This window comes from Enterobacter sp. Crenshaw (assembly GCF_024734705.1).
GTDB classification, from domain to species: domain Bacteria; phylum Pseudomonadota; class Gammaproteobacteria; order Enterobacterales; family Enterobacteriaceae; genus Enterobacter; species Enterobacter asburiae_B.
In genome coordinates this window covers 56,780-518,152 of sequence record NZ_CP102932.1, presented here as the reverse complement: position 1 = coordinate 518,152, position 461,373 = coordinate 56,780, and the positions used below count along the sequence as shown (strand labels likewise).

413 protein-coding genes, 13 tRNA genes, 6 rRNA genes, 1 pseudogene and 1 riboswitch (1 of these 434 running past the window's edge) are annotated in these 461,373 nt (G+C 56.3%); of the genes and pseudogenes, 202 read left to right on the top strand and 231 right to left on the bottom strand.

What is annotated here, in order from left to right; translation table 11 throughout:
• Positions 1-209 carry the final stretch of a restriction endonuclease subunit S gene (locus NWV12_RS02420; protein WP_048980672.1) on the top strand. Its footprint begins 952 nt before the window's first position, so only the last 209 of its 1,161 coding nucleotides appear in the window; the start codon falls outside the window, past its left edge; its stop codon occupies positions 207-209.
• Positions 210-838: 629 nt separating this feature from the next.
• On the opposite strand, the gene NWV12_RS02415 is transcribed toward NWV12_RS02420, so the two are convergent.
• From NWV12_RS02415 to rraB, 4 genes are all read right to left on the bottom strand, one after another.
• Positions 839-923, bottom strand: a tRNA-Leu gene (locus NWV12_RS02415).
• Between the two features lie 106 nt (positions 924-1,029).
• Positions 1,030-1,752 carry a hypothetical protein gene (locus NWV12_RS02410; RefSeq protein ID WP_048980674.1) on the bottom strand — a complete coding sequence of 241 codons (723 nt, stop codon included), beginning with the start codon at positions 1,750-1,752 and terminating at the stop codon, positions 1,030-1,032.
• A gap of 30 nt (positions 1,753-1,782) precedes the next feature.
• Positions 1,783-2,541, bottom strand: a complete 759-nt coding sequence (miaE, locus tag NWV12_RS02405) for a tRNA isopentenyl-2-thiomethyl-A-37 hydroxylase MiaE (RefSeq protein WP_048980677.1) — start codon at positions 2,539-2,541, stop codon at positions 1,783-1,785.
• 46 nt (positions 2,542-2,587) lie between these two features.
• A complete protein-coding gene (rraB, locus tag NWV12_RS02400; protein ID WP_048980679.1) occupies positions 2,588-3,013 on the bottom strand; it encodes a ribonuclease E inhibitor RraB in 426 nt (141 codons plus the stop codon).
• Between the two features lie 99 nt (positions 3,014-3,112).
• Between rraB and NWV12_RS02395 the strand changes: the two genes are divergently transcribed.
• A complete protein-coding gene (locus tag NWV12_RS02395) occupies positions 3,113-3,208 on the top strand; it encodes a hypothetical protein (protein ID WP_213705005.1) in 96 nt (31 codons plus the stop codon).
• Positions 3,178-4,182, top strand: coding sequence for an ornithine carbamoyltransferase (gene argF, locus NWV12_RS02390; protein WP_048980681.1), 1,005 nt, complete (start codon positions 3,178-3,180; stop codon positions 4,180-4,182). Before NWV12_RS02395 ends, argF (NWV12_RS02390) begins: the two co-directional genes overlap by 31 nt.
• A gap of 66 nt (positions 4,183-4,248) precedes the next feature.
• Here argF (NWV12_RS02390) and NWV12_RS02385 read toward each other — a convergent pair whose 3' ends face one another.
• Entirely contained in the window at positions 4,249-4,701 is a 453-nt protein-coding gene (locus NWV12_RS02385; RefSeq protein WP_048980684.1) for a YhcH/YjgK/YiaL family protein, read from the bottom strand.
• Positions 4,702-5,376: 675 nt separating this feature from the next.
• Between NWV12_RS02385 and arcA the strand changes: the two genes are divergently transcribed.
• The 5 genes from arcA (at position 5,377) to NWV12_RS02360 (ending at position 10,655) form a co-directional block, all read left to right on the top strand.
• Entirely contained in the window at positions 5,377-6,597 is a 1,221-nt protein-coding gene (gene arcA, locus NWV12_RS02380; RefSeq protein ID WP_029739276.1) for an arginine deiminase, read from the top strand.
• 10 nt (positions 6,598-6,607) lie between these two features.
• A complete protein-coding gene (gene arcC / locus NWV12_RS02375; protein ID WP_048980687.1) occupies positions 6,608-7,519 on the top strand; it encodes a carbamate kinase in 912 nt (303 codons plus the stop codon).
• A gap of 120 nt (positions 7,520-7,639) precedes the next feature.
• Positions 7,640-8,644, top strand: coding sequence for an ornithine carbamoyltransferase (gene argF, locus NWV12_RS02370; RefSeq protein WP_023310201.1), 1,005 nt, complete (start codon positions 7,640-7,642; stop codon positions 8,642-8,644).
• A 47-nt stretch (positions 8,645-8,691) separates the two neighbouring features.
• Positions 8,692-10,095 carry a YfcC family protein gene (locus NWV12_RS02365; protein WP_048980689.1) on the top strand — a complete coding sequence of 468 codons (1,404 nt, stop codon included), beginning with the start codon at positions 8,692-8,694 and terminating at the stop codon, positions 10,093-10,095.
• A gap of 80 nt (positions 10,096-10,175) precedes the next feature.
• Complete coding sequence (locus tag NWV12_RS02360) at positions 10,176-10,655, top strand: arginine repressor (protein ID WP_029739272.1); 480 nt, start codon at positions 10,176-10,178, stop codon at positions 10,653-10,655.
• Positions 10,656-10,658: 3 nt separating this feature from the next.
• On the opposite strand, the pseudogene NWV12_RS02355 reads toward NWV12_RS02360, so the two are convergent.
• Positions 10,659-10,776, bottom strand: a pseudogene (locus tag NWV12_RS02355) (hypothetical protein).
• Here NWV12_RS02355 and NWV12_RS02350 point away from each other — a divergent pair.
• The 4 genes from NWV12_RS02350 (at position 10,756) to ridA (ending at position 12,761) form a co-directional block, all read left to right on the top strand.
• Positions 10,756-10,860 carry a pyrBI operon leader peptide gene (locus NWV12_RS02350; protein WP_022646880.1) on the top strand — a complete coding sequence of 35 codons (105 nt, stop codon included), beginning with the start codon at positions 10,756-10,758 and terminating at the stop codon, positions 10,858-10,860. The pseudogene NWV12_RS02355 and the gene NWV12_RS02350 sit on opposite strands and share 21 nt — an antisense overlap.
• 34 nt (positions 10,861-10,894) lie before the next feature.
• Entirely contained in the window at positions 10,895-11,827 is a 933-nt protein-coding gene (gene pyrB, locus NWV12_RS02345; protein WP_048980690.1) for an aspartate carbamoyltransferase, read from the top strand.
• A 12-nt stretch (positions 11,828-11,839) separates the two neighbouring features.
• Complete coding sequence (gene pyrI / locus NWV12_RS02340; RefSeq protein ID WP_023310197.1) at positions 11,840-12,301, top strand: aspartate carbamoyltransferase regulatory subunit; 462 nt, start codon at positions 11,840-11,842, stop codon at positions 12,299-12,301.
• A 73-nt stretch (positions 12,302-12,374) separates the two neighbouring features.
• On the top strand, positions 12,375-12,761 hold the full coding sequence (gene ridA, locus NWV12_RS02335; protein ID WP_008501391.1) for a 2-iminobutanoate/2-iminopropanoate deaminase: 387 nt from the start codon (positions 12,375-12,377) through the stop codon (positions 12,759-12,761).
• A 51-nt stretch (positions 12,762-12,812) separates the two neighbouring features.
• On the opposite strand, the gene NWV12_RS02330 is transcribed toward ridA, so the two are convergent.
• Entirely contained in the window at positions 12,813-15,197 is a 2,385-nt protein-coding gene (locus NWV12_RS02330) for a beta-N-acetylhexosaminidase (protein WP_048980692.1), read from the bottom strand.
• A gap of 210 nt (positions 15,198-15,407) precedes the next feature.
• Positions 15,408-18,116, bottom strand: a complete 2,709-nt coding sequence (gene mgtA / locus NWV12_RS02325) for a magnesium-translocating P-type ATPase (protein ID WP_048980694.1) — start codon at positions 18,114-18,116, stop codon at positions 15,408-15,410.
• 388 nt (positions 18,117-18,504) lie between these two features.
• Between mgtA and treR the strand changes: the two genes are divergently transcribed.
• The 5 genes from treR (at position 18,505) to nrdG (ending at position 25,816) form a co-directional block, all read left to right on the top strand.
• Positions 18,505-19,452: a trehalose operon repressor TreR gene (gene treR / locus NWV12_RS02320; RefSeq protein ID WP_023310194.1), complete on the top strand. Its 948-nt coding sequence runs from the start codon at positions 18,505-18,507 to the stop codon at positions 19,450-19,452.
• A 129-nt stretch (positions 19,453-19,581) separates the two neighbouring features.
• Positions 19,582-21,000 carry a PTS trehalose transporter subunit IIBC gene (gene treB / locus NWV12_RS02315; RefSeq protein WP_029739268.1) on the top strand — a complete coding sequence of 473 codons (1,419 nt, stop codon included), beginning with the start codon at positions 19,582-19,584 and terminating at the stop codon, positions 20,998-21,000.
• A gap of 51 nt (positions 21,001-21,051) precedes the next feature.
• Positions 21,052-22,695 carry an alpha,alpha-phosphotrehalase gene (treC, locus tag NWV12_RS02310; protein WP_048980696.1) on the top strand — a complete coding sequence of 548 codons (1,644 nt, stop codon included), beginning with the start codon at positions 21,052-21,054 and terminating at the stop codon, positions 22,693-22,695.
• Between the two features lie 376 nt (positions 22,696-23,071).
• Positions 23,072-25,210 carry an anaerobic ribonucleoside-triphosphate reductase gene (nrdD, locus tag NWV12_RS02305; RefSeq protein ID WP_032662478.1) on the top strand — a complete coding sequence of 713 codons (2,139 nt, stop codon included), beginning with the start codon at positions 23,072-23,074 and terminating at the stop codon, positions 25,208-25,210.
• Between the two features lie 141 nt (positions 25,211-25,351).
• On the top strand, positions 25,352-25,816 hold the full coding sequence (nrdG, locus tag NWV12_RS02300) for an anaerobic ribonucleoside-triphosphate reductase-activating protein (protein ID WP_048980697.1): 465 nt from the start codon (positions 25,352-25,354) through the stop codon (positions 25,814-25,816).
• A 32-nt stretch (positions 25,817-25,848) separates the two neighbouring features.
• On the opposite strand, the gene NWV12_RS02295 is transcribed toward nrdG, so the two are convergent.
• The 12 genes from NWV12_RS02295 to pmbA all read right to left on the bottom strand — a co-directional run bounded on the left by NWV12_RS02295 (position 25,849) and on the right by pmbA (position 36,608).
• Positions 25,849-27,759, bottom strand: a complete 1,911-nt coding sequence (locus NWV12_RS02295; protein WP_048980700.1) for a transcription antiterminator — start codon at positions 27,757-27,759, stop codon at positions 25,849-25,851.
• A gap of 19 nt (positions 27,760-27,778) precedes the next feature.
• Positions 27,779-28,915 (bottom strand): lactonase family protein, encoded by a 1,137-nt coding sequence (locus NWV12_RS02290; RefSeq protein ID WP_048980702.1) that lies wholly within the window; start codon positions 28,913-28,915, stop codon positions 27,779-27,781.
• Between the two features lie 114 nt (positions 28,916-29,029).
• On the bottom strand, positions 29,030-29,770 hold the full coding sequence (locus NWV12_RS02285) for a KDGP aldolase family protein (RefSeq protein ID WP_033144496.1): 741 nt from the start codon (positions 29,768-29,770) through the stop codon (positions 29,030-29,032).
• On the bottom strand, positions 29,767-30,885 hold the full coding sequence (locus tag NWV12_RS02280; RefSeq protein WP_048980703.1) for a DgaE family pyridoxal phosphate-dependent ammonia lyase: 1,119 nt from the start codon (positions 30,883-30,885) through the stop codon (positions 29,767-29,769). Before NWV12_RS02280 ends, NWV12_RS02285 begins: the two co-directional genes overlap by 4 nt.
• Positions 30,869-32,002: an amidohydrolase/deacetylase family metallohydrolase gene (locus NWV12_RS02275; RefSeq protein WP_048980704.1), complete on the bottom strand. Its 1,134-nt coding sequence runs from the start codon at positions 32,000-32,002 to the stop codon at positions 30,869-30,871. Before NWV12_RS02275 ends, NWV12_RS02280 begins: the two co-directional genes overlap by 17 nt.
• Before the next feature lie 42 nt (positions 32,003-32,044).
• Positions 32,045-32,686 (bottom strand): DUF4310 family protein, encoded by a 642-nt coding sequence (locus tag NWV12_RS02270; RefSeq protein WP_023310183.1) that lies wholly within the window; start codon positions 32,684-32,686, stop codon positions 32,045-32,047.
• Between the two features lie 13 nt (positions 32,687-32,699).
• The gene (locus NWV12_RS02265; protein ID WP_023310182.1) at positions 32,700-33,476 is read right to left on the bottom strand and encodes a DUF4311 domain-containing protein; all 777 of its coding nucleotides are present in this window, start codon (positions 33,474-33,476) and stop codon (positions 32,700-32,702) included.
• 22 nt (positions 33,477-33,498) lie between these two features.
• On the bottom strand, positions 33,499-33,798 hold the full coding sequence (locus NWV12_RS02260; protein WP_006810338.1) for a DUF4312 family protein: 300 nt from the start codon (positions 33,796-33,798) through the stop codon (positions 33,499-33,501).
• A gap of 2 nt (positions 33,799-33,800) precedes the next feature.
• Positions 33,801-34,163: an SFCGS family glycine-rich protein gene (locus NWV12_RS02255; RefSeq protein WP_023293430.1), complete on the bottom strand. Its 363-nt coding sequence runs from the start codon at positions 34,161-34,163 to the stop codon at positions 33,801-33,803.
• A gap of 10 nt (positions 34,164-34,173) precedes the next feature.
• Positions 34,174-34,512, bottom strand: coding sequence for a glycine dehydrogenase (locus tag NWV12_RS02250; RefSeq protein WP_025911967.1), 339 nt, complete (start codon positions 34,510-34,512; stop codon positions 34,174-34,176).
• Between the two features lie 315 nt (positions 34,513-34,827).
• Positions 34,828-35,214, bottom strand: a complete 387-nt coding sequence (cybC, locus tag NWV12_RS02245; RefSeq protein ID WP_008501412.1) for a cytochrome b562 — start codon at positions 35,212-35,214, stop codon at positions 34,828-34,830.
• A gap of 41 nt (positions 35,215-35,255) precedes the next feature.
• Positions 35,256-36,608, bottom strand: coding sequence for a metalloprotease PmbA (gene pmbA, locus NWV12_RS02240; RefSeq protein WP_023310180.1), 1,353 nt, complete (start codon positions 36,606-36,608; stop codon positions 35,256-35,258).
• A gap of 95 nt (positions 36,609-36,703) precedes the next feature.
• Between pmbA and yjgA the strand changes: the two genes are divergently transcribed.
• Positions 36,704-37,255 carry a ribosome biogenesis factor YjgA gene (gene yjgA, locus NWV12_RS02235; protein WP_029739257.1) on the top strand — a complete coding sequence of 184 codons (552 nt, stop codon included), beginning with the start codon at positions 36,704-36,706 and terminating at the stop codon, positions 37,253-37,255.
• Between the two features lie 77 nt (positions 37,256-37,332).
• On the opposite strand, the gene mpl is transcribed toward yjgA, so the two are convergent.
• Positions 37,333-38,712, bottom strand: a complete 1,380-nt coding sequence (gene mpl, locus NWV12_RS02230; RefSeq protein ID WP_029739256.1) for a UDP-N-acetylmuramate:L-alanyl-gamma-D-glutamyl-meso-diaminopimelate ligase — start codon at positions 38,710-38,712, stop codon at positions 37,333-37,335.
• A gap of 197 nt (positions 38,713-38,909) precedes the next feature.
• Between mpl and fbp the strand changes: the two genes are divergently transcribed.
• Both fbp and NWV12_RS02220 read left to right on the top strand, forming a co-directional pair.
• On the top strand, positions 38,910-39,908 hold the full coding sequence (gene fbp, locus NWV12_RS02225; protein ID WP_023310178.1) for a class 1 fructose-bisphosphatase: 999 nt from the start codon (positions 38,910-38,912) through the stop codon (positions 39,906-39,908).
• Between the two features lie 150 nt (positions 39,909-40,058).
• On the top strand, positions 40,059-40,415 hold the full coding sequence (locus tag NWV12_RS02220; protein ID WP_033144492.1) for a LysR family transcriptional regulator: 357 nt from the start codon (positions 40,059-40,061) through the stop codon (positions 40,413-40,415).
• Here NWV12_RS02220 and NWV12_RS02215 read toward each other — a convergent pair.
• The 5 genes from NWV12_RS02215 to ytfQ all read right to left on the bottom strand — a co-directional run bounded on the left by NWV12_RS02215 (position 40,387) and on the right by ytfQ (position 46,667).
• Entirely contained in the window at positions 40,387-41,958 is a 1,572-nt protein-coding gene (locus NWV12_RS02215; protein WP_048980706.1) for a methyl-accepting chemotaxis protein, read from the bottom strand. The two genes, NWV12_RS02220 and NWV12_RS02215, sit on opposite strands and share 29 nt — an antisense overlap.
• 93 nt (positions 41,959-42,051) lie before the next feature.
• Positions 42,052-43,053, bottom strand: a complete 1,002-nt coding sequence (yjfF, locus tag NWV12_RS02210; protein WP_023293434.1) for a galactofuranose ABC transporter, permease protein YjfF — start codon at positions 43,051-43,053, stop codon at positions 42,052-42,054.
• Positions 43,040-44,065 carry a galactofuranose ABC transporter, ATP-binding protein YtfT gene (ytfT, locus tag NWV12_RS02205; RefSeq protein ID WP_161798504.1) on the bottom strand — a complete coding sequence of 342 codons (1,026 nt, stop codon included), beginning with the start codon at positions 44,063-44,065 and terminating at the stop codon, positions 43,040-43,042. The genes yjfF and ytfT overlap by 14 nt, the downstream gene beginning before the upstream one ends.
• Before the next feature lie 10 nt (positions 44,066-44,075).
• Complete coding sequence (ytfR, locus tag NWV12_RS02200; protein WP_008501421.1) at positions 44,076-45,578, bottom strand: galactofuranose ABC transporter, ATP-binding protein YtfR; 1,503 nt, start codon at positions 45,576-45,578, stop codon at positions 44,076-44,078.
• A 132-nt stretch (positions 45,579-45,710) separates the two neighbouring features.
• Positions 45,711-46,667 carry a galactofuranose ABC transporter substrate-binding protein YtfQ gene (gene ytfQ / locus NWV12_RS02195; protein ID WP_014882271.1) on the bottom strand — a complete coding sequence of 319 codons (957 nt, stop codon included), beginning with the start codon at positions 46,665-46,667 and terminating at the stop codon, positions 45,711-45,713.
• A 309-nt stretch (positions 46,668-46,976) separates the two neighbouring features.
• Here ytfQ and ppa point away from each other — a divergent pair, with 309 nt between their 5' ends.
• Positions 46,977-47,507 carry an inorganic diphosphatase gene (ppa, locus tag NWV12_RS02190; RefSeq protein ID WP_010427397.1) on the top strand — a complete coding sequence of 177 codons (531 nt, stop codon included), beginning with the start codon at positions 46,977-46,979 and terminating at the stop codon, positions 47,505-47,507.
• Between the two features lie 176 nt (positions 47,508-47,683).
• On the opposite strand, the gene NWV12_RS02185 is transcribed toward ppa, so the two are convergent.
• Genes NWV12_RS02185 through tamA form a run of 3 tightly spaced genes read right to left on the bottom strand, consistent with a single transcriptional unit; the run spans position 47,684 to position 53,537 of the window.
• On the bottom strand, positions 47,684-48,028 hold the full coding sequence (locus NWV12_RS02185) for a gamma-glutamylcyclotransferase (protein ID WP_014830431.1): 345 nt from the start codon (positions 48,026-48,028) through the stop codon (positions 47,684-47,686).
• Positions 48,029-48,030: 2 nt separating this feature from the next.
• Complete coding sequence (tamB, locus tag NWV12_RS02180) at positions 48,031-51,807, bottom strand: autotransporter assembly complex protein TamB (RefSeq protein ID WP_048980713.1); 3,777 nt, start codon at positions 51,805-51,807, stop codon at positions 48,031-48,033.
• On the bottom strand, positions 51,804-53,537 hold the full coding sequence (tamA, locus tag NWV12_RS02175) for an autotransporter assembly complex protein TamA (RefSeq protein ID WP_101744428.1): 1,734 nt from the start codon (positions 53,535-53,537) through the stop codon (positions 51,804-51,806). The genes tamB and tamA overlap by 4 nt, the downstream gene beginning before the upstream one ends.
• 224 nt (positions 53,538-53,761) lie before the next feature.
• On the opposite strand from tamA, the gene msrA reads away from it, so the two are divergent.
• Together msrA and NWV12_RS02165 are read left to right on the top strand one after the other, a co-directional pair.
• On the top strand, positions 53,762-54,403 hold the full coding sequence (gene msrA, locus NWV12_RS02170) for a peptide-methionine (S)-S-oxide reductase MsrA (RefSeq protein ID WP_029741954.1): 642 nt from the start codon (positions 53,762-53,764) through the stop codon (positions 54,401-54,403).
• Positions 54,404-54,656: 253 nt separating this feature from the next.
• Positions 54,657-55,994, top strand: a complete 1,338-nt coding sequence (locus tag NWV12_RS02165) for a hemolysin family protein (protein ID WP_032662457.1) — start codon at positions 54,657-54,659, stop codon at positions 55,992-55,994.
• A 72-nt stretch (positions 55,995-56,066) separates the two neighbouring features.
• Here the strand turns inward: NWV12_RS02165 and NWV12_RS02160 are convergent, their stop codons facing one another.
• Positions 56,067-56,273, bottom strand: coding sequence for a DUF1107 domain-containing protein (locus NWV12_RS02160; RefSeq protein WP_008501430.1), 207 nt, complete (start codon positions 56,271-56,273; stop codon positions 56,067-56,069).
• Between the two features lie 324 nt (positions 56,274-56,597).
• Between NWV12_RS02160 and NWV12_RS02155 the strand changes: the two genes are divergently transcribed.
• The gene (locus NWV12_RS02155; protein WP_047059492.1) at positions 56,598-57,155 is read left to right on the top strand and encodes a YtfJ family protein; all 558 of its coding nucleotides are present in this window, start codon (positions 56,598-56,600) and stop codon (positions 57,153-57,155) included.
• Here the strand turns inward: NWV12_RS02155 and cysQ are convergent.
• Positions 57,149-57,889, bottom strand: coding sequence for a 3'(2'),5'-bisphosphate nucleotidase CysQ (gene cysQ, locus NWV12_RS02150; protein WP_023310160.1), 741 nt, complete (start codon positions 57,887-57,889; stop codon positions 57,149-57,151). The genes NWV12_RS02155 and cysQ overlap by 7 nt on opposite strands.
• A gap of 190 nt (positions 57,890-58,079) precedes the next feature.
• Here cysQ and NWV12_RS02145 point away from each other — a divergent pair, with 190 nt between their 5' ends.
• Positions 58,080-60,023, top strand: a complete 1,944-nt coding sequence (locus NWV12_RS02145; protein WP_048980717.1) for a bifunctional 2',3'-cyclic-nucleotide 2'-phosphodiesterase/3'-nucleotidase — start codon at positions 58,080-58,082, stop codon at positions 60,021-60,023.
• Between the two features lie 554 nt (positions 60,024-60,577).
• Here NWV12_RS02145 and NWV12_RS02140 read toward each other — a convergent pair.
• Positions 60,578-60,964 carry a helix-turn-helix domain-containing protein gene (locus NWV12_RS02140; protein WP_023331869.1) on the bottom strand — a complete coding sequence of 129 codons (387 nt, stop codon included), beginning with the start codon at positions 60,962-60,964 and terminating at the stop codon, positions 60,578-60,580.
• A gap of 84 nt (positions 60,965-61,048) precedes the next feature.
• Between NWV12_RS02140 and NWV12_RS02135 the strand changes: the two genes are divergently transcribed.
• Positions 61,049-61,897: an SDR family oxidoreductase gene (locus NWV12_RS02135; RefSeq protein WP_048979096.1), complete on the top strand. Its 849-nt coding sequence runs from the start codon at positions 61,049-61,051 to the stop codon at positions 61,895-61,897.
• A gap of 85 nt (positions 61,898-61,982) precedes the next feature.
• Here the strand turns inward: NWV12_RS02135 and NWV12_RS02130 are convergent, their stop codons facing one another.
• Positions 61,983-63,437 carry a beta-ketoacyl synthase gene (locus NWV12_RS02130; RefSeq protein WP_269473552.1) on the bottom strand — a complete coding sequence of 485 codons (1,455 nt, stop codon included), beginning with the start codon at positions 63,435-63,437 and terminating at the stop codon, positions 61,983-61,985.
• 620 nt (positions 63,438-64,057) lie between these two features.
• Between NWV12_RS02130 and NWV12_RS02125 the strand changes: the two genes are divergently transcribed.
• The 3 genes from NWV12_RS02125 (at position 64,058) to NWV12_RS02115 (ending at position 67,012) form a co-directional block, all read left to right on the top strand.
• Positions 64,058-65,098, top strand: a complete 1,041-nt coding sequence (locus tag NWV12_RS02125) for a GlxA family transcriptional regulator (RefSeq protein ID WP_232056987.1) — start codon at positions 64,058-64,060, stop codon at positions 65,096-65,098.
• Between the two features lie 48 nt (positions 65,099-65,146).
• On the top strand, positions 65,147-65,971 hold the full coding sequence (locus NWV12_RS02120; RefSeq protein WP_048979094.1) for an AraC family transcriptional regulator: 825 nt from the start codon (positions 65,147-65,149) through the stop codon (positions 65,969-65,971).
• 75 nt (positions 65,972-66,046) lie between these two features.
• A complete protein-coding gene (locus tag NWV12_RS02115; RefSeq protein WP_048979093.1) occupies positions 66,047-67,012 on the top strand; it encodes a DMT family transporter in 966 nt (321 codons plus the stop codon).
• Positions 67,013-67,099: 87 nt separating this feature from the next.
• Here the strand turns inward: NWV12_RS02115 and NWV12_RS02110 are convergent, their stop codons facing one another.
• Positions 67,100-68,749, bottom strand: coding sequence for a methyl-accepting chemotaxis protein (locus NWV12_RS02110; RefSeq protein WP_045402276.1), 1,650 nt, complete (start codon positions 68,747-68,749; stop codon positions 67,100-67,102).
• A 244-nt stretch (positions 68,750-68,993) separates the two neighbouring features.
• Here NWV12_RS02110 and ytfE point away from each other — a divergent pair, with 244 nt between their 5' ends.
• Entirely contained in the window at positions 68,994-69,656 is a 663-nt protein-coding gene (gene ytfE, locus NWV12_RS02105) for an iron-sulfur cluster repair protein YtfE (protein ID WP_048977312.1), read from the top strand.
• Positions 69,657-69,694: 38 nt separating this feature from the next.
• Here ytfE and cycA read toward each other — a convergent pair whose 3' ends face one another.
• Together cycA and fklB are read right to left on the bottom strand one after the other, a co-directional pair.
• Complete coding sequence (cycA, locus tag NWV12_RS02100) at positions 69,695-71,104, bottom strand: D-serine/D-alanine/glycine transporter (protein ID WP_048977313.1); 1,410 nt, start codon at positions 71,102-71,104, stop codon at positions 69,695-69,697.
• 311 nt (positions 71,105-71,415) lie between these two features.
• On the bottom strand, positions 71,416-72,036 hold the full coding sequence (fklB, locus tag NWV12_RS02095) for an FKBP-type peptidyl-prolyl cis-trans isomerase (protein ID WP_008502892.1): 621 nt from the start codon (positions 72,034-72,036) through the stop codon (positions 71,416-71,418).
• A 233-nt stretch (positions 72,037-72,269) separates the two neighbouring features.
• Here fklB and NWV12_RS02090 point away from each other — a divergent pair, with 233 nt between their 5' ends.
• On the top strand, positions 72,270-72,914 hold the full coding sequence (locus NWV12_RS02090; protein WP_048979092.1) for an OapA family protein: 645 nt from the start codon (positions 72,270-72,272) through the stop codon (positions 72,912-72,914).
• Between the two features lie 67 nt (positions 72,915-72,981).
• Here the strand turns inward: NWV12_RS02090 and rplI are convergent, their stop codons facing one another.
• The 4 genes from rplI to rpsF are packed head-to-tail and all read right to left on the bottom strand — an operon-like array spanning position 72,982 to position 74,421.
• Positions 72,982-73,431 carry a 50S ribosomal protein L9 gene (rplI, locus tag NWV12_RS02085; protein WP_023310148.1) on the bottom strand — a complete coding sequence of 150 codons (450 nt, stop codon included), beginning with the start codon at positions 73,429-73,431 and terminating at the stop codon, positions 72,982-72,984.
• A 41-nt stretch (positions 73,432-73,472) separates the two neighbouring features.
• Positions 73,473-73,700, bottom strand: coding sequence for a 30S ribosomal protein S18 (gene rpsR, locus NWV12_RS02080; RefSeq protein WP_000135199.1), 228 nt, complete (start codon positions 73,698-73,700; stop codon positions 73,473-73,475).
• A 4-nt stretch (positions 73,701-73,704) separates the two neighbouring features.
• Entirely contained in the window at positions 73,705-74,019 is a 315-nt protein-coding gene (gene priB / locus NWV12_RS02075) for a primosomal replication protein N (RefSeq protein WP_008502895.1), read from the bottom strand.
• A gap of 6 nt (positions 74,020-74,025) precedes the next feature.
• Positions 74,026-74,421: a 30S ribosomal protein S6 gene (rpsF, locus tag NWV12_RS02070; RefSeq protein ID WP_014068637.1), complete on the bottom strand. Its 396-nt coding sequence runs from the start codon at positions 74,419-74,421 to the stop codon at positions 74,026-74,028.
• A gap of 341 nt (positions 74,422-74,762) precedes the next feature.
• Here rpsF and yjfY point away from each other — a divergent pair, with 341 nt between their 5' ends.
• Positions 74,763-75,038 (top strand): DUF1471 family protein YjfY, encoded by a 276-nt coding sequence (gene yjfY, locus NWV12_RS02065; protein ID WP_010427445.1) that lies wholly within the window; start codon positions 74,763-74,765, stop codon positions 75,036-75,038.
• Positions 75,039-75,206: 168 nt separating this feature from the next.
• Here the strand turns inward: yjfY and yjfP are convergent, their stop codons facing one another.
• The gene (gene yjfP / locus NWV12_RS02060; RefSeq protein WP_048979091.1) at positions 75,207-75,929 is read right to left on the bottom strand and encodes an esterase; all 723 of its coding nucleotides are present in this window, start codon (positions 75,927-75,929) and stop codon (positions 75,207-75,209) included.
• Positions 75,930-76,066: 137 nt separating this feature from the next.
• Here yjfP and bsmA point away from each other — a divergent pair, with 137 nt between their 5' ends.
• The 3 genes from bsmA to NWV12_RS02045 all read left to right on the top strand — a co-directional run bounded on the left by bsmA (position 76,067) and on the right by NWV12_RS02045 (position 78,924).
• Positions 76,067-76,396, top strand: a complete 330-nt coding sequence (gene bsmA / locus NWV12_RS02055) for a biofilm peroxide resistance protein BsmA (RefSeq protein WP_029740376.1) — start codon at positions 76,067-76,069, stop codon at positions 76,394-76,396.
• Positions 76,397-76,532: 136 nt separating this feature from the next.
• Complete coding sequence (yjfN, locus tag NWV12_RS02050) at positions 76,533-76,820, top strand: DUF1471 family protease activator YjfN (RefSeq protein WP_032665074.1); 288 nt, start codon at positions 76,533-76,535, stop codon at positions 76,818-76,820.
• 172 nt (positions 76,821-76,992) lie between these two features.
• Positions 76,993-78,924, top strand: a complete 1,932-nt coding sequence (locus NWV12_RS02045) for a methyl-accepting chemotaxis protein (RefSeq protein WP_048979090.1) — start codon at positions 76,993-76,995, stop codon at positions 78,922-78,924.
• Here NWV12_RS02045 and NWV12_RS02040 read toward each other — a convergent pair.
• Positions 78,921-80,543, bottom strand: a complete 1,623-nt coding sequence (locus NWV12_RS02040) for an isovaleryl-CoA dehydrogenase (protein WP_101744426.1) — start codon at positions 80,541-80,543, stop codon at positions 78,921-78,923. The genes NWV12_RS02045 and NWV12_RS02040 overlap by 4 nt on opposite strands.
• A gap of 193 nt (positions 80,544-80,736) precedes the next feature.
• On the opposite strand from NWV12_RS02040, the gene NWV12_RS02035 reads away from it, so the two are divergent.
• Positions 80,737-82,011: an MFS transporter gene (locus NWV12_RS02035; protein ID WP_101744425.1), complete on the top strand. Its 1,275-nt coding sequence runs from the start codon at positions 80,737-80,739 to the stop codon at positions 82,009-82,011.
• Positions 82,012-82,101: 90 nt separating this feature from the next.
• On the opposite strand, the gene rlmB is transcribed toward NWV12_RS02035, so the two are convergent.
• The 14 genes from rlmB to nnr form a co-directional block, all read right to left on the bottom strand.
• Positions 82,102-82,836 carry a 23S rRNA (guanosine(2251)-2'-O)-methyltransferase RlmB gene (gene rlmB / locus NWV12_RS02030; RefSeq protein WP_010427468.1) on the bottom strand — a complete coding sequence of 245 codons (735 nt, stop codon included), beginning with the start codon at positions 82,834-82,836 and terminating at the stop codon, positions 82,102-82,104.
• 66 nt (positions 82,837-82,902) lie between these two features.
• Positions 82,903-85,347 (bottom strand): ribonuclease R, encoded by a 2,445-nt coding sequence (gene rnr, locus NWV12_RS02025; protein WP_048979087.1) that lies wholly within the window; start codon positions 85,345-85,347, stop codon positions 82,903-82,905.
• Between the two features lie 38 nt (positions 85,348-85,385).
• Positions 85,386-85,811 (bottom strand): nitric oxide-sensing transcriptional repressor NsrR, encoded by a 426-nt coding sequence (gene nsrR / locus NWV12_RS02020; protein ID WP_023334253.1) that lies wholly within the window; start codon positions 85,809-85,811, stop codon positions 85,386-85,388.
• A 192-nt stretch (positions 85,812-86,003) separates the two neighbouring features.
• Positions 86,004-87,302 carry an adenylosuccinate synthase gene (locus NWV12_RS02015; RefSeq protein ID WP_024907332.1) on the bottom strand — a complete coding sequence of 433 codons (1,299 nt, stop codon included), beginning with the start codon at positions 87,300-87,302 and terminating at the stop codon, positions 86,004-86,006.
• Between the two features lie 104 nt (positions 87,303-87,406).
• Positions 87,407-87,604: a DUF2065 domain-containing protein gene (locus NWV12_RS02010; RefSeq protein ID WP_003855996.1), complete on the bottom strand. Its 198-nt coding sequence runs from the start codon at positions 87,602-87,604 to the stop codon at positions 87,407-87,409.
• A gap of 71 nt (positions 87,605-87,675) precedes the next feature.
• Positions 87,676-88,680 (bottom strand): protease modulator HflC, encoded by a 1,005-nt coding sequence (gene hflC / locus NWV12_RS02005; protein WP_023334250.1) that lies wholly within the window; start codon positions 88,678-88,680, stop codon positions 87,676-87,678.
• 2 nt (positions 88,681-88,682) lie between these two features.
• On the bottom strand, positions 88,683-89,942 hold the full coding sequence (hflK, locus tag NWV12_RS02000; protein ID WP_045402256.1) for an FtsH protease activity modulator HflK: 1,260 nt from the start codon (positions 89,940-89,942) through the stop codon (positions 88,683-88,685).
• Between the two features lie 56 nt (positions 89,943-89,998).
• Positions 89,999-91,279: a ribosome rescue GTPase HflX gene (hflX, locus tag NWV12_RS01995; RefSeq protein WP_023310136.1), complete on the bottom strand. Its 1,281-nt coding sequence runs from the start codon at positions 91,277-91,279 to the stop codon at positions 89,999-90,001.
• 74 nt (positions 91,280-91,353) lie between these two features.
• Positions 91,354-91,665, bottom strand: coding sequence for an RNA chaperone Hfq (gene hfq / locus NWV12_RS01990; RefSeq protein ID WP_023334248.1), 312 nt, complete (start codon positions 91,663-91,665; stop codon positions 91,354-91,356).
• Between the two features lie 85 nt (positions 91,666-91,750).
• Positions 91,751-92,701, bottom strand: coding sequence for a tRNA (adenosine(37)-N6)-dimethylallyltransferase MiaA (gene miaA / locus NWV12_RS01985; protein ID WP_023310135.1), 951 nt, complete (start codon positions 92,699-92,701; stop codon positions 91,751-91,753).
• Entirely contained in the window at positions 92,694-94,538 is a 1,845-nt protein-coding gene (gene mutL / locus NWV12_RS01980) for a DNA mismatch repair endonuclease MutL (RefSeq protein ID WP_048979086.1), read from the bottom strand. The genes miaA and mutL overlap by 8 nt, the downstream gene beginning before the upstream one ends.
• A gap of 9 nt (positions 94,539-94,547) precedes the next feature.
• Entirely contained in the window at positions 94,548-95,888 is a 1,341-nt protein-coding gene (amiB, locus tag NWV12_RS01975) for an N-acetylmuramoyl-L-alanine amidase AmiB (RefSeq protein ID WP_048979085.1), read from the bottom strand.
• Between the two features lie 16 nt (positions 95,889-95,904).
• Positions 95,905-96,366 carry a tRNA (adenosine(37)-N6)-threonylcarbamoyltransferase complex ATPase subunit type 1 TsaE gene (tsaE, locus tag NWV12_RS01970; protein ID WP_013095283.1) on the bottom strand — a complete coding sequence of 154 codons (462 nt, stop codon included), beginning with the start codon at positions 96,364-96,366 and terminating at the stop codon, positions 95,905-95,907.
• A complete protein-coding gene (gene nnr, locus NWV12_RS01965; RefSeq protein ID WP_048979084.1) occupies positions 96,359-97,882 on the bottom strand; it encodes a bifunctional ADP-dependent NAD(P)H-hydrate dehydratase/NAD(P)H-hydrate epimerase in 1,524 nt (507 codons plus the stop codon). The genes tsaE and nnr overlap by 8 nt, the downstream gene beginning before the upstream one ends.
• Here nnr and queG point away from each other — a divergent pair.
• Complete coding sequence (gene queG / locus NWV12_RS01960) at positions 97,881-99,020, top strand: tRNA epoxyqueuosine(34) reductase QueG (RefSeq protein WP_048979083.1); 1,140 nt, start codon at positions 97,881-97,883, stop codon at positions 99,018-99,020. The genes nnr and queG overlap by 2 nt on opposite strands.
• 270 nt (positions 99,021-99,290) lie before the next feature.
• Here the strand turns inward: queG and NWV12_RS01955 are convergent.
• The 4 genes from NWV12_RS01955 to orn all read right to left on the bottom strand — a co-directional run bounded on the left by NWV12_RS01955 (position 99,291) and on the right by orn (position 100,333).
• Positions 99,291-99,366: transfer RNA gene (locus tag NWV12_RS01955), tRNA-Gly, on the bottom strand.
• A 36-nt stretch (positions 99,367-99,402) separates the two neighbouring features.
• Positions 99,403-99,478: transfer RNA gene (locus NWV12_RS01950), tRNA-Gly, on the bottom strand.
• Positions 99,479-99,515: 37 nt separating this feature from the next.
• Positions 99,516-99,591: transfer RNA gene (locus NWV12_RS01945), tRNA-Gly, on the bottom strand.
• A 196-nt stretch (positions 99,592-99,787) separates the two neighbouring features.
• A complete protein-coding gene (orn, locus tag NWV12_RS01940) occupies positions 99,788-100,333 on the bottom strand; it encodes an oligoribonuclease (RefSeq protein ID WP_023310130.1) in 546 nt (181 codons plus the stop codon).
• A gap of 107 nt (positions 100,334-100,440) precedes the next feature.
• Here orn and rsgA point away from each other — a divergent pair, with 107 nt between their 5' ends.
• The 3 genes from rsgA (at position 100,441) to mscM (ending at position 105,902) form a co-directional block, all read left to right on the top strand.
• Positions 100,441-101,493 carry a small ribosomal subunit biogenesis GTPase RsgA gene (rsgA, locus tag NWV12_RS01935; RefSeq protein ID WP_023334242.1) on the top strand — a complete coding sequence of 351 codons (1,053 nt, stop codon included), beginning with the start codon at positions 100,441-100,443 and terminating at the stop codon, positions 101,491-101,493.
• A gap of 97 nt (positions 101,494-101,590) precedes the next feature.
• Positions 101,591-102,559: an archaetidylserine decarboxylase gene (gene asd, locus NWV12_RS01930; RefSeq protein WP_033144458.1), complete on the top strand. Its 969-nt coding sequence runs from the start codon at positions 101,591-101,593 to the stop codon at positions 102,557-102,559.
• A 19-nt stretch (positions 102,560-102,578) separates the two neighbouring features.
• Complete coding sequence (mscM, locus tag NWV12_RS01925; RefSeq protein WP_039261016.1) at positions 102,579-105,902, top strand: miniconductance mechanosensitive channel MscM; 3,324 nt, start codon at positions 102,579-102,581, stop codon at positions 105,900-105,902.
• Positions 105,903-105,946: 44 nt separating this feature from the next.
• Here the strand turns inward: mscM and epmA are convergent, their stop codons facing one another.
• Entirely contained in the window at positions 105,947-106,924 is a 978-nt protein-coding gene (gene epmA / locus NWV12_RS01920; RefSeq protein ID WP_024907345.1) for an elongation factor P--(R)-beta-lysine ligase, read from the bottom strand.
• Positions 106,925-107,234: 310 nt separating this feature from the next.
• Between epmA and frdA the strand changes: the two genes are divergently transcribed.
• From frdA to frdD, 4 genes are read left to right on the top strand one after another with little or no spacing between them, the layout of a single operon-like run.
• Positions 107,235-109,025 carry a fumarate reductase (quinol) flavoprotein subunit gene (gene frdA, locus NWV12_RS01915; RefSeq protein ID WP_023310125.1) on the top strand — a complete coding sequence of 597 codons (1,791 nt, stop codon included), beginning with the start codon at positions 107,235-107,237 and terminating at the stop codon, positions 109,023-109,025.
• Positions 109,018-109,752, top strand: coding sequence for a succinate dehydrogenase/fumarate reductase iron-sulfur subunit (locus NWV12_RS01910; protein ID WP_023310124.1), 735 nt, complete (start codon positions 109,018-109,020; stop codon positions 109,750-109,752). Before frdA ends, NWV12_RS01910 begins: the two co-directional genes overlap by 8 nt.
• A 10-nt stretch (positions 109,753-109,762) precedes the next feature.
• Positions 109,763-110,158: a fumarate reductase subunit FrdC gene (frdC, locus tag NWV12_RS01905; RefSeq protein WP_032662400.1), complete on the top strand. Its 396-nt coding sequence runs from the start codon at positions 109,763-109,765 to the stop codon at positions 110,156-110,158.
• A gap of 10 nt (positions 110,159-110,168) precedes the next feature.
• Entirely contained in the window at positions 110,169-110,528 is a 360-nt protein-coding gene (frdD, locus tag NWV12_RS01900) for a fumarate reductase subunit FrdD (RefSeq protein ID WP_000609653.1), read from the top strand.
• A gap of 29 nt (positions 110,529-110,557) precedes the next feature.
• Here the strand turns inward: frdD and ampR are convergent, their stop codons facing one another.
• Positions 110,558-111,433: a LysR family transcriptional regulator AmpR gene (ampR, locus tag NWV12_RS01895; RefSeq protein ID WP_048980833.1), complete on the bottom strand. Its 876-nt coding sequence runs from the start codon at positions 111,431-111,433 to the stop codon at positions 110,558-110,560.
• 132 nt (positions 111,434-111,565) lie between these two features.
• Here ampR and NWV12_RS01890 point away from each other — a divergent pair, with 132 nt between their 5' ends.
• Together NWV12_RS01890 and NWV12_RS01885 are read left to right on the top strand one after the other, a co-directional pair.
• A complete protein-coding gene (locus NWV12_RS01890) occupies positions 111,566-112,711 on the top strand; it encodes a cephalosporin-hydrolyzing class C beta-lactamase ACT-145 (protein WP_048980831.1) in 1,146 nt (381 codons plus the stop codon).
• Between the two features lie 136 nt (positions 112,712-112,847).
• Positions 112,848-113,378 (top strand): lipocalin family protein, encoded by a 531-nt coding sequence (locus NWV12_RS01885; RefSeq protein ID WP_023310119.1) that lies wholly within the window; start codon positions 112,848-112,850, stop codon positions 113,376-113,378.
• Here NWV12_RS01885 and sugE read toward each other — a convergent pair.
• Positions 113,375-113,692 (bottom strand): quaternary ammonium compound efflux SMR transporter SugE, encoded by a 318-nt coding sequence (gene sugE / locus NWV12_RS01880; RefSeq protein ID WP_008502938.1) that lies wholly within the window; start codon positions 113,690-113,692, stop codon positions 113,375-113,377. The two genes, NWV12_RS01885 and sugE, sit on opposite strands and share 4 nt — an antisense overlap.
• Before the next feature lie 261 nt (positions 113,693-113,953).
• Between sugE and NWV12_RS01875 the strand changes: the two genes are divergently transcribed.
• Positions 113,954-114,553 carry a LuxR C-terminal-related transcriptional regulator gene (locus NWV12_RS01875; protein WP_033144453.1) on the top strand — a complete coding sequence of 200 codons (600 nt, stop codon included), beginning with the start codon at positions 113,954-113,956 and terminating at the stop codon, positions 114,551-114,553.
• A 36-nt stretch (positions 114,554-114,589) separates the two neighbouring features.
• On the opposite strand, the gene ecnB is transcribed toward NWV12_RS01875, so the two are convergent.
• The 3 genes from ecnB to efp all read right to left on the bottom strand — a co-directional run bounded on the left by ecnB (position 114,590) and on the right by efp (position 115,601).
• Positions 114,590-114,736, bottom strand: a complete 147-nt coding sequence (ecnB, locus tag NWV12_RS01870; protein WP_003025482.1) for a lipoprotein toxin entericidin B — start codon at positions 114,734-114,736, stop codon at positions 114,590-114,592.
• Between the two features lie 108 nt (positions 114,737-114,844).
• Complete coding sequence (locus NWV12_RS01865; RefSeq protein ID WP_024907352.1) at positions 114,845-114,976, bottom strand: entericidin A/B family lipoprotein; 132 nt, start codon at positions 114,974-114,976, stop codon at positions 114,845-114,847.
• 58 nt (positions 114,977-115,034) lie between these two features.
• The gene (efp, locus tag NWV12_RS01860; RefSeq protein WP_010427766.1) at positions 115,035-115,601 is read right to left on the bottom strand and encodes an elongation factor P; all 567 of its coding nucleotides are present in this window, start codon (positions 115,599-115,601) and stop codon (positions 115,035-115,037) included.
• 40 nt (positions 115,602-115,641) lie between these two features.
• Between efp and epmB the strand changes: the two genes are divergently transcribed.
• Positions 115,642-116,670, top strand: a complete 1,029-nt coding sequence (epmB, locus tag NWV12_RS01855; RefSeq protein ID WP_039261006.1) for an EF-P beta-lysylation protein EpmB — start codon at positions 115,642-115,644, stop codon at positions 116,668-116,670.
• 47 nt (positions 116,671-116,717) lie between these two features.
• On the opposite strand, the gene NWV12_RS01850 is transcribed toward epmB, so the two are convergent.
• From NWV12_RS01850 to NWV12_RS01840, 3 genes are all read right to left on the bottom strand, one after another.
• A complete protein-coding gene (locus NWV12_RS01850) occupies positions 116,718-117,071 on the bottom strand; it encodes a DUF4156 domain-containing protein (protein ID WP_023310115.1) in 354 nt (117 codons plus the stop codon).
• Positions 117,072-117,205: 134 nt separating this feature from the next.
• The gene (groL, locus tag NWV12_RS01845; protein ID WP_014882201.1) at positions 117,206-118,849 is read right to left on the bottom strand and encodes a chaperonin GroEL; all 1,644 of its coding nucleotides are present in this window, start codon (positions 118,847-118,849) and stop codon (positions 117,206-117,208) included.
• Positions 118,850-118,880: 31 nt separating this feature from the next.
• Complete coding sequence (locus NWV12_RS01840) at positions 118,881-119,174, bottom strand: co-chaperone GroES (RefSeq protein WP_003855929.1); 294 nt, start codon at positions 119,172-119,174, stop codon at positions 118,881-118,883.
• Between the two features lie 179 nt (positions 119,175-119,353).
• On the opposite strand from NWV12_RS01840, the gene yjeH reads away from it, so the two are divergent.
• Positions 119,354-120,604, top strand: coding sequence for an L-methionine/branched-chain amino acid transporter (gene yjeH / locus NWV12_RS01835; RefSeq protein WP_101744424.1), 1,251 nt, complete (start codon positions 119,354-119,356; stop codon positions 120,602-120,604).
• A gap of 24 nt (positions 120,605-120,628) precedes the next feature.
• Here yjeH and NWV12_RS01830 read toward each other — a convergent pair whose 3' ends face one another.
• Positions 120,629-121,093: an FxsA family protein gene (locus NWV12_RS01830; RefSeq protein WP_023616652.1), complete on the bottom strand. Its 465-nt coding sequence runs from the start codon at positions 121,091-121,093 to the stop codon at positions 120,629-120,631.
• 335 nt (positions 121,094-121,428) lie between these two features.
• Here NWV12_RS01830 and aspA point away from each other — a divergent pair, with 335 nt between their 5' ends.
• From aspA to NWV12_RS01805, 5 genes are all read left to right on the top strand, one after another.
• On the top strand, positions 121,429-122,865 hold the full coding sequence (aspA, locus tag NWV12_RS01825) for an aspartate ammonia-lyase (RefSeq protein ID WP_003855923.1): 1,437 nt from the start codon (positions 121,429-121,431) through the stop codon (positions 122,863-122,865).
• A gap of 115 nt (positions 122,866-122,980) precedes the next feature.
• Positions 122,981-124,282: an anaerobic C4-dicarboxylate transporter gene (locus NWV12_RS01820; protein WP_048980828.1), complete on the top strand. Its 1,302-nt coding sequence runs from the start codon at positions 122,981-122,983 to the stop codon at positions 124,280-124,282.
• Positions 124,283-124,395: 113 nt separating this feature from the next.
• Positions 124,396-124,719: a divalent cation tolerance protein CutA gene (cutA, locus tag NWV12_RS01815; protein ID WP_014168278.1), complete on the top strand. Its 324-nt coding sequence runs from the start codon at positions 124,396-124,398 to the stop codon at positions 124,717-124,719.
• Positions 124,695-126,386: a protein-disulfide reductase DsbD gene (locus NWV12_RS01810; RefSeq protein ID WP_048980827.1), complete on the top strand. Its 1,692-nt coding sequence runs from the start codon at positions 124,695-124,697 to the stop codon at positions 126,384-126,386. Before cutA ends, NWV12_RS01810 begins: the two co-directional genes overlap by 25 nt.
• Positions 126,387-126,435: 49 nt before the next feature.
• Positions 126,436-127,011: a transcriptional regulator gene (locus NWV12_RS01805; protein ID WP_032641387.1), complete on the top strand. Its 576-nt coding sequence runs from the start codon at positions 126,436-126,438 to the stop codon at positions 127,009-127,011.
• Here the strand turns inward: NWV12_RS01805 and NWV12_RS01800 are convergent.
• Together NWV12_RS01800 and NWV12_RS01795 are read right to left on the bottom strand one after the other, a co-directional pair.
• A complete protein-coding gene (locus tag NWV12_RS01800; protein WP_048980825.1) occupies positions 127,008-127,598 on the bottom strand; it encodes a LysE family translocator in 591 nt (196 codons plus the stop codon). The genes NWV12_RS01805 and NWV12_RS01800 overlap by 4 nt on opposite strands.
• A 36-nt stretch (positions 127,599-127,634) precedes the next feature.
• The gene (locus tag NWV12_RS01795) at positions 127,635-128,480 is read right to left on the bottom strand and encodes an AraC family transcriptional regulator (protein WP_048980823.1); all 846 of its coding nucleotides are present in this window, start codon (positions 128,478-128,480) and stop codon (positions 127,635-127,637) included.
• Positions 128,481-128,649: 169 nt separating this feature from the next.
• On the opposite strand from NWV12_RS01795, the gene NWV12_RS01790 reads away from it, so the two are divergent.
• Positions 128,650-128,725 (top strand) — tRNA-Phe (locus NWV12_RS01790).
• Positions 128,726-128,935: 210 nt separating this feature from the next.
• Here NWV12_RS01790 and rrf (NWV12_RS01785) read toward each other — a convergent pair.
• The 4 genes from rrf (NWV12_RS01785) to NWV12_RS01770 all read right to left on the bottom strand — a co-directional run bounded on the left by rrf (NWV12_RS01785) (position 128,936) and on the right by NWV12_RS01770 (position 133,910).
• Positions 128,936-129,051 (bottom strand): 5S ribosomal RNA (rrf, locus tag NWV12_RS01785).
• A 69-nt stretch (positions 129,052-129,120) separates the two neighbouring features.
• A 23S ribosomal RNA gene (locus NWV12_RS01780) occupies positions 129,121-132,026 on the bottom strand.
• Between the two features lie 183 nt (positions 132,027-132,209).
• Positions 132,210-132,285 (bottom strand) — tRNA-Glu (locus NWV12_RS01775).
• An 85-nt stretch (positions 132,286-132,370) separates the two neighbouring features.
• Positions 132,371-133,910 (bottom strand): 16S ribosomal RNA (locus NWV12_RS01770).
• Together the 16S, 23S and 5S rRNA genes with 1 tRNA gene alongside form the textbook arrangement of a ribosomal RNA operon.
• A gap of 494 nt (positions 133,911-134,404) precedes the next feature.
• Between NWV12_RS01770 and NWV12_RS01765 the strand changes: the two genes are divergently transcribed.
• Entirely contained in the window at positions 134,405-135,358 is a 954-nt protein-coding gene (locus NWV12_RS01765; RefSeq protein ID WP_048979051.1) for a nickel/cobalt transporter, read from the top strand.
• Between the two features lie 33 nt (positions 135,359-135,391).
• On the opposite strand, the gene proP is transcribed toward NWV12_RS01765, so the two are convergent.
• Positions 135,392-136,894, bottom strand: coding sequence for a glycine betaine/L-proline transporter ProP (proP, locus tag NWV12_RS01760; protein WP_029740241.1), 1,503 nt, complete (start codon positions 136,892-136,894; stop codon positions 135,392-135,394).
• 648 nt (positions 136,895-137,542) lie between these two features.
• On the opposite strand from proP, the gene kdgT reads away from it, so the two are divergent.
• Complete coding sequence (gene kdgT, locus NWV12_RS01755; protein ID WP_048979052.1) at positions 137,543-138,535, top strand: 2-keto-3-deoxygluconate transporter; 993 nt, start codon at positions 137,543-137,545, stop codon at positions 138,533-138,535.
• A 44-nt stretch (positions 138,536-138,579) separates the two neighbouring features.
• Here kdgT and NWV12_RS01750 read toward each other — a convergent pair whose 3' ends face one another.
• Complete coding sequence (locus NWV12_RS01750) at positions 138,580-139,455, bottom strand: diguanylate cyclase regulator RdcB family protein (RefSeq protein WP_048979053.1); 876 nt, start codon at positions 139,453-139,455, stop codon at positions 138,580-138,582.
• Positions 139,452-141,797, bottom strand: a complete 2,346-nt coding sequence (gene crfC / locus NWV12_RS01745) for a clamp-binding protein CrfC (RefSeq protein ID WP_048979054.1) — start codon at positions 141,795-141,797, stop codon at positions 139,452-139,454. The genes NWV12_RS01750 and crfC overlap by 4 nt, the downstream gene beginning before the upstream one ends.
• A gap of 595 nt (positions 141,798-142,392) precedes the next feature.
• Between crfC and NWV12_RS01740 the strand changes: the two genes are divergently transcribed.
• The 16 genes from NWV12_RS01740 (at position 142,393) to phnP (ending at position 154,109) form a co-directional block, all read left to right on the top strand.
• Positions 142,393-142,728, top strand: a complete 336-nt coding sequence (locus tag NWV12_RS01740; protein WP_023310096.1) for a zinc ribbon domain-containing protein YjdM — start codon at positions 142,393-142,395, stop codon at positions 142,726-142,728.
• A gap of 80 nt (positions 142,729-142,808) precedes the next feature.
• Positions 142,809-143,246, top strand: coding sequence for a VOC family metalloprotein YjdN (gene yjdN / locus NWV12_RS01735; RefSeq protein WP_033144440.1), 438 nt, complete (start codon positions 142,809-142,811; stop codon positions 143,244-143,246).
• Positions 143,247-143,382: 136 nt separating this feature from the next.
• A complete protein-coding gene (phnC, locus tag NWV12_RS01730; RefSeq protein ID WP_023334215.1) occupies positions 143,383-144,171 on the top strand; it encodes a phosphonate ABC transporter ATP-binding protein in 789 nt (262 codons plus the stop codon).
• A gap of 24 nt (positions 144,172-144,195) precedes the next feature.
• Positions 144,196-145,212, top strand: a complete 1,017-nt coding sequence (gene phnD / locus NWV12_RS01725) for a phosphonate ABC transporter substrate-binding protein (RefSeq protein WP_048976469.1) — start codon at positions 144,196-144,198, stop codon at positions 145,210-145,212.
• Positions 145,213-145,329: 117 nt separating this feature from the next.
• Complete coding sequence (gene phnE, locus NWV12_RS01720) at positions 145,330-146,109, top strand: phosphonate ABC transporter, permease protein PhnE (protein WP_023334213.1); 780 nt, start codon at positions 145,330-145,332, stop codon at positions 146,107-146,109.
• A gap of 20 nt (positions 146,110-146,129) precedes the next feature.
• A complete protein-coding gene (gene phnF, locus NWV12_RS01715; RefSeq protein ID WP_023310091.1) occupies positions 146,130-146,855 on the top strand; it encodes a phosphonate metabolism transcriptional regulator PhnF in 726 nt (241 codons plus the stop codon).
• The gene (phnG, locus tag NWV12_RS01710) at positions 146,856-147,308 is read left to right on the top strand and encodes a phosphonate C-P lyase system protein PhnG (protein WP_048979055.1); all 453 of its coding nucleotides are present in this window, start codon (positions 146,856-146,858) and stop codon (positions 147,306-147,308) included.
• A complete protein-coding gene (gene phnH, locus NWV12_RS01705) occupies positions 147,305-147,889 on the top strand; it encodes a phosphonate C-P lyase system protein PhnH (RefSeq protein WP_032662532.1) in 585 nt (194 codons plus the stop codon). The genes phnG and phnH overlap by 4 nt, the downstream gene beginning before the upstream one ends.
• Positions 147,889-148,953: a carbon-phosphorus lyase complex subunit PhnI gene (locus NWV12_RS01700; RefSeq protein ID WP_048979056.1), complete on the top strand. Its 1,065-nt coding sequence runs from the start codon at positions 147,889-147,891 to the stop codon at positions 148,951-148,953. Before phnH ends, NWV12_RS01700 begins: the two co-directional genes overlap by 1 nt.
• Positions 148,946-149,791, top strand: a complete 846-nt coding sequence (phnJ, locus tag NWV12_RS01695; RefSeq protein ID WP_033144435.1) for an alpha-D-ribose 1-methylphosphonate 5-phosphate C-P-lyase PhnJ — start codon at positions 148,946-148,948, stop codon at positions 149,789-149,791. Before NWV12_RS01700 ends, phnJ begins: the two co-directional genes overlap by 8 nt.
• Positions 149,788-150,543: a phosphonate C-P lyase system protein PhnK gene (phnK, locus tag NWV12_RS01690; RefSeq protein WP_048979057.1), complete on the top strand. Its 756-nt coding sequence runs from the start codon at positions 149,788-149,790 to the stop codon at positions 150,541-150,543. The genes phnJ and phnK overlap by 4 nt, the downstream gene beginning before the upstream one ends.
• Positions 150,544-150,552: 9 nt before the next feature.
• A complete protein-coding gene (gene phnL / locus NWV12_RS01685) occupies positions 150,553-151,233 on the top strand; it encodes a phosphonate C-P lyase system protein PhnL (protein WP_048979058.1) in 681 nt (226 codons plus the stop codon).
• A complete protein-coding gene (gene phnM, locus NWV12_RS01680) occupies positions 151,230-152,366 on the top strand; it encodes an alpha-D-ribose 1-methylphosphonate 5-triphosphate diphosphatase (RefSeq protein ID WP_048979059.1) in 1,137 nt (378 codons plus the stop codon). The genes phnL and phnM overlap by 4 nt, the downstream gene beginning before the upstream one ends.
• The gene (gene phnN / locus NWV12_RS01675; protein ID WP_058842081.1) at positions 152,363-152,914 is read left to right on the top strand and encodes a ribose 1,5-bisphosphokinase; all 552 of its coding nucleotides are present in this window, start codon (positions 152,363-152,365) and stop codon (positions 152,912-152,914) included. Before phnM ends, phnN begins: the two co-directional genes overlap by 4 nt.
• Positions 152,907-153,341, top strand: a complete 435-nt coding sequence (gene phnO, locus NWV12_RS01670; RefSeq protein WP_033144430.1) for an aminoalkylphosphonate N-acetyltransferase — start codon at positions 152,907-152,909, stop codon at positions 153,339-153,341. Before phnN ends, phnO begins: the two co-directional genes overlap by 8 nt.
• Before the next feature lie 9 nt (positions 153,342-153,350).
• Entirely contained in the window at positions 153,351-154,109 is a 759-nt protein-coding gene (phnP, locus tag NWV12_RS01665; protein WP_048979060.1) for a phosphonate metabolism protein PhnP, read from the top strand.
• 40 nt (positions 154,110-154,149) lie between these two features.
• Here phnP and yjdP read toward each other — a convergent pair whose 3' ends face one another.
• Positions 154,150-154,473: a DDRRRQL repeat protein YjdP gene (gene yjdP / locus NWV12_RS01660; protein ID WP_033144428.1), complete on the bottom strand. Its 324-nt coding sequence runs from the start codon at positions 154,471-154,473 to the stop codon at positions 154,150-154,152.
• Between the two features lie 69 nt (positions 154,474-154,542).
• The gene (locus NWV12_RS01655; protein WP_033144427.1) at positions 154,543-156,825 is read right to left on the bottom strand and encodes an ATP-binding protein; all 2,283 of its coding nucleotides are present in this window, start codon (positions 156,823-156,825) and stop codon (positions 154,543-154,545) included.
• A gap of 233 nt (positions 156,826-157,058) precedes the next feature.
• Between NWV12_RS01655 and NWV12_RS01650 the strand changes: the two genes are divergently transcribed.
• From NWV12_RS01650 to NWV12_RS01625, 6 genes are all read left to right on the top strand, one after another.
• Positions 157,059-158,579, top strand: a complete 1,521-nt coding sequence (locus NWV12_RS01650) for a sugar ABC transporter ATP-binding protein (RefSeq protein ID WP_023310078.1) — start codon at positions 157,059-157,061, stop codon at positions 158,577-158,579.
• A complete protein-coding gene (locus NWV12_RS01645; protein ID WP_032662554.1) occupies positions 158,576-159,571 on the top strand; it encodes a ribose ABC transporter permease in 996 nt (331 codons plus the stop codon). The genes NWV12_RS01650 and NWV12_RS01645 overlap by 4 nt, the downstream gene beginning before the upstream one ends.
• 32 nt (positions 159,572-159,603) lie before the next feature.
• Entirely contained in the window at positions 159,604-160,545 is a 942-nt protein-coding gene (locus NWV12_RS01640; protein ID WP_101744423.1) for an ABC transporter substrate-binding protein, read from the top strand.
• Between the two features lie 115 nt (positions 160,546-160,660).
• A complete protein-coding gene (locus tag NWV12_RS01635; RefSeq protein ID WP_047059282.1) occupies positions 160,661-161,347 on the top strand; it encodes a D-lyxose/D-mannose family sugar isomerase in 687 nt (228 codons plus the stop codon).
• Positions 161,348-161,357: 10 nt separating this feature from the next.
• On the top strand, positions 161,358-162,218 hold the full coding sequence (locus tag NWV12_RS01630) for a ketose 1,6-bisphosphate aldolase (protein WP_048979062.1): 861 nt from the start codon (positions 161,358-161,360) through the stop codon (positions 162,216-162,218).
• Entirely contained in the window at positions 162,218-163,222 is a 1,005-nt protein-coding gene (locus NWV12_RS01625) for a carbohydrate kinase family protein (protein WP_048979063.1), read from the top strand. The genes NWV12_RS01630 and NWV12_RS01625 overlap by 1 nt, the downstream gene beginning before the upstream one ends.
• Here NWV12_RS01625 and NWV12_RS01620 read toward each other — a convergent pair.
• Positions 163,219-163,950 carry a response regulator gene (locus NWV12_RS01620; RefSeq protein ID WP_048979064.1) on the bottom strand — a complete coding sequence of 244 codons (732 nt, stop codon included), beginning with the start codon at positions 163,948-163,950 and terminating at the stop codon, positions 163,219-163,221. The two genes, NWV12_RS01625 and NWV12_RS01620, sit on opposite strands and share 4 nt — an antisense overlap.
• Before the next feature lie 256 nt (positions 163,951-164,206).
• Between NWV12_RS01620 and fdhF the strand changes: the two genes are divergently transcribed.
• The 3 genes from fdhF to NWV12_RS01605 all read left to right on the top strand — a co-directional run bounded on the left by fdhF (position 164,207) and on the right by NWV12_RS01605 (position 167,625).
• Positions 164,207-166,354 (top strand): formate dehydrogenase subunit alpha, encoded by a 2,148-nt coding sequence (fdhF, locus tag NWV12_RS01615; RefSeq protein WP_080352831.1) that lies wholly within the window; start codon positions 164,207-164,209, stop codon positions 166,352-166,354.
• A gap of 322 nt (positions 166,355-166,676) precedes the next feature.
• Complete coding sequence (locus NWV12_RS01610; RefSeq protein ID WP_032644722.1) at positions 166,677-166,829, top strand: Hok/Gef family protein; 153 nt, start codon at positions 166,677-166,679, stop codon at positions 166,827-166,829.
• Between the two features lie 121 nt (positions 166,830-166,950).
• Positions 166,951-167,625, top strand: coding sequence for a tetratricopeptide repeat protein (locus NWV12_RS01605; RefSeq protein ID WP_033144421.1), 675 nt, complete (start codon positions 166,951-166,953; stop codon positions 167,623-167,625).
• An 83-nt stretch (positions 167,626-167,708) separates the two neighbouring features.
• Here the strand turns inward: NWV12_RS01605 and gltP are convergent, their stop codons facing one another.
• Positions 167,709-169,022: a glutamate/aspartate:proton symporter GltP gene (gene gltP / locus NWV12_RS01600; RefSeq protein WP_023310067.1), complete on the bottom strand. Its 1,314-nt coding sequence runs from the start codon at positions 169,020-169,022 to the stop codon at positions 167,709-167,711.
• A 423-nt stretch (positions 169,023-169,445) separates the two neighbouring features.
• Here gltP and acs point away from each other — a divergent pair, with 423 nt between their 5' ends.
• The 3 genes from acs (at position 169,446) to actP (ending at position 173,500) form a co-directional block, all read left to right on the top strand.
• Positions 169,446-171,404, top strand: coding sequence for an acetate--CoA ligase (gene acs / locus NWV12_RS01595; protein WP_048976116.1), 1,959 nt, complete (start codon positions 169,446-169,448; stop codon positions 171,402-171,404).
• A gap of 135 nt (positions 171,405-171,539) precedes the next feature.
• A complete protein-coding gene (locus NWV12_RS01590; RefSeq protein ID WP_023310065.1) occupies positions 171,540-171,854 on the top strand; it encodes a DUF485 domain-containing protein in 315 nt (104 codons plus the stop codon).
• Positions 171,851-173,500, top strand: coding sequence for a cation/acetate symporter ActP (gene actP / locus NWV12_RS01585; RefSeq protein WP_033144419.1), 1,650 nt, complete (start codon positions 171,851-171,853; stop codon positions 173,498-173,500). Before NWV12_RS01590 ends, actP begins: the two co-directional genes overlap by 4 nt.
• A gap of 32 nt (positions 173,501-173,532) precedes the next feature.
• Here actP and NWV12_RS01580 read toward each other — a convergent pair whose 3' ends face one another.
• Positions 173,533-174,222 carry an LrgB family protein gene (locus NWV12_RS01580; protein ID WP_023310063.1) on the bottom strand — a complete coding sequence of 230 codons (690 nt, stop codon included), beginning with the start codon at positions 174,220-174,222 and terminating at the stop codon, positions 173,533-173,535.
• Positions 174,215-174,625: a CidA/LrgA family protein gene (locus NWV12_RS01575; RefSeq protein ID WP_021242769.1), complete on the bottom strand. Its 411-nt coding sequence runs from the start codon at positions 174,623-174,625 to the stop codon at positions 174,215-174,217. The genes NWV12_RS01580 and NWV12_RS01575 overlap by 8 nt, the downstream gene beginning before the upstream one ends.
• A 102-nt stretch (positions 174,626-174,727) precedes the next feature.
• On the opposite strand from NWV12_RS01575, the gene NWV12_RS01570 reads away from it, so the two are divergent.
• The gene (locus NWV12_RS01570) at positions 174,728-175,615 is read left to right on the top strand and encodes a LysR family transcriptional regulator (RefSeq protein ID WP_023310061.1); all 888 of its coding nucleotides are present in this window, start codon (positions 174,728-174,730) and stop codon (positions 175,613-175,615) included.
• A gap of 508 nt (positions 175,616-176,123) precedes the next feature.
• Here the strand turns inward: NWV12_RS01570 and NWV12_RS01565 are convergent.
• The 4 genes from NWV12_RS01565 to soxR all read right to left on the bottom strand — a co-directional run bounded on the left by NWV12_RS01565 (position 176,124) and on the right by soxR (position 180,988).
• Positions 176,124-177,770 carry a Na+/H+ antiporter gene (locus NWV12_RS01565; protein WP_033144417.1) on the bottom strand — a complete coding sequence of 549 codons (1,647 nt, stop codon included), beginning with the start codon at positions 177,768-177,770 and terminating at the stop codon, positions 176,124-176,126.
• A gap of 150 nt (positions 177,771-177,920) precedes the next feature.
• Entirely contained in the window at positions 177,921-179,270 is a 1,350-nt protein-coding gene (ghxP, locus tag NWV12_RS01560; protein WP_023310059.1) for a guanine/hypoxanthine transporter GhxP, read from the bottom strand.
• A 294-nt stretch (positions 179,271-179,564) separates the two neighbouring features.
• Positions 179,565-180,236, bottom strand: coding sequence for a glutathione S-transferase family protein (locus tag NWV12_RS01555; protein ID WP_039264123.1), 672 nt, complete (start codon positions 180,234-180,236; stop codon positions 179,565-179,567).
• 293 nt (positions 180,237-180,529) lie between these two features.
• A complete protein-coding gene (gene soxR, locus NWV12_RS01550; RefSeq protein WP_014882155.1) occupies positions 180,530-180,988 on the bottom strand; it encodes a redox-sensitive transcriptional activator SoxR in 459 nt (152 codons plus the stop codon).
• A 98-nt stretch (positions 180,989-181,086) separates the two neighbouring features.
• Between soxR and soxS the strand changes: the two genes are divergently transcribed.
• Complete coding sequence (soxS, locus tag NWV12_RS01545) at positions 181,087-181,413, top strand: superoxide response transcriptional regulator SoxS (RefSeq protein ID WP_013095071.1); 327 nt, start codon at positions 181,087-181,089, stop codon at positions 181,411-181,413.
• Positions 181,414-181,419: 6 nt separating this feature from the next.
• On the opposite strand, the gene NWV12_RS01540 is transcribed toward soxS, so the two are convergent.
• Positions 181,420-182,985: an EAL domain-containing protein gene (locus NWV12_RS01540; protein WP_029740210.1), complete on the bottom strand. Its 1,566-nt coding sequence runs from the start codon at positions 182,983-182,985 to the stop codon at positions 181,420-181,422.
• Positions 182,986-183,339: 354 nt separating this feature from the next.
• A complete protein-coding gene (locus tag NWV12_RS01535) occupies positions 183,340-183,567 on the bottom strand; it encodes a hypothetical protein (protein ID WP_048983641.1) in 228 nt (75 codons plus the stop codon).
• 63 nt (positions 183,568-183,630) lie between these two features.
• On the opposite strand from NWV12_RS01535, the gene NWV12_RS01530 reads away from it, so the two are divergent.
• Positions 183,631-183,912 (top strand): YjcB family protein, encoded by a 282-nt coding sequence (locus NWV12_RS01530; protein WP_008503385.1) that lies wholly within the window; start codon positions 183,631-183,633, stop codon positions 183,910-183,912.
• A gap of 62 nt (positions 183,913-183,974) precedes the next feature.
• On the opposite strand, the gene ssb1 is transcribed toward NWV12_RS01530, so the two are convergent.
• Entirely contained in the window at positions 183,975-184,505 is a 531-nt protein-coding gene (ssb1, locus tag NWV12_RS01525; protein ID WP_029740211.1) for a single-stranded DNA-binding protein SSB1, read from the bottom strand.
• A gap of 250 nt (positions 184,506-184,755) precedes the next feature.
• Between ssb1 and uvrA the strand changes: the two genes are divergently transcribed.
• Positions 184,756-187,578, top strand: a complete 2,823-nt coding sequence (uvrA, locus tag NWV12_RS01520) for an excinuclease ABC subunit UvrA (RefSeq protein WP_048980848.1) — start codon at positions 184,756-184,758, stop codon at positions 187,576-187,578.
• A 3-nt stretch (positions 187,579-187,581) separates the two neighbouring features.
• Here the strand turns inward: uvrA and NWV12_RS01515 are convergent, their stop codons facing one another.
• The 4 genes from NWV12_RS01515 to tyrB all read right to left on the bottom strand — a co-directional run bounded on the left by NWV12_RS01515 (position 187,582) and on the right by tyrB (position 190,592).
• On the bottom strand, positions 187,582-187,935 hold the full coding sequence (locus NWV12_RS01515; protein ID WP_023310053.1) for an MmcQ/YjbR family DNA-binding protein: 354 nt from the start codon (positions 187,933-187,935) through the stop codon (positions 187,582-187,584).
• A 2-nt stretch (positions 187,936-187,937) separates the two neighbouring features.
• The gene (locus NWV12_RS01510; RefSeq protein ID WP_023310052.1) at positions 187,938-188,354 is read right to left on the bottom strand and encodes a secondary thiamine-phosphate synthase enzyme YjbQ; all 417 of its coding nucleotides are present in this window, start codon (positions 188,352-188,354) and stop codon (positions 187,938-187,940) included.
• 113 nt (positions 188,355-188,467) lie between these two features.
• Positions 188,468-189,181 (bottom strand): acid phosphatase AphA, encoded by a 714-nt coding sequence (aphA, locus tag NWV12_RS01505; RefSeq protein ID WP_032662578.1) that lies wholly within the window; start codon positions 189,179-189,181, stop codon positions 188,468-188,470.
• Between the two features lie 217 nt (positions 189,182-189,398).
• Positions 189,399-190,592 (bottom strand): aromatic amino acid transaminase, encoded by a 1,194-nt coding sequence (tyrB, locus tag NWV12_RS01500; protein WP_048980849.1) that lies wholly within the window; start codon positions 190,590-190,592, stop codon positions 189,399-189,401.
• A gap of 206 nt (positions 190,593-190,798) precedes the next feature.
• Here tyrB and NWV12_RS01495 point away from each other — a divergent pair, with 206 nt between their 5' ends.
• The 6 genes from NWV12_RS01495 (at position 190,799) to NWV12_RS01470 (ending at position 193,739) form a co-directional block, all read left to right on the top strand.
• Positions 190,799-191,356 (top strand): DUF2589 domain-containing protein, encoded by a 558-nt coding sequence (locus NWV12_RS01495; protein ID WP_101744422.1) that lies wholly within the window; start codon positions 190,799-190,801, stop codon positions 191,354-191,356.
• Between the two features lie 75 nt (positions 191,357-191,431).
• On the top strand, positions 191,432-192,025 hold the full coding sequence (locus NWV12_RS01490; protein ID WP_048980851.1) for a DUF2589 domain-containing protein: 594 nt from the start codon (positions 191,432-191,434) through the stop codon (positions 192,023-192,025).
• Positions 192,025-192,474 carry a lysozyme gene (locus tag NWV12_RS01485; protein ID WP_047059578.1) on the top strand — a complete coding sequence of 150 codons (450 nt, stop codon included), beginning with the start codon at positions 192,025-192,027 and terminating at the stop codon, positions 192,472-192,474. Before NWV12_RS01490 ends, NWV12_RS01485 begins: the two co-directional genes overlap by 1 nt.
• 18 nt (positions 192,475-192,492) lie before the next feature.
• Positions 192,493-192,975: a ribonuclease domain-containing protein gene (locus NWV12_RS01480; RefSeq protein ID WP_053085582.1), complete on the top strand. Its 483-nt coding sequence runs from the start codon at positions 192,493-192,495 to the stop codon at positions 192,973-192,975.
• A 65-nt stretch (positions 192,976-193,040) separates the two neighbouring features.
• Positions 193,041-193,448: a hypothetical protein gene (locus NWV12_RS01475; RefSeq protein ID WP_048980854.1), complete on the top strand. Its 408-nt coding sequence runs from the start codon at positions 193,041-193,043 to the stop codon at positions 193,446-193,448.
• On the top strand, positions 193,449-193,739 hold the full coding sequence (locus tag NWV12_RS01470) for a hypothetical protein (RefSeq protein WP_032662594.1): 291 nt from the start codon (positions 193,449-193,451) through the stop codon (positions 193,737-193,739).
• Positions 193,740-193,824: 85 nt separating this feature from the next.
• On the opposite strand, the gene NWV12_RS01465 is transcribed toward NWV12_RS01470, so the two are convergent.
• Positions 193,825-194,418: a response regulator transcription factor gene (locus tag NWV12_RS01465; protein WP_223862650.1), complete on the bottom strand. Its 594-nt coding sequence runs from the start codon at positions 194,416-194,418 to the stop codon at positions 193,825-193,827.
• A 317-nt stretch (positions 194,419-194,735) separates the two neighbouring features.
• On the opposite strand from NWV12_RS01465, the gene NWV12_RS01460 reads away from it, so the two are divergent.
• Positions 194,736-195,866, top strand: coding sequence for a hypothetical protein (locus NWV12_RS01460; protein ID WP_032662597.1), 1,131 nt, complete (start codon positions 194,736-194,738; stop codon positions 195,864-195,866).
• 51 nt (positions 195,867-195,917) lie between these two features.
• Here NWV12_RS01460 and alr read toward each other — a convergent pair whose 3' ends face one another.
• Positions 195,918-196,997: an alanine racemase gene (alr, locus tag NWV12_RS01455; RefSeq protein WP_048980856.1), complete on the bottom strand. Its 1,080-nt coding sequence runs from the start codon at positions 196,995-196,997 to the stop codon at positions 195,918-195,920.
• 16 nt (positions 196,998-197,013) lie between these two features.
• The gene (gene dnaB / locus NWV12_RS01450; protein ID WP_023310046.1) at positions 197,014-198,426 is read right to left on the bottom strand and encodes a replicative DNA helicase; all 1,413 of its coding nucleotides are present in this window, start codon (positions 198,424-198,426) and stop codon (positions 197,014-197,016) included.
• Between the two features lie 66 nt (positions 198,427-198,492).
• Here dnaB and NWV12_RS01445 point away from each other — a divergent pair, with 66 nt between their 5' ends.
• Positions 198,493-199,476 (top strand): quinone oxidoreductase, encoded by a 984-nt coding sequence (locus NWV12_RS01445; protein WP_039264131.1) that lies wholly within the window; start codon positions 198,493-198,495, stop codon positions 199,474-199,476.
• A gap of 184 nt (positions 199,477-199,660) precedes the next feature.
• Here NWV12_RS01445 and pspG read toward each other — a convergent pair whose 3' ends face one another.
• From pspG to NWV12_RS01425, 4 genes are all read right to left on the bottom strand, one after another.
• Entirely contained in the window at positions 199,661-199,903 is a 243-nt protein-coding gene (gene pspG, locus NWV12_RS01440; RefSeq protein WP_023310044.1) for an envelope stress response protein PspG, read from the bottom strand.
• Positions 199,904-200,039: 136 nt separating this feature from the next.
• A complete protein-coding gene (dusA, locus tag NWV12_RS01435; RefSeq protein ID WP_045355242.1) occupies positions 200,040-201,035 on the bottom strand; it encodes a tRNA dihydrouridine(20/20a) synthase DusA in 996 nt (331 codons plus the stop codon).
• Positions 201,036-201,117: 82 nt separating this feature from the next.
• A complete protein-coding gene (locus NWV12_RS01430) occupies positions 201,118-202,428 on the bottom strand; it encodes a conjugal transfer protein TraF (protein ID WP_039264135.1) in 1,311 nt (436 codons plus the stop codon).
• Between the two features lie 172 nt (positions 202,429-202,600).
• Positions 202,601-203,089: a cupin domain-containing protein gene (locus NWV12_RS01425; RefSeq protein ID WP_029741577.1), complete on the bottom strand. Its 489-nt coding sequence runs from the start codon at positions 203,087-203,089 to the stop codon at positions 202,601-202,603.
• A 114-nt stretch (positions 203,090-203,203) separates the two neighbouring features.
• Between NWV12_RS01425 and zur the strand changes: the two genes are divergently transcribed.
• Positions 203,204-203,716, top strand: coding sequence for a zinc uptake transcriptional repressor Zur (gene zur / locus NWV12_RS01420; protein ID WP_008503369.1), 513 nt, complete (start codon positions 203,204-203,206; stop codon positions 203,714-203,716).
• A 72-nt stretch (positions 203,717-203,788) separates the two neighbouring features.
• Here the strand turns inward: zur and NWV12_RS01415 are convergent, their stop codons facing one another.
• The 4 genes from NWV12_RS01415 to NWV12_RS01400 all read right to left on the bottom strand — a co-directional run bounded on the left by NWV12_RS01415 (position 203,789) and on the right by NWV12_RS01400 (position 206,605).
• Positions 203,789-203,998: a CsbD family protein gene (locus NWV12_RS01415; RefSeq protein ID WP_014830284.1), complete on the bottom strand. Its 210-nt coding sequence runs from the start codon at positions 203,996-203,998 to the stop codon at positions 203,789-203,791.
• Between the two features lie 120 nt (positions 203,999-204,118).
• Positions 204,119-205,456: an MATE family efflux transporter DinF gene (gene dinF, locus NWV12_RS01410; protein ID WP_048980858.1), complete on the bottom strand. Its 1,338-nt coding sequence runs from the start codon at positions 205,454-205,456 to the stop codon at positions 204,119-204,121.
• Between the two features lie 63 nt (positions 205,457-205,519).
• Positions 205,520-206,128 carry a transcriptional repressor LexA gene (gene lexA, locus NWV12_RS01405; protein ID WP_023310039.1) on the bottom strand — a complete coding sequence of 203 codons (609 nt, stop codon included), beginning with the start codon at positions 206,126-206,128 and terminating at the stop codon, positions 205,520-205,522.
• Between the two features lie 108 nt (positions 206,129-206,236).
• A complete protein-coding gene (locus NWV12_RS01400; protein WP_048980859.1) occupies positions 206,237-206,605 on the bottom strand; it encodes a diacylglycerol kinase in 369 nt (122 codons plus the stop codon).
• 154 nt (positions 206,606-206,759) lie between these two features.
• On the opposite strand from NWV12_RS01400, the gene plsB reads away from it, so the two are divergent.
• Positions 206,760-209,180 carry a glycerol-3-phosphate 1-O-acyltransferase PlsB gene (gene plsB, locus NWV12_RS01395; RefSeq protein WP_033144402.1) on the top strand — a complete coding sequence of 807 codons (2,421 nt, stop codon included), beginning with the start codon at positions 206,760-206,762 and terminating at the stop codon, positions 209,178-209,180.
• A 119-nt stretch (positions 209,181-209,299) separates the two neighbouring features.
• Here plsB and gntU read toward each other — a convergent pair whose 3' ends face one another.
• The 5 genes from gntU to NWV12_RS01370 all read right to left on the bottom strand — a co-directional run bounded on the left by gntU (position 209,300) and on the right by NWV12_RS01370 (position 214,250).
• Positions 209,300-210,640 (bottom strand): gluconate transporter, encoded by a 1,341-nt coding sequence (gntU, locus tag NWV12_RS01390; RefSeq protein WP_023310036.1) that lies wholly within the window; start codon positions 210,638-210,640, stop codon positions 209,300-209,302.
• A gap of 3 nt (positions 210,641-210,643) precedes the next feature.
• Complete coding sequence (gntK, locus tag NWV12_RS01385) at positions 210,644-211,171, bottom strand: gluconokinase (protein WP_008503362.1); 528 nt, start codon at positions 211,169-211,171, stop codon at positions 210,644-210,646.
• Positions 211,172-211,297: 126 nt separating this feature from the next.
• A complete protein-coding gene (gene gntR, locus NWV12_RS01380) occupies positions 211,298-212,293 on the bottom strand; it encodes a gluconate operon transcriptional repressor GntR (RefSeq protein ID WP_021242747.1) in 996 nt (331 codons plus the stop codon).
• Positions 212,294-212,394: 101 nt separating this feature from the next.
• Positions 212,395-213,090 (bottom strand): pirin family protein, encoded by a 696-nt coding sequence (locus NWV12_RS01375; protein WP_003861565.1) that lies wholly within the window; start codon positions 213,088-213,090, stop codon positions 212,395-212,397.
• Between the two features lie 122 nt (positions 213,091-213,212).
• Complete coding sequence (locus NWV12_RS01370; protein ID WP_048980860.1) at positions 213,213-214,250, bottom strand: oxidoreductase; 1,038 nt, start codon at positions 214,248-214,250, stop codon at positions 213,213-213,215.
• A 256-nt stretch (positions 214,251-214,506) separates the two neighbouring features.
• Here NWV12_RS01370 and yhhY point away from each other — a divergent pair, with 256 nt between their 5' ends.
• Positions 214,507-214,995 (top strand): N-acetyltransferase, encoded by a 489-nt coding sequence (yhhY, locus tag NWV12_RS01365; RefSeq protein WP_033144400.1) that lies wholly within the window; start codon positions 214,507-214,509, stop codon positions 214,993-214,995.
• Positions 214,996-215,101: 106 nt separating this feature from the next.
• Here yhhY and ggt read toward each other — a convergent pair whose 3' ends face one another.
• The gene (gene ggt, locus NWV12_RS01360) at positions 215,102-216,847 is read right to left on the bottom strand and encodes a gamma-glutamyltransferase (protein WP_073001667.1); all 1,746 of its coding nucleotides are present in this window, start codon (positions 216,845-216,847) and stop codon (positions 215,102-215,104) included.
• A 123-nt stretch (positions 216,848-216,970) separates the two neighbouring features.
• Here ggt and NWV12_RS01355 point away from each other — a divergent pair, with 123 nt between their 5' ends.
• On the top strand, positions 216,971-217,348 hold the full coding sequence (locus NWV12_RS01355) for a DUF2756 family protein (RefSeq protein ID WP_033144399.1): 378 nt from the start codon (positions 216,971-216,973) through the stop codon (positions 217,346-217,348).
• Here NWV12_RS01355 and ugpQ read toward each other — a convergent pair.
• From ugpQ to livK, 10 genes are all read right to left on the bottom strand, one after another.
• Positions 217,332-218,078: a glycerophosphodiester phosphodiesterase gene (gene ugpQ, locus NWV12_RS01350; RefSeq protein WP_048980862.1), complete on the bottom strand. Its 747-nt coding sequence runs from the start codon at positions 218,076-218,078 to the stop codon at positions 217,332-217,334. The genes NWV12_RS01355 and ugpQ overlap by 17 nt on opposite strands.
• Positions 218,075-219,145: a sn-glycerol-3-phosphate import ATP-binding protein UgpC gene (locus NWV12_RS01345; protein WP_048976358.1), complete on the bottom strand. Its 1,071-nt coding sequence runs from the start codon at positions 219,143-219,145 to the stop codon at positions 218,075-218,077. Before NWV12_RS01345 ends, ugpQ begins: the two co-directional genes overlap by 4 nt.
• Position 219,146: 1 nt before the next feature.
• Positions 219,147-219,992: a sn-glycerol-3-phosphate ABC transporter permease UgpE gene (gene ugpE, locus NWV12_RS01340; protein ID WP_033144397.1), complete on the bottom strand. Its 846-nt coding sequence runs from the start codon at positions 219,990-219,992 to the stop codon at positions 219,147-219,149.
• The gene (gene ugpA, locus NWV12_RS01335; RefSeq protein ID WP_033144396.1) at positions 219,989-220,876 is read right to left on the bottom strand and encodes a sn-glycerol-3-phosphate ABC transporter permease UgpA; all 888 of its coding nucleotides are present in this window, start codon (positions 220,874-220,876) and stop codon (positions 219,989-219,991) included. Before ugpA ends, ugpE begins: the two co-directional genes overlap by 4 nt.
• A 125-nt stretch (positions 220,877-221,001) precedes the next feature.
• A complete protein-coding gene (gene ugpB / locus NWV12_RS01330; protein WP_023310025.1) occupies positions 221,002-222,318 on the bottom strand; it encodes a sn-glycerol-3-phosphate ABC transporter substrate-binding protein UgpB in 1,317 nt (438 codons plus the stop codon).
• Between the two features lie 352 nt (positions 222,319-222,670).
• The gene (gene livF, locus NWV12_RS01325; protein ID WP_008500102.1) at positions 222,671-223,384 is read right to left on the bottom strand and encodes a high-affinity branched-chain amino acid ABC transporter ATP-binding protein LivF; all 714 of its coding nucleotides are present in this window, start codon (positions 223,382-223,384) and stop codon (positions 222,671-222,673) included.
• 1 nt (position 223,385) lies between these two features.
• Positions 223,386-224,153 carry a high-affinity branched-chain amino acid ABC transporter ATP-binding protein LivG gene (livG, locus tag NWV12_RS01320; protein WP_023310024.1) on the bottom strand — a complete coding sequence of 256 codons (768 nt, stop codon included), beginning with the start codon at positions 224,151-224,153 and terminating at the stop codon, positions 223,386-223,388.
• Entirely contained in the window at positions 224,150-225,427 is a 1,278-nt protein-coding gene (gene livM, locus NWV12_RS01315) for a branched chain amino acid ABC transporter permease LivM (RefSeq protein WP_023310023.1), read from the bottom strand. Before livM ends, livG begins: the two co-directional genes overlap by 4 nt.
• Entirely contained in the window at positions 225,424-226,350 is a 927-nt protein-coding gene (gene livH, locus NWV12_RS01310) for a high-affinity branched-chain amino acid ABC transporter permease LivH (protein ID WP_008500099.1), read from the bottom strand. Before livH ends, livM begins: the two co-directional genes overlap by 4 nt.
• Before the next feature lie 46 nt (positions 226,351-226,396).
• Positions 226,397-227,506 (bottom strand): high-affinity branched-chain amino acid ABC transporter substrate-binding protein LivK, encoded by a 1,110-nt coding sequence (gene livK, locus NWV12_RS01305; protein WP_039264148.1) that lies wholly within the window; start codon positions 227,504-227,506, stop codon positions 226,397-226,399.
• Positions 227,507-227,930: 424 nt separating this feature from the next.
• Between livK and panM the strand changes: the two genes are divergently transcribed.
• A complete protein-coding gene (gene panM, locus NWV12_RS01300) occupies positions 227,931-228,314 on the top strand; it encodes an aspartate 1-decarboxylase autocleavage activator PanM (protein ID WP_048979414.1) in 384 nt (127 codons plus the stop codon).
• A gap of 177 nt (positions 228,315-228,491) precedes the next feature.
• On the opposite strand, the gene livJ is transcribed toward panM, so the two are convergent.
• The 6 genes from livJ to ftsY all read right to left on the bottom strand — a co-directional run bounded on the left by livJ (position 228,492) and on the right by ftsY (position 235,477).
• A complete protein-coding gene (gene livJ / locus NWV12_RS01295; protein WP_072163886.1) occupies positions 228,492-229,592 on the bottom strand; it encodes a branched chain amino acid ABC transporter substrate-binding protein LivJ in 1,101 nt (366 codons plus the stop codon).
• Positions 229,593-229,789: 197 nt separating this feature from the next.
• Positions 229,790-231,055, bottom strand: a complete 1,266-nt coding sequence (locus NWV12_RS01290; protein ID WP_029741816.1) for a 4-aminobutyrate--2-oxoglutarate transaminase — start codon at positions 231,053-231,055, stop codon at positions 229,790-229,792.
• Positions 231,056-231,191: 136 nt separating this feature from the next.
• On the bottom strand, positions 231,192-232,049 hold the full coding sequence (rpoH, locus tag NWV12_RS01285) for an RNA polymerase sigma factor RpoH (protein ID WP_023310018.1): 858 nt from the start codon (positions 232,047-232,049) through the stop codon (positions 231,192-231,194).
• 251 nt (positions 232,050-232,300) lie between these two features.
• Positions 232,301-233,356: a permease-like cell division protein FtsX gene (gene ftsX / locus NWV12_RS01280; protein WP_032662628.1), complete on the bottom strand. Its 1,056-nt coding sequence runs from the start codon at positions 233,354-233,356 to the stop codon at positions 232,301-232,303.
• Positions 233,349-234,014, bottom strand: a complete 666-nt coding sequence (ftsE, locus tag NWV12_RS01275) for a cell division ATP-binding protein FtsE (protein WP_025758973.1) — start codon at positions 234,012-234,014, stop codon at positions 233,349-233,351. Before ftsE ends, ftsX begins: the two co-directional genes overlap by 8 nt.
• A 2-nt stretch (positions 234,015-234,016) precedes the next feature.
• A complete protein-coding gene (gene ftsY, locus NWV12_RS01270; protein WP_048979412.1) occupies positions 234,017-235,477 on the bottom strand; it encodes a signal recognition particle-docking protein FtsY in 1,461 nt (486 codons plus the stop codon).
• Between the two features lie 127 nt (positions 235,478-235,604).
• Here ftsY and rsmD point away from each other — a divergent pair, with 127 nt between their 5' ends.
• Positions 235,605-236,207, top strand: coding sequence for a 16S rRNA (guanine(966)-N(2))-methyltransferase (gene rsmD / locus NWV12_RS01265; protein ID WP_023310014.1), 603 nt, complete (start codon positions 235,605-235,607; stop codon positions 236,205-236,207).
• Positions 236,191-236,472 (top strand): DUF1145 family protein, encoded by a 282-nt coding sequence (locus tag NWV12_RS01260; RefSeq protein ID WP_010436509.1) that lies wholly within the window; start codon positions 236,191-236,193, stop codon positions 236,470-236,472. Before rsmD ends, NWV12_RS01260 begins: the two co-directional genes overlap by 17 nt.
• 95 nt (positions 236,473-236,567) lie before the next feature.
• On the opposite strand, the gene NWV12_RS01255 is transcribed toward NWV12_RS01260, so the two are convergent.
• The gene (locus NWV12_RS01255; RefSeq protein ID WP_048979410.1) at positions 236,568-236,927 is read right to left on the bottom strand and encodes a DUF2500 domain-containing protein; all 360 of its coding nucleotides are present in this window, start codon (positions 236,925-236,927) and stop codon (positions 236,568-236,570) included.
• A 129-nt stretch (positions 236,928-237,056) separates the two neighbouring features.
• Between NWV12_RS01255 and NWV12_RS01250 the strand changes: the two genes are divergently transcribed.
• Positions 237,057-237,683 carry a lysoplasmalogenase gene (locus NWV12_RS01250; protein ID WP_029741976.1) on the top strand — a complete coding sequence of 209 codons (627 nt, stop codon included), beginning with the start codon at positions 237,057-237,059 and terminating at the stop codon, positions 237,681-237,683.
• 76 nt (positions 237,684-237,759) lie between these two features.
• Positions 237,760-239,931: a Zn(II)/Cd(II)/Pb(II) translocating P-type ATPase ZntA gene (zntA, locus tag NWV12_RS01245; protein WP_048979408.1), complete on the top strand. Its 2,172-nt coding sequence runs from the start codon at positions 237,760-237,762 to the stop codon at positions 239,929-239,931.
• Positions 239,932-240,017: 86 nt separating this feature from the next.
• Here zntA and ubiA read toward each other — a convergent pair whose 3' ends face one another.
• The 5 genes from ubiA to malK all read right to left on the bottom strand — a co-directional run bounded on the left by ubiA (position 240,018) and on the right by malK (position 245,163).
• Positions 240,018-240,887, bottom strand: coding sequence for a 4-hydroxybenzoate octaprenyltransferase (ubiA, locus tag NWV12_RS01240; RefSeq protein ID WP_048979407.1), 870 nt, complete (start codon positions 240,885-240,887; stop codon positions 240,018-240,020).
• A gap of 12 nt (positions 240,888-240,899) precedes the next feature.
• Positions 240,900-241,397, bottom strand: a complete 498-nt coding sequence (gene ubiC / locus NWV12_RS01235) for a chorismate lyase (protein ID WP_023334136.1) — start codon at positions 241,395-241,397, stop codon at positions 240,900-240,902.
• Positions 241,398-241,577: 180 nt separating this feature from the next.
• The gene (gene malM, locus NWV12_RS01230) at positions 241,578-242,531 is read right to left on the bottom strand and encodes a maltose operon protein MalM (RefSeq protein ID WP_048979406.1); all 954 of its coding nucleotides are present in this window, start codon (positions 242,529-242,531) and stop codon (positions 241,578-241,580) included.
• A 113-nt stretch (positions 242,532-242,644) separates the two neighbouring features.
• Entirely contained in the window at positions 242,645-243,982 is a 1,338-nt protein-coding gene (locus NWV12_RS01225; protein WP_072210885.1) for a maltoporin, read from the bottom strand.
• A 71-nt stretch (positions 243,983-244,053) separates the two neighbouring features.
• On the bottom strand, positions 244,054-245,163 hold the full coding sequence (gene malK, locus NWV12_RS01220; RefSeq protein ID WP_023310005.1) for a maltose/maltodextrin ABC transporter ATP-binding protein MalK: 1,110 nt from the start codon (positions 245,161-245,163) through the stop codon (positions 244,054-244,056).
• Between the two features lie 370 nt (positions 245,164-245,533).
• Here malK and malE point away from each other — a divergent pair, with 370 nt between their 5' ends.
• From malE to malG, 3 genes are all read left to right on the top strand, one after another.
• On the top strand, positions 245,534-246,724 hold the full coding sequence (malE, locus tag NWV12_RS01215; protein ID WP_039264157.1) for a maltose/maltodextrin ABC transporter substrate-binding protein MalE: 1,191 nt from the start codon (positions 245,534-245,536) through the stop codon (positions 246,722-246,724).
• Between the two features lie 125 nt (positions 246,725-246,849).
• Entirely contained in the window at positions 246,850-248,394 is a 1,545-nt protein-coding gene (gene malF, locus NWV12_RS01210; RefSeq protein WP_101744421.1) for a maltose ABC transporter permease MalF, read from the top strand.
• Positions 248,395-248,408: 14 nt separating this feature from the next.
• The gene (gene malG / locus NWV12_RS01205) at positions 248,409-249,299 is read left to right on the top strand and encodes a maltose ABC transporter permease MalG (RefSeq protein WP_023310002.1); all 891 of its coding nucleotides are present in this window, start codon (positions 248,409-248,411) and stop codon (positions 249,297-249,299) included.
• Between the two features lie 98 nt (positions 249,300-249,397).
• Here the strand turns inward: malG and psiE are convergent, their stop codons facing one another.
• From psiE to pgi, 6 genes are all read right to left on the bottom strand, one after another.
• Positions 249,398-249,808 (bottom strand): phosphate-starvation-inducible protein PsiE, encoded by a 411-nt coding sequence (gene psiE / locus NWV12_RS01200; RefSeq protein WP_021242727.1) that lies wholly within the window; start codon positions 249,806-249,808, stop codon positions 249,398-249,400.
• Between the two features lie 129 nt (positions 249,809-249,937).
• Complete coding sequence (locus NWV12_RS01195) at positions 249,938-252,034, bottom strand: YjbH domain-containing protein (RefSeq protein WP_101744420.1); 2,097 nt, start codon at positions 252,032-252,034, stop codon at positions 249,938-249,940.
• Positions 252,034-252,771 (bottom strand): capsule biosynthesis GfcC D2 domain-containing protein, encoded by a 738-nt coding sequence (locus tag NWV12_RS01190; RefSeq protein ID WP_048979401.1) that lies wholly within the window; start codon positions 252,769-252,771, stop codon positions 252,034-252,036. Before NWV12_RS01190 ends, NWV12_RS01195 begins: the two co-directional genes overlap by 1 nt.
• Positions 252,768-253,406, bottom strand: coding sequence for a YjbF family lipoprotein (locus NWV12_RS01185; protein ID WP_047059420.1), 639 nt, complete (start codon positions 253,404-253,406; stop codon positions 252,768-252,770). Before NWV12_RS01185 ends, NWV12_RS01190 begins: the two co-directional genes overlap by 4 nt.
• A gap of 63 nt (positions 253,407-253,469) precedes the next feature.
• A complete protein-coding gene (gene yjbE / locus NWV12_RS01180; RefSeq protein WP_048979400.1) occupies positions 253,470-253,712 on the bottom strand; it encodes an exopolysaccharide production protein YjbE in 243 nt (80 codons plus the stop codon).
• A 367-nt stretch (positions 253,713-254,079) separates the two neighbouring features.
• Positions 254,080-255,729, bottom strand: a complete 1,650-nt coding sequence (gene pgi, locus NWV12_RS01175; protein WP_048977787.1) for a glucose-6-phosphate isomerase — start codon at positions 255,727-255,729, stop codon at positions 254,080-254,082.
• 374 nt (positions 255,730-256,103) lie between these two features.
• Between pgi and lysC the strand changes: the two genes are divergently transcribed.
• From lysC to NWV12_RS01160, 3 genes are all read left to right on the top strand, one after another.
• Positions 256,104-257,453, top strand: coding sequence for a lysine-sensitive aspartokinase 3 (gene lysC / locus NWV12_RS01170; RefSeq protein ID WP_023309996.1), 1,350 nt, complete (start codon positions 256,104-256,106; stop codon positions 257,451-257,453).
• Positions 257,454-257,546: 93 nt separating this feature from the next.
• Positions 257,547-258,491, top strand: coding sequence for a ketopantoate/pantoate/pantothenate transporter PanS (gene panS, locus NWV12_RS01165; RefSeq protein ID WP_048979398.1), 945 nt, complete (start codon positions 257,547-257,549; stop codon positions 258,489-258,491).
• Between the two features lie 50 nt (positions 258,492-258,541).
• The gene (locus tag NWV12_RS01160) at positions 258,542-258,814 is read left to right on the top strand and encodes a DUF3811 domain-containing protein (protein ID WP_023309994.1); all 273 of its coding nucleotides are present in this window, start codon (positions 258,542-258,544) and stop codon (positions 258,812-258,814) included.
• Here the strand turns inward: NWV12_RS01160 and rluF are convergent, their stop codons facing one another.
• The gene (gene rluF / locus NWV12_RS01155; RefSeq protein ID WP_033144377.1) at positions 258,815-259,687 is read right to left on the bottom strand and encodes a 23S rRNA pseudouridine(2604) synthase RluF; all 873 of its coding nucleotides are present in this window, start codon (positions 259,685-259,687) and stop codon (positions 258,815-258,817) included. It lies immediately after the preceding gene.
• A 197-nt stretch (positions 259,688-259,884) separates the two neighbouring features.
• On the opposite strand from rluF, the gene NWV12_RS01150 reads away from it, so the two are divergent.
• Together NWV12_RS01150 and NWV12_RS01145 are read left to right on the top strand one after the other, a co-directional pair.
• A complete protein-coding gene (locus NWV12_RS01150; RefSeq protein ID WP_048979397.1) occupies positions 259,885-260,187 on the top strand; it encodes a type II toxin-antitoxin system RelE/ParE family toxin in 303 nt (100 codons plus the stop codon).
• 6 nt (positions 260,188-260,193) lie between these two features.
• Positions 260,194-260,481: an addiction module antidote protein gene (locus NWV12_RS01145; protein ID WP_033144375.1), complete on the top strand. Its 288-nt coding sequence runs from the start codon at positions 260,194-260,196 to the stop codon at positions 260,479-260,481.
• Here NWV12_RS01145 and NWV12_RS01140 read toward each other — a convergent pair.
• Together NWV12_RS01140 and metH are read right to left on the bottom strand one after the other, a co-directional pair.
• Complete coding sequence (locus tag NWV12_RS01140) at positions 260,478-262,109, bottom strand: Na/Pi cotransporter family protein (RefSeq protein ID WP_048979396.1); 1,632 nt, start codon at positions 262,107-262,109, stop codon at positions 260,478-260,480. The two genes, NWV12_RS01145 and NWV12_RS01140, sit on opposite strands and share 4 nt — an antisense overlap.
• Before the next feature lie 116 nt (positions 262,110-262,225).
• Positions 262,226-265,909, bottom strand: a complete 3,684-nt coding sequence (metH, locus tag NWV12_RS01135) for a methionine synthase (RefSeq protein ID WP_048979395.1) — start codon at positions 265,907-265,909, stop codon at positions 262,226-262,228.
• A 193-nt stretch (positions 265,910-266,102) separates the two neighbouring features.
• Here metH and iclR point away from each other — a divergent pair, with 193 nt between their 5' ends.
• The gene (iclR, locus tag NWV12_RS01130) at positions 266,103-266,933 is read left to right on the top strand and encodes a glyoxylate bypass operon transcriptional repressor IclR (RefSeq protein WP_045888359.1); all 831 of its coding nucleotides are present in this window, start codon (positions 266,103-266,105) and stop codon (positions 266,931-266,933) included.
• A gap of 68 nt (positions 266,934-267,001) precedes the next feature.
• On the opposite strand, the gene aceK is transcribed toward iclR, so the two are convergent.
• The 8 genes from aceK to NWV12_RS01090 all read right to left on the bottom strand — a co-directional run bounded on the left by aceK (position 267,002) and on the right by NWV12_RS01090 (position 278,095).
• The gene (gene aceK, locus NWV12_RS01125) at positions 267,002-268,741 is read right to left on the bottom strand and encodes a bifunctional isocitrate dehydrogenase kinase/phosphatase (protein ID WP_048979392.1); all 1,740 of its coding nucleotides are present in this window, start codon (positions 268,739-268,741) and stop codon (positions 267,002-267,004) included.
• A gap of 51 nt (positions 268,742-268,792) precedes the next feature.
• Positions 268,793-270,097 (bottom strand): isocitrate lyase, encoded by a 1,305-nt coding sequence (gene aceA / locus NWV12_RS01120; RefSeq protein WP_023309986.1) that lies wholly within the window; start codon positions 270,095-270,097, stop codon positions 268,793-268,795.
• A 31-nt stretch (positions 270,098-270,128) separates the two neighbouring features.
• Positions 270,129-271,730, bottom strand: coding sequence for a malate synthase A (gene aceB / locus NWV12_RS01115; RefSeq protein ID WP_048979391.1), 1,602 nt, complete (start codon positions 271,728-271,730; stop codon positions 270,129-270,131).
• A gap of 270 nt (positions 271,731-272,000) precedes the next feature.
• The gene (metA, locus tag NWV12_RS01110) at positions 272,001-272,930 is read right to left on the bottom strand and encodes a homoserine O-succinyltransferase (RefSeq protein ID WP_024906663.1); all 930 of its coding nucleotides are present in this window, start codon (positions 272,928-272,930) and stop codon (positions 272,001-272,003) included.
• 180 nt (positions 272,931-273,110) lie between these two features.
• Positions 273,111-273,226 (bottom strand): 5S ribosomal RNA (rrf, locus tag NWV12_RS01105).
• 70 nt (positions 273,227-273,296) lie between these two features.
• A 23S ribosomal RNA gene (locus NWV12_RS01100) occupies positions 273,297-276,203 on the bottom strand.
• A gap of 192 nt (positions 276,204-276,395) precedes the next feature.
• Positions 276,396-276,471, bottom strand: a tRNA-Glu gene (locus NWV12_RS01095).
• A gap of 84 nt (positions 276,472-276,555) precedes the next feature.
• Positions 276,556-278,095, bottom strand: a 16S ribosomal RNA gene (locus tag NWV12_RS01090).
• A 560-nt stretch (positions 278,096-278,655) separates the two neighbouring features.
• Here NWV12_RS01090 and purH point away from each other — a divergent pair.
• Both purH and purD read left to right on the top strand, forming a co-directional pair.
• Positions 278,656-280,245: a bifunctional phosphoribosylaminoimidazolecarboxamide formyltransferase/IMP cyclohydrolase gene (purH, locus tag NWV12_RS01085; RefSeq protein WP_048979205.1), complete on the top strand. Its 1,590-nt coding sequence runs from the start codon at positions 278,656-278,658 to the stop codon at positions 280,243-280,245.
• A 15-nt stretch (positions 280,246-280,260) separates the two neighbouring features.
• Complete coding sequence (gene purD / locus NWV12_RS01080) at positions 280,261-281,553, top strand: phosphoribosylamine--glycine ligase (protein WP_048979204.1); 1,293 nt, start codon at positions 280,261-280,263, stop codon at positions 281,551-281,553.
• A gap of 49 nt (positions 281,554-281,602) precedes the next feature.
• On the opposite strand, the gene NWV12_RS01075 is transcribed toward purD, so the two are convergent.
• The 6 genes from NWV12_RS01075 to nudC all read right to left on the bottom strand — a co-directional run bounded on the left by NWV12_RS01075 (position 281,603) and on the right by nudC (position 285,955).
• Complete coding sequence (locus NWV12_RS01075; protein WP_033146981.1) at positions 281,603-282,295, bottom strand: DUF1481 domain-containing protein; 693 nt, start codon at positions 282,293-282,295, stop codon at positions 281,603-281,605.
• An 11-nt stretch (positions 282,296-282,306) separates the two neighbouring features.
• Positions 282,307-282,579, bottom strand: a complete 273-nt coding sequence (hupA, locus tag NWV12_RS01070) for a nucleoid-associated protein HU-alpha (protein ID WP_002445246.1) — start codon at positions 282,577-282,579, stop codon at positions 282,307-282,309.
• A 186-nt stretch (positions 282,580-282,765) separates the two neighbouring features.
• Positions 282,766-283,356, bottom strand: a complete 591-nt coding sequence (locus tag NWV12_RS01065; RefSeq protein WP_029742042.1) for a YjaG family protein — start codon at positions 283,354-283,356, stop codon at positions 282,766-282,768.
• A 41-nt stretch (positions 283,357-283,397) separates the two neighbouring features.
• Positions 283,398-284,069: a deoxyribonuclease V gene (gene nfi / locus NWV12_RS01060; protein ID WP_033146984.1), complete on the bottom strand. Its 672-nt coding sequence runs from the start codon at positions 284,067-284,069 to the stop codon at positions 283,398-283,400.
• Positions 284,070-284,078: 9 nt separating this feature from the next.
• Positions 284,079-285,143 carry a uroporphyrinogen decarboxylase gene (hemE, locus tag NWV12_RS01055; RefSeq protein ID WP_029742041.1) on the bottom strand — a complete coding sequence of 355 codons (1,065 nt, stop codon included), beginning with the start codon at positions 285,141-285,143 and terminating at the stop codon, positions 284,079-284,081.
• Between the two features lie 38 nt (positions 285,144-285,181).
• Entirely contained in the window at positions 285,182-285,955 is a 774-nt protein-coding gene (gene nudC, locus NWV12_RS01050; RefSeq protein WP_048979203.1) for an NAD(+) diphosphatase, read from the bottom strand.
• A 95-nt stretch (positions 285,956-286,050) separates the two neighbouring features.
• Between nudC and NWV12_RS01045 the strand changes: the two genes are divergently transcribed.
• The 10 genes from NWV12_RS01045 to NWV12_RS01000 all read left to right on the top strand — a co-directional run bounded on the left by NWV12_RS01045 (position 286,051) and on the right by NWV12_RS01000 (position 294,836).
• Positions 286,051-286,548, top strand: a complete 498-nt coding sequence (locus NWV12_RS01045) for an Rsd/AlgQ family anti-sigma factor (protein WP_048979202.1) — start codon at positions 286,051-286,053, stop codon at positions 286,546-286,548.
• 54 nt (positions 286,549-286,602) lie between these two features.
• A riboswitch (TPP riboswitch) is annotated at positions 286,603-286,714 on the top strand.
• A gap of 78 nt (positions 286,715-286,792) precedes the next feature.
• Positions 286,793-288,688: a phosphomethylpyrimidine synthase ThiC gene (gene thiC, locus NWV12_RS01040; RefSeq protein ID WP_101744419.1), complete on the top strand. Its 1,896-nt coding sequence runs from the start codon at positions 286,793-286,795 to the stop codon at positions 288,686-288,688.
• Positions 288,688-289,329: a thiamine phosphate synthase gene (thiE, locus tag NWV12_RS01035; protein WP_045889037.1), complete on the top strand. Its 642-nt coding sequence runs from the start codon at positions 288,688-288,690 to the stop codon at positions 289,327-289,329. Before thiC ends, thiE begins: the two co-directional genes overlap by 1 nt.
• Positions 289,316-290,071, top strand: coding sequence for a HesA/MoeB/ThiF family protein (locus NWV12_RS01030; RefSeq protein WP_048979200.1), 756 nt, complete (start codon positions 289,316-289,318; stop codon positions 290,069-290,071). Before thiE ends, NWV12_RS01030 begins: the two co-directional genes overlap by 14 nt.
• Positions 290,055-290,255, top strand: coding sequence for a sulfur carrier protein ThiS (thiS, locus tag NWV12_RS01025; protein WP_023309972.1), 201 nt, complete (start codon positions 290,055-290,057; stop codon positions 290,253-290,255). The genes NWV12_RS01030 and thiS overlap by 17 nt, the downstream gene beginning before the upstream one ends.
• Position 290,256: 1 nt before the next feature.
• Positions 290,257-291,027: a thiazole synthase gene (gene thiG, locus NWV12_RS01020; RefSeq protein ID WP_048979199.1), complete on the top strand. Its 771-nt coding sequence runs from the start codon at positions 290,257-290,259 to the stop codon at positions 291,025-291,027.
• Positions 291,024-292,151, top strand: coding sequence for a 2-iminoacetate synthase ThiH (gene thiH, locus NWV12_RS01015; RefSeq protein WP_048979198.1), 1,128 nt, complete (start codon positions 291,024-291,026; stop codon positions 292,149-292,151). The genes thiG and thiH overlap by 4 nt, the downstream gene beginning before the upstream one ends.
• Positions 292,152-292,488: 337 nt before the next feature.
• Complete coding sequence (locus NWV12_RS01010; RefSeq protein WP_048979197.1) at positions 292,489-294,030, top strand: sensor domain-containing diguanylate cyclase; 1,542 nt, start codon at positions 292,489-292,491, stop codon at positions 294,028-294,030.
• Between the two features lie 180 nt (positions 294,031-294,210).
• Positions 294,211-294,519: a PTS sugar transporter subunit IIB gene (locus tag NWV12_RS01005; RefSeq protein WP_023334100.1), complete on the top strand. Its 309-nt coding sequence runs from the start codon at positions 294,211-294,213 to the stop codon at positions 294,517-294,519.
• The gene (locus NWV12_RS01000) at positions 294,519-294,836 is read left to right on the top strand and encodes a PTS lactose/cellobiose transporter subunit IIA (protein WP_033146992.1); all 318 of its coding nucleotides are present in this window, start codon (positions 294,519-294,521) and stop codon (positions 294,834-294,836) included. Before NWV12_RS01005 ends, NWV12_RS01000 begins: the two co-directional genes overlap by 1 nt.
• 114 nt (positions 294,837-294,950) lie before the next feature.
• On the opposite strand, the gene rpoC is transcribed toward NWV12_RS01000, so the two are convergent.
• From rpoC to NWV12_RS00935, 13 genes are all read right to left on the bottom strand, one after another.
• The gene (gene rpoC / locus NWV12_RS00995; protein WP_029741888.1) at positions 294,951-299,174 is read right to left on the bottom strand and encodes a DNA-directed RNA polymerase subunit beta'; all 4,224 of its coding nucleotides are present in this window, start codon (positions 299,172-299,174) and stop codon (positions 294,951-294,953) included.
• Between the two features lie 76 nt (positions 299,175-299,250).
• Entirely contained in the window at positions 299,251-303,279 is a 4,029-nt protein-coding gene (gene rpoB, locus NWV12_RS00990; RefSeq protein ID WP_023334099.1) for a DNA-directed RNA polymerase subunit beta, read from the bottom strand.
• Positions 303,280-303,598: 319 nt separating this feature from the next.
• The gene (gene rplL / locus NWV12_RS00985; RefSeq protein ID WP_006176746.1) at positions 303,599-303,964 is read right to left on the bottom strand and encodes a 50S ribosomal protein L7/L12; all 366 of its coding nucleotides are present in this window, start codon (positions 303,962-303,964) and stop codon (positions 303,599-303,601) included.
• Positions 303,965-304,030: 66 nt separating this feature from the next.
• Positions 304,031-304,528 (bottom strand): 50S ribosomal protein L10, encoded by a 498-nt coding sequence (gene rplJ / locus NWV12_RS00980; protein WP_001207203.1) that lies wholly within the window; start codon positions 304,526-304,528, stop codon positions 304,031-304,033.
• A 291-nt stretch (positions 304,529-304,819) separates the two neighbouring features.
• Positions 304,820-305,524, bottom strand: coding sequence for a 50S ribosomal protein L1 (rplA, locus tag NWV12_RS00975; protein WP_006810530.1), 705 nt, complete (start codon positions 305,522-305,524; stop codon positions 304,820-304,822).
• Positions 305,525-305,527: 3 nt separating this feature from the next.
• Complete coding sequence (gene rplK / locus NWV12_RS00970) at positions 305,528-305,956, bottom strand: 50S ribosomal protein L11 (protein WP_008503452.1); 429 nt, start codon at positions 305,954-305,956, stop codon at positions 305,528-305,530.
• A 155-nt stretch (positions 305,957-306,111) separates the two neighbouring features.
• Positions 306,112-306,657: a transcription termination/antitermination protein NusG gene (gene nusG / locus NWV12_RS00965; RefSeq protein ID WP_002438628.1), complete on the bottom strand. Its 546-nt coding sequence runs from the start codon at positions 306,655-306,657 to the stop codon at positions 306,112-306,114.
• Between the two features lies 1 nt (position 306,658).
• The gene (gene secE / locus NWV12_RS00960; protein ID WP_014068449.1) at positions 306,659-307,042 is read right to left on the bottom strand and encodes a preprotein translocase subunit SecE; all 384 of its coding nucleotides are present in this window, start codon (positions 307,040-307,042) and stop codon (positions 306,659-306,661) included.
• Positions 307,043-307,270: 228 nt separating this feature from the next.
• Positions 307,271-308,455 (bottom strand): elongation factor Tu, encoded by a 1,185-nt coding sequence (tuf, locus tag NWV12_RS00955; RefSeq protein ID WP_023309456.1) that lies wholly within the window; start codon positions 308,453-308,455, stop codon positions 307,271-307,273.
• Positions 308,456-308,573: 118 nt separating this feature from the next.
• Positions 308,574-308,649 (bottom strand) — tRNA-Thr (locus NWV12_RS00950).
• Between the two features lie 6 nt (positions 308,650-308,655).
• A tRNA-Gly gene (locus NWV12_RS00945) sits at positions 308,656-308,730 on the bottom strand.
• A gap of 117 nt (positions 308,731-308,847) precedes the next feature.
• Positions 308,848-308,932: transfer RNA gene (locus NWV12_RS00940), tRNA-Tyr, on the bottom strand.
• 8 nt (positions 308,933-308,940) lie between these two features.
• Positions 308,941-309,016, bottom strand: a tRNA-Thr gene (locus NWV12_RS00935).
• A 317-nt stretch (positions 309,017-309,333) separates the two neighbouring features.
• Between NWV12_RS00935 and coaA the strand changes: the two genes are divergently transcribed.
• Positions 309,334-310,284, top strand: coding sequence for a type I pantothenate kinase (gene coaA / locus NWV12_RS00930; RefSeq protein WP_021242480.1), 951 nt, complete (start codon positions 309,334-309,336; stop codon positions 310,282-310,284).
• A gap of 44 nt (positions 310,285-310,328) precedes the next feature.
• Here the strand turns inward: coaA and dppF are convergent, their stop codons facing one another.
• The 9 genes from dppF to NWV12_RS00885 form a co-directional block, all read right to left on the bottom strand.
• A complete protein-coding gene (dppF, locus tag NWV12_RS00925) occupies positions 310,329-311,342 on the bottom strand; it encodes a dipeptide ABC transporter ATP-binding subunit DppF (RefSeq protein ID WP_048980121.1) in 1,014 nt (337 codons plus the stop codon).
• Positions 311,339-312,322 (bottom strand): dipeptide ABC transporter ATP-binding protein, encoded by a 984-nt coding sequence (dppD, locus tag NWV12_RS00920; protein ID WP_008502772.1) that lies wholly within the window; start codon positions 312,320-312,322, stop codon positions 311,339-311,341. The genes dppF and dppD overlap by 4 nt, the downstream gene beginning before the upstream one ends.
• 10 nt (positions 312,323-312,332) lie before the next feature.
• Positions 312,333-313,235 carry a dipeptide ABC transporter permease DppC gene (dppC, locus tag NWV12_RS00915; protein WP_029742039.1) on the bottom strand — a complete coding sequence of 301 codons (903 nt, stop codon included), beginning with the start codon at positions 313,233-313,235 and terminating at the stop codon, positions 312,333-312,335.
• 9 nt (positions 313,236-313,244) lie between these two features.
• Positions 313,245-314,264: a dipeptide ABC transporter permease DppB gene (dppB, locus tag NWV12_RS00910; protein ID WP_023334097.1), complete on the bottom strand. Its 1,020-nt coding sequence runs from the start codon at positions 314,262-314,264 to the stop codon at positions 313,245-313,247.
• A gap of 161 nt (positions 314,265-314,425) precedes the next feature.
• On the bottom strand, positions 314,426-316,033 hold the full coding sequence (gene dppA, locus NWV12_RS00905; protein ID WP_039261188.1) for a dipeptide ABC transporter periplasmic-binding protein DppA: 1,608 nt from the start codon (positions 316,031-316,033) through the stop codon (positions 314,426-314,428).
• Positions 316,034-316,653: 620 nt separating this feature from the next.
• A tRNA-Pro gene (locus NWV12_RS00900) sits at positions 316,654-316,730 on the bottom strand.
• Between the two features lie 91 nt (positions 316,731-316,821).
• Positions 316,822-318,516 (bottom strand): kdo(2)-lipid A phosphoethanolamine 7''-transferase, encoded by a 1,695-nt coding sequence (eptB, locus tag NWV12_RS00895; RefSeq protein WP_039261186.1) that lies wholly within the window; start codon positions 318,514-318,516, stop codon positions 316,822-316,824.
• Positions 318,517-318,755: 239 nt separating this feature from the next.
• Positions 318,756-319,958 carry an MFS transporter gene (locus NWV12_RS00890; RefSeq protein ID WP_101744418.1) on the bottom strand — a complete coding sequence of 401 codons (1,203 nt, stop codon included), beginning with the start codon at positions 319,956-319,958 and terminating at the stop codon, positions 318,756-318,758.
• Between the two features lie 238 nt (positions 319,959-320,196).
• A complete protein-coding gene (locus tag NWV12_RS00885) occupies positions 320,197-320,895 on the bottom strand; it encodes an autotransporter domain-containing protein (RefSeq protein ID WP_048980585.1) in 699 nt (232 codons plus the stop codon).
• A gap of 154 nt (positions 320,896-321,049) precedes the next feature.
• On the opposite strand from NWV12_RS00885, the gene tag reads away from it, so the two are divergent.
• Entirely contained in the window at positions 321,050-321,631 is a 582-nt protein-coding gene (gene tag / locus NWV12_RS00880; RefSeq protein ID WP_047646675.1) for a DNA-3-methyladenine glycosylase I, read from the top strand.
• Entirely contained in the window at positions 321,609-322,055 is a 447-nt protein-coding gene (locus tag NWV12_RS00875; protein ID WP_032661790.1) for an N-acetyltransferase, read from the top strand. Before tag ends, NWV12_RS00875 begins: the two co-directional genes overlap by 23 nt.
• Here NWV12_RS00875 and NWV12_RS00870 read toward each other — a convergent pair.
• Positions 322,018-324,297 (bottom strand): molybdopterin guanine dinucleotide-containing S/N-oxide reductase, encoded by a 2,280-nt coding sequence (locus NWV12_RS00870; RefSeq protein ID WP_048980590.1) that lies wholly within the window; start codon positions 324,295-324,297, stop codon positions 322,018-322,020. The genes NWV12_RS00875 and NWV12_RS00870 overlap by 38 nt on opposite strands.
• Before the next feature lie 211 nt (positions 324,298-324,508).
• Between NWV12_RS00870 and NWV12_RS00865 the strand changes: the two genes are divergently transcribed.
• The 6 genes from NWV12_RS00865 (at position 324,509) to ghrB (ending at position 330,614) form a co-directional block, all read left to right on the top strand.
• Positions 324,509-325,171, top strand: a complete 663-nt coding sequence (locus tag NWV12_RS00865; RefSeq protein WP_024909080.1) for an OmpA family lipoprotein — start codon at positions 324,509-324,511, stop codon at positions 325,169-325,171.
• 180 nt (positions 325,172-325,351) lie between these two features.
• Positions 325,352-326,368, top strand: a complete 1,017-nt coding sequence (locus tag NWV12_RS00860) for a LacI family DNA-binding transcriptional regulator (RefSeq protein WP_023309954.1) — start codon at positions 325,352-325,354, stop codon at positions 326,366-326,368.
• A 103-nt stretch (positions 326,369-326,471) separates the two neighbouring features.
• A complete protein-coding gene (locus NWV12_RS00855) occupies positions 326,472-327,221 on the top strand; it encodes a sugar phosphate isomerase/epimerase (protein WP_045400220.1) in 750 nt (249 codons plus the stop codon).
• Positions 327,222-327,224: 3 nt separating this feature from the next.
• The gene (locus NWV12_RS00850) at positions 327,225-328,163 is read left to right on the top strand and encodes a sugar kinase (RefSeq protein ID WP_101744417.1); all 939 of its coding nucleotides are present in this window, start codon (positions 327,225-327,227) and stop codon (positions 328,161-328,163) included.
• A gap of 169 nt (positions 328,164-328,332) precedes the next feature.
• The gene (locus NWV12_RS00845; RefSeq protein WP_048980837.1) at positions 328,333-329,613 is read left to right on the top strand and encodes an MFS transporter; all 1,281 of its coding nucleotides are present in this window, start codon (positions 328,333-328,335) and stop codon (positions 329,611-329,613) included.
• Positions 329,614-329,639: 26 nt separating this feature from the next.
• Positions 329,640-330,614, top strand: coding sequence for a glyoxylate/hydroxypyruvate reductase GhrB (ghrB, locus tag NWV12_RS00840; RefSeq protein ID WP_048980836.1), 975 nt, complete (start codon positions 329,640-329,642; stop codon positions 330,612-330,614).
• A gap of 58 nt (positions 330,615-330,672) precedes the next feature.
• Here ghrB and cspA read toward each other — a convergent pair whose 3' ends face one another.
• Entirely contained in the window at positions 330,673-330,885 is a 213-nt protein-coding gene (gene cspA, locus NWV12_RS00835; protein ID WP_003860775.1) for an RNA chaperone/antiterminator CspA, read from the bottom strand.
• A gap of 247 nt (positions 330,886-331,132) precedes the next feature.
• Entirely contained in the window at positions 331,133-331,843 is a 711-nt protein-coding gene (locus NWV12_RS00830; protein ID WP_023309949.1) for a DUF3053 domain-containing protein, read from the bottom strand.
• A gap of 331 nt (positions 331,844-332,174) precedes the next feature.
• Here NWV12_RS00830 and NWV12_RS00825 point away from each other — a divergent pair, with 331 nt between their 5' ends.
• Complete coding sequence (locus tag NWV12_RS00825; RefSeq protein ID WP_029740975.1) at positions 332,175-332,462, top strand: HTH-type transcriptional regulator; 288 nt, start codon at positions 332,175-332,177, stop codon at positions 332,460-332,462.
• Between the two features lie 39 nt (positions 332,463-332,501).
• Here the strand turns inward: NWV12_RS00825 and NWV12_RS00820 are convergent, their stop codons facing one another.
• Positions 332,502-334,124 (bottom strand): ABC-F family ATP-binding cassette domain-containing protein, encoded by a 1,623-nt coding sequence (locus tag NWV12_RS00820; protein WP_048980835.1) that lies wholly within the window; start codon positions 334,122-334,124, stop codon positions 332,502-332,504.
• Between the two features lie 718 nt (positions 334,125-334,842).
• Between NWV12_RS00820 and NWV12_RS00815 the strand changes: the two genes are divergently transcribed.
• On the top strand, positions 334,843-335,280 hold the full coding sequence (locus NWV12_RS00815; protein ID WP_048980315.1) for a hypothetical protein: 438 nt from the start codon (positions 334,843-334,845) through the stop codon (positions 335,278-335,280).
• Between the two features lie 91 nt (positions 335,281-335,371).
• Here the strand turns inward: NWV12_RS00815 and glyS are convergent, their stop codons facing one another.
• From glyS to NWV12_RS00800, 3 genes are all read right to left on the bottom strand, one after another.
• Positions 335,372-337,441, bottom strand: coding sequence for a glycine--tRNA ligase subunit beta (gene glyS / locus NWV12_RS00810; RefSeq protein ID WP_048980313.1), 2,070 nt, complete (start codon positions 337,439-337,441; stop codon positions 335,372-335,374).
• Between the two features lie 9 nt (positions 337,442-337,450).
• The gene (gene glyQ / locus NWV12_RS00805; protein ID WP_003860141.1) at positions 337,451-338,362 is read right to left on the bottom strand and encodes a glycine--tRNA ligase subunit alpha; all 912 of its coding nucleotides are present in this window, start codon (positions 338,360-338,362) and stop codon (positions 337,451-337,453) included.
• 161 nt (positions 338,363-338,523) lie between these two features.
• A complete protein-coding gene (locus tag NWV12_RS00800) occupies positions 338,524-338,829 on the bottom strand; it encodes a YsaB family lipoprotein (RefSeq protein WP_033147005.1) in 306 nt (101 codons plus the stop codon).
• 183 nt (positions 338,830-339,012) lie between these two features.
• Between NWV12_RS00800 and NWV12_RS00795 the strand changes: the two genes are divergently transcribed.
• A complete protein-coding gene (locus NWV12_RS00795) occupies positions 339,013-340,008 on the top strand; it encodes an acyltransferase (RefSeq protein WP_048980311.1) in 996 nt (331 codons plus the stop codon).
• Here the strand turns inward: NWV12_RS00795 and NWV12_RS00790 are convergent.
• From NWV12_RS00790 to xylA, 4 genes are all read right to left on the bottom strand, one after another.
• Positions 340,001-340,921, bottom strand: coding sequence for a GlxA family transcriptional regulator (locus tag NWV12_RS00790; RefSeq protein ID WP_048980308.1), 921 nt, complete (start codon positions 340,919-340,921; stop codon positions 340,001-340,003). The two genes, NWV12_RS00795 and NWV12_RS00790, sit on opposite strands and share 8 nt — an antisense overlap.
• The gene (locus NWV12_RS00785; protein ID WP_048980305.1) at positions 340,921-341,460 is read right to left on the bottom strand and encodes an isochorismatase family protein; all 540 of its coding nucleotides are present in this window, start codon (positions 341,458-341,460) and stop codon (positions 340,921-340,923) included. The genes NWV12_RS00790 and NWV12_RS00785 overlap by 1 nt, the downstream gene beginning before the upstream one ends.
• A gap of 103 nt (positions 341,461-341,563) precedes the next feature.
• Positions 341,564-343,018 (bottom strand): xylulokinase, encoded by a 1,455-nt coding sequence (xylB, locus tag NWV12_RS00780; protein WP_048980302.1) that lies wholly within the window; start codon positions 343,016-343,018, stop codon positions 341,564-341,566.
• Between the two features lie 72 nt (positions 343,019-343,090).
• Positions 343,091-344,413 (bottom strand): xylose isomerase, encoded by a 1,323-nt coding sequence (gene xylA / locus NWV12_RS00775; protein ID WP_087823749.1) that lies wholly within the window; start codon positions 344,411-344,413, stop codon positions 343,091-343,093.
• 371 nt (positions 344,414-344,784) lie between these two features.
• Between xylA and xylF the strand changes: the two genes are divergently transcribed.
• From xylF to xylR, 4 genes are all read left to right on the top strand, one after another.
• Positions 344,785-345,777, top strand: a complete 993-nt coding sequence (gene xylF / locus NWV12_RS00770) for a D-xylose ABC transporter substrate-binding protein (RefSeq protein ID WP_032650791.1) — start codon at positions 344,785-344,787, stop codon at positions 345,775-345,777.
• 72 nt (positions 345,778-345,849) lie between these two features.
• Entirely contained in the window at positions 345,850-347,391 is a 1,542-nt protein-coding gene (locus NWV12_RS00765; RefSeq protein WP_048980299.1) for a xylose ABC transporter ATP-binding protein, read from the top strand.
• The gene (gene xylH, locus NWV12_RS00760) at positions 347,369-348,550 is read left to right on the top strand and encodes a xylose ABC transporter permease XylH (protein WP_048975572.1); all 1,182 of its coding nucleotides are present in this window, start codon (positions 347,369-347,371) and stop codon (positions 348,548-348,550) included. The genes NWV12_RS00765 and xylH overlap by 23 nt, the downstream gene beginning before the upstream one ends.
• A gap of 33 nt (positions 348,551-348,583) precedes the next feature.
• Entirely contained in the window at positions 348,584-349,762 is a 1,179-nt protein-coding gene (gene xylR, locus NWV12_RS00755; protein ID WP_048980297.1) for a D-xylose utilization transcriptional activator XylR, read from the top strand.
• Between the two features lie 38 nt (positions 349,763-349,800).
• Here xylR and NWV12_RS00750 read toward each other — a convergent pair whose 3' ends face one another.
• Entirely contained in the window at positions 349,801-350,625 is an 825-nt protein-coding gene (locus tag NWV12_RS00750; protein WP_032661838.1) for a protein bax, read from the bottom strand.
• Positions 350,626-350,939: 314 nt separating this feature from the next.
• Between NWV12_RS00750 and NWV12_RS00745 the strand changes: the two genes are divergently transcribed.
• The 4 genes from NWV12_RS00745 to NWV12_RS00730 all read left to right on the top strand — a co-directional run bounded on the left by NWV12_RS00745 (position 350,940) and on the right by NWV12_RS00730 (position 357,674).
• Positions 350,940-352,970, top strand: coding sequence for an alpha-amylase (locus NWV12_RS00745; RefSeq protein ID WP_048980296.1), 2,031 nt, complete (start codon positions 350,940-350,942; stop codon positions 352,968-352,970).
• 190 nt (positions 352,971-353,160) lie between these two features.
• A complete protein-coding gene (avtA, locus tag NWV12_RS00740) occupies positions 353,161-354,417 on the top strand; it encodes a valine--pyruvate transaminase (protein WP_033147014.1) in 1,257 nt (418 codons plus the stop codon).
• A 621-nt stretch (positions 354,418-355,038) separates the two neighbouring features.
• Positions 355,039-355,836 carry a collagen-like triple helix repeat-containing protein gene (locus NWV12_RS00735; protein ID WP_223862643.1) on the top strand — a complete coding sequence of 266 codons (798 nt, stop codon included), beginning with the start codon at positions 355,039-355,041 and terminating at the stop codon, positions 355,834-355,836.
• 119 nt (positions 355,837-355,955) lie between these two features.
• Entirely contained in the window at positions 355,956-357,674 is a 1,719-nt protein-coding gene (locus NWV12_RS00730) for a ShlB/FhaC/HecB family hemolysin secretion/activation protein (protein ID WP_048980295.1), read from the top strand.
• A gap of 26 nt (positions 357,675-357,700) precedes the next feature.
• Here NWV12_RS00730 and NWV12_RS00725 read toward each other — a convergent pair whose 3' ends face one another.
• Together NWV12_RS00725 and NWV12_RS00720 are read right to left on the bottom strand one after the other, a co-directional pair.
• Positions 357,701-358,108 carry a 4Fe-4S dicluster domain-containing protein gene (locus NWV12_RS00725; protein WP_048980293.1) on the bottom strand — a complete coding sequence of 136 codons (408 nt, stop codon included), beginning with the start codon at positions 358,106-358,108 and terminating at the stop codon, positions 357,701-357,703.
• A 383-nt stretch (positions 358,109-358,491) separates the two neighbouring features.
• Complete coding sequence (locus tag NWV12_RS00720) at positions 358,492-359,232, bottom strand: MipA/OmpV family protein (protein ID WP_048980292.1); 741 nt, start codon at positions 359,230-359,232, stop codon at positions 358,492-358,494.
• Positions 359,233-359,349: 117 nt separating this feature from the next.
• Between NWV12_RS00720 and NWV12_RS00715 the strand changes: the two genes are divergently transcribed.
• Positions 359,350-360,315 (top strand): LysR family transcriptional regulator, encoded by a 966-nt coding sequence (locus tag NWV12_RS00715; RefSeq protein ID WP_065419815.1) that lies wholly within the window; start codon positions 359,350-359,352, stop codon positions 360,313-360,315.
• Here the strand turns inward: NWV12_RS00715 and aldB are convergent.
• The 7 genes from aldB to NWV12_RS00680 all read right to left on the bottom strand — a co-directional run bounded on the left by aldB (position 360,312) and on the right by NWV12_RS00680 (position 367,951).
• Complete coding sequence (gene aldB / locus NWV12_RS00710; protein ID WP_029740992.1) at positions 360,312-361,850, bottom strand: aldehyde dehydrogenase AldB; 1,539 nt, start codon at positions 361,848-361,850, stop codon at positions 360,312-360,314. The two genes, NWV12_RS00715 and aldB, sit on opposite strands and share 4 nt — an antisense overlap.
• 85 nt (positions 361,851-361,935) lie before the next feature.
• Positions 361,936-363,783: a selenocysteine-specific translation elongation factor gene (gene selB / locus NWV12_RS00705; RefSeq protein ID WP_048980291.1), complete on the bottom strand. Its 1,848-nt coding sequence runs from the start codon at positions 363,781-363,783 to the stop codon at positions 361,936-361,938.
• Positions 363,780-365,165: an L-seryl-tRNA(Sec) selenium transferase gene (gene selA, locus NWV12_RS00700; protein ID WP_033147021.1), complete on the bottom strand. Its 1,386-nt coding sequence runs from the start codon at positions 365,163-365,165 to the stop codon at positions 363,780-363,782. The genes selB and selA overlap by 4 nt, the downstream gene beginning before the upstream one ends.
• A 103-nt stretch (positions 365,166-365,268) precedes the next feature.
• Positions 365,269-365,877, bottom strand: a complete 609-nt coding sequence (locus NWV12_RS00695) for a glutathione S-transferase (RefSeq protein ID WP_047059729.1) — start codon at positions 365,875-365,877, stop codon at positions 365,269-365,271.
• Between the two features lie 90 nt (positions 365,878-365,967).
• The gene (locus tag NWV12_RS00690; protein WP_033147023.1) at positions 365,968-367,104 is read right to left on the bottom strand and encodes an HlyD family secretion protein; all 1,137 of its coding nucleotides are present in this window, start codon (positions 367,102-367,104) and stop codon (positions 365,968-365,970) included.
• 2 nt (positions 367,105-367,106) lie between these two features.
• A complete protein-coding gene (locus NWV12_RS00685; RefSeq protein WP_023334046.1) occupies positions 367,107-367,463 on the bottom strand; it encodes a DUF3302 domain-containing protein in 357 nt (118 codons plus the stop codon).
• A 251-nt stretch (positions 367,464-367,714) separates the two neighbouring features.
• Positions 367,715-367,951 carry a hypothetical protein gene (locus NWV12_RS00680; protein WP_143345925.1) on the bottom strand — a complete coding sequence of 79 codons (237 nt, stop codon included), beginning with the start codon at positions 367,949-367,951 and terminating at the stop codon, positions 367,715-367,717.
• A 170-nt stretch (positions 367,952-368,121) separates the two neighbouring features.
• On the opposite strand from NWV12_RS00680, the gene NWV12_RS00675 reads away from it, so the two are divergent.
• From NWV12_RS00675 to trmL, 9 genes are all read left to right on the top strand, one after another.
• On the top strand, positions 368,122-370,029 hold the full coding sequence (locus NWV12_RS00675; protein ID WP_048980288.1) for a PTS mannitol transporter subunit IICBA: 1,908 nt from the start codon (positions 368,122-368,124) through the stop codon (positions 370,027-370,029).
• A gap of 98 nt (positions 370,030-370,127) precedes the next feature.
• The gene (gene mtlD / locus NWV12_RS00670) at positions 370,128-371,276 is read left to right on the top strand and encodes a mannitol-1-phosphate 5-dehydrogenase (protein ID WP_032665121.1); all 1,149 of its coding nucleotides are present in this window, start codon (positions 370,128-370,130) and stop codon (positions 371,274-371,276) included.
• Entirely contained in the window at positions 371,273-371,863 is a 591-nt protein-coding gene (gene mtlR / locus NWV12_RS00665; protein ID WP_033147025.1) for a mannitol operon repressor MtlR, read from the top strand. Before mtlD ends, mtlR begins: the two co-directional genes overlap by 4 nt.
• A gap of 58 nt (positions 371,864-371,921) precedes the next feature.
• On the top strand, positions 371,922-372,284 hold the full coding sequence (locus NWV12_RS00660) for a YibL family ribosome-associated protein (protein WP_010436679.1): 363 nt from the start codon (positions 371,922-371,924) through the stop codon (positions 372,282-372,284).
• A 279-nt stretch (positions 372,285-372,563) separates the two neighbouring features.
• Positions 372,564-374,219: an L-lactate permease gene (lldP, locus tag NWV12_RS00655; RefSeq protein ID WP_048980283.1), complete on the top strand. Its 1,656-nt coding sequence runs from the start codon at positions 372,564-372,566 to the stop codon at positions 374,217-374,219.
• Entirely contained in the window at positions 374,216-374,989 is a 774-nt protein-coding gene (gene lldR, locus NWV12_RS00650; RefSeq protein ID WP_023294814.1) for a transcriptional regulator LldR, read from the top strand. The genes lldP and lldR overlap by 4 nt, the downstream gene beginning before the upstream one ends.
• Complete coding sequence (lldD, locus tag NWV12_RS00645) at positions 374,986-376,173, top strand: quinone-dependent L-lactate dehydrogenase (protein WP_029740822.1); 1,188 nt, start codon at positions 374,986-374,988, stop codon at positions 376,171-376,173. The genes lldR and lldD overlap by 4 nt, the downstream gene beginning before the upstream one ends.
• Before the next feature lie 182 nt (positions 376,174-376,355).
• Positions 376,356-377,696, top strand: coding sequence for an aromatic acid/H+ symport family MFS transporter (locus NWV12_RS00640; protein WP_048980282.1), 1,341 nt, complete (start codon positions 376,356-376,358; stop codon positions 377,694-377,696).
• Positions 377,697-377,741: 45 nt separating this feature from the next.
• On the top strand, positions 377,742-378,215 hold the full coding sequence (gene trmL, locus NWV12_RS00635) for a tRNA (uridine(34)/cytosine(34)/5-carboxymethylaminomethyluridine(34)-2'-O)-methyltransferase TrmL (protein WP_048980280.1): 474 nt from the start codon (positions 377,742-377,744) through the stop codon (positions 378,213-378,215).
• Here trmL and cysE read toward each other — a convergent pair.
• The 5 genes from cysE to NWV12_RS00610 form a co-directional block, all read right to left on the bottom strand.
• Positions 378,212-379,033 (bottom strand): serine O-acetyltransferase, encoded by an 822-nt coding sequence (cysE, locus tag NWV12_RS00630; RefSeq protein ID WP_008502718.1) that lies wholly within the window; start codon positions 379,031-379,033, stop codon positions 378,212-378,214. The genes trmL and cysE overlap by 4 nt on opposite strands.
• Before the next feature lie 74 nt (positions 379,034-379,107).
• Positions 379,108-380,127, bottom strand: coding sequence for an NAD(P)H-dependent glycerol-3-phosphate dehydrogenase (gpsA, locus tag NWV12_RS00625; RefSeq protein ID WP_023309915.1), 1,020 nt, complete (start codon positions 380,125-380,127; stop codon positions 379,108-379,110).
• Positions 380,127-380,594 (bottom strand): protein-export chaperone SecB, encoded by a 468-nt coding sequence (gene secB, locus NWV12_RS00620; RefSeq protein ID WP_003860835.1) that lies wholly within the window; start codon positions 380,592-380,594, stop codon positions 380,127-380,129. The genes gpsA and secB overlap by 1 nt, the downstream gene beginning before the upstream one ends.
• Before the next feature lie 32 nt (positions 380,595-380,626).
• Positions 380,627-380,878 (bottom strand): glutaredoxin 3, encoded by a 252-nt coding sequence (gene grxC / locus NWV12_RS00615; RefSeq protein WP_048980279.1) that lies wholly within the window; start codon positions 380,876-380,878, stop codon positions 380,627-380,629.
• 11 nt (positions 380,879-380,889) lie between these two features.
• Positions 380,890-381,321 (bottom strand): rhodanese-like domain-containing protein, encoded by a 432-nt coding sequence (locus NWV12_RS00610; protein ID WP_023309913.1) that lies wholly within the window; start codon positions 381,319-381,321, stop codon positions 380,890-380,892.
• 247 nt (positions 381,322-381,568) lie between these two features.
• On the opposite strand from NWV12_RS00610, the gene gpmM reads away from it, so the two are divergent.
• Genes gpmM through NWV12_RS00595 form a run of 3 tightly spaced genes read left to right on the top strand, consistent with a single transcriptional unit; the run spans position 381,569 to position 385,342 of the window.
• Positions 381,569-383,113 carry a 2,3-bisphosphoglycerate-independent phosphoglycerate mutase gene (gpmM, locus tag NWV12_RS00605; RefSeq protein WP_048980278.1) on the top strand — a complete coding sequence of 515 codons (1,545 nt, stop codon included), beginning with the start codon at positions 381,569-381,571 and terminating at the stop codon, positions 383,111-383,113.
• 33 nt (positions 383,114-383,146) lie between these two features.
• Complete coding sequence (gene envC / locus NWV12_RS00600; protein ID WP_229231479.1) at positions 383,147-384,406, top strand: murein hydrolase activator EnvC; 1,260 nt, start codon at positions 383,147-383,149, stop codon at positions 384,404-384,406.
• A 3-nt stretch (positions 384,407-384,409) separates the two neighbouring features.
• Entirely contained in the window at positions 384,410-385,342 is a 933-nt protein-coding gene (locus NWV12_RS00595; RefSeq protein WP_047059721.1) for a divergent polysaccharide deacetylase family protein, read from the top strand.
• Between the two features lie 3 nt (positions 385,343-385,345).
• Here the strand turns inward: NWV12_RS00595 and NWV12_RS00590 are convergent, their stop codons facing one another.
• Positions 385,346-386,146, bottom strand: a complete 801-nt coding sequence (locus NWV12_RS00590; RefSeq protein WP_048980275.1) for a glycosyltransferase family 2 protein — start codon at positions 386,144-386,146, stop codon at positions 385,346-385,348.
• Between the two features lie 205 nt (positions 386,147-386,351).
• On the opposite strand from NWV12_RS00590, the gene NWV12_RS00585 reads away from it, so the two are divergent.
• Both NWV12_RS00585 and NWV12_RS00580 read left to right on the top strand, forming a co-directional pair.
• Positions 386,352-387,557: a glycosyltransferase gene (locus NWV12_RS00585; RefSeq protein WP_048980273.1), complete on the top strand. Its 1,206-nt coding sequence runs from the start codon at positions 386,352-386,354 to the stop codon at positions 387,555-387,557.
• 15 nt (positions 387,558-387,572) lie between these two features.
• Entirely contained in the window at positions 387,573-388,487 is a 915-nt protein-coding gene (locus tag NWV12_RS00580) for a hypothetical protein (protein ID WP_048980272.1), read from the top strand.
• A 27-nt stretch (positions 388,488-388,514) separates the two neighbouring features.
• Here the strand turns inward: NWV12_RS00580 and tdh are convergent, their stop codons facing one another.
• Together tdh and kbl are read right to left on the bottom strand one after the other, a co-directional pair.
• Positions 388,515-389,543, bottom strand: coding sequence for an L-threonine 3-dehydrogenase (gene tdh / locus NWV12_RS00575; RefSeq protein WP_023309906.1), 1,029 nt, complete (start codon positions 389,541-389,543; stop codon positions 388,515-388,517).
• Between the two features lie 9 nt (positions 389,544-389,552).
• Positions 389,553-390,749: a glycine C-acetyltransferase gene (gene kbl / locus NWV12_RS00570; protein ID WP_024906617.1), complete on the bottom strand. Its 1,197-nt coding sequence runs from the start codon at positions 390,747-390,749 to the stop codon at positions 389,553-389,555.
• 215 nt (positions 390,750-390,964) lie between these two features.
• On the opposite strand from kbl, the gene rfaD reads away from it, so the two are divergent.
• Genes rfaD through NWV12_RS00540 form a run of 6 tightly spaced genes read left to right on the top strand, consistent with a single transcriptional unit; the run spans position 390,965 to position 397,159 of the window.
• Complete coding sequence (gene rfaD, locus NWV12_RS00565) at positions 390,965-391,897, top strand: ADP-glyceromanno-heptose 6-epimerase (RefSeq protein WP_008502707.1); 933 nt, start codon at positions 390,965-390,967, stop codon at positions 391,895-391,897.
• 2 nt (positions 391,898-391,899) lie between these two features.
• Complete coding sequence (gene rfaF, locus NWV12_RS00560) at positions 391,900-392,946, top strand: ADP-heptose--LPS heptosyltransferase RfaF (protein ID WP_048980271.1); 1,047 nt, start codon at positions 391,900-391,902, stop codon at positions 392,944-392,946.
• A 3-nt stretch (positions 392,947-392,949) separates the two neighbouring features.
• Positions 392,950-393,933: a lipopolysaccharide heptosyltransferase RfaC gene (rfaC, locus tag NWV12_RS00555; RefSeq protein WP_048980270.1), complete on the top strand. Its 984-nt coding sequence runs from the start codon at positions 392,950-392,952 to the stop codon at positions 393,931-393,933.
• Positions 393,934-393,936: 3 nt separating this feature from the next.
• Positions 393,937-395,046 carry a glycosyltransferase family 9 protein gene (locus NWV12_RS00550; RefSeq protein WP_048980268.1) on the top strand — a complete coding sequence of 370 codons (1,110 nt, stop codon included), beginning with the start codon at positions 393,937-393,939 and terminating at the stop codon, positions 395,044-395,046.
• A 5-nt stretch (positions 395,047-395,051) separates the two neighbouring features.
• The gene (locus NWV12_RS00545; RefSeq protein WP_048980266.1) at positions 395,052-395,960 is read left to right on the top strand and encodes a glycosyltransferase family 2 protein; all 909 of its coding nucleotides are present in this window, start codon (positions 395,052-395,054) and stop codon (positions 395,958-395,960) included.
• On the top strand, positions 395,948-397,159 hold the full coding sequence (locus NWV12_RS00540) for an O-antigen ligase (RefSeq protein WP_048980265.1): 1,212 nt from the start codon (positions 395,948-395,950) through the stop codon (positions 397,157-397,159). The genes NWV12_RS00545 and NWV12_RS00540 overlap by 13 nt, the downstream gene beginning before the upstream one ends.
• A gap of 23 nt (positions 397,160-397,182) precedes the next feature.
• Here the strand turns inward: NWV12_RS00540 and NWV12_RS00535 are convergent, their stop codons facing one another.
• On the bottom strand, positions 397,183-398,139 hold the full coding sequence (locus NWV12_RS00535) for a polysaccharide deacetylase family protein (protein ID WP_048980263.1): 957 nt from the start codon (positions 398,137-398,139) through the stop codon (positions 397,183-397,185).
• Positions 398,140-398,289: 150 nt separating this feature from the next.
• On the opposite strand from NWV12_RS00535, the gene rfaQ reads away from it, so the two are divergent.
• The 7 genes from rfaQ (at position 398,290) to coaD (ending at position 405,182) form a co-directional block, all read left to right on the top strand.
• Positions 398,290-399,360, top strand: coding sequence for a putative lipopolysaccharide heptosyltransferase III (rfaQ, locus tag NWV12_RS00530; protein WP_075204762.1), 1,071 nt, complete (start codon positions 398,290-398,292; stop codon positions 399,358-399,360).
• Complete coding sequence (locus NWV12_RS00525) at positions 399,357-400,484, top strand: glycosyltransferase family 4 protein (protein WP_048980261.1); 1,128 nt, start codon at positions 399,357-399,359, stop codon at positions 400,482-400,484. The genes rfaQ and NWV12_RS00525 overlap by 4 nt, the downstream gene beginning before the upstream one ends.
• A 2-nt stretch (positions 400,485-400,486) precedes the next feature.
• Complete coding sequence (locus tag NWV12_RS00520; RefSeq protein WP_048980260.1) at positions 400,487-401,587, top strand: glycosyltransferase; 1,101 nt, start codon at positions 400,487-400,489, stop codon at positions 401,585-401,587.
• 11 nt (positions 401,588-401,598) lie between these two features.
• Positions 401,599-402,588 carry a glycosyltransferase gene (locus tag NWV12_RS00515; RefSeq protein ID WP_048980259.1) on the top strand — a complete coding sequence of 330 codons (990 nt, stop codon included), beginning with the start codon at positions 401,599-401,601 and terminating at the stop codon, positions 402,586-402,588.
• A gap of 66 nt (positions 402,589-402,654) precedes the next feature.
• On the top strand, positions 402,655-403,929 hold the full coding sequence (gene waaA / locus NWV12_RS00510; RefSeq protein ID WP_032661923.1) for a lipid IV(A) 3-deoxy-D-manno-octulosonic acid transferase: 1,275 nt from the start codon (positions 402,655-402,657) through the stop codon (positions 403,927-403,929).
• Positions 403,929-404,699, top strand: a complete 771-nt coding sequence (locus NWV12_RS00505) for a glycosyltransferase family 2 protein (protein ID WP_048980257.1) — start codon at positions 403,929-403,931, stop codon at positions 404,697-404,699. Before waaA ends, NWV12_RS00505 begins: the two co-directional genes overlap by 1 nt.
• Positions 404,700-404,702: 3 nt before the next feature.
• Positions 404,703-405,182, top strand: a complete 480-nt coding sequence (coaD, locus tag NWV12_RS00500; RefSeq protein ID WP_023334018.1) for a pantetheine-phosphate adenylyltransferase — start codon at positions 404,703-404,705, stop codon at positions 405,180-405,182.
• Positions 405,183-405,184: 2 nt separating this feature from the next.
• On the opposite strand, the gene mutM is transcribed toward coaD, so the two are convergent.
• From mutM to radC, 4 genes are all read right to left on the bottom strand, one after another.
• A complete protein-coding gene (mutM, locus tag NWV12_RS00495) occupies positions 405,185-405,994 on the bottom strand; it encodes a bifunctional DNA-formamidopyrimidine glycosylase/DNA-(apurinic or apyrimidinic site) lyase (protein ID WP_023309890.1) in 810 nt (269 codons plus the stop codon).
• Between the two features lie 72 nt (positions 405,995-406,066).
• Entirely contained in the window at positions 406,067-406,234 is a 168-nt protein-coding gene (gene rpmG / locus NWV12_RS00490) for a 50S ribosomal protein L33 (protein WP_003024094.1), read from the bottom strand.
• A gap of 22 nt (positions 406,235-406,256) precedes the next feature.
• Positions 406,257-406,493, bottom strand: a complete 237-nt coding sequence (rpmB, locus tag NWV12_RS00485) for a 50S ribosomal protein L28 (protein ID WP_002436699.1) — start codon at positions 406,491-406,493, stop codon at positions 406,257-406,259.
• A gap of 218 nt (positions 406,494-406,711) precedes the next feature.
• Positions 406,712-407,380 (bottom strand): DNA repair protein RadC, encoded by a 669-nt coding sequence (radC, locus tag NWV12_RS00480; RefSeq protein ID WP_048980254.1) that lies wholly within the window; start codon positions 407,378-407,380, stop codon positions 406,712-406,714.
• A gap of 172 nt (positions 407,381-407,552) precedes the next feature.
• Here radC and coaBC point away from each other — a divergent pair, with 172 nt between their 5' ends.
• From coaBC to slmA, 3 genes are all read left to right on the top strand, one after another.
• The gene (coaBC, locus tag NWV12_RS00475; protein WP_087823747.1) at positions 407,553-408,764 is read left to right on the top strand and encodes a bifunctional phosphopantothenoylcysteine decarboxylase/phosphopantothenate--cysteine ligase CoaBC; all 1,212 of its coding nucleotides are present in this window, start codon (positions 407,553-407,555) and stop codon (positions 408,762-408,764) included.
• Positions 408,742-409,200: a dUTP diphosphatase gene (dut, locus tag NWV12_RS00470; RefSeq protein ID WP_048980252.1), complete on the top strand. Its 459-nt coding sequence runs from the start codon at positions 408,742-408,744 to the stop codon at positions 409,198-409,200. The genes coaBC and dut overlap by 23 nt, the downstream gene beginning before the upstream one ends.
• A 120-nt stretch (positions 409,201-409,320) precedes the next feature.
• Positions 409,321-409,917 carry a nucleoid occlusion factor SlmA gene (gene slmA, locus NWV12_RS00465; RefSeq protein WP_010426428.1) on the top strand — a complete coding sequence of 199 codons (597 nt, stop codon included), beginning with the start codon at positions 409,321-409,323 and terminating at the stop codon, positions 409,915-409,917.
• A gap of 40 nt (positions 409,918-409,957) precedes the next feature.
• Here slmA and pyrE read toward each other — a convergent pair whose 3' ends face one another.
• The gene (gene pyrE, locus NWV12_RS00460) at positions 409,958-410,599 is read right to left on the bottom strand and encodes an orotate phosphoribosyltransferase (protein ID WP_010426430.1); all 642 of its coding nucleotides are present in this window, start codon (positions 410,597-410,599) and stop codon (positions 409,958-409,960) included.
• Positions 410,600-410,666: 67 nt separating this feature from the next.
• On the bottom strand, positions 410,667-411,383 hold the full coding sequence (gene rph, locus NWV12_RS00455) for a ribonuclease PH (RefSeq protein ID WP_010426431.1): 717 nt from the start codon (positions 411,381-411,383) through the stop codon (positions 410,667-410,669).
• 125 nt (positions 411,384-411,508) lie between these two features.
• Between rph and NWV12_RS00450 the strand changes: the two genes are divergently transcribed.
• The gene (locus tag NWV12_RS00450; protein ID WP_023309886.1) at positions 411,509-412,372 is read left to right on the top strand and encodes a YicC/YloC family endoribonuclease; all 864 of its coding nucleotides are present in this window, start codon (positions 411,509-411,511) and stop codon (positions 412,370-412,372) included.
• A gap of 205 nt (positions 412,373-412,577) precedes the next feature.
• Positions 412,578-413,195 (top strand): trimeric intracellular cation channel family protein, encoded by a 618-nt coding sequence (locus NWV12_RS00445; RefSeq protein ID WP_048980250.1) that lies wholly within the window; start codon positions 412,578-412,580, stop codon positions 413,193-413,195.
• A gap of 2 nt (positions 413,196-413,197) precedes the next feature.
• Here the strand turns inward: NWV12_RS00445 and ligB are convergent, their stop codons facing one another.
• Complete coding sequence (ligB, locus tag NWV12_RS00440; protein ID WP_048980249.1) at positions 413,198-414,868, bottom strand: NAD-dependent DNA ligase LigB; 1,671 nt, start codon at positions 414,866-414,868, stop codon at positions 413,198-413,200.
• Positions 414,869-415,119: 251 nt separating this feature from the next.
• On the opposite strand from ligB, the gene gmk reads away from it, so the two are divergent.
• Genes gmk through recG form a run of 5 tightly spaced genes read left to right on the top strand, consistent with a single transcriptional unit; the run spans position 415,120 to position 420,986 of the window.
• Positions 415,120-415,743, top strand: a complete 624-nt coding sequence (gene gmk / locus NWV12_RS00435) for a guanylate kinase (protein ID WP_010426438.1) — start codon at positions 415,120-415,122, stop codon at positions 415,741-415,743.
• 54 nt (positions 415,744-415,797) lie between these two features.
• The gene (rpoZ, locus tag NWV12_RS00430; RefSeq protein ID WP_000135058.1) at positions 415,798-416,073 is read left to right on the top strand and encodes a DNA-directed RNA polymerase subunit omega; all 276 of its coding nucleotides are present in this window, start codon (positions 415,798-415,800) and stop codon (positions 416,071-416,073) included.
• 19 nt (positions 416,074-416,092) lie between these two features.
• Positions 416,093-418,207, top strand: a complete 2,115-nt coding sequence (spoT, locus tag NWV12_RS00425) for a bifunctional GTP diphosphokinase/guanosine-3',5'-bis pyrophosphate 3'-pyrophosphohydrolase (protein WP_023309883.1) — start codon at positions 416,093-416,095, stop codon at positions 418,205-418,207.
• Positions 418,208-418,211: 4 nt separating this feature from the next.
• A complete protein-coding gene (gene trmH / locus NWV12_RS00420; protein ID WP_048980248.1) occupies positions 418,212-418,901 on the top strand; it encodes a tRNA (guanosine(18)-2'-O)-methyltransferase TrmH in 690 nt (229 codons plus the stop codon).
• Positions 418,902-418,904: 3 nt separating this feature from the next.
• The gene (recG, locus tag NWV12_RS00415) at positions 418,905-420,986 is read left to right on the top strand and encodes an ATP-dependent DNA helicase RecG (protein ID WP_048980247.1); all 2,082 of its coding nucleotides are present in this window, start codon (positions 418,905-418,907) and stop codon (positions 420,984-420,986) included.
• A gap of 2 nt (positions 420,987-420,988) precedes the next feature.
• Here the strand turns inward: recG and gltS are convergent, their stop codons facing one another.
• Entirely contained in the window at positions 420,989-422,191 is a 1,203-nt protein-coding gene (gltS, locus tag NWV12_RS00410; RefSeq protein WP_023309880.1) for a sodium/glutamate symporter, read from the bottom strand.
• 225 nt (positions 422,192-422,416) lie between these two features.
• Between gltS and xanP the strand changes: the two genes are divergently transcribed.
• Positions 422,417-423,808 carry a xanthine/proton symporter XanP gene (xanP, locus tag NWV12_RS00405; RefSeq protein WP_048980244.1) on the top strand — a complete coding sequence of 464 codons (1,392 nt, stop codon included), beginning with the start codon at positions 422,417-422,419 and terminating at the stop codon, positions 423,806-423,808.
• A 119-nt stretch (positions 423,809-423,927) separates the two neighbouring features.
• On the top strand, positions 423,928-425,616 hold the full coding sequence (locus NWV12_RS00400) for an AsmA family protein (RefSeq protein WP_048980243.1): 1,689 nt from the start codon (positions 423,928-423,930) through the stop codon (positions 425,614-425,616).
• A gap of 157 nt (positions 425,617-425,773) precedes the next feature.
• On the opposite strand, the gene yicI is transcribed toward NWV12_RS00400, so the two are convergent.
• Positions 425,774-428,092: an alpha-xylosidase gene (gene yicI / locus NWV12_RS00395; protein WP_048980241.1), complete on the bottom strand. Its 2,319-nt coding sequence runs from the start codon at positions 428,090-428,092 to the stop codon at positions 425,774-425,776.
• A 12-nt stretch (positions 428,093-428,104) separates the two neighbouring features.
• The gene (locus tag NWV12_RS00390) at positions 428,105-429,496 is read right to left on the bottom strand and encodes a glycoside-pentoside-hexuronide family transporter (protein WP_048980239.1); all 1,392 of its coding nucleotides are present in this window, start codon (positions 429,494-429,496) and stop codon (positions 428,105-428,107) included.
• Positions 429,497-429,784: 288 nt separating this feature from the next.
• On the opposite strand from NWV12_RS00390, the gene NWV12_RS00385 reads away from it, so the two are divergent.
• Positions 429,785-429,879: transfer RNA gene (locus NWV12_RS00385), tRNA-Sec, on the top strand.
• Between the two features lie 63 nt (positions 429,880-429,942).
• Here the strand turns inward: NWV12_RS00385 and NWV12_RS00380 are convergent.
• The 3 genes from NWV12_RS00380 to NWV12_RS00370 form a co-directional block, all read right to left on the bottom strand.
• Positions 429,943-432,228, bottom strand: a complete 2,286-nt coding sequence (locus tag NWV12_RS00380) for a DEAD/DEAH box helicase (RefSeq protein WP_048980238.1) — start codon at positions 432,226-432,228, stop codon at positions 429,943-429,945.
• Positions 432,225-432,965, bottom strand: coding sequence for a hypothetical protein (locus tag NWV12_RS00375; protein ID WP_048980237.1), 741 nt, complete (start codon positions 432,963-432,965; stop codon positions 432,225-432,227). Before NWV12_RS00375 ends, NWV12_RS00380 begins: the two co-directional genes overlap by 4 nt.
• Positions 432,966-433,148: 183 nt before the next feature.
• A complete protein-coding gene (locus NWV12_RS00370; RefSeq protein WP_065419814.1) occupies positions 433,149-433,310 on the bottom strand; it encodes a YlcI/YnfO family protein in 162 nt (53 codons plus the stop codon).
• A 128-nt stretch (positions 433,311-433,438) separates the two neighbouring features.
• Between NWV12_RS00370 and NWV12_RS00365 the strand changes: the two genes are divergently transcribed.
• The 4 genes from NWV12_RS00365 (at position 433,439) to NWV12_RS00350 (ending at position 435,551) form a co-directional block, all read left to right on the top strand.
• Positions 433,439-433,735, top strand: coding sequence for a SymE family type I addiction module toxin (locus NWV12_RS00365; RefSeq protein ID WP_048980235.1), 297 nt, complete (start codon positions 433,439-433,441; stop codon positions 433,733-433,735).
• Positions 433,736-434,106: 371 nt separating this feature from the next.
• Positions 434,107-434,592 carry a type VI secretion system tube protein TssD gene (locus NWV12_RS00360; protein ID WP_048980233.1) on the top strand — a complete coding sequence of 162 codons (486 nt, stop codon included), beginning with the start codon at positions 434,107-434,109 and terminating at the stop codon, positions 434,590-434,592.
• Positions 434,593-434,601: 9 nt separating this feature from the next.
• Complete coding sequence (locus NWV12_RS00355; protein ID WP_075204763.1) at positions 434,602-434,967, top strand: tlde1 domain-containing protein; 366 nt, start codon at positions 434,602-434,604, stop codon at positions 434,965-434,967.
• Positions 434,964-435,551, top strand: coding sequence for a hypothetical protein (locus tag NWV12_RS00350; protein WP_232056986.1), 588 nt, complete (start codon positions 434,964-434,966; stop codon positions 435,549-435,551). Before NWV12_RS00355 ends, NWV12_RS00350 begins: the two co-directional genes overlap by 4 nt.
• A gap of 32 nt (positions 435,552-435,583) precedes the next feature.
• Here the strand turns inward: NWV12_RS00350 and NWV12_RS00345 are convergent, their stop codons facing one another.
• From NWV12_RS00345 to NWV12_RS00325, 5 genes are all read right to left on the bottom strand, one after another.
• On the bottom strand, positions 435,584-436,027 hold the full coding sequence (locus NWV12_RS00345; RefSeq protein ID WP_048980229.1) for an acetyltransferase: 444 nt from the start codon (positions 436,025-436,027) through the stop codon (positions 435,584-435,586).
• Between the two features lie 138 nt (positions 436,028-436,165).
• Positions 436,166-437,164 (bottom strand): class I SAM-dependent methyltransferase, encoded by a 999-nt coding sequence (locus tag NWV12_RS00340; protein ID WP_101744415.1) that lies wholly within the window; start codon positions 437,162-437,164, stop codon positions 436,166-436,168.
• A gap of 85 nt (positions 437,165-437,249) precedes the next feature.
• On the bottom strand, positions 437,250-438,041 hold the full coding sequence (locus tag NWV12_RS00335) for a GlxA family transcriptional regulator (RefSeq protein ID WP_232056985.1): 792 nt from the start codon (positions 438,039-438,041) through the stop codon (positions 437,250-437,252).
• A gap of 336 nt (positions 438,042-438,377) precedes the next feature.
• On the bottom strand, positions 438,378-438,857 hold the full coding sequence (locus NWV12_RS00330) for a hypothetical protein (protein ID WP_101744414.1): 480 nt from the start codon (positions 438,855-438,857) through the stop codon (positions 438,378-438,380).
• Position 438,858: 1 nt separating this feature from the next.
• Positions 438,859-439,620: a winged helix-turn-helix domain-containing protein gene (locus tag NWV12_RS00325; protein ID WP_048980226.1), complete on the bottom strand. Its 762-nt coding sequence runs from the start codon at positions 439,618-439,620 to the stop codon at positions 438,859-438,861.
• Positions 439,621-440,326: 706 nt separating this feature from the next.
• On the opposite strand from NWV12_RS00325, the gene NWV12_RS00320 reads away from it, so the two are divergent.
• The 6 genes from NWV12_RS00320 to NWV12_RS00295 are packed head-to-tail and all read left to right on the top strand — an operon-like array spanning position 440,327 to position 446,366.
• On the top strand, positions 440,327-440,929 hold the full coding sequence (locus tag NWV12_RS00320; protein ID WP_048980225.1) for a LuxR C-terminal-related transcriptional regulator: 603 nt from the start codon (positions 440,327-440,329) through the stop codon (positions 440,927-440,929).
• Positions 440,930-440,982: 53 nt separating this feature from the next.
• Complete coding sequence (locus NWV12_RS00315) at positions 440,983-441,567, top strand: fimbrial protein (protein WP_032661969.1); 585 nt, start codon at positions 440,983-440,985, stop codon at positions 441,565-441,567.
• A 53-nt stretch (positions 441,568-441,620) separates the two neighbouring features.
• Positions 441,621-442,298 carry a molecular chaperone gene (locus tag NWV12_RS00310; RefSeq protein ID WP_101744413.1) on the top strand — a complete coding sequence of 226 codons (678 nt, stop codon included), beginning with the start codon at positions 441,621-441,623 and terminating at the stop codon, positions 442,296-442,298.
• 23 nt (positions 442,299-442,321) lie between these two features.
• Complete coding sequence (locus tag NWV12_RS00305; RefSeq protein ID WP_048980222.1) at positions 442,322-444,847, top strand: fimbria/pilus outer membrane usher protein; 2,526 nt, start codon at positions 442,322-442,324, stop codon at positions 444,845-444,847.
• On the top strand, positions 444,838-445,356 hold the full coding sequence (locus NWV12_RS00300; RefSeq protein WP_039263502.1) for a fimbrial protein: 519 nt from the start codon (positions 444,838-444,840) through the stop codon (positions 445,354-445,356). The genes NWV12_RS00305 and NWV12_RS00300 overlap by 10 nt, the downstream gene beginning before the upstream one ends.
• Positions 445,356-446,366 carry a fimbrial protein gene (locus tag NWV12_RS00295; RefSeq protein WP_048980318.1) on the top strand — a complete coding sequence of 337 codons (1,011 nt, stop codon included), beginning with the start codon at positions 445,356-445,358 and terminating at the stop codon, positions 446,364-446,366. The genes NWV12_RS00300 and NWV12_RS00295 overlap by 1 nt, the downstream gene beginning before the upstream one ends.
• 3 nt (positions 446,367-446,369) lie before the next feature.
• Here the strand turns inward: NWV12_RS00295 and NWV12_RS00290 are convergent, their stop codons facing one another.
• Positions 446,370-446,894, bottom strand: a complete 525-nt coding sequence (locus NWV12_RS00290) for a lipocalin family protein (RefSeq protein ID WP_048980221.1) — start codon at positions 446,892-446,894, stop codon at positions 446,370-446,372.
• A gap of 117 nt (positions 446,895-447,011) precedes the next feature.
• On the opposite strand from NWV12_RS00290, the gene NWV12_RS00285 reads away from it, so the two are divergent.
• The 4 genes from NWV12_RS00285 (at position 447,012) to NWV12_RS00270 (ending at position 450,542) form a co-directional block, all read left to right on the top strand.
• Complete coding sequence (locus NWV12_RS00285; protein ID WP_032661978.1) at positions 447,012-447,737, top strand: MerR family transcriptional regulator; 726 nt, start codon at positions 447,012-447,014, stop codon at positions 447,735-447,737.
• A 98-nt stretch (positions 447,738-447,835) separates the two neighbouring features.
• Positions 447,836-448,246, top strand: coding sequence for a hydroxyisourate hydrolase (gene uraH, locus NWV12_RS00280; RefSeq protein ID WP_048980220.1), 411 nt, complete (start codon positions 447,836-447,838; stop codon positions 448,244-448,246).
• 102 nt (positions 448,247-448,348) lie between these two features.
• Positions 448,349-449,308 (top strand): DUF523 and DUF1722 domain-containing protein, encoded by a 960-nt coding sequence (locus NWV12_RS00275; RefSeq protein ID WP_048980218.1) that lies wholly within the window; start codon positions 448,349-448,351, stop codon positions 449,306-449,308.
• Between the two features lie 145 nt (positions 449,309-449,453).
• Positions 449,454-450,542 (top strand): AAA family ATPase, encoded by a 1,089-nt coding sequence (locus NWV12_RS00270; protein ID WP_048980217.1) that lies wholly within the window; start codon positions 449,454-449,456, stop codon positions 450,540-450,542.
• 124 nt (positions 450,543-450,666) lie between these two features.
• Here the strand turns inward: NWV12_RS00270 and NWV12_RS00265 are convergent, their stop codons facing one another.
• Positions 450,667-450,927 (bottom strand): hypothetical protein, encoded by a 261-nt coding sequence (locus NWV12_RS00265; protein ID WP_048980216.1) that lies wholly within the window; start codon positions 450,925-450,927, stop codon positions 450,667-450,669.
• Complete coding sequence (locus tag NWV12_RS00260) at positions 450,917-461,182, bottom strand: hemagglutinin repeat-containing protein (RefSeq protein WP_375379105.1); 10,266 nt, start codon at positions 461,180-461,182, stop codon at positions 450,917-450,919. The genes NWV12_RS00265 and NWV12_RS00260 overlap by 11 nt, the downstream gene beginning before the upstream one ends.
• Between the last annotated feature and the right edge of the window lie 191 nt (positions 461,183-461,373).

Sequence of the window (461,373 nt, the reverse complement as noted above, 5' to 3'; positions counted from 1 at the left end):
TTAGAACAAAATTTGGCTGGGAGGATAAAGCTGTGTGGTCAAAAGTTCAGCATGAAATTATCACTCTTCCCATTAAGCCTGATAATACACCCGACTACGACTTTATGGCGGATTTTGTGAAGGCTATGCAAAAGGTAGTGATAAAAAACGTGGTGGACTACGTGAATCAAACAATAACAGCCCAGCAGCAAGTTGTAACAGAAGGATGAACATATACCAAAAAATAATACAGAATATAGCAGAAATTAAATAAACACTCGTAATAATTACGACAACATTTATTTACTAGGCACTGATGAAGTAAGTATTCCAGCAAAAAACGGAGTTTTTCATCGGAGCCTAGTATAATCGAGATCCGCAAAGAGTAAGTTTCGAAAGAGAAATGAGACAGGCCTTACCAGGTACATCTCCTTCTAGGTAGATAACAGTTTAATGAGGCGATAACTTATTTTCAACAAGCTTAACTAATAGATACCATAGGATAAAAACCCATTTCTCTAACTTTATGTTTATCTTCAATAACGGAACTGGAGTCACCTGTATTATGAACTATTAGGGCGCTCAGCAGATGGCTGATCTGTCTAATAGTGAAAATGAAGAGTTTGCTGGAGGACTTGCGAGTATTTACTTAGAAATCGGTGAGAGTCATAAATTGATGTCACCAATGTTAGTACCAGAATAAATCAAACCGGGAATATAATTAGTTCTACCATCATCAGTTGATATATATTTAAAGAATCGAGCAAGTTAACATATACTAAATAAAATTAGAATTTTTATTAGCTTACTGCCTTAGTCGCCTAGAGTTGACGTGAAAAAATTTGACGAAATTTTTTTATGGTGCCGAAGGCCGGACTCGAACCGGCACGTATTTCTACGGTTGATTTTGAATCAACTGCGTCTACCGATTTCGCCACTTCGGCACTGAAGGGGATGCGGAAACGTTGTGGATTATACCTGTCGCGCGCCGCCATGCAAGCGACGACGCGCTAAACACGCGCTAAGTGCCCAAAAAACCAGCGCCCTTCGTCACTCCAGCTCAGACACCGCCAGCCGAATCACCCCCGCCGCCTTCTGCTCCGGCAGCGCCAGCACCTTCGCCCACATCTCCTGCACCATATCGCAGGAGAGCTTCTCTTTACCCGCCGCCTTCTCCGGCATCTGCAGCAGCTGGATGTCCTCGCCGTACTTATCGGCAAGTTGCTTCATAATCGGCCGCACGTCCTCGACGGCCGCCTCGCGTTCGGCCTGCGTCACGGTGTGGCGGTTTTTGCCGTAGGCTGCGCGCATCATGTCGGCGTCGGCCTGCATGCGCCGCGTCATCAGGTCTTTATCCAGCATGCGCATCGGGTTCACACCGCCCTTCACCGTCGGGTAGAGGAAGCGGAAGCAGGCGTCGTCGCTCACCTTCTGGATGGCGGCGGTCTGCTCCATATTGATGGTCATGTAGTTCACCACGTTGGCGTCCGGGGCGTTTTGCAGGCGCGACATCTGCAGATGCAGGATCTGCGGCTGGATGGTGTCGATAATCTGCTGCTCCGGCTCGCCCGCTTTTTGCAGAGCGGCCATCTGGTCGAGGATGCGCTGATGCAGCGCGGGCTCCTGCTCCTTAATCACCTGCCAGGCGGGCATCGCGTTAAGGGCGGAATCCATCTGCCGTTCCGGAGCGCGCTGCCTGTCGAAGAACACCCAGAACGCCACGGCGGCGGCCACCACAACAACCATCGCGGTACGGGTCCACGTTTTATTCATCTCGCATCCTTATCCTTGAGTTGTGCCGGTTTACACCGGCACGCCGCTGTGGAAGCGAAACTCGTTGTCCGGTGTCGAGATAAGTGTGGCTTCAATTTCGCCAAAAAGCTGTATGCGCGGTGAGATATCGTCGTCGCTCACCTGCCGGGCAAGCGTCAGGTAGTCTTGATAGTGGCGCGCTTCGGAGCGCAGCAACGAGAGATAGAACTTCTGCAGGTCGTCGTCGAGGAACGGGGCCAGCGCGGCGAAGCGTTCGCAGGAGCGGGCTTCGATGTAGGCGCCGCAGATGAGCTTGTCGATCAGCGTCAGCGGTTCGTGGGTGCGCACTTCCTTCAGCATCCCTCTGGCGTAGCGGCTGGCGGTGATTTTGACGTACGGAATGTCGCGGGCCAGCATCGCCTCGCGCACCTGCCAGAAGTGGTGCAGCTCCTCTTTAATCAGCAGCACCATGCTGTCGATGAGCGCCTGGCCCCACGGGTCGTCGGTTTTGGGCATCACGCTTTTGCCAATCTGCTTATGCAGGGCGATGAAGTCCGGCTCCGGGCCGTCGCGGAAGGTGAACTGTTCGTAGGGTTTGAGCCAGTCGAGCAGCGCGTCGGCACCGCTTTCGTCGGCGACGTATTTGCGCACCAGCAGCAGCGCGGTCTGGGCGGCCTTGAGCTCGCACACCATGTGGTCGGTGAGCAGCAGCGGCAGGTTCGCCGGGTCGCGGGCTTTATCAATCCATGCTTGCGGGGTCGGGCACTGGAGGAAGTTGAGTACGGGGGCGAGTATCTGCGGGTAATCCATGGTTCTGCCTTGAAAAAGCGGTGGCGCGCGCCACCGCCTGAAACGCTTAGTGACGCACGCCGTCGTCGTCTTCGTCGACGTAATCTTCGTCGTCGCCTTCTTCGCCGTCTTCACCGTTCGGATCTTCGAAGTAGGTTCCCCAGCCGTCGTATTCCACTTCAAACTTCTCGGCCAGGTTCATCAGCTGTTCTACCTGCGCGTCGATCAGCTCCGCCTTCAGGGCGCCTTCGCTCAGGATGTCGCAGCAGATGACGGTCTCGCCCTCTTCCACTTCCAGCTCTTCGGGCTCGGTCACTTCGTAACCCAGCTTGAAGGCTTCCACGGCCAGTTTTTCCAGCGCGTCGAAATCATCCGCAGAGAAATGGTGCTCGATGGTGTACAGCGCGTCCGGATCGCTACCGTCTTCCAGCAGTTCTTCAATAATCAGACGCGTCTCTTCGCGTTGCTCTTCCAGGTGTTCCGGGTTTGCCATGGCTCAATCCTCTTTAAAGTGCGGCAGATACTTCTATTTTCACACACGGACGGGTTTGCCTCCACCTTTGTAAGAAAGAATTGTGAAACGGGGTTGCAAATGAATAATTACACATATAAAGTGAATTTTAATTCAATAAGTGGCGTTCGCCATGCGAGGATAAGATGTCCGATTTATACAAGAAACACTTTCTGAAACTGCTCGACTTTACCCCTGCACAGTTCACTTCTCTGCTGACCCTTGCCGCACAGCTCAAAGCCGATAAAAAAAATGGCAAGGAAGTACAGAAGCTTACCGGTAAAAACATCGCGCTCATCTTCGAAAAAGACTCGACCCGTACACGTTGCTCTTTCGAAGTTGCCGCATTTGACCAGGGCGCGCGCGTCACGTATTTAGGGCCGAGCGGCAGCCAGATTGGGCATAAAGAGTCAATTAAGGACACCGCGCGGGTTCTCGGGCGGATGTACGACGGCATTCAGTACCGCGGCCACGGCCAGGAAGTGGTCGAGACGCTGGCGCAGTACGCGGGCGTGCCGGTGTGGAACGGGCTGACCAACGAGTTCCACCCGACGCAGCTGCTGGCGGACCTGCTGACCATGCAGGAGCACCTGCCTGACAAGGCGTTTAACGAGATGACGCTGGTCTACGCGGGCGACGCGCGCAACAACATGGGCAACTCGATGCTGGAAGCAGCGGCGCTGACCGGGCTGGATCTGCGCCTGGTGGCCCCGAAAGCCTGCTGGCCGGAAGAGAGCCTGGTGGCGGAGTGCAGCGCGCTGGCGGAGAAGCACGGCGGGAAGATTGTCCTGACGGAAGACGTGGCGGCAGGCGTGAAGGGCGCGGACTTTATCTATACCGACGTCTGGGTGTCGATGGGCGAAGCCAAAGAGAAGTGGGCGGAGCGGATTGCGCTGCTGCGCGGGTATCAGGTGAACGCGCAGATGATGGCGCTGACCGGCAACCCGAACGTGAAGTTCCTGCACTGTCTGCCGGCGTTCCATGACGACCAGACCACGCTCGGCAAGCAGATGGCGAAAGAGTTCGATCTGCACGGCGGGATGGAAGTGACGGACGAGGTGTTTGAGTCGGCGGCGAGCATCGTGTTCGACCAGGCGGAAAACCGGATGCATACGATTAAGGCGGTGATGGTGGCGACGCTTGGGGAGTGATGGACTCTTCTGCGGTCTGATGCCCTCACCCCGGCCCTCTCCCACAGGGAGAGGGAGTAAACCCGATTAGCTAATCAGCATCTTCACAACAACCTTGCGCACCTGCGCAGGCGCGCCCACCGCGCACAGCGGCTTATGCACTTCGCCCGGCCAGAACACCACAAAATCCCCTTCGCTCAGCACCACGGTTTTCTCCTGCTCGCCTTCCGGCAGGAACGCGATGTCTTTGTCCGCCAGCCAGTTGGTGTCCGGCGTGCCGTGCGGCAGGGTGCTGAAAGTCATCCCTTCCTGTCCTTTCATCACGATCTGGATATCCAGATAGCGCGCGTGGTACTCGGCGCGGCGCTCGGCGAACGGCTGGGTCATGTCTTCAGAGACCAGATAAAAAAGGCTGCTGCCGTTGATGTCGTGTTTCCCGAGCGGCGTGGCGTCGGTGACGTGGGCTTTAACGTGCTCAATCGCCTGGCGCAGCGCGTCAGGCAGCCAGGACTGCAGATGGTGGATGTTGCCGATAATCATGTGAAATTCCTCTACGTAAAACAACGTTTCATTTTTATCTTTTATACGAGAGTTAAGACTGCCATACCAGCCCTTTTTCAAAGAGGTTTGCGCGAGCGCATGTTTATCGGGAAAGGTGTTAACCCACTGTTAATCCTGCCCAGGCAATTATGCAGGGGTTATGCATAACCTCGATCAACGCTTATCGGACGACTCTTCTAACCTCTTGATCATGCTCTCTAATTAACAAAACCCGTTGCCGTCTCACACTTTACTGTTTTGATAATTTGCTCTAAAAAACCATAATTATTTATTGATTTTCCTTAAGTCGAAAATAGTTAATTACGTTAATTGCATAGCCATTCTTGATAATGATTTTTTTCATTTAAAATCAGATACATAACAATGTATTTCAAAAGATTAAAATCTACAAAATAATAACAACCTCGAATAATGCCAGCGGATCCTGCTTAGCTATTCACCCCTCAATAATATGAAATCAATCATTATCTGACGCGAATCATGCAAATGAAAACAAACCCCTTAATATCCAGTTTCGCGTGAGCGATATCACAATACGGATTATTTAACTGCCTAGTATGAATCACGAAATCAATTGAGCTTAGCCGCCATGAAATTAAAAACATCACATGGCGCATGCCCTTTTTATTCTGAAAAACAGTTAAAGGAATAATTATGGAAAAGCATTACGTCGGTTCTGAAATTGGTCAATTGCGTAGCGTTATGCTGCATCGTCCTAATTTAAGTCTGAAACGTTTAACGCCATCAAACTGTCAGGAGCTGCTTTTCGATGACGTGCTCTCGGTTGAGCGGGCGGGTGAGGAGCATGACATCTTCGCAAACACGCTGCGCGAGCAGGGTGTGGAAGTCCTGCTGTTGACCGACCTTCTGACACAAACCCTTGATATTGCAGAGGCGAAAGCCTGGCTTCTGGATACCCAAATCTCTGACTATCGCCTCGGCCCGACCTTTGCCGGCGACGTGCGCGGCTGGCTGGCGGATATGCCGCACCGCGAACTGGCGCGCAGATTAAGCGGCGGATTAACCTACGGCGAAATTCCGGCGGCCATTAAAAATATGGTGGTGGATACCCACACGGCGAATGATTTTATTATGAAGCCGCTGCCGAACCATTTATTTACCCGCGATACCTCGTGCTGGATTTATAACGGCGTCTCTATTAACCCCATGGCGAAACCGGCCCGTCAGCGTGAAACCAATAACCTGCGGGCAATATATCGCTGGCATCCGGCGTTTGCCGACGGCGATTTTATTAAGTATTTCGGCGACGAGAATATTAATTACGACCACGCCACGCTAGAAGGCGGCGACGTACTGGTGATTGGCCGCGGGGCGGTATTGATCGGCATGTCCGAACGCACGACGCCGCAGGGCGTGGAGTTCCTCGCCAACAGCCTGTTCAAACACCGTCAGGCCGAGCGCGTGATCGCCGTTGAGCTGCCAAAACACCGCTCCTGCATGCACCTCGACACCGTGATGACCCACATCGACGTGGACACCTTCTCCGTCTACCCGGAAGTGGTGCGCAAGGACGCCCAGTGCTGGACGCTCACCCCGGACGGACGCGGCGGCCTGCTGCGCACCCAGGAAACCGACCTGCTGCACGCCATCGAGAAAGCGCTCGGCATTAACCAGGTGCGCCTGATCACCACCGGCGGCGACGCCTTTGAAGCCGAACGCGAGCAGTGGAACGACGCCAACAACGTGCTGACCATTCGCCCGGGCGTGGTGATTGGCTACGAGCGCAACGTCTGGACCAACGAGAAGTACGACAAAGCGGGCATCACCGTGCTGCCTATCCCGGGCGATGAGCTCGGACGCGGCCGCGGCGGCGCGCGCTGCATGAGCTGCCCGCTGGAACGCGACGGAATTTAAAGGAGCCATCATGGAACGAAAACCCACTCTGGTTGTGGCCCTCGGCGGCAACGCGCTGCTCAAGCGCGGCGAGCCGCTGGAAGCCGAAATCCAGCGCCAGAACATCGAACAGGCCGCGCGCACCATCGCCGGATTAACAGAACAGTGGCGCGTGGTGCTGGTGCACGGCAACGGGCCGCAGGTCGGGCTGCTGGCGCTGCAGAACAGCGCCTACGACAAAGTCACGCCCTACCCGCTGGACGTTCTCGGCGCCGAAAGCCAGGGAATGATCGGCTACATGCTCCAGCAGGCGCTGAAAAACAATCTGCCGCAGCGCGAGGTGAGCGTCCTGCTCACCCAGGTGGAAGTGGACGCCGCCGACCCGGCCTTCAGCAACCCGACCAAATACATCGGCCCGGTGTACAGCGAAGCCCAGGCGAAAAGCCTGGCGGCGGAAAAAGGCTGGGTGTTCAAGGCCGACGGCAGCTACGTCCGCCGCGTGGTGCCATCACCGCAGCCGAAACGCATCGTCGAGAGCGACGCCATCACGGCGCTGATCCAGCGCGATCACCTGGTGATCTGCAACGGCGGCGGCGGCGTACCGGTAGTGGAGAACGCCAACGGCTATCGCGGCATTGAGGCGGTGATCGACAAAGACCTCTCCGCCGCCCTGCTGGCGCGCCAGATCGAGGCCGACGCCCTGCTGATCCTGACCGATGCCGACGCGGTGTACCTCGACTGGGGCAAGCCGACCCAGCGCCCGCTGGCGCAGGTGACGCCGGAGCTGCTCAGAGGCATGCAGTTCGACGCCGGATCGATGGGGCCGAAAGTGGCCGCCTGCCGCGAGTTTGTTGAGGCCTGCAACGGCATTGCCGGGATCGGCGCGCTGGCCGACGGCGCGGAGATCCTGGCGGGCGAGAAAGGCACGTTGATTCGTAACTGAGTCGTTTTCCCCTCACCCTAACCCTCTCCCTAAGGGAGAGGAGACGATTACACCCTCTCCCCGTGGGAGAGGGCTGGGGTGAGGGCACCAGACAGCTAAATTTTTAAAAGGATTTCCCACATGACCATCAACCTGAAAAACCGCAACTTCCTGAAACTGCTGGACTACACCCCGGCGGAGATCCAGTACCTGATCGACCTCGCCATCGAGCTGAAAGCGGCCAAAAAAGCCGGACGTGAAAAGCAAACCCTGGTCGGGAAAAACATCGCCCTGATTTTTGAAAAAACCTCCACCCGCACCCGCTGCGCCTTTGAAGTGGGCGCGTTCGACCAAGGCGCGCAGGTCACCTATCTCGGCCCAAGCGGCTCGCAGATCGGCCATAAAGAGTCGATGAAAGACACCGCCCGCGTGCTGGGCCGCATGTATGACGGCATCGAATACCGCGGCTACGGCCAGGCCATCGTCGAAGAGCTGGGCGAATACGCGGGCGTGCCGGTGTGGAACGGCCTGACCGACGAGTTCCACCCAACGCAGATCCTCGCCGACCTGATGACCATGCTGGAGCACGCGCCGGGCAAAACCCTGCCGGAGCTGAGCTTTGCCTATCTCGGCGACGCGCGTAACAACATGGGCAACTCGCTGATGGTCGGCGCGGCCAAGATGGGGATGGATATCCGCCTCGTCGCGCCGAAATCCTTCTGGCCGGAAGCCGGGCTGGTTGAGCAGTGCCGCGCCATCGCGAAAGAGACGGGCGCGCGCATCACCCTCACCGACGACGTGGAAGAAGGCGTGCGGGGGACCGATTTCCTCTACACCGACGTGTGGGTCTCCATGGGCGAGCCGAAGGAGGCCTGGGCCGAGCGCGTCAGCCTGATGAAGCCGTATCAAATCAACGCGGACGTGATGAAAGCCACCGGCAACCCGAACGTCAAGTTTATGCACTGCCTGCCGGCGTTCCACAACGAACACACCAAAGTGGGCCGCGAGATCGAGATGGCCTACGGCCTGAAGGGGCTGGAGGTGACGGAAGAGGTCTTCGAATCACCGAACTCCATCGTCTTCGACGAAGCAGAGAACCGCATGCACACCATTAAAGCGGTCATGGTGGCGACACTCGGCGACTAATCACCGCCCGGCGCGCCGCGGGGTGCGCCGGGTTTAAGGAGAACATCATGGGCAAGTTTAAGTTTCCCTCCGCTTACACCATTCTCTTTTTCCTGATTGCCGTTGTGGCGGCGCTGAGCTGGGTCGTCCCCGCCGGTCAGTACCAGATGGCGTTGAACGAAACCCTCGGTAAAGAAGTCCCGATTGCCGGAACGTACGCCCACGTGGCGGCACATCCGCAGGGGCTGGTTTCCGTCCTGATGGCGCCCATCGCCGGGCTGTACGATCCGGTCTCCGGCCAGGCCGGGGCGATCGACGTCGCGCTGTTTATCCTGATCATCGGCGGTTTTCTCGGGATCGTCACCAAAACCGGGGCGATTGACGCAGGGATCGAGCGCGTCACCACCCAGCTGCGCGGGCGCGAGGAGTGGATGATCCCGATCCTGATGGCGCTGTTTGCCGCAGGCGGCACGATTTACGGCATGGCCGAAGAGTCGCTGCCGTTCTACACCCTGCTGGTACCGGTGATGCTGGCCGCCCGGTTCGATCCGGTTGTCGCCGCCTCTACCGTGCTGCTCGGGGCGGGGATCGGCACGCTCGGCTCTACCATTAACCCGTTTGCCACGGTGATCGCCGCCAACGCCGCCGGGATCCCCTTCACTAACGGCATCGCCCTGCGCGTGGCGCTGCTGGTCATCGGCTGGGTCATCTGCGTGGCGTGGGTGATGCGTTACGCCCGTAAGGTGCGCCAGGATCCGTCGCTGTCGATCGTCGCAGACAAACAGGAAGAGAACCGCGCCCACTTCCTCGGCGACAAGGGCGAACAGTCGCTGGAATTTACCCCGGTGCGCAAACTCATCCTGGTGATTTTCGCCCTCGCCTTCGCGGTGATGATCTACGGCGTGGCGGTGCTGGGCTGGTGGATGGCAGAGATCTCAGCGGTGTTTCTCGCCAGCGCGATTATCGTCGGCCTGATTGCCCGCATGAGCGAAGAGGAGCTGACGTCGACGTTTATCAACGGCGCGCGAGATTTGCTGGGCGTCGCGCTGATTATCGGCATCGCGCGCGGTATCGTAGTCATCATGGATAAGGGCATGATTACCCACACCATTTTGCACAGCGCGGAAGGGCTGGTCAGCGGGTTGTCCACGGTAGCGTTTATTAACGTGATGTACTGGCTGGAGGTCGTGCTGTCGTTTCTTGTGCCTTCTTCATCCGGCCTGGCCGTTCTGACGATGCCGATCATGGCGCCGCTTGCCGATTTCGCTAACGTCAACCGCGACCTGGTGGTGACGGCTTACCAGTCGGCCTCCGGCATCGTTAACCTCGTCACGCCCACTTCTGCCGTCGTGATGGGCGGGCTGGCTATCGCCCGCGTGCCCTACGTGCGCTATCTGAAATGGGTGGCGCCGCTGCTGGGCATTTTAACGGTGGTGATTATGGTGGCGTTAAGTCTGGGTGCCTTGTTGTGATTTGCCGGATGGCGCTGCGCTTATCCGGCCTACGGATCGGTGCGGTGCCACCGGTTATTTCAGGAACTGATATGGGAACTATGATGGATTACGAAGAGTACTCTCCCAAAGAGCAACTACAGCTGACGGTCTGCCAGCGCCTGATCGCAGAAAAGAGCTATCTCTCTCAGGAGGAGATCCGCCGGGATTTGCAGGAGCGTGGTTTTGAAACCATCAGCCAGTCCACCGTTTCACGTCTGCTTAAATTGCTCGGCGTCATAAAAATTCGAAATGCCAAAGGGCTAAAGATTTATTCGCTGAATCCCCAGCTGCGCCCTGCCCCCGACGCCGCGCGTACCGTGTCCGAAATGGTGGTCAGCGTGGAGCACAATAGCGAGTTTATCCTTGTTCATACCGTCGCCGGATATGGCCGCGCGGTGGCGCGTATTCTGGATTATCACCAGCTGCCGGAAATTTTAGGCGTGGTGGCCGGCAGCAGTATCGTCTGGGTCGCTCCCCGGGTCGTGAAGCGCACCGCACTGGTGCATAAGCAAATTAATTATTTACTCAGAACGCATTAATATTCATAAAGAACCGTTTGCATTGAGTAAAGCGTGCATTAAATCGCTTGATCCGAAAAGCGAGCTGCGTATAATGCCCGACAATTTGCCGGGAGGAAGCATGGTCAAGCGTGTACGACATAACGTCTTACCGCGTCTGAAATCAGACGCTGGCCTGCCGTTTTTCTTCCCGTTGCTAAACCTATTCCCAGAGCCCCTCATTTGAGGGGCTTTTTTTTGCCCGGCGTCAGGAGATAAACATGAATCCGCTTTATCAAAAACACATCATTTCCATAAACGACCTCAGCCGCGAAGAGCTGGAACTGGTTCTGGAAACCGCGGCAAAACTGAAGGCCAATCCGCAACCGGAGCTGCTGAAGCACAAGGTGATTGCGAGCTGCTTCTTCGAAGCCTCGACCCGCACCCGCCTCTCCTTTGAAACCTCCATGCACCGCCTGGGCGCGAGCGTGGTGGGCTTCTCGGACAGCAGCAACACGTCGCTGGGTAAAAAAGGCGAAACCCTGGCGGACACCATTTCAGTGATCAGCACCTACGTCGACGCGATTGTGATGCGTCATCCGCAGGAGGGCGCGGCGCGCCTGGCGACCGAGTTTTCCGGCGGCATTCCGGTGCTGAACGCCGGTGACGGTGCCAACCAGCACCCAACGCAGACCCTGCTGGATCTGTTTACCATTCAGGAGACGCAGGGCAAGCTCGAGAACCTGAATATCGCCATGGTCGGCGACCTGAAATATGGCCGCACCGTCCACTCCCTGACCCAGGCGCTGGCGAAATTTAACGGCAACCGCTTCTTCTTCATCGCGCCTGACGCGCTGGCGATGCCGCAGTACATTCTCGACATGCTGGATGAGAAAGGCATTCAGTGGAGCCTGCACGCCAGCATCGAAGAGGTGATGAGCCACGTGGATATTCTCTACATGACCCGCGTGCAGAAAGAGCGTCTGGATCCGTCCGAATACGCCAACGTGAAGGCGCAGTTCGTGCTGCGCGCCAGCGACCTCGCGGGCGCGCGCGACAATATGAAGGTGCTGCATCCGCTGCCGCGCATCGATGAGATCACCACAGACGTGGATAAGACGCCGCACGCCTGGTACTTCCAGCAGGCCGGAAACGGCATCTTCGCCCGCCAGGCGTTACTGGCACTGGTTCTGAATCGCGAATTGGCACTGTAAGGGGAAACGACCATGACACACGATAACAAACTCCAGGTTGAAGCCATCAAGCGCGGCACCGTGATTGACCACATCCCTGCGCAGGTGGGCTTTAAGCTGCTGACGCTGTTCAAACTGACCGAAACCGACCAGCGCATCACCATCGGCCTGAACCTGCCGTCGGGCGAGATGGGCCGCAAGGACCTGATCAAAATCGAGAACACCTTCCTGACCGACGAGCAGGTCAACCAGCTGTCGCTGTACGCGCCGGACGCCACCGTCAACCGTATCGACGAGTATGAAGTGGTCGGCAAATCCCGTCCGAGCCTGCCGGATCGCATCGAAAGCGTGCTGGTCTGCCCGAACAGCAACTGCATCAGTCATGCTGAGCCGGTGTCTTCCAGCTTTGCAGTGAAAAAACGCGCCGATGACATCGCGCTCAAATGCAAATACTGCGAAAAAGAGTTTTCTCATTATGTGGTGCTGGCCAACTAATTGAGGTTGGTAATGAAATCCCGGCTGTTATAATGGCCGGGAACATTCTTAACGCTGTAATTCTGGAGAAAACATGAGCAAAGTACTCGCGACGGAAAATGCACCAGCGGCTATCGGCCCTTACGTTCAGGGCGTTGATCTGGGTAGCATGATCATCACTTCCGGTCAGATCCCGGTGAACCCAAAAACCGGCGCGGTGCCGGAAGACGTCGCGGCACAGGCGCGTCAGTCGCTGGAAAACGTGCAGGCTATCGTTGAATCTGCCGGTCTGAAAGTGGGCGATATCGTGAAAACCACCGTGTTCGTGAAAGATCTGAACGATTTCGCGACCGTTAACGCCACTTACGAAGCGTTCTTCACCGAGCACAACGCCACCTTCCCGGCGCGCTCCTGCGTGGAAGTGGCCCGTCTGCCAAAAGACGTGAAAATTGAAATCGAAGCGATTGCAGTACGTCGCTAATTCGCTTTGGCGATAAAAAAAGGCAGCCCAGGCTGCCTTTTTTGTTGCTTGCTACTGATTCCGCGTCGCCCTGAGCAGCGTCTCCAGCGGATAGACCGCCGCAATCACCACTTCGTCCTGAACCTTCGCCGCGTTATCCAGCTCGCTCTGAATCGAGGCTATCTCTTTATCATCCAGCGTGCCCTGGCGCGCCACCAGATCCGTCAGCCTCAGGCCAATGGAGGCCAGCTTATCCACCTCCTGGATCACCGGCTTCATCGCCTTCAGCTGATAGCTGTTTTCGCTTAGCGCCAGCGCGTCGCTGGTGTTGCTCTGCCAGCGGTTAAAGACGTGGCGCAGCGCGTCGGCGCTTTCCGCGTCTTCCGCATCGCTCACCAGGCGGTCCGCCCATTTGTTCATCTGGCGCACGGTGGCGCTTTCGGCGTTCAGCGCATCGGCGAAGCGGTTGAGCGGTTCGAACTGATGATAATTTCCCGCCTGAAACTTCAGGTGCTGGCGGGTGTAATACTGCGCGGGCTCTACCGCCTGAGCGAGGATCTGCAGCGGCAGCGTGTCGGCATTACCGGCAAGGCGCGTGAACTGCACCTGCTGCTGGGTATGCTGCTGCAGCCCGACAGACACCGTCGACCAGCTGTCCATCGCCTGCAGGCGGGTGTACATGTTGTCGACGTCGTTGACGTCCTGCGCGGACCACAGCCGTTCCGCCACCGCGAAGGTGCGCGGCCACAGGCGGATATCCAGCACCGGCGCCACCACGTTTTCCGCCCACAGAGCGGCTTCCCCGCCGAGCAGGTTGGCCTGATTCGCCACGTCCGGCACGACCGGCGGAATGCCTTTCGGCACCGCGTCCAGACGCGTGCCGCTGATTGGGTAACGCGTATTCCCCACCAGGAAATAGCCGGTGAGCTTGTCGTTATCGACGGAAACCACCGGGCGCGTCGCGCCCATCCACGTGTCGACGGTGAACGTGACCTGGCTGTCATCGCGCCATTCAATATCCTGCACCGCGCGGCGCGATTTCCCGGCAAAATCAATAAACCCGCGCCAGCCTGAATCCCCTTTCACCAGCGTAAAACTCCCCTCCACCGGTTTGCCCTTCAGGCGCGGCATGGAAAAGGCCCAGCTCTGGACGCTGTCGGTGTCTGCAATCACATCCACGCCGTTCAGCCCCTGCGGCACGATTTCGTTGCGGTAGTGATAGGCGGTGGACTGGGGCTGGTCGAGATAGAAACCGGTGGAAAGAATGCCCTTGTAGCCGTTCTGCGCCACCTGCCCCAGCGCGTCCTGCCCCTGCCAGGACTGGATCAGAATGCTTTTCGGCAGGTCGGGATGGTAGATCTCATCCCAGCCGACCATCTGCCGGTGATGCTTCTCAAGGACTGTTTCCAGCCTGCGGTTGAAATACGCCTGCAGCGCGTGGCTGTCCGCCAGCCTGTTGTCACGCATGAAGTTCTGGATCGCGGCATTCGCTTTCCACTGGCTGTCATCGACCTCATCGCCGCCGATATGCAGATACGGATCGGGGAAGATCGCCGCCAGTTCGCTGACCATCGCGTCAGCAAAGGCGTAGGTTGCCTCTTTTGTGGGATCTAATACCGGCTTCAGCACGCCCCAGTGGCGCTCCATGGCGTACGGCCCCGGGGCGCTCATCAGCTCCGGATAGGCTACGGCAATCGCCGAGGCGTGGCCCGGCATGTCGATCTCCGGCACCACGCGGATACCGCGTTCGGCGGCGTAACGCACCACCTCGCGCATCTGTTCCGGCGTGTAGAACAGCCCGTCGCTGGCAAGCTGCGTCAGCTTAGGGTAGCGCTTCGAACTGAAGCGCCAGCCCTGATCGTCGGTTAAGTGCCAGTGCAGGACGTTGAGCTTCGCCGCGGCCATGCCGTCGATCTGGCGCTTGATATCCGGCAGCGGAATAAAGTGACGCGCCGAGTCGAGCAGCAGCCCGCGCCACGGGAAGCGCGGCGAATCTTCAATGGTGACCCACGGCAGCGAGGTGTTTTCCGCCCCGTTCTGCATCAGCTGAAGCAGCGTTTCCATGGCGCGCAGCGCGCCGAAGCGGGTGTTGGCGGAGATATCGACGCCGTCGGCATCCACCGTGAGCCTATAGCTTTCATCGCTGTCCGGCAGCGGCTGCGGTTTTACCTTTTTGGCAATCGCGATACGGATGGTCGGCTTTTCAGGCTTGTCGGCCTGGGGCTGCAGCGTCCAGCCGGTTTGCAGGGCAATGCGCTGGCGCAGGCGGTTGACGGCGTCACCGAGATCGTCCCCGCTGACGCTAATGGATACGTTGTTGTTGAGCACCAGCGCGCCCTGGGTCGTCGGGCGTTCGACCTTCGCAGGCCAGGGCATCAAAGGGAGATCGCCTGCCGGGGCGGCAAACGCAGAGGCGCCGAGCATCAGCCCGGCGGTTAAGAGACTGTACCGTAACATGAATGTTCCTTATCTGACGGGCCAAATAAAGGCAAAACATTCTGTTAACATGCGCTCAATTTGTCGTCAAGCGAATGCGCCGACGGAGATCACAGGTTGTTGAATTTGGGAGGAAAGCCAGCCCCCTCACCCCAAAGGAGCGAGGGTGAAAGGCGGCACCAAGCGGTCCCCTCTCCCTTCCAGGGAGAGGGTTAGGGTGAGGGTAAAAAATTACTGCCACCCGTACCGACGCGCATAGAATCCTTTCACCATCTGCGTCAGCACCATATAGCCCGCGAGGATCGCCACCAGCCACGGGAAGTAGCTCAGCGGCAGCGCCTGCAGCTGCAGGTAGCCTGCCAGCGGCGAGAACGGCAGCGCGATGCCGAGCGCCATCACAATCCCCGTCATCACAATCAGCGGCCACGCGGCGCGGCTCTGGATGAACGGAATGCGGCGGGTGCGGATCATGTGCACAATCAGCGTCTGCGACAGCAGACCCACCACGAACCAGCCGGACTGGAACAGCGTCTGGTGTTCCGGGGTGTTGGCGTGGAACACAAACCACATCAGGCAGAAGGTCAGGATGTCGAAGATGGAGCTGATCGGCCCAAAGAACAGCATAAAGCGCCCCAGATCCGTCGGGTTCCAGTGCTGCGGCTTCTGGATCTGCTCGTCGTCGACGTTATCAAACGGGATCGCTACCTGCGACACGTCGTACATCAGGTTCTGGATCAGCAGATGCAGCGGCAGCATCGGCAGGAACGGCAGAAACGCGCTCGCCACCAGCACGCTGAAGACGTTACCGAAGTTGGAGCTGGCGGTCATCTTGATGTACTTGAGCATATTGGCGAAGGTACGGCGCCCTTCGATCACGCCCTCCTCCAGCACCATCAGGCTCTTTTCCAGCAGGATAATATCCGCCGCTTCGCGGGCGATATCCACCGCGCCATCGACGGAGATACCGATATCCGCCGCACGCAGCGCGGGCGCGTCGTTGATGCCGTCGCCCATAAAGCCCACCACGTGCCCTTCACGCTTAAGCAGGGTGACGATGCGCTCTTTGTGCATCGGCGTCAGGCGGGCAAACAGCGTGGTACGCTGGGCAAGCTTCGCCAGCTCGTCGTCGGACAGGTGCTCAATATCGCTTCCCACCACCACGTCGCCCGCGTCCAGCCCCACTTCATGGCACACTTTGGCCGCCACCAGCTCGCTGTCGCCGGTGAGAATTTTGACGGTAATACCGCTCGCCTTCAGCGCTTTCAGCGCCGGCGCGGTGGTCTCTTTCGGCGGATCGAGGAAGGCGATGTAGCCCTCGAGGATTAGATCGGATTCGTCGATACGCTGATAGTCCCCCTCGCGCGCGGGCAGGAACTTGCTCGCGACCGCCACCACGCGCAGCCCCTGACGGTTCAGGTTGTCGGTGACGCGCTTGATGCGGCGCAGCATGGTGTCGTCCAGCGGCACGATGTCGCCGTTATAGCGAACCTGCGTCGACACGTTGAGGATCTCCTGCAGCGCCCCTTTGCAGATCAGCTGATGCACGTCCGTCTGCTCGCTCACCACCACCGACATGCGGCGGCGCTCGAAGTCGAACGGGATCTCATCCACCTTCTGCCAGCGGCCGGAGAGCGTGCGGGCGGATTCCTCGTCCACCCCTTCCAGCACCGCGACGTCGAGCAGGTTTTTCAGCCCGGTCTGGTAATGACTGTTCAGCCACGCGCTGTGCAGGACGCGCTCGCTGGTTTTGCCGGAGATATCGGTGTGGTTCTCCAGCACGATTTTGTCCTGCGTCAGGGTGCCGGTTTTATCGGTGCAGAGGATGTCCATCGCGCCAAAGTTTTGAATGGCGTCGAGGTGTTTAACGATCACTTTCTGTTTAGAGAGCTTCACTGCCCCGCGCGCCAGCGTGGAGGTGACGATCATCGGCAGCATTTCCGGCGTCAGGCCAACGGCCACGGAGAGCGCGAACAGCGCCGCTTCCCACCAGTCGCCCTTGGTGTAGCCGTTGATCAGCAGCACGATCGGCGTCATCACCATCATAAAGCGGATCAGCAGCATGCTGACGCGACCAATCCCTTTCTGGAAGGCGTTCGGCTCGCTCTCCTGCTCGCTGACGCGCCCGGCAAGCTGACCAAACCAGGTGTCGCCCCCGGTGGCGGTGACAATCGCCTGCGCCGTACCGCTGACCACCGTGGTGCCCATAAAGCACAGGGTGTCGCATTCAAGCGGGTTCATCTGCTGCGGGTCGCGGCTGCGCGCTACCTTTTCAACGGGCAGGGATTCCCCGGTCAGCGAGGCCTGAGCGACGAACAGATCGCGCGCCTGGATAATGCGTAAATCCGCCGGGATCATGTCCCCCGCGGCCAGCTTCACCAGATCGCCCGGCACCAGCTGGTCGATAGGCAGCTCCACCCAGGCGTTTTCGCCGAGATCGTTAATCACGCGCGAGACGGTCGCGGTGTTGCTGACCATCGCCTTCAGGGCGTCCGCCGCTTTGGTGGAGCGGGCTTCCTGAATAAAGTTCAGCAGCGTGGAGATACCCACCATCAGGGCAATCACCCCTGCGGCAAACAGATCTTCCGTCGCGTAGGAGATGAGGCCGAGCACGGTCAGCAGCAGGTTGAACGGGTTGCGGTAGCAGAGCCACAGGTGCACCCACCACGGAGACGGCTTTTGCGCCGGGATCTGGTTATCGCCGTGCACGGCGCGGATTTTTTCCACTTCGGCCGCGTTTAGCCCTTCCGGGTGTCCGCCGAACGCGCGCCAGACTTCGTTTTCATCCATCGCCGCCACGTTCAGGCAGCGTTCGGTCAGGGACGCGGGGATCGCCGCCCCCGCCATGTTTTTGGCGTTTGGCAGCGGGTCGCGCTGAACAAGACGGTGTGGCAGGTGGCGGCTCAGCAGGGCCTGCAGCTGCCGGGTGATATTTTTAAACATAGTCATTCCTCCGCATCCGCCTGGGCGGACGCAGCAATTCCTTCAGGCGTGGCAAAGCCGTACCTGAGAGGCACTCAATTTTTCAAGCAGGAACGTTTAAGACGTTGCTGCCTCACGCCGGTGAGACAGCAAAAGCTGGCTTACCGGAAAGAACGCATTCTCCCGTTCAGGAGAGGTGTGGGATCGGGATCCATGAAGCCTCCGGTAAGTAAAAAAACAGGGTGTCGCCGCGCAGTACAGGGATTTAGGCATACCCTTTATGACGATTCGGGCGGTATTATACCCCCCTGCAAATAAACCGAACGTAAACCAGACTTTGCCCATAGCGAAATCGCGCTATAGCATTAGGCTCAATTCACTACATTGTCGTTGTTACAGGGAATACAGCATGCAGAACCGCCTAACGATTAAAGACATCGCGCGTTTAAGCGGCGTGGGGAAATCGACCGTCTCACGCGTGCTGAACAACGAAAGCGGCGTCAGCGAACGCACCCGCGAGCGCGTTGAGGCGGTCATGAATCAGCACGGTTTTTCCCCTTCCCGCTCCGCGCGCGCCATGCGCGGGCAGAGTGACAAAGTCGTCGCCATCATTGTTTCTCGTCTGGACTCTCTGTCTGAAAATCTCGCCGTGCAGACCATGCTGCCCGCCTTCTATGAGCAGGGGTATGATCCGATCATGATGGAGAGCCAGTTCTCTGTGCAGCTGGTTGAAGAGCATCTGGGGATGCTCCAGCGGCGCAACATTGATGGCGTGGTGCTGTTCGGTTTTACCGGCATTAAGGACGAGATGCTGAAACCCTGGCAGCCTTCGCTGGTGCTGCTGGCGCGCGATGCACACGGTTTTGCCTCCGTCTGCTATGACGACGAGGGCGCGATCATTACCCTGATGCAGCGCCTGTTTGACGAGGGCCATCGTCACATCAGCTTCCTCGGCGTCCCGCACGCGGACGTCACCACCGGCAAGCGTCGCCATGAGGCGTATCTGGCCTTTTGCAAAAAGCACAACCTCTCCGCCGTGGCCTCCCTGCCGGGGCTGGGCATGAAGCAGGGCTACGAGCAGGTCGCCAGCGTTCTGACGCCGCAGACCACGGCGCTGGTGTGCGCCACGGATACCCTGGCGCTGGGTGCCAGCAAATATCTGCAGGAGCAGCGTATCGATAACCTGCAGGTGGCGAGCGTCGGCAGCACGCCGCTGATGAAGTTCCTGCACCCGGAGATCATCACCGTCGATCCGGGCTACGCCGAGTCCGGCAGACAGGCCGCCGCGCAGCTGATCGAGCAGATAAACGGGCGTTCAGAGCCTCGTCAGATCGTCATTCCCGCTCACCTTTCGTAACCCCTCTAAAACAGATTATTGTGATCTTCGCCTGATTTCGGGAACGTTCCCATTTTCGCCGTCACGCTGAAGGAGTAGGCTTGCGCTCAGGTCATTACACCCCCTCACCATCTGTCATGAGGTTTCATGATGAGTAAAGTCAAACAAGCAGATATCGATCGGCTGATCGTCCTGGTCGGCGGACGCGAAAACATCGCCACCGTCAGCCATTGCATTACCCGCCTGCGCTTCGTGCTGAACGATCCGGCCAAAGCCAACCCGAAGGCCATTGAAGAACTTTCCATGGTCAAAGGCTGCTTCACCAACGCCGGGCAGTTCCAGGTCGTTATTGGTACCGAAGTGGGCGATTACTATCAGGCTCTGCTGGCGACAACCGGGCACTCTTCTGCCGATAAAGAGCAGGCGAAGAAGGCCGCGCGCCAGAATATGAAGTGGCACGAGCAGCTGATTTCCCACTTCGCGGAAATTTTCTTCCCGCTGCTGCCCGCGCTGATCAGCGGGGGCTTAATCTTAGGCTTCCGTAACGTCATCGGCGATGTGCCGATGAGCGACGGCAAAACCCTGGCGCAGATGTATCCGGCGCTGAAAACCGTTTACGATTTCCTGTGGCTGATTGGCGAGGCGATCTTCTTCTATCTGCCGGTCGGGATTTGCTGGTCCGCGGTGCGCAAAATGGGCGGCACGCCGATTCTCGGTATCGTGCTGGGCGTCACGCTGGTCTCTCCACAGTTAATGAACGCTTACTTACTTGGTCAGCAGGTGCCTGAGGTGTGGAACTTCGGCCTGTTTACTATCGCCAAAGTGGGCTATCAGGCGCAGGTCATTCCGGCCCTGCTGGCGGGTCTGGCGCTGGGCTTTATTGAAACGCGCCTGAAGCGCATCGTGCCCGATTACCTCTATCTGGTGGTGGTGCCGGTCTGCTCGCTGATCCTGGCGGTGTTCCTGGCGCACGCCTTTATCGGTCCGTTTGGCCGCATGATCGGCGACGGCGTAGCCTTCGCGGTGCGTCACCTGATGACCGGCAGCTTCGCGCCGATTGGAGCCGCGCTGTTTGGCTTCCTGTACGCCCCGCTGGTGATCACCGGCGTGCACCAGACCACGCTGGCCATTGATATGCAGATGATCCAGAGCCTCGGCGGCACGCCGGTCTGGCCGATTATCGCCCTGTCTAACATTGCACAGGCGTCGGCGGTCACTGGCATCATCATCGTCAGCCGCAAGCACAACGAGCGTGAGATCTCCGTTCCGGCAGCCATCTCTGCTTACCTCGGCGTCACAGAACCGGCGATGTACGGTATCAACCTGAAATACCGCTTCCCGATGCTCTGCGCGATGATCGGTTCCGGTCTGGCGGGCCTGGTGTGTGGTCTGAACGGCGTGATGGCGAACGGGATTGGCGTCGGCGGCCTGCCGGGCATCCTCTCCATCCAGCCCGCTTACTGGCAGGTGTTTGCCCTGGCGATGGCCATCGCGATCATCGTCCCTATGGCGCTCACCACAGTGGTTTACCAGCGTAAGTTCCGTCAGGGCTCGCTGCAGATTGTTTAACTTCTTCTTTCGGGGCGCAGTTGCGCCCCTTCGCATTTGCAGGAACGCATTATGAATACCCTTCCTCACTGGTGGCAGAACGGCGTCATCTATCAGATTTACCCAAAGAGCTTCCAAGATACCACCGGCAGCGGCACCGGCGATCTGCGCGGCGTGACGCAGCGTCTGGACTACCTGAAAACCCTCGGCATCGACGCCATCTGGCTGACGCCGTTTTATATCTCCCCGCAGGTGGATAATGGCTACGACGTGGCGAATTACACCGCCATCGACCCGGCTTACGGCACGCTGGATGATTTCGACGAGCTGGTTGCCCGGGCGCACGAGCGCGGCATCCGTATCGTGCTGGATATGGTGTTTAACCACACCTCTACCCAGCACGCCTGGTTCCGCGAGTCGCTGAACAAAGCGAGCCCGTACCGCCAGTTCTACATCTGGCGCGACGGCACGCCGGAGCAGCTTCCCAATAACTGGCGCTCCAAGTTTGGCGGCAACGCCTGGCGCTGGCACGCCGAGAGCGAGCAGTATTATCTGCACCTGTTTGCGCCGGAGCAGGCGGATCTCAACTGGGAGAACCCTGAAGTGCGCGCCGAGCTGAAAAAGGTGTGCGAGTTCTGGGCCGATCGCGGCGTGGACGGCCTGCGTCTCGACGTGATTAACCTGATTTCAAAAGACCAGGATTTCCCGGACGACAACACCGGAGACGGCCGCCGCTTCTACACCGACGGACCGCGCGTTCACGAATATCTGCAGGAGATGAGCCGGGACGTCTTCACCCCGCGCAACCTGATGACGGTGGGCGAGATGTCCTCGACCTCGCTGGAGAATTGCCAGCAGTACGCCTCGCTCGACGGCAGCGAGCTGTCGATGACCTTTAACTTCCACCACCTGAAGGTGGACTATCCCGGCGGCGAAAAGTGGACTAAGGCGAAGCCGGACTTCGTGGCGCTGAAAACCCTCTTCCGCCACTGGCAGCAGGGGATGCACAACATGGCCTGGAACGCGCTATTCTGGTGTAACCACGATCAGCCACGCATCGTGTCGCGCTTTGGTGACGAAGGGGAATACCGCGTTCAGGCCGCGAAGATGCTCGGCATGGTGCTGCACGGCATGCAGGGCACGCCGTATATCTACCAGGGCGAGGAGCTGGGGATGACCAACCCGCACTTCAGCCGCATCACCGACTATCGCGACGTGGAAAGCCTGAACATGTTCGCCGAACTGCGCGCCAACGGCCGCGAACCGGATGAATTACTGGCGATTCTGGCGAGTAAGTCTCGCGATAACGGGCGAACCCCAATGCAGTGGGACGCTTCGCACAATGCGGGCTTTACCGAGGGCGAGCCGTGGATTGGCGTCTGCGACAATTACGAGACGGTGAACGCCCGCGCCGCGCTCGACGACCCGGATTCGGTGTTCTACACCTACCAGTCGCTGATCGGCCTGCGTAAAACCCTGCCGGTGCTGACGTGGGGAGATTATGAGGATCTTCTGCCGGAACATCCTTCTCTTTGGTGCTACCGTCGTCAGTGGCAGGGGCAGACGCTGATGGTGGCGGCGAACCTGTGTAATACGCCGCAGGAATGGCAGACAGACGCCCTCAGCGATAAGTCGCAGGTGCTGATGAGTAACTACCCGGCACCGCAAACGACGTCGCTGCGTCCGTTTGAAGCCGTCTGGTGGTTGCAGCAGTAATTCTCTCTACCGGGTGCGGCTCAGCACCCGGCTTACTTTACTGTTTTTGTTGAGTAAATAATCAGATTTTTCTCTCGCGCCTTTACAATCGCTGAAGCGCCCGTCGTTTGTACTCTCGTCTTTTTACTTTGTTCTGCATCAAATAAATCGCAAACATGTTTGATGCAAATCACTATATGTAGCACTTAAAATGCACACCGACCCAACATCTTGTATTTATCGTCTACTATTCCAACAACAAGACGGCGCTTACGCTGGCCGGAATTGTGGATAACACGAGCTGGGAACGCGGGAAGTCTTTGGCCCGGCGGGGAATATGCCCGGTTATGACTTCTCCACCTCTGTGGATAACCTGTTTTCAAAAAATGGAGTGATCATGACACCGCATGTGATGAAACGTGATGGCTGTAAAGTGCCGTTTAAATCAGAGCGCATCCAGGAAGCCATTCTGCGTGCAGCTAAAGCAGCGGGAGTCGATGACGCAGATTACTGCGCCACCGTCGCAGAAGTCGTTAGCAGCCAGATGAACGAACGCAGCCAGGTCGATATCAGTGAGATCCAGACCGCGGTTGAGAACCAGCTGATGGCGGGGCCCTACAAGCAGCTGGCGCGCGCCTACATTGAGTACCGTCACGATCGTGACGTGCAGCGTGAGAAGCGCGGTCGTCTGAACCAGGAGATCCGTGGCCTGGTGGAGCAGACCAACTCCGCCCTGCTCAATGAAAACGCCAACAAAGACAGTAAAGTGATCCCGACCCAGCGCGACCTGCTGGCCGGTATCGTTGCCAAACACTATGCCCGTCAGCATCTGCTGCCGCGCGACGTGGTCTCGGCGCACGAGCGCGGTGAAATTCACTACCACGATCTCGACTATTCGCCGTTCTTCCCGATGTTCAACTGCATGCTGATCGACCTGAAAGGCATGCTGACCCACGGTTTTAAAATGGGTAACGCCGAGATTGAACCGCCTAAATCAATCTCCACGGCCACCGCCGTCACCGCGCAGATTATCGCTCAGGTCGCCAGCCATATTTATGGCGGCACCACGATTAACCGCATTGATGAAGTGCTGGCCCCGTTCGTGACGGCAAGCTTCAACAAGCATCGTAAAACGGCCGAAGAGTGGCAGATCCCGGACGCCGACGGCTACGCGCACTCCCGCACCGAGAAAGAGTGCTACGACGCCTTCCAGTCGCTGGAGTATGAGGTAAACACGCTGCACACCGCCAACGGCCAGACGCCGTTTGTAACCTTCGGGTTTGGTCTGGGCACCAGCTGGGAATCACGCCTGATCCAGCAGTCCATCCTGCGCAACCGCATTTCCGGCCTCGGCAAAAACCGCAAAACGGCGGTGTTTCCGAAACTGGTGTTCGCCATTCGCGACGGCCTGAACCACAAGTTTGGCGATCCGAACTACGACATCAAACAGCTGGCGCTGGAGTGCGCGAGCAAGCGCATGTATCCGGACATCCTGAACTACGATCAGGTCGTCAAAGTGACCGGTTCGTTTAAAACGCCAATGGGCTGCCGCAGCTTCCTCGGCGTGTACGAAGATGAAAACGGCGAGCAGATCCACGACGGGCGCAACAACCTGGGCGTCATCAGCCTGAACCTGCCGCGCATCGCGCTGGAGGCGAAAGGCAATGAAGCGGAATTCTGGACGCTGCTGGACGAGCGCCTGCAGCTGGCGCGTAAGGCGCTGATGACCCGTATTGCACGTCTGGAAGGGGTCAAGGCCCGCGTCGCACCGATCCTCTATATGGAAGGGGCCTGCGGGGTACGTCTGAAAGCGGACGATGACGTGTCGGAGATCTTCAAAAACGGTCGCGCGTCCATTTCGCTGGGCTATATCGGTATTCACGAGACCATCAACGCCCTGGCGGGCGATACGCATATGTACGACAGCGAGGCCCTGCGCGAAAAAGGCATCGCCATCGTTCAGCGCCTGCGCGACGCGGTTGACCAGTGGAAAGAGGAAACCGGCTACGGGTTTAGCCTCTACAGCACGCCGAGCGAGAACCTGTGCGACCGCTTCTGCCGTCTGGATACCGCCGAGTTCGGGATCGTGGAAGGCGTGACCGACAAAGGGTATTACACCAACAGCTTCCACCTCGACGTGGAGAAAAAGGTGAACCCGTACGACAAGATCGACTTCGAAGCGGCCTATCCGCCGATCGCCAGCGGCGGCTTCATTTGCTACGGCGAGTACCCGAACATTCAGCACAACCTGAAGGCGCTGGAAGACGTGTGGGATTATAGCTATCAGCACGTGCCGTATTACGGGACCAACACGCCAATCGACGAGTGCTACGAGTGCGGCTTTACCGGTGAGTTCGAGTGTACGAGCAAAGGCTTTACCTGCCCGAAATGCGGCAACCACGATGCGGCTCGCGTCTCCGTGACCCGTCGCGTGTGCGGCTATCTCGGCAGCCCGGACGCGCGTCCGTTTAACGCCGGCAAGCAGGAAGAGGTGAAGCGTCGCGTGAAGCATTTGGGGAATGGGCAGATCGGGTAAGTTCTGCGCAGGGTTCTCCCCCTCACCCTACCCCTCTCCCTCAAGGGAGAGGGAACCGATCGAGCACATTGTTATTCCTGCCACCGGTTTTCTCCCTCTCCCTGTGGGAGAGGGCCGGGGTGAGGGCATCAGGTTAACGCTATGAATTATCATCAATACTACCCCGTCGACATCGTCAACGGCCCCGGCACCCGCTGCACCCTGTTCGTTTCAGGCTGCGTCCACGAATGCCCCGGCTGCTATAACAAAAGCACCTGGCGCTTAAATTCCGGCATGCCGTTCACCGCCGAAATGGAAGACCGGATCGTCAACGACCTGAACGACTCGCGCATCAAACGCCAGGGGATTTCGCTCTCCGGCGGCGATCCGCTGCACCCGCAAAACGTGCCGGAGATCCTGAAGCTGGTGAAGCGCATTCGCCGCGAATGTGCAGGCAAAGATATTTGGGTCTGGACGGGATATAAGCTGGATGAACTCAATGCGCAGCAAAGAGAAGTAGTGGATCTGATTAACGTCCTGGTCGACGGCAAGTTCGTGCAGGATTTAAAAGACCCAGCCCTGATCTGGCGCGGCAGCAGCAACCAAGTTGTGCACCATTTGCGATGAACAAAGGCGGATGTTATCCGTCCGCCCTTACCTCAAAACCGGCTCAAACTCTCCATTGCCACCGCCTTAAACTCGGCAAAATCTCCGCAGCCACACAGCCGCGACATTGCCCGTTCACGCAGGAAAGTGACGAAAATATCGTAAATCGCCATCGCCTCTTCGTATTCGCTTTTGCTGATGGCGAGCAGGAAGATGACGTGCGCGGTTTCGTCGCCCCACTGTACGCCGTGCGGGGCGAGCACCGTATAGACCACGGTTTTCTGCGCTAAAAGGCCGAGGGAGTGCGGGAGCGCGATGCCGTCACCGAGCATGGTGCTGACGATGGCTTCACGCTCGACGACAGAATCCAGGAACTCCGCGCCGACAAACCCCTCGCCTTCAAGCTGCGCGCACAGTTCACGGAACAGCGTTTGCTGGTCAACGGGCTTGTCGATAATGCGGAAATGGGCCGCGTCGAAGTATTTATCCAGCATCCACGGGCGGGTGCGGTCCACCAGCACCAGCTTGCCGATCTGTTCTAACTGGTAATCGGTTGGGAACGGGGCGATCATCACCACCGGTTTGGATTTTTCGCTCACGCGGGCGGTGGAAATGACAAAGTCCTCGCCGATCGAATCCGCCAGCTCGTACTCGCGCAGGGTGAGCGTGCGGGCCACCTCAATCTGCGGGTACTTGCGCTGGAGCACCGCCTCGATCATGCGGACCATGGCATTCCCGGCGTCGCATACCAGCAGCACCCGCGGCTGGCGCTGGTAGCCGATGTTGTAATGGCGCTCCAGCCCGACGCCGATATGCAGCACCAGGAAGCCGATCTCGTTTTCGCTGATCACATACGGCGTGTATTTTCCCCAGCTCGACACCGCCGCGAGGGTCATATCCCACGCCATCGGGTAGTGCTGCTTGATGTTATCCAGCAGCGGATTGGGGATCATGATTTGATACCGCACGCGGGTGATCATGGTTTTGATGTGCGTGAGCAGGTCCGCGTGCAGCTGCGCGTCGCTGAGCAGGTTGTAATTATAGTGGGTGTTGATGTAGCGCAGGATGTAGTTGACCAGCGCTTCGTCGTCATCCGCGTTAATGGCGCTCGGGGCAATCTCCTGAATCTGCCGCGCCGCAATGTGCACGCACAGCCAGCTCTCCTCCGAAGGTGAAAGCGCTTTGCCCGCCAGCTGCTGGATAGTGACGGCGATATCTTTCGCCGCCTCGCGCACGTTCTCTTCCACGTCTTCGGCATGGAATTCCGGCAGCGGATAGCCCTCGCTGATGCGCCGCACCGACACTGCACAGTACAGGCGCAGGAACAGCTCGCCTTCGTCGGTCAGACGGATGTGATGACGCGTCAGCGCCTCGTGCAGCACGGGCACCATCTGCTCCGCCACGCCTGCATTCAGCGCCACGTCGGTCACCAGCGGATTCAGGCTGTCCTGCTGCGCCAGCTCCCAGAGCAGATCGGTCAGACAGGCGCGGGTCGACATCTCGCTGCCAAACAGCTTCATCCCGTGGCGCGGGCGCGTTTCCAGCGTCAGGTTATAGCGGTGGAACCACTCTCGGACTTCGGCCATGTCGCTCTGCAGCGTGGCGCGGCTGACGAACCACTCGTCCGCCAGATCCTCGAGCTTAAGAGAAAATGCCGAGGTCAGAAAACGCACCACCAGATAGTGCACGCGCTCCGGCCCGGTCCGGGGAATACGCAGCGCGCGCGGGTGGGATGCCTGCAGCTGCTGGTAGCGCTGGGCATCATCAATTTTGAGCTGATAGCCGTTGCCCCGGCTCAATATAAACTGCGCGCCGTGGCCTGCCAGCAGCGCGTTCAGGGCGGTGATATCGGCACGGACGGTTCGCGTGGAGACCGACAGCCGCTGCGCCAGCTCGTCCTGCGGCAGCGTCTCGTTTTGCAACAAATCGAACAGTTGCGCTAAACGTTGGTTCGGAAATCGCACGGGTTTGTCCTCTTACAGCTTAAGGTGAAATGACCATCTGAGATGGGCTGCCGACCGGGGTATAGTCCGGCTCGAAGCTTAATTTCCCGTCCTGCGCCACGCGGAAACGGGTGATGTTGTCGCTGCGCTGGTTCATGACGTACAGCCAGTGTCCCTGCTTATCGAGCGTCAGGGTGCGCGGGTAGTCGCCGCGCGTCCACACGTCGTCCTGATGCGTCAGCGTGCCCTCCGCTGTTACGGTAAAGTGCCCGATGCTGTTATGCAAACGGTTAGCCACATACAGCTGTTTACCGTCGGCGCTTAATGCGAGCCCGGCAGCAAAGCCGGTGCCTTTGTAACCTTCCGGCAGGGCTGAGAGCGTTTTGCCCTCTTTCAGGGTGCCGTTGGCGTTCACGGTATAATGGGTGAGCGTAGACGCCTCTTCGTTAATCAGCCACAGGGCATCGCCTTTTGGCGTAAAGACAAAGTGGCGCGGCCCGGCGCCTTTTGAGGAGGCGCTGATAAACGGCGGATCGTTCGGCGTCAGCTTCCCTGTTCGATCGTCAAAACGGTACTGGTAGAGGCGATCCAGCCCAAGATCGGTGGAAAACACGTATTTCCCGCTCGGATCGGCGGCGATCATGTGCGCGTGGGGGCCGTTATGATCGCTGATGGCAAAGCTTCCTTCGACAGCCGCTTCCGGCTTCGCCGCGCCCGGTTCGCCCTGATCCTGACGTTTATCCGTAGCCTCACCCAGGCTGCCGTCTGCGTTGACTGGCAAAACGGCGATCGATCCGCTGACATAGTTAGCCACCAGCAGATGTCGACCGTTCGGCGTCAGCGACAGGTAAACCGGCCCCGCGCCGCCGGAGGCCACCTGATTAAGCTCGCTCAGCGCGCCGTTATCCCCCACCCGCAGCGCCTGCACCACGCCCTGCTCCACTTCACTTGCCAGATAGAGCGTTTTGCCGTCGTGCGAGACGGCCAGCTGCGCGGCGTTCGGCAGCCTGCTCACCAGCGTTTTATTCGCCAGCGCGCCGCTTTGCGGGTCAACGGTAAAGCGGTACAGCCCTTCGCCGTTGGGGTTGTAGGTGCCCACCCAGGCGTACTGCGGCTGGGCGATAGCGGCGGTGGCGAGCATTGAGAGTGAAGCAACAAGCAGGGTACGGGTGTGCATGGTGGCTCCTTTATATTTGTGCGGTTTGTTTTCCCTCACCCCGGCCCTCTCCCAAAGGGAGAGGGGGTAAAAGTTCCCTCTCCCTTTGGGAGAGGGTTAGGGTGAGGGCAGATACTACTTCACCAGCTTCTTCGTCATCGCAAGCAGCGTACGCACGTCTTCCGGGCGCGTGTCGCCGCTGGCTTTGTCGATAATCGAGCTGTAGATATGCGGGATGATTTTGCTCACGCCCGCGTCGAGGGCGATCTGCAGGATCTCCTCATAGTTTTCCAGATCGATACCTCCGGTCGGCTCCAGCCAGAAGTCGTGACGGGCGCAGGCTTCCGCCACCGCGTTGTACTCATCACGGCACTTGAGGCCGCCCATCGGGAAGTATTTGATGGAGCTGCCGCCGAAATCCTTCAGCAGGGCAATCGCGGTTTCAACCGGTACGATGCCGTCCGGTGCGTTGCTGCTCAGCGGTCCGGTGGAGATTTTCACCATGCCCACGGTGCCGGTCGGAGAGACCAGGCCGTTGACCACCGACTCATTCTGCCCCAGCAGCGCGCGGCTGGTGGCCACGCCGGTGAAGACCTGGTTGACGTGCTGCGGCTGCACCTGACGGGAGATCTCGCTTACCATCGCCGACTGGTTCGGATCCCCCGCGCCGAGGCCGACGGAGAGTGCGTTATCGATCAGCGCGGCATATTCACGCATATCGGCAACAGCGCTCGCCACGTCCGGGTAATTTTTGGAGAGCACGCCCACCAGCACGTGACCTTCCGCCGCCTCGTAAATGGCGCTGGCGTTGGCTTTCGATCCTGCCAGCACGTTCAGGCAGACGCGGTCACGGTAAAAGTTGGGGGTCAGTTTCATGCTTTTTTCTCCTGTCCTAATACTTCGCTAATGCGGCGATACACGATGTTCAGCTGGTCAGCATTCACGCTGCGCACGTCCGCCTCGATAATCCCTTCGTTGGCCTTGTAGCCACGGAAGTAAATGGCGTACTCCCCCTGCTTGAGCTTCGCCACCAGATCGCCCGTGCCGACGCCCGTTGCGGCTTCGTCAAACTTAATCTCGGTGCGCGCGATATCGCGACCGGCGCTGTCCCAGACCACGCGCGCGGTCACGCCGTTCAGGGTATTGAGCGCCTCGATAAACGGCGTCATCTTCGCCACCATCTCGGCCCCGCTCTCTTTGGTCGCGGTCAGGTAGTGTTCGATGGCGCAGGTCAGGCCAAGAATGCCCTCTTTGCCCACCTTCATCGCGCGGCCAATGCCCGCGGTCTGGCGCTTCACCCACTCAACGTACTGGGTTTTGCCGATCACCAGCCCGCTGGTTGGGCCTTCAATCGCCTTCGCGCCGCTGTAGATCACCAGATCGGCACCGGATCGGTAGTACGCGTGCAGATCTTCTTCCGCCGCCGCATCGACGATCAGCGGGAGATCGTGCTTGCGCGCCACCACCGCCGCCTGCTCGACGCTGAGCATGCTTTTCTGCACGCAGTGGTGCGATTTGATGTAGAGGATCGCCGCCGTGCGCGGGGTGATCGCCGCCGCCAGCTGATCGGCGGAGCATTCGTTGGCGTAGCCCGCCTCCACCAGCTTGCCGCCGCCCAGTGCCACCATGGTGCCCACCGGCGCGCCAAAATTTACGTTGTGGCCTTTCGGCAGGACGATTTCGTTGTTCTCAATCGGGGTCACGTGCAGGTTTTCCAGCAGCCAGTCGCTGTCTTTGACCAGCACCGCCGCCACGGACTGGGCAATGCCCGCAGACGCGCAGGAAACTACCGTCGCGCCTTCCACATTCAGCAGCTTCGCGATGTATTCCCCGGTTTTGTTGACCAGATCCTTCATCTCGAAATAGTGATTCATGCCGTCCATCGCCACCTGCACCACTTCCGGGCGCGGCGTGGAGACGCCCAGCGCCGTCATGCGGCCAGAGGTGTTGATAACCTGCTTTAAATGGTACTTCTCATAAATCGAAGGCATGTTCCGTGCTCCCTTGTTCGGTCATATAGCCCTTGCCCGCGCGGATCGCGGCAAGCGGCACCAGAATGTGTTCAGCCTGCAGGCTGTCGTTTTCGGCATCCGTCAGCACCGTCGGCTGGCGTTTAATCGTGAACAGCGTCAGGTCGGCGTCGAGACCCGGCTGGATGCGGCCCTTGCGCGCCAGGCGCAGGCCGTCGGCGGCGTTGGCGGTCACGCAGTCAATCACCTGCGGCAAGGACATGCCGATGGCGAGAAACTTCGACATCACGCTTGCCAGCGAGCCCACCGGGCCGTTGATGCGGTTGCGGCAGTAGATATCCGAGCTGATGGTGTGCGGCAGAATGCCCCTCGCGATGGCGCGTTTCGCCACCTCAAAGCTGAAGCTCGCCGTGCCGTGGCCGACGTCCAGACGCACGCCGCGCTTCAGGGCGGAGGTGATGGAGGCGCGCAGCTCGCCGGAGGGCGTCAGAATGCGGTTGGGTTTGCCGTTGTAGCAGTGGGTGATGATGTCGCCGGAGCTCAGCAGCTCGGCAATTTCGTCGAGGTTCGGCGGGTTGTTGCCGATGTGCACCATCAGCGGCAGGTCGCCGTTCTCTTTCTGAATGGCTTTCGCGCGCTCCAGCGGCGTGATGCCGTTTTCACCGACCACGCTGCTGCTCATGCGCGCCTTCAGGCCGACGATAAAATCAGGGTGGCGCTTCACCGCCTGCTTCACCGCGTCGGCGTCGATATTCGCCATGTTGGCCAGCTCGTTCTGGGCAATCAGCCCCACGCGGGAGATGTTCAGCAGGGCAAACACCTCGGTGGAGGCCCTGCGGGTGATGTCATAGAAATCGTCCACGTCGTCGGCGCCGGTACTGCCCGCGTCCACCACGGAGGTGACGCCGGTGGCAATGCCCACGCTGTCCGGCTCGTCGTGGTAAATTGGAGAATTCGGGTAGCAGTGAACGTGGGAGTCAATCCAGCCTGCACTGACGAACACGTCGCCGTTCAGCTCAACCGTTTTATGCGCGGGGGCGTCAATGTCCCCCAGCGCCGCGATCTTCCCGTCCTGAATGGCGATATCGGTCAGGGTATCGTCGGCAAAGCGCGCACGGCGCAGGAGTAAATCAAACATGAGGATCTCCTGATAAGGCGGGCGCCTGAGCGCCCGCGGGTATTAAAGGGCGACCGGGAACAGCCAGCCCAACAGCATTGCGCCGAGGATCGCGCCACCGGTGATCGGCTTCTGCCAGATGTAGAACACCAGCGCACCCAGCAGGGAGCCGACGCCGATAGGAATGGAGGCGGTCATGGCGCTGAGGATAATCAACGGCCCGAGGAAGCGGCCGGAGGCGTTACCCGCGCCCATCATCACGTCTGCACCGTAGGTGGAGTTGCTCTGGTTGATGGTGAACTTACGCGCCAGGATGATGACGTAGCCAATCGCCAGACCAATCACCAGGCCGGTAATCAGCGCGGCAATGAAGTTGGTCACCGGGAACATGATGCCCGCGCCCAGCAGCAGCGCCGGAACGCCGAGGCCCACGCCGGTCTGGATGGCGCCACCGATGTCGAGAATACCCACCAGCGAGCCCTCGATAATGCGGGCGAACAGGAAGCTCGCGCCGAACGCCGCCACCGCGCCGTAAACCCCGGTATCGATCCCCGCTTTCAGCATCGCCACGAAGGCCACTTCGTTAAACGCGCCGATGCCGTAGAGGTAGTACATGTGCGTCCCGGCGAAAACGCCGGAGGAGAGCAGGCCAACGAAGATCGGGAACGACCAGTCGGCATACCAAAAACCTTTATTCTGTTCCATTTAGAGGCTCCTGTTATTTACCGCTGAGCGAGTTGTGGATCATGTCGAGCCAGTTCGGCACGGTCAGATGGAAGGATTCGATCATCTTCATGTCGAAGCCGCGGAAGAAGCCGCTCAGCACGAAGAGCAGGACGATCGCCGCCATCATCACTTTGGTGACGTGGTTCCAGCCGCTCTCTTCCACGCCTTTCCCGATCAGGATCCCCAGCACCAGGCCCGGTACGGCGTTGCCCATGATCAGCTGCGCCGCGCCGCCAAAGATGGTGGCCCAGAAGCCCGATTTTTTACCCGCGTCGATGGCCGCCAGCCAGAAGATCACCGGCATGACGGTGTTGACCAGCAGGTTTGCCGCCGGTACCAGCACCTTCACGGCGGTGACCTGAAGCGCTGCCGGCACGGAGGAGGCGGTCAGGTTCAGGAAGGTGACGACGAGCATGCCAATCACGCCGCAGGCAATTGCCATTTTGCGCGGGTCGTGCAGCGTTTCGCCGACGTTACGGTTTTTGATCATCAGTGCAGCAGCACCCCAGTTCGGGATGATGCGGTGGTCAACGTCCTGTGTGAAGGCACCTGCGGCCACGGAAGAGGCCCAGGCGTTAAAGAAGAAACCTAACCCAAAGGAGAAGTGGGACGCCGGATCCCCTTCACAGGAGTTCAGTTCCCCCAACGTACGAAACGCGCCCATACCCTGAGTGGTAGGCGCATGAAACATGCGTGCAGCCCCGGCGCCAACACCGACGCCAACCAGGCCGCCAATGATGAGCGATTTTATTAATATAATTAAGAACATCAGTCTGCCCTTTTATGAATAATCAGCGTTGCGTGACGAAATCCACCTGGTCAAGATTGATAGCGGTCACGTTGACGGTCACATCCAGCTCCACGCTGTAGGTGCGTCTTTCCCGGCGCAGAAAGAAGAACAGAAACGCTTCTTTTCGCACCGCTTCTTGCGCCTGAACGACCTGCACATCCTGTGGCTCAATACGCAGTAAGATATGCGGTGAGGCTTTCATCACCGCGGCCTGAACGTGGTTGAGCGCGTCGGCAAAGGCGCGCGCTTTGGCGTCGCCTTTGCCCTTCACTCTCACCGTGGTTGTGAACTGTTCTTTCATGCTTATGCGCCGTATTTCTTCTGCCACGCCTGTACCAGACGCTCGCCCAGCTCTTCTTTATCCATAAAGCCGAAGCCCAGCACGTTGCAGCCTTCGTTGATGGCGGTCACGCCCTCTTCCACGGAACGCATGCCGTATTTGGCCTTGTAGCCATATTTGGTTTGGGCAGTGATGGCACCCGCGCCGCCGCTGCCGCAGAAGGAGATGCCGAAGGTGGCGTTTTCCGCTTTCATCACGTCGCCGAGCTTCATGTCCGCCGCCATGCCCGGTACGACCACCGCGCGTCCACCTGCTTTTTCCACACCGGCAGCCACTTTCTGACCTTTACCCAGGCGATCGCCAATCACGACTGTAATCTGTTCCATGTGTTGCTCCTTAAAGGTTGTCTTTCGCGACTTCAAAGTGAACGGAGAGCAGCCAGGCTTCTTCATCAGGAAGATTGCCAAACTGCGCGACCACTTCACGGGCGAGCCGCATTGAATCCGGTGAAATTTCGTCAAACAGCTCTGCTTCAACCTCCGGCAGCGGCTCGCCGGTCACGGACCGGTGCGCCATTGCGCGCACGTGGGAGGTGAGCATCTGCTCCTGTACCGCATTGGGGATGATGTTGTTTCGGGCCAGCAGGGCATAAACCTGCTGCAGCATGGTGTTCGCGAGCTGTTCTGTTTGCTCCGCCTGTTCCCCAACGTCGTTCATTACCGCTCCGTTAATCACTGGTCTTACCCCGTTAATGGCTCTGGAATAAAACTAACGTTGGGGGGGAATTGTTTGTAGCGAGTTGTTTTCCACTTCGAAGTGGAAAGGCGAGCCGCAGCAGTGATCTGTGCCACATAAATGCGGTGAATCTGAATTAATGACGGTATTTGCGTGATGAATATCACGTATTCCAGCGGCAAAACGCGCGCCGGGGAAACGAAACGTTCAGGCGCGGTGACGCAAAAATGTGATGGCGATAGGGTTTACTTATTACCGCGTAAAAAAAACGGGGGCCGCTGGCCCCCGCTGGTTGTTTGTCAGATGCGCGATCGGTTAACGGTACTTCTTGTGGTAGGTATTACGGGTCGTCACAAACTGCTCGGCCGCCGCCTGGGCTTCCTTCACTTTGCCTTCGTTAGCCAGCTTCAGCGCGCCGTCGATCTGGCCGACCAGCACGTCAAAGCCGTGGCGGTAGTCTTTCATTTCTGCGCTGTCTGCCGCTTTGCTTTCCAGCTTCGGAGGCGTCGCTTTTTGTGCGTCCAGCGCCGCTTCACGCATTTTGGTCAGCGCGTCTTTCATTTCAGCCGCATTGTCGGTTTTCTGCACCACCTTCAGGTTTTGACCGAGGATGCCCATGTCGTCTTCAAGATCGGCAGCAAACGCAGAAGAGCCAAGAACCAGCGTTGAAGCCGCGACGATCGCTAACAGATGTTTACGCATTGCTCACTTCCTTTTTTATTATTAAAACGCCTTTACGGGTATTACTGACCGGCGATTTTCATTTCCGGCAGAAGTACAGAACCACACTGTATATTGCTACGTGTTTCAATATCGTTACCGACCGTAACGATATTGCGCCACATGTCCTTCAGGTTGCCGGCGATAGTAATTTCGCTCACCGGATACTGGATTTCGCCGTTTTCCACCCAGAAGCCCGCCGCGCCGCGCGAGTAGTCGCCGGTGATGCCGCTTACGCCCTGGCCCATTAGCTCGGTCACCACCAGCCCGGTGCCCATCTCTTTCAGCATCTGCTCAAAGTTCAGGCCCTGTCCGGCAATGCGCCAGTTGTGGATGCCGCCAGCGTGTCCGGTGCTTTTCAGCCCCAGCTTGCGCGCGGAGTAGTTGGTCAGCAGCCACTGGGTCAGAATGCCGTCTTTGATGATATCGCGACGTTCAGTGCGCACGCCTTCGCTGTCGAACGGCGTGGAGGCCAGCCCCTTCAGCAGATGCGGATGTTCTTCAATGGTGAGCCATTCCGGCAGGATCTGCTTGCCCAGCGAGTCGAGCAGGAAGGTCGATTTACGGTAAACCGAGCCGCCTGCGATAGCGCCCACCAGATGGCCAAACAGACCGGTCGCCACTTCGTTAGCAAAAATGACCGGGGCCTTCATGGTGGAGAGTTTACGCGGCGACAGGCGTGACAGCGTGCGTTCTGCACACTCTTTACCCACCCACTCAGGAGACTGCAAATCCCCCAGCGCACGGCCAATGGTGTAGGCGTAGTCGCGCTCCATGTCACCGTTCTCTTCGGCGATCACGCAGCTGGAGAGCGAATGACGGGTAGAGCAGTAGCCCTGCAGCATGCCGTGGCTGTTGCCGAAGACTTTGATGCCGTAATGGCTGTTGAAGCTGCCGCCTTCGGTATTGGTGATGCGCTTATCGGCCTGCAGGGAAGCCTGCTCGGCGCGCGCGGCGAGTTCGATCGCTTCGTCCGGGGTCACTTCCGCCGGGTGGAAAAGATCGAGATCCGGCGCGTCAAACGCCAGCAGGTCTTTATCCGCCACGCCTGCGTAAGGATCCGGAGAGGTATAACGGGCGATATCCAGCGCCGCCTGCACCGTACGGGCAATGGCATCCGGGCTGAGATCGGTAGATGACGCGCTGCCTTTGCGATTCTGGTGATACACCGTGATCCCAAGCGCGCCATCGCTGTTGAATTCTACGTTCTCCACTTCACCATAGCGGGTGCTCACGCTGATGCCGGTGGTTTTGCTGACCGCCACTTCGGCGCCATCTGATTTTTCTGAAGCAAGCATCAGCGCGGTGGAGACGGCTTCTTCAAGAATCTTACGCTGCGCTTCAACTTGTGAGGTTACTTTCATCGCAAATGCCATACTGTAAGAGAGAGTTATCTGAAGTCTAACAGAGAACCGTTTTTCAGTGCGCGTCTTAACTGGTAACATTAGCCTCTTTTTTTAAGGAGCCTGACATGACTAAGCAGCCCGAAGACTGGCTCGACGACGTTCCCGGTGATGACATCGAAGACGAAGATGATGAGATCATCTGGGTCAGTAAAAGTGAAATTAAACGTGACGCCGAAGAGTTAAAACAGCTTGGCGCAGAAATGGTAGAACTGGGTAAAAACGCGCTGGACAAGATCCCGCTCGACCAGGATCTGCGTGATGCCATTGAACTGGCACAGAAAATCAAGAAAGAAGGCCGTCGTCGCCAGCTTCAGCTTATCGGGAAAATGCTGCGTCAGCGCGACGTCGATCCGATCCGCCAGGCGCTGGACAAGCTGAAAAACCGCCACAACCAGCAGGTTGCGTTTTTCCACAAGCTTGAGCAGATCCGCGATCGCCTGATTGAACAGGGTGATGACGCCGTACCGGAAGTGCTGAACCTGTGGCCGGATGCCGACCGCCAGCAGCTGCGTTCCTTGATCCGCAACGCGCAGAAAGAGAAAGAAGGGAATAAGCCGCCGAAGTCTGCGCGCCTGATTTTCCAGTATCTGCGCGAGCTGTCTGAGAACGAAGAGTAATCTGTTCCCCTCACCCCGTAGGGGCGAGGGAGAAAAGAAAGTAGGCCCGGTAAGCGCAAGCGCCACCGGGCTTTTTTTTACTCTGCGGCTGCCGCTTCCGCTTTCTTCGCCAGACCGTCCAGCAGCTTCTGATGGATCCCACCAAAACCGCCGTTGCTCATCACCAGAATGTGGTCGCCAGGCTGTGCGGCTTTCACCACCATATCCGCGAGCGCATCCACATCCGCGCTCCAGTGCGCAGGCTGAATGCAGGCATCGGCCACTTCGGCCACCTGCCACGGAATATGCTGCGGCTGCAGCAGGAAGACCTCATCGGCACGTCCTAACGACGGCGCGAGATCATCTTTGCAGATGCCCATCTTCATGGTGTTCGAGCGCGGTTCCAGCACCGCCAGAATGCGGGCTGTCCCGCCGACCTTGCCGCGCAGGGCGGCAAGCGTTGCCAGAATAGCCGTTGGATGGTGCGCGAAATCGTCATACACGGTAACGCCGTGGGCTTCACCGCGCAGTTCCAGACGACGACGGGCGTTGATAAACGAGCCCAGCGCATTGGCCGCATCCGCAGGCAGAACGCCAACGTGACGCGCCGCAGCAATAGCCATCAGGCCGTTGTGCATGTTGTGCTCGCCCACCAGGCCCCACTTCACCTCACCCACTTTTTCACCGTCGAGCAGCACTTCCCACTCGGAGGCATCGGCGTTGAGTTTCTTCGCCTGCCAGTGGCCCTGCTCGCCCACCAGCTCCTGCTCGCTCCAGCAGCCCATCGCCATCGTCTGCTTCAGGTTGATGTCGTTCTCCGGCAGGATGATGCGCCCCTGGCCCGGAACAATGCGCACCAGGTGGTGGAACTGTTTCTGGATCGCTTTCAGGTCGTCAAAAATATCCGCGTGGTCGAACTCAAGGTTGTTGAGGATCAGCGTGCGCGGGCAGTAATGCACGAACTTGGAGCGCTTGTCGAAGAACGCGCAGTCGTATTCGTCGGCTTCGATCACGAAGAACGGGCTGTCACCCAGACGCGCAGAAACGTCGAAATTACCCGGTACGCCGCCAATCACGAAGCCCGGCTTGTAACCGCAGGCTTCGAGGATCCAGGTCGCCATGCCCGCGGTCGTGGTTTTGCCATGGGTACCGGCAACGGCAACCACCCAACGGTCGCGCAGGACGAAGTCATGCAGCCACTGCGGGCCGGACATGAACGGAATATTGCGTTCCAGAACCGCCTCGACGCACGGATTGCCGCGGGTCATGGCGTTGCCGATGATCACCAGGTCTGGCTCGGGATCCAGCTGGCTGGCATCGTAGCCCTGAATTAACGAGATGCCCTGTTTCTCCAGAAGTGTGCTCATTGGCGGATACACATTGGCGTCCGAACCTGTCACTTCATGGCCCAGCGAGCGCGCCAGCATTGCCAGTCCGCCCATGAAAGTGCCACAAATCCCCAATATATGAATGCGCATACGTCACTATCCTTCTTCAATGTGGCGCACATTTTACTCACATGTTAGCGGCTGTGAAACGCATTTCAGGTAAATCCGTATGTTGCTGGCGCGATTCACCTCTGCGCTAATATTTGAATGTTTGTTAAGATTGTTGGGCTTTAGTCGTTTTAGTGAACATACAATCGCTCTACTCACAAAGATGCAGGGAAAGTGTTATGAAAACGTTAGGTGAATTTATTGTCGAAAAGCAGCACGAGTTCTCTCATGCTACCGGTGAACTCACTGCTTTGCTGTCGGCAATAAAGCTGGGCGCTAAGATCATCCACCGCGATATCAACAAGGCCGGTCTGGTCGATATCCTGGGTGCCAGCGGTGCCGAGAACGTTCAGGGCGAGGTTCAACAGAAGCTCGATCTGTTCGCAAATGAAAAATTGAAAGCTGCACTGCGCGCGCGCGACATCGTTGCGGGTATCGCCTCTGAAGAAGAAGATGAAATTGTTGTTTTCGAAGGGTGTGAACACGCTAAATACGTTGTTCTGATGGATCCGCTCGACGGCTCCTCAAACATCGACGTTAACGTTTCTGTCGGTACCATTTTCTCCATCTACCGCCGCGTCACGCCTGTTGGCACGCCGGTGACCGAAGAAGATTTCCTGCAGCCGGGCATTAACCAGGTTGCTGCCGGTTACGTCGTTTATGGCTCCTCCACCATGCTGGTGTACACCACCGGCTGCGGAGTTCACGCCTTTACGTACGATCCTTCACTGGGCGTTTTCTGCCTGAGCCAGGAACGCATGCGCTTCCCGGAGAAGGGCAACACCTACTCCATCAACGAAGGCAACTACATCCGCTTCCCGAACGGCGTGAAGAAGTACATTAAATTCTGCCAGGAAGAAGATAAAGCGACCCAGCGCCCGTACACGTCACGCTATATTGGCTCTCTGGTCGCGGATTTCCACCGTAACCTGCTGAAAGGCGGTATCTACCTCTACCCAAGCACCGCCAGCCACCCGGACGGGAAGCTGCGCCTGCTTTACGAGTGCAACCCGATGGCGTTCCTCGCCGAACAGGCGGGCGGCAAGGCGAGCGACGGTAAAGAGCGTATTCTGGATATCGTGCCGGAAAGCCTTCACCAGCGCCGTTCATTCTTCGTCGGCAACAACCACATGGTTGAAGACGTTGAACGTTTTATCCGTGAGTATCCGGACGCGTAATGCCTCTCTACAGGGGAGCCGTTCTGGCTCCCCTGTTCATTTATATATTTTACCGTATAAGTGTTTATAAAAAACATGCTTTAATATTCACCACTGCTCCTGCATTATTTCCATAACAGTTTGACAGATATTTCGTGGAGCAGAATCGCAATGAACAATTATTCCCGTGCTAATACCGGCATTGATTTAAATCTTATCCCTGTATTTATTGAAATCGTCCGCTGCGGCAGCATGGCTAAAGCCTCTTTGCGTCTGGAGATGTCACGTCCGGCGGTGAGTCTGGCCCTAAAGCGTTTTAATCAACTCTTTGATGAACCTTTATTTTTCCGCAAAGGTTTATATCTTGAACCGACGGAAAAAGCGTTAGCTTTAACCAGTTCGCTGGAAATATTAATGGGTGAAATTCACGATAATATTGCGGCAGTTAATTCCGGAAAAAATAAAACCCCGGCACAGAACGTACCGGGGCTGGGTAATATTATGCAGCGGTCTGAGTCGTCACTTTGAATGATGACATGGCTTCCATCAGCTGACGCGACTGCTCTTCAAGAGAGCGGGTCGCGGCGGAGGATTGCTGCACCAGCGCCGCATTCTGCTGCGCGGTTTCGTCCATCTGATTCACCGCAATATTCACCTGCTCAATGCCGCGGCTCTGCTCCTGAGACGCGGTCGCAATCTCACGCATCAGTTTGGTCATGCGCAGCACTTCTGTTGCGATTTCGTCCATCGTTTCGCCAGCCTGCTGTGCCAGCTCGCTGCCCTCGTTAACGTGGGTCTGCGAATCACTGATAAGCGATCGGATCTCTTTCGCCGCGTCGGCGCTGCGGCTGGCGAGGTTTCGCACTTCGCCCGCGACGACGGCAAACCCGCGCCCCTGCTCGCCCGCGCGCGCCGCTTCCACGGAGGCGTTAAGCGCCAGGATATTGGTCTGGAAGGCAATACCGTCGATCACGCTCAGGATGTCGGCGATGCGCGCCGAGCTGCCCGAGATATCGCGCATTTTTTCAATTACGTAGCAGACCATCTCGCTGCCGTGATCGGCCGTGTCGGACACCGACTTCGCCAGCTGGTGCGCCTGCTCGGCGTTATCGGCGTTGAGCTTCACCGTGGCGGTGATCTGTTCCATGCTGGCCGCCGTCTGCTCAAGCGACGTGGCGGTGGATTCCGTGCGCTCGGCAAGATCGCGGTTTCCCAGCGTCAGCTCGCGGCTGCCGGTGTCAATTTGCGCGCTGGCATCGCGTACCCGCATAACCGAGTTCATCAGCGACTGGCGCATCTCCTCTATCACCGCGTTGAGGCGGTTAAACTCCTGGCTCGCGGGGGCATTCAGCGTATGGGTTAAATCCCCCGCCGCCACGTTCTCCAGCTGAGCAATGGAGGCCGAGAGCGGCTTGAGAAGCATATGGCGCAGCACCAGCCAGGCGAGCACGATAATGCCCGCCGTCAGCAGCGCGGCGACGATAATCAGGATCAGTACGCGGGTTTTACTCGCCTGCACGGCACTCACTTCCGCCTGACCACGCGCTTCGCTCCATTTCTGAAACGCCTGCATATCGTTATCAAACTGCTTCGCCACCGGAATCAGCGTCTTCTCCAGCAGATCGTAATACCCGTCCGCGCTCTGGTCATTCAGGGTTTTCAGCATCGGGTTGATCCCCTGCTGGCTATACGTCGCCAGGCTGGCCGCCACTTTATTGAGCAGCTGTTGCCCCTGCTCGTCAGCCACGCCGCCGTCGATCACGCCTTTCAGCGTTTTCTGGGCCAGGGCAACTTCCTGATTGATGTTTTTTACCGCTTTGGCCGCATCGTCCAGCATGCCGATTTCCATCATGCGGACGGCCTGACCCGCCTCATTGCGCGCGCGCAGGATCAGCGTATAGCCTGAATTAAGCTGCACCATCTGCTCACCCTGAAGGTGATTAATACGCTGCAGTGAAGAAGAACTCTGTGTGAGGGCATAAATGCCAATGCCGCTGACAATCAGCAGCAGAAGGGTCATAACGGCCAGTAAAGAGAGCAAGCCGGTACGAATCGATAGCGTTTTAAGCATGATATTATTTCCGGTAGCGAGATATTTCTGGGCATAAAAAAAGAGTATCGGCCGCTACCAGAAAATGTTTAGACTTTAAGCAAATTCAGCGTGTTATCGCTCTGTTACCGATGTGTTTACGCGGGTAACAGGTGAGCTTTGGCGGTTCTCCCAGAGCACCGTAAGACCGCGCTGCAGGGCAATAAAGATAAACAGCAGAATGCCGATGGCGATCTTCGTCCACCAGGAGCTGAGCGTGCCGTCAAAGTTGATATAGGTTTGTATCAGCCCCTGGATCGCCACGCCGAACAGCGTCCCCAGCACCGTACCGACCCCACCGCTCAGCAGCGTGCCGCCGATAACCACGGAAGCAATCGCATCCAGCTCAACGCCCACGCCTGCAAGGGCATAGCCCGCCTGGGTATACACCGAGAAGACGATACCCGCCAGCGTAGCCAGGCCGGTCGAGAGCATATAGATGCGGATGGTGGTGCTGCGGGTGGAGATCCCCATCAGGTTTGCCGACGTGGCGTTACCGCCGATGGCGTAAACCTGATTGCCAAACCGGGTACGGTGGGCGAGGAAGATGCCAATCACCACCACGCCCAGCATTAGCAGCCCCATCGCGCTCAGGCGGCCGCCGCCGGGAATTTTCCACGCCAGGCTGGAGAGCGTGTCGTACACCGGATGGTTAATCGGAATCGACTCTTCCGAGACCAGATAGCTCACCCCGCGGAGGAAGAACATCCCGGCGAGAGTAATGATAAACGCCGGGATTTTTAACGCGTCGATCAGCAGCCCCATAAAGGCACCAAACGCGCAGCCCATCGCCAGCACCAGCGGAAACGCCACCAGCGGAGAGATCCCCCAGAAGCCGATCGCCTTCGCGAGGAATACGCCCGTGAACGCGATCACCGAGCCAACGGAGAGATCGATCCCACCGGAGAGGATCACAAAGGTCATTCCGACGGCGATAATGCCTAAAAAGGCGTTATCGGTCAGGATATTGCAAATCACGCGCGTCGACGCAAAACCGGGGAATTGGGTGAGGCAGTAGAGATACCCCAGCACAAACACGCCCAGCGTGATCATCAACGGTAAATTACGTTTTATCATGGCCACGGATCCCCTTAATGATGCTGACAAAGCGCGGCGACTGGACGATCAGCACGCAGAGCACGACCACCGCTTTCACCACCTGGTTGAGTTCCGGCTGGAACCCCGAAAGCAGGATCCCGGTGTTCATTCCCTGAATGATCAGCGCGCCAATCACCGAGAGCAGCAGGTTAAAGCGCCCGCCCATCAGCGATCCACCGCCGATCACCACCGCGAGGATCGCGTCCAGCTCCAGCCAGAGCCCCGCGTTGTTGGCATCGGCCCCGCGAATATCCGCCGCGACGATGACCCCGGCGATGGCGGCGCAGACGCCGCTCAGCACGTAGGTCAGCATCACCATCAGCCGGGTGTTGACCCCGGCGTTGCGCGCGGCGCGGATGTTGATCCCGACGGCTTCAATGAACATGCCCAGCGCCGTTTTGCGGGTGAAAAGCCAGAAAACCACGAGCGTGACCAGGGCAACGATCACCGGCGTCGGGAAGAACAGAAGGTTGCCGCTCCCGATCCACGCCAGGCTCAGCGAGTTAAAGGTGACAATCTGCCCGGAGGTAATCAGCTGCGCCACGCCGCGCCCGGCCACCATTAAGATAAGGGTGGCGACAAAGGGCTGAATTTTCAGCACCGCCACCAGAATGCCGTTCCATAATCCGGCCAGCACGCCGGTGCCTAAGGCCGCCAGCAGTACCACCGGCAGGCTGTGTCCGGACACGGTCATGGAGGCGGCCGTGGCCCCGGCGATAGCCATCACCGCGCCGACGGAAAGGTCAATCCCGCCGGTGGCGATGACCAGCGTCATCCCGATGGCCAGCAGCGCCACGGGCGCTGCACGGTTTAGAATGTCTATCGGGCTGCCAAACAGGCGACCATCCTGCACGATAATCTGGAAGAAATGCGGCGCGACCAGGCTATCAACCAGCAGCACCACCAGCAGCGCTGCGATTTGCGGCGTGCCGGTTGGCCAGCTGAATCGGCGCTTTGACTCACCGGTTTGCGAAAGCGAACGGGGCATCACGATTTACTCCTTATGCCGCGATGGCATTCATGATCGCCGGAACGGACAGCTTATCCAGCGGGATCTCTGCCACCTGTTTGCGATCGCGCATGATGATGACGCGATCGGCATATCCCACCAGCTCCTCCAGCTCGGACGAAATAACCAGCAGCGCCAGACCGTCCGCGCACAGGGTTTCGATAAGCCGGATAATTTCGGCGTGCGCCCCCACGTCAATGCCGCGGGTCGGTTCGTCGAGGATCAGGAACTGGGGTTTGGTCAGCAGCCAGCGGGAGAGCAGCACCTTCTGCTGGTTGCCGCCGGAGAGGAACTCGATAGGCTGTTCCGCGCTCGGGGTACGAATACCCAGCTGACGGATAAAGCGCTCGGCTATGGCGTTTTGCTCTTTACGGGGGATCGGGCGCAGCCAGCCGCGCTGGGCCTGCAGCGCCAGAATGATATTTTCCCGCACCGAGGCCGCGGCAATAATGCCGTCCGTTTTCCGATCTTCCGGGCAGAAGCCGACGCCCAGACAGGAGGCCTGATGCGGGGATCGCAGGGTTTGCGGTTTGCCCTTGATCAGCGCGCTGCCGCTGTCGGCCGGCTTGATCCCGAAGATCACTTCGGCGGTTTCGGTTCGTCCGGATCCTAACAGGCCCGCCAGCCCGACAATTTCGCCCGGGCGGACTTCCAGATTAAACGGCGATATCACGCCTTTCTTGCCGTAATCGCTGAACGCGGCGACCGGTTTCTCGCTCAGCAGCGTGCGCCCGGCGCGCTGAAGGGCGTTGGTTTCCAGCTCGCGGCCCAGCATCATTTTCACCAGTTCGATCTGCGGCAGCTCGCGGGTTTCGCGGCAGCCGACAAAGCTGCCGTTGCGCAGCACCGTGATGCGATCGCTTACCTCATATACCTGATCGAGGAAGTGGGTAACGAAGATCAGGCTGACGCCCTGATCGCGCAGCTGACGCATCAGGGTAAAGAGCATCTCAACTTCCTGGGTATCGAGGCTGGCGGTGGGTTCGTCGAGGATCAGCACCTTTGCCGAGAGATCGATCGCGCGACAGATGGCGACAATCTGCTGCATCGCCACGGAAAAGCGGTTCAGCGGCTCGCGGACGTCAAGGGAGAAACCGTACGATTCCATCAGCTTTGTCGCCCGCGCCTCCATCTCTTTGCGGCGCAGCAGGCCAAAACGTCGCGGCTCACGGCCAATAAACAGATTATCCGCCACCGACATATTCGGCAGCAGGTTCACTTCCTGGTACACCGTCCCGATCCCCAGCTGTTGGGCATGGGCGGTATTTTTCGGCGAAATGGCGTTGCCTTCCAGCCAGATGGTGCCGCGATCGGCATGATAAACGCCGGTCAGGGATTTAATCAGCGTCGATTTTCCCGCGCCGTTCTCGCCCAGCAGCGCCATGATCTCACCGCGCCGCAGGCTGAAATCAACGTTATCCAGCGCCTTTACGCCGGGGAAGAATTTGCTTAAGCCCTCTGTGCGGAGGATTTCCTGGTGTTGTTCAGTGGTCATGGTTTTCCCCCTCACCCTGACCCTCTCCCCGGAGGGGAGAGGGGACTATTCGTGCCAGTCTATAAATTTCTGCCCAAACCGCCCTTTTCCCTCTCCCCTCCGGGGAGAGGGCTGGGGTGAGGGGCGCGGGTCTTAGTAGCCCATATTTTTCTTCTTCTCTAACTCTTCTTTCGCCGTGTCAGGCAGGTAGAGCGTGGACTTGGTGACCGTCACCTTCTCAGGCATCGTGCCGTCTTTCTTGAATTTCTCCAGCGCGTCGAATGCCGGACCCGCCATGTTTGGCGTCAGCTCCACGCTGGCGTTGGCTTCGCCGTCGATCATCGCTTTGTAGATGTCCGGCACGCCGTCGATAGAGCCGGTGAGGATATCTTTGCCCGGCTTCAGGCCCGCTTCTTTAATCGCCTGAATCGCACCGATCACCATGTCATCGTTGTGGGCGTAAACCATGCAGATGTTCTTGCCGTTGTTTTCAGCCTTGATGAAGCTCTCCATGACCTCTTTACCTTTACTGCGCGTAAAGTCGCCGGACTGAGAGCGGATAATCTTGATGTTTGGCGCTTTAGCGATGGCTTCAGCAAAGCCTTTTTTACGGTCGATGGCCACGCTCGCGCCGACGGTGCCCTGCAGCTCAACGACGTTACACGGCTTGCCGTCGACCTGTTTCACCAGCCAGTCGCCAATCAATTGCCCTTCCAGCACGTTGTTGGCGGTCACGGTGGTCATATAGAGGGATTTGTCTTTAACGTCGATTGAACGGTCGAGCAGGAAGACAGGGATCTCAGCGTCTTTCGCTTCCTTCAAGACGGGTTCCCAGCCGGTCGCCACGACGGGTGCAATAAAGATGGCATCCACGCCCTGGGCGATAAAGGAGCGCACGGCTTTGATCTGATTCTCTTGTTTTTGCTGACCATCGGCGATTTTCAGGGTAATGCCGCGTTTCTGAGCCTCGCTTTTGGCAACGTTGGTTTCTGCCGCTCGCCAGCCAGATTCAGAGCCGACCTGCGAAAAACCTACGGTTAAGGGAGCGGCCATCGCCATAGACGACATGGCTGCCGAAACTGCTGTGACAAGAAGTAAGCGCTTCCACATATGAGCGTCCTCGTAGGGGTGTTTATTGTTGGTTAAAAGATGTTCTGCGAAATGACTATAGCCCATGAAATATGTAACGAATTGCGTTACATCACACTTCAGAAAAGTGAATAAAACGTTAATCACAAGTTTGTAATCGCTTTCATTTCACCATGAAAAATGCGGCTGAGTTTATGGATTTTTCTGTCATGGAATCGGTCTGAAAAGTGGAGAAAGCGGGGAGAGAAAGCGAAAACAGGCGGAGACATTCAGCGCGAGTTGGCTATAATACCTGCCACTTGTTTACCATCCATTTTAAAGGACACCGACATGAGCTTACTCAACGTCCCAGCGGGTAAAGAACTGCCAGAAGACATCTACGTAGTTATCGAAATCCCGGCTAACGCAGATCCGATCAAATACGAAGTGGACAAAGAGAGCGGCGCCCTGTTCGTAGACCGTTTCATGTCTACCGCGATGTTCTATCCGTGCAACTACGGTTACATCAACCACACCCTGTCTCTGGACGGTGACCCGGTTGACGTGCTGGTCCCAACGCCATACCCACTGGAGCCAGGCTCTGTCATTCGCTGCCGTCCAGTTGGCGTGCTGAAAATGACCGACGAATCCGGTGAAGATGCGAAGCTGGTTGCGGTACCGCACACCAAGCTGAGCAAAGAGTACGATCACATCAAAGATGTGAACGACCTGCCAGAGCTGCTGAAAGCGCAGATCACTCACTTCTTCGAGCACTACAAAGACCTCGAAAAAGGCAAGTGGGTTAAAGTTGACGGCTGGGACAACGCAGAAGCGGCGAAAGCAGAAATCATCGCCTCTTTCGAACGCGCTGCTAAGAAGTAATTCTTACCGCTGTTAATGAAGGCCCCGCGAGTCGGGGCTTTTTTTATGGTTGGAGAGTTTCGCCCGGCGGCGCTACGCTTGCACGGGCCTACATGTTCATTGTAGGCCGGGTAAGCGCAGCGCCACCCGGCAAGAGACGAAAAAAACAACGCCACCTCACGGTGGCGTTGTTTTTTTCAGTACTGGTCTCTGTCTAACCAGTTACCGCTTACAATCCGCGTTAACCCTTCGACCGGACGCTGGTAGACGTACATCCACGCACTTCCGTACGGCGTCTGGATCAACTGGCGTGCGTATTCACCGCCCCTGGTGCGCAAGGCATCAAGTTCGGCAAGCGTCGCGTTATCAATACGATAGACTTCACCCTGTACTGTTCCTTCGCCCGGAACCGCGCCTGGATAGTGGCCCAGGCTGTACAACTGGTAGTTCTCGATATTGTAATTCCCCAGCAGCAGGGCATTGGTCATCCAGTGACTGTTGCCTTGCTTGGTTCGTAAACTGCCGTAGACAAATATTCGCATTGCTAAAACTCAAACTGATAGAGCAGATCAAGTGCCTGGTCTACGCCGGACACTGCTTCCAGATATAGCTTGGGCATCAGGCGATAGCGTAACGTGAGAGTTGCCAGTGAGTCAAAGATCCCCACACCATATTTTACCTGCAGACCCGGCAGTACATAGCCGCTGACCACCACCTGCGAGGAGTCACCCACGCCCTGGGTGTCCAGCGCCAGATTGCTTACGCCGAACGTCTCGCCGATTTTACCCACAACCTGCCCACTTTGTGCAACCCCCAGACCCACTAACATCGAGGTCATCGCCGCGCTGTCGCTTTGTCCGCTGTTCAGACCTTGTCCACGCAACAGATAAGAGAGCGCTTCCTGCTGCGACATCGCCGGGTCAGAGAAGATCTCCGCCTTCGGTTCGTCGGCGGAACCGGTGACGCGAACGCCAGCAATGACGTCGTCTTCCGTCGCTTCCGGGTTACGAATCGCCTCGATATTCAGCAGGGGCTGATCCGGTGGACCGGAGAACAGCAGCTCGCCTTTGCGCACAATCAGATCCTGACCATAGGCGTGGAAACGCCCTTCAGGAATAGTGATCTGCCCGTTCAGGCCAAGCCCTTGTTTATCCTGCGCGACTTTCAGGTCGCCCGTGAGCCTCGCCTTCAGCCCAAACGCATTCAACCGCACGTTATTTCCCACGTGCACGATGAGGTTACTATTGATCGGTATGCCCGCGCTCTTCTGTTCGACAGGTTTAAGATTTTCATTGAGCATCACTTCATCACTTGAGACGCCGACCGCGCTTTCCGGCACGTCGTGAACCACGATGCGCGCCCACGGCACGTCGACGCGCCCGTCAAGCGTAAAGAGGCTTGGCGTGGCTTCAAAGACCACATCAGGCGAAACGTCCAGGCGCACCATCGGCGGTACGGTGATGCGTACCCGGCTGCCCTTCGCGGCAATACGGGCGCGCCAGTTGTCGAGCTGGCTCCAGTCCGCGTCGCCGCTCAGGTTGATTTGCCCTTGCTGCGTCAATACCGAGCCGCTCAGCGTCGAGCTCATACCGTTGAAGTTCATCGCGATCTGGCTGGGCTGCATGTCAAACGGCATGAAGTTACCGTCGATATCCACGCCGCTGAGCCGCATCTGACCGAACAGCTGCGGGCTTTGCACGTTACCGGCCAGGCGCAGGTTAGCGTTCAGCATGCCCTCCGCTTTTTCCCCGCGCGCGAAAATCGGGTTCACCATCGCCAGGTTGAAGTTACGGATGTTGACGTTGCCGCCCAGATTACGCCGTCCCTGCGGATCGGTAATCTGGACCTGCCCGTCCAGCTGACCGTTGTTGGTCAGGCGGATCGTCCACCCCAGCTGCGCGCGATTGTTATGCAGATCGGCACTCAGGTTCAGGGTGTCGAACGCCACCGGCAGCGGCGCGTCGTTGACCTCCTGCGTCACCTTCACGTTACGCCCGGACAGCGTGACGCTGCCCTGCGGCAGCCCCTCTTTGGTGGTGTCCCAGGCCACATCGGCTTTCCCGCTGAAGACGCCGCTGGCCTGGGTCGTATCCGGCATAAACGGCTTCAGCATCGCCAGATCGAAGCGGTTGAGGTTGATCTGCGCGCGCCCTTCCGCACCCGCATCGATAGTCTGCGGCACGCACAGCTCCGCATTCGGGTTGGTCCAGCAGTGTGGCCCAATGCTTATCTTCTGCTCAGCGTTGCGGTAGTCGAGGGCAATGGCGCGCGAGAGCGCCAGCGGCCCGACCGGCGTATTGAAGCGCGTGTTATCCAGCGTCCCTTTCCAGCGTTCTTCCTTGCGGTCAAAGCTGCCGGTAAGGTGAAGCTGGCCGGAGACCGGCTCGCCCTGCACGCGCAGCTGGAGGTCGTGCTGTTTCTCGTTCCCTTTGGCGTCCAGGGTGACCAGGTTAATGTTCACGTCCGGCTGAGAAATGCGCTCCACGCGCAGGTTCAGGCTACCGCCGATCTGATCGGTGGATTTCACATCCCCTTCCACGCGGACGCGGGCAACGCTCAGCTCCTGCCAGCGCAGGTTATTGGCGGTAATGTCCGCCAGCAGCTGCGGTGCCTCCACCGTACCGCGCACTTTCACGAGGCCCTTCGCCGTGCCGCCCAGACCCGGCAGGGCGTTGTCGAGATTCGGCGCGTCGATGGTGGCGTCCAGATTGAGATCTTTCACCCCCAGCTCGCCTTTGATATCCGCCGTGTTGCGGCCCAGCGCCACGTGCAGCCCCGGGATAACCCACTGCAGATAGCTGTTGCCTTTCACCGAGCCTTCAACGTTAACCTTGTTCTGCTTCACGTTCCCGGTGAGCTTGATTTCCGGCACGTCCATCTGCCACGTACCGCCGTACAGGCTGCCGCGGGTTTTAATCAGGCCATCCAGCTTCGACGGCCAGTCCGGTACCTCTTTGGCGGTGTTAATGCCCGTCAGCTTCAGCTCGCCGCGCCAGCTGATCGCCTGCTGCCAGTCGAGCAGCGCGGTCAGCTCGGTTTTGCCTTCCAGCGCCGCGACGGTCAGCTTGTCGAGGTTGACCTGCTGTTCGTTGCCCTTCGCATCCAGCGTGATATTCGCAGGCGGCACGCCCTGGCCCTTCACCGCGGTGCGGAACGAGAGCGTGTAGTCGGTCATCTTGCCGCTCAGCTTCAGCTTCAGATCATCGGCCTGGAACTGCTTTTCGCCGGTGAACGGCCAGTAAAGCTGCTTGCTGACAACCTCCAGATTGAGCGGCAGCCCGGCTTCCGCCAGCTGCGTTTGCGCGCGCAGAACCATGTCCACCGGGCCGGAGAGATTGACCCCGACATCCAGCTTATCGCGCAGCGCCCCGCCCACTTTGACCTTCACCTTTTCGCCTTTCAGCGGATCGATGTTAAGCGCGCTGTTCAGCGTGATGTCCACCGGCCAGTTGTCGCGCAGCAGGGCATTCCCTGACGCATTCACCGAGCCCTGGTTGGTGTCGATATCCAGCGCGTCGAGCTTCATGTTGCCGTCAATGCTGCTGACTTTCAGCAGCATGTTATAGACCGTCAGATCGGTATCGCCGGTCAGGCGCAGCTGCTCGCCTTTGAACTCCTCGATATTAAGGTTCAGCGGCAGATGAACGTCGGTCATTTCCGGCAGGACAGGCTTCGAGAAGAGATCTTTCAGCGTTTCGCCCAGCGGCTTTTCTTCCGGCTGCGGGTTCTGGATCTTCGGCTCGACGATCTCTTCCTGCGCCACGTCGGCCACCTTCGGCAGCGCGATCAGCAAGCCCTGCAGGGACGTCGGCGTCAGGGTGAGGTTTTTCTCCTGCCAGCGCAGGCCGGAGGTGAAATCCATCACGGACACGGTAGTGTCGTCGATTTTGATATTGACGTTATCGAGCGCGACCCGATAGAGCGCGATCGGGTACGGCGTGGAGAGATTCAGCGGGCCGCTGTCCTCTTCCTCGACCGGCGCAGACTTCGGCATTTTTTTCGAATCTATCGCCACGTTGACGTCTTTTAGCGACAGATCGTTGACGCAGAGCTTGCTGTCGCGCAGGCAGCCCAGCTTCACCGCCAGGTGGAACTCCCCGGCGTTCACCGCCACGCCCGGCTGCTCGTAGCGGATATTCTTCAGACGCAGATCGCGCCAGCCGCCCGTTACCTGGCCAATCTCCAGCCCCGGCACCCAGCGGTTCGCAGCGTTAAACAGCAGATGCAGCCCGGTCGTCGTTCCCACCAGAAACGCCACCGTACCGAGCAGCAGCACGATAAAAATCAGCACCCCGAGGCTTATTTTCTTCCATAAACTCATAATTCAGGCCCCAGACCGATGTAAAACTGTAATCCGTGCTCTTCTTTGTCGCCGACAGGCACGGCGAAGTCGAGCTTGATGGGTCCGACGGGTGACTGCCAGCGTACGCCCACGCCCGCGCCGGTTTTGAAGTCGCTGCGGCGGATATCGTTCACCGCTTCGCCACCGTCAACAAACATGGCGCCCCACCACTTTCCGCTGACGTTGTACTGATACTCCAGCGATCCGGTCGCCAGTTTTGACGCACCGGTCAGTTGGCCTTTCTCGTTCTCAGGTGAGATCGATTTGTACTTATACCCACGAATGCTGCGGTCGCCCCCGGCGAAGAAGCGCAGATCCGGCGGAACGCGCTCGAAGTCTCCCGTTTCAATCCAGCCGAGATTGCCGCGCATCACAAAGCGGTGTTTGTCATACAGCGTGCGGATCCAGACGTTTTGCGCCTGCAGGACGGAGAAATCCACGTCGGAGCCCCAGGCGGTGTTGGAATAATCGATGGAGTAGCGCTGTGAGTCGCCCCAGGTCGGCATCAGGCCGCCGCGCGAGCGGGTACGGCTGATCATCACGCCAGGATAAAGCAGCATGGTGGTATTGGTGACGTTGGCCTGGGTAAAGTGGTCCAGGCTCCAGCGCAGGTTAATGGCGCGCTGCCAGCCGCTGGAGAGATCCCAGAAGCGGGAGACCGCAAGGGTCGTCGAGTCCTGCTTTGTGTCGTTCAGGTCGGTGCGCTTGAAACCGCCCTGCACAAGGTAATATTGCTCAAGCGGGTTTTTCAGCAGCGGCATTTTATAGCTGAAATCCAGCTGCTGCTCGGGCGCAGAGAGGCTCAGGCTGGTGGTCAGGCTGTGACCGTACGAGTTCATCCACGGCTTTTTCCACGAGGTTCTCACGCGTGGTCCAACATCCGTCGAGTAGCCAACACCGGTCTCAATGGTGTTCTCGGTGCGCGGCGAGACAACGCCATGCAGCGGCAACACCTTCGTTTTGCGAGACTTATCAAATTCCGGTGCGACAACCACGGAGTTAAACCAGCCGGTAGCGGAAAGACGACGGTTCAGTTCCGCCAGGTCCCTCGACTGGTAGTAATCCCCTTTTTTGAACGGCACGAGGTTTTGCAGATACTCTTCACGAATTTGCGAACCTTCAAACGTCACATCGCCAAAGCGGTAGCGTTCTCCGCTGTCGTAGTCGATATCCCAGAAGGCCTGACGCCGATCCAGCGCAATCCCCAGCTGGCTTTTATTGAACTGGCTGTCGAAGTAGCCCTTACGCAGGGAAACGTTCGTCAGCTCTTTTTTGAAATGGTCGTAGTCACCGTGGTTAAGCACGGTACCGATTTTCGGCGGCGTGCTGAGCAGGTCCAGGTAATCCCGGTCGGTACGCGCCCCGCCGCGCAGAATGACGTTCGTGCCGCCAATCAATACCGGCTCACCCGGCGAAACGCGGGCAATAAGAACCTGGCGCCCCTTCTTTGGCGGCGGGCGAAGATCGAAATCAATGGTGGGTTCGTAATACCCCAGCGCTTTCAGCCCTTCACGGATAGCGTCATCGACGCGCGCGCGAAAACGCCGGTCCGGCGTCACCTCATCACTCTGGATGGTCGACAACTGCGCACGCACGTTTTTTTCCAGCGCCCCGGATAACCCCTCAACCTGCAAACGGACATTCGCCGCGCTGGCAATCCCGCTTGTCAGCAATACACTGACTAAACATAACTGGCGGATTTTTGTCACGTTTTCTCCTGAATATCCCTGTTTCCACCCTGGAAGCAAATGAAGTACCGCTCCGCGGCAAAATACGGCCTGTTGGCCAAAAACCCAAATCACGGGTTGAAAACGGGTGTAACACCCAAATATTTCTTATGATTAAATCTAGACTCATTCAGCGCATTTATTGTGTTCAATTAAACGCTTCGTGACAACCTTAACCGAAACATCGCACCCCGGGAGGCCCCATCGTGAGTTTATTCGACAAAAAGCATCTGGTTTCACAAACTGATGCATTACCGGGACGCAACACCCCTATGCCTGTGGCGACCTTACACGCCGTCAATAACCATTCCATGACCAACGTGCCGGAGGGAATGGAAATCGCCCTGTTCGCCATGGGCTGCTTCTGGGGCGTTGAGCGCCTCTTCTGGCAGCTGCCCGGCGTTTACAGCACGGCGGCTGGCTACACGGGCGGCTACACGCCGAATCCTACCTATCGCGAAGTCTGCTCCGGCGAAACCGGGCATGCGGAAGCGGTACGCGTGGTCTATGACCCTGCAGTCATTAGCTACGAACAGCTCCTGCAGGTCTTCTGGGAAAACCACGACCCGGCGCAGGGCATGCGTCAGGGCAACGACCACGGCACACAGTACCGCTCGGCCATTTATCCGCTCACGCCCGAACAGGATGCCGCCGCGCGCGCCAGCCTTGAGCGTTTCCAGCAGGCCATGCGTGAAGCGGGCGATACGCGCGAGGTGACGACGGAAATCACCACCGCGAAACCGTTCTACTATGCCGAGGACGATCACCAGCAGTATCTGCATAAAAACCCGTACGGCTACTGCGGTATCGGGGGCATCGGCGTCTGCCTGCCGCCACAGCTGGCCTGATTATCGACCCAGCGCCACGCGAGCCGCGTGGCGCTCAAAGAAGCGACAGCGTTGTCTCACAGCTTAACATCCATCCACCAGCCGCCCCGCCGGCCATCTTCGCCAAATTGTGACCTCTGGCAGATTTACATCTCTTTACGCTATACTACCCGCTGAAATAATCGGCTCAACGCTACGAGCTGATTTTCAATGTGTTTTCACACAAATGGTATCAACTCCCCTTCTGAGGATCTGGCGAGAAGCCGGATAAACTATGTTAAACAGTATTTTAGTAATACTTTGTCTGATTGCCGTCAGCGCGTTTTTCTCGATATCTGAGATCTCGCTGGCCGCGTCCCGTAAAATCAAACTGAAGCTGCTTGCCGATGAAGGCAACATCAATGCTACCCGCATCCTGAAAATGCAGGAAAATCCCGGGATGTTCTTCACCGTGGTGCAGATTGGCCTCAACGCGGTCGCCATTCTCGGCGGTATCGTGGGTGATGCGGCGTTTTCCCCGGCGTTTTATAGTCTGTTTGTTAAGTACATGTCCGTTGAACTGGCCGAACAGCTGAGCTTTATCCTCTCCTTCTCGCTGGTAACCGGCCTGTTCATCCTCTTTGCAGACCTGACCCCGAAACGCATCGGTATGATTGCGCCAGAAGCTGTGGCTTTGCGTATCATCAACCCGATGCGCTTCTGTCTGTACGTGTTTCGTCCGCTGGTGTGGTTCTTCAACGGCCTGGCGAACGTCATTTTCCGCATCTTTAAGCTGCCGATGGTGCGTAAAGACGACATCACCTCTGACGACATTTATGCGGTGGTGGAAGCCGGCGCGCTGGCCGGGGTGCTGCGCAAGCAGGAGCACGAGCTGATTGAGAACGTGTTCGAGCTGGAATCCCGTACCGTGCCGTCTTCCATGACGGGCCGTGAAAACATTATCTGGTTCGATTTACATGAAGATGAGCAGAGCCTGAAGAACAAAGTAGCGCAGCATCCGCACTCTAAGTTCCTGGTCTGTAATGAAGATATCGACCACATCATCGGTTACGTCGACTCCAAAGACCTGCTGAACCGCGTGCTGGCAAACCAGAGCCTGGCGCTCAACAGCGGCGTGCAGATCCGCAATACCCTGATTGTGCCGGACACCCTGACGCTCTCAGAAGCGCTGGAAAGTTTCAAAACCGCCGGGGAAGACTTCGCGGTTATCATGAACGAATACGCGCTGGTGGTGGGTATTATCACCCTGAACGACGTGATGACCACACTGATGGGCGACCTGGTTGGCCAGGGGCTGGAAGAGCAGATTGTTCAGCGTGACGATAATTCATGGCTGATTGATGGCGGCACACCGATTGAAGACGTGATGCGCGTGCTGGATATCGACGAGTTCCCGCAGTCCGGTAACTACGAGACCATTGGCGGCTTTATGATGTTTATGCTGCGTAAGATCCCGAAACGTACCGACTCGGTGAAGTTCTCCGGCTACAAGTTTGAAGTGGTGGATATTGATAACTACCGCATCGACCAGCTGCTCGTGACCCGCATCGACAATAAACCGACCGTACTGGTACCGAAGCTGCCGGACGCGGAAGAGAAGGTGTCGGCGTAAAGCGCCAGCCTCTACAAACATCAACGGCTCCCATTGGGAGCCGTTTTTTTTAACTACTGCATAGCACGTTGGTTAAGCCATCTCAGTCTGCAGACGCATAACCTGACGGTTGACTTCGGACATCACAGACAGGTGCTGTTTGTCCTTCACTTTTGGGACAAGGATCTTGCCCTTATCAAACTCAAAAGCGCCAACATCCTTGATGTACAACCGTCCACGGAACAGGATCTTCACGTACTTCGCCACCTGAAGCGGGTTGTAGCGTTGGAAAATTTTCATTCTTGTATCTCCTGCGAATCATACGCTCTTGCGGTGCCACAATCGGCCCGACTGTCCTGAGCGCAAATTTTAATGCCCAATGACTATAGACCAGAACTACGGTGTTACCCAGTGTGCATAAGTTTATTTACCGTTTGATTACAATTATTCAGAATAATCTTTGCAAAGCGTGACCGGGCGCAGTATAAGCCGTCGTTTTTTCATGGATATGTGCGTTCGCCCGCAAACTGGCATCGGGATTGCGGGAAAACCCCATTGATCGCACTTATGATTAAAAGCGCAAGACCAAGTGGTCGGATCACCTGCAAACAATAAGGAAACGCCATGACCCTACGTAATATCCTTGCAGCAGCCTGCCTGCTGCTGCCCCTGTGGGCTTCCGCTCACAACATTGAAAAAGGACAACGTGTACCGCCAGTCGGCATTGCTGACCGGGGAGAATTGATTCTCGACAATGATAAGTTTAGCTACAAAGCCTGGAATAGCGCGCAGCTCGCGGGCAAAGTGAGAGTTGTACAACATATTGCCGGTCGTACATCCGCAAAAGAGAAAAATGCTACCCTGGTGGAAGCGATCAAGGCCGCAAAATTCCCTCACGACCGCTACCAGACGACCACCATTGTTAACACCGACGACGCCATTCCGGGCTCCGGGATGTTTGTGCGCTCAAGCCTTGAGAGCAATAAAAAGCTCTACCCGTGGTCGCAGTTTATCGTCGACAGCAACGGCGTAACCCGTAAGGCCTGGCAGCTGGAAGAAGAAAGCTCCGCGATTATCGTGCTGGATAAAGAGGGCCGCGTACAGTGGGCGAAAGACGGCGCGTTAACCCAGGAAGAGGTGCAGCAGGTTGTCGACCTGCTGCATAAGCTGCTGGCTCAGTAAATAGAGACGCGGAAGCCGGGGTTGAGGAAGGATTCGCGCGGGGTATAGTCCAGCGGCTTGCCCTGCCAGTCATGAACATGCGCCCCGGCGGCCGCGGCAACGGCATGACCTGCCGCGGTATCCCAGACGTTGGTTGGCCCAAAGCGAGGGTAGAGCTGCGCATGGCCTTCCGCCACCAGGCAGAATTTCAGCGATGAGCCAATCGAGGTGGTCTGGTGTTCACCCAGCTGCTGCAGGTACTCCTGCAGCTCGCTGTCGCTGTGCGAGCGGCTAATCACCACCAGCGGTGGACGCGCATCGCGCACCTGGATCTGCTTGCGCACGCCGCACTCTTCCTTCCACGCCTTCCCTTCTGCAGCGCTGTACATCACCTTCATTACCGGCGCGTAGACCACGCCCAGCACCGCTTTGCCCTTCTCAATCAGGGCGATATTGACGGTGAATTCACCGTTGCGCTTGATGAACTCTTTTGTCCCGTCCAGCGGATCGACCAGCCAGTAACGCTGCCAGTGCTGGCGCTCGTCCCAGCTTTGCGGCGCTTCTTCTGACAGAACGGGGATGTCCGGCGTTAAAGCCTGTAATCCTTTCAGGATCACCTTATGCGCCGCGATATCCGCCGCCGTGACCGGAGAGTCGTCGGCTTTGCTGACCACCTCCATAGGTTTACTGCCGTCATATACCTGCATGATGGCATCTCCCGCATCCCGTGCGAGCTGACAAATTTTATCTAGCATTTTCCACCTCTTTGTTAACGCAGTGAGGTTAACTCTTTGTTTTAGTTATATCGTAATGTGAACAATTCCGCTATCTGTGAAGCAATTCCGGTTTCAGGTGACTTTTTTCTGTCAGGATTCACATTTCTGTAAGCAACAAGCTATAGATACATACTCTTTTGTGCTCTGCATCGAAAAAAGGACTCCTCTGATGATTAAGTTTAGTGCAACGCTTCTGGCGACGCTGATTGCAGCAAGCGTACAGGCGGCGACGGTAGATCTGCGTATTCTGGAAACGACCGATCTGCACAGCAACATGATGGACTTCGATTACTACAAAGATACCCCGACGGAAAAATTCGGCCTGGTACGCACGGCAAGTTTGATCGATGCGGCGCGTGGCGAAGTGAAAAACAGCGTGCTGGTCGACAATGGCGATCTCATTCAGGGCAGTCCGCTCGGGGATTACATGGCGACCAGGGGGCTGAAAAAAGGCGAGGTTCATCCGGTGTATAAGGCGATGAACACCCTGGACTATACCGTCGGCAACCTCGGCAACCACGAATTCAACTACGGTCTGAAATACCTGCATGACGCGCTGGCCGGTGCGAAATTCCCGTACGTTAACGCCAATATCATCGACGTTAAGACCCAAAAGCCGCTCTTTACCCCTTATCTGATTAAAGAGACAAACGTCGTCGACAAGGACGGCAAAAAACAGACGCTGAAAATCGGCTATATCGGCTTTGTGCCGCCGCAGATCATGACGTGGGATAAAGCCAACCTCGACGGCAAAGTGACCGTTAACGACATCACCGAAACCGCGCGGAAATACGTGCCGGAAATGCGCGAAAAAGGCGCCGATCTGGTGGTCGTTGTCGCCCACTCGGGCCTCTCCGCCGATCCGTATCAGGCCATGGCAGAAAACTCCGTTTACTATCTGAGTGAAGTCCCGGGCGTCGACGCGATCCTGTTCGGCCACGCCCACGCGGTCTTCCCGGGCAAAGATTTCGCCAGCATAAAAGGAGCAGACATTGAGAAAGGGACGCTCAACGGCGTGCCGTCGGTGATGCCGGGCATGTGGGGCGACCATCTTGGCGTGGTGGATCTGGTGCTGAATAACGACGGCGGCAGCTGGAAGGTGACGCAGTCAAAAGCCGAAGCGCGCCCGATTTACGACGCTGCGGCTAAAAAATCTCTGGCGGCGGAAGATAAAAAACTGGTCGACGTGCTGAAGCACGATCACGACGCCACGCGCGAATTCGTCAGCAAGCCGATCGGCAAATCCGCCGATAACATGTACAGCTTCCTGGCGCTGGTGCAGGATGACCCGACCGTTCAGGTCGTCAACATGGCGCAGAAAGCCTATGCGGAACACTTTGTGCAGGGCGATCCGGATCTGGCAAAACTGCCGGTCCTGTCAGCGGCTGCGCCATTCAAGGTGGGCGGGCGTAAGAACGACCCGGCAAGCTATGTTGAAGTCGAAAAGGGCCAGCTGACCTTCCGTAACGCCGCCGATCTCTACCTCTACCCGAACACGCTGGTGGTGGTAAAAGCGACGGGCCAGGAGGTGAAAGAGTGGCTGGAGTGCTCTGCCGGACAGTTTAACCAGATTGACCCGCACAGCAGTAAGCCGCAGTCGCTGATTAACTGGGACGGCTTCCGTACCTATAACTTCGACGTGATCGACGGCGTGAACTACCAGATTGATGTCACCCAGCCAGCGAAATATGACGGCGAGTGTCAGGCGATCAACCCGCAGGCGGAGCGCATTAAAAACCTGACCTTCAACGGCAAGGCGATCGACCCGAATGCCACCTTCCTGGTGGTGACCAATAACTACCGCGCCTACGGCGGTAAGTTTGCCGGTACGGGAGATAGCCACATCGCCTTTGCCTCGCCGGACGAGAACCGCTCGGTGCTGGCGGCGTGGATCAGCGCGGAGTCGAAGAAGGCGGGCGAAATTCATCCGGCGGTGGACAACAACTGGCGCCTCGCGCCGATCCACAGCGATACGAAGCTGGATATCCGCATAGAAACGTCGCCGTCCGATAAGGCAGCCGCGTTTATCAAGGATAATGCCCAGTATCCGATGAAGAAGGTCGCAACGGATGATATCGGGTTCGCGATTTATCAGGTGGATTTGAGCAAGTAAAAACAAAACGGCAACATGCGTTGCCGTTTTTGGTGTTTGTTCCCTCTCCCTGTGGGAGAGGGGGCCTCAGTAATTTTCCAACTCGAAGCGATGAATATTTCTTCAGAAAAATTAATGAATTGCAGCGATGCCCTGGTCCGGCTGTAAATCGCCGAAGCGTTTCCGCAAGGCCGGGGCGAGGCGCAAGGATGCGCCGAGAGGGCGTGGCCTGCAGGGATGCAGGCTCATGCCCGACCCGATAGCCTGAAAGAATAAGCTGAGGACAAAATTGCCGGGAGCAATTTTGGACAGCGCCTGAGCTGGCCCTGAAAGGGTGAGCCCCAGGGATGGGGCGAGCAATCCGCGAAGCGGCGATTTACCGCCGGGAGCCCGGGTCGCCAGGGCGGCGGCGATTGAGCCGCCCTGGCACATTCACAGGCCATGTCGTTACAGAGAAGCAAGGAACATAAAGTGAACGGAATGACCACCAGAGTTATATGTTCCCCCCTCACCCCAGCCCTCTCCCTCAAGGGAGAGGGGGTCGCCCACGCAGGCATTAGGTCAGGGTGAAGACATCAGGCCGCACGATCGTCCCGATTCGCCATCACCTTCGGCGTATTCACCTCAATCCAGTCCGCCAGCGCGGCGACTTTCTCGCTGACCTCAATCCCCATCGGCGTCAGGCTATACTCTACGTGCGGCGGCACCACCGGATACGACACGCGATCGACAAACCCGTCCTGCTCCAGCGCCTGGAGTGACTGGGACAGCATCTTTTCGCTCACCCCGCCCATTTTACGGCGCAGATCGCTAAAGCGATGCGTTCCCTGGCGCAGGGCCAGCAGAATCAGGACACCCCAGCGGCTGGTCACGTGTTTGAGCACCTCGCGTGAAGGGCACTGTTCCGCGAAAAGATTGCCATCGCGCATTTGTTCGCTGAGCGTCGGTATCGTTGTTTTCATACTTACCTTTTTGTACGTACTTACTAAAAGTTAGCTATGGTGCTAGTGTGCCACAACACCAGACAAACACGAAGGAGACTCATCATGATCGCGATTACCGGCGCTACCGGCCAGCTTGGCCATCTCGTTATCGAACAGCTGCTGAAAACCGTACCGGCCAGCCAGATTGTGGCCATCGTACGTAACCCGGCGAAAGCGCAGGCCTTAAGCCAGCAGGGAATTGTGGTTCGCCAGGCGGACTACACGGATGAAGCCGCATTCACCGCCGCGCTGAGCGGCGTGGATAAGCTGCTGCTGATCTCTTCCAGCGAAGTCGGCCAGCGCGCGCCCCAGCACCAGAACGTAATTAACGCCGCCAAAACGGCTGGCGTGAAATTTATCGCCTACACCAGCCTGCTGCATGCGGACAACTCCCCGCTGGGTCTGCACGTTGAACACGTTGCCACTGAAAAAGCGCTGGCGGCGTCCGGCATCCCTTATGCCCTGCTGCGCAATGGCTGGTATACCGAAAACTACCTGGCGAGCGCGCCGCCTGCGCTGGAACACGGCGTGTTTATTGGTGCGGCAGGCGAAGGCAAAATTGCCTCTGCCACCCGTGCAGACTATGCCGCGGCGGCCGCCAAAGTGATCGCAGAAGAGGGCCACGCGGGCAAGGTCTACGAACTGGCGGGCGACCACGGCTGGACGCTGAGCGAACTGGCGGCTGAACTCGGCAAACAGAGCGGGAAGCCGGTAACCTACCAGAATCTCAGTGAAGCGGATTTTGCCGCCGCGCTGAAAAGCGTCGGCCTGCCTGCCGGGCTGGCAGATATGCTGGCGGACTCGGATGTGGGTGCGTCCAAAGGGGGACTCTTTGACGATAGCCATACGCTGAGCAAGCTGATCGGGCGCGCAACGATCCCGCTGGCGCAGAGCATTAAAGCCATTCTTTAACGGTGTCACCGTTCTTTCCTGTGGCCGGGTGATTTCCCTTACCCGGCCCGCTCATATTTATTAATAATAAAATCAGATATAACGATTAAAAGTCCGGGTATTCTTTATCCGTCGCGTACGTTATCGGTTTTTCAAATCCGGGAATGGTGATGCCATTCATATCAATCTTAATATCTTCCTCATTTATCCTCTGCTGGCCGAAAAGATAAATGACATTGAGTTCACCCTGCGACGCAGCCTCGTCGTAGGCGTTAGCCTGACGTCGCACCTGCCGATTACGCTGCTGATAATCCGCAAACACCGCGTCCCCATAGCGTTTGCGCAACCATTGATGGGTAAGCTTTGGCGAGTAAACCACCCCCGTGGCATTATTACCGCCAAAGCCTTTTGAATTAATAAAGGCGATTTGTCCCTGGCCTTCCTCTAATTTGCAGTCCTGAAGAGGAATGGTTAAGCGCGCATTGTTCACCTGCGGCGCGATGTGGGACACGCTTTTAATTCCCGGCAAAATACCATAGCGGAAGACGCCGAGGCAGCTGATTAGCTGGTCGCCGCTGGCGGGGCCCAGAGAGTGTCCGAGATACGATTTCACCGCCGTCACCGGCCAGTCGCGAATCGAAAAAGCTTGCGCAACGCGGTCAAAAATATCCGCCTCGGAGACGCAATTCTTCGGCGTGCTTGAGCCGTGCGCCTGAATAAACGATCCCTTCTGCACCGTCTCTATCCCGGTCATCGATACCGCAGAGGCTACGGCTTTCGCCATGGTGATGTAATTCCCCGGCCCCGGTGACGCAATAGAGCGTTTAAAGCCGTCAGCGTTGATGAAGACATTCCCCACCGAACCGTGGATCTCTGCGCCAAGCTGCAGCGCCAGCTCGTCGTCCATTAACACGACATACTGGCTGGATTCTGCGATAACAAAACCGCAGCTGTTGCCAAACGGGCGGCTGCTGTTGCGCCAGTCGGCCGTTTCCGTTTCATCAATGTGCTTAAGCTTGCTCTCCGTTGCCAGGGCGCCCATGGCATCGAATCCTTCAATCACTTCTGAGATGACCGGCGCTTCGGCGCTGCCAACGACGGCTACGCGAATGCGCCCCGCTTTGATATCCTCAACTGCCGCATTCAGGTTATACAGAAACGTGGCGCACGCCCCCAGCGTGGAGCTGGTATGACCGACGCTACCCAGCACATACGCATTGAGGAAATCGGCGCACATGCTGTTCAGGCCCAGCGGGCACTGTTTTGCGCTGACGCGATGGCCTTTCAGGCGCGACTGCAGCATTCCGCCAAAGCCATAATCGTCGAGCTGCCCCATGATATTGCCCGAATAGACGCCGAGCTGATCCGGCGTGATTTTGGCCTGTACCTCTCGCCACGGGATCCCCAGCGCGTTGATGGCGTCTGACGCTCCGACAATCGCCATTTGTAACGCCCGCGGATGGAACTGCGAATTGTAATGGTCGCCCGGGCGGAATCCCTGCGGCAAAAGCCCTGCAGCCTGAACCTCCGTGCGCAGCAACGCCTCAATTTTGCAGTCCATCTCTCCCTGAACGGTAATACGGACACGCCGATCCGCTAATTCTTCAACGTACCATCCCGCCGGTAAGGGTTGAGGTAATTGCCTGGCAGATATATTAAAACTGAATCCCTCTTCGCCTGAAGCCATATTCAATTTTGCATGGCTGGCAATAGCATCGACATCAAAATAGTCGCGCGTAATTTTTCTGATAAGGGTTCCCTCTAGCGCCTCGTCTTTTATCCTCGCGGCAGCCTGAGCAGGTGTAAATCTTTTACCGGAAATATCGTAATACCCACCTTCATCATATTTAAGTACGCCCATCAGGATGGCTAACGATAATAACGTATCCTGCCGTTCCTCTTCCGATAATGACTCAATAATCATTCGACGAAATGCATGATGTGAAGAACTACGACCAGCTGGACTATAGCCGCCAAAAGCCGTTATTACGGGTAATTTCACCATAATTTATCCTCTCGTGGTCGTGGATTTATTTTATTAAGCAAGTGCGATAATTTCAGATATTAGTTTACAAATCACCAACAAAAGCTAATATGAAAATCCAGCCAAAACGCTGACTTTTTTGGCCACGGCAACGATGAGCTACCAAAAATAATAGTCAAAACAGGTATTAATCAAAAATGACAAATACACAAATAGGATTTGTGTTATGTGAACGCATGCTAAGTTCCGGTCTCAGTCTTCCGATTGAAATGTGGAAAGCGGCAGCCAGTAGCTATTTAGCTGAGCAAAAAACAACATCCCACGCAGGCACGCACAAACCGGAGAAGTCACCCTTCAGGCTCTGTCGCCCGGAGAATATTCTGAAGGTGAATACCATTGGCATAAACAGCGAGCCCATCCTGACGCACAGCGGCTTTAGCATTACCGCCGATACCACCCTTGCCGCAGACAGGCACTATGACGTTATCTATCTTCCTGCCCTGTGGCGCAATCCTCGCGCAGTGGTCAGACAGCCTGAGCTTCTGGAATGGCTGACCGAGCAGGCCGCGCGAGGAACCCGCATCGCCGCCGTCGGAACGGGCTGCTGTTTTCTGGCGGAGTCGGGATTGCTCAACGGAAAGCCTGCCACCACCCACTGGCACTACTTCAAACAATTCTCGCGCGACTACCCCAGCGTAAAATTACAGACAAAACATTTTCTCACTCAGGCCGATAATATTTTCTGCGCCGCAAGCGTTAAGGCCCTGTCAGATCTGACGATCCATTTTATAGAAACGATATACGGGAAACGTGTAGCCACCCATACTCAACGGACATTTTTCCATGAAATTCGTAGCCAGTTTGAACGTCAGTGTTACAGTGAAGAAAACAAACCCCATCCGGATGAAGATATTGTTCAAATTCAAATCTGGATAAAAGCCAACTGCGCCTCGGATATATCCATGCAGAATCTTGCAGATATGGCTGGCATGAGTTTGCGCAACTTTAATCGCCGCTTTAAAAATGCCACCGACATGTCCCCACTGCAGTATTTATTAACCGCCAGAATTGAATCCGCCATGACAATGCTGCAATCCACCAATCTGTGTATTCAGGAGATTGCAAATGCGGTTGGATATCAGGATATTGCGCACTTTAATCGCCAGTTTAAGCATAAAACAACGGTTTCACCGGGGGATTACCGTAAGACCGTCCGGGCAAAGATGTTTAGTGCATAAATTCCGGTCATCTCTGATAATGAAAAGATGACCACGAGGAGGCTCAACGTGCAAGGCGTACCTGAACAGTTTAATGATGAAAGAGACAGCGCGCGCTTTCGCCATCTGGCGCAGCTGCCGGGCCTGGAGCTTTATCACGCGCATATTTCTGACTACGCCTTTGAGCCGCACACCCATGAAGCCTTCGGGATCGGCACGATTGAAACAGGTGCCGAACGCTTTCGCTATCGCGGTACCCAGCATCTCGCGGCGGAAAAATCCGTCGTCACCATGAACCCGGACGAGATCCATACCGGCGAATCCGCCACCGAAGGCGGCTGGCGCTACCGGATGGTCTATATCGAACCCGATCTGCTGGAAGAGGTGACCGGCCTCCGGCACTGGTGGTTTAGCGATGTCACGCGTCATGACCCGCTGCGCTCGCAGCAAATCGGCAGGCTGATTTACGGATTGTGGCATACGGACGAGCCGCTTGCGCAAAAAGGATTACTGCTGGATCTGATTGCGACCTTCCAGCCGCTGGCTCATCACGCGCCGGTGATTCAGGAAGGCGCGCACCGCTTCGAACGCGTGCGCGAGTACCTGCACGACAACTACATGCACTCCCTGACGCTGGACGAGCTGGCCAGCGTCGTTTCGCTCAGCCCGTACCACTTCCAGCGCCAGTTCAAAGCCCATTTTCACGTTACGCCGCACCAGATGCTGATGGCCATTCGCCTCTGGCGCGCTAAAGCGTTCCTCACCCACGGCATGCCCGCCGCCGAAGTGGCAGCCGCGACCGGGCTGACCGACCAATCCCATTTAACCCGCGCGTTTACCCGCCGCTACGGCATTACGCCCGTGCGCTACCAGAAGCAGGTCACCCGGCGCTAATGCGCAATCTCATACAATACGCACGCATTTTCCCCTCCTACACTGCATGCAGCGTAAATACCTGTGGATGGAAAAATGATTAGTGGAGTGTTGTATGCCCTGCTGGCCGGGATGATGTGGGGGCTTATTTTTGTCGGCCCGCTGATCGTGCCCGAGTATCCGGCAATACTGCAGTCGACCGGACGCTATCTGGCGCTCGGGCTGATTGCTCTGCCCCTGGCGTGGCTGGGACGCGCGCGCTTGCGTCAGCTCAGCCGTCAGGACTGGGGCACCGCGCTGGCGCTGACCATGATGGGCAATCTTATCTACTACGTTTGCCTTGCGAGTGCCATTCAGCGTACCGGTGCGCCGGTATCTACCATGATTATCGGCACGCTGCCGGTCGTCATCCCCGTCTTTGCTAACCTGCTCTACAGCCACCGCGATGGCAAACTGGCGTGGTCAAAAATGGTGCCGGCGCTGGTATGCACCGCCGTGGGGCTGGTATGCGTCAATATTGCCGAGCTGCGTCACGGGCAGGCGGATGTTGACCTGTGGCGTTACGGCTCTGGCATTGTGCTGGCGTTCATTTCCGTGGCGTGCTGGGCATGGTATGCCCTGCGCAACGCGCGCTGGCTGCGGGAGAACCCGGACAAGCACCCGATGATGTGGGCGACGGCGCAGGCGCTGGTCACGCTGCCCGTCTCGCTGGTGGGCTATGCCGGGGCGTGCATCTGGTTAGGCCATCAACAGCCAGACTTCGCCCAGCCCTTCGGGCCAAGACCCTGGGTGTTTATTGGCCTGATGGTTGCGATTGCGGTGCTGTGCTCATGGGTGGGCGCGCTGTGCTGGAACATTGCCAGCCAGAAGCTGCCGACGGTGATTTTAGGGCCGCTGATTGTCTTCGAAACCCTGGCCGGACTGCTTTATACCTTCCTGATGCGCCAGAGCGTGCCGCCGCTATTCACGGCCTGCGGGATCGCGCTGCTGGTGGTGGGAGTGGTGATGGCGGTAAGAGCGAAGCCGGAAAAACCGAGGGTCGTTCCGGCGTCGGAGGCGTGATTTTTGCCGGGTGGCGGCTCCGCCTTACCCGGCCTACAAGAAGCCGTTTCGTAGGCCGGGTAAGCGCCAGCGCCACCCGGCATGATGTTAAAACGTTTCCCAGTTCCCTTCAGACGCCGCCGCTACGGGCTGCGCTTTAGGTACATAGGTTTTCACCGGCGCCGCTTTGACCGCCTGGTTGCGGGTGATTTTGAACACCGCCACCGCTTCGTTCAGGCGTGCAGCCTGATCTTCCAGCGCCGCCGCCGCGGCCGCAGACTCTTCAACCAGCGAGGCGTTCTGCTGGGTCACGCGGTCCATCTCGGCTACCGCCTGGCCCACCTGGTCGATACCGCGGCTCTGCTCGTCAGAGGCCGAGGCAATTTCACCCATGATGTCCGTCACGCGGGTGACCGCATTGACGATCTCTGCCATCGTCTCCCCGGCTTCGTTAACCAGCTGGGAGCCCGCGTTCACGCGCTCGCCGGAATCATCGATCAGCGCTTTGATCTCTTTCGCCGCCTGGGCGCTGCGCTGGGCGAGAGTACGCACTTCTCCTGCCACCACCGCAAAACCACGGCCCTGCTCGCCTGCACGCGCCGCTTCCACCGCAGCGTTCAGCGCCAGGATGTTAGTCTGGAAGGCAATACCGTCGATTACGTTAGTAATTTGCGCGATTTTACTGGAGCTGGTGGCGATTTCGTCCATCGTACGCACCACGCCTTCAACCACGTTACCGCCCTTCTTCGCCGTAGAGGAGGCGTCCAGCGCCAGACGGGAAGCCTGACGCGCGTTATCGGCGTTCTGCTTCACGGTTGCCGTCAGCTGTTCCATGCTGGCTGCCGTCTCTTCCAGAGACGCGGCCTGCTGCTCGGTACGGGAAGAGAGGTCGTTGCTGCCGGCAGAAATTTCACCGGCACCGGTGTAGATGGTATCCGCACCTTCACGCACCACGCCCACGGTGTTCGCCAGCGAGGTCTGCATCTCCTGAACGTTGCGCGCCAGGATAGCCATTTCGTTCTTACCTTCAGCCTGAATCGGCTGGGTTAAATCCCCCGCCGCAATGGCGCGAATATGGTTAATCACCTCTTCCAGAGGCAGCAGCAGCACGCGGCGCATGGCTACCCAGCTGGAGATAATCACCACAATCACCAGCAGCATAACCGCAGAGAGGATCCACAGGATGCGCTTGTAGTCGCTTTCATTGTCCTGGATGCCTTTATCGGTGAGCGTTGCCTGCGCTTCACGCCATTCACGGTAAACCGCCTGCATCGCGGTCTGCTTTTGCTCCGCGTTCTGCTTGAACATGTCTTCCAGATTGCCCTGGCTCAGCAGAACGTTCATTTGCGTCAGCGTTGAGGAGTAAATGCGGTACTGCTCTTCCAGACGCTTGGCCAGGTTCTCGTCCAGGCCCGGCGTATTTGGCAAGGCATAGTATTTATCGTAATGGACCTGCGCATCGGCGAGCAGATTTTTCGCCGTGTTGACCAGCTCATTGAGCTGCCCACCGTTAATCTGAGAGGCCATGCTGCTTTGCAGACGCAGCATCCCGCGGTTCAGCGTCACGCGCGCCTGGTTCAGGCTGATCCACGCATCGGTAAACTCCGCCACGTTCTTGCTGGAGAGCTGCGACACGGTGAAATTGTCTTTATCGTTATTCAGCGCGTTGATAAAGATACCCGCGGAAATCACTTGCATGATGCCGAGCACAAGCAGCACCGAAATCAGAAGGGTAATGACTTTTATACGTTTAAACATGCGTTGCCTTTGTTATATGCAGGTTTGTCTGACGTGGATATATCGGCAGGCGCGGCGGGTTGTTTACTGTTTCTACACCTTTAAAAAGTTTCTAAACCACTTTCCTAAGTCCATTCAGAGAGTTAAACGGGGTATTTTTTTGTGATCTGCATCTCACTTTCCCCTTTCCCTCTAAAGGGTTATGGCGCTGACTTAAAGATGCATTTAATATGCATCTTATATTATTGATGACGAGGTAACTGCTATGGCCTTTCGCGACCAACCCCTTGGCGAGCTGGCGCTCTCCATTCCTCGCGCTTCTGCGCTGTTCCGTAAATACGATATGGATTACTGCTGCGGCGGTAAGCAAACCCTGGCGCGTGCGGCCTCACGCAAGGAGCTGGACGTTGAGGTGATTGAAGCAGAGCTGGCGCAGCTGGCCGGGCAGCCCGTCGACAAAGACTGGCGAACCGCCTCGCTCGCTGAAATCATCGACCATATCATCGTGCGATACCATGACCGTCACCGTGAACAGCTGCCGGAACTGATCCTGCAGGCGACCAAAGTTGAGCGCGTTCATGCCGACAAACCTTCCGTACCGCGCGGTCTGGCGAAATACCTGACCCTGCTTCATGAAGAGCTTTCCAGCCACATGATGAAAGAAGAGCAGATCCTCTTCCCGATGATTAAACAGGGAATGGGAAGCCAGGCGATGGGGCCTATCAGCGTAATGGAAAGCGAACACGATGACGCGGGTGAACTGCTGGAAGTAATCAAACACACCACCCACAACGTCACGCCGCCGCCAGAAGCGTGCACAACGTGGAAAGCGATGTACAACGGCATTAACGAGATGATTGACGACCTGATGGAACACATCAGTCTTGAGAACAACGTTCTGTTCCCGAGGGCATTAGCTGGGGAATAGAAAAACTAAAAACGGCAACCGAAGTTGCCGTTTTGCTTTTACCTTACGCCTGCCATACGTTTCTTACCGATAAACACCCAGCCCAGCCCCAGCGCGATAAACCACAGCGGCGTGACGATGAGTGCCTGACGGGTATCATCTTCCAGCGTCAGCAGAACCAGCACGAAGACGAAGAAAGCCATGCACACCCAGCACATCAGCTTGCCCAGCGGCATCTTGTAGATCGATTTTTCATGCAGGTGCGGGCGCTGCTTGCGGTACACCAGGTATGAACAGAGGATGATGGTCCAGACGAACATAAACAGGATCGCTGAGACCGTGGTGATCATGGTGAACGCGCCAATCACGCTTGGGTTCACGTAGAGCATCACCACGCCGCCCAGCAGGCACATGCAGGAGAAGGTCAACCCTTTTGCCGGTACCGCGCGCTTCGACAGCTTGGCGAACGCGCTCGGCGCCACGCCTTCCTGCGCCAGACCAAACAGCATACGGCTGGTGGAGAATACGCCGCTGTTGGCAGACGAGGCAGCAGAGGTCAGCACCACGAAGTTAATCAGGCTCGCGGCAGCAGGCAGGCCTACCAGCACGAACAGCTCAACGAACGGGCTCTTGGTTGGCACCACGGAGCTCCACGGCGTCACGGACATAATGACGATCAGCGCGAAGACGTAGAACATGATGATACGCAGCGGAATAGAGTTAATCGCGCGCGGGAGAGACTTCTCGGGATCTTTGGTCTCCGCTGCCGTCGTGCCCACCAGCTCAATGCCCACGAAAGCAAAAACCGCGATCTGGAAGCCGGCAAAGAAGCCGCTAATGCCTTTCGGGAACCAGCCGCCGTCATTCCACAGATGGGTAAACGACGCCTGAACGCCCGTTGGCGACTGGAAGTGGGTGAGCACCATCACCAGACCCACGACGATAAGCCCGACAATCGCCACGATTTTGATCATCGCGAACCAGAACTCCATCTCACCGAACATTTTAACGGTGGCGAGGTTCAGGCTCAGCAGCAGAACAATGACCGCCAGCGAGGCGACCCAGTCCGACAGCCCCGGGAACCAGAACTGCGCGTAGGCGGTAATCGCCACGACGTCCGCCATACCGGTGACGACCCAGCAGAACCAGTAGGTCCAGCCGGTGAAATAGCCCGCCCACGGCCCGAGCAGGTCAGAAGCGAAGTCGCTAAAGGATTTGTATTCGAGGTTCGAGAGCAGCAGTTCACCCATTGCACGCATCACGAAGAACAGCATAAAACCGATGATCATATAAACGAATATGATCGACGGCCCGGCGAGACTGATGGTTTTGCCTGATCCCATAAACAGCCCGGTACCGATGGCACCCCCAATCGCAATGAGCTGAATATGACGGTTAGTGAGATTGCGCCGTAGCGACTGTTCAGACGACGCCTCTTCGTCGGCGACGACTTTGACCTGATCTACCATGTGATATTTTCCTGTTTATGCCTGTCTGTGTTGTTAAGGCTCTTCTGGCCTTTAAATACGTCAAAAGATGACGTTCCCTTGTAAGGGCTAATCGATATTAGGTAAGAATCGGCGGGATGAATACTATGATTTAGATATTATGTTAATAATATGTTGAAAGTGAGTGTCATATCACTCATACAGCGCGAAACAGCTCACAAAAATACACGCAACAGTTTCGTTTGCAAGATAAAATGTTGATAGCACCGTAACTATAGGTTTTTACACTATTTTCCTCTCCCCAACCGGGGAGAGGAAATAAGAAAAGTCGATTACAGAATTTCCAGCAGCTCGACTTCAAAGACCAGGGTGCTGAATGGCGGGATGGACGCGCCAGCGCCGCGCTCGCCGTAGGCCAGGTTATGCGGGATAGTCAGTTCCCATTTGGAACCGACCGGCATCAGGGTCAGAGCTTCGATCCAGCCTGCGATCACGCCGTTGACCGGGAATTCAGCCGGTTCGCCGCGCGCCACGGAGCTGTCGAACACGGTACCGTCGATCAGTTTACCGGTGTAATGCACGCGAACGTGGTCGGTACGCGCCGGGATTGCGCCGTCGCCCTGATTGATCACGCGGAACTGCAGACCAGACTCGGTGCTGTTCACGCCTTCACGCTCGCGGTTCTCTTCCAGATATTTCACACCTTCGGCTGCCATCTCTTCGAAGCGCGCGCGACGCACGGCGTCAGCACGTTCGTGGATTTCACGCAGCGCACGGTGCACAACGTCTACCGGAACGGCAGGCTGTTTGCCTTCCAGCGCGTCAGCGATACCCGCCACCAGCGCTTCTGGTAACAGACCTTCCAGGCCGGATTCGCTCAGCTGCTGTCCTACCTGCAAGCCGATACCGTAACTTGCCTGCGCTTCGATAGTGTCAAAAGTCGGGGTGGTCATGGGTTTTCCTTCCATCACATTTAAAGTAGCGGGCAGCATATCAGCCATGCCCTTATGGGTAAAACTTTGTCTGAAGTTAAGGTGACAAACCGCGACGAAACAGAAACAATAGAGATAACCAGGATTAATCCCGAACTGATGTCACGGATGTCGGGTTTACTACGCCGTTCAGGCAGTTAGCAAACTATACTTCGGGGCACAGGATAAAAAATACGCGGAGCAGGAGGAGTGCCATGCCCGGGCGATTTGAACTGAAACCTACCCTGGCGAAAATCTGGCAGGCGCCGGACAATTTTCGCATCATGGACCCGCTGCCTCCTCTGCATCGCAGAGGGATCATCATTGGCGCGCTGATGGTGATCGTGGGCTTCCTGCTTCCTTCCGGGGGCGATGATGTCGATACCGCACCCGTCGCCCGCAATGCTCAGCTGGATATTCAGTCGCAGACGCGGCCACAGCCTGACGCACAGCCGATGCAGACGCAGCTTGTGACCCCGTCTAACGATCCGGGTCAGGTCGCGCCGGTTGAGCCAGAGCCCATTCAGGATGAACAGCCGCAGGATCAAGCCGCCGCCCCGTCTCAGCCTCAGACGCAACAGCCTACCGGCATTGAGCAACAGTGGCGTTCCTATCGCGTAGAGCCGGGCAAAACGCTGGCACAGCTGTTCCGCGACCACAACCTGCCGCCAACCGACGTGTATGCCATGGCGAAGGTGGAAGGTGCGGGTAAGCCGCTCAGTAACCTGCAGAATGGACAGATGGTACAGGTTCGCCAGAATGCCAGCGGGGTGGTGACAGGGTTAACGATTGATACGGGAAGTGGACAACAGGTGCTGTTTACCCGCCAGCCAGACGGCAGTTTTATCAGGGCGCGTTAAGACCCGGATCTGTAAAAAGCAAAACGCCGGCACAAGGCCGGCGTTTCAACGTGAGCAGAGTAAAAAATTACTCAGCTACAACGTTAACAACCAGTTTAGCGAACACTTCGCTGTGAACCTGGAAGTCAACTTCGTGCTCACCAGTGGTACGCAGAACGCCGTTCGGCAGACGAACTTCGCTCTTAGCCACTTTAACGCCTGCTGCAGAAACTGCATCAGCGATGTCGCGGGTACCGATGGAACCGAACAGTTTACCTTCGTCGCCTGATTTAGACGCGATGGTAACGGTGCCCAGTGCGTTGATTGCTTCAGCGCGAGCGTTAGCAGCCGCCAGAACGTCAGCCAGTTTGGCTTCCAGTTCAGCGCGACGTGCTTCGAAAAACTCTACGTTTTTCTTGGTAGCTGGAACAGCTTTACCCTGTGGAACCAGGAAGTTACGTGCGTAACCCGCTTTAACGTTAACCTGATCACCCAGGCTGCCCAGGTTTGCTACTTTATCAAGCAGAATAACTTGCATTACCTTATCCTCTTAAAGTCGTATTAATGGACCGTGCCTGATTACTGATGACGATCAGTATACGGCAGCAGGGACAGGTAGCGAGCGCGTTTGATAGCGCGAGCCAGCTGACGCTGGTATTTTGCACGAGTACCGGTGATACGGCTTGGGACAATCTTACCGCTTTCGGTGATGTAGTTTTTCAGCGTTGCGATATCTTTATAGTCGATCTCTTGAACGCCTTCCGCGGTGAAACGGCAGAACTTGCGACGACGGAAATAACGTGCCATATGGCTAGTCTCCAGAATCTATCAAATCAATCTGCTCGGCATGCAGAACCATTTTGCTCAGGCCGTTCTTTGCCTTGTGGCAAGAGATGAACCCCTGAACGATTACTGCGCTACCGACCGTTAAACTGTGAGTAATGGCCTGGTTTTCGTGTCCGCTAATAATAACGGGCATTTGGCACCACGCCTGCCGGTGAAACCCGGCTTCCTCTTGCACAGAACGATGCTCAAGCACGAACTGGCAATGCGGAATTCCTGATGGACTGACCTTTCGAAGGGGAGCCCTGCATACGATGCCGGACAACGCCAGACGGTTGGTCATCAGAAATTACTCTTCAGAATCCCCAGCATCAGAATCATCTGCGGTTTCGTTTGCGAAATCATCGCGACGCTCACGGCGCTCGTCTTTCGCTTTAACCATCGGAGATGCTTCGGTAACTGCGTTTTTGGTACGCATAACCATGCTGCGGATAACGGCATCGTTGAAGCGGAAGGTAGTTTCCAGCTCATCGATCACTTCCTGCGGCGCTTCAACGTTCATCAGAACGTAGTGTGCTTTGTGCAGTTTGTTGATCGGGTAAGCCAGCTGACGGCGGCCCCAGTCTTCCAGACGGTGGATCGTACCTTCTGCACCAGTGATGGCAGCAGAGTAACGCTCGATCATACCCGGAACCTGTTCGCTCTGGTCAGGATGGACCATAAAAACGATTTCGTAATGACGCATCGAATTGCTCCTTACGGATTATTCAGCCTCCTGTCTGGGTCAGCCGAGGCCCGGGGAGGCAAGGAACGTGTTAAAGGTCGGCTGAAAAATTGACGCGTCATAATACTTGCGCGCCCCTGGAAACTCAAGCTGATTGCACAAATAATTCGCACAAAGCGCGAAGCGGGTCTAAGTGGGTGATTTAAAATTGGTCACACCCGGAAGCGTTGTTTTTTTGAACAACTGCATCAGAAATGGTCACGCATCCCCGCCGGATGAGTGATTACACTTTAATCAGAGATCGCCTGAATTAAAGAAGGAGCATCCCCCCTCTCGCAGCACGTAGTCGTGGAGCGCATATCATGAAAAAAATCGCATTAGCCATAATGGCGGCGCTTTTGCTCAGTGCAAACGCGATGGCAGCCATCAAGATAGACAGCCGACAGGCCAGAAACATGGATGATGTGCAAAGCTTGGGCGTAATTTACATCAATCATAATTTCGCCACGGAAAGTGAAGCAGATCAGGCATTAAACGAAGAAACCGATGCGCAGGGCGCAACCTATTATCACGTGATGTTAACCCGTGAGCCCGGCAGCAACGGCAACATGCACGCCAGTGCAGATATTTACCGATAACGCTTTAACGCTAGCACCAGGAAAGCCAACAACGAGAACATAGCCATAGTTGACGTTGCCCCCTGCCCGGGGGCTTTTTTTGTGAATGGCTCCGGAATACCACCGGTCAAATAGCCCCTCAAAGATCCTCCACAAGCGGGAAGATAAGGACATCAAAGTCCTGCGCGTTTACAGGTGCTGGCGGAAAAACGCCACCGTAGCGTCCAGCGCCGTTGACGTGATGCGGTGGCGGACGCCCGGTTCCCACAGGCAGGTCAGATTACCGTCCAGCCCTTCATTCATTAACGCCTGCTGCAGACGGAAGGTTCCCTCGGGCGGGACCACATCATCCGCGTCACCGTGCCACAGCAGCAGCGGGCGATCGGCCACGCGCGGCAATGCCCGGGTCACTTCCCACTCTGCCAGCGTCGCGGTCATTTCCGTTAAATCCTGAGGGGGGAAAAGGGTCTTCGCCAGCGAAGTAAAGTAGCCCGAGCCCATCAGACAGGCGACAGACTTCACTTCAGGATGATGCGTCATAATCCCCAGCGCCGTCATACCGCCCATCGATGCCCCGGCTACCGCCAGACGATTGTCGGCCACCAGCCCTGCCCCATAAAGCGCATCGCGCAGCCCGGCAAACTCGGTCAGACTCCCGTGCAGAATCTGCCAGAACTGACCCAGCCGCGCCTGTTCATTACCCGTAAAGCGTGCGCCGTGGTCGGGTGCATCTGGCATCACCACGCGAAAACCCGCCTGCGCAAGCGCTACCGCAAAATAACTATAAACCAGCTTCGATGAGGTAAACCCGTGATAAAAAACGACAACAGGCAGCGGTTTATCACGTTTACCCGCCGGCATCGCGTGTAAAATTTCATGGTCGCCGAGGTGGCGTATTTCAATTTCAATCATTGTCGACCCTGTGCGAATCTATGATTCATAATGTTGAGAACTGGGTTACGCTTTCGCGTCATTTTCATTCGAAATATACGTCCCAGATAACACTTCGGGAACATTCCCCCAAAACTAAATTCACAGCCAACTACACTATGGCTATCAGGAAACGAGATATGGTTATGCGCAGGTTTGCTGCTTTATTGCTGGTGTTTCTGCTGAGTGGCTGTAGCGCGCTGCAGGGAACACCGCAACCCGCTCCACCGGTCGCCGATCATCCACAGGAGATTCGTCGTAATCAGACGGAAGGATTACAACGAATGGGCACCATCTCCGCGCTGGTTCGCGGTTCTCCGGATGACGCAGAATCGGCAATAAAAGCACAGGCCGTCGCTGCCAAAGCAGATTATTACGTCATCATTATGATTGACGAAACCATCATAACGGGACAGTGGTATTCACAGGCCATTTTGTACCGTAAATAATGGTTTTCCTTTGAACGAGATTTACACTGCTTTGCGTCCATAGACATTTTCCTGTCCACAATAAACTCCAAGCCCGCGTTAATGGAAGGGAGTTTATTAGCGAAGGATTGCCCGGCGGATACCGGATATATGTGAAATGGAGCTGACGATGAAACGAACTCTTGCTTTGACCTCACTGTTGCTCTCAGCAGGCCTGCTGAGCACCACCGCGCAGTCAGCAGAATTCGCCAGTGCTGATTGTGTGACTGGCCTGAATGAAATTGGCCAGATCTCCGTGAATAATATCTCGGGGAGCCCGCAAGACGTTGAACGTGTCGTGGCATTAAAGGCCGATGAGCAGGGTGCTTCATGGTATCGCATCATCCAGATGCAGGAAGATAACCATATCGATCGCTGGCGGGTACAGGCCATTCTCTACGTGTAATCTCCTTCCTGATAAAAGCCACTTATTTTTAGTGGCTTTTCGTTTTTGCAAATTTTTTATCTTATATAAAACCAATAAAGAACAATTAAATAACATTTTGTTACATTAAAACAGTAAACGTAATCCCCGCTCTGCCGTTGAAGAACCATAACTTTTCAATGATGAGCAATTTATGATCAACTTTTTCCGCCGTGCGGGCCTGGGGTCGAAACTCTCGCTGCTAACTGGCGTCAGTGTCGCCACGCTGTTTCTGCTATTCACTTTTCTGCTCAGCCAAAAAGCCAGCCAGCAGCTTGAAGCCCTTGCGGTCGAAGATCTGCATAATCAGTCCACCGGCATGGTCGACATGGTGCAGATGTTTAATACCAGCCTGAGTGAAGAGGTTGAGAGCTATACCCGTCTGTTTACCACCTTTTTACCGCAGCCCCTGAACATTGATAATTCCCAACACCAGACGATTAACGGACTTAGCGTTCCGCTTCTGAAAGGCGGAGACACCGGGCTGCATGAAAATAACATCCTTTCGGACGAGTTCCTGAACCGTACGGGAGCCATTTCGACGCTGTTTGTACGCAGCGGTAACGACTTTGTGCGCGTAGCCACTTCCCTGCGCAAAGAGAATGGCGATCGGGCAATGGGTACCGTTCTGGATAACGCCAGCCCGGCCTTTGCTGCCGTCAACAAAGGTGAAGTCTACCGCGGCCTGGCGCTGCTTTTCGGCAAACGCTACATCACCCAGTACCAGCCCGTTAAAAACGCCGAAGGGCAGGTCATTGCGATCGTCTTTGTCGGGGTGGACATCACCCACTCCTGGAACGTCATGCGCGAGAAAATCCTCAACCGCCGCCTGGGCGAGAGCGGTCGCTTCTTCGTGCTGGATCGCAGCAACGGCAAAACGCGTGGGCAATACCTGTTCCACGCCAGCGAAGAGGGAAAACTGCCGAAATGGGACGGCGCGACGCAGCAACAGCTTCTGAGTGACAAACCCGGCACGCTGGAGCGTACAAGCGACGACGGCCGGACGCTGAAAATGGCCTATACCCCGCTGCCGGGCTGGAACTGGACTATCGTGGGCGAAGTGGATAAATCGGTGCTGCTCTCAAGCGTTACCGCCATGCGCGATCGCTTCCTGCTGGCCGGCGTAGTCTTGTCCATCCTTTTTGCTGGCCTGTTCGTGGTCATTATTCGCCGCGTGCTGACCCGACCGCTGCGCAACGTGATCCATCTTGCCCGTCAATATGCCGCAGGGGATCTCCGTTCCACCCTGCCCGTGACGCGTCAGGACGAAGTCGGCCAGCTGATCGATGCCATCAACGGCATCGGCGGCGGCCTGCAAAAAATTGTCCTGCAGGTCCGTGAGGCTGCAGGCGAGATCCATTTGGGCACCAACGCGCTGGCCGCCGACACTGGCGAGATTTCAGAGCAGATCAACAAGCAGGCCAGCAGCGTGGAGGAGACGTCCGCCAGCATGGAGCAGCTGGCCGCCACCGTGCAGCAAAATGCCGCCAACATGGAGCAAACGCAGCAGCTGGTGGGTGAAACCTCGCTCGCGGTCCATCAGGGCGGTGAGACGGTCACCCACGCGGTGTCGACCATGGACGACATTCGCGAAGCGTCAAAACGCATCGAAGACATCACGCGCGTGATCGAATCCATCGCTTTCCAGACCAATATTCTGGCGCTGAACGCGGCAGTGGAAGCGGCCCGCGCAGGCGAGCACGGAAAAGGGTTTGCGGTAGTCGCGCAGGAAGTTCGCGCGCTGGCGGGACGCAGCGCTAACGCGGTGAAGGAGATTGAGCAGCTGATTGGCGATACGCTCAGAAAAGTGAGTGAGGGTCATGCGCTGTCTGAACGGACGCGCCTGGCGATGGATGACATCATCATTCATATCGATAACATCAGCCAGCTGGTCACGGAGATTAACCATGCCTCACGCGAGCAGTCCGCCGGGATCGGCCAGGTGAACCTCGCCATGACCCATATTGGCGAAGCGTCGCATATCAATGCCGACCGCATCTCACGCAGCGAGCAAACCGCTCAAACGCTGCGCGAGAAGGGTTCACACCTGACTCAGCTGGTGAGCCTGTTCCAGCTAAAAGGCTAGCCAACTCTGCCCGTCGCACGCAGCAGCAGGTCGCTTTGTACCTGCTCGCTCATCAGCGTGCCGCCACGGGTGTCCAGCATCATGCGGCACCACGCCTGCGCCACCGGGGGCGATGCGTGCCGCAGCATCTGGCTTCCGGCACCCAGCAAGAAAAGCTGCTGCGCGATCTCCCGCCCCTGCGCCTCCTGCGGTTTACGCAGTTTTTGCTGAAGCTGTCGCCAGCTGCGGTCGAAGTGTCTGTCCTGCCCTTTCACCTGCGCAAACTCGTCGGCAAGCAGGTCGTGAATACCCGGCTGCTTCGCCAGCACGCGCAGAACGTCCAGGCACATAATATTTCCTGACCCTTCCCAGATGCTGTTCACCGGCATCTCGCGGTAAAGGCGGGGAAGTTCGCTCTCTTCGCAATATCCATTCCCACCCAGCACTTCCATCGCCTCAGCCACAAACGGGATGCCTGCTTTACAGACGCTAAATTTCGCGGCCGGGGTAAACAGCCGCGCCCAGGCGGCCTCTTGCGGATCGGCACGCTTGTCCCACGCCCGGGCCAGGCGGAACAGCAGCGCCGTTTGCCCCTCCAGCACCAGCGCCATCCGGCTTAATGCTTCCCGCATTAACGGCTGATCGATGAGGTTTTTGCCGAAGGTCTGACGCTGGTGGGCATGGTACAGCGCCACCGAGAGCGCCCGACGCATCAGTCCGTGGCTGCCCAGCGCGCAGTCAAATCGCGTCAGACCGCCCATTTTGAGGATCTGCCGTACCCCTTCGCCCTCTTCCCCCAGCAGCCAGCCGGAGGCATCAAGAAACTCCGCCTCGCTGCTGGCGTTGGAGCGGTTCCCTAGCTTGTCCTTGAGGCGCTCCAGCCGGACGGCGTTGCGCTGTCCGTCAGGCAAAAAGCGCGGCACAAAAAAGCAGGATAGCCCGCCCTTCGCCTGGGCCAGCACCAGATGCGCATCGCTTTGCGGGACGGAGAAAAACCATTTATGCCCCACCAGCCGGTAACTGCCGTCGCTGCATTTTTCCGCTTTGGTGGTGTTGCTAAGCACATCCGAGCCGCCCTGCTTTTCCGTCATCCCCATGCCAATCAGCAGGCCGCGCTTTTGCGCGCCAGGGGCAAGGTGCGGATCGTAGCGATCGCTGAGCAGCGGCGTCAGCCAGTCGTGAAATGCTTTGGGGAGCGCCTGCAGCAGCAGCGGCGTGGCGGCGAACGTCATGGTGACCGGGCAAAGCGTGCCCGCCTCCACCTGAGCATGAAGCACAAAGCGTGCGGCCCGAGCGACAAACGCCCCTTTACGCGCCTCCTCTTCCCACGCCAGGTTATGCACGCGGTTGGCGCAAAGCCCCTGCATCAGCAAGTGCCATGCCGGATGAAAACGCACGTCGTCCAGCCGCTCCCCGGTGGCGTCATAGCGTAGTAACTCCGGAGGATTAACGTTTGCCAGCCGGCCCAGCTCCAGCGACTCCGCGGTGCCTAACTGCTGTCCGATGCTGGCGAGCAGCTCAATATCCCACTCGGCCCCTTCACGCGCGACCGCATCGCGCAGGGCGCAGTCCGAGAGGAAAAGGTTGCTGTTGGAAAGCGGTGCAGGTTGATTGAAAACGGTATGGGTCTGCCAGTGCATGCTGTCTCCCTCCTTCAGTGGCAATGACGATAAGTATGGACAGACCGCGCGCACGCTGCATGGGAGGGGAGTCACACGTTCACGATCCCGCTGATATCATTCGTGAAATAGCTCACAGAACATAAGAATAAACTATTTCATGACTCCGCTTTTGTTGAATAATTTATTCTTACAACCTTAAGTGAGGATCGTTATGCAACCGGACGCGCACAAGCGAGCATTAATTGCAGGCTCCATTGGTAACTTTATCGAGTGGTATGAGTTTGCGGTCTACGGTTTTCTGGCGACCGTCATTGCGAAAAACTTCTTCCAGCTTGAAGGAGAGGCGGGGCTGACCAGCCTGATCCTCACCTACGCCTCGTTTGCCATCGCCTTCTTCTTCCGCCCGCTGGGTGCGGTGGTGTTTGGCCGCATCGGCGACCGGATTGGCCGTAAGCCGACGCTAATTATCGTGCTGGTGCTGATGACGCTCGCTACCGCCGCCATCGGCGTTGTGCCGGTCTACGCCAGCATCGGGATTGCCGCGCCGCTGATTATTACGCTGCTGCGCATCCTGCAGGGGCTGTTCGCGGGCGGCGAGTACGGCGGCGCGGTCTCGCTGATGACGGAGTTCGCCCCGCGCGGCAAGCGTGGGCTCTATGGCGCGTGGCAGTCCTTTACCGTGGCGCTGGGGCTGCTGGCGGGCGCAGGCATCGTGGCGCTGCTCTCCACCCTTCTCACGCCAGAGGCCCTGCACGACTGGGGCTGGCGCATTCCGTTCTTCCTGGCGCTGCCCATGGGCGTTGTGGCGCTGTGGCTTCGCGTCAGTATGGAAGAGACACCGAGCTTTGTGCAGCAGCAGGATAAACCGGCTGTCGCTCAGGCGGATACTGTCGCCACGCTCCGGGCCATCGTGATGGGGATTGGGCGCGTCATGGTCTGGTCTGCGGCGGGGTATACCTACCTGGTGATTATGCCGACCTATCTTCAGTCGGCGCTGCACACCGGGTTCAACCAGGCGCTGTTGATAGCGGTGATTTCAAATATTGGTTTTGCGCTGATCATCATTCCGTCGGGGATCCTGAGCGACCGGATAGGGCGCCGCACGGTGATGATTCTCGCCGCCGCGCTGCTGCTGATCCTCGCCCTGCCGCTGCTGAAAATTCTTCAGGCGGAGTCGAGCACGCTGGCGGTGAAGGCTGGTGTGGTACTGATTGCGGGCGGTCTGGTGGGCATGCTGGCGGGTCCGGGCCCGGCGATGCTGTCTGAGATGTTCCCAACGCGCGGGCGCTATACGGGGCTGGGGCTGGCCTACTCGTTGTCGAACGCGATCTTCTCGGGATGCGCAGGGTTAATCATTACCGGGCTGATTAAGCAGACGGGCAACCTGGATATTCCGGCGTATTACGTGATGGCGACGGCGGTAGTGAGTATTTTCGCGCTGATGACGCTGAGGAAGGACGACCATTTGCGGTCACTGGAGGAGTGAGGTTGTCACCGTCTGGAGCCCTCACCCAGCCCCTCTCCCACAGGGAGAGGGAGAAAACACAAAAGGCCGTCCTGTGGACGGCCTTGCTGTTTATTCTCCGCGCTGACGCACCGCTTCAAACAGGCAGATGCCCGTCGCAACGGAAACGTTCAGGGACGACACGCTGCCCGCCATCGGTATGCTGATCAGCTCGTCGCAGTGCTCGCGGGTGAGACGACGCATGCCTTCGCCTTCCGCACCCATCACCAGCGCCAGACGGCCGGTCATTTTGCTCTGGTACAGAGTATGATCCGCTTCACCGGCGGTACCGACGATCCAGATATTCTCTTCCTGCAGCAGACGCATAGTGCGCGCCAGGTTAGTCACGCGGATCAGCGGAACGTTTTCCGCCGCGCCGCAGGCCACCTTCTTCGCCGTCGCGTTCAGCTGCGCGGAGCGATCTTTCGGCACGATCACCGCATGCACGCCCGCCGCATCGGCGCTGCGCAGGCACGCGCCGAGGTTGTGCGGATCGGTAACGCCGTCGAGGATCAGGAAGAACGGGTTATCCAGCTCGGCAATCAGATCCGGCAGATCGTTTTCCTGATACTGACGACCCGGCTTCACGCGGGCAATGATCCCCTGGTGGACCGCGCCTTCGCTTTTCTCATCCAGGAACTGGCGATTCGCCAGCTGGATCACCACGCCCTGCGCTTCCAGGGCGTGGATCAGCGGCATCAGACGCTTATCTTCACGCCCTTTCAGAATAAACACTTCCTGAAAACGCTCCGGTGCGCGCTCGAGAAGGGCCTGCACCGCGTGGATGCCGTAAATCATTTCACTCATTGATGGTTCTCGTAATAAGTATTTCCCCTCCCCCCGCTGGGGAGAGGGTCAGGTTGAGGGGAGAATTTACTCCGCCTGCTTTTTCTTGGCCGCGCGCTTCGCTTTAGTGGCGGCAGCGATTTTCTGCGTTTTCGCGGAAGGTTTTTTCGCTGAACGGGCTTCTTTCTTTGCCGCCTTCGGCTTCTGTTTCTTCTCGCCGCGGAACGCGCTGTCCGGCTCGAAGTTTACCTTCTTGCCCGCCTGACGACGTTTACCGCCGCCCGGTTTACCGTTACCGGTTTTTTTCGCCCTTTCACGCTCGGTTTTACCGACGTTACGCGGCGCGCGCTCGCTGGAGATCAGGCTGAAGTCGATCTTACGGTCGTCCATATTCACGGCTTCGACCTTCACTTCCACACGGTCGCCCAGACGATAGGTCTGGCCGCCAGATTCGCCAATCAGGCGCTGGCCGACCTGGTCAAAGCGGTAGTAGTCGTTATCCAGGCTGGAGACGTGCACCAGACCGTCGATGAACAGTTCGTCCAGACGAACGAAGAAACCAAAGCCGGTCACGCTGGCAATCACGCCTTTAAAGACGTTACCGACCTGATCGAGCATAAAGTCACACTTCAGCCAGTCCGCCACGTCGCGTGTTGCTTCATCGGCACGACGTTCGGCCATGGAGCAGTGCTGACCCAGCTGCAGCATCTCTTCCATCGAATAGTGGTAGCCACCGGTTTCGGTGGTGTTCCCTTTATGGCCCTGCTCCTGCGCCAGCAGATACTTGATCGCACGGTGCAGAGAGAGGTCAGGATAACGACGGATCGGCGACGTAAAGTGGGCGTAAGACTGCAGCGCCAGGCCGAAGTGTCCGCGGTTTTCCGGATCGTAAATCGCCTGCTTCATAGAGCGTAACAGCATCGTCTGCAGCATTTCTGCGTCAGGACGGTCGCCAATAGACTCCAGCAGCTCAGCGTAATCGCGCGGCTCTGGCTTGTTGCCCCCGGGCAGTTCCAGACCCAGTTCAGCCAGCACGGAGCGGAACGACGTAATGGCTTCCGTGGTCGGCTTATCGTGAATACGGAAAAGCGCAGGCTCTTTGGCTTTCTCGACGAATCGTGCCGCCGAGATGTTCGCCAGGATCATACACTCTTCGATCAGCTTGTGCGCGTCGTTACGCTGGGTCTGCTCGATACGCTCAATGCGGCGTTCGGCGTTGAAGATGAATTTCGCTTCTTCGCTCTCAAACGAGATCCCTCCGCGCTCTTCGCGCGCCTGATCCAGCGTTTTGTAGAGGTTATGCAGCTCTTCGATGTGTTTGACCAGCGGCGCGTATTGTTCGCGCAGATCCTGGTCGCCCTGCAGCATATGCCAGACCTTGGTATAGGTCAGACGCGCATGCGAGCTCATCACCGCTTCGTAGAACTTATAGCCGGTTAAGCGCCCTTTGGTGGAGATGGTCATCTCGCAAACCATACAGAGACGGTCAACCTGCGGGTTCAGGGAGCACAGGCCGTTAGACAGCACTTCCGGCAGCATCGGCACGACCTGGGACGGGAAGTAGACCGACGTACCGCGGCTGCGGGCTTCGTTATCCAGCGGGGTGTGCGGACGGACGTAATAGCTTACGTCAGCGATAGCAACCCACAGACGCCAGCCACCACCGCGTTTTTTCTCACAGTATACGGCGTCATCAAAGTCGCGGGCGTCTTCACCGTCGATAGTGACCAGCGGCAGGGAGCGCAGATCCAAGCGGCCCACTTTGGATTCTTCCGGCACTTCTTCGCGCAGGCTTTCGATCTGCTCTTCAACCGCTTTCGGCCAGATGTACGGAATTTCATGGGTACGCAATGCCATATCAACGGCCATCGTGGTACCCATGTTGTCGCCAAGCACTTCGACGATTTTACCTACCGCTTTGGTGCGACGGGTTGGGCGCTGGGTGAGTTCAACCACCACCACAAAGCCCATGCGGGCGCCCATCACCTCTTCAGGTGGGATCAGAATGTCGAAGCTCAGACGGCTGTCGTCCGGCACCACGAAGCCTACGCCCGCGTCAGTAAAGTAGCGGCCGACGATCTGGCTGGTTTTTGGCACCAGAACGCGCACGACGCGCGCTTCGCGGCGGCCTTTACGGTCAGCGCCCAGCGGCTGCGCCAGGATCTGGTCGCCGTGGATGCACATTTTCATCTGTTCAGATGAGAGGTACAGATCGTCTTTACGGCCTTCCACGCGCAGGAAGCCGAAGCCATCGCGGTGACCAATGACGGTCCCTTTCAGCAGATCGAGGCGTTCTGGCAGCGCGTAGCACTGGCGGCGGGTAAAGACCAGCTGCCCGTCACGCTCCATCGCGCGCAGGCGGCGGCGAAGGGCTTCAATTTGCTCTTCACCTTCAATGTTTAATTCAACGGCAAGTTCTTCACGATTGGCGGGTTTTTCGCGTTTTGTTAAGTGTTCAATGATGAACTCGCGGCTGGGAATAGGATTCGCGTATTTTTCGGCTTCGCGTTCCTGGAAAGGATCATGTGACATGTCGGTTCCTCCGTTGTCAGCTCCGGTGGAAATTTTCTTCATTCCACCAGCAATAATTTATAAAGCGGTTGATTCTCTTCAACCAAATCGGCCAGCGTGTAGTTATCCAGTTCCATAAGAAAACTTTGCACGGCCTTTGAAAGCGCCTTTTTCAGGCGGCAAGCGGGCGTGATGTGGCAGAACTCGCTGCTGCAGTTCACCAGAGACAGCGGCTCCAGTTCACGTACCACATCGCCAACACGAATACTCTGTGCCGGTTTACCGAGACGGATCCCACCATTCTTCCCGCGGACGGCAGCAACGTATCCGGCACGACTAAGTTGATTGATTATTTTGACCATATGATTACGGGATACGCCGTAGACCTCTGTCACTTCAGAGATACTGGTCATCTTCCCCTCGGGTAACGACGCCATGTAAATCAGCGCACGTAAGCCGTAATCGGTGAAACTTGTTAACTGCACATCAACCTCAGGAAAAAGGGAAAACGCGGTCAAACCGCAGAGATATTCATTAATGATGATAAACCAGCCAGATAGTTAGCGGCTAATTTATTTGACAGACGGGGCGAAAAAGCGGAGATCCAGGAGCGGTCGCCGGATGGCGCTACGCTTATCCGGCCTACGGGTCACCCCGCAGGCCAGCATTCACGAAGATTATGCGTCGAACGGGTCGCGCAGGATCATCGTTTCAGTACGATCCGGGCCGGTAGAAATAATATCGATCGGCACTTCGGTCAGTTCTTCAATGCGCTTGATGTAATCCAGCGCCGCCTGCGGCAGGCCACTACGCTCTTTCACACCGAAAGTGGTCTCAGACCAGCCCGGCATGGTTTCGTAGATTGGCTCAATGCCTTCCCAGTCGTCAGCAGCCAGCGGAGTGGTGGTCACTTCGCGGCCATCTGGCATACGGTAGCCTACGCAGATTTTCACTTCTTTCAGGCCGTCCAGTACGTCCAGCTTGGTCAGGCAGAAGCCAGACAGGGAGTTGATCTGCACTGCGCGACGCACTGCAACCGCATCCAGCCAGCCGGTACGACGACGACGACCGGTGGTCGCGCCAAACTCGTTACCCTGCTTGCAGAGGAACTCGCCGGTTTCATCAAACAGCTCGGTCGGGAATGGACCCGCACCCACGCGAGTGGAGTACGCTTTGATGATGCCCAGTACGTAATCCACATAGCGTGGACCCAGGCCAGAGCCGGTCGCCACGCCACCTGCTGTGGTGTTAGAGGACGTTACGTACGGATAGGTACCGTGGTCGATGTCCAGCAGCGTACCCTGCGCACCTTCGAACATGACGAAATCGCCACGCTTGCGCGCCTGGTCCAGCAGATCGGACACATCAACAACCATACCGGTCAGAATGTCAGCGATCGCCATGACGTCATCCAGCACTTTCTGGTAGTCAACAGCGTCAGCTTTGTAGAAGTTCACCAGCTGGAAGTTGTGATATTCCATCACTTCTTTCAGTTTTTCAGCGAAGGTTGCTTTGTCGAAGAGGTCGCCCACGCGCAGACCGCGACGTGCAACTTTATCTTCGTAAGCCGGACCGATACCACGACCGGTGGTGCCGATCGCTTTCGCGCCGCGCGCTTTCTCACGCGCTACGTCCAGCGCCACGTGATAATCCAGGATCAGCGGGCAGGCTTCGGAGAGCAGCAGACGCTCACGAACAGGGATACCACGGTCTTCCAGACCTTTCATCTCTTTCATCAGAGCAGCAGGAGACAGCACAACGCCGTTACCGATGATGCTGGTGACGTTATCACGAAGAATGCCTGATGGAATAAGATGGAGGACGGTTTTTTCACCGTTGATTACGAGAGTATGGCCTGCGTTGTGACCGCCCTGGTAGCGTACAACATATTTAGCCCGTTCAGTCAGAAGATCAACAATCTTCCCTTTACCTTCGTCACCCCATTGGGTGCCCAGTACGACGACGTTGTTACCCATTTTTTTCAAAATCACCGTTTGCTTAAAAATGGATTCTACCATCGCTTTTTCAGATATACAGCACTTTTTGACCTCAAAATACGCCGATTGCGCCTACTTTTTGATCAGCCAATCGTTTTCCTCAACATGTAGTAGATCACGATGCCCGCAACCACAAGACCGCCGCCAAAACGACGCAAAATATTATCCGGCAGCTGACTCATCGTGGCGATCATTCGGCGCCAGGCGCGCGGATAAAGCATCGGTCCAAGACCTTCCAGCACAAGGACCAAAGCCAGTGCGAGCCAGATCGTTGAATTCATTTTTATTCCTTATAAAAGAAAACCACCGCTCCGTTGGGAGCGGTGGTTTGAATACTCAAACGGGCCTGAGTTTATCGCGTTGCGTTAGTCGGCGTCTTCATATAACGGAAGAAATCGCTGTCCGGGCTGAGCACCATCACATCCTGGTTGCTCTGGAAGCTATTCTCGTAAGCGCGCAGGCTACGGATAAAGGCGTAGAAGTCAGGATCCTGGCTGAAGGCATCCGCGAACAGCTTCGCCGCTTCGGCATCGCCTTCACCGCGCAGGATACGGCCCTGGCGCTCAGATTCCGCCAGCGTCTTGGTGACTTCGTAGTCCGCTGCAGCACGCAGCTTCTCAGCCTCTTCCTGGCCCTGTGAACGGTGACGACGGGCTACCGCTTCACGCTCGGCGCGCATACGGTTGTAAATCGCCTCGGACACTTCTACTGGCAGGTTGATCTGCTTGATACGCACGTCAACCACTTCGATACCCAGCGCAGCCATACTGTTCGGGTTGATCACCGGCACTTTACCGTTGGTCTCCGCCTGAACGCGTTCAGCCGCTTTGGCAATCGCATCATCTGCTGCCGGCGTTGAAACTTCATCTTCAGTGCCCGCTGTACCGGAGTTCAGCGCATCGCGAACTTCCAGGGTCAAACGACCACGGGAGTCGGTCACGATGTCTTTCACATCCAGACGACCAATCTCGGAACGCAGGCGGTCAGAGAACTTACGTTTCAGCAGCACTTCTGCCTGAGAAACGTCACCACCGCCCGTTGCCAGGAAGTAACGGCTGAAATCGCTGATGCGCCATTTGATATAGGAATCAACGATCAGGTCTTTCTTCTCTTTGGTCACGAAACGGTCGGCCTGGTTATCCATGGTCTGGATACGCGCATCAAGCGTTTTCACGGACTGAATAAACGGCACCTTGAAGTGCAGACCCGGCTCGTAAATCACCGGGCGTTTGTCGCCGTCACGCACGACGCTGCTGAACTGGAACTTAATCCCACGCTCGCCTTCTTTCACCACAAAGATCGAGGTATAAAGCGCGACCAGTACGATGACGATGATCGCAATAACTGACTTACGCATCCTTATTCCCCCTGACGCTGGTAGTCGTTACGCTGCGCGTTAGCACGGCGTTGGTCCATAATGTCACCATCGTTCGAAGAAGGCGTTGTGTTCGTGCTGGCGCTGCCTGTTGAGGCTGGCGGCAGACGCAGCAGGTTATTCGCTCCGCTGGTGTCGCCTTTCGCTGCTGGCGCAGAACCGCCTTTCAGCATCTGATCCAGCGGCAGAACCATCAGGTTCCCGCCTTTATTGTCGTTAACCAACACTTTGCGGGTATGGCTCAGCACTTTTTCCATGGTCTCGATATAGAGACGCTCACGGGTAATTTCCGGTGCCGCTTTATATTCCGGCAGGATCTTCGCAAAGCGAGCCACTTCACCCTGAGCTTCCAGGATGGTCTGCGTCTTATACGCGCGCGCTTCTTCCAGAATACGCTGCGCCTGACCGTTAGCGCGTGGCTGAACTTCGTTGGTGTACGCTTCTGCTTCACGGATGTACTGCTGTTCGTTTTCACGGGCAGCAATCGCATCGTCAAATGCGGCTTTCACCTCTTCTGGCGGACGCGCAGCCTGGAAGTTGACGTCCAGCAGGGTAATACCCATGTTGTACGGACGAATGGTCTCTTCCAGCTCGCGCTGGGTATCGCTACGAATAACGGTACGACCTTCGGTCAGAATACGGTCCATGGTGTATTTACCGATCACGCCACGCAGGGCGCTGTCGGTCGCCTGACGCAGGCTGTCATCAGCGCTGGTCACGCTAAACAGATAACGCTCAGGATCGGTCACGCGGTACTGCACGTTCATCTCAACGCGCACCACGTTTTCGTCAGAGGTCAGCATCACGCCAGAGGCGGCCAGTTCACGGACGGATTCCACGTTTACCGCGGTCACATCGTCAATGAAGGTCGGCTTCCAGTTCAGACCCGGCTCAACCAGATGGCTGAACTTACCGAAACGGGTGACTACGCCGCGTTCTGCTTCTTTAATGGTGTAGAACCCGCTGGCTGCCCAGATGATGACTACCGCAGCGGCCACGATGCCCACTACGCGGCCACCCATTGGCGGGCGCGAACTCTGAGTGGAATTGCCACCCGAGCCAGAACCTTTTCCTCCGCCAAGGCCACCAAGCTTCTTGCTCAGTTTGCGGAAGATATCATCCAGATCCGGCGGCCCCTGCTCGCGACCACCTTTGTTGCCATTTCCCTCAGAGTTGCCGCCAGGTTTGCTGCTTCCCCACGGGTCGCGGTCTTGTCCGTTATTACCGGGCTGATTCCACGCCATGTATATGCTCCATATTTGTTATGCAAGGGCGAATTATTCAGGCATCCCCTTTCTGATCAGACGATATAGTCGACCAGCGCAGGTTCTTGTTTACAGAGGCGACGCCAGTCAACGATCGGCATACGCACCTGCATCCCCACGCTGCCGTCATCCTCCATCCACTCTTTTTCTATCGCCTGAAGCTGATAAAACCGGCTGCGCAGCCTGCCTTCCTGTGGCGGCAGTCGCAGCGTGTGCTGAGCTACCTCACCGGAAAGACGTTCTGTCAAAGCCTGGAAAAGCAGTGGCACACCAATACCGGTCTGGGCAGAAAGCCAGACCCGAATCGGTTTGTTTTCTTCATCTCTGTCGATACGCGGTTCGAAATCGTCCAGCATATCGATCTTATTCATGACCAACAGCGTGGGGATCTCGTGGGCGTCGATCTCTTCGAGCACCACGTTCACCGCGTCGATGTTCTCCTGCACGCGCACGTCTGCCGCATCAATCACGTGCAGCAGCAGAGTCGCCTGTCGCGTCTCCTGCAGGGTGGCTTTAAACGCCGCCACCAGGTCATGCGGCAGGTGGCGGATAAACCCTACGGTATCCGCCAGCACCGTTTCACCGACGTCTGCGACGTCAATACGGCGCAGCGTAGGGTCCAGGGTCGCAAACAGCTGGTCTGCGGCATACACCTGGGCCTCGGTTATCTGGTTAAACAGGGTGGATTTACCGGCGTTGGTATAGCCCACCAGCGACACCGTCGGGATGTCGGCTTTGGTTCGCGCCCGACGCCCCTGTTCACGCTGTTTCTCTACACGTTCCAGACGTGAAAGGATCTGGGTAATTCGGCCACGCAGCAAACGACGGTCGGTTTCGAGCTGGGTTTCACCCGGGCCGCGCAAACCAATCCCGCCTTTTTGTCTTTCAAGGTGTGTCCAGCCACGCACCAGACGCGTTGCCAGATGGCGCAGCTGCGCCAGCTCAACCTGCAGTTTCCCTTCGTGGGTACGTGCACGCTGAGCAAAAATATCTAAAATCAAACCCGTGCGATCGATAACACGGCATTCGCAAAGGGCTTCCAGGTTGCGCTCCTGGGCTGGAGACAGCGCATGATCAAACAACACGACTGACGCGCCGGTTGCTTTTACGGCATCCGCAATTTCGACTGCTTTACCTTCACCAACAAAATACTTTGGGTGCGGCGCTTTACGGCTACCGGTAATCACCTGCATTGCTTCGACACCGGCGGAAGAGACCAGAGATTCAAACTCCTGGAGGTCTTCCATATCTTTGTCTTGCGAAAAATAGATGTGTACCAGCACCGCCTGCTCACCGGCATCATAACGGTCAAACAAGCGTAAACCTCTCTAAAAAGATCAGCGGGGAACGCAGGATCCCTGGCTCCCCGTGTGGATAACAGTGCGAAACCTTATTCGGTCTCGTCGCTGTCCTGCGCCGGCGTTGAAGAACCCTGCGCGCTGCTGCCATGATGGTAGTTACTACCAGTGCCGCCGCCAGCGTTATTGCTGTGATGAGATACCGGACGGGACGGAACAACAGTAGAAATAGCGTGCTTGTAGACCATCTGACTGACCGTGTTTTTCAACAGAATCACAAACTGATCGAAAGACTCAATCTGACCTTGCAGCTTAATACCATTCACCAAATAAATAGAAACTGGAACACGTTCCCGACGCAATGCGTTCAGGAACGGATCTTGTAAAGATTGCCCCTTAGCCATTCTATCTTTTCCTTATATGCTTGTTTTGTACTTAGAACCTTGCGATTCTGAAAAATTGCGCACGATACGTCTCAATTGTACACATTCAGTGAGCGATATCACCAACAACCTCAATCACTTCGTTTAACGCCTGTTGCGGTTTTTCACTGTCTAACCAGTGAACACCCTCCCAACCGCGCAACCAGGTGATCTGGCGCTTCGCTAACTGTCTCGTGGCGCAAACACCTCTATAAACCATTTCATCGTATGAAATCTCACCTTCAAGATACGACCACATCTGGCGATATCCCACACAACGAATGGAAGGCATGTCCGTATGCAAATCTCCACGGGCAAATAGCGCCCGCACTTCTGCTTCAAAATCTGAAGCTAACATCTGATGAAAACGCTGCTCAATTCGCTGATGGAGCAGTTCACGGCTCGCCGGGGCGATGGCGAACTGATGCACCTGATACGGCAGAGCGTCTCCTGACGTTTGCGTCAGTTCCGTTAAAGTTTTACCCGAAATGAAAAAAACTTCCAGTGCCCGGGAAAGCCTTTGCGGATCATTTGGATGGATCCGTGCTGCTGCAACCGGGTCAATCTCCGCCAGTTGCTGATGCAAAACGTCCCAACCCTGCTCTGCCGCCTGCTGCTCAATTTTCGCTCTTATTTCCGGATCCGCGGATGGCAAAGGTGACAACCCCTCCAGCAACGCCTTGAAATAGAGCATGGTTCCGCCAACCAACAGCGGTATACGTCCCGCCGCCGTTATCTCGGCCATTTCGGCTAAGGCATCACGGCGGAAATCCGCTGCGGAGTACGCCTGAGCCGGGTCGAGAATATCGAGCAAACGGTGCGGTGCCGCACGCAACTCTTCTGCGTCAGGCTTCGCCGTGCCGATGTCCATCCCCCGGTAGATGAGGGCGGAGTCGACGCTAATCAACTCTACAGGCAAAACTTTACGCAACTCAATGGCTAGCGCCGTTTTGCCGGAGGCCGTTGGGCCCATTAAAAAAATTGCCTTAGGCAGGCTCGCCTTACTTGCGTCAATCATGTTTCAGGGCGTTCATCGCCGTTTGTAAATCAACAGGTTGTAATAACCCACCCGGCGGCGTTTTCACCAGATGCGGACAGAGGCGTTCTACCTCCGCCAGCACGCTAATGGCCTGCGCCATACTCCACGGCGCGTGTTCGCTTGCCAGATGGCGGGCGATCCACTGCGCGGTGTTGGCGGCATCAAACGACGTTTGCTGCGCCAGGTAGCCTATCAGTTCAGGAATCAAGTTTTGTAAATTTTGTTGGCGTAAGGGTAAAGGCACTGCACGAATTGTCACATGTTGTGGTTCGAGCACAGTTTCAATACCCATTTGCGCCAGCTGCGGCTCTGCGCGCTGCAATACCCTCGTTTCATCAGGGGATATTTTCAGGCGAACCGGAATTAATAACGGCTGCGCGCAGGCTGCATTTTCGCCTGGCGTAAGCTGCACCTGCTTGAGCCAGCGTTCGGCGACCGGCAGGGCCAGAAGCATCAGTTTGCCGTCACGCTCAAGCAGCGCCATATCCGGCGCGATAATCGTCAGCACCCGGCCAAAACTCTGGCTATGGCCGTCCAGAGAAGGCTGAGCTGGCGGAATGTGCTCTTTTCGCTCCACGGCGGGCGTTTCCAGCAGCTTGCGGTACAACGCTCCCTGCTGCTTCTGATAGCCCGGCTGGGCATTCGGGTAGTTCGCGCCCGTTGGACGCGGTGCGCTCCCGGCCTGGGAGAAGCGCGGAGCTTCCGGTTCACGCGCGACGGCAGGCTCAGCAAAATGGTTGCGCCCTGCCGCTACACGGTTTTCAGGCAGCGGACGCGGCGCAGGGGCGTCGTTCTCCAGCGGCAGCGTTGGCGCTGCCTGCTGCTGCAACACGGCGGCCACGCCCTGATAAATGAAGTCGTGAACCAGACGCGACTGGTGGAAACGCACCTCATGCTTGGCAGGATGAACGTTTACATCCACCTGATGGGGGTCGATTTCCAGATAAAGGACGAAAGCTGGCTGCTGATCGGCCCCGAGTTTGTCTTCGCAGGCCTGGCGAATCGCGTGATTGATGAGACGATCGCGCATCATGCGCCCGTTCACGTAGCAATACTGAATTTCAGAGAACGCAGCACTGCTCGCGTTTGGATCGGCAACCCAGCCGCGTAAAGCCAGATCGCCGTGCTGCCACTCAATGGCCAGAGCCTGTTCCAGAAACGGCGTCCCGCAGATAGCGCCCAGGCGACGCTCTTTCTGTCCACCTTCCGCCACCGCGCGGTACTGGCGCATCACCTTACCGTTATGGCTGAGGTTGATGGCGACATCGAATCGGGCGAGCGCAATACGGCGAATGATCTCGTCGATATGGCCGAACTCGGTCTTCTCGGTACGCATAAACTTGCGTCGGGCGGGGGTGTTGTAGAACAGATCCAGGACTTCCAGCGTCGTGCCGACAGGGTGCGCCGCGGGTTTGACCGTCACATCCATATCGCGCCCTTCGGCGTAAGCCTGCCAGGCTTCCTGCTGTTCAGTGGTACGGGAGGTCAGCGTTAAGCGCGAAACGGAGCTAATACTGGCCAGCGCTTCGCCGCGAAAACCGAGGCTAATAATCGCTTCCAGATCGTCCAGAGAGGCGATTTTACTGGTGGCGTGACGAGCCAGCGCCAGCGCCAGCTCCTCTTTTTTAATGCCACAGCCGTTGTCGCGAATGCGGATAAGCTTCGCGCCACCGCGTTCGATATCAATATCGATGCGGGTTGCGCCCGCATCGAGGCTGTTTTCCACCAGCTCCTTCACCACCGACGCAGGGCGTTCCACCACCTCACCGGCGGCGATTTGGTTCGCGAGCTGCGGCGGTAGAACCTGAATCGGCATGAATGCTCCTTAGTTGGTCGCGGTCATCTCACCCGGCAGCGCTGCGCTGGCCGTCTGTGCTGAGCCGCTCTGCGGCGCAGACTGCAGAGGATGCGCCTCAAAATATTTACGTAAACCGTTATAAATCGCTTCGGCAATTTGCTGCTGGTAACTGTCGCTTCCCAACAGACGCTCTTCACCGTTGTTACTGATAAAGCCCGTCTCTACAAGGATGGACGGAATATCCGGGGAGCGCAGAACGCCGAGGCTGGCATGTTCCGGACGGCGCTTATGCAGCACGCCAACGCTTTGCAGCTGGTTCAATACGTTAGTGGCGACATCATACCCGACGCGCTGCGAATGACCGAACTGTAAATCCAGCACCGCCTGGCTGAGGTACGGATCGGACTGGCTGTTCGCCAGCACGTCGCCCGCGCCGCCTAACAGTTCAGACTGCTTCTCGTGCTCTTCCAGCCAGTTGGCCATTTCGCTGTTAGCGCGACGGTTCGACAGCACCCAAACCGAGGCGCCGGTGGCGCTACGATTCGGTGCGGCGTCCGCATGAATAGAGACCAGGAAGTTCGCGTTTTGCTTACGCGCCACGTCCGAGCGTCCCATTACGGAGATAAAGTAGTCCCCGTCGCGGGTCAACACGCCTTTAAACATGGGGTCGTCATTGAGCAGCGAACGCAGTTTCCGCGCGATCGCGATAGTGACGTTTTTTTCTCGCGTGCCGCCAGGGCCAATCGCCCCCGGGTCTTCCCCACCGTGGCCCGCATCAATGGCGATAATCACTTTGTCACCGCTGACCGTCGCGCGTCGCGCGCTGGCCGCAGGGCGCGTCACCGTATCGCTGCTGGTTGCCGCAGTAATGCGGTCGTTCTGCGATTTAAACGGATTACGCGCAGGTTCAGAAGGACGCGGCGTATACACCGGTTCTTCCACGCGCTTCGCTACGACCGGCGGCGGTGGAGGCGGTGGCGGTGCGTCGGCATTGATGGTAAACACCACCGTATAGTTCGCCCCGTTTTGCTGCTTCACCGCCTTCGTTTTGCCCTTTTCGGTCAGATCGACCACCAGGCGTAACGACTGGCTATCCTGCGGCGTTCCCGAACGGATACTTTTCACCAGGTTGTTACCGCTGAACCGCAGTGGTAGCCCCTGGATCACGCCTGTTTGTTTGATATCCAGCGCCACGCTGTGGCTGTCTGGCTGTGAGAACGCATATTCAGGATCGCCCATAAAGCTGAACGTGATCCGGGCCTGGCTTTCGCCGTTTGATACCTGAATATCTGAGAGGTTTGCCGCCCCGGCCTGCGCGCACAGCAGCACGGTGGCAGCCAACAACCAACCTTTAACGCGATTTATCATCCCGTCATCCCTACGCTTAACCGGCCAGTCGAGCCAGTAAGGAACTGCCTGATGAGGAAACAGCACTGATGCGTGCCTCACGCCCTTGTGCCTGGTAATCTAAGTGAATTTCGACATCCGGGTCAGGCAGCACACCCGCACCTTGTTGCGGCCACTCCACCAGGCAAATGGCGTCGTTGGCAAAATAATCACGGATCCCCATAAATTCCAGCTCCTCAGGATCCGCAAGGCGGTATAAATCGAAGTGATACACCATGAGATTTTCAAGGGTGTACGGTTCTACCAGCGTGTAGGTTGGGCTTTTCACATTCCCGTTATGCCCTAACGCCTGCAAAAAACCCCGGCTGAAGGTGGTTTTACCCGCACCTAAATCACCATACAGATAAATGACGGTTGCCCCCTGACAGGCCTGCGCCACGCGCTTGCCGAGTTCTAAAGTGGCTTGTTCATCAGGTAAAGGAATCGCTCGATTAGTCATTTTCTACGTCAATCACATCCGGGTTAACAACACGCCGCAGCGTGCAAAAAAGATCGGTGGCCAGCATGCCGCGTGTACCGTAACGCGCGGCCAGTTTATCCGCCGCGACACCGTGGGCCACGCAGCCCGCGCAGGCTGCATCATAAAGGGGAAGTTTCTGTCCAAGCAATGCGCCAATGATGCCGGAAAGCACATCGCCCATGCCGCCGCTTGCCATGCCCGCATTTCCGGCATCAATAATGCCCTGCGTCTCGTCACTGGCAACAACGGTTCCTGCCCCTTTCAAAACAGCAACACCTCCGTAACGTTTTACCAGACGCTGAGCAGAAAGTAAGCGATCGCTTTCAATTTCTGCCACGCTGCAGTTAAGCAGGCGCGCGGCTTCGCCGGGGTGTGGCGTCAGAATGCGATTGTGACGCTTATCGGGGTTTATTGCCAGAAGGTTGAGCGCGTCGGCATCCCACAGCATCGGTTTACGAAAATTCTCGATCTTTTGCAGGGCCTGTTTGCCCCATGCCTGCTGCCCAAGCCCGGGGCCGATCGCCACCACGTCCGCCCATTCCAGGCTTTCTTCAAGCGACTGAGGCGTAAGCTCATGGACCATCAGCTCCGGTCGGGCCGTAACGATCGGCGCAATATTCTCAATGCGAGTGAGTACTCGCACTAATCCGGCACCGCAGCGCAGAGCCGCCTCGCCGGTCATGCGAATCGCACCTGCCGTACCATGATCGCCGCCAATAATCACCAGCCTGCCGTGATCGCCCTTATGGGACGTCTGCCGGCGCGGCGGGAGCCACGCAGCCAGCTGGGATGCATCAAAACGCGCGAGGTGCGTTTCCTGCCCGGACAGCCAGCTCTCCAGCCCCAGCGCATGGTGGTGCAGCACGCCAACAACGTCTCGTGCTTTACCGGTCAGTAGCCCCGGCTTGAGGGCGATGAAGGTTACCGTATGTGCAGCCTGAATCACCGCTCCCGGCGTCGCGCCGGTTTGTGCGATCAGGCCTGAGGGAATATCCAGGGCGACGACCGGCGCGGAGTGTCTGTTAGCGTGTTCAATAAGGGCGGCAATATTCTCACGAGGCGCACTGCGTAGCCCGGTACCCAGCAGACCGTCAACAATCAGATCCACCTCTTCCGGCCAGACGATATCAGGCGCATGAATCACACCGCCTGCGTTAAGCCACGCCTCCCGCGCCGCGCTGGCCTCTTCAGGCAGCGGTTTATCACTCTCCAGGGCCAGCAACGTCACGCGGATACCTGCCGCAACCGCGAGACGGGCGACGACGTAGCCGTCGCCGCCGTTATTGCCGTAACCGCACAGAATCAGCCAGCGGGCGGCCTGAGGGTACGCGCTGCGGGCAACATTAAACGCCGCCTCACCCGCGCGCAGCATCAGTTCATAAAGGGTAATCCCGAGGCTGTCTGCGGCCTCTTTTTCGGCGCGCCGGAGGTCATCCGCATGCCAGATGGAATGTGGTATACTTGCGGGGTTTTTCTTCACCGTATGGTCCGTCATGTCACAGCCCCTCGATCTCAATGAATTAGCGCAAAAAATAAAACAGTGGGGTGCTGAGCTTGGCTTCCAGAAGGTGGGCATTACCGATACCGACCTTTCCGCCAGCGAGCCAAAACTGCAGGCCTGGCTGGACAAACAATACCACGGCGAAATGGAATGGATGGCGCGTCATGGCATGATGCGCGCCCGCCCTCACGAGCTTTTGCCGGGCACATTACGCGTCATCAGCGTGCGCATGAACTATCTGCCCGCCAACGCGGCCTTTGCGCGCACGCTAAAAAATCCCTCTCTGGGTTACGTCAGCCGGTACGCCCTGGGACGTGATTACCATAAGCTCTTGCGTAACCGTTTAAAAAAACTCGGGGAAACTATTCAGCAGCACTGTGTTTCGCTGAATTTTAGACCCTTTGTCGATTCTGCGCCTATTCTTGAGCGCCCGATCGCCGAAAAAGCCGGGCTTGGCTGGACAGGTAAGCACTCACTTATCCTTAGCCGCGACGCCGGATCGTTCTTCTTCCTGGGTGAACTGCTGATTGATTTACCGCTGCCGGTAGACGGCCCGGTAGAGGAAGGCTGCGGACGCTGCGTGGCCTGCATGACCATCTGTCCGACGGGTGCCATCGTCGAGCCTTACACCGTTGATGCGCGCCGCTGCATCTCCTACCTCACTATCGAACTGGAAGGGGCCATTCCAGAGGAATTTCGACCGCTTATCGGCAACCGCATCTACGGCTGCGACGACTGCCAGCTGATCTGCCCGTGGAACCGCTATTCGCAGCTCACGGACGAAGAGGATTTCAGCCCGCGTAAGGCGCTGCATGCGCCGCAGCTCATTGAGTTATTCGCCTGGACCGAAGCCTGGTTCCTGAAAGTGACGGAAGGTTCGGCCATTCGCCGTATCGGTCATCTGCGCTGGCTGCGTAATGTTGCCGTCGCGCTGGGTAATGCCCCGTGGGATGAAGCGAATATTCGGGCGCTTGAAAGCCGTAAAGGTGAGCACCCACTTCTTGATGAACACATAGAATGGGCGATTGCGCAGCAAATAGAGAAGCGTAATGCCTGCACGATCGAGGTGCAGCTACCGAAGAAACAGCGTCTGGTGCGGGTAATTGAAAAAGGGCTTACGCGGGATGCCTGAACTATTCACAGCCTGTGAATAAAATTACAAACTCAAGCGCCATCTGGGCTGGAGAAGAGGTCAAGTGATCTCAATAACATTTTGAAATGAAAATTTATTTACTAAATACAGCGCGTTACAAAGATATTATTCACCCTGCTAAGCTTTAACCCTGTTACGGTTAAGCGTAGTTTCTGTGGATAACTCTGTTCACAAGAGTATTTCAGAGACAATAGAAAACGTCCCCAACGACTCTTTTCGCTGTGGATATTTTAGAGATTAAGAAGAATTTGGAGCGGGAAACGAGACTCGAACTCGCGACCCCGACCTTGGCAAGGTCGTGCTCTACCAACTGAGCTATTCCCGCTTGGGTGGTCCGTGCTTTAGAAGCACTTTCAAATTTTGGAGCGGGAAACGAGACTCGAACTCGCGACCCCGACCTTGGCAAGGTCGTGCTCTACCAACTGAGCTATTCCCGCTTGGGTGGTCCGTGCTTTGGAAGCACTTTTCAAATTTTGGAGCGGGAAACGAGACTCGAACTCGCGACCCCGACCTTGGCAAGGTCGTGCTCTACCAACTGAGCTATTCCCGCAAATCTGCACTGCTTTTGTTGCTGTCGTAACGTGTAATTCTCTGTCGTTACGGGAGGCGCATTATACGAGAAATCCTTTTAGCTGCAACCCCCCTTAAAGCGATTTTTTCGAAATTAAGTTCAAATGCTTAATTAATCGGCAAGCTGAACAATTTAACGACAAAAACCCGGCCACGCAAGGCGCCGGATCGCAAAATCACAGCTTAATAAAGTTTTCGCGGTAGTAGGAAAGCTCCGCCACAGACTCACGGATATCGTCCATCGCCTGGTGAGTCCCCTGCTTTTTGAAGCCGTCGAGGATTTCAGGCTTCCAGCGACGCGCCAGCTCTTTCAGGGTGCTGACATCCAGATAGCGGTAGTGGAAATATGACTCCAGCTCCGGCATGTACTTAAACAGGAAACGGCGATCCTGGCCGATGCTATTCCCACAGATAGGCGATTTGCCTGCCGGAACCCACTGTTTCAGGAACTCAAGCGTCGCCAGCTCCGCCTCGCGATCGCCGAACGTGCTCGCCTTCACGCGCTCTACCAGGCCACTGCCGGTGTGGGTGCGCACGTTCCATTCATCCATCAAAGCCAGCTGGTCGTCGGACTGATGCACCGCAATCGTTGGCCCTTCAGCCAGGATATTCAGGTTAGCGTCCGTCACCAGCGTTGCAATTTCAATGATGCGATCGCGCTCGGGATCCAGCCCGGTCATTTCGAGATCGATCCAAATCAGGTTGTTTTCATCCGCGCTCATGTTATTTTCCACCCTTCTCGCATAACCGGCAGTAGCAGGTTAACTAGTATTAATTAGAGTGTATCATAGAGGTTTTGCCCCTTACGGGCGACCAGGAGCCAGCGCGATTGAGTAAAAATAAACTCTCCAAAGGGCAGCAGCGCCGCGTAAACGCCAACCACCAGCGCCGTCTTAAAACCACTTCGGAGAAGCCGGATTATGACGACAACCTGTTTGGTGAAGCGACAGAAGGCGTAGTCATCAGCCGTTTCGGTATGCATGCCGATGTCGAATCCGCCGACGGGGATATTCACCGTTGCAATATCCGTCGCACCATCCGTTCACTGGTTACCGGCGATCGCGTGGTCTGGCGACCGGGTAAAGAGGCGGCGGAAGGCGTTACGGTAAAAGGTATCGTTGAAGCGGTTCATGAGCGCACGTCCGTGTTAACCCGTCCCGATTTCTACGACGGGGTCAAACCTATTGCCGCCAACATTAACCAGATCGTCATTGTTTCGGCGATTTTGCCCGAACTTTCGCTCAACATTATCGACCGATATCTCGTCGCCTGCGAAACGCTGCAGGTTGAACCGATTATCGTGTTGAACAAAATCGATCTGCTGGATGACGACGGTATGGCCTTCGTGAATGAGCAGATGGATATCTACCGCAAGATTGGTTACCGCGTGCTGATGGTCTCCAGCCACACCAAAGATGGCCTTAAACCGCTGGAAGAGGCGCTGACCGACCGCATCAGCATCTTTGCGGGCCAGTCCGGCGTAGGTAAATCGAGCCTGCTGAACAACCTGCTTGGCCTCCAGCAAGAGATCCTGACCAACGATGTGTCCAACGTCTCTGGCCTGGGCCAGCACACCACCACCGCCTCGCGTCTGTATCATTTCCCGCACGGCGGGGACGTGATCGACTCCCCGGGCGTGCGTGAGTTCGGTTTGTGGCACCTTGAGCCGGAACAAATCTTTAACGGATTTGTCGAATTCCATGATTATTTAGGCGCCTGTAAATACCGCGACTGTAAGCACGATAACGACCCAGGCTGCGCTATCCGTGAAGCGGTTGAGAAAGGCGAGATCGCGGAAACCCGCTTCGAGAATTACCACCGCATTCTTGAGAGCATGGAAGACGTAAAAACGCGTAAAAACTTTTCTGATTCTGATAACTGACAACTAAGCTAAGCATCGCTAAAATCGTCCCCTTTTTTCAGGTTCCGGCGGCTTAACGCCGGATCAGGAACGACAAAACAATGGCCTGGAGGCTACCTTGTTAAACGCATTTAAACTTTCGCTTCAATACATTCTGCCAAAACTGTGGCTCACTCGCCTGGCGGGCTGGGGCGCAAGCAAACGCGCGGGCTGGCTGACCAAACTGGTCATCGACCTTTTCGTAAAATATTACAAGGTCGATATGAAAGAGGCGCAGAAGCCGGATACCGCCAGCTACCGCACCTTCAACGAGTTCTTCGTACGCCCGCTGCGTGACGAAGTGCGCCCGCTGAACACCGACCCTAACGTCCTGGTGATGCCGGCAGACGGCGTGATCAGCCAGTTGGGTAATATCGAAGACGACAAAATCCTGCAGGCGAAGGGCCATAACTACAGTCTGGAAGCGCTGCTGGCGGGTAACTACCTGATGGCGGATCTGTTCCGCAACGGTACCTTTGCCACCACCTATCTTTCACCGCGCGACTACCATCGCGTGCACATGCCGTGTAACGGTATCCTGCGTGAAATGATTTACGTCCCGGGAGACCTGTTCTCAGTAAACCACCTGACCGCGCAGAACGTGCCGAACCTGTTTGCCCGCAACGAGCGCGTCATCTGTCTGTTCGATACTGAATTTGGCCCTATGGCACAGATTCTGGTCGGTGCGACCATCGTAGGCAGCATCGAAACCGTCTGGGCCGGCACCATCACCCCACCGCGCGAAGGCGTGATCAAACGCTGGACCTGGCCTGCCGGTGAAGCGGAAGGCTCGGTGGCCCTGCTGAAAGGTCAGGAGATGGGTCGCTTCAAGCTGGGCTCTACCGTAATCAACCTGTTTGCGCCGGGCAAAGTGAAGCTGGCTGAACAACTCGAAAGCCTGTCGGTCACCAAACTGGGCCAGCCGCTGGCGGTCTCTACCGAAACCTTCGTGACGCCGGATGCAGAACCAGCGCCGCTACCGCAGGAAGAAATCAACGCCGAGCACGACGCCAGCCCGCTGGTTGACGACAAAAAAGACGAAGGCTAACAACAGAAGGATCGCTGACGTGCGCCCGATTATCGTTCTACTGATGGCCTGGTGCCTCAGCATGGGGGCGTACGCAGCGACAGCCCCCGACGCCAAACAGATAACCCAGGAACTGGAGCAGGCAAAAGCGGCTAAACCCGCTCAGCCAGAGACCGTCGAGTCGCTCCAGGCTGCCCTGAACGCGCTTGAGGAGCGGAAAGGCTCTCTTGAGCGCGCTCAGCAGTATCAGCAGGTTATCGACAATTTCCCCAAACTCTCGCAGACGCTACGCGCGCAGCTCAATAATTTGCGTGACGAACCGCGCGATGTGCCAGCAGGCATGACCTCCGACGCCCTGAACCAGGAGATCCTGCAGGTCAGCAGCCAGCTTCTGGAAAAGAGCCGCCTTGCCCAGCAGGAGCAGGAGCGAGCGCGTGAAATTGCCGACTCCCTCAGCCAGCTTCCGCAGCAGCAAACCGATGCCCGCCGCCAGCTTAATGAGGTTGAGCGTCGCGTGGGTACGCAAAGCGGCAATACGCCACAGGCTCAGGCTCAAAATCTGGGCCTGCAGGCAGAATCGGCTCGCCTGAAGGCCCTTGTCGATGAGCTGGAGCTGGCGCAGCTTTCCGCCAATAACCGCCAGGAGCTGTCGCGGATGCGCTCTGAACTCGCTCAGAAGCAGAGCGAGCAGCTGGATGCGTATCTCCAGGCCCTGCGCAATCAGCTTAACAGCCAGCGTCAGCGCGAAGCCGAGCGTGCCCTTGAAAGCACCGAACTGCTGGCGGAAAACAGCGAAAACCTGCCTGCCGGTATCAACGAACAATTCAGGGTCAACCGCGAGCTTTCTGCCGCGCTGAATCAGCAGGCGCAGCGCATGGATCTGGTTGCCTCGCAGCAGCGTCAGGCCACCAATCAAACCCTGCAGGTTCGCCAGGCGCTCAACACCCTGCGCGAGCAGTCCCAGTGGCTCGGGTCATCAAACCTGCTGGGCGAAGCGTTGCGCGCCCAAGTCGCGCGCCTGCCTGAAATGCCGAAGCCGCAACAGCTGGATACCGAGATGGCCCAGCTGCGCGTTCAGCGACTGCACTTTGAAGATCTTCTCAATAAACAGCCGCAAATCCGCCAGATCCGTCAGGCTGACGGCCAGCCCCTGACCAGCGAGCAAAACCGCATTCTGGAAGCCCAGCTGCGTACCCAGCGTGAGCTGCTGAACTCCCTGCTCCAGGGCGGGGATACGCTGATTCTGGAGCTGACCAAGCTAAAAGTCTCCAATAGCCAGCTGGAAGATGCGCTGAAAGAGGTGAACGAGGCTACGCACCGTTATCTCTTCTGGACGTCCGACGTGCGTCCGATGACCTTCTCGTGGCCGATTGAGATTGTCCAGGACCTGCGCCGCCTGATTTCGCTGGACACCGTCAGCCAGCTGGGACAGGCCAGCGTGATGATGTTTACCAGCAAAGAAACCATTTTCCCGCTGCTGGGGGCGTTGATTCTGGTGGGCTTCAGCATTTACTCGCGCAGACATTTCACCCGCTTCCTGGAGCGTTCCAGCTCCCGGGTCGGGAAAGTCACCCAGGATCACTTCTGGCTGACGTTGCGCACCGTATTCTGGTCGATTCTTGTCGCCTCTCCGCTGCCGGTGCTGTGGATGACGCTGGGGTATGGCCTGCGGGAAGCCTGGCCCTATCCGCTCGCGGTCGCGATTGGCGATGGCGTCACCGCCACGGTGCCGCTGCTGTGGGTGGTCATGATTTGCGCCACCTTCGCGCGCCCCAATGGCCTGTTTATCACCCACTTTGGCTGGCCGCGTAATCGCGTTGCGCGCGCCATGCGTTACTACCTGATGAGCATCGGGCTGATTGTGCCGCTGATTATGGCGCTGATCATGTTCGATAATCTCAACGACCGGGAATTCTCAGGCTCGCTGGGCCGCCTCTGCTTTATGCTGATATGCGGGGCGCTGGCCATCGTCACGCTCAGCCTGAAACGCGCGGGTATTCCGCTCTATCTCGATAAATCCGGCAGCGGCGAAAACATGTTCAACCGGCTGCTCTGGAACCTGCTGCTTAGCGCGCCGCTGTTTGCGATGCTGGCAGCCGCGGTGGGCTATCTGGCAACCGCGCAGGCGCTGCTGGCGCGGCTGGAAACCTCGGTGGCCATCTGGTTCCTGCTGCTGGTGGTGTACCACGTGATCCGCCGCTGGATGCTGATCCAGCGCCGCCGTCTGGCCTTCGATCGTGCCAAGCATCGCCGGGCGGAGATCCTCGCCCAGCGCGCGCGTGGTGAAGAAGAGCCAAACCACGTCAACAGTACGGAAGGCACAACGGAAGCGGACGAAGTCGAGCTGGATCTGGATGCCATCAGTACCCAGTCCCTGCGCCTGGTTCGTTCCATACTGATGCTGATTGCCCTCCTCTCGGTCATCTTCCTGTGGTCAGAGATCCACTCCGCATTCGGCTTCCTGGAGAACATCTCTCTCTGGGACGTGACGTCTACGGTGCAGGGTGTTGAAAGCCTGGAGCCGATTACCTTAGGGGCGGTGCTGATTGCCATTCTGGTGCTGATCATCACCACGCAGCTGGTACGCAACTTCCCGGCGCTGCTGGAGCTGGCGCTGCTGCAGCATCTGGATTTAACGCCGGGGACGGGCTATGCGATTACGACCATTACCAAATATCTGATCATGCTGTTTGGCGGGCTGGTTGGCTTCTCGATGATCGGTATTGAGTGGTCGAAGCTGCAGTGGCTGGTGGCGGCCCTTGGTGTAGGGTTAGGTTTTGGTTTACAGGAGATCTTCGCCAACTTCATCTCTGGCCTGATCATTCTGTTCGAAAAACCGATCCGTATTGGCGATACCGTAACGATCCGCGATTTGACCGGCAGCATCACGAAGATCAACACCCGCGCGACGACGATCAGCGACTGGGATCGCAAAGAGATCATCGTGCCAAACAAGGCGTTTATTACCGAGCAGTTCATCAACTGGTCGCTGTCAGACTCCGTTACCCGCGTGGTGCTGACGGTACCGGCGCCGTCGGACGCCAACAGCGAAGAGGTCACCCAGATCCTCTACACTGCGGCTGAGCGCTGTTCGCTGGTAATCGACAACCCGGCGCCGGAAGTATTCCTTGTGGATTTACAGCAGGGGATCCAGATTTTCGAGCTGCGCATCTACGCCGCCGAAATGGGACACCGTATGCCGCTGCGCCATGAGATCCACCAGCTGATTCTGGCGGGCTTCCGCGAGCACGGTATTGATATGCCGTTCCCACCGTTCCAGATGCGTCTCGAAAGCCTGGACGGGCGTAAAACGGGAAGAACGCTGACGTCAGCGGCGCGTACGCGCCCGGCGGGAAGTTTGTAAGGTAAGCGGGGCAACCCTCTCCCGCGGGAGAGGGTAAACTGCCGTCAGGCGCGATCTACGGTAAACGCAATCACATCGCCAAGCTGCTCTGCGCCCAGGGCCAGCATCACCAGACGGTCAACACCCAGCGCCACGCCGGAGCAATCCGGCAGACCTGCTTTTAATGCTTCAAGCAAATTCACATCAATAGGCTGCTGCGGCAGACCGCGCGCGGCGCGCTTGCGGTTATCCTGCTCGAAGCGCTGCTGCTGCTCGCGGGCATCCGTCAGTTCGTGGAAGCCGTTCGCCAGTTCGATGCCTTTGTAATAGACCTCAAAACGCTCTGCGACACGATGATCTTCGGTACTGATCTGCGCCAGTGACGCCTGGCTTGCCGGGAAGTGGTAGACAAAGGTCGGACGGTCTTTGCCAATCTGCGGTTCTACACCGAAGGTAAACAGCAGCTGCAGCAGCGTGTCGCGATCCTCTTCGGTATCCGCCACGTTGCTCAGATCCAGTTTTGCCGCCACTTCGCGCAGCTGGGTTTTGTCCGCCGACAGCGGATCGATTTCCAGATGGCGCTGGAAAGCCTGCTGATAGGAGAGCGTTTCGGCTTCCGAGCAGTCCAGCACCTGCTGGAGCAGATCGTCCACCTCATTCATCAGGCGGTACATATCATAATGCGGGCGGTACCACTCCAGCATGGTGAATTCCGGGTTGTGGTGACGCCCCATCTCTTCATTACGGAAGCTGCGGCACAGCTGATACACCGGGCCACACCCCGCCGCCAGCAGGCGTTTCATGTGGTATTCCGGGCTGGTCATCAGATACAAATTCATGCCCTGAGAGTGGCCGGGGCCAACAAAACGGGTTTCAAACGGCACCAGATGAATATCCGTTACCGTTGCCTGACTCATGCACGGCGTTTCCACCTCCAGGACTCCGCGGTCGGCAAAGAAACGGCGGATCTCCGCCATAATTGCAGCGCGTTTTAACAGATTAGGGATGGATGCGCTCGGCTGCCAGGTGGCCGTTTCGCTCATGAGTTGTTCTCCGATTTCAGACAAGGGCACGAAGTCTACTCGTTAGCAGGGGCAGAGACAAATTTTGCGCAGTAAAAAAGCGCATTTCATTTAGGTGAACTTTTTCGTGACGTATTTCATCAATCTTCATGATAAATCGCCGTACAGAACAGCAAAAAAATCGAACACGTCAAATTTCCCTGACATCTACACGGTTATACTGTTTTACCCATAAAGGAGCAGTGGAAACGCTTTCGCAATCGTCCTTTTGGACGGGTGAACTACCTTTAGTTTGTCGCGTTGCGAAATAACAAAAATCTGGAGGAATGTCGTGCAAACTTTTCAAGCCGATCTTGCCGTAATAGGCGCTGGCGGGGCTGGATTACGTGCTGCGATTGCTGCAGCACAAGCTAATCCCAACGCTAAAATCGCATTGATTTCAAAAGTCTATCCAATGCGTAGTCACACAGTGGCAGCAGAAGGAGGATCCGCCGCCGTTGCGCAGGATCATGACAGCTTTGAATACCATTTCCACGACACGGTTGCAGGGGGCGACTGGCTTTGCGAGCAGGATGTCGTTGACTACTTTGTGCATCATTGTCCCACGGAAATGACCCAGCTTGAACAGTGGGGATGTCCGTGGAGCCGCCGCCCGGACGGCAGCGTCAACGTTCGCCGCTTTGGCGGTATGAAGATTGAACGCACCTGGTTCGCCGCCGATAAAACCGGCTTCCACATGCTGCACACCCTGTTCCAGACCTCCCTTCAGTTCCCACAAATTCAGCGCTTCGATGAACATTTCGTCCTCGACATTCTGGTTGATGACGGACAGGCGCGTGGCCTGGTGGCGATGAATATGATGGAAGGCACGCTTGTCCAGATCCGCGCCAACGCGGTAGTGATGGCGACGGGCGGTGCGGGTCGCGTTTATCGTTATAACACCAACGGCGGCATCGTCACCGGTGACGGCATGGGCATGGCGCTCGGTCACGGCGTACCGCTGCGCGATATGGAGTTCGTCCAGTATCACCCAACCGGCCTGCCGGGCTCCGGCATTCTGATGACGGAAGGCTGCCGCGGTGAAGGCGGTATTCTGGTCAATAAAAACGGCTACCGCTATCTGCAGGATTACGGCATGGGCCCGGAAACCCCGCTCGGCGAGCCGAAGAACAAATACATGGAACTCGGCCCGCGTGACAAAGTCTCTCAGGCCTTCTGGCACGAGTGGCGCAAAGGCAACACCATCTCCACGCCGCGCGGCGATGTGGTCTATCTCGACCTGCGTCACCTTGGCGAGAAGAAACTGCTGGAACGTCTGCCGTTCATCTGCGAGCTGGCGAAAGCTTACGTCGGCGTCGACCCGGTGAAAGAGCCGATTCCGGTGCGTCCAACCGCGCACTACACCATGGGCGGGATCGAAACCGACCAGCAGTGCGAAACCCGTATTAAAGGCCTGTTCGCCGTCGGCGAGTGTTCCTCCGTGGGTCTGCACGGCGCCAACCGTCTGGGGTCTAACTCGCTGGCAGAGCTGGTCGTCTTTGGCCGCATGGCGGGCGAGCGCGCGATGGAGCGGGCAGCTACCGCAGGCGAAGCCAACGGTGCCGCGCTGGATGCGCAGGTCGCAGACGTTGAAAAACGCCTGAAAGATCTGGTGAACCAGGAGGGTAACGAGAACTGGTCGAAGATCCGCGACGAGATGGGCCTGTCGATGGAAGAAGGCTGCGGTATTTACCGTACACCAGAGCTGATGCAAAAAACCGTCGATAAGCTGGCGGAACTGCAGGAGCGCTTCAAGCGCGTACGCATCACCGATACCTCTAGCGTATTCAACACCGACCTGCTCTACACCATTGAGCTGGGCCACGGTCTGAACGTCGCGGAATGTATGGCGCACTCTGCGCTGGCGCGTAAAGAGTCGCGTGGGGCCCACCAGCGTCTGGACGAAGGCTGTACCGAACGTGACGACGTCAATTTCCTGAAACACACTCTCGCCTGGCGCGATGCAGATGGCACCACACGTCTGGACTACAGCGACGTGAAAATCACCACGCTGCCGCCGGCTAAACGCGTGTACGGTGCAGAAGCAGAAGCCGCCGAGAAGAAGGAGAAGGCGAATGGCTGAGATGCAAAAAATGAAGGTTGAAGTGGTGCGCTACAATCCGGAAGTGGACGCCGCACCGCACAGCGCTTTCTATGAAGTCCCTTATGACGAGCAAACCTCCCTGCTGGATGCGCTCGGCTATATCAAAGATAACCTGGCGCCAGACCTGAGCTACCGCTGGTCCTGCCGCATGGCAATCTGCGGCTCCTGCGGCATGATGGTCAACAAGGTGCCGAAGCTGGCCTGTAAGACCTTCCTGCGCGAGTACACCAAAGGCATTAAGGTCGAAGCGCTGGGCAACTTCCCGATTGAACGCGATCTGGTGGTCGATATGACCCACTTTATCGAAAGCCTGGAAGCCATTAAGCCGTACATCATCGGTAATCCGCGCACGCCGGATCAGGGGCCAAATACCCAGACGCCGGCTCAGATGGCGAAATATCATCAGTTCTCCGGCTGCATCAACTGCGGCCTGTGCTACGCAGCCTGTCCACAGTTTGGCCTGAACAAGGAATTCATCGGCCCGGCCGCCATTACCCTGGCGCACCGCTATAACGAAGACAGCCGCGACCACGGTAAAAAAGAACGTATGGCGCAGCTTAACAGCCAGAACGGCGTCTGGAGCTGTACCTTTGTGGGTTACTGCTCCGAAGTGTGTCCGAAGCACGTCGACCCGGCCGCCGCAATTCAGCAGGGTAAAGTGGAAAGCTCGAAAGACTTTCTTATCGCAACCCTGAAACCACGCTAAGGAGTGCATGATGACGACTAAACGCAAAGCCTATGTGCGGCCTGTGCCGTCCACCTGGTGGAAAAACCTGCCGTTTTATCGCTTCTACATGCTGCGTGAAGGCACGGCGGTACCGGCGGTCTGGTTCAGCCTTGAGCTGATGTACGGCGTTTTTGCCCTCAAGCATGGCCCGGAAGCCTGGGCCAGCTTTGTCGGGTTCCTGCAAAACCCGATCATTGTGGTTCTGAACCTGATCGTGCTCGCGGCCGCGCTGCTTCATACCAAGACCTGGTTTGAGCTGGCGCCAAAAGCGGCGAACATCATCATAAAAGACGAGAAAATGGGGCCAGAGCCGGTGATTAAAGGGCTCTGGGCAGTGACGATTCTGGTCACTGTGGTCATTCTGTTTGTCGCACTGTTCTGGTAAGGAGACACCTGTGATCAATCCAAATCCAAAACGTTCTGACGAGCCGGTCTTCTGGGGCCTGTTTGGCGCAGGCGGCATGTGGAGTGCCATCATCGCCCCCGTCATCATCCTGCTGGTCGGCATTATGCTGCCGCTGGGGCTGTTCCCGGGCGATGCGCTGAGCTACGAGCGCGTGCTGGCGTTCGCGAGCAGCTTTATCGGCCGCGTGTTCATCTTCCTGATGATCGTCCTGCCGCTGTGGTGTGGTCTGCACCGTATTCACCATGCGATGCATGACCTGAAAATCCATGTACCGAGCGGTAAATGGGTGTTCTACGGTCTGGCGACCATCCTGACCGTGGTGACGCTGATTGCCGTGGTCACCATCTGACGCTTCTGGCCCGCCATCCGGCGGGCCTTTTATTTCTGCATCTTCCCCACCAGCCACTGGGCAAACTCGCGCATTGCGGGCGTTTCTGTCCGTGACTGTAGTCTTGTCAGCCAGTAGCTGCCGAGGTCAATCTGCGTTGCAAACGGCTGCACGATGCGTTCGCTGCTGAGTAAATGGGTAAACATGTCGACAGGCGCAATGGCAATCCCTGTGCCTGCCTGCGCGGCTTCCAGCATGGTCACGGACGAATCAAACACCATCACCCGGTGCGTCGGTGAGGGAGGATGTTCACCCGCTGCCTGCATCCACGCAGCCCACTCGTCGCGCCGGTAGGAGCGCAGCAGGGTAAACTTCAGGATATCTGCCGGGCTTTTTAGACAGGAGGCAATGTCGGGTGTACAGAGCGCAGACAGCGGCGCAGGGCAAAGGAATTCAGCATCGGTTCCATGCCACGCGCCGCCACCGTAGCGAATGGCGTAATCAAGCCCTTCAGCCGCCGGGTCGACGCGATTGTTATGGGTGGAAAGCTGAAGATCAATATGCGGATAGCAGCGGCGAAAGTCCGCAAGCAGCGAGAATAAAACTCCCGTGGCAAAAGTCCCTACCACACCTATTTTAAGCTTCTCCTGAGCGCGCTGGCTGGCAAAACGATCCAGCATTCCGGCGATGCGATCGAACGAGTCATTCAGCACCGGCAGCAAATTCTCGCCTTCGGTGGTCAACATCAGGCCACGCGAAACGCGGACAAACAGCTGGCAATTAAGGTGCTGCTCCAGCGCCTTTACGTGCTGGCTAATCGCGGAATGGGTGACGTTCAGCTCGATAGCGGCATGCGTAAAACTGAGATGCCTGGCGGCTGCTTCAAACGCCCGCAGGGAATTAAGAGGGAGATAGCTGCGCGTCATGGTCTCGTCCGTTAGAAAAATTAACAGCTAATGCTAAATTTAACCGTTTGTCAGCCATAGTCAAATCCAACAGACTACAGCGGTCTGACGGGCCCGGACACTCCCTTGAACTGCTATTACGGAAGATAACTGATGATGACTAAATCCCTTTGCTGCGCCCTGCTGCTCAGCACCTCCTGCTCGGTATTGGCTGCCCCGATGTCAGAAAAACAGCTGGCTGAGGTGGTGGAACGTACCGTTACGCCGCTGATGAAAGCGCAGGCCATTCCGGGTATGGCGGTGGCGGTGATTTATCAGGGTCAGCCGCACTACTTTACCTTCGGTAAAGCCGATGTTGCGGCGAACAAACCTGTCACCCCACAAACCTTATTCGAGCTGGGTTCTATAAGTAAAACCTTCACCGGCGTGCTGGGCGGCGATGCCATTGCTCGGGGTGAAATATCGCTGGGCGATCCGGTGACAAAATACTGGCCTGAGCTGACAGGCAAGCAGTGGCAGGGGATCCGCATGCTGGATCTGGCAACCTATACCGCAGGAGGTTTGCCGTTACAGGTACCGGATGAGGTCACGGATAACGCCTCTCTGCTGCGCTTTTATCAAAACTGGCAGCCGCAGTGGAAGCCGGGCACCACGCGTCTTTATGCCAACGCCAGCATCGGTCTTTTTGGCGCGCTGGCGGTCAAACCTTCCGGCATGAGCTATGAGCAGGCCATAACGACGCGGGTCTTTAAGCCGCTCAAGCTGGACCATACCTGGATTAACGTTCCGAAAGCGGAAGAGCCGCATTACGCCTGGGGATACCGCGACGGTAAAGCGGTACACGTTTCGCCAGGCATGCTGGACGCTGAAGCCTATGGCGTAAAAACCAACGTGCAGGATATGGCAAACTGGGTGATGGTCAACATGAAGCCGGACTCGCTTCAGGATAGTTCACTCAGGAAAGGCATTACCCTGGCGCAGTCTCGCTACTGGCGCGTGGGTGCCATGTATCAGGGGTTAGGCTGGGAAATGCTTAACTGGCCGGTCGATGCCAAAACCGTGGTTGAAGGTAGCGACAATAAGGTGGCGCTGGCACCGTTGCCTGCGAGAGAAGTGAATCCACCGGCGCCCCCGGTCAACGCATCCTGGGTCCATAAAACAGGCTCTACCGGCGGGTTTGGCAGCTACGTGGCATTTATTCCCGAAAAGCAGCTCGGCATTGTGATGCTGGCGAATAAAAGCTATCCGAACCCGGCACGCGTTGAGGCGGCATACCGTATCCTCGACGCGCTGCAGTAAAACATTGCCGGGTGCCGGCTTTGCCTAACCCGGCCTACAAAATTCACGGGGTGACCACCCGGCGAAACACACCGCACAAAAACCACATTTTCCTTGCCGTCATCTACACTTAACAAAAAACAGTAAGGAAACTCCTATGCGCATTCTGCCTGTTATCGCCGCGGTGACAGCCGCGTTTTTAGTGGTTGCCTGCAGTTCCCCTACCCCACCTCCAGGCGTTACCGTCGTCTCGCCTTTTGATGCACAACGCTTCCTTGGAACATGGTATGAAATCGCGCGCCTCGACCATCGGTTTGAGCAGGGCTTAGAGAAGGTCACTGCGAATTACAGCCCGATGGATGATGGCGGTATTCAGGTGATCAACCGGGGCTATAATCCCGATCGGGAGATGTGGCAGCAGTCGATTGGGAAAGCATACTTCACGGGCGACCCGCGACGGGCCGCGCTCAAAGTCTCTTTCTTCGGCCCGTTTTATGGCGGCTATAACGTGATCGCGCTCGACAGAGAGTACCGTCACGCGCTGGTCTGCGGGCCGGATCGCGACTATTTGTGGATACTTTCCCGCACGCCAACTATTTCGTCAGAAATGAAACAGCAAATGCTGGACGTCGCGACCCGGCAAGGGTTTGATGTGTCAAAGCTCATCTGGGTAAAACAGCCCCATTAATGGGTGCTGAGCTTCAGCCCAACGATGCCGGCCACAATCAAGGCGAGGCTGGCGATACGCGCCAGACTCGCTGACTCTCCCAGCAGCAGAATGCCGGTGATGGCGGCCCCCACCGCACCAATACCCGTCCAGACGGCATAAGCCGTTCCCACAGGCAGCGAGCGCATCGCCCAGGATAACAGGACAATACTCACGATCATTGCGGTGACGGTTATGACGCTGGGCGTCAGGCGGGTAAATCCGTGGGTGTACTTGAGACCAATTGCCCATACCACTTCGAGCAGGCCAGCAATAAAAAGAATGATCCAGGACATTTCAGGCTCCTTAACTTAATTCAAGTTGGGGCCGTCCCCGGTGAAAGAAACGCTTACGGGTCGTCCCGTAAGGCAGAGATTACGCCCCATATTGTGGTTAGCGTGCTATTTTTTTTCAATCATTTTTTGCTGAACACGTTAAGGCAAGAAATAGCCGCAGTATGGCGCGTAGTTCCGGCATTTAGCACTCATCCGACTTCTCTATGATGATGTGCTTTCTGATGGCAGGAAGCCAAACCACTAGCCGACTGCGAATAAAATATGTTCAAAATTCTTTTGATTGACCGTTGTCACTTCACCCGCACGGGGTTTGAAGCATGGCTCAATCATTCCGGTTTGTTCCCGGGACACTACGTTGTGACCGGGCTAAATAATCTGTTCCTTGCCAGGGAGCACATTCTGCAATGGAAACCCACGCTGGTCATCGCCGACCTGTACGGCTTCAGGCAGGATATTCATCATTTTCAGCAGCTCTCGTCCTTGCTTAACGCCAGTGAACGATTACCGTTTATTATGCTGCAATCGGGAGAGGACCGCGGTATGACCGACTGGCTCGGACAGTTCCCGGTGTGGTCGTCGCTGTTGAAAAACGCCAGTCTCGAAGAAGTGGCAACGACTATCAACGACGCATTAAACTCGCGCGCCAGCGCTGAAAGGCCAACGGCAGCCGCCCCCTTGCTGACCCGGCAGGAAGAGAAAGTGCTGACATTGTGGATGGACGGGGCAAGCAATCAAAAAATTGCCGCTCACCTGAGTATCAATGGAAAAACGGTCTATACCTACAAACGCAATATCCGCATGAAACTGCATATGGATACGCGTTTTTCTCCGTTCTTATCCCTGCAGGAATCAGAAAGCTGACGGTACGAAACCCGCTGGTCTCGTACCGTATGTTAATTACTGCTGAGCTTTAGTTGCCGCACCAGAGATTGCGCTACCACCTTCAGAAATATCCTGACCGACGCCACGCGTGGTATTACAGGCCGTTAACACTGAAGAAAGTACCAGGACTGAAAAGATCGCTGCAATTGTCTTCTTAACCATAATATCTTCCTTTTATAGCCAAAGTTGTTTTGTGTATAGCAACTTAAGAATAGACAAGATCCCGCCGGTTGACGGAAAAGGAAGCATTTTTAGGAAAATTAGACGAACTTAGCTGGCGGCGTGAGAAATGATATGACCGAGATCCTGGATATCTTGTCCCATTCCACGGGTGGTGTTACAGCCAGAAAGCAATGCACTGGAAAGCGCTAACAGAAGCAGAATTTTAACGGTACGTTTCATCATCCCTGCCTGCAAAAATCAGGCGCAGCGGGCGCTGCGCCTTCAATCATGACGTAAATTACTTCACGCGGGATACGTATTCGCCGGAGCGGGTATCCACTTTGATCACTTCGCCAGTCTGTACGAACAGTGGAACTTTAACCACTGCGCCGGTAGACAGTTTGGCTGGTTTACCGCCGGTACCTGCGGTATCACCTTTCAGACCTGGATCGGTTTCAACGATTTCCAGTTCTACGAAGTTTGGTGGGGTCACAGCGATAGGCTGGCCGTTCCACAGGGTCACGATGCACTCAGCCTGATCCAGCAGCCATTTAGCGCTATCACCTACCGCTTTCTCATCAGCAGACAGCTGTTCGAAAGTGGAGTTGTTCATGAAATGATAGAACTCACCGTCGTTGTACAGATAGGTCAGGTTCATATCAACAACATCAGCGCCTTCAGCGGAGTCAGTAGACTTGAAGGTTTTCTCAACACGGGTACCGGTCAGCAGACGGCGCAGCTTAACGCGTGCGAATGCCTGGCCTTTACCTGGTTTAACGAATTCGCTGGCTTCAACCGCGTACGGTTCGCCGTCCATCATGATTTTAAGACCAGCACGAAAATCGTTGCTATAGTACGTTGCCATAAGGCCCTCTAAATTTGTTAACTGGTAGCTAAGCCACAAAATGGCGCATATTGTAACCCTAAACACCCCGTCCAGAGAAGATTGGTTATCGCAACTTGCCGATGTAATCACCAGTCCTGATGAATTGCTGCGTCTTTTAGACCTCGATCAGCACCCAGAGTTGCTTGCAGGCCGCGAGGCAAAACGCCTTTTCGCCCTGCGCGTTCCCCGTGCATTTGTGGCGCGGATGGAGAAAGGCAACCCCGACGATCCACTTTTAAAACAAACGCTTACTTCGCAGGATGAGTTTGTCACCGCACCGGGATACAGCACCGATCCGCTGGAAGAGCAGAACAGCGTGGTGCCGGGTTTACTGCACAAGTATCTCAACCGCGCCCTGCTGCTGGTAAAAGGCGGTTGCGCGGTAAATTGTCGTTATTGCTTCCGTCGGCACTTCCCGTATGCCGAAAACCAGGGCAATAAACGCAACTGGCAGGTCGCGCTGGACTATATCGCCGCCCATCCGGAGCTGGATGAGATTATTTTTTCCGGCGGTGACCCGCTGATGGCAAAAGATCATGAGCTGGACTGGCTGTTGACTCAGCTTGAAGCCATCCCGCACGTTAAGCGCCTGCGTATTCACAGCCGTTTACCGATTGTCATTCCGGCACGTGTCACTGACGGACTGGTGTCACGCCTGGAGCAGTCAAGATTGCAGGTGCTGCTGGTGAACCATATTAACCACGCGAATGAAATTGACGATGACTTTCGCGCGGCGATGGCGCGTCTGCGTAAAGCGGGCGTGACGCTGCTGAACCAGAGCGTGCTGCTGCGCGGCGTCAATGACAGCGCCCGCGTGCTGGCCGACCTGAGCAATGCCCTGTTTGATGCGGGCGTGATGCCCTATTACCTGCACGTGCTGGATCGCGTTCAGGGCGCGGCCCATTTCATGGTGACGGATGAAGAAGCCCGGCAGATTATGCGCGAACTGTTAACGCTGGTTTCAGGCTATATGGTGCCGAAGCTGGCACGCGAGATTGGCGGAGAGCCGAGCAAGACGCCGCTGGATCTGCAGCTGCGGCAGCGCTAGTTTCCCCGCACCCTAACCCTCTCCCACAGGGAGAGGGAAAAAGGCAATCAGTTCGGGCACTTGTAGACCTGGCCGTTCATCTGGCTGGCGGTCGGCACGAAGCTGGACAGCATACTCTGCGTTGGGCTGCTCACGCCGTAAATCACGTTACCTCCCATTGCCGCAGCCTGGTTACGCAGGGCATTCGCCGCACCGCGCATCGAGCCACCTTCTTCGCCATGCTGACCTGACATCCAGTTACTTTGCTCACCGGTTGCCGTGCCTAACAGCTGGCATTCACTGCCAGGCTTATCTTCCACAAAGCGAACGCCCTGGCCCGCTGCCGACAGCTCATTGCTGGAGCTACAACCCGCCAGCAGCAATGCTGCCCCTACAATCCCTGCACAGACTTTTACGCGCATGTTATTCCTCGTTTTCAATAAGCTGGACAGTAGTTGTCCGTGTGTAAATCTTATACCTAAAAGATGACCAAAAGAAAAACCCCCGAGCATTTCTGCCCGGGGGTTTTTCACATTCTACGACGTAGAGCGCACGATTACATCATGCCGCCCATACCGCCCATACCGCCCATGCCAGCAGCACCTAAGTCTGGTGCATCGCCTTTAGGCATATCGGTGACCATGCACTCGGTGGTGATCATCAGGCCAGCGACAGATGCCGCGTACTGCAGAGCAGAACGGGTCACTTTCGTTGGATCCAGGATACCGAAGTCGATCATGTTGCCGTATTCTTCAGTTGCTGCGTTGTAACCGTAGTTACCTTCGCCCGCTTTCACGTTGTTCGCAACCACAGATGGCTCTTCACCGGCGTTAGAAACGATCTGACGCAGAGGAGCTTCCATTGCGCGCAGCGCAACTTTGATACCCACGTTCTGATCTTCGTTCTGTGCGGTCAGGCCTGCCAGTTTAGCGGCAACACGCACCAGCGCAACACCACCACCAGCAACCACGCCTTCTTCTACCGCAGCACGGGTCGCGTGCAGGGCATCGTCAACGCGTGCTTTTTTCTCTTTCATTTCAACTTCGGTCGCTGCACCGACTTTGATTACCGCAACGCCGCCAGCCAGTTTCGCTACGCGCTCCTGCAGTTTTTCACGGTCGTAATCGGAAGTCGCTTCTTCGATCTGCTTACGGATCTGACCCACGCGGCCCTGAATAGCGGCTTCTTCACCCACGCCATCAATGATGGTGGTGGTGTCTTTGTTGATCACAACGCGTTTCGCCTGGCCCAGGTCTTCCAGGGTCGCTTTTTCCAGCTCCATACCGATCTCTTCAGAGATCACGGTACCGCCGGTCAGGGTAGCGATATCCTGCAGCATCGCTTTACGGCGATCGCCGAAGCCAGGTGCTTTAACCGCAGCCACTTTCACGATGCCGCGCATGGTGTTAACCACCAGGGTCGCCAGCGCTTCGCCTTCAACGTCTTCAGCGATGATAACCAGAGGTTTGCCTGCTTTCGCAACGGCTTCCAGCACTGGCAGCATTTCGCGGATGTTGGAGATTTTCTTGTCAGCCAGCAGGATGAACGGGCTTTCCAGTTCAACAGCGCCAGTCTCTGGCTTGTTGATGAAGTATGGGGACAGGTAACCGCGGTCGAACTGCATACCTTCAACCACGTCCAGCTCGTCTTCCAGACCGGTACCGTCTTCAACGGTGATCACGCCTTCTTTACCGACTTTGTCCATCGCTTCAGCGATCAGTTTACCTACGGTTTCGTCGGAGTTAGCGGAGATAGTACCAACCTGAGCAATGGCTTTAGAGTCAGAGCACGGTACGGACAGCGCTTTCAGCTCTTCAACAGCGGAGGCGACAGCTTTGTCGATACCACGTTTCAGATCCATTGGGTTCATGCCCGCAGCAACGGCTTTCAGACCTTCGGTGATGATTGCCTGCGCCAGTACGGTCGCGGTAGTGGTACCGTCACCTGCAGCGTCGTTCGCTTTAGAGGCAACTTCTTTCACCATCTGCGCGCCCATGTTTTCGAACTTGTCTTCCAGCTCAATTTCACGTGCTACAGAAACACCATCTTTGGTGATGGTTGGCGCGCCGAAGGATTTATCCAGCACTACGTTGCGGCCTTTCGGGCCCAGAGTCACTTTAACTGCATCTGCCAGTACGTTTACGCCGCGGAGCATTTTTACACGAGCGTCGTTACCGAATTTTACGTCTTTAGCTGCCATGTTCTTATTTCCTCAAATTCTCGTGCGTAAATTACGCTTCAACAATTGCCAGAATGTCGCTCTCGGACATGATCAACACTTCTTCATTGTCGATCTTCTCGGATTTCACGCCGTAGCCATCGTTGAAAATTACGATGTCACCAACTTTAACGTCCAGTGGCTGCACAGTTCCGTTTTCCAGGATGCGGCCCTTACCGACAGCGATGATTTCGCCACGCGTTGATTTGGCTGCTGCAGAACCGGTCAGAACGATGCCGCCAGCAGACTTGGTTTCAACTTCTTTACGTTTGACGATCACACGATCATGTAACGGACGAATACTCATTGATAGCTCTCCTTTGAGAAAGTCATTATCAGTTATGGATGACGCCGGCCCGCATGCGGTTTTCCGACTAGTGCCCTGAGAGATGGGGATAGCTTTTTCCCCCTTCAAGGGGGAGTCGAAAAAAAAATTTGCGAAAGTGTTACCATCGCCTCTCTTTTGGTACTGGCAGGGCGATGTCAATGAGTGGACTCAAGCAGGAGCTGGGGCTGGCGCAGGGCGTCGGACTGCTCTCAACCTCCTTGTTAGGTACAGGCGTGTTTGCCGTACCCGCACTGGCGGCGCTGGTGGCTGGAAATAACAGCCTGTGGGCGTGGCCGGCGCTGATTGTATTGGTTTTCCCGATAGCCATTGTGTTTGCCATCCTGGGGCGGCATTTCCCCAGCGCGGGCGGCGTGGCGCACTTTGTCGGACTGGCCTTTGGCCCGCGGCTGCAGCGTGTCACCGGCTGGCTGTTTCTCTCCGTCATTCCGGTTGGCCTTCCTGCGGCGTTGCATATTGCGACCGGCTTTGGTCAGGCGCTGTTTGGCTGGCATATCGAGCAGTTATTGCTGGCCGAGCTGGGTACGCTGGCGTTCGTCTGGTGGGTGGGCTCTCGCGGCGCCAGCTCCAGCGCCAACCTGCAGACGCTGGTTGCGGTGCTGATTGTCGCGCTCGTTGTCGCAATCTGGTGGGCGGGCGATATCACAATAAAGGAAATTCCCTTCCCGCCGCTGACCGACGTCGATCATTCCCAGCTTTTCGCCGCGCTCTCCGTCATGTTCTGGTGTTTTGTCGGCCTGGAAGCCTTTGCCCATCTGGCCTCTGAATTTAAGCAGCCTGAACGCGATTTCCCCCGCGCGCTGATGATAGGCCTGCTGCTGGCAGGTACGGTCTATTGGGCGTGTACCGTGCTGGTCTTACACTTCCACGCGTTCGGAGCGGATCTCGCCGCCGCGGCATCGCTGCCGGGTATCGTGGTGGAACTGTTCGGCGTGAAGGCGCTATGGATCGCCTGCGTCATCGGCTATCTCGCCTGTTTTGCCAGCCTGAATATTTATATCCAGAGCTTTGCCCGGCTGGTGTGGTCGCAGGCGCTCGACAAACCAGAGAATCGCCTCTCGCGCCTGTCTAAACGCCAGCTTCCGCTGAATGCCCTGAATGCCGTACTGGGCTGCTGCGTGGTGAGCACACTGTGTATTTACGCACTGAAGATCAATCTTGACGCACTGATCGTTTACGCCAACGGCATTTTCATCATGATCTACCTGCTGTGCATGCTGGCGGGATGTCGTTTGCTGAAAGGTCGCTATAAAGCTCTGGCGGTCGTCGGGGGTTTGCTTTGCCTGCTGTTGCTGGCGATGGTGGGATGGAAGAGTCTGTACGCGATTGTCATGCTGGCAGGGCTGTGGGTGTTTTTGCCGAAGCGCGGTGCGCTACCGGAAGCCCGGTAGGCGAAGCGCCACCGGGCAACAAAATCACCGATCGTCTTTATGGTCTAAACGGTCGTGCTGTTCATCCTTACGCTGATACTCCCCTTCAAAGGTATCGCCCGGCCCGGTGCTGAATCCGCCCCCCGGCATACGGCTAAAGCGCAGATGCGGCAGCAGCTTCATGGTCAGGTGTTTTTGCACCGGCGGCAGAAGCAGCAGAAGGCCGAGGAAGTCAGTGAAGAACCCCGGCAGGATCAGCAGCAGCCCCGCAATAATCAACGACACGCTTTTGATCATCTCTTCCGCCGGGCTTTCCCCTGCGGCCATCTTCTGCTGCATTATCAGGAAATTTTTGAAACCCTGATTACGCACCAGCGACATGCCGATGACGGAGGTGAAAATCACCAGAATCAGCGTCAGCAGGACGCCCAGCACATGGGCAACCTGGATGAAAATGGAAATCTCAATGTAAACATAGAGAAAGAAAGCAATAAACGGTATCCAGCGCACTGGCATCTCCTGTGTGGCAGAGGCCATCGGGCCCCTGTCTGAATGTGTTCGCGACGCGCGTTTGTATGAAATGGTGACGGTTAGCGAAAATTCAATCAGTTTGCACGGATATTTTTTTTGGAAATTATAAAGCGGTGACCCATTTCACAGATTAATAATTATCATGGAATCGGCTCGATAATAAGTGATCCAGCTTACGGCAATTCGCTATCATCAGCATATGATCTCGAACATCTGGCTGATTGAGGGAATAATCGTCGGCCAGAAAATATTCAAAACCACATAAATACTGTGTGTTTAGTACAATCCATCGGCAGCTTGAAAAGAAGGTTCACATGTTAAACAACATTCGTATCGAAGAAGACTTGTTGGGTACCAGGGAAGTTCCAGCGGATGCCTACTACGGTGTCCACACTCTGAGAGCGATTGAAAACTTCTACATCAGCAACAGCAAAATCAGCGACATCCCTGAGTTTGTCCGTGGCATGGTGATGGTGAAGAAAGCCGCAGCACTGGCTAACAAAGAGCTGCAAACCATTCCCAAAAGCGCGGCAAATGCGATTATCGCAGCCTGCGATGAAGTGCTGAACAACGGCAAATGCATGGACCAGTTCCCGGTTGACGTCTATCAGGGCGGCGCGGGCACCTCCGTCAACATGAATACCAACGAAGTACTGGCAAACATTGGCCTGGAGCTGATGGGTCACCAGAAAGGTGAATACCAGTACCTGAACCCGAACGACCACGTAAACAAATGCCAGTCTACCAACGACGCCTACCCTACCGGCTTCCGTATCGCGGTGTATGCCTCTGTGGTGAAACTGGTGGATGCGATCAACCAGCTGGGTGATGGCTTCCAGCGTAAAGCGGTTGAGTTCCAGGACATCCTGAAAATGGGTCGTACCCAGCTGCAGGACGCGGTGCCGATGACGCTCGGCCAGGAATTCCACGCGTTTAACGTACTGCTGAACGAAGAGACCAAAAACCTGCTGCGCACCTCCGAGCTGCTGCTGGAAGTGAACCTGGGCGCCACCGCCATCGGTACGCGTCTGAACACCCCGGATGGCTATCAGCAGCTGGCGGTACAGAAGCTGGCTGAAGTCTCTAACCTGCCGGTTGTGCCTGCAGAAGACCTGATTGAAGCCACCTCCGACTGCGGCGCCTACGTCATGGTACACAGCGCCCTGAAACGTCTGGCGGTAAAACTGTCCAAAATCTGTAACGACCTGCGCCTGCTCTCTTCCGGTCCGCGCGCTGGCCTGAATGAAATCAACCTGCCAGAGCTGCAGGCCGGTTCATCCATCATGCCAGCCAAGGTGAACCCGGTAGTGCCAGAAGTGGTGAACCAGGTTTGCTTCAAAGTCATCGGTAACGATACAACCGTGACCATGGCCTCTGAAGCGGGTCAGCTGCAGCTGAACGTGATGGAGCCAGTGATTGGCCAGGCGATGTTTGAATCCATCCACATTCTGACCAACGCCTGCTACAACCTGCTGGAAAAATGCATTAACGGCATCACGGCGAATAAAGAAGTCTGTGAGGGTTATGTCTATAACTCCATCGGGATCGTCACCTACCTCAACCCGTTCATCGGTCACCACAACGGTGATATCGTCGGTAAGATTTGCGCCGAAACCGGTAAGAGCGTACGTGAAGTGGTGCTGGAGCGCGGGCTGTTGACCGAAGCTGAGCTGGACGATATCTTCTCGGCCCAGAACCTGATGCACCCGGCATATAAAGCGAAACGATATACCGATGAAAGCGAACAGTAACCGTTCTGGCTAGGCTTCTTAAGGCACGTCACTTGTGACGTGCCTTTTTTCTTTTTAGGCGTTACCTAAATACAACAATTCAATATCAACTTGTTAATAAGCAAGGCAGGTCCTTATGTTTGGAGCAGAACTCGTCATCGTCTTGTTGGCGATTTATTTGGGAGCAAGACTCGGGGGTATCGGCATTGGTTTTGCCGGCGGTCTCGGGGTGCTCGTTCTTACCCTTATCTTTCAGATTAAACCCGGCTCAATCCCGTTCGACGTTATCGAAATCATCATGGCAGTTATTGCCGCTATCGCCGCCATGCAGGTGGCAGGCGGTATGGACTACCTGGTAAGCCTGGCGGAGCGTATGCTGCGCCGCCATCCAAAATACATTACCTTCCTTGCCCCGCTGGTGACCTGGTTTATGACCATTCTCGCCGGTACGGGCCACACCGCCTTCTCTACGCTGCCGGTGATTACCGAAGTGGCGAAAGAGCAGGGTATCCGTCCATCTCGTCCGCTCTCAATTGCCGTCGTCGCGTCACAGATTGCGATTACCGCCTCGCCGATTTCCGCTGCGGTGGTCTTCTTCGCCGGTATTCTGGAGCCGATGGGCGTGAGCTACCTGACGCTGCTGGCGATCTGTATCCCGGTGACGCTGATCGCGGTGATGATCACTGCCGTGCTGTGTAACTTCCTCGGCGCCGAACTGAAAGACGATCCGGTGTACCAGGAACGCCTCGCCAAGGGTGAAGTGAGGCTGCGCGGCAGCCAGGTCTTCGAGCTGAAGCCGCACGCAAAGCGCTCCGTGCTGCTGTTCCTGATCGGTATTGTCGCGGTGATGTTCTACGCGACCGCCATCAGCGACACCGTGGGCCTGATCCAGAACCCTGTCCTGCCGCGTAACGAAGCGATTGTAGTGTTTATGCTGACCATCGCGACGCTGATTAGCATCACCTGTAAAATCGACACCAGCGAAGTGCTGAACGCCAGCACCTTTAAATCCGGTATGAGCGCCTGCGTATGCGTACTGGGCGTGGCGTGGCTCGGTGATACCTTCGTGAAAGCGCACATCAGCGACATTCAGACCGTCGCTGGCGATCTGCTCCACAACTACCCGTGGCTGCTGGCGGTGGTGCTGTTCTTTGCCGCTACCCTGCTTTACTCCCAGGCGGCGACCACCAAAGCGCTGATGCCTGCGGCACTGATGCTGGGCGTGACGCCACTGACGGCGATTGCCTCTTTCGCGGCGGTTTCTGCCCTGTTCGTTCTGCCAACCTACCCAACCCTGCTGGCGGCGGTGGAGATGGACGACACCGGCTCAACCCGTATCGGTAAGTATGTGTTTAACCACGCGTTCCTGATCCCGGGCGTGGTCGCCATTTCACTTTGCGTGATCCTCGGCTTTATCATTGGCGGCGTGGTGCTGTAAACGGTGAGTGGTTGTAAAAATAGTTAAAATCGGGCCGCTCTGCGGCCCGTTTCATTAATGACCAACCGCCTTGCGTGATATAGTGAAGCCTTTCGTGATGAGGAGGTCGACTTGTGAACACGCCTGATGCTGTTGTCGTACTGTGTACCGCCCCTGATGAAGCCTCTGCCCAGGATCTCGCCGCCAAAGTGCTGGCCGAAAAACTGGCTGCCTGCGTGACGCTCCTCCCTGGTGCCACCTCCCTTTATTACTGGGAAGGCAAGCTGGAGCAAGAGTACGAAGTCCAGATGTTGCTCAAAACCAATCTGGCGAATCAGCAGGCTCTCCTGGACTGCCTCAAATCTCATCATCCTTACCAAACCCCGGAGCTGCTGGTATTGCCAGTGGTTCATGGCGATAACGACTATCTCTCATGGCTCAACGCTTCCTTACGCTGATCCTGCTGCTGTGCAGCACGTCAGCTTTTGCCGGGTTGTTTGACGCGCCCGGCAGTTCGAACTTTATTCCTGCCGACCAGGCGTTTGTTTTCGATTTTCAGCAGAACCAGCACGATCTGACGCTCACCTGGCAGGTGAAAGAGGGCTATTACCTCTATCGCAAGCAGGTGAGTATTACCCCTGCCCAGGCAAACGTGGCCGCATTACAATTGCCCGCTGGCGAGTGGCACGAGGACGAGTTCTACGGTAAGAGTGAAATCTACCGCCAGCGCTTAAGCGTGCCCGTGACGGTGAATCAGGCGGATAAAGGCGCGACGCTGACGGTGACCTATCAGGGATGCGCGGACGCGGGATTCTGCTATCCACCGGAAACGAAAGTCGTGCCGCTCAGCGAAGTGAAAGCGTCTGCTGCTGTAACGCCGGTCCCTGCGGTTGAGAAAACCAACGACCGCGCTGACCTTCCGTTCTCAGCGCTGTGGGCGTTACTGATTGGTATCGGCATTGCCTTTACGCCGTGCGTGTTGCCGATGTATCCGCTCATCTCTGGCATCGTGCTGGGCGGCAAACAGCGTCTTTCTACTGCCCGCGCCCTGCTGCTGGCTTTTATATACGTGCAAGGAATGGCGCTAACCTACACAGCCCTTGGCCTTGTGGTTGCCGCTGCCGGGTTACAGTTCCAGGCGGCACTCCAGCACCCTTATGTTCTCATTGGCCTGTCAGCGGTGTTTATCCTGTTGGCGCTGTCAATGTTTGGCCTGTTCACGCTACAGCTGCCCTCTTCGCTGCAAACGCGCTTAACGCTGATGAGCAACCGTCAGCAGGGCGGCTCGGCAGGCGGCGTGTTCGCGATGGGTGCCATTGCCGGGCTGATTTGCTCTCCCTGCACTACCGCACCGCTGAGCGCTATCCTGCTGTACATCGCCCAGAGCGGTAACATGTGGCTCGGCGGGGGTACGCTGTACCTCTACGCGCTCGGCATGGGCCTGCCGCTGATTCTGGTCACGGTTTTCGGCAATCGACTTCTGCCGAAGAGCGGCCCGTGGATGGAGACGGTGAAAACCGCATTTGGTTTTGTCATCCTCGCGCTGCCGGTGTTCCTTCTTGAGCGTATCATCGGCGACGCCTGGGGTCTGCGCCTGTGGGCGATACTCGGCGTAGCATTCTTTGCCTGGGCGTTTATCGTCAGCCTGGGGGCGAAGAAGCCATGGATGCGCCTGGTGCAAATCCTGCTGCTGGCTGCCGCGCTGGTGAGCGTACGCCCTCTGCAGGACTGGGCGTTCGGCACACCGGTGAGTCAGACCCAGGCGCATCTGAACTTTACCCAGATAAAAAACGTGGATGAACTTAACAGCGCTCTGGCAGAGGCGAATGGCAAACCGGTGATGCTCGATCTCTATGCCGACTGGTGTGTCGCCTGCAAAGAGTTTGAAAAATATACTTTTAGCGATCCACAGGTGCAAAGCGCCCTGAAAGAGACCGTTTTGCTCCAGGCTAACGTGACCGCCAATAATGCGCAGGATAAGGCTCTGCTGAAGCAGCTTAACGTGCTCGGGCTGCCAACCATTCTGTTCTTCAATCAACAGGGCCATGAGCAGCCAGAACAGCGTGTAACCGGGTTTATGGATGCTGCGGCATTTAGCGCGCATTTGCGCAATCGCCAACCGTAAACAACACTTTAAGCGGGACAAACCGTTGGGAATAGCGGAGGAGATAACCGTGCAACGTGAAGACGTACTGGGACAAGCCCTGCAACTACTTGAGATTCAAGGGATCGCCAGCACCACGCTTGAGATGGTAGCCGACCGTATCGATTATCCCCTGGATGAACTTAAGCGCTTCTGGCCAGATAAAGAGGCGCTACTCTATGATGCCCTGCGCTATCTCAGCCAGCAGGTTGATGTCTGGCGCAGACAACTGATGCTGAATGAAGAACTGACCGCGGAGCAAAAGCTGCTGGCGCGCTATACCGCTCTGACGGAATGCGTCAGCAACAACCGCTACCCGGGTTGTCTGTTCATCGCCGCCTGCACTTATTTTCCTGACCCTGGCCATCCTATTCACCAGTTGGCGGATCAGCAAAAACGGGCGGCGCATGACTTTACCCACGAGCTGCTGACCACGCTGGAAGTCGATGACCCTGCGATGGTGGCTAAACAGATGGAGCTGGTGCTGGAAGGTTGCCTCAGCCGCATGCTGGTGAACCGTAGCCAGGCCGATGTGGATACGGCGCACCGCCTGGCGGAAGATATTCTACGCTTTGCCCAATGCAGAATGGGTGGAGCGCTGACCTAAGCCAGCATGCCCGCCCAGGCGGAGACGAGCAGACACAGCGCCATCAGGCGCTGAAACCGCACCATCGCCACGGTGGTGCGAAAAATTCGGTTCACCGCTTTACCCAACCACGCCCAGCACATCAAACAGGCTATCGAGATCAGCAGAAACCATAGCGCCATTAGCGCAATATCCCGCAATGCATGGTCGCCAGTTGGGGCAAACAGGCTGACGACGGCCAGCGCCATCATCCAGGTTTTGGGGTTCACGACCTGCAGCAGCGCCGCCGCCCGAGCGGTGAATCGGATACGGTGCTCAGCGGAGAGACGGGCTGCCGGGGCGCGAAACAGCTGCCAGCTCATCCAGCTTAGCCACAGCACGCCTGTCCAGCTCATTATCTGACGTATCAGAGGATACTGACGCAGCACTTCCCCCGCGCCCGCGCCTGATACCAGCACAATCGCACTGGCCGCGATACATCCGCCCAGAATAGCAGGTACGGTATTTTTTACGCCAAAGTGCTGGCTGTTCGTCAGCACGAGAATATTAGTCGGCCCCGGGGTAATGGAGGCGACAAATGCGAACAACAGAAAGGGTATCAAACTCACGGGTGGCTCCTTTTTATTAGAGCCATGAATGTGCCGTTATTTTTTGGAAACGTCTGGAAGGTTTGTGCACAACCGTCGGTAGTGTGCAGGAGAGATACGGTAAGCACGCTGAAACCAACGTCCCAGATGGCTTTGATCGGCAAATCCCACTGCGGCAGCCACATCAACAGGCTGGTCACCACGCGCCAGCAGCTGTCGGGCCTTTGCCAGGCGCAGCTGAATAAGCCATGCGTGTGGCGCCAGGTTGAACTCGCGCTTAAAACAGCGCGTCAGGGTAAAGCGATCCGTGCCCGTCTCGCGCGCAAGGTCTGACAGCCCTACGTTCTCGCCGATATGAGCAAAGAGATAGTCGCGCGCACGGTGCGCCACGGCAGCGCTTTGTAACTGCGACGGCAGTTTTTTACGCCAGTGGCAGTGGGCGGTGATCCGGGAGAGCAGATTATCCATTGTGCTCTGCTGAACGATTTTCATCTCGTCATTATGCAGGGTGGAAAATGTCTCACCGATAGCACGCACCAGCTGCGGCTCCCGCGTCAACGTTTGGGCAAAGTGGAGTGAATAACTCCCGGGAGTAGATTCGTAAAGCCCTTGTAGCGCACGGGTAAGCCAGCGCTCATCCAGATAGAAGGTCAAATAGGTAAAGCCGCCCTCTACAGGCGCATCACCGTCGTGGATCTCGCCAGGTTCGAGGAGAAATGCGTCGCCCGGCTGGCTACGATGACGCTCACGGCGGCAGTGAAACTGCTGCGTGCCGGAGAGGGTTATCCCTACCAGATAGCTATCGTGCCAGTGCGGATCAAAGGCATTACCTTCGAAATGCGCTTTAATCGTCTCAATACCCGTATCTGCATGCTGACGCAGTTCAAGCCAGTCATTCGCCATACTGTCCTCCTCTTGCTATCAGCATTGCCGTATTACACTGGTTGTGTCTGGAAGATTTGTGCATTTTCACGGCGAAAGCGGACAGATTGCCGCAAACTTAAGCAGTTGAACAGCTTTTCCCGAAATAATGTTGACGATCGAGCGTGATTGCGGTTTAATGCGCTCCGTTGCCCGGATAGCTCAGTCGGTAGAGCAGGGGATTGAAAATCCCCGTGTCCTTGGTTCGATTCCGAGTCCGGGCACCACTATTTAAAGAACCCAGCCTATGGCTGGGTTTTTGCTTTTCTGCGTTTATACATCCCTTCTTTGTATTCCTGTTTCTCTTTGCCGTGGTATCCGCTTGTCGGGCCTGTGAATTTTGTAGGCCGGATAAGGCGAAGCCGCCATCCGGCATGTTTTCCCGGGCGCAAAGCAAAAAACCCCGCACCTTACGGTACGGGGTTCTTCTAATTGATGCCTGGCAGTTCCCTACTCTCACATGGGGAGACCCCACACTACCATCGGCGCTACGGCGTTTCACTTCTGAGTTCGGCATGGGGTCAGGTGGGACCACCGCGCTAAAGCCGCCAGGCAAATTCTGTTTAATCTGTATCAGGCTGAAAATCGTGTCGTCTCTTCGCCGAAACAGCTTCGGCGTTGTAAGGTTAAGCCTCACGGTTCATTAGTATCGGTTAGCTCAACGCATCGCTGCGCTTACACACCCGACCTATCAACGTCGTAGTCTTCAACGTTCCTTCAGGACTCTCAAGGAGTCAGGGAGAACTCATCTCGGGGCAAGTTTCGTGCTTAGATGCTTTCAGCACTTATCTTTTCCGCATTTAGCTACCGGGCAGTGCCATTGGCATGACAACCCGAACACCAGTGATGCGTCCACTCCGGTCCTCTCGTACTAGGAGCAGCCCCCCTCAATTCTCCAGCGCCCACGGCAGATAGGGACCGAACTGTCTCACGACGTTCTAAACCCAGCTCGCGTACCACTTTAAATGGCGAACAGCCATACCCTTGGGACCTACTTCAGCCCCAGGATGTGATGAGCCGACATCGAGGTGCCAAACACCGCCGTCGATATGAACTCTTGGGCGGTATCAGCCTGTTATCCCCGGAGTACCTTTTATCCGTTGAGCGATGGCCCTTCCATTCAGAACCACCGGATCACTATGACCTGCTTTCGCACCTGCTCGAGCCGTCACTCTCGCAGTCAAGCTAGCTTATGCCATTGCACTAACCTCCTGATGTCCGACCAGGATTAGCTAACCTTCGTGCTCCTCCGTTACTCTTTGGGAGGAGACCGCCCCAGTCAAACTACCCACCAGACACTGTCCGCAACCCGGATTACGGGTCTACGTTAGAACACCAGCCATTAAAGGGTGGTATTTCAAGGTTGGCTCCACGCAGACTGGCGTCCACGCTTCAAAGCCTCCCACCTATCCTACACATCAAGGACCAGTGTTCAGTGTCAAGCTATAGTAAAGGTTCACGGGGTCTTTCCGTCTTGCCGCGGGTACACTGCATCTTCACAGCGAGTTCAATTTCACTGAGTCTCGGGTGGAGACAGCCTGGCCATCATTACGCCATTCGTGCAGGTCGGAACTTACCCGACAAGGAATTTCGCTACCTTAGGACCGTTATAGTTACGGCCGCCGTTTACCGGGGCTTCGATCAAGAGCTTCGCGTTGCCGCTAACCCCATCAATTAACCTTCCGGCACCGGGCAGGCGTCACACCGTATACGTCCACTTTCGTGTTTGCACAGTGCTGTGTTTTTAATAAACAGTTGCAGCCAGCTGGTATCTTCGACTGATTTCAGCTCCACCCGCAGGGGCTTCACCTACATATCAGCGTGCCTTCTCCCGAAGTTACGGCACCATTTTGCCTAGTTCCTTCACCCGAGTTCTCTCAAGCGCCTTGGTATTCTCTACCTGACCACCTGTGTCGGTTTGGGGTACGATTTGATGTTACCTGATGCTTAGAGGCTTTTCCTGGAAGCAGGGCATTTGTTACTTCAGCACCGTAGTGCCTCGTCATCACACCTCAGCGTTAATAAACGACCGGATTTACCTAATCGTTCCGCCTACATGCTTAAACCGGGACAACCGTCGCCCGGCTAACATAGCCTTCTCCGTCCCCCCTTCGCAGTAACACCAAGTACAGGAATATTAACCTGTTTCCCATCGACTACGCCTTTCGGCCTCGCCTTAGGGGTCGACTCACCCTGCCCCGATTAACGTTGGACAGGAACCCTTGGTCTTCCGGCGAGCGGGCTTTTCACCCGCTTTATCGTTACTTATGTCAGCATTCGCACTTCTGATACCTCCAGCACCCCTCACAGGACACCTTCAACGGCTTACAGAACGCTCCCCTACCCAACAACGCATAAGCGTCGCTGCCGCAGCTTCGGTGCATGGTTTAGCCCCGTTACATCTTCCGCGCAGGCCGACTCGACCAGTGAGCTATTACGCTTTCTTTAAATGATGGCTGCTTCTAAGCCAACATCCTGGCTGTCTGTGCCTTCCCACATCGTTTCCCACTTAACCATGACTTTGGGACCTTAGCTGGCGGTCTGGGTTGTTTCCCTCTTCACGACGGACGTTAGCACCCGCCGTGTGTCTCCCGTGATAACATTCTTCGGTATTCGTAGTTTGCATCGGGTTGGTAAGCCGGGATGGCCCCCTAGCCGAAACAGTGCTCTACCCCCGAAGATGAGTTCACGAGGCGCTACCTAAATAGCTTTCGGGGAGAACCAGCTATCTCCCGGTTTGATTGGCCTTTCACCCCCAGCCACAAGTCATCCGCTAATTTTTCAACATTAGTCGGTTCGGTCCTCCAGTTAGTGTTACCCAACCTTCAACCTGCCCATGGCTAGATCACCGGGTTTCGGGTCTATACCCTGCAACTTAACGCCCAGTTAAGACTCGGTTTCCCTTCGGCTCCCCTATACGGTTAACCTTGCTACAGAATATAAGTCGCTGACCCATTATACAAAAGGTACGCAGTCACACCACGAAGGTGCTCCCACTGCTTGTACGTACACGGTTTCAGGTTCTTTTTCACTCCCCTCGCCGGGGTTCTTTTCGCCTTTCCCTCACGGTACTGGTTCACTATCGGTCAGTCAGGAGTATTTAGCCTTGGAGGATGGTCCCCCCATATTCAGACAGGATACCACGTGTCCCGCCCTACTCTTCGAGTTCACAACCTGTGTGCTTTCGTGTACGGGACTGTCACCCTGTACCGTGCGACTTTCCAGACGCTTCCACTAACACACAAGCTGATTCAGACTCTGGGCTGCTCCCCGTTCGCTCGCCGCTACTGGGGGAATCTCGGTTGATTTCTTTTCCTCGGGGTACTTAGATGTTTCAGTTCCCCCGGTTCGCCTCGTTAACCTATGTATTCAGTTAACGATAGTGCAACGAATTGCACTGGGTTTCCCCATTCGGACATCGCCGGGTCAAAGGTTCATATCACCTCGCCGGCGCTTTTCGCAGATTAGCACGTCCTTCATCGCCTCTGACTGCCAGGGCATCCACCGTGTACGCTTAGTCGCTTAACCTCACAACCCGAAGATGTTTCACTTCTGATTGCGAAAATTTGAGAGACTCGAACACACCATTAAAGATGTGTCGTTTCAATTTTCAGCTTGATCCAGATTTTTAAAGAGCAAATATCTCAAACGTCACCCGAAGATGAGTTTTGAGATATGACGGCAGGTGACTTTCACTCACGAACCAGCAAGTGGCGTCCCCTAGGGGATTCGAACCCCTGTTACCGCCGTGAAAGGGCGGTGTCCTGGGCCTCTAGACGAAGGGGACGTGTAAGTCTCAATCGCAAGACGCCTTGCTATTTACTTTTCATCAGACAATCTGTGTGAGCACTACAAAGGCAGGTTCTTTAAGGTAAGGAGGTGATCCAACCGCAGGTTCCCCTACGGTTACCTTGTTACGACTTCACCCCAGTCATGAATCACAAAGTGGTAAGCGCCCTCCCGAAGGTTAAGCTACCTACTTCTTTTGCAACCCACTCCCATGGTGTGACGGGCGGTGTGTACAAGGCCCGGGAACGTATTCACCGTAGCATTCTGATCTACGATTACTAGCGATTCCGACTTCATGGAGTCGAGTTGCAGACTCCAATCCGGACTACGACGCACTTTATGAGGTCCGCTTGCTCTCGCGAGGTCGCTTCTCTTTGTATGCGCCATTGTAGCACGTGTGTAGCCCTACTCGTAAGGGCCATGATGACTTGACGTCATCCCCACCTTCCTCCAGTTTATCACTGGCAGTCTCCTTTGAGTTCCCGGCCGGACCGCTGGCAACAAAGGATAAGGGTTGCGCTCGTTGCGGGACTTAACCCAACATTTCACAACACGAGCTGACGACAGCCATGCAGCACCTGTCTCAGAGTTCCCGAAGGCACCAATCCATCTCTGGAAAGTTCTCTGGATGTCAAGAGTAGGTAAGGTTCTTCGCGTTGCATCGAATTAAACCACATGCTCCACCGCTTGTGCGGGCCCCCGTCAATTCATTTGAGTTTTAACCTTGCGGCCGTACTCCCCAGGCGGTCGACTTAACGCGTTAGCTCCGGAAGCCACGCCTCAAGGGCACAACCTCCAAGTCGACATCGTTTACGGCGTGGACTACCAGGGTATCTAATCCTGTTTGCTCCCCACGCTTTCGCACCTGAGCGTCAGTCTTTGTCCAGGGGGCCGCCTTCGCCACCGGTATTCCTCCAGATCTCTACGCATTTCACCGCTACACCTGGAATTCTACCCCCCTCTACAAGACTCTAGCCTGCCAGTTTCGAATGCAGTTCCCAGGTTGAGCCCGGGGATTTCACATCCGACTTGACAGACCGCCTGCGTGCGCTTTACGCCCAGTAATTCCGATTAACGCTTGCACCCTCCGTATTACCGCGGCTGCTGGCACGGAGTTAGCCGGTGCTTCTTCTGCGGGTAACGTCAATCGACAAGGTTATTAGCCTTATCGCCTTCCTCCCCGCTGAAAGTACTTTACAACCCGAAGGCCTTCTTCATACACGCGGCATGGCTGCATCAGGCTTGCGCCCATTGTGCAATATTCCCCACTGCTGCCTCCCGTAGGAGTCTGGACCGTGTCTCAGTTCCAGTGTGGCTGGTCATCCTCTCAGACCAGCTAGGGATCGTCGCCTAGGTGAGCCGTTACCCCACCTACTAGCTAATCCCATCTGGGCACATCTGATGGCAAGAGGCCCGAAGGTCCCCCTCTTTGGTCTTGCGACGTTATGCGGTATTAGCTACCGTTTCCAGTAGTTATCCCCCTCCATCAGGCAGTTTCCCAGACATTACTCACCCGTCCGCCGCTCGTCACCCGAGAGCAAGCTCTCTGTGCTACCGCTCGACTTGCATGTGTTAGGCCTGCCGCCAGCGTTCAATCTGAGCCATGATCAAACTCTTCAATTTAAGTTTGATGCTCGTGAATTAAACTTCGTAATGAATTACGTATGTTCACTCAGAGACTTGGTATTCATTTTTCGTCTTGCGACGTTAAGAATCCATGTCACTTTGAGTGCCCACACAGATTGTCTGATAAATTGTTAAAGAGCAGTGCAACGCGGCTTTCGCTCACCGTTGCGAGGTGGCGTATATTACGCTTTCCTCTTTCAGAGTCAACCCGTTATTTCAGAATTTTTCTCTTCAACCGACCGGCTTGTTTGTGAAGTGTTTCACATCCGCCGTGTCGATGGAGGCGCATTATAGGGAGTTCTCAGCAGGCCGCAACCGCTAAATGTCAGAAAAATGACTGACTGCTGCATTCCACAGCAAAACCCCGCCTTATACCCTTTTATGCACAAAGTTATCCACAATCATGAGCGGATCGCGAGGCGATCCTACGTATTGAGCGGGAAGATCAACTATACTAGCGGCAAATAATCTCCCCTGTGCAGGCCTCCCTCATGACCACACAACGCCTCGCCCGCGACTGGCGTCTCCCTACCGCAGGTTTGCTGCTGCTGGCAATCCTCTTTGCGGGTTTTACCCTGCATGCGCACTGGAACGCTTTTATCCAGTGGTGTCTCGCCACGCAAATTACGCTGCACCGCTATCTGGTGATGTATCTGCTGCAGCTTAATAACCACCAGTACAGCGGCGGATTATGGCTGTTAACGGGGGCTTTCCTTTATGGTGTCCTTCACGCCATCGGACCCGGACACGGAAAGTTCATCGTGACGACCTATCTGACCACCAATAAGGAAACCGAACTGGCCGCCCGGGTTGTCCCCTTCCTGGGTAGCCTGATGCAGGGCGTCAGCGCCATTCTGTTTGTCTTTATTCTGGCGGTGGGGTTTAACCTCGCCTCAGGGGATATCAGTACCAGCCGCTGGTACGTGGAGAAGATAAGCGCTGTGCTTATTGGCGCATTTGGTGCATTCGTTATTTACCAGGCGCTGAAGAGCCTGCGCCCGCACAGGATGACTATCTCCGCCATCAAGCCGCTTCATCAGCATGATGAACACTGTGGCTGCGGCCACCACGGCGTGGGGGTAAACCTGACACAAGGCGACTGGAAAACGCGCCTGGGCGTCATTCTGGCGATTGGTGCACGCCCGTGCAGCGGGGCGATCATGATTCTGATGTTTTCGAACGCGCTGGGCATTGTCACCTGGGGGGTGGCCGCGGTCATGACCATGTCTTTGGGCACCGCACTTTCTATTGTGGGGCTTTCCCTGGCTGTACGTTACGCCCGCGAGCGCACGGTGACCTGGTTCGGAGAAAGCGCCTCATTGAGATGGTTGGTACCGGCAGTCAAAATAGCCGGAGGGATAGTCCTGATCCTGTTTGCGACGGTGCTGTTCCTGACGGTGATCCCCGTCAGTGCCAATGGCGACTACATCGCTGCCGGATGCTAATAAAAGAAAACCCGCCGTTGGCGGGTTTCTTTATTACTCGTTGATGCGTGGATGCTGGTCCACCAGTCGGGAGCGTTTTTTCTGCAGCTCTTCAATCTCTGCGTCAATATCCTCAATCTTCTGCTCTACGTTATCGTAGTGCTCGCGCAGGATCTCTTTCGCTTCCTGGATGTCAGACGCCGCAGGCGTTGCGCCTTTCAGAGGGCGATTCGCCGTCTCCTTCATGGTAAGACCTGTAATCAAACCAATCACCGCAATCACCATCAGGTAATAAGCCGGCATCATCAGGTTCTGCGTGCTCTCGACCAGCGAGGCGGCAAGCGTCGGGGTCAGACCGGCAATCAGCACCGAGATGTTAAAGGCCGCGGCCAGCGCGCTGTAGCGAATATGCGTCGGGAACATCGCGGGCAACGTGGAGGCCATCACCCCGATAAAGCAGTTAAGGATCACCGCCAGCATCAGCAGACCGGCAAAAATCAGCCCCAGCACATCACTGTTAATCAGAATGAATGCCGGAATTGCCAGAGCAAACAGCGCAACGCTTCCCAGGATAATGAACGGTCGACGACCAAAACGGTCACTCAACAGGCCCATAATCGGCTGCACAAACAGCATACCCACCATGATGGCGATAATAATCAGCACACCGTGATCTTCCGAGTAGTGCAGGTTATGCGACAGATAGCTCGGCATGTAGGTCAACAGCATGTAGTAGGTCACGTTGGTCGAAATCACCAGACCAATACAGGTCAGCAGGCTGCGCCAGTGCTTAGTGGCAATCTCTTTGAACGACACCTTCGGACCATCCTGCAGCCCTTCGCGGTCACCCTGTTCCAGTTTTTCGACGTGCTGCTGGAAAGCAGGCGTCTCTTCCAGCGCATGACGCAGGTAAAGACCAATAATCCCCAGCGGCAATGCCAGGAAGAACGGGATACGCCAGCCCCAGTCGAGGAAGTTATCTTCGCCCACCACGGTTGAAATCAGTACGACTACGCCCGCGCCCATGACAAACCCGGCAATCGAGCCGAAGTCCAGCCAGCTCCCCATAAATCCGCGCTTACGGTCCGGGGAATACTCGGCGACGAAGATCGAGGCACCGGTATATTCACCGCCGACGGAGAAGCCCTGCGCCATCTTACAAATCAGCAGGAGAATGGGTGCCCAAATGCCGATGGTGGCGTAAGACGGTATAAGGCCGATACAGAATGTACTGATCGACATAATGACGATGGTGATGGCCAGGATCTTCTGACGACCATATTTATCGCCGAGCATACCGAAGAACAGACCGCCCAGCGGGCGAATCAGGAAGGGAACGGAGAACGTACCCAGCGCGGCAATCATCTGCAGGCTGGGATCGGCCCCGGGGAAAAACACTTTACCTAACGCATAGGCCACAAAGCCGTAGACACCAAAATCGAACCATTCCATCGCATTACCGAGCGAGGCTGCGGTAATGGCTTTACGCAGCTTTGCGTCATCAATGATGGTGACGTCGCGAAGCGTGATGGGTTTAATCTTTTTCCTTCTTAGCATAGCTATCCTCGTTGACTCGGCCCTGTCTGTTTCACAGTCCAGTTAGCGTTCTGTGAACCATGGGATCCGCTCCATGCGAATCGCCTTATTCAAGCGTAGCAGGTTTACTTACATTGACGTTTTACGTCGATACAACCGAACCTGTTGACGCCTGCCTGGGCAGTTAATGACCTTTTTACCCTACCAGCGTTTATATTTGTGATCAACTTCACACATATTTTCGTGTCTGGTCAACTCAGGCAAATTTTTGTCAAGGAGTGCCAATAAGTACTTCCTTACCCCACCTAAAGAACATCCTCCCGCACGTCATTATTTCTTTCGTAACAGAAAAACAAACCACGTTAATTCACATCAGGTTTACATAAATTTTCATCAGCAGGAACCGGCCTCAAGTTTTACATTGAATATGTGATAAAGATAACTAAAACGATGTTTTATTTTCATTGAATCAATATTCCAATGATCGCATCATAAATCCGAATTCAGCGTTTTACGTGTTTAATGAAAAGGTTAATTGAGAGCACGCATTTAATTTTGTTGCAGGGCTTTCGAAAAAACACCACAAGCAATACGAGCAATCAATTGAATTTATTGACTAATTTTTAACACCTATCCCCCGTACTGCGGGATCCGATGTGAGGTTTGTCTATGAAGATTAAAGCCACGATAGAACGTATACCCGGCGGCATGATGCTGGTTCCGCTGGTACTGGGCGCGATCCTGAATACCCTTGCTCCCAATACCGGAGCTTATTTTGGCGGTTTCACAAAAGGCATGATAACAGGCACGGTTCCCATTCTTGCCGTCTGGTTTTTTTGTATCGGCGCATCCATTAATTTACGGGCAACGGGGACAGTATTACGGAAATCCGGCACGCTGGTGATCACCAAAATAGCCGTAGCCTGGGCAGTGGCAATGATATGCGCGATGTTCATTCCGGAGAATGGAATTCAGACCGGGTTCTTTGCGGGTTTATCGGTCCTGGCGATTGTCTCGGCGATGGATATGACCAACGGCGGATTGTACGCCAGCCTGATGAATCAGTACGGGACGAAAGAAGAGTCCGGCGCATTTGTGTTGATGTCTCTGGAGTCCGGCCCATTGATGACGATGCTGATCCTGGGGTCTGCTGGCCTGGCCTCGTTTGAACCGCACCACTTTGTCGGCGCAATCCTGCCCTTCCTGGTCGGTTTCGCCCTTGGCAATCTCGACCGCGATCTGCGTGATTTCTTCAGCAAAGCCACGCCGGTGCTGATCCCGTTCTTCGGTTTCGCACTGGGGAACACCATCAACCTGAAGGTCATTCTCGATACCGGCCTGCTGGGCATTGTGCTGGGTGTCGCCGTGATCGTCATCACCGGTATTCCGCTGATTATTGCCGACCGCATAATCGGAGGAGGAAACGGCACGGCCGGCGTCGCCGCCTCTTCAGCCGCGGGTGCTGCTGTTGCAAACCCGGTGATTATCGCCCAAATTAACCCGGCCTTCGAACCGGTCGCCGCTTCAGCAACGGCGCTGGTTGCCGCGAGCGTGATCGTCACCGCGATTCTGGTCCCCATCATCACGGCGCTGTATGCGAAACGCTACGGGAATATGCAAGAGACCCTGCCTGAACCGAAGCCGATAGAAATGAATCATTAACACACCGCACCGTTCCCTCTCCCAATGGGGAGAGGGGGAGAGATTTAGCCAAAAATCTCTTCCACCATCCCGTCCACCAGCCGTTTTGCCGAACAGAGTCTCGGCATGCCCAGCGCGACGGTCTGCCAGTTTTGCGTCACTGACCAGCTCACCGGATGTTGATCCGCCTGACACCAGTCCCCCAGCCAGCCCAGCATGTCTTTATGATCGATTAAACCCGGAGAGGCCGGCGTTGTCAGCCACTGGTGATAGAAATGGCGGGTCGTGGGGGACGCATTGATGCCCTGTGCCAGATAGTTAGCCGCCATGCTGCGCAGGTTATCCTTAAGCATTGCCGCCACATCTTCATTCGCGAGGCGGCATGCGTCACCAAATGCCCCCCAGCGCAGCTCTTCCAGGACGATAAAACAGCGCCCGGCCAGCGACCAGCCATCATAATGCCCGGCCCGCCAGCGGGTAAAAATCTGCTCGCTATGCTCACCCGCCTGCACCGTCAGCCCGCGCTGGGTTAGCGCCTTCTCTTTATAGGCGGCGCGTTGGGTAAAATGAGAAGCGAGTTCAGCGTACTGCTGCATCAGACCGGGGGACTGCTGGGCGCGCGGGTGCGTCTGCTGGCGCAAAGCAATCAGTTTCTCTGCCATCAGCGTCAGCGCGAGATGACCCGGGTCAAGCATGCCGGCCAGTTTTTCCGCCAGTCCCAGGCGCAGCGCCGCATTTTCATTGAGCATACCCGCCATCGCCCAGGGGCGCAGCCGGGTATGCGTCATGATTTCCTGAGTCAAACGCTCACGAAACTGAAGCTTTTGTGGTCCCAGGTGAGGATGACGCGCCGCGTCCACTCCCTGAACCAGATCGACCATAAATTTTGGATTAATACACTCCAGCGTTCGCCCGGGGCCGTCCAGTAGTGGTGTTGTCATGGTTGCTCTGCCGCGAATAGAGTTTGAATATCATCGCGTAACAGTCGGGTATCTTCCTGTATCCACGCCGCAGTCGTAATACTTTGCTTCAACAGCTGGCAGAGCGCTCGGGTTGAATGCTCATTCTGTTGACGCACTGCGAGGCTATCACGCAAGCTTTCCTGTAACCCGGTCAGGCACAGCGAGAATTCTGCAAAGAACGTCGCCATTCCTGCCGTAACAGAGACATCGACCTGCGCGGACAAAGCTTTACGTATTTGTTCACAAAACAGCTCAATATGTTGCTTAAATTTGTCATGTAGCTGCGCAATATCGATAACATAGCGCGTGCGCGTTTCCACATACTCAGCCCAGCCCCAGCCCGGATTATTGAGCCAGCGAGAGACCGTTTCTCGCATGCTGCTCCCGCCTGATGACGGGCCTGCCTGGCTGTCATCCTGCGCTATCGCATCGTTAAACAGCGCCCGCGTATTGAAGTTGAGCTGGTGAGCCTGAAACGCCGGGAAACTGATTCGCGCCCGAAAGCCCGCATGGCTCAGATGCTCTTTAATACGCGTTTCGATGGGGCGCATGGCTTCGTTCAGGGAACGCGCCAGCGTAGATTCAAGCTGGTCGAAGCGTAACGCCAGCTCCCGGCAGATTTTCGTCTGTGCATCCAGCATCACCAATTCGCAGGAGGAGCGGATTTTACTCAGCGCGATCTGCGCCTGCCCTTCATCGTCCAGAACCAGCTGCTTCAGCTCGTCATCGTGAGGGTTCTGCCGATCGATACCTGCCAAATCAAGAATATGCTGAGCGCTGAACACCTCGCCAATCGCCTGGTTAAGCGCGGTTTTTTGCGCTCCCATAAAGTCCGCTGTAGCGTTCAGCGCCTCCTCAACTTCATGTTTCACCTCATCGCTCACCGCGCTCTGACGCGTCTGGAGAAGCGCCATGTCCTCTTCCAGACGTGCGATATTCAGTTCCAGAGCCTCAAAGGCAACCGTCAGCCCCTGATAGCGGAAGTCGAGGTACTCCCGGGCATTTTGTGCGTAGTTGAGCAGCTTATGCGAGGCCGAACGCAGCGCGTAAAGCGAGGCATTGGCATAGGCGGCGTAAATCAGCTTGCGTATCGGTTGTTCGAAAAGCGAATCTTCCCAGAGCAAATCGGCAGCATGACGAATATGGTCGATATCGTCCAGGTCCGCCGTACGCCAGCGTCGCCCAAGCGCCGCTTCGGCAAAGTCCTGTACCCAGGGTTGCTCCTGATGATCCGGCAGTTGTCCGTGGGTACTCATCTCGTAGCGAGCGCGGTTCGCCAGATAGGCCCACATGGACGAAACGGGGTAGATCTGGCCAGGCGAAATATTGCCTTTCATTAAGGTGCCGGAGATCATCGCCCGGATCTGCTCTTCATCGTCGCTATTGCGATCTTTCTGATCGAATTTATTGACCAGCGCATACAGCGGCACGGATTTTCCCGCCGCGGAAATAGCCTGGCGGACTTCTTCATCAGAGATGGATTTAAGCTGGGTATAATCCATCACGGCCAGCACTGCCGATGCGCGGGACAACTGCTCGCTGAGCATTTTTTGCAGGTGCGGCTGTCCGGCCTCATTCGGCCCGGGCGTATCGAGCAGCGTCAGCTGTCCGAGGTGAGCATCCAGACCCGCAAGATGCACGAACTCCACTTCAATCACCGGAATATGTTCGATAGCCGCATACTCAGAGAACGGAAACTCCACCCCTAACGCCTGGGAAAGCCTCACCAGGTCGTTGAGGCTTTTCAGACAATGAAATATCGGCTGCGCGCCCAGGTGATGCTTCTCAAAAGCCTCTCCTTTTTCAATGCGCTCCAGCAGCGTATTCATGTCTTTATCAATTTCCAGATGCTGGGCCAGCTTTCCGCGATCGTAATCGCATAGCTTTTTCTGAAGCAGTTGGATCAATTCATCAATGGGCGAGGCATGTGAGAAATGCAGCACCGGCTCCTTCTGACCCGGCGTGTGGCGAATCAGGGTAGGAAGCGCCGTCATCGGACGATTGCGGTTCGGCAACACTTCGGTCCCCACAATCGCATTAATGGTGGTCGATTTCCCCGCTTTCATAGTGCCAACAATAGCCAGGACCATTTCCAGCCGGGTTATTTTTCGTAATTCATTATTCAGCATCGCCTGCTGCGCTTCGACACCGCGCGCGCTAAAATGCAAAGGTAAAACGTTGTTCTTTTCACCCGTAATAGCAGCCGCGGTGCTCTCCAGCATAGCAGTCGGCATTGATTTCAACGTATCAAGGTTTTGCCGGGCGAGCTGTAGCAAACGCTCAGCTTCCTGGCTTAATTCAAAAATGGTCTGTGTGTGCATGATAAAAGCCTTTCCTTAACGCAAATTTATTACTTTTATTAAGCCACTGGTATTAATTATGTTGTTCAGGCTTATATGATCACGTGTGGAAAACATGTCCGCCGAAATATAACTGATTGATGATAATCAGAAATAATTCGCTATCCTTGCATGGCGTGTATAGCTCCCCTCCTGGCCTGACGGCCAAAGGAAAAAAGCGTAGCCCAATTTTAAGAAACTTCAGGATATATCATCATTATTTACCCACCTAAAAAGAGAGGTAATACGCCCCTGCCAAAAGATATGGATGGCAGCGAAGTCAGGAGATAAATAACAATGTGTCGCTTCACCTTATCCGAAATGAAGGAGCGTAGCAATTTGCTGCAATAAAATATTCGATATATTTAGCGTCATTTCTTCCCAACGTGTTAATGAGGTAAGCATCGCTTAACTGACTGACAGGAAGTGTCACTCCCGATACGCTTTTTGCATTTTTTTAATTCACAATGTCACCGACAAACGTGTGGATTTGCGCTATACTTGCCGCCTTTTTCGGCACGCTGCCGTCATTTAGCTGGCACTTTCCAGCGCGTTTACACTTTTTGAGGATACCGATATGTCACTCCCACACTGCCCAAAATGCAATTCTGAATACACCTATGAAGATAATGGCATGTTCATCTGCCCGGAATGCGCTCACGAATGGAATGATGCCGAACCATCACACGATGCAGATGCACTTGTCGTAAAAGATGCGAACGGCAATTTGCTGGCGGACGGCGACAGCGTAACCGTGATTAAAGATCTGAAAGTGAAAGGCAGTTCTTCCATGCTGAAGATCGGCACCAAAGTGAAGAATATCCGTCTGGTTGAAGGCGATCATAATATCGACTGCAAAATTGACGGCTTCGGTCCGATGAAGCTGAAATCAGAGTTCGTGAAAAAGAACTGATTTACCCGCCCGGTGGCGCTTCGCTTACCGGGTTTTCGGGAACTACACTTAACGGGCTTTTCTTACGTGAGGTAAAGATTATGCCGTTAAGTCCCTACATCTCTTTTGCCGGCAACTGTGCAGAAGCCACTTCTTTCTACCAGCAAGCCGTCGGCGCAGAGCTTCTCTATAAAATCACCTTCGGCGAAATGCCAAAAAGCGATAACAGCGAAGAAGGCTGTCCGTCCGGTATGCAATTTCCGGATTCGGCTATCGCTCACTCCAACGTCCGCATTGCGGGCAGCGATATCATGATGAGCGACGGGATGCCGCCGGGAAGCAACGCGCAGTACGCGGGCTTCACGCTGGTTCTCGACACCCAGGACGTTAATGAAGGCAAACGCTGGTTCGACAACCTCGCCGCGGGCGGGAATATCGACATGGCCTGGCAGGAAACCTTCTGGGCACACGGTTTCGGTAAAGTCACCGATAAATACGGCGTGCCGTGGATGATTAACGTCGTTAAGCAGCAGCACTAATTTTCGGGCGGTGGGCGCTCTGCCTCCGCCTGTCATCAAACTCCGCTCAACTCTTCAAACTCCCGCAACCCAGACTTAACCCAAATGTCACATTGATGCGCCAGCATGAGGCCACATTTATCGTGAGGCCCAGCACATGCAAACCGTCATCCGCGTCGAGAAACTGAGCAAGACCTTCAATCACAATAAGGCTCTGCATGCCGTTGATCTGACCGTCCAGCAGGGCGAAATGGTGGCGCTGCTGGGGCCATCCGGTTCCGGTAAATCCACTCTTCTGCGTCATTTAAGCGGTCTTATCACCTGCGATAAAACGCCGGAAAGCCACGTCGAGCTGCTGGGCAATACCGTGCAGCGCGCGGGGCGTCTCGCCAGCGATATCCGCAAGAGCCGCGCCCAGACGGGCTACATCTTCCAGCAGTTCAACCTGGTGAACCGCCTGACGGTGCTGGAGAACGTCCTGATTGGCGCGCTCGGCAGCACCCCGTTCTGGCGCACCTGTCTGCGCTGGTTCTCCCCTTCGCAGAAGCAGGAAGCCTTACAGGCGCTGACCCGCGTCGGCATGGCGCATTTCGCCCACCAGCGCGTCTCCACCCTGTCCGGTGGACAACAGCAGCGCGTGGCGATTGCGCGCGCGCTGATGCAAAAAGCGCAAATCATTCTCGCTGACGAACCCATTGCCTCGCTGGACCCGGAGTCCGCCCGCATCGTGATGGAAACCCTGCGCGACATTAACCAGAACGACGGCATCACCGTGGTGGTCACGCTGCATCAGGTGGATTACGCCCTGCGCTACTGCGAACGCATTGTCGCCCTGCGTCAGGGACACGTGTTCTTTGATGGCGCGAGCCATCAGTTTGATAACGAACGTTTTGACCATCTCTACCGCAGCATTAACCGCGTCGAAGAGAACGCGCAGGCTGCTTAATTAAACCCGATCCGAGGAAAGTACATGAGCTACAAAGCCGTTGCCGCGCTGGCCTTTACCAGCATGTTCAGCCTCAGCACCCTGTTAAGCCCGGCGTATGCACAAGAGCAGGAAAAAGCGCTGAACTTCGGCATTATTTCGACGGAATCACAGCAGAACCTGAAGCCTCAGTGGGAACCGTTCCTGAAAGATATGGAAACTAAGCTGGGGATCAAAGTGAACGCCTTCTTCGCCCCGGACTATGCGGGCATCATCCAGGGGATGCGCTTTAATAAAGTGGACATCGCCTGGTACGGCAACCTCTCCGCCATGGAGGCGGTGGACCGCGCGAACGGCCAGGTGTTTGCCCAGACCGTCGCGGCAGATGGCTCCCCGGGCTACTGGAGCGTGCTGATCGTGAATAAAGACAGCCCGATCAACAACCTCAACGACATGCTCGCCAAACGCAAAGAGCTGACCTTCGGCAACGGCGACCCGAACTCCACCTCCGGCTACCTTGTCCCTGGCTACTACGTCTTCGCCAAAAACAACGCCTCCGCAAGCGACTTCAAGCGCACGGTGAACGCCAGCCACGAAACCAACGCCCTGGCCGTGGCCAACAAGCAGGTGGACGTCGCCACCAACAACACCGAGAACCTCGACAAGCTGAAAACTTCCGCGCCGGACAAGCTGAAAGAGATCAAGGTTATCTGGAAATCGCCGCTGATCCCGGGCGACCCGATCGTCTGGCGTAAAAATCTCTCCGAGAGCACCAAGGACAAGGTGTACGACTTCTTCATGACCTATGGCAAAACGCCGGAAGAGAAAGCAGTCCTGGCGCGCCTGGGCTGGGCACCGTTCCGCCCGTCAAGCGACCTGCAGCTGGTCCCGATTCGCCAGCTGGCGCTGTTTAAAGAGATGCAGGGCGTGAAGGACAACAAAGGGCTGAAGGACGAGGAGAAGACCAGCAAAGTGGCCACCATTCAGGCACAGCTGGAAGACCTCGACCGCCTGACCGCCGCGCTCGGTGCGATGACGAGCGTGAATAAAGCGGTGCAGTAGTGCCTTTCTCCCTCTCCCCGTGGGAGAGGGCCGGGGTGAGGGCATCAGCGCGCACATTTCCCCCTCACCCTAACCCTCTCCCTTAAGGGAGAGGGGACTAAACCCAAAGGAGCCAACATGCAAACCATCACCCTCCCGCCGCCGAAGCGCAGCTGGTTCTCGCTCATAAGCTGGGCCATCCTGCTGGCGGTGCTGGTTATCTCCTGGAAGGGCGCCGAAATGGATCCGCTGCTGCTCTTCAAGGACGCGGGCAACATGGCGACCTTCGCCGCCGACTTCTTCCCGCCGGACTTCAGCCAGTGGCAGGATTACCTCAGCGAAATGGCGGTCACCCTGCAAATCGCCGTCTGGGGCACCGCCCTTGCCGTCGTTCTCTCCATTCCCTTTGGCCTGATGAGCGCCGAAAACATCGTGCCGTGGTGGGTATACCAGCCGATGCGTCGCCTGATGGACGCCTGTCGCGCCATCAATGAAATGGTCTTTGCGATGCTGTTCGTGGTCGCCGTTGGCCTGGGTCCGTTCGCCGGCGTGATGGCGCTGTTCATCCACACCACCGGCGTGCTTTCCAAGCTGCTCTCCGAAGCGGTCGAAGCCATCGAGCCCGGCCCGGTGGAAGGCATCCGCGCAACGGGCGCCAACAAAATCGAAGAGATCCTGTACGGCGTCCTGCCGCAGGTTATGCCGCTCCTGATCTCCTACTCCCTGTACCGCTTTGAGTCCAACGTCCGCTCCGCGACGGTGGTCGGCATGGTGGGCGCAGGCGGGATTGGCGTCACCCTGTGGGAAGCGATTCGCGGTTTTCAGTTCCAGCAAACCTGCGCCCTGATGGTGCTCATCATCGTCACCGTCAGCCTGCTGGATTTCCTCTCTCAACGTTTGCGTAAGCACTTCATCTGAGAAGCGAGGCTTTGTTTTCTATGCACTTATCCAGACATCCGACCAGTTATCCCACCCGCTGGCAAGAGATTGCGGCAAAGCTCGAAGTGGAGCTGCGCACGCACTACCGCTGCGGGGACTACCTGCCCGCCGAGCAGCAGCTTGCCGACCGCTATGAAGTGAACCGCCACACCCTGCGTCGCGCCATTGACCAGCTGGTCGAGCGCGGCTGGGTCCAGCGCCGCCAGGGCGTGGGCGTGCTGGTGCTGATGCGCCCGTTCGACTACCCGCTGAACGCCCAGGCGCGCTTTAGCCAGAACCTGCTGGATCAGGGCAGCCACCCGACCAGCGAAAAGCTGCTCTCGGTATTGCGCCCGGCCTCCAGCCACGTGGCGGACGCGCTGGGCATTCAGGAGGGCGACGACGTCATTCACCTGCGCACCCTGCGTCGCGTTAACGGCGTGGCGGTATGCCAGATAGACCACTACTTTGCGGACCTCGCCCTCTGGCCCGTACTCCAGCATTTCTCCAGCGGCTCGCTGCATGATTTTCTTCAGGATGCGACCGGCATTGCGCTCAAGCGCACCCAGACCCGCATCAGCGCCCGTCGCGCGCAGGCGAAAGAGAGCAAGGTGCTCGAAATCCCCAATATGGCCCCGCTGCTCTGCGTACGCACCCTCAACCACCGTGACGGCGAGATCAACGCGACGGAATACTCCGTCAGCCTGACCCGCGCCGACATGATCGAATTCACCATGGAGCACTGAATGCACTTCGACACCGCCACCCGACAGCGCTGGATGCGCGTGCTGGCCCACAGCCAGCCTGCTGCGCTGGCTGCCCGCATGAACGCGCTCAGCCTGACGCCAGACTACGACACCCTTCGCGCCCCGGAGATCGGCCTCGTTCAGATCCAGGCGCGCATGGGCGGCACCGGCGAGCGCTTTTTCGCCGGAGATGCCACCCTCACCCGCGCGGCAATCCGCCTGAACAGCGGCACGCTGGGCTACAGCTACGTGCTGGGGCGCGACAAAGCGCACGCCGAGCGCTGCGCGGTGATCGACGCGCTTTTACAGGAACAACCCTATTTCCAGACGTTAATGGAAAACCTTATTGCCCCGCTGGAAGCCGACCGCGCCGCGCGCATTGCCGCACGTCAGGCCGAAGTGAACACCAGCCGGGTCGACTTCTTTACGCTCGTTCGCGGAGACAACGCATGACGCTTCAACCTGCTTTTACCCTGGCCGTCCAGGATGCCCAACACAGTTTTCGTCGCCTGCTGAAAGCGATGAGCGAGCCGGGCGTGATCGTCTCGCTGCACCAGCTCTCCCAGGGCTGGCTGCCGCTGAATCTGGCGACCACCAGCGTGCTGCTGACGCTTGCCGACAACGACACCCCGGTGTGGCTTTCAGGCGCGCTGTCGAACGATATCGCCAGCCAGAACCTGCGTTTTCACACCAGCGCCCCGCTGGTCGATCAGCCCCAGCAGGCGGTTTTTGCCGTGGCTGACGAGCAAATCAGCCATGAGCAATTAAACGCCCTGAGCGAAGGCAGCGCCGTCGCCCCGGAGACCAGCGCCACGCTGATCCTGCAGGTCTCCAGCCTGAGCGGCGGCCGCATGCTGCGCCTCACGGGGGCAGGCATCGCCGACGAACGCATGGTCGCGCCGCAGCTGCCGGAGTGCATCATTCACGAGCTGACCGAGCGCCCGCACCCGTTCCCGCTGGGCATTGACCTGATCCTGACCTGCGGCGAGCGCCTGCTGGCAATCCCGCGGACCACCCACGTGGAGGTGTGCTGATGTACGTTGCCGTCAAAGGGGGCGAGAAGGCCATCGCCGCCGCCCATGCGCTACAGGCGCACAGACGACGGGGCGATGAACGGCTTCCCGAGCTGAGCGTCGCCCAGATTGAGCAGCAGCTAAACCTCGCCGTCGACCGCGTGATGACCGAGGGCGGCATCGCCGACCGCGAGCTGGCGGCGCTAGCCCTGAAGCAGGCCAGCGGCGACAACGTGGAGGCCATCTTCCTGCTGCGCGCCTACCGCACCACGCTTGCCAGACTGGCGGTCAGCGAGCCGGTGAACACGGCGGAGATGCGCCTGGAACGCCGCATTTCTGCCGTTTATAAAGACGTTCCCGGCGGCCAGCAGCTTGGCCCCACCTACGACTACACCCACCGCCTGCTGGATTTTACCCTGCTGGCGAACGGTGAATCGCCGCAGCTGAGCACCTCCGACGCCGAACAGGAACCGTCTCCGCACGTCTTCAGCATGCTGGCAAAACAGGGCCTGGCGAAGACGGAAGAAGATTCAGGCGCGCAGCCGGATGACATCACCCGCACGCCGCCAGTTTACCCGTGCTCGCGCTCGTCCCGCCTGCAGCAGCTGATGCGCGGCGACGAAGGCTATCTGCTGGCGCTGGCCTACTCCACCCAGCGCGGCTACGGGCGCAACCACCCGTTTGCGGCCGAAATTCGCAGCGGCTATATCGACGTTGAAATCGTACCGGAAGAGCTGGGTTTTGCGGTGAACGTCGGCGAACTGCTGATGACCGAGTGTGAAATGGTTAACGGTTTCGTCGCCCCGGAAGACGAAGACCCGCACTTTACCCGCGGCTACGGGCTGGTGTTTGGCCTCGGCGAGCGCAAGGCCATGGCCATGGCGCTGGTCGACCGCGCACTCCAGGCACCGGACTACGGCGAGCACGTTGCAGGCCCGGCGCAGGACGAAGAGTTCGTGCTGGCCCACGCGGATAACGTTGAGGCCGCTGGCTTCGTCTCGCACCTCAAGCTGCCGCACTACGTCGATTTCCAGGCCGAACTGGAACTGCTGAAACGCCTGCAACGGGAGCGCAAAAATGGCTAACTTAAGCGGCTACAACTTTGCCTATCTGGATGAGCAAACCAAACGCATGATCCGCCGCGCCATCTTAAAAGCGGTGGCCATTCCGGGCTATCAGGTGCCGTTCGGCGGCCGCGAAATGCCGATGCCCTACGGCTGGGGCACGGGCGGTATACAGATCACCGCCAGCGTGATCGGCGAGGCGGACGTGCTGAAGGTCATCGACCAGGGCGCCGACGACACCACCAACGCCGTGTCGATCCGCAGCTTCTTCCAGCGCGTAACCGGCGTCAATACCACTGAAAAAACCGAAGACGCAACGCTGATCCAGACCCGTCACCGCATCCCGGAAACCCCGCTCACTGAAGATCAGATTTTGATTTTCCAGGTGCCGATCCCGGAGCCGCTGCGCTTTATCGAGCCGCGCGAAACGGAAACCCGCACCATGCACGCGCTGGAAGAGTACGGCGTCATGCAGGTGAAGCTGTATGAGGATATCGCCCGCTTCGGCCATATCGCCACCACCTACGCCTACCCGGTGAAGGTGAACGGGCGCTACGTGATGGACCCGTCGCCAATCCCAAAATTCGATAACCCGAAGATGGACATGATGCCCGCCCTGCAGCTGTTCGGCGCCGGGCGCGAAAAGCGCATCTACGCCGTCCCGCCTTACACCCGCGTGGAAAGCCTGGATTTCGACGATCACCCGTTTACGGTGCAGGAGTGGGACGAGCCGTGCGCCATCTGCGGATCCAAACACAGCTATCTGGACGAGGTGGTGCTGGACGATACGGGCAAACGGATGTTTGTCTGCTCCGACACCGATTACTGCCGCCAACAGAGCGAGGCGAATAGCCAATGAAACCGCTGCTTTCGGTTAATAACCTGACTCACCTGTATGCGCCGGGCAAAGGCTTTAGCGACGTGTCGTTCGAGCTGTGGCCGGGCGAAGTGCTGGGGATCGTCGGCGAGTCCGGCTCCGGCAAAACCACCCTGCTGAAGTCCATCTCCGCGCGCCTGACGCCGCAGAACGGCGACATTTTGTATGAGGGCACCTCGCTGTACGGCATGAGCGAGGCCGGACGCCGCCGCCTGCTGCGCACCGAGTGGGGCGTGGTACATCAGCACCCGATGGACGGCCTGCGCCGTCAGGTCTCTGCCGGGGGCAACATCGGCGAACGCCTGATGGCCACCGGCGCGCGCCACTACGGCAACATCCGCGCTACCGCCCAGCACTGGCTGGAGGAAGTGGAAATCCCCGCCTCGCGCATCGACGACCTGCCGACGACCTTCTCCGGCGGGATGCAGCAGCGCCTGCAGATTGCCCGCAACCTGGTCACCCATCCGAAGCTGGTGTTTATGGATGAACCCACCGGCGGGCTGGACGTCTCCGTGCAGGCGCGCCTGCTCGACCTGCTGCGCGGTCTGGTGGTGGAGCTGAACCTCGCGGTGGTGATTGTCACCCACGATTTAGGCGTTGCGCGCCTGCTTGCGGACCGTCTGCTGGTGATGAAGCAGGGCCAGGTGGTGGAAAGTGGGTTAACCGACCGGGTGCTCGACGATCCACACCATCCGTACACTCAGCTGCTGGTGTCGTCCGTATTGCAGAATTAAGAGGCCAACATGATCCACGTACAAAACGTAAGTAAGACCTTTGTGCTCCACCAGCAAAACGGCGTGCGCCTGCCGGTGCTGCAAAATGCCTCGTTAGAGGTCAGCAGCGGCGAATGCGTGGTGCTGCACGGCCATTCCGGCAGCGGAAAATCCACCCTGCTACGCTCCCTGTACGCCAACTATCTGCCGGATGAAGGCCACATTCACATTCGCCACAACGATGAATGGGTCGATCTGGTGCAGGCCCCCGCGCGCAAAGTGCTGGAAGTGCGCCGCACGACGATCGGCTGGGTCAGCCAGTTCCTGCGGGTGATCCCGCGGATCTCCGCCCTGGACGTGGTGATGCAGCCGCTGCTGGATCTGGGCGTGCCGCGAGAAGCCTGCGCCGCCAAAGCCGCCAGCCTGCTGACGCGCCTCAACGTGCCGGAGCGCCTGTGGCATCTCGCCCCGTCGACCTTTTCCGGCGGTGAACAGCAGCGCGTCAATATCGCCCGCGGGTTTATCGTCGACTACCCGATTTTACTTCTGGATGAACCCACCGCCTCGCTCGACGGCAAAAACAGCGCGGCCGTGGTGGAACTGATCGAACAGGCCAAAGCGCGCGGCGCGGCGATCGTCGGGATCTTCCACGACGAAACCGTACGCAGCCGCGTGGCGGACAGATTGCACCCGATGGGGGTCCACGCATGATTATTAATAACGTCAGGCTGGTGCTGGAAAATGAAGTCGTTAATGGCTCGGTTGAAGTTCATGAAGGCGTTATTCGCGCCTTTGCCGAAACCCAAAGCCGTACCCCTGAAGCGATGGACGGTGAAGGCGGCTGGCTGCTGCCGGGGCTGATTGAGCTACATACCGATAATCTGGACAAATTCTTCACCCCGCGCCCGAAGGTCGACTGGCCCGCCCACTCGGCGATGAGCAGCCATGACGCGCTGATGGTCGCCAGCGGCATTACCACCGTGCTGGACGCGGTGGCGATTGGCGACGTGCGCGACGGCGGCGATCGCCTGGAGAATCTGGAGAAGATGATCAACGCCGTGGAGGAGACGCAAAAACGCGGCCTCAACCGCGCCGAGCACCGTCTGCACCTGCGCTGCGAGCTGCCGCACCACACCACCCTGCCGCTGTTTGAAAAGCTGGTCGGGCGCGAGCCGGTCTCGCTGGTCTCCCTGATGGACCACTCGCCGGGGCAGCGCCAGTTCGCCAACATTGAAAAGTATCGCGAATACTATCAGGGCAAATACTCCCTCAACGACGCAGAGATGGCGCGCTACGAGGAAGAGCAGCTGGCGCTTGCCGCCCAGTGGTCGCAGCCAAACCGTCTCAGGATTGCCGCGATGTGTCGTGACCGCAATATCGCGCTGGCCAGCCATGACGACGCCACGCACGATCACGTGCGCGAATCCCACCAGCTTGGTAGCGTGATCGCCGAATTTCCCACCACGTTTGAAGCGGCTGAAGCCTCCCGCAGGCACGGCATGAACGTGCTGATGGGCGCACCAAACATCGTGCGCGGCGGATCGCACTCCGGTAACGTCGCGGCAAGCAGGCTTGCCTCCCTGGGTCTGCTGGATATTCTCTCGTCCGACTACTACCCCGCCAGCCTGCTGGATGCGGCGTTCCGGGTCGCCGACGACGAGAGCAACAGCTTTACGCTGCCGCAGGCGATTCGCCTGGTGACGAAAAACCCGGCCTCGGCGCTTAATCTTCAGGATCGCGGGGAAATCGCCGAGGGTAAACGCGCGGATCTGGTGCTGGCCCACCGCAAGGGCGAGCACGTTCACATCGACCACGTCTGGCGTCAGGGAAAAAGGGTGTTCTGATGGGAAGGCTCATCTGGTTAATGGGGCCCTCGGGTTCCGGTAAAGACAGCCTGCTGTCCGCCTTACGGCAGCGGGAACATCCGCAGCTGCTGGTCGCACACCGCTATATTACCCGCGCGGCCCATGCCGGGAGCGAAAATCATATCGCCCTAAGCGAGCAGGAGTTTTTCATCCGTGCCGGGCAAAACCTGCTGGCGCTGAGCTGGCACGCCAACGGTTATTACTATGGCGTGGGCATCGAAATCGACCTCTGGCTGCATGCGGGGTTCGACGTGCTGGTTAACGGCTCGCGTGCGCATCTGCCGCAAGCGCGCGCCCGCTATGAGGCGGCCCTGCTGCCGGTCTGCCTGCAGGTTTCGCCGGACGTTCTGCGCAGCCGGTTGCAGAGTCGGGGGCGTGAATCAGCCCGTGAGATCGATCAGCGGCTTGAGCGTGCGGCCCGCTATGCCCCGTCGGACTGCTACATCCTCAATAACGACGGAAGTTTGCTACAGTCAGTCGATACCTTTTTATCGCTTATCCGTCAGAAGGAGAAACAGCATGCCTGACTGCCAGCTTCGCCCCGCCACCGCCGACGATGCGCAGAGTGTTTACGCCCTGATCTGCGAGCTCAAGCAGGCAGAGTTCGACCATCAGGCGTTCCACGCCGGGTTTCTTGCCAACCTGCAGGATCGCAACATGCGCTACCAGCTTGCGGAGAGAGAGGGACAGGTCATCGGCATGATCGGCCTGCACATGCAGTTTCACCTGCATCACGCGCGCTGGATCGGCGAGATCCAGGAGCTGGTCGTAATGCCGCAGGCGCGTGGGTTAAAAGTGGGCAGTCAACTGCTGGCCTGGGCGGAAGAGGTAGCGCGACAGGCCGGCGCGGAGCTGACCGAACTTTCCACCAGCGTGAAGCGCACCGACGCGCACCGTTTTTACGTTCGTGAAGGATACACGCAGAGCCATTTCCGATTCACCAAACCGCTGTAGAGGTGCGCTATGAGTCTGACCATCACGTTGACGGGAACGGGTGGCGCCCAGCTAGTGCCGGTCTTTGGCTGCGACTGCGCGGCGTGTCGCCGGGCTCGCCTGCAGGATAATTATCGCCGTCGCCCGTGCAGCGCGGTGGTGAAATTCAACGATGCCGTCACCCTGCTGGATGCCGGTATTCCGCACCTGATGGACGATTGGCCGGCGGGCAGCTTCCAGCAGTTCTTGCTCACCCATTACCATATGGATCACGTTCAGGGGCTGTTCCCCCTGCGCTGGGGCGTGGGGGCGACGATCCCGGTTTACGGTCCGCCGGACGACGCCGGATGCGACGACCTGTTTAAGCACCCCGGCATTCTGGATTTCAGCCACACGGTCGAACCGTTTGTGATGTTTGAGCTTCAGGGTTTACGGGTCACGCCGCTGCCGCTCAACCATTCAAAACTGACCTTCGGGTATTTGCTGGAATCGGCCCACAGCCGCGTGGCCTGGCTCTCCGACACCGCCGGACTGCCGGAGAAAACGGTGAAGTTCCTGCTCAACAACCAGCCGCAGGCAATAATTATCGACTGCAGCCATGAGCCACGCGAGGAAACGCCGCGAAACCATTGCGACTTAAATACCGTGATTGCGTTAAACGAAGCGATTGGCTGCCCGCAGGTGATCCTGACGCACATCAGCCATCAGTTTGACGTGTGGATGATGGATAACCCGCTGCCGCAGGGCATAGAAGCGGGCTATGACGGGATGGTGCTGGTGCTGGATTAGGTTTTCTCCCTCTCCCGTGGGAGAGGGCAACAGGCCGCACTTAGCCTCGATCGTAATCGTCTTCTAACCTGCGCTCATCCTCTTCCAGACGACGTCTGTCGTCATCCAGCTGACGCTGACGTTCATCTAAACGACGGCGTCTGTCTTCAAGCTGCCGACGACGATCGTCGTATTGTCGACTGTCGATTTGACGGCTGCGGTCATAACGATCGTCGTCGTCATTGCTGCGGCTGCTGCTGGGGTTATAGGCATCGTTGATCGCCTGCTGAATGTTGCCAATAGCATCATCAACAATATCGGCATGAGCCAGTTGGCTGGTGAGTGACAGCAGACCGAATAACAGAGCAGTTGAGTAACGTTTCATAAGGCCAGACTCGCAGGTGAACTGGCCTTACGATAATGAACGGCGGGAAGCCGGGGTAGCGGAGGAATCTCAAATTACCATAACCTTGCGCAGCGCCTGCGCCAGCTGCACTCGCGTAAACGGCTTACGCAGTAGCTGGACGTCCGGCAGCTGAGGGTTATGCGCGGGCCGTAGATCCTGGCCGCTGATCAGCAGCACAGGAAGCTGCGGATAATGGCTGCGCACATGGTTAATCACCTCAGCGCCGCTCAGACTGCCGGGTAGCATCAGGTCGCTGATAAACATGCCAATATCCGGCGACGCCGCCAGCATATTCAGCGCCTGCTCGCCGTTGTCCGCTTCCAGCGTCAGGTAGCCGAGCTGATGCAGCTGCTCGCACAGGGTTTGCCGAACATCGGCCTCATCTTCCAGCACCAGCACCAGCCGCTCGCTATCGACGGAGGCGGTGGCTGACAGCGCTTCATCGTCTGCCGCAGCAGGCAGCACCGAGCGCGGGAGGTGAAGCCGAACGGTCGTTCCCTGCCCCGGCGCGCTTTCAATCTCCACGCGGCCACCGGACTGGCGCACAAAGCCGTAGACCATCGACAGGCCTAACCCGCTTCCGCTTCCGGTCTGCTTGGTGGTGAAGAACGGTTCAAAGACCCGGGATTTCACCTCCTGCGACATGCCGCTGCCGCGGTCAATGACCTCCAGCGCCACCATATCCTGCCTGCGCCCGTCGCTGCGGGTGACGCGCTGATTCCAGGTCCGAATTTTAATCACCCCGCTTTGCCCTTCCATCGCATCGCGCGCGTTCATCACCAGGTTGATGATGGCGTTTTCCAGCTGGCTAACGTCAATCCACGCGGGCCACGCCGGGGTTTGCGCTTCAATCTCCAGGGTCAGGGTGGCAGGCAGGGAGTGGCGCATCAGCTCCCGGAGGTTCTCCAGCAGCGGCAGCATCTCTACCGCATGCGGCGTCAGGGACTGCTTGCGGGAAAACGCCAGCAGGCGCTGCGTCAGTAAGGCACCCCGCTCGGCCGCCTTCAGCGCCCGGGTAATGCGCGGCGCGTCTTTTGATTCGGGGTCGGTGAGCTCAAGGCTGCCGATGATTACCGCCAGCAGGTTGTTAAAATCATGCGCCAGCCCGCCGGTCAGCTGTCCGACCGCCTTCATCTTCTGGCTGTGCAGCAGCGCCTCTTCCAGCCCCTGACGCTCAACGCGGTCGATCTCCATCTGCGTGGTTTTCTCTTTCAGCAGGCGCGTGGTGTGCTCAAGCGAGGCGGTATTGCGGGCAAAAACGTTAAACGCGCGCGCCAGCTCGCCCAGCTCATCGCGCCGCTGGAGGGCGGGAACGGAGACATCCTGTTCGCCGTGAGCAAGGCGCGACATCGCCCGGGAAATCGCCGTCAGGTTAGAGGCCAGATTGCGGTAGATATACCAGCAGGCGCACCCGGTGATGATCAGCGCCAGCACGGCGAAGAAGCTGATAAACACGCTGATGGACTGCAGCTCGTGATGGCTCTGGGCCGTGCGAAGCCGGGAGGCCTGCGCCACCTGCCCGACGTACTGATTAATGTCGCTGTTGAGGATCGCCACCAGCGCCTTAATGTGGAACATATACCAGCTTATCGCCAGATCGCTCTCTTCCAGCTGCTTCGACAGCGGGGCGAGCTTGCCTAGCTCGGCATTAAAATCTGGCAGAACCCCCTTCACGACCGGCTGTACGGCACTCCGGGGCAGCGCAGCGGCTACGGCGTCCAGCTGCTGAACGGTCGCGCGCGGCGAAGGAGTGTCGATGGCGGCGGCGATCAGCCGGTCCATCTCCATCAGCTGCTGCGCATCCGGCACGTTGCTGTCGTAACGGCGGTTGATGTCCTGCAGATGACGCAGGTAGCTCTGGCTTTGATACAGCGAGCTCAGCAGCGCGTTACGCTCCAGATGGCGCCGCTGGCCGCGCTCAAGCATCTCCGTCACGCTCTGCTGTAGCTCATTGCTTCGTTGAATAATACGCGCCACCAGCGCCGGCTCCTGCTGCGCCAGCGGCGCTTCCGCAAGCTGTTCCAGCGAGCGGCGCAGCGCCATTTGCGTCTGCTTCAGGCGCTCGGCTTCGCCTTTGTACTCCAGCGCCCCGACGACCTGCGAAAGCCGCACCGCCGCCGTCGCCACGTTGGCGGTATCGCGGGCCAGGTTCATGCTGCCGGTCATATCGTCCAGCGTTTGCTGCTGAACCTGCTCCTGGATTTGACTGGCGTGACGAAAGCCGAGCACCGCCACGCCGCTCACCATTAGCGTCACGGCGACCACCAGCAGATTAAAAATCAGCAGGCGGCCTCGGGCGCTGGCGAAAAAGGGCGGACGGCGTGATGGCATGGATTTGGGCTCCTGTGCGGTTTGGTGTCCCCTCACCCTAACCCTCTCCCCAAAGGGGCGAGGGAATGATTTGCTCCCTCTCCCTTTCAGGGAGAGGGCCGGGGTGAGGGTAGTTCAATAACTGTGATCTACATTAGCTATTCATAACTATGACAAATATGAACAGCTTCTGACATTTTGCATTTACGCACCTGTGATGAAGTGCAGATATCGGCATTCGCAGGAGATCCGCCATGAGCAGAACCCCGGTATTAGAGATGCGCAGCATTGCCAAAACGTTTGGCAGTTTCCACGCGCTCAAGGGTGTGGATTTGACGGTCTTTCCCGGAGAGATCCACGCGCTGATGGGCGAAAACGGCGCGGGAAAAAGCACGCTGATGAAAATCCTCGCGGGAGCCTATACCGCCACCAGCGGTGAGATCCTGATCGACGGTCAGCCGTTTCACATTAAAGGGCCGAAAGATGCGCTGGCCGCAGGCATTACCCTGATTTATCAGGAGATGCAGCTCGCGCCCAACCTGACCGTTGCCGAAAATATCTTTCTTGGCAGCGAGCTGTCGCGCGGCGGGATGGTGCAGCGCAAAGAGATGGCCGCCCAGGCGCAGGCGGTGATTGAGCGCCTCGGGGCACAGTTCAATGCCACCGACCTGGTGATGAAGCTGACCATCGCCGAGCAGCAGCAGGTGGAAATTGCCCGCGCGCTGCACCGCAACAGCCGCATTCTGGTGATGGATGAACCCACCGCCGCCCTCTCCTCGCGGGAAACGCATCGCCTGTTTGAACTGATTTTGCGCCTGCGCGATGAAGGGATGGCGATCATCTATATCAGCCACCGCATGGCGGAAGTGTATGAACTTTCTGACCGCGTCAGCGTTCTGCGCGACGGGCAGTACGTCGGCAGCCTGACGCGCGACAAGCTAAACGCCTCCGAGCTGGTGCGCATGATGGTGGGCCGCCCGTTAAGCGACCTGTTCAACAAAGAACGTGATATTCCCCTCGGCAGCCCGCGCCTCAACGTCCACCACCTCACCGACGGTAAAAAGGTACAGCCGTGCAGCCTGCAGGTCCGTTCCGGCGAAATCGTTGGGCTGGCGGGCCTGGTGGGGGCCGGGCGCTCCGAGCTGGCGCAGCTGATTTTCGGCGTGCGTAAAGCCACCGGCGGCATGATTGAGGTCGACGGCGAGCCGGTGGTGATCCACTCCCCGCGCGCGGCCATCGAGAACGGCATCGGTTTTCTCACCGAAAACCGTAAGGAGCAGGGGCTGTTTCTGGAGCTGGCGGCGCAGGAGAACATCACCATGGCGACGCTGGAGCGCGACGCCACCTTCGGTATGTTAAACCGCAAAAAAGCCCAGTCGATTTCCGATGACGCCATTGCCCTGCTTAACATCCGCGTGCCCCATTCGCAGGTGCGCGCGGGCGGGCTGTCCGGCGGCAATCAGCAAAAGCTGCTGATCTCCCGCTGGGTGGCCATCGGTCCGCGCATTCTGATTCTGGACGAACCCACGCGCGGCGTGGACGTCGGCGCGAAAAGCGAGATCTACCGCATCATGAACCAGATGGCGCGCAAAGGGGTGGCGATTTTAATGATCTCCAGCGAGCTGCCGGAAGTGGTGGGCATGAGCGACCGAGTGTACGTGATGCGGGAAGGCAGCATTGCGGGTGAACTCCACGGGCGCGACATCTCTCAGGAAAACATTATGACGCTGGCAACCGGCGTGAACGACACTCATCATCAGGCGGTGCAATCATGACAACTCCAACCCATCCGCAGCAGGTGGCGAAATCCGCCTCCGCCAAAAAAATGCTGATGAGCGATCTGATGCAAACGGTCGGCATCCTGCCGATTCTTATCCTGATTGTGGCGGTATTTGGCTTTATCGCCCCGAACTTCTTCACCGAGAGCAATCTGCTCAACATTACCCGTCAGGCGTCGATCAACATCGTGCTGGCAGCGGGAATGACCTTCATCATTTTAACCGGCGGGATTGACCTCTCCGTGGGCTCGATTCTGGGCACCACGGCGGTAGCGGCGATGGTGGTCTCGCTTATCCCTGAATTTGCGATGCTCTCCATTCCGGCCGCGCTGATGCTCGGCATGGTGCTGGGTCTGTTCAACGGCGCGCTGGTGGCCTTTGCCGGGCTGCCGCCCTTCATCGTGACGCTCGGCACCTATACGGCGCTGCGCGGCGCGGCGTATCTGCTGGCGGACGGCACGACGGTCATTAACTCCAACATCAGCTTCGAGTGGATCGGCAATAACTACCTCGGCCCGATCCCGTGGCTGGTAGTCATTGCCCTTGCGGTGATTGCTATCTGCTGGTTCATCCTGCGCCGCACCACGCTCGGCGTCCACATCTACGCGGTGGGCGGCAACATGCAGGCGGCGCGACTGACCGGCATCAAGGTCTGGCTGGTGCTGCTGTTTGTCTACGGCATGAGCGGCCTGCTCTCCGGGCTCGGCGGCGTGATGAGCGCCTCGCGCCTCTACAGCGCCAACGGCAACCTCGGCACGGGCTACGAGCTGGATGCGATTGCGGCGGTGATCCTCGGCGGCACTAGCTTCGTCGGCGGGATCGGCACGATCACCGGCACGCTGGTCGGCGCATTAATCATCGCCACCCTCAACAACGGCATGACGCTGATGGGCGTCTCCTACTTCTGGCAGCTGGTGATCAAAGGGGCGGTGATCATCATAGCGGTGCTGATCGACAAATACCGTACCCGACACCATCAAAGTGCATAACAACAAAACCCTACAGCTTCGAGGAAAACAACATGCGTTTGAAACCGTTAGTGACCGCGCTCTGTGCTGGCGCGCTGCTTGCCGCAACGCCGTTTGCGCAGGCAAAAGATCTGAAGTCCATCGGCGTGACGGTGGGCGACCTGGCTAACCCGTTCTTCGTGCAGATCACCAAAGGTGCCGAGCTGGAAGCGCGCAAGCTGGCAGGCGATAACGTCAAGGTGACGCTGGTCTCCAGCGGTTACGATCTGGGCCAGCAGGTGGCGCAGATCGACAACTTTATTGCCGCGAAGGTGGACATGATCATCCTCAACGCCGCGGATTCCAAAGGGATCGGCCCGGCGGTGAAGCGCGCGAAGGACGCCGGGATCGTGGTCGTTGCGGTTGACGTGGCGGCGGAAGGGGCGGATGCGACCATCACCTCCGATAACACCCAGGCGGGCGAAATGGCCTGTAAGTACATTACCGATCGCCTGAAAGGCAACGGCAACGTGGTGATCATCAACGGACCGCCGGTCTCTGCGGTGCAAAACCGCGTGGAAGGTTGCCAGACGGAATTCAAAAAACATCCGGATATCAAGGTGCTCTCGGATAACCAGAACGCCAAGGGCAGTCGTGAAGGCGGTCTGGAAGTCATGACCTCCCTGCTGGCGGCCAATCCGAAGATCGACGGCGTGTTTGCGATTAACGATCCGACGGCGATCGGTGCCGATCTGGCCGCGAAGCAGGCTCAACGCAACGAGTTCTTTATCGTCGGCGTGGATGGCAGCCCGGACGGCGAGGAAGCGCTGAAGCGCGAAAACTCCCTGTTTGTCGCGACCCCGGCGCAGGATCCGCAGGTGATGGCGGCAAAAGCGGTGGAGATCGGCTATGACATTCTGCAGGGCAAACCTGCGCCGAAAGCGCCTGTGCTGATCCCGGTGACGATGATCGATAAAAAGAACGTCGGCACGTATAAGGGCTGGACGGTTAAGTAACTTCGGTGCGGCCTGATGCCCTCACCCTAACCCTCTCCCACAGGGAGAGGGAACTTACTCCCCCTCACCCTTGAGGGGGAGGGCTAGGGTTTTGCAAAAAAAGCCAGGAGTCCCCATGAAACGCTCCGACATCAATGAAATTCTCGGCCACACGCGACAGTTTTTTTCCATGCACGACGTGCACCTCCCGCCGTTTGCCAGCTTCCCGCCCACGAAATGGCAGCAGCTTGACCAGGCCGCATGGCAGGAAGTGTTCGACCTCAAGCTCGGCTGGGACGTGACGGCGTTCGGCGGCAACAGCTTTGCCGCTGAGGGCCTGACGCTGTTTACCCTGCGCAACGGCTCGCCCAACGGCGTGCCTTATGAAAAGTGCTATGCCGAAAAAATTATGCACGTGCGCGACGGCCAGGTGACGCCGATGCATTTTCACTGGCGCAAGCGGGAAGACATCATCAACCGGGGCGGCGGGAATCTGATTATTGAGTTATGGAATGCCGGGGCGCATGAAGAGACGGAAAACACCGACGTGACGGTCACCGTCGACGGCTGCCGTCAGACCCACGCGCCCGGCAGCCAGCTGCGCCTTACGCCAGGGGAAAGCATCTGCCTGACACCCACTCTGTACCACAGCTTCTGGGGCGAACGCGGCTTCGGCGACGTGCTGGTTGGGGAGGTGTCATCGGTAAACGACGACGAGCACGACAACCACTTTTTGCAGCCCGTTGCCCGCTATAACAACATCGAAGAAGACGAACCGGCGCTGCTGGTGCTGTGCAACGAGTACAACCTGTTCCGGATATAAGGAGTAAATGATGCCATTGATCTCTCTTGCCGAAGGTCTGGAGCACGCCAGGGCGCATCGCTACGCGCTGGGCGCGTTTAACGTGCTCGACTCCCACTTCCTGCGCGCGCTGTTCGCCGCCGCGAAGCAGGAACGCTCGCCGTTTATTATCAACATCGCCGAAGTGCATTTTAAGTACGTGTCTCTGGATTCGCTTGTCGAAGCGGTTAAGTTCGAAGCCGCCCGTCACGATATTCCCGTGGTGCTCAACCTCGACCACGGCCTGCATTTCGAGGCGGTGGTGCGCGCCCTGCGCTTAGGGTTCAGCTCGGTAATGTTCGACGGCTCTACGCTGAGCTATGAGGAGAATATTCGCCAGACGCGGGAGGTGGTGAAGATGTGCCACGCGGTCGGCGTGTCGGTGGAGGCGGAGCTGGGCGCGGTCGGCGGCGATGAAGGCGGCGCGCTGTACGGGCATGCGGATGAAGCGTTCTTTACCGACCCGCAGCTGGCGCGCGAGTTTGTCGATTCAACCGGCATTGACGCGCTGGCGGTTGCCATCGGCAACGCGCACGGCAAATACAAGGGCGAGCCGAAACTCGATTTCCCACGCCTGGACGCCATTCGCCAGCAGACGGGCCTGCCGCTGGTTTTACACGGCGGCTCCGGGATTAGCGATGCCGACTTCCGCCGCGCCATCGAGCTCGGCATTCATAAAATCAACTTCTACACCGGCATGTCGCAGGCCGCACTCGCCGCCGTTGAGCAGCGCATGGCGAACCGCCAGCCGCTGTACGATGAATTTGCCGAGCTGCTGCTGGGGATAGAAGAGGCGATTGCCGATACGGTCGCCGAACAGATGCGCATCTTCGGCAGCGCGGGGCAGGCATAATGGAACGCAAAGGCATCATCGCCGCAGGCAACATGCTGGTGGATCACGTCCACCAGATCGTGCAGTGGCCGGAGCGCGGCTGGCTGGCAGAAATCACCCACAGCGAACGCTCAACCGGCGGCGCGCCGCTCAACGTGCTGCTGACGCTGGCGAAAATGCACGTTGGCCTGCCGCTGCAGGCGGTGGGGCTGATTGGCGAAGATGCCGACGGGGATTACATTCTGGCGATGCTCGACCAGTACCACGTCAACCGCCAGCGGGTTCAGCGCACCACCTTTGCCCCGACCTCCATGTCGCAGGTCATGACCGATCCCAGCGGACAGCGCACCTTCTTCCACTCGCCGGGCGCCAACCGCCTGCTGGATCTTCCCGCCTTCGATCGCTTAGACGGATCGATGAAGATCTTCCATCTCGGCTACCTGCTGCTGCTCGACAGCCTGGATATGCCCGATGACGAGTTTGGCACCCGCAGCGCGCGCCTGCTGGCGCAGATGCGCGACCAGGGGTATGAAACGTCGCTCGATCTGGTTTCCCGCAAGGGCGACCCGCGCTATCAGCCGCTGGTGCTCCCTGCCCTGCGCTACCTTGATTATCTGGTGATTAACGAGCTGGAAGCCGGGGAGTTTAGCGGACTGGAGATGCGCGACGCCGACGATGCGCTGAATATCGCCCATATCGCCGATGCCGCGACGCAGCTGCTGGCGGCAGGCGTTCGCCAGCGGGTGGTGATCCACTGCCCGGAAGGCGCGTGGGGTGAAGCACCGGGTGAGCAAGGCCGCTGGATCCCATCATGGTTGCTGGAGCAAAAAGAGATTGTCGGCAGCGTTGGCGCGGGCGATGCGTTTTGCGCGGGGTTTTTATACGGCTGCCATGAATCGCTCCCGCTCACGGAGAGCATTTATCTGGCACACGCCTGCGCGCGGGCCAGCCTGCTGGCCGCCAACGCGATTGACGGCGCGAAAACGCTGGCCGAGCTGCAGCTGTTTATCAAAGAGAATACCTAGGCCGCTTTCTCGCTATGGGAAACATCGGTGGCAAACACATAGCCTAGCCCACGGATGGTTTTGATGAGCGCAGGCTGATGCGGATTCGCCTCGATCTTCCGGCGCAGGCGCATGATCAGCACGTCAATCGTGCGGTCGAACACGTCCGCGCTTTCGCTGTGGGTCAGCTCAAGCAGCCGGTCACGGCTCAGCACCCGACGGGCATTTTGCGTGAGCGCCAGCAGCAAGCCGTACTCGCCCTGGGTTAAGGGGACAGGGTTACGCTGCGGATCGCTCAGCTCACAGCGGGTGGTATCGAGCGTCCATCCGTTAAAAGCAATGCCCGCGACGGGCGCTGCGGGGACTTCCGCCGCCAGCACGCCGGTACGGCGCAATACCGCTTTTACGCGGGCGACCACCACGCGCGGGTTGAACGGTTTGCCGATATAATCGTCAGCCCCCATCTCCAGCCCCACCACCACGTCTGACTCACTACCCAGCCCGGTTAACATGATCACCGGTAGCGCCGGGCGCTGCTTTTGCAGCTGCAGCAAAACCTGTAAGCCGTTGATATCCGGCAGCATCATATCCAGCAGCACCAGCGCGATATTCGGCTCCTGTTGTACCTGCCGCAGTGCATCCTGGCCGTTATGACAAATAAGCACGCTAAAGACGTGCTCGCTCAGCACGTCCTGAAGCAGTTCGCAGACTGCCGTATCGTCATCAACCACCAGGATCGCCGGTTTCATCGTATGCTTCCGTCAGGGGATTATGTTAAGTCTGAACCATTCTGCCGTCGGCTCCAGTCAAATGGTTTTTTCAGTGACGGAAATTCAACCCATGTCACATCCGCTGCCCTGTCGACACGTCAATTTTGACGATTGGCTGCTTTTTGTCAGGGTTTTCACCGCGAAGGGACCGTAAAGTCAGGGTATACCCATACAAAAAACATGGCATAGAAGCTGCATAGTGGGTGCGAATGATTCGATTAACTGGAGCAGACTGATGAAAAAAGTCGTCACGGTTTGCCCTTATTGTGCCTCAGGTTGCAAGATCCACCTGGTGGTCGATAACGGCAAAATCGTCCGGGCGGAGGCCGCACAGGGGAAAACCAACCAGGGCACGCTATGCCTGAAAGGTTACTACGGCTGGGATTTTATTAACGATACCCAAATCCTCACCCCGCGCCTGAAAACCCCTATGATCCGCCGCGAGCGCGGCGGCAAGCTGGAAGCCGTCTCCTGGAGCGAGGCGCTGGATTACGTCGCCACGCGTCTGAGCGCTATCAAGGCCAAGTATGGCCCGGATGCGATTCAGACCACCGGCTCTTCACGCGGGACCGGGAATGAAACCAACTATGTGATGCAAAAATTCGCGCGCGCCGTTATTGGAACCAATAACGTCGACTGCTGCGCTCGCGTTTGACACGGCCCATCGGTTGCAGGTCTGCACCAGTCGGTCGGTAACGGCGCAATGAGTAATGCCATCAACGAGATAGATAACACCGATCTCGTTTTCATCTTTGGTTATAACCCGGCGGATTCTCACCCTATCGTCGCGAACCACGTTATTCGCGCCAAGCAGAACGGGGCGAAAATCATCGTCTGCGATCCGCGCAAAATTGAAACCGCGCGCATTGCGGATATGCACATCGCGTTGAAAAACGGCTCGAACATCGCGCTGTTGAACGCAATGGGGCACGTCATTATTGAGGAGAACCTGTACGACCAGGCGTTTGTCGCGACCCGTACGGAAGGTTTTGAAGAGTATCGGAAAATTGTCGAAGGCTATACGCCAGAGTCGGTGGAAACAATCACCGGCGTCAGCGCGCAGGAGATCCGCCAGGCGGCACGGATGTATGCCGGGGCGAAAACCGCCGCCATCCTGTGGGGAATGGGCGTGACCCAGTTCTATCAGGGCGTGGAAACCGTGCGTTCTCTGACGAGCCTCGCGATGCTGACCGGCAATCTGGGTAAAGCGCACGTCGGCGTCAACCCGGTACGTGGTCAGAATAACGTCCAGGGCGCCTGCGATATGGGCGCGCTGCCGGACACCTACCCGGGCTACCAGTACGTGAAGTTCCCGGAAAACCGCGCTAAGTTCGCGAAGGCCTGGGGCGTGGAAAGCCTGCCGGAACACACCGGGTATCGCATCAGCGAGCTGCCGCACCGCGCGGCGCACGGCGAAGTACGTGCGGCCTACATCATGGGTGAAGATCCGCTCCAGACCGACGCCGAGCTGTCTGCGGTGCGCAAAGGGTTTGAGGATCTGGAGCTGGTGATTGTCCAGGATATCTTCATGACCAAAACCGCGGCGGCGGCGGATGTGATTTTACCGTCGACCTCCTGGGGCGAGCATGAAGGCGTCTACACGGCGGCGGACCGCGGCTTCCAGCGCTTCTTTAAGGCGGTCGAGCCGAAGTGGGATCTGAAAACGGACTGGCAGATCATCAGCGAAATAGCCACCCGCATGGGCTACCCGATGCACTACAACAACACTCAGGAGATCTGGGACGAGCTGCGCAATCTGTGTCCGGACTTCTACGGGGCAACCTACGAAAAAATGGGTGAGCTGGGGTACATCCAGTGGCCGTGTCGCGATGAGTCAGAAGCCGATCAGGGGACGTCATACCTCTTTAAAGAGAAGTTCGACACCCCGAACGGGCTGGCGCAGTTCTTCACCTGCGACTGGGTCGCGCCGATCGATAAACTCACCGACGAGTATCCGATGGTGCTCTCCACCGTGCGTGAAGTGGGCCACTACTCCTGCCGTTCGATGACGGGTAACTGCGCCGCGCTGGCGGCGCTGGCGGACGAACCGGGCTACGCGCAAATCAACACCGCCGACGCTGAGCGCCTCGGCATTGAGGATGAAGCGCTGGTGTGGGTGAACTCGCGCAAAGGCCGGATCATTACCCGTGCGCAGGTCAGCGATCGTCCGAACAAAGGGGCGGTCTATATGACCTACCAGTGGTGGATTGGCGCCTGTAACGAGCTGGTGACGGAGAACTTAAGCCCGATAACCAAAACGCCGGAGTATAAATACTGCGCCGTACGCGTGGAGCCGATTGCGGATCAGCACGCTGCGGAACAGTATGTCATCGACGAATATAACAAGCTGAAAGCCCGACTGCGCGAAAGCGCAATGGGCTGAAGCCGTTAATTCATCAGTGAATAAAGGGGGTGAGATATTCACTCCCTTTTTATTTCCGATTAATTCATCAAATATATCAATTATTATTCTGGAAAGCGGCTCGCAGAAATAATGTAATTTTCGCGAAATAGAATTACATCTTTGCATTTTAATTCAGAGGGATAAGATGTGCGGCGGGTGCTTAAGACTTTCTGTCTTGAGCATTGTTGAGGGACAGAAAGTAGAAAGCCCCGGGAAATTTTCATTTACCCGAGGCTACTCCCTCAACTCCGAACAAGTTGAGAGTAGCCTCTTATTCTTTTTTTGACAAGGAGTAAAAGGCATGACGCCATTAAAAACTGCGTTAGGCATTGTATTTATTATCTGCCTGACGATAGTGATCTTTACCTTTATTACTCGAGGTAAGTTATGCGAGTTTTCAATAAAGGGTGAACATCAGGAGGTGGCGGCAAAATTAGCCTGTAACGCAGGCTAACCTCTACGGGCGGAACCACGGTTCCGCCCGGCTTGCAGGATGCTGAGGTCTTAATGCACCCATTTTTTTCTTCTGTCGCCGCGATTATACTGCGCGGCGTGTACCCCGATGATAAGACCCCATGAAACATATTTTTCTGTTGTTGTTACTTTTTACATCGCTTGTCCGTGCCGACGAGATTGGCAGCCAGTACAAAGAACAGGCTGAAGCGGGCGATGCCCGTGCCCAGTATTATTTGGCCGATACATACTTTAGCTCCGGTGACAGCAAGCAGGCCGCGCTGTGGGCCGAGAAAGCCGCTAAAGGTGGCGATGTCGACGCCATGGGGCTGCTCTCGCAAATCCTCTTTACCCAGGGAAATTATGCGCAAGCTAAGGCACTGGCGCAGCAGGCAACCATCGCGGGCAGCAAACGCGGCGCGATCATGCTGGCGCGCGTGCTGGTCAACACTCAGGCAGGTAAAACTGACTATCCTCAGGCCATCAAACTGCTGCAAACGGCGGCCGAAGATATCGATAACGACTCTGCGGTAGATGCGCAAATGCTGCTCGGGCTGATTTATGCCAACGGCGTTGAAGTGGTTCAGGACGACGTGCAGGCCGCCTCGTGGTTCAAGCGGAGCTCGGCACTTTCACGCACGGGCTACTCCGAATACTGGGCAGGGATGTTGTTCAGGCAGGGTGAGAAAGGCTTTATCACGCCCAATAAACAGAAAGCGCTGTACTGGTTGAACCTGAGCTGCACTGAAGGCTTTGATACCGGATGCGAAGAGTTTGATGCGCTGAGCGGAGAGTAAAGCATTGCCCGGTGGCGCTGCGCTTACCGGGCCTACGGCTTGTGTAGGCCGGGTAAGGCGAAGCCGCCACCCGGCTTTTAACATTACTGGTCAGCCGTCTTATCAAAACGACCCAGCACCTCGCGTTCATACGCCAGCGCTTTTTTACGATCGAATTTGTGTTCCCACTTGGCGATAACCAGCACCGCCAGGGCATTCCCCACCACGTTCAGCGCGGTACGCGCCATGTCGAGGATACGGTCGACACCGGCGATAAACGCCAGACCTTCCAGCGGAATACCGACGCTGCCAAGCGTCGCCAGCAGCACCACGAAGGAGACGCCCGGAACGCCTGCAATACCTTTTGACGTCACCATCAGCGTCAGCACCAGCACGATCTCCTGCCACAGCGACAGGTCAATGCCGTACAGCTGCGCAATAAAGATAGCGGCGATGCTCTGGTACAGCGTCGAACCGTCCAGGTTAAAGGAGTAGCCGGTCGGTACCACGAAGCTGGTAATAGAGGCAGGCGCGCCGTAGGCTTCCATCTTCTCAATGATGCGCGGCAGCACGCTCTCAGAACTTGCCGTGGAGTACGCCAGAATCAGCTCATCTTTCAGGATGCGAATCAGGATCCAGATGCTCAGCCCGCACAGGCGCGCCACGATCCCCAGCACCACCAGCGCGAAGAACAAAATGGCGAAGTGCACCAGGAGCACCAGCTTCGCCAGCGGCCACAGGGAGGCAAAACCGAAGTTCGCCACGGTGACGGCGATAAGCGCAAACACCCCTACCGGCGCGTAACGCATCACCATGTGCGTCACTTTGAACATGGTTTCGGAGATAGAGCGGAACACGGTCACCAGCGGCTCACGGTGCGTCGCCGGCAGGGAAGAGAGCCCCAGACCAAACAGCACCGAGAAGAAGATGATAGGCAGCATCTCGCCCTTCGCCATCGACGCCACGATATTGGTCGGCACCAGCGACAGGATAGTGCCCATCAGGCCATGCGCATGGCTCTGCACGTCAGCGGTCGTACTTTGGTATTTCGAAATATCCACCGTTGCCAGCTGCGACATATCGATCCCGGACCCCGGCTGGAACACGTTCGCCAGCGTGATACCGAGGATAATCGCAACCGTAGTGATCACTTCGAAATAGATAATGGTTTTCGCACCAATACGGCCTAACTGCTTCGCATCGCCGACGCCCGCAATACCGACCACCAGCGTCGAGATCACAATCGGCACCACAATCATCTTGATCAGATGAATAAAGATATCCCCTGCCGGTGAAAGCAAGTTCGCAATCAGCCATTCGCGGCTGTCGCTATGATAGTGGAGGTAACTGCCCAGCAAGATGCCCAGCACAAGGGCGATTAAGATCTGCCAGGCAAGGCTGACTTTAACGTTTTTCATAGAAACTGACTTCCTCAATGAAGCGCCTTATTCACTCAAACTGCATGAACAGGGAGACATACTGAAAGGGTATGAATTGTGTTGCGTTGGTTTATGGGATTTTTTAACGCGGCGTATGAGTATCATTTGCGCGACCTGTTGCGCAAGCCTTAAAGAACGACGCGTTTCACTCACAAAAGCGACGATGACGGGAGTTTGTTCTAATTCTGATAAATAACCTTTTGTTATAAAAACGCTTTTTTAAACATAAATGTGAATAATCGACAGCATCAATTATTTTCCTTCAAAGTTTCATTCGCTCAATTTTCATACTCTTCAAACAATGCGTGATCTGTAGCCCAAATAATAAACAAAGCTTGTAAAGCCCCTACAATTAACGTTTTTGCGACATATTATTAACATCTTACAAGGAGAAAAAAAGCCATGAGCCAAATACATAAACACGACATTCCCGCAAATATTGCGGACCGTTGCCTGATCACCCCGGAGCAGTACCACGAGAAATATCAGCAATCTATCACCGCCCCGGACACCTTCTGGGGTGAGCAGGGCCATATCCTTGACTGGATCAAACCTTATCAGAAGGTGAAGAACACCTCCTTTGCGCCCGGCAATGTCTCCATTAAATGGTATGAAGATGGCACCCTGAACCTGGCGGCGAACTGCCTCGATCGTCACCTCGCCGAGCGCGGGAACGAGACGGCCATCATCTGGGAAGGCGATGATGCCTCGCAAAGCAAACACATTACCTACAAAGAGCTGCACCGCGACGTGTGCCGCTTCGCCAACGTCCTGCTGGAAAAGGGCATTAAAAAAGGCGATGTAGTCGCTATTTATATGCCGATGGTGCCGGAAGCTGCGGTGGCCATGCTGGCCTGCGCGCGTATCGGCGCGATCCACTCGGTCATTTTCGGCGGGTTCTCGCCGGAGGCGGTAGCGGGCCGTATTGTCGATTCCAGTTCAAAACTGGTGATCACCGCCGATGAAGGCGTGCGCGCCGGACGCGGTATCCCACTGAAGAAAAACGTCGACGAAGCGCTGAAAAACCCGAACGTCAAAACGGTCAGTAACGTCATCGTCCTTAAGCGTACCGGCGGCAAAATCGACTGGACCGAGGGGCGCGACCTGTGGTGGAGCGACCTGATTGAGAACGCGAGCGACCAGCATCAGCCGGAAGAGATGAACGCCGAAGATCCGCTGTTCATTCTTTACACCTCCGGCTCCACCGGTAAGCCGAAAGGCGTCCTGCACACCACCGGCGGCTATCTGGTCTATGCGGCCACCACCTTCAAATACGTCTTCGACTACCATCCGGGCGACATCTACTGGTGTACCGCCGACGTGGGCTGGGTTACCGGACACAGCTATCTGCTGTACGGCCCGCTGGCCTGTGGCGCAACAACGCTGATGTTTGAGGGCGTACCAAACTGGCCGACCCCGGCGCGTATGTGTCAGGTGGTCGACAAACACCAGGTCAACATTCTCTACACCGCGCCAACGGCGATCCGCGCACTGATGGCGGAAGGCGATAAAGCCATCGAAGGCACTGACCGATCTTCATTGCGCATCCTCGGTTCCGTGGGTGAGCCAATCAACCCGGAAGCCTGGGAGTGGTACTGGAAGAAAATCGGCAACGAAAAATGCCCGGTGATGGACACCTGGTGGCAGACCGAAACCGGCGGCTTCATGATCACTCCGATGCCGGGCGCCACGCAGCTGAAGGCCGGTTCCGCAACCCGTCCGTTCTTCGGCGTGCAGCCTGCGCTGGTGGATAACGAAGGCAACCCGCTGGAAGGCGCCACCGAAGGCAACCTGGTGATCACAGATTCCTGGCCGGGTCAGGCGCGTACCCTGTTCGGCGATCACGATCGCTTCGAGCAGACCTACTTCTCGACCTTTAAAAACATGTACTTCAGCGGCGACGGCGCGCGTCGTGACGAAGATGGCTATTACTGGATAACCGGGCGCGTGGACGACGTGCTGAACGTCTCCGGCCACCGTCTGGGCACCGCTGAGATTGAATCGGCGCTGGTGTCGCATCCGAAGATTGCCGAAGCGGCAGTTGTGGGCATTCCGCATAACATCAAAGGCCAGGCGATTTACGCCTATGTCACTCTGAACCACGGTGAAGAACCGTCGCCTGAGCTCTACGCTGAGGTGCGCAACTGGGTGCGTAAAGAGATTGGCCCGCTGGCGACGCCGGACGTGCTGCACTGGACCGACTCGCTGCCGAAAACCCGTTCCGGCAAAATTATGCGTCGTATCTTGCGCAAAATCGCGGCTGGAGACACCAGCAACCTCGGTGATACCTCAACGCTCGCGGATCCTGGCGTGGTGGAAAAACTGCTCGAAGAGAAGCAGGCCATCGCGATGCCTTCCTAGTGTTTTCTCCCTCTCCCTGTGGGAGAGGGCTGGGGTGAGGGCATCAGACCGCACCTTCCTCCCCTCACCCTAACCCTCTCCCCAAAAGGGAGAGGGGACTAAAAACAAACCTACCTTACCTTTGGAGACTCTGTGATGAATAACGATATTTGTCAGCAGATAGAGAATAGTGCGCACTACAGGGAGCTCGTCGATAAGCGGCAACGGTTTGCCTTCATCCTTTCCATCATCATGCTGGTTATCTACGTCGGCTTTATTCTGCTGATCGCCTTTGCCCCGCACTGGCTGGGCACCCCGCTGCACGAGGGGACCAGCGTGACGCGCGGTATTCCGATTGGCATTGGCGTGATTGTGATTTCATTCCTGCTGACCGGCGTCTACGTCTGGCGCGCGAACGGTGAATTCGATCGACTTAATAAAGCGGTACTGCAAGAGGTAAAAGCATCATGAAGAGAGTTCTGACGGCGCTCGCCGCCACGCTTCCCTTTGCCGCCCACGCGGCGGATGCCATTACCGGCGAGGTCCAGCGCCAGCCAACCAACTGGCAGGCCATTGTGATGTTCCTGATTTTCGTCCTGCTGACGCTGTACATCACCTACTGGGCGTCGAAACGCGTGCGCTCCCGTAACGATTACTACACCGCTGGCGGCAACATTACCGGCTTCCAGAACGGGCTGGCGATCGCGGGTGACTTTATGTCCGCCGCCTCGTTCCTCGGGATCTCCGCGCTGGTGTATACATCCGGCTATGACGGCCTGATTTATTCCCTCGGCTTCCTCGTCGGCTGGCCGATCATCCTGTTCCTGATTGCCGAACGCCTGCGTAACCTGGGCCGCTATACCTTCGCTGACGTGGCCTCCTATCGCCTGAAGCAGGGGCCGATTCGCACCCTCTCCGCCTGCGGTTCGCTGGTGGTGGTGGCGCTGTACCTGATTGCGCAGATGGTCGGCGCGGGTAAATTGATCGAACTGCTGTTCGGCCTGAACTACCACGTCGCGGTGGTGCTGGTTGGCGTGCTGATGGTGATGTACGTGCTGTTCGGCGGCATGCTGGCAACCACCTGGGTGCAGATCATCAAAGCCGTCCTGCTGCTGTTCGGCGCCAGCTTTATGGCCTTTATGGTGATGAAGCACGTCGGATTCAGCTTCAATAACCTGTTCACCGAAGCGATGGCGGTCCACCCGAAAGGGGAAGCGATCATGAGCCCGGGCGGGCTGGTGAAAGACCCGATATCCGCGCTCTCGCTTGGTCTCGGCCTGATGTTCGGTACCGCGGGCCTGCCGCATATCCTGATGCGCTTCTTCACCGTGAGCGATGCGCGTGAAGCGCGCAAGAGCGTCTTCTACGCCACCGGTTTCATGGGGTACTTCTATATTCTCACCTTTATCATCGGCTTTGGCGCGATCATGCTGGTGGGGGCGAACCCGGCGTTTAAAGACGCGGCGGGCGCGCTGATTGGCGGTAACAACATGGCGGCGGTGCACCTGGCGGACGCGGTGGGCGGTAACCTGTTCCTCGGCTTTATCTCCGCCGTGGCCTTCGCCACCATTCTTGCGGTAGTTGCTGGGCTGACGCTCGCCGGCGCGTCTGCGGTGTCGCATGACCTCTACGCCAACGTTATCCGCAAAGGCGCGAGCGAGCGCGACGAGCTGAAGGTCTCGAAAATCACCGTGCTGGTGCTGGGCGTCGTGGCGATTCTGTTAGGCATTCTGTTTGAGAAGCAGAACATCGCGTTTATGGTGGGGCTGGCCTTCTCGATTGCGGCAAGCTGTAACTTCCCGATCATCCTGCTCTCCATGTACTGGTCGAAACTGACCACGCGCGGCGCGATGATTGGCGGCTGGCTGGGGCTGCTGACGGCGGTGATCCTGATGATTCTGGGCCCGACCATCTGGGTGCAGATCCTCGGTCACGCGAGCGCTATCTTCCCGTATGAATACCCGGCGCTGTTCTCGATCGCCGTGGCGTTTATCGGCATCTGGTTCTTCTCGGCCACCGACAATTCGCCGGAAGGTAACCTGGAGCGAGAGAAATTCCGCGCCCAGTTTATCCGCTCACAAACCGGCCTGGGCGTTGAGCAGGGCCGCGCGCACTAAGCCTTTCTCCCCGGTCATTCTGGCCGGGGAGCTTAAAACATCACCCACGCCACCAGCGGCGCAATCAGCACCATCACTACGCCTGAGAGCATCATTACCAGGCTTGCGACAACGCCCTCCTGCTGCCCCAGCTCATACGAACGTGCCGTGCCCGCCCCGTGCGACGCCGCGCCAAACCCCGCGCCTTTCGCCATCCCTTCCCGGATCGACAAGCGCAGGAACAACATATCGCCGACCGCCATACCGAACACACCCGTCACGACAACAAACAGCGCCACCAGGTCCGGCTGCCCGCCGAGCGGTTTAGCGGCCGCCAGCGCAAACGGCGTGGTCACCGAACGCACCGCCAGGCTGCGCTGAATTTCATCGGGCAGCGTAAACAGCCGCGCCAGCCAGACGGAGCTGCACACCGCGACCACCGTGGCGGTGATCACGCCCGCGCTGAGCGACATCCAGTGGCGTTTGATAATCGCCAGGTTGTCGTAAACGGGGACGGCAAAAGCGATGGTCGCCGGGCCGAGCAGCCACAGCAGCCAGTGGGATTCGCCAATGTAGTTTTGCCAGGAGATGTGGCCGAAGACCAGCATCAGCACCAGCAGGATCGGCGTGAAGACCAGCGGCATCAGCGGCAGGGCGTGAAAGCGGCGATACAGCCGCTTGTTGGCAAAGTAGATCGCCAGCGTCGCAATCAGGCACAGGACGCTGATCTGAAAATTAGTCATGTTTGTGCCTGCTGATTTCAAAGCGATACACTTTATCCACCACCCAGGCGGTTGCGCCCAGCACCATCAGCGTACTCAGCGCGATAACCGCAAAGATTCGCCAGCCGTCCACCATCAGCAGCTGCGCATAGTTCACCACCGCCACCACCGCCGGAACAAAGAACAGCAGCATCTCCGCCAGCAGCCAGCGCGCCCCGGCGCGCACCCAGTTAAGGGGGATCACGCGGCACAGAATAAGCGTCAGCATCAGCAGCATCCCGACAAGATTGGCGGGCAGCGGCAGATGCAGCCAGCCGACAAGATATTCCGCGAAAACAAACAGTCCCGCGTAGAGCAGTACCTGCACCGGGACCTGGAGTCGTTGCACAACGGCAGGCGTAACACGGCTTAACGCCACGGCCATGGGGGTTTTCCTCAAAAATGAGACGAGGCGCCAGTATAGAGAGCGCACGGTATGGACTGAAATGAATTAAAATCATCAAAGGTATAGTTTCGAGGAATAATCATGGACATAAGAACGCTGCGCTATTTTGTCGAAGTGGTTCGTCAGCAAAGTTTTACCCGCGCAGCGGAGAAGTTGTTTGTTACCCAGCCCACCATCAGCAAGATGCTGAAAAACCTCGAAGATGAACTGAACTGTACCCTGCTGATCCGCGACGGGCGCAAGCTGTTGCTGACCGACACCGGACGCGTGGTATTCGAACGCGGGCTGGCGATTCTGGCGGAGTTTCGCCAGCTGGAAGCAGAGCTGGGCGATATCAATCATCTGAAGAAAGGAGTGCTTCGCCTCGGCATTCCGCCCATGGTGGGGATGATGATGGCCGGGCCGATTAGCCTGTTTCGCCAGCGTTATCCCGGCGTTGAGCTGAAGATTTCGGAGTTTGGTGGGTTAACCGTCCAGCAGGCCGTCACCAACGGCGAGCTCGACGTGGCAATGACCGCCCTCCCCGTTGAGGAAGAGAGCGGTCTGGCGACGCTTCCGCTCTTTAGCCACCCGCTGTGCGTGCTGGTTCCCCGCTCCGGCGACTGGCTGAAGTTAGACTCGGTGAGACCTGAACTGCTCGGCGAGCACCCTCTGCTGATCTATAACGAAGACTTCGCCCTCAGCCGCCAGCTGATGACGCTGTTTAACCAGCATAACGTCAAGCCGCGCATAGCGGTGCGCAGCGGACAGTGGGATTTCCTGGCGGCGATGGTACAGGCCGGCGTGGGGATTGCCATTCTGCCGCAGCCAATTTGCGAGCGGCTGGATAAAAACACGCTGCGCTGGATCCCGCTGGAGAGCGACCTGCACTGGCAGCTGGGGATGATCTGGCGTGAAGGGGTGTATTTATCGCAGAGCGCGCAGGCGTGGCTGCAGTGTTGTGAGGGGTTTTGGGTGCCCTCACCCTAACCCTCTCCCACAGGGCTGAGGAATCCCCAGTAATTTTTTACCTGAAGCGATGAACGCTTCTTTGCAAAATTAATGACTTACAGCGACACCCTGGTCCGGCTGTAAATCGCCGAAGCGTTTCCGTAAGGCCGGGGCGAGGCGCAGGGATGCGCCGAGAGGGCGTGGCCTGCAGGGATGCAGGCTCATGCCCGACCCGATAGCCTGAAGGAATAAGCTGAGGGCACCGCGAAGCGGCGATTTACCGCCGGGAGCCCGGGTCGCCAGGGTGGTGGCGATTGAGCCACCCTGGCACGTTCACCGGTCATGTCGTTACAGAGTAGCAAGGAACATAAAGTGAACGGAATGACCTCCACAGCCGTATGTTCCCCCTCACCCCAGCCCTCTCCCTCAAGGGAGAGGGGGTCGTCCGTGCAGGCATTATTTTGTGGGAAACCCTCAGCCCACAAGGAGAGGGAACCGATCGAGCACGCAGGCCCGGTAAGCGCAGCGCCACCGGGCAAAAACAGCGCTACTGATTCTCTATCAACAGCGCTTCCAGCAGGTCCAGATCGTGCAGCAGCTTTTGCAGCGTTTCGTTGCTGATCTGCCGCGTGGCGCGCAGATGGTACAGCTCGGCGCGCTCTGAGCGCAGCGCCGCCAGGCGGAACCGGCGCTCCAGGTTTTCCTCCTGCAGCGAGCTTTCCACATCGTTACGCCCGTCCGCGCGGCGGCGCAGGTTACCAATCACGCGGGAACTGACTTCCGTCAGCAGCTGATTGTCGATGTTCTCTTCCGCATCCGCGGCCAGACGCTCTTCCATCTTCTGAATCGCGACAATTGCCACTTCGGCGGTGGCCGCCCGGGCAATACGCTCCTCTTTATGCTGCTGGGTCGAATCACCGGCATCAATATGCTGGAGTAAAATCGGCAGCATAATCACGCCGACAAACAGGGAGAACAGAATTACGCCCGCCGCAAGGAAGACCAGCTCGTAGCGCGCCGGGAAGACGTCGCCCGTGGGCAGCAGCAGCGGAATGGAGAGCACACCGGCAAGGGTGATCGCCCCGCGTACGCCCGCAAAAGAGGCGATCAGCAGCTCACGCGTTGTCCACGAGCCGAACTCCATCGGCTTTTTCTTCAGGAAACGTACGCTGAAGTTTTTCATCGTCCACAGCCAGCCGAAACGCACCAGCATCAGCGCCATGTAGATCAGCACGATGTCGGTAAACAGCATCCAGACCTCAACGTTCGGATCGGCTTCGGCCGCCACCAGCGAGGATTCCATAATGCCCGGCAGCTGCAGGCCCAACAGCAGGAACACCATGCCGTTAAAGACAAATTCCAGCATGGCCCAGGTGCTGTTGGCACGCAGACGCATGGCCAGCGGCGCGCGGCGCATTACGCCGGAACGGGTGATGGTCATCCCTGCCGCAACCGCAGCCAGAATGCCCGACACGCCGATATGTTCGGCAATCAGATAAGAGGCAAACGGCAGCAGAAACAGCAGTACGATCTGCGTTGCGGGTTCATCGCCGCCCCAGCGGCTGAGGAAGCGCAATGAGCGGCCGTACAGCCAGCTCACCACGAAGCCCGCCAGAATACCGCCAATCGCCACCTTGAAGAATTCCAGGGTTGCGCCGCCGATGGTAAAGACCATCGTGCCCATCGCAACGGCCACGGCAAACTTCAGGGCAACCAGGCCAGAGGCGTCGTTCATCAGCGCCTCACCCTGTAAAATCCCCATGATTTTCTTCGGAATACGGCCTTCACCCACAATGCCGGACAACGCCACGGCATCGGTTGGCGACAGCACGGCGGCCAGCGCAAAAGCCGGTATTAATGGAATACCCGGTACCGCCCAGTAGATCAGAAAACCAATCCCGACGACGGTGACCACCACCAGCGCCAGCGCCAGGCCGAAGATCTCGCGCCCGTGCTCAAGGAATTCGCGGGTGGGCGTTTTCCAGCCATCGGCAAACAGCAGCGGCGGAATAAACAGCACGAGGAACAGTTCGGGGTCAAATTCCACGTGCAGGCCAAACGTCGGCCACGCCAGCAGCGCGCCGATGGCAATTTGCATTAATGGCAGGGGGACCTGAAAGGGCAGTACGCGTGTAACCACCCCGGATAGCGAGACCACAAGGGTCATGATGAGTATTGTGAAGAAGATTTCCATGCGTTCCCTGTTTGCTGTGTTGCTTATGTACTCCGGAAGGCGTCGTGCCTTTTATTCTATCTTCTCCAGAGTAACGCAAAAGGCAACAGGATGAGTCCTGAAAATAAAAACGGGCGGCCTGAGCCACCCGTTTTCGCATCAATGGACAACTTAGATTGCCCAGCCGCCCGCGTAGAACGCTACCAGCGCAACGGCGATAATCACGGTGCCGACGTTCAGCTTGCGCCATTCACCGGAGACCAGACGACCAATCACCAGCGACGCGAAGCCGATCATAATGCCGGTCACGATGTTACAGGTCAGGACGATAAAGACCGCGGTAATCAGGCCAGACATCGCGTCCACGAAGTCCGCAAAGTCGATTTTCGCCACGTTGCTCAGCATCAGCAGGCCAACGTACATCAGCGCTGGCGCGGTCGCATACGCCGGAACCAGATAGGAGAGCGGAGAGAGGAACAGGATCAGCATGAACAGCACGCCGACGGTGATCGCCGTCAGGCCGGTTTTACCGCCTGCCGCCGTACCCGCTGCGGATTCGATGTACACCGCCGCAGGCGCCGCGCCCACCAGGCCGGAGAAGACGCTGCTCAGGGAGTCAGTGGTCAGCGCTTTGCCGCCATCAATAATCTGACCGTCTTTATCCAGCAGGTTCGCCTGACCGGCCACCGCACGAATGGTACCGGTCGCGTCAAACACGGCGGTCATGACCAGCGCCAGCACGCTTGGCAGGATCACCGGGTTCAGCGCGCCAACGATATCCAGGCTGCCAATCAGAGAGTTGCCTTTGTCATCGCTCAGCGACGGCATGGCGAAGATACCGGAGAAGTGTACGGTTGGATCGAAAATCAGGCCGACAATAGAAACGCCGATAATAGTCAGCAGAATGCCGCCAGGCACCTTCAGTTTTTCCAGACCGATAATCACCGCCAGACCGATCAGCGACATGATCACCGGGAAGCTGGCGAAGTGGCCCAGCGCTACAGGCAGACCGTCCAGCGGGTTCTTAATGACCAGACCGACACCGTTGGCGGCGATCAGCAACAGGAACAGGCCGATACCGATGCCGGTACCGTGCGCCACGCCCTGCGGCAGGTTGCGCAAAATCCAGCTACGGATGCCGGTCGCTGAAATCACGGTAAACAGCACACCCATCAGGAACACGGCACCCAGCGCAACCGGTACGCTGATGTGCTGACCCAGCACCAGGCTGAACGCGGTAAACGCGGTCAGAGAGATGGCGCAACCAATCGCCAGCGGCAGGTTCGCCCACAGACCCATCACGATGGAGCCCACGCCGGCCACAAGACAGGTCGCCACAAAGACAGCCGCTGGCGGGAAGCCTGCTTTGCCCAGCATGCCCGGCACAACGATGACGGAATAAACCATCGCCAGAAACGTTGTCAAACCGGCAACAATTTCCTGGCGCACGGTGCTGCCGCGGGCCGAAATTTTAAACATGGCGTCAAGTGAACCGCCAGTACGCGCAGATGGCGTAGACATAGAAAACATCCCCTGAGAGTTTTTTAGGAAGTCCGTAAGCGAGGTGGAGACGCCACTGCCAGCTGAACGTCAAATCCTTGTGTTGCGTTTGTGACGAAAGGGCGTCACAAAAAAAGCAAACGTTTAGCTCCGCGCTTACAAACGGGTGGTCAAATTAAGGCAAACGATTATCTAGCGTAATCCCCGCCCTTTTCAACTGAACTTTCTCGTTTTTCGCTAAAATTCCCTTATGACGCTGAAGAAATAAACAGAGGATGCGCAAACGTTATCGTCTATGCGCAATTTGTTTACATTTCAGTCCTCGCCCGGGATAGATAACGGTCCCCCCTGTTCCAGGGTTCTTTGCCAGCCTGGGGTGTTCTCAACTTTTGTCTTCCACGCCTGAATATGCGGCAGATTAGCGATACCGCCGCGCGCCAGCAGCGCAAAGATCGGGAAGCTCATCTGGATATCGGCCATGCTGAGCGAATCCCCGGCAAACCAGCTGTTTTCGGCAAGATGTGACTCAATAAAGCGCGCATGGGTTTCCAGTTGACGGTTGAGATACGCTTTCTGCACCCCCTGCCCCAGCGCTTTGCCCAGGGTTCTGATACCAAACGGCACCGGCGGCTTGCCGAGGCTGTTGAAGACCAGCTTCATTAACAGCAGCGGCATCAGCGATCCTTCGGCGTAATGCAGCCAGAAGCGGTATTGCACCTTATGCGACGGGTCTAAAGGCTTAAGGCGTGACTCGGGATCGTACGTTTCCTGCAGGTACTCCAGGATGGCGCCCGATTCCGCAAGGATCAGTCCGTTATCTTCGATAACCGGCGATTTGCCCAACGGATGCACCTTTTTAAGAGCCTCCGGCGCCAGCATGTTCTTTTCGCGCTGGTAGTGAACAATCTCATAAGGCAGGTCAAGTTCTTCCAGCGCCCAAATCACGCGGTGCGAGCGCGACTGGTTAAGGTGGTGTACCGTGAGCATGGCTTTCTCCTGTTATTCATACTTTTTAACTATAGAAAATTGAACAACACCGCGAAAAAAATTCGTCTAAAAAACGGTCGGTGAGGCTGGCGAAAAAACGGGTCTTGCATAGAATTAAAGTGTCAGCACAATCCGGAACCTCCCCAACCAGCTCGACACTGAGGGGTGCTGATGTCGGGGGAAACCCTCCCGTGAACCAGCGGGATAGAGTGAAAGACAAAGACCGGGAAAAACTAAAGCGCCCTTATGTGGCGCTTTAGTTCTTTATTATGCTTTTTGCCGGCCGCACAATCTCATTCCTCTTCCAGCAACCGCGCCCCCGTCCCCTGCTCGCCCAGCCTGTCGCCGGGGTTACGCAACGGACAATCGCTACGCGACAGGCAGCCGCAGCCGATGCAGCCATCCAGCTCGTCACGCAGCGCGACCAGCGTATGAATACGCCTGTCCAGCTCTTCACGCCACTGGGACGACAGCTCTTTCCACTCTTTCGGGCTAAGCGTATGCCCTTCCGGCAGCACGCCAAACGCCTCGCCGATCGTGGCCAGGGGAATTCCGATTCGTTGCGCAATTTTGATAATCGCCACGTAGCGGAGCACGTCGCGAGTATAGCGACGCTGGTTGCCCCCGTTGCGGATGCTTTTAATTAACCCTTTGCTTTCATAGAAGTGGAGCGCGGATACCGCAACGCCGCTTCGCTTCGCCACTTCACCGGGAGTTAACAGCGCTTTAATTCGCGGCAATCTCTTTTCCATAAAACCTCTTTACCTCAAGTTAACTTGAGGAATTATACTCGCCCGCAGAGAAAACGACGAATTAACCGAGATAGTTGTATCTACAGAGGGGCAACCTTATGTCGCATCAGCAGATTATTCAGACGCTTATTGAATGGATTGATGAACATATCGACCAACCGTTGAACATTGATGTGGTCGCTAAAAAGTCGGGCTATTCGAAATGGTATTTACAGAGAATGTTCCGCACGGTCATGCATCAGACGCTGGGTGAGTACATTCGCCAGCGCAGACTGCTGCTGGCGGCGCAGGCGCTACGCTCAACGCAGCGGCCCATTTTTGATATCGCGATGGACCTTGGCTATGTGTCGCAACAAACCTTTTCCCGCGTGTTTCGCCGCGAGTTTGACCGCACGCCGAGCGACTATCGCCACCAGTTGAATTAATCACCCTCAGTGCAAAGGCTGCTGCTGCCAGGTCATAAATTCCTGGGGCGGCATCGCTTTCGCGAAGTGCCATCCCTGACAAAACTGGACGCCGCGCTTCAACAGCCAGCTCACCTGCTCTGCCGTCTCTACCCCTTCCGCAATGGTTTTCAGCCGCAGGCTTTGCGCCATCTCGATAATATGCTCGGCGATCAGGTGGCTGGTACTGTTGGTCGTTAAGGTATCGATAAACGATTTATCGATTTTCAGAATATCCACGTTCAGCGAGTAGAGGTTGTGCAGGTTCGAGTAGCCGGTACCGAAATCATCGATCGCGACTTCATAACCCGCCTGACGGAAAGCCTGAATCACCGGGGTGGTTTTTGGCACATCGATAAAACCGCGTTCCGTCACTTCTATTTTGATTTGCTGCGCACGGACGGCGTAGTGGCGGGCCTTGTCGGAAATCATGGCGATCAGCCGCGAAGAGTGGAAATCCGTGGCCGACAGGTTAATCGAAATATAGAGATGCGGATGCTCGGCCAGGAAATGGCCCAGATCGTTGAACACCTCCTCAACGACATAGTCCGTAATCCGCTCGCTCATTCCCTCATTTTCCGCCAGCGGGATAAACTCAGCCGGGCTCATTACCTGCCCGTTAAAGCCAGGCCAGCGTAACAGCGCCTCCGCGCCCACGCACTGGTTATTCTTAATATCAATAATCGGCTGATAGTGAACGCAAAGCTGTCGTTTGTTCAGCGCCCGGTGCAGTAAGCGCCCCGGCGAATTAAGCTCACGATGGGTACGGGACCATACCAGCAAAATAATAATGCTGCAGATCATGCCCAGCGGAAGCGTCAACGTCGCCTGGTGATAAAGCGTTTCATAAAAGCGTTTATTTGATGTCGAGACAATGGCCGCAATCGGTCTTTTGGGAGATGTTACGATCGTATAAAAGCGGTTATCTTTTTGAAATACCGATTCCTTATCCCGAATCATCGAATTTAATAAAGAAACATTGGCTTTCTGGCTGACGGAAAAGAAAGCATTGGTTACCGTGTCGTACACACCCCAGGAGAGAGAATGATCCGCGGACATGACTTCGCTGTATGAAAGCGGATTGACGACCACCACATAATTTCCGCGCTGCATATATGTCATTTTATAGCCAGTATAAAATGGGGTATCGCGATAATAATAGATAGCGACGTCAGGTTTGCGCGTGTAATTAGCGACAGGAATGGCGTAGGGGTGATCCGGTGTAAAAACGGTCGAACAAAGAAAATTCTGACCTTCAGCGTAAATTAAATCGGCGACAAACAGGCGGCCACGAACAACGTTCAGCATATATTGACGGTGTCCCGGCGTGCAAAGCTCGCCCTGATATTTTACCGCCTCGTCCCTGGCCAGCTCAACCTGTTGAATAACCAGCTCTGTTTTGTCTAAAGCCAGTTCAGCAAATGTGCGTAGCTGGGCGCTTGTTTCAGACACGGCACGCAGTTGGGCAAACCATAGCGCAAGCATCACCGGCAGCATAACTACCATGATGATCCCTACCACCCTGAGCATTTTGCGCCGCGCGCTACGATTCATTTCCCGCCCTATATCCCTGCATGTTGTACGCCTGTAGTACTTAAGGCCGGATGCTTTGTTAAACAGGTGATTACGTTGCATGAATCATGCGAAGTTAGCAACTGACTTTTAGTATTAAAAATCTTAAATTTCGTTATGCCGATAATATTTTCCCGTAAGTTAAACTGTAAGTATTCGTTCCGTTTCAATTAAGGAAAATAATTATCCAGCCCGTCAGGCAGACGGGAAGATAACACAACAGACAATCGTTGATTAAGCCAAACGTCTGACAGCATGAAAAAAGTACAACTTCATCAGGACATTTTATGCTATTTGCTCTGAGGCATTGTGTTCGTTGATTTATAAATAGTCAGCCTACACCACAATATTTTGAGTATTGGCGGAGAATAACGCCCCTCTTATAAAAACCGAATTTGCGCTATCCCCACTTGCCCGAAGGGCATTTTCGGCAAGCTGTGGCTCCGCCTCCTCGTGCGCCGAAGGCAGAACCAGCCCGCGCAATCGCCTTTTCTGAGGAATAAAATCCTCTTTTTTGATCGCACAGACACTGGCGAATAAATCAACAAATGTGATATAGTTCACACATATTCTGTAACGAGAAACACCGTTTCATTCAGTTCGTCTGTTTTATAGAGGATGGGTTTTATGGCAACCATTACTACCAGCATGGTTCTCCTGCGCTGGCCTTTGTTGAGTGCGGTACTGATGTTTCTAGCCAGCACGCTGAATATTCAGTTTCGTAAATCTGACTATGCAGGTCTTGCTGTCATCAGCACCCTGCTGGGGCTGGGTGCGGCCTGCTGGTTTGCAACGGGTCTGCTTGGCATCACCCTGCTGGATATCGCTGCCGTCTGGGAAAACATTAAAGTGGTGATGGTTGAGGCGATGAGCCACACGCCGCCAGACTGGCCGATGGTGATTACCTGATCCCTGACGGAATAAAAAAACCCAGACGATAGTCTGGGTTTTTTGTTTTCAGCACGCGGAAATCAGAACGGAATGTCGTCGTCGAAATCCATTGGCGGTTCGTTAGACGGCGCCGGAGCAGACTGCTGCTGCGGACGAGACTGTGCGCCGCCGCTGAACTGGTTGCCGCCCTGCGGCTGCTGAGGCTGACCCCAACCGCCCTGCTGCTGGCTCTGACCGCCACCTGCCGGTGCGCCACCGCCCTGACGGCCACCCAGCATCTGCATGGTACCGCCCACGTTGACCACGACTTCTGTGGTGTACTTCTCAGCGCCGGCCTGATCGGTCCATTTGCGGGTACGCAGCTGGCCTTCGATATAGACCTGAGAACCTTTACGCAGATACTCACCGGCCACTTCGGCCAGTTTGCCAAACAGCACTACGCGGTGCCATTCGGTCTGCTCTTTCATCTCACCGGTCGCTTTATCACGCCAGGATTCGGAAGTAGCCAGCGTAATGTTGGCAACTGCGCCACCACTCGGCATGTAGCGTACTTCCGGGTCCTGGCCCAGATTACCGACGAGAATCACCTTGTTTACGCCTCTGCTGGCCATGTTCGTGTCTCCTGAATACGTTTCTTAATAGTGTAAACGCGCGAGTGTACCATTTCCATGCTGCACTTTGATAGTTGCGTAGCACGTTCCAGAGTTCTCTCGCAACTCCACATTGTTACACAGCCAATCAGAAAATGCATTCCAATACTGTATATTCAAACAGGTCAAATTGTGTCATAATTAGCCGTTTCTGACAGCCGTTTGTCCTTCAAACAAATCAGGCAATCCGTGTTCCAACCGGGAAAGGTGAATGGATAAGATCGAAGTTCGGGGCGCCCGCACCCACAATCTCAAGAATATCAACCTCATAATCCCTCGCGACAAACTCATTGTCGTGACCGGGCTTTCGGGGTCTGGCAAATCCTCACTGGCTTTCGACACTTTGTATGCCGAAGGACAGCGTCGTTACGTTGAATCGCTCTCTGCGTACGCGCGTCAGTTCCTGTCGCTGATGGAAAAACCGGATGTCGACCACATTGAAGGGTTGTCCCCTGCTATCTCTATCGAGCAGAAGTCCACCTCGCATAACCCGCGTTCAACGGTCGGTACCATTACCGAAATTCATGACTACCTGCGTCTGCTGTATGCCCGCGTGGGTGAGCCGCGCTGCCCGGACCACGACGTCCCGCTGGCGGCCCAGACCGTAAGCCAGATGGTGGATAACGTGCTGTCGCAGCCGGAAGGGAAACGCCTGATGCTGCTGGCGCCGATCATTAAAGAGCGAAAAGGCGAACACACCAAAACGCTGGAAAACCTGGCAAGCCAGGGCTATATCCGCGCCCGTATCGACGGCGAGGTGTGTGACCTGTCCGACCCGCCAAAGCTGGAGCTGCAGAAGAAGCACACCATCGAAGTGGTGATTGACCGCTTTAAGGTACGCGACGATCTCGCCACGCGCCTGGCGGAATCTTTTGAAACGGCGCTGGAACTCTCTGGCGGCACGGCCGTGGTCTCCGACATGGACGACCCAAAAGCGGAAGAGCTGCTCTTCTCCGCCAACTTCGCCTGCCCGATTTGCGGCTACAGCATGCGCGAGCTCGAGCCGCGCCTGTTCTCATTCAACAACCCGGCGGGCGCGTGCCCGACGTGTGACGGCCTGGGTGTTCAACAATATTTCGATCCGGACCGTGTGATTCAGAACCCGGAGCTGTCGCTGGCGGGCGGGGCCATTCGCGGCTGGGACAAGCGTAACTTCTACTACTTCCAGATGCTGAAATCGCTGGCGGAGCACTACAAGTTCGACGTCGAAGCCCCGTGGGCGAGCCTGAGCCCGAACATGCACAAAGTGATCCTGTTCGGTTCCGGCAAAGAGAACATCGAGTTCAAGTATATGAACGATCGCGGCGATACCTCCGTGCGCCGCCACCCGTTCGAAGGGGTGCTGCACAACATGGAGCGCCGCTACAAAGAGACCGAATCCAGCGCGGTGCGCGAGGAGCTGGCGAAGTTCATCAGCAACCGCTCCTGCGCCACCTGTGAAGGCACGCGTCTGCGTCGCGAAGCGCGCCACGTGTTTGTGGAAAACACCGCGCTGCCGACTATCTCAGACATGAGCATCGGCCATGCGATGGACTTCTTCAACAATCTGAAGCTCTCCGGCCAGCGCGCGAAAATCGCCGAAAAAGTGCTGAAAGAGATTGGCGATCGCCTGAAATTCCTGGTGAACGTCGGCCTGAACTACCTGACGCTTTCCCGCTCGGCAGAAACGCTCTCCGGCGGTGAAGCCCAGCGTATCCGTCTGGCGAGCCAGATTGGCGCGGGTCTGGTAGGCGTGATGTACGTGCTGGATGAGCCGTCCATCGGCCTGCACCAGCGCGACAACGAGCGCCTGCTCGGCACGCTGGTTCACCTGCGCGACCTCGGCAACACGGTGATCGTGGTCGAGCACGATGAAGATGCGATCCGCGCGGCTGACCACGTCATCGACATTGGCCCTGGCGCTGGCGTACACGGCGGCCAGGTGGTCGCGGAAGGGACGCTGAAGGACATCATGGCGGTGCCCGAGTCGCTGACCGGTCAGTTCATGAGCGGCAAGCGTAAGATTGAGGTGCCGAAACAGCGCGTAGCGGCAGATCCGGAAAAAGTGCTGAAGCTGACCGGCGCGCGCGGCAACAACCTGAAAGACGTCACCCTGACGCTGCCGGTTGGCCTGTTTACCTGCATCACCGGCGTGTCCGGTTCCGGTAAATCGACGCTGATCAACGATACGCTGTTCCCGATTGCGCAGACGGCGCTGAACGGCGCGACGCTGGCCGAGCCTGCGCCGTACCGCGACATCCAGGGTCTGGAGCATTTCGATAAAGTTATCGACATTGACCAGAGCCCGATTGGCCGTACCCCGCGCTCTAACCCGGCAACCTATACCGGCGTCTTCACGCCCGTACGTGAACTGTTTGCCGGTGTGCCGGAAGCGCGCTCCCGCGGCTATACGCCAGGACGTTTCAGCTTTAACGTGCGCGGTGGCCGCTGCGAAGCGTGCCAGGGCGACGGCGTGATCAAGGTTGAAATGCACTTCCTGCCGGATATCTACGTGCCGTGCGACCAGTGCAAAGGCAAACGCTATAACCGCGAAACGCTGGAGATTAAGTACAAAGGCAAGACCATCCACGAAGTGCTGGACATGACCATCGAAGAGGCGCGCGAATTCTTTGACGCCGTCCCTGCGCTGGCGCGTAAGCTGCAGACGCTGATGGACGTGGGCCTGACCTACATTCGTCTGGGACAGTCGGCAACCACGCTGTCCGGCGGTGAAGCGCAGCGCGTGAAGCTGGCGCGTGAGCTGTCAAAACGCGGCACCGGTCAGACGCTCTACATTCTGGACGAGCCGACCACGGGCCTGCACTTTGCCGATATCCAGCAGCTGCTCGAGGTTCTGCATCAGCTGCGCGATCAGGGCAACACCATCGTGGTCATCGAACATAACCTGGACGTGATTAAAACCGCGGACTGGATTGTCGATCTCGGCCCGGAAGGCGGCAGCGGCGGCGGTGAAATTCTCGTCTCCGGTACGCCAGAGACCGTTGCAGAGTGCGAAGCCTCGCACACCGCGCGCTTCCTTAAACCGTTGCTGTAATTGTCACACGGAGAGTTGCTGTCGGGTGGTTTCCGGCAGCAGCTCAACCGCCTGCTGATAGGACGCGTCCACCAGGTAGTAAATCTGCGAGCCAGGAATCGACCCATCCAGATAGACGGTGCTCCAGTGCGCCTTATTAAGGTGCTTGCTCGGCCTCACGTCATCATGCTGCTGGCGTAGCAAATCCGCCAGTTCAGGGCTGGTTTTCAGCGACGCCGCCGGACGGCCTTCCACCTCTTTCACCATCGCAAACAGCACATCTCCCACTTTTATCTGCGTGGCTTTCCAGTCGCTATGAACGCTCTGCTCCGCGCCGGGCTTGCTCATGCAGTACTGAAGTATCTCCGAAATTGTCATCTTTATTCCCCTTGTAGCGTGGCGATAATTTTACGCGAACCACCGTGAATGCGATGCTCTCCCAGCCAGATCCCCTGCCACGTTCCCAACAGCAGCCGCCCGTTGTGAACCGGCAGCATCAACGATACGCCCAGCAGGGAAGATTTAATATGGGAAGGCATATCGTCCGCCCCCTCATAGTCATGCTCGTAAGGCGCGTTGTCCGGGACGCTCTTCAGAAAATGGTGCTCCATGTCGGACCGGACGGTGGGATCGCAATTTTCATTAAGCGTGAGAGAGGCGGACGTGTGCTGAAGCAGCAGATGCAGCAAACCCGTTTTCACCCGCGACAGGTCGCGGAGTTGCCCGATGACTTCATCCGTCACCAGGTGAAATCCGCGTGGTTTAGCGCTTAAGGTCAGGGTCTGTTGGTACCACATGTGCTGCTCCGTGATGAAAGATGAATCTTTCTAAGTGTGCAGCAAGAAGACGAAAGGTAAAACCCGCAGCAGCGAGATTTGATTAAAAAAGAGTCAAACACGCTGCCGGGTACTTAATACTCCGAGTTGACGATCACCTCTTCGCCAAACTTTCCGGCCATCGGAAGCGGTCGATAGGTCGAGTTAGAGGCACGTAACACCCTGATCCCTCTGGCTCCCACGTCATGCGCGGCGGTGATGTCGTTATCCGAATCGCCGTAGAATACTTTGATATTTTTCTTTTCCAGCCACTGGGTTTTGGTGTTTTGCCCCTCTTTGTCACCGGCAAAAATGACCGGATTCATGCTGGTCGCCGGGATCTGGAAATCATCCTGCAGCGTTTTAGAGACGGTTTCGGTTTTGGTCTGACTGCGGCCGGTAACAAAGTAGATGCTGTCACCGCGCTTCACGTGCATAGCAATAAGCGCACGGGCAACCTCTTTCGGGATGCTGAATTCGTCCCAGCCGTTATTCATTTTTTCCCAGAATTCCGGGTTCTTCAGATACGCTTCGCTGTCGGGTGAATACGTTTTCTTCCCGCGCCAGAAGCCGGGGCTTGAGAAAAGCACGGTATCGTCAATGTCAAAACCCACGGCCATTGGCGCGCGACCGATCAGGCTGTTTTCGATTTGGGCCACTGAAACCCAGTGAATGGGCGCCTGCTCGGCAAGAATGGCGGCGGTGGTGCCGGTGTAAAGCGGCGTCGGGGCAGAAGCTCGCGCGACGACGGCGCTGTTAAGCGAGAACAATAAGCAGGCGGCGCTGAGCGCCAGTGTGATCTTGCGCATATTTTCCCCTGAATATTCAGTTTGTTATCGTTTTAATTTGAGCGGATGGTCAAAAAACTATCCGACCATAACCCCAGCGGGAGGTGAAGGGAAGGAGTTTTTGCTTATGAAGCGGAATAAAAAGAAGACGATCACAGAATGCCGGGCAACGTATTTGTGCGGCCTGATGCCCTCACCCCGGCCCTCTCCCACGGGGAGAGGGATGGTTGGTAAGCGCTTACATCACAGCAGCAAATGCCTGCGCCACGCGATGAACGTTGCTGGCATTCAGGCCCGCCACGCACATACGGCCGCTGGCGATCAGGTAGACGCCGAACTCTTCCCGCAGGCGATCGACCTGCGCCGCGCTCAGTCCGGTATAGCTGAACATCCCGCGCTGCTTGAGCAAATAGTCGAAGTTATGCCCCGGCACGGCCTCTTTCAGCACGTTAACCAGCTCCTGACGCATGGACAGGATGCGCTTACGCATCGCTTCTACTTCGGCAAGCCAGGACGCTTTCAGCTGTTCGTCGCCGAGAACCGTCGCCACCACCTGCGCACCAAAGTTCGGCGGGCTCGAGTAAATGCGACGCACCGTCGCCTTCAGCTGGCCGAGCACGCGACCCGCCGCTTCGGCGTCTTCACAGACCACGGACAGACCGCCAACGCGTTCACCGTACAGGGAGAAGATTTTAGAGAAGGAGTTGCTGACCAGCGCTGGCAGCCCGGCGCTGGCCACGGCGCGGATGGCGTAAGCATCGTCTTCCATGCCCGCGCCAAAGCCCTGGTAGGCAATGTCGAGGAACGGAATCAGGTCGCGGGCCTTCAGTACCTCAATCACCGCATCCCACTGGGCGTTGGTGAGATCCGCCCCGGTCGGGTTATGGCAGCATGGGTGCAGCAGCACAATGCTGCGCGCCGGCAGCGTGTTCAGTTTTTCCAGCAGCGCTTCAACGCGCACGCCGTTCGTTTCGCTGTCGAACCACGGATAGGTCGCCACGTTGAAACCTGCGCCCTCGAAGATCGCAACGTGGTTTTCCCACGTCGGGTCACTGACCCACACGCCTGAATCCGGGAAGTATTTTTTCAGGAAGTCTGCACCCACTTTCAGCGCACCCGAGCCGCCCAGCGTCTGGATGGTCGCCACGCGTTTTTGCGCGAGCACCGCGTGATCGGCACCGAATAACAGCGGAGCGATGGTGTTGCGGTAGGCGTTTAACCCTTCCATCGGCAGATAAAGAGAAGCACCGTGTGGAACAGCGTTCAGACGCGCTTCGGCTTCGGCAACGGCTTTTAATTGAGGAATGATGCCATCCTCGTTGTAATACAGACCGATGCTGAGGTTTACTTTGTCGCTGCGAGGATCTTCTTTGAAACGCTCCATTAAGGAGAGGATAGGGTCGCCGGCATAGGCGTCAACTTTCTGAAACACGCGATGGTTCTCCGGAATTCGATGAGGCAGGGATTTCAACAATAAACCGGAACATCACTCAACACCACCCCTTAAGATTATCCTGCGATCGGCATAGGTTTTTTGCGTCCTCTCGCCATGACATTTACCCAATATTTTCCCCTTCTCGCTTTCCGTAATGTGGCTCCTGCGCAACCGCGCATTCACTGATTCAAGGAGTTCACATCATGGATTCACAATTTATTGGTTCAGTTATTAACGCCCTGCCGCTGGAACATATGATCGGCGGTCCGCTGCAGGCGATGATCAAAGCACAGGTCCAGGCGAGCAAGGCCTATACCGACTTCCTGCTCTCAGTCTGTATTAAAGACGGCAAAGCTGTCGCGATCGAGTTCGATTACGACGAAACCGTGGTAGACGAACAGGGGGTCAATAAAGGCAGCGTGACCCGTAAGATGAGTATTCCGCTCCTGGCGGCTGTCACCCACCCCATCATCTGTATCGAGGACGGTACCATCGACTTTGAGCTGGAAGTGAGCCAGAGCGAAGCCAGTTCCAGCAGCACCGAAGCGGAGGCCTCCGTGGAAGCGTCCGTCGGCTGGGGCGTTTTCAAAGCGAAAATGACCGGCAAGGTCTCCCATAAATCGGAGCAGACCCGTTCGACCGATACACGCGCGAAATATTCCATTCATACCCAGATTAAACGCCAGGAGCCACCTGAAGCTCTGCAGCGCGTGATTGATTACCTGGCCAACGCCAAAACCAAGCCTGTCGCCGCGCAATAATCTTCCACGTCGCGGCATACGTGCGATTCCGTAACGCAGGGGCTACCCGGGTAGCCCTTTTTCCAGGAGCGAAATATGTCTTTTAAAAAATGGCTGCGCGGCGGCAAGGATGAAGAGCCGGAAAACAAGACGGGCAAAGAGGATCAAGGCACGCCGCCGGTACAGGAAAACACGCCTCCAGCCGATATTCCCGGCGTGCCGATCTCGCTTGAAGATATCACGCGTGGGATGCAGTACGCGGCCACTGCGGCCAACGAACTGATTGCTCAGCAGTATATGAAGGCGCTGGATCCCTTTTTCGAACCCGCAGAAGACGGTTCGTTGGTACCGCGCACGGTACAGCTGGCGCTGGATGAAAAGCATTACTTTGACCTGCCCTTGGTCGCGCTTTCGACACCGCGCGGGCTGATGCTGGAGAAGATGAAGGTCAACCTGACGATCCGCACGGAAGGTATGCAGGCGCCTTCCCGCCAGTCCGGTGAAAACGAATTTGGTCGCTTTCACGTCAGCCTTTCGCCTTCCAGCGATAACAAAGGCGGGCGTGACAGCCGCCACGTCGATGTAGAGATGCAATTTACCGCACTTGAGCCACCGGAAAGCGTCATGCGTTTGATTGACGAATACACCAACAAGGTGATTCCCCGCCCGAAAGCAGAGGAGACTCCGTAATGCAAAAACAACCAGAACGTACAGGTGACAAGGGCATTCAGCTTATTTGCCAGTTTGAAGGGCTGAGGCTGGAGCGTTATCGCGATGCCGTAGGTTTGTGGACCATCGGCTACGGCCATTTGATCCTCAAAGAGGAGATGGAAAAGCTCACCAAAATTACCACCGGTGAAGCCAAAGATCTGCTGCGCAAAGATCTGAAACGCACCGAGGACGGCGTGAAAAAACTGCTGAACAACGCTTCGACACAGAACCAATTCGACGCGCTGGTTTCGTTCGCCTTCAACCTTGGCGTGGGCAATTTAAAGAAATCCACGCTGCTCAAAAAATTCAACGCAGGCGATATCCAGGGCGCCGCACTGCAGTTCAAAAGCTGGAATAAGGCAGGTGGTAAGGTTTTGACCGGGCTTACCCGACGCCGCGAGGCGGAAATGAAGCTATTTCTTAGTTAATTCAACAGGAAAATTACAATGAAACCACTATCCATAGTGAAAATGGCCGTACTGTCTGTTTCGTTATTCACCGTGTTACAGGCAACCGCCGCCATGCCAACCTGCGAAGAGGAAATAAAGGAAGCCAACGCCTTTTTATCTTCTCAGGGTATGGTGCGCGTCAATAACGTGACCGACCTGGCGACAACGCTTCGTCATATAAAAAATTTCGGACGCCTGCCCGACCGCTATATCACCTCGGATGAGGCCAAACGCCTCGGCTGGTCGGGAAGTGAAAGCGAATCGCTTTGGGGTCTTAAACCCACCAATCAAAAATGGATCGGTGGCGATAAATACAGCGATCGCGCTCTTCCTTCCAGTCAGCCCTGGCTTAGCGCGGATGTCGATGTCGTGAAGGGATATCGCTCTCCCAAGCGTTTGATTTACAGCCTGTCAGGGCAACAGCGCTTTATTACGACCGATAAGTATCAGCATATTGTTGAGCTGGATCCCTGCCAATAATAAGCGCCCGTTACGATAATAAATCCCCTTTTCCGAGGGGATTTATCCTTGCAGAGGATGAACGTATGTCTGACATCTATCTCCCGACCCTCATCAGTGAAGCCTTGCTGGCTTTTTCAGGTTTATTTGGCGGCGTCAGTATCTCGTTTTTCTGGCAACCGCAGCGATTGCACCAGCACAGCCGATTTATGGCAGGCATTATTTTTGGTGGAATCAGCATGGGCGCGGCCGTCGCATTAGGTGGATTAGCAGCCCGCTGGTTAAAGATAGACCTTAATCAGGCCGATATCACGCTTGGTTTAGGGTATATCCTCGGGGCAATGAGTAATGGCCTGATCGTCTGGCTGGCCAACTTTTTTCGCCAGCATGAACAACGCGATATTTTTGATGTTGCAAGCGTCATCAAAAATAAAGTCAGACATGAATCACTTTCTCCGCCTGATTTAAACCACAACAAACCCGATGGAGAATAAATGCTTAACATAATGAATGGCTGGGTGCTTCCCTTTATTATCTTCGTCGACCTGATAACATCTCTGCTGATTTTGTTTGCCGCCTATAGCCGAAGAGTCCATGCCCTGCCGGTAATGTGTAAAATTGGCTTAGCCGCCCTCGCCTTTGGTTTTTTTGGTGAAAGCAGCTTAAACATGAAATTTATTCTTACCGGTGCTGATATACTGAGTGACAGCTTTCCATTCTGGCTATTGCAGGACTTCGGAACGCTGGTGGTGGTGATATATTATTTCAAATCTCAGTACCGTTAAAAAAACAAAGCGCAACAGAGGTCTGTCTGTTGCGCTTTTCTTTTAACGCATTTTGACTGCAGCCTTTCGCTTTGCTGAAAATCGGCTAATTAGACATATATTTGAAATAGAGCATTGCGGCCTGTGTCCGATTGTTGACCTGTAATCGGTGAAAGATGGATTCCAGATGCACTTTGACCGTACCTGCGCTGATATTCAATTGCCGGCTGATCTGCTTATTTGTTCCCCCATTCGCCAGCAGCTTAAGAACTTCCTTCTGCCGACGACTCAGGGAGTAGATCGGCAACCCGCCAGTGGGTTGTTCTCGCTGGACCACTGCTTGCTCCGGAAAACAGACCACCCCCGAGGAGACCATACAAAGTATCTGGCTGATTTTCTCGGCGGGGAGATCCTTGGTAAAAATGCCCTTAATGCTTTGGCGGATGTAGAAGTTGAATATCTTATCCGTCGTTTTTCGTAACATCACCACGATCGGTAGCTCAGGCCAGTTTGTCATCAAATTAGTGATAAAATCACGGCACTTCATTTCACCATCCAGCAAAATAATGCTGACCGGCATAGAGGTTAAAATTGCGTGTGCATCTTCAAAGTTGTTCGCTGCAAAAACAGTGCATTCCGGCATTACGCGTTCCAGCTCTGTTTTCATACCGTGAATGAAGATCGGTAATTCATCGATCATTAATATATTCATCGTAGCATAACCCCGTGTGAAATCTATTTTCTTAGGTTATTCAACCAACTTATTCCGAAATTAAGTATGCGTGCTATTGCAAAACTGTAAAAACAGCATTCGGCATAAGGCAAACGTCATATACCCAAAGCAAAAAGTTAAGCAGTACTACACATTAAACATAGCCATGTTTAATTAAAAACGATCTTATCGTTATTAAAAACAGCCTGGGCTCAATAGCATATTCCCAGAAATATTGCTGGCACTTATTATTTTACTGCACGCGTGCCATCCACCTACATATTAATATTTCAATGAGGTCATTTATGACAATACTAACAGTGTATTTCTGTGGTACTGGATCTAATAAATTTGATGAGTCTCATGCTAATTACTGGAACGGCGAGCTCATCTCTTCTCTGGCAGCCAATAACAAGGGTAAAGAGTTCGCCGAATGGGTCATTCTTGATGGCCCGGGGAGCGGCAATCTACAAAGCGATGAGCTTTGGGTCAAAAGCGGAGAATATTCTCAGCTTCGCGCCCAGCTTCTGGGCAGCGGCTGGAATGAGAATGTTCAGCATGCGATCAATATTATCAAGGGCCACGTTGACTGGCAGCGTGAGAAGCTCACAAAAGAAAACTATGAGCAGCTTAAAAAGGCGGGCGTACCGATTCAGGACGTTGAGGTTACCGGTTCCTTTTGGTGGCGCAAATATGACTATGGCGATCGTAAAGTGACCCAGCAGGCGCTACAGCAGCAAATCATCAAAACCTTCCGTCAGGGGCAGATCCTGCCCACTCAGGTGAACCTTGTTGGGTGGAGCCGGGGCGGAATTAGCTGCCATATGCTTGCCAATGCAATGCTGGCCGACCCCCTTTTAACGACGATTCCGGTGAATATTTTTGCGGTCGATCCGGTTCCGGGCATGGGCAATTTCCAGGCGGACAAAGTTACTCTGGGCAGCAACGTGAAGGAGTATGTAGCTTTCTATGCCAGACATGAGCGATCAAAAGGTTTCTCGTGCGTCATTCCACAGACCGATAGCGCGACAAAAGTCCATATTTATCCCATGTCCGGCCGCCACGCTACGCTGGTGGGGAATGCTTCGGCCAATGGGAATAGCGGGGAAAAAGTGGTCCATGAGCCCGGCACGATCGTGCGTCATTTCGCCGAAGTTTGCCTGCAAAGATGGGGCGTCACGCTGGATAAAAAGCTCAATCTGGATGGGGTGCAGCTGCTGGAACTGCATCAGGCCATTCAGCGCAACGCTCCGCTATTCGCCGAGATGCAGAAAACGGTGTACACCATTTCGGAAAACGATGGGGGGGAGCGCTATGTCTCGTTGGGCAGCACCGGAAAACGGTTCTCGTCCATCCAGGGTTCGCGCTTCAGTCCGGAGTCAGGGCTCGCGTCGGATTATTTGACTAATCAGGCGATCTATAACGTGTTGAAATAAGCGTTACGCGTCCAACGGCAGCTAATGCCGTCGGACGACTATCTGCAAGTCTCAGTCGATGTACTTCATCGCCACCCTTGACGTCAGGCGCGTGATAAGTTCGTAAGCACTCACTTTTGTAATTTCAGCAATGCGTTCGACGGGCAAACCTTCGCCCCACATCACGACATCGTCGCCGGGCTTATCCTGGGCTTCAGGCCCCAGATCGACACAAATCATGTCCATCGCCACGCGGCCGACGATCTTCACCTCGCGACCGTTGACCAGAACCGGCGTGCCCGAAGGCGCGGCGCGCGGATAACCGTCACCATAGCCCATCGCCACCACGCCGAGACGGGTATCATGCTCGCTGGTCCAGGTACCGCCGTAGCCGACCGGCTCGCCCGCTTTATGGTCACGGACGGCAATCAGGTTAGAGACCAGCGACATGACCGGCTGGAAGCCAAAGTCCGGCCCCCAGGGTTTATTCTCCAGCGGCGACACGCCGTAGAGAATGATGCCCGGTCGCGCCCAGTCGAAATGCGACTGCGGCCACAGCAGAATACCGCCGGATGCCGCAATCGATCGCATCCCCGGCTTGCCTTCGCAGAAGCTGTTAAAGATATCCAGCTGGCGCTCGGTCGCACCGCACTCGGGCTCATCGGCGCGGGCGAAGTGGCTGACGATATTCACCGGCTGACGCACGTTTTTGCACCGGCATAAACGCTGATAAAACGCTTCCGCGCTTTCCGGACGCACGCCCAGACGGTGCATGCCCGTGTCGAGCTTCATCCAGACGGTCACCGGCTCGCTCAGCTCGGCGGTTTCCAGTGCGGCGAGCTGTTCTTCGTTATGTACCGCGGTATGCAGATGCTGGTCAGCAATGGTCGGCAGATCGCTGGCTTCGAAAAAGCCTTCGAGGAGCAGTATGGGTTGAGTAATGCCGCCCGCGCGCAGGCGGAGGGCTTCTTCGAGACGGGCGACGCCAAAGGCGTCGGCATCGGGGAGCGTTCGCGCGGTCTCAAGAAGACCGTGTCCGTAAGCGTTCGCTTTCACGACTGCAACGAGCTTGCTGGCAGGCGCCAGTTCACGCAGACGTTGCAGGTTGTGTCGCAGAGCGCGGCGGTTAATAACAACAGTTGCCGCTTGCATTTGAATTCCTTAGAAATTACTCATCATCATATTGAGGACCGGCATAGTTGTCGAAACGCGACCACTGTCCGTTAAAGGTCAGACGCACCGTCCCGATTGGGCCGTTACGTTGTTTACCAATAATAATTTCGGCGATCCCTTTCAGGTCGCTGTTCTCGTGATAAACCTCATCACGGTAGATAAACATGATTAAGTCGGCATCCTGCTCAATGGAGCCGGACTCACGCAGGTCAGAGTTGACCGGGCGCTTGTCGGCACGTTGTTCCAGAGAGCGGTTCAGCTGAGACAGCGCGACGACCGGTACGTGCAGCTCTTTGGCTAACGCCTTGAGCGAGCGGGAAATCTCCGCGATTTCCAGCGTACGGTTGTCGGAAAGCGACGGGACGCGCATCAGCTGAAGGTAGTCGATCATGATGAGGCCGATGCCGCCGTGTTCACGGGCGATACGGCGCGCGCGGGAGCGCACTTCCGTCGGCGTCAGGCCGGAGGAGTCATCGATATAGATGTTACGTTTTTCCAGCAGAATGCCCATGGTGCCGGAGATGCGCGCCCAGTCTTCATCATCGAGCTGGCCGGTACGAATGCGGGTCTGATCCACGCGCGACAGCGACGCCAGAGAACGCATCATAATCTGCTCGGAGGGCATCTCAAGGCTGAAGATCAATACCGGCTTATCCTGCAACATCGCCGCGTTTTCGACGAGGTTCATCGCAAAGGTAGTTTTACCCATCGACGGACGCGCGGCGACGATAATCAAATCCGACGGCTGCAGACCGGCGGTTTTCTTGTTCAAATCGTCATATCCGGTGTTTACCCCGGTCACACCGTCGTGCGGCTGCTGGAACAGCTGTTCGATACGCGCGACGGTGGCGTCGAGGACATCGGCGATGTTTTTTGGACCTTCGTCTTTATTGGCGCGGCTTTCGGCGATTTTAAAGACGCGGGATTCAGCCAGGTCGAGCAGGTCTTCGCTGGTGCGCCCTTGCGGATCAAAACCGGCTTCGGCGATCTCGTTCGCCACCGAGATCATCTCGCGAACGACGGCACGTTCGCGCACGATATCGGCATACGCGCTGATGTTCGCCGCACTAGGCGTGTTTTTTGACAGTTCCGCCAGATAGGCAAACCCGCCGCAGCTGTCGAGCTGACCAAGGCGCTCCAGCGATTCCGCGAGCGTGATCAGGTCGATTGGGCTGCCCGACTCCTGCAGACGCGCCATTTCGGTAAAGATGTGGCGGTGCGGGCGGGTGTAGAAATCTTCCGCCACGACGCGCTCGGCGACGTCGTCCCAGCGCTCGTTATCCAGCATTAAACCGCCCAACACCGACTGTTCCGCTTCAATCGAGTGCGGCGGGACCTTTAACCCTGCGACCTGGAAATCACGCTCGCGAGGTTCAGTCTGTTTGTTGAAGGGTTTGTTTCCTGCCATAGTGAATGGAGTTACCGAGATAAAGAGTGGGTCGAAAGATTACCATATTTTTCTTACGGAGGGAGCATGGCAACGCGCATTGAATTCCAGAAACACGGTGGGCCAGACGTACTGAAAGCGGTGGAGTTCACCCCTGCCGCGCCTGGCGAAAACGAAGTGCAGGTTGAAAACAAAGCCATAGGCATAAACTACATCGACACTTATATTCGCGGCGGTCTCTACCCGCCGCCGTCAATGCCGAGCGGCCTGGGCACCGAGGCAGCCGGGGTCGTCGTCAAAGTGGGCAGCGCGGTTAAGCATATTAAAGAGGGCGACCGCGTGGTGTACGCGCAGTCTGCGCTGGGCGCTTACAGCTCCGTCCACAACGTTCCGGCGGATAAAGCCGCCCTGCTGCCTAACGCCATCTCCTTTGAGCAGGCGGCGGCCTCGTTCCTGAAAGGTCTGACGGTTTACTACCTGCTGCGCAAAACCTATGAAATTAAGCCCGACGAGCAGTTCCTGTTCCATGCCGCAGCGGGTGGCGTCGGGCTCATCGCCTGTCAGTGGGCAAAGGCGCTGGGCGCGAAGCTGATCGGCACCGTCGGAAATGCACAAAAAGCGCAGCGCGCGCTGCAGGCGGGCGCCTGGCAGGTGATTAACTATCGTGAAGAGAGCATTGTTGAGCGGCTGAAGGAGATCACCAGCGGCAAAAAAGTGCGCGTGGTGTATGACTCGGTGGGGAAAGACACGTGGGAAGCGTCGCTGGACTGTCTGCAGCGCCGTGGTCTGATGGTCAGCTTCGGCAATGCGTCTGGCGCGGTCACCGGCGTTAATCTCGGTATTCTGAATCAGAAAGGTTCGCTGTATGTGACTCGCCCTTCCCTGCAAGGATACATCACCAACCGGGAAGAACTTGAGGAAGCCAGCAACGAGCTGTTCTCGCTGATCGCCAGCGGCGTCATCAAAGTGGATGTGGCAGATGCGCAGAAATTCGCGCTGACCGATGCGCAGCGCGCGCATGAGGTGCTGGAGAGCCGGGCGACGCAGGGGTCGAGCTTGTTGATTCCCTGAGCCCCAAAAAGAAATTGGGCTTCCCGTGGGAAGCCCTTTCTTTTTTTAGTTCGGCTGTATGTAGGGTACAGCTCGATGAATTCTTTAACGGCAGCCATAGTGACAGATTCGATAACTAAATCCTATTCTGTTCTAAGCCATGCCGCCGGAAAAGTTACAAGTATGTGACGAACCCCTCAATACCTTAGTAACGGAAGCGGTTATTGCGCTGATAACTGGGCACTTTTGGCGCTTTAATCGCCCGAATCACCCACACGACCGCAATGGCCAGCAGTAGCCACGGCAACAGTTTGATCGTCAGCGCAAACAGTCCGCCAATAAACATGACCACCGTCGCTACTACGATAGCCGCCAGAATGCCGAGCAGCGAAACGCCTGTCGCTAACAACATGACAAAAAAGCCAATCACAAAAAGTAGTTCCAGCATGGTGCTCTCCCACGAGTTCCCGAGTAATGCACTCAGCATTACAAGAATCATGCCAGTATTAACCTTTTGTTATTAAAGCAAAACGCCCCGCGAACGTTCACAGGGCGTGGTGAATTTGACGAACTTTTAGCGAAAGTTATCGCTTGTCTGCCACCAGTCGCAGAGCATGTTCCAGCACCTCAATATCGGCACCGGCTTTATGCGCATTCTCGCTCAGGTAGCGGCGCCACTGACGCGCGCCCGGAATACCCTGGAACAGGCCAAGCATATGGCGGGTGATATGGCCCAGATAGGTGCCATTGCTCAGTTCGCGCTCAATGTAAGGGTACATCGCACGCACGACGGCAACCGGATCGGTGTCTGCGCCTTCGATACCAAAGATTTCGCGATCGACCGTCGCCAGAATGCCCGGGTTCTGATACGCCTCGCGGCCGACCATCACGCCATCCATATGCGCCAGATGCGCTTTGGCCTCTTCAAGCGACTTGATGCCGCCGTTAATGGACATCGTCAGGTGCGGAAAGTCACGCTTCAGTTGATACACGCGCGGATAGTCCAGCGGCGGGATCTCGCGGTTCTCTTTCGGGCTGAGGCCGGAGAGCCAGGCTTTTCGCGCGTGGATGATGAACATCTCACACTCGCCTTTCCCGGATACCGTGTTGATGAAGTCGCACAGGAATTCGTAGCTGTCCTGGTCGTCAATGCCGATACGGGTTTTGACCGTGACCGGAATGGAGACCACATCGCGCATCGCCTTGATACAGTCCGCTACCAGCTGTGCATTCCCCATCAGACAGGCGCCAAACATGCCGTTTTGCACGCGGTCGGACGGGCAGCCAACGTTCAGGTTGATCTCGTCGTAGCCGCGTTCTTCCGCCAGCTTCGCGCACTGCGCCAGCGCGGCCGGATCGCTGCCGCCCAGCTGCAGGGCAACCGGATGCTCTTCTTCGCTATAGGCCAGATAGTCGCCCTTCCCGTGAATGATTGCGCCCGTGGTCACCATTTCGGTGTACAGCAGCGTATGGCGGGAGAGCTGGCGCAGGAAGTAGCGGCAGTGTCTGTCCGTCCAGTCGAGCATCGGCGCAATGGAGAAACGGTGTGCAGGGAAAGCGGTCTGTAATTCTGACGACATGGCGAAGTTTTAAGCATCTGGTGGAAAAGGGGCGCTACTATAGCACAAAGAAAAGCCGGAGGCGCAGCGCCTCCGGTGGACTTTAGAACGTCATGCTCAGCTGAGCCCCTGCGCCCCAGGTTTCGTCCTCACCGTAAAGTCCCATCAGGTCAACATGAACGGTACTGAACGGTGCGAAACCGACACCGCCGGTAAAGACATTGCTGTCGTTACCCTTCACGTCCGCGCGATAACCCGCACGCACCGCCAGCCAGCTGAGCGGCGTAACCTCGGCACCGACGCCAACGTACTGCGACGTATCTTCGCTCTTGAAGCCTTTGGTTTCCGTCAGATCGCCATCGGCGGTCAGCGTCACCAGGTCGTTATGCCAGGCGGCGCCGGCGGTCACCAGCGGACGGATCTGGTAGGTGTCTTTGTAGCTCACCACTTCTCCCGTCCGGCCGTTGCGGATACGGATATCTTTGGTGTCGATATCGCGCGACATCAGGTTTTGACCGCTCACGCCAACCGTCCAGTGTTCGCCGAAATCAGCCGCGATACCGGCATCGACGTTAAAGCCCGTGTCGTCCGTGCGGTAGCGGCTGTCGTTCCACTTGTTACTGTCGTAATCGTAGATTGACGTGGTGTAGTTATAGACCCAGGTTTTTTGCAGCTTTGGCGTCACGCCCACGGAAACCGGGACACCACCGAGGTCAAACTGACGGGCAACGGCAACACCATAGTCGGACACAATCGCTGCCCGGCCAGACGCCGTTGAGTTAAGGTTTTTAGTGATCTGATCCGTGCCGTTCAGCGCAGCGTCCAGGGCAACACCGGCAGCCACCACTTTGCTTTGTTGAATACCGCGCAGATAATCAATATCTTGCTGATCGATAGACGAGCTCACCCGGCCATGGGCATAGCCTTTCGCCATAAAGGCCACGGAAAGCACATCGTTAGGGATACTCACGGCAAGCCCTGCACCTGCCGTCGCGCGTGCGGTTTTGCCCTTGAGGTAGTCCAGCTCATCGGCCAGATCTTTGGCCGCGCCCTGGAATTGATTAATGGAACCTAACGGATTGGTGATGATCTCCCTTGGCGTGAGGTCATCAACCACATCCTTATAGTGATTGATTTTGTCGTTGATGGTATCAATCTCGTCCTGAAGATTGTCCTCATCCGTTACCTGTACGCCAACGGACGGCAAAATGACCGTCACATCATCGTCCGGTTTTGCCTTTGCCAGCAACGCGGGGTTGATTAACGCCCCGCTACCATAGTTCCCGGAGGCAACGCCAGTGCCACCCATTGCGTCGCTACGTGATTCTGTCCAGGTATTGGCTGCTCCCGCCTGATTTGCCATAAACAAGGAAACAGCGATACTAACCACCGAAAATTTAAAATTTTTTTTCACAGTATGCCCGTTATAGTCTGTTATGAAATAACCCCTGTCTGTTATCACCCAAACAGGAACGAACTATTGCTGTGAATAAGTAGTAAAAGACCCGCTATTTCTATCCCTAAGTAAAACTCCCTTACGGCCTGTTATATTTTGTGACGGCCCTCAATATTTATAGAAGAGGAAATTATTTTTTCCCAGGTTTTCCATCATGCGGTCCAAAAAACTGGGGCGGGTGGTCTACCCAGCGATCCTCACGGGTAGCGGCATACACGGGGTTGAGCGGATAGTAGATGCGGTTGTGCTTCTTATTGGCCTCGCCAACGACCAGTAACCGCACCTCTTCGTCCGTGTTGTTGATAAAGGTGTGGCAGATACCGGTTCCGGCAGGAAACCCCACGCTGTCGCCCGGTTCAAGTTTCCATAAATAGCCATTAATCCACGCTTCTGGATGACCTTCGAGCACGTAAATGAACTCTTCTTCGTCGCTTTCCGCATGCGGATAGGACGTTCTGCGCCCGGGCGGTAAACGCTCATGATGGATACCAATGCGCCCGAGCCCAAGCTTGCGAGCCAACGGGGCGCCGATAGAAAAACGCTCATCGCTATCTGGATAGGTCGAATCATCCGCGCCTTCAACGTCGCGCCAGTGCCGAATACAGTCAGGTTTTTTCATTGTTTATTTCCCGTTTTGCAATGGGTCAGGTATAGCACAGACTGGCGGATCTCGGCGTTTTTACCAGAACATGATAAAGTGGGGGTTTCCGTCCTATAACATCCGGGGTGCTAAATGGATAAGTCCACAAAAGAGCTGTTAGCGCAGGCCGAAAAGCTGTGTGCGCAACGCAATGTGCGCCTGACTCCGCAGCGCCTTGAAGTCTTACGTCTGATGAGCCTGCAGCAGGGTGCCATCAGCGCTTACGATCTGCTGGACCTGCTCCGCGAAAGCGAGCCGCAGGCGAAACCACCAACCGTGTATCGCGCCCTTGATTTCCTGCTGGAACAAGGATTCGTGCATAAAGTTGAGTCCACCAACAGCTACGTGTTGTGCCATCTGTTCGATCAGCCCACCCATACATCGGCGATGTTTATCTGCGACCGCTGCGGCGTGGTGAAAGAAGAGGCTGCGGAAGGCGTGGAAGATATTATGCATACGCTGGCGGCGAAAATGGGTTTTGCCCTGCGTCATAACGTGATTGAAGCGCACGGACTGTGCTCTGCCTGCGTGGAAGTGGAAGCCTGCCGCCATCAGGACGCATGTCAGCACGACCACTCTATTCTTGTGAAGAAAAAACCGCGTTAGCAGTAGTAAAAGCAAAGGCGGCTCATGGCCGCCCTCAGGGTGTACTTCCTTGTACTTGCGGGTATAGCCCGGTTACCAGCGGTAGTCGTTGCGTTTTTCCCAGTCGCCCACTTCTTTTTCCGCCTGGTCTTTTGCGTAGCCGTAACGCTCCTGGATTTTACCGACAAGCTGATCGCGTTTACCTTCAATGACGGTCATATCGTCATCGGTCAGCTTACCCCACTGTTCTTTCGCTTTACCCTTGAACTGCTTCCAGTTGCCGCCGATTTCGTCTTTATTCATCATCGTGTCCTCTTGGTTAAGCGTCGGGTCGTAACGTCCGTTACGTTCTTTTCTGCTGGACGTGATAATTATTGTAGTTAAGGATTCGGCAGTTGATTTGATATTCGGAATCTTTAACCGTCACGATATATCGTGACGTGAAGGGAACCAGGTATCGTTTTGCCAGTGGCGGTGCCAGATAAAAGCCAGCGATATCCCTCGCAGCGAGAGGAAAACGGCCAGGGCCAGCCACAAACCGTGATTACCCAGCCAGGGAAGCGTCAGCAGCGTCAGACCAAACCCGGCCGCCGCGACCGCCATGCTGTTACGCATTTCCGCTCCGCGCGTCGCACCAATAAACATGCCGTCCAGCAGATAACACCAGACGCCGACCACCGGTAAGATGACTTGCCAGATGAGATAGTGACTCGCCAGCTCGCGCAGCGCAGGAAGAGACGTAAGCAACGCGACAATTTGCTCACCAAAGCAGGCGTAAACCAGGCCAAACGCCAGCGCCACCAGCCCAGACTGGCGGCAGGCTGCCCGCCAGACGTCCCTAAGCTGCTCGCTTTCGCGCGCCCCGTACGCCTGCCCGGAATGCGCTTCTACCGCATAGGCAAATCCGTCCAGCGCGTAGGCGGTAAAGGTCAGCAGCGTCATCAATACCGCGTTGACCGCGACGATTTCTGGCCCCAGTCGGGCCCCGAAAACCGTCAGCGCGCCGAAGCAGAGCTGAAGCAGCAGCGAGCGCAGCATGATGTCACGATTGAGCGCCAGCAGCCTACGGATATTGCCGCGCCATGCGGTTTTGAGCAGCGCCAGGGAGATCCCGCGCATCGCCAGCACGCGCCAGACCATCCACAGACCGATAATAAAGGTTCCGTATTCGGCAATCGCCGTCGCCAGCGCCGCGCCCTGCACGTTCATATGCAGGCCCATTACCAGCCAGACATCCAGCACAATGTTGAGAAGGTTGCCTGCCACCAGCAAAATCACCGGTGCACGGGCGTACTGCACGCCCAGTAGCCACCCCAGCAGAACCATGTTTGCCAGCGAGGCGGGCGCGCTGAGCCAGCGAATTTCAAGGAAACGGCGCGCCTGAGCCAGTACCGCCTCGCTGCCGCCGACAACATGGAGCGCAAGGTCGATCAGGGGCGTACGTAATAAAACGATTAACACTCCCGCGCCAAGCGCAAGGATCAGCGGCTGGACCAGCGCGCGCGCCAGACGCAGCGGATCTTTTGCACCATAAGCCTGTGCCGTGAGCCCGGTGGTGCTCATGCGCAAAAAGAGCAGCAGCATAAACAGGAAGCTGGTTGCCGTCGCGCCAATCGCCACGCCGCCAAGATAAGCAGGCGAATCAAGATGACCAATAACGGCAGTATCGACCAGCCCCAGCAAGGGCACGGTGATATTGGAGAAAATCATCGGCAGAGCGAGACGCCACAATGCCTTATCTGATTCCGTCAGCAGTGACATGAAAAATACCGGGAGTGGAGAATGAAGCAGGCTACAGCGGCGCCATAGCCTGTCAGGAAGAGATTACAGCCATTCACCGTTGCGAATGACCCCAACCGCCAGTCCTTCGATAGAGAAGTTGTGTTCGCGGAGATCGACCACAATCGGGGAGAACTCGTTGTTTTCAGGCAGCAGCTGAACGGTGTTACCCTGTTTTTTCAGACGCTTGACGGTGACTTCATCATCAATGCGCGCGACAACTACCTGGCCGTTACGCACATCCTGCGTTTTGTGCACCGCAAGCAGATCGCCATCAAGAATACCGATGTCTTTCATCGACATACCGCTAACGCGCAGCAGGAAATCTGCGCTCGGTTTGAACATGCCAGGATCAACCTGGTAGTGGCCTTCAATATGCTGCTGTGCCAGTAAAGGCTCACCGGCGGCAACACGGCCTATCAGCGGAATACCCGTCTCTTCTTCCACCAGCAGGCGGATACCGCGTGACGCGCCTGAAACAATCTCAATCACGCCTTTACGCGCCAGCGCTTTCAGGTGTTCTTCGGCAGCATTCGGAGAACGGAAGCCCAGACGCTGCGCGATTTCCGCACGCGTGGGTGGCATACCCGTCTGGCCGATATGATCCCGGATGAGATCAAACACCTCTTGCTGCCTGGTCGTTAACGCTTTCATTCCGCCCCCTGGGTGTATATACAGTTATGCTGTGAGTATATACAGTCAAAGGCGATTTTGGAACCAAAAACTGCACAAAAAACCAGGGACTTAATTATTCCTCGAGGCTCATCGGAAATGCGACCAAAGCAGCGTGACCCAGGTGATAACGGCAGTGATAATCGCCAGCAACACGGCAGCAGAGCCCATGTCTTTTGCGCGGCCAGAAAGCTCGTGGAAATCTGAACCAATGCGATCAACAACGGCTTCAATAGCGCTATTAAGAATTTCCACTATCATCACCAGAAGCACGGAACCGATTAGAAGTACGCGGGTAATAGCATCAACATCAAGGAAAGAGGCGATGATCACCGCGATGATAGCGGCGACGCCCTCCTGGCGAAAGGCGGCTTCGTTGATCCACGCGGCACGGAAACCTTTCCATGAATAGCCGGCGGCTTTGATGATACGCGTTAACCCAGTGGTATTATTGGCCATTAAAAGAACCTTTTATGAAAAAAAGCGTCAGTAACAGGAACTGTAGCGCGTTTCGCTACAGCCTGAAGTATGACGGGTAACAACAGAAATTTTGCGCGCTTTCTGTTATCCTTGCGCCGCAATTGCATTATTAACCAGAGGCTTTACATCGTTTATGTCCGGCTGGCCACGAATTTACTACAAATTACTTAATTTACCATTAAGCATCCTGGTAAAAAGCAAGTCTATCCCAGCAGAACCCGCGCTGGAATTGGGGCTCGATACCTCGCGTCCTATTATGTACGTTTTGCCTTATAACTCGAAGGCAGACTTACTGACGCTTCGCGCCCAGTGTCTGGCGCATGACTTACCGGACCCGCTTGAACCGCTTGAAGTTGACGGTACGCTGCTGCCGCGCTACGTGTTCATTCACGGTGGACCGCGCGTGTTTACCTACTACACGCCAAAAGAAGAGTCCATCAAGCTGTTCCACGACTATCTTGACCTGCACCGCAGCAACCCCGATCTGGATGTGCAGATGGTGCCGGTATCGGTGATGTTTGGTCGTCGTCCGGGCCGTGAAAAAGGTGAAGAGAACCCGCCGCTGCGCATGCTTAACGGCATCCAGAAGTTCTTCGCGGTCTCCTGGCTGGGACGCGACAGCTTTGTGCGTTTCTCCCCTTCCGTTTCGCTGCGTCGAATGGCGGACGAGCACGGTACCGACAAGATCATCGCGCAAAAACTGGCGCGCGTGGCGCGTATGCACTTCGCGCGCCAGCGCCTCGCTGCCGTAGGGCCGCGTCTCCCGGCGCGTCAGGATCTGTTCAACAAGCTGTTGGCCTCCAAAGCGATTGCCCGCGCCGTTGAAGACGAAGCGCGCAGCAAGAAAATATCGCATGAGAAAGCCCAGCAGAACGCCATTGCGCTGATGGAAGAGATTGCAGCGAACTTCTCTTACGAGATGATTCGCCTGTCCGATCGTATTCTCGGCTTTACCTGGAACCGCCTGTATCAGGGCATCAACGTTCATAATGCCGAACGTGTGCGTCAGCTGGCGCACGATGGCCATGAGATTGTCTATGTTCCCTGCCACCGCAGCCACATGGACTACCTGCTTCTTTCCTACGTGCTCTATCACCAGGGGCTGGTACCGCCGCACATTGCTGCCGGTATCAACCTGAATTTCTGGCCAGCAGGTCCGATTTTCCGCCGCCTGGGCGCGTTCTTTATCCGTCGCACCTTCAAGGGCAACAAGCTCTACTCCACCGTGTTCCGCGAGTATCTGGGCGAGCTGTTCAGCCGAGGCTATTCCGTGGAGTACTTCGTGGAGGGCGGTCGTTCCCGTACCGGACGTCTGCTCGATCCGAAGACCGGCACGCTGTCGATGACCATTCAGGCGATGCTGCGCGGAGGAACCCGTCCAATCACGCTGGTGCCAATCTACATTGGCTATGAGCACGTGATGGAAGTGGGCACGTACGCCAAAGAGCTGCGCGGTGCGACCAAAGAGAAAGAGAGCCTGCCGCAGATGCTTCGCGGCTTGAGCAAGCTACGCAATCTCGGTCAGGGCTACGTGAACTTCGGCGAACCGATGCCGCTGATGACGTATCTGAACCATCACGTTCCCGAGTGGCGTGAATCCATCGATCCTATCGAAGCGATTCGTCCGGCCTGGCTGACGCCAACGGTCAACGGCATCGCGTCCGAGCTGATGGTGCGTATTAACAACGCCGGTGCGGCTAACGCCATGAACCTGTGCTGTACGGCGCTTCTGGCTTCGCGTCAGCGCTCGCTGACCCGCGAACAGCTCACGGAGCAGCTGGATTGCTATCTGGACATGATGCGCAACGTGCCGTATTCCGTTGATTCAACCGTGCCTTCTGCTACCGCCAGTGAGCTTATCGATCACGCGCTGCAGATGAACAAGTTTGAAGTCGAAAAGGACACGATCGGCGACATCATCATTCTGCCGCGCGAGCAGGCAGTGCTGATGACCTACTACCGCAACAACATCACCCATATGCTGATGCTGCCGTCACTCATGGCGGCTATCATCACCCAGCATCGCCGTATTTCGCGTCAGGAGCTATTGCGTCACGTTGAGACGCTCTATCCGATGCTGAAAGCGGAGCTGTTCCTGCGCTGGAGCAAAGACGAGCTGGCGGGCGAACTGGACAAACTGACGGAAGAGCTGCGTCGTCAGGGGCTGATCACCGTCTCAAACGACGAGCTGCACATCAATCCGTCGCGTTCCCGAACCCTGCAACTGCTTGCTGCCGGTGCGCGCGAAACGCTGCAGCGCTACGCCATTACGTTCTGGCTGCTGAGTGCGAACCCGTCTATCAACCGCGGCACGCTGGAGAAAGAGAGCCGGACGCTGGCACAGCGCCTGTCCGTTCTGCACGGCATTAACGCCCCGGAATTCTTCGACAAAGCGGTCTTCAGCTCTCTGGTCCTGACGCTGCGTGACGAAGGCTACATCAGCGATACGGGTGATGCCGAGCCGGAAGAGACGCTGAAGGTGTACCAGATGCTGGCCGAACTCATTACGTCAGATGTGCGTTTGACGATCGAGAGCGCGACGCAGGGCGAGTGATGTGAAAAAGCCGGGTTGGTGGTTTTACCTGACCCGGCCTGGCGTTCTGCATAATATAAAGGCCCGGTAAGCGTTAACGCTACCGGGCCTTATTTTTGAGCCTTGTTAAATCACCGCATTCAGCTCAGCAGTGTGAAAGCAATCATCCCGACAATGGCACCCGTCGTGCCGAGGATGGTTTCCATCAGCGTCCAGGTTTTCAGGGTTTGCGCTTCGGTGGCGCCGGTAAATTTACCGAACAGCCAGAAGCCCGCGTCGTTAACGTGAGAGACCACAATCGAACCGCCCGCGATACAGATAGACAGCGCCGCCATCTGCGCACCGGAGTAGTTCAGCTGTTCAATCACCGGCATCACCAGACCCACGGCGGTTAAGCACGCCACGGTTGCGGAACCCTGGATGATACGCACCGCCGCAGCCAGCACGAAGCAGGTGACCGCAATCGGCAGGCCCATCCCGGTCAGCGCTTCGCCCAGAGCTGGGCCTACGCCGGAATCCACCAGCACCTGCTTGAACACGCCGCCAGCGCCGATCACCAGCAGGATAATGCCCGCAGGCTGCAGCGCGGCACCGCAGATCTCCATCACCCGATCTTTCGGCATTCCCTGACGCATCGCCAGGCCGTAAATCGCCACCAGACAGGCCACCAGGATCGCCGTGAACGGGTGACCGATGAACTCGAACCATTCGTAGGCGCTGGAACCCACCGGCACAAAGCGCGCGGCGATGGTTTTCAGACCCACGAGAACCAGCGGGAGCAGGATCAGCGACAGGCTGAAGCCGAAGGACGGCATTTTGCCCTCGCCCAGGTGCGGCTCGGTGACGTCGTCCGGAATATGCAGCTCAACGTAACGGCTGATGAAGTTGCCCCACAGCGGACCGGCAATAATCATCCCCGGGATTGCCGCGCACAGGCCAATCAGGATCATCCAGCCAAAGTCGGCGTGCATCTGGGACGCCAGCAGCATCGGCGCAGGCCCCGGCAGCAGAAACGCTGCGGCCGCCGCCACGCCCGCAAACAGCGGAATAACCAGCTTCACGAGGTTAGTGCCGGTATGGCGCGCCATGGAGAACGCGACGCTTATCAGCAGCACTACGGCCACTTCGAAGAACAGCGGCAGCGCGCAAATCAGACCAGCCAGACCAATCGCGTAGTGCGCGCGGCTGTGACCGAAGGATTTCAGCATCTTGACGGCAATCTGGTCGACCGCGCCCGTCTCGTGCAAAATCTTGCCAAACATCGCGCCAAGGGCGACCACAATCGCCAGGAAGCCCAGCGTGCCTCCCATCCCTTTTTCCATCGTCGCGGCGATCTTGTCGAGCGGCATACCGGAAAAGAGACCTGCACCTATAGAAACCACCATCAAAGCGACAAAAGCGTGCATACGCGCCTTCATCACTAAAAACAGCAGCAGCAACACGGAACCCACTGCTGTCAAAACTAGCGTTAATGTACTCAAAACTTACTGCCTTTTATTAATGACCTCGATGGTGCTGGCAACAACACCTTCCAGTGACTGATCGATATCAACCACTAAGACATCTTTCTCATCTTCACCCGGCTCCTGCAGCGCTTCGAACTGCGTCACCAGCATCTGGGTTTTGAAGAAGTGACCTTTACGCGCCTTCAGGCGGCTTTCAATCACCTCGAAGTCCCCTTTCAGGTAGATGAAAGAGAGGTTCGGGTTACCGTCGCGCAGCAGGTCGCGGTAGGTTTTTTTCAGCGCAGAGCAGACGATCAGGGAGACTTTGTTGGTACGCTGCATGGCGAACGCGGCGTCATTCAGCGCCTGCAACCACGGTTTGCGGTCGTCGTCGTTCAGCGGCTCGCCGGAGGCCATTTTCATGATGTTGCTGCGCGGATGGAGGAAGTCGCCATCAAGGAACGCAGCCTGGAGTTGATGCGCCACTTCGCTGGCTACGGCTGATTTCCCGCTACCGGAAACGCCCATCAGGACGTAGACGTGGTGATCGTGATTAGTCGTGCTCAAAGGGTGTCCCTCAGTCAATTGTTACGGGTAACAGTTATCGGTAACATTGTCCTGCCGGGGCAAAAGAGAAGCAATATCCAAACGTGCGCGAAGTGAATAAGTGTGAGCTACTTCAAATTTGTCAGTTCAAATAGATCCACCCGGTGACAAGGTGAAACCTAAATCTAACATTTTTGGGGTAACCGTCTCGCCACGAATGCGCGCCAGCAGGCGTTCTGCGCCAATGCGGCCCATACGTTCACGCGGGGTCAGGACGCTCGCCAGACGCGGCTCCATCACCTGGCCAATGTCGTGGCCGTGGAAACCGGCAATTGCCATATCATCAGGGATCTTGAGCCCCAGACGCTGGCACTCAAACGCCGCACCGACCGCAAGGTCATCGTTGGTACAGAAAATACCGTCCAGTTGCGGATACTCGCGTCGTGCCTGGCGCATCAGCTCAATACCCGACGTATAGGAAGAGGACTGTTCCACCATCACGCTGTACGGGGTTAGGTTCGCGTCGAGCATCGCCTGCTCGTATCCCTTCTGTTTGATGATAGTACGTTCATCAAGACGTGCACCCAGATAGGCGATATGACGATGACCGCGAGCGATGATCGCCGCCGTCATCTGGCGCGCCGCTTCGAAGTTATCGAACCCCACGGCGATATCGAGGCACGGCGACTGACTGTCCATCAGCTCCACCACCGGGATACCGGCCACTTCAATCATTTTGAGCGTGCGGGCAGTGTGGGTACGTTCGGTTAAAATCAGGCCGTCGATGTTCCAGGAAAGCATCGATTCAAGACGTTCCTCTTCCAGTTCCGGCTTGTACCCGTAGTGGGCGAGCATGGTCTGATAGCCAAAAGCATCGGTGACGCTTTCAATGCCGCGCAAAACTTCGGCGAAAACCTGGTTGGTCAGGGAAGGAAGCAGGACGCCCACCGCACGGCTGGTCGCATTGGAGAGAATATCGGGCGCGCGGTTGGGGATATAACCCAGTTCATCAAGGGCCGCGGCAATCTTGCCACGCAACGCCACGGAAACCTGTTCCGGGTTACGTAAAAAACGGCTGACCGTCATTTTGGTCACACCGACGCGATCGGCGACATCCTGAAGTACGGGGCGTTTCTTTTTCATCGTCCTGAGAAATCTTGAAGTGAGAGATTTACTCAGTTTATCACGGACAAAGCCCATCCTTCCCCTGCCAAAGGGAAGGATGGGCATTTATTTATGATTTATTACACCGGCGGCAGGTCAAACAGCAGAATTTCACTTTCGCTGTCGGCATGCACGGAAAGCGCCTGCTCATCCCAGACGGCCAGGCCATCGGCGGTTGTCGCTTTGGTGCCGTTGATGGACACTTCACCTTTCACCACCTGGATCCAGACGCGGCGGTTGGCGGCAATCTGGTGCACAGACTGTTCGTCTTTCGCCAGCGCCCAGCGGTACAGCTCCATATCCTGATGCACCTTCAGGGAACCTTCACGCGCATCCGGGGACAGCACCAGCTGTTTGCCCTGTTTCGCGTCGAAGCGGCGTTGTTCGTAGCGTGGCGTGATGCCGGTCTCTTCTGGAATGATCCAGATTTGATACAGGTGCAGTTTTTCCGTTTTGCTCGGGTTGTACTCGGAGTGACGCACCCCGGTACCCGCACTCATAATCTGGAACTCGCCCGCCGGAACCTGCTCTTTGTTGCCCATGCTGTCCTGGTGTTCTACCGCCCCTTCCAGCACATAGGTCAGGATTTCCATGTCCTTGTGCGGGTGGGTACCGAAGCCCTGGCCTGCATCAATCACGTCGTCGTTAATCACGCGCAGTGCGGAGAAGCCCATGAAGTTCGGGTCGTAGTAGTCGGCAAACGAGAATGAATGCCATGAGTCCAGCCAGCCATGATTCGCGTGACCACGTTCGTTTGCTTTGCGTAAGTAGATCATTGTTTCACCCTCAGTTCGTTTCGATGGAGTAAGTGTGGACGCAAACTGCCTGGGATCATAGAGGGTGAAAATTGACTCCTCTGTTCAAAAATTATGAACAAGCACAGAGGAGCCGTTTTTGCTTATTTCGCGAGGGTTACCGTGGCAGGAGAAGCCTGCTCAAAGGCCCGCTCGAGGATTTCCAGGTTGGTCAGAACGTCAGATTCCTTGACGTAATTCGGCGTGCCGGTTGTGAGGGTTTCGTATAGCGCATCGTAGACGCGGCCATAGTCGCCAGTTTCCGGCTTCAGCTCTTCTCTCACCGTCACCCCCTCATCGTTCACATACTCCAGCACGCCCACGGAATTATCCGCCGCAAAGCCCGGTTCACCCGGCATGATGTTGGCCTTCAGGCTGGTCTCCTGCTGGTCGATGCCGTACTTAACGAACGATCCTTTGGTGCCGTGAACGATAAATTTCGGATAGTCGATTTTCACCAGATGGCTGGTTTTGACGATGGCCTTCAGGTCGCCGTAGAACAGCTGCGCTTCAAAGGTGTCGTCCGGGTTGGCTTTGTTACGCAGGCTGCGGATGTCATACGCCACGTGGTCCGGTCGGCCAAACAGAGAGATGATCTGGTCCATCGTATGCACGCCCAGACCATAGAACGAGCCGTCCTGCGGCAGGCCGGGTTGGGTTTCCGCCACCGGACGGTAGTAATCGAAGTGGCTTTCGATTTCCACAATGTCGCCCAGCTTGCCGCTTTCAATCGCCTTTTTCGCCGTCAGGAAGCAGCTGTCAAAGCGACGGTTTTGATACGGCGTAACGGTCAGGCCTTTACTTTTCGCCAGCGCGAACAGCGCTTTTGCTTCGGCGATGGTCGGGGTGAACGGCTTTTCCACCAGCACGTTTTTACCCGCTTCCAGCGCGCGTTTCGCATAGTCAAAATGGCTGTCGGCGTGGGTGCAGACAACAACCAGTTTGACCTGCGGATCGTTAAGTACTTCATCAAGATCGCTGGTGAAATGGATATGAGAATACTGCGGGGATTGCTCTTCCGGCTTCGCGCGGCGGCGGAAGATGTGCGCGACGTGCCAGCTGTCTTTACGGTTGAGAACATACGGCAGGTGGTAGCGGGTCGTACTTTTACCAAATCCAATAAATGCGCAATGTAGTGTCATGGCTCAGTCCTTTTGGAAGGTTACTGAGTCTAACCATAACAAAAAAAAAGCCAGCTAAAAGCTGGCTAAAGTAATACTGGAAGCAATGTGAGCAATGTCGTGCTTTCAGGTTCCCGTAGCGGTCTTCCTGAATGCAGAGCAATAATAATCATTCTCATTCGCACTTGTCCAATACTTTTTGCAAAAAATAGCGGTTGACTCAAATTTTAAAGTCATTGATGTTGAAAGGGACGTTTAACTGACTGAGGAACAAGGAATGAGTGAGATAGTGATACGCCATGCGGAACCGAAAGATTATGACGCCATTCGTCAGATCCACGCCCAGCCGGAGGTGTACCACAACACACTACAGGTTCCTCATCCCTCTGAGCAAATGTGGCAAGAACGGCTATCCGACCAGCCCGGCATCAAGCAGCTCGTCGCCTGCATAGAAGGTCATGTCGCCGGCCATCTGTGCATCGTCGTCGCGCAACGCCCGCGCCGCAGCCATGTGGCTGATTTTGGGATTTGTGTCGGCGCGCAGTGGCAAAACCGGGGCGTTGCCAGCGCTCTGATGCGCACCATGATTGATATGTGCGATAACTGGCTGCGCGTTGACCGCATTGAGCTGACGGTATTTGTCGATAACGAACCGGCGATTGCGGTGTACAAAAAACACGGGTTCGAAATTGAAGGCACCGGCAAACGCTATGCCCTGCGCAACGGTGAATATGTGGACGCGTATTATATGGCGCGAATGAAGTGACACACTCCCCTCACCCCGGCCCTCTCCCCACAGGGGCGAGGGAGAAAAGACCGCACCGTGCAATCCCCTCTCCCCTGCGGGGAGAGGGTTAGGGTGAGGGGAATCGTTAATACCCCGCCGACAAATCATCCACCGACCGCGGATCCGACGCGCCAAACAGCGCCCCGTCCGGCCCGACCATAATGCTCTGGGTGCTGCCCATCGCCTCCTTCACCGCCACCTTCTGCCCGCGCTGTTCCAGCAGCTTGATGGTGTCCGGGCTAAAGCCCTTCTCCACGCGCAGCTCGTCCGGCAGCCACTGGTGATGGAAACGCGGTGCGTTGGTCGCTTCGGCGACGTTCATCCCAAAGTCGATGCTGTTCACCACCATCTGCAGCACGGTAGTGATAATACGGCTCCCGCCAGGGCTGCCGGTCACCAGCCAGGTTTTCCCGTCTTTCACGACAATGGTGGGCGACATAGAAGACAGCGGACGTTTCTTAGGCCCTACTGCATTCGCATCGCCGCCCACCAGCCCGTAGACGTTCGGCACGCCCGGTTTGGCAGAGAAGTCATCCATCTCGTTGTTCAGCAGAATACCGCTGTTGCCCGCCACAATCCCGGTGCCGAAGGTGGTGTTGAGCGTGTACGTCACCGCCACCGCGTTACCGTCTTTATCCACCACCGAGAAGTGGGTGGTCTGGTTGCTTTCATACGGCGCCAGCTTGCCGGGGCGGATCTCGCTCGACGGTTTGGCCTTGTTGATGTCAATCTGATCGGCAATGGATTTGGCATATGCCTTGTTGGTCAGCGCCTGCCACGGCACCTTCACGAAGTCCGGATCGCCGAGATATTCCGACCGGTCGGCGTAGGCGCGTTTTTCCGCTTCCGCCATCACCTGCATGGCGTCCGCGCTGCCGAAGCCGAACTTGTGCATATCGAAGTTTTCGAGAATATTGAGGATCTGCACGATGTGGATCCCACCGGAAGACGGCGGCGGCATGGAGAAGACCTCGTATCCGCGATAGGTACCGCTAATCGGCTCGCGCTCCACCGCCTTGTATTCCGCAAGATCCGCTTTGGTGATGAGCCCGCCGTTCTTTTGCATCTCTTCCGCAATCTGGTCGGCAATTGCCCCTTTGTAGAAGGCGTCCGGACCGTGCTCCGCAATCAGCTCCAGGCTTTTGGCGAGGTTCTTCTGCACCAGCCTATCGCCCTTCTTCAGGGGCTCACCGTCTTTCCAGAAGATGGCCTTGCTGTTTTCGTGATTCGGAATGACTTCGCTGCCATAGGTCTTGAGATCGTCCGCCAGCGCATCGTTTACCACAAAGCCGTCGCGCGCCAGCTTGATAGCAGGCTGCACCACCTTGTTCAGCGGCATCGTGCCGTATTTTTCCAGCGCCAGCGAGAAGCCCGCAACGGTGCCCGGCGTGCCGGTGGCGAGGTGCGAAGTCAGGGATTTTTTGCTGTCAGGGTTACCCTGATCGTCGAGGAACATATCGCGGGACGCCTGAGAAGGCGCCATTTCGCGGAAATCGATGGCGGTGGTTTTGCCGTCTTTGGTACGCAGCATCATAAAGCCGCCGCCGCCCAGGTTCCCCGCCTGCGGATGCGTCACCGCCAGCGCATAGCCGACGGCGACCGCTGCATCCACCGCGTTACCGCCCTGCCTGAGAATATCGACGCCCACTTTGGTTGCCAGCGCATCCACCGACGCCACCATGCCATGGGTTGCCCGCACGGGATGAAAAACATCTTCCTCCACGCCGTAAGAGACCGGAGGCGCCGCTGGCGGGTTGGCCGCCACGCTAAATGTACCGCCAGCCATCAGCGCGGCGATGGCGACCCAGCGCAAAAACGTTGGTTTCATCATTATTGTTCTCCAGGTGAAGGGATCCATATTCCCCGCTTAAGCCTGGTTCACAACTCCTAAAAAATCATCGTCATGGTGAAATCGGGGTAAACTTAAGAGAGACCTCAAAAGGAGGAAATGACAATGAAACGCTTATGGATCCTTACGGCGCTGATCCCGTTTGCCGCGCTCGCACAGCCACTCAACACCATGAACAACCCGAACCAGCAGGGTTACGTTATCCCGAGCCAGCAGCGTATGCAGACGGAGATGATGAGCCAGCAACAGCAGCAGAAAGGAATGCTTAATCAGCAGCTTAAAACGCAGACCCAGATGCAGCAGCAAAGCCTGCAAAATCAGATGAACGCCAACACCCAGCGCGTGCAGCAGGGGCAGGTGCGCGAGCAGCCGCTGCCGAATAAAAACGGCGGGATGTTAGGGGGAATGACGTCGTCAGGCAGCGGACAGCAGCACATGCTGCCGCCGCAGTCGAATGGCAGCATGCTTAATCCGCAGAACTAAAGTCCGGGCCGATCAGGTCGATTGCATCGGTACAGATACTGTCCACGCCCCAGCGCAGCAGTTCGGCTGCGCGCTGGGGTTTGTTAACCGTGTAGACCAGAATATGCAGGCCTGCGTCCTTCAGCATCTTCACCCGCGCCTCATCCAGCAGCCTGTGGTTGAGATGGATAGAAACGCACGCTAAGCGTGTCGTCAGCTCGCGCCAGTCCTCGCGCCACTCGTCAAGCAGCAGCCCGCGCGGCAGCTCAGGTACGACCGCCTGTGCGGCCTCCAGCGCATCGATTTCAAATGATGACAGCAGCGGAGCGGTCATCCCTTCCCACAGCTCGCGCGCGGCCAGGGCAATGACTTTGCCCGTCAGCGGCCCGGTGCCGGTGGTCGGTTTGATTTCGATATTGGCCATCATGCCGTGCTGGCGACAGCGATCGGCCACGTCCGCCAGCAGCGGCAGCGGTTCGCCTTTGAATTCGCCGCTGTACCAGCTTCCGGCGTCCACCTTCAGCAGATCGCGCCACGGCAGCTCGCCCGCCACGCCCCAGCCGTTGCTGGTGCGTTCGAGGTTATCGTCATGCAGCAGGAAAATTTCGCCGTCTTTCGACAGCTTGGCGTCGAACTCGATCATCGTGTGACCGTAGCGCGCGCCGACGTCAATCGCCGCCAGGGTGTTCTCCGGCGCCAGCTTACCGCCGCCACGGTGGGCGACGACGTGGGGATAAGGCCAGTTGCTCATACTCGTTGTCCTGTTTCACCGTCAAACAGGTGCAGATGGTTTTCCGGCAAGTGCAGCCACAGCGTGCTGCCTGCTTTCGGGCGCTCCTGATGCGGCAGGCGCACCACCATTTTTTGTTCGCCCCAGCGCCCGTGCGCCAGGTTATCTGCACCCAACATCTCCAGCGTGTCCATCACCAGCGGCACGCCGCCGTCCGCCTGAGAGGTTAAAACGATATGCTCGGGGCGGATACCGAGCGTCATCTTACGCCCGGCGTAGCCACGATAGTACCAGTTGATCGGCAACGCCATCCCGCTTTCCAGCTCAAAATGCGTGCCCGCGCTGCTGATACGCCCTTCCAGCAGGTTCATTGCCGGGCTGCCGATAAAGCTCGCCACAAAGCGGGTGGCCGGTTTCTCGTACACTTCCACCGGAGTGCCAATCTGCTCGGCGATGCCTTTGTTCATCACCATCACGCGCTGGGCGAGGGTCATGGCTTCGACCTGATCGTGGGTCACGTACAGGGAGGTGGTTTTCAAACGACGGTGCAGCTGCTGCAGCTCAAGACGCATCTGCACGCGCAGCTTGGCGTCGAGGTTAGAGAGCGGCTCGTCGAACAGGAATACCGCCGGATCGCGCACGATGGCGCGCCCCATCGCCACGCGCTGGCGCTGGCCGCCGGAGAGCTCGCGCGGGCGGCGCTTCAGCAGGCCGTCCAGCTCGAGAATGCGTGCCGCCTCTTTCACCCGCTCGTCGATATGGCCTTTGCCCATGCCGCGGATTTTCAGCCCCCAGGCCATGTTCTCTTCCACGCTCATGTGCGGATAGAGGGCGTAGTTCTGGAACACCATCGCAATGCCTCTGTCTTTAGGCTCCATCTCGGTGACGCGCTGGCGGTCAATCCAGATATCCCCGGAAGTCACGCGTTCCAGCCCCGCCACCATGCGCAGCAGGGTGGATTTGCCGCAGCCGGACGGCCCGACCATCACGATAAATTCCCCGTCCGCCACGTCGAGCGTCAGCGGCTGAATCACCTGGGTTTTGCCATCCCAGCTTTTGGTTACTGCCTGAAGTTTTAAACCTGCCATCTTATTTCTCGCTATCGACCAGGCCGCGGACAAACGCGCGCTGCATGGCTAAAACAATGACTACGGGTGGGATAAGGGTGAGCAGCATCGCCGCCATCACCTGGTTCCAGAGCGTGGTGCCTTCGCCGGTGGCGATCATGCCTTTGATGCCCGCCACGGCGGTACCGAGGTTAACGTCCTGAATAATCAGCAGCGGCCACAGGTACTGGTTCCAGCCGTAGATAAAGGTGATCACAAACAGCGCCGCGAGGTTGGTTTTCGACAGCGGCAGCACGATGTCGCGGAAGAAGCGCATCGGCGACGCGCCGTCGATACGCGCCGCTTCAATCAGCTCGTCCGGCAGGGTCATAAAGAACTGGCGGAACAGGAAGGTGGCGGTCGCCGAGGCCATCAGCGGCAGGGTTAAGCCCGCGTAGCTGTCGAGCAGCTTCAGGTTGGCAATCACTTCTACCGTCGGGAAGATACGCACCTCTACCGGCAGCATCAGGGTGATAAAAATCATCCAGAAGAAGAGGTTACGCAGCGGAAAGCGGAACCAGACGATGGCGAAGGCCGAAAGCATCGACACCGTAATTTTGCCGACCGTAATGCCAAACGCCATGATGAAGCTGTTGAGCATCATCAGCCAGAACGGCGCGCTGTTGGCGCCCACGCCCTGAGTCCAGATGGTCTTCATGTTCTCGAACAGATGCCCGCCGGGGATCAGCGTCATCGGCGTGTCGAACACCGCTTTGGTGTCCAGCGTGGCGGCGACAAACGCCACGTACAGCGGGAAGAGGATGACGATAATCCCTAAAATCAGCATGGTATGGCTGAAAATCGTCAGCCCGCGACGGTTCTCAATCATTGGTAGCGCACCTTACTTTCGACATAGCGGAACTGCACCACCGTGAGGATGATAACGAGGAACATCAGCACAACCGACTGCGCGGCGGAGGCGGAGAGATCCAGCCCCGCAAAGCCTTCGCGGTAGATTTTGTAAATCAGCGTGGTGGTCGCCTGCACCGGGCCGCCTGCGGTCGCCGCGTCGATCACCGGGAAGGTGTCGAAGAAGGCGTACACGAGGTTAACCACCAGCAGGAAGAAACTCACCGGGGCGATCAGCGGCAGCGACAGCCTGAAGAAGCGACGAATGGGCCCTGCGCCGTCAATTGCCGCGGCTTCCACCAGCGAGCGCGGAATGGACTGCAGCGCGGCAAAGAAGAACAGGAAGTTGTAGCTGATCTGCTTCCACACCGAGGCGAACACCACCAGGAACATCGCCTGACCGCTGTTCTGGGCGTGGTTCCAGTCGTAGCCGAACTCTGCCAGGAAGTGGGTAATCAATCCGCGACCGGGGTTAAACAGGAAGATCCACAGTACGGCGGCGACGGCGGGAGCCACGGCGTAAGGCAGCAGCATCAGGGTTTGATAAATACGGCTGCCGCGCACCACGTAGTCCACCAGCGCGGCGAAAAACAGCGAGGCAACCAGACCGCTGACGGTCACCAGCGCGCTGAACTTCATCGTCGTCCAGAAGGAGTCCAGGTAGTAGCTGTCGTGGAACAGTGCGGTAAAGTTGTCCAGGCCAACAAACTGGCTGGAAAGCCCGAACGGGTCGACGCTTTGTACCGAGTACCACAGCGCTTCGCCCGCAGGCCAGATAAAGAAGATAACGGTGATGACCAGCTGCGGCGCGACCAGAAGATAGGGCAGCCAGCGGGAACGGAACACCGGACGGGATGATGACATAGGTTTGCTCTGTAGGTATTCCCCCTCACCCCGGCCCTCTCCCCAAAGGGGCGAGGGAGAAAAGACGGCTCCGCGCAGTCCCCTCTCCCCTATGGGAGAGGGTTAGGGTGAGGGGCAGGTTTGAATTACGATTTGGTCGACTGCTCAAAGCGGCGCAGCAGCTGATTCCCGCGCTCTACCGCAGAGTCCAGCGCCTGCTGTGGCGTTTTCTTACCGGTCCACACGCTTTCCAGTTCTTCATCCACGATGGTGCGGATCTGCGGCATGTTGCCCAGACGCAGACCCTTGGTGAACGGCAACGGCGGCTTGTTCAGCATCTGACGCGTCGCAATGTCCGCCCCTGGGTTCTTGCTGTAGAAGCCCTGCTCGCGGGTCAGGTCGTACGCGGCTTTGGTGATCGGCAGGTAGCCGGTCTTCTGGTGCCACTCGGCGGCGTTTTCAGGCTTGGCCAGGAAGTCGAGGAATTCGGCTACGCCTTTGTAGGTGCCCTTGTCTTTACCCTGCATCACCCACAGGCTCGCTCCGCCGATGATGGCGTTCTGCGGCGCGCCCTTCACGTCAGCGTCGTACGGCATCATGCCCACGCCGTAGTTGAATTTGGCGTAGTGGCGGATATCCGCCAGCGAACCGGAAGAGGCGGTGGTAATGGCGCAGTCGCCGTTGTAGAACTTCTCGGTGGATTCGTCTTTACGCCCGAAATAGCTGAAGTCGCCCTTCTTGTTCAGATCGGCAAGCAGCGCGATATGCTTCACCTGCTCAGGCTTGTTGAACTCCAGTACCGCGTCGGTGCCGTCGAAGCCGTTGTTTTTGGTCGCAACCGGCAGGCCGTGCCAGGCGCTGAAGTTTTCAATCTGGATCCAGCCCTGCCAGCCGCTGGCGTAGCCGCACTTCATCCCCGCCGCCTTCAGCTTCGCGGTGTACTCCGCCAGGTCCTGCCAGGTTTTTGGCGGCTGCTCCGGGTCTAAACCGGCTTTTTTGAAGGCGTCTTTGTTGTAGTACAGCACCGGCGTGGAGCTGTTAAACGGCTGAGACAGCAGGTGGCCGGTTTTGGAATCGGTGTAGTAACCCGCTACGGTCGGCACGAACTGCGACTCATCGAAGTTGATGCCCGCTTCTTTGAACACTTCATAGACCGGCTTGATGGCTTTGGAGGCCATCATGGTGGCGGTACCCACTTCATAAACCTGCAACAGCGCAGGTGCGTTACCGGTACGGAAGGCGGCGATGCCCGCGCTCAGGCTCTGCTCGTAGTTGCCTTTGTACACCGGCACAATTTTGTAATCCGGATGGGTGTCGTTGAAACGCTGCGCCAGGGAGTCAACTTCTTTACCCAACTCCCCTTCCATGGAATGCCAGAACGGAATGGTGGTGACAGCCATTGCGTTCGTCGCAAAAGCCAGACCCAGTGCCAGACCCAAAGCTGTGTGTCGTAACGATGTCATTGTCATCTCTCTTATTGTGCCGGATGCGCGATATCACGCGTTTTATGCTCGCGAGGTAACATGACATGCTCGAATTACAGAAAAATAACTGTTTGTTTACAGATAAGTGACAGCCAGGCGTCAGGGGGATGATGGTTGTGTGAAAGGGGGGTGGGGGTGTTGGATTGGGTGCGGTCTGGTGCCCTCACCCCGACCCTCTCCCACGGGGAGAGGGAGAAAACATTAAAAAAGGCAACTTGCGTTGCCTTTGTGCTTTTCCTCGTGCGGTCTGGTGCCCTCACCCCGACCCTCTCCCACGGGGAGAGGGAGAAAACACTAAAAAAGGCAACTTGCGTTGCCTTTTTGCTTTTACCTATCCGCCCAGATACGCGCTCCGCACCGCTTCGTTCGCCAGCAGCGCGTCGCCGGTATCCTCCAGCACCACGCGGCCGTTCTCCAGCACGTAGCCACGATCGGCGAGCTTCAGCGCCTGGTTGGCGTTCTGCTCGACGAGGAAGATAGTCATCCCCTCTTTGCGCAGCTGCTCGATGGTGTCGAAAATCTGCTGGATGATGATCGGCGCCAGACCGAGCGACGGTTCGTCCAGCAGCAGCAGGCGCGGCTGGCTCATCAGCGCGCGGCCAATCGCCAGCATCTGCTGCTCACCGCCGGACATGGTGCCCGCACGCTGGATGCGGCGCTCCCACAGGCGCGGGAAGAGTTCGTACACCCACTTGATGCGGGTCTGGTATTCATCGCGGTGAGCGAAGAAACCGCCCATCGCCAGGTTCTCTTCCACCGTCATGCGGGAGAAGACGCGGCGCCCTTCCGGAACAATCGCCACCGCCTCGCGCATGATTCTGGCGGTCTGCCAGTCGGTAATGTCTTTACCATCGAACACAATCCGCCCGCTGGTGGCGCGCGGGTCGCCGCACAGGGTGCCGAGCAGCGTGGTTTTGCCCGCGCCGTTGGCGCCAATCAGGGTCACGATTTCACCCTGATTGATATGCAGGCTGACGTCGTGCAGCGCCTGGATCTTGCCGTAGTGCGCGTTGACCTTGTCGAACGTTAACATCGCTTTTTCCATCTTATGCCTCACCAAGGTATGCGCGGATCACGTCCGGGTTGTTGCGGATCTCTTCCGGCGTGCCGTTTGCCAGCGGCGTGCCCTGGTTTACCACGTAGATACGGTCCGAAATGCCCATCACCAGCTTCATGTCGTGCTCAATCAGCAGGATGGTAGTGTCGTGACTGTCGCGCAGCTCGGCAATCAGCTCGTCCAGCTCTTTGGTCTCTTTCGGGTTGAGCCCTGCCGCCGGTTCGTCGAGCATCAGGATTTCCGGCTGCGTCACCATGCAGCGCACAATCTCCAGACGACGCTGGTCACCGTAGGCCAGATTGCTCGCCTGACGGTTGGCGTGCTGCAGCAGGCCAATTCGGTCGAGCCAGGTGGCGGCGCGGTCAAGCGCTTCATCCTGCGCGCGGCGGAAGGCCGGGGTTTTCAGCAGGCCGGAGAACAGCCCGGTTTTCAGCTGCTGATGCTGGGCCACCAGCAGGTTCTCAATCACCGTCATCTCGCGGAACAGACGCACGTGCTGGAAGGTACGCACCACGCCCATGCGGGCAATCTGCTGGCCCGGCAGCCCTTCCAGATGCTGGTCGCGCAGCATGATGGTGCCGCCCGTTGGCTTGTAGAAGCCGGTCAGACAGTTAAAGACCGTGGTTTTCCCTGCGCCGTTCGGACCAATCAGGGAGACAATCTCTTTCTTGTGCAAATCCAGATTCACGTTGTTGACCGCCAGCAGGCCGCCAAAACGCATCATCAGGCCGTTAACGGATAATAATGGCTGACTCATGCCTGCTCTCCTTTCGCTTGCCCGTTCTTCAGCTTCAGCTGTGGACGGGTCATCGGCAGCAGACCCTGCGGACGCCAGATCATCATCAGCACCATCAAACCACCCAGCATCAGCATGCTGTATTCGTTAAAGTCGCGCATCAGCTCGCGCGAGACCACCAGCAGGATGGCCGCGAGGATAACGGCAAACTGCGAGCCCATCCCGCCGAGCACCACAATTGCCAGCACAAAGGCGGATTCGGCAAAGGTGAACGATTCCGGGCTAACGAAGCCCTGACGCGCGGCAAACAGCGTTCCGGCGAAACCGGCAAACGCGGCGCTGATGGTGAACGCGGTCAGCTTGATGCGGGTCGGGTTCAGGCCCAGGGAGCGGCAGGCGATCTCATCTTCACGCAGCGCTTCCCACGCGCGGCCCAGCGGCATGCGCAACAGGCGGTTGATCACGAACAGGGTAATCACCACCAGCAACAGCGCCACCAGATAGAGCCAGATCACGCGGTCGGACGGGTCATACTTCACGCCGAAGAAGTTGCTGAAGGTATCCCAGCCGCCTTCGCGGGCGGTACGGCTGAACTCCAGCCCGAAGAAGGTCGGTTTCGGGATCTGGCTGATGCCGTTCGGGCCGCCGGTCACTTCGGTGTTATTGAGCAGCAGGATACGGACGATTTCGCCGAAGCCTAAGGTCACAATCGCCAGGTAGTCGCCGCGCAGGCGCAGTACCGGGAAGCCAAGCAGGAAGCCTGCAGCGGCAGAGACCAGCCCTGCCAGCGGCAGGCAGGTCCAGAAGCCGAGACCGTAATAGTGGTTCAGCAGCGCGAAGGTATAGGCGCCGATGGCGTAGAAGCCGCCGTAGCCCAGCACCAGCAGGCCCGAGAGCCCCACGACCACGTTCAGACCGAGGCCGAGAATCACGTAGATCATGGTCAGGGTGGCGATATCCACGGTGCCACGCGACACCACGAACGGCCACGCCACGGCGGCCACCAGCAGCGCCACGAGGAACAGCTTCTGCTTAACCGTAGAACCGTCGATTGCCGGCAGGACGAATTTCGGCCCGGAGACGTTTTTCAGCGTCTTCTGGAACAGCGGACGCAGCAGCTGGAACAGGAACACTACGGCCGTGCCGATAAATACCCACTGCCAGCGGATGTCAGCTGCGGTATCGACAACCAGTTTGGTGCCATTCAGCTCAAGCTGGACTCCCATAAAGACGCTGGCCAGCACGAAGAACATGGCGGCAGAGAGCAGCGCCATTGCAAAATGCATCGGTTTCATACTTTCTCTACCTCCGGACGGCCCAGAATACCGGTAGGCATCACCAGCAGAACCAGAATCAGCAGGGCAAACGACACCACGTCTTTATACTCCGTGCTCAGGTACGCCGAGGAGAGCGCTTCGGCCACGCCCAGGATCAGGCCGCCGATCATCGCGCCCGGAATACTGCCGATACCGCCCAGAACCGCCGCGGTGAAGGCTTTCATCCCGGCCATAAAGCCGATGTACGGGTTGATCACGCCGTAGAACTGGCCGAGCAGGACGCCCGCCACCGCCGCCATCGCGGCGCCAATCACGAAGGTCAGGGCAATCACGCGGTCGGTGTTGATGCCGAGCAGGCTCGCCATCTTCAGGTCTTCCGCGCAGGCGCGGCAGGCGCGTCCCATACGCGAGTAGCGGATGAACAGCGTCAGGGCGAGCATCGCAATAAAGGTCACGACCCAGATAACCAGCTGCATGGTGGTGATAGAGGCCGCGAAGTTTTCGCTGGCCCCCACAATCCACTGGCCGTTAAACAGGCTTGGCAGCGCCACGTCGCGCGAACCTTCGGTCAGGCTGACGTAGTTTTGCAGGAAGATCGACATCCCGATCGCGGAAATAAGCGCAATCAAACGCTTGGAGCTGCGCACCGGCCGGTAGGCCACGCGCTCAATGCTCCAGCCGTAGGCGCTGGCAATCACGATCGCGCCGACAAACCCGGCGGCGACCAGCAGCCAGCTGCTGTCGATGCCCATCATCATCAGGGCGGCGATAATCATAAAGGAGACGTAGCTACCGATCATGTACACCTCGCCGTGGGCGAAGTTGATCATGCCGATAATGCCGTAAACCATCGTATAGCCGATGGCGATCAGCGCGTAGGTGCTTCCCAGCGTAACGCCGTTAAACATCTGCTGCAGGAAATAGAGAAACTGCTCGGACATATGCAAACCTTTTTATACCCGCCCGTCATGCCGGGCGGTGGGATAATTATTTGGCGGCCGAGGATGAACCGTCGGCGTGCCACTTAAAGACACCAAACTCAAATCCCTTCAGATCGCCTTTCTCATCCCAGTTCAGCGGCCCAATCACGGTGTTCGCCCCGTGTGCTTTTAAATCTTTCACCAGATCCAGCGGTTCTTTGCTGCCGGAGCGATCCAGCGCGGTGGCCAGAGACTGTACGGCCGCGTAGGTGATCCAGACATACGGACCACTCGGATCTTTCTTCTGCGCCTTGAGCGCATCCACGATAGCCTTGTTGGCCGGATCCTGGTCATAGCGTTTTGGCATCGTCACCAGCATGCCTTCGGCAGAATCCCCCGCGATGTTTGACAGGGAGGCATTGCCCACGCCCTCTGGCCCCATAAACTGGGTTTTCAGACCGGTGGCGCGCGCCTGACGCAGCATCTGGCCCATCTCCGGGTAATAGCCGCCGTAGTAAACGAAGTCGATATTCTCTTTTTGCAGACGGGCAATCAGCGCGGAGAAGTCTTTCTCACCGGCGGTAATGCCGTCGAAGAAGACGATGTTCGCGCCGCCTTTTTTCAGGCCGTCCTGCACGGAGCGCGCCAGGCCTTCGCCGTACTGCTGTTTGTCATGAATAATGGCAATGCGCTGTGGCTTAACGGTCTCGAGGATGTATTTGGCGGCGGTGGGGCCCTGCGAGGAGTCCAGACCGGCGGTACGCATAATGTGCTGGTAGCCGCGCTGGGTCAGTTCCGGGTTCGTTGCGCCTGGGGTGATCATCAGAATGCCTTCGTCTTCGTAGATATCAGACGCCGGCTGCGTGGAGGATGAGCACAGGTGGCCGATCACATACTGAATACCGTCGTTGACGATTTTGTTGGCGACCGCGACGGCCTGTTTAGGATCGCAGGCGTCGTCATATTCCACGCCCACCAGCTTGTCGCCTTTGATACCGCCCTTGGCGTTGATGTCTTTGATGGCCTGGCGCGCGCCGTTGAACTCCATGTCACCCCACTGGGCAACAGGGCCGGACATCGCGCCCACTACCGCAACTTTAATGTCGTCTGCCATAGCGGCATGCGAGATCGACAGTGCGACCATCCCCGCGATTAACGTCTTCGCGTTCCTTTTCATCTCTGAATCCCCATTCGTGATGTCGTGTTTATATTTTGTTTTATTATGGTTAAAAAGCATTCTGTACTTTTAATGAACAACGCTATTTTTACCAGTGCCTTTAATGGTTTAGCGCAGTTTTTTGTCAAAAACCAGACTAAAATCTCTATTTTTCAGGCGATTAAGCAAAGATAATATTCTGAAATCAGGCAGAGATAAACAAATAAAAGTGCAGTTTGCAGCATAAAATAACGGTACAAAGCGCCGAATAAATCACTACCGTTCAGGTTAAAATTCTGCTTATTTTTCGATCCATGTGTTTTCAAACTGCCCAACGCGTTGCCAAAAAACTAATCACCTGGTTAATGAGAATAAAAAGAGGAAGCCGCTGAGTGAATAAATTGAGTACACTGCCCCTACTCAATCTGATTTGGACAAGTGGCTAATGAAACTGACTATCGTGCGTCTGGTGACCTTTAGCGACCAGGATCATATCGACCTGGGCAAGATCTGGCCGGAATATTCCCCTTCGTCGCTGCGCGTTGATGAGACCCACCGCATTTATGCCGCGCGTTTTAACGAACGCCTGCTGGCAGCGGTTCGCGTAACCCTGAGCGGTACAGAGGGAGCGCTGGACTCGCTGCGCGTGCGTGACGTCACCCGTCGTCGCGGTGTGGGACAGTATTTAATTGAAGAAGTGATCCGCGAAAACCCGAGCGTGACCTCATGGTGGATGGCTGACGTGGGCGTGGAAAACCGCGGCGTGATGGCGGCGTTTATGCAGGCGTTAGGGTTTACGGCGCAGGAGAGCGGGTGGGAGAAGCGCTAAAAGAAAGCCGGGTGGCGGCTGCGCCTTACCCGGCCTACATTCTCCACTGTATTTTCCCAAGCATTTCGTGTTGCAGGAAGGCGGCAAGTTATGAAATCCCCGGGAGCTTACATAAGTAAGTGACCGGGGTTGAATAACGCAGCCAACGCACCTGCGGCGCGAAAGGCGACGGGAAAATTATTTGGCGTCTGTCGCCGTGCCGTTCGCATGCCAGTCAAACACGCCGAACTCGAAGCCCTTCAGGTCGCCCTTCGCGTCCCAGGAGAGTGGTCCCATGACGGTCTCGACGGTATTCGCTTTCAGCCAGGTGGCAATCTCAGCCGGATCGGCTGACTGGTTCAGGCCCGCCTGCAGAGACTGCAGCGCCGCGTAGGTGGTCCAGACGAACGCGCCGCTTGGATCCTGTTTCTTCGCCTTGATGGCATCTACGATAGGTTTGTTCGCAGGGACCTGGTCGTAGTTCTTCGGTTTGGTTACCAGCAGGCCTTCGGCTGATTCACCCGCAATGTTAGACAGGGAAACGTTCGCCACGCCTTCCGGGCCCATAAACTGGGTTTTCAGGCCCGCAGCGCGCGCCTGGCGCAGGATCTGGCCCATTTCCGGGTGGTAGCCACCGTAGTAAACAAAATCAATATTCTCTTTCTTCAGGCGCGCCACCAGGGTGGAGAAGTCTTTCTCACCGGCGGTGATCCCGTCGAAGAACACCACGTCGGCATTCGCTTTCTTGAGGTTATCCTGCACTGAACGCGCCAGACCTTCACCGTACTGCTGCTTGTCATGAACGATGGCAATGCGCTTCGGCTTCACTTTTTCAACGATGTATTTCGCCGCGGTTGGGCCCTGGTCAGAGTCCAGACCGGTGGTGCGCAGGGTCAGCTTGTAGCCGCGCGCGGTCAGCTCCGGTGCGGTCGCTGCCGGGGTGATCATCAGAATACCTTCGTCTTCGTAGATGTCAGACGCAGGCTGAGTCGAGGAAGAGCACAGGTGACCGATAACGTATTTGATCCCGTCGTTCACCACTTTGTTCGCGACCGCGACCGCTTGTTTCGGGTCACAGGCATCATCATATTTTACGATCTGCAGTTTTTCGCCCTTGATACCGCCCTTGGCATTAATGTCTGCAACCGCCTGCTCAGCGCCGGTAAATTCCTGGTCGCCGTACTGTGCTACCGGACCGGACATTGCGCCAACCACAGCCACCTTGATGTCTGCCTGTGCCATGGTGCTGAATGCCAACGCGATACATCCTGCCAGTAACGCTTTACCCTTCATGTTCATCCTGAGATTCCCCATTATTATGGTTATTACGATTGTTGTGATGTTGTTGTGCAGCGCTTTATGTCAGTTATAGGTGTGCTGTCCGCGCTTTTTCAGCATACTCTGCTAAAACATACCCGATTTTTATGATTTTGGAATAGCTAATTTGAAATGAATATATGATAAGCCCGGCAGGGATTTTCGCCGGGCATGTGGCTTTAACGTGTCAGCGACGCGGAGATAATGTCCAGCGCTTTACGGAACTGCGCTTCAGGGATAGTCAGCGGATACAGGAAACGAATGACGTTGCCGTAGACGCCGCAGCTCAGCAGCAGCAGCCCTTCCTGCAACGCACGCTCCTGCACCTGGCGGGTAAATTCCGGCGAAGGCTGGCCCGTTTGCGGGTCGTTAAACTCCACCGCCACCATCGATCCCTGCGCGCGAATGTCAGCGATATACGGGCAGTGTTCTTTCGCCTTGTTCAGCACTTCCACCAGGTGATGGCCAAGATGCGCCGAGCGCGTGCAGAGATCCTCTTCATCAATCACGTCGAGCACGGCATGCGCCGCCGCAATCGCCAGCGGGTTCCCGGCGTAAGTACCGCCCAGCCCGCCCGGTGCAGGGGCGTCCATCACCTCCGCACGGCCCGATACCGCTGAGAGCGGCATCCCGCCCGCCAGGCTTTTCGCCATGGTGATCAGATCGGGCTTCACGCAGTGGTGTTCCATCGAGAACAGCTTGCCGGTACGGGCGAAGCCGCTTTGCACCTCGTCGGCAATCAGCAAAATACCGTGGGTGTCGCACAGGGCGCGCAGCGCCTGCATAAAATCAGCTGGCGCAATGTTGAAACCGCCCTCTCCCTGAACCGGTTCGAGAATAATGGCCGCGACCTGGTCGGGTGCGATATCCGCTTTAAAGATGCGTTCCAGGCTTTTCAACGCTTCCGCCGTGCTGACGCCGTGCAGTTCATTCGGATACTGCGCGTGATACACCGAACCGGGGAACGGGCCAAAGCCGAGCTTGTACGGCGCAACTTTGCCGGTCAGCGCCATGGTCATAAAGGTGCGGCCGTGGAACGCGCCGCCGAAGGTGATAAGGCCGGGACGTTTGGTGTACGCTCGGGCAATTTTGACCGCGTTTTCGACCGCCTCTGCCCCCGTGGAGAAGAACGCGGTTTTGGCCGGACCGTCAACGGGCACGCGCTGGTTGATGCGCTCGGCAAGCGCCACATAGCCTTCGTACGGCACAATCTGGTACGCCGTATGGGTAAACGCGTGGAGCTGTTTTTCAATCGCGGAAATGACTTTTGGATGGCGATGGCCGGTATTCAGCACCGCGATCCCGGCGGCGAAGTCGATGTACTCGTTACCTTCCACGTCCCACACCGTGGCGTTTTCAGCTTTATCAGCATAGAAGTTACACATCACGCCGATGCCGCGCGGCGTCGCCTGTAAACGCCGGTCGTTCAGTTCGTTATTTTTCACCCTGTCCCCCTGAGAAAGTCGCCTGCTTAGCGCATCAGTAATTGTTTGCCAGGGGGAGGGAATTCGCCAGAGCGGGCGCTAAAAAAACAAAACCCCCAGACTTTCATCCAGGGGTTCTCGGTGTACTTCGCGAAAATTACGCTTCGATAGCGGCGCGAAGTTTTTTCATGGCGTTCTTTTCAAGCTGACGGACACGTTCCGCAGAAACGCCGTAGCGGTCGGCCAGCTCCTGCAGCGTGGACTTGTTGTCTTCGTCCAGCCAGCGGGCGCGAATAATATCCTGGCTACGTTCGTCGAGGCCTTCCATCGCATGGGTCAGCTTGTTCGCGGCCTGATCTTCCCAGTTATCCTCTTCGATGCCGTCAGCAAAGTTAGAGGTTTTATCCTGCAGATACAGAACCGGCGCCATTGGCTGGCTGTCAGATGCGTCGTCGTCGGAGGACATATCAAAGGTCATGTCCTGCGCGGCCATACGGGATTCCATCTCACGCACGTCTTTGCTGGTTACGCCCAGCTCGCGCGCCACCATTTCCACTTCATCCTGGTTGAACCAGCCCAGACGCTGCTTGGCTTTACGCAGGTTGAAGAACAGTTTGCGTTGCGCTTTTGTCGTGGCGACTTTCACGATACGCCAGTTGCGCAGCACGTATTCATGAATTTCTGCTTTGATCCAGTGCACAGCGAAGGAGACGAGTCGCACACCCACTTCCGGGTTAAAGCGACGCACAGCCTTCATCAGGCCGATGTTGCCTTCCTGAATCAAGTCCGCCTGCGGCAGGCCATAGCCCGCATAGTTACGAGCAATGTGAACAACAAAGCGCAGGTGAGACAGGATCAGCTTTTTCGCTGCTTCCAGATCGCCCTGGTAATGCAGCTTTTCAGCAAGCTCCTTTTCTTCCTCGGCCGTTAACATCGGCCAGGTGTTCGCAGCCCGGATATAAGATTCCAGGTTACCAACAGGGGCTAAAGCTAAAGTTTGCATTTCTTTGGTCATTCATTCCTCTCAATGTTTCTTCTGGTCCTGGTCGTCCCCGTCAGGCAACAACCATGCCAAAGCGTTTGAGCAACGAGATTAGCATTCACTCTTTTATCAGACAGTGATTTTATCCACAAGTTCCAGGTGCAACGGTGAATAAATTACGCACAAATTGTGACATGAAGATGATAACAGGGGAAGCGACAACAGGGACGCTTTCCCTGCAGAGCGAGCATCTCGGTGCAGGGAAAGATTATATCACGCTTTTATTAGTCGGGAGTAAAGTGACGTAAATGTTGAACGGTTGCCAGCCAGGCTGCCACCCACCCAATCATCGAACAAACCAGCAGCAGCAACAGACACTCATCGAAGCCTAAGCCACTGATATCAAACTTCGTTCCGAAAACCTGCGCCACTTCAGTCACGGCAGAAGAGAGCCGCATCACCAAAATTTCTGACAATATCAGTGAAAGAAATGCACCGGAAAAACCGAGCAATGCGCCACCGTAAAGGAACGGTCGGAGGATGAAACCATCCGTCGCACCAATCAGTTTCTGCACGTTAATGGTATCGCGACGGGCAAAGATGCTCAGGCGCACGCTGTTGCCGATGACGAGGAAGACCGCCGCCACCATCAGCACGCCAATCATCGCCGCGACGCGTCCTACCAGCCCGGTCAGGGCAGCAAGGCGTGCAAACCAGCTGTCGTCCATGCGCACTTCATCAATGCCCTTAATGCGCGTGATGCGATCGCGCAGGGTGTTAAGCGAATCGGTCCCCTGGAAATCCAGCTTCGGGATCACCACCGCCACGGCGGGCAGCGGGTTCTCTTCGAGCATATCCAGCGCGCCGCCAAAGCCAGACCAGTTACGGAACTCGCCCAGCGCGTCTTCACGTGAGAGATAGTTGACCTTCTCCACGCCCTGCTCGGCCTGGATTTGCCCGACCACCTGCGCGGCGGCGTTATCGTCGAGCGCTTTATCCATATAGACCGTGATCTGCGGCGACGGATAATACTGTGAGGCCGCCTGGTTGACGTTTTTATAGACCATATAGCAGACGCTTGGCAGCGTCAGGGAGATGGCGATCACCATCACCGTCAGGAACGTCGCCAGCGGTTTGCTTTTCAGGTCCTGCAGCGCGCCGTGGAAGGCGTAGCGCACCTGCTCGTTAAACACGTTGGTTTTACGGGAGGCCGGTTTTGGCGCGGCCTTCTGGCGCTTCGGCGCATTACGATTGCCGTCACCACCGCCCTGCGGCTTACGGAAACGGTCAAACCGGTTTCCGAACTGCCGAATCTGGTTTATTGCATCACGCTTATTCACCGTGGCCTCCGTGCAAATGCCCGTCGCTCAGGGTCAGCATGCGGTACGAACGACGGGAAATGAGCCCGATGTCGTGCGTGGCCATCAATACGGTGACTCCTACGCGGTTGAATTCCTCAAACAGACGCAAAATCCCTTCGGACAGAGCATCGTCCAGGTTACCGGTTGGTTCATCCGCCAGCAGTACGGCAGGCTTGTTCACCACCGCGCGGGCGATGCCCACGCGCTGCTGTTCACCGCCGGAGAGCTGGATCGGGAAGTTCTTCGCTTTGTCCAGCAGCCCGACCTTATCCAGCGCCGCAGAGACGCGACGGCGGATATCGTCATAGCTGGCGCCGGCAATAATCAGCGGGATGGCCACGTTATCGAAAACGGTGCGATCCATCAGCAGGTGGTGATCCTGGAAAATCATGCCGATCTGACGACGCAGGAACGGCACTTCGCGGTTTTTCAGGCGGCTGATCTCATGGCCGCCGAAAAAGATTTTCCCGGCGCTTGGCCGCTCGATCCCACAGATAAGCTTGAGCAGGGTACTTTTCCCCGCGCCGGAATGGCCGGTCAGGAATGCCATCTCGCCCGGCTGCAGGTGGAATGTTACCCCCTGCAGCGCTTGTCTCCCACCGAGATAGGCCTTGCTGACGTGTTCAAAGCGAATCATTGTTAGTCCTCTCGGGCAAATAATGCCTCAATAAAGTCGTCCGCTTTAAACGGACGCAAATCCTCAATACGCTCGCCCACACCGATGTAACGGATAGGAATACCGAACTGATCGGCCACGGAGAAGATCACCCCGCCTTTCGCGGTGCCGTCCAGCTTGGTCAGCGCGATCCCCGTCAGTCCTACCGCTTCATTGAACAGCTTCGCCTGGCTGATGGCGTTCTGTCCGGTGCTGGCATCAATGGTCAGCATAATTTCATGCGGCGCGTCTTCGTCCAGCTTCTTCATGACGCGAACGATTTTCTTCAACTCTTCCATCAGGTGCGATTTGTTCTGCAAACGCCCTGCGGTATCGGCAATCAGCACGTCCACGTTGCGCGCCTTCGCCGCCTGGATGGCATCGAAGATCACGGACGCGGAGTCCGCGCCGGTATGCTGGGCAATCACCGGAATGTTGTTGCGCTGGCCCCAAACCTGCAGCTGCTCAACCGCTGCCGCGCGGAAGGTATCGCCCGCCGCCAGCATCACCGATTTGCCCTGCTGTTCGAACTGACGCGCCAGCTTGCCGATGGTGGTAGTTTTACCCACGCCGTTCACGCCAACCATCAGAATAACAAATGGCGTTTTGCCTTCAATATTAAGCGGTTCGTCAACTTTTGCGAGAATTTCACCCATCTCGTCTTTCAGCAGGCCGTACAGCGCTTCGGCGTCGCGCAGCTGTTTGCGGCTCGCCCCTTCGGTCAGATTAGCGATGATCTTACGGGTGGTTTCCACGCCGACGTCCGCAATCAGCAGCTGTTCTTCCAGCTCTTCAAAAAGATCGTCGTCGATCTTCTTGCCGCGGAACAGACTGATAAATCCGGAACCTAAGTTTTCTTTGGTTTTGAGCAGGCTGCGCTTCAGGCGCGCGAAGAAACCTTCTTTGGTCGGTTTTTCCTGCTCCTGGACGCTCTCTTCTTCCGGCTGTTCTTCAACCGGCACGACGATGACCGCCTCTTCCGCGGCTTCTGCCGCCAGCGCCTGGGCTTCCAGCTCTTCGTCGGTCAGCTCTGGCTCGAGTGCCGCTTCTTCTTCCACCGCCTCAACAATTTCAACGGTTTCCGCTTCCGCCTGCCACTCTTCGGCAGAAACCTCTTCGGCTTTCACCTCTTCCGGCAGCGGCAGCTCTTCGTGCTCGATTACGGCCTGCGGCGCTTCGGCAAGGGCCTCAATGACAACCGGCTCTGGCTTCTCGCTCTCCTGAACCTGTTCCGTAACCTCAACCACTTCTTCAGCAAAGGATTCAATCTCTTCTTTGCTGTGCGCCGTTTCTTCCGCTTCGACAACCGCGGCGGTTTCTACAGGCGTTTCAGGCTGTGACTGCTCTTCAACGGCTTGTTGCTCTTCGGTTTTCTGTTCTGTTTCTTGCTCTTTTTCACCGAAGCCCAGCCAGGAAAAGAAGCCACGTTTTTTTTGTTTTGCCATCTGCGACTACACTCCTCGCGGCGCTATATACATGGAAGCTAAAAAAATGATGAAATAGTCTAACACTTTACTTAATTGACATCACCGCCCGCAATCGCAGGCCAATTGTTAACAGAGCTTTCCTGAGATGAAGAAACCCAACCGCGCCCCGGCCGGTCAAATTCGTATTATCGGCGGTCAGTGGCGAGGCCGGAAATTACCGGTGCCGGACAGCCCCGGTTTACGCCCTACTACTGACCGCGTGCGCGAGACGCTGTTTAACTGGCTGGCCCCGTCAATGGTAGACGCCCACTGCCTGGACTGCTTCGCCGGAAGCGGCGCGCTCGGCCTGGAAGCGCTGTCGCGCTATGCCGCCAGCGCCACGCTGCTGGAGATGGAGCGCGGCGTTGCGCAGACGCTGCAGCAAAATCTGGCGACGCTGAAAGCGAGCAACGCCAAAGTCGTGAACACCAACACGCTGAGTTTTCTTGCGCAGAAAGGCACGCCGCATAACGTGGTGTTTGTCGATCCGCCGTTCCGCAAGGGGCTGCTGGAAGAGACGTTATCCCTGCTTGAGCAAAACGGCTGGCTGGCGGATGACGCGCTAATTTACGTTGAAAGCGAAGTGGAAAACGGTTTACCGCCGGTTCCCGCCCACTGGGATCTGCACCGCGAAAAGGTCGCCGGCCAGGTCGCTTATCGTCTTTATCACCGTCAGGCACAAGGAGGCTCCGATGCCGGTACTGATTAACCTGGGACGTTTGCTGATGCTGGGCGTCTGGGCGTTTTTAATTCTCAACCTGGTACACCCCTTCCCGCGCCCGATGAATATTTTCGTTAACGTCGCGCTGATTTTCACGTCTTTCATGCATGCCCTGCAGATGGTGATGCTGAAAAACGGCCTGCCGAAAGACGGCCCGCAGATGACGGGCTGGCAGCAGCTGCGCGTGTTTATTTTCGGGGTGTTTGAACTGCTGGTGTGGATGAAAAAGTTTAAGGCGCAGGTGAAGAAGTAAGGCGCGGCCTGATGCCCTCACCCTAACCCTCTCCCACAGGGAGAGGGAACGATTACACCCTCTCCCTGTGGGAGAGGGCCGGGGTGAGGGGAAAATTACCGCTCCGGTTCAAACCCTTCAAACCGCGACCCTTTGTAGCTCAGCGTTCCTTTCTCACCCACCATCAGCTGATGGTACTGCTGCGCCTCCAGGCGAAAGGTCATCTCCAGGCCGCCCGTTTCCGCCCTAAAGCTCGCTTCATAGCGCATTGCTGTGCCCGCAGGCGTCACCTGCTGCTGGCGCGAGCGGCGGTCGTTGAGCGGTTTCTCGCGTTTGTTGGTCACCACCACGCGCTTTTGCATCAGCGGTGCGGCATCGTTATCCGCCTTCTCGCGGCGCTGCTGCACGAAACGGAACGAGGCGGCAATGACGATAATCGCCACCACGATAATGAAAAAAAGCGGCATCTTGCTCATTCGACAATCCCATCAGATTTTGCGGAATTCAGGATACCTTGCCTCCCCCGCCATTGCCAAACGCCCGCCCGCGTCACTACACTGGATCAGAAACTGATTATTCAGACTTAACAGATACAGGGAGTTAATATGCTTTGGTCATTTATCGCTGTCTGTTTTTCCGCATGGCTTTATGTCGATGCGTCGTATCGCGGTCCCACCTGGCAGCGCTGGTTGTTTAAACCGGTCACGCTGTTGCTCCTGCTGCTGCTGGCCTGGCAAGCGCCGATGTTTAACGCCGTCAGCTATCTGGTGCTCGCCGGGCTGTGTGCATCCCTGATTGGCGATGCCTTAACCCTGCTGCCGCGCCAGCGCCTGCTGTACGCCGTTGGGGCGTTCTTCCTCTCCCATCTGCTTTATACCATCTACTTTGCCAGCCAGATGACGCTCTCCTTCTTCTGGCCGCTGCCGCTGGTGCTGCTGGTGATTGGCGCCCTGCTGATTGCGGTGATCTGGTCGCGTCTGGAAGAGATGCGTTTGCCGGTCTGTACGTTTATCGCCATGACGCTGGTGATGGTGTGGCTGGCGGGCGAACTGTGGTTCTTCCGTCCGACCGCTCCGGCGATGTCCGCGTTCTTCGGCGCCGCGCTGCTGCTGATCGGGAATGTCGTCTGGCTGGGCAGCCACTATCGCCGCCGCTTCCGGGCGGATAACGCGATAGCCTCCGCGTGTTACTTTGCCGGGCATTTCCTGATTGTGCGTTCGCTGTATATCTAAATAGCGCTTGACTCTGGAGTCGACTCCAGAGTGTATGCTGCGGTTAATGAGAAAATTATCATTGCCGGAGACTGCCATGTCGACTCCAGAAATACCTAAAAAAGTTCCTCAATTCTCGGCACTTAAGCTCAGCCCGGCTCCGTCGAAAGACGACTGCTGCTGCGAAGGCGCGTGCAAAACGCAAGCTCAACCCCTTCCTGAAAGCGGCAACCGCTACAGCTGGGTCGTCAACGGCATGGACTGCGCGGCCTGCGCCCGCAAGGTGGAAAACGCCGTCAAGCAGGTGCCGGGCGTGAGTCACGTTCAGGTGCTGTTCGCCACCGAAAAGCTGCTGGTCAGCGCCGATAGCGACGTCAGCAAACAGGTTGAAGCCGCCGTCAGCAAGGCGGGCTATACCCTGCGTAGCGAAACGGCGCCCGTTGAAAAAGCCTCCTCCCTGAAAGAAAACCTGCCGCTCATTACCCTCATCATCATGATGGCCCTGAGCTGGGGTCTGGAGCAGATTAACCATCCGTTCGGCAATCTGGCGTTTATCGCCACCACGCTGGTCGGCCTGTTCCCGATTGCCCGTCAGGCGCTGCGCCTGATGAAAAGCGGCAGCTGGTTTGCCATCGAAACGCTGATGAGCGTGGCTGCAATCGGCGCACTGTTCATTGGCGCGACGGCAGAAGCGGCGATGGTGCTGCTGCTGTTCTTAATCGGCGAACGCCTTGAGGGCTGGGCGGCGAGCCGGGCGCGTAAAGGGGTCAGCGCGCTGATGGCGCTGAAGCCGGAAACCGCCACTCGCGTGATAAACGGCACGCGTGAAACGGTCGCCATCAATACGCTGCGCCCGGATGACGTGATTGAGGTGGCCGCAGGGGGGCGTCTGCCCGCCGACGGCGCGCTGCTTACCGCCACCGCGAGCTTTGATGAAAGCGCCCTGACCGGGGAATCCATTCCGGTAGAGCGCGCCGCGGGTGAAAAAGTGCCTGCTGGCGCCACCAGCGTCGACCGTCTGGTGCAGCTCACCGTGCTTTCCGAGCCGGGCGACAGCGCCATCGACCGTATCCTTAAGCTGATTGAAGAGGCAGAGGAGCGCCGCGCGCCGGTCGAACGCTTTATCGATCGCTTCAGCCGGATTTATACCCCTGCCATCATGCTGGTTGCCCTGCTGGTCACCGTCGTCCCGCCGCTGTTCTTTGGCGCGCCGTGGGAGGGCTGGATTTATAAAGGGCTGACGCTGCTGCTGATTGGCTGCCCGTGCGCGCTGGTGATTTCCACCCCGGCGGCGATTACCTCAGGTCTGGCGGCGGCGGCGCGTCGCGGCGCGCTGATTAAGGGCGGCGCGGCGCTGGAACAGCTGAGCCAGGTTCAGCATATCGCCTTCGATAAAACCGGTACGCTGACCGTGGGCAAGCCGCAGGTGACCGGCGTCTATCCGCAGGACATCAGTGAAGATGAGCTGCTTACACTGGCCGCTGCCGTTGAACAGGGGTCCACTCACCCGCTGGCGCAGGCGATTGTGCGAGAAGCGCAGTCGCGCGGGCTGAATATCCCTCCGGCAACCGCCCAGCGGGCGCTGGTCGGGTCAGGGATTGAGGCCACCGTTGACGGTAAAAAGGTGCTGATTGTCGCGGCAGGCAAGTCTTCCAGTCCAGAGGTTGAGGCGTTAGAACAGACCGGACAAACCGTCGTGACCGTCCTGCAGGACGGTGTCGCGAAGGGAATGCTGGCGCTGCGCGATACCCTGCGCGATGACGCCAAAGAAGCCGTAGCGGCGCTGCACAAGCTGGGCGTGCAGGGCGTTATTCTTACCGGTGATAACCCTCGCGCGGCGGCAGCGATTGCCGGTGAGCTGGGGCTGGAGTTTAAAGCCGGACTGTTGCCTGCGGATAAGGTCAGCGCCGTGACGGCGCTGAACGCCCGCGCGCCGCTGGCGATGGTCGGTGACGGGATTAACGATGCCCCGGCGATGAAAGCGTCCACCATTGGTATTGCAATGGGCAGTGGTACCGACGTGGCGCTGGAAACGGCCGACGCGGCGCTGACCCACAACCGCCTGACCGGGCTGGCGCAGACGATCGCCCTGGCGCGCGCGACGCGGGCCAACATCCGTCAGAACATCGGCATTGCGCTCGGTCTGAAGGGGATTTTCCTGGTGACGACCCTGCTCGGCATGACCGGACTGTGGCTGGCGGTGCTGGCGGATACCGGGGCAACGGTGCTGGTGACGGCGAACGCGCTCCGGCTGCTGCGTCGCCGATAAAAAAAAGCCCGGTGGCGCTAACGCTTACCGGGTACATGTCCTGCTAACTCGTAGGTCGGGTAAGGCGAAGCCGCCACCCGACTTTTTTATAAGAAATAGCTCATCGCCAGGCCTAAAAAAAGCACCAGACCAACGTAGTTATTGTTCATAAACGCTTTAAAACAGGCGTCACGTTCACGCTTCGCAATCAGCTTTTGCTGGTACGCAAACAGCAGTCCCGCCACCAGCACGGACCAGTAAAACTCCCAGTTCAGCCCGTTCAGGCGACCGATCGCAATCATCAGCGCCAGTACCGCAACCTGCAGGATACCGATAATCAGCTTGTCCTGACGACCAAAGAGGATGGCGGTGGATTTGATGCCAATCTTCAGGTCATCGTCGCGGTCTACCATCGCGTATTGCGTGTCATACGCCACCGCCCAGAGAATGTTCGCCAGGAACATCAGCCAGCAGCTGAGCGGTAAGGACGCACTAACCGCCGCAAACGCCATCGGAATCGACCAGCCAAACGCCGCGCCCAGCACCACCTGAGGCAGGTGGGTATAGCGCTTCATAAACGGATACACCCAGGCCAACGCCAGCGCCGCAACGGAAAGCAGAATGGTCATGGTGTTGAGGGTCAGCACCAGCATGAAAGAGAGCAGCACCAGCACAATGAACAGCACGCGGGCTTCTTTCCCGGTGACCTGCCCGCTGGGTAACGGACGACCGGCAGTACGCTTAACATGACCGTCGAATTTACGATCGGCATAGTCATTCACCACGCAGCCCGCCGCACGCATCAGCCAGACGCCGGCAACGAACACAGCCAGGATCCACAGCGGCGGCACGCCCGGCGTGGCGAGCCACAGCGCCCACAGGGTCGGCCACAGCAGCAGTAACGCGCCAATGGGTTTATCGGTACGCATTAAGCGGTGATACGCCAACAGCTTATTCTGCGTCAGGCTCCACTCCATTTTTTCTTCCTCTTAGTACAACGGTGATGCCGGTAAAAAAAGCTCCGTCAGAATTAACGGTTTACCGCTCAGGCGAAGGCGGGAACGACGCCCCCAGAGTTCGGCATCACGACCAATCTCAATGAAATCCCGGGTAAGCTCAGACGAGGTGAAAAGGTAGCGCCCCAGCGGCGTTTTCCCCAGACGTTGCAGCGCGAGCTCTGGCCCGGAAAGGGTGGACTCGGGGACCACCGTCCGCCCGGCAAGCCACGGCTCACCATCAGCACAGAGTAAAATTTCGCGCAGCCAGTAGCGTGGCTCTTGCGGCAGCAGCGGCAGCTCGCTGGCGATCTCATCGCCAGAGACAAACCCTTCCTGAATCAGGGTCACCGTGACCGTTTTACCCTGTTGCTCAAAACGTTTCGTCATGGAATCTTCCAGCAACAGCCAGTCCAGTTGCTGCGGATCAAGCGCAGGTATTTGGTCGAAATAGCGCAGCGCACGCAGTTGCGTTAGCGCAGGGTGTGACATGCCAGACTCTCCGATACATAACGTAATGGCATTGTATCGCAGAAACACGGATTGAGGGGGGCCAAACGTTATTTAACGATCACGATCGCAACATGGGCGCAACAGCCTGGCGGATACGAAAAAAAGTGCGCCCACTCAGGCGCACCAAACTACTAACAAATCAGCACTGTGGGGAAACGGTTACCCCTTGCCTTTTACACTGCTGATAAAGGTGGAACGGGCAGTGGTTGAACCTAAACGTTCGGCTTCATCAAGCAGTTTCAGCGCCTTATCGACATCGCCGCGCTTCACCGCCTGCTTAATGGCGTTGTTGAAGTACTCTTCGGTGTCGTTCAGTACCGGCTCGGCTTTCTTCGCCGGGGCAGGAGTTGCGGTCGCTACCGGTGCGGCTGCCGTGGCAGCTGGCGCGGTATAGGCAGGAGCTGCTGTGTTACCTACAGTGACAGGGCCGGAACCGGAAGAGCCAAACAGCGGGCCGACCAGCACGCTTGAACCGCTGTTCGTTTTCACCTTCAGCTTTAACGTTCCGTCGGTGACGTGACGAGCAATCGGGTCTGGAATATCAGGAATCGCGTTACCGGTACCTTTTGCGTAGGCTTTAGCCGGATCGAGCAACGTGGTGGTCTTCTGAAGATCTTGCTCAGTGGTAAAGACCAGAACGTAGAGTTTTTGCTGGCCCAGCGCTGGCGTAAGGCGCATGACGCCTTCCAGACGGTCGGCGCTCATCACGCCGGGCTCCTGATACGTAAAGTATTCACTTGGGAAAAAGGCAGATGGCGTCATGTTCTGATCGAGAATTAACACGTTTGGTGCAAATACACTCGTCTGCTTATTAACTTCACTGGTCAAGGTAATGGCCAGTTCACCAATATTGGCGGGTACGCTATACGCAGCGACAGGGCCGGTAATACCCGGAACATTAAGTGACTGACCAGCCGTTGAGAGCTGGGTGGTCTGGGTTTTAGACTGATCGACAGGGGTCCAGACAAGCTGTTGCAATGCCGCTGTCGGAATGGCTGGCGCGGATGTTGTGTTTTGCGGAACGAAATTGACGTTAGCGAGCGTTACAGCAGGCGCGCTTGCCAGCAGCCCTGCGGTTAAACAAAGGGCAAGGAGAGTTTTGTTCATTTTCATTGTTATCACCTCAAAATGCACAGGTTCAGCGGTAGCCAGGCAATAGCGCGCCGTCCCAAGGATTGAGGGGCTTGCGCCCCTCAGTTTGGTCATTACGTCAGGTTAAGACGGGATTACCACCAGATTTCCATCTGGGCGCCGAAGGACCACTCATCGTTGTCGCCGCGGCTGAAGCTTTTCGCAGTGGTATCGCTATAGGCCATGCCTGGGGTGTAACCCGCAACGGAGTTTTTACCTGAAGGCGCATAACCCCATTTCTCATCCCACTTGGCATAGGTGGCGAAGACGCGGATTGCTGGACGTGACCAGATGCTGTCGCCAGCCTGCCACTGTTGTGCCAGGGTGATTTTATACTGGTTGTTGGTTTCGCCAGTTTCCTGAGATTTGACGTTGTCGTAGCCCACTTCAAGCAGAGTGCTCATGATAGGCGTCCATTTGTACATAGGACGAACGCCTACGGTCCACCATTTAGTACCGTTGTTGTTATCCCAGTTGATATCCTGGTACATACCGACGTACATCAGATCCCAGCTATCGCCCAGCGAGATAGCACCGTGGTCAAGTACGCGCCACAGGTGCCCGTTGTTGTTGATGCCGTAGTTGATATCGTCAGTGGTGCCAATGTTCGAACCTTGCGACAGACCTTTACCCTGAGAGGTCATAGAGTCAGTTGCATATTGCAGAACGAATTTGTTGTAGCCTTTCAGCATGCTCTGCGTGTGTTCAGCGGTGAACATCCAGCCATCTTTAGATGCGCCGTCGATCAGGTGATAATCATCACGTGGGTTTGCACGGCCGTAATCAGCCCCCAGCTCCAGGGTACCGCCCGGGTTAATTTCCATCTGGGCTAAACGCACGTCAAAGACATCGTTCGCCGTGCGAGTGGTGTAGTCATAAACGCTGTTGCTGGCGAAGGATGAAGAACCGCCGGCTTCAGAAGAACGGGTTGCAGCCAGAGAGAGCTTACCAAAACCTACGTCGATGTTTTCCAGACCTGCACCAGGACCTGAAATATCCCAGTAGTAGAAGTCGATCATGTGGACGTCATGACGCTGATAGAAGCGCTTACCGGCCCAGATAGTCGAACCTGGCAGCCACTCAATCAGGTTTTTACCCTGCACGTTGGCTTCACGGAACGCCGGGTCAGTGGCCTCCCAGTCGTTCTGTTGCGCCACGGAATACGCGACGTTGGTGTCGAAGTAGAAGCTCTTATCGCCCTCTTTCCACACTTCCTGGCCCAGTTTCAGTTCCGCATAGGTTTCACATTCGTTACCCAGACGGTATTTACTTTGAGCACCGGTTGCCTGGAAGCACTGTTGTTCGCCGCCACTACCCGTCCAGCCGATACCGGAACGAGCATAACCATGGAAATCCACGGCCATTGCCTGAGCAGACATTACGCCCGCTGCGACGGCAACTGCCAGAGGAAGTTTGCGCAGAGTAATCATCATTCTATCTCCTGAGATCATTGCTTTTCTTTGAACACTTCACCTGTCGGTTTCGTGTCTTCTTTTGGGATTGCTTAAACGCCTGGCTCTTTGTGCAACCGACGACATGCAGTGCCATCCTCACGGAACAGATGGCAACGCTCTGGCGGCAAGCCGATAGCGAATGTGGCACCCTCTTCTACCAACACCACGTCGTTCTGGCGGTAGACCAGGTTCTGACGGATGGCGGGGATCTGGATATGAATCTGTGTTTCGTGACCAAGCTGTTCGACGACCTGAACGTCACCTTCCAGGGTCACATCAGCGATGTGGCTCGGCAGCAGGTGCTCAGGACGAATACCGAGGGACATGTTTGCCCCGACCTGTACGTTGGCGCTGTCGACCGGCAGCCAGACCTGCTGGCGGTTTGGCAGCTCCACCTGTACCTGTTCAATGGCTGTCGCGGTCACTTTGACGGGCAGGAAGTTCATCTTTGGCGAGCCAATAAAGCCCGCAACAAAGCGGTCTGCCGGATAGTGGTACAGCTCCAGCGGTTTACCCACCTGCGCCACGCGGCCGGCATCCAGCACCACGATTTTGTCGGCGAGGGTCATCGCTTCCACCTGATCGTGGGTGACGTAAATCATCGTGCGGCCAAGACGCTTGTGCAGACGGGAGATTTCAATACGCATCTGGACGCGCAGGGCGGCATCCAGGTTAGAAAGAGGTTCATCGAGCAGGAACACGCGCGGTTCGGCCACCAGCGTACGGCCAATCGCCACACGCTGACGCTGACCACCGGAAAGCGCTTTTGGTTTACGCTCCAGCAGGTGGGCCAGCTGTAACACTTCCGCCACCTGCGTCACGCGCTGGTTAATGACCTCTTTCTTCGCGCCGGCCAGCTTCAGGCCGAAGGACATATTTTCGGCAACGGAAAGGTGTGGATAGAGTGCATAAGACTGGAACACCATACCGACGCCACGTTCGGCAGGCGGGATGTCGTTCATTCGGGTATCACCAATCAGCAGGTCGCCGCTGGTAATCGTTTCAAGACCGGCAATCATACGCAGCAGAGTAGATTTACCGCAGCCTGATGGGCCAACAAACACCACGAATTCACCTTCGTTGATGTCCAGATTGATGTCTTTCGACACCACAACGTCACCCCAGGCTTTCGTTACATTACGCAGCTGTACGCTCGCCATGCCCTTCTCCCTTCGTTACAACCTGTCACCGACAGAAACATTCAAGATAAGTTCACTATGGGGTATCCATTACTTTCCCGAATCCTCCACCCCCCGCCTTTTTTATGGGGGAGGAGGCGGGAGGATGAGGGAGCAGGCTCTGCGACCGCCGTGGGCGGGCTGAGGCAAAATTCGTGAAGCCGCCTGCAAAATTCGGTGGGTTTTTATGTGCGCCAGCACTCATAACTTAAATTTATGCAACGGAGATCACACAAACGGGGGGTGGGGCGTAGGGGTTGGGAGGATGGAAAGAGGATGTCAAATAAGGAGACTGAGACACGTTGAACCACTGAAGTCATACCACGAGACATCACCAAAAAGGATGGCAGCTATGAATATCAAGACTGGCGCACGCGTTTTCGCATTGTCCGCCCTCGCAGCAATGATGATTTCCGCACCGGCGCTCGCCAAAATTGAAGAAGGCAAACTGGTTATCTGGATTAACGGCGACAAGGGCTATAACGGCCTGGCCGAAGTGGGCAAAAAATTCGAAAAAGATACCGGCATCAAAGTTACCGTAGAACACCCTGACAAGCTGGAAGAGAAGTTCCCGCAGGTTGCAGCAACCGGCGACGGCCCGGACATCATCTTCTGGGCGCATGACCGTTTCGGGGGTTACGCGCAGTCTGGCCTGCTGGCAGAAGTGACGCCAGATAAAGCCTTCCAGGACAAACTGTTCCCGTTCACCTGGGATGCCGTTCGCTATAACGGCAAGCTGATCGCTTACCCTATCGCCGTTGAAGCCCTGTCTCTGATTTACAACAAAGACCTGGTACCAAACCCACCGAAAACCTGGGAAGAGATCCCGAAACTGGATAAAGAGCTGAAGGCGAAAGGTAAATCCGCGCTGATGTTCAACCTGCAAGAGCCGTACTTCACCTGGCCGCTGATTGCTGCCGACGGCGGTTACGCGTTCAAGTTTGAAAACGGCAAATATGACGTGAAAGACGTGGGCGTGGACAACGCTGGCGCGAAAGCGGGCCTGACCTTCCTGGTTGATCTGATCAAGAACAAACACATGAACGCGGATACTGACTACTCCATCGCGGAAGCGGCGTTCAACAAAGGCGAAACCGCGATGACCATCAACGGTCCGTGGGCCTGGACCAACATCGACAAGAGCAAAGTCAACTACGGCGTGACGCTGCTGCCAACCTTCAAAGGCAAGCCGTCTAAACCGTTCGTTGGCGTGCTGAGCGCGGGCATCAACGCCGCCAGCCCGAACAAAGAGCTGGCGAAAGAGTTCCTGGAAAACTACCTGCTGACCGATCAGGGTCTGGATGAAGTGAACAAGGACAAACCGCTGGGCGCCGTCGCGCTGAAATCCTTCCAGGATCAGCTGGCGAAAGATCCACGTATCGCGGCCACCATGGATAACGCCCAGAAAGGCGAAATCATGCCGAACATCCCACAGATGGCTGCGTTCTGGTACGCCACGCGTACCGCGGTCATCAACGCTGCAAGCGGTCGTCAGACTGTCGATGCCGCGCTGAAAGATGCTCAGGGTCGTATTACTAAGTAATGACGTAGTCCCCTTTCCCTTTAGGAGAGGGTTAGGGTGAGGGTTGGCGCTATCCGCACGCCCTCACCCCGGCCCTCTCCCCCAGGAGAGGGAGAAAAGATCAAACGTTGTAGAGGAAAAACCCCATGGATGTCATTAAAAAGAAACGCTGGTGGCAAAGCGACGCGCTGAAGTGGTCAGCGATCGGTCTGCTGTGTCTGCTGGTGGGTTACCTTGTTGTTTTAATGTACGTACAAGGGGAATATCTGTTTGCCATCATGACGCTGATTTTAAGCTCTGCTGGCCTGTATATTTTCGCTAATCGTAAAGCCTATGCCTGGCGCTATGTCTACCCGGGCGTGGCCGGGATGGGGCTGTTTGTCCTGTTCCCGCTGATTTGTACCATCGCCATTGCGTTTACCAACTACAGCAGCACCAACCAGCTTGCGCAGGAACGCGCGCAGCAGGTCCTGCTGGATCGCTCATATCAGGCAGGCAAGACCTTTAACTTCGGCCTGTATCCTGCCGGGAACGATTGGAAGTTAGCGCTTACTGACGAAGCAAGCAGCAAATACTATGTCTCCGACGCGTTCAAATTTGGCGGCGAGCAGAAGCTCACCTTAAAAGAGGCACAGGCCCTGCCGGAAGGTGAACGCGCCAACCTGCGCGTCATTACCCAGAACCGTCAGGCGCTGACCCAGCTCACCGCCGTGCTGCCAGACGAAAGCAAGGTGACCATGAGCTCGCTGCGCCAGTTCTCCGGCACGCAGCAGCTGTATACCCTGGCGGACGACGGCACGCTGACCAACAACCAGAGCGGCGTGAAATATCGTCCGAATAACGACATTGGTTTCTATCAGTCCATTACTGCCGACGGCAAATGGGGTGATGACAAGCTCAGCCCGGGCTATACCGTCACCATCGGCTGGGACAACTTTACCCGCGTGTTTACCGACGAAGGCATTCAGAAACCGTTCTTCGCCATCTTCGTCTGGACGGTGGTCTTCTCGGTGCTGACGGTGATCCTGACCGTGGCCGTGGGCATGGTGCTGGCCTGTCTGGTCCAGTGGGAATCCCTGAAAGGCAAAGCGATTTACCGCGTGCTGCTGATCCTGCCGTATGCCGTACCGTCGTTTATCTCGATTCTGATTTTCAAAGGGCTGTTTAACCAGAGCTTCGGTGAAATCAACATGATGCTGAGCGCCCTGTTCGGCATCAAACCGGCCTGGTTCAGCGACCCGACCACCGCTCGCTCGATGATTATCATCGTAAACACCTGGCTCGGTTATCCGTACATGATGATCCTGTGCATGGGCCTGCTGAAGGCTATCCCGGACGATCTGTACGAAGCCTCGGCGATGGACGGCGCTGGCCCGTTCCAGAACTTCTTTAAAATTACGCTGCCGCTGCTCATTAAGCCGCTGACGCCGCTGATGATTGCCAGCTTCGCCTTTAACTTTAACAACTTCGTGCTGATTCAGCTGTTGACCAACGGCGGCCCGGACCGCCTTGGCACCACGACGCCAGCAGGCTATACCGACCTGCTCGTGAGCTACACCTACCGTATCGCCTTCGAAGGCGGCGGCGGCCAGGACTTCGGTCTGGCGGCAGCGATTGCCACCCTGATCTTCCTGCTGGTAGGCGCTCTGGCGATTGTGAACCTGAAAGCCACACGTATGAAATTTGATTAAGGAGGGCATCAATCATGGCAATGGTACAACCCAAATCTCAGAAGTTGCGCCTCCTGGCGACGCACTTAGGCCTGCTGATTTTCATAGCGGCGATCATGTTCCCGCTGCTGATGGTTATCGCCATCTCTCTGCGTTCGGGTAACTTCGCCACCGGGAGCCTGATCCCGGACGAAATCTCCTGGGAGCACTGGAAGCTCGCGCTGGGCTTCAGCGTGGAACACGCGGATGGCCGCGTCACGCCGCCGCCGTTCCCGGTCCTGCTGTGGCTGTGGAACTCGGTGAAAATCGCAGGCATTACCGCCATTGGTATCGTGGCGCTTTCCACTACCTGTGCTTATGCCTTCGCCCGCATGCGTTTCCCGGGCAAAGCGACGCTGCTGAAAGGGATGCTGATTTTCCAGATGTTCCCCGCCGTGCTGTCGCTGGTGGCGTTGTATGCCCTGTTTGACCGTCTGGGCCAGTACGTACCGTTTATCGGCCTGAACACCCACGGCGGCGTGATCTTCGCCTATCTTGGCGGTATCGCACTGCATGTATGGACCATTAAAGGCTATTTCGAAACCATCGACGGCTCGCTGGAAGAAGCGGCCGCGCTGGATGGCGCAACCCCGTGGCAGGCGTTCCGCCTGGTGCTGCTACCGCTGTCGGTGCCGATTCTGGCGGTAGTGTTTATCCTGTCGTTTATCGCTGCGATCACCGAAGTACCGGTTGCCTCACTGTTACTGCGTGATGTGAACAGCTACACCCTGGCCGTAGGTATGCAGCAATACCTCAACCCGCAAAACTACCTGTGGGGCGACTTTGCCGCGGCGGCCGTACTTTCCGCCATCCCGATTACCGTGGTGTTCCTGCTGGCGCAGCGCTGGCTGGTCAACGGCCTGACGGCGGGCGGTGTGAAAGGTTAAGTTTCATTTTGTTATGCCACTGCAACCCTCAACTTTAGACGTATTGTATTGACCCAACTTGTGACTGTTGTTAGGCGCTCTTCGGAGCGCCATTTTTTTTATTCGCGTTTCAGCCGCTTCGAGTTGCACAGCCAGAGGGTGATCACCAGCAGCAGGATCGCCGCCGAGTAGATCAGCACGTCGAGCGGGGATTTATGATCGACGATGATCAGCCGCACTATCGCAGTGATCCCAATGTAGACAAAATAACGCAGCGGAAAGTGAAAGCCGGACTGAAAGTACTTCACAATCAGGGCGATAAATTCAAAGTAGAGAAAGTAGACCACCAGGCCTTCCACCAGCGCATATTTGCTGGTTTGTTCAGGGGCGAACAGTACATCCGCAAGATGCACCGTCTCTTTACCCAAAAAGACGACCAGTATCAGGCCAAGGCTCAACAGACCGAGGTTCAGCACGGTCTGGAGGACTGTTGAGATAAACTCAACGCGCGGGCGAGTCAGGGATGTCATACAGCACCTCATTCTCCAGGGCGAGGTTCCTGTATAACGCAAAAATGTGACGGGGATCTATATTTTTTGTTTATGTTTGACGCAATGGAGAGGATTCCCCTCTCCCCTTAGGGGAGAGGGTGAGGGGCATCAGCGGAAGTTAATGTTCTTATCGCTCGTCATGTCATACAGCTGGAACTTACGTCCAAGCTGCTGACCCCCGTCACGCGTCAGCGGCGTCCAGCCCACTGCCGCACGGCTGCGGGTTGGGCCTGACGAGAACAGATCCAGCGGAATCGACACGTAGACCCCTTTGGTGAAGTCCCCTTCCCCGTATTCGTCCGGCGAGACGTTGGTGATGGTGGCGTAGCCGCCCACCACGACGCCACTGTCGAAGTGTTTAGAGATATCCAGCGTGCCGCCCTTATCGCCCGCCAGGTACTGGCCGACGCTGGCTTTCACCAGCACGTCAGGGGCGAACGACGGCGTCCAGTAGGCGGTCAGATGGCCCGTTTTGACGCTGTAGTCGGTGAACTTCATCATGTCCTGCGCGCTGCGCCAGTCACGCTGTTTGACGTAGTTGGCATCCACCCCGAACGCCCAGTTGCTGTCGATAGGACGATAAAGCACTTCCGCCCCCGCGCCGCCGTACATGGTTTCCAGATACCCGCCGTACACCTGGCCGTAGAAGCCGTTTCCGAAGTACTGGAAGTAGTTGGCCTGCAGGTTATTCACGTAGGCATCGTTTTGTACGTACTCACGCACGCGGGTACGCACGCGCGGCAGCGCCGAGTCTTTTGGCGGGTTGGTGTAGTTGAACTTGTCGTAGTTATTGGCGATGTTGCCGAACAGGCTGCCGGTGGTCAGCAGGTGGTCGGTGAGCCACAGATCCGCCGTCGCCATGACGCCCAACTGATACATGTAGAAGTTTTCAGGCCCGCCGACGGACTGGTTCAGCACCGGATCGATATGGAAATCGAAGCGCGATTTGTCGATATACCAGCCCTGCTCGGTGGTTTCCGGCACGATCGGCTCTACGCGTTTTTGCACCAGCTCGGTTTCATGCCCGAGCGGCTCACCTTCCAGATGGCGCTTGAGGCTGGCAACGTCCGTTTCGGTTGTGACCTGCGGCAGGTTGAGACGGTTCTCCGTCACGCGGATCGTGCGGATCCCTTCCGGCAGATCGTTCATAACGATCCGGTTAGCGCGTTCGATCCCTTCGCGCGAGTCGCGGTATTTCACCTGCTCGCCGGTCACGTACAGCGTATCGCCTTTCACCTGAATTTTCGGATCCGCCAGGCCGGCATTGTATTTCAGCAGCGTCAGCTGGTTTGCCACCACGGAGTGCTGCAGAATCGCATCCTGCGGCTCCGGCTGGTATGCAGGGCGCGCGTTATCATTGTAGTGCGGCCGCATGTCGTTAAAGTTGGTGCGCAGCGTGAAGCCAAACATCACCGTATTGCCGCGCTCGTAGCTGAGGTTAACGTCGGCCCAGTCGGTGACGCGATAAATGGCGCCGACGTTAAACTTGCTCTTCTGCTCAATCTTTCCGGCGAAGTCCTGCGAGTAGTCATTCCCCTCATATTCCAGCTTCAGGCGTAATGGCTGCCAGGGCGTTTGATACTCCACGCCGCCAAACAGCGACGCCGGACCGTGGAACATCTGGTCTCCGTTGATGGAGCCCGCTTTCTTATAGCTGTTATCGCGGTAGCAGTATTTGTCGCTGTAGGAGCAAAACGGGTTTTTCACGTTACCGCTGGTGCCGAGATAGCCCCATCCCAGGCCGAGCGAGAAGTCGAACGGCCCCCAGGCTTTACTGGCTACGATGTATTCCGCATCAAACAGACCGGTACCACCGATATCTTTGGCGCCCACGGACATCTGCGGCATCCAGTAACTCTCTTCCCACAGGCGCAGCTTGACGTCGAAGGCTTTATCTTTGTAAGTCTGATCGCCGGAGAACGCCTCTACTCTGCTGTATTGTTTCGTACGCACGTCGGTATAGCGCAGCGTAGTTTCAAGCCACGGGAACAGCTGCACCGACGCCGAGTAATAGCGATACTGGTCGTTATCACGGTAGTTAAGGCTAATTTCGCCTTCGCGCGCCATACGCGCGGTGGGCGTTTGCAGTAAACCGACGCCGCCGAAGTCTGACTGAGACGGGCCAATGGGTGCCGGATACGTTTCTGCATGGCAGGCGGCACTCACGCAGAGCGCCAGCATGCTGTAGAGATAGGTTCTTTTCATTATTCCGGTATCCGCTGAATCAGGGAGTGAAGGATATCGGCGTTAAGCCCGTCATACGCCTTCGTCCAGAAATGGTCGGCAAAACCGACAAAAATGATGCTGCCCGGCATAGGTTCGATATGCCGTTTATTCCAGTAAGCGACGGGGGCTTTTTGTGTGTGCCCGTCTGGGTAAACCACCCAGGCGTAGCTGTTATCGGCACCGCTCAGCAGGCTCTGCTCGTCGAGGTAGCTCGCCACGTCACGACCGGGCGTAAAGGGCTTTTTACCCGGGCTGCTGATAAGCCCCACTACGGTCACCGTCGTCGGCTTCTCCGGCAGCCAGAGCGTATACTCCCCTTCAAGCGTGGGATTGCCCTTTTCCGTGACGCGCACTTCGTCGGGATCAAGGTTCACGTTCTGACGGCCCGTCACCTTCAGCGCCTGCAGCTGCTGGCGAACGCTGTTAATCGCCGCCGCGTCGTCGCCATCTTCCTGCTCCGCTAACCCCGTCAGCCTGGCAAGGAGCGCCTTGTGCTGTTGTTCCGCTTCAGCGGTCTTCTGCCGCTCAGCGATCGCTGCCCCCGGCCACCAGCTGTTGGCGAGCCTTGGCTGTCCGACGAGATCGAGCAGATGCTCAGCGTGGGTTAAGGTTTTGGGTTTTTCACTGTCCGGCGTGTAGACCTTCACCGTCCCTGCGGACCATGCCAGCGGCGCGGCAAGGCTGGCGAGAAGCGCAACGTGGATGAGCGTTTTCATGATTTCGCCGCCTTGATCAGGGTGGTTTTCACCGGGAAGAATCCGGCACCGAGATACTGCAGGGACTGGCGGATCTGCCCTTCCTCGTCGATCCAGAAGCGGTTGTGCCAGGTGGCCTGGTCGGTAGTGACTTCTTCATCCAGCACGCGAACCTGCGTTTCGTCGCTGCCGACTTTCACGCTGTCCGTGCCGTCCCAGCGGAAGGTCGAGCGAGCCGTGGCGTAACGCACCTGCTTATGTTCGGTCCAGCCCATCGTGCGCGTCCAGCTTGCGCCGTCGGCGATCTGGTTCGGCTTGATCAGCGGATCGGCAGCGATGTTATTCACCTCCAGCAGGTTGTCGCCGCCCAACAGGGTTTTCACGATACGACCATGCTGCGTCACGATGGTGGCCTGATCCTGCGTCACCCATTTCTGCTGCCCGTTTTCATCGAAAGCGAGCACCACAAACAGCTGCGGGCCATCGTTTAGCTGCATGTACTGACTGGCATAGGGCATGTTTTGAAGTTCGTCATCGGTCAAATGCACGCCCGGTGTGCCGAACATGCTTTCCCACAGTGAGTTTCCCAGCCCTTTGGTGGTGGCCGAGCACGCCTGCAGCAGCAGGCAAATCAGAATGATTGCAGGTCGCTTCACGACTCTTCTCCGAAGGGGCGAAATAACCACACCGAAGTGTGGTTATGATTAAAACACCCGCTATTACTGGGTGCTGGTTGTCGTGGTGGTCGTGGTTCCGGTATTGGAGCCATCACCGCCACCGGTTGCCGCCAGCGCGACACCCACGGCTGAACTTACGGTGCTGGCGCTGGCTGAGGTAGAACTTCCCGCAGACGCAGACGTCGCTGCCGAACCTGCCGCTTCCCCGACCTGAACCGGAGCTGCATAGACAGATGTCGCCGCAAGCGCAGATATGGCAAAAATGCCATACAGTACTTTCTTCATAACAATTTCCCTTCAATGAATGAATGGAGATTTGCCCGAAAAGAATTTCAGGCGGAATCGAGTATACACAACTACTGCCGTGGGTTTGCCGTAAGGGGAAATAGGGATGGAGTTTTCGGACTAATGGTTAAAATGGAAATGAAAGACAAATAACATAAATATATAATTTTTATAAATCAACGACTTATAATATAACCATATTAATGAACCACTACGTATTTTCTTAAAATAAACCGCAGCAATTAACGGGTTAAGCGTCTTTTTCGGATTAAACTCAGATTCAGAATTTGAGTTAACTAACAGACATCAGGAATTATCCGATAAAAAAATGCCGGCATTAAGCCGGCACGTTTTCATGACGCTTTAATTACGCACGCCAGGCTTTATAACGGTTGATCAAACCATTTGTCGAGCTGTCATGGCTGGCAATCGCTTTATCGTCACCCAGCTCTGGCAGAATACGGTTTGCCAGCTGTTTGCCCAGCTCAACGCCCCACTGGTCAAAGGTGAAGATGTTCAGGATGGCGCCCTGCGTGAAGATCTTGTGCTCGTACAGGGCAATCAGCGCGCCCAGGCTGAACGGCGTAATTTCGCGCAGCAGGATGGAGTTGGTTGGGCGGTTGCCTTCGAACACTTTGAACGGCACCACGTGGTCCAGGGTTGCCGGATCTTTACCCTGGTCACGGTATTCCTGCTCAACCACTTCGCGGGATTTACCGAACGCCAGCGCTTCGGTCTGCGCAAAGAAGTTGGACAGCAGCTTCGGATGGTGGTCGGACAGCGGGTTATGGGTGATAGCCGGGGCGATGAAATCGCACGGTACCATTTTGGTGCCCTGGTGGATCAGCTGGTAGAAGGCATGCTGGCCGTTGGTGCCCGGCTCGCCCCAGATGATTGGGCCAGTCTGGTAATCCACCGCGTTGCCGTTACGGTCAACGTACTTACCGTTGGATTCCATGTTGCCCTGCTGGAAGTAAGCAGCAAAGCGGTGCATGTACTGGTCGTACGGCAGGATCGCTTCGGTTTCAGCGCCGAAGAAGTTGTTGTACCAGATACCGATCAGCGCCAGCAGCACCGGCAGGTTTTTCTCTGGTGCGGTGGTGGAGAAGTGTTTGTCCATCGCGTGCGCGCCGGAGAGCAGCTCGACGAAGTTGTCGAAGCCCACGGACAGGATGATGGACAGACCGATCGCAGACCACAGGGAGTAGCGGCCGCCAACCCAGTCCCAGAACTCGAACATGTTCGCGGTATCAATGCCGAACTCGCTGACCGCTTTGCCGTTGGTAGACAGCGCCGCGAAGTGTTTCGCCACGTGCTTGTTGTCGCCCGCGGTTTTCAGGAACCAGTCGCGCGCGCTGTGGGCGTTGGTCATGGTTTCCTGAGTGGTGAAGGTTTTGGACGCAACCAGGAACAGGGTGGTTTCCGGGTTCACGTTCTTCAGCACTTCGGCGATGTGGGTACCATCGACGTTAGACACAAAGTGCATATTGAGGTGGTTTTTATACGGGCGCAGCGCTTCGGTCACCATGAACGGGCCGAGGTCAGAACCGCCGATACCGATGTTAACCACGTCGGTGATCGCTTTGCCGGTGTAGCCTTTCCAGCTACCGGAGATGATCGCTTCGGAGAAGGTTTTCATCTTTTCCAGCACCGCGTTCACTTCCGGCATGACGTCTTTGCCGTCAACGATGATTGGCGTATTGCTACGGTTACGCAGGGCCACGTGCAGCACGGCACGGTCTTCGGTACGGTTGATCTTCTCGCCGGAGAACATGGATTTGATGGCGTCGGCAAGCTCGGTCTCTTTCGCCAGATCCTGCAGTTTTGCCAGCGTTTCTTCGGTAATGCGGTTTTTGGAGAAATCCACCAGCATCAGGTCGTCGAAGGTCGCGGAGAACTTAGAGAAACGATCGGCATCTTTCGCGAACAGATCCGCGATGGTGACGTCTTTCATTTCATCAAAATGTTTCTGGAGTGCCTGCCAGGCAGCGGTCTGCGTTGGGTTGATGTTTTTCATTAGCAATACTCTTCTGATTTGAGAATTGTGACTGCGGTCGATTGTAGCGCCTGCAAATAAAAATTGTGATGGTTTTTATGCCATTGCCCTGGCCTGCATCAAACACAGGTGAAAAGACCCGAAAAGTATAGCTGCTGAAGCGCCCTCCCGGGGCGGCGAAATGTCGGTCAAAAAGCCCTAAAACGGAGCATAAAATCTGGCGCTGTTATAAGTCCTGTTTCTCAGGGGTACCCCCCCATAAAAAATCCGCATAATCCCAGCATTGACAGGACCTCCCCCGCATTTTATTTATAGGGCCGTATTTTGCGCCTGCACCTGTTTTCGTTTCACTCTTGTGCCAAGGTCGCTTATTCATTCCCTGACACGAGGTTGTTATGACGAGTTTTGTGGTCGCCAAATTTGGCGGCACCAGTGTGGCCGATTACGATGCCATGAACCGCAGCGCCGATGTGGTGCTGGCCGATCCGAATACCCGCCTGGTGGTGCTCTCAGCATCCGCCGGCGTGACGAACCTGCTGGTTTCTCTGTCTGAAGGACTGGAAGCGACAGAACGTTTCGTGAAGCTGGATGCACTGCGCAAAATTCAGTTCGACATTCTTGAGCGTCTGCAGAACCCGAACGTCATCCGCGAGGAAGTGGAACGTCTGCTGGAAAATATCACCACTCTGGCAGAAGCGGCGTCTCTGGCTACCTCCACCGCCCTGACCGACGAGCTGGTCAGCCACGGTGAGCTGATGTCCACCCTGCTGTTTGTGGAAATCATGCGCGAGCGTAACGTTCAGGCGCAGTGGTTTGACGTGCGTAAAGTGATGCGTACCAGCGATCGCTTTGGTCGCGCCGAGCCGGACGTTGAGGCGCTGGCGGAGCTGACCAATCAGCAGCTGGCACCACGCCTGGCAGACGGTATTGTGATCACCCAGGGCTTTATCGGCAGTGAAGCAAAAGGCCGCACCACCACGCTTGGCCGCGGCGGCAGCGACTACACCGCCGCGCTGCTGGGCGAAGCCCTGCATGCAACGCGCGTGGATATCTGGACGGACGTTCCGGGCATTTACACTACCGACCCGCGCGTCGTTTCTGCGGCTAAACGTATTGATGTGATCGCCTTTGAAGAAGCGGCTGAAATGGCCACCTTCGGTGCGAAAGTGCTGCACCCGGCAACGCTGCTGCCGGCAGTGCGCAGCGATATTCCGGTCTTCGTCGGCTCCAGCAAAGATCCGAAAGCGGGCGGGACGCTGGTCTGCAAGAAAACGGAAAACCCACCTCTGTTCCGCGCCCTGGCCCTGCGCCGTCGCCAGACGCTGGTGACGCTCCACAGCCACAATATGCTGCATTCACGCGGTTTCCTGGCGGAAGTGTTTGGCATTCTGGCGCGCCACAATATCTCGGTGGATCTGATCACCACCTCTGAAGTGAGCATTGCGCTAACGCTGGACACCACCGGCTCGACCTCCACCGGCGACACGCTGCTGACGCAGTCGCTGCTGATTGAGCTGTCTGAGCTGTGCCGCGTGGAAGTAGAAGAAGACCTGGCGCTGGTTGCCATCATCGGCAACAAGCTGTCGCGCGCCTGCGGCGTGGGTAAAGAGGTGTTCGGCGTGCTCGACCCGTTCAGCATCCGCATGATCTGCTACGGCGCATCCAGCTACAACCTCTGCTTCCTGGTGCCTGCCGATCAGGCCGAGCAGGTCGTGCAGAAACTTCATCAGAATTTGTTTGAATAAAATTCATTAGCACGATAAACAATACCTATAAGCCGGGCACAGACCCGGCTTTTTCATAACTAAACAACACGACAATACTGCAAGGAATTCACTATGTTATCCGTCATCACACGGTTGTTCCCGTTATGGGCGCTGCTGCTCTCCGTACTCGCGTATTACACCCCCGCCACGTTCACGGGCATTGGTCCGTGGGTCGCCACGCTGCTGATGCTGATCATGTTCGGTATGGGCGTGCATCTGAAAGTCGACGACTTTAAACGCGTGCTGTCTCGCCCTGCGCCCGTCGCGGCAGGGATCTTCCTGCACTACCTGGTGATGCCGCTTGCGGCGTGGCTGCTGGCGATGGCCTTTAAGATGCCGCCCGATCTCTCCGCCGGGATGGTGCTGGTGGGCAGCGTGGCCAGCGGCACGGCCTCCAACGTCATGATCTACCTGGCAAAAGGCGACGTGGCGCTCTCCGTCACCATCTCCTCCGTTTCAACGCTGGTTGGCGTCGTTGCCACGCCGCTGTTAACCCGCCTGTACGTGGACGCGCATATTCAGGTGGACGTGATGGGCATGCTGCTCAGCATTCTGCAGATTGTGGTGATCCCGATTGCGCTGGGGCTGGTCATTCACCATCTTTTCCCGCGCGTGGTGAAGGCCGTTGAGCCGTACCTGCCCGCGTTTTCGATGGTCTGCATTCTGGCAATCATCAGCGCCGTGGTGGCGGGTTCCGCATCGCACATTGCCTCCGTGGGCTTTGTGGTGATCATCGCCGTGGTGCTGCATAACACTATTGGCCTGCTGGGCGGCTACTGGGGCGGGAAGCTGTTCGGTTTTGACGAATCGACCTGCCGCACGCTGGCAATCGAGGTAGGCATGCAGAACTCCGGCCTGGCGGCGGCGCTCGGTAAAATTTACTTCTCCCCGCTGGCGGCCCTGCCTGGCGCGCTGTTCTCCGTCTGGCATAACCTCTCCGGCTCGCTGCTGGCGGGCTACTGGTCCGGCAAACCGATTGATGAACAAACGAAAAAAGATGCGGTGAAGCAGGGTTAATTTACGCGGCTTGCTTTACACTGAAGCCTCTCTATCAGGAGGCTTCAGCAATGGCTACACCACGTTTGACCCAGAAAGACATGACGGAAGCCGAGCAGCGCGAACTGAAAACGCTTCTCGACCGTGCCCGTATCGCACATGGCCGCACGCTGACGAACGCCGAAACCAATCAGGTGAAAAAAGAGTACATCGATAAGCTGATGGCGCAGCGTGACGCCGCGGCGAAAAAAGCCCGCAAGCTTAAAAAAGAGCAGGCTTATAAACCCGATGCAGAGGCGACCTTTTCCTGGTCCGCCACAACGTCTACCCGTGGAAGGCGCTAATCAGCGCCCTTTCTTTTTGCGCCCCGGCTGGGTAAAGCGTTTTCCATTACCCGGCTTGCCTCGCCCCTTATCTTCCGCCTGAGGCGCCTTCACCACCGGGCGCTTAATCGCCTGGGTTTTCGGTTTGGCTTTGGCCTTCGGCTTCGCTTCGGACGAGGAGTTCTCGATAAGCTTGAAGAGCTCAATCAGCTCGTCATCCGTTAAATCGCGCCACTCGCCCAGCGGGATACCGGACAGGCTGACGTTCATGATGCGCGTGCGTTCCAGCTTCGTCACTTCATAACCGAAGTGCTCGCACATACGGCGGATCTGGCGGTTTAAGCCCTGCACCAGCGTAATGCGGAACGCGAACGGCGCTTCTTTCTTCACCTTACACTTTTTCGTGACGGTACCGAGGATCGGCACGCCCGCGCCCATGCCGCGAATAAATTCGTCCGTCACTGGCTTGTTCACCGTAACGACATACTCTTTCTCGTGGTCATTACCGGCACGCAGAATTTTGTTGACCAGATCGCCGTGGTTGGTGAGAAAAATCAGCCCCTGAGAGTCTTTATCCAGACGGCCAATCGGGAAGATACGGCTGCTGTGGTTCACGAAATCAACGATGTTGTCCCGCTCACCGTCTTCCGTGGTGCTGACAATCCCAACCGGTTTGTTCAACGCGATAAACACCAGGTCTTCAGCATCACGCGGTTCGATGACCTGACCATTCACTTTAACCACATCGCCAGGGACCACCTGGTCGCCGATGGTGGCGCGTTTGCCGTTAAGAAACACGTTACCTTGTTCAATGTAACGGTCAGCCTCGCGACGTGAGCAGATCCCGCTCTCGCTAATGTATTTGTTTAATCGGGTTGATTGAGTTGGCAGCATAGTTTCTCCTGTGAAGGGCGAAATATACCTTAGGTATGGGCTGGAAAAAAAGATTAGCCGACGGTTACTGAGACGGGTTTTTTATTTTGCGAGACGCTTTCAGGATTTAGCGTCAGGCCATTTATCCTTGAGCTAACTCCTTTTAGCTTTACTCTCCAGAGACAACCATTTGTAGTTTATAAATCACATGAAGTAATATGAAGGAGATCGTTCAGACAGAATCCTTCCAACGCTGGGAGCAAAACTTAAAAGATCGGCGAGCGAAGACCATTATCGCTTCCCGCCTCTTTCGGTTGGCAAATGGTTTAGCGGGCGACATTAAACCCGTTGGGGAAGGTATAAGTGAGCTGAGGATCCACTATGGTCCGGGCTACAGACTCTATTTTAAAGACCAGGGCAATTGCATCATCGTGCTGTTGTGTGGTGGTGACAAAAGCAGCCAGGCCAGAGACATACTTATGGCAAAAATGCTGAGCAATGTATCCCAATGGCAGGAGTGAATGAGCATGCATAAATTAACACCCTACGATCCAGCCAATGCGCTGGTGGATGACGAGGAAATCGCCGTGTTTATGGCTGATGCCTTAGAAACGGGCGACTCAGCGTATATTGCTAAAGCGCTGGGCGTCATCGCGCGCGCGAAAGGAATGTCGACCATTTCACAGCAAACTGGCCTATCACGAGAGCAACTGTATCGATCGTTCAGTGATAAAGGAAACCCAACGCTTAAAACCACTCTGGCGGTCATGAAAGCATTGGGTCTTGGGCTAACAATCAAACACGCTGGAGATTAATACTCATCCCGCTCGTCGTCTTCATCCGGCTGTTCCATCACGCTGTACGCCACCGCGCAGAACAACGAGTTGAGACGCTTCATATCCCCCAGCAGCCCCAGATGCAGGGAGCTGGTCTCGATACTCTGCACGTTCTGCTGGTGCAGACGCTCAACGTGGGCGTGCGAATAGCGGCGGTTCAGAATACGGAAACGATGCTTGTTGCGGCGCAGGCGGCGCGCGCTCGGCACGTCGCTGGAGAAGAAGACCAGCATCGCCAGCTTGAGGTTGCTGACCAGCTGTTCGTGCAGCGCTTCCAGCTCCTTCAGGCCTTCACCTGAAAACGCACGACGCGCGGCAAGGGATTTGTCGGCGATCTCGCTGCCCATACGCTCAACGATATCCGAGGCCTGCTCAAGGTTAAGCGACATCTCGATGATTTCCGCCCAGCGGCGGGACTCCTCTTCCGCCAGCTCGTCCTGCGGCATACGCGCCAGGTAAAGCTTGATCGCGGTATAGAGCACGTTGATATCGTCCGCCAGTCTGCGCAGTTCTTTCTCTTCACGCGGCTCGCCGTGCATCACCTTTTGCAGGCCTTCGAGCATGGTTTCCATTGCGTCGCCCATGCGCAGCGTCTCGCGCGCGGCATTCGCCAGCGCCAGCGCCGGGGTATCCAGAGCGGACGTATCCAGGTGCTTCGGCTTCAGGCGCGCATCCAGCTCCGGTTCGTCCTGAATGAGACGCTCGCAGAAGCGGGCCATCGGCCCGGCAAAAGGCACCATCGCCAGGCAGCGCACCAGGTTGTAGAACACGTGGAAGTAGATCACCAGCTCCGCCTTCGGCAGCGGGAGATTGTCCATCAGGTTCGCCAGCGGGTGGATAAAGGGCAGGATAATCAGGCTGCCCACCAGCTTAAACAGCAGGCTGCCGAGGGCCACGCGGCGGGCGGCGGCGTTGGCGGCGCTGTTGTTAAGCATCGCCAGCAGGCCCGAGCCGAGGTTAGCCCCGATCACCAGACACAGCGCCACCGGGAAAGAGATCGCCCCTGCGGCGGTTAAGGTTGCCGTCAGAAGAACCGCCGCCAGGCTGGAGTAGCTGACGATAGCAAACACCGCGCCAATGAGCGCGTCCAGCATGATGTCCCCGGTCAGGGAGGCGAAGATGACCTGAACGCCGTTGGCCTCTGTGATTGGCGTGACTGCCTGCACAATCAGCTCCAGCGCCAGCAGGATCAGCCCCAGGCCAATCCCTACGCGCCCGAGCTGCCCGGCGCGCGTCTGTTTGCGGCCAAGGAAGAAGATGACGCCGAGAAAAATCAGCAGCGGCGACAGCCAGGAGAGATCGAAGGTCAGGATACGCGCCATCAGCGCGGTACCTACATCCGCCCCCAGCACAATCACCAGCGCCGGGGCCAGCGCCACCAGATCCTGCGCCACAAAGGAGGTGACAAGCAGGGTCGTAGCGTTACTGCTCTGCACCAGTGCCGTTACGCCAATGCCCGCGCAGAAGGCGAGCGGCTTCTTCTCAACGCTGCTGCTGAGAACGGTACGTAAGCGCGCGCCAAATACGCGCATCACGCCGGTACGGACGATATGGGTGCCCCATACGAGCAGGGCGACTGCAGAGAGCAGGTGTAACAGGGTCAGCACGGAAGGTTTTCCTCCTTATCGTTATTCGTTTTCCATAGGTTCAGTATAAGGGTTTAAACGTAAGAAAGAGACAGGGCGCCCCATGAGCGCCCTGTTTGTTGTAAGGAAAAGTGATTCTAGTCGGCGTCGTAGCCGAGATTAGGCGCCAGCCAGCGCTCCACTTCAGACACGCTCATGCCTTTGCGCAGGGCGTAATCTTCAATCTGATCCCGCTGCAGCTGCGCCACGGCAAAGTATTTGCTGTCCGGATGGCTGAAGTACCAGCCGGAAACGGACGCGCCTGGCCACATGGCGAACGACTCGGTGAGCTTCATGCCGGTATGGGTTTCCACGTCCAGCAGTTTCCAGATGGTGCCTTTTTCGGTGTGTTCCGGACAGGCCGGGTATCCCGGCGCCGGGCGAATCCCCTGGTAGTTTTCGCGGATCAGATCCTCATTGCTGAGGTTTTCATTCGCCGCGTAGCCCCAGTGCACCTTACGCACGCGCTCGTGCAGGTACTCGGCGAAGGCTTCCGCCAGGCGGTCGGCAATCGCTTTTACCATGATTTTATTGTAATCATCGTGCTGCGCTTCGAACGCGTCCGCCAGCGCGTCTTCTTCCAGACCGCCGGTTACCGCAAAGGCGCCGATATAGTCGGCTTTACCACTCAGCTTCGGCGCGACGAAATCGGCCAGGCAGTAGTTGGCAAAGCCCACTTTTTCCGTTTGCTGGCGCAGATGGCGGCTGACCGCCAGCACGTGGGTGCGGGTTTCATCGCGATAAATTTCGATGTCGTCGCCCACGCGGTTCGCCGGGAACAGGCCCACCACGCCGCGCGGGTTGAGGGTTTTCTCTGCGCTCAGCGTGTCGAGCATGTCGTTGGCATCTTTAAACAGGCGCTTCGCCTCCTCGCCGACCACCTCATCTTCCAGGATGCGCGGATATTTGCCCGCCAGCGACCAGGTCATAAAGAATGGCGTCCAGTCGATGTAGTTGCGCAGCGTCTCGATGCTGGCCGTTACGTCCTGCACGCCCAGACGGTGTGCGACCGGCGGCGTATAGCTGGACCAGTCGAAGGCCAGATCGTTGTCGCGCGCCGCCTGTAGCGAAACAGGCGGGGTGCGCGGCTTCTTACGGCCGTGCTGGATCCGAACGGTTTCGTACTCTTTGCGGGTGCGCGCCACAAAGTCATCGCGCTGGGTGTCGGAGAGCAGCGCGGAGACCACGCCCACCGTGCGCGAGGCGTTCTGCACGTAGACCGTCGGGCCGCTGTAGTTCTGCTCGATTTTCACCGCCGTGTGCGCTTTCGAGGTGGTCGCCCCGCCAATCAATAACGGAATGGTGAAGCCCTGTCGCTCCATCTCTTTTGCCACGTTGACCATTTCGTCGAGCGACGGCGTAATCAGCCCGGAGAGGCCAATCAGGTCGGCGTTCACTTCGCGCGCGGTCTTGAGGATTTTGTCCGCCGGGACCATCACGCCAAGGTCGATAATTTCGTAGTTATTACACTGCAGCACTACGCCGACGATGTTCTTGCCGATGTCGTGCACGTCGCCCTTCACGGTGGCGATAACCATCTTGCCGTTGCTGGAACCTTTCTCTTTGCTGGCTTCGATGTAGGGCTCAAGATACGCCACCGCCTGCTTCATCACGCGGGCGGATTTCACCACCTGCGGCAGGAACATTTTGCCCTCACCGAACAGATCGCCGACCACGTTCATGCCGTCCATCAGCGGGCCTTCAATCACCTCAATCGGGCGGGCTGCCTGCTGGCGCGCCTCTTCGGTATCGAGCTCGATAAATTCGGTGATGCCTTTGACCAGCGAGTATTCCAGACGCTTTTTCACGTCCCAGGAACGCCACTCGGCCTGCTGAACGTTTGCCGCCTCATCCGACTTGCTGCCGCGGTATTTCTCCGCCAGGTCCAGCATGCGCTCGGTAGCGTCGTCGCGGCGGTTAAGGATCACGTCCTCGACGGCATCTCGCAGCTCGGCAGGAAGGTCGTCGTAAATCGCCAGCTGGCCGGCGTTAACGATCCCCATGTCCATGCCGTTGCGGATGGCGTAGTAGAGGAACACGGCGTGGATCGCTTCGCGCACCGGGTCGTTGCCGCGGAACGAGAACGACACGTTCGACACGCCGCCGGAGATCAGCGCGTGCGGTAGCTCGCGCTTGATGTCTTCACACGCCCCGATAAAGTCCTGGGCGTAGTTGTTGTGCTCTTCAATCCCGGTCGCGACGGCGAAGATATTTGGGTCAAAGATAATGTCTTCCGGCGGGAAGCCCACCTCTTCGGTCAAAATCTTGTACGCGCGGCGGCATATCTCAATTTTACGCTCGCGGGTATCGGCCTGGCCCACTTCGTCAAAGGCCATCACCACCACGGCGGCACCGTAGCGGCGGACCATCTTCGCGTGGTGGATAAAGATATCAACGCCCTCTTTCATCGAGATAGAGTTGACGATGCCTTTACCCTGGATGCACTTCAGCCCTTTTTCGATGACTTCCCACTTGGAGGAGTCAATCATGATCGGCACGCGGGCAATGTCCGGCTCACCGGCAATCAGGTTGAGGAAACGCACCATCGCCGCTTCGGCGTCGAGCATCCCCTCATCCATGTTGATATCGATAATCTGCGCGCCGCTTTCTACCTGCTGGCGGGCAACGTCCAGCGCTTCGCTGTACTTCTCTTCTTTAATCAGGCGTTTGAACTTTGCGGAACCGGTGACGTTAGTACGCTCACCCACGTTCACAAACAGGCTGTCGTCGCCGATGGTCAACGGCTCCAGGCCGGACAGACGACAGGCAACCGGAAGCTCGGGCAGCTTGCGCGGCGGCAGACCGGCCACGGCGTTGCTCATGGCCGCGATGTGCTCCGGCGTGGTGCCGCAGCAGCCGCCGACGATGTTCAGGAAGCCAGACTCGGCCCACTCGCGGATTTGCGCCGCCATGGTGTCGGCATCGAGATCGTATTCACCGAACGCGTTCGGCAGACCGGCGTTCGGGTGGGCGGTGACGTAGCATTCCGCGATACGGGAAAGCTCCTGCACGTACTGACGCAGCTCATCCGGCCCCAGCGCGCAGTTCAGGCCAAAGGAGAGCGCTTCGGCGTGGCGCAGGGAGTTATAAAACGCTTCGGTTGTCTGGCCGGACAGGGTGCGGCCGGAGGCGTCGGTGATGGTGCCGGAAATCATGATCGGCAGGTCAACGCCCAGCGCCTCAAACTCCTCTTTCACCGCGTAAATCGCGGCTTTGGCGTTGAGGGTGTCGAATACGGTTTCAATCAGAATCAGATCGGAACCGCCTTCCACCAGCGCTTTGGTCGATTCACGGTAGGCCGCGACCAGCTGATCGAAGGTGATATTACGAAACGCCGGGTCGTTGACGTCCGGTGAAATCGACGCGGTGCGGTTCGTCGGGCCAAGCACCCCGGCAACGTAGCGAGGCTTATCCGGCGTACGGGCCGTCCACTCGTCGGCGCAGGCGCGCGCCAGCTTCGCGGCTTCCAGGTTGATTTCCGCCGACAGGGATTCCATCTGGTAATCCGCCATGGCGATAGTTGTCGAGTTAAAGGTGTTGGTTTCAACGATATCCGCACCCGCTTCGAAGTAGGCGTTGTGGATATCCTTAATAACGGACGGCTTGCTGAGCACCAGCAGGTCGTTGTTCCCTTTCAGGTCGCAGGGCCAGTCGGCAAAGCGTTCGCCGCGGAAATCGTCTTCACTCAGACGATACCCCTGGATCATGGTGCCCATGCCGCCGTCCAGCACCAGAATTCGTTCATTTAACTGCGCACGCAGTTGCTCTACTTTGCTGCTCACACTTGCTCCCGACAACGCTCAACAAGGCCAAAAGGCTGCGTTCCATACTGGCACAATCTCGCAGAGTGGAAAAGTCGCACAGCGGTAACATGAGACATGTTCACCATCACTCCTCCGATCAGTCAGGATAACGGTTGCAAATTCACCAAATAAAACGAAAATGATTTCCACGATACAGAAAAAGGAGATCGTCATGGTCGCGACCGTTCCCGCTAAACGCGGCAGAAAACCTGCTGCCACCACCGCCGCCGCACAACAGGGCGGACAGGTTCAATCGCTCACGCGCGGTTTGAAGCTGCTGGAGTGGATAGCCGAGTCGCACAGCAGCGTGGCCCTGACGGAGCTGGCCCAGCAGGCTGGCCTGCCGAACTCCACGACGCACCGCCTGCTGACCACCATGCAGCAGCTGGGCTTTGTGCGTCAGGTCGGCGAGCTGGGGCACTGGGCGGTGGGCGCGCATGCGTTTATCGTCGGCAGCAGCTTCCTGCAGAGCCGCAACCTGCTGGCAATTGTGCACCCGATTCTGCGCAAGCTGATGGAGGAGTCCGGCGAGACCGTAAACCTGGCGGTGCTGGACCAGAGCGACCACCAGGCGATTATCATCGACCAGGTGCAGTGCACGCAGCTGATGCGCATGTCCGCACCGATTGGCGGCAAGCTGCCGATGCATGCCTCCGGGGCGGGGAAAGCGTTTCTTTCGCAGCTGAGCGAAGAGCAGGTGACGGGACTGCTGCACCGTAAAGGGCTGCACGCCTATACCCACGCCACGCTGGTGTCGCCCGTGCATCTGAAAGAAGATCTGGCCCTGACCCGCAAGCGTGGCTATTCGTTTGATGATGAAGAACATGCCCTGGGCCTGCGCTGCCTCGCGGCCTGTATTTTTGACGAGCACCGCGAGCCGTTTGCCGCCATATCCATCTCCGGGCCGATTTCGCGCATGACCGACGACCGCGTGACCGAGCTGGGCGCGCTGGTGATTAAGGCGGCGAAAGAGGTGACGCTGGCGTATGGTGGGATTCGTTGAGATTGAGTGCGGCCTGATTCCCTCACCCCGGCCCTCTCCCACAGGGAGAGGGAGAAAATCTGATGCCCTCACCCTGCTAGAGAGGGTGCAAACCTAATGCAAAACCTCTGCTTGCGGCGGTAAGCGTACACATCTTCGACATGCCCATTTTTGATCCGCGTTTGCAGCCCGCGCCAGTAGCTGGCGCGGAACAGATCCTCATGCATCTCTTCAAATAACGGCCCGATGCGCGGGTCGGCGCACAGCCAGTGGCGAAACTCCTCCGGAAACACATCGCCCGGCGAGACGCTGTACCACGGCTCGCCGGAAAGCTCGTCTTCGGGGTAGCGGGGCTGTGGTATATCGCGGAAATTCACTTCGGTCATGTAGCAAATTTCGTCGTAATCGTAGAACACCACGCGCCCGTGACGGGTGACGCCGAAGTTTTTAAACAGCATGTCGCCCGGGAAAATATTGGCGGCGGCAAGCTGGCGAATCGCGTTGCCGTATTCTTCAATGGCATCCCGCAGCGCCTGACCTTCGGACTGCTCAAGCCAGATATTCAGCGGCACCATACGGCGTTCGATGTAGAGATGGCTAATCACGATTTTATCACCCAGATCGGTGATTTTCGCAGGTGCTTCCTGCATTAACAGCGCCATGAGCGCCGGGTCGATCTGCTGTTTATCCAGCACAAAGTTTTCGAACTCCTGGGTATCCGCCATGCGCCCGACGCGGTCGTGCTCTTTAACCAGCTGATAGCAGGCGCGAACGTGCGCGGCGGTCATCTCTTTCTGCGGTGCGAATCTGTCTTTAATCACCTTAAAGACCCGGTCGAAACCCGGCAGCGTAAAGACCAGCATCACCATACCGCGAATGCCGGGCGCTTCGATAAACTGCTCATCGGCCGCGGTGACATAGCGCAGGTACTCCCGGTAGCTTTCCGTTTTGGCGTGCTTCTGGCAGCCAATCGCCATATACAGCTCGGCGGTGGTTTTGCCCGGCAGGATTTCGCGCAGCCACTCCACCAGCGCGGCAGGCAGCGGGGCGTACACCATGAAATAGGAGCGGGCGAAGCCAAACACGATGCTGGCCTCGGCGCTGGTGGTCAGGCAGGTATCGACAAACAGTTCCCCGTCGTCGGTACGGTGAATGGGCAGCAGAAACGGCACAATGGCGGTCGGCGTAACCAGTTTGCCCACCAGCCAGGCGGCTTTATTGCGGTAGAAAAGCTCGTTGGCAACCTGCAAATGGCTGTGGCTGAGCACCTCCGCGCCGAAGGTTTCGTTGAGATGGGCGTGGATATAGCCGATATCCCGGGTTTTATTCTCCCAGGGCAGGCGCAGCGGCAGATCCGTTAGCACGCGGTGCAGGAGCTTTTCCCATCCGCGATCGGGAAAGAAATCTTTCGCCAGCGGACGGGGAATGGTTCGAAAGCGTCGCTCGGGCTGGGAGCTGAAGATAAATAACCGCTCAGGAGATAGTGAGCGGTGGTCAAATAACCGACAATAGACGGAGTTGAAAAAGCTCTCCGCAATCTCGAAGCGCGGGTAGTCGGGTAACAAATGGGTGTAGTGCTCCTTCACGCGCAGTAAAAAATCCGCGTCGGGACTTTTACCGTCGGTAATACAGCGCAGCTGCTCCACCACCAGACCCACGTGGTGATCGTAGAGATGGATACGCTGCTTCATGGCCTGCTGAACCGCATGCCAGTCTGCATGTTCGAAGCGCTGCTGCGCGCCGGATGTCACTTCAAGAAAACGACCATACTGGGCATCGAAGCCCTGCAAAATAGTTTGGGCAATCAGCAATTCCAGGCCACGCGACATATATTCCCCCTCACCCCAACCCTCTCCCCGAGAGGGGAGAGGGGGAAAAGATTAGAACTGTGCTTCTTCCGTTGAACCCGTTAAGGCGGTGACGGAGGAGGTTCCGCCCTGGATAATCGTGGTCACATTGTCAAAGTAGCCGGTTCCCACCTCCTGCTGGTGAGACACGAAGGTGTAACCGTCTTTGCCCGCCGCAAACTCCGGCTGCTGCACCTTCTCAACGTAGTGCTTCATGCCCTCACCCTGCGCATAGGCGTGCGCCAGGTCGAACATGTTGAACCACATGCTGTGGATACCGGCCAGGGTAATGAACTGGTATTTGTAGCCCATGTCGGACAGCTGCTGCTGGAAGCTGGCGATGGTTTTGTCATCCAGCTTTTTCTGCCAGTTGAAGGACGGCGAGCAGTTATAGGCCAGCAGTTTGCCCGGATACTTCGCGTGGATGGCGTCGGCAAAGCGTTTTGCCAGCGCCAGATCCGGCGTGGAGGTTTCACACCAGACCAGGTCCGCATAAGGCGCGTACGCCAGGCCGCGGCTGATCGCCTGTTCAATGCCGGCATGGGTGCGGTAGAAGCCTTCACTGGTACGCTCGCCGGTGATGAACTCGCTGTCATACGGGTCGCAGTCAGAGGTGATCAGGTCCGCCGCGTCGGCATCAGTACGGGCAATCACCAGCGTCGGCACGCCGAGCACGTCCGCGGCCAGACGCGCGGCAACCAGCTTCTGTACGGCTTCCTGTGTAGGAACCAGCACCTTACCGCCCATGTGTCCGCATTTTTTCACTGACGCCAGCTGGTCTTCGAAGTGAACGGCCGCTGCACCGGCCTCAATCATCGATTTCATCAGCTCGAAGGCATTCAGCACGCCGCCGAAGCCCGCTTCCGCATCCGCGACGATCGGCAGGAAGTAGTCAGTAAAGCGCGGATCGCCAGGTTCGATTCCGGCGGCCCACTGGATCTGATCCGCACGGCGGAAGGTATTGTTGATCCGATCCACCACCGACGGCACGGAGTTAGCCGGATAGAGCGACTGATCCGGGTACATGCTGGACGCCAGGTTAGCGTCCGCCGCAACCTGCCAGCCGGAGAGATAAATCGCCTCAATACCCGCCTTCGCCTGCTGCAGCGCCTGACCGCCGGTCAGCGCGCCGAGGCTGTTGATGTAGCCCTTTTTAGAGCCACCGTGCAGCAGCTTCCACATTTTCGCCGCACCGTTCTGTGCCAGCGTGCATTCCGGATTGACCGAGCCGCGTAATTTCACCACTTCCTCCGCGCTGTAAGGACGGCGGATGCCTTCCCAGCGAGGCTGTGTCCACTCTTTCTTCAACTCTTCGATTTGTTGGGTACGGGTTTTCATGTGCAGATGCTCCATATTGTTATGTGGTGAGTTACGCCAGGAAGCGGTAGCCCGGCAGGGTCAGGAAGTCGATTAAGTCATCTGATGTGGTGATTTGCTCCATCAGGCGCGCGGCGTCGTCAAAACGTCCGCTGCTGAAGCGGTGCTCGCCCAGCTCGTCCTGGATCACCCGCATCTCTTCGGCCAGCATCTGGCGGAACAGGGTCTTGGTCACCGGTTTGCCGTTGCTGAGCGTTTTTTGATGGTGGATCCACTGCCAGATGGAGGTACGTGAAATCTCCGCCGTCGCGGCATCTTCCATCAGGCCGTAGATAGGTACGCAGCCGTTGCCGGAGATCCACGCTTCGATGTACTGGACCGCGACGCGGATATTGGCACGCATGCCCTCTTCCGTACGCTCGCCCGCGCACGGTGCCAGCAGCTGTTCTTCAGCCGTTGGGGCATCGTCTTCGCGCGTGACAAACAGCTGGTTTTTGTTGTCGCCGAGAACGCGGTTAAAGACCTCCATCGCCGTATCGGCCAGGCCAGGATGGGCAATCCACGTGCCGTCGTGACCGTTACGCGCTTCAAGCTCTTTGTCGGCCTTCACCTTGTTGAGCACCTGATTGTTGCGCTCTGCGTCTTTGCTCGGGATAAATGCCGCCATGCCGCCCATCGCAAAGGCGCCGCGCTTGTGGCAGGTTTTGATCAGCAGGCGCGAGTAGGCGCTCAGGAACGGTTTATCCATGGTCACGACCTGGCGATCCGGCAGTACGCGGTCGGGATAGTTTTTCAGGGTTTTGATGTAGCTGAAAATATAGTCCCAGCGCCCGCAGTTCAGGCCGACGATGTGGTCGCGCAGGGCGTGCAGAATTTCATTCATCTGGAACACGGCAGGTAGCGTTTCAATCAGCAGCGTGGCTTTGATGGTGCCGCGCGGCAGGTTGAAACGATCTTCCGCATAGCTGAAGACTTCGCTCCACCAGGCCGCTTCCTGCCAGGCCTGCGTTTTTGGCAAATAGAAATAAGGGCCGCTGCCTTTTGCCAGCAGGTTCTTGTAGTTGTGGAAGAAATAGAGTGCGAAATCAAACAGGCTGCCCGGAATGGCTTCCCCACGCCAGGTGACATGTTTTTCAGGCAGGTGCAGGCCGCGTACGCGACAGATCAGCACCGCAGGGTTCGGTTTGAGCTGGTAAATTTTGCCGGCTTCGTTGGTATAGCTGATGGTGCCGTTCACGGCGTCGCGCAGGTTAATCTGCCCCTCGATGACCTTACGCCAGTCCGGCGCCAGTGAGTCTTCAAAATCGGCCATAAAGACTTTAACGTTGGCGTTCATGGCGTTGATCACCATTTTGCGCTCTACCGGACCGGTGATCTCAACGCGACGATCCTGTAAATCTTCAGGGATGCCGCGGATTTTCCACTCACCGCGACGAATGGAAGCGGTTTCCGAAATGAATCCAGGCAACTTGCCATCGTCAATTTCCTGCTGCTGATGAATGCGTGCCGCCAGCAGCTTATTACGCTGCGGTGTAAAGCGGGTCACCAGTTCAGTCAGAAATTCTACCGCTTCCGCCGTCAAAATTTGCTGTTCTTGCTCGCCATACGGCTGGGTAAAGGCCAGTTCATCGACCGTCGTTGCCTGTTGAGTCATTACTCTGCTCCTCATCAAAGATCCAAAATCACGCCCCCGATGCGAACGAAAGATCGTTGGGTAGTTTTCGCTCAGCAGAATTAAGACTATCTATATTTTTTCTAAAATCAAAAACAATTTCCATTTTAATTATTAATTGTGATTAATTGATTGATTTAATTGAGATTAAAGTTGGATCGAACGGTGAGTGACATTTCGGAAATAAAAAAGGCACCCGAAGGTGCCTGATTTGAATAGCTGAAACGCTTTAGGATCGTTTAGTGCAGAAGATTACTCCAGCGTCGGATTCATGTGACGCAGATCGTATGGCGTGATCTGGTAGACGTAATAGTTGAGCCAGTTAGTGAAAAGCAAATTCCCGTGGCTGCGCCAGGTTGCTCTCGGTTTGTTTTGCGGGTCGTCTTTCGGGAAATAGTTGTACGGTACATCCGGATTTAGACCCGCTTCGACATCACGGAAATACTCTGACGCAAGGGTATGCGGATCGTACTCAGGATGCCCGGTCACGAATGCAATGCGTTTATCCTTGCTGGCAAACAGATAAGCATCTCCATCTTCCGTTTCGGCCAGGATCTCCAGATCGGTGTAATCACGAATCAGCTGGGCCGGGAAATCGGCGTAGCGAGAATGCGGGGCCAGGAAAGAGTCATCGAAACCACGCGTCAGCAACGCATGTGGATGAAGAATGTGGTGTTCGTAGACGCCGGAGAGCTTTTCAGTGCGGGTTTGCTTGGGGATGCCATAAAGAATATTCAGTGCGGCTTGTACCGCCCAACAGACAAACAATGTGGAGGTAACGTGATCTTTTGCCCACTCCAGCACCTGTTTGATCTGTGGCCAGTAGGCGACATCGTTAAATTCAACCAGACCGAGCGGCGCGCCGGTCACGATCAGTCCGTCGAAGTTTTCACCCTGAATATCATCGAAGTTACAGTAGAAGTTGTTCAGATGCTCAGAAGGCGTGTTACGTGACTCACGGGCATCGATTCGCAGCAGCTGAATATCAACCTGCAGAGGGGAGTTCGACAGAAGACGCAGGAACTGGTTTTCTGTTTCGATCTTTTTTGGCATCAGATTGAGAATAAGCACCTTCAGCGGGCGAATTTCCTGACCTGTCGCACGCGAAGCCGTCATGACGAAGACGTTTTCTTCACGCAAGAAATTGACGGCTGGTAGCTCGTCCTGCACCCGAATCGGCATAGCTTTATATCCTCACAGCATACGTATAAACGTTTAGACATCCAGATAGCTAACGATACCCAGAAACGGGCATAATGTCGAGCCTGCAAGCGGAAGGTGAGAAAGTTTCAAGGAGGGGGGAGAGGGAAAAACAAAAGCAAAAAACCCCGCACCTTACGGTACGGGGTTCTTTTATTTGATGCCTGGCAGTTCCCTACTCTCACATGGGGAGACCCCACACTACCATCGGCGCTACGGCGTTTCACTTCTGAGTTCGGCATGGGGTCAGGTGGGACCACCGCGCTAAAGCCGCCAGGCAAATTCTGTTAATCTGTATCAGGCTGAAAATCGTGTCTGTCTCATCCGCCGAAACAGCTTCGGCGTTGTAAGGTTAAGCCTCACGGTTCATTAGTATCGGTTAGCTCAACGCATCGCTGCGCTTACACACCCGACCTATCAACGTCGTAGTCTTCAACGTTCCTTCAGGACCCTTAAAGGGTCAGGGAGAACTCATCTCGGGGCAAGTTTCGTGCTTAGATGCTTTCAGCACTTATCTTTTCCGCATTTAGCTACCGGGCAGTGCCATTGGCATGACAACCCGAACACCAGTGATGCGTCCACTCCGGTCCTCTCGTACTAGGAGCAGCCCCCCTCAATTCTCCAGCGCCCACGGCAGATAGGGACCGAACTGTCTCACGACGTTCTAAACCCAGCTCGCGTACCACTTTAAATGGCGAACAGCCATACCCTTGGGACCTACTTCAGCCCCAGGATGTGATGAGCCGACATCGAGGTGCCAAACACCGCCGTCGATATGAACTCTTGGGCGGTATCAGCCTGTTATCCCCGGAGTACCTTTTATCCGTTGAGCGATGGCCCTTCCATTCAGAACCACCGGATCACTATGACCTGCTTTCGCACCTGCTCGAGCCGTCACTCTCGCAGTCAAGCTAGCTTATGCCATTGCACTAACCTCCTGATGTCCGACCAGGATTAGCTAACCTTCGTGCTCCTCCGTTACTCTTTGGGAGGAGACCGCCCCAGTCAAACTACCCACCAGACACTGTCCGCAACCCGGATCACGGGTCTACGTTAGAACACCAGCCATTAAAGGGTGGTATTTCAAGGTCGGCTCCACGCAGACTGGCGTCCACGCTTCAAAGCCTCCCACCTATCCTACACATCAAGGACCAGTGTTCAGTGTCAAGCTATAGTAAAGGTTCACGGGGTCTTTCCGTCTTGCCGCGGGTACACTGCATCTTCACAGCGAGTTCAATTTCACTGAGTCTCGGGTGGAGACAGCCTGGCCATCATTACGCCATTCGTGCAGGTCGGAACTTACCCGACAAGGAATTTCGCTACCTTAGGACCGTTATAGTTACGGCCGCCGTTTACCGGGGCTTCGATCAAGAGCTTCGCGTTGCCGCTAACCCCATCAATTAACCTTCCGGCACCGGGCAGGCGTCACACCGTATACGTCCACTTTCGTGTTTGCACAGTGCTGTGTTTTTAATAAACAGTTGCAGCCAGCTGGTATCTTCGACTGATTTCAGCTCCACCCGCAGGGGCTTCACCTACATATCAGCGTGCCTTCTCCCGAAGTTACGGCACCATTTTGCCTAGTTCCTTCACCCGAGTTCTCTCAAGCGCCTTGGTATTCTCTACCTGACCACCTGTGTCGGTTTGGGGTACGATTTCGTGTTACCTGATGCTTAGAGGCTTTTCCTGGAAGCAGGGCATTTGTTACTTCAGCACCGTAGTGCCTCGTCATCACACCTCAGCGTTAATAAGGTACCGGATTTACCTGGAACCTCCGCCTACATGCTTAAACCGGGACAACCGTCGCCCGGCTAACATAGCCTTCTCCGTCCCCCCTTCGCAGTAACACCAAGTACAGGAATATTAACCTGTTTCCCATCGACTACGCCTTTCGGCCTCGCCTTAGGGGTCGACTCACCCTGCCCCGATTAACGTTGGACAGGAACCCTTGGTCTTCCGGCGAGCGGGCTTTTCACCCGCTTTATCGTTACTTATGTCAGCATTCGCACTTCTGATACCTCCAGCATGCCTCACAGCACACCTTCAACGGCTTACAGAACGCTCCCCTACCCAACAACGCATAAGCGTCGCTGCCGCAGCTTCGGTGCATGGTTTAGCCCCGTTACATCTTCCGCGCAGGCCGACTCGACCAGTGAGCTATTACGCTTTCTTTAAATGATGGCTGCTTCTAAGCCAACATCCTGGCTGTCTGTGCCTTCCCACATCGTTTCCCACTTAACCATGACTTTGGGACCTTAGCTGGCGGTCTGGGTTGTTTCCCTCTTCACGACGGACGTTAGCACCCGCCGTGTGTCTCCCGTGATAACATTCTTCGGTATTCGTAGTTTGCATCGGGTTGGTAAGCCGGGATGGCCCCCTAGCCGAAACAGTGCTCTACCCCCGAAGATGAGTTCACGAGGCGCTACCTAAATAGCTTTCGGGGAGAACCAGCTATCTCCCGGTTTGATTGGCCTTTCACCCCCAGCCACAAGTCATCCGCTAATTTTTCAACATTAGTCGGTTCGGTCCTCCAGTTAGTGTTACCCAACCTTCAACCTGCCCATGGCTAGATCACCGGGTTTCGGGTCTATACCCTGCAACTTAACGCCCAGTTAAGACTCGGTTTCCCTTCGGCTCCCCTATACGGTTAACCTTGCTACAGAATATAAGTCGCTGACCCATTATACAAAAGGTACGCAGTCACACCACGAAGGTGCTCCCACTGCTTGTACGTACACGGTTTCAGGTTCTTTTTCACTCCCCTCGCCGGGGTTCTTTTCGCCTTTCCCTCACGGTACTGGTTCACTATCGGTCAGTCAGGAGTATTTAGCCTTGGAGGATGGTCCCCCCCATATTCAGACAGGATACCACGTGTCCCGCCCTACTCTTCGAGTTCACAGCCTGTGTGCTTTCGTGTACGGGGCTGTCACCCTGTATCGCCGGACTTTCCAGACCGTTCCACTAACACACAAGCTGATTCAGACTCTGGGCTGCTCCCCGTTCGCTCGCCGCTACTGGGGGAATCTCGGTTGATTTCTTTTCCTCGGGGTACTTAGATGTTTCAGTTCCCCCGGTTCGCCTCGTTAACCTATGTATTCAGTTAACGATAGTGCAACGAATTGCACTGGGTTTCCCCATTCGGACATCGCCGGGTCAAAGGTTCATATCACCTCGCCGGCGCTTTTCGCAGATTAGCACGTCCTTCATCGCCTCTGACTGCCAGGGCATCCACCGTGTACGCTTAGTCGCTTAACCTCACAACCCGAAGATGTTTCTTTCGATTCACCATCGACTTGCGAAAATTTGAGAGACTCGAACACACATAACATGTGTGTCGTTTCAATTTTCAGCTTGATCCAGATTTTTAAAGAGCAAATATCTCAAACGTCACCCGAAGATGAGTTTTGAGATATGACGGCAGGTGACTTTCACTCACGAACCAGCAAGTGGCGTCCCCTAGGGGATTCGAACCCCTGTTACCGCCGTGAAAGGGCGGTGTCCTGGGCCTCTAGACGAAGGGGACGTGAAGTCTCAATCGCAAGACGCCTTGCTATTTACTTTTCATCAGACAATCTGTGTGAGCACTACAAAGGCAGGTTCTTTAAGGTAAGGAGGTGATCCAACCGCAGGTTCCCCTACGGTTACCTTGTTACGACTTCACCCCAGTCATGAATCACAAAGTGGTAAGCGCCCTCCCGAAGGTTAAGCTACCTACTTCTTTTGCAACCCACTCCCATGGTGTGACGGGCGGTGTGTACAAGGCCCGGGAACGTATTCACCGTAGCATTCTGATCTACGATTACTAGCGATTCCGACTTCATGGAGTCGAGTTGCAGACTCCAATCCGGACTACGACGCACTTTATGAGGTCCGCTTGCTCTCGCGAGGTCGCTTCTCTTTGTATGCGCCATTGTAGCACGTGTGTAGCCCTACTCGTAAGGGCCATGATGACTTGACGTCATCCCCACCTTCCTCCAGTTTATCACTGGCAGTCTCCTTTGAGTTCCCGGCCTAACCGCTGGCAACAAAGGATAAGGGTTGCGCTCGTTGCGGGACTTAACCCAACATTTCACAACACGAGCTGACGACAGCCATGCAGCACCTGTCTCAGAGTTCCCGAAGGCACCAATCCATCTCTGGAAAGTTCTCTGGATGTCAAGAGTAGGTAAGGTTCTTCGCGTTGCATCGAATTAAACCACATGCTCCACCGCTTGTGCGGGCCCCCGTCAATTCATTTGAGTTTTAACCTTGCGGCCGTACTCCCCAGGCGGTCGACTTAACGCGTTAGCTCCGGAAGCCACGCCTCAAGGGCACAACCTCCAAGTCGACATCGTTTACGGCGTGGACTACCAGGGTATCTAATCCTGTTTGCTCCCCACGCTTTCGCACCTGAGCGTCAGTCTTTGTCCAGGGGGCCGCCTTCGCCACCGGTATTCCTCCAGATCTCTACGCATTTCACCGCTACACCTGGAATTCTACCCCCCTCTACAAGACTCTAGCCTGCCAGTTTCGAATGCAGTTCCCAGGTTGAGCCCGGGGATTTCACATCCGACTTGACAGACCGCCTGCGTGCGCTTTACGCCCAGTAATTCCGATTAACGCTTGCACCCTCCGTATTACCGCGGCTGCTGGCACGGAGTTAGCCGGTGCTTCTTCTGCGGGTAACGTCAATCGACAAGGTTATTAGCCTTATCGCCTTCCTCCCCGCTGAAAGTACTTTACAACCCGAAGGCCTTCTTCATACACGCGGCATGGCTGCATCAGGCTTGCGCCCATTGTGCAATATTCCCCACTGCTGCCTCCCGTAGGAGTCTGGACCGTGTCTCAGTTCCAGTGTGGCTGGTCATCCTCTCAGACCAGCTAGGGATCGTCGCCTAGGTGAGCCGTTACCCCACCTACTAGCTAATCCCATCTGGGCACATCTGATGGCAAGAGGCCCGAAGGTCCCCCTCTTTGGTCTTGCGACGTTATGCGGTATTAGCTACCGTTTCCAGTAGTTATCCCCCTCCATCAGGCAGTTTCCCAGACATTACTCACCCGTCCGCCGCTCGTCACCCGAGAGCAAGCTCTCTGTGCTACCGCTCGACTTGCATGTGTTAGGCCTGCCGCCAGCGTTCAATCTGAGCCATGATCAAACTCTTCAATTTAAGTTTGATGCTCGTGAATTAAACTTCGTAATGAATTACGTATGTTCACTCAGAGACTTGGTATTCATTTTTCGTCTTGCGACGTTAAGAATCCATGTCACTTTGAGTGCCCACACAGATTGTCTGATAAATTGTTAAAGAGCAGTGCAACGCGGCTTTCGCTCACCGTTGCGAGGTGGCGTATATTACGCTTTCCTCTTTCAGAGTCAACCCGTTATTTCAGAATTTTTCTCTTCAACCGAACCGCTTGTTGTGTGAAGTGATTCACATCCGCCGTGTCGATGGAGGCGCATTATAGGGAGTTCTCAGCAGGCCGCAACCGCTAAATGACAGAAAAATGACTGACTGCTGCATTCCACAGCAAAACCCCACCTTATACCTTTTTACACACAGACTTATCCACAATGATACGAAAAAGTGAAAATGTGCGAGCGTTGCGCAAACGTTTTCGTTAAAATGCTCGCGCTTAATAAGGATGCCCCGTCAGGTGTGTTAGATGAGTTTTTCGCAGGAAAATTCATCTAACGCTCTCTGTAATCGTGAAATCCAGGGGATTTACCATGCAACAACGTCGTCCAGTCCGCCGCGCTCTGCTCAGTGTTTCTGATAAAGCCGGTATCGTCGAATTCGCTCAGGCACTTTCCGCACGCGGTGTGGAGCTGCTTTCTACAGGCGGTACCGCTCGCCTGTTAGCAGATAAAGGTCTGCCGGTAACCGAAGTGTCCGATTACACCGGTTTCCCGGAAATGATGGATGGACGCGTCAAAACCCTGCATCCGAAAGTTCACGGCGGTATTCTTGGCCGTCGCGGTCAGGACGACGCCATTATGGAACAGCATGACATCGCCCCAATCGATATGGTTGTCGTTAACCTCTATCCGTTTGCCCAGACCGTTGCTCGCGAAGGCTGTTCTCTGGAAGATGCCGTAGAGAATATTGATATCGGCGGCCCAACCATGGTGCGCTCCGCGGCCAAGAACCATAAAGATGTGGCCATTGTCGTAAAGAGCAGCGATTACGAAACCATTATTAATGAGATGGATGCCAACGAAGGGTCACTGACTCTGGAAACGCGTTTCGACCTCGCCATCAAAGCCTTCGAGCACACCGCGGCGTACGACAGCATGATCGCCAACTACTTCGGTAGCCTGGTGCCTGCCTACCACGGTGAAAGCAAAGATCCTTCTGGCCGCTTCCCGCGCACCCTGAACCTGAACTTCATTAAGAAGCAGGATATGCGTTACGGTGAGAACAGCCACCAGCAGGCAGCCTTCTATATAGAAGAAGAGGTAAAAGAAGCCTCTGTTGCGACCGCTCAGCAGGTTCAGGGCAAAGCGCTATCCTATAACAACATTGCTGACACCGACGCCGCGCTGGAATGCGTGAAAGAGTTCAGCGAGCCGGCCTGCGTTATCGTTAAGCACGCGAACCCATGCGGCGTTGCCGTGAGCACCTCTATTCTGGACGCCTACGATCGCGCATACAAAACCGACCCGACCTCCGCGTTCGGCGGCATTATCGCCTTCAACCGCGAGCTGGATGCTGAAACCGCACAAGCCATCATCTCCCGCCAGTTCGTTGAAGTGATCATCGCGCCATCCGCATCCGCAGAGGCACTGAAAATCACCGCGGCGAAACAGAACGTACGCGTGCTGGTTTGCGGCCAGTGGGCAGAACGCGTGCCGGGCCTGGACTTCAAGCGTGTGAACGGCGGCCTGCTGGTTCAGGACCGCGATCTGGGTATGGTGACAGAAGCCGACCTGCGCGTGGTAACCAAACGTCAACCGACCGAACAGGAACTGCGTGACGCGCTGTTCTGCTGGAAGGTCGCGAAGTTCGTCAAATCCAACGCCATCGTCTACGCCAAAGAAAACATGACTATCGGGATAGGCGCAGGCCAGATGAGCCGCGTTTACTCCGCGAAAATCGCGGGCATTAAAGCAGGCGATGAAGGTCTGGAAGTAAAAGGCTCCGCCATGGCTTCTGACGCCTTCTTCCCGTTCCGTGACGGTATCGACGCGGCGGCTGCAGTGGGCATCACCTGTGTGATCCAGCCTGGCGGCTCAATTCGCGACGACGAAGTGATTGCCGCTGCCGACGAACATGGCATTGCAATGATCTTCACCGACATGCGCCACTTCCGCCATTAATTCCCGGAGCAGAAAATGAAAGTATTAGTGATTGGTAACGGCGGACGCGAGCACGCTCTGGCGTGGAAAGCGGCGCAGTCTCCGCTGGTGAAAACAGTCTTCGTAGCACCGGGCAACGCCGGTACCGCGCTGGAACCCGCGCTGCAAAACGTGGCTATTGGCGTAACCGATATTCCTGCGCTGCTGAGCTTTGCCCAGAGCGAGAAAATCGATCTGACCATCGTCGGCCCGGAAGCGCCGCTGGTGATTGGCGTCGTCGATGCCTTCCGCGCGGCGGGCCTGACAATCTTCGGGCCAACGGAAGGCGCCGCGCAGCTGGAAGGCTCCAAAGCCTTCACCAAAGATTTCCTCGCGCGTCACAACATCCCGACGGCGGAATATCAGAACTTCACCGAAGTGGAGCCAGCCCTGGCCTACCTGCGTGAAAAAGGCGCGCCGATTGTCATCAAGGCCGACGGTCTGGCCGCAGGTAAAGGCGTTATCGTCGCGATGACCCTCGAAGAAGCCGAAGCCGCGGTTCAGGATATGCTGGCGGGTAACGCCTTTGGCGACGCGGGCCACCGCATCGTGATCGAAGAGTTCCTCGACGGTGAAGAGGCCAGCTTTATCGTGATGGTCGACGGCGAGCACGTTCTGCCGATGGCCACCAGCCAGGATCACAAGCGCGTGGGCAATGGCGATACCGGCCCGAATACTGGCGGAATGGGCGCTTACTCCCCCGCTCCGGTAGTGACTGACGAAGTCCACCAGCGCACCATGGATCGCGTCATTTGGCCAACCGTGAAAGGGATGGCGGCGGAAGGCAACACCTACACCGGTTTCCTCTATGCGGGTCTGATGATCGACAAACAGGGTAACCCTAAGGTCATCGAATTCAACTGCCGCTTTGGCGATCCGGAAACGCAGCCCATCATGCTGCGCATGAAATCCGATCTGGTGGAACTGTGTCTGGCAGCCTGCGAAGGCAAGCTCGACGAGAAAACCTCAGAGTGGGACGAGCGTGCGTCTCTGGGCGTGGTGATTGCGGCGGGTGGTTACCCGGGCAACTACAACACCGGGGATGAGATCCACGGCCTGCCGCTGGAAGAGATTGACGGTGCGAAGGTGTTCCATGCGGGTACGAAGCTGGCTGAAGACGATCGCGTCCTCACCAACGGCGGACGCGTGCTGTGTGCGACCGCGCTGGGCCATACCGTGGCAGAAGCGCAGAAACGCGCCTACGCGCTGATGGCGGATATTCACTGGAACGGCAGCTTTAGCCGTCAGGATATCGGTTATCGTGCAATTGCGCGCGAGCAGGGCGAGTAATTTCACACCCTCACCCTAACCCTCTCCCTCAAGGGAGAGGGGATTTAAATCAAAAACTTTTTTCCGTCGGCTGCCAGGTGCAGAAGTCTTCGTTCGCCACCAGCAGAAGCTGAGAGCCTTCCGGCGCTTCAAGCCACGCCACACTCACTTCCATTGATGAATGACGCTGACGGCGTTGAATGTGTTCTGTTGCCCAGGATTCGAGCTCAGGCTTGACCGTCTGTCCTTCGCAGGTTGTCACCGTCCCATCGGCATGCCAGCGCCCCTGGCGCAGCACAACGCGTCCCAGACGAAGCGCATCGCTGGTCTGGCGGATTTGTTCGGCACGATAACGGTAGAGAGCGATTTGATCGCTGGAAAGCTGCTGTTTTTGGCCGCTGACTTCGCGCTGCATAAAGCTCAGCTCGCCATGGTCGTCAAAACGCACTTTCACGTGTTCGGGGGTCTTGCTGTAGACGTTCAGTTCAATCAGCGACAGGTCATCTCCCTGCCAGCGATATTCCGCAGTCGACGTATTGCCGTTATGCCACGGGCTGAAGGCAGAAAGCAGATGCACTTCGCCGCCGGAATCTTTGCGCCAGATCCTGACCGCGCCCTGGTTGTCCGCGTAGCCGCTGGCGGTAAACGGCGGCAGGGAGGTGTCGTGGCTGCAGGCTGACAGCAGCAGCATGCCTGCCAGCGCGAGCGTTCCACGCCAGAAAGACAAAAGGGGCGTTGCCGCCCCTTCGCTAAAACTGTTCACTGCCACGCGTCTTACTTAACAGCGTCTTTCAGTGCTTTACCAGAAACAAATGCCGGCACGTTAGCTGCGGCGATTTTGATTTCTTTACCGGTCTGCGGGTTGCGGCCAGTACGCTCAGCGCGGTGGTTCACTTTGAAGGTACCGAAACCAACCAGTTGCACAGCATCGCCTTCTTTCAGAGACTCAGTAATAGCAGCCAGGGTAGATTCCAGAGCAGCTTTAGCCTGCACTTTAGACAGATCAGCCTTGTCCGCAATTACATCAATCAGTTGAGTCTTGTTCATAAGTTATCCTTTCAATGTGTTTATCGCTTGCTAAGCATCGAGTGCGACGAAAATGCCAAAAAAGCACTCTCCTGCATACACGCACCGATAGCCACTTTTTTTCGCCCCCCAAATGTAGACCAGACAAGGGGCGAAAGGGAAGAGTCGAGGAGCGACAAAACGGGCGTTATCTCAAGATTTATTGTCTCATTGGTTAAAAATTATACCAATATTGCTCTCCGCAGCCTCTCGTAAGTCCGCGCGCAGCCCTTTTATCAGCTCAATATCGCGTTCTTCACACTCTGCCAGCAGGCGGAAAATTTCCCACTGAATGTCCCATTCTTGCTCAACCGCCGGGTTTGCACGCAGCTCTTCGTCGGTCATCTCGCGACCTTCCTGGGTCATTTCCAGCATCGCGACGGTCGTAATCGATGCCTTACTGACTTCAATTGCGTGCTCCAGCGTTTCACCGCTCAGACGGGAGTGAAGCAGTTCGCTTAACGCCACGCAGGCATCAATCGCCGGATAGACACCGTACAGGTCAAAATCATCCGCAGCCGGAATCGCCTCTTCCAGCTTTTCCAGCTGGGAGTCGAAGTTCACCTTCGCGTCTTTCACCGTCAGCGTTTCCCAGATCAGATCCAGAATGCGGCGGTAGATATGGCCATCACCAAAGCCCGTCTCCTTACAGAACGCGGCATAGTTGGGATACATGCGCTCGCACAGGCAAGCCATAAACGTCACGTGCTGCCAGCTTTCAACTTTCTCAAGGCGCAGGTGAATCGGGTTTTGTAGCATGATGATCTCTCGAATCGAAAATTAGGCGCAGTTTACCTGAATCATCGCTGAATTTCCTGCCAACGAACAAAAGCCGGACGCGAAGAGGCCACGGCATCTGCCCAGCGCGTCGGCTCCGGCAAGCGGTAGCCCTTCATGCAGCGCTGGACCCACGCCAGGGCGCTATCCATGCTCACCCGGTGCCCGGTAGCGATAAAGAGCGGGTTGCACCGAGCCTTGCTGCGCCAGACCCACGCTAGCTGCTCACCTTTATGGATAAGCGGCGCCAGCGCGCCCGGCTCGGCTGAAAGAGGTTCAAATGCGCCGCACAGGCGTTTCTTGGCGACGCCAATGGTCGGCACATCCACCAGCAGCCCAAAATGGCTGGCAACGCCTAAACGGCGCGGGTGTGAGATACCGTGTCCATCGACAAACAGCAGGTCAGGTTTTTGCGAGAGTTGCTCCCACGCTGCCAGCAGCGCGGGATATTCGCGGAAGGAGAGAAAGCCCGGAATGTACGGCATGGTGGTCGCGATACGCGCAACCTTGAACTCCACCAGCTCAAGCGAAGGGTATTTCAGTACCACCATCGCCGCTCGCGTCACTTCCCCGCCCTGCTCGAATCCGACGTCTGCTCCGCCAATGTACTGCGGAGGATCTTTATCCAGACGATCCTCGCGGATCACCGATGAGGCCAGTTCGATTTGTTGAGCGCGTAGCGACGCGAGATCCATAAACACTCCTTACTTGTGATACTGGGCAGAAAGCCGATGCACCGCCTCCACAAATACGCCTGCGTGTTCTGGCGGCACATCCTGATGAATGCCGTGGCCGAGGTTAAAGACGTGGCCTTCACCCTGGCCGAAACCAGACAGTATAGTCGACACTTCTTCTTCAATGCGCGCTGGCGGCGCATAGAGCATGGACGGGTCCATATTGCCCTGCAGCGCCACTTTGTCGCCCACGCGACGGCGCGCATCGGCGATATCGGTGGTCCAGTCGAGGCCCAGCGCGTCGCAGCCGGTTGCCGCCATCGCTTCCAGCCACTGGCCGCCACCTTTGGTGAACAGCGTCACCGGCACGCGGCGGCCTTCGTTTTCACGCAGCAGGCCGTCGACGATTTTGTGCATGTAGTACAGGGAGAACTGCTGATAATCGCGCCCGGTCAGCACGCCGCCCCAGGTATCGAAAATCATCACCGACTGCGCACCCGCCTTAATCTGCGCGTTCAGGTAGAGGGTGACGCTCTTCGCCAGCTTATCGAGCAGCGCATGCAGGGCCAGCGGCTCGGCGTACATCATCTTTTTAATCATGGTGAAGGCTTTGCTGCTGCCTCCTTCAACCATATAGGTCGCCAGCGTCCACGGGCTGCCGGAGAAGCCAATCAGCGGCACTTCACCTTTCAGCTCGCGGCGAATGGTGCGCACGGCGTTCATCACGTAGCCCAGCTCGCCTTCCGGATCGGGGATCGGCAGCTTATCCACGTCGGCTTTGCTTTTGATTGGGGAGGTGAAACGCGGACCTTCACCGGTTTCGAAGTACAGGCCAAGGCCCATTGCATCCGGAATGGTCAGAATATCCGAGAAGAGGATCGCAGCATCCAGCGGAAAGCGGCGCAGCGGCTGGAGCGTCACTTCGCAGGCCAGCTCGGCGTTTTTACACAGCGACATAAAATCGCCCGCCTGCGCGCGCGTGGCTTTGTACTCCGGGAGATAGCGTCCCGCCTGGCGCATCATCCACACCGGGGTGACATCAACGGGCTGGCGCAGCAGCGCACGCAGATAACGATCGTTCTTCAGTTCGGTCATTTTTGCAGTTCCTTAAGCGTCATGGCCTCAGTGTAACACTACTCATACTCGGCCCGACACATCGCCACGGTATCTTCTATCAGCCGACGCGCCACGGTGCCCGGCGGAGGCAACAGCGGTAGATCGTCATAGCGATACCAGTTTGCCTCCAGCAGCTCTTTCTGATCGATAACGATCTCGCCGCTGTCGTATTCGGCCATAAATGCCGTCATCAGAGACTGCGGGAACGGCCACGGCTGCGAGGTAACGTAGCGCAGGTTCTTCACTTTGATCCCGCTCTCCTCCATCACCTCGCGCGCTACCGCCTGCTCCAGCGTTTCGCCCACCTCGACGAAGCCGGCCAGCACGGTGTGAATGCCGTTGCGATGGCGGGTATGCTGCGCCAGCAGGATGGAATCCTCCCGGCGGATAGCGACGATAATGCACGGCGCAATCTGCGGATAGTAGCGTTCGCGGCAGTGGCTGCAGAGCATCGCCCACTCGGTTTTGCTCGGGCGCATGGTATGACCGCAGTAGCCGCAGTATTTATGCGAGCGGTAAAACTCGGCCAGCTGCACGCCGCGCCCCGCCAGCTGGAACAGCCCCACGTCCAGATCCAGCACCTGGCGCACCGATCCCATATCCTGGCGGCGGGACTGTTGGATCAACCACACCGGCTCACCCTGCCACTCGCCGATCTTCAGCGCAGGCTGGCCGACGAGATCGAACGCCTCAGCTGCACCGTAGGGGATTTCCCCGGCAGGAAGCCATAATTTTTGTTCGTGACTGACGATCCAACAACCAAGATCTGATTTTTCAATAATACGATCCATATCTATTGCACTACCTTCGCTTCACTGACATGTTGTTAGCATTGTGGTTACATTCTGGATAAGCAGATTCAATCCTACATTTTGCGGAGTCGACCATGTTAAACCAGCTGGAAAGCCTGACTGAGCGCGTTAGAGGAAATAACAAACTGGTGGATCGCTGGCTACATGTACGCAAGCATCTACTCGTGGCTTATTACAATCTGGTCGGTATTAAGCCTGGCAAAGAATCGTTTATGCGACTGAACGAAAAAGCGCTGGATGATTTTTGTCAGGGCCTGGTCGACTATCTGTCCGACGGCCATTTCAATATTTATGAACGCATTATCCGCGAAATGGAAGGGACAACGCCGTATTTAGCGGCCAGCAAGCTCTATCCGCTGCTGGAAGCCAACACCCAGCAGATCATGGATTACTATGATTCCGCGCTCGAGAACGCTATCGACCACGATAACTATCTTGAGTTCCAGCAGGCGCTATCAGACCTCGGTGAAGCGCTGGAAGAGCGATTCACGCTGGAAGATAAGCTGATCGCCCTCGTGCTGGACAATGATTTGAACATCAGTAACGAAGAGAACGTCGCGCGCCCTGCTTGAGTTCTTCATCGTTAACGAGTAATTTACAACCATTCGCCCCTCTCACGAGGGGGATTTTTCTTGTCGGAGTGCCCAGCGCCTGAAAGCGCGGGCTGAGACCGTTAATTCGGGATCCGCGGAACCTGATCAGGCTAATACCTGCGAAGGGAACAAGAGTCACACTGCTGTTGTATCGCCTGAGGGCGATCCTCTCTTGCTTCATCCGTCGTCTGACAAGCCATGTCCTTCACTTTTGGAATGAGCTATGTCTACTGCAAAACTGACCCGCCGCGAACAGCGCGCACAGGCCCAACACTTCATCGACACGCTGGAAGGCACCGCTTTCCCGAACTCGAAACGCATCTATACTTCCGGCTCGCAGGCCGATATCCGCGTCCCAATGCGCGAAATTCAGCTTAGTCCGACGCTTATCGGCGGCAGCAAAGATAACCCGCAGTATGAAGACAACGAAGCCGTGCCGGTGTATGACACCTCCGGTCCTTACGGCGATCCTGATGTTGCCATCAACGTCCAGCAGGGTCTGGCTAAGCTGCGCCAGCCGTGGATTGACGCGCGTAACGACTGCGAAGAGCTGAGCGTCCTGAGTTCTGCGTACACCAAAGAGCGCCTGGCCGACGACGGTCTGGACGAGCTGCGCTTTACCGGCCTGCTGACGCCAAAACGCGCTAAAGCGGGCAAATGCGTGACCCAGCTGCACTACGCGCGCCGGGGCATCGTCACGCCGGAGATGGAGTTCATCGCCATCCGCGAAAACATGGGTCGCGAGCGCATCCGTAGCGAAGTGCTGCGCTATCAGCATCCGGGTGAAGGCTTTGGCGCTCGCCTGCCGGAGAACATCACGCCGGAATTTGTGCGCGACGAAGTGGCCGCAGGCCGCGCGATTATCCCCGCCAATATCAACCACCCGGAATCCGAGCCGATGATTATCGGCCGCAACTTCCTGGTGAAGGTCAACGCGAACATCGGTAACTCGGCCGTCACCTCCTCCATCGAAGAAGAGGTGGAAAAGCTGGTCTGGTCCACGCGCTGGGGCGCGGACACGGTAATGGACCTCTCCACTGGCCGCTATATTCACGAAACCCGCGAATGGATCCTGCGTAACAGCCCGGTACCGATTGGCACCGTCCCGATTTATCAGGCGCTGGAGAAGGTCAACGGCATCGCCGAAGACCTCACCTGGGAAGCGTTCCGCGACACGCTGCTGGAGCAGGCCGAACAGGGCGTGGACTACTTCACCATTCACGCGGGCGTGCTGCTGCGCTACGTGCCGATGACGGCAAAGCGTCTGACCGGCATCGTCTCGCGCGGCGGTTCCATCATGGCGAAGTGGTGCCTGTCACATCATCAGGAAAACTTCCTCTACGAACACTTCCGCGAGATCTGCGAAATCTGCGCCGCGTACGATGTCTCTCTGTCGCTGGGCGACGGCCTGCGTCCGGGCTCTATTCGCGACGCGAACGACGAAGCGCAGTTTGCCGAGCTGCACACGCTGGGCGAACTGACCAAAATCGCCTGGGAGTATGACGTGCAGGTGATGATTGAAGGCCCGGGCCACGTGCCGATGCAGATGATCCGCCGCAACATGACCGAGGAGCTGGAGCACTGCCACGAAGCGCCGTTCTATACCCTGGGGCCGTTGACCACAGATATTGCGCCGGGCTATGACCACTTCACGTCGGGCATTGGGGCGGCGATGATCGGCTGGTTCGGCTGCGCGATGCTCTGCTACGTCACGCCGAAAGAGCACCTCGGCCTGCCAAACAAAGAGGACGTGAAGCAGGGGCTGATCACCTACAAAATTGCCGCCCACGCCGCGGATCTGGCCAAAGGCCACCCGGGCGCGCAAATCCGCGATAACGCCATGTCGAAGGCGCGCTTTGAATTCCGCTGGGAAGACCAGTTCAACCTGGCGCTGGACCCGTTCACCGCGCGCGCCTATCACGACGAGACCCTGCCGCAGGAATCAGGCAAAGTCGCGCACTTCTGCTCTATGTGCGGGCCGAAGTTCTGCTCGATGAAAATCAGCCAGGAGGTGCGCGACTACGCCGCCGCGCAGACCATTGAAGTGGGGATGGTGGACATGTCTGAAACCTTCCGTGCCAGAGGCGGCGAAATCTACCTCAAAAAAGAGGAGGCGTAATGTATAAGCCCGATTTCCCGCCCGTCCCCTACCGTTTAGGGCTCTATCCGGTGGTGGACAGCGTGGAGTGGATAGAGCGCCTGCTGGAGACAGGCGTTCGAACGATCCAGCTGCGCATCAAGGATAAACGCGATGACGAGGTGGAAGCCGATGTGGCTGCCGCCATCGCGCTTGGGCGTCGGCATAACGCCCGCCTATTTATCAACGACTACTGGCGGCTGGCCGTTAAGCACCAGGCGTACGGCGTGCACCTGGGTCAGGAGGATCTGGAAACAACGGATCTGAGCGCTATTCGCGAAGCCGGGTTGCGTCTTGGCGTTTCAACACACGATGACATGGAGATCGACGTGGCCCTGGCGGCCCGTCCCTCTTACATCGCGCTGGGTCACGTCTTCCCGACGCAAACCAAGCAGATGCCCTCCGCACCGCAGGGGCTGACGCAGCTGGCGAGTCACGTTAAACGCCTTGCCGATTACCCTACCGTCGCCATCGGCGGAATCAGCCTTGAACGCGCCCCGGCGGTGCTGGAGACCGGCGTCGGCAGTATCGCCGTCGTCAGCGCCATCACCCAGGCCGCAGACTGGCGTCTCGCCACCGAACAGCTGTTACAGCTGGCAGGAGCGGGTGATGAACGATCGTGATTTTATGCGCTATAGCCGTCAGATCCTGCTGGAAGATATCGCCATCGACGGACAGCAAAAGCTGCTCGCCAGCCGGGTGCTGATTGTCGGTCTGGGCGGGTTAGGCGTGCCCGCCGCGCTTTATCTGGCCGGCGCAGGTATCGGTACGCTGGTGCTGGCCGACGACGACGAGGTTCACCTCAGCAACCTGCAGCGACAAATCCTCTTTACCACCGAGGATATCAACCAGCCGAAAGCGCAAATCACCCGGCAGCGCCTGAACCAGCTCAACCCGGATATCGCGCTGATTGCCCTGCAGGAACGGCTCAGCGGTGACAACCTCAGCCGTGAGGTCGCCCTTGCCGACGTGGTGCTGGACTGCACGGACAACATGGCGACGCGCCAGGCGATTAACGCCGCCTGCGTGGCAAATAATACGCCGCTTATCACCGCCAGCGCGGTGGGTTTCGGCGGGCAGATGATGGTCCTGACCCCGCCGTGGTCGCAGGGCTGCTATCGCTGTCTGTGGCCGGATGATGCAGAGCCGGCGCGCAACTGCCGTACGGCGGGCATTCTGGGTCCGGTGGTCGGCGTAATGGGCACAATGCAGGCGCTGGAGACCATCAAGCTGCTCAGCGGCATGGAGACGGAACGCAATACGCTGCGGCTGTTTGATGCCCGCTCCAGCGGCTGGCGCCATCTGGCGTTACACCGCGCCAGCCGCTGCCCGGTATGCGGAGGCCGCGATGCGCATTCTGTTTAACGATGAGCCGATGAGATGCGACGACGGGCTCACCGTTGCGGTACTGCTCGACAAGCTGCGTCAGCTGAAGCCGGGAACGGCGCTGGCGCTCAATCAACAGATCCTGCCGCGCGAGCAGTGGGAACATCAGCAGGTCAATGACGGCGACCAGATCCTGCTGTTTCAGGTTATCGCAGGGGGCTGAGATGTTACGTATTGCCGATAAAGTCTTTGATTCACATCTGTTTACCGGAACCGGAAAATTCGCCTCGCCGCAGCTGATGGTGGATGCCATTCGCGAAAGCGGCAGCCAGCTGGTGACGCTGGCGCTCAAGCGCGTGGATCTGCGCCATCACAGCGATGCCATTCTGGCGCCTTTACTGGAGGCTGGCGTCACGCTGCTGCCCAACACCTCCGGTGCCAAAACGGCCGAAGAGGCGATTTTCGCCGCGCAGCTGGCCCGCGAGGCGCTCGGCACCCGCTGGCTGAAGCTGGAAATTCATCCTGACGCCCGCTGGCTGCTGCCCGACCCCATCGAAACGCTGAAAGCGGCTGAAAAGCTGGTGCAGCAAGGGTTTATCGTCCTGCCTTACTGCGGCGCCGACCCTGTTCTGTGCAAACGGCTGGAAGAGGTCGGCTGCGCCGCCGTCATGCCGCTGGGCGCCCCCATTGGCTCCAATCAGGGGCTGGAAACCCGCGCGATGCTGGAAATCATTATTGAGCAGGCTACCGTACCTGTAGTGGTTGATGCGGGCATCGGCGTGCCCAGCCATGCCGCGCAGGCGCTGGAGATGGGCGCCGACGCGGTGCTAGTCAACACGGCCATCGCGGTTGCCGACGATCCGGTCATGATGGCGCGTGCGTTCCGCATGGCCGTAGAGGCTGGCCTGCTGGCAAGGGAGTCCGGTCCCGGCTCGCGCAGTTTCCAGGCGCAGGCCACCAGCCCGCTGACCGGTTTTCTGGAGGCGATCGCATGAGCACGTTTACCGAGCGCTGGCGGCAGCTTAGCTGGGACGACATTGCCCTGCGCATCAACAGCAAAACGGCGGCTGACGTGGAGCGCGCGCTGCATGCCCGCCATCTGACCCGCGAGGATCTGATGGCCCTGCTCTCCCCGACGGCCAGCGCGTACCTCGAGCCGATGGCCCAGCGAGCGCAGCGGCTCACCCGCCAGCGTTTTGGCAACACGGTGAGCTTCTACGTGCCGCTCTATCTCTCAAACCTGTGCGCCAATGACTGTACCTACTGCGGTTTTTCCATGAGCAACCGCATAAAGCGTAAAACGCTCGATGAAGGTGAGATTGCCCGCGAGTGCGCGGCCATTCGTGAAATGGGCTTTGAACATCTTCTGCTTGTCACGGGCGAACATCAGGGAAAAGTGGGAATGGACTATTTCCGTCAGCATCTTCCCGCCATTCGTCGTCAGTTTGCGTCGCTGCAGATGGAAGTACAGCCCCTGGCGCAGGAGGAGTACGCGGAGCTCAAAACCCTCGGGCTGGACGGGGTCATGGTCTACCAGGAAACCTATCACGAGGCGACGTACGCCCGGCACCACCTGAAGGGCAAGAAACAGGATTTCTTTTTCCGCCTGGAAACGCCGGACAGGCTGGGTCGCGCGGGCATCGACAAAATCGGTCTGGGCGCGCTGATCGGGCTCTCTGACAGCTGGCGGGTGGATTGTTACATGGTGGCGGAACATTTGCTGTGGCTTCAGCAGCACTACTGGAAGAGCCGTTATTCCATCTCCTTCCCGCGCCTGAGGCCTTGCGCGGGAGGGATTGAACCGGCTTCGCTGATGGATGAACGCCAGCTGGTGCAGGCCATCTGTGCGTTTCGCCTGCTCGCCCCGGAAGTGGAATTATCGCTCTCAACGCGTGAATCCCCGGCGTTTCGCGATCGCGTTATCCCGCTTGCGATTAACAACGTCAGCGCGTTTTCCAAAACGCAGCCTGGCGGCTACGCCGACGATCGTCCGGAGCTCGAGCAGTTTGTGCCGCATGACGGACGACGTCCGGAAGCGGTCGCCGCAGCCCTGACGGCCCAGGGTCTTCAGCCTGTCTGGAAAGACTGGGACAGCTGGCTGGGAAGAGCCTCGCAATGACGATGAAACGCGCTGCAACACCATAAAAAATTGTCGAGGCGCGACGAAAAGGCAAAACCGGGTGATTGTCAGCGATCGTCCGGTTTTTTATTGTCACACGGTCAGCAACGGATGCTGACCAGGGCGAAAAGCTTCTTCCTCGTTTCGCCCTGCCTCTGGTTCATTGCGCACACGGCCGCCAGCAGGTTGAATAAGTATTTTCTTAATGGTTCTTAAGATAAATCATCCCGCCAGAAATCGTGTGCCGTATAATTCACCGCTAACCGCAGGACAGCGACTATGCTGAGAGGATATCGGCAGACGAAAAGTATTCACCATCAGGAACGATGTACAGCTCATGGCACTTCACAGCAAAAAGCTCTCTTTTACCCGGCCAATCATGCTCAGCTTCGCGGGGATCCTCTGCAGTTTTGCGGTGATCGCGATCGCGGTGACGCTTTCGCAACGAAAGGATTTTCTTGAGGATTATCATCAGATCAACAGCAATTTCACGCACAACCTGGCGGTGAACTATACCGAATCTATCCTGCGTGAAAACGACTATATCCTGGGCCGTTCCGCGATTTACTTTGCCCGCGACGACAGGCTAAACGAGACGCTCAAGGTCAACCCGACGCAGGGGCTGCAGATGATGATGCATTTGCAAAACCTGATGCCGACCGTGTCCTCCATCTCGCTGGCGGACACGCAGGGGCATTATCTCCGCGCGCCGGAAGTGCTCCCCACGGAGAAGAGTAAAACCTTCGATCCCCGGACGCGGCCGTGGTTTATCGCTCAGGCCGAAGCCAGTATCTTCAGCCACTATACTCGCCCGTACATGGACTACTTCACCGGCCATCCGACGGTCACACTTTATAAGCCTTTGATTTCACCCGAAGGCAGACTGAAGGGAACGATCGCGTTTCATCTCGATTTGACGTCAATGGGCTTCACCCTGCGTCAGATGGTGGCGCCCGTCCAGGGAGAATTCTTCGTCGTTGAACGCGACGGCGCCGTTGTGCTTCACCCGGATACAGGCGCGCTCTTCAAACACTACGTGAGCGAAGCGCTGATGGACAAAATGACCAGCGGCGAAGGCCACCTTTACGATAAGAAAAGCAACGCCTGGTACTACTACTACTCGTTTACCAATCCGGACTGGTTTGTCATCTACCGGGTCTCTGGCGAGACGCTCACCGATATCACCCGCCACGAAACGACGATTGTTGGCTGGGGGTTTGCGCTGGCGGCAATCATCATCATCCTCTTCGGCTTATACCTCCGTCACGCCTCGCGTACCGTGCTGATGCACATTATCAATGCCATTAAAACCGGCGACGTCAGCGAGGCGCCGCGCCTGGAAGCGATGCTGAGCCACACTATCCAGTCCAATAAAGAGCGTGAGATGGCCTATGTGCGCCAGGCGACTCACGATGCGCTGACGGGCTGTAAAAACCGCCGCGCGTTCGATAGCGATATCGCGGAGCTGCTGAATGCCCAGCAGCCTTTCGCGATGGCGCTGGTGGACATTGATAACTTCAAGTCGATTAACGACACGCTGGGCCACCTGACCGGTGATATCGTTCTGCGCAACGTGGCCCGCGAAGGGATCCAGATTATGCAGCCACATCACGTCTCGATTTACCGGTACGGTGGAGAAGAGTTCGCGGTAATCTTCCAGGCTGAGCAGATGACGTCTGCGCTCTCATTGCTGGAAGCCTGGCGTACCGCAGTTGAAAAACGCGTCTGGCGAGAAGAAAACCTGCGGGTTACGTTCAGCGGCGGTCTTGGGGAGTGGCATTTTGAACCGCTGGAGCAATTTGTCGGAAGCGTTGATAGCGCCCTCTACAGCGCCAAACAGCAGGGCAAAAACCGCATCAATCGAACGTCCATCAGCTAATCCTCCCTCTTTCACCCTGCCCGTTTCCACGGGCCGGCTAACCGACAATGCAAAATTGTAACCGGTTTCAGAAAATCACCGGTTTCTTTGTGATGCCTGACACACAATCGCGGTAAACCGGTTGTTGAAGCGCTCTGCACGAGATAATTATCAATAAACACATGTAGATCGAGGCTGATTATGAAGAACATCGTTTTATGCTGTGCAGCGGGAATGTCAACCAGCATGCTGGTTCAACGTATGAAAGACGCCGCGCAGAAAAAAGGGGTTGAAGTCACCATTAAAGCCGTTCCGGTTGCGGAGTTTAAAGACAACATCGCGACGGCCGACATCGTATTGCTGGGGCCACAGGTTAAATACGAGCAGGCGAAACTTCAGGCGCAGGCCGAGCCGCTGGGTAAAAAGGTCGCGGTGATCGACATGATGGATTACGGCATGATGAAAGGCGATGCCGTCCTGGAAAAAGCGCTCAAACTTCTGGAGTCATAATGGAAGACTTAGAAACCACGATAATGGAACTGCTGGTCAACGCAGGCGCGGCGCGCAGTGCGGCCCTGACGGCGCTACAGATGGCGCGTAAAGGTGAGTTTGACGAAGCAGAAAAAGCGATGGAAGAGTCGCGCGAATATGTGAAGCATGCGCACACGATCCAGACTCAGCTTATCGGTTTTGACGAAGGGACCGGGAAGCTTCCGGTTAACCTGATCACCGTCCACTCTCAGGATCACCTGATGAACGCGATGGTCATTCAGGATCTGGCGGGCGATATGATTGAGCTTTATCGTCGGATCCCGTTGGTGAACTGATAACCTACAGATGTAAAAAAACCCGCCGAGGCGGGTTTTTTATTGTCGGGTGGCCTGAGCTTACCCGACCTACGAGGCACATGCCCGGTAATGTTCATCACCGGGCATCAACGATTACTCGTTGTCGGAACCGCCCAGACCTGCGTTCAGCAGTTCTGCCAGGCTCGCGGATGCATCTTCAGCAGTTACCTGCGGTGCAGCTGGCAGTTCGCCCGCAGCACGACGACGCATACGATCCTGATGGTACGCATAACCGGTACCAGCTGGGATCAGACGACCCACGATGACGTTCTCTTTCAGACCGCGCAGTTCATCACGCTTACCAGCAACGGCGGCTTCGGTCAGGACACGAGTCGTTTCCTGGAACGATGCAGCAGAGATGAAGGACTCGGTTGCCAGAGACGCTTTGGTGATACCCAGCAGATCGCGCGAGAAGGTCGCACCGATTTTGCCGTTCGCTTCCAGATCGCGGTTAGCAATCTTGACGCGTGAGTATTCAACCTGCTCGCCTTCCAGGAACTCGGAGCTGCCTGCGTTTTCGATAGTTGCTTTACGCAGCATCTGACGAACGATAACTTCGATGTGCTTATCGTTAATCTTAACGCCCTGCAGACGGTAAACGTCCTGTACTTCGTTGGTGATGTAACGCGTTACCGCGTGTACGCCACGAAGACGCAGAATGTCGTGCGGCGCTTCTGGACCATCGGAAACCACGTCACCACGTTCTACACGTTCACCTTCGAACACGTTGAGCTGACGCCACTTAGGAATCATCTCTTCGTACGGTTCGCTGCCATCTACTGGAGTGATAACCAGACGGCGTTTCCCTTTGGTCTCTTTACCGAAGGAGATGATACCGCTGATTTCAGCCAGGATTGCAGGCTCTTTCGGACGACGTGCTTCGAACAGGTCCGCAACGCGTGGCAGACCACCGGTGATGTCCTTGGTACCGCTGGATTCCTGTGGAATACGCGCCAGAGCATCACCCGCACCGATCTGAATGCCATCTTCCAGCTGAACGATCGCTTTACCCGGCAGGAAGTACTGCGCAGGCATGTCGGTACCCGGGATCAGAACGTCGTTACCCTGAGCATCAACGATTTTCAGTGCAGGACGCAGATCTTTCCCACCGGTAGTACGTTCAGCAGAATCCAGAACCACCAGAGAAGACAGACCGGTCAGCTCGTCAGTCTGACGAGTAATGGTCTGGCCGTCGATCATGTCAGTGAAGCGGATGAAACCACTTACTTCGGTGATAACCGGCATGGTGTGTGGATCCCAGTTTGCAACGGTTTCACCGCCGGCAACCTGCTCGCCATCACCTTTCGCCATAACCGCACCGTAAGGCACTTTATAGCTCTCTTTGGTACGACCGAATTCGTCGATCAGCTTCAGCTCGGTGTTACGAGAGGTCACAACCAGCTTGCCAGCGGAGTTAACAACAGACTTCGCGTTGCTGAGCTTGATGCTACCTTTGTTTTTCACCTGGATGCTGGATTCAGCAGCCGCACGAGATGCCGCGCCACCGATGTGGAACGTACGCATCGTCAGCTGTGTACCCGGCTCACCGATGGACTGTGCCGCGATAACGCCGATTGCTTCACCTTTGTTGATGATGTGGCCACGCGCCAGGTCACGACCGTAGCAGTGCGCACATACACCAAAGTCGGTGTCACAGGATACAACGGAACGTACTTTCACGGAGTCAACAGAGTTCGCTTCCAGCAGGTCACACCAGTGCTCGTGCAGCAGCGTGTTGCGTGGAACCAGAATGTCTGCAGTACCCGGCTTCAGAATGTCTTCCGCGGTCACACGACCCAGAACGCGATCGCGCAGTGGCTCTTTAACATCACCACCCTCGATAACCGGGGTCATGGTGATACCTTCGAGGGTGCCACAATCGTCTTCGGTCACAACCAGATCCTGCGCAACGTCAACCAGACGACGCGTCAGATAACCGGAGTTCGCAGTTTTCAGTGCGGTATCCGCCAGACCCTTACGAGCACCGTGGGTGGAGATGAAGTACTGGAGTACGTTCAGACCTTCACGGAAGTTCGCGGTGATTGGCGTTTCGATGATGGAGCCATCTGGCTTCGCCATCAGACCACGCATACCTGCCAGCTGACGAATCTGTGCTGCGGAACCACGCGCACCGGAGTCGGCCATCATGTAAATGCTGTTGAAGGAAACCTGCTGCTCTTCTACGCCGTCACGGTTAATCACGGTTTCGGTCTGCAGGTTATCCATCATCGCTTTGGATACACGATCGTTCGCCGCTGCCCAGATATCGATAACTTTGTTATAGCGTTCGCCCGCGGTTACCAGACCAGACTGGAACTGCTCCTGGATCTCAGCAACTTCGGCTTCCGCTTCAGAGATGATCTCGTGTTTCTTCTCTGGGATGACCATGTCATCGATACCAACAGATGCACCTGAACGCGCTGCATAAGCAAAGCCGGTATACATTGTCTGGTCAGCGAAGATAACGGTCGGCTTCAGACCCAGAATGCGGTAACAGGTGTTCAGCATTTTGGAGATCGCTTTCTTGCCCAGCGCCTGGTTGACGATGGAGAAAGGCAGACCTTTCGGTACGATCATCCACAGAATGGCACGGCCAACGGTCGTGTCTTTCAGGCTGGTTTTCGCAACGAATTCGCCGTTTTCATCTTTTTCGTATTCGGTGATACGCACTTTAACGCGCGCATGCAGAGAGGCCAGGCCAGCGCGATAAATACGCTCAGCTTCTTTCGGGCCAGTCAGCACCATGCCTTCGCCTTTGGCGTTAACACAGTCACGGGTCATGTAGTACAGACCCAATACAACGTCCTGAGAAGGAACGATGATAGGTTCACCGTTCGCTGGGGACAGGATGTTGTTGGTAGACATCATCAGCGCACGCGCTTCGAGCTGGGCTTCCAGCGTCAGCGGTACGTGAACAGCCATCTGGTCACCATCGAAGTCGGCGTTATATGCCGCACAAACCAGCGGGTGCAGCTGGATAGCTTTACCTTCGATCAGGACTGGCTCAAATGCCTGGATACCCAAACGGTGCAGAGTTGGTGCACGGTTCAGCAGTACCGGGTGTTCGCGGATAACTTCGTCCAGGATATCCCAAACGACAGCTTCTTCACGCTCAACCATTTTCTTAGCGGCTTTGATGGTGGTGGCCAGGCCACGCAGTTCCAGCTTGCCGTAGATGAACGGTTTGAACAGCTCCAGTGCCATTTTCTTCGGCAGACCGCACTGATGCAGACGCAGGTATGGACCTACGGTGATTACAGAACGACCGGAGTAGTCAACACGCTTACCGAGCAGGTTCTGACGGAAACGACCCTGTTTACCTTTGATCATGTCGGCCAAAGATTTCAGAGGACGTTTGTTAGAACCGGTGATCGCACGACCGCGACGGCCGTTATCCAGCAGGGCGTCAACCGCTTCCTGCAGCATACGTTTTTCGTTGCGTACGATGATGTCCGGCGCAGCCAGATCCAGCAGACGTTTCAGACGGTTGTTACGGTTGATAACGCGACGATACAGATCGTTCAGATCGGACGTTGCGAAACGACCACCATCCAGCGGAACCAGTGGACGCAGATCTGGCGGCAGAACCGGCAGAACGGTCAGGATCATCCACTCTGGTTTGTTACCAGACTGAACGAACGCTTCCAGCAGTTTGATACGCTTGGTCAGCTTTTTACGTTTGGTTTCGGAGTTGGTTTCGTTCAGCTCTTCACGCAGCTGCTCGCACTCTTGCTCCAGATCCATGCTCTTCAGCAGGGCCTGAATAGCTTCCGCACCCATCTTCGCATCGAATTCGTCACCGAACTCTTCCAGCGCGTCCAGATACTGCTCTTCAGTCAGGATCTGATGACGTTCCAGGTTCGTCATCCCGCCTTCGATAACCACATAAGATTCGAAGTACAGAACGCGTTCGATATCGCGCAGCGGCATATCCAGCAGCAGACCGATACGGGACGGCAGAGATTTCAGGAACCAGATGTGAGCGGTCGGAGACGCCAGCTCGATGTGGCCCATGCGCTCACGACGCACTTTGGTCTGGGTCACTTCAACGCCGCACTTCTCACAGATCACACCACGGTGTTTCAGGCGCTTGTACTTACCGCACAGGCACTCATAATCTTTTACTGGCCCGAAAATACGCGCACAGAAAAGGCCGTCACGCTCAGGTTTGAACGTACGGTAGTTGATGGTTTCCGGCTTTTTAACTTCACCGAATGACCATGAACGGATCATGTCTGGCGAAGCCAGAGCAATTTTGATCGCATCAAACTCTTCGGTTTTAGTCTGCGCTTTCAGAAACTTTAATAAATCTTTCACGGATTTGCTCCCGTCGGAGTTAGCACAATCTGGTGCCGGGGATTAACCCGGCACCAGTGACCTGTTTGAGCGAGAATTACTCGTCTTCCAGTTCGATGTTGATACCCAGCGAACGAATCTCTTTCAACAGTACGTTGAAGGATTCTGGCATGCCCGGCTCCATCTGATGGTTGCCGTCCACGATGTTTTTATACATCTTGGTACGACCGTTCACGTCATCAGACTTAACGGTGAGCATTTCCTGCAGGGTGTATGCCGCGCCGTATGCTTCCAGCGCCCACACTTCCATCTCCCCGAAGCGCTGACCACCGAACTGCGCCTTACCACCCAGCGGCTGCTGAGTAACCAGGCTGTAAGAACCGGTAGAACGAGCGTGCATCTTGTCGTCGACCAGGTGGTTCAGTTTCAGCATGTACATGTAACCTACGGTTACCGGACGCTCGAACTGTTCACCGGTACGGCCGTCAAACAGCGTAATCTGACCAGACGTTGGCAGACCACCCAGTTGCAGCAGCTCTTTAATTTCAGCTTCTTTCGCACCATCGAAGACCGGCGTTGCGATTGGCATACCTTTTTTCAGGTTCTCAGCCAGACGCAGCACTTCTTCATCGCTGAAGGTATTCAGGTCGACTTTCTGACGCACGTCGGTACCCAGATCGTAGGCACGCTGGATGAATTCGCGCAGTTTCGCGACTTCTTCCTGCTGCTTCAGCATGGCGTTAATCTTGTCGCCAATACCTTTCGCAGCCATACCCAGGTGAGTTTCCAGGATCTGACCGATGTTCATACGAGACGGTACGCCCAGCGGGTTCAGTACGATATCTACCGGCGTACCGTTAGCATCGTGCGGCATATCTTCGATCGGGTTGATCTTAGAGATAACACCCTTGTTACCGTGACGACCTGCCATCTTATCACCAGGCTGGATCTGACGTTTAACGGCCAGATACACCTTAACAATCTTCAGCACGCCTGGTGCCAGATCGTCGCCCTGAGTGATTTTGCGGCGTTTCGCTTCGAGTTTTTTCTCGAACTCGTGTTTCAGTTCGTCATACTGCTCAGCCAGCTGTTCCAGCTGATTTTGTTTCTCTTCGTCGGTCAGGCCCAGTTCCAGCCAGCGATCGCGTGGCAGTTTGTCGAGCTTCTCAGCTTCAACGCCACCGGCAACAAGCACCGCATAGATACGGCTGAACAGACCCGCTTCGAGGATCTGCAGTTCTTCAGACAGGTCTTTCTTAGCCTGTTTGAGCTGCATCTCTTCGATTTCCAGCGCACGCTTATCTTTCTCAACGCCGTCACGGGTGAAGACCTGAACGTCGATAACCGTACCGGAAACACCGTTTGGTACGCGCAGAGAAGAGTCTTTAACGTCAGACGCTTTCTCACCGAAGATTGCACGCAGCAGTTTCTCTTCTGGCGTCAGCTGGGTTTCACCTTTAGGCGTAACCTTACCAACCAGAATGTCGCCGCCGGTCACTTCCGCACCGATGTAAACGATACCGGACTCATCCAGTTTGGAGAGCGCAGCTTCACCCACGTTAGGGATGTCAGCGGTGATCTCTTCTGGCCCCAGCTTGGTGTCACGAGACACGCATGCCAGTTCCTGAATGTGGATGGTGGTGAAACGATCTTCCTGAACCACACGCTCGGAGACGAGGATGGAGTCTTCGAAGTTGTAACCGTTCCACGGCATGAACGCTACGCGCATGTTCTGACCGAGCGCCAGTTCACCGAGGTCGGTGGACGGACCGTCTGCCAGCACGTCGCCGCGCTCAACTGGCTCACCCAGAGATACGCAAGGCATCTGGTTGATACAGGTGTTCTGGTTAGAGCGGGTGTATTTGGTCAGGTTATAAATGTCGATACCAGCTTCGCCCGGATACATCTCGTCTTCGTTAACTTTGATAACGATACGGGATGCATCGACGTACTGAACAGTACCGCCACGTTTAGCAACTGCAGTAACACCGGAGTCAACGGCAACAGCACGTTCCATACCGGTACCAACCAGCGGCTTATCAGCGCGCAGAGTTGGAACGGCCTGACGTTGCATGTTCGCACCCATCAATGCACGGTTGGCGTCATCGTGTTCCAGGAACGGGATCAGGGACGCACCGACGGATACCACCTGCTGGGTGGATACGTCCATGTAGTCAACCTGGTCGCGACTGAACAAGCTGGATTCGCCTTTGCTACGGCAGGTAACCAGATCTTCTACAAAGTGGCCTTCGTCATCCAGGTTGGAGTTCGCCTGAGCGATAACGTAGTTGCCTTCTTCGATAGCAGACAGGTAGTGAATTTCGTCGGTTACAACACCGTCAGTCACTTTACGGTACGGGGTCTCGAGGAAACCGTATTCGTTAGTCTGTGCGTACACGGACAGGGAGTTGATCAGACCGATGTTTGGACCTTCAGGCGTTTCGATTGGACATACGCGACCGTAGTGCGTCGGGTGTACGTCTCGAACTTCAAAGCCTGCGCGTTCACGGGTCAGACCGCCTGGGCCGAGTGCAGAGATACGACGTTTGTGCGTAATCTCAGACAGCGGGTTGTTCTGGTCCATGAACTGAGACAGCTGGCTGGAACCGAAGAACTCTTTCACTGCTGCAGAAATCGGCTTGGCGTTGATCATATCCTGAGGCATCAGGGTATCCAGATCGCCCAGAGACAGACGCTCTTTCACCGCACGCTCTACACGTACCAGGCCAACGCGGAATTGGTTTTCCGCCATTTCGCCTACGGAACGGATACGACGGTTGCCGAGGTGGTCGATATCGTCCACTTCGCCTTTACCGTTACGGATATCGATGAGCTTCTTCATCACTTCGATGATGTCGTCTTTGCTCAGGATACCGGAACCTTCGATTTCGTCGCGCAGCAGAGAACGGTTGAACTTCATACGACCAACCGCGGACAGATCGTAGCGGTCTTCGGAGAAGAACAGGTTCTCGAACAGGCTTTCCGCCGCTTCGCGAGTTGGTGGCTCACCAGGACGCATCATGCGGTAGATTTCTACCAGCGCGCTCAGACGATCGGTGGTTGGGTCGACGCGAATAGTTTCAGAAATATACGCGCCGTGGTCCAGATCGTTGGTGAACAGCGTTTCGATACGTTTGTGACCAGACTGGCTCAGCTTAGCCAGCAGATCCAGGCTCAGCTCCATGTTCGCTGGGCAGATCAGCTCACCCGTTGACTCATCAACGTAATCTTTCGCGGCTACTTTTCCTGCAATGTACTCAACCGGAACTTCGATGAGTTTGATATCATCTTTTTCCAGCTGGCGGATGTGGCGCGCGGTGATACGGCGACCTTTTTCCACATACACTTTGCCGTCGGCTTCGATGTCGAACGACGCGGTCTCGCCACGCAGACGTTCCGGCACCAGCTCCATCTGCAGCTTGTTGTCGCGGATTTCAAAGATCACTTTCTCAAAGAACAGGTCCAGGATCTGTTCAGTGGTGTATTGCAGCGCACGCAGAATGATGGTTGCAGGCAGCTTACGACGACGGTCGATACGGACAAACAGGTTGTCTTTCGGATCGAACTCGAAGTCCAGCCATGAACCACGGTAAGGAATGATGCGTGCGTTATACAGTACTTTACCGGAAGAGTGTGTTTTACCTTTATCGCTGTCGAAGAAGACGCCCGGGCTACGGTGCAGCTGGGAAACGATAACACGCTCAGTACCGTTGATAACGAAAGTACCGTTGTCTGTCATGAGTGGAATTTCACCCATGTAGACTTCTTGTTCTTTAATGTCTTTTACGGTGCCTTCCGGCGCTTCGCGCTCGTAGATCACCAGACGCAGTTTTACGCGCAGCGGTGCGGAATAGGTCACGCCACGGATCTGACATTCCTGAACGTCAAACACCGGTTCGCCAAGGCGGTAGCTGACGTACTGCAGCTCGGAGTTACCGCTGTAGCTCTGAATCGGGAACACGGAGCGGAAGGCTGCTTCCAGACCGTACTGCCCTTCAGGATCTTGCTCGATAAACTTCTGGAACGAGTCAAGCTGGATAGAAAGGAGATATGGAATGTCCAGAACTTGTGGACGTTTACCAAAATCCTTACGAATACGTTTTTTCTCGGTATAGGAGTAAACCATAGGGTTCCTCAGCTCGCTGACAAGTCGACCCATCTGTCCGACGAAGGGACAGTTTGTGCAACACCATTTTGTGGACCGGAAAATTGAATACTTTCCGCAATACCTGTTGCTATCACGCTTAAATCATTTCGTCGCGATTTACACAGAGCGAGCACCCTGTCGCAATATATTAAGTCGTCGATAGAAACATGCATTGTCAGGACAATCAGCAGTCAAACAGTGTGAAATGCTACTGATGCCTTACAGCGCAAAAAGGCTGGTGACTAAAAAGTCACCAGCCATCAGCCTAATTACTCAGGCTGCAACCAGAAAAGTTGGCTTATTTAACTTCAACTTCAGCGCCAGCTTCTTCCAGAGATTTTTTCAGTGCTTCTGCGTCGTCTTTGCTCACGCCTTCTTTCAGCGCAGCTGGAGCAGATTCTACCAGGTCTTTAGCTTCTTTCAGACCCAGGCCAGTTGCGCCACGTACTGCTTTGATAACAGCAACTTTGTTAGCGCCAGCAGCTTTCAGAATTACGTCGAATTCAGTTTTTTCTTCAGCAGCTTCAGCCGGGCCCGCAGCTACAGCTACAGCAGCAGCAGCAGAAACACCGAATTTTTCTTCCATTGCAGAAATCAGTTCTACAACGTCCATTACGGACATAGCTGCAACTGCTTCAATGATTTGATCTTTAGTGATAGACATTTAAATTGTTCCTGAAAATCAGAATAAGTTTATACGTAAGCAAATGCTTTATAAAGATAACTGCGATTAAGCAGCTTCTTTCGCATCGCGAACAGCAGCCAGAGTGCGAACCAGTTTGCCAGCCGAAGCTTCTTTCATGGTTGCCATCAGGCGTGCAATTGCTTCTTCGTAGGTCGGCAGGGTTGCCAGGCGATCGATTTGCGATGCCGGGATCAACTCACCTTCAAAGGCTGCAGCTTTGACCTCAAATTTTGCATTCGCTTTCGCGAACTCTTTGAACAGACGAGCAGCAGCGCCCGGGTGTTCCATAGAGTATGCAATCAGGGTCGGACCAACAAACGTGTCTTTCAGGCACTCGAACTGAGTACCTTCAACTACGCGACGCAGCAGGGTGTTACGAACAACACGCATGTATACGCCAGCTTCACGACCTGCTTTACGCAGTTCAGTCATTTTGTCTACAGTAACGCCACGGGAATCCGCAACTACTGCAGACAGCGCGCCTTTGGCTACTTCGCTGACTTCAGCAACAATCGCTTGTTTGTCTTGAAGATTTAAAGCCATTAGCTTTGCTCCTGGATGTTTGCCGGAACTCATGTTCCGGAACTCACTTCACTCTCCCAAACGGAAAGAGCGTCTTAATACGGTGAGCAGAAACAAGCCAGAGTATCCAAAAATAATCTTAGCGTTCTGTCACCGTCTACGCAGGGGATTAAGTCTCTTGCGAAACACCTGCGGTCTTCGACGGAGGCCTGGATTAGGCCAGGCTCCAACGAACAAATCTTTTAGCCGCTAACTTTCGTTAGCAAACGTGGGGGTAAGATTGTAGACAAAATCACCGCCCACGTAAAGGCATTAGTTTGCAGCAGCGCTCAGGCCAGCCTGGTCAACTGCAACACCTGCACCCATGGTGGTGGAGATGCTAACTTTCTTGATGTACACGCCTTTCGCCTGAGTTGGTTTTGCTTTTTTCAGCGCAACCAGCAGAGCTTCCAGGTTTTCTTTCAGTTTGTCAGCGTCAAAGTCCACTTTACCGATGGTGGTGTGGATGATGCCGTTTTTGTCGTTACGATAACGAACCTGACCTGCTTTAGCGTTCTTAACCGCTTCAGCAACGTTAGGAGTTACAGTACCAACTTTCGGGTTTGGCATCAGGCCGCGTGGACCCAGAACCTGGCCCAGCTGGCCAACAACGCGCATTGCATCTGGAGAAGCAATAACAACGTCAAAGTTCATTTCGCCTTTCTTGATCTGATCAGCCAGATCTTCCATACCTACCAGTTCAGCGCCGGCAGCTTTAGCAGCTTCAGCGTTTGCACCCTGAGCAAATACAGCTACGCGAACGGAACGGCCAGTACCGTGTGGCAGTACAGTTGCGCCACGAACGTTCTGATCGGATTTACGCGCGTCGATGCCGAGGTTAACGGCAACGTCAACGCTTTCAACGAACTTAGCAGTTGCCAGTTCTTTCAGCAGAGCGATAGCTTCGTTGATGTCGTACTGTTTGGTCGCATCAACTTTGTCACGGATCACGGACATGCGCTTGGTCAGTTTAGCCATTTCTTAGTCCTCCACTACCAGGCCCATGGAACGTGCAGTACCTTCGATTGAGCGAGTCATCGCTTCAATGTCGGCACCAGTCATGTCGGCAGCTTTGGTCTGCGCGATTTCCTGCAGCTGAGCGCGGGAAATTTTACCCACTTTGTCTTTGTTCGGTTTACCGGAACCAGACTTGATACCAGCCGCTTTCTTCAGCAGAACAGCTGCTGGAGGGGTTTTGGTAACGAAAGTGAAAGAACGGTCAGCGTAAACAGTGATTACGACTGGGATTGGCAGACCTTTTTCCAGGGATTCGGTTTTGGCGTTGAACGCTTTACAGAATTCCATGATGTTCACACCCTGCTGACCCAGAGCTGGACCAACTGGTGGACTTGGGTTCGCCATACCAGCTGCAACCTGCAGCTTGACGTAGGCTTGTACTTTCTTAGCCATTCTAAAATCCTCTGATTGGGTGATAGCGCCTCAGGGAGGCTCCCCGTGAATAAAATTCGTTTTACGGGCCGGGCCCATAAAAACAAAAGGCGCGAAATTGTATTCCAATCTCGCGCCCTGTGCAACGATTAAATCGCCGCTTTTTTGATCGCTGCTTAGGCTTTTTCGACCTGCGCAAAGTCCAGTTCTACAGGGGTCGCACGACCGAAGATAGAAACGGAAACTTTCAGGCGGGACTTCTCGTAGTCCACTTCTTCAACCACACCGTTAAAGTCAGCAAACGGACCGTCGCTAACACGAACCATTTCACCCGGTTCAAACAGCGTTTTCGGACGCGGCTTATCACCCACCTGCTGCAGGCGGTTCATAATCGCATCAACTTCTTTGTCGCTGATTGGCGCCGGACGGTCAGACGTGCCGCCGATAAAGCCCATCACGCGCGGTACGCTGCGCACCAGGTGCCAGCTCGCGTCGTTCATCACCATCTGAACCAGCACGTAACCCGGGAAGAATTTACGCTCGCTTTTGCGACGTTGGCCGCCACGGATCTCAACCACTTCTTCGGTCGGAACCATAACTTCGCCAAATAACTCTTCCATGTTGTGTAATTTGATATGCTCACGCAGCGACGTTGCTACGCGGCCTTCAAAACCGGAAAACGCCTGAACGACGTACCAACGCTTTTTAGGGGCTTCAGACATCTTAGAACCTCAGGCCAGTAATAAAGGAAACCAGGCGAACCAGAATACCATCCAGTCCCCACAGGATCAGTGACATTACCGCAGTCACTGCAGCCACGATCAGCGTGGTGTGCAATGTTTCCTGGCGAGTCGGCCAAATGACCTTGCGGACTTCGGTACGTGCTTCGCGAGCGAAAGCAACGGTTGCTTTACCCTTAGTCGTCAACAGCGCGACACCGCCCGCTGCAGCAATCAGAATCACCACTGCCAGCGCGCGGAGCGGCAGCATCATGTCACGATAAAGATAGTTGCCAACGATTGCCACAATCAGCAGCACGGCAACAGCGACCCACTTCATCGCTTCCAGGCCGCGCCCGCTCCCTTGAGCTTCGGTATTCGCACTCATAAACCAACCTGTCAGAAGAATTCTACAAATAATTTCACCCCGCGATTGCGAGGCGAGCCAAATCGAAACGCTAATCCCTTTATGGATTATACGCTCTCTGCAGAGCCTGTCTCAGCAATGATTATGACAAAAATAATCACTGATGAGCCAGGTTCTGATGTGAAAGCGTGCAAAAAGGGCATCAAATGATGCCCTTTTCATGCGCATTGCGTCAAATGTTATCAGCGATTAGCCGAGAACTTTAGCAACCACGCCCGCGCCAACGGTACGGCCACCTTCACGGATTGCGAAACGCAGACCGTCGTCCATCGCGATTGGGTGGATCAGAGTCACAACCATCTTGATGTTGTCGCCTGGCATTACCATCTCAACGCCTTCTGGCAGTTCGATGGTACCGGTCACGTCAGTTGTACGGAAGTAGAACTGTGGACGGTAGCCTTTGAAGAACGGAGTATGACGGCCGCCTTCGTCTTTGGACAGGATGTACACTTCAGATTCGAACTTGGTGTGTGGCTTGATTGAGCCTGGCTTCGCCAGAACCTGACCACGTTCGATTTCTTCACGTTTGATACCACGCAGCAGAACACCAACGTTCTCACCAGCACGGCCTTCGTCCAGCAGTTTGCGGAACATTTCAACGCCAGTACAGGTAGACTTCGCAGTCTCTTTGATACCAACGATTTCAACTTCTTCGCCAACTTTGATGATACCGCGCTCTACACGACCGGTAACAACGGTACCACGACCGGAGATGGAGAATACGTCTTCGATTGGCAGCAGGAATGGCTTGTCAATCGCACGCTCTGGTTCTGGGATGTAAGAATCCAGGAAGCCAGCCAGTTCGATGATTTTCGCTTCCCACTCTGCGTCGCCTTCCAGCGCTTTCAGAGCAGAACCACGAACGATTGGAGTGTCGTCGCCCGGGAAATCGTACTGAGACAGCAGTTCACGAACTTCCATCTCTACCAGTTCCAGCAGCTCTTCGTCATCAACCATGTCGCATTTGTTCAGGAACACGATGATGAAAGGAACGCCTACCTGACGACCCAGCAGGATGTGCTCACGAGTCTGAGGCATTGGGCCGTCAGTCGCAGCAACAACCAGGATCGCGCCGTCCATCTGCGCAGCACCGGTGATCATGTTTTTAACATAGTCGGCGTGGCCTGGGCAGTCTACGTGTGCGTAGTGGCGAGTCGGGGTGTCGTACTCAACGTGAGAGGTGTTGATGGTGATACCACGAGCTTTTTCTTCTGGTGCGTTATCGATCTGGTCGAATGCACGAGCAGAACCACCGTAGGTTTTTGCCAGAACGGTAGTGATTGCAGCGGTCAGCGTTGTTTTACCATGGTCAACGTGGCCGATAGTACCGACGTTAACGTGCGGTTTTGTACGTTCAAACTTTTCTTTAGACATCGATTGTCCCTCTAAGACACGGATAAATCGGTGATATCACCACATCAACCAGGCGAAATGCCTGAATTGTTGAATACAGTAAAATTGAAACAGAGAGAAACGGGAAGGAGAAGTGAAGTGGTGCTGATACCCAGAGTCGAACTGGGGACCTCACCCTTACCAAGGGTGCGCTCTACCAACTGAGCCATATCAGCACGTATTGGAGCGGGCAGCGGGAATCGAACCCGCATCATCAGCTTGGAAGGCTGAGGTAATAGCCATTATACGATGCCCGCATCCTGAAACTCGGCTACCCAGTTCTTTCTGTAACAAAAAAAGAGATTTCTCTCTTTTTCAGTTTGAGCTGGCTAATTTTTCCAACCAGCTCCGGCGGCATTTACGCTGCCAGAAAGTGGTGGTGGGGGAAGGATTCGAACCTTCGAAGTCTGTGACGGCAGATTTACAGTCTGCTCCCTTTGGCCGCTCGGGAACCCCACCGGACTTGATGGTGCCGACTACCGGAATCGAACTGGTGACCTACTGATTACAAGTCAGTTGCTCTACCTACTGAGCTAAGTCGGCATCAAGTAGCGCGCATTCTATGGATACCTGCGCGGTCATGCAACTAAAAATTTGCATAAAACGTTCTTTCGCTCACATTTTATGCGAACAGCGTATCGGACGCTGTAAAAGTAGTCATTTGAGGTCAAATATTCAACATATCATCGTGATTTGCACCGTATTCACCGTAGCGTGACGGCTTCCGCGTAACGCAGCGCTTTCCATCTTTTTTCTTATTATTCCCGTCATCTGGTGTTAACCTCCTGCCCATTGTCCAAAATTAACTGTGTGATGAGCCACGATCCGGCAGTGTGATGCTGGCTCACTGAAGCATGCTTATGAGCAAAAAAGAGCAAACGTTAATGACGCCTTATCTTCACTTTAACCGCAGCCAGTGGGCTGCCCTGCGTGATTCCGTCCCTATGACGCTGACGGAAGGTGAAATCGCACGGTTAAAAGGGATAAACGAAGATCTGTCCCTGGAAGAGGTGGCAGAAATTTATCTCCCCCTCTCTCGCTTGCTTAACTTCTATATCAGCTCGAACCTGCGCCGTCAGGCCGTGCTGGAGCAGTTTCTCGGGACGAACGGTCAACGCATTCCTTATATCATTAGTATCGCAGGCAGCGTGGCCGTGGGTAAAAGTACCACCGCGCGCGTCCTGCAGGCGCTGTTGAGCCGCTGGCCGGAACACCGCAGCGTGGAGCTGATCACCACCGACGGCTTCCTGCACCCGAACGAGGTGTTAAAAGAACGTGGGCTGATGAAGAAGAAAGGTTTCCCGCTTTCTTATGATATGCACCGTCTGGTGAAATTTGTCTCTGACCTGAAATCCGGCGTGCCGCACGTGACTGCGCCAGTCTATTCACACCTGATCTACGATCGCATCCCGGGTGGGGATAAAACCGTGGTCCAGCCGGACATCCTGATTCTGGAAGGTCTGAACGTGCTGCAAAGCGGGATGGACTATCCTCACGATCCGCATCACGTATTCGTCTCGGACTTCGTCGATTTCTCTATTTATGTCGATGCGCCGGAAGACCTGCTGCAAAACTGGTACATCAACCGCTTCCTGAAGTTCCGCGAGGGGGCGTTCACTGACCCGGATTCCTATTTCCACCACTATGCCCAGCTTTCTGAAGAAGAAGCGATCAACGTGGCGACGGGGCTGTGGAATGAGATCAACTACGTGAACCTCAAAGAGAACATCCTGCCGACGCGCGAGCGTGCAAGCCTGATCCTCACCAAGAGCGAGAAGCACGCCGTCGACCAGATTCGCCTGCGGAAATAATCAAGCAGACATAAAAAAAACCGGCTTAGCGCCGGTTTTTTTCGTTATGCCTGTGGCTTCTCGCCATTTTCATCCTGATCGACCGCGAAGCAGGCAACCAGCTGGCCGCCATAATCCTTCAGCTGCGGCTGGAGCTGGGTGCACGGACCGAAGCGGCGACTGCAGCGGGCGTTGAATGCACATCCCGGAGGCGGATTCAGCGGGCTTGGCAGTTCCCCCGTCAGCTTAATACGCTCACGACGATCGTCCGGGTTCAGACGCGGCGTCGCAGACAGCAGCGCCTGGGTATACGGGTGACGAGGGTTATTAAAGATCTGGTCTTTGGTCCCCTTCTCCACGCAGCGCCCCAGGTACATCACCATCACTTCATCGGCAATATGCTCAACCACCGACAGGTCGTGGGAGATGAACACGTAAGAGAGCCCCAGCTCCTGCTGGAGATCCATCATCAGGTTCAGCACCTGCGCACGCACGGATACGTCGAGCGCGGAGACCGGCTCATCGGCAATCACCACGTCCGGATCGAGCATTAGCCCGCGGGCGATAGCGATACGCTGACGCTGGCCGCCGGAGAACATGTGCGGATAGCGATCGTAATGCTCGGTTTTGAGGCCGACCTTCGCCATCATCGCCAGCGCTTTTTCACGGCGCTGCTCTTTGCTCAGATTACTGTTGATCAGCAGCGGCTCTTCCAGAATCTGCCCGACTTTTTTACGCGGGTTCAAAGAACCATACGGGTTCTGGAACACAATCTGGATTTTCTGGCGACGCAGCTTCTGCGCCTGCGGATCGTGCTTGAGCAGATCCTGCCCCTGATAATAGAGCTCCCCGCCGGTCGGCACTTCAATCATCGTCAGCAGACGGCCCAGCGTGGATTTGCCGCAGCCTGACTCCCCCACCACCGCCAGCGTTTTACCGCGTTCGAGGTTAAAAGAGACGCCGTCCAGCGCTTTCACCAGGCGTTCAGGGGCAAACAGCCCCTTCTTCACCGGGTAGTATTTTTTCAGATCGATGGCCTGCAACAGCGGTTGTTGCTTGGTGGCCTGTTGCGTACTCATAGTGTTGGCCTCCCGGCATCATCGAGTGGGTAGTGGCATTTCGACTGACGGCCGTCAGCAAGCTGGTTAAGCTCTGGCTCTTCTGCCCGGCATTTGTCCGTCGCATACGGGCAGCGCGGATTGAGCAGACAGCCCTGCGGACGGTCATATTTACCCGGTACCACACCCGGCAGCGACGCCAGACGCGCTTTGTCCTGAGCAAACTCCGGCAGCGCGCGTAAAAGCGCCTGGGTATACGGATGACGCGGCGCGCGGAATATATCGTGTGAATTCCCGGTCTCGACCACCTGACCGGCGTACATCACGATGATTTTGTGCGCGGCTTCGGCCACCAGCGCCAGATCGTGCGTAATCAGCACCAGCGCCATATTCTCTTTCTGCTGCAGCTCCAGCAGCAGTTCGATGATTTGCGCCTGAATGGTCACATCCAGCGCCGTCGTAGGTTCATCCGCAATCAGCAGTTTTGGTCGACAGGCAATCGCCATCGCGATCATCACGCGCTGGCTCATCCCACCGGAGAGCTGGTGCGGGTAAACGTCCAGACGTGATGCCGGGTCAGGAATACCCACCTGGTTCAGCAGGTCGATCGCGCGCTGACGACGGGTTTTCTTATTCCCGCCCTGATGCACCTTAATCGCTTCCATAATCTGGAAACCAACGGTATAGCAAGGGTTCAGGCTGGTCATGGGATCCTGAAAAATCATCGCCACTTCGGCGCCCACCAGCTGGCGGCGCTGTTTTTCAGAAATGCGCTTCAGATCCTGACCGTTGAACTGCAGGTTTTCCGCCATCACGCGGCCCGGGTAATCAATCAGCCCCATGATCGCCAGTGAGCTCACTGACTTACCGGAACCGGACTCCCCGACAATGCCAACCACTTCGCCCTGATTTACGCTGTAGCTGATGCGGTCCACGGCGCGAAACGGGGTGCCTTCGTCGCCGAAGTGCACCGATAATTTATCTACATTTAATAACGCCATCTCGTGCCTCTTACTGCTTCAGTTTGGGATCAAGCGCATCACGCAGGCCATCACCCATCAGGTTAAATGCCAGCACCGTCAGCAGAATTGCCAGACCCGGGAAGGTGACAACCCACCAGGCGCTTTGTGCGAACTGCAACACGTCGGAGAGCATGGTGCCCCACTCCGGTGTTGGCGGCTGCGCACCCATGCCCAGGAAGCCAAGAGCGGCCATATCAAGAATGGCGTTAGAGAAACCGAGCGACGCCTGAACAATCAGCGGCGCCAGGCAGTTAGGGAAGATATTCACGAACATCTGGCGCATCGCACCGGCACCCGCCACGCGAGAGGCCGTGACGTAATCGCGGTTCACTTCCACCAGTACCGCCGCACGGGTTAAACGCACGTAGTGAGGGAGCGCCACGAAGGTCAACGCCAGCGCGGCATTGCCTATCGACGGGCCGAAGATCGCCACCAGAACCAGCGCCAGCAGCAGGCTTGGCAACGCCAGCATGATATCGACGATACGCATGATGATGTTATCAACGATGCCGCCGAAGTAACCGGCAACCAGGCCGAGTACAACGCCCATGATCAGCGACAGCACAACAACGAGACAGCCGACCAGCAGCGACAGGCGCGCGCCGTACATCAGACGCGACAGCACGTCGCGACCCACGTCATCGGTACCCAGCAGGTGCGTCAGGCTACCGCCATCCTGCCACGCAGGCGGCGCGAGCAGCGCATCGCGGAACTGGTCCGCCGGGTTATACGGTGCGAGGAAGTTCGCAAACACCGCAATCAGGATCATGATTACGACATACACCAGCCCTACCACCGCGCCTTTATTGCGCTTGAAGTAGTGCCAGAATTCCTGCAGCGGCGTCATAGGAACCGGTGCAGCGACCACTTTATTTTGAGTGACTTGTGACATGATGGTCCCTTACTTCTTATGACGAATACGCGGGTTCACCACGCCGTACAGCAAATCGACCAGCAGGTTGACGAGGATAATCATCGTCGCGACCAGCAGTACACCGCCCTGCACAACCGGATAGTCACGGCGTTGCAGCGCGTCAATCAGCCAGCGTCCAAGGCCCGGCCAGGAGAAGATGGTTTCGGTCAGGATCGCCCCCGCCAGCAACGTACCCACCTGGAGGCCGATAACGGTCACCACCGGCAGCATGGCATTACGCAGCGCATGGACGATGATGACGCGCATACGCGTCAGGCCCTTTGCGCGCGCGGTGCGGATATAATCCTCACCCAGCACTTCCAGCATCGATGAACGGGTCATTCGCACGATCACCGCCAGAGGAATAGTGCCCAGCACCATGGCAGGCAGGATCATGTGCGCCACGGCATCAATGAAGTTGCCCTCTTCGCCCCAGATAGCCGTATCGATCAGCATAAATCCGGTGAGCGGGTTGGAGTCATCAAGGAAGACCATATCGCTGACGCGCCCGGAGACCGGTGTCAGGTTAAGCTGCACCGATACCAGCATGATCAGCATCATGCCCCACCAGAAGATAGGCATGGAGTAGCCGGTCAGCGCCAGGCCCACGGCGGTGTGGTCAAAAATAGAGCCACGCTTGACGGCAGCCAGTACCCCAACAGGAATACCCACCGCAGTGGCGAAAATCATGGCGCAGACGCCAAGCTCCAGCGTCGCTTTAAAACGCGGCACGAACTCGTCCCACACCGGAAGACGGCTTTTCAGCGAAATCCCTAAATCACCGTGCAACACGCCCCATATATAGTGGAGGTACTGCTGCCACATCGGCTTATCGAGACCGAGTTCCGCCAGCAGCTGTGCATGGCGCTCAGGGGAAATACCACGCTCGCCCGCCATAATCATTACCGGGTCGCCGGGGATCATATGGACGAAGGCAAAAGTGAGAAGGGTGATACCGATAAACGTGGGGATAACAAGTCCCAGACGTCGGAGGATGAACTGCAACATAACCCGGATTCTCTCTGATGACGCACGACCAGTGGCGTGACGTCTGTATTGCTCACAAATGTAAATTCCCTCTCCTGGCGGGAGAGGGTTAGGGTGAAGGGCGTGCATGCATCCCCTCACCCCTGCCCTCTCCCAGAGGGAGAGGGAGAACACCCTACTTATTATTCAACAGATACGTTTTCGAAGTGGTGTTTGCCCAGTGGATCAACCACGTAGCCCTTCACTTCTTTACGCACTGGCTCGTACACGGTGGAGTGAGCAACAATCAGCGCCGGAGCCTGATCGTGCATAACAACCTGAGCCTGCTTGTACAGTTCAATACGTTTGTTGTGATCGTCGGTCGCACGCGCCGGCTGGATCAGGTCTTCAAACGGCTTGTAGCACCAGCGAGAGTAGTTAGAACCGTCTTTCGCCGCCGCGCAGCTGAACAGGGTGGCGAAGAAGTTGTCCGGATCCCCGTTATCACCGGTCCAGCCCATCATTACCGCCTGGTGCTCACCCGCTTTGGCGCGCTTCAGGTACTCGCCCCACTCGTAGGTCACAATCTTGGCCTGAACGCCAACTTTAGCCCAGTCAGCCTGAACCATTTCCGCCATACGGCGTGCGTTCGGGTTGTACGGACGCTGTACCGGCATCGCCCACAGCTCAACGGTAAAGCCTTTATCCTGGCCCGCTTCTTTCAGCAGCGCTTTCGCTTTCTCAGGATCGTAGGTGTAGTCTTTAACGTCGTCGTTATAACCCCACATGGTTGGTGGGATCAGGTTTTTGGCAGCAACGCCAGCGCCCTGGTAAACCGCCTTGATAATCGCTTCTTTGTTCACCGCGTAGGTCAGCGCCTGACGTACTTTCACGTCATCAAACGGTTTCTTCTCGGTGTTGAAGGAGAGATAGCCCACGTTCAGGCCAGCCTGCTCCAGCAGGTTGATGTTCTTGTCCTGCTTCATGCGGGCGATATCAGCCGGGTTCGGGTACGGCATTACCTGGCATTCGTTTTTCTGCAGTTTTGCATAACGTACTGACGCATCAGGCGTGATGGAGAAGACCAGACGGTCGATCTGCGGCTTGGTGCCCCAGAAGCCTTCGAACGCTTTATACAGAATGCGGGAGTCTTTCTGGTACTGCAGCAGCTGGAATGGACCGGTACCGATTGGGTTCAGGTCAACTTTTTCCGGTGTACCGGCTTTCAGCATGTTGTCCGCGTACTCTTTGGACAGAATTGAAGCGAAGTCCATGGCCAGGTCAGCCAGGAATGGCGCTTCCGGACGCGTCAGTACGAACTGAACCGTTTTATCGTCCACTTTTTTCACTTCAGCGATCAGGTCTGGCAGACCCATCCCTTCGAAGTATTCATAGCTGCCGCCAGACACTTTGTGGTACGGGTTCTGAGCGTTTTTCTGACGGTCGAAGGAGAACACAACGTCGTCGGCGTTAAAGTCGCGCGTTGGTTTGAATTCTTTGCTGTCCTGCCACTTCACGCCCTGGCGCAGGTGGAAGGTATAGGTTTTACCGTCTTCGCTGACGTCCCACTTCTCGGCCAGACCCGGAATCACTTCCGTGGTACCGGTTTTGAATTCAACCAGACGGTTATAGATCGGTACAGAGCTTGCGTCGTAAGTCGTACCAGAGGTAAAGAGCTGTGGGTTAAAGCCTTCCGGCGAGCCTTCAGAACAGTAAACCAGGGTTTTTGCCTGTACGCTTGCTGCCACGGTCATAGCCACCAGGCTCAGACCAAGCTTCAGCATCCCTGACTTCTTCAAGGAAATACTCATTATTCTGCTCCAATGTGATGTTTTGCTTTGTTGTGTTACGCCGCCAGACCTTTATTTATTTTTTACCCGGTCCGGTCGGTGATGCCCGAAGGCTTTAAAGGGATGGAGAATCCTTTCAGAAGAGCGTTTGAGTTGCAGCGCAGATCGTCCCTGAAATGCCCCTCATGCCCTACAATCTGTCAACAGAATGTGAAAACGTCAATACAGGTGACGGGGATTTACGCTGAGTGTGAGAAACCGCAAACAAAGATTAAAAAAACTATGCATGCCAGTTTTCAGCAGGGAAATTTATGCTACTCGCTATCTTGCAGCACAAGTCTCTTCATATTTCGCAACAATCAGTGATTAACTTTTATTCAGAATGGGTAAATTTTCTTGCAGAATGGTGATTATCTGAGCACTAAATACCGCGAACGTTAAAACGCACAGCGAAAAATGCTGAGGTTATCCATAAGCAACGCGAAAAAAGATCAATCTATATATAAAAAAATACAATGGATTATGTCACAAAATCGTTAACAGGCAGGGAGAAGCAGGCCTAAGGGGCGTTTTGGATACTCTGACGGGATAAGATCATAATGCAAAAAGGGCTAACCTTGCGGTTAGCCCTTTTCAGAATGTGGTCGGCGAGAGAGGATTCGAACCTCCGACCCACTGGTCCCAAACCAGTTGCGCTACCAAGCTGCGCTACTCGCCGAATGCGGAGCGCATCTTACTGCTGAGGTGCGCCCCCGTCAATCCCTTATTTTCAAAAAGCCATTCAACTGGCGATATTCTCGCCAGGGCAGCTACTGCGCGGCTTTTACGCTGTTATCAGGGAGTTTACACCAGTTGTTGTTTTCGTTAATCCCACCATTCGGTGAGGTATAGCCGAGACAACCCATAATGGTGTCGTACAGCTCAACGTGACGGCGCGGCACCTTCATCTCCGCCTCTTTTTTCAGCTGAGCAAACATCTTCGCCTTCTCCGGATTTTCAAGATACTTATCCGACATCCACATGATCATCGGCACGCGGAACTGCTCCGGCGGTGCCAGCTTGCGCGGCGTACCGTGCAGGTGCTCTTTCTCATTGATGGATTCACCGTGGTCTGCTGCGTAAATCACAATCGCTTTTTTATCGCGCAGCTGGTCGATCACCCGGCTCAGGAAGGTATCCACGTACAGCACCGAGTTATCGTAGGCGTTGATCAGCTCCTGCTTGCTGCAGTCTTTATTAATGCCCACGCACTCAGGCTGCCACTTCGCAAAATCACGCGTGTAGCGCTGGTAATAGCTGTAATGCGACCCTTTGGTATGCAGAATAACCAGATGCTTACCCTGCGGATGGTTCTTGAGGGACTGCGACATCTCTTCCAGCAGCAGCATGTCGTCGACGTTTTTACCGCGGTTACGCGGCTCGGCGCCAATCTGCTCGCGGTACGCGATGTTATCTGCAAGGGTGTTGGTGTAGAACCACATCTCACTTTGCATCGCGAACAGGTCAGAGCTAAACCCAAGCTGCTTCAGCACGGCAAACACGTTCTGCTCTTTCAGCGTGCGTTGCGGGTTATCGCTTGCACCGCCTTCACGCACAAACATACAGCGCAGCGAGAGCTTGGTTGCGGTATCGCAGGAGTAGCCACGGTAAGCCACCAGGTTTTTCTCCTGCGCCAGCTTTGGCGTGGTGTCCCGGTTATAGCCGAGAATACCCATATGATCCCAGCGCGTCGTTTCGCCGATGACGAAGACGACGTACGTATCATCAATCCCGTCGGCTGGCGGCTGGTAGGTGAATTTTTTCGTTGGATTGATCAGCGATTTCACATCACTGGATTCGTCCGCCTGCGCCCAGGCATACAAACCTAACGCTGACAGCCAGTTAGACGGCAAATAGGAGTTTGCCACCACGCCGCCATAGCTTGGCATATCCACGCCCGTCGCTTTTTCGACGCGTTTTTGCTGCGTTTCCATCAGGCGGATTGGCGCCCATACCAGCAGTCCGGCCAGCAGGACAACGACGATATTGCGGATCCGCTGTCCACGCGTGCGCAGCTGGCGTAACAGTGTATAGCGGCACGTATTGTTCCAGATAAAGAACAGCGGTATCAGACAGGTTAAAACTGTCCAGACGATAAAGCCTTTCCCTACCACCTCTTTCGAGAGATCGATATCCGTGGTCATCACCGAGGCAACGATACCGTACCCAATGACCACGTTCATAAAGGTCATGTAATAGCTTGCGGCGGCGGAAATAATCACCACCAGCGAGGCCAAAATTTGCCAGGTACGTCGGCCAAAAAGGGACAGCAGGCGTAAGAGGAAGAAGGTAGCGAGGACGGAGCCGAACACTTCAATGGCGGCAAAAATACCATTACTCACGGTAAGGTGTTCAAAATAACCTTCCACTCTTCTGAACAGTACCGCGCCATTCAGAAATAATCCGATATAGACAGCCAGCATCAGACACAATCTTTGCTGGGTAAGAGACCTAATGTATTTCATGCAAACAACCCTGGGGGAAGGGGTATAAAAACCCGACGAATCTCAAAGAGAAAGCGGACAGAGTACGTAAATGCGTAAGGAAGCGTTATTAGAAACGTCTACAAGCGCGATAAGTAGACCACAGCGGGAGAGAAAAGTGGCAGCAGAGAGTGTGATCGGTATAAATTTTTACAAAATATCGAGACGGGAAGCGTCTCGCATAAAGAAAAAAGAGGCCACAGAGGCCTCTTTCATACTGCTTACGCGTGCGCTTCTTTGAATACTTCACGCTGCGGCTGGCGAATCGTGGTCGAGAGCGCCAGCGAGATAATCAGCAGGGCAAATATGACGCAGAAGGTCACGTAGAACCCGCCGAACAGAGAGGCTATCAGCGAGCCGCAGATGCTGCCGATCCCGAAGCCAAGATAGATAACGCCGTAGTTTTTCGCCAGATTGTTCAGGCCAAAGAACTCGCTTACCAGTGACGGGAAGACGGTAATCGTGCCGCCGAAGTTAAAGGCCACGCAGGCAATCGCCGCAAAGAAGGTGGCTTCATTCAGCGGAGCGAACAGCAGCGCCGCCATGCCGACCAGCGAAACCACCTGCCCAATCGTAATCACACGGATGCGGGCAATTTTGTCAGACAGAATGCCGAGCACCAGACGACCGGAGAGGTTGGCAATGGAGATGACCGTCACCGCATTCGCCGCCGTAGCCGCATCCAGCTTCACCATCCCCTGTGCGATATCCTTCGCCACACCGATGACATAAAGTCCGCTCATGCAGGCCGTCAGGAACATCACCGCCAGCATCCAGTACTGCGGTTTACGCATGGACTGCGCGAGAGTGAAGTCGTTCTCCACCACGCCGTTAACGTATTTGACCTCCTGCTGCGACGCATCGGTCATCAGCGTGGCGCCGAACAGAATCATCACCAGCACGATTGCGCCCCAGATCATAAAGGTGTTTTCGAGGCCAACGGACGCCAGCAGATGGGAGTCGATAAATTTGAACCCGAGGCTGCCCAGGCCATAGGAGCCGATGGCGAATGCGGAGATGAGGCCTTTACGCTCCGGGAACCACTTCACGCAGTTCGACAGGGTCAGCAGGTAACCTGCGCCATCGGCCAGACCCACCAGCACGCCGGCGCTCAGCCACAGCATCATCAGGTTGCTGGAATGCGCAGTCAGGAAAAAGCCTAAACCCAGCAGAATGCCGGACGCCATGGTCACACGCTTCACCCCAAAACGCTCCTGCAGCTTGCCCGCGACGGAAGACGAAATCGCCAGACCCAGGCTCAGCAGACCAAAGGAGAACGCAACCTGGCTGACCGGTGCGCCGAGTTTATCGGAAAGCGCGCTGTTAAACAGGCTCCAGGTATAGACCGACCCCAGCGCAAACTGGGTGACAATGGTGCCAAAGAGCGTGAGCCAGCGCGTGCGGTTATAAGTTGATGTGTTCATGGCAGTTGTCCTGCAAGAGAAATTAAGGAAGTTCGCTGAGGACAACGATAAACAAAACCTTAATACGCCTGGGGTAAAACGGCATGAAATGCAGGCGGAACGGAATGAAATGCCTGGAATCGGGAATGAATGGCCTGGCCCGGGAATAAAGTGACAGCGTGTTAGTACCCGCTATCGCTGTAAAGCCCGTGGTTGTTGTATTTGAGATGTTATCGTAACGTTTAAAAAAGTAACAACTCTAGAAATTTGCGCTAACGCCGAGGGTGTATAAAAACTCCTCACCGGTGGTGGTGTGCTCCCCCTGAGCCAGCGACGCATAGGCCGCCACGTGCGTATTAAATGGAATATCCGTTCCCACGGTGACGTCCATCCAGCTACCGTTTTGGGCAGGGGCTGGCGTTTGCGGCATGCCAAACTGCGATTTCCACTGGTTTTCACCAAACTGCTGGTTATAGCTAATCTGCGCCCACGGACGGAGATCGCCGTACTGGGTATTCACGCGCCACCCCAGCGTGCTGACGCTGGCATGCCAGAGCGGGTCGGAGAGTGCCTGCGTCGACGCGCTATCACCAAACTCGTTGATCATCATGGGAGCCGTGCCGTCGTACCGCCACGCCACTACCGGACCGGTGGTGATACGCGCTGAAACCGGAAAATTCCAGCCCACGCTCATCGCCCCCTCCGTCGTGCTGCCAGACGGTATATTCAGGGCAAGACCCGGCGCGTTTTGCGAAGACTGAATACGCTCAGCAAGAATATCCTCATAACGCGGTTGGTGATCCGCGTCCCATGTATAGCGTTCCGCCGTATTATTTTGGGCGTCTGAAACGATATATTCCTGTTGCCAGGCAGACGCTGTATTACAAAAGAACAGGCAGGCTGAAATTCCCACCAGGCCAGAAGCAGCATGGCGACCACTGATTTTTTTTATCATCATCAACGCGACCCCAGAGAGAGCCGAATTCGGCGATATTTGTCGTTATTCAGGAAGAGCTTATAGCCCTTGTATTAACTATTGTCTTTATAGTAAACACGTCAAGCCAGTCAGAATGAAAATTTTGCGAAATTAGTATCAATAAGGGAGATGACGGATGGAACGTTGCGGTTGGGTGAGCCAGGATCAGCTTTATATCGATTATCACGATCGGGAATGGGGCGTACCGGAAACGGATGGCAAAAAACTCTTTGAGATGATCTGTCTGGAGGGCCAGCAGGCGGGGTTATCATGGATTACGGTACTAAAGAAACGCGAAAACTACCGCAACGCCTTTCACCAGTTCGATCCTGTCGCCGTCGCCGCGATGACCGATGAGGATGTGGAACGCCTGGTGCTGGACGCCGGCATCATCCGCCATCGCGGTAAGATCCAGGCCATCATCGGTAACGCACGCGCTTACCTGGCGATGGAACAAAACGGCGAATCGTTCTCAGATTTTGTCTGGACGTTTGTGAACAACGATCCGCAGGTCACCCAAGCCGCCACGCTCGCGGAAATCCCGGCCTCTACCCCGGCCTCGGATGCGCTCTCGAAGGCCCTGAAAAAACGCGGCTTTAAGTTTGTCGGTTCCACCATCTGCTACGCCTTTATGCAGGCCTGTGGCCTGGTCAACGACCACGTTACCGGCTGCTTCTGTCATCCGGGAGGCCATCATGATCCGCAAATGGCAAAGTGAGAATACCGCGCCGCTTCTGAGCCTCTGGCTTGAAAGCACCACGGAAGCGCATCCGTTTATCGAGCCGGGTTACTGGAAAGAGAACGAGGCCATGGTGCGGGACGTTTACCTGCCGTCGGCGGAAACCTGGGTCTGGGAACAGGATGGCGAGCCATACGGATTTATCAGCGTGATGCAGTCTCAGTTTGTCGGCGCGCTGTTTGTCGCACCGTCATGCATCGGGAAAGGCATCGGGCGCGCGCTGCTGAACCATGTTCAGCAGCGCTTCCCGCATTTAACCCTGGAGGTATATCAGAAAAATGTGCGGGCGGTGAATTTCTACCATGCTCAGGGCTTTCGCATTGAAGACAGCGCCTGGCAGGATGATACCCAGCACCCGACGTGGATCATGAGCTGGCAGGCGGATCAAACGCCGTTAAGGTAAGCTCGGGTCCCTGATATTTTTCTACCCAGGCCAGCGCCGTGTTCCCTGCGCAACCGTTCCCCAGCTTCGAGCTGGGGAGATCTTTGGTCAGCACGTTAACCGCCCCGTTTTTACAGATCCCTCCCTCGGCGGGCTCAAGGTCGGGCCATGCGCCCTGATGAATGCAGATCACGCCCGGTTTAATTCCGTCGCTCACCACCGCCCCTGCCAGCACCTGCCCGCGCGAGTTCCAGACGCGCACCACGTCGCCGTCCGCGATCCCCCGGGCTTTCGCATCGAGGGTATTCAGCGTGACCGGCTCTCGCCCGGCGACCGCATACTGCTCGCGCAGAGACGTATAGTTAAGCTGGCTGTGCAGACGGTGCGCGGGATGCGCAGACAACACCTGCAGCTGTTCCGGCTGGGCGTTGCCGTGCCACTCGTCCGGCTCGAGCCACATAGGGTGTGGCGGGCAATCAGCATAGCCAAAGCTGGCGATGCGCTCGCTATAGATCACGATCTTTCCGCTCTCGGTTTTCAGCGGGTGGCTCTCCGGGTCGCGGCGGAAATCGGCAAAACGGACAAACTTCGCGTTCTGTTCGCTCTCCGGCATCTCGACGATCTGGTTCGCTTCCCAGAATTCGGCAAATGGCGGAAGCGTCACGCCCTGCGCCGCGCCGCGCTGGCCGGCAATCTGGTAGAAGGTTTCCAGCCATTGCAGATCGCTTTTCCCTTCGGTAAAACGCTCGCGACCGCCCGCTTCCCACAGCTCGCTCAGTTCAGCAAACACGTCAAAATCATCACGCGCTTCGTCTCGCGGGGCCACTACGCGCTTCATCGGGACCATATGCTGGTTGCTGTAGTCGCCGGTCATAGTGAGATCGTTACGCTCAAACGAGGTGGTCGCTGGCAGGACAATATCTGCATGCTTAGCCGAGCCGGTCCAGAAGCACTCGGAAATCACCACCAGCTCCGGCTTCTGCCAGGCGCGGATCAGGCGGTTGGTATCCTGATGGTGCGTGAAGTTCGACCCGCCCGCCCACCAGACAAATTTAATGTCCGGGAAGTGGCGGTCCAGACCGTTGTGCTGATAGAAACCGCCCGGGTTTTCCAGGGCTTCAACAATACGCGCCACCGGTATTTTATCCACGGCATCGACGCCGCCCTGCACCGAGCCTTGCAGAGACGCCAGCACCGCCGCTTTACGCGTCGGGTTACCGCCGTTTGCAAAGTGATAGGAGAGACCAAAACCTCCGCCCGGCGTGCCGATCTGCCCAAGCATTGCGGCAAGCGTTACCAGCATCCAGTGTTTTTGCTCGCCAAACTGCTGACGCTGCATTCCCCAGCCGGACATTAACATCGTGGTATTTTTATGGAACAACGCCGCCAGTTCGCGGATTTTCTCCGCAGGTACGCCGCAAATATCTGCCGCCCACGCTGCCGTTTTCGCCACCCCATCGGATTGGCCCGTCAGGTAGTCGGCGAATTTATCGAAGCCGGTGGTACAGCGCGTCAGGAATTCAACATCGTGCCAGCCGTTTTCTACCAGCGTATGGGCGATCCCCAGCATCATCGCCACGTCGGTGCCCATATGGGGGGCAATCCACTCGGCGCTGTCGCCGAAGAAATCCATAGTTTCAGAGCGCATTGGGTCAATGCAGATGATGCGCTTGCCGCTTTTGCGCAGCGCGTCGAAATACCCAATCCCCTGCTCGTCGCTGGCATTCCAGGCAATTTTCAGCGTATTGAGCGGGTTGGCGCTCCAGAGCACTACCACGTCGGTATGCGCCAGCACCAGCGGCCAGCTGGTCTGCTGCTGGTACACTTCGTTCCCCCCTACGACGTACGGCATGATCGCCTGCGCCGCGCCGGTGGAGTAATCCCCGAGATGGCCGGTATAGCCTCCCGCCAGGCTCATGTAGCGCTGCAGCAGCGTCGAGGCCTTGTGCAGCACGCCGTTAGAACGCCAGCCGTAGGAGCCGGCAAAAATGGACGACGGACCGTAGCTGTCGCGAATGCGCTTATGCTGGGCGTGGATCAGCGCCAGCGCGTCATCCCAGCTCACGCGAACAAACTCATCCTGACCGCGGATCCCCTGTGGCTTATCCGGCGAGGCCAGAAAACCTTTACGCACCATCGGCCAGCGCACGCGCGTTTTGCTATGCACCTGATCGCGAACGACGGTCTGTAACGAGTTGGGATGTTGGGTTGGCAGTGCCCCGCGGGACGACAGAACATTTTCGCCATCGGTTTCGACCAGCATCGGCCCCCAGTGGGCGGCGGTCAGAATGGTTTTCGTTGAGGTGCTCAAGCGTGCGCTCCTGGTTGCGTGCAGGTTTACGGCCTTCTTTCTGAGGCAGTTTATGGTTTGTCACAAATTTCAGAGTTATACCCGGAATTTTCTCCGTATCTGGACGTCATAATCAACTGCCACGCTCGCCGTGGCAAAGAATAAAAAGGATTAAGGAAAGAAGATGAAAAAACGCGTACTCGTTATTGCCGCTCTGGTGAGCGGTGCACTGGCTGTTTCTGGCTGCACAACTAACCCTTACACCGGTGAGCGTGAAGCGGGTAAATCCGGCATTGGCGCGGGTATCGGCTCGCTGGTCGGCGCAGGCGTGGGGGCGCTCTCCTCCTCCAAGAAAGACCGCGGTAAAGGCGCGCTGATTGGCGCAGCGGCGGGCGCGGCACTGGGCGGCGGCGTTGGCTATTACATGGACGTGCAGGAAGCGAAGCTGCGCGACAAAATGAAGGGAACCGGCGTGAGCGTGACGCGCAGCGGCGATAACATCATCCTGAATATGCCGAACAACGTGACCTTCGACAGCAGCAGCGCAACGCTGAAACCCGCGGGCGCGAACACGCTCACCGGCGTGGCGATGGTGCTGAAAGAGTACAACAAGACCGCCGTGAACGTGATGGGCTACACCGACAGCACCGGCAGCCAGGATCTGAACATGCGTCTGTCCCAGCAGCGCGCCGATGCCGTAGCCAGCTCGCTGATCACCCAGGGCGTTGAAGCCAACCGCATCCGCACCAGCGGCATGGGCCCTGCCAACCCTATCGCCAGCAATAGCACGGCGGAAGGCAAAGCGCAGAACCGCCGCGTTGAGATTACGTTAAGCCCAATTCAGTAGGTAAAAGCAAAACGGCAACGCTCGTTGCCGTTTTTAGTGGTTGCACCCTATCCCGTGGGAGAGGGTTGGGGTGAGGGCACCAGACCGCACCCTCCGGTAAGCGCAGCGCCACCGGGCAAATTACTTGATTCGTCTGATTTTCCCGTTAAGGTATTCTCACTAAATTCAGGGAAATCAGCGATGAGCAAACCAGCCCGGGCCACCATTAGCGACGTGGCGAAAGCCGCTAAAACCGGTAAAACCAGCATTTCGCGCTACCTTAACGGCGAGAAACACCTGCTGTCCGACGCATTGCTGGCGCGTATTGAACAGGCCATTGCCGATCTCGACTACCGTCCCAGCCTCATGGCGCGCGGGCTCAAACGCGGCCGCACCCGCCTTATCGGGCTTATCATCGCCGATATCACCAACCCCTATTCCGTTAACGTCCTCAGCGGTATTGAAGCCGCCTGTCGCGAGAAGGGCTTCACGCCGCTGGTCTGTAATACCAACAACGAAGTCGACCAGGAGCTGCATTACCTCGATCTGCTGCGCAGCTACCAGGTCGAAGGGATTGTGGTTAACGCGGTGGGCATGCGGGAAGAGGGTTTAAATCGCCTGCAGCAATCCTCCCTGCCCATGGTCCTCATCGACCGTAAAATCCCGGAATTTGCCTGCGATGTGGTCGGGCTGGATAACACCCAGGCCGCTACTACCGCCACCGAACATCTGATCGAACAGGGCTTCGAGGCGATTCTGTTTCTGAGTGAACCGTTAGGGATGGTCAATACCCGTCGCGAGCGCCTGAGCGCATTTCGCACCACGCTGGAGCGATATCCCGGCGTGATCGCCGAAAATGCCGAAACGCCGCTTCACGAAGCCGACCAGCTCGACAACACCCTGCGCCAGTTCCACACGCGCCATCGCGGGATGCGCAAAGCCGTTATCTCCGCAAACGGGGCGCTGACGCTTCAGGTCGCCCGCTCGCTCAAGCGCATTGGCCTGCACTGGGGCAGCGATATCGGTCTGCTGGGGTTTGATGAACTGGAGTGGGCGGAACTGGCGGGCGTCGGCATTACGACCCTCAAACAGCCCACCTGGCAGATTGGCTATGCTGCTGTTGAACAAGTGGTTCGTCGTATTGAAGGCACCAGCGATGCCGTTCGCGAGCAGGTCTTCTCCGGCGAGCTGATCGTTCGCGGCTCCACGGCGCGTTAATTTTCCCTTGTGATACCGATCATAAATTCAACATCCTGACCTTTTCTTTGGAACCGGTTCCATCTAGCGTAATAGTATTGATATGTTGCGATGGAGTCCGAAGATGGGCAGGAAAATTATGGTGGTCACCGCCGCGTACGGTGCGGAACAGGTGCGACAGGCAGGCGGTCAGCGGGCGATGCTTCCCGTTATTGCAGGCGCAGGGGCAGACGGCGTGGAGATCCGCCGGGAACTGTTCAGCAGCGAAGAGCTGCTGACGCTGCCTGCGCTGGGAGAATCCATTGAGCTGCTCGGCCTGCTGGCGTGCTACTCCGCCCCCGCCGCCCTGTTTATGCCCGACGGCACCCTCAACCCGGATCTGACCCGCTATCTCTCTGAGGCCAGCACCCTGAACGCCCTGTGGCTGAAGGTTTCCCTGGGCCATTTCCGCGACGCGCAGCCTCTCGACGCCCTGCGTACCCTGCTGAACGCAAGCGGCATGGCGCTGGTCGTGGAGAACGATCAGACCGACTGCGGACAGCTCGCGCCGATGCAGCGCTTCCAGGCCGCCTGTCGGGAAATGGCATTGCCCGTCACGCTGACCTTCGACATGGGCAACTGGCTGTGGGTCGGTGATTCCCCCGAAGAGGCCGCGCGTCACCTTGCCCCTGCGGTGAGCTATATCCACGTGAAAGCCGCCGTGCCGCATAAAGATAACTTCCGCGCCGTGGCGCCGGACCACGCTGATGCGCGCTGGCTGGATCTGCTCGGCCAGCTGCCTGCCGATGCCCCGCGCGGTATCGAGTTCCCGCTGGAAGGGACGGATTTAACCGCCGTTACCCGCCATTACGTCAACCTGCTGCGCGAGGAGTAAACCATGCACAAGACGCTGGATGTCATCACCATCGGCGAGGCCATGGCGATGTTTGTCGCCACTGAAACGGGCGAGCTGAGCGCGGTGGAGCACTTTATCAAGCGCGTGGCGGGCGCAGAGCTGAACGTCGCGACCGGCCTGGCGCGTCTCGGCCTGAATGTGGGCTGGGTCAGCCGCGTGGGGGACGACAGCTTTGGCCATTTCGTTCTCGACTCGCTGAAAAAAGAGGGGATTGATGCCGCAGGCGTCACCCTTGATGCACGCTTCCCTACCGGCTTTCAGCTTAAATCCAAGGTCGAAAATGGAACCGATCCCATCGTGGAGTATTTCCGTAAGGGATCGGCCGCAAGCCACCTCTCAGTGACGGATTACCACGCCGACTATTTCGCCTCCGCGCGCCACCTGCACCTGAGCGGCGTGGCGGCAGCGCTATCCGCCAGCTCGTATGAACTGCTGGATCACGCGGCAGCCACTCTGAAAGCCCAGGGAAAAACGATCTCTTTCGATCCGAACCTGCGCCCGGTGCTGTGGAAAAGCGAAGAGGAAATGGTCGAGAAGCTCAACCGTCTGGCGTTCAGAGCGGACTGGGTTCTGCCGGGCCTGAAAGAAGGGATGATCCTGACCGGCGAAAGCACGCCGGAAGGCATTGCCGATTTCTACCTGAATAAAGGGGTAAAAGCGGTGGTGCTGAAGACAGGCGCCGATGGCGCATGGTTTAAGACGGCCAACGGCGAACAGGGCGCGGTCGCGGCGGTCAAGGTTGAGAACGTGGTCGACACCGTCGGCGCGGGCGACGGTTTTGCCGTGGGCGTGATTAGCGCCCTGCTGGAAGGCAAAACGCTGCCGCAGGCCGTAGCGCGGGGCAACAAGATTGGCTCGCTGGCCATTCAGGCGCAGGGCGACAGCGAAGGATTACCCACGCGAGCAGAGCTTAACGAATAAACATCCCCCTCACCCTAACCCTCTCCCCAGAGGGGCGAGGGAATGACTTGCTCCCTCTCCCCTCTGGGGAGAGGGCCGGGGTGAGGGGCATAAATCGCACTCAGCAAAACAAGCCACCGTGTACCCTACAGACAACGGCGGTAACAACCTCAACAACAGAGGCAAGCCTATGAACAGTTCGACCAATGCAGTAAAACGCTGGTGGTACATCATGCCAATCGTGTTTATCACGTACAGCCTGGCGTATCTTGACCGTGCCAACTTCAGCTTCGCGTCCGCGGCGGGGATCACAGAGGACCTTGGCATCACCAAAGGTATCTCCTCCCTGCTGGGAGCCCTTTTCTTCCTGGGCTACTTCTTCTTCCAGATCCCCGGCGCGATTTATGCGGAACGCCGCAGCGTGCGTAAGCTGATCTTCGTCTGCCTGATCCTGTGGGGCGCCTGCGCGTCACTGACCGGCGTGGTGAACAATATTCCTGCCCTGGCCGCCATTCGCTTTATCCTCGGCGTCGTTGAGGCGGCGGTGATGCCGGCGATGCTGATCTACATCAGCAACTGGTTTACCAAATCTGAACGCTCGCGCGCGAATACCTTCCTGATCCTCGGTAACCCGGTGACGGTACTGTGGATGTCGGTGGTATCTGGCTACCTGATCCAGTCCTTCGGCTGGCGCGAGATGTTTATTATCGAAGGGGTGCCGGCAGTGATCTGGGCATTCTGCTGGTGGGTGCTGGTGAAAGATAAACCTGCCCAGGCGAAATGGCTTTCCGAAGACGAAAAAGCGGCGCTGCAGGCGCAGCTGGATAAAGAACAGCAAGGCCTGAAGGCGGTACGCAACTACGGTGAAGCCTTCCGCTCGCGCAACGTGATCCTGCTCTGCGCGCAGTACTTTACCTGGAGCATTGGCGTGTACGGCTTTGTGCTGTGGCTGCCGTCGATTATCCGCAGCGGCGGCGAGAACCTCGGGATGGTAGAAGTGGGCTGGCTCTCTTCCGTACCGTACCTGGCCGCGACCATCGCCATGATCGTCGTCTCCTGGGCGTCGGACAAGCTGCAGAACCGAAAATTGTTTGTCTGGCCGCTGCTGCTGATCGCTGCTTTTGCCTTTATCGGCTCGTGGGCCGTGGGTGCAAATCACTTCTGGGCCTCTTATACCCTGCTGGTGATCGCCGGTGCCGCCATGTATGCCCCGTACGGTCCGTTCTTTGCCATCATCCCGGAAATGCTGCCGCGTAACGTCGCGGGTGGCGCGATGGCGCTGATTAACAGTATGGGTGCGCTGGGGTCGTTCTGCGGCTCCTGGTTCGTCGGCTACCTGAACGGTGCCACCGGCAGTCCGTCCGCATCGTACATCTTTATGGGGGTGGCGCTTTTCGCCTCCGTGTGGCTTACTCTGATTGTTAAGCCTGCTAATAATCAACAGCATCCTGTCGGCGCACGCCACGCCTGAATCCTTAAAAATCAACGGAGATTAGCATGAAGCCGTCCGTCATTTTGTACAAAGCACTGCCGGAAGATCTGCAGAAACGCCTTGAAGAATACTTCACCGTCACGCAGGTGAAGAACCTGAGCCCGGAAACCGTGGCGCAGCACGCCGAAGCGTTCGCCAGCGCCGAAGGCCTGCTGGGTTCAAGCGAGAAAGTGGATGTCGCCCTGCTGGAGAAAATGCCGAAGCTTCGTGCTACCTCTACCGTTTCCGTGGGTTACGACAATTTCGATGTGGATGCCCTGAACGCCCGCAAGATCCTGCTGATGCACACCCCCCATGCCCTGACGGAAACCGTGGCCGATACGCTGATGGCGCTGGTACTCACCACGGCCCGTCGCGTGGTGGAAGTGGCCGAGCGCGTGAAAGCGGGCGAATGGACAAAAAGCATTGGACCGGACTGGTTCGGCGTGGACGTTAACGGCAAAACGCTGGGCATTGTTGGCATGGGGCGCATTGGGCTGGCACTGGCGCAGCGCGCGCATTTTGGTTTTAACATGCCGATTCTGTATAACGCGCGTCGCCATCACAGTGAAGCCGAAGAACGCTTCAACGCCCGCTACTGCGAGCTGGATACTCTGCTGCAGGAAGCCGATTTTGTTTGTCTGGTTCTGCCGCTGACGGACGAAACGCGTCATCTGATTGGCAAATCCGCATTTGAAAAAATGAAGAAATCCGCCATTTTCATCAACGCGGGTCGTGGCCCGGTGGTGGATGAGAAGGCGCTGATTGAAGCCCTGCAGAACGGTGAGATCCATGCCGCAGGTCTGGACGTGTTTGAACAGGAGCCGCTGCCGATGGACTCCCCGCTGCTGGCAATGCCAAACGTCGTCGCCCTGCCCCACATCGGTTCCGCAACCCATGAGACGCGCTACAACATGGCGGCCACTGCGGTCGATAACCTTATCGCCGCCCTAAGCGGAAAGGTGGAGATAAACTGTGTGAATCCGCAGGTGCAACGATAGAAACGAAAAAACCCGCCAGAAGGCGGGTTTTTGAATTTTGTGCTACTGGATTGGAAGCTTACAGGCTTACAACGTTACCAGCTGCTGGGCCTTTAGCGCCGCTTTCGATGGTGAAGGACACTTTCTGACCTTCGTCCAGAGATTTGTAGCCATCGTTCTGGATAGCAGAGAAGTGTACGAACACGTCTTTAGAGCCATCGTCAGGAGTGATGAAGCCGAAACCTTTATCAGCGTTGAACCATTTTACCAGACCAGTCATTTTAGCAGACATAGAAATTACCTTATTAACAAATATATTGAGCCTTCCGGCTTGATGGATTGCGTTACAGATTTTTAAGCGATGAAGGAAGGGTCACAACGAAGGGTATCTATGGATAACAATCTGGACTGCTTTACTAAACTGCTTTAGGTCTGTGTAACAAACCGACGGGGATAGTTATACCGATGTGGTAGAAGAATGACAAGCGTTATTTTCGATAAGCATAAAAAAACCCCGCCAGAGACGGGGTTTTTTCGGTTTATTCTGTGGCCGTGACTGCGGCACTCCAGGCCTGGCTAAAGGCCTGATGCTGGGAGGCCAGCGGCCCAATCAGCGTATTGTACTGGCTTGCCTGCTGCGAGGTCGGGAACTGAATACCGTTGGCAACAAAGCTCACCTGAGTATCCTGCTGGGCAATAAAGTCGCCCACCTGAACCAGCTGCTGCGTGAAGATTTGCGCGGCCGGAATCAGCGGTTGCAGCGCTTCAGACGGTTTCGTCACCACTTTCTCATACACCTTGTCGAAGACAGGTTTGAGATCGTCACCCTGCTTCAGCGCAGAACGTGAAGCGTCAGCCTGCATTTTCGCATTCTGCAACTGCTGGCTCAGCACGCCAAGCGCACCGTTGGACTGGCGAAGCGGTTCACGCTGCGTCATATAATCCTGCGGAACGCGAATGGCGTTCACGCTATCCACTACCGGACGGATACCGGAATCCATCGCCTGGCTCACCTGCTGTGAATAACCATAAAGAATGGCGTAATCGGACACGAAGGGGCCAAACTGTTTTTTCTGATCCGCAGTCAGCGTCGGCAACCGCTCGCCGCTGCGCATCACTGTATTCTGCAGAAAATCGATAAACGCTTTGCGCTGATCGCCTTCTTTATCAAAACACCCACTCAGGCTAACAACCATCAACAACGCCGCAATAGGCGCAAACCAGCGAGAGCAGGACTTTCCTGTCGCCATTTTATTACTCCTTTCACCCAAAAAAGCGCACACCGGCACACGCGTGCCCGACGCTGACAAGGATAGTCCAGGTCAGCCTTGCAAGATACTCTTTTCATGCAAAACGGCTATTGCCGATTTATTTCTTACCATTTACAAAAAAATACCTGCCGAAGCCGACATATGACTAATCAGGTAATTAGCATAACTATCCATATCGCTGAATCGGGTAAAGCGATCGTTATCGCACGATTAATCACACCCGTGACGATCCTGGGTTCGTATTAGGGACTATTCTTAACTGGCTCTCTGATGTTCTTGATCACGATGTGAGATTTAAGAGGAGTCCTCAATGGAATATAAAGATCCTGAGTTTGAACTGCTGAGCAGTCTGGAACAGATCATTTTTAAAGACGTACCGCAGGCGATTACCCTGCAACAAAAATCCAATCCCTTTACAGAATATGAGCAATTGCGCAAAGGGACAGGACTGAAAACGGAAGAATTCGCCAGAGCGATGGGTGTCAGCGTGGCTATGGTGCAGGAGTGGGAGTCAAAACGTGAGAAACCCACCCCAACCGAGTTAAGGCTGATGCGCCTGATTCAGGCCAACCCTGCACTCAGCAAACAGATAGCGTAGTGAAGATTGAATGCCCCCGCCTTTGCGGGGGCTTGTGTTTTAAAGGCTCTCGCAACGCCAGCCCGCCTCCTCCCATACCCATTCATGCGTTAACGTTAAGCCTCTTAGAAAAGCCTCATCGTGCGATACCACCAGCAGAGCCCCGGGGAAACTGGACAGCGCCGCTTCAATGGCCTGGACCGAGGCTAAATCCAGATGGTTGGTCGGTTCATCCAGCAGCAGAAGCTGCGTGGCCTCCGCACGCCACAGCACGCATGCCAGGGCGGCCTTAAGACGCTCGCCGCCGCTGAGCTCCGCCAGCGGGAGCGTAACTTTGTCGGCCCCTAGTTGAAGCTGCGCCAGACGGGTTCGCAATACCCCCTCTTCCAGAGGCGTATGACTCAGGTTGAGATGCGTCATGACCGACTGTGAAAGATCGAGCCGGGAAAGATGTTGATCAAGATAAGCGCAGCTGACTGAAACCTTACAGGTACCCGAACGGGGGGCTATCTCGCCGAGGATGGTTTTTAACAGCGTCGATTTTCCGCAGCCGTTCGGTCCCTTTAACGCCACGCGCATCGGTCCGTCCATCCGCCAGTTGAGCGGAGGAACCGGCACATGCGGCGGCAGCACCAGATCCTCCAGCACCAGTACCTGCTTCCCGTCCGGGATCTGACTCCCCGGCAGGGTGAACATTACCGGGTTATCTTCTTCAACGCGTTCACGCGCCTTGTTTACCGCGGCGTTCAGGGCTTCATTTTGCTCGCTATGCTGTTTTTTCCAGGAGCCAATCCGCTCTTTTGCCGCGCCTTTATATTTGACCCGCTCGAACGATGCGATATTCAGGGTATCAACGGTGCGCAATGTCTTTGCCGAACGCCGCTGGCTGTCATCATGCTCTTTTTGCATGCGTGCCCGAGTGCGTTTGCGCTCGATTGCAGCATGTTCCAGCGCCGCGCGGGCCGCCTGCTGTTCGGCATCGCGCTGGGTTTGATAATCCGCATAATTCCCGCCGTAGCTGCGCAGGCCCGAGGCGCTCAGTTCAAGGATACGCGGCACCTGGGCCAGCAACTCACGGTCATGGGAAGCCACCAGCACGCCGCCCTGAAAACGGCTGAGCTGGTCGTAGAACCACGCCCGGCCCTGTCGGTCCAGATGGTTAGTGGGCTCGTCCAGCAGCATGAAATCGGCTTCAGCCGTAAACACCCCGCACAGCAGGGCGCGAATGCGCTCGCCGCCGCTGAGCTCACCGGCGGGTTTATCCGGGTCAAACGGCGGGAGATTCGCATTGATAAAGGCTTCGCTCAGACGCTCGGCGACATCCCAGCGGCCGTCGAGCGTGTCCAGATCGTCAGGCTGATAATCGCCGCTGTCGATGCGCTTACGCGCCGCAAAAATAGCGTCATACCCGAGCAGTTCAGCAAGCGTCGTCTGCGGCGAAATGACGTGCTGCTGCGCCACCCAGGCATGCGAGCCAAAGCGTTCAATATGACCGGAAGCCGGTTCGTCCAGCCCCGCCAGCAGACGCAGCAGACGCGTTTTCCCGCTGCCGTTGCGGCCAACCAGCGCGCACAGGGCGGGTTCCAGCGTGAGATTCAGCGGACCAAAAAGTGTATCGCCCGTCGGAAACTGACAGGTGACCTGATGCAAAATAAAAGAAGGGGACTGCGCAAAATGAGCCATAAGCACTCCTGAATGAAATCAAAACATCCCCTGCCGACGCGGTGGCGTTTAGCAAGGATCGAAATTCATCAGTCGTGTTTGTTCATTTTTGGGGGGCGCTCCAGCGCGAGAAAGTTAACGCGTTAAGGATAGCGGTAATGTGTTGAAGGTTTCAAGGTTAAATTTTGATCGACTTATACTCCCTCCCCCTTTGGGCTGAGGGATCCCCACCAAATATTGCCTGCACAGACGGCCCCCTCTCCCTTGAGGGAGAGGGCTGGGGTGAGGGGGAGCATACGGCTGTGGGGGTTGTTCCTTGCTACTCTGTAACGACATGGCCTGTGAACGTGCCAGGGCGGCTCAATCGCCACCGTCATGGCGTCGCTGTAAAACCTCTACCCGCAGTATGCTTCTCATTACGGTAATTTTGCGAGCCTCTTTCCAGAAATGGTAATATCCTCAGCGACATAGCTCAAAACTGTTGCCGCCTGTTTTGATGAGCAGTAAGTTCTCTTCGCACCTGCAAAATCAGGTGCCGGGATTGGAACCCTGAATCACTTCACTGGCGACACAGGCTCTGTGTCGTACGGCCTGTTGCATCTCAATGGCGGGCCGGACAGGGGCGCTGCAAAGCGCGCTGGTGTCAGTGAGGCCAGTCGTTCCAACCTTGTTCGGTTCCGCCACCAGCGAGCCTGGAACCTCCCGTGGCGGAAGATATACCACTCACTGAGGTTATTTTATGTCATTGATTAACTCTTTAATCACCCTGCCCTTCAACCATGCCACCGACTTCACCGAACTGGCGGATAACTGCGAACGTTTTACCGACGCACTGGTCGATTGCGAAGAACCCGCCCCAAAAATGGCCCTTTACGGCAGACTTTATGCCTGTCTGAATCTTCTGCAACCCACGCTTCTGGATCCTGTTCCGGACGCTTTAAAAGCCAGCCTGACCGTGAAGGAACTCCCGTCATGCGTTCCGGCTTTCGAACCCGAATGCGATCAGCTGGGGCGCTACTGTCAGGAGATAACGCAGATGCTGATGAACGGCTCACTGCCGCGACAATCTGAAATCGTGATGGAAGATTTGCTGTGCGAACTGGTCAGCTACTTTGCCGATAAGCTGAAGGCACCGCGCTGGCTGCAGACGAACGAAGGCACAATCGCGATCGGCTAAACCTGCCGGATGACGCTGCGCTTATCCTGCTCAGAAAAGCCCCATAAAAAAACCCGCCGAAGCGGGTTTTTAGCATTCTAACAACGGCACATCACTGCAGCAGCGAAATATCCGCTACGCGCAGGAACAGCTCGCGCAGTTTCTCGAGCATGGAGAGACGGTTAATACGCAGCTCTTTATCTTCTACGTTCACCATCACTTTCTCGAAGAAGGCGTCGATAACGTCACGCAGCTCGGCCAGCTCCACCAGCGCTTCCTGGTAGCGACCTTCCGCGAAGTACGGCTCGAGCTTGTCGCGCAGCACCACAACCTGCATCGCCAGAGCGATCTCTTCCGGCTCTTTCAGGGTCGCGGCGTTCACGCGCTCGTTCAGCGTCTCGTCGGATTTCGCCAGAATGTTGGATACGCGCTTGTTGGCCGCGGCCAGGGCAGATGCCGCTTCCAGGGTACGGAAGTGGGAAACCGCCTTCATACGCGCATCGAAATCAGCCGGACGGGTTGGACGACGCGCCAACACCGCCTGAATGGTGTCAACGGTGAAACCTTCGTCCTGATACCATGCGCGGAAACGACCGAGCATAAAGTCGATCACATCATCCACGACCTTAGCGTTGGTCAGCTTGTCGCCGTACAGACGCACCGCTTCTTCGGTCAGGCTCTGCAGATCGAGGTTCAGGTTCTTCTCAACGATGATACGCAGCACGCCCAGCGCGGCACGACGCAGCGCAAACGGGTCTTTGTCGCCTTTCGGATGCTGGCCGATACCGAAGATACCCGCCAGGGTGTCCATCTTATCGGCAATTGCGACGGCACATGCAACCGGGTTGGACGGCAGTTCGTCACCCGCAAAGCGCGGCTGATACTGCTCGTTCAGGGCAACGGCTACGTCTTCCGCTTCGCCATCGTGACGCGCGTAGTGCATGCCCATAACGCCCTGGGTGTCGGTAAATTCGAACACCATGTTAGTCATCAGGTCGCACTTGGACAGCAGGCCTGCACGCGTCGCGTGGTTGACGTCTGCACCGATTTCACGGGCAATCCAGCCGGACAGCTCCGCAATGCGGTCGGTCTTATCGCGCAGCGTACCCAGCTGCTGCTGGAACAGCACGGTCTGCAGGCGCGGGAGATGATCTTCCAGACGCTTTTTACGGTCGGTATTGAAGAAGAACTCCGCATCTGCCAGACGTGGACGCACCACTTTCTCGTTACCGGAGATAATCTGGATCGGATCTTTCGATTCGATGTTCGCCACGAAGATGAAGTTTGGCAGCAGCTTGCCGTCGTTGGCATAGACCGGGAAGTACTTCTGGTCACCCTTCATGGTGTATACCAGCGCTTCAGCCGGAACGGCCAGGAATTTCTCTTCGAACTTCGCGGTCAGCACAACTGGCCATTCAACCAGAGAGGTGACTTCTTCCAGCAGGCTGTCGCTCAGGTCTGCGTTACCGCCAATCTTGCGCGCCGCGTCTTCCGCGTCCGCTTTGATTTTGGCTTTACGCTGTTCGTAGTCGGCAATGACCTTACCCCGCTCCAGCAGGATCTGCGGATACTGGTCGGCATTGTCGATAGTGAACTCTGGCTCGCCCATAAAGCGGTGGCCGCGGATCACGCGATCGGACGCCACGCCCAGAATGGTGGCCGGGATAACGGTATCGCCCAGCAGCAGGGTCACGGTGTGAACCGGACGCACGAAGTGCACGTCGGACGCGCCCCAGCGCATAAGCTTAGGAATCGGCAGCTTCGCCAGAGAAGTCGCAATCATGTCCGGCAGCAGCGCTTCAGCACTTTCGCCTTTCACGTGCGCACGATACAGCAGCCACTCGCCTTTATCCGTGGTCAGACGCTCGGCCTGATCAACGGTGATGCCGCAACCGCGCGCCCAGCCTTCAGCCGCTTTGCTCGGCTTGCCTTCCGCGTCAAACGCCTGGGCAATCGCCGGGCCACGTTTTTCGACTTCACGATCCGGCTGAGACGCCGCCAGATTTGCCACTTTCAGCGCCAGACGGCGCGGTGCAGCAAACCACTCAATTTTACCGTGTGCCAGGCCAGCGTTATCCAGCTCGGCGGTCACGTTCGCAGCGAAAGATTCAGCCAGGCTGCGCAGGGCTTTTGGTGGCAGCTCTTCGGTGCCGATTTCCACCAGGAAAGTTTTCTCAGACATGGCCGCCTCTTATTTGTTTCGGTTGCACATCGGGAAGCCAAGGGCTTCACGGGACGCGTAGTAAGCTTCTGCAACGGCTTTGGTCAGGGTACGAATACGCAGAATGTAGCGCTGACGTTCAGTCACGGAGATGGCTTTGCGGGCGTCCAGCAGGTTGAAGCTGTGGGCGGCCTTCAGAATACGCTCGTAAGCAGGCAGCGGCAGCGGAGTTTCCAGCGCCAGCAGCTGCTGCGCTTCTTTCTCATACTGCTCGAAGCAGGTGAACAGGAAGTCCACGTCCGCGTATTCGAAGTTATAGGTGGATTGCTCCACTTCGTTCTGATGGAACACGTCGCCGTAGGTGGTTTTACCCAGCGGGCCGTCGCTCCAGACCAGGTCGTAAACGCTGTCTACGCCCTGAATGTACATCGCCAGACGTTCCAGACCGTAGGTGATTTCACCGGTGATTGGCTTACATTCCAGACCGCCAACCTGCTGGAAGTAAGTGAACTGGGTCACTTCCATGCCGTTCAGCCACACTTCCCAACCCAGACCCCAGGCACCCAGCGTTGGGTTTTCCCAGTTATCTTCCACGAAACGAATGTCGTGGATGGTTGGATCCATACCCAGCTCTTTCAGCGACCCGAGGTACAGTTCCTGAATGTTGTCTGGTGATGGCTTAATCACCACCTGGAACTGATAGTAATGCTGCAGACGGTTCGGGTTCTCACCGTAACGACCATCGGTCGGACGACGGGAAGGCTGCACATACGCGGTCGCCATTGGCTCTGGCCCCAACGCGCGCAGGCTGGTCATCGGGTGTGAAGTGCCGGCGCCGACTTCCATGTCCAAAGGTTGAACAATGGTACAGCCCTGACGAGCCCAGTAATCCTGTAAGGTCAGGATCAGGCCCTGGAAGGTCTTGGTATCAAACTTTTGCATAGTATTTCGTGCTGGATACGTGTGGTTTTAAATGGAAGGGACCAGTATACCCGCTGGCTGCAAGATATACAGTACGAAACGGGGTTGTTTAGGGAAAATTGGGGAAATAAGCCTTCCGGCCAGAACGCTGACGGCGTCTGGCTGTTGATTATACGAGCAGGCTAGCGCATGGAGAGATGTAAAAACTGACCGTCCGCATCAAACGAGCAGACAAAGCCCTCTTTGCGCGACGTATGTCCCCGCAGCTCATAGCTTCCCTGAAAACGCTCAAACCCGGTGACATCAATTTTCTGTACGTCCGAGTTATAGCGGCGAGCGGCCCGATCTTTACAGAGCGCTTCCATATTCAGTGAACGTTCCGGGCTCATTTTACCCTGCTGCGCTTTCTGCACAGGTGCTTCTTGCGGCGCGCTGCATCCCGCCAGGCTCAACAGCAGAAAGAGTGACGCCACACGCTTCATCATCATTTTTATTACCGCCCTGGTCAGTGGCTGTTATTTTTAGTATCAAAGCTTTTATAGATTACGGTCCGGCATTCTGCGAATCTCGCGGCCTCCCTACAAGCCTGCTGAATAAAACTCAGAATTTTCCAAGCGAAGACTTTTGGACAATGGCAGTCACACTCAATTTACAGGGAATACGAGGAACTGATGCAGTCAAAAATTAACTGGATTGATAACCTGCGAGGAATAGCGTGTCTGATGGTGGTCATGATCCACACGACGACCTGGTACGTCACGAATGCCCACAGCATCAGCCCCGTTAACTGGGATATCGCCAATATTCTCAACTCTGCGTCACGCGTCAGCGTGCCGCTGTTCTTTATGATTTCCGGCTTTCTCTTTTTTGGCGAGCGTAGCGCGCAGCCGCGGCACTTCATCCGCATCGCGGCCTGCCTGGGGTTCTACAGCGCCGTTGCCCTGCTCTATATCACGCTGTTCACCTCCATTAACGCCGGCCTATCGCTGAAATACGTGCTGCAAAAACCGGTGTTCTATCACCTGTGGTTCTTCTTCGCCATTATCGTTATCTATCTGGTCTCCCCGCTCATCCAGGTAAAAAACGTCAGCGGTAAAATGCTTCTGGCCCTGATGGTGGTTATCGGCATTGTCGCCAACCCGAATACGCTCTCACAGAAAATCGACGGATTTGAGTGGCTGCCGGTCAATCTCTATATCAACGGCGATACTTTTTACTACGTGCTTTACGGCATGCTGGGGCGCGCCATCGGGATGATGGACACGCAAAAACGCGGGCTGAACTGGCTCTGCGGGGCGCTGTTTATCGCTGGCGTGGCAGTGATTTCACGCGGGACGCTGCACGAATTGCAGTGGCGCGGCAATTTTGCCGATACCTGGTATCTCTATTGCGGGCCGATGGTCTTTATCTGTGCCGTTTCGCTGCTCACGCTTGCCAAAAATACCCTGAACGCGCGCGCCCTTCCCGTGCTGAGTATTATCTCGCGGCACTCTCTCGGGATTTACGGTTTTCACGCGCTGGTGATCCACGCGCTGCGCACGAGAGGCATTGAGCTAAAAAGCTGGCCGGTGCTGGATATGGTCTGGATTTTTGCCGCCACGCTGGCGATCAGCCTGCTGCTGTCGATGCTGCTGCAAAAAATAGACGCTCGCCGCTTCGTCAGCTAATGCTTCGCTGCCGGGCGCGATGGTACTGGCGCGGGGAGGAAAACCCCGCCGCCAGTGAAGCCTGCTCCACGCCGCGCCCCTGCAATAGCCACTGCTCCGCCACCGCCAGACGCAGCTGTTCCAGATAATCGCGAACGCTAATCCCTAAATGTGACTGGAAAAGCCGGGTGAGATGACGCGGGCTGACGTGCGCCAGTGCGGCAATGTCAGGCAAGCTCCACGTTTTTTGCGGCTCGGCGGTGAGCGCATCCTGCGCCCGATGAATCGCCGGGTGAAGATGATTGCGATAGCGTAGCCACGGAGAGAGCTGGGGATCGTCACCGGAACGACGGAACCAGACCACCATCTCACGCGCCACGGTCAGCGCCTTTTCGGGGCCGCACAGGCGGTTAATCATGTGCAGCGCCAGGTCGATGCCTGACGTGATCCCCGCGCTGGTCCAGATATTCTCATCCTGCACAAAGATGCGGTTTTCTTTAATCGTCGCCGTGGGGGCCGCGGTGCGTAAACGGCTAATAACGTCATGATGGGTCGTGCACTGTCGGTTGTTCAGCAGGTCCGATTTCGCCGCCAGTAAGGCCCCTGAACAGACGCACATCACGGTGATTTCCTGGCGCTGGATCTGCGGCTGCAGGCGCATCAGCCAGTGCTGGATCTGCTGCGCCTGTGGCGTTGAGAACTGACTGCGGGAGTCGCTCACACCCGGCAGCACCAGCAGACTACCTTCCGGCAGACGCTCCGGCAGCGGCTGAATGCCGCTCATCGTCAGGCCAATCGACGTCGGAACCTCAGGCTGCGGGCCAATGTAATGCAGGCGAAACGCGTCGCCTGCCAGCACAAAGGTTTCTGCCGGGCCGGTCATGTCTAATGACAGCACCCCGGGCAACATCACGAACCAGACGTCGATGCGCATTACAGTGACTCCAGCGTCTCCGCTACCGTTTTAACCTCGGCAAAACGCCCGGACAGTACCGTCTCGGTACGATGGCGAATTTCCGCTGCGCTAAGGGTTATCCCCTTGTACGTCATGGGAAACGTCAGCGTTGCCTCACTAACAAAGGTCACAGCATAACCTAGATCGGATGCCACCCGGGCGGTGGTTTCACAGCATTGTTCAGTGCGAATGCCGCAGATAATCAGCTGGTTGATATCACGCTCGCGCAGCCAGCGGTCAAGCCCGGTATCCGTAAATGCATTATGGACGTGTTTCTGGAAAACCACATCCGGCTGATGACGTAAAAAGGCCATCGGTTTGACATAGCCGCTTTCGAGGGTGAAAGGACCGTCTTCATCCACGTGAAAAATATCAACGACCGGAATATTGCGCGCCTGGCAGCCTTCGATCAGCCCCAGCATCGCCTGCTGAAAGGCAGGAATTTCGTCCTCCTGCCAGTAATTGCGGTGATGGAAGGACTGCTGAGTATCGATGTTGATTAATGCAATGCGTGACATGATAAATCTCCTCGCCAGTGGGTGTAACACCATACTGGCAAGGAAATGAAGGCACGCACAGACCAAAAAAGGACATCCTCGTGCCTCTCCCGGACAAGCGTATTTACGACATCAGCGGCAACAGCTGTTGGTAGATTTTGCGGAACACGTCGCGCCTCTCCGCGTACCGCGCATGGCGCGCCGCGTCAGGCAAATGCGCCTGTTCAAGCGTAAGCTGCGGCAACAGTTGCGAAAGCGGTTGTTCCGGATGAATGGCTATCTGCGCCAGACGCGCGGCACCGAGCGCGGGCCCAACATCCCCTCCGGTGCGGAAATCCAGCTGCAACCCGCTGATATCAGACAGCATCTGTCGCCAGTAAGGGCTTCGCGCACCGCCGCCAATCAGGGTGACGCTCGTCGGTTTCAGGCCGCAGTCGTGCACCACGTCCATCCCGTCGGCCAGCGCATAGCCCACGCCTTCCAGAACCGCACGCGCCAGTTCTGCCGGGCCATGTTGATGGGTTAAGCCAAAGAACACCCCTTTCGCTTCCGGGTTGTTGTGCGGGGTACGCTCGCCGGAAAGATACGGTAAAAACCAGACGGTACCCGCAGCGTCATCCGCCTGCTGGGCTGCGGAAATGAGCGCCGGAACGTCGGCCATGCCGGTGAGTTTTGCCGCCCAGGCCAGGCAGGATGCCGCGCTGAGCATCACCGACATCAAATGCCATTTCCCGGGAAGGGCATGACAGAAACTGTGCACAGCGCTTTCAGGATTACTGCGATACCCGTCGCTGACGGCAAAATAGACGCCGGACGTTCCCAGCGACAGCATCGCCTGCCCCGCCTCAACCATGCCGACACCGACAGCGCCCGCCGCGTTATCGCCGCCCCCGGCCACCACCGGTACGGCAGGCATATTCCAGCGTTCAGCAACGGCTGGCAGCAGCGCGCCTGTCACCTCACAGCCTTCGTACAGCGTTGGCATATGTTCCCGGGTCAGATAGCATGCATCCAGCATCGCCTCGCTCCAGTCGCGCTTCGCCACGTCGAGCCACATGGTGCCGGCGGCATCGGACATGTCGCTGGCGAAATCGCCCGTTATGCGAAAACGCAGATAGTCTTTCGGCAGCAGGACTTTCGCCACCTGACGGAAAATCTCCGGTTCGTGGCGCTGCACCCACAGCAATTTGGGCGCAGTAAAGCCGGGCATCATCAGGTTGCCGGTAATCTCCCGGGAATTGGGCACGCGTTCCTCAAGAAGCGCGCACTCTTCCGCACAGCGGCCATCGTTCCAGAGGATCGCTGGACGCAGCACGCGATGCTGGCTGTCGAGCAGCGTAGCGCCGTGCATTTGTCCGGCAATTCCCAGCGCTTTCACGTCACGAAGGCTGTGCTGCTCACCTAAGGCTTTAATTGCGCGATCCGTCGCCTGCCACCACTGCTCCGGATCCTGTTCTGACCACAGCGGATGCGGACGTGAAACCTGCAGCGTTTCCGTCTGCGTTGCTAAAACGTCGCCCTGCTCGCTCAACAGGATGGCTTTCACACCCGATGTGCCAAGATCGATCCCGATATACATTACGGTGACTCCTTTAACAGAAATGCCCGGTGGCGCTAACGCTTACCGGGCCTACGTGCATTTTCAGCTCAATCACTTATCAAACAGATAGTGGTTTACGAGATTTTCCAGCAGTTCCTGGTGCCCGCTCTGGTGCTGCGGCGCCAGCTGCTGTTGTTCAGCGTACTTCGCAATTTCCGCCAGCGATAACTGACCTTTCAAGATTTGCTGGCCCAGCTCACTGTTCCAGCCGCTGTAACGCTTCGCTACGCGTTTATCCAGCTCGCCGTCTTCAATCATACGAGCCGCCACTTTCAGCGCCAGCGCCATGGTGTCCATCGCGCCAATGTGGCCGTAGAACAGATCATATTTGTCGGTGCTCTGACGACGCACCTTGGCGTCAAAGTTCAGGCCGCCGGTGGTGAAACCGCCCGCTTTGACGATTTCGTACATCACCAGCGCATTCTCTTCCACGCTGTTCGGGAACTGATCGGTGTCCCAGCCCAGCTGTGCATCGCCACGGTTCGCATCGACAGAGCCGAAAATGCCCAGCGCAATGGCAGACGCAATCTCGTGATGGAAAGAGTGGCCCGCCAGCGTGGCGTGGTTGGCTTCAATGTTCACTTTGATCTCTTTTTCCAGACCGAACTGCTTCAGGAAGCCATACACCGTCGCCACGTCGTAGTCATACTGATGCTTGGTCGGTTCCTGCGGTTTCGGCTCAATCAGCAGCGTGCCGCGGAAGCCGATTTTGTGCTTATGGTCGACAACCATCTGCATAAAGCGGCCAATCTGCTCGCGCTCCTGACGCAGGTCGGTGTTCAGCAGCGTTTCATAACCTTCACGGCCACCCCACAGGACATAGTTCTCGCCACCCAGCTGATGCGTAGCGTTCATTGCCGTCACCACCTGCGTGGCTGCCCAGCTAAACACTTCCGGATCCGGATTGGTTGCCGCGCCCGCGCCGTAGCGTGGGTTGGTGAAGCAGTTTGCCGTGCCCCAGAGCAGCTTCACGCCGCTTTGCTGCTGTTTCGCCGCCAGTACATCCACCATCTGCGCAAAATTGTTCAGATACTCTTTCAGCGACGCGCCTTCCGGCGACACGTCCACGTCATGGAAGCAGTAGTACGGTACGTTCAGCTTGTGGAAGAACTCAAATGCGACATCGGCTTTGCGCTTTGCCAGCTCAATGGCCTCACCCGGCTGCTGCCACGGGCGGTCAAAGGAACCCACGCCGAACATATCGGCGCCGTTCCAGCAGAAGGTATGCCAGTAACATGCGGCAAAGCGCAGATGATCTTCCATGCGCTTACCCAGCACCAGCTCATCCGGGTTGTAGTGACGAAATGCTAAAGGATTGGTCGTTTTTGGGCCTTCGTAACGAACACGATCGAGTTGGTCGAAATAAGCTTGCATATTGAGCTCCATAATCAGGGTATGCGGCGAGTCGTTGATACAGGAGTAATAGTGAATAGACATTTTGGGTTGCTCAATTACGTTATTTCACACTGCTATTGAGAGAATGCACAACTGTGCGCTGGCTCGCAAAATAATGCGCAGACAAACTATTTTTCGGCGCGTATTCCAGAATCAAATGTAATTAAGACGTTACGTATTTTAAAATCCGATCGCGGTCATAAATTCAGAAATAAACCAAATATCATAATGAGAAGATAAAAATCTGTAATTGCCAGCCCGCCTTTCCGCGTTAAAAATTTGCTGCGTCTCAGTAGTGAATGTTTCTTTTATCTCAGCAACACATACCCCTACAAAAAGGCCTAATAATTATGAAGATAAAGAACCTGACTCTAACGCTCTGCACTACGCTTCTCCTTGCAAGCTTTGCAGGACATGCCAAAGAGGTCAAAATTGGCATGGCGATTGACGACCTGCGCCTGGAGCGCTGGCAAAAAGATCGCGATATTTTTGTGAAGAAAGCAGAATCTCTCGGCGCAAGCGTGTTTGTTCAGTCGGCTAACGGCAACGAAGAAACACAAATGTCGCAGATCGAGAATATGATCAACCGTGGCGTCGATGTTCTGGTCATTATCCCCTATAACGGCCAGGTATTAAGTAACGTGGTGAAAGAAGCCAAACAGGAAGGCATAAAAGTCCTGGCCTATGACCGCATGATTAATAATGCGGATATTGATTATTATATTTCGTTCGACAATGAAAAAGTCGGGGAATTACAGGCGCAAAGCCTGATCGACAAAGTGCCTCAGGGCAATTATTTCCTGATGGGCGGCTCTCCGGTAGATAACAACGCCAAACTGTTCCGCGAAGGGCAAATGAAAGTCCTTAAGCCGTACATCGACAACGGGAAAATTAAAGTGGTTGGCGATCAGTGGGCCGACGGCTGGCTGCCAGAAAACGCGCTGAAAATTATGGAAAACGCGCTGACGGCCAACAACAACAAAATTGATGCGGTTGTGGCCTCCAACGATGCCACTGCAGGCGGTGCTATCCAGGCCCTGAGCGCACAGGGGCTGGCCGGAAAAGTCGCCATTTCAGGACAGGATGCCGATCTCGCTGGCGTAAAACGCATTATCGCAGGCACCCAAACCATGACGGTCTACAAACCGATTACCCAGCTGGCCAATACGGCGGCGGAAATCGCCGTGGAGCTGGGCAATGGCAAACAACCTAAAGCAGACGCAACGCTGAATAACGGCCTGAAAGACGTTCCGGCTCGCCTGCTCACGCCGATTGAAGTCAATAAAGAGAACATTGACGCCACCGTGGTTAAAGACGGTTTCCACAAGAAGAGCGAACTGTAATCCGGCGCGGCCCCTGCTCTGCGGGGGCGCATCACGTTGTACTGTTCTTCCCTCGGGTTATGTGGAGCGGTTATGCCCTATTTACTTGAAATGAAAAGCATCACCAAGCGCTTCGGCACGGTGAAAGCCGTCGACAACGTTAGCCTCCGGTTGAACGCCGGCGAAGTGGTTTCACTGTGCGGCGAGAACGGCTCGGGCAAGTCGACGCTGATGAAAGTGCTGTGCGGGATCTACCCACACGGCAGCTACGAAGGCGAAATCGTCTTTGCTGGCGAAGTGATTCAGGCGACACACATCTGCGATACCGAACGCAAAGGCATCGCCATCATCCACCAGGAGCTGGCGCTGGTGAAGCATCTCACCGTGCTGGAGAACATCTTCCTCGGGGCCGAAATTTCCCACCGCGGCGTGCTGGATTACGACACCATGACGCTCCGCTGCGAAAAGCTGCTGGCGCAGGTGAGCCTCAACATTTCACCGGATACCCGCGTGGGGGATCTGGGCCTGGGTCAACAGCAGCTGGTCGAAATAGCGAAGGCGCTAAATAAACAGGTCAGGCTGCTGATCCTTGATGAGCCAACGGCCTCGCTTACCGAACAGGAAACCGCGGTTCTGCTCAACATCATCCGCGATCTGCAAAACCACGGCATCGCCTGTATCTATATTTCGCACAAGCTGAACGAGGTCAAAGCCATTTCGGACACCATCTGCGTGATCCGCGACGGGCAGCACATCGGCACGCGTGAAGCCGCCGGCATGAGTGAAGATGACATCATCACCATGATGGTGGGCCGCGAGCTGACGGCGCTCTACCCGAATGAGCCTCACGCTAAGGGCGATGAAGTGCTGCGCGTGGAAAACCTGACCGCGTGGCACCCCGTTAACCGCCACATCAAGCGCGTCAATAACGTCTCGTTTTCCCTTCACAGCGGTGAAATTCTTGGGATTGCCGGCCTCGTCGGTGCCGGACGCACCGAAGCCGTACAGTGCCTGTTTGGCGTGTGGCCGGGGCGCTGGGAGGGCACGGTTTATATCGACGGCCAGCCGGTGAAAATCGACAACTGCCAGCAGGCGATTGCCCACGGTATTGCCATGGTGCCGGAAGATCGTAAGAAAGACGGCATCGTACCGGTGATGGCGGTGGGTAAAAACATTACGCTTGCGGCACTCGATCGGTTCTCCGGCGCGCTGAGCAGCCTGGACGACGCCGCCGAGCAGCAGTGCATCCTCCAGTCGCTTGCCCGGCTGAAGGTCAAAACCTCCTCGCCGGAACTGGCGATTGGCCGTCTGAGCGGGGGAAACCAGCAGAAGGCGATTCTGGCGCGCTGCCTGCTTCTCAATCCACGCATATTAATTCTTGATGAGCCAACGCGCGGGATTGATATCGGTGCCAAATATGAAATCTACAAACTGATTAATCAGCTTGTACAGCAAGGGATTGCCGTCATTGTCATTTCGTCTGAATTACCCGAAGTGCTCGGACTGAGCGACCGCGTGCTGGTCATGCATGAGGGAAAACTGAAAGCCAACCTGATTAACCAGAACCTGACGCAGGAGCAGGTGATGGAAGCCGCTTTAAGGAGCGAACGTCATGTCGAAAAGCAATCCGTCTGATATCAAAGTCGCTGTTCCGACGCCCGGTGCGTTCGCGGGCTTAAAAGCGCTTAACCTGCAGGTTTTCGTGATGATCGCGGCCATTATCGTCATCATGCTCTTCTTTACCTGGATGACCGATGGCTCGTACTTAAGCGCACGTAACGTCTCTAACCTGCTCCGCCAGACCGCCATCACCGGCATTCTGGCGGTGGGCATGGTGTTCGTGATTATCTCCGCGGAGATCGACCTGTCGGTCGGGTCGATGATGGGTCTCCTCGGCGGCGTGGCGGCGATTTTTGACGTCTGGCTCGGCTGGCCGCTGCCGCTGACCGTGGCGGTCACGCTGGTGCTGGGTCTGGTACTGGGAGCCTGGAACGGCTGGTGGGTTGCCTACCGTAAGGTGCCATCGTTCATTGTCACCCTGGCAGGGATGCTGGCCTTTCGCGGGATCTTAATCGGCATCACTAACGGCACCACCGTCTCCCCGACCAGTGCAGCCATGTCGCAGATTGGCCAGAGTTACCTCTCGGATACCGTGGGCTTTACCATCGGTGTGGTGGGGTTGCTGGGGTTTGTCGCGTGGCAGTGGCGTGGACGCATGCGCCGTCAGGCGCTGGGGCTGGCTTCTCCAGCGTCAACGTCGGTAGTGGGGCGTCAGGCGCTCACGGCGGTCATTGTGCTGGGCGCCATCTGGCTTTTAAACGACTATCGCGGTGTCCCGACACCCGTCCTGCTGCTGGCGCTTTTACTGCTGGCAGGTATGTTTATGGCGACGCGCACCGCGTTTGGCCGCCGTATTTATGCCATTGGCGGCAACCTTGAAGCTGCCCGTCTCTCGGGTATCAATGTCGAACGTACCAAGCTGGCGGTTTTCGCCATTAACGGCCTGATGGTCGCTATCGCCGGGTTGATCCTTAGCTCGCGTCTGGGCGCCGGCTCGCCCTCCGCCGGTAACATCGCCGAGCTGGATGCTATCGCCGCCTGCGTCATTGGCGGCACCAGCCTCGCAGGGGGTATCGGGAGCGTGGCGGGCGCGGTCATGGGGGCATTTATCATGGCGTCGTTGGATAACGGGATGAGTATGATGGACGTCCCGACGTTTTGGCAGTATATCGTCAAGGGGGCCATTCTTTTACTGGCAGTCTGGATGGACTCGGCCACCAAGCGACGGGCCTGATAACCGTATTGTGACTTAATTGGGAAGTGAGCCATGTTTGAAAAGCGTCACCGCATTACGTTGTTATTCAATGCCAATAAAGCCTACGACCGTCAGGTGGTGGAAGGCGTTGGTGAATATTTGCAGGCGTCGCAATCCGAATGGGATATTTTTATTGAAGAAGATTTTCGCACCCGTCTGGAGAACATCAAAGACTGGCTGGGCGATGGCGTCATCGCCGACTATGACGATCCCATCATTGAGCAGCTGCTGACCGACGTCGACGTCCCGATTGTAGGCGTCGGCGGCTCTTACCATGCGCCCGAACACTATCCGCCGGTCCATTATATTGCCACCGATAACCATGCCCTGGTCGAGTCCGCCTTTCTTCATTTAAAAGAGAAAGGCGTCCATCGCTTCGCGTTTTATGGTTTACCAGCCACCAGCGGCAAGCGCTGGGCCGTTGAGCGAGAACACGCGTTTTGCCAGCTGGTCGCACAGGAGAAGTATCGCGGCGTGGTGTACCAGGGGCTGGAGACCGCACCAGAAAACTGGCAGCACGCGCAAAACCGCCTGGCGGACTGGCTGCAAACGCTGCCGCCGCAAACCGGTATTATCGCCGTGACGGACGCTCGCGCGCGGCACGTGCTGCAGGTCTGCGAACATTTACACATTCCTGTGCCCGAAAAGCTGTGCGTGATTGGCATTGATAACGAAGAACTGACCCGCTATCTTTCTCGCGTGGCGCTCTCCTCCGTTGCTCAGGGCACGCGTCAGATGGGCTATCAGGCGGCGAAGCTGCTGCATCGTCTGCTCGATAAAGAATCTCTGCCGCTTCAGCGTTTGCTCGTGCCTCCTGTCCGCGTCGTGGAACGTCGCTCAACCGATTATCGCTCCTTAAGCGACCCGGCCGTCATTCAGGCCATGCACTACATTCGCAACCACGCCTGCAAAGGGATAAAGGTCGATCAGGTACTGGATTCGGTGGGCATTTCGCGTTCGAATCTGGAGAAGCGTTTTAAAGAAGAGGTGGGCGAAACTATTCATGCCGTCATCCATGCTGAAAAGCTGGAGAAAGCACGCAGCCTGCTCATTTCCACGTCGCTGTCGATCAACGAAATCTCGCAGATGTGCGGTTACCCGTCTCTGCAATATTTCTATTCCGTGTTTCGCAAGGAGTATGAGACCACGCCGAAGGAGTATCGGGATCGCTACAGCGAGGTGCTGATATAGAAAAGAAAACGCCTTCCAGTGGAAGGCGTTTTTTTAGATTACATATGGGCGGCGATTAAACGCTGGTTATCCTGGTACATGGCGAACAGATAGTTGTTATAGCTCTGTCCCTTTGTCGAATAACCTTTCAGCTTGTGGATCATCGTACTAGCCGTCACTTCCTGGTCCGCTTTACGCAGCTGAGCGCGTGATTTACGGAAAGATGAGTAGGCCGGATGCGTGTTCAGATTCACCACGTAGGCGCTGACGGAATCTTTCACAGATTCAAACTGCGAATAGCCTTTCACCTTGCCAGGGGCATTATTACAACGACCTTTCACACATTTCATGCCGAAAAGGTTGTTGTTGCTACGCGCAAGCTTAGAAGTACCCCAGCCGCTTTCGGCAGCAGCCATGGTCGCAACCATGCTGCCCGGGATGATATCCACACGCTCAAGGAGAGCATTCCACGGCACACGACGGGTGTTACCGTTCCAGCTCAGCTTGTAGCGCTTCGTGATATCTTTCAGACGCGCGCGCTCTGACGGCGACCAGCGGCTATCGTACTGTTTGGAAATCAGCCAGTTACGATCCGCAGTAATCGCGGCATTTTGACTCGTGATGTAAGGCATTACCGTCCGGAGAAACGCTTTTTTCCTTGGTGTTCCGGAAGGGTATTTTCGCAAATCAGGAAGTGAACTACTCTTTGCACTATTGCGAGAATACTCTTGTTTACTGCTAACCTTACTACTTGTCGTCTTTATTACGTGGGCTTTCTTACTCGTTGTATCCGTGTGCGTCTTCGCAAGCACCTCACCCGAAAATGCCGTGGTGAGTAACATGAGTATCGCAGCCCCATATCGTCGAATGGGAGTCGATATCATTAGGTCTCCTGGTCGGATGTAATCATCCCAACACCTTATTTTTTTCACAAATTTGAGAGCGGAATCTCAAATCATATCAAAAATAGACTTCAAGAGCACGTATAGAAATAGTCCAATTCCGAAACTATGTCACCTGAAACTTGCTCATAAAAACATCATTCCACAAAAACTGTGTGCGCTATCGCAGATAACTGCCTAATTTTGCGCGAGATCACTCATCCTCACGCTTCCTCCCGGCAGAAAGCGGCAGGGGATGAGTTTTTGCCCCTCGCCTGATGGCACACTGGTCAAAAATGCCGCGACAGGAAAAAGGAATGAAACGTACCGCATTAGCCTTTCTGATGTTACCCGCACTGGCGCATGCCGACTGGTCATCGCCGGGGTTTAGCGCATTTAGCGCCGAAGGCACCGGGGTCTTCACCAGCCAGGCAAAGCTTGCGAAGGGTACGCGTCCTCTGACGCTGAGTTTTGACAAGACGTGCTGGCAGCCTGCGGACGCGATAAAACTCAATGAGATGCTGTCGCTCAAGCCCTGTGACGGCACGCCGCCGCAGTGGCGTCTTTTCCGCGACGGTGACTACCAGATGCGGATTGATACCCGCTCCGGCACGCCCACCCTGCTGCTGACGATTCAGAGTGCCGCAGAACAGCCGGTTGCAAACGTCATCCGCCAGTGTCCGAAGTGGGACGGTAAACCGCTGTCGCTGGACATCGGCGATACCTTCCCGGAGGGCTCCGTCGTGCGCGACTACTACAGTAAACAGACGGCGACGGTGCAGAATGGAAAAATCACCCTGCAGCCAGCCGCCCACAGTAACGGCCTGCTGCTGCTTGAGCGCGCCGAAACCGACAAGCCCGCGCCGTTTAGCTGGCAAAACGCCACCGTCTATTTTGTGCTGACCGACCGTTATGTGAATGGTGACCCGGGCAACGACAACAGCTACGGTCGCCACAAAGACGGTATGCAGGAGATTGGCACCTTCCACGGCGGGGATCTCAGAGGACTTACCGGCAAGCTCGATTATTTACAGCAGCTGGGAGTGAATGCGCTCTGGATAAGCTCCCCGCTTGAGCAGATCCACGGCTGGGTAGGCGGTGGCACCAAAGGTGATTTCCCGCATTACGCCTATCACGGCTACTACACCCAGGACTGGACGAAGCTCGACGCCAACATGGGAACCGAAGATGATTTACGCCATCTTGTCGACGAAGCGCACAAGCGCGGGATCCGCGTTCTGTTCGATATCGTCATGAACCACGTTGGCTATGCCACGCTGGCAGACATGCAGGAATTTCAGTTTGGTGCCCTGTACCTTCAGGGTGATGAGCTGAAAAAGACGCTGGGAGAACGCTGGACGGACTGGAAGCCGGGCGCGGGCCAAAGCTGGCACAGCTTTAACGACTACATCAACTTCAGCGACAAAGCCGCATGGGAAAAATGGTGGGGTAAAAAATGGATCCGCACGGACATCGGCGATTACGACAACCCCGGCTTCGACGATTTGACCATGTCGCTGGCATTTCTGCCGGATTTGAAAACGGAATCCACGACGCCTTCCGGATTGCCTAACTTTTACCAACACAAGCCCGACACCCACGCGAAGGCCATCCCCGTATATACCCCGCGCGATTATCTGACCCACTGGCTCAGCCAGTGGGTACGTGACTACGGCATCGACGGTTTCCGGGTGGATACGGCGAAACACGTTGAGCTTGCGGCCTGGCAACAGCTGAAAGACCAGGCAAGCCAGGCGCTGGCCGCCTGGAAAGGGGCGAACCCGGACAAAAAGCTCGACAACGCACCGTTCTGGATGACCGGGGAATCCTGGGGCCACGGGGTGATGCAAAGCGATTATTACCGCCACGGTTTTGATGCGATGATCAACTTTGACTATCAGGAGCAGGCGGCAAAAGCGGTGGATTGCCTGGCCGATATGGATCTCACCTGGCAGCAGATGGCGGAAAAGCTGCAAAGCTTCAACGTGCTGAGCTATCTCTCATCACACGATACGCGTCTGTTCCGCGAAGGAGGCCAGCGCGCGGCGGAGCTGCTTCTGCTGGCTCCGGGCAGCGTACAAATCTATTACGGGGATGAATCCGAGCGTCCGTTCGGTCCGACGGGTTCTGATCCATTACAGGGCACCCGGTCAGATATGAACTGGCAGGACGTCACGGGCAAGCAGGCCCTAACCGTCGCCCACTGGCAAACGCTGGGCCAGTTCCGCGCCCGCCACCCGGCGATTGGTGAAGGCAAACAAACCACGCTGTCGCTGAACGAGGGGTATGGATTCGTGCGCGAGCATAATGGCGATAAGGTGATGGTGGTATGGGCAGGTAATCAATAACGGCACACTCCAGTTCCCTCTCCCTGTGGGAGAGGGTTAGGGTGAGGGGAAACCCACCAGAACTATTCACTACACAAATACACTTCCGCCCTATAAAACAACAAATCCGACCACATCACCCGATTTGCACCAGCACGGTGCTAGCGTTATGGTTACCCACTTTCAAAATAAGCTCGACAGATCACCTGCTATGACGTTTTCACTTTTCGGCGACAAATTTACCCGCCATTCAGGCATTACTCGCCTGATGGAGGATCTCAACGACGGGCTGCGCACACCGGGCGCAATCATGCTCGGCGGCGGAAACCCGGCTCAAATCCCGGAGATGAATACCTATTTCCAGACGCTGCTCGCTCAGATGCTGGAAAGCGGCAAAGCAACCGATGCGCTTTGCAATTACGACGGCCCGCAGGGTAAAACCGAACTGCTGGCACTCCTCGCCGAAATGCTGCGTGACGAGCTGGGTTGGGATATCGAACCACAGAATATTGCACTGACAAACGGCAGTCAGAGCGCGTTTTTCTACTTGTTTAACCTGTTCGCAGGGCGTCGCGCCGACGGCACCACCAAAAAAGTGCTGTTCCCGCTGGCACCAGAGTATATCGGCTACGCTGATTCCGGCCTGGAAGAGGATCTGTTCGTCTCCGCGCGCCCGAACATCGAGCTGCTGCCGGAAGGCCAGTTCAAATATCACGTCGATTTTGAACACCTGCATATTGGTGAAGAGACGGGCATGATCTGCGTATCGCGCCCGACTAACCCAACGGGCAACGTGATCACCGACGACGAACTGATGAAGCTGGATGCGCTGGCGAATCAGCACGGCATTCCGCTGGTGATCGATAACGCCTACGGCGTGCCGTTCCCGGGCATTATCTTCAGCGAAGCACGTCCGCTGTGGAACCCGAACATTGTCCTGTGCATGAGCCTCTCTAAGCTGGGTCTGCCGGGCAGCCGCTGCGGCATCATCATCGCCAACGAGAAAATCATCACCGCCATTACCAATATGAACGGCATTATCAGCCTTTCACCGGGCGGCATTGGCCCGGCGATGATGTGTGAAATGATTAAGCGCAACGACCTGCTGCGTCTGTCGAATGACGTGATCAAGCCATTCTATTACCAGCGCGTTCAGGAGACGATTGCGATACTTCGCCGCTATTTGCCGGAAGAACGCTGCCTGATCCACAAACCAGAAGGAGCAATTTTCCTGTGGCTGTGGTTTAAGGATTTGCCTGTCACCACCGAACTGCTCTACCAGCGCCTGAAAAAGCGCGGCGTTCTGATGGTACCGGGCGATTATTTCTTCCCGGGACTGGATAAGCCGTGGCCGCATACGCACCAGTGCATGCGCATGAACTACGTACCCGATCCGGAAAAAATCGAAGCGGGTGTTAAAATTCTCGCCGAAGAAATTGAAAAAGCCTGGCGCGAAGGCAATTGTTAAATATTAAGGCTCTTCGGATGAAGAGCCTTATTTTTATTGTGATCTATATATTTTATAAAGGATATATCCTTCAGCGTTATTCCCCTATTATTTAAAGGGGTTATTTAGGATAATTCCTGTTGTTTTAATGGCACTATAGCAATTCAAAAATAATTAAGGAGACGTTAAATAACAGCTTAATTAACTCATTGTTATATAAGATTTAAAACAAACAACGCTGGTAAAAAAATATCCTCGAAGCAAGTCTGTGTGCATTTTTAAAATACTGCATATACTCACTAATACGCCGCTCGGCGTTCTATTGCGTGGAGTATTTTTATGCTACCTAATAATGCTAGTCGCATCAGCGTAATTGCTGCTGCGGTACTGCTCGCGTTCTCTCTTTCTGCCTGCAGTGGAAGCGGTGGCGGATCTCACTCAACAGCCAAAAATAACCCCGCAACCGGAAGTAATACCGGCTCGGGTGATGGAAGTGGCACAACGGCTAATAATGGTGGTTCAGGCAGTAACGGATCTGGCTCAGGTTCAGGGACAGGCTCGGGCTCAGGCTCAGGAACGGGAACCGGAGGTAACGGCAGCGGAGGGACCGGAACGGGCAGTGGCGGCACAACCACTGCAGGCGTGAACACTGTGCTGGGTGATGCCGGTAAAACGGTGACCAGCGTCGGCTCTACGGTGGACAGCCTGGGAAGCCAGATCCCGACAAATAATCCTGTCACATCAACCGTTTCAACCACCGTCAGCGGTGTTGGCAGCGCCGTCTCTACCGTGGGAACAGGCGTCACCTCCGGCATTGGCGATCCGGGCAACGCGAACGGTGTCGGTACGACGGTTCAGGGCGTGACCACGTCGGTCACCTCATTGGGCAATACCGTCTCTACGGTAGGCACGGGCCTGGCAAGTTCGACATCGGGAACACCGGTTAGCGGCGTAACAGGCCTGACGGGCAGCGTGGTAAACAGTACCGGGCAGTTAGTCAGTAACACCGGCACAGGTTTAACCAACACGGTCAGTAGCCCTGCGGTAGCTCAGGTAACAACCGATACCACGACTGTGGTGAACAAGACGCTGGGCGGAGTACAAGGCGTGACGCAAAGCGTGGGCACCACAACAGGTCTGGGTACTCCGGTCAACGGCCTGCTGACGCAAGTAGGAAACACCGTGAGCGGCGTAGGCACCAACGTTAGCAGCAGTAATAGCGGGCTTAGCGGCGTAGGTCAGGTCGTTCAAAACGTCGGCCAGACGGTGACGGATACCGGTACGCTAGTGAAACCCGCCACCTCGACGACCGGAGGAGGATCAGGCTCTCTCACAGCTAACGCAAATGTGGCGGCCACGAACAACAGCCTGGGTGCGACGGTCAATACAACCCTCAATACCCTGACGTCGGGCGTTACCGCCAGCACAACAACACGTTAACCACCGGTCTACTGACGCCAAAACAGTAAAACGGTTATTGCCTTTCTGCGCCCCTGCTTCAGGGGCGCTTCGTACAGCGACACTCCCCCTAACCGGGAATGATGAACAGGGATAGCGCGATGAAAAACCATTTCCTTTTTTCGCTGACGGGGCTGGTTGTGTTGAGCATGGCCCGCGCCGATACACTGCCCTCTATTATTAACCCCGATAACCCGGCGCAAGTTTCTCGTAACGTTGCCCCAGAACAGACTGAGACCGTCCCACAGCCGAAAGTCAAAATAGAAAAACCGCAGTCAACGCTGACGCCTGAAACGCCCATTACCATTCATCACATTCAGTTTATTGGCGGCACGCGTTATCCCTTGCAGGAATTACTTAACCCCTTCAGGCCTTACGCCGGAAAAACCGTGCCGCTAAAAACGCTTACGGGGCTGGTAAATGATATTACGGCGCGCTACAAGGCCGACGGTTTTCCGCTCTCCTATGCCTGGCTGCCCGATAATAATTTCCAGCAGGGAAATATTAAAATTGTCCTGGTCGAAGGGTACGTGGCGCACAGCGACATAACCAGTAACAACCCCAATATCGCCGCGCGCCTTAAACGCTTGTCAGAAAAAATCATGGCGGAAAAACCGCTGTCTCAGGATACGTTCGATCGCTATAGCCAGCTGATGACCCGCACCCCGAACGTTCCGGTCACGGCCAACGCGCAGCTGCCAACCAATATCTATGGCGCGGCGGCGATGCAGATAACCGGTAATGAGGAGCGGAGCTGGAATATCGCCTCCACGATCGACACCCGTAAAGGGCAAGATTTAATGATGCTGAACGGAACGCTCAGCAATCTGACAAGCTATGGCGATCAGCTTGGCGTGGCTACGCTTATACCGTTAGATAGCAACACGCGAAAAAACTATGTGGGTCTGAACTGGCAGCAGTTTTTAAACGATGAAGGGCTGACGATGCAGATCAAAGGCAGCTATTACCGTGAAAATCCGCGGGATTTTTCCCCCCTGCTCACTTTGCCCAATAATATTCAGGTCGATTCGAAGCAAAAAACCACGCAATACAACGGCGGCGTGACGTTTGGCTATCCATTGCTGCTGACGCAAAAATCACAAATTAATCTGACCAGCGGTTTTGATTATACCGACCGCCAGGATGACTATGCCCTGCAGGCCAGACTGCAGGGCAAAACCTACAGTCTGGACTCCGTCAACCAACACGCACGTTATCCGGCGCTGGAAGTGGGTATCAATGGTGCACATCAATTCACAACCGCCAGCATCAGCGGCAGACTCAACGTACGACAGGGTATTGATGCGATGGGTGCCGATATCGTCTCAGCGCCTAAACCCGATATTAATTTTACGCTCACAAAAAGCTATTTAGACGCAGCCTGGCTGTTTGCCGACAAATGGCGGCTATCAACATCCTGGGAGGGAGACTGGTCAAATAACACGTTGCCAGAGCCCGAACGCGTTAGCTTCGGTGCCCAGCGCTTTGGCCGTGGATATCAGGACAGTGAAGCAAGCGGTGATTACGGCTATGGCGGGCAGGTAGAACTGCGCTATATCAAGATGCGAAAAGAGAGCACCTGGCTTGCCACCGTCCAACCCTATATCCTGGCCGATACCGCGCAAACCTGGTTTAACACGTCCGGTTTGCCTCATCAACGGCTCGGGTCAGTGGCTGCCGGGGTGATGATAGGCGATACGCGCCACTATAGCGTCACGGTGGAGGCGGCACGACCCGTCGGGGATGTTCCGACAGACAGTCGCAACAGAGACTGGCGCTACAGTCTGACGTTTACGTGGAATTTCAATAAAATGCAGTAAGCTTTTCAGCCCGAATCCTGGCAGGGTCAGCGCAGCGCGTGGGTTGGACAGGCCTCCACACAGGCCGGTCCGCCTTCGCGATGCAGGCATAAATCACATTTCAGCGCCTGCGCCTTATTTCCCTCCAGGCGCACCTGCATAGCCCCAAACGGACATGCCACCACACAGCTTTTGCACCCAATGCAGCGCGTCTGCTCAACGAGCCAGGCTCCCGCCGTAAGGCTGATGGCATGGGTTGGACAGACGTTAGCACAAGGCGCGTCCTCGCACTGATGGCAACCCACTGCCGTAGTGTATGAATTTCCCTTAACCACCCGAAGGCGGGGCGAAAAGGCATTAGCGGAGACGGCGTCCTGATGCGACACCGCGCAGGCCACTTCGCAGGTGCGGCACCCAATGCATTTTTCCGCATCCGCCATGATAAATCGGTTCATGTGTTACGCCTCGCGTGCATTAAAAGCCGGTTCTTTTGAGATAGCCGCTGGCACTACCGTCGAAGTCAGAATGAATGTAAGCCGGATAAAACATAACGACTCCTGATATCCGTGCTTAATTCCCGCCTTTCGCCAAATACGGGCGAGAGTGCCCGGTTTGATTTTCTTTAAGCATGATACACATGATGCACACCTTTATTGATGGCGCAGATCGCATTAGCGTATCAGGAATATTAATGAGGAAGCCATGACGGGAAGGGAAAACGGGAGATTGGTACTCTCAAATATGCCCGGCGGCGCTTCGCTTGTGCGGGCCTACGTAAAACTGCGATGGCTGTCCATGTAGGCCGGGTAAGGCGAAGCCGCCACCCGGCTTTAGCGCATCAGAAACGCCAGGTCAGACCGGTCATCAGCGCGAAGCTGTCGTCGCGGTCGATCATCGGGCTGTTCTTCACGTCGTCAGGCAATACGGTGTAGACCGCGCTGGCGTTAAGATACAGCTTCTGGGTTAACTGATATTTGGCCGCCAGGCCAACGTATGGCGTCCAGCTGTCACCGGCGGTGTATTCATCCAGACCTGAGCGGCGAGACTCGCTGCCGGATACGCCATAGTAGTAGTCGTTATAGCTTTCGTCGCTATAGAAAATACCGACAGAGGGCGTCAGGGTCAGGCGTTCCATCCTGATTGGACGGAAGTATGAAACCTCGCCGATCATACCGCCGCTTTCATCCGTGGCATCGCCCGAGACCGCCACTTTCAGCGAACCCCAGCTTTCGTGGCGGTAGTACGCGCCGCCGAGGAAGGCAGAAGCTTTACGCTCATCAAGCTTTTTCATCTGATGGTCGTCGTTGTCATCAGGATCGAAATGCAGCGGCATCCACGATGCGGTCAGGCTGAGTTCATTTTTTGCGTCTTTCCACAGGATCCATCCGCCCGTGGTCTGGCGAACATAAAAGCTCTCGCCTTCGTAGCTAATTAACGGTACTGCGGTAGTATTTTCGTTATAGCCTTTGTAAGGAGACTCATTAAATACAGCCCCCGCTCCTAGTGAAAAGTCACCGGCCATTGCTGAGGATGTTGCAAATAACGTGGCAGCGATGAGTAAATTGTATTTAATAGTCATTACATGTAATCCATTAAAATGCCAAACAAGCGAGGCGCATAATAATGGTTACAAATTTGCCAATGCAACGCTGCGGTTTATATAATATTATATACAAAATCATATAGATGGGTGTGCATGATGAATAAATTACAGCTAAAGCCGCGCGAGTTAAAAATTATATCCGTCATCGCAGCCACCCACAGCATTGGTGATGCCGCCGCCCTGCTGGGCATGGCGCAGGCCAACGTCAGTAAATATCTGTCTGATTTTGAAACGCGGGTTGGACTCAAGGTTTTTGAGCGCACCACGCGGCAGCTGGCCCTGACCCAGTTTGGGGAAGCGTTACTCCCGTACATTGATGCCACGCTGGATAAGAACAGTCAACTCGTTAATTTTATTGCTGATTATAAGCATGAAAAGCGCGGAAAGGTCACGATCTATGCCCCTACAGGTATCGTAACCTATCTCGCGCGCCACGTGATCCATCAGATAGAAGATATCGGTGACATCCGCATCTCCCTGAAAACCTATAACCTGGATCGGAATGAATATTCAGAAGGCGTTTCTTTTCCGGATGACTGCGACATTTTAATTACCTATGCGCCGCCGAAAGACGAAAGTCTGGTTGCCAGCGTGTTAACAAAATATTCTGTTACGGCATTCGCTACCCTGGAATATTTAAATAAACACCCCTTAACGGGACCTGAAGGTTTAATTAATCACTCCTGTATTCTCATTGATTCCATGCTGATCGATGATGCAAACATCTGGCGTTTCCGCGTACATGGCAGTGATAGCGTGCATGACTACCGGGTGACCGGTAATTATATTTGCGACAATACGCAGACGGCCCTGGAGCTGGCAAGAAATAATCTTGGGATTGTTTTTGCGCCAAAAGAGAGTCTGAAAAAAGAATTAACGCAAGGGATGCTGGTTCCCTGCTTCCCGCATCAGGAAGAGTGGTGGCTCGATCTGACGGCCATCTTCCGCAAACGCGAATACCAGCCCTGGCGCGTGCAATACGTTCTGGATGGCGTTCTGAACTGCCTGCGCCAGCAAATTGCTCAGGCCGCCCATGGACGGCCTGAGCTGGGCGATTAGAACAGCCCCAGCGGTTTATCGGAGTAGCTGACCAGCAAACATTTCGTCTGCTGATAATGCTCCAGCATCATCTTATGGGTTTCACGCCCGATGCCCGATTGCTTATAACCGCCAAATGCCGCGTGCGCCGGATAGGCGTGGTAGCAGTTGGTCCAGACGCGCCCGGCCTGAATACCTCTGCCCATTTTATAGGCCAGATTACCGTTGCGGCTCCAGACGCCGGCTCCCAGGCCATACGGCGTGTCGTTGGCAATCTCCAGCGCCTCCTCCATCGTTTTGAAGGTGGTCACGGCCAGCACCGGTCCGAAAATTTCCTCCTGGAAGACGCGCATGTTGTTCTGACCGAACAGGATCGTTGGCTCCAGATAATACCCTTCCTGCAGATCCCCACCGAGCACCTTACGGCGACCGCCGGTCAGAATATCCGCCCCCTCTTTCTTGCCGATATCGATGTAGTTGAGGATGGTTTCCAGCTGTCCGTGCGAGACCTGCGCCCCCATCTGCGTGACGTTATCGAGCGGGTTACCGCTGCGGATAGACTCGACGCGGCGAATGGCCCGCTCCATAAAGCGCTCATAGATGGACTCCTGCACCAGCGCACGGCTTGGGCAGGTGCAGACTTCGCCCTGGTTAAACGCAAACAGCGCAAACCCTTCCAGGGCTTTATCGAAGAAGGCATCCTCTTCCTCCATCACGTCCGCGAAGAAGATGTTCGGGGATTTCCCGCCCAGCTCCAGGGTTACCGGAATGATGTTCTGCGTGGCGTACTGCATAATCTGCTGGCCCACTTCCGTCGACCCGGTAAACGCCACTTTAGCGATCCGTTTCGAGGTAGCCAGATATTCCCCTATCTCACCGCCCGCACCGTTGACCACGTTAATCACGCCAGGCGGCAGAAGATCGCCAACGATTTCCATCAGCAGCAGCACCGAGAGCGGGGTCAGACGCGCCGGTTTAAGCACAATGCAGTTCCCGGCCGCCAGCGCGGGCGCCATTTTCCAGCTCGCCATCAGCAGCGGGAAGTTCCATGGAATGATTTGCCCGACGACGCCCAGCGGTTCGTGGAAGTGATACGCCACGGTGTCGCTGTCTACCTCGCTTATTCCGCCCTCCTGAGCGCGAATGCAGGAGGCAAAATAGCGGAAGTGGTCGATGGCCAGCGGCACGTCTGCAGCCATCGTTTCCCGGATCGGCTTGCCGTTATCCCAGGTTTCCGCCGTCGCCAGCAGCTCCAGATTCTGCTCCATCCGGTCAGCGATTTTGAACAAAATAGCCGCGCGGTCCTGAACGGAGGTATGGCCCCATTTATCTTTCGCTTTGTGCGCCGCATCCAGCGCCAGATCGATATCGCGCCTGCCGGAGCTGGCTATTTCGCACAGCGGCTGGCCGGTTACGGGGGTCAGGTTGGAATAGTATTCGCCGTCGACGGGAGCTACCCAGTCGCCGCCAATAAAGTTGTCATAACGAGGCTTCAGCTTGAGGGGAAAACCATACTCGCCGGGCTGGATACGCGATGAGGGAGGATTGTTTGTCATGACCGTCTCCTTGCTGTTGGTGTACATCAAGGGTAGTTCCGGCTGGCGATTTTCTCGCCAACCGGTAACGGCTTTACGACGGGGGTCACGGAGTTTCAGGAAATAATAACGAATCGCGCAATAAATGATCGTTACCGCGACGGCGGGTGAAGCCGATGCGGTTGAAATACTCGAGGATCTGAATCGCCAGCTTGCGGCCCACGTTCAGCCGATCGCGGAAATCGGCTGCGCAGGTAGAACCCCGCTCCTGATCCAGCTCGCGGATCAGGTTCGCAAACGCCACAATGCGATCGTTACGGTAATAACGATCTTTCACGATCGCGACTATCAGCCCCTGCTGCGCCGCATGGCGCAATACCTGACGCATCACCTGCTCGTCGGTATTCGTTTCGCGGGCCAGATCGCGAACCCACCACGGCTCATCGCCAAACAGCGAGGCCACTTTTTGCCATACCGCTTCTTGCTCTGCGGTGAACCCGGCCTTGTGATCCGGCAGATGTAGCCAGCCGTGGTGGCTTTTGATCGCCCCGCTTTCGCGCATGTTTTCAATCAGCAGCAGCACCAGCGCATCGTCTTCCATCGGCAGCGCCATGCGCCGCAGACGCTCACGGCCCGGGCCAGGCTCATCCTGATGCTGTTCATGGTACGTTGCGAGCGTGTTCAGTATCTTACGCTGCCAGTTCGCAGCAACCGGGGCGTTTAGCAGACTGTTTCCAGCCTGAATAAAGCCCGGCTGCTGGGCCAGCAGGCGTAACCCTTCCTCGCTCAGCTGGCGTGCCCATGCAAAATCACGCAGGCTCACCGCACCGCGCTCAAGATGTACCCGCAGCGCGGCGTTATCATCGCTGGCCTGCGCCAGCGCTGCCAGCCACTGCAGATATTCAGGCTTACGCTTGCCGCGTCGCGGCGGATTCAGCGCGACCACCCGTGCCCCGGCCAGCGTTTCCCGCGCGGAAATATCACGCAGAACCAGACGATCGTTGTCTGCAAGCCAGAGCGGTGAATCGAATACCAGTTCGGCAAGATCGTTTTCCAGCAGCGACACGCGCCCGGTGATATGGCTGGCCGCGTGGTGAATATGCAGCGGCTGCCATTGGGTCAGGGGCACGTTTGTCTGCAGGGAGACAATGACGCGTTCAGACGGCTCAGGAGGGGCATCGGCCAGCAGCCAGTCGCCGCGGTTAAGCTGCTCTTTTTCCGCATCCCCGGTAATGTTCAGCGCGATCCGCTGCCCGGCATGAGCACGCTCCGCGGGCTGGTTTTGCGCATGTAAGCCGCGCACGCGCATCGGTTTGTTAACGCCCGTCAGCCAGAGCGTATCACCTACGTTCACTTCACCGCTCAGCGCCGTCCCGGTCACCACCAGCCCCGCGCCTTTCACGGTAAACGCCCGGTCAATTGCCAGACGGAAGCGGTGATGGCTGGCGTGGTCACGCGACGAAAGCTGCTGTAAGTGGTGGCGAAGTTCATCGATACCGCGCCCTTCTGTCGCCACGGTGACAAAAAGCGGTGCATCGGCAAAACCATACTCCTGCAAGGTCGCCTGTACCGCTTCGCGCACTTCGCTGACGCGAGCGTCATCCACGCGATCGGCTTTGGTCAGCGCCACGGTCAGCTGCGGGTTACCGGTCAGCTGCAGGATCGCCAGGTGCTCACGGGTTTGCGCCATGACGCCATCATCGCAGGCCACCACCAGCAGGGCATGATCGATACCCCCCACGCCCGCCAGCATGTTGGACAGAAACTTTTCATGCCCCGGAACATCAATAAAACCCAGTACGCAGCCGTCAGGCTGGGGCCAGTAGGCATAGCCCAGATCGATGGTCATGCCGCGCTTTTTCTCTTCCGGCAGGCGGTCGGCGTTTATACCGGTAATCGCCTGCAGCAACGTGGTTTTTCCGTGGTCGACGTGACCGGCGGTGGCAATAATCATTTCAACAACATCTCCAGAAACCGCTCTTCATCTTCAAGGCAGCGCAGATCCAGCCACATTCGGCCATCGTAAATCCGCCCGATAACCGGCGCAGGCAGGCCACGCCAGCGCGACGACAGGGCTTCAAGGTGGCTGCCGCGCCCGTCACGCGGGGTGAACGTGAGCGCTTCACTCGGCAGCCTGTCCACCGGCAGCGAACCGCTGCCAATCTGCGACTGGCAGGGTTCAATGCGAACGTCAAAATCGGGGTAGTGCGGGGCAATGCGCGGCAGCAGTAATTCGGCCTGGGCGCGAATCGAAGCGGCATCGCGGGTTAACAGACGCAGCGTGGGCAGGCGGTCGGCCAGTTTCTCCGGATGAAGATAAAGCCGCAGCGTCGCCTCCAGCGCGGCAAGCGTCATTTTATCGGCTCGCAGGGCGCGCTTGAGCGGATGCTGCTGCAGCTTCGCAATCAGCTCGCGCTTGCCGACGATAATCCCGGCCTGCGGCCCGCCCAGCAGCTTGTCGCCGGAAAAGCTGACCAGGCTAACGCCCGCCGCAATCATCTCTTGCGGCATCGGCTCTCTCGGCAGCCCGTAAAGGCTCAGATCCACCAGCGAGCCGCTGCCGAGATCGGCAATCACCGGAATATTCAGTTCGCGGCCAATCGCCGCCAGCTCTGCCTCTTCAACCGTTTTGGTGAAGCCTTCAATATGGTAATTGCTGGTGTGGACCTTCATCAGCAGGGCGGTATTTTCATTCACCGCCGCGCGATAATCTTTCGCATGGGTACGGTTAGTGGTGCCCACTTCATGTAGCGTGCAGCCCGCCTGGCGCATCACGTCCGGAATACGAAACGCCCCGCCAATCTCCACCAGCTCGCCGCGGGAAACCACCACCTCTTTGCCGCTGGCGGTCGCCGCCAGCATCAGCAGTACCGCTGCGGCGTTGTTATTCACAATGCAGGCATCTTCCGCGCCGGTCAGCTGGCACAGCAGGTCCGCCAGCGCCCGGTCACGATGCCCGCGTCCGGCGCCGTCCAGATCGTACTCCAGCGTCACGGGCGCCCGCATGGCCTGCACAACCGCAGCAACCGCCTCTTCCGCCTGCTGCGCGCGGCCCAGGTTGGTATGCAGCACGGTACCGGTCAGGTTAATCACCGGGCGTAACGCGCTTTGCGCTTTCTCATCCAACCGGTGCTCAACTTCCTGCTCCCACGCCGCGCACCAGTCGGGCAAGGCGTTTTCTGCCTGAATAGCGCATCGGGCTTCGTCCTGAAGCAGGCGTAACATCTCCACCGTTGCGGTATGGCCAAAACGCTCAACGGCAGCATGAATGCGGGGCTCGCGAAGGAGACGGTCGGTAGCGGGGATCTGGCTGTACAGCGAATGATGAGTAGTCATGAAAGCGCCTGGCGAGTAAATATCTTCCCCCCTCCCGACGGGAGAGGGAGTTAACATGTGGAGGGATTGTACCGCCTCCGACGCCGAAGTGTTATAACCCGCGTCAAGCCTTTGGCGGTTCTGTCCGGGCAAAGCTCTCGCGGCTAAAAAGCGTGTCTGCCAGTTTCACCAGCAGCGGACGGTCGACGCACCAGCCAGGGGAAACCCGGCGGAAGTTGAGATAGCCGATGGCGCAGGCGATAGCGATAGTTGCCAGGTTCAGGCTGTCGGTTTGAATCTTTCCCTCCCGGATAAGCTGTTCGCACCTGTCCAGGCTGCGGCTGATTTTTTCCCGCTGGCGTAACAGTTCCGTTTCCGACTGCTGGGCGGCGGGCCTTGCCTGTTCACGCACGGAGGTTAACGCCGCATCCATAATGCCATCGGCCAGGGCTTCAATTTGCTTCAGCGCCAGCGCCGCTTTTGGGTCAGCCGGCAGCATTGCCGGGGCAACGCCCAGCAGCTCGATATACTCCGCAATAATCGGGGAATCGAACCAGTATTCGCCCTCGTCCGTCACCAGCGCCGGGACTTTCCCCAGCGGGTTGTACTGCGCGACGCCGTTTTCAGCGTTGTAGGGCTGTTCATTGATGAATTCAAATTCAATCCCTTTCTCCAGCAGGAGAATCGAGATTTTTCGCACGAAGGGACTGGTGTAGCTACCGATGAGTTTCATTGCCTGATCCTTGATGCCGGAAAAAAGTCAGTATGGATCAAGCGATGAAAAAAGGGCAGGTACGCGTGTCGCATTCCTGCCCTGGAAGGATTAGTGATCGAGGTAGAGGTAGTGCATCCAGCTCGTCATGCGCAGCAATACTTTACGCATCACCGAGACGTGGGCGAAATGGTCCGAGTAGACCGCCACCTGGGCATAGATACCGTCTGGCAGCGCATCGACCTCCGCATTCGGATCCAGCTCAATCGTACCCAACACGCCGTCCGTTCCCGGCACCACCGTCAGCGACTGCAGCGCGCCCTGCGCCTGATAGGAGCCTCCCGGCACCACCGGCAGAATACTGGTGAGTTTACCGGTAAACACCTGGCCCGGCAGCGCGTTAAACACCACCTCCGCTTCATCGCCCGGCTTCAGGCGCAGCAGCGAGTTCTGACGGAACTGGGCCACGATCTGACGCTTCTGTTCAGGAATAAAGACCATCACCGGACGCAGCGGCAGCGCGGCGGCGTACGTCCCCGGACGGATCAGCACCTGGGTGATGTAGCCATCGCTTGGCGCACGGACCACGGTCTGATCCAGGTTGTATTTCGCTTCAGCAAGCTGCGCGCGTAAGGAGGCAATCTGCGACTGCTCGCCGTTCACCATGCTGTCCAGCTGGCTTTGAATCTGCGTCTGTTCGGCAACGGAGCCTTTCACCATCGCATCCTGTGCGAGATAATTTTGGCGCGCGTTGTCGATATCGCTTTCAGAAAACGGATTCACCTTTGCCTGGCTGCCTTTCAGGTAGCGCTGATAATCTTTAAACAGACGATCGCGTTCAGCCGACACGCGGGTGGTATTGGCGACCGCTTCCGAAAGCTGCGCTTTCAGATTGTCGATATTGTGCGTTGCGGTCACCAGGTCGGCCTGGAGTCTGTCGACGCGCGCCTGGTAGCGGCCCGGATCCAGTTTAAATAACACTTCGCCTTTTTTAATTAGCTGGTTATTTTTATCGGTCACTTCACTGACCACCCCGGTAACCTGCGGCGTAATTGGAATAGAAATAACCGCCTTTTGCGCCGTAAAGGTGTACGGATGGTTATAGTTCATTAACAGAATAAGCCCGGCAACAATAAACACCCCGCCTAATGTCGCGGTGGCAAGCGTCCACTGGTTTACCGGAATACGGAATATTTTAAAAATCACCCAGGCAAATGCCACGTAGGTCAAAATAATTAACAGATCCATGATTAGCGCTCCAGCGTGTTCTTATCAGCGGCGGGCTGTACCGCGGCCAGCTTTTGTTCTAATTCGGCCACGCGTTTGGCCAGCGCATCCATGCCCGGAACCTCATCAGGCTTGGTGATGTGGTTTTGCATCCCCCAGCCGCGATCTTCACGGTACAGCGTGGCCCATATCCACAGGAACGGCCAGATGGCATGGAGCGTAAACAGGCTAATCCAGCCTGCCGTGTGAATCGCATCGGCATGCGGATGGTTTCGCTTTTTGGCCATATTATAAGGAATGTCATGGATGGCGATGATTCCATAAAAGAGAACCAGAAATACAAAAATCAATACGCCCAGCGCAAAATAGTTGAGAAACATATTCTCCTCACTTAAACAACGTCAACTCATTTAATTAATAAAACAGTACGCAACCTAATTAATTTATTTTGAAAACAGAAGGTATACTGGTTATTTCAGAGCCGGGGAGTATCGTTTTTTATAATATCTCCGTGCAAGTTTATAAGCGTGTCAAAATATATCCTGAATAATAATATACTTAACCTTACAATATGAGCGTAATCCACGTTTTAACTTTTCGCCATACCACACATCAAAAGTGGTTTTTTAGCTTAACGTGTCGCGCTATGCCATCCTGACGCCGAATCGCTAAGCAGAGTTTGCCGCCGATCACAGCCGGAGAAATCTGCATAAAAATATTTTGTGAAATCAGTCACAATCCAGAAACAAACCCACAAAACCAAATCGTGACAACCATCACAGAAAAGGGTGGTTTTTGCCGCATTTCTCGCCATCGCATTTTTTTTACCCACCTTTTTTGTGACTAAGATCACTTCATTGACATCCACACCCCCTACCTTTACGTGATGTGCGTCACATAAATTTTCGCTGTCTGGACAGTTGAACGATTCAGTGCCAGATTTCACAGCATCAGAACAGGGCCCGGCTACCTCTGCCGCCTCATTAACAATAAACCTCGGGCCGCAAGCCTAAGCGTAAACAGAAGAAGGGGTGTTTTATGTCATCCGATTTCAAGATCAAAGTTCAAAGCTTTGGTCGTTTCCTCAGCAACATGGTGATGCCAAATATCGGCGCGTTTATCGCGTGGGGTATCATCACTGCATTGTTCATTCCGACAGGGTGGTTGCCTAACGAAACGCTGGCGAAACTTGTTGGCCCAATGATTACCTATCTCCTGCCGCTGCTCATCGGTTTCACCGGTGGTCGTCTGGTGGGCGGTGACCGTGGTGGCGTAGTGGGTGCCATCACGACCATGGGTGTTATCGTCGGTGCGGATATGCCGATGTTCCTCGGTGCAATGATTGCCGGTCCTCTGGGCGGCTGGGCGATTAAGAAATTCGACGTCTGGGTTGATGGTAAGATCAAATCCGGCTTCGAAATGCTGGTGAACAACTTCTCTGCGGGCATCATCGGGATGATCCTCGCGATTCTGGCGTTCCTCGGCATTGGCCCAGCGGTTGAAGTGCTGTCCAAAATTCTGGCGGCAGGCGTTAACTTTATGGTGGCGCACGACATGCTGCCGCTGGCGTCTATCTTTGTTGAACCGGCGAAAATCCTGTTCCTGAACAACGCCATCAACCACGGTATCTTCTCGCCGCTGGGTATTCAGCAGTCTCACGATCTCGGCAAGTCTATCTTCTTCCTGATTGAAGCTAACCCAGGTCCGGGTATGGGCGTACTGCTGGCGTACATGTTCTTTGGTCGCGGCAGCGCTAAGCAGTCTGCTGGTGGTGCGGCAATCATTCACTTCCTGGGCGGTATCCACGAAATTTACTTCCCGTACGTGCTGATGAACCCACGCCTGATCCTGGCCGTTATCCTTGGCGGTATGACCGGCGTGTTCACCCTGAGCGTGCTGGGCGGCGGTCTGGTGTCTCCAGCTTCTCCGGGTTCTATCCTGGCGGTGCTGGCGATGACGCCAAAAGGGGCGTACTTCGCGAACATCGCGGCCATCTGTGCGGCCATGGCAGTCTCCTTCGTGGTCTCTTCTATCCTGCTGAAAACCAGCAAAGTGAAAGAAGACGACGATATTGAAGCGGCGACCCGTCGTATGCACGACATGAAAGCCGAATCCAAAGGCGCGACCCCGCTGGCGGCTGGCGATGTGCCTAACGACCTGAGCCACGTGCGTAAAATCATCGTTGCCTGTGACGCCGGTATGGGTTCCAGCGCAATGGGTGCAGGCGTGCTGCGTAAGAAAGTGCAGGATGCGGGCCTGACCAACATCTCCGTCACCAACAGCGCCATTAACAGCCTGCCGCCGGACGTTGACCTGGTCATCACGCACCGCGACCTGACCGAACGCGCCATGCGCCAGGTGCCGCAGGCACAGCACATCTCGCTGACCAACTTCCTCGACAGCGGCCTGTACACCAGCCTGACCGAACGTCTGGTTGCGGCGCAGCGTCACGAAGACAACGAAGTGAAAGTGCGCTCAAGCCTGCAGGACAGCTTTGACGAAAGCAACGCCCACCTGTTCAAACTGGGTGCGGAAAACATCTTCCTCGGTCGCACAGCAGCAACCAAAGAAGAAGCGATTCGCTTTGCCGGCGAGCAGCTGGTGAAAGGCGGCTACGTTCAGCCTGAATATGTCGACGCAATGCTGGAACGCGAAAAACTGACGCCAACCTACCTGGGCGAATCCATCGCGGTGCCGCACGGTACGGTTGAAGCGAAAGATCGCGTCCTGAAAACCGGCGTCGTATTCTGTCAGTATCCGCAGGGCGTGCGCTTCGGTGAAGAAGAAGACGACATCGCCCGTCTGGTGATTGGTATCGCCGCTCGCAACAACGAGCACATTCAGGTGATTACCAGCCTGACCAACGCGCTGGACGATGAGTCTGTCATTGCGCGTCTGGCGAGCACCACCAGCGTGGAAGAAGTCCTGGCACTTCTTAACAAATAAGTCCTCTTCCCTCTCCCCTCTGGGGAGAGGGCTAGGGTGAGGGGAAAAGTTCCTCACCCCAGCCCTCTCGGGTAAAAACATTGATGAAGGTTAACACTATGAAAGCATTACATTTTGGCGCAGGTAATATCGGTCGTGGTTTTATCGGTAAACTGCTGGCAGACGCGGGCATTACGCTGACATTCGCCGATGTGAATCAGGTGGTCCTGGATGCCCTGAATGCGCGTCATAGCTATCAGGTCCATGTAGTCGGTGAAAACGAGCAGGTTGAGACGGTGTCCGGCGTCAACGCGGTCAGCAGCATCGGGGAAGACGTTATCGACCTGATCGCCAGCGTCGATCTGGTCACCACGGCCGTGGGTCCGGTCGTCCTTGAGCGCATCGCCCCTGCGGTTGCGAAAGGCCTGGCAAAACGTAAAGCGCAGGGCATCGACGCTCCGCTGAACATCATCGCCTGTGAAAACATGGTGCGCGGCACCACGCAGCTGAAAGGCCACGTGCTTAACGCTGTAGCAGACGAAGACAAAGCCTGGGTTGAAGCGCACGTTGGGTTTGTGGATTCCGCCGTGGATCGCATCGTTCCGCCGTCTGAATCCGCCACCAACGACCCGCTGGAAGTGACCGTGGAAACCTTCAGCGAGTGGATCGTTGATAAAACCCAGTTTAAAGGCGCCCTGCCGACCATACCGGGAATGGAATTAACCGATAACCTGATGGCATTTGTCGAACGCAAACTCTTCACGCTGAACACCGGGCATGCTATAACCGCGTACCTCGGAAAATTGGCCGGTCATCAGACCATTCGTGATGCGATCCTCGATGAGAAGATCCGCGCGGTGGTAAAAGGGGCAATGGAAGAGAGCGGCGCGGTGCTGATCAAACGCTACGGTTTTGATGCTGATAAACACGCAGCATACATCCAGAAAATCCTCGGTCGCTTTGAAAATCCGTATCTGAAAGATGACGTTGAGCGCGTGGGCCGTCAGCCTCTGCGCAAACTGAGCGCGGGCGACCGTCTGATTAAGCCGCTGCTGGGCACGCTGGAATACGGCCTGCCGCACGCCAACCTGGTGAAAGGCATTGCCGCCGCGATGCACTACCGCAGCGAGCAGGACCCACAGGCGCAGGAACTGGCTCAGCTTATTGATGACAAAGGCGCGCAGGCTGCGCTGGCGCAGATTTCCGGTCTGGACGCCAACAGCGACGTGGTTGTGGAGGCGGTTAACGCATACAACGCAACCAAATGATGCACAGTGCGGCGCAGGTTAACCTGCGCCCAGATAATAGATTGTCAGATATGCAGGCAATAATGGAACAAACCCAGGCCTTTGAAAATCGTGTGCTTGAGCGTCTGAATGCTGGCAAAACCGTACGAAGCTTCCTGATCGCCGCCGTCGAACTGTTAACCGAGGCGGTGAATATCCTGGTGCTTCAGGTGTTTCGCAAAGACGACTACGCGGTAAAGTATGCTGTAGAACCGTTACTGGACGGAGACGGACCGCTGGGCGATTTATCCGTGCGTCTGAAGCTGATTTATGGTCTTGGCGTGCTCAACCGACAAGAGTATGAAGATGCGGAGCTGTTAATGGCGCTGCGCGAAGAACTCAATCATGACGGTAATGAGTACACCTTTACCGATGATGAGATCCTGGGGCCCTTCGGCGAACTGCACTGCGTCAGCGCGCTCCCCCCTGCTCCCCATTTTGACAACAGCGACCCTGAGCTCTACGCGATGCAAAAGCTGCGTTATCAACAGGTTGTCCGTTCCACGATGGTGCTCTCCCTGACTGAGCTGATTTCCCGGATCAGCTTAAAAAAAGCGTTTCAGAAGTAAGCCTGCTCACATTGGTGTATCCTTCCCTGTAAATTCCCCGTTTTCAGAGTTATTTGTCATGAAAGAAGTCGAAAAGAACGAAATTAAACGCCTGAGCGACCGCCTGGATCTGATCCGCCACCAGATGGCTGGCCTGTCACTGGTCGATTCCGCCGAGAAGTACGCCGAGCTGGAAAAAGAAGCCGCCACGCTGGAAACAGAAATCGAGCGCCTGCGCGAAGTGAAGGGCCAGAAGCTGAGCAAAGAAGCGCAGAAGCTGATGAACATGCCGCACCGCCGCGCGATCACCAAAAAAGAACAGGCCGACATGGGCAAGCTGAAAAAAAGCGTCCGTGGTCTGGTGGTGGTACACCCGATGACCGAGCTTGGCCGCGAAATGGGCCTGAAAGAGATGACGGGCTTTTGTAAGACCGCGTTCTGATACTTCCCCCTCTCCCTGTGGGAGAGGGCCGGGGTGAGGGCATCAGGCCCCACCCTGCTTCAAATTGGCCCTACCAATCCCCCTTTTCTTTCTTCCCCGGTTCACAATTCCATTATTTCCGCTCACAAACTCATTGCCTGACCATAACATTTGGTTAACCATTCATTGTCATTAACCCTACAACACAACATTGGCAGGACCACTTTTACACAACCTGTGACGCAGAGTTGAGCGGAGACTCACCCGCAGCGCAGGCTGTCTGGTCCCCAGGAGACCTGCATGAGCCTCTGGCAACAAAACTACGACCCGGCCGGAAATATCTGGCTGTCGAGCCTGATCGCATCGCTTCCGATCCTGTTCTTCTTCTTTGCGCTGATTAAGCTCAAGCTGAAGGGCTACCTCGCCGCGACGTATACCGTTGCTATCGCCCTGATGGTGGCGCTGTTCTTCTATAAAATGCCGGTCGATCGCGCGCTGGCCTCCGTCGTCTATGGTTTCTTCTACGGCCTGTGGCCAATTGCGTGGATCATCATCGCGGCGGTGTTTGTCTATAAAATCTCGGTGAAAACCGGGCAGTTCGACATAATCCGCTCGTCGATTCTTTCCATCACGCCGGACCAGCGCCTGCAGATGCTGATTGTCGGCTTCTCCTTCGGGGCATTTCTGGAAGGTGCGGCAGGCTTTGGCGCACCGGTGGCGATCACCGCCGCGCTGCTGGTCGGGCTGGGCTTTAACCCGCTCTATGCCGCGGGCCTGTGCCTGATTGTGAACACCGCGCCGGTTGCGTTTGGCGCGATGGGTATTCCGATTCTGGTGGCCGGACAGGTCACCGGGCTGGACAGCTTCGAGATCGGCCAGATGGTCGGCCGCCAGCTGCCCTTCCTGACCATTATCGTCCTGTTCTGGATCATGGCGATTATGGACGGCTGGCGCGGCGTGAAGGAGACCTGGCCTGCGGTGATGGTGGCGGGCGGTTCGTTCGCTATCGCTCAATACCTCAGCTCGAACTTCCTCGGCCCGGAGCTGCCGGACATCATCTCTTCGCTGGTGTCGCTGGTCTGTCTGACGCTGTTCCTGAAGCGCTGGCAGCCGGTGCGTATTTTCCGCTTCGCCGACATGGGCGCCTCGCAGGTTGATCAAACCCTGGCCCGTACGGGCTATACGGCAGGACAGGTGATCCGCGCCTGGTCGCCGTTCCTGTTCCTGACCGCAACGGTCACCCTGTGGAGCATTCCGCCGTTTAAAGCCCTGTTCGCCCCGGGCGGCGCGCTGTACGACATGGTGATTAACATCTCCGTACCGTTCCTCGACAAGATGGTCGCCCGTATGCCGCCGGTGGTGCACGCCGCTACGCCGTATGCCGCGGTCTATAAATTCGACTGGTTCTCCGCCACCGGTACCGCCATCCTGTTTGCCGCGATCCTTTCCGTAGTGTGGCTGCGCATGAAGCCTGCGGACGCGGTGCAGACCTTTGCCGCGACCATTAAAGAGCTGATGCTGCCGATTTACTCCATCGGCATGGTGCTGGCGTTCGCGTTTATCTCGAACTACTCCGGCCTGTCATCGACGCTGGCGCTGGCGCTGGCCCATACCAGCCACGCCTTCACCTTCTTCTCGCCGTTCCTCGGCTGGCTGGGGGTATTCCTGACCGGTTCCGATACCTCGTCTAACGCCCTGTTTGCCGCGCTGCAGGCAACGGCAGCCCAGCAGATTGGCGTGTCGGATGTCCTGCTGGTGGCCGCGAATACCACCGGCGGCGTGACCGGGAAAATGATCTCTCCACAATCCATCGCCATTGCCTGTGCGGCGGTGGGACTGGTCGGTAAAGAGTCGGATCTGTTCCGCTTTACCGTGAAACACAGCCTGATATTCACCTGTATGGTCGGGGTGATCACCACCCTGCAGGCCTATGTCTTAACCTGGATGATCCCATGATAGTGATGCCCAGACGCCTGTCCGACGAGATTGCCTCTCGCGTACGGGCGCTGATTGAAGAACAACAGCTTGAAGCGGGCATGAAGTTGCCCGCCGAACGCCAGCTTGCCGCCCAGCTTGGCGTGTCGCGCAATTCACTGCGCGAGGCGCTGGCGACGCTGGTCAGCGAAGGCGTGCTGGTGAGCCGTCGCGGCGGCGGCACCTTTGTGCGCTGGCAGCATGACGACTGGTCCGAGCAAAACATCGTGCAGCCCCTGAAGACGCTGATGGAGAACGACCCGGACTACAGCTTCGACATCCTTGAAGCGCGTCACGCCATCGAAACCAGTACCGCCTGGCACGCGGCCATGCGGGCAACCGACGCCGACAAAGAGAAACTCATCGCCTGCTTTGAGGCCACGCAAAGCAGCGACCCGGACATCGCCTCCCAGGCGGACGTGCGTTTTCACCTGGCGATTGCCGAGGCGTCGCACAACGTGGTGCTTCTGCAGACCATGCGCGGGTTCTTCGACCTGCTGCAATCCTCCGTGAAGCAGAGCCGCCAGCGCATGTATCTGGTTCCGCCGGTGTTTGCCCAGCTCACAGAACAGCACGAGGCGGTGCTCAACGCCATTCTGGCCGGTGATGCCGAGGCCGCACGCAAAGCGATGATGGCGCATCTCGGTTTCGTGCACACCACCATTAAACGATTCGATGAAGACCAGGCCCGACAGGCGCGTATTACCCGTCTGCCTGGCGACAGTGATATTTCCAGGGAGAACAAAGCATGATTATTTCAGCAGCCAGTGACTATCGCGCCGCGGCGCAGCGCATTTTGCCCCCGTTCCTGTTCCACTATATCGATGGTGGGGCGTATGCCGAATACACCCTGCGCCGCAACGTGGAAGATCTGTCGGAAGTGGCCCTGCGCCAGCGCGTGCTGAAGAATATGTCTGACCTGAGCCTTGAGACAAAGCTGTTCAACGAAACGCTCTCCATGCCCGTGGCGCTCGCGCCTGTGGGCTTATGCGGCATGTATGCCCGCCGCGGTGAAGTGCAGGCTGCCGCTGCGGCGGATGCCAAAGGCATTCCGTTTACCCTCTCCACCGTGTCCGTCTGCCCGATTGAAGAGGTCGCCCCGACCATCAAGCGCCCGATGTGGTTCCAGCTGTACGTGCTGCGCGATCGCGGCTTTATGCGCAACGCGCTCGAGCGAGCCAAAGCGGCGGGCTGCTCCACGCTGGTCTTTACCGTCGATATGCCGACTCCCGGCGCGCGCTATCGTGATGCCCACTCCGGCATGAGCGGTCCGAATGCCGCGCTCCGCCGCTACTGGCAGGCCGTGACCCATCCGCAGTGGGCGTGGGATGTCGGCCTGAACGGTCGTCCGCACGATCTGGGCAATATCTCGGCTTACCTCGGTAAACCGACCGGGCTGGAAGATTACATCGGCTGGCTGGCGAACAACTTCGATCCGTCGATCTCGTGGAAAGACCTGGAGTGGATCCGCGAGTTCTGGGACGGCCCGATGGTGATCAAAGGGATCCTCGATCCGGAAGATGCCCGCGACGCGGTCCGCTTTGGCGCAGACGGGATTGTGGTCTCTAACCACGGCGGACGCCAGCTTGACGGTGTGCTCTCTTCCGCACGCGCCCTGCCGGCCATCGCCGATGCGGTGAAAGGCGATATTGCGATCCTGGCCGACAGCGGCATCCGCAACGGGCTGGACGTGGTGCGCATGATTGCGCTGGGCGCCGACAGCGTGCTGCTGGGGCGCGCGTATCTGTATGCGCTGGCGACGGCGGGCCAGGCAGGGGTGGCGAATCTGCTCAACCTGATCGAAAAAGAGATGAAGGTAGCGATGACGCTGACAGGTGCAAGAACGATTAGCGAAATCAGTAAGGATTCTCTGGTGCAGGAGTTAAGCAAATTACCGGCGGCGCTGGCGCCACTTGCTCAGGGAAACGCGGCCTAAATTCACCTCCGTTAATCCCCCTTTCTCACGCGCCCGATTTCCCCCTCGGGCGCTTTTTTACGCCAAAAATAACATCCAGATAACATATTGGATAAGAAAATTTGACATCCACCTGCCGTCCGCAATTGTATAGACAAGCAAATACAAGAACGCAAAAACAACATCAGATCGGAGTGGAGCGTATGGCGTATTCAGGTAAGGTGGATATTCAGCAGGTGATCGATGAGAGTCCCTTTTCAGGGTTTCACTGGCTGCTCATTGTGTTGGGCTTTCTGGTTCTGGCGATCGATGGTTTTGATACGGCGGCGATGGGTTACATCGCGCCTACGCTGTCGGCAGAATGGGGGATACACAAACAGGATCTGGGGCCGGTGCTGAGCGCGGCGCTGCTGGGGCTGTCGCTGGGCGCGCTGATTGCTGGTCCGGTATCGGACCGGATGGGTCGCAAGCGCGTGCTGGTCTTTTCGTGCCTGTTCTTCGGCCTTGCGAGCCTGGGGACGGCCTGGGCGCAAAGTCTGAATACGCTCACGCTGTGGCGCTTTCTGACGGGCTTGGGCCTCGGTGCCGCAATGCCTAACGCCATCACGCTGATCTCGGAGTTTGCCCCCCAGCGCTGTCGCGCCATGGCGATTAATACCATGTACTGCGGCTTCCCTCTGGGTGCGGCGGGCGGCGGCGCGATCTCTTCCTGGCTTATCCCCCATCACGGCTGGCGAAGCGTGCTGCTGACCGGGGCGATTGCGCCGCTGATTTTAACGCTGCTGCTGGCGCTGTTTTTACCGGAGTCCGTGAAGTTTCTGGTGCAGCGCGGGAAAGACGTCATGCAGGTCCGCCGTATCGCCAGCCGGTTCGCCCGCAGCACGCTGGATGGCGTCACGGGCTTTTTCCTGGCGGAGGAGAAAGTCGCCTCTAAAAAAGGGAGCGTGTCGCAGCTGTTTTCTATGCCCTGGCTGCCCGGCACCCTGATGCTGTGGGTGACCTATTTTATGGGGCTGGTGATTTACTACGTCCTGCTAAGCTGGATGCCGACGCTGATGCAGGGGATGGGCTATGCTCTGGCGGAATCCGCCTGGCTCACCTCGCTGTTCACCTTCGGCGGCACCGCAGGCATTCTGCTCGCGGGCTGGATGATGGACCGCTGGGAAGCGCATAAAGTTGTCGCGTGTGGTTTCGTGCTGACAATGGGCCTTATTCTTTTACTGGGTATTGAGCATAACCATATCGCTCTGTTTGGCGGGCTGATTTTCCTGATGGGGATCGCGATGAACGGCGCGCAATCGGGCATGCAAACCCTGGCCGCCACCTTTTACCCTACCGAGTGCCGCGCGACGGGCATCGCCTGGATGCAGGGGATCGGCCGCTTTGGCGGCGTGGCGGGAACCATGACCAGCGCCCAGCTTCTCGCTATGCAGTGGCAGGCAGACAGTATTTTAATGATCCTCAGCGTGCCCGCTCTGGTGGCCGCTGCGGCAACCCTCTACAAAATGCTGTACAGCCGCTCGCAGGAACCCGGCGTCGCGTAGTTCCTCTCTTTTCTGCTATTCTGCCCCCGCAATTAAGGGGGCAGCATGATTAACATCGTTTTATTCGAACCAGAAATTCCGCCAAATACCGGCAATATTATCCGCCTGTGTGCGAACACTGGTTTTCGTCTGCATATCATTGAGCCGATGGGCTTTACGTGGGACGACAAACGCCTGCGTCGCGCAGGGCTGGATTATCATGAATTTACCGCCGTCGTTCGCCATCACGATTACGCCGCGTTTCTGGAAGCCGAGAAGCCGCAGCGCATGTTCGCCCTGACCACCAAAGGCACGCCAGCGCATAGCGCCGTGAGCTATCAGGCAGGTGACTATCTGATGTTTGGCCCGGAAACCCGCGGCCTGCCGGCCACGATCCTGGATGCCCTGCCCGCTGAGCAGAAGATCCGTATTCCGATGATGCCGGACAGCCGCAGCATGAACCTGTCGAACGCGGTGTCGGTGGTGGTGTATGAAGCCTGGCGCCAGCTGGGGTATCCGGGCGCCATTCTCAGAAGTTAAATGCCGTCACCATACTCGAACGTATGGTGAATGCCGTTGAAGTGCTGATCCATGTCCATGGACGGCTTATCGCTGTCTGGTTTACCGACGATGCGCGCCGGTACGCCAGCGGCGGTGGTATGCGGCGGCACGGGCTGGAGCACCACGGAGCCTGCGCCGATCTTCGCGCCGCGCCCGACTTCGATATTGCCGAGGATTTTGGCACCCGCGCCAATCATCACCCCTTCACGGATTTTCGGATGGCGATCGCCGCTGGTTTTACCGGTACCGCCCAGGGTAACCGACTGCAGGATCGAGACGTCATCTTCAATGACCGCCGTTTCCCCGACGACAATCCCGGTGGCGTGGTCGAGCATGATCCCGCGGCCAATTTTCGCCGCCGGGTGAATATCGACCTGGAACGTCACGGAAACCTGGTTTTGCAGGAAGATCGCCAGCGCGCGACGGCCTTCATTCCACAGCCAGTGGCCGATGCGGTAAGCCTGCAGGGCGTGGAAGCCTTTCAGGTACAGCAGCGGCGTAGAATATTTATCGACCGCCGGGTCACGCGTGCGCACGGCTTGGATATCGCAGGCGGCAGAGGCGATCATTTCCGGGTCTGCGGCGTAAGCCTCTTCCACCACTTCACGAATGGCGATAGCAGGCATGATCGAGGAAGCCAGTTTGTTGGCGAGCATATAGCTCAGCGCGCTGCCGAGATTTTCGTGCTTGAGTAGCGTCGCGTGGTAGAAACTGGCCAGCATAGGCTCGCAGTCGGCCAGCGCCCGGGCTTCGGCTTTAATATTGTTCCAGACGATATCCAGTTCTTCACACGGCATTGCTTACTCCAGACGATAGTTAATGACCAGCCAGTTCTGCGCTGGCTGGGTCATTCAGGTGACAACGGTTCCGACTAGTTACTGCTGCGCTCGTCCTTGCGCGCGCGACCTAATAAGGTCAATGCTGCCTCGCGCGCATTTTTTCCGCAATACAATACCTGATAAATTTCCTCGGTTATTGGCATTTCGACACCGAAACGGTGCGCCAACTCGCGGACTTCTTTGGTATTGCGGTAGCCTTCAACCACCTGACCAATCTTCTCCTGCGCGCCTTTAACATCGCTGCCCTGTCCGAGCATCATGCCAAAGCGGCGGTTACGAGACTGGTTGTCGGTACAGGTCAGCACCAGGTCGCCCAGGCCAGCCATCCCCATAAAGGTGGCCGGATCGGCACCCAGCGCTTCGCCCAGGCGGGACATTTCGGTCAGCCCTCGGGTGATCAGCGCCGTACGCGCATTGGCACCAAAACCAATGCCGTCTGACATCCCGGCACCAATCGCAATCACGTTCTTCACCGCACCGCCCAGCTGCACGCCGATAAAATCGGGGTTGCTGTAGACGCGGAAGCTCTTGCCGCAGTGCAGCAGCTGTTGAAGATCGTCGGAGAAGGCCTGATCGGTGGAGGCCAGCGAAATCGCCGTTGGCAGGCCAGCGGCCAGCTCTTTGGCAAAGGTCGGGCCGGAGATGACCGCCAGCGGGATCTCATCACCCAGCGCTTCACGGGCAACGTCCTGCAGCAGGCGTCCGGTTTCGGCTTCCAGTCCTTTTGTCGCCCAGACAATGCGCGCATCCGGGCGCATCAGCGGCTTAATCTGACGGAGCACGTCGCCAAATACATGGCTCGGAACCACAATCAGAATGTTGCGGCTGGCCGCCAGCGCGGTCGCAAGGTCGCTTTCAAGGTGCAGGGAGTCGGGGAACGGAACGTCCGGAAGAAACGCCACGTTACAACGGTCGCGTTGCAGCGTTGCGATATGTTTTGGGTCGTGGCCCCAGAGAACCACTTCGTGACCATTTCTTGCCAGCGTGATGGCAAGAGCGGTGCCGTATGAGCCGGCACCGATCACAGTCATTGACGCATTAACAGTGCTCATCAGGCATCCTGATGTTGTTCAGCACCTTCGCCAGCTTGCTGCTGCAGATAGTTCATGAACAGCGCATCAAAGTTAACTGGCGCAAGGTTCAGTTGCGGGAATGTACCGCGAGAAACCAGGCTGGTGATGCATTCACGCGCATACGGGAACAGAATGTTCGGGCAGTACGCACCCAGGCAATGCGCCATCTGGTTGCCTTCGATACCGCCGATAGAGAAGATGCCGCCCTGCTGTACTTCACACAGGAATGCAGTTTCTTCACCCAGAGATGCGGTAACGGTCACACGCAGCACGACTTCATACACGTCATCTGCCAGTTGGGTAGATGCGGTATCCAGATCAAGTTTAACCTCTGGCTGCCAATCTTTCTGGAAAACATGTGGCGCATTTGGCGCTTCGAAAGAGACGTCCTTGGTGTAGATACGCTGGATCTGGAAAGTCATCTCGGTGTTGTTTTGTTCTGACATGGAAATACCCTTTTTAATTGTCCTAAAGTCTCTTAGCTCAGCAGCGGATCGAGTCCACCACGGGCGTCGAGCGCATACAAGTCATCACAGCCGCCAATGTGCTGCGCATCAATAAAAATCTGCGGAACCGTCGTGCGACCACTACGTTTGATCATCTCTTCGCGTTTAATCGCGTCACCGTCGATCGGCAGTTCCTGGAACGTGACGCCTTTGCTGTTCAACAGCGCTTTCGCACGATGACAGAACGGGCACGTCACTTTGGTATAGATCTCAATATTGGCCATGACTGAACTCCTTATTTACCGCGTACCAAAGGAAGATTTTCCCCGCTCCAGCCGGAAATACCTTCTTTCAGCACCGTTACGTTTTCGAAGCCTGCTTTATGAAGCGCGCTGGCAGATTCCTGTGCCTGCATGCCGGTCGCATCGACAACGATAATCGGCTGGGCTTTGTGTTTCTCAAGCTCACCGACGTTGTTCGCTTTGATTTCAGCTGGCAGCAGGTTGATTGCGCCCGCAATGTGACCTTTGCGGAAATCGTCACGCTGACGCAGATCGACCACGACGGCATCTTCTTTGTTGATCAGACGCGTCGCTTCACCACGGGTGATAACCTTAATTTTAGACGTCAGGCTCTTAAATGTGGTGAACAGCACAGCAGCCAGCAGGCCAATCCACGCGATGCTCAGAACCGGATGGCGGCTAACGAATTGCATAATTTCTTGCATGGAGGGTAACTACTCCCGACTAAGTGATAAAAAAAACCAGGACAGGAGTATACCTGTGCGTTCTGGCAAATACAGCCAGCGACCATAACCTAATCCATTTTCTGCGGCATGCCACCTAAAAAAATGCCTCAAAATGGTCTGGTGAACATCTTGCCCCTGCGCTTTCTTTGATCTTCTGCGGCTATTTGATCGATTCAGCTGTAGTAAAATTACGCAAATTTTGACTCTTGAGCATGAGGTTGTCGCAATGTCGGTTTCTAAAAAACCTATGGTACTGGTGATTCTGGATGGCTATGGCTACCGTGAAGATAGCCAGGATAACGCTATTTTCAACGCCAAAACTCCGGTCATGGATGCCCTGTGGGCGAAACGTCCGCATACGCTGATTGACGCGTCTGGCCTGGAAGTGGGCCTGCCGGACCGCCAGATGGGCAACTCCGAAGTCGGTCACGTAAACCTGGGCGCCGGGCGTATTGTGTATCAGGATCTGACGCGTCTGGACGTTGAAATTAAAGAACGCACCTTCTTCTCCAACCCAACGCTGTCTGGCGCGGTCGATAAAGCCGTTGCCGCTGGCAAGGCCGTACACATCATGGGCCTGCTCTCTGCTGGCGGCGTTCACAGCCACGAAGATCACATCATGGCGATGGTTGAACTGGCCGCCGAGCGCGGTGCAGAAAAACTCTATCTGCACGCCTTCCTGGACGGTCGCGATACGCCACCACGTAGCGCAAAAGGCTCTCTGCAAGCCTTCGAAGAGAAATTCGCCGCGCTGGGTAAAGGCCGCGTAGCGTCCATCATTGGCCGTTACTACGCTATGGACCGCGACAACCGCTGGGACCGCGTTGAACAGGCCTATGACCTGATGACCCTGGCAAAAGGTGAGTTCCAGTTCGCGACCGCCGTTGAGGCGCTGGAAGCGGCCTATGCACGTGATGAAAACGACGAATTCGTGAAAGCGTCCGTGATTCGTGCTGAAGGCCAGGCCGACGCCGCCATGGAAGATGGCGACGCGCTGATCTTCATGAACTTCCGCGCTGACCGCGCGCGTGAAATCACCCGTGCGTTCGTCAACAGCGACTTCGACGGTTTTGCCCGTAAGAAAGTGGTAAACCTCGATTTCATCCAGCTGACTGAATACGCCGCAGACATCAAAGCGCCTTGCGCGTATCCGCCAGCATCTCTGGCAAACACCTTTGGCGAGTGGATGGCGAAGAACGACAAAACGCAGCTGCGTATTTCCGAAACTGAAAAATACGCGCACGTGACCTTCTTCTTTAACGGCGGCGTTGAAGAGCCGTTCAAAGGCGAAGACCGCATTCTGATCAACTCTCCGAAAGTCGCTACCTACGATCTGCAGCCAGAAATGAGCTCTGCAGAATTGACGGAAAAACTGGTTGCGGCCATCAAGAGCGGTAAGTACGACACCATCATCTGTAACTACCCGAACGGCGACATGGTTGGGCATACTGGGGTGATGGAAGCGGCAGTGAAAGCGGTTGAAGCGCTGGACCACTGCGTTGAGCAGGTAGCGAAAGCGGTTGAATCCGTTGGCGGCCAGCTGCTGATCACAGCTGACCACGGTAACGCTGAACAGATGCGCGACCCGGCGACCGGCCAGGCGCACACGGCCCATACCAACCTGCCTGTTCCGCTGATTTATGTGGGTGATAAATCACTGAAAGCAGTGGAAGGCGGCAAGCTTTCTGACATCGCGCCAACCATGCTGTCGCTGATGGGTATGCCGATCCCTGAAGAGATGACTGGTAAGCCGCTGTTCATCGTGGAATAATCGCTCCCCATGAGGGGAAAGGCGATTTTTTCAATCACATGGGTCGTGAAGCCGCTTAGGTTATCAGTCAGACCTCTGTTTTACGCCAGCGCACTCAGCGCTGGCGTATTGCTGTGCGCCGCATCCGCCCACGCGGATGACCGCGACCAGCTGAAATCCATTCAGGCCGATATCGCCGCCAAAGAGCGTGCGGTACGCCAGCAGCAGCAGCAGCGCTCCGCCCTGCTCGCCCAGCTCAAGCAGCAGGAAGAGGCGATCTCCGCCGCCACGCGTAAACTCCGTGAAACGCAAAACACCCTCGCCCAGTTGAATAAACAGATCGACGAGATGAACGCGTCGATTGCCAAACTCGAGCGCCAGCGTGACGCGCAGGAGCGCAATCTTGCCGCACAGCTTGATGCCGCATTCCGTCAGGGTGAACATACCGGACTCCAGCTGATCCTCAGCGGCGAAGAGAGCCAGCGCGGCCAGCGCCTGCAGGCCTACTTTGGCTATCTCAACCAGGCGCGTCAGGAGACGATCGCGCAGCTGAAGCAGACGCGCGAAGAGGTCTCCACGCAAAAAGCCGAGCTGGAAGAGAAACAGAGCCAGCAACAAACTCTGCTCTACGATCAGCAGGCCCAGCAGGCGAAGCTTGAGCAGGCGCGCAACGAGCGTAAGAAAACCCTTTCCGGCCTTGAATCCTCCATTCAGGAAGGTCAGAGCCAGCTCAGCGAAATGCGCGCCAACGAATCAAAACTGCGTAACAGCATCGCCCGTGCGGAAGCGGCGGCGAAAGCGCGCGCCGAAAAAGAGGCTCGCGAGGCGCAGGCCGTTCGCGATAAGCAGCAGGAAGCATCCCGCAAAGGCACTACCTACAAGCCAAGCGAGAGCGAACGTTCCCTGATGTCGCGTACCGGCGGTTTGGGCTCTCCTCGCGGTCAGGCTTTCTGGCCCGTTCGCGGTTCAATTCTGCATCGCTATGGCGAACAGCTGCAGGGTGAGCTACGTTGGAAAGGGATAGTTATCGGTGCGTCTGAAGGTAGCGAAGTAAAAGCCATTGCCGATGGCCGCGTGATTCTGGCCGACTGGCTGCAGGGTTACGGTCTGGTGGTGGTGGTCGAACACGGTAAAGGTGACATGAGCCTTTACGGCTACAACCAGAGCGCGCTGGTCAGCGTCGGCACGCAGGTGCGCGCAGGCCAACCCATCGCCCTTGTGGGCAGCAGTGGCGGTCAGGGCCGCCCGTCACTCTATTTCGAAATTCGTCGCCAGGGTCAGGCGGTCAATCCACAGCCGTGGTTGGGAAGATAAGTTTTGCTTCAATTTCGTCGAATGGTTTTCTCCGTCGTCAGCGCGCTGGCGCTGGCTGCACCAGTATACGCAGGTAAACTCGCTATCGTGATTGATGACTTCGGTTATCGTCCACACTATGAAAATCAGGTGCTGGCGATGCCGTCGGCCATCTCTGTCGCCGTCCTTCCAAATGCGCCCCACGCGCGTGAGATGGCGACAAAAGCCCATAATAGCGGTCATCAGGTGCTGATCCACCTGCCGATGGCCCCGCTCAGCAAGCAGCCGCTGGAAAAAGATACTCTGCGCCCGGACATGAGCAGCGAGGAGATCGAGCGCATCATCCGCGACGCCTACAACAAAGTGCCGTATGCCGTAGGGCTGAACAACCATATGGGCAGCGCGATGACATCAAGCCTGTACGGGATGCTCAAAGTGATGCAGGCGCTGGAGCGTTACAACCTCTACTTCCTCGACAGCATGACCATCGGCAATAGCCAGGCGATGCGTGCCGCTCAGGGAACGGGCGTAAAGGTGATTAAGCGCAAGGTGTTCCTGGATGATACCCAGAACGAAGCCGATATCCGCATGCAGTTTAATCGCGCGGTACAGCTGGCCCGCCGCAATGGCTCAGCCATCGCCATCGGTCACCCGCACCCGTCTACCGTTCGCGTCCTGCAGCAGATGCTGCCGACCTTGCCTGCCGATATCACGCTGGTGCGTCCGAGCGATCTGCTGAACGAGCCGCAGGTAGATACCTCTACACCAAATTCTGCGCAGCCCGTCCCGACAGCGCCGCGTAATCCGTTCCGCGGTGTGAAGCGCTGTGTACCGAAGCAACCGCTTGAACCGGTCTATGCGACCCGCTTCTTCTCCGTCATCGGAGACAGCATCAGTAACAGTACCCTGGTGAAATACGTCCAGCAGCAGTGGCAGGGATGGGGTAAGAAAGCCTGACGCTTATTTCGCAATCTGAGAGTCCGTCTGCTCGTTAGCAACGGACTCTTTTTTTTCCTGATGCTGATACCAGGATTTGAAATACTTCAAAAAGCTATAGGCTGTGGCATACAGTCCCGTCGCCACCCCCACTTTGCCCTTACGCCAGGCGCCGCTAAACAGATACCATTTGAAAAAAGCCCCGATGGCGCTGATTACGCCGCGCCCTATAGAGGGCCGTATTTTTTGATGTTGAACCAGGCGGGTTGTATAACAATTTAATTTGTTAAAAAGCTCATGCAGCGTGGGAAACGTATCATGTTTTACATAACCCGCAATACGTTCACAACGGAGAAAACCTTCGACCTGATCGTCTACCGGCCTGTTATTAAACCGGGACTGTTTACGATTAAAAAGACGCACAGGATAATCAGGGGATGAAACTGGATAAATCGTCCGGACTTCTTCACCCAGAACAAACCAGTGGCGGCATATTCGCCATGCCATTCCGGGGTCTGGCTCATCGCCTGCTTTTAACGTTAAAACGGCATTAACCGTTTCCTGGTCAAGAATTTCGTCGCTGTCGATGCACAGGACCCAGTCATTGCTGGCTAAGGATATGGCATGGTTCATCTGCTCGCCATGCCAGCCAAATTTTTTATAGACAGGTAGCAGTCCAAAACTTTCACAAATATATCGTGTTTTGTCCGTACTGCCAGAATCGACCACGACAATTTCATCCGCTATTTTCAAAAGAGGCGGAATAACATCGTGCAATAATCTTTCAGAATTAAACGTTAATAAGCAGACCGTTATTTTAAACATTTTCCCACTCTCAATAGCAGCCTAAATTAATATTATTAATACTATATAAATGAGGAGAGACGATTAAAGTCCTGAATCACACTTTTCAAATAAGCACGCTTGAAATTTTGTCTAATTCTGAAGAGCAATAAAATAGAAAAATCTATTTTATTTCAACAGATTCTTTATAATGCAGTCAGATGAAGGGTAGCACACGGATTCAGACATGCCGCACAAAAGTAAAATTCTCCTCCTGGATACGGGTAAAGAATGGGGGGGAGGCACCAACAGTATGCTTGAGCTCCTGAAGCGAATCAATCGCGATAAATTCGATATTACCTGTTGTTTTTACAGTGATTATAGTCGTGCTGAAGGTGAGACAATTGGCCAGGTGCTCAACGGCATCGGCATCCCGCTCATCGTGATCCCTCAACGTCCGCAGCCGGTCTGGGCCAAATTGTTGAAGGAAGCGGGACGTAGCCTGCTGTTTTTCTCACGCAGCGCCCGCAAGGCATTGACGCGTAACGTGGATATCATGTGGCGCATCAGGCCTAACGTCAGCAAAATCGAGACCCTTTTCACGCAGGGCGGTTTCGATACGCTCTATATGAATAACCAGCCGGGCTCAAACGAGGAAGGCTATCTGGCGGCGGCGAACCTGCAGGCGCGGTTGATCCAGCACTGCCGCATTGAGCCCGTTTTGACCCCGCCGCTGGTAAAGCTGGTTAATGCCCATGCCACAAAAATCATCGCCGTCTCGCACGGCGTTGAACGCGTGTTGCTTCAGCATGGCGTCCGGCCCGAACTGTGTACGACGGTCAATAATGCCATCGACATCCACCAGCCTTTACCTGACCGACGCGCGATGCGCCAGCGCCTGAACATTGATGACGACACGTTTGTGTTCGGCAGTATCGGGTCGTTAATCCCTCGCAAAGCCAACCACCACACGCTGGAGGCGCTGGCACAGTTCAGCCAGAAGCATCCCGAGGCGAAATGGAAAATGGTGCTGGTCGGCGAAGGTGCCGAACGCCGCGCTTTAGCGGAACAGGCCCGAACGCTGGGAATTGAAAACCACGTCATCTTCACCGGTTTTCAGAATACCCCATTTGATTACCTCGCTACGTTTGACGCCTTTATTCTGGCCTCAAAAAGCGAAGGGCTACCGCGCGTGGTGCTGGAAGCGATGCTTCTCAATATCCCCGTGATTGGCTCTCAGGTGACCGGCACGGCGGAATTGATTGACCATGATTCGACAGGGCTGCTCTTCCCCTGGAGCGATGTTTCACAGCTTGCACAGCATCTGGACAATATCTGGGCAGACGCGGATCTGCGGGCTCGACTGGCGGCAGCTGCATACCAGAACGTCTGTCATACCTATGCCATCGAAAACTATGTCAGCGGTGTCGAAGCCGTGCTTGGCGCGCACTAACCAAACGAGATAACTATGTTTAAATTTCTTAATGCTCGCTATCGTCATATCACCGGGCGACACAACATTCCTTACAGCTCTCTGCCCGTGACGGGCGCACTTGCTGCGGTGGATTCTATTGTGATTCCGTGTACCGGCGCAGATTTCGTCGAAGAAGCATTACTCTCTGCCACCTTCGCGGAACGTTATGCCACCGGGGTAAGCGAAATCGTCATCGTCAGCGATCAGCCTGAATCCGCCTTTGGGATACTGCCGCCGAAAACACGCGTAGTGACCCTTAACCTTCCGGTTCGTGAGGAAGGTTACCGCTATAAGCAGATCTACCTCAGCCGTCTGGTGAAGCTTAACGCCCCGCTGCAGGCGCGCGGTGAAGGCGTATTGATGATCGATTCCGATCTCAACCTGCTCAAGATGCCCGAGATCAACATGGCCGATATGCACATCTACTCCAGCTTCCGTCAGGGCAAAATGATTGCCAAGCTGGACGGTGCGCCAGCGGAGAAAGTGCCGGCGTATTACAAAGAGACGGTGCGCCCATATCTGGTCGATCACGTTAACGGCGCGTTTCTTGCGGCAACTAAAAAAACCTGGCGCCGTATCTGCCCGCTGTGGCTGACGCTGTTCCAGGATACCTGGGAGCTGATGGACGACACGCAGCCGCCGACCGATCAGCTGCCGCTCGCCGCGCTGCTGGACATGCTGGATTTAAAAACGGTTAACCTGGGCGACTGGATGAACTGGCCAGTCTCCAAGAAGATCGGTGGTCAGGAAGCCGTTGTGCCGAAAGAGGTGATTGGCGCGCACGGCGGTTTCCCCCTCTCCGAATGGCAGAAGTATCTTGAATCGCCGGATAACAAACTGCTGTTCAAAGGTCAGGACTACACCCGCAAGGTGCGTTACCTGACGGACGAAGAGAAAAAGAATCAGTGAAAAAAGGGGCCTCAGGCCCCTTTTTGATTACTTATCCCAGCTCAGGATCACTTTCCCTGACTGGCCGGAACGCATCGCGTCAAAGCCCTGCTGGAACTCATCGATGGAGAAACGGTGAGTAATAATCGGGGACAGATCCAGACCGGACTGGATCAGCGCCGCCATCTTGTACCAGGTCTCGAACATCTCGCGGCCATAGATGCCCTTGATGAACAGCCCCTTGAAGATGACTTTGTTCCAGTCGATAGACATGTCTGACGGCGGAATACCCAGCATCGCGATACGGCCACCGTGGTTCATGGTGTCGAGCATGGTGCGAAATGCCGGCGGCGCGCCGGACATCTCCAGGCCAACGTCAAAGCCTTCGGTCATGCCCAGCTCTTCCATCACGTCGGTCAGGCTCTCTTTCGAGACATCTACCGCACGGGTGACGCCCATTTTGCGGGCCAGCGACAGACGGTATTCATTCACGTCGGTGATCACAACGTTGCGCGCGCCCACGTGCTTGGCCACAGCAGCGGCCATAATGCCGATTGGGCCCGCGCCGGAGACCAGCACGTCTTCACCGACCAGGTCGAAGGAAAGCGCCGTGTGCACCGCGTTGCCGAACGGGTCGAAGATGGAGGCCAGGTCGTCAGAGATATTGTCCGGAATTTTGAACGCGTTAAACGCCGGGATCACCAGGTATTCCGCGAAACAGCCCGGGCGGTTTACGCCCACGCCAATGGTATTACGGCACAGGTGCGTACGCCCGCCGCGGCAGTTACGGCAGTGGCCGCAGGTAATATGGCCTTCACCGGAGACGCGGTCGCCAATTTGGAAGCCTTTCACTTCCTGACCGATACCCACCACTTCACCGACATATTCGTGACCGACAACCATCGGTACCGGAATGGTTTTCTGCGACCACTGATCCCAGTTGTAGATGTGAACGTCAGTACCGCAGATGGCGGTTTTACGAATTTTGATCAGCAGATCGTTATGACCGACTTCCGGCTCCGGCACGTCGGTCATCCAAATCCCTTCTTCCGCTTTCAGTTTGGATAACGCTTTCATCACACGTCCTCAGGCAATTACGCCCAGCTGTTTGCCGATGCGGGTAAAGGCTTCCACCGCACGTTCAATTTGTTCAGGCGTATGCGCCGCAGACATCTGGGTGCGGATGCGCGCCTGACCTTTTGGTACCACCGGGAAGAAGAACCCGGTGACGTAAATCCCTTCTTTCTGCAGTTCGCGGGCAAATTGCTGCGCAACAACCGCATCGCCCAGCATCACCGGAATGATCGCGTGGTCAGCACCGGCCAGGGTAAACCCTGCGGCGCTCATTTTTTCACGGAACAGACGGGCGTTGGACCACAGGCGGTCGCGCAGCTCAGCGCCGGACTCCACCATCTCCAGCACCTTGATGGAGGCGGCAACAATGGCCGGCGCCAGGGAGTTGGAGAACAGGTACGGGCGAGAGCGCTGGCGCAGCCACTCGACCACCTCTTTACGCGCGGCGGTATAGCCGCCGGACGCGCCGCCGAGCGCTTTGCCCAGCGTACCGGTGATGATATCCACGCGGCCCATCACGTCACAGTATTCGTGGGAACCGCGGCCATTTTCGCCGACAAAACCGACCGCGTGAGAGTCATCTACCATCACCAGCGCGTCGTATTTATCCGCCAGGTCGCACACGCCCTTCAGGTTGGCGATCACGCCGTCCATAGAGAACACGCCGTCGGTGGCGATCAGCACGTGGCGAGCACCCGCTTCACGCGCCTCTTTCAGGCGCGCTTCCAGCTCGACCATGTCGTTGTTGGCGTAGCGGAAACGCTTAGCTTTACACAGGCGTACGCCGTCGATGATGGAGGCGTGGTTCAGGGCGTCGGAGATAATCGCATCTTCTGCGCCAAGCAGGGTCTCAAACAGACCGCCGTTGGCGTCGAAGCAGGAGGAGTACAGAATCGCGTCTTCCATTCCGAGGAAGCTCGCCAGCTTTTGCTCAAGCTGCTTGTGGCTGTCCTGCGTACCGCAGATAAAGCGTACGGAGGCCATGCCGAAACCGTGGGTGTCCATGCCGTTTTTTGCAGCGGCAATCAGCTCAGGGTGATTCGCAAGACCTAAGTAGTTGTTCGCACAAAAGTTGATCACATGGCTGCCGTCGGCAACGGTGATGTCCGCCTGCTGGGCAGACGTGATAATACGCTCTTCCTTGAACAACCCTTCCGCACGTGCGGTGTCGAGGTCGCTGTTTAACTGTTTGTAAAAATCACCACGCATTGCAATTCTCCAGACTCGGCAAATTTCGGGACATATTACCCAAACCTATAGTTCATGACGAGATGACACGTCATCTCTTGTCGTTTTTGCAGCATAAATCACGCGTACCCCTGCGCTGTGAAGGTGAATGGCTGAAGGGCAGCCATACTAATGATATGATAGAGACATTAGCGTCCGGGATTGTCCCCGGGCTCCACACTTCAAAGGTTACAGTTATGATCATCGTTACCGGCGGCGCGGGCTTTATCGGCAGCAATATTGTTAAGGCTCTCAATGACAAAGGCATCACCGACATCCTGGTGGTTGACAACCTGAAAGACGGCACCAAGTTCGTCAACCTGGTGGATCTGAACATCGCTGACTACATGGATAAAGAAGACTTCCTTATCCAGATTATGGCAGGTGAAGAGTTCGGCGAGATCGAAGCCATCTTCCACGAAGGTGCGTGTTCTTCCACCACAGAGTGGGACGGTAAGTACATGATGGACAACAACTATCAGTACTCCAAAGAGATCCTGCACTACTGCCTGGAGCGTGAAATTCCGTTCCTGTATGCCTCCTCCGCGGCAACCTACGGCGGCCGCACCTCGGACTTTATCGAGTCCCGCGAGTATGAGCAGCCGCTGAACGTCTACGGTTACTCCAAATTCCTGTTCGACGAATACGTGCGTCAGGTTCTGCCAGAAGCGAACTCGCAGATTGTCGGCTTCCGCTACTTCAACGTCTACGGACCGCGCGAAGGTCACAAAGGCAGCATGGCGAGCGTGGCATTCCACCTGAACACCCAGCTGAATAACGGCGAAAGCCCGAAACTGTTCGAGGGCAGCGACGGCTTTAAGCGCGACTTCGTTTACGTGGGCGACGTAGCCGCAGTGAACCTGTGGTTCTGGGAAAACGGCGTATCCGGCATCTTCAACCTGGGTACCGGCCGCGCAGAGTCCTTCCAGGCCGTGGCTGACGCAACGCTGGCGTATCACAAAAAAGGCAGCATCGAGTACATTCCGTTCCCTGACAAGCTGAAAGGCCGTTATCAGGCGTTCACCCAGGCCGATCTGACCAACCTGCGCGCCGCAGGCTACGACAAGCCGTTCAAGACCGTTGCCGAAGGCGTAACGGAATATATGGCCTGGCTGAACCGCGACGCGTAAGTATGAAGATTCTGGTGATCGGCCCGTCATGGGTGGGCGACATGATGATGTCGCAAAGTCTCTATCGCACGCTCAAGGCGCGTTATCCCCAGGCGATAATCGACGTGATGGCACCCGCGTGGTGCCGTCCGCTGTTGTCGCGTATGCCGGAAGTGAACGAGGCGATCCCGATGCCGCTTGGCCACGGGGCGCTGGAAATTGGCGAACGCCGCAAGCTCGGCCATAGCCTGCGCGACAAGCGCTACGATCGCGCGTATGTCCTGCCAAACTCCTTTAAATCCGCCCTTGTGCCTTTCTTTGCAGGTATCCCACATCGCACCGGCTGGCGCGGTGAAATGCGCTACGGCCTGCTGAACGATGCGCGGGTGCTGGATAAAGAGGCCTGGCCGCTGATGGTGGAGCGCTATGTGGCGCTGGCCTACGACAAAGGCGTGATGCGCAGTGCGAAAGACCTGCCGCAGCCGCTGCTGTGGCCACAGCTTCAGGTTAACGACGGTGAAAAATCCCAGACCTGTAACGCGTTTGGTCTATCGTCTGAACGCCCGATGATTGGCTTCTGCCCCGGCGCCGAGTTCGGCCCGGCAAAACGCTGGCCGCACTATCACTATGCGGAGCTGGCGAAACAGCTGATTGACGAAGGCTACCAGATTGTCCTGTTCGGTTCGGCAAAGGACCACGAGGCAGGCAACGAAATTCTCGCGACGCTCAGTAATGAACAGCAGGCCTGGTGCCGCAACCTGGCGGGAGAAACGCAGCTTGAACAGGCTGTTATTCTGATTGCCGCCTGTGAGGCCGTGGTCAGCAACGATTCGGGCCTGATGCACGTCGCCGCCGCGCTCAACCGCCCGCTGGTGGCGCTGTATGGCCCAAGTAGCCCGGACTTCACGCCCCCGCTTTCTCATAAAGCGCGCGTCATCCGCCTGATCACCGGCTATCACAAAGTACGCAAGGGCGATGCCGCAGAAGGCTACCATCAGAGCCTGATCGACATTACGCCAGAGCGCGTTCTCGAAGAGCTTAACGAACTGCTGTTGAGCGAAGAAGGATAACGAATGCGGGTACTGATCGTTAAAACCTCTTCGATGGGCGATGTTCTGCATACGCTCCCGTCACTGACGGACGCCATGCGGGCCATTCCCGACATTCGTTTTGACTGGGTGGTGGAAGAAGGCTTCGCGCAGATCCCCACCTGGCATGAAGCGGTTGACCGCGTGATCCCGGTGGCGATCCGCCGCTGGCGCAAAGCGTGGTTCTCCGCGCCGATTAAAGCCGAACGCAAAGCCTTCCGTGAGGCGGTGCAGGCACAGCATTACGACGCCATCATCGACGCCCAGGGGCTGGTGAAAAGCGCCGCGCTGGTGACGCGTCTGGCACACGGCGTAAAGCACGGCATGGACTGGCATACCGCCCGCGAACCGCTGGCGAGCCTGTTCTATAACCGTCGCCACCACATCGCAAAGCAACAGCATGCCGTAGAACGTACCCGCGAGCTGTTTGCAAAAAGCCTGGGCTATGTGAAACCGGAAACCCAGGGCGACTACGCCATTGCGCAGCACTTTTTGCGCAATACAGATCCCTGTGCTCAGCCTTATCTTGTCTTCCTGCATGCCACAACGCGCGACGATAAACACTGGCCGGAAACGCACTGGCGAAGCCTGATTGAACTAATGCAACCTACCGGCATCCATATTAAACTGCCCTGGGGCGCTGAACATGAGCGGCAGCGTGCAGAGCGTCTGGCAGCAGGCTTTTCACACGTCGAGGTATTGCCGAAACTCACGCTGGCGCAGGTTGCCGCGCAGCTGGCGGGAGCGAATGCTGTTGTTTCCGTTGATACAGGTTTAAGCCATTTAACCGCGGCGCTGGATCGTCCGAATATTACGATTTTTGGTCCGACCGATCCCGGATTGATTGGGGGTTACGGTAAAAACCAGCATCAGATGGTCAGCCCGACCCAGCAAACGAAGGATATCAGCGCAGATGCTATTTTTTCATTTTTACAGGGCAGCCGTTGGCTTTCCAACAGGGATATCTAACGCATGAGTTACGTATTTCTGCTGATTTTACTCTTTCCGGTGAAGCTTATCCGGAAGCTGTTCCGCAAAGAGACAGGTAAAAACCTGGTCATTCAGACAGCAAAAATCGGCGATTTTGTTAATGCAACGCCCCTTCTGGCATACCTGCAAAAAAGCGACGTGCTCATCAGTCGTAGCGTGGGTGCGCTGGCGAAGCATGATGAGACGATCGATGAGATTTTTTTTATCGAGCAGCATAAGCGTAACCTGTGGCGAAAGCTGGTCTTTGCCTGCCGGATCATGAACCGCTATGACAATGTCTATCTCCTGCAACCCAACAGCGTGAACCTCTTTTTCGCCTCCGCGTGTAACGCTAAAAACAAACAGTTTTTAAGCACATACACGCGCAGATGGTATCACGGTATTTTCTATGCAACGGCAGACGGTACTGTTGAACACGGTAAGAAGACTCTTTCAGTCACGAACTATCTCAAACTGGCCGATCGCACCTTAACCTGGCAAGACTCGCCAAAGCACGCCACAAAGCCACTTTTCAAACCTGCGACCTATCCGGCAATCCTCGATAAACCCGGCGTGATCCACATTGGTATCAGCGTAGCCGCCGGGAATAAAGCGAAAACCGTTCCGCCGGTCATCTGGAAGCAAATTGCCGATCGTCTCGCCGACCTGCCCTGCGAATTTTATGTGTTTGGCGCCCCGAATGAACAATCGTGGATGGATGATATCACCCGCGCTTACGGTGAACTGCCCAACTTTATTAACCTGATTGGCAAAATCTCGCTTGAAGAGCTGCCGTGGGCCATTTCTAAAATGGATTGCTATATCGCGTCTGATTCGGGGAATGTCTACATTGCCGATGCGGTAGGCGTGCCGGTAATCTTACTGTTCGGGCCTTGTTGCCACTATGAACAGCGTCCGCTGGGCAACGTATTGCTGATTGGTAATGATGACAACATTTGCTCATATGTTTTTGAAACACGATATTACTTCTCACAGAGCCGGGCAGAACTCTTCGCTGTAACAGACGAAGCGCTACGTGAACTCAAACACTTCATTTGCGAGTTACCCACAATTAATACAGACGCATACTCCTTTGATGCTCAGGGAAACTAATTATTATGGCTTTTCTAAGCATCATTATTGCCGCGCATAACGCCAAAGATACGCTTCACACTACGCTAGAAAGCCTGCAAAACGCGATTGAGGGTGCGAGGGATGATGTAGAGATCATTATCTTTAACGACAGTTCCAATGACTCAACGCAGGATATTATTGAAGCGTGGCTGCCAATGCTTCCGAATGCGCAATCCCGATACGTAGAGTACCGCAACGTAGGCCATGTTCGAAACAGTGCCCTCTCGCTGGCCACAGGTGAATACATCACCATGCTGGATAGCGATGACCGAATGAAACCGGGCAGCATCAGGGACGCTGTGGCGTTTCTCAAATCAGAGCGCCCTGATATGCTCCTGACGCGCCTGCTGGAAATTCGCGACACCAAAAAAATGACAGCCGACTGGCAGGGGTTCTCTCCTGTTGCTTTGTCACAACATGAGGCAATAAAGCGGTTCCTGCAGCACAAAGATTTTCAGGCACATCTCATCGGGCAATTCATTCATCGAAAATTGTATGTAAATAACCCGATTCCTTCGATGATTTGTTATGAAGATTTCGCCGTGTTTCCCGGCATGCTGATGCAATCGCGTAAAATAGTCTATCAGCGTCAGGGGCACTATTATTACATCAAACGTAACGACAGTTTGTCGAGCCGTCTCGACGCCAGTAAAATCGCTACGCTGGTTGATTGCACATTGCAAATGGAAGAAACATTCCCTCGTTCTTTTAAGCATCTTGTTAATTGTCACTGGTTTGATATCTACAGAAACCACCGGCAGCATCTGACTGACCTGCAACTCAAACTGGTTAAACAGCGGGTCAATGCACTTTATTCTCTCTCTTTCTTCTTTACCAGAGATGTACGTTTCAGCTACAAAAAAAGGGTCATTGAGGCATTATGGAAAAAGTAAAACTGCGGCTTTATCAGCTGACGCTGATTTTGAGCCTTATTTCGCTTGCGCTGGCGCTGCTGAGTTCAGGTAAGCAGCGAGAGTTTTTCTATATTGCGATTTATGCCAGCATTATCGGCTTAGCGTGCGAATATAAAAAAATCACAGTGCGTCCTTTTTCTATCGCATTGCCGATTTTATTGATTGGCCTGCTTAATCTTGGCTGGTATCTGGTGTATGAATATCATAGCGAAGGTCTGAACGTTTATAGCGATTATCTCGGTGCAAGTAAAAAATTAATTCTGGCAAGTATTCTCATTTTTTACCTTGACCGGTTTAAGTCTTATATTGATAGAGCATCCTTCCAGAAATATTTTTTATACGCCTCTGGTGCAGGGTTTATACTCGCCACTGGCTATGGCTTATGGCAGGCTTCACAGGGTATGGGGCGTATCGAGATGGCCATAAACCGTGCGACCGTGTCGGCCTATGTTTATTCTGTATTGTCACTGGCGTTTGTATACAGCCTTTATCTACAGAAAAATATCAAACTGTATGTAGCCGCAGGACTCATCATCTTAATATCTTATTTCGTCATTCTTCTAACGGGCACCCGTGCCGCAATGGGGTTATATCTACTCCTGGCGATTGTACTCACACTTTATCACTTCAGAAGAATACACCTTAAATCTACGCTGATTTTCTTATGTATTGTGGCGGGTATTGTTATTGTTAGCTACAAACCATTAATCCTACCCAAGCTACAACAAACACAAGCTGAAGTTGAAAGTTATCAAAAAGGTAATGATGCAACCTCGCTCGGCGCACGTTTCTCTATGTGGAGTGTTGGTATTCAAAACGGGCTGGCCCATCCTTTAGGGCAATCAGTTGAAGACCGCGAAATATGGACACAGCAATATGTGAAAGATGGGCATCCACACCTCGCGGCTGCCCTCGAGTTTATCAGGGTGCATCTGCACAATGAGTTTATTGAGAAATATTCTCTGCAGGGGATCCCAGGGCTGGCGATATTAGTGTTTTTCTATATATCGATGATCGTTTACGCCCTTAAAAACAGAAATGGCCTGCTGCTGACGACCATGCTTCTTTTATTACTCTATGGCCTGACTGACGTCATACTGTTGAGTTCTGAAGCTTTAATCTTCTTTGTCACCGTATTTGCGTTGAGTACCCCTTTTTCGCAAACCAAGCAACGCTAATGATAATGCCCGCCTGGCGGGCATTATTTTTTCTTGTACTGATAAAACTCCGCCAGCGTCATCCCTACCGTCTTATCGGATAACCAGCTAAAGAGCGTTTCTAAATCCTGATACAACCCTTCAATCGCCGCCTCATCTTTAAACGTTGGGCTTCCGCCAGGCATAAATTCCGACGAATGAAGCATAAACTCCACGTACTCACTTCCCTGCGACAGGCATTGCTGTGCGACCTGAATCATTTGCGCCGCATTCCCACCGGACGGTCTTAGCCAGCTCACAGAGGGAGAGCGATATTTACCGCGAAGCCTGTCGTAACCCTGTTTGATCGTGTTCAACCACGCCGGGTGTTTATACTGAATGCTCATCGGCACTTCGAGTAATGGGCTATTGCCTGCCCGGGAAATATTGTCTAAATCCATGAAATAGGCGTGGTCGGGGAAATGCTGATAATCCGTTCCGCCATTACCCTGTGGGGCGCCTTTCGCATTGCGCCAGTTCACGCGTGGCGTCACGGAGCAATCCACCTGGTAGCCCAGTTCAACGAGCAATTTTGCGTAGCGACTGTCAAATGCCCAACGTCCGGCACGGTGGCTTAACATTTTGGTCTGGAAGGTCTCTTCCAGCAGGCGTGTCATGAACAGCACTTTTTCGCGCATCACCTCATCCGAAAATTCAACCAGATAAGGCTGCCATCGCCAGTCATCGCCCGTGAGATCGTGTTCCGGCGGGCTATTCCATGCGTGAAGGTGCATTCCCACCTCCCCCTGACCGCGGGCGATTGCGTCCCTGGCGAATTCGATGAAAACGGGTTCGATCGCCATCTCGTAATTGGTCAGCCACACGGGCTTAAAGCCGAAACGCTCACAAAGCGCCTGGAAACGCGCCAGATAACGCGCATTTTCCGTTTTAATGACGCGGTGATTTTGCCAGAGATTATCGCCCTCAGTATCAATTGTGATGATAAACGCTGGTTTGTTCATAATGAGTCCGCAAGACAGGAAAGTTAGCGCTATGTTACGCACTCTCCAAAGCATGAGTAAACCCTTCCAGGGAAATTACTGAGATTATGGAGAAAGAGTGCAAGTCGCTATCAGGTCTATTAGAATTGCCATCAGTACAACGCCGATAAGATGATGATGAATAACTTACCTGACACACCTGATTTGCGCATTTTACTTATCAAACTCCGCCATCATGGCGACATGTTGCTGACCACTCCCGTCATTGATTCGCTACGTCAAAAATGGCCGCAGGCGCAGATTGATGTCCTGCTGTATGAAGAAACGCGCGATATGCTCGCCGCGCATCCGGCGATCGGTACAATTTATGGAATCGATCGTAAATGGAAACAGCTTGGCACGCTGAAGCATCTTCAAAAAGAGTGGCAGTTGCTGCGTGCGTTAAGAAATCAGCATTATCATCTGGTGATTAACCTGGCCGATCAATGGCGTAGCGCGATCGTCACCCGTTTCACCGGTGCACCCGTTCGCCTCGGATTCGCGTTTAACAAACGCAACGGTGCATTCTGGCGTTTTTGTCACACCGATCTGGTCTCTGTCGACGGCCACAAATCCCTGCATACGGTCGAACAGAATCTTTCCATTCTGGCGCCATTACCGGTCGCGCCGCAGCCTGCCGTCACCATGGCTTACACCGCAGAAGACTGGGATCATGCCCGCCAAAAGCTGACGCAGACGGCTGTGGGCGACAGCTATATCGTGATCCAGCCGACGTCCCGCTGGTTCTTTAAATGCTGGAGCGAAGACAAAATGGCGCAAACCATTACTGCACTGCAGCAGGATGGTCATACGGTTGTGCTCACCGCGGGGCCGGATAAAAAAGAGCTGGCGATGATCGATCGCATTCTCGCCGCCTCGCCAAGGACGGGAGTCGTCTCGCTGGCGGGCCAGCTAACGTTGCGCCAGCTGGCCTCACTTATCGATCATGCGCGTCTTTTTATCGGCGTTGACTCCGTTCCAATGCATATGGCCGCCGCGCTGCAAACGCCCTGCGTGGCGCTGTTTGGCCCTTCTAAACTCACGTTTTGGTCTCCATGGCAAGTCAACGGTGAAGTCATCTGGGCCGGCGATTACGGCCCGCTACCCGATCCGGATGCCATTGATACCAAAACGAAAGAACGCTATCTCGACGCCATTCCCGTTGATGCTGTCGTCTCCGCCGCAAGGAGATATCTGTCATGAAAAACCATCGTCTGGCCATTGTTCGCCAAAAGTATCGCCCTGATGGCGGAGCGGAACGCTTCGTTTCGCGCGCTCTCACCGCGCTGAGCAATCAGAACCTTGAGCTCAACGTCATCACGCGTGAGTGGCAGGGAGAGAAGCAAGACGACTGGCATATCCACATTTGCAACCCTCAAAAATGGGGCCGCATCAGTCGAGAGCGCGGATTTGCACAGGCCGCGCGCGCGCTGTGGCAGCAACAGCAGTTTGATATTGTTCAAAGCCATGAGCGCATCCCGGGTTGTGATATCTATCGCGCGGGTGATGGGGTGCATCGTCGCTGGCTGCTGCAGCGCGCGCGCATTTTACCTGCCTGGCGTGCGCAAATGCTGATGTATGACCGCTATCACCGCTACGTGATGCGTGCGGAACGGGAAATGTATCAGTCGCCTGAGTTGAAAGCCGTAATCTGTAATGCGGAGATGATCAAACGCGAAATCGTTGAAGACTTTGATATTGACGCAAATAAAATTCATGTGATTTATAATTCTATTGATTCCAGCCGCTTCGTTCCGGCCCAGGAGGCACAGCGTGCGATGCTGCGCCAGCAATTTGGTTTGCCAGCCGATGCCGTTGTGTTCTGTTTTGTTGGCTCAGGGTTTGAACGAAAAGGATTAGCCAGCGCCATACGCGCTATCGCTGGAACATCAGCCTGGCTGATTGTTGTTGGGCAAGATAAAGCAGAGCGTCGTTATCGCGACCTCGCCCGTTCGTTAGGCTGCGAGGGGCAAATCCGTTTCCTGGGGGTGCAAAAAGAAACTCTGCCTTTTTATCAGCTATCCGATGGTTTACTGTTGCCAACGCTGTATGATCCCTTTCCTAACGTCATTCTTGAAGCGATGGCCTGCGGCTTGCCCGTCATTACTTCAGAGAGTTGCGGTGGTGCAGAGTTTATTCAACAAGGCCAGAACGGATTTTATTGTGACGCACTTGATATCAGTACACTGAAGGAAGCGGTAGCCGCCATTCCTTCACTGGAAAAAAATAACAATATGGGACGAGCGGCACGTGAACGTGTAAAAGACGCCACTCCCGAAAAACTATCAAGTCAGCTTATTACGCTTTATCAAAAATTACTGGATTAAAAATGCGCATCCTAATGATTATTGATGGTTTACCCGGTGGAGGAGCTGAAAAAACGGTTCTTACACTCTCCCGTGGATTAATAGAAATGGGACATCAGGTCTCTCTATTCTCTCTGCGGAAAGTGTGCGACTACGCCATCCCGGAAGGCATCGATTATCAGGTTGTTCAGGACACATGTAAAAAACCGTGGCGAAAGCTGACGGAAATCCCACGCCGCGCCCAACTGCTGGATCAGGCGATTGAGCGAGCTGAGCGCAGCGGCAAATTTGATGTGGTGTTCTCTCACCTGCACAAAACCGACCGCATTGTGTCGCACTGCCGCGCGCTGGAACGTGATAAAGTCTGGTTCTGCGTGCACGGCATGTTCTCGTTTTCCTATCTTCGCCATCGCAGCGGACTTTCGCGCTGGTTTAAACATCTTAAAATTCGTCATACCTACGAAAACCGCAACGTTGTCGCCGTCTCAGGCGCCGTGTTGACAGATCTTTCCGAGACGCTGTCGCTCAATCTTCGACGCAAAGCGGTTATCCATAATCCTTTCGATATTCCTGAAATTCAGCGTCTGGCGGATGCGCCCTTCGAGATGCAGGGAAAGGATTACATTATTCATGTTGGCCGCTTCCATGAGCACAAACGCCACGACCGACTCTTACGTGCGTTCGCCCTGAGTAAAATTGACACAACGCTGGTCATGATGGGCAATGGATCTGACGCTCAAATTCAAAAACTCAAGCAGCTTGCTGCCGAGCTGGGTATTGAAAACAAAACGGTTTTCCGCCCGTTCGAGTCCAATCCCTATCCCTGGATTAAAGGGGCACGCCTTTTAGTGTTAAGTTCTGACTGCGAAGGTTTTGGTAATGTGCTGGTTGAAGCCATTATCTGCCAGACGCCACCGGTCAGTACAAATTGCCCCGGAGGCCCTGCCGAAATCCTCACCGGCGCTTTAGCGCGCGGGATGGCAGAGTTAAATGACGAGTCACTGGCAAAAACGCTGGCGGATATTTATACCGCCCCGCCGGTCGTTGGCGATACAACCATCGCGTCGTTCGGTATCAATGCCATTTGCCAGCAATATGTTGCTCTGGTCGACAATCAAAAATAATCAGGTTTCTTATGCAAAATTCAGCCCCATTGTTAAGCGTGGTGGTTGCCGTTTATAACGGTGAAGCTTTCCTGGATCAGTTCTTTACCTGCCTTGTCAATCAACGCATCGACAGCATGGAAGTCATCATTGTCAATGACGGCTCTACTGACCGCTCGATGGAGATCGTCGAAAACTGGCGAGAAAAACTGCCGCAGCTGCAGGTCATAGAACAGCAAAACCAGGGCGTATCCATCGCGCGTAACACCGGTCTGGCCGTTGCGACGGGTCAATATCTTTCTTTCCCGGATATTGATGATGTCTTTAAACCCGGCATGTACCAACACCTGCTGGATATGGCCGTCACGCAGGATCTGGATGTCGCCACCTGTAACGGGAACTACGTCTGGGAGAATAACAAGAAACCCTCGCGCCCGATCTTCCCTGAAGACAAACTGGCTTCGACTGGGGTCATGACTGGCCCTGCGTGGTTAAAAATGGCGCTGGACTCTCGTAAATTCCTTCACGTCACCTGGCTGAACATCTATCGCCACGACTTTATCCGTAAACACAATTTCCATTTCGAACCCGGCCTGCGCCATCAGGATATCCCGTGGACCACCGAAGTGCTGCTTGCGGCAGAGCGGGTTCAGTACACCAGTGAACGTTATTACGACTACTACATTCACTCTGCATCGGTGTCCCATATGCCGGACAATGACGACACGCTGATTCGTTCCGCGCGTCACTACATGAAAATCCTGCAGATGCTCGACGCCATCAATCAGCGCTACCCGGATAAAGTGAAAGGGATCCCTGCCTGCCACTGGCAAATTGCCAAAGAGGGCCTGGGCATTATTCACACCTTCGACAACATGAAGGATGAGAAGAAGAAATCAATGATTATTAAAGAGTTCTTCGAAACAGGCATCTGGAAACTCATCTGGAAAAGTGCAAAAAGTCCGCGTCTGCGCTGGCGGCTGGGTCGACGTTATTTCCGTTTGAAACGGTATCTGGCATAAGAGATAGCTTTACCTGGCCTAAATGCTTAGAATTTGCCCGCCGAAACTAAAAAAACGGATAATCGCTTGGAATTGTTGTATACCGCTCTGCTCTACATCATTCAGCCACTGGTGTGGCTGAGACTGTTGCTTCGTAGCCGGAAAGCGCCTGCGTATCGTAAACGCTGGGCTGAACGCTATGGCTTCTGCCGCAATAAAGTCGTACCGGACGGTATTTTGCTGCATTCCGTTTCTGTCGGTGAAACGCTGGCGGCGATCCCGCTGGTTCGCGCCCTGCGTCACCGCTACCCTTCGCTGCCAATCACCGTCACGACGATGACGCCAACCGGCTCGGAGCGCGCGTTATCCGCTTTCGGTAAAGACGTGCAGCACGTCTATCTGCCTTACGATCTGCCCTGCGCCATGAATCGTTTCCTGAATACCGTTCGCCCGAAGCTGGTGATCGTGATGGAAACCGAACTGTGGCCGAATATGATTTCCGCCCTGCATGCCCGTAAAATCCCGCTGGTCATTGCCAACGCCCGCCTTTCAGAGCGCTCGGCGAAAGGTTACGGCAAGCTGGGTAAGTTTATGCGCCGCCTGCTGAGCAAAATTACGCTGATTGCCGCGCAGAACGAAGAGGATGCGGCACGCTTTATCGCGCTGGGCCTGAAACGCAACCAGCTTGCGGTAACGGGCAGCCTGAAATTTGATATTTCCGTTACCCCTGAGCTCGCCGCCCGTGCGATCACGCTGCGTCGCCAGTGGGCCCCGCGTCGTCAGGTCTGGATTGCCACCAGTACTCATGATGGCGAAGAAGAGATCATTCTGCAGGCTCACCGCAAGCTGCTGGAAAAATTCCCTGATTTACTGCTGATCCTCGTGCCTCGCCATCCGGAGCGTTTTAAAGATGCCCGTGAAATGGTCCAGAAAGGCGGATTCAGCTTCACGCTGCGCAGCAGCGGTGAAATTCCTTCCGGCAGCACCCAGGTGGTGATTGGCGATACGATGGGCGAGCTGATGCTGCTGTACGGAATCGCTGACCTCGCGTTTGTCGGTGGCAGCCTGGTCGAACGCGGCGGTCATAACCCGCTGGAGCCGGCAGCCCACGCCATTCCGGTGCTGATGGGGCCACACACGTTTAACTTCAAAGATATCTGCGCGAAATTACAGCAGGCCGATGGTTTAATTACCGTGACCGATGCGGATTCGGTGGTTAAAGAGGTATCGACCCTTCTGACTGACGAAGATTATCGCCTGTGGTACGGGCGTCATGCCGTCGAAGTGCTGCACCAGAACCAGGGCGCATTGACCCGACTGCTGCAGCTTCTGCAACCTTATCTGCCCCAGCGGAGCCACTGATGTCAACGCGTCTGTCGGTCGTCATGATCGCCAAAAACGCCGCCGACCTGCTTCCGGATTGCCTGGCGTCGGTTGCCTGGGCTGACGAAATAGTCATTCTTGACTCTGGAAGTACGGACAACACGGTGAACGTTGCCCGGGCAGCGGGCGCAAAAGTCTTTATCGACGCTGACTGGCAAGGCTATGGCATCCAGCGCCAGCGCGCGCAGGGCTATGCCACAGGTGATTATGTCCTGATGCTCGACACCGACGAACGCATCACGCCTGAGCTTCAGCAGGCCATTCAGGCGGTGATTTCCTCGCCCCAGCCAGGCGCCGTATACAGCATTGCCCGCCGCAACTACTTCCTTGGCCGTTTTATGCGCCACAGCGGCTGGTATCCTGACCGCGTGATGCGCCTCTACGAACGCGAGCGGTATCAATACAACGACAATCTGGTGCATGAATCCCTGAGCTGCGATAGCGCCCAGGTCATTCCCCTGACGGGCGATTTGCTGCACCTGACCTGTCGTGATTTCGCGAGCTTCCAGCGTAAACAGCTCAACTATGCCACCGCATGGGCTCAGGAGCGTCACCAGCGCGGCAAGAAGGCCTCGCTGACGGGTATCTTCACCCACACGCTGGGCGCGTTCCTGAAAACGCTGCTGCTGCGTGGTGGCGTCCTGGACGGCAAGCAGGGCTGGTTACTCGCGGTTGTGAATGCCCAGTATACTTTCAACAAATACACCGAGCTGTGGGCGCTCTGCCGCGGCTACTCAGAGAAAACGTGAGCCATGAGCACAAAAGCGATTTATCCGGGTACCTTCGATCCGATCACCAACGGTCATCTTGATATCATCACCCGTGCGGCGTGCATGTTCGACAAGGTGATCCTGGCCATTGCCGCCAGCCCCAGCAAAAAGCCAATGTTTGATCTCAACGAGCGCGTACAGCTCGCCACCGATGCCATTTCGCACCTGCCGAATGTTGAGGTGGTCGGGTTTAGCGACCTGATGGCAAACTTCGCCCGCGCTCAGCAGGCCAATATTCTGATCCGTGGTTTACGCGCGGTGGCAGACTTCGAGTATGAGATGCAGCTGGCGCACATGAACCGCCACCTGATGCCGGAGCTGGAGAGCGTGTTCCTGATGCCCTCCAAAGAGTGGTCGTTTATCTCTTCCACACTGGTAAAAGAGGTGGCGCGTCATCACGGCGATGTCACCCATTTCCTGCCGACTAACGTCCACCAGGCATTGATGGAAAAGCTAAAGTAGCCTTATTTCTGGCACTGACGGCAGTAGAACGTGGCGCGCTGGGCGTGCTTCGTGGCAATCACTGGCGTGCCGCAAACTCTGCACGGTTCGCCTTTACGGCCATACACCTGCAGCTCCTGGGCAAAATAGCCCGGCTTGCCGTCACTTTGCAGGAAGTCCTTCAACGTTGTCCCGCCCTGCTCAATCGAGCGAAGTAATACGGCTTTAATCACCCGGACCAGCAGCTCGCACTCCTGCGCCGACAGCGAAGAGGCCAGCCGATCGGGATGGATCCCCGCCGCAAACAGCGATTCGCTGGCGTAGATATTCCCCACGCCGACCACCAGCTTGTTATCCATCAGCCAGGGCTTAATCGGGCTTTTCTTCTTCGCACACTTCGCCTTGAGGTATTCTGCGTTAAACGCGTCTGAGAGCGGCTCCGGGCCCAGATGCGCCAGCACGTTATGCCCTTCCAGCTCCTTCGTCCACAGCCACGCGCCAAAGCGCCGTGGGTCGGTGTAACGGAGCACTTTGCCGTTGCTCATCACCAGATCGACGTGGTCGTGCTTTTCCGCAGGCAGTTCTTCGGTAAGAATGCGCAGGCTCCCGGACATCCCCAGGTGGATAATAATCCAGCCGTCGGGCAGTTCCAGCAGCAGGTATTTCGCGCGACGCTGTACGCTAAGGACGGGTTTATCGCTCAGGGCATGGATCTCATCGGACACCGGCCAGCGCAGACGTCCATTGCGGACCACCGCGTGAAGAATCGTCGCGCCGACCAGATGGGGCTCAATGCCGCGACGGCTGGTTTCTACCTCAGGTAATTCAGGCATGGTTCCTCCGTTGAGATGCAGAATGCAAAAAACCCCGCAGTTGCGGGGTTTTTCGATACAAGGAGACTAAAATTATTTGATTTTAGCTTCTTTGTACAGTACGTGCTGGCGTACAACTGGATCGAATTTTTTCAGTTCCAGTTTTTCCGGCTTAGTACGTTTGTTCTTCGTGGTGGTGTAGAAGTGACCTGTACCAGCAGAAGAAACCAGCTTGATTTTCTCGCGAATACCTTTAGCCATGATTTATTTCCTCTTTAAGTACTTAGTACTTTTCGCCACGGGCACGCAGTTCGGACAGAACTGTATCGATGCCTTTCTTATCGATTACACGCATACCTTTAGCAGATACGCGCAGGGTGACAAAACGCTTCTCGCTCTCAACCCAGAAACGGTGAGAGTGCAGGTTCGGCAGGAAACGGCGTTTAGTCGCGTTCAGTGCGTGGGAACGGTTGTTACCGGTCACCGGACGCTTGCCAGTAACTTGGCAGACTCGGGACATGTCTATTCTCCAAAAATCAAATTAGCTCGAGCTTCGTATGGGGTATCGGCGCCTCGTCAGGCTTTACAGCCCGGTCATCGCATAGTTCTAAGTGAACTCTCGATTGCCAGGCCCAAATGCCAAACCCGAGATTCTCAAAGGTGGCGTAGTATACGCTGACTCGGCGGTGTGCTCAAGTCCCGAACAGACAAAGATCCCGATGGATCGCGAGAAATAGCCTAAATCCAGCCATGTTCTGCGAAAGAAATGTACTCACCGCGGCCAATTATCAGATGGTCCAGCACACGAATGTCCATGAATTGACAGCATTTGATAATGCGTTCGGTGATTTCTTTGTCCGCTCTGCTCGGTTCTGCACAGCCAGAGGGGTGATTATGCGCGAGGATCACGCCCGCTGCATTCACTTTTATCGCTTCCCGCACAATTTCACGCGGATGCACCTCAACGTGACTCAACGTGCCCGCAAAGAGACAGCTATGTTTCAGCACCCGATTTCTGTTATCGACAAAGATCACTATAAAGATCTCGCGTTCAATATCAGTTAACTGGCTTTGCAGGAATTCACGCGTCATTTCTGGCGTCAGGATCGGATCTTCCTTCTCCATGCGGACATTGTAAAAACGGCGGGCAAGTTCAGCAATGCCCCTCAGCTGGGCATATTTCGCCACGCCAATTCCCTCAACGTGCTTAAACTGCGCCATATCGGCGGTCAATAAACCGTACAGCGAACCGAAATGTGCGATCAGCTCTTTTGCCAGCGTAAATACCGTTTTTCCGGGCGTTCCGGTACGTAAAAAGAGCGCCAGCAGTTCATCGTCTTTTAACAGGCTAACGCCATAGCGCAGCAGTTTTTCGCGCGGCAGCAGCTCCTCATCCTCTTCTTCCATGCTCTTTCTCCCCTTTTTAACCTTATGCTGCCACAGGCCAATCCGTCGCTCGACGGCCACATTGCGTTCTTGCGTAGCGCCTCGCAAAGTGGTCGAAGGACAAAATCACCCCGCTTTGGGGATTGTGATAAAATGCCCGCTCTCTGGTGAAACCCAACAGGAAAGAATCATGATGAGCCTGGCCGGTAAAAAAATCGTTCTTGGCGTGAGCGGCGGCATTGCTGCTTATAAAGCGCCGGAGCTGGTGCGTCGTCTGCGCGAGCGCGGAGCTGACGTGCGGGTCGCGATAACCGAAGGCGGTAAAGCCTTTATCACTCCCCTGAGCCTGCAGGCCGTTTCAGGATACCCGGTATCTGACAGCCTGCTCGATCCGGCCGCCGAAGCCGCGATGGGCCATATTGAGCTGGGTAAATGGGCAGACCTGGTTATCCTCGCCCCCGCCACGGCTGATTTAATCGCTCGGGTAGCGGCCGGTATGGCAAACGATCTGGTCTCCACTATTTGTCTGGCCACGCCTGCGCCTGTTGCCGTCGTTCCTGCCATGAACCAGCAGATGTACCGTAACGCGGCCACCCAGCATAATCTTGAGACGCTGGCCTCACGCGGCCTGCTTATCTGGGGTCCGGACAGCGGCAGCCAGGCCTGCGGCGACGTTGGCCCGGGTCGCATGCTTGATCCGCTGACGATTGTTGATATGGCCGCAGCCCATTTTTCGCCTGTCAACGATCTGCAACATCTCAACATCATGATTACCGCGGGCCCCACGCGCGAGCCGCTGGATCCGGTGCGCTACATCACCAACCACAGCTCCGGCAAAATGGGCTTTGCGATTGCCGCCGCCGCCGCAAGGCGTGGCGCGAACGTCACGCTGGTGAGCGGCCCGGTATCGCTGCCTACCCCTGCGTTTGTGAAGCGAATTGACGTCACCACCGCGCTGGAGATGGAAGCCGCCGTGCAGGCACATGCGCAAAGCCAGCAGATTTTTATCGGCTGTGCGGCCGTCGCAGACTATCGTGCCGAGACTATCGCCGAGGCTAAAATTAAAAAGCAAGGCGATGAATTAACACTAAAAATGGTGAAAAACCCGGACATTGTCGCCGGTGTCGCCGCACTAAAAAGCCATCGTCCATACGTTGTTGGGTTTGCCGCAGAAACGAATAATGTGGAAGAATATGCCCGGCAAAAACGTACCCGCAAAAACCTCGATTTGATTTGCGCGAACGACGTATCGCTGGCCACACAAGGATTTAACAGCGACAGCAACGCACTGCACCTTTTCTGGCAGGATGGAGATAAAGTCTTACCGCTTGAGCGCAAGGAACTCCTGGGCCAACAATTACTCGACGAGATCGTTACCCGTTATGATGAAAAAAATCGACGTTAAGATTCTGGACCCGCGTGTTGGCGAGCAATTCCCGCTGCCAACCTATGCCACCTCCGGCTCTGCCGGTCTTGACCTGCGCGCCTGTCTCGATGACTCCGTAGAACTGGCTCCGGGTGCCACTACCCTGGTTCCAACTGGCCTGGCAATTCACATTGCTGACCCGTCGCTGGCAGCGGTGATCCTGCCGCGCTCTGGTCTGGGTCATAAGCACGGCGTTGTGCTGGGTAACCTGGTCGGCCTGATCGACTCCGACTACCAGGGTCAGCTGATGGTCTCCGTCTGGAACCGCGGTCAGGACAGCTTCACCATTGAACCGGGCGAGCGTATCGCCCAGATGGTCTTTGTACCAGTGGTACAGGCAGAATTTAACCTGGTGGCAGACTTTGACGCCACCGACCGTGGCGAAGGCGGCTTCGGCCATTCCGGGCGCAAATAACGGCCCGAAAGATACGTATCTCACAGCGTTATAATGCAATAACAAACCGCAAACGCCCGTTTGCGGTCGCTGTGTGGATGCCAGCCTGGCAAGTGCTTATTTTCAGGGGTATTTTGTAACATGGCAGAAAAACAAACCGCGAAAAGGAATCGTCGCGAAGAAATACTTCAATCTCTGGCTCTGATGCTTGAATCCAGCGATGGCAGTCAACGCATCACCACCGCTAAACTGGCCGCCTCTGTAGGCGTGTCTGAGGCGGCGCTGTACCGTCATTTCCCGAGCAAGACCCGAATGTTCGACAGCCTGATCGAGTTTATTGAAGACAGCCTGATCACGCGCATCAACCTGATTCTGAAAGACGAAAAAGACACCACCGCGCGTCTGCGTCTGATTGTGCTGCTAATCCTGGGCTTCGGTGAACGCAATCCGGGCTTAACCCGTATCCTCACCGGCCACGCGCTGATGTTTGAACAGGACAGACTGCAGGGCCGCATTAACCAGCTTTTCGAGCGTATTGAAGCGCAGCTGCGCCAGGTACTACGCGAAAAGAAAATGCGTGAAGGCGAAGGTTACACCATTGATGAAACGCTGCTGGCGAGCCAGATTCTGGCGTTTTGTGAAGGGATGCTCTCCCGCTTTGTGCGTAGCGAATTCAAATACCGTCCAACGGACGATTTTGACGCCCGCTGGCCCTTAGTGGCTGCTCAGTTGCAGTAATCCGTAAGCCCGGTAAGCGTAGCGCCACCGGGCAATTTAATTACACCCCGAACTCTTCCCGGTACGCACGTACCGCCGCCAGATGGTCCGCCATCTCAGGCTTCTCTTCCAGATACGCAATCAGGTCTTTCAGGGTGATAATCGACGTCACTTTGCAGCTGTAATCACGTTCGACTTCCTGAATAGCGGAAATTTCACCGCGACCACGCTCCTGACGATCCAGAGAAATCAGCACGCCAGCAAGCGTCGCACCGTTGGCCTGGATAATCTCCATTGATTCGCGGATCGCCGTACCCGCGGTAATCACGTCATCGACCAGCATGACGCGGCCCTGCAGCGCGCTGCCGACCAGATTCCCGCCTTCACCATGGGTTTTAGCTTCTTTGCGGTTAAAGCAGTACGGCACGTCGCGGTCATGGTGTTCCGCCAGCGCCACCGCGGTAGTGGTCGCAATCGGAATGCCTTTATAGGCCGGGCCAAACAGCAGGTCAAAATCAATCCCGGAATCCACCAGCGCTTCGGCATAGAAACGGCCTAACAGTGCCAGATCGCGCCCGGTATTAAACAGCCCGGCGTTGAAGAAATAGGGACTTTTACGCCCGGATTTCAGCGTAAATTCGCCAAACTTAAGTACCTGCTTGTTAAGCGCAAACTCAATAAACTGGCGCTGATACGATTTCATGGATTTGCTCCTTTGGTTTTTCTGTCTTACAGGCAAAAAAAAGGCGACTCATTGGTCGCCTTTAAAATCAATTTTCTAACGCCGCTTTCTGCGTCGTTACAATGGATTCGATTCCCCCTCGGGCCAACGCCAGCAGGGAGAGAAGCTCTTCGTGGGTGAACGGCTCGCCTTCCGCCGTGCCCTGCACCTCAATGATGCGACCGTCTTCGGTCATCACCACGTTCATGTCGGTTTCGGCTGCGGAATCTTCAACGTATTCCAGATCGCAAAGCGCTTCGCCGTTAACGATACCCACGGACACCGCCGCAACCATGCCTTTCATTGGGTTAGTTTTCAGCTTACCGGCCGCAACCAGCTTGTTCAGGGCATCCGCCAGCGCCACGCAGGCACCGGTAATCGACGCCGTACGCGTGCCACCGTCAGCCTGAATCACGTCGCAGTCCAGCGTGATGGTGAATTCGCCGAGGATTTTCAGGTCAACGGCGGCGCGCAGCGCACGCGCGATCAGACGCTGAATCTCCATGGTACGACCGCCCTGCTTACCCTTTGCCGCTTCACGGGCATTACGGGTATGGGTCGCACGCGGCAGCATGCCGTATTCTGCGGTGATCCACCCCTGGCCCTGACCTTTCAGGAAGCGCGGAACGCCTTCTTCGATGGAGGCGGTGCACAGCACTTTAGTGTCACCAAACTCAACCAGCACGGAGCCTTCAGCGTGTTTTGTATAGTTACGGGTCAGGGTGACGGGACGCACCTGGTTGGCGCTACGACCTGATGGACGCATGATGGATTCTCCGGCTTGAAACGAATGTGGCTGCGCATTATACGGATAAAGGACGCTTATTCCTATCCTGAGAAGCCCCCGAAAGCTATAATCCCCCCATCTCTCCTTTAAAAACGGGAATGTCTATGATCCGCAGTATGACCGCCTACGCCCGGCGTGAAATCAAGGGTAGCTGGGGTAGCGCCACATGGGAAATGCGCTCGGTAAACCAGCGTTACCTGGAAACGTATTTCCGTATGCCGGAGCAGTTCCGCAGCCTTGAGCCTGTCGTGCGTGAACGTATCCGTACGCGTCTGACGCGCGGAAAAGTTGAATGTAACCTGCGCTTTGAGCCTGATGCGAGCGCACAGGGCGAGCTCATCCTCAACGAAAAACTGGCAAAACAGCTCGTGAATGCGGCGAACTGGGTCAAAATGCAGAGCGATGAAGGCGAAATCAACCCGGTTGATATTCTGCGCTGGCCTGGCGTCATGGCCGCCGGTGAGCAGGATCTGGACGCCATTGCCGCTGAAATCCTGGCAGCTCTCGACGGCACGCTGGACGACTTTATCGTTGCCCGCGAAACCGAAGGCCAGGCGCTGAAAGCGATGATTGAGCAGCGTCTTGAAGGCGTGAGCACTGAAGTTGCCAAAGTCCGCACCCATATGCCAGAAGTGCTGCAATGGCAGCGCGAGCGCCTTGTCGCCAAACTGGAAGAAGCGGAAGTTCAGCTGGAAAACACCCGCCTGGAACAAGAGCTGGTGCTGATGGCGCAGCGTATCGATGTCGCTGAAGAGCTGGACCGTCTGGAAGCGCATGTTAAAGAAACCTACAACATTCTGAAGAAGAAAGAAGCTGTGGGCCGCCGTCTGGACTTTATGATGCAGGAGTTCAACCGCGAGTCGAACACCCTGGCGTCTAAGTCGATCAATGCAGAAGTGACGAATTCAGCGATTGAGCTCAAAGTGCTGATTGAACAGATGCGCGAGCAGATCCAGAACATCGAGTAATGCCTTTCGGGTGGTGTCGAATGCACCACCCATTACTATTTCTAATCCATCTTAACGCCAATTTTGTCGCTTTACCGCCTTTCATCAAGCTTTCTCTATAGAACTTGATAAAAATTTATAGGGCAAACTGACTCGCCTTAGAAAATCTCAATCGTGATCTCGCGCACAAATCGCTAACCTCCCCCGCGTTCACACCGGAGGGTATATGCTGCTTCACATCCTTTATCTCATTGGCATCACCGCAGAAGCCATGACCGGCGCGCTTGCCGCTGGACGTCGCCGTATGGATACCTTCGGCGTGATCATTATTGCTACGGCTACCGCGCTGGGCGGCGGTTCCGTGCGCGATATTCTGCTTGGCCATTACCCGCTCGGCTGGGTTAAACACCCTGAATATGTGATTATCGTGGCAACGGCCGCCGTGTTAACCACCATCGTGGCGCCCGTTATGCCCCATCTTCGCCGCCTGTTCCTTGTGCTTGATGCGCTGGGGCTGATTGTCTTTTCAATCATCGGCGCGCAAATCGCGCTCGATATGGGGGAAGGACCGGTTATCGCCACCATCGCCGCCGTGGTCACGGGCGTATTCGGCGGCGTGCTGCGCGATATGTTCTGCAAACGCATCCCCCTGGTCTTTCAAAAAGAGCTGTATGCCGGCATCTCCTTTGCGGCAGCGGTGCTCTATATCGCCCTGCAGCATTACGTTTCAAACCATGATGTGGTGGTCATCTCGACGCTGCTGTTTGGCTTTACGGCCCGCATGCTGGCGCTGCGTCTGAAGCTCGGACTGCCCGTTTTTCATTACAAACACAGCACCCACTAGCTTCAGAACCCGTTGATGTGCTGTTCAGCGAGCCATTTCGCCAGCACATCAATCTGAGGCGCGTGAATCCAGTTTACGATTTGTCGCGCTTTCTCCTCTCCCGTTCCCGGCAGGGTCTGCCAGTCCTTTGCGTTGCGCCCGCTCATCTTCTGCCACGATATGTCTCCCATCGCCTTCAGCGAAGCCTGGGTCAATGGCACACCCATTGCCATGAGCCAGCGGATAAACGGCTTCTCGCGCACCAGATTAAATCGGTGCCAGAGCGCCAGCCCGCGTGCTGAGGAAAACCCCGGTGTAGCCTGCAGCTGCGCCTGCGTTAATAACAGCCATGAAAAGAGATGTTCAAAACGATGTGCCTGCCAGAGGGTCCGCCAGCCTGATTCGCCTAATCCTTCAATATCGAATACCTGCTTTGAACTGAGCCAGGTCAGCCGGGCAAAGAACTGCTCCATACACTCCGGCGAAGCATAGAAACAGCTAAGAGCATGATAGCGTGAGGCCGGTGGCTCTGGTTTATGTCTGTCAGTCCCGCGCCAGAGCACCTTATCAAACCGGGGGATACCCTGCCCGGCCAGGCTGATCTGTATCTGATCCCCTGGAGCAATATCCAGACTCTGCCAGCGCCCAACCGAGCCCAGACTCACCCGCTGCACCTGTTTATCATCCAGTTGCACGGGTTCCAGCGCTGCTACAACGGAAATTTTGCCCGTGCGCCCCACGGAAAAATGAATATCACTCACCTCAGCGACCTGGGCTGCGGGAGGATATTTCCACGCGACAACCCAGATGCCTTCTCCCGGTAACCACTCTTCGCCCGCAGGTTCATCCTCCGAACGCACCACAATGCCATCCGTGGCAAAGGGTAATGCGGTCACGTGCCAGGCCGCGCGCTGCTTCTCGACGGCATCGACAGATTCGGCGGGTAGCGTGTACCGTGCCGACAGCGTAAAACCGGCCTGAGACAGTTCAGCTAAAGAGGTACGCATATCTTTCGGTCCGTCCGGCCAGGCCCAGATGAATACGCCGATCTTGCTTAATAGCGCGTTATCCTTTTGCCGCATCATCGCCCCCGCCACCTTGGCGCGAGCGTTCATTCCGCCCATCTGGTTCTGAATGTGGTTGTCGCGTAACCAGTAAAGCTCGCCCTGCAAGACGCTATTCGCCAGCGCGCCGGTGAGCTTTTGCGGAACCGACGGGATTAAACGCACCTTATCGGTCCAGTCTTCCCCTTTCAGGCCATCACCGCGACTGATAGCCTGGGTTAACTTTCCGTTGCGATAGACCAGCGTTACCGCCACACCGTCAACTTTGGGTTGCAGCCACAGATGTTGTCGGGTACGCATCCACTGTCTCAACTCCTCTTTGCTGGTCACCTTATGCACACCCGTGTGGGCAACGGGATGTTTTACGCTTCCCGTCAGCGCCGGGAGTTTCTCTTCTGAAGGCTCACTGCCAAAACAGCGCTGCCACTGCGTTAACCGCCCGTGAAGCTGGTCGTAAGCCTCGTCGCTGATCTCGCTCACGCCCTGCTTCCAGTAAGCCTCATCCCAGCCTTTGATTTGGGCGCTTAACGACGCCATCTCTTTTTCTGCTTTTGCCTGCGACCACACCGGACACACCGCCGCGCCAGAGCCACACCACAACAGCATTAACCCGCTTATCCATCGCCACATCGCTACCCCTCCTTTGCATTGCAGGAGGTATACCCGGATGCCTGAAACAACGCTAACGACAACGTTTCACAATGCGAGACGCTATCCGGTGTTTCTTTTGGTTGCTGAAAACCACAGATAAAACCTGAAAACGGCACGCAAAATTCAATAATCCAGGGGAAAAAGTGTGACAAAGGCTACGTCACGGTGCGCCGACGTGTATAATAAGCCCGTATGTAGGACTTCTTCGTTAACACATACAAAAGACTCTCATGGCTCAAGGCACGCTTTATATTGTTTCTGCCCCTAGTGGCGCGGGTAAATCCAGCCTTATTCAGGCACTGTTAAAAACCCAACCGTTGTACGACACACAGGTTTCTGTTTCTCACACCACGCGAGCGCCGCGTCCGGGTGAAGTGCACGGTGAACACTATTTCTTTGTGGATCACGACGAATTCAGAGCGATGATCGGCAGAGACGCGTTTCTTGAACACGCTGAAGTATTTGGTAATTACTACGGTACCTCGCGTGAAACCATTGAGCAGGTTCTGGCCACGGGCGTGAATGTGTTCCTGGATATCGACTGGCAGGGCGCACAGCAAATTCGTAAGAAAATGCCTGATTCGCGCAGTATCTTTATTTTACCGCCATCGAAAGATGAGCTGGATCGCCGCCTGCGTGGCCGCGGTCAGGACAGCGAAGAAGTGATCGCAAAGCGTATGGAACAGGCTGTTGCAGAAATGAGCCATTACGCGGAATATGATTACCTTATTGTGAATGATGATTTTGATGCCGCACTGAGCGATCTCAAAACCATTCTTCGTGCAGAACGTCTGCGTATGAGCCGCCAGAAGCAGCGACATGACGCATTAATCACCAAACTGTTGGCAGACTGAACCCACTTTCAGTATCATGCCCAGTCATTTCTTCACCTGTGGAGCATTTTAAGTATGGCACGCGTAACTGTTCAGGACGCTGTAGAGAAAATTGGTAACCGTTTTGACCTGGTGCTGGTCGCCGCGCGTCGCGCTCGTCAGATGCAGGTAGGCGGTAAAGATCCGCTGGTACCGGAAGAAAACGATAAAACCACCGTTATTGCACTTCGCGAAATCGAAGAAGGTCTGATCAACAACCAGATCCTCGACGTGCGTGAGCGCCAGGAGCAGCAAGAGCAGGAAGCCGCAGAACTGCAGGCCGTAACCGCTATTGCTGAAGGTCGTCGTTAATTAAACCTGCGGGTCGCCCTTGTATCTGTTTGAAAGCCTGAATCAACTGATTCAAACCTACCTGCCTGAAGACCAGATTAAGCGTCTTCAGCAGGCGTATCTCGTTGCACGTGACGCTCACGAGGGCCAGACACGTTCAAGCGGTGAACCCTATATCACGCACCCGGTAGCGGTGGCCTGTATTCTGGCCGAGATGAAACTCGACTACGAAACGCTGATGGCCGCTCTGCTGCATGACGTGATCGAAGATACCCCTGCCACTTATCAGGACATGGAACAGCTGTTTGGCAAAAGCGTTGCCGAACTGGTGGAAGGGGTCTCTAAGCTTGATAAGCTGAATTTCCGCGACAAGAAAGAGGCGCAAGCCGAAAACTTCCGCAAGATGATTATGGCGATGGTGCAGGATATCCGCGTCATTCTCATCAAACTCGCTGACCGTACCCACAACATGCGCACGCTGGGCTCACTTCGCCCGGATAAACGTCGCCGCATTGCCCGTGAAACCCTCGAAATCTACAGTCCGCTGGCGCACCGTTTAGGTATTCACCACATTAAAACCGAGCTGGAAGAGTTGGGTTTTGAAGCGTTGTACCCGAACCGCTATCGCGTGATTAAAGAGGTGGTGAAAGCCGCACGCGGTAACCGCAAAGAGATGATTCAAAAAATCCTCTCGGAAATTGAAGGGCGCTTACAGGAAGCGGGAATTCCGTGCCGCGTCAGCGGTCGCGAAAAACATTTGTACTCCATCTACTGCAAAATGGTGCTCAAAGAGCAGCGTTTTCACTCGATCATGGATATCTACGCCTTCCGCGTAATTGTCCACGACTCGGACACCTGCTATCGCGTGCTGGGGCAGATGCACAGCCTCTACAAACCGCGTCCGGGCCGCATGAAAGATTACATCGCCATTCCAAAAGCGAACGGCTATCAATCTTTGCACACCTCGATGATCGGGCCACATGGCGTACCTGTTGAGGTGCAAATTCGCACCGAAGACATGGACCAGATGGCAGAGATGGGTGTTGCCGCACACTGGGCGTATAAAGAGCACGGTGGCGAAAGCAGCACGACCGCACAAATCCGCGCCCAGCGCTGGATGCAGAGCCTGCTGGAGCTTCAGCAGAGTGCGGGTAGCTCGTTTGAATTTATCGAGAGCGTTAAATCCGATCTCTTCCCGGATGAGATTTACGTTTTCACCCCAGAAGGTCGCATTGTCGAACTGCCTGCGGGCGCAACGCCTGTCGACTTCGCATACGCCGTGCACACCGATATCGGGCATGCCTGCGTCGGCGCGCGCGTCGACAGACAGCCTTATCCGCTGTCTCAACCGCTCTCCAGCGGCCAGACGGTAGAAATTATTACCGCACCGGGCGCACGTCCGAACGCGGCCTGGCTGAACTTTGTCGTGAGCTCCAAAGCACGCGCCAAAATTCGCCAGCTGCTGAAAAACCTCAAGCGCGATGATTCCGTCAGCCTGGGGCGTCGTCTGCTCAACCACGCGTTGGGCGGTAGCCGTAAGCTGGCTGAAATTCCGCAGGAGAACGTCCAGCGTGAGCTGGAGCGCATGAAGCTTGCGTCGCTTGACGACCTGCTGGCAGAGATTGGCCTCGGCAACGCCATGAGCGTGGTGGTGGCGAAGAATCTGCAGCAAGGCGACACGACAGCGGTGCCTGCAACCACGCAAAGCCACGGACACCTGCCGATTAAAGGCGCAGACGGGGTGCTGATCACCTTCGCAAAATGCTGTCGTCCAATTCCTGGCGACCCGATTATTGCGCATGTCAGCCCGGGTAAAGGGCTGGTTATCCACCACGAGTCCTGTCGTAACATTCGCGGCTACCAGAAAGAAGCCGAGAAGTTTATGGCGGTCGAGTGGGATAAAGAGACCGCGCAGGAATTTATCACCGAAATTAAGGTGGATATGTTCAACCATCAGGGTGCCCTGGCGAACCTGACGGCAGCGATCAACACGGCTTCTTCCAACATTCAGAGCCTGAATACGGAAGAAAAAGATGGCCGCGTGTACAGCGCCTTTATTCGTCTGACCGCCCGCGACCGCGTGCATCTGGCGAATATTATGCGCAAGATCCGCGTCATGCCGGACGTGATTAAAGTCACCCGAAACCGAAACTAGGTTTATGAATTCACAACGTTATGCACGTATCTGCGAAATGCTCGCCAGGCGTCAGCCTGACCTGACGGTCTGCATGGAGCAGGTGCATAAACCTCATAACGTCTCTGCTATCGTCCGTACCGCAGATGCCGTCGGTGTGCATGAAGTGCACGCCGTCTGGCCGGACGGCGGTATGCGCAATACGGTCTCGGCGGCGGCAGGCAGCAACAGCTGGGTGTCTGTCAAAAATCATCACACCATTGGCGAAGCCGTATCGCACCTGAAAGGGCGCGGGATGCAGATCCTCGCCACTAACCTGTCCGCTAAAGCCGTAGATTTCCGCGAGATCGACTACACCCGCCCGACCTGCATTTTGATGGGTCAGGAGAAAACCGGGATCACCCAGGAAGCGCTGGATCTGGCGGATCGTGACATCATCATTCCGATGATCGGCATGGTCCAGTCTCTCAACGTCTCCGTGGCGTCCGCGCTCATTCTGTATGAAGCGCAGCGCCAGCGTCAGAACGCCGGGATGTACGAGCGCAGCAACAGCATGCTGCCGGAAGAGGAACAGCAGCGCCTGCTGTTTGAGGGTGGTTATCCGGTGCTGGCTCGCGTTGCGAAGCAGAAAAAATTGCCTTACCCCCACGTCAACGCGCAGGGCGAAATAGAAGCCGATGCCGAGTGGTGGGCCACCATGCAGTACGCCGGGTAAGCGATGAAAGGCCGCCTGCTGGATGCCATCCCGCTTAACAGCCTGACGGGCGTGGGCGCGGCGCAAAGCAATAAGCTGGCAAAAATTGGCCTGCACACCGTGCAGGATCTCCTGCTTCATCTCCCCCTGCGTTACGAAGACCGCACCCAGCTCTACAAGATTGGCGATCTTCTTCCCGCCATTTACGCCACCGTTGAAGGCGAAGTCCTGAACTGCAACATCACCTTCGGCGGACGCCGAATGATGACCTGCCAGATCAGCGACGGCACCGGCATTCTCACCATGCGTTTTTTCAACTTCAGCGCGGCGATGAAAAACAGCCTGGCGACGGGCCGCAGGGTGCTTGCCTATGGCGAAGCCAAACGCGGGAAATACGGCGCAGAGATGATCCACCCGGAGTACCGCGTGCAGGGCGATCTCAGCACGCCGGAAATGCAGGAGACGCTTACCCCGGTTTACCCAACGACCGAAGGCATCAAGCAGGCGACGCTGCGCAAGCTCACCGATCAGGCGCTGGAGCTGCTGGATACCTGCGCCATTACCGAGCTGCTGCCGCCCGAGCTGGCGCAGGGCATGATGAGTCTGCCCGAGGCGCTGCGCACCCTGCACCGCCCGCCGCCAACGCTGCAGCTCAGCGATTTAGAAAGCGGCCAACACCCCGCACAACGGCGTCTTATCCTTGAGGAATTACTGGCCCATAACCTGAGCATGCTGGCGCTTCGCGCGGGCGCGCAGCGTTTCCACGCTCAGCCGTTAAGCCAGAATGATGCGCTCAAAGATAAGCTGCTGGCCTCGCTGCCGTTTAAACCCACCGGCGCGCAGGCGCGCGTCACCGCCGAGATTGAACGCGATATGGCGCTCGACGTGCCGATGATGCGTCTGGTGCAGGGCGACGTGGGCTCCGGTAAAACGCTGGTTGCCGCCCTGGCGGCCCTGCGCGCGATTGCTAACGGTAAACAGGTGGCGCTAATGGCGCCGACCGAGCTGCTGGCTGAACAGCACGCCAACAATTTCCGCGCCTGGTTTGCGCCACTCGGAATTGAAGTGGGCTGGCTTGCCGGGAAGCAAAAAGGCAAAGCGCGCCTTGCGCAACAGGAGGCTATTGCCAGCGGGCAGGTGCAGATGATTGTCGGCACGCACGCCATCTTCCAGGAGCAGGTGCAGTTTAACGGTCTTGCGCTGGTGATTATCGACGAGCAGCACCGCTTCGGCGTGCATCAGCGTCTGGCATTATGGGAGAAAGGCCTGCAGCAGGGCTTCCACCCGCATCAGCTGATCATGACCGCTACGCCGATCCCACGCACCCTGGCGATGACCGCCTACGCCGATCTGGATACCTCCACCATCGACGAACTGCCGCCGGGCCGTACGCCGGTCACAACGGTCGCCATTCCCGACACGCGCCGCAGCGATATCATCGACCGCGTGCGCAACGCCTGCACCCAGGAAGGGCGTCAGGCCTACTGGGTCTGTACGCTGATTGAAGAGTCTGAACTGCTGGAAGCGCAGGCTGCCGAAGCAACGTGGGAAGAGCTTAAGCTGGCGCTGCCCGAGCTGAACGTGGGTCTGGTTCACGGACGCATGAAGCCCGCCGAAAAACAGGCGGTGATGCAGTCGTTCAAACAGGGTGATTTGCATCTGCTGATTGCCACCACGGTGATCGAAGTCGGCGTGGACGTCCCCAATTCCAGCCTGATGATCATCGAAAACCCGGAGCGTCTCGGCCTTGCCCAGCTCCACCAGCTGCGCGGGCGCGTCGGTCGTGGCGCGGTGGCGTCCCACTGCGTACTGCTCTACAAAGCCCCGCTTTCCAAAACCGCCCAGATGCGTCTGCAGGTGCTGCGCGACAGCAACGACGGTTTTGTGATTGCGCAAAAAGACCTGGAGATCCGCGGCCCGGGCGAACTGCTGGGCACGCGTCAGACGGGTAACGCGGAATTCAAAGTAGCCGATTTGCTGCGCGATCAGGCCATGATCCCCGAGGTTCAGCGCCTCGCCCGCCATATTCATGAACGCTACCCCGAACAGGCGGCAGCGTTAATTGAGCGCTGGATGCCGGAAACCGAGCGGTATTCCAACGCCTGATCTCAGGCAAACATCGGCAGCATCAGGTACAGCTTGATCACCAGCGCGTTGACGATATCAATAAAGAACGCCCCAACCATCGGGACCACCAGAAACGCCATGTGCGATGGTCCGAACCGTTCGGTGATCGCCTGCATGTTGGCTATAGCCGTTGGGGTAGCCCCCAGACCAAACCCGCAGTGACCCGCTGCCAGCACCGCCGCATCGTAGTTTTTTCCCATCATGCGCCAGGTCACGAACATGGCGTACAGCGCCATAAACAGCGCCTGTACCGCCAGAATCGCCACCATCGGCAGCGCCAGCGAGGCCAGCTCCCACAGCTTGAGGCTCATCAGCGCCATCGCCAGGAACAGCGACAGGCAGACGTTGCCGAGCACCGATACCGCCCGTTCAAACACGCGGTAGAAGCCCATCAGCGCCAGACCGTTGCTCAGGATCACCCCGATAAACAGCACGCAGACAAACGTCGGCAGTTCAAACGCGGAACCCGCCAGCCATTGCGCAACCACTTTGCCCACGGTCAGGCAGATGGCGATCGTCGCGATAGTTTCAATCAGCACCAGGGAGGTGATGCTGCGGCCAACGTCCGGCTTTTCGAAGGCGGTCGGCACCAGCTCATCGTCCGGCCTGCCGTTCGGCGTGGTGGAGTGCTTAACCAGATACCGCGCCACCGGACCGCCAATCAGGCCACCCAGCACCAGGCCAAAGGTCGCACAGGCCATCGCCACTTCCGTCGCGTTTTCAAACCCATAGCGCTCGATGAACAGCTTGCTCCACGCGGCCCCGGTTCCGTGACCGCCCGAAAGGGTAATCGACCCCGCCAGCAGACCCATCAGCGGATCCAGCCCCAGCAGCGTTGCCATGCCGATGCCAATGGCGTTTTGCATCAGCAGCAGCCCCACCACCACAATCAGGAATACGCCGAGCACCTTACCGCCCGAGCGCAGGCTCGCCAGGTTTGCGTTCAGGCCGATAGTGGCAAAGAAGGCCAGCATCAGCGGGTCTTTCAGGGACATATCAAAATCGATTTCCCAGCCCATGCTTTTTTTCAGTATCAGCAGGGCCAGCGCCACCAGCAGGCCACCGGCGACGGGTTCAGGAATGGTGTATTTCTTCAGAAGGGAAACGCTATGTACCAGCTTGCGACCAAGCAGAAGAACCAGCGTTGCGGCAACAAGGGTCGACAACGTATCGAGATGAATCATAAAAGGCTCCTGTTATGCGCGTGTTCCATACACACGCGGCGTTATCCTGGGCCGGGTTGCGCTCTTCATGAGCACCCGGCGCAAAAAGTGTAATTTTTTTTCCCGACGCGTTGTAGAAAACCTGCTCACAGCAGCAGATTTTCTTCCCTTTTTTTGCTGGCAATCGTTTGCTTTTACCAGGTGGTCAGATAAAATGCCCGCTTTTCCACCGTGGGATTGCCGCCGATGTCCGTTAACACCATAGAGTCGCCTGATGCGCAACCGATTGCGCAGAAGCAAAATAGCGAACTGATTTACCGCCTTGAAGACCGTCCGCCGCTGCCGCAAACGCTTTTCGCCGCCTGCCAGCATCTTCTGGCGATGTTTGTTGCGGTGATCACCCCGGCGCTGCTGATTTGCCAGGCGCTCGGTTTACCGGCGCAGGACACGCAGCACATTATCAGCATGTCTCTCTTCGCCTCCGGCGTGGCCTCGATTATTCAAATTAAAGCGTGGGGTCCGGTGGGGTCGGGATTATTATCGATTCAGGGCACCAGCTTTAACTTCGTGGCACCGCTGATCATGGGCGGTACGGCGCTGAAAACCGGCGGTGCGGATGTCCCAACCATGATGGCGGCGCTGTTCGGCACCCTGATGCTGGCCAGCTGTACGGAGATGGTCATCTCCCGCGTTCTGCATCTGGCTCGCCGCGTCATCACCCCGCTGGTTTCTGGCGTCGTCGTAATGATTATCGGCCTGTCGCTGATTCAGGTGGGCCTCACCTCCATCGGCGGCGGCTATGCCGCAATGAGCGACCACACCTTCGGCGCGCCGAAAAACCTGCTGCTGGCGGGTGTCGTGCTGGCAATCATTATTCTGCTTAACCGTCAGCGTAATCCTTACCTGCGCGTCGCCTCGCTGGTGATCGCCATGGCGGCGGGCTACCTGCTGGCATGGGCGCTGGGCATGCTGACGGAGAACACCGCGCCGACCAACAGCGCGCTGATCGTCGTTCCCACGCCGCTGTACTACGGACTGGGCATTGACTGGGGCCTGCTCCTGCCGCTGATGCTGGTCTTTATGATCACCTCTCTTGAGACCATCGGCGATATCACCGCCACCTCCGACGTCTCCGAGCAGCCGGTGTCCGGCCCGCTGTACATGAAGCGCCTGAAAGGCGGCGTGCTGGCGAACGGCCTGAACTCGTTTGTCTCTGCGGTATTCAACACCTTCCCGAACTCCTGCTTCGGCCAGAACAACGGCGTGATCCAGCTGACCGGCGTTGCCAGCCGCTACGTCGGTTTTGTGGTGGCGCTGATGCTGATCGTCCTCGGCCTGTTCCCGGCGGTAAGCGGCTTTGTGCAGCACATTCCTGAGCCGGTGCTGGGCGGCGCAACGCTGGTGATGTTCGGGACCATCGCGGCCTCCGGCGTGCGTATCGTCTCCCGCGAGCCGCTGAACCGCCGCGCGATCATGATTATCGCCCTGTCGCTGGCCGTCGGTCTGGGTGTTTCCCAGCAGCCGCTGATCCTGCAGTTTGCGCCTGACTGGGTGAAAAACCTGCTCTCTTCCGGGATTGCCGCGGGCGGTATCACCGCTATCGTTCTGAACCTCGTTTTCCCGCCTGAGAAAAATTGATTTCTCTCACGGCAGGCAGCCAATGCCTGCCGTGACATCTAATTACACCATTCCCGCCTTGAGGATTGCGCATAAATCGTGCATAACTCCCTTATGTGCGTTTTGCGGGATGGAAGACCATGAAATTTATTGGAAAGCTCCTCATCTATCTTCTGGTAGCCCTGCTCATTGTGCTGCTGGCGTTCTACATTCTGCTCCAGACCCGCTGGGGCGCGTCTCAGGTCAGCAGTTGGGTGACGGTGAATACCGACTACGAACTCAGTTTCGACAAGATGAATCACCGCTTTTCGTCGCCTTCCCACATCATTCTGGAAAACGTCACCTTCGGTCGGGACGGTAAACCCGCCACGCTGGTAGCCAAAAAGGTCGATATTGGCCTGAGCAGCCGCCAGATAACCGATCCGCTGCATATGGACACCATCACCCTGTTCGACGGCACGCTGAATCTCTCCCCCCAGACGGCACCGCTGCCTTTCCAGGCGGATCGCCTGCAGCTGAACGACATGGCGTTTAACAGCCCGAATACCGAATGGGACCTGAGCGCGCAGAAGGTCACGGGCGGCGTCAGCCCGTGGCAGCCGGAAGCGGGCAACGTGCTGGGGAACAACGCGCAGATCCAGATGAGCGCGGGCTCGCTGACCCTGAACGGCGTACCGGCGACCAACGTGCTGATCGAGGGCCAGCTCAACGGCAAGGAAGTGGTGCTGAAAACGGTTGGTGCCGACATGGCCCGTGGCTCGCTTACCGGCTCCGCCCTGCGCAACGCCGACGGAAGCTGGATTATCGACACGATGCGCCTGAATGAGATCCGCCTGCAGAGCGATAAAACGCTGATGGCGTTCTTCGCGCCGCTGGCCTCCATCCCCTCTCTGCAGATTGGTCGTCTGGACGTGACCGACGCCCGGCTTCAGGGCCCGGACTGGGCGGTGACCGATCTCGATTTAAGCCTGCGCAACCTGACTCTCAGCAAAGGCGACTGGCAGAGCCAGGAAGGCCGTCTGTCCATGAATGCCAGCGAGTTTATCTACGGCTCGCTGCATCTTTTCGACCCGATCCTGAATGCGGAGTTTTCCCCGCAGGGCATGGCGCTGCGACAGTTCACCTCCCGCTGGGAAGGCGGCATGGTGCGCACGTCCGGTAACTGGCTGCGCGACGGTAAAGCGCTGGTGCTGGACGATGTTGCCATCGCCGGGCTGGAGTACACCCTGCCGCAGAACTGGAAAACGCTGTGGATGGAGCCTCTGCCGGAATGGCTTAACAGCGTCACGCTGCAAAAATTCGGCCTGAGCCGCAACCTGGTGATCGACATCGATCCCGCCTTCCCGTGGCAGATCACCTCTCTGGACGGCTATGGCGCAAACCTGCAGCTGGTGAAAGATCGCCAGTGGGGCATCTGGGGCGGCAGCGCAACCTTCAACGGCGCGGCGGCGACCTTTAACCGCGTGGACGTGCGCCGTCCGTCGCTGGCACTGAATGCGAACGCCGCCACGGTGAACATTACCGACCTGAGCGCCTTTACCGAGAAAGGTATTCTGGAAGCCACGGCGACGGTTTCGCAGCTGCCGCAGCGGCAGACCACGGTGAGCCTGAACGGGCGCGGCGTGCCGCTCAACGTGCTGCAGCAGTGGGGCTGGCCTGCGCTGCCGATTACGGGCGACGGCAATATTCAGCTCACCGCCAGCGGCAGCGTGCAGGCGAATGCCCCGCTTAAGCCGACGGTGAACGGCAAGCTGAACGCGGTGAATATGGATAAACAGCAGGTGCAGCAGACGATGACGGGCGGCGTGGTTTCAACACCGGTGCAATAAACAAGCCGGGTGGCGCAAGGTAAATGCAAAACGGCAACCCTGTTGCCGTTTTTGATGTTTGTTCCCTCTCCCTGTGGGAGAGGGTCAGGGTGAGGGCATCAGACCGCATAATTATCGTAGGCCCGATAAGCGAAGCGCCACCGGGCATTTTTCCAGCTCAGAAGTGAACCACCACCTCATCCCCCTCTGCTTTCACCACCACCCCCCACTCGCTGCCTGCGTGCGAGCCGCCCTTCACGCCGCTCACCTTTTGCACGTTGCGCAAGCACACGGACCAGTTTTGCGCGTCTCCCGCGCCGGTAAAGGTCACGATATCGCCCCGACGTGACGCCTTCAGCGTAAACGCCACGGCCCCGTCCGCCGCAGGCACTTCGCTCACCGCCGTTGAGCCGTCGTCCAGGTTAAACAGCTGGAAGGCCGTCCCCGCGTTCCACGCGTAGTCCGGCTTCTGGTTATTGTTGCCCAGCGCCAGCAGGGTGTTGTCGCGCACGTAGACCGGCAGGCTCATGAAATCGTGCTGCTGCTTATGCCAGCGGCTGCCCTGAATTTCGTCGTTGTGCCACAGGTGCGTCCAGCGGCCTTCCGGCAGATAGAACTGCACGTCGCCCACCTCGGAGAACACCGGCGCGACCATCACCGAATCCCCCAGCATGTACTGGAGGTCGAGGTAATCGCACGCCGGATCGTCCGGGAACTCCAGCATCATCGCCCGCAGCATCGGCGTGCCGAACTCGCGGGCCAGCGCCGCCTGGCGATACAGGTACGGCATCAGCTGACACTTCAGCTGGTTGAAGTGGCGCACCACGTCGCAGGACTCGTCATCGTACGCCCACGGCACGCGGTAGGATTTGCTGCCGTGCAGGCGGCTGTGGCTGGAGAACAGCCCGAACGCGCACCAGCGTTTATAGACGTGCGCCGGAGCGGTGTTTTCGAACCCGCCGATATCGTGGCTCCAGAACCCGAAGCCGGACAGGCCAATCGACAGCCCGCCGCGCAGGCTTTCGGCCATCGATTCATAGTTGGCGTAGCAGTCGCCGCCCCAGTGCACCGGGAACTGCTGTGCACCCACGGACGCGGAGCGGGCAAACAGCACCGCCTCTTCTTCCCCCACCGTCTCCTTCAGCACGTTCCACACCAGTTCGTTATAGATGTAGGCGTAGTGGTTGTGCATCTTCTGCGGATCGGCCCCGTCGAACCACTGCACGTCCGTCGGGATACGCTCGCCGAAGTCGGTCTTGAAGCAGTCGACGCCAATATCCACCAGGCCTTTCAGCCTGTCGGCATACCACCGGCACGCGTCCGGGTTGGTGAAGTCATAAATCGCCAGCCCCGGCTGCCATTTGTCCCACTGCCACAGGGAGCCGTCCGGGCGCTTGAGCAGGTAGCCCTTCTCTTTCAGCTCCCGGAAGATCGGGGATTTCTGGCCGATGTACGGGTTAATCCACACGCAGACCTTCAGCCCTTTCTCCTTCAGGCGGCGGATCATCCCTTCCGGATCCGGGAAGGTCACCGGGTCCCACTCGAAGTCGCACCACTGGAAGGCCTTCATCCAGAAGCAGTCGAAGTGGAACACGTGCAGCGGCAGGTCGCGCTCGGCCATGCCGTCGATAAAGCTGTTTACCGTGGCTTCGTCGTAGTTGGTGGTGAACGAGGTGGTCAGCCACAGGCCGAACGACCACGCAGGCGGCAGCGCCGGACGCCCGGTAAACCGCGTATAGCGGTTCAGCACCTCTTTCGGCGTCGGGCCGTCGATCACGAAGTACTCGAGATATTCCCCTTCCACGCTGAACTGCACTTTGGAGACCTTCTCGGAGCCGACTTCAAACGAGACGTTCTCGGGATGATTCACCAGCACGCCGTAGCCGCGGTTGGTCAGGTAGAACGGGATATTTTTGTAGGACTGCTCGGTGCTGGTGCCGCCGTCGCGGTTCCAGGTTTCGACCGTCTGGCCGTTGCGCACCAGGGCGGTAAAGCGCTCGCCCAGACCGTAGACCGTTTCCCCCACGCCCAGATCCAGACGTTCGAAAATGTAATTGCGGTCGGCGTTGGTATCCTGCACGTAGCCGTTGTTTTTCAGCTGGCTGCCGGTAATGCGCTGGCCGTTGCGCAGGAAATCCAGCGCCCAGAACTCGCCTTTGGTGACGCGCGCGCTGACGCTTCCGCTTTTCAGTTCGGCAAAATCGGCGTTGTTTTCAATCTCTACCTTTACGTCTTTCAGAACGTTCAGCGGATAGTGCGGGCCGTTATTCAGCGCGCCCTGGAAATGCTCAATGCGCACCCCGACAATCCCTTCCTGCGGGGCAAACAGGCGCACCGTGAACATCAACGTGTCGAGCTGCCAGGTGCGTTCGCGCACGTCGCGCGGCGCCACATACACCACCAGGTCGTTGCCCTGCTGCTCCACGTCGAACACCTGAACCGGATACGTCACGTTCAGGCCCGGTTGAATAAGCCAGTTTCCATCACTGATTTTCATGCTCTCGTCCTCTTAGTTCTGTAATTCTTTGCTGACCGGCAGGTTTTCAAACTCCTGCTGATTGCGGCGCGCGCCCTGCGCCAGCTCACCCATGATTTTGGTCAGGAAGGGGGTTTTCAGCGTGTAGTAGCGCTTGGCGATAATGGCGCTCAGCACGTAGCAGGCCGCCGGGGCCAGGGTAAACAGGCCGATAATGATGCTGATGGTCGCGCTGTTCTGGGTTTTGGCTGCCGCGTCGTAGCCGCCGCCTGCCAGCATCCAACCGATCATCGCCCCGCCCAGCGCCAGGCCGAGCTTCAGCACGAACAGCGTGCCCGCAAAGCTGATGCCGGTCAGGCGCTTGCCGTTAGTCCATTCGCCGTAGTCGACGGTATCGGACATCATCACCCACTGGATCGGCGTCACCAGCTGGTGCAATACGCCAATGACGAAGATAAAGGCGAACATCAGCACGGTGGCGTGCATCGGGACGAAGAACATCGCCACGCTGACCACCGCCAGCGCGGCGTTGGTCCACCAGAAGATGCTGACCTTGCACTTCCAGTCGGTGAGCGGTTTCGCCAGCGCGGAGCCAATCAGGTTGCCGACGCAGTAGGTGGTGAGGAACGCGACGAACACCTCCGGGGAGCCCATGATCCAGGTGCAGTAGTACATCATCGCGCCGCCGCGCACGCAGACGGCGAGGATGTTGAGGATGGTGAGCACGCCGACGATGCGCCACTGGTCGTTGTGCCAGATGTCGCGCAGGTCTTCCCGCATGGAGGTGGTGCTCGGCGGCACCTGGATGCGCTCTTTGGTGGTGAAGAAGCAGAACGCCAGCATCAGGAACGCGACCACCGACAGCACGGCGATGCCGCCCTGGAAGCCGAACGCCTTATCGTCGCCGCCAATCAGGTTCACCAGCGGCATCATCAGCACCGTGGAGAGCATGCCGCCCGCCGTCGCCAACACAAAGCGCCAGGACTGAAGGGAGATACGCTGCGTCGGGTCGTTGGTGATCACGCCGCCGAGCGCGCAGTAGGGGATGTTGACCACGGTATAGAGCAGGGTCAGCAGGGTGTAGGTAACGGCGGCGTAAACCATTTTGCCGTTGAGGCTGAGGTCCGGCGTGGTGTAGGCCAGCACGCAGACGATACCGAATGGGATGGCACCGAACAAAATCCACGGACGGAACTTGCCCCAGCGGCTGCGGGTGCGGTCGGCAATCAGCCCCATGCACGGGTCGGAGATCGCATCCAGCGCGCGCGCCAGCAGGAACATGGTGCCGACAAACCCGGCGGGAATGCCGAAAATATCGGTGTAGAAAAACATCATGTACAACATGACGTTATCAAAAATGATGTGGCTGGCGGCATCTCCCATGCCGTAGCCAATCTTCTCTTTTACTGACAACACTTCGCTCATCTTTTTTTATCCTTCACGCTGTAGGGGGCGCTGAGACCGGTTACAGAGTTTTAAACCATTGTTTCAGGAGCGGGTATTGCGTTTTCTGGTTAGCAGATTACGTTTCTTGTTTTTTGTGATCGCGGTAAATGTTGGGAGCACGAGGGGCTAACATGAGGATTTTCTTAGGAATTAACTGAAACAGGGGTGTACAGGTCAAAAGAGAGGTGAAAAAAGTGTGTCTGGGTATGTGGTAAATGCCTGAAAGTAGCTATAATGCGCCCCGCCTCCATGTAGCAATCGAGGCGCGGAAGATCGTCATCTCCGGTGAGGTGGCTGGACTTCAAATCCAGTTGGGGACGCCAGCGTTCCCGGGCAGGTTCGACTCCTGTGATCTTCCGCCAAAAATTTCTACTCAGATAATTTTATCCTTTATCCATAAACTTTATATCATAAACTTCGCCCTGTTATTCAGGTAGATACCACGAAATCATATCTTGTATGTCAATAGGTATAGTTTCTAATTTATTAAAAACAATATCATCCTCACTAATATATTTAATATGTTCTTCAACCAAATCAATATCTTCAGGAGAAAACCCATATCTAAGCAATAAGGTGTGAATAGGATTTAATGTTCCATATTTAAGCAATCCCATCATTTTCATGGCATTATTATCTTTAGTCTTTTCATAATAAACGCGGAAAGCTCCCATAAACGCATCCGTCAGTGAAAAAGAGATTACAGTATCTAAATAGTCATACGTGTCGAACACAATTCGATCATAACTTACATTGTTAGCTTTGATATTGTTGAACATTGAAAATGCATTTTCTAAAGTAATATCGGGTATTTTACTCGCTGGCTGTATAAATGGAGCATAACCATTTCTATTTTCATCACGATTAGAAGCGTAGCTATATCTCATCCCAACTATTTCCTTAAAAGATTTACCTTGGATAAGGTAAAAAAGTATCGTTATTGCATTATCAAAGACGTTACTTTCTCCTTTCAATAAATCCCTGCCGATATAAGACTCAAAAACAAATTTTAGATTTGAACGAACTATATCCCTTTTTATTTTATTACGTTCACCTTTGAGAGAACCACCATCGGCATTTTCAAATATGATATCTAATGCATCTTTAATGCAAACAATAACCTTCATTCCAGATATTCTATTTATTCTAGAAACTGGAAGATTATAATTCTCATCAAATGAACCATCAAAAATTGAAGAAACAAACTCATTCATGTCATGACTGGGATCATCTAAAACATTTTCCAAAATTGAATTCTCACTCATTTTAAATGTTGAATTTATTCTCTGAGCAAGCAATTCTGGGTTTTTTGTATAAACATAACCATAATCAAAGACATTTTCTTTTGTTAATCTCCCGCTTCTTCCTATTAGATTTTTAAATGCTAACCCTCGCTCTTTATCATTATCAGCCTGGATTCGCATGTTCACTAGCCAAATAATATCAAACGGCATATTTATGCCCTGAGCTAATGTGCTTGTAGCAAAGCAGATTTTTGCATATCCGCTCCTGATAAAATCTTCAATAAGAAACCGTACTTCCAATGGAACTGAACCATGATGAATCACGACACCAATCTTAAGCAAATCTACTAAGGTTGATTTATGACCGTGGTTATTAGCGCCCAATAACTCTTCAACTTTAGATATAATACGTAAAGCTGTTTTATTAGATATAGCATTAAAGCGATTTATAAATTTTTCAAAATCTTTTTTGAAATGACCATTGTATAATGAAGCTTTTGAAACATATACGAGTACAGATTTTGAACCATCAAAAGCAAAGTCCTCAAATGAACCATCGAAAGGAACAACTTTATTAAGTAAATGTCCTTTTTTTATATATGGCGAGAAGTAAAAGTCTTTTTTATTAGAATGTTTAAAAACAAAAACTTTCCCAACAGTATTATGCGGATAAGCGTGTGAATAAGACTTACTTAGATCCAATCCATGTTTTTGCATTTGTGCATTAGGATTTTCAACAAATGGATGGGCAAAAACCAATTTCGCGTTTTCAAAATTTAACTTTATTCTTCTTACCAGAGCATCAAATGTAACTCCTCTTTCCTTTTCTTCACACACTTGTGCTTCATCAAAGAAAAATAGATCTATTTTCAACTTATTTCGAATTGGGAATAAATCCCTGGCTCTTTCAGGGGTTAAAATAAAAATATGACGCAGGCCTTCTCTGCTGTTGAATATAATGTCAGCGAAAGAGGATATCATTATATTCTTTGATTTTCCAAATTTATCACGGAGATTATTTATATATTCAGCAATCAAAGCCCTCGAAGGAACAATTATAACGACATCCCCTTTTAATTTTTCAATGTAGTCTTTTATAGAGAATGATTTTCCTGCGCTTGTTGGCGCGGAAATAGAAACATATTTTTCTTCTTGAATTGCTAACCTTATACTAGCCTGGACAGGCGTTAAGTATTCCTTAAAAAGTCTATGATTTGTTCTTCCAATCCCTGACAAAATAAATGAAAATAAATCATCTGGCTTAGTGTTTTTATAAAATAAGCCTAACTCCAAAACTATCCTATCTTCATAAAAAGAAAAGTCTTTGTGATGAAATAATTTATAATAGGTCAACTTTTCTAATAATTTGTTGTCTACTGGACCTTTTGTATGTAGCTGCATAAGCAAAGATTCAATACTCTCGCTGGGATTTACATCTTCTTTTATCTTCAGAATTGCTGCTTTCATTTACAAATCACCCCCACAAGATAAACTATACTACACTTATTCAAGAGATTTTTTTGCTTAACACTTTCTAAAGCATTTTTAATAATAAGTTCATAGTTCTCAGAGTTTATAGAAAATGCAGCAACTACACCGAAAGACTCGTTGTCAAGGTTGTCACAAGCTTCTTCCCCAGCCAAATTTGTCAAATGAACTGCATCTCTTAGATGCTTTTCAACATTTAGAAAATCAATAATTTGTGTTAATGCATCACCATGAGGATTGGAAACACCTGAATATTTTGCCTCACCAAAATTGACCATTTTTTCAGGGCATACCGTATGAAAATCAAATCCTTCATTCTGTTTCTTTTGTGGTTTCCAAAGCTCTGCAATTGGAAGAGAAACATGATCAAAAAGCTTATTTAATGCCCTCGAAGCCCCCATTGAAACCATTATCTCACCAAATTCAACACCTATATCCTTTTCAGATGAAGATTGAGCTTTTATTTGGTTAAATATATCAACTAATAATTTCGAAGTTTCCTCTACAGTATATCTATAACATCTTTGCGTACGATTATCTAAATCCATCATCCATGATTTGTCCAAAACTATCTTCGTTAATTCTTCTGCAATTTTATTTATAGTTTTTATTCTTATTACACATATTTTCACCATTACTTCAGCGCTATTTAATTCATCATGGAAACATCCCCAATCAACATCATCCCGTGTTCTAACAATGTTTTTATTATTCATATAACTCAGCCCTTATTCTAAGGAAGATTGAATAATCTGCTTAACTGAAAATAAATATAAATCTGAAACAAAGAATTAATTTTTAATTGATTAATCTACAACGATTAGAGATGAGTAACAATGCTGTTTATATAAACAGCACTTCACTGAAAGACTTATTCATACCAGTTATAGATGTATGCTCTATTGCTTGTTGAGCCTTAATTTACAAGCCTCCTTCACCCACTTACTAAAATTCCCTTTCCCTGCCGCCTTCTCAATCTGTTCCAAAAGCTCATCCTCGAACCGGATGTTCTTCATAGTGCTTTTGGTACGGTCAAAATTTGGTTTCTTTTTCTCTTGCATGGTAGGTACCACTTCAGTTAATTTATCTACACGTGGTACCTACCACATGGATTCGGAATTTTGACAACGCCCAGCAGTGTTGGAGCACTAAAGGGCGTCTAACCTCACCAACTATCAAGGAGTTGATTATGGCTGATTCGCATTTTACCCCAGACACCGACCAATCCGGAACCGAGCGTTCGTTAATTGTGGGATACCGCCCGAATGTTTTCGACAAATCCACGCCGAAAATTATCCTTTCCGGCAAATGGCTGCGTGCGGCGGGCTTTGATACCGGACAGCAGGTCACGGTAAAGGTCATGAAAGGGTGCATCGTTCTAGTGGCGTATAACGAGCAGGAGCAAAGGATTCTGGACGATTACAAACGCGCTAAAGCAAAGTTATGCCAGATCGAGAATACGCTGGCGAGCCTGCAATTATCATAACCGTTCCCGCTGTTATCAAGTTGGCTGCTGGGCATGCAGCCAACATAAAAAACAATATGGAATGCCAGATTTCTTCCATAACATCCAAAAAGCAATCGAACCCAATATGTAATGCTACCTTACAAGTCCAATATTTGATGACATTCATCATTTCAATACCTGATGCTATTTTAACTTAGCATTTATCTTACAATGGCAACGAAATCATAATTCAACGTTATAATCTTTAAAAACCCATCTGAGAAACTTATACGTCGCAAAGAGCAATTTTAAGTCCCACTTCCATATTTTATTTTCTATTTTGAAATGAAAGTCACAATTTAAATCCATAATGAAGAGTAGTTTCCCTCAGTCTATAAAAGGAGATTGAGATGGCTATACCTGTTTACTTATGGCTTGAGGATGATTCAGGCCGGAGGATTAATGGATCTGTCGATATAAAAGATCGCGAAGGCTCAATAGAAGTGATTGAATTTATGCATTCAATAGAACAACCTATAGATAAATCCTCCGGAAAAATCACAGCAAAACGCATTTGTAGTACCTATGCATTCATGAAAGAGATTGATTCATCATCCTCTTATCTATACAAAGCCTTGTGCACTGGACAAACACTAAAAAAAGCAGAATTTATATTTTACAGGATCAACTGTAACGGACTTGAAGAGGCTTACTTTAAAACAACGTTAGAAAACGCAAGAGTTGTTCAAATTGAACCTATCATGTTTGACATTAAACATCGGCAAAACGAACACTATACGCACCATGAATATGTAGATCTGACATATGAAAAAATTACATGGAACTACATTGATGGAAACATTATTCACTCTGATACCTGGAAAGAACGCACTTAAGGAGAAAGTATGTCCTGGGAATATGATGTAAAAGAGCATAAATTTTATCTGGATGGTGTCTACCAATTTGATGCAGATTACGCAGGTGCTAGTGGTTACAAAAACGATCCGTCACAAGAATGTGTAAAAAACAGCGGACCGCTGCCACGAGGTACCTACACTATTGGGTCCCCTCATAATTCAGCCCACATAGGGAAATATACTCTCAGCCTCACGCCCTATTCGACAAATGATATGTGTGGTAGGGACTCATTTAAAATACATGGTAAAAGCAGTTTGCACCCCGACGACTCTTCAGAGGACTGCATCATTGCTCCTCTGAGTGCCAGAAGGAGTATCTGGAAAAGCAACGATACGGTATTGAATGTCAAATGAAGCATTTATTTTGTTTATTGCCATTACTCGTTGCAGTCAGTTCGCACGTCTCAGCAACGGAAATGACCGGCTTCGCGACCCGATATTACGATGAAGACGGCTCGCTGACGGAAATTTCTACAACAGTGCCCCTTTCCCCAACCATCGCTATAGGCAAGCAAGCCGTACAAATGGAGGTTACTCACCTGTCAGATATCACCAGCTCACCAGTCAACACATACAGTTCCGCTCGTTGGGTCTGCCTTCATGACGACGATGGCACGAATTACTGGTTCATCTCGGATAACGAAATGGGTGCAGGATTGTTAACTGCGCTAGTTATAGCCAAAGATGGCATCCATAACGAGTGTGCTAAAACAACGGAACCTATCAGAGTCTCAGTCGCTAATGTTCCATTATTAAATGCGACGCATGGGAATTTAGTCGAATTGTTCGGCAAGAAAGAGAGCGCCAAAAAGAAAGCGATGCTTTTTTATCAGGAGACGCCAGTACAGAATGGATTCATCCAGAGTAATACGGTCTCTTATTACTTCGATGTCGAAAAAGTGCGTGGCGTAATCATTGGGCAAATTACCAGTAACTAGCTTGCAGACTCCCTCTCCAGAGGGAGAGGGCGTTAAACCTGCCCGCTCAACCGCATATGCAACAGCGGAAACGGATTCCCCTGCCCGTCCAGTTCCGAGCGTCCGACCTGCTCAAACCCCATATGGCGATAAAATCCCACGCCCTGCGGGTTCTGCTCATTCACGTCCACTTCGTTCGCGCCAAACTCTTCGATGGCGTGCTGGAGCAGCAATTTCCCGACGCCCTTCCCGCGGCTCGCGTCGTCAACAAACAGCATTTCAATGCGATTTTCATCCACGCCTAAAAAGCCGTGAATAACGCCTGCGTCATCGCGAGCGATCACGACCTTGAGGTTTGGCAGATAGGTGTTGAGCAATAACGGGCGCAGCGCCGCAATATCGCTTTCCTGTAAAAAGTGATGGGTGGCGCGGACGGAGGATTCCCAGATCGCGACCAGACGTTCGAAGTGTGTGGGGAGTGCGGCTTCAATTTTCATGGGGAGGATCATGATTGGAAAACCCAACTATTTCAAGCCACGCTTTGCGGTCTGTTCCCCCTCACCCTAACCCTCTCCCTCAGGGAGAGGGGACTGTCCGTGCGGTTTCTGGCCAACACAGCGTATGTACCGTTCGCACTAAACCTTAATCTCCATCACCGCATACACCCCGTCCTTCGGCACCACCACGGTGACGTTTTCCACCGGCACGCCCGCCGCGAGGTGGATATCCTGCAGCTGCTGTAACGACCTCGGGTGAATATCCTCCCAGCCGATACCCCGCAGCACAAAGTCAATTTGCGGGCTGCTGGTCAGCATGTTCGACACAATCACCGCCCCGCCGGGTTTGACCAGCCGCAGCGCGCGCTGGAGAAAAATCACCGCATCGGTATCGTTGAAGTATTCGAAAATCCCCAGCGCGTCGACCAGTTCGGCCTGATGCTCGCCCAGCTCCAGCAGCAGGTCCTCGTTACGCACCAGCGTATGGAGCAGGTTGCGCCTGAGCAGCGTTAGCTGTTCGCCCACCACAATCCCTTCCTGCGCCGCCATGGTTTCGGCCCAGCTGAGCGCCACCGGGTCTTTGTCCACCAGCGTGAGATATACACGCTGGCCGTCGAGCTTTGCTTCGCGCAGCGCCTCCAGCACCGGAATGGCGGCACCGCTTGCGAGGCTAACCCAGTTATTTTCACTTTCGTTGTGAATATACTTATCCACCAGCGCGGCCAGCACCCGGGCGCGGGAGCGCACGCCAACCGCATCGTTAGCGTGGATAAACCACTGGCGGCTGTCGCTGTCCATTTTCGTGCCGTCGGGCAGGCGGTCTTCCAGCGGGTTTTGCACCACAAACAGCGCCAGCGCGGAGGGCACCAGCCGGGTGCGCCACGCGGTGAGCGCCGGGCGGTTGCGGAAGGCCTGTTCGGAATAACGGTTCTGCGGGATAAGCACGGCCTGCCCCCCTTCGTCGTATTCCACCCTCGGAGGCCGGAGCGCTGGCTCGGCTTTCAGGGCGCGGTCAAGGGAGGCGATCTCACGGGCAGCGTCGTCTTTCATCGGCCACTGGTCGCTGACGTCGGGAAATGACACGCTGAAAATCGTCATATTTTCCGGTGCATCGCCGCGAAAAGGCTGCCAATTCATGTCGTCTTCCCTCCGTTAGGCTTTTAACGGAAGTCTATCCAGGCGAGCCAGTAATACCCTACGAAGAAAGCACGAAATCGGCACATCAGTTCTGCGACGTGCGCCATACCCCCGGCGTGCAGCCGTACTCGGTCTGAAAATGACGAATAAAATGGGCGCAGTCGCTAAACCGCATCCGCCGCGCAATATCCGTCACGCTTTGCTGAGAGTTTTTCAGCAGCCAGCAGGCATAGCGCAGCCTGGCGCTGCGAATAAATTCACGCGCCGTTTTGCCAAACTCGGCGTGAAACAGGCGGTTAAGCTGGCGTTCGCTCAGCTTAACGTCCTGCGCGAGCCTGGCGGCGTTCAGCGGGTGAGTCAGATACTGTTCGACGATCGTCACCGCCCTGCGCAGCCGTGAATCAGGGATCATGGCGATATTCGCAGGCCGCGGCGTGGCGGCGTCATGCGGAGGAAGGGACAGCCGCCGGGAAGTGGTGGCCGCAATGTCGTCTCCCCCGTGGGCGCGGATCAGCGACGTTACCAGGGTGAGCGTTGAGATCCCGCCCGGGCAGGTCAGCACATCGCCTTCGTCGATAAAATCGAGGCCTTGCTCAGCATAAACCTGCGGAAACCGCTGCGTGAAAACGTCATGGTGATGAGGATGAATCGAGGCGCGGCGCTCGTTCAGTAACCCTTCCTCCGCCAGAATAAAGCTGCCGGTACCAATACCAATCAGAGGAACGTTGTTGTGATAAGCCTCCGTGAGAAACGCTCTGTCGCCACGGTGCCCCTGGTGAAGATGCTCCAGACCTCCGCCGATCGCCGCAATATAGTCGAAGTCGCCGGGCGGCGCATGGGCGGCCTCGGGCCGCACGCTGAGCCCTGAGCTGCTCACTATCGGTAAGTCGGGATAAGTGCTTATCAGGCTGAGTTTAAAGCGTATTTTCTGGCTACGCTTCTGGACGCTGGATGCAATACGTAACGCCTCTATTAATCCTGAATATGCGAAAAGCGAGAAATGGGGCCACAGGAGTAAACCCGTATGCAGGGATTTATTCCGTGCAGGCGTCATTCTGACGCTATCATCAATTATATTTTTCATTAACTTGCCGAAGAATAATTACATTATCGCAACATTATTGTTGCTGTTATATTTTCCTAAGATAGGTCCTGGCTGTTAAATCAAGCATAAATGATGGTCGCAAAAACTTAAAAATATTTCTCCCTGTCGCTATCCGTTTTTTGACGTGTGGCACACATAGGTCGGCAGCGTTCCCAGAATAAATAAATAATTCTCATTCTGCTGTTTCTTAATACGCATATAAATATTCTTATTCGGATAGATAAAAAATAAGGGCTCGTACTTCTCCAGCCAGCTGTCGCTGATGTTGTCGTCCGGAAATTTCATATTGCGTATGGACGTCAGATTATAGACGCTGTCTTTGCGCTCAATCTGAAAGAAAACTTTGCGATTCAGGGTCTTCGTAGGATCGCTTTTCAACCGGCCATTCATGCTGAGTATTCCGCTGTTACCCTCCACGGTGTAATTCAGCCACAGAGAGAGCGTCTCATCACGGTGATGCTGAATAAAGTTCGCCTGACAGGAAAAGGGCTGGATGTAATGGCGATGCCAGAGGTAATACGCCGCCACGACAGCCCCCATCAACAGGCACAGGCAGAGCACAACAAGCGTTTGACGGTAGCGAACCATACTAGCGATCCTCTATAAAATAATCGGACATACAGCGGTTGGGTTCCGTCATTGGCCTGTCACAGCGAATGACCGATGCACGAGGCAGCAGGATGTAGCCGCTGACGTACACCCAGGGATAGTTCGCGCACTGGTCCTTAAACGGGGCGGCATAGGCCAGGGCTTTATCCCTGTCGCGCTGCGTTTCAATATCGCGAGAAAAATAGAGCTGGCATTCGCCCATCTTCATCGCGAAGCGATACCCGTCAACGAAATAGCTGTCATGCAGCAGGTTATGGCTGATAACGCTCAAGCCAGCCAGCATCAGCAATAGCACCAGCGCGCCCGGCAGCCAGAAGCGGCGTGTCGGGGCCGTCGGGCCGACAGTCTCTTCGGCGGCATCCGGAGCAGCACGTTCTTCCTCTTCAGCCTGCGGCTGCGTCTCTTTAACGGTGATTTGCGTATCGCTTGCGAGCGTCAGTCCAATGCGCGGGATAGTGACAATCGGATCGGTTTCAAACCCCACTTTCTTCAGCCCCTTACGCAGAATAGAAATATTCTGGTAGTAGGTATTAGGCGAAACCAGCATCCCCCGGCGCTGCCAGACAATATCCATGCACTCCTGTTGAGTCACAATACTTCCGACTCTTTCTATTAATAACAACAAACAGCGCCCCGCCGGGGAATTTAATACCACTACCCGGTCAGGATTGTTGAGATCGCGTAATGTGCTGGCCGCTGGATGAAACTCTACCAGGCCATTAATAATGTAATGCTTATGCATAGAATGGGCTAAATACCTCCGGTCAACGCCTGTTGCTCCAGTAGATTCCCTTCACGGTTAACCTGCGTATCCCTCGCCTGTGTAAGGATTAATGTGACGGATTAATGCGCAACTGTATATCCTGGCGCCTGGCGAAAAATCTTATTTTTCCTTTCTCTTTATCTGACCGGTCTGAAGTTTTCTTAACCGCCATTTAAAGCCGTCTTGACACTGACAAAACTCGACAAAGGCGTCCGTTGAACGCTTTAGCCATCGTTGTCTGAATTATTCAGCGTGCTTAATTTGTTTTTTTAATAAAAAGCAGAGAGGACGCGCTCTGCCAGCGGGTTTCGAAATCACGACCAATTCGAAAGCTGTCGTCTTAATTAACAATTTCGGTGCGAAACTGTTAGCCACCGTCAGTAACAACCCGCGTCGCATGACGTCCCCAGACTATTTCCTTACAAAACATTTATTAAAGCCAACTTTTCAATAAAAACTACCGGTATGATTATTTACAGGCAGATAAGCAAAAGCCGGTTCAGCGAGGAGAAATTGACGCTACACCTAAACCGTACTTAAAACAAATTAAGATTAATTCAGGTTACCTCTTTTACGCCCTGAGTATAGTGGGCTCACACCGTGCAATGCTTAATTGCTTCGAAAATACAGGCATCGCTCTGCCAGACAGACGAGTCTCATTACAATTATAAATCGAGGGAATGACATGGCGAATAAGCTCAACAACACACGTCATTTAAATATCGCGCTATTGGGTGGAGATCACTTTGCGCGCCAGGGGATCGCCGCGTTATTAAAAAATATGGTCCCGGCTATGCAGATTACAGCATCAATCGATAATTACGCAGAGTTCGAAACGATACTCGCAGCCGCACCGGTAGACGTGATTTTTTTATCCGGCATGGAGAAATATCACGCGGGATATGACTGCCTGAAATATATCAGGAAGATGAAAGTACTTTATCCCGACGTACTTATTTGCATGTATTCCGCACCGGCAAATTCCTGGCTGTGGATACGCGGTGAAATAGACGCCTATCTCTCGCTGCAGGACCCGCTTTATCACTGGCGAGCCAGCGTATTAAAAATGGTCGATAGCCGTTATCGCCCAATAAAAAAACCCACGGCGTTATCGCTGACGCCGGGTGAATGGAGGGTATTGAAGGAACTGCGAAAGGGTCTGGATATGCGTTACATCGCCGAAACAGAGCAGCTTTCTTACCGTCGTGTCAGCGCGTTAAAAAGCTCAGCGATAAGAAAACTCGGGCTCAGGAACAAGACAGATTTGCTGGTCTTTTTAACCAGTTAGACCTGCTGCTTTCAGAGCAAATCTCGACATAACACCATAATGGAATCAGGACAATGAAAGCTCAATTCAATAATAAAACGCTGCTCGCGATCGCTATTGCGGCATTACTGCCAGCGGGCACGGCCCTGGCTGCCGGCACCAGCGGCGGCACGGTGAACTTTAGCGGCAAAGTGGTGACCTCCGCCTGCGCCATCAGCGCAGGAAGCGCCAACATTGACGTGGACATGGGTGAAGTGCGTACCGCAACGCTGAAGACGGCAGGCAGCGTTGCCAGCACGGCAAAAGCGTTTGCCATCACCCTGGAAGATTGCGAAATCGCCGATACCTCAGCCTCTACGGATGAGAACCCGATTGCCGCCACAACCGTGGCCGTCACCTTCACCGGCACGCCGGACACCTCCGATGTTAATAGCTTGTCCGTCGGGGCAAACGGCAGCGCCAACTCTGCGCAAAACGTGGCTATTCGCCTTTATGACGAGCAGGGCAACGTGGTGAACCTGGGTGAACCTGCTGCGGCCATCCCTCTGCGTAAGGGTGCCAACACCCTGAACTTCAGTGCGAAATATTACTCGCCGAAGGGCGGCGCCACCGCGGGTGATGCCAGCGCCGTCGCAACCTACACCGTGACCTATTCGTAATCCTCAGGCCCGGTCTGCGAGCCGGGCCTGTCTTAGCTTTCAGGAGAAACACTATGCGCGTAAACACATGGATTTGCCTGGCAGGTGCGTTATGTTCCTCCGCCGTCTATGCCGGCGGCGTGGGGCTGGGCGCAACGCGAATGGTCTACTCCAGCGCCACCAGCCAGGCCATGATGCAGGTGAGAAACACCCATCCCGACGCTACGTTCCTCATCCAGTCGTGGATGGAGAATGAGAAAGGCGAACGCACCAACGACTTCGCGATCACGCCGCCGCTGTACGTCATAAAACCGGCCAGCGAAAGCGCGGTGAAAATAATGTTTAACGGCAAAGCCCTGCCAGAGGATCGGGAGACGCTCTACTGGATGACGGTCAAAGCCATCCCCCAGCAGGCGAAAAGCGGCGCCGGGAATACGCTGCAGTTTGCGTCGGCTAACCGCATCAAGGTCTTTTATCGCCCGGAGGGACTCAGCGAGAGCCCGGGAGAGGCGTGGAAAAAACTGGCCGGTGCCTACCGCGCCGGAAAGGTCACGCTCAGCAACCCCACGCCGTACTACCTCACCACCATCAACGTGAAAATTGACGGTATGCCGGTGCAGCCGGTGATGGTGCCCCCGAAAGGCAGCGTGACCCTGGCCGAAACCTTCAGCCATGCGGGCAGCATGAGCTATCAGACCATTAACGATTACGGGGCATGGACCCCCGCCACGCGCGCGTCGTTATCCCAATAATAAAAACAGTAAGGCGTGACCACGTGAAAATAAAAATCCTGTGCGCCACGGTGATCTCCCTGGTGATTCGGCAAGCCGTGGCTGCTGATAGCGAGCTGCAATTTAACCCCGCGTTCCTCAACGGCGAGAGCGCAAACAGCGCCGATCTCGCCTGGGTCAACGCCGGGAGCGCGTTGCCGCCGGGTGATTACAACCTCAACGTATATATCAATACAAATTATGCGTTCACGGGTAACGTCACGTTCCGCCTTGCTGAGGACAGCACGGGTGAAGCGCTGCCCTGCCTCACGCCTGAACAATTCGACGCGCTGGGCATCGATAGCCATCAGGCGAAGGGCGGCGACCTGCCGCTGGCGCAGCGCTGCATCTTCTTAACGAAGGCGTTTGCGGATACGCAGTTTGATCTGGACCAGAAGACGCTCACCCTGAGCTTCACCGTACCGCAAAGTGCGATGCGAAATTTGCCGCGCGGGTACGTCAGCCCGGAAAGCTGGGAGGCGGGCATTCCTGCCGCGTGGCTGAATTACGTGGTCAATGGCTCGAACAATGAGTATCGCGGCGAGACGCGCACGCGGGAACAGCAGCTGTTTGCAAGCCTCAATAGCGGCGTCAACCTGGGCGCGTGGCGGCTGCGTGATTTCACCACGTGGACCAAAGACAGCAATGAGCTTACCCACGTGCAGACCTGGCTGCAGCGCGATATTCACGCCCTGCGCGCGCAGGTGTATGCCGGGGAAACGTACACCTCGGCGCAGGTGTTCGACTCCGTGGGCCTGCGCGGTATCGCCCTGAAAACCGATGACAACATGCTGCCCGCAAGCCTCAGCGGCTATGCGCCTGAAGTTCGCGGCATCGCGCGCAGCAACGCCACGGTCACGGTTCGTCAGAACGGCAACATCATCTATCAAACCTCCGTCCCGCCGGGGGCGTTTGTGCTGAAAGATCTCTATCCGACCTCCTCGGGAGGCGATCTGGCGGTCACCATTCAGGAGAACGACGGCAGCAAAACGCAATACACGCTCCCCTTTGCCAGCGTGCCGAACCTGGTGCGTAACGGACAGGTGAAATATGCCCTCGGCGCCGGGAAATACCGTCCGACGGGCAATCAGGACGCGCCCTCTTTCGCGCAGGGCGAGCTGTTTTACGGCTGGCGATACGGCCTGACGTTTTACGGCGGGGCGCAGTTTGCCGATCGTTATAACGGCCTGGCCTTCGGGTTTGGGCAAAACCTCGGCCGCTTTGGCGCCTACTCCATCGACCTGACCCACGCCCGCAGCCAGCTGGCGGACGATCGGCACTATACCGGTGATTCGGTGCGCCTGCGCTACAGCAAGCTGCTGAACGACATTGGCACGCGGGTGAATTTCTTCTCGCTGCGCTACTCCACGAAAGGGTTTTATACCCTCAGCGACACCACGTACAAAGGCATGTCGGGCGGATCGCCAAAGCAGACGGTGGAAGACGATGGCACCGTCACCACCCAATACGACACCGTGTACAACCTGCGCATGTCGCGTAAGGCAAAAAACCAGCTGCTGCTGTCGCAGCCGATGGGACAATACGGCTCGCTGTCACTGTCGTGGGATCAGCAGACCTACTGGAACACGTCAAATACCACGCAAAGCCTGCAGTTTGCGTGGAACGCCACGTTTCGCAACGTGTCGCTTGGCGTCAGCGTCCAGCGAAGCTCGAGCCTGTATGACGACAAGAAAGATAACATCCTGTCGATGTCGATTTCGGTCCCGCTGGGCAACCCGACGCTGTCGACCCGCGCGCGCTTTACCACGACCCATGCGGATTCCACCGGCACAACAACCAGCACGGGCGTGAGCGGCTACCTGCCGGGTGAGGAGAATCTGTTCTATAGCGTCAACCAGCGCTACAGCTCCCGACAGCACTACGGCGGCGATGCCACCCTGCAGTACGAAGGCGCGTGGGGAGACTACAACCTGGGCTACAGCTACGCCAGCGACTCCCGCAACCTCAGCTACGGCATCAGCGGCGGCGCGGTAGTGCATGAAGATGGCCTGACGCTGAGCCAGCCGCTCGGAAATACCAACATTCTGGTAAAAGCCCCGGGAGCCAGCAATGTCGCCGTGCTTAACCATAAGGGCATCAAAACGGACGGCCGTGGCTACGCGGTGATCCCGTACGCTACGCCGTACCGCGTTAACCAGGTCGCGCTGGACGTGACGACCGCCGGCAACGACGTGGAGCTGGAAAACGCCATCGCCAACAAAACGCCTACCGATGGCGCCCTGGTTCGCGCCACCTTCACCACGCACCAGGGGGCAAAAGCGATGTTTATCGTACGTCACGGCAACGACGTGCTCCCCTTCGGCACGCTGGTCTCGCTCGATGATGACAAAACCAGCGGCATCGTTGGCGATGGCGGCAGCCTGTATCTCTCCGGTTTGTCAGAGAAGGGCACGCTGAACGCCGTGTGGGGCCGCGGCAGCCGCCAGCGCTGCGCCATTACCTACGCCTTAAACAAGCAGAACTATAACGCCCGCACCGGTCTTTATTCTCAGGAGGTGGTATGTCAGTAACGCTTCGGATCGGCTGCCTTGCGCTGCTGTTGGTTTTCACGCTCCCCGTTCGCGGCTACGACGTGCTGGTCTCCGTCACCGGCAATTTGATCGGCAACACCTGCGTGGTGGCGCAGGACTCCGGGGAGCAGAACGTGCCGCTGGGCACCATTGGTATTAAACAGTTCAGCCGTGCCGGGGCCGTCAGCAATATCAAAACGCCCTTTACGCTCAGGCTTGAAGCGTGCGGGCCAACCTTTGCTGGCGTAAAAATCCGCTTCAGCGGTACGCCGGATGATGCCAACCCGCAGCTGCTGAAAATTGCCGACGGTGGCGCTACCGGCGTGGCGGTACAGATCCTCGATAAAGAGAGCGTACTCATTCCCCTGAATACAAAGACCACCGCATACGGAACGGCGGGGGATGACAGCGTACAGATGACCTTCTACGCGCAGCTGGTTGCCACCGCTACGCCGGTGAGCGCCGGTGATGTGTCAGCCCTCGCCACCTGGACAACGGAGTATCTATGATGCGTTTAGCGTTTCTTCTCAGCGGATTACTTTTCTGCGCCAGCGTGCAGGCTCTGGACTGGAAATCGGACATTACGCTCTCCCCTCAGCCGATGACCTACAGCGGGCCAGCGGATTCCGTGGTGCCGGGCAGCATTATCGGCTCGACCTGGAGCGCCACCGCCAGCGTGCAGCAGGTGTTCTGGTGCGGGCTTATTTTTACCTGCAACAAAGGCACGCTGCAGCCCAGCAGCAGCGCCATCTCTAGCGGTGCGACGGTCACCGTCGACGGCGCGAATTACACCATTTTTGAAACCGGCGTACCAGGCGTGGGGTATATCATCGGGCTGAAGGATTTTAAGAGTACACAATATATTCCGCTGCAAACCGGTATCACGCAAAGCTACCCGGCAGAGGGCACCAGTGGGTATGCCCAGGATCTGGGCTGGTCAGCAAAGGTCACCTTTATTAAAACCGGTGCCGCCCTGAAATCCGGCGTCTATAACATCCCGACCATCAACGCCGCGGTGCTCACCGCCTATAACAACGAAACGAAAACGGCGCAGGTCATCATCAGCCCGACCACCATCACGGTGACCGCCAGCGGGTGTACGGTCGGCAGCAAAAACGCCAGCGTGGCGCTGGGCACCATTGATATTCGCACCCTGCCCACGGTGGGAAGCACGTCGCCATCGGGGACGTTTACCGTCGGCCTGACCTGCGACGCGAACGTAGCGGTTCACGCCGTGATGACCGATCAGACCACGCCGTCGAACACCTCGTCGGTGGTGACCCTGACCGGAGATTCCACGGCGTCCGGCGTTGGGGTGCAGTTTTTCTACAACGGCAGCGGGCCGCTGACGATGGGGCCGGACAGCTCGGCCGCGGGTGCGACCGGACAGTTCTTAATCCAGAGCACCACGGCGGCACAGACGCTCACGTTACCGTTCCAGGCGCAGTACATCCGAACCGGCGAACTGGTCCCCGGCTCGGCCAACGCGCTGGCCAGCATTACGTTTTCCTACCAGTAGGAGCTACTGCTGCACCCACACCAGCTGATCGGTTCGGAAGCCCAGACTGCGCGCGGTGTTCAGGTAATCCTGCTTCACCGCATCCGGAATGGTTGGCGTGCGCGACAGGATCCACAGGTAATCGCGGTTCGGGCCGCTGACCAGCGCGTACTGGTACTTATCGTCCAGCCTGATCACGTTATAGCCGCCGTAGAACGGGCCGAAGAAGGACACCTTCAGCGCGGCGGTGGTCGGCTCGCCGGTAAAGTACGCTTTGCCTTCGCTCTCGCTCCACTTGTTCTTCACCGGATCGTAGCCGCGGTTGAGCACGCTGATGCCGCCGTCGCTGCGCTTGCCGTAGGTGGCGGTTACCTGCTCCAGCCCGCGTTCAAAGCGGTTTTCCAGACGGGCGACCTCGTACCATTTGCCAAGATAGCGGCTGGCGTCAAAACCGGAAATCGGCTGCACGCCCTTCGGCGGCGTGGGGGATTTACAGGCGACCAGCGTCAGCGCAATGGCAACACCGGTCACTACAGGCCATAGCTTCATGAGAATTCCTTTCATTTGCACGGTTGGACGTTAAGTGTAGTGCACCGTTTCGGCGCTTCATCCCGTTCGGGAAAATTCGTAGTATATTGAGAGTATTCCTCCACTCTGGACACGGACATGGCTTACTCCATCGGCGAATTCGCCAGACTCAGCGGCATCACCGCCACCACCCTGCGGGCGTGGCAGCGTCGCTATGGTTTACTCAAGCCACAGCGCACGGAAGGCGGCCACCGCCAGTACAGCGACGAGGACGTCCAGCAGGCGCTAAAAATTCTCGACTGGGTCAAAAAAGGCGTCCCGATCGGCCAGGTCAAACCGCTGCTGGAACGCCCGATGCCGGGTCGGACCAACAACTGGCAAACCCTGCAGCAGAACATGCTGCAACGTCTGCAGGACGGCAAGGTCGAGTCCCTGCGCCAGATGATTTACGACGCCGGACGCGAATACCCAAGGCCGGAGCTGGTCGCGAACGTGCTGCGCCCGCTGCGCAGCCAGGTCTCGGCCAACGTCGCCGCCGCCATGACCCTGCGCGCGATCCTCGACGGCATCATCATCGCCTACACCTCGTTTTGCCTCGAAGGCGATAAAAAAGCGCCGGGCGATAACATTCTGCTCAGCGGCTGGCACCTGAACGACCCGTGCGAGATCTGGCTCGAAGCCTTAACGCGCACCGGGCAGGGCCACCGAATCGACATCCTGCCGGTTCCGCCTGACGCGCTGGCACCGGAAATTTTCCCGGAGCGCAAATGGCTTCTGGTCACCAGCGGCAAACTCACCGCCGGGCGGAAAAAACAGGTGGAGCAGTGGCAGCAGCAGGTATCGCTTGAAGTGATTATCCTCTGATAGTTTCTCCTGCGGGAATCTTCACGAAAAGTTGAATATTTTCCCGCGCCGCAGATGCTAACGTTTTCCTGTAACGAATAACTCAACAGGAAAACACCATGAAAAAAACTGCCCCTCTGCTGATTCTGGCCTCGATGGTCTTTGCCCCTGCTGCCTTTAGCGCCCCTGCCGGCACGCTGAGCGTCCACATTCTCGACCAGCAAACCGGGATGCCGCCATCAGACGTGACCGTTACGCTGGAGAAACAGCAGCAGGACAAATGGACCCCGATTGCCAGCGGTAAAACCGACCACGACGGCCGCATCAAATCGCTCTATCCGCAGGATCAAGACATGCAGCCTGGCGTGTATAAAGTGACCTTCAAAACCGCAGAGTACTTCCACGGCAAAAAGCTGGACTCCTTCTTCCCGGAGATCCCGGTGCTGTTTACCGTGACCCGCACCAACGAGAAGCTGCACATCCCGCTTCTGCTGAGCCAGTACGGTTACTCGACCTACAAGGGCAGTTAAGACGCATTGATTTTAAAGGAATAAAAAAAATAGTTCCGCTAATACTTGGACAAATTAGTCATGTTGTGTAAGTTTTAATTATATGAACGGGAGGACTACACCATGACAACGAAACCTGTGCTCGGTATTAGCGGATGTTTGACCGGATCCGCCGTTCGCTTTGACGGCGGACACAAGCGTATGGGCTTCGTCATGGATGAGCTGGCCCAGTGGGTGAATTTCAGGCCCGTCTGCCCGGAAATGGCTATCGGTCTCCCGACGCCTCGTCCGGCCATACGCCTGACGCTGACGGACAGCGGCGAAACGCAGCTCCGTTTCAGCAAGCCGCCTCATGATGACTTCACGCAGAAAATGGCCGACTTTACGGCAGACTATCTGCCAAAAATCGGCGATCTGTCGGGATTTATCGTCTGTGCAAAATCCCCAAGCTGCGGCCTGGAACGCGTGCGGCTGTACGATGAAAACGGCAACCGGGGCCGCAAGGAGGGCGTCGGGCTGTTCACCGCCGCCCTTCTTGAAACCTACCCGTGGCTGCCCGTCGAGGAAGACGGTCGGCTGCACGACCCGGTGCTGCGGGAAAACTTTATCGAGCGGGTATTTGCCCTGCACGAGCTAAACACGCTGCGCGCCAAAGGTCTGACGCGGCGTGGGCTGCTGGATTTTCACAGCCGCTATAAGCTTCAGCTACTGGCGCACCATCAGGCGGGCTACCGCGAAATCGGCCCGTTCGTTGCCTCGCTGCACGAGTGGGAAGACCTGGACGCCTTCTTCGTGGCGTACCGGGAAAAGCTGATGACCATCCTGAAAAAACCCGCCTCGCGGAAGAATCACACCAACGTGCTGATGCATATTCAGGGATATTTCCGTAACCAGCTGAACACTCGCCAGCGCGGCGAACTGCGCGACGTGATCCTGCACTATCGCAACGGACAGTTGCCTATTCTCGCCCCGATCACGCTGCTGAAGCACTACCTGGCCGAATACCCCGACCGGTATCTGATGACGCAAAACTACTTTGATCCCTATCCTGATGATTTGGGTCTGCGTCTGGCAGTCAAGTGATCATAAAAATGCGAAGGCCCCATTGACCCGTAGAGGCCCAAAGCAGTACCCCGTTTAGACGACATCCTCACTGTCGTCTCTTTTTTGCATTTCATCTCAAAGGCTGTGATTATATACAGGCTTATTCTGCAAAAGGGGCCTGCCAGTGATCAACACCCTGCACATTCAAAACTACCGATCCATCCGCGACATGTCGCTGGAGCTGGAGCAGCTCAACATCGTCTTCGGGCCGAACGGCACCGGTAAATCCAATATCTACAAGGCGATACACCTGATGCACAGCGCCGCCCAGGGGCAGTTTTCCCAGGCGCTGGCAAACGAGGGCGGCATTCTGAAGGTGTTCTGGGCAGGTAAAACCCGCAGCGACCAGCTGCGGCGGATGAATCTGGCGGTGGAAACAGAGACCTACGAATACGAGCTGCAGGTCGGGTTTGTGGAGAAGCTGCCCTATCCCTCGCAGTTTCAGCTCGACCCGGTGATCAAAGAGGAGTCCATCTGGCTGAGCGGCCAGCACCGTCGGCCTTCGTCACAGCTGATGAAGCGTAAGAACCAGGCGGTGTTTCTCAACAACGTGCATCACGAGAAAGTGACCCATAGCGGCACGCTGTACGAGAACGAATCGGTGTTCGGGCAGCTCGGCGAACCGCATCTTTACCCGGAAGTGTCGCAGATGCGCGAGTCCCTGCGTAACTGGCGCTTTTATCATGAGTTTTCCGTCTCGTCTGGCTCGGCGATGCGCGCCCCGCAGGTCGGCTTCCGCTCCCCGGTGCTGGCCAGCGACGGCGCCAACCTGGCGGCCGCGTTTCAGACCATCGTCGAGATCGGCGACGAGCTGCTGCTGATGCGCATCCTTGACCAGGCCTTCCCCGGCTGCGTGTTTTACAGCGACAACACCGGCGGACGTTTTCGCATGATGATGCAGCGCGAGGGGCTGAGCAGGCCGCTGGAACCGGCGGAGTTCTCCGACGGCACCCTGCGCTTTCTGTGCCTGACGGTGGCGCTGTTAAGCCCGCGCCCACCGGCGTTTATCGCGTTGAACGAACCGGAAAACAGCCTGCACCCGCAGATGCTTCCCGCGCTGGCGAGCTTAATCGCCGAGGCCAGCCGCTACTCGCAGATCTGGCTCACCAGCCACTCGCCGGAGCTGGCGAAGTTGATTGAGAAGCAGAGGTCGTTTTCGCTGTATCAGCTGTCGATGGTGGAGGGGGGGACTAGGGTGGAGAGGCTGGGGTAGGTCGGTTAGAAAAAATCGCAAGGAAAGTCTCGTTTGTAGCGAAGTTATGCCTGGAAAGAATATTTCCCAGGCATATCAAATGTCCATTCAACCCGGATTGGTCTGTCAATTAGTGGCGATATATTCAGGATGATTTTCTAGCTTTGCGTTCATCTAACTTTGCAAAGAGCCATACTCTGGCACCAGCGGCGACGCCAACTATAGCGCTCACCACAGATAGATAAATTAATGATTTTGATGATAAATCAATCTTTCCAGAACTTATAAACTCGATCAGTACATTGTTTACAATAAAAATAAATGCAAAAAAAAACACACCGTAATAAAGGGTACTAAGCAGAAAAACCAAAAACGTAGCCCGATGAAACGCCTTATTATTTGCCATTAACTTTATCCTTAACTTTATCGCCGATTAACTCCCCTCCCAAACCACCTATCAGATCATTAACTTCCCCTGGGAAAGGTGCTAGTTCACCGAGTTTACCGCCAGCCCATGAACCTAATGCTGAACCAATAAGCGATCCCGTATTTGGGCCATCAGTAAAGAATGCCCCTCCCATAGCTATGCCGATGTTTTGCCAGGTATTCCTTCCCGGAGCAAGCATCCCCCCCACGCCAGCACTAATGCTGCTTTTATAATCCCACGATTTGTTTTCATTGCCTGGCTGACTCAGGTTAAACCACTGGTACCCTCCGTTGGCGATTTCCGCAATCACTCCCCCGCCAACAACTTTACCCACCGACGCCGCAGGTCCTAAATACCAGGCGGCTCCGATCATTACCCCATCCTGGTAACCTTCGACAATCACTTTTGTGATGTTAGCCCCCTCAGGTAAGTCGCCTTTCGCCAGTTTATCCAAACCTGCCTGTTTTTCTTCTACAGATAAGCCCTTATTTTCGGCATATTGATTCCATGAACCCACGGCGTTCATGTAGTTATCCAGGCCAGAGGGGAGAGGAATGGAGGTAGCATTATTCTCAGCCGCGTTCTTTCCTCCTTGCGCCCCAGCAGCTGCCGAAGCCGTACTACCTCCCGCCAACCCACCAGCCATCCCCGCCGATACAGATGCCAGCGTAATGACCGTCTGCTTTTGATCTTCGCTCAATGTCGACAGGTCTTTCACATCCGGATAGAGCAGGCTGGCTATAGCATGCGCAGCCAGCTCGCCCGTTGCGGCCCCCGCAGCTCCCGCAGCGGCACTATTTCCCTGCAGTACTGCAACTGCGCCACCCAGTATCGCGTGCGCAATCGTGTTGATAGCCGGGTTATCCTCTGTCGATTTCAGCAGATGCGCCAGCTCCGGTGCCGACGCGCCCGCCAGCGCCCCTCCGATATTGCCGCCCGCCAGTCCCTGCAGCGCTGCCGTGGCCGCCTGGATGCCGCGCTGCATATCGCTGCCGGTACCATATTTTTCCTGCGTCTCTTTATATTCCGGCGTAGCACGCAGTTTCGCCAGATAATCCTGGCGATCTTTTTCTGTCGCGTTAGCCGGAATATCACCATATTTATCCTTTGCCGCCTTCAGCCCGTTAAGATCACCCTGCGTCCTGGCAATATCCGCCACCTGGCTACCAATGTCGCTGATCATCCCAACCGCGTTCAGGCGGTTCTGCTCTTTCTCCTTGTCGAAGATCGGGCTGATGCTGTCGTTGGCATGTTCGGTGTCGCGGCTCAGATCGGCCACGTCCTGCTTCTGGTTTGCCTTGTCGCGGATGGTGAGGGAGCCCTCTGCCACGGCGGCCTGCGTGGTGCCTTCCTTATGGCCTTTATTACCCGCAGCGGAGATCATGCCGCCCGGCAGGTTGCCCTGGAATTTATCCCCGAAGCTGCCGCCGCCGCTCAGGCTGATACCGGAGTGCGAGGTTTTAAAGTCCGCTTCGTTGTGGATATCGCTGAAGCCCAGCGTTCCGGTATCGAGGCTGTTTTTGTCCGGCGTGGCGGTGGACGCGATAACCGCGCCATCAAGCTGGGTGTGATGCCCCACGGTGATGTCGAAGCCCCCGTCCCCGGCATACAGCCCGGTCTGTTCGGCCACCGAATCAAAGCGGCTCTTCATCTTGTCCTGGCTGGCGTTGATATAGCCTGAACCGGACATGGTGCCGAAGGTGAAGCTGCCCCCGGCCGCAACGCTGGTCTGCTTGCTGTCGTAGTCGCTGTTGTTCTGCTGGCTGCGCATCAGCAGGTCGTGACCAATGTCTGCCACGATTTTATTGCCGTTAACCTGGGCGCCATCAAGCACGGTGTCGTGCCCGCTTTTTAGGGTGACGTTTTTGCCGCTGTCGATTGTGGTTTCGGTCCAGTCGGTACCGTTACCTTTATCCTTGCCGTGCGCGGCGTTAACGTTGGCAAACACGCTGATACCCGCGCCGTTGCCTCCGGCACCGATGCTTACCCCAATACCGCCACCGCTGCTGCTGTTCTTGCCGCTGGTCTTTTGGGTATTCGCCGCGCCGGACAGCAGAATATCGTTCTGTGCATCCAGCGTGGTATCACCCCCGGCTTTCAGCTGGCTGCCCGCAATCACGATGTCGCCGCTGTTCGCGCCTTTGTTTTTGCCGTTCGCGGTGATGGAGAGATTATTGCCTGCGTTCAGCGTGCTGCCTGCCACCGCATCACTCTCAGCATGCTGCTGTGATTTCGACTTCTGGGTCGTCAGCGAGAGGCTCACACCCATTGCGTTCGGGTCGCCGGTGGTTGCCGCCATATCCGCTGCCTGCCCGGCCTGCACGCCGGACAGCACCGTTTTGGTGGCCTGAAGGGCTTTCAGACGGCCATCACTTTGCTCTTTGGTCTCCTGCGCCGCGCTCACGGCATTGTTAATAGCGCTACCGACGGTGCCGGAGAGCGCCACGGTGAGCCCGCTTTTCTTCTGCTCGAAGGTTTCATCCCGGGTGCGCCTGTCGTGCCCCGGCTCGATGATGACGCTGTCGCCGCTGAGGCTTAAATCCTTCCCGGCGATAAGATCCGCCCCGCCGATGTGGGTCTGGTTTCCGGCAGAAATCGCGACGTTACCGCCCGTCGAGCCCACCGTACTGAAGCTCTGGCTCTGGGTGGTACCCTTCTCACGAAGATCGTGCGTGCTTTTACTGCTGCCGATGGTGAAGCCAATCCCGCCCGAGCCCATCAGGCCGGATTTTTTCTCTTCCTTAAAGCGCCAGGAGGTGTCGGTGTTGGTGGCCGCCACGATATCAACGTTGTTGCCCGCCTTAAGCTGCACGTCGCCATCGCCCGCCACGGCGGAGCCGAACACCCGCAGGTTGTTGCCCGCCACCACCTGCACGTTGTCGCCGCTAAGTAATGAGCCGGATTCACGCGTCGCGCTGTCCTCCTCGATGGTGTGGGTGGTTTTCTTGCTGAGGAAACCTTTTTTGGTTTTGGTCTGCTCTTTGTAGTGATAATCGCTTTCGGTTGCGGTATTGAGATTGACGTCGCGGCCTGCCGCCACGCCGATATCGCCCTTCGCCGTCACCTGCGCGGCTTCGGTGGTGACATCGCGTCCGGCGAGGATTTGAGTATTCTCCCCGCTGGCGATCTCGGTTCCCTGCTGACGTACCGATTCGTTAATAACGGTTTTCTTGCCTGACCTATAGCTGTCGCCCTGCGTGGTCTCTTCCGCAGCCAGATTCACGTCGCGACCCGCCTGCAGCCCGACGCTTTTCTCCGCCGCCAGCGCGGCGGCCCGGGCGTTGATATCCTGCCCGGCCTTCAGGACCAGGTTATCGCCTGCGGAAATCGTGGTGCGGTCGAGCCCGGTGCTGTGGGATTCGCTTTTTCCTTTCCGGCTGCTTTCGCTTGTTTGCTCCGCGTTCAGGTTCAGGTCGTTGCCCGCGCTCAGCCCCGCGCTGCCGCCCGCCTTCAGGTCGCTGGCGGTCACGTCAAGGTTGTGCCCGGCATTCACCAGCAGGTTGCCGCCCGCACTGACGTTACTTCCCTGATACGTGACGGAGGAACGGCTGGTTTTCTCCCGGCTGGAGCTGAATGCGTCGTTGATCTGATTCGCGTTGACGGCAATATCGCCCCACGCGTTCAGCAGCATATCGCCGCCGGAGGCCAGGTTCGCCCCGGTAACGGTGATGTTTTTACCCGCCTCAAGCGACAGGCCATCCTGCGCGGTAATCGACGCAGCGTTCCCCAGCAGGGTGTCCTTCAGGCCGATGTTGCCGTACTTCCCGCCGGCGTTGATATCAATCTGCTCAACCTGGGTCAGGTTGTTGATGCTGCCGTCCAGGCTCTCCAGCGCGACCGTTTTGCCGCTGATGGTGGAGCTGATGTTATTGATATCGCCGATGGCGCTCAGGTTCAGGTCGCCGCCCGCTTTCATCAGGCCGTTGCTGAGGTTGCTGATGCTGTTCTGGCTGTCGAGCGTCAGGCTGTTTTTCGCCAGCAGCGAGCTGCCGCCGTTGGTGATGCTGCCGCCCTTCAGGGTGACGTTGTTGCCCGCGATCACGCTGCCGTTGTTGACGGTGACGTCCTTCGGCGACAGGTAAAGTTTCGGCACCATCACCGTTTCGCCGTTGACGGTGGCTTTCTCCCACCACAGCAGGCTGTGGTCGAGCGCGGCAATCTGATCGGCGGTCAGCGAGACGCCAAACTGCAGGCCCAGCGACTGCTGCGCCGCCGCGGCGTTGTCCATCAGGTAGCGCATCTGATCCAGATCGGAGCCGATGCCGTTCAGGTAGCGGTTACCGGTCTGGTTGAGTACCACGTTGGAAACATAGCGGGTATCGAACGCCGCATCGCCGAGGAAGCGGTAGTCGTAGTCCGGGTTCAGGTTGAGGCGGCCCAGCATATAGGACGAGCCGAGGAACTGCTTCTCGTCGGTAAACGCCAGCCGCGTCTCCTGCGGCGCCGTGGACGACGGTTTGATCCCGAGCATCGCGTTCAGGTCGGCAAACAGGGCGGGATCAAGCTGTCCGAGACCGTTCAGTTTCGGGTTGATGCCGATCAGGTACGGGCTTTTCGGGTTGTCGGAGAAGACAAAATAGCCGTTGTTGCCCGACGGCAGCGGGTAAGCGCTGGTATCGACGCGCTGGCCCTGATAGTGCCCGACGGCGCCGCCCTGCGCGGTTCGGAGATCGGCGGTGGTGACCCCGGCGTTCGCCAGCGTGCCCAGCTGGCCGAGGTTCGCATCGCCTTTCTGCGTGGTGGCAACGTTGCTGAGAGGCGTGCCGGACGCGCCGCCGTTTTCCAGCGCGCCGCCGCCGTTAAGCTGCTGCAGCGCCCCCTGGAGCCGATCGTTCCACTGCGGCGAGGTCACCGCCACGGTTCCGGCAGCGCTCAGCCCCTGTTTTTGCACACCGCTGCCGATGGTCTGGTTGCTGAGTGTGTTCAGCGACGGGGTGGAGATAACGTTACTGACGCCGCCCGCATTGGCGGTGGTACTGGTGTTACTGATGTTGCTGGTGAAGTTCGCGGTGACGTTACCGCCCGCCTGGATGACGGCGCGGTATGTTTCACCATTTTCACTTTCTGTGACATGCCCATCTAATACATAGGTTACGTCATTGTCGTAGTAAGTATTGCGATGGGTTGGAGAGTAGGAGCCAGGAGAACCCCCGCCATATGAGGGGCTTACATATTTATATACAGCATATTCTGTATAAGTTCCGCTCTGATAGCTCTGATTATTCAGCGTGTTTCCTGCAAGCGTAATATTGCTATTCGCCAGGATTGCACTCGCCTGATTGTTCAACTCTGCGGCAGTGATAGTCAGGTTACGCCCGGAAGAAATACGAGCGCTTCCACCCTCAGCATTTACAACCTGCGCTATCTGATTTAGTGCATATTTACGTGTTTCATAGCCTGTAATTGGTTTGTAATAGTAATGGGTATCCTCATACAAGAAACAGGGAACTCCCCCACATGTACCTGAACCGTCATGGGTATAAGTGCTGTATTTATCCCGAACAAGCGTATCGATTCCGAGAACCGACACAGGTATGTCAACAGTTGCCTGCCCAACCCAACCATACGCTGGCGACGCACTTGTTGTTGTGGTTGACGTTAATCCATCACGCTGATTTAACAGGCTGGCAGTCTTAACCGTAATATCCCCACCCTGCGTCTCAATATTCCCCGACGTGTTCACCACCTGGCTGTTCGCATTCCCCGCCGCATCACGCTGCATCCACAGGTTGTTCCCCGCCATGATGTCGCCGCGCCGGTTGGTGATGCTGTCGGCATAAAGCGCCAGGTTATTCGCCGCGTACAGCAGCGCGGTGTTGACGATGGAACCCGGTGCGCTCAGGGTCAGCGAGCCGCGCGTGCCGGTGAAGCCGTCGACGGTAATGTTGCTCCGGCTGGCGACGGTGATGTCGCCCCCGCCCTGCACCGTGCCCGCGGCGTTCAGCGCCACGCTGCTGCCGGAGAGCGTGCTGGTGCCGCCGCCGGTGGTGATTTGTCCGTTGTTGCTGAGCTGCCCGCCCGCGCTGAGGTTAACCGTCTGCCCCTGCAGCACGCTGCGGTTATCGATGTCGCCGCCGCTGCTGATGGTCAGGGTTCGGCCTGCCGCCACGGCGGTCCGGCTGGTAAACGCGTTCGTCAGCTGCAGCGTTAAGTCCCCCAGGGAGACCAGCTGGCCGGTCAGGTCCAGCCCCCGGCTCTGCAGCCACAGGTTGCCGCCGCTCAGCAGCCTGCCGCCCGCGCTCTGGGTCACCTGGTCCGCGTCGATATTCAGCTGCGCGTTGCCGAGCAGCGTGCCGCTGTTGTTCAGCTGGCCGTAGTTAACCGTCAGCTGTCCCGCCTGGGTGGTGCCCTGGCTGGCGAAATTGGTGCCGGTCAGGGTGGCGCGATCGGCCACCCACGTGCCGCCGTTAGTGGCGTTTGCCGCATTCAGGATCAGGTCGGTGGCCTGCAGCCAGCCGGTGCCGGTGAACTGCGGCGTGCCGAGCGTCAGGCGCGCGCCGGAGAGCAGCCTTCCGTCGTTACGCGCCTGGGAGGAGGCGGTCACGCGCGTCTCGCCGCCGCCCTGAATCAGGCCGTAGTTAAACAGCGCGGGCGTGGTCAGCGTCAGGCCATCGCGGCTGACGATTTCGCCCCCGCTGCTGTTGGTCAGCGTGCCGCTGAGGGCCAGCGTCGCGCCGTTATCGCCCTGCAGACGTCCGCCGTTGGTGAGCGCCCCGGTGGTGATGCCGAGCGTGCTCCCCTGCATTCTGCCGTCGCTGGTGACGGAGGCCGCCGTGACGTTCAGCGCCCCGCCGGAGAGCAGGGTCCCGGTCGACTGCTGGCTGACCGCGCCGGTCTGGCTGAGGGTCAGGCCATTCACCCCGCTGATGGCGCCGCTGTTGCTGAGCGTGCCGCCGGTCAGCGTCAGGTTTTTCGCCGCCCACTGCCCCTGGTTCACCAGCGTCGCGGCCTGCAGCGTGGCGCTGCCCAGCGCGGTGATCTTACTGCCCGTGGTTCCGGTGAGCGTGTCGGCCAGCGTCATCTGCAGCCCGTCGGCGCTCTGCACCGTGCCGCTGTTGGTGAGCGACTGCGCGTTAAGCAGGATGTTCTGCGCCTGCCAGCTGCCGGCGTTGGTCACCGCCCCGGAGGCAATGGTCAGCGCGCCCTGAGTGAGAAGCCTGCCGCCAGCGCCGTTAATCAGCGCCTGCTGCGGCGCGGCCATCGCCATGCGCGCCATCAGCCGCTGCTGCCCCTGAACGGTCAGGCTCTGCAGGCCGGTCAGGGTACCCTGGTTGTTAATGCTGTCCTGGCGCAGCGCGAGGGTGTTCCCCTGCACGGTGCCGCTGTTTTTAAGGGTGCTGCCGCCGAGCGTCACGTCCCCTTCGCTGAGGAGCTGCCCGCGGTTATCCAGCGTCTGTGCGGTGATATCCGCCCGCCCCTGGCTCATCAGCGAGCCGGACGAGGTCAGCGTGCCGCCGGTCGCGGCCGTCAGCGCCCCCTGGCTGAGCAGGGACCCGCCGTGCGTCCAGTCGCCGGTGGCGCGGATGTCCGCGCCGTTCCCCTGCAGCGTGCCCTGCGTAACCAGCTGGCCTGCGTCCAGCGTCAGCATGCCGCCGGAGAGGGTGCGCGAGGCCGCGCCCGTGGTCAGCGCGGTGCCGGTGAGCGCCAGGCCGTTCGTTCCCTGCATCAGCCCGTCGTTGCTCATCTCGCGGGCGGTCAGGGAGAGCGTGCCGCCGGTGATGCGCCCCGGGTTCGCCAGGGTGTCCGCGGTGAAGGTGGTTGCGCCGCCGCTCTGCAGCAGCCCGGTATTGGTTAACGCCCCGCCGAGCGTGCCGCTGAGCCCCGTCAGCCCGTTCACCGTGCCGCTGTTGGTGAGGGTGGTGCCGGTCATGCCCAGCGTGGTGCCCTGCAGCGTACCGGCGTTGGTCAGCTGTCCGCCCTTCAGCGTGAAGCCGCCGCCGGAGAGCCATTTGCCGTTCAGCGCGTTGATAAAGCGGTCAGCGGCGGCGTTAACCGCGCTGCTGCCCTGCATCAGGCCGCTGTTGCGCAGCTCCGTCGCGCCTGCGGTCAGCGTTCTGCCCGCCACCGTGCCGCTGCTGGTCAGCGTCGTCGCGTGAAGCGCGGCATCGCCGGTGGCCACGATGTTCCCGGTATTGCTCAGGGCGTTGCCCAGACCCAAATCCAGGTCCTGCGCCTGAATATCGCCCCGGTTGGTCAGGTCGCTGCCCCGGAGGGTGAGCCCGCCGTTCACCAGCAGCAGACCGGCGTTATCGAGCGTGTCCAGGGACAGATTCAGGCCGCTTCCGCTCACCAGCTGCCCGGTGGCGCCGTTGCTCAGCGCGCGGGTGGTCAGCGCCAGCGTGTCGTTGCCCTGCAGCATGCCGGTGTTGGTCAGCTGCGCGGCGTTCACCGTCAGCGCTTTCCCCGCCAGCCGGCCGTCGTTAAACAGCTGCGCCGCCGTCAGCGTGAACAGGTTCTGGCTGAGCAGGGCGCCCGTGTTGTCCAGCCTGCCGGTTGCGGCAAGCGTCAGGGCGTCCAGCGCCTGAACGCTGCCCTGGTTATTCAGGCCTGCGGCGTCCAGCGTGGCGCTGCGCCCCTGCAGGCTGCCCGCATTGCTCAGCGTGTGTCCGCTCAGGGTGAGGGTCTCACCGCCCGTCACCTGCCCCTGAGCCTGGTTCGCGAAGGTGTTGCCGGACCAGGCCAGCGTGCTGCTGCCCTGAAGCAGGCCGCTGTTCTGCAGGTCGCCCCGCAGGGTCAGCACTTTCGCCAGCAGCTGGCCCCGGTTACCGGTATTGCCGGCCTGAACGTCCAGCGCCTGCTGGCTGAGTACCTTACCGCTGTTGCTCAGCGCGCCGGTCACCGTCGCCGTCACGCCCGCTTCCCCCAGCGCGTTACCGGTGTTCATCCACTCGCCGGTGGCCAGGTTCAGGGTGTTGCCCTGCATGAGCCCGGCGTTGTTAAGGGTGGTGTGGTGCAGGCCGAGCGCGCCACCGGAGAGCAGCATGCCCGCCTGCAGGTTGCTGAGCTGTGCCCCCGTCGCCGTCAGCGAGCGGGTTCCCTGCAGCGTGCCGCCGTTGGTCACCGACGCGCTGTTGAACTGCGCGTCGGTACCGGCCATCAGCCCGCTGTTGGTCAGGCTGGCGGCGGTCAGCGTCAGGCCGTCCCGGGCAATCACCCGGCCGCCCGCCTCGTTGCTGACCTGACGGGTCAGGTTCAGCAGCAGCGCGGTGGCGCTGAGCTCGCCGCTGCTGGTAAGGGTGTCGCCGTTAAGCGTCAGCGTTCCGCCGCTGCGCAGCGCGCCGCGGTTAGTAATGTCTGCCACGCCGAGCGTCAGGGCCGCGTCCCCCTCGACGGTGCCCTGGTTCTCCAGGCTGTCCGCCGTGATGTGCAGGTCGCCGGCGGCAATACTGCCCGCGTTAACCAGAGTAGTGCCGTTCAGGGTGAGCCGGTCGTCCGCCAGCAGGCGTCCGCTGCTGGTCAGGCTGAGGTAGTCGCTGCTCAGGCTGACGCCGTTGATTTCACCCTGGTTGGTTAGCGTGTCGCCTTTAATGCGCAGCGTGCCGTCGGTGGTGATAAGCCCGCCGTTGGCCAGCACCGGAACGTTCAGCGTTAAATCCTGCGCGCTGTAGACCGACCCGCCCGCGAGGTTCGCGAGTGACCCGGTCTTCAGGCCGAGCAGGGTGGTCCCCTGCAGCAGCCCGCCGTTCTCCACCGAGGCAGCGTCCAGCGAGAGGATACCGGCAATCAGCGAGCCGCTGCTGGTGATGCGCCCGGGGGCCGTCAGGGTCATGCGGTCCGCTTTTGCGGCGCCGGACTGGAGGATGTTCTGTCCGCTGAGAGTAATGGCGCCGGCGGTGAGCTCCCCGCCGCTGGTCAGGTCGCCGGTCGCGTTAAAACTCAGCGCGTCACCGGTGGATTTCCCGGCGTGCGCAATCGTGCCCGCCGTCACCGACAGGGCGCCTTTCGCCGCCTGGGTGCCGTTCAGCGCGGCGTTCTGCGCCTGCAGGGTGAGCCCCTGCCCGCTCTGCAGGTGCGCGTCCCGGCCGGTGGTCAGGTCGCCGGCGCTGACGGTGACCGCCCCCGCCGCGTCCGTCTGCCCGTTCAGGCTGGCGCTGCGGGTCGCGGTAATCTGTATATTGCCCTGGCTGGTCGTGCGGGACGCCTGACCGCTGGTCAGGGTGCCGGCCTGCGCCGTCAGCGCCGTCGCGCCGGACAGGGTGCCGTTCTGCTCAAGCGCGCCTGCGGTCACGTTCATCGCGCCGTCAGCCAGCAGGCTGCCGTCGTTACGCAGGGTCTGCTGCGCCGTGACGTTCGCATTGCCTTTCGCGCTCAGCGTGCCCCGCTGCGCCAGGGTTCCGGCGCTTAACGTCAGGTTGCCGGCGCTCTGCAGGGTGCCGTTATTGGTCACCGTCTGCCCCTTCAGGGTGACGTCGCTGCCCTGCGCCG

What these genes read in the sequence shown, in the direction of transcription:
- NWV12_RS01475 (WP_048980854.1), top strand. Translation starts at nt 193,041, where the DNA reads ATGTCTGACATCTATCTCCCGACCCTCATCAGTGAAGCCTTGCTGGCT.
- NWV12_RS00320 (WP_048980225.1), top strand. Translation starts at nt 440,327, where the DNA reads ATGGCGAATAAGCTCAACAACACACGTCATTTAAATATCGCGCTATTG.
- NWV12_RS00790 (WP_048980308.1), bottom strand. Translation starts at nt 340,921, where the DNA reads ATGCGCATCGACGTCTGGTTCGTGATGTTGCCCGGGGTGCTGTCATTA.
- miaE (WP_048980677.1), bottom strand. Translation starts at nt 2,541, where the DNA reads ATGGATTACCCGCAGATACTCGCCCCCGTACTCAACTTCCTCCAGTGC.
- NWV12_RS02290 (WP_048980702.1), bottom strand. Translation starts at nt 28,915, where the DNA reads ATGCACACCCGTACCCTGCTTGTTGCTTCACTCTCAATGCTCGCCACC.
- NWV12_RS01485 (WP_047059578.1), top strand. Translation starts at nt 192,025, where the DNA reads ATGCAAAAACAACCAGAACGTACAGGTGACAAGGGCATTCAGCTTATT.
- NWV12_RS01415 (WP_014830284.1), bottom strand. Translation starts at nt 203,998, where the DNA reads ATGAATAAAGACGAAATCGGCGGCAACTGGAAGCAGTTCAAGGGTAAA.
- phnP (WP_048979060.1), top strand. Translation starts at nt 153,351, where the DNA reads ATGAGTCTGACCATCACGTTGACGGGAACGGGTGGCGCCCAGCTAGTG.
- rpmG (WP_003024094.1), bottom strand. Translation starts at nt 406,234, where the DNA reads ATGGCTAAAGGTATTCGCGAGAAAATCAAGCTGGTTTCTTCTGCTGGT.
- NWV12_RS01530 (WP_008503385.1), top strand. Translation starts at nt 183,631, where the DNA reads ATGGCAACCATTACTACCAGCATGGTTCTCCTGCGCTGGCCTTTGTTG.
- dppD (WP_008502772.1), bottom strand. Translation starts at nt 312,322, where the DNA reads ATGGCGTTATTAAATGTAGATAAATTATCGGTGCACTTCGGCGACGAA.
- panS (WP_048979398.1), top strand. Translation starts at nt 257,547, where the DNA reads ATGTTATCCGTCATCACACGGTTGTTCCCGTTATGGGCGCTGCTGCTC.
- ppa (WP_010427397.1), top strand. Translation starts at nt 46,977, where the DNA reads ATGAGCTTACTCAACGTCCCAGCGGGTAAAGAACTGCCAGAAGACATC.
- phnL (WP_048979058.1), top strand. Translation starts at nt 150,553, where the DNA reads ATGATCCACGTACAAAACGTAAGTAAGACCTTTGTGCTCCACCAGCAA.
- NWV12_RS00520 (WP_048980260.1), top strand. Translation starts at nt 400,487, where the DNA reads ATGCGCATCCTAATGATTATTGATGGTTTACCCGGTGGAGGAGCTGAA.
- NWV12_RS01625 (WP_048979063.1), top strand. Translation starts at nt 162,218, where the DNA reads ATGGAACGCAAAGGCATCATCGCCGCAGGCAACATGCTGGTGGATCAC.
- cysE (WP_008502718.1), bottom strand. Translation starts at nt 379,033, where the DNA reads ATGCCGTGTGAAGAACTGGATATCGTCTGGAACAATATTAAAGCCGAA.
- NWV12_RS00730 (WP_048980295.1), top strand. Translation starts at nt 355,956, where the DNA reads ATGAAAAACCATTTCCTTTTTTCGCTGACGGGGCTGGTTGTGTTGAGC.
- iclR (WP_045888359.1), top strand. Translation starts at nt 266,103, where the DNA reads ATGGTCGCGACCGTTCCCGCTAAACGCGGCAGAAAACCTGCTGCCACC.
- NWV12_RS01355 (WP_033144399.1), top strand. Translation starts at nt 216,971, where the DNA reads ATGAAACGCTTATGGATCCTTACGGCGCTGATCCCGTTTGCCGCGCTC.
- ftsY (WP_048979412.1), bottom strand. Translation starts at nt 235,477, where the DNA reads ATGGCAAAACAAAAAAAACGTGGCTTCTTTTCCTGGCTGGGCTTCGGT.
- nfi (WP_033146984.1), bottom strand. Translation starts at nt 284,069, where the DNA reads ATGGATCTCGCGTCGCTACGCGCTCAACAAATCGAACTGGCCTCATCG.
- NWV12_RS01885 (WP_023310119.1), top strand. Translation starts at nt 112,848, where the DNA reads ATGCGCATTCTGCCTGTTATCGCCGCGGTGACAGCCGCGTTTTTAGTG.
- lldD (WP_029740822.1), top strand. Translation starts at nt 374,986, where the DNA reads ATGATTATTTCAGCAGCCAGTGACTATCGCGCCGCGGCGCAGCGCATT.
- panM (WP_048979414.1), top strand. Translation starts at nt 227,931, where the DNA reads ATGAAACTGACTATCGTGCGTCTGGTGACCTTTAGCGACCAGGATCAT.
- NWV12_RS01445 (WP_039264131.1), top strand. Translation starts at nt 198,493, where the DNA reads ATGGCAACGCGCATTGAATTCCAGAAACACGGTGGGCCAGACGTACTG.
- cybC (WP_008501412.1), bottom strand. Translation starts at nt 35,214, where the DNA reads ATGCGTAAACATCTGTTAGCGATCGTCGCGGCTTCAACGCTGGTTCTT.
- NWV12_RS01495 (WP_101744422.1), top strand. Translation starts at nt 190,799, where the DNA reads ATGGATTCACAATTTATTGGTTCAGTTATTAACGCCCTGCCGCTGGAA.
- purD (WP_048979204.1), top strand. Translation starts at nt 280,261, where the DNA reads ATGAAAGTATTAGTGATTGGTAACGGCGGACGCGAGCACGCTCTGGCG.
- ridA (WP_008501391.1), top strand. Translation starts at nt 12,375, where the DNA reads ATGAGCAAAGTACTCGCGACGGAAAATGCACCAGCGGCTATCGGCCCT.
- NWV12_RS00725 (WP_048980293.1), bottom strand. Translation starts at nt 358,108, where the DNA reads ATGAACCGATTTATCATGGCGGATGCGGAAAAATGCATTGGGTGCCGC.
- mpl (WP_029739256.1), bottom strand. Translation starts at nt 38,712, where the DNA reads ATGCGCATTCATATATTGGGGATTTGTGGCACTTTCATGGGCGGACTG.
- NWV12_RS00295 (WP_048980318.1), top strand. Translation starts at nt 445,356, where the DNA reads ATGCGTTTAGCGTTTCTTCTCAGCGGATTACTTTTCTGCGCCAGCGTG.
- malM (WP_048979406.1), bottom strand. Translation starts at nt 242,531, where the DNA reads ATGAAAATGAACAAAACTCTCCTTGCCCTTTGTTTAACCGCAGGGCTG.
- NWV12_RS00870 (WP_048980590.1), bottom strand. Translation starts at nt 324,297, where the DNA reads ATGCTGGTCGAAACCGATGGCGAAAATGTTCTGTCGTCCCGCGGGGCA.
- fbp (WP_023310178.1), top strand. Translation starts at nt 38,910, where the DNA reads ATGAAAACGTTAGGTGAATTTATTGTCGAAAAGCAGCACGAGTTCTCT.
- NWV12_RS00375 (WP_048980237.1), bottom strand. Translation starts at nt 432,965, where the DNA reads ATGAATAATAAAAACATTGTTAGAACACGGGATGATGTTGATTGGGGA.
- NWV12_RS01150 (WP_048979397.1), top strand. Translation starts at nt 259,885, where the DNA reads ATGAAGGAGATCGTTCAGACAGAATCCTTCCAACGCTGGGAGCAAAAC.
- NWV12_RS02260 (WP_006810338.1), bottom strand. Translation starts at nt 33,798, where the DNA reads ATGAAAGAACAGTTCACAACCACGGTGAGAGTGAAGGGCAAAGGCGAC.
- xylF (WP_032650791.1), top strand. Translation starts at nt 344,785, where the DNA reads ATGAAGATAAAGAACCTGACTCTAACGCTCTGCACTACGCTTCTCCTT.
- NWV12_RS02125 (WP_232056987.1), top strand. Translation starts at nt 64,058, where the DNA reads ATGACAAATACACAAATAGGATTTGTGTTATGTGAACGCATGCTAAGT.
- NWV12_RS00550 (WP_048980268.1), top strand. Translation starts at nt 393,937, where the DNA reads ATGAGTTACGTATTTCTGCTGATTTTACTCTTTCCGGTGAAGCTTATC.
- yjeH (WP_101744424.1), top strand. Translation starts at nt 119,354, where the DNA reads ATGAGTGGACTCAAGCAGGAGCTGGGGCTGGCGCAGGGCGTCGGACTG.
- gpmM (WP_048980278.1), top strand. Translation starts at nt 381,569, where the DNA reads ATGTCGGTTTCTAAAAAACCTATGGTACTGGTGATTCTGGATGGCTAT.
- NWV12_RS01850 (WP_023310115.1), bottom strand. Translation starts at nt 117,071, where the DNA reads ATGCGCGTAAAAGTCTGTGCAGGGATTGTAGGGGCAGCATTGCTGCTG.
- NWV12_RS01635 (WP_047059282.1), top strand. Translation starts at nt 160,661, where the DNA reads ATGAAACGCTCCGACATCAATGAAATTCTCGGCCACACGCGACAGTTT.
- dppB (WP_023334097.1), bottom strand. Translation starts at nt 314,264, where the DNA reads ATGTTGCAGTTCATCCTCCGACGTCTGGGACTTGTTATCCCCACGTTT.
- gntR (WP_021242747.1), bottom strand. Translation starts at nt 212,293, where the DNA reads ATGAAAAAGAAACGCCCCGTACTTCAGGATGTCGCCGATCGCGTCGGT.
- yjdN (WP_033144440.1), top strand. Translation starts at nt 142,809, where the DNA reads ATGCCGTTAAGTCCCTACATCTCTTTTGCCGGCAACTGTGCAGAAGCC.
- rsmD (WP_023310014.1), top strand. Translation starts at nt 235,605, where the DNA reads ATGAAGAAACCCAACCGCGCCCCGGCCGGTCAAATTCGTATTATCGGC.
- rluF (WP_033144377.1), bottom strand. Translation starts at nt 259,687, where the DNA reads ATGCTGCCAACTCAATCAACCCGATTAAACAAATACATTAGCGAGAGC.
- xylA (WP_087823749.1), bottom strand. Translation starts at nt 344,413, where the DNA reads ATGCAAGCTTATTTCGACCAACTCGATCGTGTTCGTTACGAAGGCCCA.
- rplK (WP_008503452.1), bottom strand. Translation starts at nt 305,956, where the DNA reads ATGGCTAAGAAAGTACAAGCCTACGTCAAGCTGCAGGTTGCAGCTGGT.
- NWV12_RS01470 (WP_032662594.1), top strand. Translation starts at nt 193,449, where the DNA reads ATGCTTAACATAATGAATGGCTGGGTGCTTCCCTTTATTATCTTCGTC.
- NWV12_RS00545 (WP_048980266.1), top strand. Translation starts at nt 395,052, where the DNA reads ATGGCTTTTCTAAGCATCATTATTGCCGCGCATAACGCCAAAGATACG.
- NWV12_RS02145 (WP_048980717.1), top strand. Translation starts at nt 58,080, where the DNA reads ATGATTAAGTTTAGTGCAACGCTTCTGGCGACGCTGATTGCAGCAAGC.
- xylR (WP_048980297.1), top strand. Translation starts at nt 348,584, where the DNA reads ATGTTTGAAAAGCGTCACCGCATTACGTTGTTATTCAATGCCAATAAA.
- selA (WP_033147021.1), bottom strand. Translation starts at nt 365,165, where the DNA reads ATGACTACTCATCATTCGCTGTACAGCCAGATCCCCGCTACCGACCGT.
- epmB (WP_039261006.1), top strand. Translation starts at nt 115,642, where the DNA reads ATGGCGCATATTGTAACCCTAAACACCCCGTCCAGAGAAGATTGGTTA.
- NWV12_RS01865 (WP_024907352.1), bottom strand. Translation starts at nt 114,976, where the DNA reads ATGAAACGTACCGTTAAAATTCTGCTTCTGTTAGCGCTTTCCAGTGCA.
- tsaE (WP_013095283.1), bottom strand. Translation starts at nt 96,366, where the DNA reads ATGACTAATCGAGCGATTCCTTTACCTGATGAACAAGCCACTTTAGAA.
- NWV12_RS01630 (WP_048979062.1), top strand. Translation starts at nt 161,358, where the DNA reads ATGCCATTGATCTCTCTTGCCGAAGGTCTGGAGCACGCCAGGGCGCAT.
- ggt (WP_073001667.1), bottom strand. Translation starts at nt 216,847, where the DNA reads ATGATGAAACCAACGTTTTTGCGCTGGGTCGCCATCGCCGCGCTGATG.
- plsB (WP_033144402.1), top strand. Translation starts at nt 206,760, where the DNA reads ATGTCCGGCTGGCCACGAATTTACTACAAATTACTTAATTTACCATTA.
- tdh (WP_023309906.1), bottom strand. Translation starts at nt 389,543, where the DNA reads ATGAAAGCGTTATCCAAACTGAAAGCGGAAGAAGGGATTTGGATGACC.
- gltS (WP_023309880.1), bottom strand. Translation starts at nt 422,191, where the DNA reads ATGATTCATCTCGATACGTTGTCGACCCTTGTTGCCGCAACGCTGGTT.
- NWV12_RS01255 (WP_048979410.1), bottom strand. Translation starts at nt 236,927, where the DNA reads ATGAGCAAGATGCCGCTTTTTTTCATTATCGTGGTGGCGATTATCGTC.
- NWV12_RS02155 (WP_047059492.1), top strand. Translation starts at nt 56,598, where the DNA reads ATGACCCTACGTAATATCCTTGCAGCAGCCTGCCTGCTGCTGCCCCTG.
- coaA (WP_021242480.1), top strand. Translation starts at nt 309,334, where the DNA reads ATGAGCAAAAAAGAGCAAACGTTAATGACGCCTTATCTTCACTTTAAC.
- NWV12_RS01555 (WP_039264123.1), bottom strand. Translation starts at nt 180,236, where the DNA reads ATGCTCACGGTACACCACCTTAACCAGTCGCGCTCGCACCGCGTGATT.
- NWV12_RS01515 (WP_023310053.1), bottom strand. Translation starts at nt 187,935, where the DNA reads ATGACAATTTCGGAGATACTTCAGTACTGCATGAGCAAGCCCGGCGCG.
- NWV12_RS01580 (WP_023310063.1), bottom strand. Translation starts at nt 174,222, where the DNA reads ATGACTAATTTTCAGATCAGCGTCCTGTGCCTGATTGCGACGCTGGCG.
- NWV12_RS00745 (WP_048980296.1), top strand. Translation starts at nt 350,940, where the DNA reads ATGAAACGTACCGCATTAGCCTTTCTGATGTTACCCGCACTGGCGCAT.
- rpmB (WP_002436699.1), bottom strand. Translation starts at nt 406,493, where the DNA reads ATGTCCCGAGTCTGCCAAGTTACTGGCAAGCGTCCGGTGACCGGTAAC.
- yjfF (WP_023293434.1), bottom strand. Translation starts at nt 43,053, where the DNA reads ATGATAAAACGTAATTTACCGTTGATGATCACGCTGGGCGTGTTTGTG.
- NWV12_RS02410 (WP_048980674.1), bottom strand. Translation starts at nt 1,752, where the DNA reads ATGAATAAAACGTGGACCCGTACCGCGATGGTTGTTGTGGTGGCCGCC.
- NWV12_RS01010 (WP_048979197.1), top strand. Translation starts at nt 292,489, where the DNA reads ATGGCACTTCACAGCAAAAAGCTCTCTTTTACCCGGCCAATCATGCTC.
- NWV12_RS01540 (WP_029740210.1), bottom strand. Translation starts at nt 182,985, where the DNA reads ATGAATCGTAGCGCGCGGCGCAAAATGCTCAGGGTGGTAGGGATCATC.
- NWV12_RS00720 (WP_048980292.1), bottom strand. Translation starts at nt 359,232, where the DNA reads ATGACTATTAAATACAATTTACTCATCGCTGCCACGTTATTTGCAACA.
- cspA (WP_003860775.1), bottom strand. Translation starts at nt 330,885, where the DNA reads ATGTCTGCTAAAATGACTGGTCTGGTAAAATGGTTCAACGCTGATAAA.
- xanP (WP_048980244.1), top strand. Translation starts at nt 422,417, where the DNA reads ATGTCCGTTAACACCATAGAGTCGCCTGATGCGCAACCGATTGCGCAG.
- NWV12_RS02270 (WP_023310183.1), bottom strand. Translation starts at nt 32,686, where the DNA reads ATGGAACAGAATAAAGGTTTTTGGTATGCCGACTGGTCGTTCCCGATC.
- avtA (WP_033147014.1), top strand. Translation starts at nt 353,161, where the DNA reads ATGACGTTTTCACTTTTCGGCGACAAATTTACCCGCCATTCAGGCATT.
- NWV12_RS00715 (WP_065419815.1), top strand. Translation starts at nt 359,350, where the DNA reads ATGATGAATAAATTACAGCTAAAGCCGCGCGAGTTAAAAATTATATCC.
- phnH (WP_032662532.1), top strand. Translation starts at nt 147,305, where the DNA reads ATGACGCTTCAACCTGCTTTTACCCTGGCCGTCCAGGATGCCCAACAC.
- NWV12_RS02265 (WP_023310182.1), bottom strand. Translation starts at nt 33,476, where the DNA reads ATGTTCTTAATTATATTAATAAAATCGCTCATCATTGGCGGCCTGGTT.
- trmL (WP_048980280.1), top strand. Translation starts at nt 377,742, where the DNA reads ATGATTAACATCGTTTTATTCGAACCAGAAATTCCGCCAAATACCGGC.
- tag (WP_047646675.1), top strand. Translation starts at nt 321,050, where the DNA reads ATGGAACGTTGCGGTTGGGTGAGCCAGGATCAGCTTTATATCGATTAT.
- pyrB (WP_048980690.1), top strand. Translation starts at nt 10,895, where the DNA reads ATGAATCCGCTTTATCAAAAACACATCATTTCCATAAACGACCTCAGC.
- treR (WP_023310194.1), top strand. Translation starts at nt 18,505, where the DNA reads ATGCAGAACCGCCTAACGATTAAAGACATCGCGCGTTTAAGCGGCGTG.
- NWV12_RS00400 (WP_048980243.1), top strand. Translation starts at nt 423,928, where the DNA reads ATGAAATTTATTGGAAAGCTCCTCATCTATCTTCTGGTAGCCCTGCTC.
- phnE (WP_023334213.1), top strand. Translation starts at nt 145,330, where the DNA reads ATGCAAACCATCACCCTCCCGCCGCCGAAGCGCAGCTGGTTCTCGCTC.
- livJ (WP_072163886.1), bottom strand. Translation starts at nt 229,592, where the DNA reads ATGAACATGAAGGGTAAAGCGTTACTGGCAGGATGTATCGCGTTGGCA.
- NWV12_RS02185 (WP_014830431.1), bottom strand. Translation starts at nt 48,028, where the DNA reads ATGCGAATATTTGTCTACGGCAGTTTACGAACCAAGCAAGGCAACAGT.
- NWV12_RS02045 (WP_048979090.1), top strand. Translation starts at nt 76,993, where the DNA reads ATGATCAACTTTTTCCGCCGTGCGGGCCTGGGGTCGAAACTCTCGCTG.
- NWV12_RS02350 (WP_022646880.1), top strand. Translation starts at nt 10,756, where the DNA reads ATGGTCAAGCGTGTACGACATAACGTCTTACCGCGTCTGAAATCAGAC.
- NWV12_RS01250 (WP_029741976.1), top strand. Translation starts at nt 237,057, where the DNA reads ATGCTTTGGTCATTTATCGCTGTCTGTTTTTCCGCATGGCTTTATGTC.
- glyS (WP_048980313.1), bottom strand. Translation starts at nt 337,441, where the DNA reads ATGTCTGAGAAAACTTTCCTGGTGGAAATCGGCACCGAAGAGCTGCCA.
- NWV12_RS00640 (WP_048980282.1), top strand. Translation starts at nt 376,356, where the DNA reads ATGGCGTATTCAGGTAAGGTGGATATTCAGCAGGTGATCGATGAGAGT.
- arcC (WP_048980687.1), top strand. Translation starts at nt 6,608, where the DNA reads ATGGAACGAAAACCCACTCTGGTTGTGGCCCTCGGCGGCAACGCGCTG.
- dnaB (WP_023310046.1), bottom strand. Translation starts at nt 198,426, where the DNA reads ATGGCAGGAAACAAACCCTTCAACAAACAGACTGAACCTCGCGAGCGT.
- NWV12_RS02090 (WP_048979092.1), top strand. Translation starts at nt 72,270, where the DNA reads ATGCCCGGGCGATTTGAACTGAAACCTACCCTGGCGAAAATCTGGCAG.
- NWV12_RS00875 (WP_032661790.1), top strand. Translation starts at nt 321,609, where the DNA reads ATGATCCGCAAATGGCAAAGTGAGAATACCGCGCCGCTTCTGAGCCTC.
- NWV12_RS00610 (WP_023309913.1), bottom strand. Translation starts at nt 381,321, where the DNA reads ATGCAAGAAATTATGCAATTCGTTAGCCGCCATCCGGTTCTGAGCATC.
- miaA (WP_023310135.1), bottom strand. Translation starts at nt 92,701, where the DNA reads ATGATTGACGCAAGTAAGGCGAGCCTGCCTAAGGCAATTTTTTTAATG.
- zntA (WP_048979408.1), top strand. Translation starts at nt 237,760, where the DNA reads ATGTCGACTCCAGAAATACCTAAAAAAGTTCCTCAATTCTCGGCACTT.
- NWV12_RS00855 (WP_045400220.1), top strand. Translation starts at nt 326,472, where the DNA reads ATGGGCAGGAAAATTATGGTGGTCACCGCCGCGTACGGTGCGGAACAG.
- NWV12_RS02040 (WP_101744426.1), bottom strand. Translation starts at nt 80,543, where the DNA reads ATGCACTGGCAGACCCATACCGTTTTCAATCAACCTGCACCGCTTTCC.
- livK (WP_039264148.1), bottom strand. Translation starts at nt 227,506, where the DNA reads ATGAAAAGGAACGCGAAGACGTTAATCGCGGGGATGGTCGCACTGTCG.
- NWV12_RS00685 (WP_023334046.1), bottom strand. Translation starts at nt 367,463, where the DNA reads ATGTTTCTCAACTATTTTGCGCTGGGCGTATTGATTTTTGTATTTCTG.
- ecnB (WP_003025482.1), bottom strand. Translation starts at nt 114,736, where the DNA reads ATGGTTAAGAAGACAATTGCAGCGATCTTTTCAGTCCTGGTACTTTCT.
- glyQ (WP_003860141.1), bottom strand. Translation starts at nt 338,362, where the DNA reads ATGCAAAAGTTTGATACCAAGACCTTCCAGGGCCTGATCCTGACCTTA.
- yjbE (WP_048979400.1), bottom strand. Translation starts at nt 253,712, where the DNA reads ATGAAGAAAGTACTGTATGGCATTTTTGCCATATCTGCGCTTGCGGCG.
- NWV12_RS00750 (WP_032661838.1), bottom strand. Translation starts at nt 350,625, where the DNA reads ATGATATCGACTCCCATTCGACGATATGGGGCTGCGATACTCATGTTA.
- dut (WP_048980252.1), top strand. Translation starts at nt 408,742, where the DNA reads ATGATGAAAAAAATCGACGTTAAGATTCTGGACCCGCGTGTTGGCGAG.
- recG (WP_048980247.1), top strand. Translation starts at nt 418,905, where the DNA reads ATGAAAGGCCGCCTGCTGGATGCCATCCCGCTTAACAGCCTGACGGGC.
- pgi (WP_048977787.1), bottom strand. Translation starts at nt 255,729, where the DNA reads ATGAAAAACATCAACCCAACGCAGACCGCTGCCTGGCAGGCACTCCAG.
- dusA (WP_045355242.1), bottom strand. Translation starts at nt 201,035, where the DNA reads ATGTCGTCAGAATTACAGACCGCTTTCCCTGCACACCGTTTCTCCATT.
- livH (WP_008500099.1), bottom strand. Translation starts at nt 226,350, where the DNA reads ATGTCCGAGCAGTTTCTCTATTTCCTGCAGCAGATGTTTAACGGCGTT.
- epmA (WP_024907345.1), bottom strand. Translation starts at nt 106,924, where the DNA reads ATGAGCGAAACGGCCACCTGGCAGCCGAGCGCATCCATCCCTAATCTG.
- NWV12_RS02385 (WP_048980684.1), bottom strand. Translation starts at nt 4,701, where the DNA reads ATGATTATCGGCAACATCCACCATCTGCAGTCCTGGCTGCCTGACGCG.
- NWV12_RS01460 (WP_032662597.1), top strand. Translation starts at nt 194,736, where the DNA reads ATGACAATACTAACAGTGTATTTCTGTGGTACTGGATCTAATAAATTT.
- nnr (WP_048979084.1), bottom strand. Translation starts at nt 97,882, where the DNA reads ATGACGGACCATACGGTGAAGAAAAACCCCGCAAGTATACCACATTCC.
- hfq (WP_023334248.1), bottom strand. Translation starts at nt 91,665, where the DNA reads ATGGCTAAGGGGCAATCTTTACAAGATCCGTTCCTGAACGCATTGCGT.
- NWV12_RS01700 (WP_048979056.1), top strand. Translation starts at nt 147,889, where the DNA reads ATGTACGTTGCCGTCAAAGGGGGCGAGAAGGCCATCGCCGCCGCCCAT.
- hemE (WP_029742041.1), bottom strand. Translation starts at nt 285,143, where the DNA reads ATGACCGAACTGAAGAACGATCGTTATCTGCGTGCGCTGCTGCGCCAG.
- malG (WP_023310002.1), top strand. Translation starts at nt 248,409, where the DNA reads ATGGCAATGGTACAACCCAAATCTCAGAAGTTGCGCCTCCTGGCGACG.
- phnO (WP_033144430.1), top strand. Translation starts at nt 152,907, where the DNA reads ATGCCTGACTGCCAGCTTCGCCCCGCCACCGCCGACGATGCGCAGAGT.
- thiH (WP_048979198.1), top strand. Translation starts at nt 291,024, where the DNA reads ATGAGCACGTTTACCGAGCGCTGGCGGCAGCTTAGCTGGGACGACATT.
- dinF (WP_048980858.1), bottom strand. Translation starts at nt 205,456, where the DNA reads ATGTCACTGCTGACGGAATCAGATAAGGCATTGTGGCGTCTCGCTCTG.
- NWV12_RS01765 (WP_048979051.1), top strand. Translation starts at nt 134,405, where the DNA reads ATGACCACACAACGCCTCGCCCGCGACTGGCGTCTCCCTACCGCAGGT.
- NWV12_RS00370 (WP_065419814.1), bottom strand. Translation starts at nt 433,310, where the DNA reads ATGCAAGAGAAAAAGAAACCAAATTTTGACCGTACCAAAAGCACTATG.
- hflC (WP_023334250.1), bottom strand. Translation starts at nt 88,680, where the DNA reads ATGCGTAAGTCAGTTATTGCGATCATCGTCATCGTACTGGTCGCGCTT.
- NWV12_RS01005 (WP_023334100.1), top strand. Translation starts at nt 294,211, where the DNA reads ATGAAGAACATCGTTTTATGCTGTGCAGCGGGAATGTCAACCAGCATG.
- NWV12_RS01820 (WP_048980828.1), top strand. Translation starts at nt 122,981, where the DNA reads ATGTTTGGAGCAGAACTCGTCATCGTCTTGTTGGCGATTTATTTGGGA.
- rpoZ (WP_000135058.1), top strand. Translation starts at nt 415,798, where the DNA reads ATGGCACGCGTAACTGTTCAGGACGCTGTAGAGAAAATTGGTAACCGT.
- thiS (WP_023309972.1), top strand. Translation starts at nt 290,055, where the DNA reads ATGCGCATTCTGTTTAACGATGAGCCGATGAGATGCGACGACGGGCTC.
- orn (WP_023310130.1), bottom strand. Translation starts at nt 100,333, where the DNA reads ATGAGCGCGGATGAAAACAACCTGATTTGGATCGATCTCGAAATGACC.
- NWV12_RS02110 (WP_045402276.1), bottom strand. Translation starts at nt 68,749, where the DNA reads ATGTTTAAACGTATAAAAGTCATTACCCTTCTGATTTCGGTGCTGCTT.
- ytfE (WP_048977312.1), top strand. Translation starts at nt 68,994, where the DNA reads ATGGCCTTTCGCGACCAACCCCTTGGCGAGCTGGCGCTCTCCATTCCT.
- NWV12_RS00815 (WP_048980315.1), top strand. Translation starts at nt 334,843, where the DNA reads ATGTCATTGATTAACTCTTTAATCACCCTGCCCTTCAACCATGCCACC.
- dppC (WP_029742039.1), bottom strand. Translation starts at nt 313,235, where the DNA reads ATGTCACAAGTCACTCAAAATAAAGTGGTCGCTGCACCGGTTCCTATG.
- mutL (WP_048979086.1), bottom strand. Translation starts at nt 94,538, where the DNA reads ATGCCGATTCAGGTTCTACCGCCGCAGCTCGCGAACCAAATCGCCGCC.
- NWV12_RS01605 (WP_033144421.1), top strand. Translation starts at nt 166,951, where the DNA reads ATGAAACATATTTTTCTGTTGTTGTTACTTTTTACATCGCTTGTCCGT.
- yjgA (WP_029739257.1), top strand. Translation starts at nt 36,704, where the DNA reads ATGACTAAGCAGCCCGAAGACTGGCTCGACGACGTTCCCGGTGATGAC.
- arcA (WP_029739276.1), top strand. Translation starts at nt 5,377, where the DNA reads ATGGAAAAGCATTACGTCGGTTCTGAAATTGGTCAATTGCGTAGCGTT.
- NWV12_RS01160 (WP_023309994.1), top strand. Translation starts at nt 258,542, where the DNA reads ATGGCTACACCACGTTTGACCCAGAAAGACATGACGGAAGCCGAGCAG.
- metA (WP_024906663.1), bottom strand. Translation starts at nt 272,930, where the DNA reads ATGCCGATTCGGGTGCAGGACGAGCTACCAGCCGTCAATTTCTTGCGT.
- lysC (WP_023309996.1), top strand. Translation starts at nt 256,104, where the DNA reads ATGACGAGTTTTGTGGTCGCCAAATTTGGCGGCACCAGTGTGGCCGAT.
- NWV12_RS01370 (WP_048980860.1), bottom strand. Translation starts at nt 214,250, where the DNA reads ATGACACTACATTGCGCATTTATTGGATTTGGTAAAAGTACGACCCGC.
- secE (WP_014068449.1), bottom strand. Translation starts at nt 307,042, where the DNA reads ATGAGTGCGAATACCGAAGCTCAAGGGAGCGGGCGCGGCCTGGAAGCG.
- pyrI (WP_023310197.1), top strand. Translation starts at nt 11,840, where the DNA reads ATGACACACGATAACAAACTCCAGGTTGAAGCCATCAAGCGCGGCACC.
- ubiC (WP_023334136.1), bottom strand. Translation starts at nt 241,397, where the DNA reads ATGTCACACCCTGCGCTAACGCAACTGCGTGCGCTGCGCTATTTCGAC.
- hflK (WP_045402256.1), bottom strand. Translation starts at nt 89,942, where the DNA reads ATGGCGTGGAATCAGCCCGGTAATAACGGACAAGACCGCGACCCGTGG.
- NWV12_RS01195 (WP_101744420.1), bottom strand. Translation starts at nt 252,034, where the DNA reads ATGAAAAGAACCTATCTCTACAGCATGCTGGCGCTCTGCGTGAGTGCC.
- NWV12_RS01145 (WP_033144375.1), top strand. Translation starts at nt 260,194, where the DNA reads ATGCATAAATTAACACCCTACGATCCAGCCAATGCGCTGGTGGATGAC.
- NWV12_RS01345 (WP_048976358.1), bottom strand. Translation starts at nt 219,145, where the DNA reads ATGGCAGGTTTAAAACTTCAGGCAGTAACCAAAAGCTGGGATGGCAAA.
- NWV12_RS01910 (WP_023310124.1), top strand. Translation starts at nt 109,018, where the DNA reads ATGGCTGAGATGCAAAAAATGAAGGTTGAAGTGGTGCGCTACAATCCG.
- lexA (WP_023310039.1), bottom strand. Translation starts at nt 206,128, where the DNA reads ATGAAAGCGTTAACGACCAGGCAGCAAGAGGTGTTTGATCTCATCCGG.
- NWV12_RS01065 (WP_029742042.1), bottom strand. Translation starts at nt 283,356, where the DNA reads ATGCTACAAAACCCGATTCACCTGCGCCTTGAGAAAGTTGAAAGCTGG.
- rph (WP_010426431.1), bottom strand. Translation starts at nt 411,383, where the DNA reads ATGCGTCCATCAGGTCGTAGCGCCAACCAGGTGCGTCCCGTCACCCTG.
- NWV12_RS00365 (WP_048980235.1), top strand. Translation starts at nt 433,439, where the DNA reads ATGGCTGATTCGCATTTTACCCCAGACACCGACCAATCCGGAACCGAG.
- NWV12_RS01565 (WP_033144417.1), bottom strand. Translation starts at nt 177,770, where the DNA reads ATGGAAATCTTCTTCACAATACTCATCATGACCCTTGTGGTCTCGCTA.
- NWV12_RS01590 (WP_023310065.1), top strand. Translation starts at nt 171,540, where the DNA reads ATGAATAACGATATTTGTCAGCAGATAGAGAATAGTGCGCACTACAGG.
- sugE (WP_008502938.1), bottom strand. Translation starts at nt 113,692, where the DNA reads ATGTCCTGGATCATTCTTTTTATTGCTGGCCTGCTCGAAGTGGTATGG.
- NWV12_RS00275 (WP_048980218.1), top strand. Translation starts at nt 448,349, where the DNA reads ATGACAACGAAACCTGTGCTCGGTATTAGCGGATGTTTGACCGGATCC.
- proP (WP_029740241.1), bottom strand. Translation starts at nt 136,894, where the DNA reads ATGCTAAGAAGGAAAAAGATTAAACCCATCACGCTTCGCGACGTCACC.
- ssb1 (WP_029740211.1), bottom strand. Translation starts at nt 184,505, where the DNA reads ATGGCCAGCAGAGGCGTAAACAAGGTGATTCTCGTCGGTAATCTGGGC.
- NWV12_RS01575 (WP_021242769.1), bottom strand. Translation starts at nt 174,625, where the DNA reads ATGGCCGTGGCGTTAAGCCGTGTTACGCCTGCCGTTGTGCAACGACTC.
- NWV12_RS00525 (WP_048980261.1), top strand. Translation starts at nt 399,357, where the DNA reads ATGAAAAACCATCGTCTGGCCATTGTTCGCCAAAAGTATCGCCCTGAT.
- NWV12_RS00315 (WP_032661969.1), top strand. Translation starts at nt 440,983, where the DNA reads ATGAAAGCTCAATTCAATAATAAAACGCTGCTCGCGATCGCTATTGCG.
- rnr (WP_048979087.1), bottom strand. Translation starts at nt 85,347, where the DNA reads ATGTCACATGATCCTTTCCAGGAACGCGAAGCCGAAAAATACGCGAAT.
- NWV12_RS02140 (WP_023331869.1), bottom strand. Translation starts at nt 60,964, where the DNA reads ATGAAAACAACGATACCGACGCTCAGCGAACAAATGCGCGATGGCAAT.
- thiC (WP_101744419.1), top strand. Translation starts at nt 286,793, where the DNA reads ATGTCTACTGCAAAACTGACCCGCCGCGAACAGCGCGCACAGGCCCAA.
- NWV12_RS01645 (WP_032662554.1), top strand. Translation starts at nt 158,576, where the DNA reads ATGACAACTCCAACCCATCCGCAGCAGGTGGCGAAATCCGCCTCCGCC.
- phnC (WP_023334215.1), top strand. Translation starts at nt 143,383, where the DNA reads ATGCAAACCGTCATCCGCGTCGAGAAACTGAGCAAGACCTTCAATCAC.
- ftsE (WP_025758973.1), bottom strand. Translation starts at nt 234,014, where the DNA reads ATGATTCGCTTTGAACACGTCAGCAAGGCCTATCTCGGTGGGAGACAA.
- NWV12_RS01045 (WP_048979202.1), top strand. Translation starts at nt 286,051, where the DNA reads ATGTTAAACCAGCTGGAAAGCCTGACTGAGCGCGTTAGAGGAAATAAC.
- efp (WP_010427766.1), bottom strand. Translation starts at nt 115,601, where the DNA reads ATGGCAACGTACTATAGCAACGATTTTCGTGCTGGTCTTAAAATCATG.
- NWV12_RS00795 (WP_048980311.1), top strand. Translation starts at nt 339,013, where the DNA reads ATGCAGTCAAAAATTAACTGGATTGATAACCTGCGAGGAATAGCGTGT.
- NWV12_RS00340 (WP_101744415.1), bottom strand. Translation starts at nt 437,164, where the DNA reads ATGAATTGGCAGCCTTTTCGCGGCGATGCACCGGAAAATATGACGATT.
- livG (WP_023310024.1), bottom strand. Translation starts at nt 224,153, where the DNA reads ATGAGTCAGCCATTATTATCCGTTAACGGCCTGATGATGCGTTTTGGC.
- malE (WP_039264157.1), top strand. Translation starts at nt 245,534, where the DNA reads ATGAATATCAAGACTGGCGCACGCGTTTTCGCATTGTCCGCCCTCGCA.
- NWV12_RS02010 (WP_003855996.1), bottom strand. Translation starts at nt 87,604, where the DNA reads ATGAATTCAACGATCTGGCTCGCACTGGCTTTGGTCCTTGTGCTGGAA.
- NWV12_RS00890 (WP_101744418.1), bottom strand. Translation starts at nt 319,958, where the DNA reads ATGAACACATCAACTTATAACCGCACGCGCTGGCTCACGCTCTTTGGC.
- NWV12_RS00675 (WP_048980288.1), top strand. Translation starts at nt 368,122, where the DNA reads ATGTCATCCGATTTCAAGATCAAAGTTCAAAGCTTTGGTCGTTTCCTC.
- NWV12_RS00825 (WP_029740975.1), top strand. Translation starts at nt 332,175, where the DNA reads ATGGAATATAAAGATCCTGAGTTTGAACTGCTGAGCAGTCTGGAACAG.
- NWV12_RS01620 (WP_048979064.1), bottom strand. Translation starts at nt 163,950, where the DNA reads ATGAAACCGGCGATCCTGGTGGTTGATGACGATACGGCAGTCTGCGAA.
- aceB (WP_048979391.1), bottom strand. Translation starts at nt 271,730, where the DNA reads ATGACTCAACAGGCAACGACGGTCGATGAACTGGCCTTTACCCAGCCG.
- NWV12_RS00785 (WP_048980305.1), bottom strand. Translation starts at nt 341,460, where the DNA reads ATGTCACGCATTGCATTAATCAACATCGATACTCAGCAGTCCTTCCAT.
- nudC (WP_048979203.1), bottom strand. Translation starts at nt 285,955, where the DNA reads ATGGATCGTATTATTGAAAAATCAGATCTTGGTTGTTGGATCGTCAGT.
- NWV12_RS00445 (WP_048980250.1), top strand. Translation starts at nt 412,578, where the DNA reads ATGCTGCTTCACATCCTTTATCTCATTGGCATCACCGCAGAAGCCATG.
- NWV12_RS01030 (WP_048979200.1), top strand. Translation starts at nt 289,316, where the DNA reads ATGAACGATCGTGATTTTATGCGCTATAGCCGTCAGATCCTGCTGGAA.
- bsmA (WP_029740376.1), top strand. Translation starts at nt 76,067, where the DNA reads ATGGCTATCAGGAAACGAGATATGGTTATGCGCAGGTTTGCTGCTTTA.
- NWV12_RS00310 (WP_101744413.1), top strand. Translation starts at nt 441,621, where the DNA reads ATGCGCGTAAACACATGGATTTGCCTGGCAGGTGCGTTATGTTCCTCC.
- ghrB (WP_048980836.1), top strand. Translation starts at nt 329,640, where the DNA reads ATGAAGCCGTCCGTCATTTTGTACAAAGCACTGCCGGAAGATCTGCAG.
- NWV12_RS02160 (WP_008501430.1), bottom strand. Translation starts at nt 56,273, where the DNA reads ATGAAAATTTTCCAACGCTACAACCCGCTTCAGGTGGCGAAGTACGTG.
- yjdP (WP_033144428.1), bottom strand. Translation starts at nt 154,473, where the DNA reads ATGAAACGTTACTCAACTGCTCTGTTATTCGGTCTGCTGTCACTCACC.
- gltP (WP_023310067.1), bottom strand. Translation starts at nt 169,022, where the DNA reads ATGAAAAACGTTAAAGTCAGCCTTGCCTGGCAGATCTTAATCGCCCTT.
- dppF (WP_048980121.1), bottom strand. Translation starts at nt 311,342, where the DNA reads ATGAGTACGCAACAGGCCACCAAGCAACAACCGCTGTTGCAGGCCATC.
- NWV12_RS00390 (WP_048980239.1), bottom strand. Translation starts at nt 429,496, where the DNA reads ATGAGCGAAGTGTTGTCAGTAAAAGAGAAGATTGGCTACGGCATGGGA.
- malK (WP_023310005.1), bottom strand. Translation starts at nt 245,163, where the DNA reads ATGGCGAGCGTACAGCTGCGTAATGTAACGAAAGCCTGGGGTGACGTT.
- secB (WP_003860835.1), bottom strand. Translation starts at nt 380,594, where the DNA reads ATGTCAGAACAAAACAACACCGAGATGACTTTCCAGATCCAGCGTATC.
- zur (WP_008503369.1), top strand. Translation starts at nt 203,204, where the DNA reads ATGGATAAGTCCACAAAAGAGCTGTTAGCGCAGGCCGAAAAGCTGTGT.
- NWV12_RS02220 (WP_033144492.1), top strand. Translation starts at nt 40,059, where the DNA reads ATGAACAATTATTCCCGTGCTAATACCGGCATTGATTTAAATCTTATC.
- NWV12_RS02255 (WP_023293430.1), bottom strand. Translation starts at nt 34,163, where the DNA reads ATGGAACAGATTACAGTCGTGATTGGCGATCGCCTGGGTAAAGGTCAG.
- rplA (WP_006810530.1), bottom strand. Translation starts at nt 305,524, where the DNA reads ATGGCTAAACTGACCAAGCGCATGTCCGTGATCCGTGACAAAGTTGAT.
- NWV12_RS01795 (WP_048980823.1), bottom strand. Translation starts at nt 128,480, where the DNA reads ATGGCGAATGACTGGCTTGAACTGCGTCAGCATGCAGATACGGGTATT.
- fklB (WP_008502892.1), bottom strand. Translation starts at nt 72,036, where the DNA reads ATGACCACCCCGACTTTTGACACTATCGAAGCGCAGGCAAGTTACGGT.
- argF (WP_023310201.1), top strand. Translation starts at nt 7,640, where the DNA reads ATGACCATCAACCTGAAAAACCGCAACTTCCTGAAACTGCTGGACTAC.
- phnF (WP_023310091.1), top strand. Translation starts at nt 146,130, where the DNA reads ATGCACTTATCCAGACATCCGACCAGTTATCCCACCCGCTGGCAAGAG.
- cysQ (WP_023310160.1), bottom strand. Translation starts at nt 57,889, where the DNA reads ATGCTAGATAAAATTTGTCAGCTCGCACGGGATGCGGGAGATGCCATC.
- rlmB (WP_010427468.1), bottom strand. Translation starts at nt 82,836, where the DNA reads ATGAGTGAAATGATTTACGGCATCCACGCGGTGCAGGCCCTTCTCGAG.
- NWV12_RS00660 (WP_010436679.1), top strand. Translation starts at nt 371,922, where the DNA reads ATGAAAGAAGTCGAAAAGAACGAAATTAAACGCCTGAGCGACCGCCTG.
- ghxP (WP_023310059.1), bottom strand. Translation starts at nt 179,270, where the DNA reads ATGTCTACGCCATCTGCGCGTACTGGCGGTTCACTTGACGCCATGTTT.
- NWV12_RS00860 (WP_023309954.1), top strand. Translation starts at nt 325,352, where the DNA reads ATGAGCAAACCAGCCCGGGCCACCATTAGCGACGTGGCGAAAGCCGCT.
- purH (WP_048979205.1), top strand. Translation starts at nt 278,656, where the DNA reads ATGCAACAACGTCGTCCAGTCCGCCGCGCTCTGCTCAGTGTTTCTGAT.
- NWV12_RS01260 (WP_010436509.1), top strand. Translation starts at nt 236,191, where the DNA reads ATGCCGGTACTGATTAACCTGGGACGTTTGCTGATGCTGGGCGTCTGG.
- NWV12_RS01425 (WP_029741577.1), bottom strand. Translation starts at nt 203,089, where the DNA reads ATGAAAAAACCTGACTGTATTCGGCACTGGCGCGACGTTGAAGGCGCG.
- NWV12_RS01510 (WP_023310052.1), bottom strand. Translation starts at nt 188,354, where the DNA reads ATGTGGTACCAACAGACCCTGACCTTAAGCGCTAAACCACGCGGATTT.
- queG (WP_048979083.1), top strand. Translation starts at nt 97,881, where the DNA reads ATGTCACAGCCCCTCGATCTCAATGAATTAGCGCAAAAAATAAAACAG.
- ugpA (WP_033144396.1), bottom strand. Translation starts at nt 220,876, where the DNA reads ATGTCATCATCCCGTCCGGTGTTCCGTTCCCGCTGGCTGCCCTATCTT.
- rfaD (WP_008502707.1), top strand. Translation starts at nt 390,965, where the DNA reads ATGATCATCGTTACCGGCGGCGCGGGCTTTATCGGCAGCAATATTGTT.
- thiE (WP_045889037.1), top strand. Translation starts at nt 288,688, where the DNA reads ATGTATAAGCCCGATTTCCCGCCCGTCCCCTACCGTTTAGGGCTCTAT.
- NWV12_RS01610 (WP_032644722.1), top strand. Translation starts at nt 166,677, where the DNA reads ATGACGCCATTAAAAACTGCGTTAGGCATTGTATTTATTATCTGCCTG.
- NWV12_RS01655 (WP_033144427.1), bottom strand. Translation starts at nt 156,825, where the DNA reads ATGCCATCACGCCGTCCGCCCTTTTTCGCCAGCGCCCGAGGCCGCCTG.
- priB (WP_008502895.1), bottom strand. Translation starts at nt 74,019, where the DNA reads ATGACCAACCGTCTGGCGTTGTCCGGCATCGTATGCAGGGCTCCCCTT.
- NWV12_RS00325 (WP_048980226.1), bottom strand. Translation starts at nt 439,620, where the DNA reads ATGCATAAGCATTACATTATTAATGGCCTGGTAGAGTTTCATCCAGCG.
- amiB (WP_048979085.1), bottom strand. Translation starts at nt 95,888, where the DNA reads ATGATAAATCGCGTTAAAGGTTGGTTGTTGGCTGCCACCGTGCTGCTG.
- xylH (WP_048975572.1), top strand. Translation starts at nt 347,369, where the DNA reads ATGTCGAAAAGCAATCCGTCTGATATCAAAGTCGCTGTTCCGACGCCC.
- coaD (WP_023334018.1), top strand. Translation starts at nt 404,703, where the DNA reads ATGAGCACAAAAGCGATTTATCCGGGTACCTTCGATCCGATCACCAAC.
- NWV12_RS00845 (WP_048980837.1), top strand. Translation starts at nt 328,333, where the DNA reads ATGAACAGTTCGACCAATGCAGTAAAACGCTGGTGGTACATCATGCCA.
- phnJ (WP_033144435.1), top strand. Translation starts at nt 148,946, where the DNA reads ATGGCTAACTTAAGCGGCTACAACTTTGCCTATCTGGATGAGCAAACC.
- ligB (WP_048980249.1), bottom strand. Translation starts at nt 414,868, where the DNA reads ATGTGGCGATGGATAAGCGGGTTAATGCTGTTGTGGTGTGGCTCTGGC.
- NWV12_RS02275 (WP_048980704.1), bottom strand. Translation starts at nt 32,002, where the DNA reads ATGTTTGATTTACTCCTGCGCCGTGCGCGCTTTGCCGACGATACCCTG.
- mtlD (WP_032665121.1), top strand. Translation starts at nt 370,128, where the DNA reads ATGAAAGCATTACATTTTGGCGCAGGTAATATCGGTCGTGGTTTTATC.
- NWV12_RS01225 (WP_072210885.1), bottom strand. Translation starts at nt 243,982, where the DNA reads ATGATGATTACTCTGCGCAAACTTCCTCTGGCAGTTGCCGTCGCAGCG.
- NWV12_RS01810 (WP_048980827.1), top strand. Translation starts at nt 124,695, where the DNA reads ATGGCTCAACGCTTCCTTACGCTGATCCTGCTGCTGTGCAGCACGTCA.
- treC (WP_048980696.1), top strand. Translation starts at nt 21,052, where the DNA reads ATGAATACCCTTCCTCACTGGTGGCAGAACGGCGTCATCTATCAGATT.
- thiG (WP_048979199.1), top strand. Translation starts at nt 290,257, where the DNA reads ATGTTACGTATTGCCGATAAAGTCTTTGATTCACATCTGTTTACCGGA.
- NWV12_RS00505 (WP_048980257.1), top strand. Translation starts at nt 403,929, where the DNA reads ATGTCAACGCGTCTGTCGGTCGTCATGATCGCCAAAAACGCCGCCGAC.
- livF (WP_008500102.1), bottom strand. Translation starts at nt 223,384, where the DNA reads ATGGAAAAAGCGATGTTAACGTTCGACAAGGTCAACGCGCACTACGGC.
- crfC (WP_048979054.1), bottom strand. Translation starts at nt 141,797, where the DNA reads ATGCACACACAGACCATTTTTGAATTAAGCCAGGAAGCTGAGCGTTTG.
- NWV12_RS02285 (WP_033144496.1), bottom strand. Translation starts at nt 29,770, where the DNA reads ATGAAACTGACCCCCAACTTTTACCGTGACCGCGTCTGCCTGAACGTG.
- NWV12_RS00690 (WP_033147023.1), bottom strand. Translation starts at nt 367,104, where the DNA reads ATGGATCTGTTAATTATTTTGACCTACGTGGCATTTGCCTGGGTGATT.
- rfaQ (WP_075204762.1), top strand. Translation starts at nt 398,290, where the DNA reads ATGATGATGAATAACTTACCTGACACACCTGATTTGCGCATTTTACTT.
- NWV12_RS01480 (WP_053085582.1), top strand. Translation starts at nt 192,493, where the DNA reads ATGAAACCACTATCCATAGTGAAAATGGCCGTACTGTCTGTTTCGTTA.
- ugpQ (WP_048980862.1), bottom strand. Translation starts at nt 218,078, where the DNA reads ATGAGCAACTGGCCTTATCCCCACGTCGTCGCCCACCGTGGCGGCGGT.
- kbl (WP_024906617.1), bottom strand. Translation starts at nt 390,749, where the DNA reads ATGCGTGGTGATTTTTACAAACAGTTAAACAGCGACCTCGACACCGCA.
- NWV12_RS00800 (WP_033147005.1), bottom strand. Translation starts at nt 338,829, where the DNA reads ATGATGATGAAGCGTGTGGCGTCACTCTTTCTGCTGTTGAGCCTGGCG.
- tamB (WP_048980713.1), bottom strand. Translation starts at nt 51,807, where the DNA reads ATGAGTTTATGGAAGAAAATAAGCCTCGGGGTGCTGATTTTTATCGTG.
- NWV12_RS01840 (WP_003855929.1), bottom strand. Translation starts at nt 119,174, where the DNA reads ATGAGTATTCGTCCGTTACATGATCGTGTGATCGTCAAACGTAAAGAA.
- ugpB (WP_023310025.1), bottom strand. Translation starts at nt 222,318, where the DNA reads ATGACATCGTTACGACACACAGCTTTGGGTCTGGCACTGGGTCTGGCT.
- NWV12_RS01570 (WP_023310061.1), top strand. Translation starts at nt 174,728, where the DNA reads ATGGACATAAGAACGCTGCGCTATTTTGTCGAAGTGGTTCGTCAGCAA.
- malF (WP_101744421.1), top strand. Translation starts at nt 246,850, where the DNA reads ATGGATGTCATTAAAAAGAAACGCTGGTGGCAAAGCGACGCGCTGAAG.
- NWV12_RS02130 (WP_269473552.1), bottom strand. Translation starts at nt 63,437, where the DNA reads ATGGACTGCAAAATTGAGGCGTTGCTGCGCACGGAGGTTCAGGCTGCA.
- alr (WP_048980856.1), bottom strand. Translation starts at nt 196,997, where the DNA reads ATGCAAGCGGCAACTGTTGTTATTAACCGCCGCGCTCTGCGACACAAC.
- NWV12_RS01400 (WP_048980859.1), bottom strand. Translation starts at nt 206,605, where the DNA reads ATGGCCAATAATACCACTGGGTTAACGCGTATCATCAAAGCCGCCGGC.
- NWV12_RS00265 (WP_048980216.1), bottom strand. Translation starts at nt 450,927, where the DNA reads ATGGCAAATAATAAGGCGTTTCATCGGGCTACGTTTTTGGTTTTTCTG.
- treB (WP_029739268.1), top strand. Translation starts at nt 19,582, where the DNA reads ATGAGTAAAGTCAAACAAGCAGATATCGATCGGCTGATCGTCCTGGTC.
- NWV12_RS01650 (WP_023310078.1), top strand. Translation starts at nt 157,059, where the DNA reads ATGAGCAGAACCCCGGTATTAGAGATGCGCAGCATTGCCAAAACGTTT.
- NWV12_RS00355 (WP_075204763.1), top strand. Translation starts at nt 434,602, where the DNA reads ATGTCCTGGGAATATGATGTAAAAGAGCATAAATTTTATCTGGATGGT.
- NWV12_RS00360 (WP_048980233.1), top strand. Translation starts at nt 434,107, where the DNA reads ATGGCTATACCTGTTTACTTATGGCTTGAGGATGATTCAGGCCGGAGG.
- NWV12_RS01640 (WP_101744423.1), top strand. Translation starts at nt 159,604, where the DNA reads ATGCGTTTGAAACCGTTAGTGACCGCGCTCTGTGCTGGCGCGCTGCTT.
- rfaC (WP_048980270.1), top strand. Translation starts at nt 392,950, where the DNA reads ATGCGGGTACTGATCGTTAAAACCTCTTCGATGGGCGATGTTCTGCAT.
- grxC (WP_048980279.1), bottom strand. Translation starts at nt 380,878, where the DNA reads ATGGCCAATATTGAGATCTATACCAAAGTGACGTGCCCGTTCTGTCAT.
- rplL (WP_006176746.1), bottom strand. Translation starts at nt 303,964, where the DNA reads ATGTCTATCACTAAAGATCAAATCATTGAAGCAGTTGCAGCTATGTCC.
- kdgT (WP_048979052.1), top strand. Translation starts at nt 137,543, where the DNA reads ATGAAGATTAAAGCCACGATAGAACGTATACCCGGCGGCATGATGCTG.
- gpsA (WP_023309915.1), bottom strand. Translation starts at nt 380,127, where the DNA reads ATGAGCACTGTTAATGCGTCAATGACTGTGATCGGTGCCGGCTCATAC.
- gmk (WP_010426438.1), top strand. Translation starts at nt 415,120, where the DNA reads ATGGCTCAAGGCACGCTTTATATTGTTTCTGCCCCTAGTGGCGCGGGT.
- dppA (WP_039261188.1), bottom strand. Translation starts at nt 316,033, where the DNA reads ATGAGTATTTCCTTGAAGAAGTCAGGGATGCTGAAGCTTGGTCTGAGC.
- NWV12_RS02135 (WP_048979096.1), top strand. Translation starts at nt 61,049, where the DNA reads ATGATCGCGATTACCGGCGCTACCGGCCAGCTTGGCCATCTCGTTATC.
- aphA (WP_032662578.1), bottom strand. Translation starts at nt 189,181, where the DNA reads ATGCGCAAGATCACACTGGCGCTCAGCGCCGCCTGCTTATTGTTCTCG.
- yicI (WP_048980241.1), bottom strand. Translation starts at nt 428,092, where the DNA reads ATGAAAATCAGTGATGGAAACTGGCTTATTCAACCGGGCCTGAACGTG.
- phnK (WP_048979057.1), top strand. Translation starts at nt 149,788, where the DNA reads ATGAAACCGCTGCTTTCGGTTAATAACCTGACTCACCTGTATGCGCCG.
- ytfR (WP_008501421.1), bottom strand. Translation starts at nt 45,578, where the DNA reads ATGACCACTGAACAACACCAGGAAATCCTCCGCACAGAGGGCTTAAGC.
- NWV12_RS00515 (WP_048980259.1), top strand. Translation starts at nt 401,599, where the DNA reads ATGCAAAATTCAGCCCCATTGTTAAGCGTGGTGGTTGCCGTTTATAAC.
- eptB (WP_039261186.1), bottom strand. Translation starts at nt 318,516, where the DNA reads ATGAAATACATTAGGTCTCTTACCCAGCAAAGATTGTGTCTGATGCTG.
- acs (WP_048976116.1), top strand. Translation starts at nt 169,446, where the DNA reads ATGAGCCAAATACATAAACACGACATTCCCGCAAATATTGCGGACCGT.
- rraB (WP_048980679.1), bottom strand. Translation starts at nt 3,013, where the DNA reads ATGGCAAACCCGGAACACCTGGAAGAGCAACGCGAAGAGACGCGTCTG.
- aldB (WP_029740992.1), bottom strand. Translation starts at nt 361,850, where the DNA reads ATGACAAACAATCCTCCCTCATCGCGTATCCAGCCCGGCGAGTATGGT.
- NWV12_RS00830 (WP_023309949.1), bottom strand. Translation starts at nt 331,843, where the DNA reads ATGGCGACAGGAAAGTCCTGCTCTCGCTGGTTTGCGCCTATTGCGGCG.
- ugpE (WP_033144397.1), bottom strand. Translation starts at nt 219,992, where the DNA reads ATGATTGAGAACCGTCGCGGGCTGACGATTTTCAGCCATACCATGCTG.
- trmH (WP_048980248.1), top strand. Translation starts at nt 418,212, where the DNA reads ATGAATTCACAACGTTATGCACGTATCTGCGAAATGCTCGCCAGGCGT.
- NWV12_RS01875 (WP_033144453.1), top strand. Translation starts at nt 113,954, where the DNA reads ATGTTCAAAATTCTTTTGATTGACCGTTGTCACTTCACCCGCACGGGG.
- NWV12_RS02015 (WP_024907332.1), bottom strand. Translation starts at nt 87,302, where the DNA reads ATGGGTAACAACGTCGTCGTACTGGGCACCCAATGGGGTGACGAAGGT.
- NWV12_RS00290 (WP_048980221.1), bottom strand. Translation starts at nt 446,894, where the DNA reads ATGAAGCTATGGCCTGTAGTGACCGGTGTTGCCATTGCGCTGACGCTG.
- phnD (WP_048976469.1), top strand. Translation starts at nt 144,196, where the DNA reads ATGAGCTACAAAGCCGTTGCCGCGCTGGCCTTTACCAGCATGTTCAGC.
- lldR (WP_023294814.1), top strand. Translation starts at nt 374,216, where the DNA reads ATGATAGTGATGCCCAGACGCCTGTCCGACGAGATTGCCTCTCGCGTA.
- NWV12_RS01465 (WP_223862650.1), bottom strand. Translation starts at nt 194,418, where the DNA reads ATGATCGATGAATTACCGATCTTCATTCACGGTATGAAAACAGAGCTG.
- yjfN (WP_032665074.1), top strand. Translation starts at nt 76,533, where the DNA reads ATGGAGCTGACGATGAAACGAACTCTTGCTTTGACCTCACTGTTGCTC.
- pyrE (WP_010426430.1), bottom strand. Translation starts at nt 410,599, where the DNA reads ATGAAATCGTATCAGCGCCAGTTTATTGAGTTTGCGCTTAACAAGCAG.
- NWV12_RS02215 (WP_048980706.1), bottom strand. Translation starts at nt 41,958, where the DNA reads ATGCTTAAAACGCTATCGATTCGTACCGGCTTGCTCTCTTTACTGGCC.
- rpsF (WP_014068637.1), bottom strand. Translation starts at nt 74,421, where the DNA reads ATGCGTCATTACGAAATCGTTTTTATGGTCCATCCTGACCAGAGCGAA.
- nrdG (WP_048980697.1), top strand. Translation starts at nt 25,352, where the DNA reads ATGAATTATCATCAATACTACCCCGTCGACATCGTCAACGGCCCCGGC.
- ytfQ (WP_014882271.1), bottom strand. Translation starts at nt 46,667, where the DNA reads ATGTGGAAGCGCTTACTTCTTGTCACAGCAGTTTCGGCAGCCATGTCG.
- NWV12_RS00345 (WP_048980229.1), bottom strand. Translation starts at nt 436,027, where the DNA reads ATGAAAATTGAAGCCGCACTCCCCACACACTTCGAACGTCTGGTCGCG.
- psiE (WP_021242727.1), bottom strand. Translation starts at nt 249,808, where the DNA reads ATGACATCCCTGACTCGCCCGCGCGTTGAGTTTATCTCAACAGTCCTC.
- mgtA (WP_048980694.1), bottom strand. Translation starts at nt 18,116, where the DNA reads ATGTTTAAAAATATCACCCGGCAGCTGCAGGCCCTGCTGAGCCGCCAC.
- pspG (WP_023310044.1), bottom strand. Translation starts at nt 199,903, where the DNA reads ATGCTGGAACTACTTTTTGTGATTGGCTTTTTTGTCATGTTGTTAGCG.
- NWV12_RS00695 (WP_047059729.1), bottom strand. Translation starts at nt 365,877, where the DNA reads ATGAAACTCATCGGTAGCTACACCAGTCCCTTCGTGCGAAAAATCTCG.
- NWV12_RS00450 (WP_023309886.1), top strand. Translation starts at nt 411,509, where the DNA reads ATGATCCGCAGTATGACCGCCTACGCCCGGCGTGAAATCAAGGGTAGC.
- livM (WP_023310023.1), bottom strand. Translation starts at nt 225,427, where the DNA reads ATGAAACCGATGCATTTTGCAATGGCGCTGCTCTCTGCCGCCATGTTC.
- NWV12_RS02115 (WP_048979093.1), top strand. Translation starts at nt 66,047, where the DNA reads ATGATTAGTGGAGTGTTGTATGCCCTGCTGGCCGGGATGATGTGGGGG.
- xylB (WP_048980302.1), bottom strand. Translation starts at nt 343,018, where the DNA reads ATGTATATCGGGATCGATCTTGGCACATCGGGTGTGAAAGCCATCCTG.
- yhhY (WP_033144400.1), top strand. Translation starts at nt 214,507, where the DNA reads ATGAGTGAGATAGTGATACGCCATGCGGAACCGAAAGATTATGACGCC.
- NWV12_RS00865 (WP_024909080.1), top strand. Translation starts at nt 324,509, where the DNA reads ATGAAAAAACGCGTACTCGTTATTGCCGCTCTGGTGAGCGGTGCACTG.
- phnG (WP_048979055.1), top strand. Translation starts at nt 146,856, where the DNA reads ATGCACTTCGACACCGCCACCCGACAGCGCTGGATGCGCGTGCTGGCC.
- NWV12_RS02280 (WP_048980703.1), bottom strand. Translation starts at nt 30,885, where the DNA reads ATGCCTTCGATTTATGAGAAGTACCATTTAAAGCAGGTTATCAACACC.
- NWV12_RS00330 (WP_101744414.1), bottom strand. Translation starts at nt 438,857, where the DNA reads ATGGTTCGCTACCGTCAAACGCTTGTTGTGCTCTGCCTGTGCCTGTTG.
- NWV12_RS01000 (WP_033146992.1), top strand. Translation starts at nt 294,519, where the DNA reads ATGGAAGACTTAGAAACCACGATAATGGAACTGCTGGTCAACGCAGGC.
- NWV12_RS01890 (WP_048980831.1), top strand. Translation starts at nt 111,566, where the DNA reads ATGATGACTAAATCCCTTTGCTGCGCCCTGCTGCTCAGCACCTCCTGC.
- rpoH (WP_023310018.1), bottom strand. Translation starts at nt 232,049, where the DNA reads ATGACCAAAGAAATGCAAACTTTAGCTTTAGCCCCTGTTGGTAACCTG.
- groL (WP_014882201.1), bottom strand. Translation starts at nt 118,849, where the DNA reads ATGGCAGCTAAAGACGTAAAATTCGGTAACGACGCTCGTGTAAAAATG.
- mutM (WP_023309890.1), bottom strand. Translation starts at nt 405,994, where the DNA reads ATGCCTGAATTACCTGAGGTAGAAACCAGCCGTCGCGGCATTGAGCCC.
- soxS (WP_013095071.1), top strand. Translation starts at nt 181,087, where the DNA reads ATGTCGCATCAGCAGATTATTCAGACGCTTATTGAATGGATTGATGAA.
- NWV12_RS00540 (WP_048980265.1), top strand. Translation starts at nt 395,948, where the DNA reads ATGGAAAAAGTAAAACTGCGGCTTTATCAGCTGACGCTGATTTTGAGC.
- slmA (WP_010426428.1), top strand. Translation starts at nt 409,321, where the DNA reads ATGGCAGAAAAACAAACCGCGAAAAGGAATCGTCGCGAAGAAATACTT.
- NWV12_RS00820 (WP_048980835.1), bottom strand. Translation starts at nt 334,124, where the DNA reads ATGGCTCATTTTGCGCAGTCCCCTTCTTTTATTTTGCATCAGGTCACC.
- nrdD (WP_032662478.1), top strand. Translation starts at nt 23,072, where the DNA reads ATGACACCGCATGTGATGAAACGTGATGGCTGTAAAGTGCCGTTTAAA.
- NWV12_RS01375 (WP_003861565.1), bottom strand. Translation starts at nt 213,090, where the DNA reads ATGATCTACTTACGCAAAGCAAACGAACGTGGTCACGCGAATCATGGC.
- soxR (WP_014882155.1), bottom strand. Translation starts at nt 180,988, where the DNA reads ATGGAAAAGAGATTGCCGCGAATTAAAGCGCTGTTAACTCCCGGTGAA.
- aceK (WP_048979392.1), bottom strand. Translation starts at nt 268,741, where the DNA reads ATGTCGCGTGGCCTGGAATTGCTGATTGCCCAAACTATTTTGCAGGGC.
- actP (WP_033144419.1), top strand. Translation starts at nt 171,851, where the DNA reads ATGAAGAGAGTTCTGACGGCGCTCGCCGCCACGCTTCCCTTTGCCGCC.
- radC (WP_048980254.1), bottom strand. Translation starts at nt 407,380, where the DNA reads ATGGAAGAAGAGGATGAGGAGCTGCTGCCGCGCGAAAAACTGCTGCGC.
- NWV12_RS02360 (WP_029739272.1), top strand. Translation starts at nt 10,176, where the DNA reads ATGATGGATTACGAAGAGTACTCTCCCAAAGAGCAACTACAGCTGACG.
- NWV12_RS00380 (WP_048980238.1), bottom strand. Translation starts at nt 432,228, where the DNA reads ATGAAAGCAGCAATTCTGAAGATAAAAGAAGATGTAAATCCCAGCGAG.
- yjfP (WP_048979091.1), bottom strand. Translation starts at nt 75,929, where the DNA reads ATGATTGAAATTGAAATACGCCACCTCGGCGACCATGAAATTTTACAC.
- NWV12_RS02330 (WP_048980692.1), bottom strand. Translation starts at nt 15,197, where the DNA reads ATGTTACGGTACAGTCTCTTAACCGCCGGGCTGATGCTCGGCGCCTCT.
- ampR (WP_048980833.1), bottom strand. Translation starts at nt 111,433, where the DNA reads ATGACGCGCAGCTATCTCCCTCTTAATTCCCTGCGGGCGTTTGAAGCA.
- coaBC (WP_087823747.1), top strand. Translation starts at nt 407,553, where the DNA reads ATGAGCCTGGCCGGTAAAAAAATCGTTCTTGGCGTGAGCGGCGGCATT.
- rfaF (WP_048980271.1), top strand. Translation starts at nt 391,900, where the DNA reads ATGAAGATTCTGGTGATCGGCCCGTCATGGGTGGGCGACATGATGATG.
- frdC (WP_032662400.1), top strand. Translation starts at nt 109,763, where the DNA reads ATGACGACTAAACGCAAAGCCTATGTGCGGCCTGTGCCGTCCACCTGG.
- NWV12_RS00885 (WP_048980585.1), bottom strand. Translation starts at nt 320,895, where the DNA reads ATGATGATAAAAAAAATCAGTGGTCGCCATGCTGCTTCTGGCCTGGTG.
- NWV12_RS01190 (WP_048979401.1), bottom strand. Translation starts at nt 252,771, where the DNA reads ATGAAAACGCTCATCCACGTTGCGCTTCTCGCCAGCCTTGCCGCGCCG.
- NWV12_RS00285 (WP_032661978.1), top strand. Translation starts at nt 447,012, where the DNA reads ATGGCTTACTCCATCGGCGAATTCGCCAGACTCAGCGGCATCACCGCC.
- uraH (WP_048980220.1), top strand. Translation starts at nt 447,836, where the DNA reads ATGAAAAAAACTGCCCCTCTGCTGATTCTGGCCTCGATGGTCTTTGCC.
- NWV12_RS01750 (WP_048979053.1), bottom strand. Translation starts at nt 139,455, where the DNA reads ATGACAACACCACTACTGGACGGCCCCGGGCGAACGCTGGAGTGTATT.
- NWV12_RS02165 (WP_032662457.1), top strand. Translation starts at nt 54,657, where the DNA reads ATGTTAAACAGTATTTTAGTAATACTTTGTCTGATTGCCGTCAGCGCG.
- NWV12_RS00580 (WP_048980272.1), top strand. Translation starts at nt 387,573, where the DNA reads ATGTTTAAATTTCTTAATGCTCGCTATCGTCATATCACCGGGCGACAC.
- hupA (WP_002445246.1), bottom strand. Translation starts at nt 282,579, where the DNA reads ATGAACAAGACTCAACTGATTGATGTAATTGCGGACAAGGCTGATCTG.
- NWV12_RS00260 (WP_375379105.1), bottom strand. Translation starts at nt 461,182, where the DNA reads ATGAACGTGACCGCAGGCGCGCTTGAGCAGAACGGCACCCTGTCCGGC.
- rplJ (WP_001207203.1), bottom strand. Translation starts at nt 304,528, where the DNA reads ATGGCTTTAAATCTTCAAGACAAACAAGCGATTGTTGCTGAAGTCAGC.
- cycA (WP_048977313.1), bottom strand. Translation starts at nt 71,104, where the DNA reads ATGGTAGATCAGGTCAAAGTCGTCGCCGACGAAGAGGCGTCGTCTGAA.
- mtlR (WP_033147025.1), top strand. Translation starts at nt 371,273, where the DNA reads ATGATGCACAGTGCGGCGCAGGTTAACCTGCGCCCAGATAATAGATTG.
- NWV12_RS00850 (WP_101744417.1), top strand. Translation starts at nt 327,225, where the DNA reads ATGCACAAGACGCTGGATGTCATCACCATCGGCGAGGCCATGGCGATG.
- NWV12_RS00765 (WP_048980299.1), top strand. Translation starts at nt 345,850, where the DNA reads ATGCCCTATTTACTTGAAATGAAAAGCATCACCAAGCGCTTCGGCACG.
- argF (WP_048980681.1), top strand. Translation starts at nt 3,178, where the DNA reads ATGTCCGATTTATACAAGAAACACTTTCTGAAACTGCTCGACTTTACC.
- NWV12_RS00300 (WP_039263502.1), top strand. Translation starts at nt 444,838, where the DNA reads ATGTCAGTAACGCTTCGGATCGGCTGCCTTGCGCTGCTGTTGGTTTTC.
- yjfY (WP_010427445.1), top strand. Translation starts at nt 74,763, where the DNA reads ATGAAAAAAATCGCATTAGCCATAATGGCGGCGCTTTTGCTCAGTGCA.
- NWV12_RS00350 (WP_232056986.1), top strand. Translation starts at nt 434,964, where the DNA reads ATGAAGCATTTATTTTGTTTATTGCCATTACTCGTTGCAGTCAGTTCG.
- uvrA (WP_048980848.1), top strand. Translation starts at nt 184,756, where the DNA reads ATGGATAAGATCGAAGTTCGGGGCGCCCGCACCCACAATCTCAAGAAT.
- rpoB (WP_023334099.1), bottom strand. Translation starts at nt 303,279, where the DNA reads ATGGTTTACTCCTATACCGAGAAAAAACGTATTCGTAAGGATTTTGGT.
- NWV12_RS00535 (WP_048980263.1), bottom strand. Translation starts at nt 398,139, where the DNA reads ATGAACAAACCAGCGTTTATCATCACAATTGATACTGAGGGCGATAAT.
- NWV12_RS00590 (WP_048980275.1), bottom strand. Translation starts at nt 386,146, where the DNA reads ATGTTTAAAATAACGGTCTGCTTATTAACGTTTAATTCTGAAAGATTA.
- NWV12_RS01490 (WP_048980851.1), top strand. Translation starts at nt 191,432, where the DNA reads ATGTCTTTTAAAAAATGGCTGCGCGGCGGCAAGGATGAAGAGCCGGAA.
- NWV12_RS01740 (WP_023310096.1), top strand. Translation starts at nt 142,393, where the DNA reads ATGTCACTCCCACACTGCCCAAAATGCAATTCTGAATACACCTATGAA.
- NWV12_RS02035 (WP_101744425.1), top strand. Translation starts at nt 80,737, where the DNA reads ATGCAACCGGACGCGCACAAGCGAGCATTAATTGCAGGCTCCATTGGT.
- NWV12_RS02365 (WP_048980689.1), top strand. Translation starts at nt 8,692, where the DNA reads ATGGGCAAGTTTAAGTTTCCCTCCGCTTACACCATTCTCTTTTTCCTG.
- aceA (WP_023309986.1), bottom strand. Translation starts at nt 270,097, where the DNA reads ATGAAAACCCGTACCCAACAAATCGAAGAGTTGAAGAAAGAGTGGACA.
- phnM (WP_048979059.1), top strand. Translation starts at nt 151,230, where the DNA reads ATGATTATTAATAACGTCAGGCTGGTGCTGGAAAATGAAGTCGTTAAT.
- rpsR (WP_000135199.1), bottom strand. Translation starts at nt 73,700, where the DNA reads ATGGCACGTTATTTCCGTCGTCGCAAGTTCTGCCGTTTCACCGCGGAA.
- ubiA (WP_048979407.1), bottom strand. Translation starts at nt 240,887, where the DNA reads ATGGAGTGGAGCCTGACGCAGAATAAGCTGTTGGCGTATCACCGCTTA.
- tuf (WP_023309456.1), bottom strand. Translation starts at nt 308,455, where the DNA reads ATGTCTAAAGAAAAGTTTGAACGTACAAAACCGCACGTTAACGTCGGT.
- aspA (WP_003855923.1), top strand. Translation starts at nt 121,429, where the DNA reads ATGTTAAACAACATTCGTATCGAAGAAGACTTGTTGGGTACCAGGGAA.
- selB (WP_048980291.1), bottom strand. Translation starts at nt 363,783, where the DNA reads ATGATTATTGCCACCGCCGGTCACGTCGACCACGGAAAAACCACGTTG.
- rplI (WP_023310148.1), bottom strand. Translation starts at nt 73,431, where the DNA reads ATGCAAGTTATTCTGCTTGATAAAGTAGCAAACCTGGGCAGCCTGGGT.
- pmbA (WP_023310180.1), bottom strand. Translation starts at nt 36,608, where the DNA reads ATGGCATTTGCGATGAAAGTAACCTCACAAGTTGAAGCGCAGCGTAAG.
- NWV12_RS00585 (WP_048980273.1), top strand. Translation starts at nt 386,352, where the DNA reads ATGCCGCACAAAAGTAAAATTCTCCTCCTGGATACGGGTAAAGAATGG.
- lldP (WP_048980283.1), top strand. Translation starts at nt 372,564, where the DNA reads ATGAGCCTCTGGCAACAAAACTACGACCCGGCCGGAAATATCTGGCTG.
- nusG (WP_002438628.1), bottom strand. Translation starts at nt 306,657, where the DNA reads ATGTCTGAAGCCCCTAAAAAGCGTTGGTACGTCGTTCAGGCGTTTTCC.
- NWV12_RS02395 (WP_213705005.1), top strand. Translation starts at nt 3,113, where the DNA reads ATGAATAATTACACATATAAAGTGAATTTTAATTCAATAAGTGGCGTT.